The 412,477-nt window shown below is 62.2% G+C and carries 368 protein-coding genes, 5 tRNA genes, 1 other RNA gene, 1 pseudogene and 1 riboswitch (1 of these 376 running past the window's edge); of the genes and pseudogenes, 210 read left to right on the forward strand and 165 right to left on the reverse strand.

Annotated elements, in window-relative coordinates:
- Positions 1-4,627: the 3' portion of an NAD-glutamate dehydrogenase gene (locus tag LOX95_RS01700; RefSeq protein WP_242912560.1), read on the forward strand. The gene continues 203 nt to the left of window position 1, outside the view; the window shows 4,627 of its 4,830 coding nt (coding positions 204-4,830); the start codon falls outside the window, past its left edge; the stop codon is at positions 4,625-4,627.
- A 140-nt stretch (positions 4,628-4,767) separates the two neighbouring features.
- Positions 4,768-5,235 (forward strand): universal stress protein, encoded by a 468-nt coding sequence (locus LOX95_RS01705; RefSeq protein WP_242912561.1) that lies wholly within the window; start codon positions 4,768-4,770, stop codon positions 5,233-5,235.
- Between the two features lie 21 nt (positions 5,236-5,256).
- Here the strand turns inward: LOX95_RS01705 and LOX95_RS01710 are convergent, their stop codons facing one another.
- The gene (locus tag LOX95_RS01710; protein ID WP_242912562.1) at positions 5,257-5,823 is read right to left on the reverse strand and encodes a NifU family protein; all 567 of its coding nucleotides are present in this window, start codon (positions 5,821-5,823) and stop codon (positions 5,257-5,259) included.
- A gap of 105 nt (positions 5,824-5,928) precedes the next feature.
- On the opposite strand from LOX95_RS01710, the gene LOX95_RS01715 reads away from it, so the two are divergent.
- The 10 genes from LOX95_RS01715 to LOX95_RS01760 all read left to right on the forward strand — a co-directional run bounded on the left by LOX95_RS01715 (position 5,929) and on the right by LOX95_RS01760 (position 13,743).
- Positions 5,929-6,510: a helix-turn-helix domain-containing protein gene (locus LOX95_RS01715; protein WP_242912563.1), complete on the forward strand. Its 582-nt coding sequence runs from the start codon at positions 5,929-5,931 to the stop codon at positions 6,508-6,510.
- A 63-nt stretch (positions 6,511-6,573) separates the two neighbouring features.
- Positions 6,574-6,930, forward strand: coding sequence for a helix-turn-helix domain-containing protein (locus tag LOX95_RS01720; RefSeq protein WP_242912564.1), 357 nt, complete (start codon positions 6,574-6,576; stop codon positions 6,928-6,930).
- Positions 6,931-6,948: 18 nt separating this feature from the next.
- Positions 6,949-7,641 (forward strand): tRNA (adenosine(37)-N6)-threonylcarbamoyltransferase complex dimerization subunit type 1 TsaB, encoded by a 693-nt coding sequence (gene tsaB, locus LOX95_RS01725; RefSeq protein WP_242912565.1) that lies wholly within the window; start codon positions 6,949-6,951, stop codon positions 7,639-7,641.
- Positions 7,641-8,051 (forward strand): ribosomal protein S18-alanine N-acetyltransferase, encoded by a 411-nt coding sequence (gene rimI, locus LOX95_RS01730; protein WP_242912566.1) that lies wholly within the window; start codon positions 7,641-7,643, stop codon positions 8,049-8,051. Before tsaB ends, rimI begins: the two co-directional genes overlap by 1 nt.
- Before the next feature lie 36 nt (positions 8,052-8,087).
- Entirely contained in the window at positions 8,088-8,597 is a 510-nt protein-coding gene (locus LOX95_RS01735; RefSeq protein ID WP_242912567.1) for a Fur family transcriptional regulator, read from the forward strand.
- Positions 8,598-8,675: 78 nt separating this feature from the next.
- Positions 8,676-10,076 (forward strand): tRNA (N6-isopentenyl adenosine(37)-C2)-methylthiotransferase MiaB, encoded by a 1,401-nt coding sequence (miaB, locus tag LOX95_RS01740; protein ID WP_242912568.1) that lies wholly within the window; start codon positions 8,676-8,678, stop codon positions 10,074-10,076.
- A gap of 55 nt (positions 10,077-10,131) precedes the next feature.
- Positions 10,132-11,124 carry a PhoH family protein gene (locus LOX95_RS01745; protein WP_242912569.1) on the forward strand — a complete coding sequence of 331 codons (993 nt, stop codon included), beginning with the start codon at positions 10,132-10,134 and terminating at the stop codon, positions 11,122-11,124.
- Entirely contained in the window at positions 11,124-11,573 is a 450-nt protein-coding gene (ybeY, locus tag LOX95_RS01750; RefSeq protein WP_242912570.1) for an rRNA maturation RNase YbeY, read from the forward strand. Before LOX95_RS01745 ends, ybeY begins: the two co-directional genes overlap by 1 nt.
- Positions 11,574-11,582: 9 nt before the next feature.
- Positions 11,583-13,160, forward strand: coding sequence for an apolipoprotein N-acyltransferase (lnt, locus tag LOX95_RS01755; protein WP_242912571.1), 1,578 nt, complete (start codon positions 11,583-11,585; stop codon positions 13,158-13,160).
- A gap of 148 nt (positions 13,161-13,308) precedes the next feature.
- On the forward strand, positions 13,309-13,743 hold the full coding sequence (locus LOX95_RS01760) for a helix-turn-helix domain-containing protein (RefSeq protein ID WP_242912572.1): 435 nt from the start codon (positions 13,309-13,311) through the stop codon (positions 13,741-13,743).
- 72 nt (positions 13,744-13,815) lie between these two features.
- On the opposite strand, the gene ahpD is transcribed toward LOX95_RS01760, so the two are convergent.
- Together ahpD and LOX95_RS01770 are read right to left on the reverse strand one after the other, a co-directional pair.
- Positions 13,816-14,349: an alkylhydroperoxidase, AhpD family gene (ahpD, locus tag LOX95_RS01765; protein WP_242912573.1), complete on the reverse strand. Its 534-nt coding sequence runs from the start codon at positions 14,347-14,349 to the stop codon at positions 13,816-13,818.
- A gap of 168 nt (positions 14,350-14,517) precedes the next feature.
- On the reverse strand, positions 14,518-15,072 hold the full coding sequence (locus LOX95_RS01770; protein ID WP_242912574.1) for a peroxiredoxin: 555 nt from the start codon (positions 15,070-15,072) through the stop codon (positions 14,518-14,520).
- A gap of 312 nt (positions 15,073-15,384) precedes the next feature.
- Here LOX95_RS01770 and katG point away from each other — a divergent pair, with 312 nt between their 5' ends.
- From katG to LOX95_RS01795, 5 genes are all read left to right on the forward strand, one after another.
- On the forward strand, positions 15,385-17,577 hold the full coding sequence (gene katG, locus LOX95_RS01775) for a catalase/peroxidase HPI (RefSeq protein ID WP_242912575.1): 2,193 nt from the start codon (positions 15,385-15,387) through the stop codon (positions 17,575-17,577).
- A 91-nt stretch (positions 17,578-17,668) separates the two neighbouring features.
- The gene (locus tag LOX95_RS01780; protein ID WP_242913092.1) at positions 17,669-18,556 is read left to right on the forward strand and encodes a hydrogen peroxide-inducible genes activator; all 888 of its coding nucleotides are present in this window, start codon (positions 17,669-17,671) and stop codon (positions 18,554-18,556) included.
- A 163-nt stretch (positions 18,557-18,719) separates the two neighbouring features.
- Entirely contained in the window at positions 18,720-21,302 is a 2,583-nt protein-coding gene (acnB, locus tag LOX95_RS01785; RefSeq protein ID WP_242912576.1) for a bifunctional aconitate hydratase 2/2-methylisocitrate dehydratase, read from the forward strand.
- Positions 21,303-21,616: 314 nt separating this feature from the next.
- Positions 21,617-22,360 (forward strand): hypothetical protein, encoded by a 744-nt coding sequence (locus LOX95_RS01790; protein ID WP_242912577.1) that lies wholly within the window; start codon positions 21,617-21,619, stop codon positions 22,358-22,360.
- A gap of 83 nt (positions 22,361-22,443) precedes the next feature.
- Positions 22,444-22,650 (forward strand): hypothetical protein, encoded by a 207-nt coding sequence (locus LOX95_RS01795; RefSeq protein WP_242912578.1) that lies wholly within the window; start codon positions 22,444-22,446, stop codon positions 22,648-22,650.
- 131 nt (positions 22,651-22,781) lie between these two features.
- Here LOX95_RS01795 and acnA read toward each other — a convergent pair whose 3' ends face one another.
- Positions 22,782-25,481 carry an aconitate hydratase AcnA gene (gene acnA / locus LOX95_RS01800; RefSeq protein ID WP_242912579.1) on the reverse strand — a complete coding sequence of 900 codons (2,700 nt, stop codon included), beginning with the start codon at positions 25,479-25,481 and terminating at the stop codon, positions 22,782-22,784.
- 184 nt (positions 25,482-25,665) lie between these two features.
- Here acnA and ccmA point away from each other — a divergent pair, with 184 nt between their 5' ends.
- Positions 25,666-26,286, forward strand: a complete 621-nt coding sequence (ccmA, locus tag LOX95_RS01805; RefSeq protein ID WP_242912580.1) for a heme ABC exporter ATP-binding protein CcmA — start codon at positions 25,666-25,668, stop codon at positions 26,284-26,286.
- Positions 26,283-26,948 (forward strand): heme exporter protein CcmB, encoded by a 666-nt coding sequence (ccmB, locus tag LOX95_RS01810; RefSeq protein WP_242912581.1) that lies wholly within the window; start codon positions 26,283-26,285, stop codon positions 26,946-26,948. Before ccmA ends, ccmB begins: the two co-directional genes overlap by 4 nt.
- Position 26,949: 1 nt before the next feature.
- On the opposite strand, the gene LOX95_RS01815 is transcribed toward ccmB, so the two are convergent.
- Genes LOX95_RS01815 through LOX95_RS01825 form a run of 3 tightly spaced genes read right to left on the reverse strand, consistent with a single transcriptional unit; the run spans position 26,950 to position 28,396 of the window.
- Positions 26,950-27,582: a Smr/MutS family protein gene (locus LOX95_RS01815; RefSeq protein WP_242912582.1), complete on the reverse strand. Its 633-nt coding sequence runs from the start codon at positions 27,580-27,582 to the stop codon at positions 26,950-26,952.
- Between the two features lie 5 nt (positions 27,583-27,587).
- Positions 27,588-27,818 (reverse strand): helix-turn-helix domain-containing protein, encoded by a 231-nt coding sequence (locus LOX95_RS01820; RefSeq protein WP_242912583.1) that lies wholly within the window; start codon positions 27,816-27,818, stop codon positions 27,588-27,590.
- Between the two features lie 26 nt (positions 27,819-27,844).
- Positions 27,845-28,396, reverse strand: a complete 552-nt coding sequence (locus LOX95_RS01825; protein WP_242912584.1) for a DUF2975 domain-containing protein — start codon at positions 28,394-28,396, stop codon at positions 27,845-27,847.
- Positions 28,397-28,866: 470 nt separating this feature from the next.
- On the opposite strand from LOX95_RS01825, the gene rdgB reads away from it, so the two are divergent.
- Together rdgB and hemW are read left to right on the forward strand one after the other, a co-directional pair.
- Positions 28,867-29,469, forward strand: a complete 603-nt coding sequence (rdgB, locus tag LOX95_RS01830; protein WP_242912585.1) for an RdgB/HAM1 family non-canonical purine NTP pyrophosphatase — start codon at positions 28,867-28,869, stop codon at positions 29,467-29,469.
- A complete protein-coding gene (gene hemW, locus LOX95_RS01835) occupies positions 29,462-30,625 on the forward strand; it encodes a radical SAM family heme chaperone HemW (RefSeq protein ID WP_242912586.1) in 1,164 nt (387 codons plus the stop codon). Before rdgB ends, hemW begins: the two co-directional genes overlap by 8 nt.
- Here the strand turns inward: hemW and LOX95_RS01840 are convergent.
- A complete protein-coding gene (locus LOX95_RS01840; RefSeq protein ID WP_242912587.1) occupies positions 30,622-31,482 on the reverse strand; it encodes a metallophosphoesterase family protein in 861 nt (286 codons plus the stop codon). The genes hemW and LOX95_RS01840 overlap by 4 nt on opposite strands.
- The gene (locus tag LOX95_RS01845; protein WP_242912588.1) at positions 31,482-32,438 is read right to left on the reverse strand and encodes a diacylglycerol/lipid kinase family protein; all 957 of its coding nucleotides are present in this window, start codon (positions 32,436-32,438) and stop codon (positions 31,482-31,484) included. The genes LOX95_RS01840 and LOX95_RS01845 overlap by 1 nt, the downstream gene beginning before the upstream one ends.
- 137 nt (positions 32,439-32,575) lie before the next feature.
- Here LOX95_RS01845 and LOX95_RS01850 point away from each other — a divergent pair, with 137 nt between their 5' ends.
- The 3 genes from LOX95_RS01850 (at position 32,576) to LOX95_RS01860 (ending at position 35,723) form a co-directional block, all read left to right on the forward strand.
- Complete coding sequence (locus tag LOX95_RS01850; protein WP_242912589.1) at positions 32,576-32,926, forward strand: glycine zipper domain-containing protein; 351 nt, start codon at positions 32,576-32,578, stop codon at positions 32,924-32,926.
- Between the two features lie 116 nt (positions 32,927-33,042).
- A complete protein-coding gene (locus LOX95_RS01855; protein WP_242912590.1) occupies positions 33,043-33,516 on the forward strand; it encodes an OmpA family protein in 474 nt (157 codons plus the stop codon).
- A 95-nt stretch (positions 33,517-33,611) separates the two neighbouring features.
- Positions 33,612-35,723, forward strand: coding sequence for a protein-disulfide reductase DsbD family protein (locus LOX95_RS01860; protein WP_242912591.1), 2,112 nt, complete (start codon positions 33,612-33,614; stop codon positions 35,721-35,723).
- Here LOX95_RS01860 and LOX95_RS01865 read toward each other — a convergent pair.
- Positions 35,720-36,013, reverse strand: a complete 294-nt coding sequence (locus tag LOX95_RS01865) for a hypothetical protein (protein WP_242912592.1) — start codon at positions 36,011-36,013, stop codon at positions 35,720-35,722. The genes LOX95_RS01860 and LOX95_RS01865 overlap by 4 nt on opposite strands.
- 309 nt (positions 36,014-36,322) lie before the next feature.
- Between LOX95_RS01865 and pgi the strand changes: the two genes are divergently transcribed.
- Positions 36,323-37,927, forward strand: a complete 1,605-nt coding sequence (gene pgi, locus LOX95_RS01870) for a glucose-6-phosphate isomerase (RefSeq protein WP_242913093.1) — start codon at positions 36,323-36,325, stop codon at positions 37,925-37,927.
- Positions 37,928-37,987: 60 nt separating this feature from the next.
- Here the strand turns inward: pgi and LOX95_RS01875 are convergent, their stop codons facing one another.
- Complete coding sequence (locus LOX95_RS01875) at positions 37,988-38,404, reverse strand: hypothetical protein (protein WP_242912593.1); 417 nt, start codon at positions 38,402-38,404, stop codon at positions 37,988-37,990.
- 249 nt (positions 38,405-38,653) lie between these two features.
- On the opposite strand from LOX95_RS01875, the gene groES reads away from it, so the two are divergent.
- The 3 genes from groES (at position 38,654) to LOX95_RS01890 (ending at position 42,541) form a co-directional block, all read left to right on the forward strand.
- Positions 38,654-38,941 carry a co-chaperone GroES gene (groES, locus tag LOX95_RS01880; protein ID WP_242912594.1) on the forward strand — a complete coding sequence of 96 codons (288 nt, stop codon included), beginning with the start codon at positions 38,654-38,656 and terminating at the stop codon, positions 38,939-38,941.
- A 54-nt stretch (positions 38,942-38,995) separates the two neighbouring features.
- On the forward strand, positions 38,996-40,642 hold the full coding sequence (groL, locus tag LOX95_RS01885) for a chaperonin GroEL (RefSeq protein ID WP_242912595.1): 1,647 nt from the start codon (positions 38,996-38,998) through the stop codon (positions 40,640-40,642).
- Positions 40,643-40,903: 261 nt separating this feature from the next.
- On the forward strand, positions 40,904-42,541 hold the full coding sequence (locus LOX95_RS01890) for a leucyl aminopeptidase family protein (protein WP_242912596.1): 1,638 nt from the start codon (positions 40,904-40,906) through the stop codon (positions 42,539-42,541).
- 46 nt (positions 42,542-42,587) lie between these two features.
- Here LOX95_RS01890 and greA read toward each other — a convergent pair whose 3' ends face one another.
- Complete coding sequence (gene greA, locus LOX95_RS01895; protein WP_242912597.1) at positions 42,588-43,067, reverse strand: transcription elongation factor GreA; 480 nt, start codon at positions 43,065-43,067, stop codon at positions 42,588-42,590.
- Positions 43,068-43,113: 46 nt separating this feature from the next.
- Between greA and LOX95_RS01900 the strand changes: the two genes are divergently transcribed.
- From LOX95_RS01900 to LOX95_RS01910, 3 genes are all read left to right on the forward strand, one after another.
- On the forward strand, positions 43,114-44,340 hold the full coding sequence (locus tag LOX95_RS01900) for a TIGR03862 family flavoprotein (RefSeq protein WP_242912598.1): 1,227 nt from the start codon (positions 43,114-43,116) through the stop codon (positions 44,338-44,340).
- Positions 44,341-44,406: 66 nt separating this feature from the next.
- Complete coding sequence (locus LOX95_RS01905) at positions 44,407-46,044, forward strand: M20/M25/M40 family metallo-hydrolase (protein ID WP_242912599.1); 1,638 nt, start codon at positions 44,407-44,409, stop codon at positions 46,042-46,044.
- Positions 46,045-46,076: 32 nt separating this feature from the next.
- Positions 46,077-47,219: a serine hydrolase domain-containing protein gene (locus LOX95_RS01910; RefSeq protein WP_242912600.1), complete on the forward strand. Its 1,143-nt coding sequence runs from the start codon at positions 46,077-46,079 to the stop codon at positions 47,217-47,219.
- Between the two features lie 6 nt (positions 47,220-47,225).
- Here the strand turns inward: LOX95_RS01910 and LOX95_RS01915 are convergent, their stop codons facing one another.
- The 3 genes from LOX95_RS01915 to LOX95_RS01925 all read right to left on the reverse strand — a co-directional run bounded on the left by LOX95_RS01915 (position 47,226) and on the right by LOX95_RS01925 (position 49,911).
- Entirely contained in the window at positions 47,226-47,771 is a 546-nt protein-coding gene (locus LOX95_RS01915; protein ID WP_242912601.1) for a YybH family protein, read from the reverse strand.
- Positions 47,772-47,819: 48 nt separating this feature from the next.
- Entirely contained in the window at positions 47,820-48,785 is a 966-nt protein-coding gene (gene rarD, locus LOX95_RS01920) for an EamA family transporter RarD (protein WP_242912602.1), read from the reverse strand.
- Positions 48,786-48,864: 79 nt separating this feature from the next.
- On the reverse strand, positions 48,865-49,911 hold the full coding sequence (locus tag LOX95_RS01925) for an aspartate-semialdehyde dehydrogenase (RefSeq protein WP_242912603.1): 1,047 nt from the start codon (positions 49,909-49,911) through the stop codon (positions 48,865-48,867).
- Positions 49,912-50,061: 150 nt separating this feature from the next.
- On the opposite strand from LOX95_RS01925, the gene zapE reads away from it, so the two are divergent.
- Positions 50,062-51,177: a cell division protein ZapE gene (gene zapE, locus LOX95_RS01930; RefSeq protein ID WP_242912604.1), complete on the forward strand. Its 1,116-nt coding sequence runs from the start codon at positions 50,062-50,064 to the stop codon at positions 51,175-51,177.
- Between the two features lie 133 nt (positions 51,178-51,310).
- On the opposite strand, the gene mdh is transcribed toward zapE, so the two are convergent.
- The gene (gene mdh / locus LOX95_RS01935) at positions 51,311-52,273 is read right to left on the reverse strand and encodes a malate dehydrogenase (RefSeq protein WP_242912605.1); all 963 of its coding nucleotides are present in this window, start codon (positions 52,271-52,273) and stop codon (positions 51,311-51,313) included.
- Between the two features lie 142 nt (positions 52,274-52,415).
- Between mdh and LOX95_RS01940 the strand changes: the two genes are divergently transcribed.
- The 9 genes from LOX95_RS01940 (at position 52,416) to LOX95_RS01980 (ending at position 58,685) form a co-directional block, all read left to right on the forward strand.
- On the forward strand, positions 52,416-53,147 hold the full coding sequence (locus LOX95_RS01940; protein ID WP_242912606.1) for an EcsC family protein: 732 nt from the start codon (positions 52,416-52,418) through the stop codon (positions 53,145-53,147).
- Positions 53,148-53,150: 3 nt separating this feature from the next.
- Entirely contained in the window at positions 53,151-53,588 is a 438-nt protein-coding gene (locus tag LOX95_RS01945) for an HIT domain-containing protein (RefSeq protein WP_242912607.1), read from the forward strand.
- Positions 53,589-53,788: 200 nt separating this feature from the next.
- Complete coding sequence (sdhC, locus tag LOX95_RS01950; RefSeq protein WP_427846564.1) at positions 53,789-54,166, forward strand: succinate dehydrogenase, cytochrome b556 subunit; 378 nt, start codon at positions 53,789-53,791, stop codon at positions 54,164-54,166.
- A complete protein-coding gene (locus LOX95_RS01955; RefSeq protein WP_242912609.1) occupies positions 54,163-54,552 on the forward strand; it encodes a succinate dehydrogenase/fumarate reductase transmembrane subunit in 390 nt (129 codons plus the stop codon). The genes sdhC and LOX95_RS01955 overlap by 4 nt, the downstream gene beginning before the upstream one ends.
- Positions 54,553-54,558: 6 nt before the next feature.
- Positions 54,559-56,343 (forward strand): succinate dehydrogenase flavoprotein subunit, encoded by a 1,785-nt coding sequence (gene sdhA, locus LOX95_RS01960; protein ID WP_242912610.1) that lies wholly within the window; start codon positions 54,559-54,561, stop codon positions 56,341-56,343.
- 14 nt (positions 56,344-56,357) lie between these two features.
- Entirely contained in the window at positions 56,358-57,161 is an 804-nt protein-coding gene (locus tag LOX95_RS01965; RefSeq protein WP_242912611.1) for a succinate dehydrogenase iron-sulfur subunit, read from the forward strand.
- 20 nt (positions 57,162-57,181) lie between these two features.
- Positions 57,182-57,502, forward strand: coding sequence for a 2Fe-2S iron-sulfur cluster-binding protein (locus LOX95_RS01970; protein ID WP_242912612.1), 321 nt, complete (start codon positions 57,182-57,184; stop codon positions 57,500-57,502).
- Between the two features lie 16 nt (positions 57,503-57,518).
- Entirely contained in the window at positions 57,519-58,307 is a 789-nt protein-coding gene (locus LOX95_RS01975) for a kinase (protein ID WP_242912613.1), read from the forward strand.
- A 123-nt stretch (positions 58,308-58,430) separates the two neighbouring features.
- The gene (locus LOX95_RS01980) at positions 58,431-58,685 is read left to right on the forward strand and encodes a hypothetical protein (protein ID WP_242912614.1); all 255 of its coding nucleotides are present in this window, start codon (positions 58,431-58,433) and stop codon (positions 58,683-58,685) included.
- Positions 58,686-58,691: 6 nt separating this feature from the next.
- Here the strand turns inward: LOX95_RS01980 and LOX95_RS01985 are convergent, their stop codons facing one another.
- A complete protein-coding gene (locus LOX95_RS01985; RefSeq protein WP_242912615.1) occupies positions 58,692-59,540 on the reverse strand; it encodes a haloacid dehalogenase-like hydrolase in 849 nt (282 codons plus the stop codon).
- A 46-nt stretch (positions 59,541-59,586) separates the two neighbouring features.
- Positions 59,587-61,938, reverse strand: a complete 2,352-nt coding sequence (locus LOX95_RS01990; RefSeq protein ID WP_242912616.1) for a sensor histidine kinase — start codon at positions 61,936-61,938, stop codon at positions 59,587-59,589.
- Positions 61,939-62,052: 114 nt separating this feature from the next.
- Here LOX95_RS01990 and LOX95_RS01995 point away from each other — a divergent pair, with 114 nt between their 5' ends.
- Positions 62,053-62,463, forward strand: a complete 411-nt coding sequence (locus tag LOX95_RS01995; RefSeq protein WP_242912617.1) for a metallopeptidase family protein — start codon at positions 62,053-62,055, stop codon at positions 62,461-62,463.
- 51 nt (positions 62,464-62,514) lie between these two features.
- On the opposite strand, the gene LOX95_RS02000 is transcribed toward LOX95_RS01995, so the two are convergent.
- The 6 genes from LOX95_RS02000 to LOX95_RS02025 all read right to left on the reverse strand — a co-directional run bounded on the left by LOX95_RS02000 (position 62,515) and on the right by LOX95_RS02025 (position 72,168).
- Positions 62,515-63,933 (reverse strand): RsmB/NOP family class I SAM-dependent RNA methyltransferase, encoded by a 1,419-nt coding sequence (locus tag LOX95_RS02000; RefSeq protein ID WP_427846561.1) that lies wholly within the window; start codon positions 63,931-63,933, stop codon positions 62,515-62,517.
- On the reverse strand, positions 63,930-65,888 hold the full coding sequence (locus tag LOX95_RS02005; protein ID WP_242912618.1) for a potassium transporter Kup: 1,959 nt from the start codon (positions 65,886-65,888) through the stop codon (positions 63,930-63,932). Before LOX95_RS02005 ends, LOX95_RS02000 begins: the two co-directional genes overlap by 4 nt.
- 73 nt (positions 65,889-65,961) lie before the next feature.
- Positions 65,962-66,696: a DUF1223 domain-containing protein gene (locus LOX95_RS02010; protein WP_242912619.1), complete on the reverse strand. Its 735-nt coding sequence runs from the start codon at positions 66,694-66,696 to the stop codon at positions 65,962-65,964.
- Between the two features lie 131 nt (positions 66,697-66,827).
- Positions 66,828-69,047, reverse strand: coding sequence for a prolyl oligopeptidase family serine peptidase (locus tag LOX95_RS02015; protein ID WP_242912620.1), 2,220 nt, complete (start codon positions 69,045-69,047; stop codon positions 66,828-66,830).
- An 8-nt stretch (positions 69,048-69,055) separates the two neighbouring features.
- Positions 69,056-71,251 (reverse strand): prolyl oligopeptidase family serine peptidase, encoded by a 2,196-nt coding sequence (locus tag LOX95_RS02020; RefSeq protein WP_242912621.1) that lies wholly within the window; start codon positions 71,249-71,251, stop codon positions 69,056-69,058.
- Positions 71,252-71,355: 104 nt separating this feature from the next.
- Positions 71,356-72,168: a potassium channel family protein gene (locus LOX95_RS02025; RefSeq protein ID WP_242912622.1), complete on the reverse strand. Its 813-nt coding sequence runs from the start codon at positions 72,166-72,168 to the stop codon at positions 71,356-71,358.
- 41 nt (positions 72,169-72,209) lie between these two features.
- Here LOX95_RS02025 and dapF point away from each other — a divergent pair, with 41 nt between their 5' ends.
- A complete protein-coding gene (dapF, locus tag LOX95_RS02030; RefSeq protein WP_242913095.1) occupies positions 72,210-73,073 on the forward strand; it encodes a diaminopimelate epimerase in 864 nt (287 codons plus the stop codon).
- An 87-nt stretch (positions 73,074-73,160) separates the two neighbouring features.
- The gene (locus LOX95_RS02035) at positions 73,161-75,437 is read left to right on the forward strand and encodes an NADP-dependent malic enzyme (RefSeq protein WP_242912623.1); all 2,277 of its coding nucleotides are present in this window, start codon (positions 73,161-73,163) and stop codon (positions 75,435-75,437) included.
- A 60-nt stretch (positions 75,438-75,497) separates the two neighbouring features.
- Here LOX95_RS02035 and LOX95_RS02040 read toward each other — a convergent pair whose 3' ends face one another.
- The 10 genes from LOX95_RS02040 to LOX95_RS02085 all read right to left on the reverse strand — a co-directional run bounded on the left by LOX95_RS02040 (position 75,498) and on the right by LOX95_RS02085 (position 84,909).
- A complete protein-coding gene (locus LOX95_RS02040) occupies positions 75,498-77,240 on the reverse strand; it encodes an AmpG family muropeptide MFS transporter (protein WP_242912624.1) in 1,743 nt (580 codons plus the stop codon).
- A gap of 34 nt (positions 77,241-77,274) precedes the next feature.
- Positions 77,275-78,822 carry a response regulator gene (locus tag LOX95_RS02045; RefSeq protein WP_242912625.1) on the reverse strand — a complete coding sequence of 516 codons (1,548 nt, stop codon included), beginning with the start codon at positions 78,820-78,822 and terminating at the stop codon, positions 77,275-77,277.
- Positions 78,823-78,877: 55 nt separating this feature from the next.
- Complete coding sequence (locus LOX95_RS02050) at positions 78,878-80,428, reverse strand: YifB family Mg chelatase-like AAA ATPase (RefSeq protein ID WP_242912626.1); 1,551 nt, start codon at positions 80,426-80,428, stop codon at positions 78,878-78,880.
- 85 nt (positions 80,429-80,513) lie between these two features.
- On the reverse strand, positions 80,514-81,458 hold the full coding sequence (gene gshB / locus LOX95_RS02055; RefSeq protein ID WP_242912627.1) for a glutathione synthase: 945 nt from the start codon (positions 81,456-81,458) through the stop codon (positions 80,514-80,516).
- An 85-nt stretch (positions 81,459-81,543) separates the two neighbouring features.
- On the reverse strand, positions 81,544-82,359 hold the full coding sequence (locus LOX95_RS02060; protein WP_242912628.1) for a transglutaminase family protein: 816 nt from the start codon (positions 82,357-82,359) through the stop codon (positions 81,544-81,546).
- The gene (locus LOX95_RS02065; protein WP_242912629.1) at positions 82,356-82,751 is read right to left on the reverse strand and encodes a YraN family protein; all 396 of its coding nucleotides are present in this window, start codon (positions 82,749-82,751) and stop codon (positions 82,356-82,358) included. Before LOX95_RS02065 ends, LOX95_RS02060 begins: the two co-directional genes overlap by 4 nt.
- A gap of 9 nt (positions 82,752-82,760) precedes the next feature.
- On the reverse strand, positions 82,761-83,633 hold the full coding sequence (rsmI, locus tag LOX95_RS02070) for a 16S rRNA (cytidine(1402)-2'-O)-methyltransferase (RefSeq protein ID WP_242912630.1): 873 nt from the start codon (positions 83,631-83,633) through the stop codon (positions 82,761-82,763).
- Positions 83,634-83,748: 115 nt separating this feature from the next.
- Positions 83,749-83,925, reverse strand: a complete 177-nt coding sequence (locus tag LOX95_RS02075) for a DUF1328 domain-containing protein (protein WP_242912631.1) — start codon at positions 83,923-83,925, stop codon at positions 83,749-83,751.
- Positions 83,926-84,106: 181 nt separating this feature from the next.
- Positions 84,107-84,544, reverse strand: coding sequence for a hypothetical protein (locus LOX95_RS02080; protein ID WP_242912632.1), 438 nt, complete (start codon positions 84,542-84,544; stop codon positions 84,107-84,109).
- Complete coding sequence (locus LOX95_RS02085) at positions 84,544-84,909, reverse strand: ElaB/YgaM/YqjD family protein (RefSeq protein ID WP_242912633.1); 366 nt, start codon at positions 84,907-84,909, stop codon at positions 84,544-84,546. Before LOX95_RS02085 ends, LOX95_RS02080 begins: the two co-directional genes overlap by 1 nt.
- A 182-nt stretch (positions 84,910-85,091) precedes the next feature.
- Here LOX95_RS02085 and LOX95_RS02090 point away from each other — a divergent pair, with 182 nt between their 5' ends.
- From LOX95_RS02090 to murJ, 6 genes are all read left to right on the forward strand, one after another.
- Positions 85,092-85,745 (forward strand): fumarylacetoacetate hydrolase family protein, encoded by a 654-nt coding sequence (locus LOX95_RS02090; RefSeq protein WP_242912634.1) that lies wholly within the window; start codon positions 85,092-85,094, stop codon positions 85,743-85,745.
- Complete coding sequence (maiA, locus tag LOX95_RS02095; protein WP_242912635.1) at positions 85,742-86,374, forward strand: maleylacetoacetate isomerase; 633 nt, start codon at positions 85,742-85,744, stop codon at positions 86,372-86,374. The genes LOX95_RS02090 and maiA overlap by 4 nt, the downstream gene beginning before the upstream one ends.
- An 83-nt stretch (positions 86,375-86,457) precedes the next feature.
- Positions 86,458-87,351, forward strand: coding sequence for an aldo/keto reductase (locus LOX95_RS02100; protein ID WP_242912636.1), 894 nt, complete (start codon positions 86,458-86,460; stop codon positions 87,349-87,351).
- An 85-nt stretch (positions 87,352-87,436) separates the two neighbouring features.
- Entirely contained in the window at positions 87,437-90,136 is a 2,700-nt protein-coding gene (mutS, locus tag LOX95_RS02105) for a DNA mismatch repair protein MutS (RefSeq protein WP_242912637.1), read from the forward strand.
- Complete coding sequence (gene glnD / locus LOX95_RS02110) at positions 90,133-92,799, forward strand: [protein-PII] uridylyltransferase (RefSeq protein ID WP_242912638.1); 2,667 nt, start codon at positions 90,133-90,135, stop codon at positions 92,797-92,799. The genes mutS and glnD overlap by 4 nt, the downstream gene beginning before the upstream one ends.
- 48 nt (positions 92,800-92,847) lie before the next feature.
- Positions 92,848-94,509 carry a murein biosynthesis integral membrane protein MurJ gene (gene murJ / locus LOX95_RS02115; RefSeq protein WP_242913096.1) on the forward strand — a complete coding sequence of 554 codons (1,662 nt, stop codon included), beginning with the start codon at positions 92,848-92,850 and terminating at the stop codon, positions 94,507-94,509.
- Here the strand turns inward: murJ and LOX95_RS02120 are convergent.
- Complete coding sequence (locus LOX95_RS02120) at positions 94,492-95,013, reverse strand: hypothetical protein (RefSeq protein WP_242912639.1); 522 nt, start codon at positions 95,011-95,013, stop codon at positions 94,492-94,494. The two genes, murJ and LOX95_RS02120, sit on opposite strands and share 18 nt — an antisense overlap.
- 283 nt (positions 95,014-95,296) lie before the next feature.
- Here LOX95_RS02120 and trpS point away from each other — a divergent pair, with 283 nt between their 5' ends.
- Both trpS and LOX95_RS02130 read left to right on the forward strand, forming a co-directional pair.
- A complete protein-coding gene (gene trpS, locus LOX95_RS02125) occupies positions 95,297-96,334 on the forward strand; it encodes a tryptophan--tRNA ligase (RefSeq protein WP_242912640.1) in 1,038 nt (345 codons plus the stop codon).
- Positions 96,335-96,352: 18 nt separating this feature from the next.
- The gene (locus tag LOX95_RS02130; protein ID WP_242912641.1) at positions 96,353-97,033 is read left to right on the forward strand and encodes a GNAT family N-acetyltransferase; all 681 of its coding nucleotides are present in this window, start codon (positions 96,353-96,355) and stop codon (positions 97,031-97,033) included.
- Here the strand turns inward: LOX95_RS02130 and LOX95_RS02135 are convergent.
- The gene (locus tag LOX95_RS02135; protein ID WP_242912642.1) at positions 97,030-97,770 is read right to left on the reverse strand and encodes a dienelactone hydrolase family protein; all 741 of its coding nucleotides are present in this window, start codon (positions 97,768-97,770) and stop codon (positions 97,030-97,032) included. The genes LOX95_RS02130 and LOX95_RS02135 overlap by 4 nt on opposite strands.
- 177 nt (positions 97,771-97,947) lie before the next feature.
- On the opposite strand from LOX95_RS02135, the gene LOX95_RS02140 reads away from it, so the two are divergent.
- Positions 97,948-98,463 (forward strand): PadR family transcriptional regulator, encoded by a 516-nt coding sequence (locus LOX95_RS02140; RefSeq protein WP_242912643.1) that lies wholly within the window; start codon positions 97,948-97,950, stop codon positions 98,461-98,463.
- A gap of 145 nt (positions 98,464-98,608) precedes the next feature.
- On the opposite strand, the gene purH is transcribed toward LOX95_RS02140, so the two are convergent.
- The 3 genes from purH to rpe form a co-directional block, all read right to left on the reverse strand.
- Positions 98,609-100,213 carry a bifunctional phosphoribosylaminoimidazolecarboxamide formyltransferase/IMP cyclohydrolase gene (purH, locus tag LOX95_RS02145; RefSeq protein ID WP_242912644.1) on the reverse strand — a complete coding sequence of 535 codons (1,605 nt, stop codon included), beginning with the start codon at positions 100,211-100,213 and terminating at the stop codon, positions 98,609-98,611.
- Between the two features lie 244 nt (positions 100,214-100,457).
- Entirely contained in the window at positions 100,458-102,257 is a 1,800-nt protein-coding gene (locus LOX95_RS02150) for a heparinase II/III family protein (RefSeq protein ID WP_242912645.1), read from the reverse strand.
- On the reverse strand, positions 102,254-102,922 hold the full coding sequence (gene rpe, locus LOX95_RS02155; RefSeq protein ID WP_242912646.1) for a ribulose-phosphate 3-epimerase: 669 nt from the start codon (positions 102,920-102,922) through the stop codon (positions 102,254-102,256). The genes LOX95_RS02150 and rpe overlap by 4 nt, the downstream gene beginning before the upstream one ends.
- A 202-nt stretch (positions 102,923-103,124) precedes the next feature.
- On the opposite strand from rpe, the gene LOX95_RS02160 reads away from it, so the two are divergent.
- Complete coding sequence (locus LOX95_RS02160; RefSeq protein WP_242912647.1) at positions 103,125-103,544, forward strand: DUF2141 domain-containing protein; 420 nt, start codon at positions 103,125-103,127, stop codon at positions 103,542-103,544.
- Between the two features lie 11 nt (positions 103,545-103,555).
- Positions 103,556-105,019 (forward strand): carotenoid oxygenase family protein, encoded by a 1,464-nt coding sequence (locus LOX95_RS02165; protein ID WP_242912648.1) that lies wholly within the window; start codon positions 103,556-103,558, stop codon positions 105,017-105,019.
- Here LOX95_RS02165 and LOX95_RS02170 read toward each other — a convergent pair whose 3' ends face one another.
- Together LOX95_RS02170 and LOX95_RS02175 are read right to left on the reverse strand one after the other, a co-directional pair.
- Positions 105,020-105,772 carry a LytTR family DNA-binding domain-containing protein gene (locus LOX95_RS02170; protein WP_242912649.1) on the reverse strand — a complete coding sequence of 251 codons (753 nt, stop codon included), beginning with the start codon at positions 105,770-105,772 and terminating at the stop codon, positions 105,020-105,022.
- 7 nt (positions 105,773-105,779) lie between these two features.
- Positions 105,780-106,571 (reverse strand): TetR/AcrR family transcriptional regulator, encoded by a 792-nt coding sequence (locus tag LOX95_RS02175; RefSeq protein WP_242912650.1) that lies wholly within the window; start codon positions 106,569-106,571, stop codon positions 105,780-105,782.
- Between the two features lie 189 nt (positions 106,572-106,760).
- Here LOX95_RS02175 and LOX95_RS02180 point away from each other — a divergent pair, with 189 nt between their 5' ends.
- The 8 genes from LOX95_RS02180 to LOX95_RS02215 all read left to right on the forward strand — a co-directional run bounded on the left by LOX95_RS02180 (position 106,761) and on the right by LOX95_RS02215 (position 119,161).
- Positions 106,761-109,097 carry a TonB-dependent receptor gene (locus LOX95_RS02180; RefSeq protein ID WP_242912651.1) on the forward strand — a complete coding sequence of 779 codons (2,337 nt, stop codon included), beginning with the start codon at positions 106,761-106,763 and terminating at the stop codon, positions 109,095-109,097.
- 127 nt (positions 109,098-109,224) lie between these two features.
- Complete coding sequence (locus tag LOX95_RS02185; RefSeq protein ID WP_242912652.1) at positions 109,225-110,781, forward strand: spinster family MFS transporter; 1,557 nt, start codon at positions 109,225-109,227, stop codon at positions 110,779-110,781.
- Positions 110,782-110,956: 175 nt separating this feature from the next.
- Complete coding sequence (sucC, locus tag LOX95_RS02190) at positions 110,957-112,147, forward strand: ADP-forming succinate--CoA ligase subunit beta (protein WP_242912653.1); 1,191 nt, start codon at positions 110,957-110,959, stop codon at positions 112,145-112,147.
- A gap of 31 nt (positions 112,148-112,178) precedes the next feature.
- On the forward strand, positions 112,179-113,081 hold the full coding sequence (gene sucD / locus LOX95_RS02195) for a succinate--CoA ligase subunit alpha (protein ID WP_242912654.1): 903 nt from the start codon (positions 112,179-112,181) through the stop codon (positions 113,079-113,081).
- 332 nt (positions 113,082-113,413) lie between these two features.
- A complete protein-coding gene (locus LOX95_RS02200; protein WP_242912655.1) occupies positions 113,414-116,425 on the forward strand; it encodes a 2-oxoglutarate dehydrogenase E1 component in 3,012 nt (1,003 codons plus the stop codon).
- A gap of 55 nt (positions 116,426-116,480) precedes the next feature.
- On the forward strand, positions 116,481-117,989 hold the full coding sequence (odhB, locus tag LOX95_RS02205) for a 2-oxoglutarate dehydrogenase complex dihydrolipoyllysine-residue succinyltransferase (protein ID WP_242912656.1): 1,509 nt from the start codon (positions 116,481-116,483) through the stop codon (positions 117,987-117,989).
- A gap of 203 nt (positions 117,990-118,192) precedes the next feature.
- Positions 118,193-118,630, forward strand: coding sequence for a putative signal transducing protein (locus LOX95_RS02210; protein ID WP_242912657.1), 438 nt, complete (start codon positions 118,193-118,195; stop codon positions 118,628-118,630).
- Between the two features lie 12 nt (positions 118,631-118,642).
- Positions 118,643-119,161 carry a hypothetical protein gene (locus LOX95_RS02215; RefSeq protein WP_242912658.1) on the forward strand — a complete coding sequence of 173 codons (519 nt, stop codon included), beginning with the start codon at positions 118,643-118,645 and terminating at the stop codon, positions 119,159-119,161.
- A gap of 6 nt (positions 119,162-119,167) precedes the next feature.
- On the opposite strand, the gene LOX95_RS02220 is transcribed toward LOX95_RS02215, so the two are convergent.
- Positions 119,168-119,434, reverse strand: a complete 267-nt coding sequence (locus LOX95_RS02220) for a DUF6356 family protein (protein ID WP_242912659.1) — start codon at positions 119,432-119,434, stop codon at positions 119,168-119,170.
- Between the two features lie 150 nt (positions 119,435-119,584).
- On the opposite strand from LOX95_RS02220, the gene LOX95_RS02225 reads away from it, so the two are divergent.
- The 4 genes from LOX95_RS02225 to LOX95_RS02240 all read left to right on the forward strand — a co-directional run bounded on the left by LOX95_RS02225 (position 119,585) and on the right by LOX95_RS02240 (position 121,776).
- On the forward strand, positions 119,585-120,766 hold the full coding sequence (locus tag LOX95_RS02225) for an acyl-CoA dehydrogenase (RefSeq protein WP_242912660.1): 1,182 nt from the start codon (positions 119,585-119,587) through the stop codon (positions 120,764-120,766).
- Between the two features lie 205 nt (positions 120,767-120,971).
- Positions 120,972-121,109, forward strand: a complete 138-nt coding sequence (locus LOX95_RS02230) for a hypothetical protein (protein WP_242912661.1) — start codon at positions 120,972-120,974, stop codon at positions 121,107-121,109.
- The gene (locus LOX95_RS02235) at positions 121,106-121,561 is read left to right on the forward strand and encodes a serine hydrolase domain-containing protein (protein ID WP_242912662.1); all 456 of its coding nucleotides are present in this window, start codon (positions 121,106-121,108) and stop codon (positions 121,559-121,561) included. Before LOX95_RS02230 ends, LOX95_RS02235 begins: the two co-directional genes overlap by 4 nt.
- A gap of 8 nt (positions 121,562-121,569) precedes the next feature.
- Complete coding sequence (locus LOX95_RS02240) at positions 121,570-121,776, forward strand: hypothetical protein (protein ID WP_242912663.1); 207 nt, start codon at positions 121,570-121,572, stop codon at positions 121,774-121,776.
- 172 nt (positions 121,777-121,948) lie between these two features.
- Here the strand turns inward: LOX95_RS02240 and LOX95_RS02245 are convergent, their stop codons facing one another.
- A complete protein-coding gene (locus LOX95_RS02245; protein WP_242912664.1) occupies positions 121,949-122,818 on the reverse strand; it encodes a DUF3313 domain-containing protein in 870 nt (289 codons plus the stop codon).
- 84 nt (positions 122,819-122,902) lie between these two features.
- Here LOX95_RS02245 and LOX95_RS02250 point away from each other — a divergent pair, with 84 nt between their 5' ends.
- Positions 122,903-124,222: a trypsin-like peptidase domain-containing protein gene (locus tag LOX95_RS02250; RefSeq protein WP_242912665.1), complete on the forward strand. Its 1,320-nt coding sequence runs from the start codon at positions 122,903-122,905 to the stop codon at positions 124,220-124,222.
- A 256-nt stretch (positions 124,223-124,478) separates the two neighbouring features.
- Here the strand turns inward: LOX95_RS02250 and fabB are convergent, their stop codons facing one another.
- The 3 genes from fabB to LOX95_RS02265 form a co-directional block, all read right to left on the reverse strand.
- Positions 124,479-125,711: a beta-ketoacyl-ACP synthase I gene (gene fabB, locus LOX95_RS02255; protein ID WP_242912666.1), complete on the reverse strand. Its 1,233-nt coding sequence runs from the start codon at positions 125,709-125,711 to the stop codon at positions 124,479-124,481.
- A gap of 22 nt (positions 125,712-125,733) precedes the next feature.
- Positions 125,734-126,267 (reverse strand): 3-hydroxyacyl-[acyl-carrier-protein] dehydratase FabA, encoded by a 534-nt coding sequence (gene fabA / locus LOX95_RS02260; RefSeq protein ID WP_242912667.1) that lies wholly within the window; start codon positions 126,265-126,267, stop codon positions 125,734-125,736.
- Positions 126,268-126,417: 150 nt separating this feature from the next.
- The gene (locus LOX95_RS02265) at positions 126,418-126,993 is read right to left on the reverse strand and encodes an SH3 domain-containing protein (protein ID WP_242912668.1); all 576 of its coding nucleotides are present in this window, start codon (positions 126,991-126,993) and stop codon (positions 126,418-126,420) included.
- Between the two features lie 55 nt (positions 126,994-127,048).
- Between LOX95_RS02265 and LOX95_RS02270 the strand changes: the two genes are divergently transcribed.
- Both LOX95_RS02270 and LOX95_RS02275 read left to right on the forward strand, forming a co-directional pair.
- Complete coding sequence (locus LOX95_RS02270; protein WP_242912669.1) at positions 127,049-128,035, forward strand: 2-hydroxyacid dehydrogenase; 987 nt, start codon at positions 127,049-127,051, stop codon at positions 128,033-128,035.
- Between the two features lie 47 nt (positions 128,036-128,082).
- Positions 128,083-130,116 (forward strand): alpha/beta hydrolase family protein, encoded by a 2,034-nt coding sequence (locus LOX95_RS02275; RefSeq protein ID WP_242912670.1) that lies wholly within the window; start codon positions 128,083-128,085, stop codon positions 130,114-130,116.
- Here LOX95_RS02275 and LOX95_RS02280 read toward each other — a convergent pair.
- Positions 130,113-130,862 carry a HesA/MoeB/ThiF family protein gene (locus LOX95_RS02280; protein ID WP_242912672.1) on the reverse strand — a complete coding sequence of 250 codons (750 nt, stop codon included), beginning with the start codon at positions 130,860-130,862 and terminating at the stop codon, positions 130,113-130,115. The genes LOX95_RS02275 and LOX95_RS02280 overlap by 4 nt on opposite strands.
- 72 nt (positions 130,863-130,934) lie before the next feature.
- Here LOX95_RS02280 and hslV point away from each other — a divergent pair, with 72 nt between their 5' ends.
- The gene (gene hslV, locus LOX95_RS02285; protein WP_242912674.1) at positions 130,935-131,495 is read left to right on the forward strand and encodes an ATP-dependent protease subunit HslV; all 561 of its coding nucleotides are present in this window, start codon (positions 130,935-130,937) and stop codon (positions 131,493-131,495) included.
- Between the two features lie 83 nt (positions 131,496-131,578).
- Positions 131,579-132,877, forward strand: coding sequence for an ATP-dependent protease ATPase subunit HslU (gene hslU, locus LOX95_RS02290; protein ID WP_242912676.1), 1,299 nt, complete (start codon positions 131,579-131,581; stop codon positions 132,875-132,877).
- A 37-nt stretch (positions 132,878-132,914) separates the two neighbouring features.
- On the opposite strand, the gene LOX95_RS02295 is transcribed toward hslU, so the two are convergent.
- Positions 132,915-133,667 carry an alpha/beta fold hydrolase gene (locus tag LOX95_RS02295; protein WP_242912678.1) on the reverse strand — a complete coding sequence of 251 codons (753 nt, stop codon included), beginning with the start codon at positions 133,665-133,667 and terminating at the stop codon, positions 132,915-132,917.
- Between the two features lie 70 nt (positions 133,668-133,737).
- On the opposite strand from LOX95_RS02295, the gene LOX95_RS02300 reads away from it, so the two are divergent.
- The 11 genes from LOX95_RS02300 (at position 133,738) to LOX95_RS02350 (ending at position 142,976) form a co-directional block, all read left to right on the forward strand.
- Complete coding sequence (locus LOX95_RS02300; RefSeq protein WP_242912680.1) at positions 133,738-134,712, forward strand: glycosyltransferase family 9 protein; 975 nt, start codon at positions 133,738-133,740, stop codon at positions 134,710-134,712.
- Positions 134,709-135,665 (forward strand): glycosyltransferase family 9 protein, encoded by a 957-nt coding sequence (locus tag LOX95_RS02305; protein WP_242912682.1) that lies wholly within the window; start codon positions 134,709-134,711, stop codon positions 135,663-135,665. Before LOX95_RS02300 ends, LOX95_RS02305 begins: the two co-directional genes overlap by 4 nt.
- A 110-nt stretch (positions 135,666-135,775) precedes the next feature.
- Complete coding sequence (gene infC, locus LOX95_RS02310; RefSeq protein WP_242912684.1) at positions 135,776-136,297, forward strand: translation initiation factor IF-3; 522 nt, start codon at positions 135,776-135,778, stop codon at positions 136,295-136,297.
- A gap of 244 nt (positions 136,298-136,541) precedes the next feature.
- On the forward strand, positions 136,542-136,739 hold the full coding sequence (gene rpmI, locus LOX95_RS02315) for a 50S ribosomal protein L35 (protein ID WP_123286286.1): 198 nt from the start codon (positions 136,542-136,544) through the stop codon (positions 136,737-136,739).
- 106 nt (positions 136,740-136,845) lie between these two features.
- Positions 136,846-137,199, forward strand: coding sequence for a 50S ribosomal protein L20 (gene rplT, locus LOX95_RS02320; protein WP_242912692.1), 354 nt, complete (start codon positions 136,846-136,848; stop codon positions 137,197-137,199).
- 140 nt (positions 137,200-137,339) lie between these two features.
- Complete coding sequence (pheS, locus tag LOX95_RS02325; RefSeq protein WP_242912705.1) at positions 137,340-138,416, forward strand: phenylalanine--tRNA ligase subunit alpha; 1,077 nt, start codon at positions 137,340-137,342, stop codon at positions 138,414-138,416.
- A gap of 11 nt (positions 138,417-138,427) precedes the next feature.
- The gene (locus tag LOX95_RS02330; RefSeq protein WP_242912707.1) at positions 138,428-138,817 is read left to right on the forward strand and encodes a hypothetical protein; all 390 of its coding nucleotides are present in this window, start codon (positions 138,428-138,430) and stop codon (positions 138,815-138,817) included.
- 3 nt (positions 138,818-138,820) lie between these two features.
- Entirely contained in the window at positions 138,821-139,210 is a 390-nt protein-coding gene (locus tag LOX95_RS02335; protein WP_242912709.1) for a hypothetical protein, read from the forward strand.
- Complete coding sequence (pheT, locus tag LOX95_RS02340; RefSeq protein ID WP_242912710.1) at positions 139,210-141,600, forward strand: phenylalanine--tRNA ligase subunit beta; 2,391 nt, start codon at positions 139,210-139,212, stop codon at positions 141,598-141,600. Before LOX95_RS02335 ends, pheT begins: the two co-directional genes overlap by 1 nt.
- Positions 141,601-141,603: 3 nt before the next feature.
- Positions 141,604-142,155: a TIGR00645 family protein gene (locus tag LOX95_RS02345; RefSeq protein WP_242912711.1), complete on the forward strand. Its 552-nt coding sequence runs from the start codon at positions 141,604-141,606 to the stop codon at positions 142,153-142,155.
- Positions 142,156-142,349: 194 nt separating this feature from the next.
- Positions 142,350-142,976, forward strand: coding sequence for a DUF1134 domain-containing protein (locus tag LOX95_RS02350; protein ID WP_242912712.1), 627 nt, complete (start codon positions 142,350-142,352; stop codon positions 142,974-142,976).
- A gap of 52 nt (positions 142,977-143,028) precedes the next feature.
- On the opposite strand, the gene LOX95_RS02355 is transcribed toward LOX95_RS02350, so the two are convergent.
- The 4 genes from LOX95_RS02355 to glmS all read right to left on the reverse strand — a co-directional run bounded on the left by LOX95_RS02355 (position 143,029) and on the right by glmS (position 147,966).
- Positions 143,029-143,907, reverse strand: coding sequence for an SDR family oxidoreductase (locus LOX95_RS02355; protein ID WP_242912714.1), 879 nt, complete (start codon positions 143,905-143,907; stop codon positions 143,029-143,031).
- A 19-nt stretch (positions 143,908-143,926) separates the two neighbouring features.
- Positions 143,927-145,138, reverse strand: a complete 1,212-nt coding sequence (locus LOX95_RS02360; RefSeq protein ID WP_242912716.1) for an NAD-dependent epimerase/dehydratase family protein — start codon at positions 145,136-145,138, stop codon at positions 143,927-143,929.
- 32 nt (positions 145,139-145,170) lie between these two features.
- Complete coding sequence (galU, locus tag LOX95_RS02365; RefSeq protein ID WP_242912718.1) at positions 145,171-146,049, reverse strand: UTP--glucose-1-phosphate uridylyltransferase GalU; 879 nt, start codon at positions 146,047-146,049, stop codon at positions 145,171-145,173.
- Between the two features lie 102 nt (positions 146,050-146,151).
- Positions 146,152-147,966, reverse strand: a complete 1,815-nt coding sequence (gene glmS, locus LOX95_RS02370) for a glutamine--fructose-6-phosphate transaminase (isomerizing) (RefSeq protein ID WP_242912720.1) — start codon at positions 147,964-147,966, stop codon at positions 146,152-146,154.
- Between the two features lie 176 nt (positions 147,967-148,142).
- Between glmS and glmM the strand changes: the two genes are divergently transcribed.
- Positions 148,143-149,492, forward strand: coding sequence for a phosphoglucosamine mutase (gene glmM / locus LOX95_RS02375; RefSeq protein ID WP_242912722.1), 1,350 nt, complete (start codon positions 148,143-148,145; stop codon positions 149,490-149,492).
- 37 nt (positions 149,493-149,529) lie between these two features.
- Here glmM and LOX95_RS02380 read toward each other — a convergent pair whose 3' ends face one another.
- Positions 149,530-150,837, reverse strand: a complete 1,308-nt coding sequence (locus tag LOX95_RS02380; protein ID WP_242912724.1) for an FAD/NAD(P)-binding protein — start codon at positions 150,835-150,837, stop codon at positions 149,530-149,532.
- A gap of 12 nt (positions 150,838-150,849) precedes the next feature.
- Positions 150,850-152,349, reverse strand: a complete 1,500-nt coding sequence (locus LOX95_RS02385) for a phosphomannomutase/phosphoglucomutase (protein WP_242912726.1) — start codon at positions 152,347-152,349, stop codon at positions 150,850-150,852.
- A gap of 204 nt (positions 152,350-152,553) precedes the next feature.
- Here LOX95_RS02385 and gpmA point away from each other — a divergent pair, with 204 nt between their 5' ends.
- From gpmA to LOX95_RS02400, 3 genes are read left to right on the forward strand one after another with little or no spacing between them, the layout of a single operon-like run.
- Positions 152,554-153,267, forward strand: a complete 714-nt coding sequence (gene gpmA, locus LOX95_RS02390) for a 2,3-diphosphoglycerate-dependent phosphoglycerate mutase (protein WP_242912728.1) — start codon at positions 152,554-152,556, stop codon at positions 153,265-153,267.
- A 2-nt stretch (positions 153,268-153,269) separates the two neighbouring features.
- Positions 153,270-153,905, forward strand: a complete 636-nt coding sequence (locus LOX95_RS02395; protein WP_242912730.1) for a bifunctional diaminohydroxyphosphoribosylaminopyrimidine deaminase/5-amino-6-(5-phosphoribosylamino)uracil reductase RibD — start codon at positions 153,270-153,272, stop codon at positions 153,903-153,905.
- Positions 153,906-153,951: 46 nt separating this feature from the next.
- Positions 153,952-155,232, forward strand: a complete 1,281-nt coding sequence (locus LOX95_RS02400; RefSeq protein ID WP_242912732.1) for a pentapeptide repeat-containing protein — start codon at positions 153,952-153,954, stop codon at positions 155,230-155,232.
- A gap of 63 nt (positions 155,233-155,295) precedes the next feature.
- On the opposite strand, the gene LOX95_RS02405 is transcribed toward LOX95_RS02400, so the two are convergent.
- Entirely contained in the window at positions 155,296-155,766 is a 471-nt protein-coding gene (locus tag LOX95_RS02405) for an Hsp20 family protein (protein WP_242912734.1), read from the reverse strand.
- A gap of 254 nt (positions 155,767-156,020) precedes the next feature.
- Between LOX95_RS02405 and LOX95_RS02410 the strand changes: the two genes are divergently transcribed.
- The 4 genes from LOX95_RS02410 to LOX95_RS02425 all read left to right on the forward strand — a co-directional run bounded on the left by LOX95_RS02410 (position 156,021) and on the right by LOX95_RS02425 (position 159,217).
- A complete protein-coding gene (locus LOX95_RS02410; protein ID WP_242912736.1) occupies positions 156,021-156,827 on the forward strand; it encodes a class I SAM-dependent methyltransferase in 807 nt (268 codons plus the stop codon).
- Positions 156,828-156,914: 87 nt separating this feature from the next.
- Positions 156,915-157,817, forward strand: a complete 903-nt coding sequence (locus LOX95_RS02415) for a class I SAM-dependent methyltransferase (RefSeq protein ID WP_242912738.1) — start codon at positions 156,915-156,917, stop codon at positions 157,815-157,817.
- Positions 157,814-158,794, forward strand: a complete 981-nt coding sequence (locus LOX95_RS02420; protein WP_242912740.1) for an alpha/beta fold hydrolase — start codon at positions 157,814-157,816, stop codon at positions 158,792-158,794. Before LOX95_RS02415 ends, LOX95_RS02420 begins: the two co-directional genes overlap by 4 nt.
- Positions 158,795-159,007: 213 nt before the next feature.
- On the forward strand, positions 159,008-159,217 hold the full coding sequence (locus LOX95_RS02425) for a cold-shock protein (protein WP_242912743.1): 210 nt from the start codon (positions 159,008-159,010) through the stop codon (positions 159,215-159,217).
- Positions 159,218-159,350: 133 nt separating this feature from the next.
- On the opposite strand, the gene gyrB is transcribed toward LOX95_RS02425, so the two are convergent.
- The 3 genes from gyrB to LOX95_RS02440 all read right to left on the reverse strand — a co-directional run bounded on the left by gyrB (position 159,351) and on the right by LOX95_RS02440 (position 163,632).
- A complete protein-coding gene (gene gyrB / locus LOX95_RS02430; RefSeq protein ID WP_242912745.1) occupies positions 159,351-161,789 on the reverse strand; it encodes a DNA topoisomerase (ATP-hydrolyzing) subunit B in 2,439 nt (812 codons plus the stop codon).
- 139 nt (positions 161,790-161,928) lie between these two features.
- The gene (gene recF, locus LOX95_RS02435; protein ID WP_242912747.1) at positions 161,929-163,086 is read right to left on the reverse strand and encodes a DNA replication/repair protein RecF; all 1,158 of its coding nucleotides are present in this window, start codon (positions 163,084-163,086) and stop codon (positions 161,929-161,931) included.
- Positions 163,087-163,176: 90 nt separating this feature from the next.
- The gene (locus LOX95_RS02440; protein WP_242912748.1) at positions 163,177-163,632 is read right to left on the reverse strand and encodes a hypothetical protein; all 456 of its coding nucleotides are present in this window, start codon (positions 163,630-163,632) and stop codon (positions 163,177-163,179) included.
- Positions 163,633-163,909: 277 nt separating this feature from the next.
- Between LOX95_RS02440 and LOX95_RS02445 the strand changes: the two genes are divergently transcribed.
- Positions 163,910-164,209: a SemiSWEET family sugar transporter gene (locus tag LOX95_RS02445; RefSeq protein WP_242912763.1), complete on the forward strand. Its 300-nt coding sequence runs from the start codon at positions 163,910-163,912 to the stop codon at positions 164,207-164,209.
- A gap of 19 nt (positions 164,210-164,228) precedes the next feature.
- Here the strand turns inward: LOX95_RS02445 and dnaN are convergent, their stop codons facing one another.
- Positions 164,229-165,347 carry a DNA polymerase III subunit beta gene (gene dnaN / locus LOX95_RS02450; RefSeq protein ID WP_242912768.1) on the reverse strand — a complete coding sequence of 373 codons (1,119 nt, stop codon included), beginning with the start codon at positions 165,345-165,347 and terminating at the stop codon, positions 164,229-164,231.
- Positions 165,348-165,620: 273 nt separating this feature from the next.
- On the opposite strand from dnaN, the gene LOX95_RS02455 reads away from it, so the two are divergent.
- Positions 165,621-166,031 (forward strand): hypothetical protein, encoded by a 411-nt coding sequence (locus LOX95_RS02455; protein ID WP_242912769.1) that lies wholly within the window; start codon positions 165,621-165,623, stop codon positions 166,029-166,031.
- Between the two features lie 63 nt (positions 166,032-166,094).
- Here the strand turns inward: LOX95_RS02455 and dnaA are convergent, their stop codons facing one another.
- From dnaA to mutM, 4 genes are all read right to left on the reverse strand, one after another.
- On the reverse strand, positions 166,095-167,513 hold the full coding sequence (gene dnaA / locus LOX95_RS02460) for a chromosomal replication initiator protein DnaA (protein WP_242912770.1): 1,419 nt from the start codon (positions 167,511-167,513) through the stop codon (positions 166,095-166,097).
- A 523-nt stretch (positions 167,514-168,036) separates the two neighbouring features.
- Positions 168,037-168,306, reverse strand: a complete 270-nt coding sequence (rpsT, locus tag LOX95_RS02465; RefSeq protein ID WP_242912771.1) for a 30S ribosomal protein S20 — start codon at positions 168,304-168,306, stop codon at positions 168,037-168,039.
- Between the two features lie 167 nt (positions 168,307-168,473).
- Positions 168,474-169,259 carry an enoyl-CoA hydratase gene (locus LOX95_RS02470; protein ID WP_242912773.1) on the reverse strand — a complete coding sequence of 262 codons (786 nt, stop codon included), beginning with the start codon at positions 169,257-169,259 and terminating at the stop codon, positions 168,474-168,476.
- Positions 169,260-169,346: 87 nt separating this feature from the next.
- Positions 169,347-170,210 carry a bifunctional DNA-formamidopyrimidine glycosylase/DNA-(apurinic or apyrimidinic site) lyase gene (gene mutM, locus LOX95_RS02475; protein ID WP_242912775.1) on the reverse strand — a complete coding sequence of 288 codons (864 nt, stop codon included), beginning with the start codon at positions 170,208-170,210 and terminating at the stop codon, positions 169,347-169,349.
- A gap of 148 nt (positions 170,211-170,358) precedes the next feature.
- Here mutM and LOX95_RS02480 point away from each other — a divergent pair, with 148 nt between their 5' ends.
- Complete coding sequence (locus LOX95_RS02480) at positions 170,359-172,422, forward strand: OPT family oligopeptide transporter (protein ID WP_242912777.1); 2,064 nt, start codon at positions 170,359-170,361, stop codon at positions 172,420-172,422.
- 5 nt (positions 172,423-172,427) lie between these two features.
- Here LOX95_RS02480 and LOX95_RS02485 read toward each other — a convergent pair whose 3' ends face one another.
- Positions 172,428-173,300, reverse strand: coding sequence for a LysR family transcriptional regulator (locus LOX95_RS02485; RefSeq protein ID WP_242912779.1), 873 nt, complete (start codon positions 173,298-173,300; stop codon positions 172,428-172,430).
- Positions 173,301-173,380: 80 nt separating this feature from the next.
- Here LOX95_RS02485 and LOX95_RS02490 point away from each other — a divergent pair, with 80 nt between their 5' ends.
- Positions 173,381-174,448: a YeiH family protein gene (locus LOX95_RS02490; RefSeq protein WP_242912781.1), complete on the forward strand. Its 1,068-nt coding sequence runs from the start codon at positions 173,381-173,383 to the stop codon at positions 174,446-174,448.
- A gap of 161 nt (positions 174,449-174,609) precedes the next feature.
- Positions 174,610-176,439, forward strand: coding sequence for a translational GTPase TypA (typA, locus tag LOX95_RS02495; protein ID WP_242912783.1), 1,830 nt, complete (start codon positions 174,610-174,612; stop codon positions 176,437-176,439).
- Positions 176,440-176,701: 262 nt separating this feature from the next.
- On the opposite strand, the gene LOX95_RS02500 is transcribed toward typA, so the two are convergent.
- Positions 176,702-178,363, reverse strand: a complete 1,662-nt coding sequence (locus LOX95_RS02500) for a phosphatidylglycerol lysyltransferase domain-containing protein (protein ID WP_242912785.1) — start codon at positions 178,361-178,363, stop codon at positions 176,702-176,704.
- Between the two features lie 151 nt (positions 178,364-178,514).
- On the opposite strand from LOX95_RS02500, the gene LOX95_RS02505 reads away from it, so the two are divergent.
- Complete coding sequence (locus tag LOX95_RS02505) at positions 178,515-178,967, forward strand: superoxide dismutase (RefSeq protein ID WP_242912787.1); 453 nt, start codon at positions 178,515-178,517, stop codon at positions 178,965-178,967.
- Positions 178,968-179,038: 71 nt separating this feature from the next.
- Here the strand turns inward: LOX95_RS02505 and LOX95_RS02510 are convergent, their stop codons facing one another.
- Positions 179,039-179,296 carry a GlsB/YeaQ/YmgE family stress response membrane protein gene (locus LOX95_RS02510; RefSeq protein WP_242912789.1) on the reverse strand — a complete coding sequence of 86 codons (258 nt, stop codon included), beginning with the start codon at positions 179,294-179,296 and terminating at the stop codon, positions 179,039-179,041.
- A gap of 183 nt (positions 179,297-179,479) precedes the next feature.
- On the opposite strand from LOX95_RS02510, the pseudogene LOX95_RS02515 reads away from it, so the two are divergent.
- Positions 179,480-179,698 (forward strand): annotated as a pseudogene (locus tag LOX95_RS02515) (helix-turn-helix domain-containing protein); the annotation flags it as partial.
- Between the two features lie 120 nt (positions 179,699-179,818).
- Positions 179,819-180,601 (forward strand): histidinol-phosphatase, encoded by a 783-nt coding sequence (gene hisN / locus LOX95_RS02520; RefSeq protein WP_242912790.1) that lies wholly within the window; start codon positions 179,819-179,821, stop codon positions 180,599-180,601.
- A 36-nt stretch (positions 180,602-180,637) separates the two neighbouring features.
- Here hisN and LOX95_RS02525 read toward each other — a convergent pair whose 3' ends face one another.
- Positions 180,638-181,126 (reverse strand): hypothetical protein, encoded by a 489-nt coding sequence (locus tag LOX95_RS02525; protein ID WP_242912792.1) that lies wholly within the window; start codon positions 181,124-181,126, stop codon positions 180,638-180,640.
- 112 nt (positions 181,127-181,238) lie between these two features.
- On the opposite strand from LOX95_RS02525, the gene LOX95_RS02530 reads away from it, so the two are divergent.
- On the forward strand, positions 181,239-182,171 hold the full coding sequence (locus tag LOX95_RS02530; protein ID WP_242912794.1) for an alpha/beta fold hydrolase: 933 nt from the start codon (positions 181,239-181,241) through the stop codon (positions 182,169-182,171).
- Here LOX95_RS02530 and LOX95_RS02535 read toward each other — a convergent pair.
- Both LOX95_RS02535 and recQ read right to left on the reverse strand, forming a co-directional pair.
- Positions 182,168-183,664 (reverse strand): S41 family peptidase, encoded by a 1,497-nt coding sequence (locus LOX95_RS02535; protein WP_242912795.1) that lies wholly within the window; start codon positions 183,662-183,664, stop codon positions 182,168-182,170. The genes LOX95_RS02530 and LOX95_RS02535 overlap by 4 nt on opposite strands.
- 83 nt (positions 183,665-183,747) lie before the next feature.
- Positions 183,748-185,613, reverse strand: a complete 1,866-nt coding sequence (gene recQ, locus LOX95_RS02540; RefSeq protein ID WP_242912796.1) for a DNA helicase RecQ — start codon at positions 185,611-185,613, stop codon at positions 183,748-183,750.
- Between the two features lie 120 nt (positions 185,614-185,733).
- On the opposite strand from recQ, the gene LOX95_RS02545 reads away from it, so the two are divergent.
- The 9 genes from LOX95_RS02545 (at position 185,734) to LOX95_RS02585 (ending at position 193,804) form a co-directional block, all read left to right on the forward strand.
- Positions 185,734-186,633, forward strand: a complete 900-nt coding sequence (locus LOX95_RS02545) for a class I SAM-dependent methyltransferase (RefSeq protein ID WP_242912797.1) — start codon at positions 185,734-185,736, stop codon at positions 186,631-186,633.
- 2 nt (positions 186,634-186,635) lie between these two features.
- Positions 186,636-187,370 carry a pseudouridine synthase gene (locus LOX95_RS02550; protein WP_242912799.1) on the forward strand — a complete coding sequence of 245 codons (735 nt, stop codon included), beginning with the start codon at positions 186,636-186,638 and terminating at the stop codon, positions 187,368-187,370.
- Positions 187,371-187,882: 512 nt separating this feature from the next.
- A complete protein-coding gene (locus LOX95_RS02555) occupies positions 187,883-188,377 on the forward strand; it encodes a hypothetical protein (protein ID WP_242912801.1) in 495 nt (164 codons plus the stop codon).
- A gap of 61 nt (positions 188,378-188,438) precedes the next feature.
- Entirely contained in the window at positions 188,439-189,077 is a 639-nt protein-coding gene (locus tag LOX95_RS02560; RefSeq protein ID WP_242912802.1) for a phosphoribosylanthranilate isomerase, read from the forward strand.
- Between the two features lie 32 nt (positions 189,078-189,109).
- Positions 189,110-190,327, forward strand: a complete 1,218-nt coding sequence (gene trpB / locus LOX95_RS02565; RefSeq protein ID WP_242912807.1) for a tryptophan synthase subunit beta — start codon at positions 189,110-189,112, stop codon at positions 190,325-190,327.
- A gap of 2 nt (positions 190,328-190,329) precedes the next feature.
- On the forward strand, positions 190,330-190,746 hold the full coding sequence (locus tag LOX95_RS02570; protein ID WP_242912809.1) for a hypothetical protein: 417 nt from the start codon (positions 190,330-190,332) through the stop codon (positions 190,744-190,746).
- Positions 190,743-191,585: a tryptophan synthase subunit alpha gene (gene trpA / locus LOX95_RS02575; protein WP_242912811.1), complete on the forward strand. Its 843-nt coding sequence runs from the start codon at positions 190,743-190,745 to the stop codon at positions 191,583-191,585. Before LOX95_RS02570 ends, trpA begins: the two co-directional genes overlap by 4 nt.
- Before the next feature lie 10 nt (positions 191,586-191,595).
- On the forward strand, positions 191,596-192,489 hold the full coding sequence (gene accD / locus LOX95_RS02580; RefSeq protein WP_242912813.1) for an acetyl-CoA carboxylase, carboxyltransferase subunit beta: 894 nt from the start codon (positions 191,596-191,598) through the stop codon (positions 192,487-192,489).
- Between the two features lie 28 nt (positions 192,490-192,517).
- The gene (locus LOX95_RS02585; protein WP_242912814.1) at positions 192,518-193,804 is read left to right on the forward strand and encodes a bifunctional folylpolyglutamate synthase/dihydrofolate synthase; all 1,287 of its coding nucleotides are present in this window, start codon (positions 192,518-192,520) and stop codon (positions 193,802-193,804) included.
- 62 nt (positions 193,805-193,866) lie between these two features.
- Here the strand turns inward: LOX95_RS02585 and trxA are convergent, their stop codons facing one another.
- From trxA to LOX95_RS02620, 7 genes are all read right to left on the reverse strand, one after another.
- Positions 193,867-194,193 (reverse strand): thioredoxin, encoded by a 327-nt coding sequence (gene trxA / locus LOX95_RS02590; protein ID WP_242912818.1) that lies wholly within the window; start codon positions 194,191-194,193, stop codon positions 193,867-193,869.
- Positions 194,194-194,267: 74 nt separating this feature from the next.
- Positions 194,268-197,783 carry a double-strand break repair helicase AddA gene (gene addA, locus LOX95_RS02595; protein WP_242912819.1) on the reverse strand — a complete coding sequence of 1,172 codons (3,516 nt, stop codon included), beginning with the start codon at positions 197,781-197,783 and terminating at the stop codon, positions 194,268-194,270.
- Positions 197,780-200,878 carry a double-strand break repair protein AddB gene (addB, locus tag LOX95_RS02600; protein ID WP_242912820.1) on the reverse strand — a complete coding sequence of 1,033 codons (3,099 nt, stop codon included), beginning with the start codon at positions 200,876-200,878 and terminating at the stop codon, positions 197,780-197,782. The genes addA and addB overlap by 4 nt, the downstream gene beginning before the upstream one ends.
- 6 nt (positions 200,879-200,884) lie before the next feature.
- The gene (gene murU, locus LOX95_RS02605) at positions 200,885-201,592 is read right to left on the reverse strand and encodes an N-acetylmuramate alpha-1-phosphate uridylyltransferase MurU (protein WP_242912821.1); all 708 of its coding nucleotides are present in this window, start codon (positions 201,590-201,592) and stop codon (positions 200,885-200,887) included.
- Positions 201,589-202,689 (reverse strand): N-acetylmuramate/N-acetylglucosamine kinase AmgK, encoded by a 1,101-nt coding sequence (gene amgK, locus LOX95_RS02610; protein ID WP_242912823.1) that lies wholly within the window; start codon positions 202,687-202,689, stop codon positions 201,589-201,591. The genes murU and amgK overlap by 4 nt, the downstream gene beginning before the upstream one ends.
- Positions 202,673-203,131 carry a tRNA (adenosine(37)-N6)-threonylcarbamoyltransferase complex ATPase subunit type 1 TsaE gene (gene tsaE / locus LOX95_RS02615; RefSeq protein WP_242912825.1) on the reverse strand — a complete coding sequence of 153 codons (459 nt, stop codon included), beginning with the start codon at positions 203,129-203,131 and terminating at the stop codon, positions 202,673-202,675. The genes amgK and tsaE overlap by 17 nt, the downstream gene beginning before the upstream one ends.
- Positions 203,128-203,973, reverse strand: a complete 846-nt coding sequence (locus LOX95_RS02620) for a GNAT family N-acetyltransferase (RefSeq protein ID WP_242912826.1) — start codon at positions 203,971-203,973, stop codon at positions 203,128-203,130. Before LOX95_RS02620 ends, tsaE begins: the two co-directional genes overlap by 4 nt.
- Before the next feature lie 104 nt (positions 203,974-204,077).
- Here LOX95_RS02620 and LOX95_RS02625 point away from each other — a divergent pair, with 104 nt between their 5' ends.
- The 3 genes from LOX95_RS02625 (at position 204,078) to LOX95_RS02635 (ending at position 209,054) form a co-directional block, all read left to right on the forward strand.
- On the forward strand, positions 204,078-206,159 hold the full coding sequence (locus tag LOX95_RS02625; protein ID WP_242912827.1) for a dipeptidyl-peptidase 5: 2,082 nt from the start codon (positions 204,078-204,080) through the stop codon (positions 206,157-206,159).
- A gap of 84 nt (positions 206,160-206,243) precedes the next feature.
- A complete protein-coding gene (locus LOX95_RS02630) occupies positions 206,244-208,340 on the forward strand; it encodes an alpha/beta hydrolase family protein (protein WP_242912829.1) in 2,097 nt (698 codons plus the stop codon).
- A gap of 114 nt (positions 208,341-208,454) precedes the next feature.
- The gene (locus LOX95_RS02635; protein WP_242912830.1) at positions 208,455-209,054 is read left to right on the forward strand and encodes a hypothetical protein; all 600 of its coding nucleotides are present in this window, start codon (positions 208,455-208,457) and stop codon (positions 209,052-209,054) included.
- Here LOX95_RS02635 and dapE read toward each other — a convergent pair.
- Entirely contained in the window at positions 209,051-210,244 is a 1,194-nt protein-coding gene (gene dapE, locus LOX95_RS02640; protein ID WP_242912832.1) for a succinyl-diaminopimelate desuccinylase, read from the reverse strand. The genes LOX95_RS02635 and dapE overlap by 4 nt on opposite strands.
- An 83-nt stretch (positions 210,245-210,327) precedes the next feature.
- On the opposite strand from dapE, the gene LOX95_RS02645 reads away from it, so the two are divergent.
- Positions 210,328-211,599: an MFS transporter gene (locus tag LOX95_RS02645; RefSeq protein WP_242912833.1), complete on the forward strand. Its 1,272-nt coding sequence runs from the start codon at positions 210,328-210,330 to the stop codon at positions 211,597-211,599.
- Positions 211,600-211,725: 126 nt separating this feature from the next.
- Here the strand turns inward: LOX95_RS02645 and LOX95_RS02650 are convergent, their stop codons facing one another.
- On the reverse strand, positions 211,726-212,760 hold the full coding sequence (locus LOX95_RS02650) for a 2'-deoxycytidine 5'-triphosphate deaminase (protein WP_242912834.1): 1,035 nt from the start codon (positions 212,758-212,760) through the stop codon (positions 211,726-211,728).
- A 104-nt stretch (positions 212,761-212,864) separates the two neighbouring features.
- Here LOX95_RS02650 and apaG point away from each other — a divergent pair, with 104 nt between their 5' ends.
- Positions 212,865-213,272: a Co2+/Mg2+ efflux protein ApaG gene (gene apaG / locus LOX95_RS02655; RefSeq protein WP_242912836.1), complete on the forward strand. Its 408-nt coding sequence runs from the start codon at positions 212,865-212,867 to the stop codon at positions 213,270-213,272.
- 65 nt (positions 213,273-213,337) lie between these two features.
- Here the strand turns inward: apaG and LOX95_RS02660 are convergent, their stop codons facing one another.
- A complete protein-coding gene (locus LOX95_RS02660; protein ID WP_242912838.1) occupies positions 213,338-213,934 on the reverse strand; it encodes a GcrA family cell cycle regulator in 597 nt (198 codons plus the stop codon).
- A gap of 233 nt (positions 213,935-214,167) precedes the next feature.
- Between LOX95_RS02660 and LOX95_RS02665 the strand changes: the two genes are divergently transcribed.
- The 4 genes from LOX95_RS02665 to argF all read left to right on the forward strand — a co-directional run bounded on the left by LOX95_RS02665 (position 214,168) and on the right by argF (position 218,337).
- Positions 214,168-214,995: an ABC transporter permease gene (locus LOX95_RS02665; RefSeq protein WP_242912840.1), complete on the forward strand. Its 828-nt coding sequence runs from the start codon at positions 214,168-214,170 to the stop codon at positions 214,993-214,995.
- Positions 214,996-215,111: 116 nt separating this feature from the next.
- Positions 215,112-216,044: a M28 family peptidase gene (locus LOX95_RS02670; RefSeq protein WP_242912841.1), complete on the forward strand. Its 933-nt coding sequence runs from the start codon at positions 215,112-215,114 to the stop codon at positions 216,042-216,044.
- A 167-nt stretch (positions 216,045-216,211) separates the two neighbouring features.
- On the forward strand, positions 216,212-217,387 hold the full coding sequence (locus LOX95_RS02675; protein WP_242913097.1) for an aspartate aminotransferase family protein: 1,176 nt from the start codon (positions 216,212-216,214) through the stop codon (positions 217,385-217,387).
- Between the two features lie 35 nt (positions 217,388-217,422).
- Positions 217,423-218,337 carry an ornithine carbamoyltransferase gene (gene argF, locus LOX95_RS02680; protein WP_242912843.1) on the forward strand — a complete coding sequence of 305 codons (915 nt, stop codon included), beginning with the start codon at positions 217,423-217,425 and terminating at the stop codon, positions 218,335-218,337.
- A 61-nt stretch (positions 218,338-218,398) separates the two neighbouring features.
- On the opposite strand, the gene LOX95_RS02685 is transcribed toward argF, so the two are convergent.
- A complete protein-coding gene (locus LOX95_RS02685; RefSeq protein WP_242912844.1) occupies positions 218,399-218,614 on the reverse strand; it encodes a hypothetical protein in 216 nt (71 codons plus the stop codon).
- Positions 218,615-218,822: 208 nt separating this feature from the next.
- Here LOX95_RS02685 and LOX95_RS14260 point away from each other — a divergent pair, with 208 nt between their 5' ends.
- The 3 genes from LOX95_RS14260 (at position 218,823) to LOX95_RS02700 (ending at position 223,412) form a co-directional block, all read left to right on the forward strand.
- Positions 218,823-221,552 carry an SEL1-like repeat protein gene (locus LOX95_RS14260; RefSeq protein ID WP_242912846.1) on the forward strand — a complete coding sequence of 910 codons (2,730 nt, stop codon included), beginning with the start codon at positions 218,823-218,825 and terminating at the stop codon, positions 221,550-221,552.
- Between the two features lie 112 nt (positions 221,553-221,664).
- Positions 221,665-222,588 carry a sulfite exporter TauE/SafE family protein gene (locus LOX95_RS02695; RefSeq protein WP_242912849.1) on the forward strand — a complete coding sequence of 308 codons (924 nt, stop codon included), beginning with the start codon at positions 221,665-221,667 and terminating at the stop codon, positions 222,586-222,588.
- Positions 222,588-223,412 carry a TIGR02186 family protein gene (locus LOX95_RS02700; protein WP_242912851.1) on the forward strand — a complete coding sequence of 275 codons (825 nt, stop codon included), beginning with the start codon at positions 222,588-222,590 and terminating at the stop codon, positions 223,410-223,412. The genes LOX95_RS02695 and LOX95_RS02700 overlap by 1 nt, the downstream gene beginning before the upstream one ends.
- A gap of 189 nt (positions 223,413-223,601) precedes the next feature.
- On the opposite strand, the gene LOX95_RS02705 is transcribed toward LOX95_RS02700, so the two are convergent.
- The 3 genes from LOX95_RS02705 to LOX95_RS02715 all read right to left on the reverse strand — a co-directional run bounded on the left by LOX95_RS02705 (position 223,602) and on the right by LOX95_RS02715 (position 228,465).
- Entirely contained in the window at positions 223,602-225,794 is a 2,193-nt protein-coding gene (locus LOX95_RS02705; RefSeq protein ID WP_242912852.1) for a 3-hydroxyacyl-CoA dehydrogenase NAD-binding domain-containing protein, read from the reverse strand.
- Between the two features lie 17 nt (positions 225,795-225,811).
- Complete coding sequence (locus LOX95_RS02710) at positions 225,812-227,017, reverse strand: acetyl-CoA C-acetyltransferase (protein WP_242912853.1); 1,206 nt, start codon at positions 227,015-227,017, stop codon at positions 225,812-225,814.
- Between the two features lie 227 nt (positions 227,018-227,244).
- Positions 227,245-228,465: a PQQ-dependent sugar dehydrogenase gene (locus LOX95_RS02715; protein ID WP_242913098.1), complete on the reverse strand. Its 1,221-nt coding sequence runs from the start codon at positions 228,463-228,465 to the stop codon at positions 227,245-227,247.
- Between the two features lie 218 nt (positions 228,466-228,683).
- Between LOX95_RS02715 and LOX95_RS02720 the strand changes: the two genes are divergently transcribed.
- Positions 228,684-228,760 (forward strand) — tRNA-Met (locus LOX95_RS02720).
- A gap of 68 nt (positions 228,761-228,828) precedes the next feature.
- Here LOX95_RS02720 and LOX95_RS02725 read toward each other — a convergent pair.
- Positions 228,829-229,419, reverse strand: a complete 591-nt coding sequence (locus tag LOX95_RS02725) for a manganese efflux pump MntP (RefSeq protein ID WP_242912854.1) — start codon at positions 229,417-229,419, stop codon at positions 228,829-228,831.
- A 13-nt stretch (positions 229,420-229,432) separates the two neighbouring features.
- Positions 229,433-229,597: riboswitch (yybP-ykoY riboswitch) on the reverse strand.
- Between the two features lie 122 nt (positions 229,598-229,719).
- Here LOX95_RS02725 and rlmN point away from each other — a divergent pair.
- The 3 genes from rlmN to LOX95_RS02740 all read left to right on the forward strand — a co-directional run bounded on the left by rlmN (position 229,720) and on the right by LOX95_RS02740 (position 232,565).
- A complete protein-coding gene (gene rlmN / locus LOX95_RS02730) occupies positions 229,720-230,886 on the forward strand; it encodes a dual-specificity RNA methyltransferase RlmN (RefSeq protein ID WP_242912855.1) in 1,167 nt (388 codons plus the stop codon).
- Positions 230,887-231,280: 394 nt separating this feature from the next.
- Positions 231,281-231,724: a DUF350 domain-containing protein gene (locus LOX95_RS02735; RefSeq protein ID WP_242912857.1), complete on the forward strand. Its 444-nt coding sequence runs from the start codon at positions 231,281-231,283 to the stop codon at positions 231,722-231,724.
- Between the two features lie 10 nt (positions 231,725-231,734).
- Complete coding sequence (locus tag LOX95_RS02740; protein WP_242912858.1) at positions 231,735-232,565, forward strand: S1 family peptidase; 831 nt, start codon at positions 231,735-231,737, stop codon at positions 232,563-232,565.
- Between the two features lie 3 nt (positions 232,566-232,568).
- On the opposite strand, the gene LOX95_RS02745 is transcribed toward LOX95_RS02740, so the two are convergent.
- Both LOX95_RS02745 and LOX95_RS02750 read right to left on the reverse strand, forming a co-directional pair.
- Positions 232,569-235,418, reverse strand: a complete 2,850-nt coding sequence (locus LOX95_RS02745) for a M16 family metallopeptidase (protein WP_242912860.1) — start codon at positions 235,416-235,418, stop codon at positions 232,569-232,571.
- A gap of 96 nt (positions 235,419-235,514) precedes the next feature.
- Positions 235,515-236,390: an isoaspartyl peptidase/L-asparaginase family protein gene (locus tag LOX95_RS02750; RefSeq protein WP_242912862.1), complete on the reverse strand. Its 876-nt coding sequence runs from the start codon at positions 236,388-236,390 to the stop codon at positions 235,515-235,517.
- Between the two features lie 102 nt (positions 236,391-236,492).
- On the opposite strand from LOX95_RS02750, the gene LOX95_RS02755 reads away from it, so the two are divergent.
- Positions 236,493-237,494 carry an NADPH:quinone oxidoreductase family protein gene (locus tag LOX95_RS02755; RefSeq protein WP_242912864.1) on the forward strand — a complete coding sequence of 334 codons (1,002 nt, stop codon included), beginning with the start codon at positions 236,493-236,495 and terminating at the stop codon, positions 237,492-237,494.
- Here LOX95_RS02755 and LOX95_RS02760 read toward each other — a convergent pair.
- Positions 237,491-237,826 (reverse strand): YkvA family protein, encoded by a 336-nt coding sequence (locus tag LOX95_RS02760; protein ID WP_242912866.1) that lies wholly within the window; start codon positions 237,824-237,826, stop codon positions 237,491-237,493. The genes LOX95_RS02755 and LOX95_RS02760 overlap by 4 nt on opposite strands.
- A gap of 146 nt (positions 237,827-237,972) precedes the next feature.
- Here LOX95_RS02760 and LOX95_RS02765 point away from each other — a divergent pair, with 146 nt between their 5' ends.
- The 6 genes from LOX95_RS02765 (at position 237,973) to LOX95_RS02790 (ending at position 242,698) form a co-directional block, all read left to right on the forward strand.
- Positions 237,973-238,755 carry an SDR family oxidoreductase gene (locus LOX95_RS02765; RefSeq protein WP_242912867.1) on the forward strand — a complete coding sequence of 261 codons (783 nt, stop codon included), beginning with the start codon at positions 237,973-237,975 and terminating at the stop codon, positions 238,753-238,755.
- Positions 238,756-238,860: 105 nt separating this feature from the next.
- Positions 238,861-238,935: transfer RNA gene (locus LOX95_RS02770), tRNA-Gly, on the forward strand.
- Between the two features lie 191 nt (positions 238,936-239,126).
- A tRNA-Gly gene (locus LOX95_RS02775) sits at positions 239,127-239,201 on the forward strand.
- A gap of 289 nt (positions 239,202-239,490) precedes the next feature.
- Entirely contained in the window at positions 239,491-239,901 is a 411-nt protein-coding gene (locus LOX95_RS02780; protein ID WP_242912869.1) for a class I SAM-dependent methyltransferase, read from the forward strand.
- A 209-nt stretch (positions 239,902-240,110) separates the two neighbouring features.
- Positions 240,111-241,508 (forward strand): dihydrolipoyl dehydrogenase, encoded by a 1,398-nt coding sequence (lpdA, locus tag LOX95_RS02785; RefSeq protein WP_242912870.1) that lies wholly within the window; start codon positions 240,111-240,113, stop codon positions 241,506-241,508.
- A 281-nt stretch (positions 241,509-241,789) separates the two neighbouring features.
- Positions 241,790-242,698 carry a DUF4189 domain-containing protein gene (locus LOX95_RS02790; RefSeq protein ID WP_242912872.1) on the forward strand — a complete coding sequence of 303 codons (909 nt, stop codon included), beginning with the start codon at positions 241,790-241,792 and terminating at the stop codon, positions 242,696-242,698.
- On the opposite strand, the gene LOX95_RS02795 is transcribed toward LOX95_RS02790, so the two are convergent.
- From LOX95_RS02795 to LOX95_RS02805, 3 genes are all read right to left on the reverse strand, one after another.
- On the reverse strand, positions 242,687-244,039 hold the full coding sequence (locus tag LOX95_RS02795; RefSeq protein ID WP_242912876.1) for a GGDEF domain-containing protein: 1,353 nt from the start codon (positions 244,037-244,039) through the stop codon (positions 242,687-242,689). The two genes, LOX95_RS02790 and LOX95_RS02795, sit on opposite strands and share 12 nt — an antisense overlap.
- Positions 244,040-244,146: 107 nt before the next feature.
- The gene (locus tag LOX95_RS02800; RefSeq protein WP_242912877.1) at positions 244,147-245,031 is read right to left on the reverse strand and encodes a pirin family protein; all 885 of its coding nucleotides are present in this window, start codon (positions 245,029-245,031) and stop codon (positions 244,147-244,149) included.
- 87 nt (positions 245,032-245,118) lie between these two features.
- Positions 245,119-245,607 carry an Lrp/AsnC family transcriptional regulator gene (locus tag LOX95_RS02805; protein ID WP_242912878.1) on the reverse strand — a complete coding sequence of 163 codons (489 nt, stop codon included), beginning with the start codon at positions 245,605-245,607 and terminating at the stop codon, positions 245,119-245,121.
- A gap of 145 nt (positions 245,608-245,752) precedes the next feature.
- On the opposite strand from LOX95_RS02805, the gene LOX95_RS02810 reads away from it, so the two are divergent.
- From LOX95_RS02810 to lpdA (LOX95_RS02830), 5 genes are read left to right on the forward strand one after another with little or no spacing between them, the layout of a single operon-like run.
- Positions 245,753-246,982, forward strand: a complete 1,230-nt coding sequence (locus LOX95_RS02810; protein WP_242912879.1) for a 3-methyl-2-oxobutanoate dehydrogenase (2-methylpropanoyl-transferring) subunit alpha — start codon at positions 245,753-245,755, stop codon at positions 246,980-246,982.
- A gap of 4 nt (positions 246,983-246,986) precedes the next feature.
- Complete coding sequence (locus LOX95_RS02815; RefSeq protein WP_242912880.1) at positions 246,987-248,087, forward strand: alpha-ketoacid dehydrogenase subunit beta; 1,101 nt, start codon at positions 246,987-246,989, stop codon at positions 248,085-248,087.
- A gap of 1 nt (position 248,088) precedes the next feature.
- Positions 248,089-249,723, forward strand: coding sequence for a 2-oxo acid dehydrogenase subunit E2 (locus LOX95_RS02820; protein ID WP_242912881.1), 1,635 nt, complete (start codon positions 248,089-248,091; stop codon positions 249,721-249,723).
- An 8-nt stretch (positions 249,724-249,731) separates the two neighbouring features.
- Entirely contained in the window at positions 249,732-250,172 is a 441-nt protein-coding gene (locus LOX95_RS02825; RefSeq protein ID WP_242912885.1) for a hypothetical protein, read from the forward strand.
- On the forward strand, positions 250,169-251,569 hold the full coding sequence (gene lpdA, locus LOX95_RS02830; protein WP_242912886.1) for a dihydrolipoyl dehydrogenase: 1,401 nt from the start codon (positions 250,169-250,171) through the stop codon (positions 251,567-251,569). The genes LOX95_RS02825 and lpdA (LOX95_RS02830) overlap by 4 nt, the downstream gene beginning before the upstream one ends.
- A gap of 130 nt (positions 251,570-251,699) precedes the next feature.
- Here the strand turns inward: lpdA (LOX95_RS02830) and LOX95_RS02835 are convergent, their stop codons facing one another.
- The 5 genes from LOX95_RS02835 to LOX95_RS02855 all read right to left on the reverse strand — a co-directional run bounded on the left by LOX95_RS02835 (position 251,700) and on the right by LOX95_RS02855 (position 255,860).
- Positions 251,700-252,158 (reverse strand): hypothetical protein, encoded by a 459-nt coding sequence (locus LOX95_RS02835; RefSeq protein WP_242912888.1) that lies wholly within the window; start codon positions 252,156-252,158, stop codon positions 251,700-251,702.
- 122 nt (positions 252,159-252,280) lie between these two features.
- Positions 252,281-254,230 (reverse strand): threonine--tRNA ligase, encoded by a 1,950-nt coding sequence (gene thrS, locus LOX95_RS02840; RefSeq protein WP_242912889.1) that lies wholly within the window; start codon positions 254,228-254,230, stop codon positions 252,281-252,283.
- Positions 254,227-254,463, reverse strand: a complete 237-nt coding sequence (yidD, locus tag LOX95_RS02845) for a membrane protein insertion efficiency factor YidD (RefSeq protein WP_242912891.1) — start codon at positions 254,461-254,463, stop codon at positions 254,227-254,229. Before yidD ends, thrS begins: the two co-directional genes overlap by 4 nt.
- A gap of 80 nt (positions 254,464-254,543) precedes the next feature.
- The gene (locus LOX95_RS02850; RefSeq protein WP_242912893.1) at positions 254,544-255,011 is read right to left on the reverse strand and encodes an iron-sulfur cluster assembly scaffold protein; all 468 of its coding nucleotides are present in this window, start codon (positions 255,009-255,011) and stop codon (positions 254,544-254,546) included.
- Between the two features lie 63 nt (positions 255,012-255,074).
- Complete coding sequence (locus tag LOX95_RS02855; RefSeq protein WP_242912894.1) at positions 255,075-255,860, reverse strand: tetratricopeptide repeat protein; 786 nt, start codon at positions 255,858-255,860, stop codon at positions 255,075-255,077.
- A gap of 142 nt (positions 255,861-256,002) precedes the next feature.
- On the opposite strand from LOX95_RS02855, the gene LOX95_RS02860 reads away from it, so the two are divergent.
- Both LOX95_RS02860 and LOX95_RS02865 read left to right on the forward strand, forming a co-directional pair.
- On the forward strand, positions 256,003-257,388 hold the full coding sequence (locus LOX95_RS02860) for a leucyl aminopeptidase family protein (protein ID WP_242912896.1): 1,386 nt from the start codon (positions 256,003-256,005) through the stop codon (positions 257,386-257,388).
- Positions 257,389-257,541: 153 nt separating this feature from the next.
- Positions 257,542-258,279 carry an NlpC/P60 family protein gene (locus LOX95_RS02865; RefSeq protein ID WP_242912897.1) on the forward strand — a complete coding sequence of 246 codons (738 nt, stop codon included), beginning with the start codon at positions 257,542-257,544 and terminating at the stop codon, positions 258,277-258,279.
- 85 nt (positions 258,280-258,364) lie between these two features.
- On the opposite strand, the gene LOX95_RS02870 is transcribed toward LOX95_RS02865, so the two are convergent.
- Positions 258,365-259,054 carry a c-type cytochrome gene (locus LOX95_RS02870; RefSeq protein WP_242912900.1) on the reverse strand — a complete coding sequence of 230 codons (690 nt, stop codon included), beginning with the start codon at positions 259,052-259,054 and terminating at the stop codon, positions 258,365-258,367.
- Between the two features lie 150 nt (positions 259,055-259,204).
- Here LOX95_RS02870 and LOX95_RS02875 point away from each other — a divergent pair, with 150 nt between their 5' ends.
- Positions 259,205-259,942, forward strand: coding sequence for a 3-deoxy-manno-octulosonate cytidylyltransferase (locus LOX95_RS02875; RefSeq protein ID WP_242912901.1), 738 nt, complete (start codon positions 259,205-259,207; stop codon positions 259,940-259,942).
- A gap of 3 nt (positions 259,943-259,945) precedes the next feature.
- Here LOX95_RS02875 and nudC read toward each other — a convergent pair whose 3' ends face one another.
- A complete protein-coding gene (gene nudC, locus LOX95_RS02880) occupies positions 259,946-260,869 on the reverse strand; it encodes an NAD(+) diphosphatase (protein WP_242912902.1) in 924 nt (307 codons plus the stop codon).
- A gap of 84 nt (positions 260,870-260,953) precedes the next feature.
- Here nudC and ffs point away from each other — a divergent pair.
- The 3 genes from ffs (at position 260,954) to LOX95_RS02895 (ending at position 263,539) form a co-directional block, all read left to right on the forward strand.
- Positions 260,954-261,049: signal recognition particle sRNA small type (gene ffs, locus LOX95_RS02885), an RNA gene on the forward strand.
- Positions 261,050-261,199: 150 nt separating this feature from the next.
- Positions 261,200-261,598 carry a DUF3597 domain-containing protein gene (locus LOX95_RS02890; RefSeq protein ID WP_242912903.1) on the forward strand — a complete coding sequence of 133 codons (399 nt, stop codon included), beginning with the start codon at positions 261,200-261,202 and terminating at the stop codon, positions 261,596-261,598.
- 66 nt (positions 261,599-261,664) lie between these two features.
- The gene (locus LOX95_RS02895; protein WP_242912904.1) at positions 261,665-263,539 is read left to right on the forward strand and encodes a DNA polymerase III subunit gamma/tau; all 1,875 of its coding nucleotides are present in this window, start codon (positions 261,665-261,667) and stop codon (positions 263,537-263,539) included.
- A gap of 55 nt (positions 263,540-263,594) precedes the next feature.
- Here the strand turns inward: LOX95_RS02895 and LOX95_RS02900 are convergent, their stop codons facing one another.
- Entirely contained in the window at positions 263,595-264,221 is a 627-nt protein-coding gene (locus tag LOX95_RS02900) for a malonic semialdehyde reductase (protein WP_427846562.1), read from the reverse strand.
- A 135-nt stretch (positions 264,222-264,356) separates the two neighbouring features.
- Between LOX95_RS02900 and LOX95_RS02905 the strand changes: the two genes are divergently transcribed.
- From LOX95_RS02905 to LOX95_RS02960, 12 genes are all read left to right on the forward strand, one after another.
- On the forward strand, positions 264,357-264,686 hold the full coding sequence (locus LOX95_RS02905; RefSeq protein WP_242912910.1) for a YbaB/EbfC family nucleoid-associated protein: 330 nt from the start codon (positions 264,357-264,359) through the stop codon (positions 264,684-264,686).
- Positions 264,686-265,288: a recombination mediator RecR gene (gene recR / locus LOX95_RS02910; protein ID WP_242912911.1), complete on the forward strand. Its 603-nt coding sequence runs from the start codon at positions 264,686-264,688 to the stop codon at positions 265,286-265,288. The genes LOX95_RS02905 and recR overlap by 1 nt, the downstream gene beginning before the upstream one ends.
- A gap of 71 nt (positions 265,289-265,359) precedes the next feature.
- Positions 265,360-266,775 (forward strand): DNA recombination protein RmuC, encoded by a 1,416-nt coding sequence (locus tag LOX95_RS02915; protein ID WP_242912912.1) that lies wholly within the window; start codon positions 265,360-265,362, stop codon positions 266,773-266,775.
- A gap of 95 nt (positions 266,776-266,870) precedes the next feature.
- Positions 266,871-267,344 (forward strand): hypothetical protein, encoded by a 474-nt coding sequence (locus tag LOX95_RS02920; protein ID WP_242912913.1) that lies wholly within the window; start codon positions 266,871-266,873, stop codon positions 267,342-267,344.
- 9 nt (positions 267,345-267,353) lie between these two features.
- On the forward strand, positions 267,354-267,551 hold the full coding sequence (locus tag LOX95_RS02925) for a helix-turn-helix transcriptional regulator (RefSeq protein ID WP_242912914.1): 198 nt from the start codon (positions 267,354-267,356) through the stop codon (positions 267,549-267,551).
- 39 nt (positions 267,552-267,590) lie between these two features.
- A complete protein-coding gene (locus LOX95_RS02930; protein WP_242912915.1) occupies positions 267,591-268,520 on the forward strand; it encodes a TraB/GumN family protein in 930 nt (309 codons plus the stop codon).
- A gap of 111 nt (positions 268,521-268,631) precedes the next feature.
- A tRNA-Gly gene (locus LOX95_RS02935) sits at positions 268,632-268,706 on the forward strand.
- 102 nt (positions 268,707-268,808) lie between these two features.
- Positions 268,809-270,254 carry an AMP nucleosidase gene (locus tag LOX95_RS02940; RefSeq protein WP_242912916.1) on the forward strand — a complete coding sequence of 482 codons (1,446 nt, stop codon included), beginning with the start codon at positions 268,809-268,811 and terminating at the stop codon, positions 270,252-270,254.
- 149 nt (positions 270,255-270,403) lie between these two features.
- Positions 270,404-271,030, forward strand: coding sequence for a hypothetical protein (locus LOX95_RS02945; RefSeq protein ID WP_242912918.1), 627 nt, complete (start codon positions 270,404-270,406; stop codon positions 271,028-271,030).
- 1 nt (position 271,031) lies between these two features.
- Positions 271,032-271,346, forward strand: a complete 315-nt coding sequence (locus LOX95_RS02950; protein ID WP_242912920.1) for a winged helix-turn-helix domain-containing protein — start codon at positions 271,032-271,034, stop codon at positions 271,344-271,346.
- Positions 271,347-271,383: 37 nt separating this feature from the next.
- Positions 271,384-272,160, forward strand: a complete 777-nt coding sequence (locus tag LOX95_RS02955; RefSeq protein WP_242912922.1) for a tyrosine-protein phosphatase — start codon at positions 271,384-271,386, stop codon at positions 272,158-272,160.
- A gap of 1 nt (position 272,161) precedes the next feature.
- The gene (locus LOX95_RS02960) at positions 272,162-273,493 is read left to right on the forward strand and encodes an anthranilate synthase component I family protein (RefSeq protein ID WP_242912923.1); all 1,332 of its coding nucleotides are present in this window, start codon (positions 272,162-272,164) and stop codon (positions 273,491-273,493) included.
- Here LOX95_RS02960 and LOX95_RS02965 read toward each other — a convergent pair.
- Positions 273,461-274,048 (reverse strand): TadE/TadG family type IV pilus assembly protein, encoded by a 588-nt coding sequence (locus LOX95_RS02965; RefSeq protein WP_242912927.1) that lies wholly within the window; start codon positions 274,046-274,048, stop codon positions 273,461-273,463. The genes LOX95_RS02960 and LOX95_RS02965 overlap by 33 nt on opposite strands.
- On the reverse strand, positions 274,048-274,566 hold the full coding sequence (locus LOX95_RS02970) for a TadE/TadG family type IV pilus assembly protein (protein WP_242912929.1): 519 nt from the start codon (positions 274,564-274,566) through the stop codon (positions 274,048-274,050). The genes LOX95_RS02965 and LOX95_RS02970 overlap by 1 nt, the downstream gene beginning before the upstream one ends.
- Before the next feature lie 409 nt (positions 274,567-274,975).
- Between LOX95_RS02970 and LOX95_RS02975 the strand changes: the two genes are divergently transcribed.
- The 9 genes from LOX95_RS02975 (at position 274,976) to LOX95_RS03015 (ending at position 284,296) form a co-directional block, all read left to right on the forward strand.
- On the forward strand, positions 274,976-275,155 hold the full coding sequence (locus LOX95_RS02975) for a Flp family type IVb pilin (protein ID WP_242912931.1): 180 nt from the start codon (positions 274,976-274,978) through the stop codon (positions 275,153-275,155).
- A gap of 109 nt (positions 275,156-275,264) precedes the next feature.
- Positions 275,265-275,771: an A24 family peptidase gene (locus LOX95_RS02980; RefSeq protein ID WP_242912933.1), complete on the forward strand. Its 507-nt coding sequence runs from the start codon at positions 275,265-275,267 to the stop codon at positions 275,769-275,771.
- Positions 275,772-275,882: 111 nt separating this feature from the next.
- Positions 275,883-276,869 (forward strand): Flp pilus assembly protein CpaB, encoded by a 987-nt coding sequence (gene cpaB / locus LOX95_RS02985; RefSeq protein ID WP_242912934.1) that lies wholly within the window; start codon positions 275,883-275,885, stop codon positions 276,867-276,869.
- Positions 276,870-276,880: 11 nt separating this feature from the next.
- Positions 276,881-278,326, forward strand: a complete 1,446-nt coding sequence (locus LOX95_RS02990) for a type II and III secretion system protein family protein (protein WP_242912936.1) — start codon at positions 276,881-276,883, stop codon at positions 278,324-278,326.
- A 5-nt stretch (positions 278,327-278,331) separates the two neighbouring features.
- Positions 278,332-279,012: a CpaD family pilus assembly protein gene (locus LOX95_RS02995; RefSeq protein WP_242912938.1), complete on the forward strand. Its 681-nt coding sequence runs from the start codon at positions 278,332-278,334 to the stop codon at positions 279,010-279,012.
- Between the two features lie 3 nt (positions 279,013-279,015).
- A complete protein-coding gene (locus tag LOX95_RS03000; RefSeq protein ID WP_242912939.1) occupies positions 279,016-280,761 on the forward strand; it encodes a CpaE/TadZ family protein in 1,746 nt (581 codons plus the stop codon).
- Positions 280,762-280,764: 3 nt separating this feature from the next.
- On the forward strand, positions 280,765-282,309 hold the full coding sequence (locus LOX95_RS03005; RefSeq protein WP_242912941.1) for a TadA family conjugal transfer-associated ATPase: 1,545 nt from the start codon (positions 280,765-280,767) through the stop codon (positions 282,307-282,309).
- A gap of 6 nt (positions 282,310-282,315) precedes the next feature.
- On the forward strand, positions 282,316-283,299 hold the full coding sequence (locus LOX95_RS03010; protein ID WP_242912942.1) for a type II secretion system F family protein: 984 nt from the start codon (positions 282,316-282,318) through the stop codon (positions 283,297-283,299).
- A 13-nt stretch (positions 283,300-283,312) separates the two neighbouring features.
- Positions 283,313-284,296: a type II secretion system F family protein gene (locus LOX95_RS03015; RefSeq protein WP_242912943.1), complete on the forward strand. Its 984-nt coding sequence runs from the start codon at positions 283,313-283,315 to the stop codon at positions 284,294-284,296.
- A gap of 24 nt (positions 284,297-284,320) precedes the next feature.
- Here LOX95_RS03015 and LOX95_RS03020 read toward each other — a convergent pair whose 3' ends face one another.
- The gene (locus tag LOX95_RS03020; protein WP_242912944.1) at positions 284,321-284,752 is read right to left on the reverse strand and encodes an SRPBCC domain-containing protein; all 432 of its coding nucleotides are present in this window, start codon (positions 284,750-284,752) and stop codon (positions 284,321-284,323) included.
- Between the two features lie 141 nt (positions 284,753-284,893).
- Between LOX95_RS03020 and LOX95_RS03025 the strand changes: the two genes are divergently transcribed.
- From LOX95_RS03025 to LOX95_RS03035, 3 genes are read left to right on the forward strand one after another with little or no spacing between them, the layout of a single operon-like run.
- The gene (locus LOX95_RS03025; protein ID WP_242912945.1) at positions 284,894-285,040 is read left to right on the forward strand and encodes a hypothetical protein; all 147 of its coding nucleotides are present in this window, start codon (positions 284,894-284,896) and stop codon (positions 285,038-285,040) included.
- Positions 285,041-285,090: 50 nt separating this feature from the next.
- Complete coding sequence (locus tag LOX95_RS03030; RefSeq protein WP_242912946.1) at positions 285,091-285,432, forward strand: RidA family protein; 342 nt, start codon at positions 285,091-285,093, stop codon at positions 285,430-285,432.
- Entirely contained in the window at positions 285,432-285,647 is a 216-nt protein-coding gene (locus LOX95_RS03035) for a hypothetical protein (RefSeq protein WP_242912947.1), read from the forward strand. The genes LOX95_RS03030 and LOX95_RS03035 overlap by 1 nt, the downstream gene beginning before the upstream one ends.
- Positions 285,648-285,659: 12 nt before the next feature.
- On the opposite strand, the gene LOX95_RS03040 is transcribed toward LOX95_RS03035, so the two are convergent.
- Complete coding sequence (locus tag LOX95_RS03040; protein ID WP_242912949.1) at positions 285,660-285,968, reverse strand: hypothetical protein; 309 nt, start codon at positions 285,966-285,968, stop codon at positions 285,660-285,662.
- A gap of 140 nt (positions 285,969-286,108) precedes the next feature.
- Positions 286,109-286,642 carry a hypothetical protein gene (locus LOX95_RS03045; protein WP_242912954.1) on the reverse strand — a complete coding sequence of 178 codons (534 nt, stop codon included), beginning with the start codon at positions 286,640-286,642 and terminating at the stop codon, positions 286,109-286,111.
- Positions 286,643-286,803: 161 nt separating this feature from the next.
- Between LOX95_RS03045 and LOX95_RS03050 the strand changes: the two genes are divergently transcribed.
- Complete coding sequence (locus tag LOX95_RS03050) at positions 286,804-288,006, forward strand: threonine ammonia-lyase (RefSeq protein ID WP_242912955.1); 1,203 nt, start codon at positions 286,804-286,806, stop codon at positions 288,004-288,006.
- Entirely contained in the window at positions 287,987-288,529 is a 543-nt protein-coding gene (gene bamJ / locus LOX95_RS03055; protein ID WP_242912957.1) for a BamJ family beta-barrel-assembly machinery protein, read from the forward strand. The genes LOX95_RS03050 and bamJ overlap by 20 nt, the downstream gene beginning before the upstream one ends.
- Before the next feature lie 4 nt (positions 288,530-288,533).
- Here bamJ and queG read toward each other — a convergent pair whose 3' ends face one another.
- The 3 genes from queG to LOX95_RS03070 form a co-directional block, all read right to left on the reverse strand.
- Entirely contained in the window at positions 288,534-289,643 is a 1,110-nt protein-coding gene (gene queG / locus LOX95_RS03060; RefSeq protein WP_242912959.1) for a tRNA epoxyqueuosine(34) reductase QueG, read from the reverse strand.
- Between the two features lie 25 nt (positions 289,644-289,668).
- Positions 289,669-290,355 carry an FtsZ-binding protein FzlA gene (fzlA, locus tag LOX95_RS03065; protein ID WP_242912960.1) on the reverse strand — a complete coding sequence of 229 codons (687 nt, stop codon included), beginning with the start codon at positions 290,353-290,355 and terminating at the stop codon, positions 289,669-289,671.
- 67 nt (positions 290,356-290,422) lie between these two features.
- A complete protein-coding gene (locus tag LOX95_RS03070) occupies positions 290,423-291,370 on the reverse strand; it encodes a cation diffusion facilitator family transporter (protein ID WP_242912962.1) in 948 nt (315 codons plus the stop codon).
- Between the two features lie 120 nt (positions 291,371-291,490).
- Between LOX95_RS03070 and LOX95_RS03075 the strand changes: the two genes are divergently transcribed.
- Positions 291,491-292,297: an undecaprenyl-diphosphate phosphatase gene (locus LOX95_RS03075; protein ID WP_242912963.1), complete on the forward strand. Its 807-nt coding sequence runs from the start codon at positions 291,491-291,493 to the stop codon at positions 292,295-292,297.
- 62 nt (positions 292,298-292,359) lie between these two features.
- Here LOX95_RS03075 and LOX95_RS03080 read toward each other — a convergent pair whose 3' ends face one another.
- Complete coding sequence (locus LOX95_RS03080; protein WP_242912965.1) at positions 292,360-293,325, reverse strand: complex I NDUFA9 subunit family protein; 966 nt, start codon at positions 293,323-293,325, stop codon at positions 292,360-292,362.
- A 335-nt stretch (positions 293,326-293,660) separates the two neighbouring features.
- On the opposite strand from LOX95_RS03080, the gene LOX95_RS03085 reads away from it, so the two are divergent.
- A complete protein-coding gene (locus LOX95_RS03085; RefSeq protein WP_242912967.1) occupies positions 293,661-294,071 on the forward strand; it encodes a hypothetical protein in 411 nt (136 codons plus the stop codon).
- Positions 294,072-294,147: 76 nt separating this feature from the next.
- Here the strand turns inward: LOX95_RS03085 and LOX95_RS03090 are convergent, their stop codons facing one another.
- Positions 294,148-296,193, reverse strand: coding sequence for a M1 family metallopeptidase (locus LOX95_RS03090; RefSeq protein WP_242912969.1), 2,046 nt, complete (start codon positions 296,191-296,193; stop codon positions 294,148-294,150).
- A 53-nt stretch (positions 296,194-296,246) separates the two neighbouring features.
- Entirely contained in the window at positions 296,247-297,491 is a 1,245-nt protein-coding gene (locus LOX95_RS03095) for a multidrug effflux MFS transporter (RefSeq protein WP_242912970.1), read from the reverse strand.
- A 115-nt stretch (positions 297,492-297,606) separates the two neighbouring features.
- Between LOX95_RS03095 and LOX95_RS03100 the strand changes: the two genes are divergently transcribed.
- Positions 297,607-298,584, forward strand: a complete 978-nt coding sequence (locus LOX95_RS03100) for an MBL fold metallo-hydrolase (RefSeq protein WP_242912971.1) — start codon at positions 297,607-297,609, stop codon at positions 298,582-298,584.
- On the opposite strand, the gene LOX95_RS03105 is transcribed toward LOX95_RS03100, so the two are convergent.
- Entirely contained in the window at positions 298,581-299,126 is a 546-nt protein-coding gene (locus LOX95_RS03105) for a PadR family transcriptional regulator (protein ID WP_242913099.1), read from the reverse strand. The two genes, LOX95_RS03100 and LOX95_RS03105, sit on opposite strands and share 4 nt — an antisense overlap.
- Before the next feature lie 113 nt (positions 299,127-299,239).
- On the opposite strand from LOX95_RS03105, the gene LOX95_RS03110 reads away from it, so the two are divergent.
- The 7 genes from LOX95_RS03110 to LOX95_RS03140 all read left to right on the forward strand — a co-directional run bounded on the left by LOX95_RS03110 (position 299,240) and on the right by LOX95_RS03140 (position 313,080).
- Positions 299,240-301,255 (forward strand): NADPH-dependent 2,4-dienoyl-CoA reductase, encoded by a 2,016-nt coding sequence (locus LOX95_RS03110; protein WP_242912972.1) that lies wholly within the window; start codon positions 299,240-299,242, stop codon positions 301,253-301,255.
- 19 nt (positions 301,256-301,274) lie between these two features.
- Positions 301,275-301,712, forward strand: coding sequence for a nuclear transport factor 2 family protein (locus LOX95_RS03115; RefSeq protein WP_242912973.1), 438 nt, complete (start codon positions 301,275-301,277; stop codon positions 301,710-301,712).
- Between the two features lie 168 nt (positions 301,713-301,880).
- Complete coding sequence (locus LOX95_RS03120; protein ID WP_282452625.1) at positions 301,881-306,554, forward strand: Ig-like domain-containing protein; 4,674 nt, start codon at positions 301,881-301,883, stop codon at positions 306,552-306,554.
- Positions 306,555-306,676: 122 nt separating this feature from the next.
- Positions 306,677-307,957: a TolC family protein gene (locus LOX95_RS03125; RefSeq protein WP_242912974.1), complete on the forward strand. Its 1,281-nt coding sequence runs from the start codon at positions 306,677-306,679 to the stop codon at positions 307,955-307,957.
- A complete protein-coding gene (locus tag LOX95_RS03130) occupies positions 307,954-310,071 on the forward strand; it encodes a type I secretion system permease/ATPase (RefSeq protein WP_242912975.1) in 2,118 nt (705 codons plus the stop codon). Before LOX95_RS03125 ends, LOX95_RS03130 begins: the two co-directional genes overlap by 4 nt.
- On the forward strand, positions 310,064-311,254 hold the full coding sequence (locus tag LOX95_RS03135; RefSeq protein ID WP_242912977.1) for a beta-barrel domain-containing protein: 1,191 nt from the start codon (positions 310,064-310,066) through the stop codon (positions 311,252-311,254). Before LOX95_RS03130 ends, LOX95_RS03135 begins: the two co-directional genes overlap by 8 nt.
- The gene (locus tag LOX95_RS03140) at positions 311,251-313,080 is read left to right on the forward strand and encodes a LuxR C-terminal-related transcriptional regulator (protein WP_242912978.1); all 1,830 of its coding nucleotides are present in this window, start codon (positions 311,251-311,253) and stop codon (positions 313,078-313,080) included. The genes LOX95_RS03135 and LOX95_RS03140 overlap by 4 nt, the downstream gene beginning before the upstream one ends.
- A 46-nt stretch (positions 313,081-313,126) precedes the next feature.
- On the opposite strand, the gene LOX95_RS03145 is transcribed toward LOX95_RS03140, so the two are convergent.
- From LOX95_RS03145 to LOX95_RS03165, 5 genes are all read right to left on the reverse strand, one after another.
- Positions 313,127-313,211: transfer RNA gene (locus LOX95_RS03145), tRNA-Leu, on the reverse strand.
- A gap of 102 nt (positions 313,212-313,313) precedes the next feature.
- Positions 313,314-314,321 carry a fumarylacetoacetate hydrolase family protein gene (locus LOX95_RS03150; RefSeq protein ID WP_242912983.1) on the reverse strand — a complete coding sequence of 336 codons (1,008 nt, stop codon included), beginning with the start codon at positions 314,319-314,321 and terminating at the stop codon, positions 313,314-313,316.
- A gap of 83 nt (positions 314,322-314,404) precedes the next feature.
- Positions 314,405-314,674: a hypothetical protein gene (locus tag LOX95_RS03155; protein WP_242912989.1), complete on the reverse strand. Its 270-nt coding sequence runs from the start codon at positions 314,672-314,674 to the stop codon at positions 314,405-314,407.
- A gap of 70 nt (positions 314,675-314,744) precedes the next feature.
- The gene (locus tag LOX95_RS03160; protein ID WP_242912990.1) at positions 314,745-315,854 is read right to left on the reverse strand and encodes an isoaspartyl peptidase/L-asparaginase family protein; all 1,110 of its coding nucleotides are present in this window, start codon (positions 315,852-315,854) and stop codon (positions 314,745-314,747) included.
- Positions 315,855-315,907: 53 nt separating this feature from the next.
- The gene (locus tag LOX95_RS03165) at positions 315,908-316,117 is read right to left on the reverse strand and encodes a hypothetical protein (protein WP_242912992.1); all 210 of its coding nucleotides are present in this window, start codon (positions 316,115-316,117) and stop codon (positions 315,908-315,910) included.
- 234 nt (positions 316,118-316,351) lie between these two features.
- On the opposite strand from LOX95_RS03165, the gene LOX95_RS03170 reads away from it, so the two are divergent.
- From LOX95_RS03170 to LOX95_RS03180, 3 genes are read left to right on the forward strand one after another with little or no spacing between them, the layout of a single operon-like run.
- A complete protein-coding gene (locus tag LOX95_RS03170) occupies positions 316,352-316,930 on the forward strand; it encodes a YqaA family protein (protein ID WP_242912993.1) in 579 nt (192 codons plus the stop codon).
- 46 nt (positions 316,931-316,976) lie between these two features.
- The gene (locus LOX95_RS03175; RefSeq protein WP_242912994.1) at positions 316,977-317,516 is read left to right on the forward strand and encodes a disulfide bond formation protein B; all 540 of its coding nucleotides are present in this window, start codon (positions 316,977-316,979) and stop codon (positions 317,514-317,516) included.
- Positions 317,517-317,525: 9 nt separating this feature from the next.
- Entirely contained in the window at positions 317,526-318,116 is a 591-nt protein-coding gene (locus LOX95_RS03180; protein ID WP_242912995.1) for a demethoxyubiquinone hydroxylase family protein, read from the forward strand.
- On the opposite strand, the gene LOX95_RS03185 is transcribed toward LOX95_RS03180, so the two are convergent.
- From LOX95_RS03185 to LOX95_RS03200, 4 genes are all read right to left on the reverse strand, one after another.
- A complete protein-coding gene (locus LOX95_RS03185) occupies positions 318,113-319,090 on the reverse strand; it encodes an esterase-like activity of phytase family protein (protein WP_242912997.1) in 978 nt (325 codons plus the stop codon). The two genes, LOX95_RS03180 and LOX95_RS03185, sit on opposite strands and share 4 nt — an antisense overlap.
- Positions 319,087-320,955 carry a cobaltochelatase subunit CobT gene (gene cobT / locus LOX95_RS03190; RefSeq protein WP_242912998.1) on the reverse strand — a complete coding sequence of 623 codons (1,869 nt, stop codon included), beginning with the start codon at positions 320,953-320,955 and terminating at the stop codon, positions 319,087-319,089. Before cobT ends, LOX95_RS03185 begins: the two co-directional genes overlap by 4 nt.
- Before the next feature lie 75 nt (positions 320,956-321,030).
- Positions 321,031-321,771, reverse strand: coding sequence for an NYN domain-containing protein (locus LOX95_RS03195; protein WP_242913000.1), 741 nt, complete (start codon positions 321,769-321,771; stop codon positions 321,031-321,033).
- Positions 321,772-321,865: 94 nt separating this feature from the next.
- Positions 321,866-324,694, reverse strand: a complete 2,829-nt coding sequence (locus LOX95_RS03200) for a M16 family metallopeptidase (RefSeq protein ID WP_242913002.1) — start codon at positions 324,692-324,694, stop codon at positions 321,866-321,868.
- A gap of 151 nt (positions 324,695-324,845) precedes the next feature.
- Here LOX95_RS03200 and LOX95_RS03205 point away from each other — a divergent pair, with 151 nt between their 5' ends.
- Together LOX95_RS03205 and LOX95_RS03210 are read left to right on the forward strand one after the other, a co-directional pair.
- Complete coding sequence (locus LOX95_RS03205) at positions 324,846-325,316, forward strand: MarR family winged helix-turn-helix transcriptional regulator (RefSeq protein ID WP_242913004.1); 471 nt, start codon at positions 324,846-324,848, stop codon at positions 325,314-325,316.
- Complete coding sequence (locus LOX95_RS03210) at positions 325,313-326,416, forward strand: FUSC family protein (protein WP_242913005.1); 1,104 nt, start codon at positions 325,313-325,315, stop codon at positions 326,414-326,416. Before LOX95_RS03205 ends, LOX95_RS03210 begins: the two co-directional genes overlap by 4 nt.
- A gap of 56 nt (positions 326,417-326,472) precedes the next feature.
- On the opposite strand, the gene lepA is transcribed toward LOX95_RS03210, so the two are convergent.
- Positions 326,473-328,281 (reverse strand): translation elongation factor 4, encoded by a 1,809-nt coding sequence (lepA, locus tag LOX95_RS03215; RefSeq protein ID WP_242913008.1) that lies wholly within the window; start codon positions 328,279-328,281, stop codon positions 326,473-326,475.
- A gap of 250 nt (positions 328,282-328,531) precedes the next feature.
- On the opposite strand from lepA, the gene LOX95_RS03220 reads away from it, so the two are divergent.
- Positions 328,532-328,861, forward strand: coding sequence for a pilus assembly protein (locus LOX95_RS03220; RefSeq protein WP_242913010.1), 330 nt, complete (start codon positions 328,532-328,534; stop codon positions 328,859-328,861).
- A complete protein-coding gene (locus tag LOX95_RS03225; RefSeq protein ID WP_242913012.1) occupies positions 328,861-330,501 on the forward strand; it encodes a TadG family pilus assembly protein in 1,641 nt (546 codons plus the stop codon). The genes LOX95_RS03220 and LOX95_RS03225 overlap by 1 nt, the downstream gene beginning before the upstream one ends.
- A 52-nt stretch (positions 330,502-330,553) precedes the next feature.
- Here LOX95_RS03225 and LOX95_RS03230 read toward each other — a convergent pair whose 3' ends face one another.
- Positions 330,554-331,909 (reverse strand): M23 family metallopeptidase, encoded by a 1,356-nt coding sequence (locus tag LOX95_RS03230; RefSeq protein ID WP_242913014.1) that lies wholly within the window; start codon positions 331,907-331,909, stop codon positions 330,554-330,556.
- Between the two features lie 376 nt (positions 331,910-332,285).
- Here LOX95_RS03230 and LOX95_RS14265 point away from each other — a divergent pair, with 376 nt between their 5' ends.
- The 4 genes from LOX95_RS14265 (at position 332,286) to LOX95_RS03250 (ending at position 336,834) form a co-directional block, all read left to right on the forward strand.
- Positions 332,286-335,558, forward strand: coding sequence for an intermembrane phospholipid transport protein YdbH family protein (locus LOX95_RS14265; protein WP_242913015.1), 3,273 nt, complete (start codon positions 332,286-332,288; stop codon positions 335,556-335,558).
- 85 nt (positions 335,559-335,643) lie between these two features.
- On the forward strand, positions 335,644-335,835 hold the full coding sequence (locus LOX95_RS03240; protein ID WP_242913016.1) for a YnbE family lipoprotein: 192 nt from the start codon (positions 335,644-335,646) through the stop codon (positions 335,833-335,835).
- Between the two features lie 16 nt (positions 335,836-335,851).
- On the forward strand, positions 335,852-336,208 hold the full coding sequence (locus LOX95_RS03245; protein WP_242913017.1) for a YdbL family probable chaperone protein: 357 nt from the start codon (positions 335,852-335,854) through the stop codon (positions 336,206-336,208).
- A gap of 164 nt (positions 336,209-336,372) precedes the next feature.
- Entirely contained in the window at positions 336,373-336,834 is a 462-nt protein-coding gene (locus LOX95_RS03250; protein ID WP_242913018.1) for a COG3650 family protein, read from the forward strand.
- A 3-nt stretch (positions 336,835-336,837) separates the two neighbouring features.
- Here the strand turns inward: LOX95_RS03250 and LOX95_RS03255 are convergent, their stop codons facing one another.
- Complete coding sequence (locus tag LOX95_RS03255) at positions 336,838-336,975, reverse strand: entericidin A/B family lipoprotein (protein ID WP_242913019.1); 138 nt, start codon at positions 336,973-336,975, stop codon at positions 336,838-336,840.
- A 131-nt stretch (positions 336,976-337,106) separates the two neighbouring features.
- Here LOX95_RS03255 and LOX95_RS03260 point away from each other — a divergent pair, with 131 nt between their 5' ends.
- The 4 genes from LOX95_RS03260 (at position 337,107) to rplS (ending at position 341,946) form a co-directional block, all read left to right on the forward strand.
- The gene (locus tag LOX95_RS03260) at positions 337,107-338,771 is read left to right on the forward strand and encodes a thiamine pyrophosphate-binding protein (RefSeq protein ID WP_242913020.1); all 1,665 of its coding nucleotides are present in this window, start codon (positions 337,107-337,109) and stop codon (positions 338,769-338,771) included.
- Between the two features lie 113 nt (positions 338,772-338,884).
- A complete protein-coding gene (locus LOX95_RS03265; protein WP_242913021.1) occupies positions 338,885-340,723 on the forward strand; it encodes a DUF885 domain-containing protein in 1,839 nt (612 codons plus the stop codon).
- An 88-nt stretch (positions 340,724-340,811) separates the two neighbouring features.
- Positions 340,812-341,522, forward strand: coding sequence for a tRNA (guanosine(37)-N1)-methyltransferase TrmD (gene trmD, locus LOX95_RS03270; protein WP_242913022.1), 711 nt, complete (start codon positions 340,812-340,814; stop codon positions 341,520-341,522).
- A 16-nt stretch (positions 341,523-341,538) separates the two neighbouring features.
- Positions 341,539-341,946 (forward strand): 50S ribosomal protein L19, encoded by a 408-nt coding sequence (gene rplS, locus LOX95_RS03275; protein WP_167178502.1) that lies wholly within the window; start codon positions 341,539-341,541, stop codon positions 341,944-341,946.
- A 59-nt stretch (positions 341,947-342,005) separates the two neighbouring features.
- On the opposite strand, the gene LOX95_RS03280 is transcribed toward rplS, so the two are convergent.
- From LOX95_RS03280 to LOX95_RS03290, 3 genes are all read right to left on the reverse strand, one after another.
- The gene (locus LOX95_RS03280; RefSeq protein ID WP_242913023.1) at positions 342,006-342,458 is read right to left on the reverse strand and encodes a PA2169 family four-helix-bundle protein; all 453 of its coding nucleotides are present in this window, start codon (positions 342,456-342,458) and stop codon (positions 342,006-342,008) included.
- A 63-nt stretch (positions 342,459-342,521) separates the two neighbouring features.
- Positions 342,522-343,367 carry a tryptophan 2,3-dioxygenase gene (locus tag LOX95_RS03285; protein ID WP_242913024.1) on the reverse strand — a complete coding sequence of 282 codons (846 nt, stop codon included), beginning with the start codon at positions 343,365-343,367 and terminating at the stop codon, positions 342,522-342,524.
- A 99-nt stretch (positions 343,368-343,466) separates the two neighbouring features.
- Positions 343,467-343,991: a CHAP domain-containing protein gene (locus tag LOX95_RS03290; RefSeq protein ID WP_242913025.1), complete on the reverse strand. Its 525-nt coding sequence runs from the start codon at positions 343,989-343,991 to the stop codon at positions 343,467-343,469.
- A 231-nt stretch (positions 343,992-344,222) separates the two neighbouring features.
- Between LOX95_RS03290 and LOX95_RS03295 the strand changes: the two genes are divergently transcribed.
- Positions 344,223-344,738, forward strand: coding sequence for a YidB family protein (locus tag LOX95_RS03295; protein ID WP_427846563.1), 516 nt, complete (start codon positions 344,223-344,225; stop codon positions 344,736-344,738).
- Here the strand turns inward: LOX95_RS03295 and truA are convergent, their stop codons facing one another.
- From truA to LOX95_RS03320, 5 genes are all read right to left on the reverse strand, one after another.
- Positions 344,739-345,488, reverse strand: a complete 750-nt coding sequence (truA, locus tag LOX95_RS03300) for a tRNA pseudouridine(38-40) synthase TruA (protein ID WP_242913027.1) — start codon at positions 345,486-345,488, stop codon at positions 344,739-344,741. It abuts the gene before it with no gap.
- A gap of 2 nt (positions 345,489-345,490) precedes the next feature.
- A complete protein-coding gene (fmt, locus tag LOX95_RS03305; RefSeq protein ID WP_242913028.1) occupies positions 345,491-346,414 on the reverse strand; it encodes a methionyl-tRNA formyltransferase in 924 nt (307 codons plus the stop codon).
- A gap of 76 nt (positions 346,415-346,490) precedes the next feature.
- Positions 346,491-346,703: a hypothetical protein gene (locus tag LOX95_RS03310; protein ID WP_242913029.1), complete on the reverse strand. Its 213-nt coding sequence runs from the start codon at positions 346,701-346,703 to the stop codon at positions 346,491-346,493.
- Positions 346,703-347,263 (reverse strand): peptide deformylase, encoded by a 561-nt coding sequence (gene def / locus LOX95_RS03315; RefSeq protein WP_242913030.1) that lies wholly within the window; start codon positions 347,261-347,263, stop codon positions 346,703-346,705. Before def ends, LOX95_RS03310 begins: the two co-directional genes overlap by 1 nt.
- Before the next feature lie 89 nt (positions 347,264-347,352).
- Positions 347,353-347,772, reverse strand: a complete 420-nt coding sequence (locus LOX95_RS03320) for an acyl-CoA thioesterase (protein WP_242913031.1) — start codon at positions 347,770-347,772, stop codon at positions 347,353-347,355.
- 146 nt (positions 347,773-347,918) lie between these two features.
- Between LOX95_RS03320 and LOX95_RS03325 the strand changes: the two genes are divergently transcribed.
- Complete coding sequence (locus tag LOX95_RS03325) at positions 347,919-348,242, forward strand: YnfA family protein (RefSeq protein WP_242913032.1); 324 nt, start codon at positions 347,919-347,921, stop codon at positions 348,240-348,242.
- Here the strand turns inward: LOX95_RS03325 and LOX95_RS03330 are convergent.
- Positions 348,232-348,933: an NAD-dependent deacylase gene (locus tag LOX95_RS03330; RefSeq protein WP_242913033.1), complete on the reverse strand. Its 702-nt coding sequence runs from the start codon at positions 348,931-348,933 to the stop codon at positions 348,232-348,234. The genes LOX95_RS03325 and LOX95_RS03330 overlap by 11 nt on opposite strands.
- Positions 348,934-348,936: 3 nt before the next feature.
- Positions 348,937-349,818 (reverse strand): LysR family transcriptional regulator, encoded by an 882-nt coding sequence (locus tag LOX95_RS03335; RefSeq protein WP_242913034.1) that lies wholly within the window; start codon positions 349,816-349,818, stop codon positions 348,937-348,939.
- 181 nt (positions 349,819-349,999) lie between these two features.
- On the opposite strand from LOX95_RS03335, the gene LOX95_RS03340 reads away from it, so the two are divergent.
- The 7 genes from LOX95_RS03340 to LOX95_RS03370 all read left to right on the forward strand — a co-directional run bounded on the left by LOX95_RS03340 (position 350,000) and on the right by LOX95_RS03370 (position 357,143).
- Complete coding sequence (locus LOX95_RS03340) at positions 350,000-351,106, forward strand: S-(hydroxymethyl)glutathione dehydrogenase/class III alcohol dehydrogenase (RefSeq protein WP_242913035.1); 1,107 nt, start codon at positions 350,000-350,002, stop codon at positions 351,104-351,106.
- A gap of 69 nt (positions 351,107-351,175) precedes the next feature.
- The gene (locus LOX95_RS03345) at positions 351,176-351,559 is read left to right on the forward strand and encodes a VOC family protein (RefSeq protein WP_242913036.1); all 384 of its coding nucleotides are present in this window, start codon (positions 351,176-351,178) and stop codon (positions 351,557-351,559) included.
- Between the two features lie 74 nt (positions 351,560-351,633).
- Entirely contained in the window at positions 351,634-352,194 is a 561-nt protein-coding gene (locus LOX95_RS03350) for a hypothetical protein (RefSeq protein ID WP_242913037.1), read from the forward strand.
- 12 nt (positions 352,195-352,206) lie between these two features.
- Positions 352,207-353,040 carry an S-formylglutathione hydrolase gene (gene fghA / locus LOX95_RS03355; RefSeq protein WP_242913038.1) on the forward strand — a complete coding sequence of 278 codons (834 nt, stop codon included), beginning with the start codon at positions 352,207-352,209 and terminating at the stop codon, positions 353,038-353,040.
- A 44-nt stretch (positions 353,041-353,084) separates the two neighbouring features.
- Positions 353,085-353,309: a hypothetical protein gene (locus LOX95_RS03360; RefSeq protein WP_242913039.1), complete on the forward strand. Its 225-nt coding sequence runs from the start codon at positions 353,085-353,087 to the stop codon at positions 353,307-353,309.
- Between the two features lie 108 nt (positions 353,310-353,417).
- Positions 353,418-355,232 carry a DUF885 domain-containing protein gene (locus tag LOX95_RS03365; protein WP_242913040.1) on the forward strand — a complete coding sequence of 605 codons (1,815 nt, stop codon included), beginning with the start codon at positions 353,418-353,420 and terminating at the stop codon, positions 355,230-355,232.
- A gap of 114 nt (positions 355,233-355,346) precedes the next feature.
- Complete coding sequence (locus tag LOX95_RS03370; protein ID WP_242913041.1) at positions 355,347-357,143, forward strand: DUF885 domain-containing protein; 1,797 nt, start codon at positions 355,347-355,349, stop codon at positions 357,141-357,143.
- A 42-nt stretch (positions 357,144-357,185) separates the two neighbouring features.
- On the opposite strand, the gene LOX95_RS03375 is transcribed toward LOX95_RS03370, so the two are convergent.
- Positions 357,186-357,782: a DUF4189 domain-containing protein gene (locus LOX95_RS03375; RefSeq protein WP_242913042.1), complete on the reverse strand. Its 597-nt coding sequence runs from the start codon at positions 357,780-357,782 to the stop codon at positions 357,186-357,188.
- Positions 357,783-357,879: 97 nt separating this feature from the next.
- The gene (locus LOX95_RS03380) at positions 357,880-358,995 is read right to left on the reverse strand and encodes a DUF1176 domain-containing protein (protein WP_242913043.1); all 1,116 of its coding nucleotides are present in this window, start codon (positions 358,993-358,995) and stop codon (positions 357,880-357,882) included.
- Positions 358,996-359,152: 157 nt separating this feature from the next.
- Between LOX95_RS03380 and LOX95_RS03385 the strand changes: the two genes are divergently transcribed.
- Positions 359,153-360,376, forward strand: coding sequence for an NADP-dependent isocitrate dehydrogenase (locus LOX95_RS03385; RefSeq protein WP_242913044.1), 1,224 nt, complete (start codon positions 359,153-359,155; stop codon positions 360,374-360,376).
- 230 nt (positions 360,377-360,606) lie between these two features.
- Here the strand turns inward: LOX95_RS03385 and alaS are convergent, their stop codons facing one another.
- The 3 genes from alaS to recA form a co-directional block, all read right to left on the reverse strand.
- Positions 360,607-363,249, reverse strand: a complete 2,643-nt coding sequence (alaS, locus tag LOX95_RS03390; RefSeq protein WP_242913045.1) for an alanine--tRNA ligase — start codon at positions 363,247-363,249, stop codon at positions 360,607-360,609.
- A gap of 146 nt (positions 363,250-363,395) precedes the next feature.
- Complete coding sequence (gene rraA, locus LOX95_RS03395) at positions 363,396-363,878, reverse strand: ribonuclease E activity regulator RraA (protein ID WP_242913046.1); 483 nt, start codon at positions 363,876-363,878, stop codon at positions 363,396-363,398.
- Positions 363,879-364,053: 175 nt separating this feature from the next.
- Positions 364,054-365,133 carry a recombinase RecA gene (recA, locus tag LOX95_RS03400; protein WP_242913100.1) on the reverse strand — a complete coding sequence of 360 codons (1,080 nt, stop codon included), beginning with the start codon at positions 365,131-365,133 and terminating at the stop codon, positions 364,054-364,056.
- Positions 365,134-365,421: 288 nt separating this feature from the next.
- Between recA and LOX95_RS03405 the strand changes: the two genes are divergently transcribed.
- Positions 365,422-366,921: a bifunctional GNAT family N-acetyltransferase/carbon-nitrogen hydrolase family protein gene (locus LOX95_RS03405; RefSeq protein ID WP_242913047.1), complete on the forward strand. Its 1,500-nt coding sequence runs from the start codon at positions 365,422-365,424 to the stop codon at positions 366,919-366,921.
- A gap of 14 nt (positions 366,922-366,935) precedes the next feature.
- On the opposite strand, the gene LOX95_RS03410 is transcribed toward LOX95_RS03405, so the two are convergent.
- The 4 genes from LOX95_RS03410 to LOX95_RS03425 form a co-directional block, all read right to left on the reverse strand.
- Positions 366,936-367,955: an NAD-dependent epimerase gene (locus LOX95_RS03410; RefSeq protein WP_242913048.1), complete on the reverse strand. Its 1,020-nt coding sequence runs from the start codon at positions 367,953-367,955 to the stop codon at positions 366,936-366,938.
- A 42-nt stretch (positions 367,956-367,997) separates the two neighbouring features.
- Complete coding sequence (locus LOX95_RS03415; protein WP_242913049.1) at positions 367,998-368,678, reverse strand: class I SAM-dependent methyltransferase; 681 nt, start codon at positions 368,676-368,678, stop codon at positions 367,998-368,000.
- Between the two features lie 34 nt (positions 368,679-368,712).
- Complete coding sequence (locus tag LOX95_RS03420) at positions 368,713-370,611, reverse strand: M28 family peptidase (RefSeq protein WP_242913050.1); 1,899 nt, start codon at positions 370,609-370,611, stop codon at positions 368,713-368,715.
- 112 nt (positions 370,612-370,723) lie between these two features.
- Positions 370,724-372,964 (reverse strand): TonB-dependent receptor, encoded by a 2,241-nt coding sequence (locus LOX95_RS03425; RefSeq protein WP_242913051.1) that lies wholly within the window; start codon positions 372,962-372,964, stop codon positions 370,724-370,726.
- Between the two features lie 322 nt (positions 372,965-373,286).
- Between LOX95_RS03425 and LOX95_RS03430 the strand changes: the two genes are divergently transcribed.
- Positions 373,287-374,672: a metallophosphoesterase gene (locus LOX95_RS03430; RefSeq protein ID WP_242913052.1), complete on the forward strand. Its 1,386-nt coding sequence runs from the start codon at positions 373,287-373,289 to the stop codon at positions 374,670-374,672.
- A gap of 11 nt (positions 374,673-374,683) precedes the next feature.
- Here the strand turns inward: LOX95_RS03430 and LOX95_RS03435 are convergent, their stop codons facing one another.
- The 3 genes from LOX95_RS03435 to chpT form a co-directional block, all read right to left on the reverse strand.
- Positions 374,684-375,505, reverse strand: a complete 822-nt coding sequence (locus LOX95_RS03435; protein WP_242913053.1) for a CheR family methyltransferase — start codon at positions 375,503-375,505, stop codon at positions 374,684-374,686.
- On the reverse strand, positions 375,502-375,888 hold the full coding sequence (locus LOX95_RS03440) for a response regulator (protein WP_242913101.1): 387 nt from the start codon (positions 375,886-375,888) through the stop codon (positions 375,502-375,504). Before LOX95_RS03440 ends, LOX95_RS03435 begins: the two co-directional genes overlap by 4 nt.
- A gap of 66 nt (positions 375,889-375,954) precedes the next feature.
- A complete protein-coding gene (gene chpT / locus LOX95_RS03445) occupies positions 375,955-376,653 on the reverse strand; it encodes a histidine phosphotransferase ChpT (RefSeq protein WP_242913054.1) in 699 nt (232 codons plus the stop codon).
- 113 nt (positions 376,654-376,766) lie between these two features.
- Here chpT and cysQ point away from each other — a divergent pair, with 113 nt between their 5' ends.
- A complete protein-coding gene (gene cysQ / locus LOX95_RS03450; RefSeq protein ID WP_242913055.1) occupies positions 376,767-377,609 on the forward strand; it encodes a 3'(2'),5'-bisphosphate nucleotidase CysQ in 843 nt (280 codons plus the stop codon).
- Here the strand turns inward: cysQ and LOX95_RS03455 are convergent.
- From LOX95_RS03455 to map, 5 genes are all read right to left on the reverse strand, one after another.
- Positions 377,606-378,499: an aldo-keto reductase family protein gene (locus LOX95_RS03455; RefSeq protein WP_242913056.1), complete on the reverse strand. Its 894-nt coding sequence runs from the start codon at positions 378,497-378,499 to the stop codon at positions 377,606-377,608. The two genes, cysQ and LOX95_RS03455, sit on opposite strands and share 4 nt — an antisense overlap.
- 2 nt (positions 378,500-378,501) lie before the next feature.
- Positions 378,502-378,744, reverse strand: a complete 243-nt coding sequence (locus LOX95_RS03460) for a BolA/IbaG family iron-sulfur metabolism protein (RefSeq protein ID WP_242913057.1) — start codon at positions 378,742-378,744, stop codon at positions 378,502-378,504.
- A 72-nt stretch (positions 378,745-378,816) separates the two neighbouring features.
- Positions 378,817-379,335 carry a GNAT family N-acetyltransferase gene (locus LOX95_RS03465; RefSeq protein ID WP_242913058.1) on the reverse strand — a complete coding sequence of 173 codons (519 nt, stop codon included), beginning with the start codon at positions 379,333-379,335 and terminating at the stop codon, positions 378,817-378,819.
- Complete coding sequence (gene radC, locus LOX95_RS03470) at positions 379,332-380,066, reverse strand: RadC family protein (protein WP_242913059.1); 735 nt, start codon at positions 380,064-380,066, stop codon at positions 379,332-379,334. Before radC ends, LOX95_RS03465 begins: the two co-directional genes overlap by 4 nt.
- Before the next feature lie 117 nt (positions 380,067-380,183).
- On the reverse strand, positions 380,184-381,005 hold the full coding sequence (gene map, locus LOX95_RS03475; protein WP_242913060.1) for a type I methionyl aminopeptidase: 822 nt from the start codon (positions 381,003-381,005) through the stop codon (positions 380,184-380,186).
- A 419-nt stretch (positions 381,006-381,424) separates the two neighbouring features.
- Here map and LOX95_RS03480 point away from each other — a divergent pair, with 419 nt between their 5' ends.
- Positions 381,425-382,744 (forward strand): OmpP1/FadL family transporter, encoded by a 1,320-nt coding sequence (locus tag LOX95_RS03480; RefSeq protein ID WP_242913061.1) that lies wholly within the window; start codon positions 381,425-381,427, stop codon positions 382,742-382,744.
- A 122-nt stretch (positions 382,745-382,866) separates the two neighbouring features.
- Here the strand turns inward: LOX95_RS03480 and LOX95_RS03485 are convergent, their stop codons facing one another.
- The 3 genes from LOX95_RS03485 to LOX95_RS03495 form a co-directional block, all read right to left on the reverse strand.
- The gene (locus tag LOX95_RS03485; RefSeq protein ID WP_242913102.1) at positions 382,867-384,309 is read right to left on the reverse strand and encodes a DEAD/DEAH box helicase; all 1,443 of its coding nucleotides are present in this window, start codon (positions 384,307-384,309) and stop codon (positions 382,867-382,869) included.
- 350 nt (positions 384,310-384,659) lie between these two features.
- Complete coding sequence (gltB, locus tag LOX95_RS03490) at positions 384,660-389,201, reverse strand: glutamate synthase large subunit (RefSeq protein WP_242913062.1); 4,542 nt, start codon at positions 389,199-389,201, stop codon at positions 384,660-384,662.
- On the reverse strand, positions 389,198-390,625 hold the full coding sequence (locus LOX95_RS03495) for an NAD(P)-dependent oxidoreductase (protein ID WP_242913063.1): 1,428 nt from the start codon (positions 390,623-390,625) through the stop codon (positions 389,198-389,200). The genes gltB and LOX95_RS03495 overlap by 4 nt, the downstream gene beginning before the upstream one ends.
- A gap of 296 nt (positions 390,626-390,921) precedes the next feature.
- Here LOX95_RS03495 and LOX95_RS03500 point away from each other — a divergent pair, with 296 nt between their 5' ends.
- On the forward strand, positions 390,922-393,360 hold the full coding sequence (locus LOX95_RS03500) for a membrane-bound PQQ-dependent dehydrogenase, glucose/quinate/shikimate family (protein WP_242913064.1): 2,439 nt from the start codon (positions 390,922-390,924) through the stop codon (positions 393,358-393,360).
- A 156-nt stretch (positions 393,361-393,516) separates the two neighbouring features.
- Here the strand turns inward: LOX95_RS03500 and LOX95_RS03505 are convergent, their stop codons facing one another.
- From LOX95_RS03505 to LOX95_RS03525, 5 genes are all read right to left on the reverse strand, one after another.
- Positions 393,517-394,782 carry a glutamate-5-semialdehyde dehydrogenase gene (locus LOX95_RS03505; RefSeq protein WP_242913065.1) on the reverse strand — a complete coding sequence of 422 codons (1,266 nt, stop codon included), beginning with the start codon at positions 394,780-394,782 and terminating at the stop codon, positions 393,517-393,519.
- A gap of 1 nt (position 394,783) precedes the next feature.
- The gene (gene proB, locus LOX95_RS03510) at positions 394,784-395,917 is read right to left on the reverse strand and encodes a glutamate 5-kinase (protein ID WP_242913103.1); all 1,134 of its coding nucleotides are present in this window, start codon (positions 395,915-395,917) and stop codon (positions 394,784-394,786) included.
- A gap of 178 nt (positions 395,918-396,095) precedes the next feature.
- Positions 396,096-397,523 carry an efflux transporter outer membrane subunit gene (locus tag LOX95_RS03515; protein ID WP_242913066.1) on the reverse strand — a complete coding sequence of 476 codons (1,428 nt, stop codon included), beginning with the start codon at positions 397,521-397,523 and terminating at the stop codon, positions 396,096-396,098.
- The gene (locus LOX95_RS03520) at positions 397,523-400,777 is read right to left on the reverse strand and encodes an efflux RND transporter permease subunit (protein ID WP_242913067.1); all 3,255 of its coding nucleotides are present in this window, start codon (positions 400,775-400,777) and stop codon (positions 397,523-397,525) included. Before LOX95_RS03520 ends, LOX95_RS03515 begins: the two co-directional genes overlap by 1 nt.
- Positions 400,778-400,806: 29 nt before the next feature.
- Entirely contained in the window at positions 400,807-401,994 is a 1,188-nt protein-coding gene (locus LOX95_RS03525) for an efflux RND transporter periplasmic adaptor subunit (RefSeq protein ID WP_242913068.1), read from the reverse strand.
- A gap of 168 nt (positions 401,995-402,162) precedes the next feature.
- On the opposite strand from LOX95_RS03525, the gene LOX95_RS03530 reads away from it, so the two are divergent.
- A complete protein-coding gene (locus LOX95_RS03530) occupies positions 402,163-402,750 on the forward strand; it encodes a TetR/AcrR family transcriptional regulator (RefSeq protein ID WP_282452631.1) in 588 nt (195 codons plus the stop codon).
- A gap of 53 nt (positions 402,751-402,803) precedes the next feature.
- Here LOX95_RS03530 and leuB read toward each other — a convergent pair whose 3' ends face one another.
- Genes leuB through ilvD form a run of 8 tightly spaced genes read right to left on the reverse strand, consistent with a single transcriptional unit; the run spans position 402,804 to position 411,665 of the window.
- Positions 402,804-403,904: a 3-isopropylmalate dehydrogenase gene (leuB, locus tag LOX95_RS03535; RefSeq protein WP_242913070.1), complete on the reverse strand. Its 1,101-nt coding sequence runs from the start codon at positions 403,902-403,904 to the stop codon at positions 402,804-402,806.
- The gene (leuD, locus tag LOX95_RS03540; RefSeq protein ID WP_242913071.1) at positions 403,901-404,503 is read right to left on the reverse strand and encodes a 3-isopropylmalate dehydratase small subunit; all 603 of its coding nucleotides are present in this window, start codon (positions 404,501-404,503) and stop codon (positions 403,901-403,903) included. The genes leuB and leuD overlap by 4 nt, the downstream gene beginning before the upstream one ends.
- Positions 404,500-405,915, reverse strand: a complete 1,416-nt coding sequence (gene leuC / locus LOX95_RS03545) for a 3-isopropylmalate dehydratase large subunit (RefSeq protein ID WP_242913072.1) — start codon at positions 405,913-405,915, stop codon at positions 404,500-404,502. Before leuC ends, leuD begins: the two co-directional genes overlap by 4 nt.
- Positions 405,902-406,867, reverse strand: a complete 966-nt coding sequence (locus LOX95_RS03550; protein ID WP_242913073.1) for a branched-chain amino acid transaminase — start codon at positions 406,865-406,867, stop codon at positions 405,902-405,904. The genes leuC and LOX95_RS03550 overlap by 14 nt, the downstream gene beginning before the upstream one ends.
- 54 nt (positions 406,868-406,921) lie before the next feature.
- Positions 406,922-407,170, reverse strand: coding sequence for an ACT domain-containing protein (locus LOX95_RS03555; RefSeq protein WP_242913074.1), 249 nt, complete (start codon positions 407,168-407,170; stop codon positions 406,922-406,924).
- Positions 407,167-408,876: an acetolactate synthase 2 catalytic subunit gene (ilvG, locus tag LOX95_RS03560; protein ID WP_282452632.1), complete on the reverse strand. Its 1,710-nt coding sequence runs from the start codon at positions 408,874-408,876 to the stop codon at positions 407,167-407,169. Before ilvG ends, LOX95_RS03555 begins: the two co-directional genes overlap by 4 nt.
- Positions 408,877-408,903: 27 nt before the next feature.
- Complete coding sequence (gene ilvC / locus LOX95_RS03565) at positions 408,904-409,911, reverse strand: ketol-acid reductoisomerase (protein WP_427846565.1); 1,008 nt, start codon at positions 409,909-409,911, stop codon at positions 408,904-408,906.
- An 8-nt stretch (positions 409,912-409,919) separates the two neighbouring features.
- Positions 409,920-411,665 carry a dihydroxy-acid dehydratase gene (gene ilvD / locus LOX95_RS03570; RefSeq protein ID WP_242913076.1) on the reverse strand — a complete coding sequence of 582 codons (1,746 nt, stop codon included), beginning with the start codon at positions 411,663-411,665 and terminating at the stop codon, positions 409,920-409,922.
- Positions 411,666-412,477 lie beyond the last annotated feature (812 nt).

The raw sequence follows: 412,477 nt of genomic DNA on the forward strand, positions 1-412,477 counted from the left end.
GGCCAGCCAGCGCGCCGCCGGTTCGTCCGCGCTGGTTACCGTCAGTCCGCTGACCGGCAGCGATGGCCGTGCCACCGGTTATGACCAGGTCCTGATCCTCCAGGACGACGCGCCGTTCCTCGTGGACAGCGTTCTGGGCGAACTGGCCGATGCGGGCGTTACGGTTCGCGCCTTCTACCACCCCATCGTCGAAGTCGCCGCTGGCCGTCGCGATTCCATGATCATCCTGATCATTGACCCGCTGCCGCAGGAGCGCCGTGACGTTCTGGGCGAAGGTCTGGCAGCAGCCATGGCCGACGTGCGCGCGGCGGTGGTCGACCACGGCGCGATGATCGAGGCCATGCAGGGGGCCATTGAGCGCCTCGAAAGCGAAGCGGGTTCGGGCCGTGTCGGCGCTGCCGTTCTCGACGAGAACATCGCCTTCCTACGCTGGGTCAAGAGCGATCATTTCGTCTTCCTCGGCACCCGCGAATATGAGTTCCCGAGCGAAGCCGACGATCCGATGAGCAAGGCTGCGGGTCTGGGCGTGCTTCGCGACCAGGAGCGCCGCGTGCTGCGCCGCGCCTCGGAGCCGGCGGTCCTGACCCATGCCATGAAGCAGCAGGCCGACCAGAGCGAACCGGTAACGGTTGCCAAATCGAACCTCCGCTCGCGCGTACACCGCCGTGCCTACATGGATTACATCGGCGTGAAGCGTTACGACGCCTCGGGCAGTGTGATCGGTGAAACCCGTTTCGTGGGTCTGTTCACCGCTGAAGCCTACGACAAGATGGCCAAGGAAGTGCCGCTGATCCGTCGCAAGGTGGCCAATGCGCTCGAGCGCGCGGGCAAGGCTCAGGGCACCCACAACTACAAGCGCCTCAAGAATATTCTCGAGAACTACCCGCGCGACGAACTTTTCCAGATCTCGGAAGACGAACTGCTGGATACGGCGCTGGGCATTCTGCACCTGTACGACCGCCCGCGTATCCGTTTGTTCAGCCGTCAGGACCCGTTCGACCGCTTCGTCTCGGTTCTGTGCTTCATCCCGCGCGAACGCTTCGATGCCGCCCTGCGCGCCCGCATCGGCGAGATCCTGGCAAAGGCCTGGGGTGGTCGTGTCTCGGCTTGGTATCCGCAACTGTCGGACCAGCCGCTAACCCGCGTGCACTACATCATCGGCGTTACGCCGGGCGACCATCCGACGCCGGACCCCAAGGCACTCGAAGCCGAGATCGCCGAGGCAGGCCGTTCGTGGATCGACCGTTTCGAATCGGCTCTGCGCAGCGCCCACTTCGATGAAGTGGCTGTCGGACCGACCAGTGCGAAATGGGCCGAGGCGTACGGTGCTGGCTATCGGGACCGCTACGACGCCGTCGAAGCTGTCGAGGACCTCAAGCAGATCGACCGTCTGAACGACGGCGCTACTGCTGACGGCATCACCGCCGAGCCGGTGGCGGTGCGCGCCTTCCGAACCGAGGCCGAGACCCCGTTCCAGTTCCGCTTCAAGCTTTATCGCCGTGGCGGCGCGGTGCCTCTTTCGGACGTCCTGCCGATCCTCGCCGATATGGGCCTGAAGACGCTGGAAGAATCCGACCACGTCATGCGCCCGCAAGGCGACGAGCCGATCTACATCCACGACTTCCTGCTGGAAGACCCGCGCGGCGACAAGCTGAGCTTCGGTGAGGTCAAGGCACCGTTCGAAGCCGCCTTCGCCGCGGTCTGGAATGGCCGTACCGAAAGTGACGGCTTCAACCGTCTGGTACTCGAGTTGGGTGTGGACTGGCGCGAAGCGGCCCTGATCCGCACCCTCGCCCGCTATCGCCAGCAGACCGGTCTCGACCCGTCGCAGGCCGTTCAGGAAGCGGCTCTGATCCAGTATCCGGCAGTGGCCCGTGCGATCCTTTCGCTGTTCGCGGCCAAGTTCGATCCGGCCAAGGGCGGCGATGCGGCCTCGCGTGAAGCCGAAGTCGCCCGCATTCAGGCCGAGATCAAGGCGCTGCTACAGGAGGTCTCCAGCCTCGACCACGACCGCGCCCTGCGCCGTTTGGCCGATCTGGTTGGCGCTCTGAAGCGCACTAATTTCTACCAGAACAAGCCGCACATCTCGATCAAGATCGCCCCGCGCGAGATCGAGGACATGCCGCTTCCCAAGCCGTTCCGCGAAATTTTCGTCTGGGCACCGCACGTCGAGGGCGCACACCTGCGCTTTGGCCCCGTGGCCCGTGGCGGTCTGCGCTGGTCGGATCGTCGCGACGACTTCCGCACCGAGGTTCTGGGTCTGGTGAAGGCCCAGCAGGTGAAGAACTCGGTCATCGTGCCTGTTGGCTCCAAGGGCGGCTTCTATCCGAAGCAACTGCCCGTCGGTGGTGACCGCGACGCAACGCAAGCAGAAGCCATCCGCGCCTATAAGACCTTCCTGTCGGGCATGCTCGACATCACCGACAACATCGTCGGCGAAGGCGCTCCGGTACGCCCTGAAAACGTCGTCGCCTGGGAAGGTGACGACCCCTATCTGGTGGTTGCCGCCGACAAGGGCACGGCGACGTTCTCGGACATCGCCAATGGCGTGTCGCAGTCCTATGGCTTCTGGCTGGACGATGCGTTCGCATCGGGCGGCTCTGCTGGCTACGACCACAAGGAAATGGGCATCACCGCTCGCGGCGCATGGGAAGCCGTGAAGCGCCACTTCCGCGAGATGGGCAAGGACATCCAGTCCGAGCCGTTCACTGTGGCTGGCGTGGGTGACATGTCGGGCGACGTGTTCGGCAACGGCATGCTGCTGTCGAAAGCCATCAAACTGGTGGCTGCGTTCGACCACCGTGACATCTTCCTCGATCCGAACCCCGATCCGGCCAAGTCGTGGGAAGAGCGCAATCGTCTGTTCAACACCCCGCGCACCAGCTGGCAGGACTATGACAAGTCGCTGATCTCGGAAGGCGGCGGCGTGTTCCCGCGCAATGCCAAATCGGTCAACCTGACCCCGCAGATCAAGGAACTGCTGGATATCGACACCGACGTCGTGACCCCGCAGGAGCTTATGCAGGCGATCCTGAAGTCGCGCGTCGAGTTGCTCTACTTCGGCGGCATCGGGACCTACATCAAGGGCGCGGGCGAAACCAACGCCCAGGCCGGTGACAAGGCCAACGACAGCATCCGCATCAACGGCGGCGATGTGCGTGCTGCCGTTGTGGGTGAAGGTGCCAACCTCGGTGCCACTCAGGTCGGTCGTATCGAAGCGGCCCGTGCAGGCGTTCGTCTGAACACCGATGCCATCGACAACTCGGCCGGCGTAGACTCCTCGGACCACGAGGTGAATATCAAGATCCTGACCGGTGGTGCGATCGCCGCGGGTAATCTGAAGGCCGAAGACCGCAACGCGCTTTTGAAGTCGATGACTGAGGAAGTCGGCCTCAAGGTTCTGGCCCACAACTATGACCAGACCCTCGCCGTCAGTCTGCAACAGGCCGAAGGCGTTGCAGCACTGGATGCCCAGCAGCAGTTCATGCACGCGCTGGAAGCCGAGGGTAAGCTGAACCGGGTGGTCGAGTTCCTGCCGGATGATGCCAAGCTGGCCGAGTTGAAGAAGGAAGGCCAAGGCCTCAGCCGTCCGGAACTGGCCGTACTGACCGCCTATGCCAAGCTGGAACTGTCGGACGACATCGTCGCTTCGCAGGCACCGGAAGACCCCTTCTTCGAGGAAAGCCTGATCCGCTACTTCCCCGCTCCGCTGGCGAAGTTCGAGGCGGACATGAAGAACCACCGCCTGCGCCGCGAGATCATCGCAACCGTGCTGGCGAACGAGATCGTGAACATGTGCGGCCCGACCTTCCCGGACCGTCTGCGTGCTGCCGCCGAGTGCGACACCACCTCGATGACGGTAGCGTTCGAGGCCGCCCGTCGCATCTTCCGTCTGGATGAAGCGTGGGATGCCGTCTCGGGACTGGACCTCGAGATTCCCGCAGAGGCGCAGATCGCCCTCTATCAGGAAATCGCTGTGGTGCTGCGTCGCCAGACCTTCTGGCTGGCGCGCCGTGCGGCCCGTCAGGAAACCAGCGTCGGTGGTTTGATCGCCAAATATCGTCCGGCGGCGGATGCCCTGCGTCAGGCTGGCGGCGATGTGCTGTCGCGCTTTGAACAGGGTCGTCTGGAAGAGCGCGTGAAGCGTTTCATCGATCTGGGTGCGCCCGAAGAGCTGGCCCGCACGGTCGCCATGCTGCGTCCGCTGGTCGCCACTGCGGACATCGGCGATCTGGCCGACGAGGCTGGCTGGTCGGCTCCGGCCATGGCACGCCTGTATCACCAAGTGGGGGCCGCCTTCGACTTTGACCGTCTGCGCGCTGCTGCCGGTTCGGTGAAGTCGGGTGATCACTTCGACCGTCTGGCCGTGCGCCGTCTGGTTCAGGACCTCATGACCGAAGAAATGACCCTGACCCGTGCTGTGGCCAAGACCACCAACGAGGGCGTGGGCGAGACCGAGGCCATGGCCGAGGATGCAGTCGATGCATGGATCGGACAGCGCCTGCCGGCAGTTGAAGCGCTTCGCGCTTCAGTGGATGGCATCGAAGCTTCGGGAGCGGGCTGGACCTTCGCCAAGCTGACCATCGCCAATGCGGCGATCCGTGAGGTGATCTCCAGCGAGGCTTAATGCCTTGGCGCAAAAGCTGATCAGGGGCGGTCTGGAAACAGGCCGCCCTTTTTCATGCGCCTAACGAGCGCGTGATAGGACTTGGCTGCGGGGCGGGCTTTGGTTTAGCTGACGGCTCCAGCCACTGGTGGAGAGCCTGTTTGATCCGGAAATTCCTCGTCGTCGTGGACGACACACCTGAAATGAACGCGGCGCTGGGCTATGCCTCGCAACGGGCGCGTTCAACCGGTGGACGGGTGGTTCTGCTTCGGGTGACGCCTGAAGCCACAGACGAGCATTGGTCAGGCGTGCGCGACGAAATCCGTCGCCAGCAACGCGAGGAAGCCGAGCAGCTTTTGGCCCGCCTCAGCGACGTGGTCACCGAGCGTTCCGGCCACCCGCCGATTTTCCTGATCTATGAGGGCGATCCTCTGGCCGCTGTCCGCCGTGCCGCCGCCGAGGATCCGGACATCAAAATCCTGGTACTGGCTTCGGCCACGGGCGGGCGTGGGCCCGGACCACTGGTGTCGGCTGTTGTCAGCAAGGGCGTGGGGGTCGAAGGACGAAAGCTTCCGGTCACCATCGTTCCGGGCGAGATGACCGAAGCGGATATCGCCGACATGGCCTGATGGGCTGCGTCGGCCCTGCCGTCAGATAACCTGTTCGACCTCGGTCACTTCGGGAATGTAGTGGCGCATCATCTGTTCGACGCCCGCTTTCAGCGTAGCCGACGATGACGGGCAGCCCGAGCAGGCTCCGCGCATGCGCAGGCGCAGCACACCGGTCTCATGGTTGAAACTGTCGAACAGGATGTCGCCGCCGTCCTGGGCGACGGCAGGACGGATGCGGCTGTCCAACAGGCCTTTGATTTCGGCGACGATCTCATCGTCCTCGACGTCGGCGTGGCCATCGGCCTCGCTGGCCGCGACGTCCTTGAAGACCGGTGCACCAGAGACGAAGTGGTCCATGATGACCGACAGGATCGGGGCCTTCATGTCATTCCATGCGGGAGCGTGAGTGTGGCGGGTGACCGAAACGTAGTCTGCGCCAAAGAACACGCCATCCACGCCTTCCAGCTCGAACAGGGCTTCCGCCAACGGAGAGGCACTAGCCTCGTCGATGGTACGAAACTCGCGCGAGGCCAGCGGCGATACTTCGCGGCCTGGCAGGAACTTCAGGACGTTCGGATTGGGGGTGGGTTCGGTCTGGATGAACATGATTGCCAGATGCCCCCTCGCCTTGCGATCTGCAAGGGTTAGCAGACTTAATGTTTCACATGAAACCCTCTCGTAACAGCGTCATGGAGATGGCAAGCTGAACCCATGAGTGAACGCGAAGCGGCAATCCAGATTGGTGAGGCACTGGCCACGTTGCGCCGGGAGCGTGGGCTGAGCCAGGCCGAAGCAGGAGCGCGCATCGGCATGACCAGTCAGGGCTGGAGCTTATATGAAGCCGGCCGTCGCGCGGGCATTTTTCGCCCCGACGTACAAAAGCGCTTAACGCAGGCTCTTGATGCAACGCCTGAGGATTTGACCCTTGTGGGTGGCGGCACCCCCGCCCCAGACGGCCCTGTGATCGCGCCCGTCGGCGTATCGTCCAGAAGGCGGGATTTTGATCCGTACCCTTCGGCACCGAAATCCCCGACAATCCGATTCAGGATGGGATCGGACGGCATGGCTCCCTGGGCATTTGCCGACACCATTATCGAATACGACCCGTCTCGCCCACCACGCCAAGGCGGAGGCTGCGTGGTCGAGTTGATGGACGGGCGTAAACTTGTGGGGCTGTTCGCAGAACAGACCGCCTCGCGGGTGACGGTCAGCGATGCACGGGGAGAAAACGTCACTCTGACGCTTGCAAACGTGCGCCGGATTGCAGCGGTTGTGGCGCGTCACGACGTTTGAAACAAAAACGTTGTAATGCAACCTGAGGTATGCAACGAATATGTTGCAACCTGAGGGATGGCGATGGCGCGGCAAGCTTTGGAAGTGGACATCTGGGTCGGACGGGCTGTCGCGCACCAGCGCCAACAACTGGGTCTTTCCCAATCGGCGCTCGCATCGGCGCTGGGCATCAGCTTTCAGCAGGTCCAGAAATATGAGGCGGGAGCCAACAGGCTGTCGGCGGGACGTCTTTTCCACCTCGCCCAGATACTGAATTGCCCGATTGCATCATTTTTTCCGCCCTCTGAGGCCCAGTCCGAAGTGCCAACGGCCATATCCCCCGAGGCACGCCAGATGATGATGTCCTACAGCCGCATTGAGGACCGCGGGGTTCGCCGGTCGATTGGTCGTATTGTGGAGGCGCTAGCCCTGCAGCAGTGACGGCGCTAGGAGAGGACCATGAAACTTATGGTCATTGATACCGCTCTCGGGGCGTGCCTCGCCGGAAGCTATGATGTGGACGGCTCCACCGTGACGCCTCTGGGCGTACGGTCAGAGGAGATGACCAAGGGCCATCAGGAGCGTCTGGGCGGCATGGCGCGTGACGCCGGAGCCGATGCAGGAGGGTTGGCCGGCACATCGCGCATTGGTGTGACGGTAGGCCCTGGCAGCTTTACCGGACTTCGCGTGGGCCTCAGCTTTGCTTTGGGCTTGGGGGCCGCCCTGGATGCCGAGGTCGTCGGCATATCTACGCTGGATGCGCTGTCTGCGTCGGTCGAACCTGAGGGTCGTGTTGTGGCGGCCATCGATGCGCGTCGGGGCCAAGTCTATATGCGGATGTTCCACGACGGGGTGGCCACCACCGAGGCCGAAGCGGTCCCCCTCGAAATCGCGGCACAAAGAATTCTGGCCGAGGGGCCTGTAACCGAAACCGTCATCGTGGGGTCAGGCGGCGAGGTTCTTGCCGCGACCAACCCCGAACTGGCCCGTGCTTCCCTCGTGGCTTTGGCAGCACCCACGGCACAGGCTCTGGCGAGGCTCACCGCATCGTTGGACGCTCAAATCCACCCGCCAAAGCCCCTCTATTTGCGGGCACCGGACGCTACGCCCCCTACCCGTTTGCCGGGTCAGCCACGAGTGGCGCCATCCTGATGCATGCGCGCGAACTGGCGGCCATCCATCAAGAAGCTTTCGATGTGCCATGGAGCGAGCAGGCGTTCGCAGAGCTTCTGGCCAGCCCCGGTGTTCAACTGGCCGGAGACGAGCGGGGCTTTATCCTGACGCGCACCGTGGCGGGAGAGGCCGAAGTACTGACAGTTGCGGTGCGTCCCGACTTCCGGCGGCAAGGTCTAGGCCACCAATTGATGGCCGAGGCCATCGTTTGCAGTGCAGCGCTGGGGGCTGAACGGATGTTTCTTGAGGTGGCGCAATCTAACGTTGCGGCCATCGCTCTTTACAAGTCTAGAGGCTTTGAACAGGTCGGATTGCGCAAGAACTATTATCAGCGTGCGGACGGTAGTTCTGAACACGCCACGGTGATGGCGCTGAACTTTGCTCAATAGCTTCCATAAACGCCAACTAGGACCTATCCTGTAGCCATGGACCGGATAGAGAAACTTTGCGCCGATCGCGGCATGCGGATGACCGAACAACGTCGCGTGATTGCGCGTGTTTTATCTAACGCGATGGACCACCCCGATGTCGAGGAACTGTATCGCCGCGCCTCGGCGATCGATCCGCACATCTCGATTGCGACGGTCTATCGTACGGTCCGTCTGTTCGAAGAAGCCGGCGTCGTCGAAAAGCACGACTTCGGTGACGGCCGCAGCCGCTACGAAGAAGCGGGCGACGACCACCACGACCACCTGATCGACACCAAGACCCGTGAAGTTATCGAGTTCTTTGACGCTGAAATCGAGCGCCTGAAGAACGAGATCGCCCGCAAGCTCGGGTTCGAACTGGTCGGCCACAAGCTGGAACTGTACGGCCACGCTATACCGGGTGCCGAGCCGACCGAGCGGGAAGGTCTGATCTTCAAGCGCGAGCGCGATCCTTCTGCGCCCGAGCTACCGCACTCCCCGACGGCCGGTGGCCACCCCCACGATTAATTCCAACTCGACAGGATGCGGGCATGTTGGACATGCCCGTATCTTGCAGACGAGGGCTGGGCGCAGCATAAGCCGCCCATGACCGAAACTCTCGATCCAGCTGTGGCCCAGACTGTGGCCGCCGACGGCGCAGACGCTACCAAACGCCTGTTCATCAAAACCTACGGTTGTCAGATGAATGTCTATGACAGCGAGCGCATGGCCGACGTCCTGCGCCCGTTGGGTTATGCGACCACGGATTCAGCCGAGAGTGCCGACTTCGTCATCTTGAATACCTGTCACATTCGCGAGCGGGCGGCGGAAAAGGTCTATTCCGAACTGGGTAAGCTGCGCGAACTACGGGACAAGCGCGTGGCCAAGGGCGGAAACGGCATGACCATCGCTGTTGCGGGGTGCGTCGCGCAGGCCGAGGGCGAAGAGATCATGCGGCGCCAGCCTGCGGTCGATCTGGTGGTGGGTCCGCAAGCCTATCACCAACTGCCCGAGCTCCTGACCCGCACCGCCCGCAAGCGCGGCGAGCGTATCGGCGCAGACTTCGCCCCGAACGAAAAATTCGACGCCCTGCCGGTCGAACGCGGCATCGAAGGATATGCGGCCTTCCTGACGGTTCAGGAGGGTTGCGACAAATTCTGCACCTTCTGCGTGGTGCCCTATACGCGCGGTGCCGAATGGTCCCGTCCGGTGAAGGCCATTCTCGAAGAAGCCAGGGCGCTGGCCGATCATGGGGTGCGCGAACTGACCCTGCTGGGCCAGAATGTGAACGCCTTTGACGGCGAAGGTCCGGATGGAAAGCCCTATACGCTGGCCAAACTGGCCTATGCACTGGCTGAAATCCCGGGCATCGACCGCATCCGCTATACGACCAGCCATCCCAACGACATGTCGGATGACCTGATCGCCGCCCATGCCGACCTCAAGGCATTGATGCCCTATCTACATCTGCCGGTTCAGGCAGGTTCGGACCGCATCCTGCGCCTGATGAACCGCAAACATGGCCGCCAAAAGTATTTCGAACTGATCGACCGTATCCGCGAGGCGCGCCCCGACATCGCCATGGCCGGCGATTTCATCGTCGCCTTCCCCGGCGAGACCGAGCGCGACTTCGAGGACACGATGGATCTGGTCCGGCGCGTAAACTACGCCGGTGCCTTCTCTTTCATCTATTCGCCGCGCCCCGGAACGCCTGCTGCAACCATGGGCGCACAGGTGCCCGAAGAGGAAGCCAAGGCGCGTCTGAAGGCTCTGCAGACCTTGCTCTTCGAACAACAGACCGCATTTAACCAGTCTCTGACCGGACGCGTTCTTCCGATCCTGTTCGAGAAAAAGGGGCGCCACGGGCATCAGGCCATTGGTCGTTCGCCCTATCTGCAATCCGTCCACGTTGACGATGCCGACCACCTGATGGGTCAAATCGTGGACGTCGAAATCATCAGCGGCCAACAGAACAGTCTTGCGGGCCGACTGATCCAAAAGTCCTAACGCCCGTTTCTACTGGGTTGTAAGACCGGCCCAGAGAACAAGAAGGGAAAACTATATGGCGCGCGAGTCCGAGTTTCTGTCTTTGAGTGACAATGCCTTGCGCGCGGTGGTGGGGCCGGGCAGCCGGCACATGGCCTTGATCGAAGACGCCTTCAGGGTGCTGATCGAGACCCCGGGCGGCGGAGTGTCCATTAATGGCTCTCCACGTGATCGCGCGCAGGCTAAGCGCGTCATTGAAAACCTGTCGACGGCGGCGGATCGTGGGCGCGAGATCACCGAGGCTGACATCCGAGCCGCTGTTGGATCAGCTGTTAAGGCTCCCCGTCCCGGCGAGGGGCGCACGGTGCCCGAAGCGGCGGCACTTCCGGTGGGGCGCCGGGGAGCAATTGCTCCCAAGAACGCCTCCCAGTCGCGCTATGTCGAACTGCTGGGGCGATGTGACCTGATTTTCGGGGTTGGCCCTGCCGGTACGGGCAAGACCTTCCTTGCCGCGGCCTATGGTGCTTCGTTGCTGAAGCGCGGTCAGGTGGATCGTCTGGTCATCACCCGTCCTGCGGTCGAAGCGGGCGAAAAGCTGGGCTTCCTGCCGGGTGATCTGAACGAAAAGGTCGATCCCTATCTCGCTCCGATCTGGGAAGCCTTGAATGATATTCTGGGCGTCGATGATGTGGCCCGCCGACGCGAGAAGGGCGAGATTGAAGCCGCTCCCATCGCCTTCATGCGCGGGCGAACCCTGAGCCACGCCTTCGTCATTGTCGACGAGGCGCAGAACACCTCTCGCATGCAGATGAAGATGGTGCTGACCCGTCTGGGCGAAGGTGCCCGCATGGTTGTGACGGGCGACCCCAGCCAGATCGACCTGATGAATCCGCGTGATAGCGGTCTGGCCCACGCGCTTCGCATTTTGCGCGACGTTGAAGGTGTTGGCGTGCACCAGTTCAAATCGGAGGATGTGGTGCGTCACCCGATGGTCGAACGCATCGTTCGCGCCTATGACACGGATGCGGCGCGTAGCCGCCCGTTCAACGAGTTGGAATCCGAAGACTGATGATCGAAATCGAGCTGGAGGCGGAAGGCTGGAAATCGGCCATCGCCGACGTCGAAGCTGTCGTGGAGCGCGCGGCGATAGCCGCTCTGGGTTCCGTCGAGGGGGATGTCGTTATCCTTCTGGCCGACGATGCGACGGTTCAGGACCTGAACGCTCGCTTTCGCCAGAAGGACCGGCCGACGAATGTTTTGTCGTTTCCGGCTGCGGAATCCGCCTTCCCCCATCTGGGTGATGTGATCCTCGGATACGATTATTGCGCGGCGGAGGCTGTGGCCCAGTCCAAAACCCTGGCCGATCATCTGAGCCATCTCGTGGTGCACGGAGTGTTGCACCTGCTGGGCTACGATCATGTCGAAGATGACGAAGCCGAAGAAATGGAAGGCGAGGAACGTGTAATCCTTGCCGGACTTGGGATCGCCGATCCCTATGCCGCCGATCACCAGTCATAAGGGCAAATAATGTCGCGGATCACTAACGGCCTTTGGGATCGGGGTTGGGTCCGCATCCTGTGTGCTTTGGCGGCAGGCTTGGCTGCTGCGCTGGTTCATCCCCCTTTCGGGATTATTCCGGGTCTGTTGGCCTATCCGGCGCTCATGATCCTGACCGAACGCTCGGCGCGGTTGCGCGGCGGGTTTGCCATGGGATGGTGGTTTGGCTTTGGCTATTTCCTGTTGGGATGCTGGTGGGTGGCCGAGGCCTTTTTCGTCAATCCTGCGCAGGCGTGGATGGCACCTATCGCAGTTTGCCTGTTACCAGCCGGTATCGGCCTTTTTACCGGCGTGGCGACCCTGCTTTACCGCCTGATCAAGCCCAGCGGGGTCTGGCGTTTCCTGGCCTTCACCCTCGCCTTCTCGGGGCTTGAGTGGGTGCGAGGCCATGTTCTGACGGGCTTCCCATGGAATCCCGTTGGATCGAGCTGGCTGGCCGGATCGGCCATGTCCCAGATGGCGTCGGTGGTTGGCGTCTATGGTTTGGGCCTATTGACGCTCCTGGGCGTGAGTGCGCTCGGCCCCGTTATGACGGCATGGAGCCAGCGTAGGGCCCAGGGCGTCGCCCTTGGCGGTCTTGCCTTGCTGGCGGGCATGTGGGGCTTTGGCGCGGCGCGTCTTTCCAGCGAAGAGGTTACGCCCTCCCCTGTTCTGGCCCGCATCGTCCAGGCGGACGTGTCCCAGCAAAGCAAATGGTCTGCTGACGCGTACGAGCAGATCCTGCATCGCTATCTGTCATTGACGTCTCAACCGTCCGAGCGTGTCCCCGACGTCGTGATCTGGCCGGAGAGCGCCCTGCCCGATCTGGCCAATAATATTTTCGCTGGTCCCGATGCCGCGCGTATTGCGGGCTCTCTGCGCCAAGGCCAGACCCTGTTGGCCGGTCTTAGCCGCGCCGAGCGGCAGGCCAATGGTAAGGTCGTCTATTTCAACTCTCTTATCGAGTTGAACAGTCTGGGGGCTGGCGGCATGCAGATCGGCCAGACCTATGACAAATATCGTCTGGTGCCTTTCGGCGAATACCTGCCCTTGGGCGATTTGATGGGCCAGGTGGGGCTTCGCCGGATCGTGCAGATGCCGGAAGACCTTTCGGCGGGGCCGGTCCCTCAGCCGATGTCTTTGGCGCGGCTGCCCAGGGTGCAGGCGCTGATCTGCTATGAAGGTCTGTTCCCCGGCTTCACAGATGGCACGCCGCAGGGGCGCCCGCAGTGGATCGTGAACGTTTCCAATGATGCCTGGTTCGGCCAGACATCTGGTCCGGTCCAGCACCTGAATATGGCCTCCTATCGGGCCATCGAGACGGGCTTGCCGCTGGCCCGCGCCACCCCGACGGGCATTAGCGCCATGATCGATCCGCTGGGTCGCATTGTAGACGGGAGCCGCATTGGACACGGACAGGCGCGCGCGGTAGATGTCTTTATCCCAACACCTCTTGCGGTTACGCTCTTCGGACGTTTCGGTCACTTACCGTATGCTCTCGGAATGTTGCTGCTAGGTGTAGGGGTAGCTCTGACCGCGTATCGGCGTATTGTAAGTTATCGACGATAAACTACGCGAGTAGGCGTAGTTCGTTCGCGTATTGCTTGCGCCAAGGCTGAAAAACGTCGCGGTTAGGGCAAAAAAGTCAATTTTAGGGTGACTTTAGTCGCAAGGCACCTCATGGGTTCAGCCTTCACAGTATTGAGAGAGTTGCTGCATGGTCAGAGGCGCGGGGGAGAACGGGCCGCATCCGGTAGACCGCCATGTTGGGCGTAAGGTTTGCGAGAAGCGGATCGCTCTGGGATACAACCAAAGTGACTTGGGTCGTGCTTTGGGACTGACGTTCCAGCAGATTCAAAAGTATGAGAAGGGTGCCAACCGAGTATCGGCGTCCAAGCTCTGGGATATTGCACGCTTCTTTGGCGTGGATGTCAGCTATTTCTTCGAGGGTCTTAGCGCTCGTCCGGGCATGGCGGAAGAAGGTGGTGGCGCCTTTGTTCACGACTTCCCGATGACCCGTCAAAGCATCGAGATCGGCCAGTTGGCTCCGCGTCTGAACGCTCGCCAGCAAAAGCTGGTTCTCGAGATGATGCGCGAAATGGTGGCCAGCAGCGACGCGACCGAGCAAGCCCAGCAAGCCGCTCGCGGCTGATTGGTACGAAGTCATGAAAAAGGGGTCGGTGCCTTGGCACCGACCCCTTTTCCTATGCGGCAAAGGTCGAAGTTATTCTGCGACAGCCGAGGCCGAGGCGATAACGCGGCTGGCGGCGTGAACGACGGCGCCGATGCGCAGGGTGGCTTGGACCTGAACGTTCGACACGCCGTGCTTGCGCAGTTCGCCCTCGTGGGCGTCGAGGCAACCGCCGCAGCCGTTGATGGCCGACACAGCTGTAGCGAACATTTCGAAGTCGATCTTGTCGATGCCCGGATTGGCCAGACCGTTCATGCGCAGCTTGGCCGGCAGGGTGGTGTACTCATGGTTCTTCATGAGGTGCAGGGCGCGGTAATAGATGTTGTTCATGCCCATGATGGCAGCTGCGGTCTTTGCAGCGCTCAGAGCTTCGGGCGAAAGGATGGTGGCGGCCTGAGCCTCGATCAGCTTCACCACTTGCGGCACGCCGATGGCGTGTGCCGAAGCGACAAAGCAACCCCACTTCTGCTGGTCGTTGAGAACAGTCTCGTTCACCAGCGAAGACAGGTTCAGCGAGATGTCCTTGGCATAGGACGGGATCAGGTCGCGCAGGGCGTCGATAGACATAGGATAGTCTCCGCTTCAGGTGGGTCCGTCGCGCCATCGCGCGCCAGATCGAGATTTAATGCCCGGTGGGCAGTGAAAAGGCGGCAACGGTCACCCGCCGCCGCCTTTCCGGAAGTCACCGGATCGGATCCGGTCGTGCGATCTGTGTGATCGCGCTATTCCTCTGGCTTAGGCAGCCAGGGTTTCGCCGCCAACCGGACGGTTGCAAGCGCACAGTTCGTCGGTCTGCAGAGCGTCAACGACGCGCAGGGTGTCTTCCGGCGAACGGCCAACGTTCAGGTTGGTGACGTAGACGTGCTGGACGACGTTGTGCGGGTCGACAACGAAGGTTGCGCGCAGAGCCACGCCGTTTTCTTCGTCCAGGATACCCAGTTCGCGAGCGAACTTGCCACCGCAGTCAGCGAACTGCCAGATCGGGAGCTTGTCCAGATCGGCGTGGTCGCGGCGCCATGCCAGCTTGGTGAACTCGTTGTCGGTCGAACCGCCCAGAACCACAGTGTCGCGGTCTTCGAATTCCTTGCCGAGCTTGGCAAAGGCAGCGATTTCGGTCGGGCAAACGAAGGTGAAGTCCTTCGGGTAGAAGAAGATGACCTTCCACTTACCTTCGAACGAGTCTTGGTTCAGGGTTTCGAAAGCAGAGACGCCGTTTTCTTCGTGGCTGTTGAAGCCCGGCTTCACGCCAGTGATTTTGAACTCAGGCAGTTTTTGACCGACGCCCAGCATGGGAATCTCCGATGTAAAATGTGTGTGACCAGTGCGCAGCGCCCGAAGGCGTGCAAACACATACAGGGTGATCGCCTTTCGCAGACGCGAAGTCAAATCGATGATTTTACGAATTACTATAACATACTTTTATATCAGGCTTATTTCGCGCTTAAGCTGTATTTCATGCGGCGATACGCAGCCCATTTCGCATACCGGCGTTCGCGCCTGCGAATGAATGTATAAGTTTTCTGTTTAATCAAAACCAATTTAATCGATTTTCTTTTAAAAACCGCTTCGCCTACCGTCCAGCTCGAACCTGAGGAGGAACACATGGACGGTAATCAGGGCGGATGCCCCGTGCACGGTGCCAATAGCCCGCGTACGCTAACGGGCCGCACCAATCGTGACTGGTGGCCGAACCAGCTTTCGCTGGACATTTTGGGTCAACACAGCAGCAAGGTTGACCCGAACGACCCCGATTTTGACTATGCTGAAGCTTTCAAGGCGCTGGACCTAGAGGCCGTTAAGGCTGACCTGAAGGCCCTGATGACCGATAGTCAGGACTGGTGGCCGGCGGACTATGGCCACTATGGTCCCTTCTTTATCCGTATGGCTTGGCACTCGGCTGGATCGTACCGCACGGGCGATGGTCGCGGTGGGGCCAACACGGGTCAGCAGCGCTTCGCTCCGCTGAACTCGTGGCCTGATAACGCCAACCTCGACAAGGCCCGCCGCCTTCTGTGGCCGATCAAGCAGAAGTACGGCAAGAGCCTGTCGTGGGCCGACCTAATGATCCTCGCCGGCAATATGGCGATCGAGTCCATGGGCGGCCCGATCTTCGGGTTCGGCGGTGGCCGCGCGGATACGTGGGAGCCTGCTCGCGACGTCTATTGGGGGGGCGAGGGCGAATGGCTGGGCCAGACCCGTATCGACGCGGATAAAGGTCTGGAACTGGAGCGTCCGCTGGCCGCCATCCAGATGGGTCTTATCTATGTGAACCCTGAAGGCCCGGGTGGCGTGGCCGACCCTCTGCTTTCGGCCCGCGATATCCGCGAGACGTTTGGCCGCATGGGTATGACCGACGAGGAAACAGTCGCCCTGACAGCAGGCGGTCACACCTTCGGTAAGTCGCACGGCAATGGCGACGCATCGCTGGTAGGTGCTGATCCCGAAGGTGCCGACATTACGGCTCAGGGTCTTGGCTGGCTGTCCAAACACGGCACCGGCAAGGGCGACGACACCATTACCTCGGGTATCGAGGGCGCATGGACGCCGACGCCGCGCACGTGGGACGACACCTTCTTCCACATGCTGCTGGATTATGACTACGAGCTGGTCCGCAGCCCAGCCGGTGCCCAACAGTGGCAACCCGTCAACGTGGCCGAGCAGGATCTTGCCCCGCAGGCGCACGACCCATCGAAGCGCGTCCCGACCATGATGACGACGGCCGACATGGCGTTCAAAGTCGATCCGGGCTTCCGCGCGATTTCGGAGAAGTTCCGCAACGATCAGGCCGCGTTCGAGGATGCCTTCGCACGCGCCTGGTTCAAGCTGACCCACCGCGATATGGGGCCTAAAGCCCGCTACCTCGGACACGACGTTCCCGCAGAAGACCTGATCTGGCAGGATCCGATCCCGGCCCCGACTGGTGCGGTCATCGATGCAGGCGACATCGCTTCGCTGAAGCAACAGATCTCAGCCTCGGGTCTGAGCGTTTCGGAACTGGTCTCGGTGGCTTGGGCATCGGCCTCGACCTACCGCGGCTCCGACTACCGTGGCGGTGCCAATGGTGCGCGCATCCGTCTGGAGCCGCAGCGTAGCTGGGACGTCAACGAACCGGCCAAACTAGCCAGGGTTCTGGCTGTCTATGAAGGCATCAAGACTGCGTTTGACGGCGTAAAAACCGTTTCGATCGCAGACCTGATCGTTCTGGGTGGTACGGTCGGTATCGAACTGGCGGCTAAGGCTGCAGGCTTCAGCATCCAGGTGCCGTTCACACCTGGCCGCACCGACGCCACCCAGGAGCAGACCGACGTCGACGGCTTTGCGGTCATGGAGCCGAAAGCCGACGGCTTCCGGAACTATCAGCCGCAGTTGTTCAACATATCGCCGGAAGAACTGCTGGTGGACCGAGCGCAGCTGCTGGGCCTGACGGCACCGCAAATGACCGCTCTGGTGGGTGGTCTGCGCGTTCTGGGTGCAAACTATGCGGGCTCCAAGGCCGGCGTGTTCACCAGCCGCGAGGGACAACTGACGAACGACTTCTTCGTCAACATCCTGGACATGGGGATCGTCTGGAACTCTCCGGAGGGCCAGCCGAACACCTTCATCGGTACCTCGCGCCATACGGGCGAAACCGTCTGGACCGGCACTCGCGCCGATCTGGTGTTCGGTTCCAACTCGGTGCTGCGCGCACTGTGTGAAGTCTACGCCGAGGCTGGCGGCAGCGAGAAGTTCGTCCGTGACTTCGTCGCCGCCTGGACCCAGGTGATGAATGCCGACCGCTTCGATCTGAAGCGTTAAGGCCAGAGGGGGTGCTCCTGACCAGTGGGCACCCCTTCTTTTTCTAACTGCGAACTTTGAAGTGAAGCCGATGATCCCTAATGTCGGCTCCATGCTTCCCACCTTACGACAACTCCAGTACCTCAAGCTCCTTGCCGAGCATGGTTCCTTCAGCCGCGCGGCTGATGCAGCTCACGTGAGCCAGCCCGCTTTGTCGTCCGGTGTTCAGGAGCTGGAGCGTATTCTTGGAGCACCTGTCGTGGAGCGCACCCGCGGTGCTGTACTTCTGACCGCTGTGGGAGCCGAGGCCGTCCGGCGCGCCGAAGACGTCTTGGCCCGCACCGAGGATTTGGTCGAGGCCGCCCGCAACGCAGGCAAACCCCTGTCCGGCCGTTTCCGTCTGGGCATCATCCCCACGGTGGCCCCTTATCTTCTGCCGCAAAAGCTGGTGACCCTGCGGGACCGCTATCCGGCACTGAAACTGTTTATCCGAGAGGATTTGACCCCGCGTCTGATCGCGGGCCTGAAATCGGGTCAGCTCGACGCCGCGGTGATCGCCCTGCCCTATGATGCGCCGGGCATTGACCACGCGCACATTGCCGATGACGAGATCGTTGTCGCAGCTCCGGTCAACCACCCGCTGGCGGGAACCGGTCCCATCCCGCAAGGCGCGTTGAAGTCCGAAGATCTTATTCTTCTGGAGGATGGTCACTGCCTGCGTGATCAGGCCTTGGCGGCAGTGAAGATCGAGGCCCCCAAGGGCGAGGATGTTTTCGCCGCCACGACCTTGCCGACCCTTGTTCAGATGGTCTCTTCCGGACTGGGCGTCAGCTTCCTTCCGCAGATGGCGGTAAATGCGGGCCTGGCCGATAATCCGGGGGTCGTTGTGCGTCCGCTCTCGGAGGATGGACCGCACCGCGAAATCGTTGTCGCTTGGCGATCAGGTTCCAGCCGCGCTGCCGAGGCGCGTCTTCTTGCCGAGGCACTGAAGATCGACTGATCGGGCGCGTCATTGCGCTATCGGCACTGCCTGTACGACGTACATCGAATACCCATCCGGCGGGCTTCTATTGCGACCCTATTCTTTATGTGGGAAAGGCCTCGCATAAATATTTTGGCGGCCTTTTGCGAGGCTGTCGGGGATACCACACACAGGTCAACGCATGCTGCAACACTATCGCGAACACGTTGCCGAACGTGCGGCTCTGGGCATTCCGCCCCTGCCGCTGTCGGCCCAGCAAACTGCTGAACTGATCGAGCTGATCAAGGCTCCGACCGCAGAGGCTTCTTCGGAAGAACTGCTGGAGCTGCTGGCCCATCGTGTGCCGCCGGGCGTTGACGACGCCGCAAAGGTCAAGGCTTCCTTCCTGTCGGCTGTGGCCCACGGCGATTTCGAAGTGCCGGGCCTGTCGCGCGAATACGCAACCCAGCTGCTGGGCACCATGGTCGGTGGCTATAACGTCAAGCCGCTGATCGACCTGCTGCCGGACGCTGTTGTCGGCACCGTCGCTGCCGAGGGTCTGAAGAAGACCCTGTTGATGTTCGACTTCTTCCACGACGTTGCCGGTCTGGCCAAGGCTGGCAATGCCAACGCCCAAGCCGTTCTGAAGTCGTGGGCCGACGCCGAATGGTTCACCTCGCGCGACAAGGTTGCCGAAAAGATCACCGTCACCGTCTTCAAGGTGACCGGCGAAACCAACACCGACGACCTGTCGCCGGCACCGGACGCTTGGTCGCGTCCGGATATCCCGCTGCACTACCTCGCCATGCTGAAGAACGCGCGCCCGGGCATCACGCCTGAGCAAGACGGCGTTCGCGGTCCGATGCAGTTCATTGAAGACCTCAAGGCCAAGGGCCACCTCGTCGCCTACGTCGGTGACGTTGTCGGCACCGGCTCGTCGCGTAAGTCGGCCACCAACTCGGTGATCTGGGCCACCGGCCAAGACATCCCGTTCGTGCCGAACAAGCGCTTCGGCGGCGTGACCCTCGGCGGCAAGATCGCTCCGATCTTCTTCAACACTCAAGAAGACTCCGGTGCCCTGCCGATCGAAGTCGACGTTTCCAACCTGAACATGGGCGATGTCATCGACATCTACCCGTACGAAGGCAAGATCGTGAAGGACGGCGAGACCGTCTCGACCTTCGAACTGAAGTCGCAAGTCCTTCTGGACGAAGTGCAAGCCGGTGGCCGTATTAACCTGATCATCGGCCGCTCGCTGACCGCCCGCGCGCGTGAAGCACTGGGTCTGGCTCCGTCGACCGAGTTCCGCCTGCCGGTCGTTCCGAACGACACGGGCAAGGGCTTCACCGTCGCTCAAAAGATGGTCGGTCGCGCCTGCGGTCTGCCGGAAGGTCAAGGCATCCGTCCGGGTACCTATTGCGAACCGCGCATGACCACGGTCGGCTCGCAAGACACCACTGGCCCGATGACCCGCGACGAGCTGAAAGACCTCGCCTGCCTCGGCTTCTCGGCCGACATGGTGATGCAGTCCTTCTGCCACACCGCCGCCTATCCGAAGCCGGTTGACGTCAAGACCCACCGCGAACTGCCGGAGTTCATCTCGAACCGTGGCGGCGTGGCTCTGCGTCCGGGCGACGGCGTGATCCACTCGTGGCTGAACCGCCTGCTGCTGCCGGATACGGTCGGCACCGGCGGTGACTCGCACACCCGCTTCCCGATCGGCATCTCCTTCCCGGCTGGCTCGGGTCTGGTCGCCTTCGGTGCGGCCACCGGCGTGATGCCGCTGGACATGCCGGAGTCGGTTCTGGTGCGCTTCAAGGGCGAAATGCAGCCGGGTATCACCCTGCGCGACCTCGTCCACGCCATCCCGTACTACGCCATCAAGCAAGGTCTGCTGACCGTCGCCAAGGCTGGCAAGATCAACGCCTTCTCGGGCCGCATCCTCGAAATCGAGGGCCTGCCGAACCTGAAGGTCGAGCAAGCCTTCGAACTGACCGACGCCTCGGCTGAACGTTCGGCTGCTGGCTGCACGGTCAAGCTGAACAAAGAGCCGATCATCGAGTACATGACCTCGAACATCGTGCTGATGAAGAACATGATCGCCGACGGCTATCAGGATGCCCGCACCCTGCAGCGCCGTATCGACGCCATGGAAGCCTGGCTGGCCAACCCGAACCTGCTCGAAGCCGATGCCGACGCCGAATACGCGCACGTCATCGAAATCGATCTGGCCGAGATCAAGGAGCCGATCCTGTGCGCTCCGAACGATCCGGACGATGCCCGCCTGCTGTCGGAAGTGCAGAACACCCAGATCGATGAAGTCTTCATCGGTTCGTGCATGACCAACATCGGCCACTTCCGCGCCGCTTCGCTGCTGCTGAAGGGCAAGAAGGACATCCCGACCCGTCTGTGGGTCGCCCCGCCGACCAAGATGGACGCCTCGGAACTCACCAAGGAAGGTCACTACTCGACCCTCGGCGGTGCCGGTGCCCGTATGGAAATGCCGGGCTGCTCGCTGTGCATGGGTAACCAGGCACAGGTGAAGGAAGGCGCGACCGTGGTTTCGACCTCGACCCGCAACTTCCCGAACCGTCTGGGCAAGGGCTCGAACGTCTTCCTGTCGTCGGCCGAACTGGCTGCCGTGGCCTCGAAGCTGGGCCGCCTGCCGACCGTGGAAGAGTACATGGCCGAAATGGGCGTCATCAACGAGAACGCCGCCGACGTTTACCGCTACATGAACTTCGACCAGATCGAAGAATACGCAGACCGTGTCGCGGCTGAGTAAGCTGTAGCCTCAACGGTTAGCGTTGAAATGAAGAAGCCCCCTCGGAGTGATCCGAGGGGGCTTTTTTAATCCAGTAGCGCAAATAACTCTGTTATCATTTCTTGTGGGGGGAAATGATGGCATCAGATTCAGTTCAAGAAATCGCTGACCGTGTGGGTTCCTTGTACAGCGAGGAAGCTAAGGCACTCGTGTGGGATTCACGGATAGTCAAAATCATTCTCATTGTTGGCGGGGGGCTCGCCGTAGGGATCGCTCAGTTCACTGAAACCGTACACCATTGGCCTAAATAGGTAGGGGTTTGTGGGGCGCTGGCGATGGCGATCGGCGGGTTTATCGGGGCTCTCAGAGAGAAAACTTCGATTCAGGCTTTAGAAGAGGCTCGTTCGGCTCTAGAAGCTGCGAGATCTTACGAAGTAGAGGGTGTATATATTCAGAATTATATAAGCGATATTGAAGATAAGCTTAAGAGAATGTCGCATCTTCATACTGCTCAGTTCACCATGCGTGAAACCGTTGAGCAATGCCTTATGTTAAATCAAAAAAATGAGGCTTTAGCGACGCAAATGGTACTAAGTTCTGCTGCTCCACTGCTGCGAGCCGCACTGAATTTTCAGATGGATGAGGAATGGACACTTTCAGTGTACCAAGCTCGACCAGACAAGTCGGGAAAAGAGGTGCTTTGCTGTGTGGCTGCCGATAGGTTCGATAAACGCGATGCAAATTTAACGCGTTCATGGCCGATTGGGGTGGGGCATACAGGCTCTACATATGCAAAGGCTGAAGAGACAGTGGTTCCAGATTTGTCAGCATTGCAATTGGGCACGCTCGATAAATTACCGTCTTCAATCAGCCACGATAGCGATGCACAACGCTATAGGTCGATTGCTGCGGTCCCTATAAATGTTTTAAACGACCCGGCACCTTGGGGTGTGGTCGTGGCGACGAGCAGCAAGGCAAACAAGTTCACGCTTGATCACGATCAAAAGGGAAGCCTGAACGCTGAGGTGGTTCGCGCGTTTGCAGGTATCATGGCCTTATCCGTTGCCACGCAGAGGTAGAGTTAATGAAAAATTATTTGCTGCGGGAATCAAATCAATCGAATCTAGCTTGTGTCAAGCGACACGAGATCGGGAGAGGGACCATGACGGACGTGATATTCGTAGCTGAAGAAGCGTACATCGATCGTGAGATCGAAAGGGGCGTGGCCAAAATCATCGCTGGTGATGTCGATGAGAAAGCCCGTCGAGAATATAATGCTGCGCTGATGAAGCGGTCGCGTTTGGTGTTTCAAATGGGCCTGTCATCTTCTCGACCTCCCCAAGTTTCTCGAAAGCTAGCCGCAGTCTGACAGGAAGCGGATAAAGGCAAGGCCCGAGGATTGCTCCTCGGGCCTTTTCTGTTGTGCAGGTTTTGCATTCCTAGTGGGCGGCGATCAAAAGGCTTCGCCTTTTCGACCCGACGCCCCCTAGGCGGGAAGTCTTACTTCCCGCTAGCCAAGTTCCGGAGAACGTACGGCATAACCCCACCGGCCTTGAAGTAGTCCAGTTCGGTTTGGTTATCGATGCGGCAGCGGACCGGGAAGCGGGCCATCTTGCCGTCTGCCGGACGGAACAGCTCGACCCACAGGTCCTGGCGCGGCTTCAGCTTGCCGATGTTGGCGTCGGTCAGGCCACGGATGGTGACGATCTCTTCGCCGGTCAGGCCCAGCTTCTGCCAGCCGTCTTCCTTGAACTGCAGCGGAACGACGCCCATGCCGACGAGGTTCGAGCGGTGGATACGCTCGAAGCTTTCGGCGATGACCGCACGAACGCCCAGCAGACGGGTGCCCTTGGCCGCCCAGTCACGCGACGAGCCAGTGCCGTATTCCTTGCCCGCAAACACGACCAGAGGACGGCCTTCGCCTTGATAGCGCATGGCGGCGTCGTAGATCGACATCACGTCCTTGGACGGGAAGTGCTTGGTCACGCCGCCTTCGATTTCCGGCGTCATCTTGTTGCGGATACGGATGTTGGCAAAGGTGCCGCGCATCATGACTTCGTGGTTGCCGCGACGGGCACCGTAGGAGTTGAAGTCCAGCGTATCGACGTCGTGGGCGGTCAGATAGGCACCCGCAGGCGAGGCCTTCTTGATCGCACCAGCCGGCGAGATGTGGTCGGTCGTGATGGAGTCGCCGAAGATGCCGAGGATGCGGGCTTCGACAATGTCCTCGACCGGGGTCGGCTCCATCGACAGGCCTTCGAAGTACGGCGGGTTCTGGACGTAGGTGGAGTTGTTGTCCCACTCATACGTCTGGCCACCGGTGACCTCGATCGCCTGCCAGTGCGCGTCGCCCTTGAAGACGTCGGCATAGCGATTGGCGAACATCTTCGGCGTCACCGACTTGCGCTGGATCGTGGCGATCTCTTCTGCGGTCGGCCAGATGTCCTTCAGGAAGACGTCGTTGCCGTTCTTGTCCTGACCGATAGCGTCCTTGGTGATGTCGATGCGCATCGAACCGGCAATCGAATAGGCGACAACCAGCGGCGGCGAGGCCAGATAGTTGGCTTGAACGTCAGGGTTCACACGGCCTTCGAAATTACGGTTGCCCGAAAGGACCGAGGTCGCCACCAGAGCATTGTCGTTGATGGCCTTCGAGATCGCCGGATCCAGCGGGCCGGAGTTACCGATGCAGGTGGTGCAGCCGTAACCGACAAGGTTGAAGCCCATCGCGTCGAGGTCTTCCTGCAGGCCTGCGTCGGTCAGGTAGTCGGTGACAACCTGCGAGCCCGGAGCCAGCGAGGTCTTGACCCACGGCTTCGGCGCCAGACCCAGTGCGCGCGCCTTGCGGGCGACGAGGCCGGCGGCGATCAGCACGCTCGGGTTCGAGGTGTTGGTGCAGGAGGTGATGGCGGCAATGACCACATCACCGTCGCCGACGGTGAAGGTCTCGCCTTCGACAGCCGCGCGCGGCGCGTCCGCCGGACGGGCGAAGGTGCCGGTCAGGTGCTGTTCGAATTCCGGTGCCGCAGTCGTCAGTTCAACGCGGTCTTGTGGGCGCTTCGGACCGGCCAGCGACGGGACGACCGTCGAGATGTCCAGTTCCAGAACGTCGGTGAAGACCGGATCTTCCGAGGTCTCGTCGATCCACAGGCCTTGGGCCTTGGCATAGGCCTCGACCAGAGCGACGCGAGCCTTTTCGCGGCCCGTGGCGGTCAGATAGTCGATGGTCGCGCGCGACACAGGGAAGAAGCCGCAGGTGGCACCGTATTCCGGAGCCATGTTGGCGATGGTCGCTTGGTCTTCGATGGTCATCCCGACCAGCGCGTCACCGAAGAACTCGACGAACTTGCCGACGACGCCCTTCTTGCGCAGCATCTGGGTGACGGTCAGCACCAGGTCGGTCGCGGTCGCGCCTTCCGGCAGCTTGCCGGTCAGTTTGAAGCCGATGACTTCCGGGATCAGCATCGGGATCGGCTGGCCCAGCATGGCCGCTTCGGCTTCGATACCGCCAACGCCCCAGCCCAGAACGGCCAGACCGTTGATCATGGTGGTGTGGCTGTCGGTGCCGACGACGGTGTCCGGATAGGCCACGGTCTTCTTGCCCTCTTCGCCCGTCCAGACGGTCTGGGCGAGGTGTTCGAGGTTCACCTGGTGGCAGATGCCGGTGCCCGGAGGAACGACGCGGAAGTTGTTGAAGGCCGAAGAGCCCCAGCGCAAGAAGTTGTAGCGCTCGATGTTGCGCTCGTATTCGCGCTCGACGTTCTGGCCAAAGGCCTGGGCGTTACCGAAGTGATCGACCATGACCGAGTGGTCGATGACCAGATCGACCGGGTTCAGCGGATTGATCTTTGCCGGATCGGCACCCAGCTTGGCCATGGCATCGCGCATGGCGGCAAGGTCAACCACCGCCGGAACGCCGGTGAAGTCCTGCATCAGGACGCGGGCCGGGCGGAAGGCGATCTCGTGCTCTACGGCACCCTTGTTCTCGATCCAGGCGGCAACCGCCTTCAGATCGGCTTCGGTGACCGAAACGCCGTCTTCGTTGCGAAGCAGGTTTTCCAGCAGCACCTTCATCGAGCGCGGCAGGCGCGAGATACCGGCAAGGCCCGCTTCCTCTGCGGCGGGAAGGCTGTAATAGGCGTATTTCTTGCGCCCGACCGTAAGGTCTTGGCGGGTCTTGAGGCTGTCAATCGACGGCATGCGGAGGTCCTCTGACAAACGCCGCCCGACAATTCGGTTGCGCTTTCGCGCGCATGACACCAAGGCACACAGGTCCCGGGCGCGCGCGGCGAAAGCCTGCTGCGGCTCATTTGGATATAGGCTTGCCCGCGCGGCACGTCCATGTATCCACATGGTATGAAGGGACATTGAGAAAGGTTCGCAAGTGCTTGATGGCCTGAAGATTACCGATCTGACCCTGTCGCGGGGCGACCGGTGCCTGATTGACGGGCTTTCAGTGGACCTTTCGGCGGGTCAGGCACAGGCGCTTTCGGGTGCGAACGGGGCGGGTAAGTCCAGCCTGCTTCGCGCCATTGCGGGATTTATCAGGCCCAATGGCGGGCAGATCGCATTCCTGAGCGGCGCTGAGCTTCTCGATGCTGATGAGGTGCGCCGCACTCATCTTCACCTGACCGGACATCTCGAAGGCCTGAAAGCCACCCGAACAGCGCGTCAGGAACTGATGTTCCAGTGCCGGTTTCTCAAAGGCTCCGAAGAGGCCATGCAGGCTGCGGTGGAGCGGCTCCACCTTGAGCCCCTACTGGATTTGGAGACGCGGCGCTTGTCTGCGGGCCAGAAACGTCGCCTGTCTATGGCGCGCTTGGTGTCTGCTCCGCGTGCGCTCTGGTTGTTGGACGAGCCCTTGGCCCCGCTGGACAGCCAGTGGCGCGAACGTATCGGCCACTTGATGCAGGACCATCTTGCGCGGGGCGGTATGATGATCGCGGCCGTGCATGATCCCCTTCCCTTCGACGCGCGATCTCTCGATCTGGGAGGGCGTGCATGAACAGTCTGCTTGGCCTTTTCCGTCGCGAGTTAGCTCTGGCTTGGGGCGGCGGCGGCGGCCCGCTGTTGGCCTGTGGCTTTATGCTTTGCTTTGCCGCCATGTTGCCGTTGGCGATTGGTGGTGATCCGGTGGCGTTGGCCCCGATGGCATCGGGGGCGGCGTGGGTTGCGCTGGCCGTTGCCTCGCTCCTGTCGCTGGAACGACTTTTCGAGCGCGATCTGGAGGACGGATCGCTGGATATTCTCGCGCTTGGGCCGGTGCCGCTGGAAGCGGTGGTGGTCGTCAAGGCGCTGGCCCAGTGGCTGGCCAACGGCGTGCCACTGGCGGTCATGGCACCCTTGGTGGCCTTGGCTCTGGGGCAGGACGCGGGCCTTGTTGGTATGACCGGTCTGACGGCGCTTATCGGGGGGCTGGGCTTTGCCTTTACCGGAGCCCTCGCTGCCACGCTGGCGTTGGGGGCCAAGCGGGGCGGTGTTTTGATCGCCGTGATCGTCTTGCCGCTCTTTATTCCACCTGTCGTGTTCGGAGCAGGGGGCTTGGCGCGCGCGGCCAATGATCAGCCTGTCGGTCCGGCTGTAGCGCTACTGGGTGCCTATGTTCTTTTCGCGCTAGTGATCGCGCCCTTTGCGGGAGCAGCCGCCATTCGCAACGCCCAGTCCTGATCTAGCGCTGGCGCAGCGTCACGTAGAACGCTCCATTACCGCCATGCCGTTGGTGGGCAATCGAGTAGCCCGACACGATCAGCCGCAAATAGGGACTGGCCATCCATTCCTCGAACGAGGAGCGTATGACGCCACCGCCCTGACGGCCTTGTCCGGTAATGACGAGGACCGCCCGCATGCCGCGCGCCTGACAGCTCATGAGGAAGGCGCGAAGTTCGTCTTCGGCCTCGAAACGGCTGAAACCGTGAAGGTCGATACGCGCTTCGATAGGATCGCGCTCGCGCGACAGGCGGCGCTTGCGGTTGGGCTCCAGATCTTCCGGTACGGGCCTGTCGGAAGCGCGGCCGATCATGGGGCGCGGGGCAATCTCGGCCAGATAGGCGACGTTATTGCCGCTGGATGCCGTGGTGACGGCGGCCGTCTTTGCTGCCTTTTTGCGGACGGCACGGGTCTTGGGGGTAGCCGGTGGCGCTTCGACCTCGCCCAGCATGGCGGTCATCTCGGCCAGCGCGGCCTCCACCGCATCGGGGGCGACGTAGTCGGATTTCGTTGGAGCCTTGGGCGTGACGGTATGCGTCACCCGTTTCCACAGGCGGCGGTCATCTTCGCTGGGTTTGGGAGGGCGGCGCGCCAACCGCCTCAGTCTTCGAGCGTCTCGGACGACGGGCCGGGGACATAGCCCAGCAGATCGCCCGGCTGGCAGTCCAGCTCGCGGCACAAAGCCGTCAGGGTCGAGAAACGAATAGCCCGCGCCTTGCCCGTTTTGAGGATCGACAGGTTGGCTACAGTCACGCCGACGCGATCCGCCAGCTCTGTCAATGACATGCGGCGCTCTGCAAGGAGACGATCGAGTTGGATGCGGATGGCCATGATTCAGTGCTTCTAGCGGTTATTCGTCAGATCGTCAGTTCGGTTTCTTCACGCAAACGCGCGCCCTCGCGGAACAGTTCGGCGAGCGTGAAGGTGATAACGATAGCGAAAGCGGGGGTGACGAGCTCGCCGACGCTGGGGGCTTCGACCGCGCCGAGGGCCAGTTTGTTGGCGACCAGCAGACGCGAGGCCCAGCCCAGCATGGTTACGAAAAACAGGGCTGCGCCGACCAGACGAAGACGCATCACGTTTGCAGGGTGGAAGGGATCACCGGCCAGCAGGGTCCGGAACATCTGGCGCAAATAGCGCAGGATCACCACCAAACCCGCGAAATAGGTGGTCACAACAGCCATGACGAACAGCACCAGACCGCGCGTCAGAGGCATCTGGCGGGTTACGCCGCCACTGTCGACGGAGATGCTGAAGGTATCGAGGGGGATGAAGATCGCGACGACAAAAACAATCGCGAAGATCAGTGTCAGCACGACCGATACAGTAAACCCGATATCGATCAGTAGCTTGAGTGCGCGGGCGGGAAACGTCCAACCACCGCTGGCTTTGATTGCAGCAAGGGGCATAGACATTTGGGAGAAGAGCCTTCGGCCTGAAGTTTTCGATCCCATGGAGTTTTCGGTCCGCGTTTGGTCGCAAATAGGAGCTGCGCCCGGCGTGTGCGTTGCGCGCAGCTTATCTATTCACGATGTTCTGCACGTTCGTCAAAGCTCGGGACAATCAAAGAGCTTGGAACAGGCTTGCCAGTGCAGCGGCCGGCAGGGCGGCGATCAGAACGGTGTTGAGGAAGATGTAGCCGACCTTGTCCATCATCAGCGAGGCTTTCATCGTTTGCATTGTCATTTCTCCGGTTAGCACAAGATTGTGCATTCGTTGATTGTCGCGAAAGAAGCTTGCCCTGGAGGAGGCGCTTGGGAACGTTGCGACCCGTCGTCCTTGAAAATGAACATAGAGCGACCGCTGTTCTAAGGCACGTTACATATCGTTTAACGATATTAAACTTTCGCAAGGTTCCAAATCGGCCTAAGGTGGCCTCATGAAACTTCGTCTTATCAAGGGGATGCGGCTGGTCGCTGCTACCCACAATCCCGGCAAGGCCCGCGAGATCGCCGCCCTGCTCGACGGCAATTACGAAATTGTCACGGCGGGAGAGCTGAATTTGCCCGAACCGGATGAGACGGAGACGACATTTGTCGGCAATGCCATGCTGAAAGCGCGCCATGCCACGCTGCTTTCTGGCGAGGTTTGCCTTGCCGATGACTCCGGCCTATCGATTGCCGCACTGGACGGTGCGCCCGGTATCTTTTCGGCGCGCTGGGCAGGTCCGAGCAAAGACTTTGCCCTGGCCATGCAGAAGGTCGAGGAGCGTATCGAAGAGACCGGGTCGAAAGATCGGTCGGCCTGGTTCACCTCGGCACTGGCCGTAGCCTGGCCCGACGGCACCTGTGTTGTTGTGGAAGGTCGTGTCGATGGTCAGGTGGTATGGCCCCCGCGTGGCGAGCGCGGTTTTGGCTATGACCCGATCTTCCAGCCGGACGGTCACGATCTGACCTTCGGTGAGATGGATCCTGCAGCCAAGGACGCCATGAGCCACCGCGCACTGGCCTTTGATCGCCTGAAGGCCGTCCTGATTGACTGATCATGTGCCGGACACGGACGGGCGGGTCGCCCTCTATGTCCACTGGCCCTATTGCGCCCGTATCTGCCCCTACTGCGACTTCAATGTCGTGCGTGATCGTGGTCGACATTTAGAGCAAGATGCTCTGGTCGAGGCCATCGTCGCCGATCTGCGTGCTCAGTCCGCCCTTATGGGGCCTCGGCAACTGACATCGGTCTTCTTTGGAGGCGGAACGCCTTCGCTAATGAAGCCCGATGCGGTTGCCCGCATACTGGACGAGGCGCGCGGCCTGTTTCCGGTCGCCGGAGCTATCGAGGTTTCGCTGGAGGCTAACCCCACCGATGCCGAAGCGGACCGTTATCAGGCTTTAGCCGATGCGGGTGTGACCCGCCTGTCGATGGGTATCCAGTCCTTTGACGATGGGGCTCTGAAGTTCCTTGGCCGCGATCATAGCGCCGCCTCGGCGAGGCGCGCGGCGGCCACGGCGGCGCGGATTTTCCCGCGTCTGTCGATCGATCTCATCTATGCTCGTCCCGACCAGACAGTGCCGGAATGGACCCAAGAACTCCGGACGGCCTTCGATCTGGGCTTCGAACACATCTCGCCCTACCAATTGACCATCGAGCCGACGACGGCCTTTGGCCGCGCCTTCGCGCGCGGGCGGTTGGTGCCGCCGGACGAGGACATGGCAGCGGCACTCTATGAGAGCACGCAAGAGATTTTGGAGAGGCAGGGTTTCGAAGCCTATGAGGTTTCCAACCACGCCAACAGCGTTGCTGCGCGTTCGTCCCACAACCTGCACGTCTGGCGTGGCGGGGACTATATCGGCGTCGGTCCGGGGGCGCACGGTCGCCTGACCACCTCGCAAGGACGCCAAGCCACAGTCGCGCATCGCCGGATCGCCAATTACGTGGCGGGCGTGTCGGCGGGCACGCCGTGGCAAGAGCACGAACATTTGTCGCCACTGGACGCCGACGAAGAGCGTGTCCTTCTGGGGATGCGGACTGTCGAAGGGATACCGCGCGAAGTCCTGACCCGACTGGGGATGGACTTCACCGCAGGGCGTCTGGCCGATCTGGTCGGTGACGGCTTTGTCGAGGTGGTCGGTGAGCGGCTGCGGGCTACACCCAAGGGGCGTCCCGTCCTCGACAGCGTTCTGAAAGTAATGCTGGCCTAGACGCCCAAGGTGTCTGCTTCGAGCGCGCCCGGAATGTTCGGATCCGGTGCTGTGTCGTCATGACGGGTGTCCTGACGGCGCTTCAGGGTCCAGTGCTCGCCGTCTACAAAACCCAGACCGTCCCACGTCACGACTGTGATCTTGATGGTGTGCGCGTCCCATTCGATGCGGTTAAAGCTCGGCGGATAATTGTCCCGCTCCCTCAAGGAGAGCGTTCCGCAACCCACCGCGTAGCAACGCCGCTCCGACATATCGATGGGCAGGGCGAAAGGCACATGGACATGGCCGGTGGTGATCAGATCAACGCCCGCTTCGGCAAAGATGCGCGCGGCGCGATCACCGCGTTTGACTGCGCCCGACATCGGGGTGTCGATCATCTCGACCAGTGGATGGTGGCAGGACAGGATCCGCAGGGTATCGGGCGGAGTCTGGCGCAGGGCTTCGGCGGCGCGGCGGGTCTGATCAAGATCGATCACGCCCTTGGACCAGTTGAGCCGGGCCTGCCAGCCGCGGGCGGTGGTCACACCGCGAACCATAAAGTCGGGCGCTGTAAACTCGTGATCATGCGCGGGGTGGCCAGTAGCCGTTTCGAACGCCCTCCACGGCCAGAACAGGCGCGCGAACACATCCCAATAGGGCACGTCGTGATTGCCGACACTGACGAACACTGGTTCGGGCAGGGCCTTGATCCACTCAGCCGCCGCTTCGAACTCGGAGCGTTTGCCCGATTGGGTGATGTCGCCGGTGATCAGGTTCAGATCGGCCTGATAGGCATGCGCATAGGCCATGGCCTCGTCGACGGCTGCCTTGTGCTCGACACCGAAGTGGATGTCGGAAAACTGGAGAATGACGCCCATCAGTTGCTGTCTTCAACGGCTTCGGGTGACAGCGCCAGAGCGGTGAAGGCGTGGGGAACGAATTTGACCGTTGCCTCCTTGCCGACCGGCACCGTCTCGCCATCGATCACGGCAGGAATGCGCGCCCGCCCCCACAGCTTCACCGAACGGGTTCGCGTGGTGTCGACCGCGTCGTCGTCGCGCCAGTCATTCAATACGGCGTTTGCGGCGAGGCGCAGAGCCTGTCCTGCATCGGAGGTCTGCATAACGGCCGCTTCAAGACCGGGGTCATCCTCGTTGAAGGCCTTTGAGATCAGAGGCGTGATCAGGACGACGGCTTCTGCCTTGCCGGACTCGCGTCCATCCAAACTGAAGCGGATACGGCCGGAAAAAGCGCGTCGGAACGCTGTGCGAGCCTTGGACCACGCCTCGCCCAACTGGCCCGAACGGATGGCCTCGCGGGCCGGAGCCCACAGGGCGGGGGCTCCCAAAATCGCGGCACAATAGAAATGCTCGTCGCCAATCGCCCCGCCGCCGACCTTGCGCGGCTCGCCCTGCTCAAGGGTACGTCGCAGGGCCTTTTGCCAGTCACCCGTTCCATAAAGCGCCTTGGGCAACATGTTCATGGTGCCGCCAGGCAGGGTTGCGACCAACAGGTCGTGCTTGCCGGCCAGGGTGGCGACCGAGCGTGCCGTGCCGTCACCGGCAAGCACCAGCAGGGCATCAGGTCGGGCGGCTATGGCCTTGTCGATGGTCTGCGCAAAGCCGTCGCCTTCCAAAATCTCGACTTCGGCTTCGAGATCATATTCGGACAGAATGGCACGGGCCTGATCGGCAGCGTTATTATTCACCCCGCCGGACATCGGATTGATGAGCATGATAATGCGGCGCAGAGGGACAGCCTGCGTCACAGCCCGTTTTAGCTCGGTAGCCTGTGGCGAAGCGTCGTCGGGGGCAGCGGCGGAAATATTCGACATGGGCAGCGAACGTTCAGCTTGTGTCTAGGTTCCTACATATAGCTCTGCAGTTATGCACCCTTTCACCGGAACCGGTCGCGCTCCGGTTCGTTGGTGTCACATCGGGGCTGCAACATGTCTGCAAGAGGAGTTTATCCATGAATAAGGCAATCATCGCCTTGGCAGGTGCCGGCCTTCTGGTCACCGCGTGCGCTAGCGATCCGTATTATGGTGGAAGCACCAATAATCAGGCTGTTCGCCAAGGTGCAGTCGGTGCCGGTTTGGGCGCGGTCGCAGGTGCGATCATCGGTAATAACGTAGGCGACGGCAATGCCGGTCGCGGTGCCGCTATCGGCGCTGTTCTGGGTGGTGCTGCCGGTGCCGTCCGCGGTTCGGCCCAAGACCGTAACAACCAGCAGCGCTATCGCGACAGCCAAGGCCGTTACTACTACTGCTACGACGGTCGTCAGTCGGAGTGCTATTGGGAAAACGGCCAGCGCCGTTACTAAAAACCGCTGAGGCGGACGCCCTGAATTCAGGGCATCGCTGATGAAGGCGGTCTCGGACTGAGACCGCCTTTTTCATGCCTCTCGTCATTATCCGGGTTTGAAGGAGGTTGGGGCCTATGACCAATTCGGTTGAAGTAAAGCGTATCGCACTGGGTGTAGGGATTGCTGCTGCGGCCTTGGCGCTGGGCGCCTGTGCCACAAACGGCAGCGGCTACAAGACCCGCGACGCACTGGTGGCCCCGGTCAACTGTGCCAACCAAACCTTTGAAATCTATTTCGACGAGGGGCAGACCCGTCTCGCGCCGGCAGCGCTAACGTTGCTGCAAATGCGCGGCCAGCAACTGTCAGGCTGCGATATCCGCAAGGTATCCGTCACCGGTCTTGCTTCGGCCACCGGAGATAGTTCCGCCAACCAAGCCCTGTCCGAGCGCCGCGCTCAGGCCGTCAGCGAGGCTTTGGCAGCGCAAGGTTGGCCAGCACCCGTATTCGAGGTCAGCGCCGTCGGTTCAGAGGGCGCTCGCGACGGGCAGGTCAATGAACCGTTGCGCCGCCGTACCGAGGTGACGGTGGAGGCCGTTCCGCGCCGATAAACGCCTCACAAATGCAGGGGTAGGACAGCGTGTCGACTGTTCTCGTCGAATTTCGGTCGCTAAGGCAGACTAGCTCGGCGTAAACGGAAGACGGCATGACCTCACCCCTGCGACTTTTGCTCATTGTCTGGCTCGTGGCCCTGACCCTTTGTGGTCAGGCGATGGCGGCTGTGCAAAAGGACCCGCGGATCGAGGCCGAACTTGTGCCAATGAGCCAGTGGGTCGTGCCCGGCTCGACCGCTATTTTGGCTATCCGGCAGAAAATCTCGCCGCAATGGCATACCTATTGGCGCAACCCCGGCGACTCCGGCGGTGCAACCGAAGCCCAGTGGGACCTGCCCGCCGGTTTTAAGGCGGGAGACTTCCTGTGGCCCCTGCCCGAGCGCAAGCCGCTGATGGGGCTGATGAGCTATGTTTATAGCGACCAAGTTTACCTGCCTGTACCGATCGAAGTGCCAGCCGGTCTGACGACTGGCGAGAAATACTCTGTCTCGGCCAACGTCCTGTTTCTTGTCTGCAGCGACGAGATGTGCGTGCCGGTGAATATGACGCTGTCCACGGATTTGCTGGTGGGCGAAGGCGCGGCACCACTTACCGCGCGGCACGGCAGGGCCATTGAAAACGTGGTCACCGGTGCCCCCCGAGCGGCCGAAATCGATGCCGCGGCGCGGGTTGAAAACGGCCAGCTCATCATCAACGCGGCCGGTGGTCCCTTGGTGGGCCTAAAGCCGCGCTGGGCCTATTTCTATGCGCACGGCCAGACCGTTTTGGACCATGCGGCCAAACAAAAGGTGGAGCTGGGTCCGCAGGGTCTGACCTTTAGCGTGCCCGCCGGACGCGCAACGCGAGAAGGCGTGACCGAGCCGGTGACGGGCACCATTTCCACCGACGCGGGCGCTTGGGAGATCACCGCGTCGTCAGGTGCAGCCCTGGCGGGGACTACGGGCGACGGAAGCGTCAGTACAGATGCGCCCGATAAGGATCAGGCCACGGTCGGGTTCTGGCAGGCTGCCATGTTCGCGCTGCTGGGCGGGTTGATCCTCAATCTGATGCCATGCGTGTTTCCGGTGCTGGCCATGAAGGCGGCGGCCCTGACACGCTCCGCGCATGATCCGGTTCAACTGCGCCACGACGGATTCGCCTTTACAGTTGGTGTGCTGGTGTCATTTGGCGCGCTGGCGGGGGGGCTGCTGGCTTTGCGGGCACTGGGTCAAAGCATCGGCTGGGGCTTCCAGCTTCAGTCACCCGCGGTGGTCGGGGCATTGGCTTTGTTGATGCTGGCCGTGGCGATGAACCTGTCGGGTATCTTCAGCTTCGGTGGCCGTCTCCAGCAACTGGGCGGCATAGGTGCTCAACGATCGGGCCTGTTCGGCGCGTTTCTGACAGGGGTTCTAGCTGTTGTGGTGGCCGCGCCCTGTACGGCACCTTTTATGGCCGTGGCGACGGGGGCAGCCTTGGTACTGTCATGGCCGCTGGCACTGGCGGTATTTCTTTTGCTCGGCGTGGGGCTTGCCCTGCCCTATCTCGTGCTCAGCCTCAGCCCGCGACTGCTCCGGGGATTGCCCAAACCGGGGCCGTGGATGGAGCGACTGCGGAACATTCTGGCCCTACCGATGTATGCGACGGCCGTCTGGTTAGCTTGGGTGTTCGTGCGCCAGACCAACAGCATCGTTTGGTTGGCTGTTGCCGCCGTCTTGTTAGCCGTCAAGCTTTGGCTGGTGGGTCGCGCACAAATAAAACCGAATGCACGCATATGGGTCGGGACTGCTGCAGCCTTCGCCGTAGCCTTCGTTGGTGCGGGTGTCATGGCACTACGGACGCCGGTGACCGTGGCAGCACAAGGCTCGCATTCGGCCCTACCGTCGAACCCCTGGTCGAATGAAGTGGTTCAGGCAGGGTTGTCGCAAGGCAAGCCTGTCGTTGTGAACTTCACGGCCGACTGGTGCGTCACCTGCAAGATCAATGAGCGCACAGCCCTGGCGTCGGAGCGTACCGCCAAGGCCTTTGCCGATACGGGCACGATCTATCTGGTGGGCGACTGGACACGCTCCGATCCGGCCATCACGGCAGAGTTGCAACGTCATGGCCGCTCGGGCGTGCCGCTATATCTGGTCTATTCGCCGAATGCCGCTCAGCCCGTGGTCCTGCCCCAGATCCTGACAGAGGGCGTGGTCATCAAGGCCGTCAAAAACGCGGCCAGGCCCTAGTCCACACCCTCGACGTGCGGCGGGGCCAGAATAACCTCGACATTGTCGTTCAGCAGATAGGCCAGTTCCTCGAACGCCTGTCTGCGCTCGGGACCGGGTTTGGCCGCCTCGACGAGCGCTACCTTTTTAGGAATATCCTCCGCGATCCCGCGCAGGATGCACGTCAGGTCCCCGTCGGTGCCGCTGGCTTTCAAGGCCAGATGAGCCTGCATGTTGGCGTGCGAGAGTTCGGCGGCCTGTGAGCTGAAGGCCATAAAAGGCGCACTGCGCGCGAAGTGTTCTTCGGCCACGGCGGGGCCTTCCATCCAGTACTGGACGACAGCCTTTAGTCGCCCCGCCTCCTGGACAAGTGACCGCAGCTCAGCTTCGTCGGATAATGGCGCTGATGCAACGGCCTCTACAACAGGCACGTTTGACGCACTGTATTCCGCTGAAAATAGCAGGGACGCAGCGAATACGAGGTTGCAACTCATAATAATTTCCCCTCCAACCCGTTTCCGGACGGGTTAGAGTCCCCCTCGGCTTCTATCCCCTGGAGCTCGAGTGTTAGTATAACGACGGTAAACGAGGGCTGAAAACTGTTGGCTGAACCCGAGACGATCCTCACTTCGGATGCTGCATGGTCCAGGCTTGTCTCCGTGGCTGCACATGATCGTGACGCCTCTATCCTGGAACAGTTCGAGAAAGACCCCGAGCGGCTGGAGCGTTTGTCGGTAACGGCGGCTGGCCTCTATATCGACCTGTCCAAACAAAGCTGGACGCGGGCCGGACTGGCCGCTGCCCTCAACCTTGCGCAGGCGCGCGATGTTGAAGGCGCGCGCGATGCCCTGTTCGCCGGCGAGGCCGTCAACACTACCGAAGGGCGTGCAGTGCTGCACCCTGCCCTCAGGGCGTCGTCGCACAAGCAGTTCTTCGCTCTGGGCAGTTCCATCACCGACGAAGTGCATCGCCAGCGTCAGGCTCTGAAGGCCTTTGCCACCGGCGTGCGCGAAGGCACCATCCGTGGCGCGACGGGCAAACCTATTCAGGCGGTCGTCCATATCGGTATCGGCGGCTCCGATCTGGGGCCGCGTGTAGTCTGGGAGGGGCTTCGTACCCGCTTCCCGACTTTTCAGGTGCGGTTCGTCGCCAATATCGATCCCGCTGATCGACAAGAAGCTCTGGCGGGTCTCGATCCGGAAACCACTCTGGTTATCATCGTCTCGAAGACGTTCACGACGTTGGAAACTCTCGCCAATGCCAAGGCTGTGCGGGACTGGTTGCAGTCGCGACTGCCGGATGGTGCCGATATTGCCAAACAGATCGTCGGGGTGACCGCTACGCCTGAAAAGGCGGACGAATTTGGCTGCGGTCAGACCTTTGCTTTCTCGGACTGGGTTGGCGGTCGCTTCTCTCTTTGGTCATCGGTCAGCCTGTCGGTCGCTATCGCGCTGGGCTGGGATGTGTTCGAAGAGCTACTGCGCGGTGCCGAGGCTATGGACGATCACTTCGTCACCGCACCTTTGGACCGCAATGGTCCGGTCCTGATGGCGTTGGCGCAGATTTATAACGTGGACGGGTTGGGTCGGACGGCACGCTCGGTCGCGCCCTACGCCTATGTCCTTCGTCGCTTTCCGGCCTACCTCCAGCAGTTGGAGATGGAATCCAACGGCAAGCGCGTGACCCGCGATGGCCGCCCCATCGAACAGGCCACCTGTCCCGTGATCTTTGGCGAGGTCGGGTCAAACGGCCAGCACGCCTTCTTCCAGCAACTGCATCAAGGTCCGCAGGTCGTCCCGACCGAGTTCATCATCGTTCGCCAAACCCACGATGACGGACCGGAAAACAAGCTCTGGGCCAATGCGCTTGCCCAGTCGCGCGCCTTGATGGTCGGTCAGTCCATGTTGGCGGCTTATGATGAAATGCTGGCTGCCGGCGCGTCTGAAGAAGAGGCGGCGCGGCTGGCTCCCCACAAGACCTTCCCAGGTAATCGCCCGTCGTCGATGATCGCCATGGACAAGGTCACGCCCAGCACCTTGGGCGCGCTTATAGCACTGTATGAACACAAGACGTTCGTCGAGGGCGTGATCTGGGACCTGAACAGCTTTGACCAATGGGGCGTGGAACTGGGCAAGGCCATGGCCAGCTCTGTGATGAACGTCGCTGCGGGTGGAGCCGACGAGCTGGATCCGTCCACCTTGGCTTTGCTGAAAAGGCTGACTTAAGCCCCATGAATGCAAAAAGGGCCCGCCTTCATCAGGCGGGCCCTTCGCGTTTTCTAGCGCTTACCAGCGACGGTCGTAGCGATAGCCACGGTCGCGTTGGTCATAGCGGCCACCGCGGTAGTCACGGCGGTCATAGCTGTAGCGGTCGCGGCTGTTGATGCCGTTTTCACGTTCCCAGTGACCTTGGTTACGGTAGCAACGGCCACCGCGGTAATAGTTACAGTCGCTGCGGTTATCCGACGATGCGGCACCGACCGCAGCACCTGCCAGGGCACCACCGGCGACATAGCGACCATCGCCATTACCGATGATGGCACCGGCCAGACCGCCGACGACGGCACCGAGGACTGCATCCTTGGCAGCGTCATTACCGCGGTCGCGGTCATGATAGCGCTGGGCCGAAGCAGGCGAAGCCATGAGGGTCAGGGCGAGAGCCGGGGCGATTGCCGCGACGCCAATTTTGGACAGGGTCTTCATAGGCGGGCTCCTTTCAAAGCCGGTGTTCAAACTCTGAGGATGTTTATAGCGGAGCCTATCTGAACAGCCCCAGCGGGCCCTGTTCATTTTCGCTTCATCTTCGCGGCAGCGATTTCGGAAAAATTCGTCAGGCCCACCCTTGACCCCCTCTGTGGGGGTGCCTAACTCCCCGCCGTTAGCACTCGAGGGGGATGACTGCTAAAGCCTTCCCTCAAGCTGCTAAGGCAATTTTTAACTGGAGATCCTCTGATGGCGTTTCGTCCTCTCGGCGACCGCGTGCTGGTAAAGCGCGTTGAAGAAGCTACCACGACCAAGGGCGGGATCATCATCCCCGACACCGCTAAGGAAAAGCCTCAAGAAGGCGAAGTGATCGCTGTTGGCTCGGGCATTCGTGACGAAGACGGCAAGTTCGTCGCTCTGGACGTCAATGTCGGCGACCGCATCCTGTTCGGCAAATGGTCGGGTACCGAAGTGAAGATCGAAGGCGAAGACCTGATCATCATGAAGGAATCGGACATCCTGGGCGTGCTCTCGTAAGCACCGGCTGTCTTTCGAATTCCTGAATAATAACATTTAGATAGGAGCTGCCACATGGCCGCTAAGATCGTACAGTTCAACACCGATGCCCGCGACAAAATGCTCAAGGGCGTCAACGTCCTGGCTAACGCCGTCAAGGTGACTCTGGGTCCGAAGGGCCGCAATGTTGTGATCCAGAAGTCGTTCGGCGCTCCGCGCTCGACCAAGGACGGCGTGTCGGTTGCCAAAGAGATCGAGCTGGAAGACGCCTTCGAGAACATGGGCGCCCAGATGATCCGCGAAGTCGCTTCGAAGGCGAACGACAAGGCGGGTGACGGCACCACCACCGCAACCGTTCTGGCTCAAGCCCTCGTGCAAGAAGGCCTGAAGGCTGTTGCCGCCGGCATGAACCCGATGGACCTGAAGCGCGGCATCGACAAGGCTGTCGAAGCTGTTCTGGAAGAAGTGAAGTCGATCTCGAAGCCGGTTTCGAACAACTCGGAAATCGCTCAAGTCGGCACCATCTCGGCTAACGGCGACACCGAAATCGGTAGCCTGATCGCACAGGCCATGGACAAGGTCGGCAACGAAGGCGTCATCACCGTCGAAGAAGCCAAGACCGCCGAAACCACTGTCGACATCGTCGAAGGTATGCAGTTCGACCGCGGCTACCTGTCGCCGTACTTCATCACCAACGCCGACAAGATGGAAGCTGTCCTCGAAGAGCCGCTCATCCTGCTCCACGAGAAGAAGCTGACCTCGCTGCAGCCGATGCTGCCGATTCTGGAAGCTGTTGTTCAGTCGGGCCGTCCGCTGCTCATCATCGCTGAAGACATCGAAGGCGAAGCGCTGGCGACCCTGGTCGTCAACAAGCTGCGCGGTGGCCTGCGCGTTGCTGCCGTCAAGGCTCCGGGCTTCGGCGACCGCCGCAAGGCCATGCTGGAAGACATCGCGATCCTGACCGGCGGTGAAGTCATCTCGGAAGACCTCGGCATCAAGCTGGAAACCGTTACCCTCGACATGCTGGGTAAGGCCAAGAAGGTCGTCATCACCAAGGAAGACACCACCGTCGTTGAAGGCGTTGGTGCCAAGGATGCGATCGAAGCCCGCGTTGGCCAGATCAAGCGCCAGATCGAAGAGACCTCGTCGGACTACGATCGCGAGAAGCTGCAAGAGCGTCTGGCCAAGCTGGCCGGTGGCGTTGCAGTCCTGCGCGTCGGCGGCGAGACCGAAGTCGAAGTGAAGGAAAAGAAAGACCGCGTCGACGACGCCCTGAACGCAACCCGCGCTGCTGCGGACGAAGGTATCGTCCCGGGCGGTGGTGTGGCCCTGCTGAAGGCTTCGAAGGTTCTGGCTAACGTGGAAGGCATCAACGCCGACCAGAAGGCTGGCATCAACATCGTCCGTCGCGCCCTGCAAGCTCCGATCCGTCAGATCTCGGAAAACTCGGGCGTCGAAGGTTCGATCGTCGTCGGTAAGGTTCTGGAATCGACCGAAGCCAACTTCGGCTTCAACGCTCAAACCGAAGAGTACGGCGATCTGGTCCAAATGGGCGTGATCGATCCGGCCAAGGTTGTGCGTTCGGCTCTGAAGTCGGCTGCCTCGGTTGCCGGCATCCTGATCACCACCGAAGCGGCTATTGCCGATGCTCCGAAGAAGGCCTCGGCCGGCGGCGCACCGGACATGGGCGGCATGGGTGGCATGGGCGGCATGGACTTCTAAGAAAGTCCGTCGTGAGGCCCATCACTTAAAGTGGGCGGCATGGACTTCTAAGTCCAAGCTATTCCAAGCTGAACTATCGGAAGGGCGGGATCGAAAGGTCCCGCCCTTTCTCATTGGCGTTGCGCAAGGAGCTGCCAGCCCCAAACGTGCTCCTGACGTGACACGGCGTCGCGTTGAGGGCGCGATGTGCCTAACGCGGGTTGCTCCGCGTGGGCGGCGCGCTTCATAAAGCCCACCTGTCGTCAACGAGGGGGCTGACTGATGCAGCGTTTCTACAAATCTTCCATCGCCGTTCTGGCTGTCGTCGCAGCCGCAGGTTTGAGCGTCGCTCAACCGGCCGAGGCGCAGTCGCGCCGCGCACCTGCCGCGAACGAGCGCGTCGCCCAGCCCGTTGGCGCTTCGGCCCGCTACTCGGTTATCCGCGAAGTCGCTTTCGCCAGCGCCCTTCCGGCGGCATCGGATACTCTGGTCATTGTCGCCTCCTCCGAAGAAGATCTGGCCGTGCGCGGTCTGGACGCCGCCACCGTTGAAGCGGTGAAGTCGGGTCTGACCGCAGCGCGCTTCAACTACGGCCCACGCAAATCCATCAGCCTCTACGGCGTCGCGGGGTGGAACCGCGTGTATGTTCTGGGTCTGGCCAAGGACGCCGGCGCAGCGGACATCCAAACCGCCGGGACGATTGCTGGCCGCGCCCTGATGTCGGAAGCCGGAATCCTCACCGTCGCCGCCAAAGGCCTGTCCTCGGACGTCGTCTCCGAGATCGTCACGGGTCTGGGCATTGGCCAGTACCGCGTTGATTTCTACAATACCGACGCTCGCATCACGGCTCTGCCGGGGGCAATCACCGTCGTCGCCGATGGCGATGCCGAGGCCCACTACAAGTCACGCGGTGCCCACATCGTCGAGGCGATGAGCTGGACCCGCAACATCGCCAACGAGCCCGCCAACATCGTCTATCCCGAGGTGTTCGCCGCCCGCACACGCGAAGCTTTTGCCGGTATTCCGGGTGTGACGGTCGAAGTTCTGGACGTGGCAGCTATGCAGCGTCTGGGCATGGGTGCGATTCTGGGCGTGGGTCAGGGCTCCCAGCGTCCGCCGGCGCTGGTCGCAGTCCGCTATCGCGGTCAGGGTGCCGCCACCACGGGCCCGATTGCTCTGGTCGGTAAGGGTATTACCTTCGATTTCGGCGGCATCTCGATCAAGCCCGGCGCCAACATGGGCAATATGAAGATGGACATGTCCGGTGCTGCGGGCGTGGTGGGTGCGGTTCTCGCGCTGGCCAAGTCGGGCGCGCCGGTCGATGTACTGGCCGTTGCCGCTGTCGCCGAGAACATGCCTGATGGCGGTGCGATCCGTCCGGGTGACGTTCTGACCGCGATGAACGGCAAGACCATCGAGATCGTCTCGACCGATGCCGAAGGTCGCCTTGTTCTGGCCGATGCCATCACCTGGGCTGACACCAACTATAATCCGGCGGCTATCATCGACGTGGCGACCCTGACCGGAGCTGTGGGCGGGGCTTTGGGACCGGACTATGCCGGTCTGTTCACCCGTCACGACGCATTGGCTGATCAAATCGTGGAAGCGGGCAAGGCCGCGGGCGAGCCCGTGTGGCAACTGCCGATGCACCCGTCCTACGGCGGCCGTCTGGCATCCCCAATCGCAGACCTGCGTAACGGTGGCGAGCCGGGACCGGGTGCGGGTACCGCGGCTCACTTCATCGGCAATTTCGTTCGTCCGGAAACGCCGTGGGCGCACATCGACATGGCCAATGTCGCCTATGGCGGTGGCAATGACGTCAAGCCCGCGGGTTCGGCAGCCTGGTCGGTACGCCTGTTGGAAAACTTCGTCCGCAACTTCCAGCCGGTAGCACTGGAAAAGGGCAAGGGCGGCCACTAAGGCCCTTGCGTCTCAATAGGAAAGGCCCCCGTCTCGGGGGCCTTTTTTATGCGTCTAGGGCGATGATCGCCACGGTCTGTCCGGCGATTTCCGCTTCTTCATCGACCTGTTTGCCGATCAAGGCCCGTGCCAGAGGCGAGACATGGCTGACAGAACCCTTGGCGGGGTCGGCTTCGTCCTCGCCTACGATGCGGAAGGTCTGGGTGCGGCCATCTTCGCGCTCGATGGTGACAGTGCCGCCGAAGCGCACCTTGCCTTCGGGCGCGATCTCTAGAAGCTGGGCGGTGCTGCGCCGTGCCGACCAATAGCGAAGGTCACGCGTGGCTCGGGCCATGGCCGTGCGGTCAGTCTCGATAGAGCCGTTCACCTGCGCCGCAGCATAGGCTGCGCGCGCCTCTGCCAAGGCGGCGTCGATTTGGGCCAAGCCTTCGGCGGTCACCCAGTTGGGGTGCGTCGAAACGGGGCGGTCGACCAGATCGGCGGCGGTCGCTTCCAGATCTTCTTCGCGGGTAAAGGCAACGCTCATGCACAGGACTATGCCGTTTCCGTTCAATCCGGTCTAGGAAGAGCGCATGAACGCCACTCCTCCCCCATCATCTCGCGTGGTCATTATCGGTGCCGGACCGGCTGGTCTGATGGCGGCCGAGCAACTGGCCGATCAGGGCCATGACGTGACCGTGCACGACCAGATGCCGTCGGTGGCGCGCAAATTCCTGATGGCGGGGCGTGGGGGGCTGAACCTCACCCACAGCGAACCGCGCGAGCGGTTTGACCGGCGCTACGGCGAAGCGCAGCCCCAGGTCGCCGACTGGCTGGACGATTTCGATGCCCAGGCTCTGCGTACATGGGCGGACGGCTTGGGTGCCGAGACCTTTATCGGAACCTCGGGCCGGGTCTTTCCCAAGGCGATGAAGGCCTCGCCACTTCTGCGCGCTTGGCTGGCGCGTCTGGCCCGGAAGGGCGTCACCATCAAAACGCGTAGTCGCTGGACAGGTTGGCACGGCGATGCGCTGGCCTTCGACGAGCTGGACGGTTCCAGCGAGGTTGTGGCTGATGCGGTCATACTGGCGCTGGGCGGAGCCTCGTGGGTCAAGCTGGGCTCGGATGCGGCTTGGGTCCCGTGGCTGAACGCCAAAGGTGTGGATGTCCGCCCGTTCCAGCCCGCGAACGTGGGCTTCGAGGTCGATTGGTCGCCCTTGTTGGTTGAACGGTTTGCCGGACACCCCCTGAAGAATATCGGCATCACCTTCAGTGGCCATACGGCACGCGGCGAGGCCATACTATCGGGCTACGGTTTGGAGGGCGGCGCGGTCTATGCGTTATCCGCGGTGGTTCGCGAAGCCATCGCGAGGCAAGGCGAAGTCATGGTCCACATCGACCTGCGTCCCGATCAGACGCTCTCGCAATTGGCAAACAGACTGGACAAGCCGCGCGGCAAGAACAGCCTGTCCAATCACCTTCGCAAGTCGCTGCACCTCGATCCGGCCTTCATCGGGCTGATGCGCGAAGCAGGCCCCTTGCCCGAAGAGGCGATGGCGCTTGCACAGTTGATCAAGGCTGTGCCCGTGCGATTGAAAGCACCGCGAGGTCTTGAGCGGGCCATATCGTCGGCAGGCGGGATCGGGCGTGACCAGTACAACCGCGAACTGATGCTCAATGCCCTGCCCGGCGTATTTGTCTGCGGCGAGATGCTGGACTGGGAAGCGCCCACAGGGGGCTATCTGCTTCAGGCCTGTTTTGCGTCCGCTGTGCGCGCGTCACGAGGCGTGCAACGCTATCTTGTGAACGCGCAGTCCTGATCAAAGCTCGACATTTATGACCGGACTGGGGCAGCGTATGGCTCTCATACCCTCAGGAGATGGTTGATGTCGCTTCGTCCCGCTGCCTTGGCTCTGGCTACCGTCCTTATGACTTCGACCGCCGTGTCGGCGCAGGTGCAGGTTGATCCGGAGCGGCTCAATGCTTTGACGCGCGAACTGGCTTCGGATCGCTTCGAGGGACGGGCACCGGGCACCCCGGGCGAGACGCTGACGGTCGAATGGATTGCGGAGCAGTTCAAGGCACTGGGACTTGAGCCGGGCGGTCCGGATGGATCATGGTTCCAGACGGCCGAAGTCTCGCGCACGGGGCCCGATGGCCCTGCCGTTTTGACCGCCCGTGCCGGTGACCACACCGTCAGCTTCGCGCGCGCAGACGAGATCATTGTGGGTTCGGACCGTCCCGTCAGCCGCATCACCCTGACCGATACTCCGGTCGTGTTTGCCGGCTATGGCGTCAGTGCTCCCGAGCGGGGGTGGGACGATTTCAAAGACGTCGATGTGCGCGGCAAGCTCTTGCTGGTCATCGTCAATGATCCAGACTTCGGGGCACCCGAGGGCCATCCGGTCGCCAACACCTTTGACGGGCAGGCCATGACCTTCTATGGCCGCTGGCCCTACAAGTTCCAGGAAGCCGCCGCACAGGGTGCTGCCGGAGTTCTTGTGATCCACGACACGGGAGGGGCCGGCTATCCGTGGTCGACGCTGGCAGGGTCTTCCACAGCCCCGGACCTCGATATCGTCCGTGCCGATCCGGACAAGGAACGCGTCGCCGCCCAGGGCTGGATTTCCAGCGAAGCGACGCAGAAGCTGCTGCAGCTGGCAGGGCTCGATCTGGACACCTTGCGGGTGGCTGCCCGCAGTCGCGACTTCCGGCCCGTCGAACTGGACGGCGTGACGATGAATATCGACTTCGGCCAGAAGGCTGACCGGATCCAGACCCGCAACGTCATCGCCCGTATCACCGGAACCGAGCGTCCGGACGAAACCGTTATGTTTGGTGCCCACTGGGACGCCTATGGCCGAGGGACACCCAAGGACGGCGACGATATCTATAACGGTGCTGTGGACAATGCGACGGGCGTTGCGGGAGTGCTCGAGATCGCCCGCCTGTTTGCGCAGGGTGAAAGGCCGAAACGCTCGGTCGTGTTTATTTCGTGGGCCGCCGAAGAAACCGGCCTTCTGGGCGCAGAGTACTACGCGGCCAATCCCGTCTATCCGCTGGAAAAGACTGTTGCGAACATCAACATGGACAGCCTACTACCGGGTGACGATATCGATCCGAACATCGTGGTAATCGGTGCGGGCAAGTCCGATCTGGACGCGCGCCTGTTGCCCTATGCGACGCGCGAGGGGCGCCGTCTGATCCCCGATCCGGCACCGCAGGCCGGTGCCTTCTACCGCTCGGACCACTTCCCTCTGGCGCGTGCAGGGGTCCCTGCGCTCTTCGCGGCTGCGGGCTTTACCGGTCACAACGAGGCCAGCCGACAGTATGTCTCGGGGGCTTACCATACCCCCAAGGACGAATGGATGCCGGACTGGACGATGAAGGCCGCGGCAGCGGACGTGCAGCTGATCTACGAGGTTGGCCGCGAGTTGGCCGACAGTTCCGACTGGCCACAATGGAGCGCGGGCAGCGAGTTCGAAGGCGTGCGAAAGCAAAGCGAAGATCAGCGTCGCCCGTGACCTGGGTGACCAGCCGGAGTACACACACTTCCATGACGACACCTCAAATTCACGGCACCTGCCCAGACCGTTTTGTTGCGGTCAAAGACGCCTTTGCTGCCAACTTCACCGATGCCCCAGAAGGGCTGAACGAAGTGGGCGCTCGCTTCTCGGTTACGATTGAAGGCGAGACGGTCATCGACCTGTGGGGCGGTTCGGCCGACACCGCCGGCGAGAAACCGTTCACCCAGACGACGCTGGTCCCCATCTTCTCCAGCGGCAAGGCAGTGATGGCCTTGATGATCGCCCGCCTCGTCGAGCAGGGAAAACTGTCCTACGACGACAAGGTGATCGATCACTGGCCCGAGTTCGGCCAGAACGGCAAGGACCACCTGACCATCGGGCAGTTGATGAGCCACCAGTCGGGCCTGCCGGGCTTTGACGAGCCCGTCGATCCGGCCATCTGGTATGACCCGCCTGCGGTTGTGGCACGTCTGGCGGCGCAAAAGCCGATGTGGGAGCCGGGAACTGCCTCCGGCTATCACCCTATTTCGATTGGCCTGATGGCGGGTGAAATCTTCCGTCGTCTGGACGGTCGCACCATGGGTACGGCTTTGCGCGAAGACTTCTGCGAGCCGTTCGGGCTGGACCTCTGGATCGGCACGCCTGCCAGCGAGCATGATCGCGCCGCCGAGATGAAACGCCCCAGCAGCCTGCCCAATCTCGGCAAGCTGGACGAGCTGAAGATGGCTGCCTTCGTGAACAAGGGCGCGGCCCCCGGCGGTCGTGGCTCTGCCGAGTGGCGGGGGGCTGAAATCCCGTCGGCCAATATGCACGCCTCGGGTGCCGATCTGGCGCGCATCCTGTCCATCATTGCTAATGATGGCCGCCTGAAAGGCGAAACCTTCCTGTCGGCGGAAACCTTAGGTGCCCTGTCGCAGGAACGCATTCACGGACCGGATAAAATCCTGCCGTTCACACTGAGCTGGGCTGCGGGTCTGATGCGCAATGAAGGGATCGACATCTTCGGCCCCAACCCCGACGCGCTCGGCCACTGTGGCTGGGGCGGGTCACTGGTCTGGGCTGACGACAAGGCCAAGGTGTCGGGTGCCTATGTCATGAACCGCCAGTCGCCGCACCTTCTGGGTGATCCCCGCGCGGTGCGTCTGGTCAACGCCCTTTATCAGGCGTTCTGACGCGGCTCAGGCTTCGGGTGGCAGCGCGATTTGATCGTGCAGGATCTGCCACCCGTCGACCGAGCGTCGAAGCAGGCGGGTGAACAGTGCGCGGTGATGCTGGCCATTGATCGTCACGATCATCCGTCCCGAGGCGACGGCGGTGTAGTCGTCCAGTTGCAGCGTCTCGAACCACTCGTAGTTCATTGTGCCAAGGCCGCCAGCGCGGGCCTTGCGCGCCTCCAGCCATGCACGGACAGGCTCAGGGCCCTTCAGGGGCTCGTCGCCATAGAGGACCAGCAGCGGCTGATCGACCGTGTAGTGGCCCATGATCGCGTCGATATCGCCCGAAGACCACGACGCCGCTGCGGCATCCAGCGTATCGCTCACCTGATCGAACAACTGGGCCGAAGTGACCGAGGGCTTGAGGCTGTGCTGTTCGCGGGCCTCAAGCGACGGCTGCTCGGTCCGGGCCGTGCGGATAACCTCGTCCTGTGCGGTTGCGCAGGCAGGCGCGCCTACCAGCAGGATGGATGACAAGGCGAGGACGGGCAGGACGCGAGGGCTGATCATAGGTCTGTCTTAGTCCGGAATGCCGACGGAACTCAACGCAGGTTGCACTTAACGAGGAGCGACGTCGTCCGCCTCTTCGACCAGACCCGGTTCGAACTCGGTGGCCACCGGCGCATCGTTACGACGGCGGGCCGAAGTCACCGCCCCATAGATGAACACCAGCACTGCCGCCCAGATAAAGACGAAGGATGCAATCCGTAGTCCGCTCAGGGGTTCACCCTGGGACATACCGATGAAGAAGACGATGGTCGGTGCAAGGAACTGCAAAAAGCCCATGCTGGACAACGGGATACGGCGCGCGGCCCACGAGAACAGCATCAACGGTATGACCGTGACCGGTCCGGCCAAAAGCAGCCAGGTAGTCGACAGGGGCGAAGTGAAGAAATGGCCCTGCCCTGATGTCTCCAGCCAGAACATGTAAATAAGACCCGGCAGGGTAAGGATCAGACATTCGATGAACAATCCGGTCTGTGCGTCGGCCTGAACGCGTTTGCGGATGATCCCGTAGGCGGCGAACGTCACGGCCAGACCGATCGAAATCCACGGGGCGTGGCCCAGAGCGGCGGTCTGGATCGCAACGCCCACCGCAGCCAGTCCCATGGCGATCTTGCCTGCGCCGCTAATGCGCTCGCGGAAAATCAGGGCACCTGCGGCCATGTTCAGCAGCGGGTTGAGGTAATAGCCGAGCGAGGCGTCAAGAGTACGCCCGCTATTCACCGCCAGAATATAGGTGATCCAGTTCGCGGCGATGATCGTGGCGGACAACGTCAACCAACCCATGACCTTGGGCTGGCGCAGCACATTGAGGATCTGCGTGCCCTGCTTGGCCAGAAGCACAAGCAGCAAGGCCCAGACCACACCCCACACCGCACGGTGGGCCATGATTTCCCACGAGGTCGCACCGGCATGGGCCATCTGCTGGAAGGCCAGCGGAATGAAGCCCCAGAAGAGGTAGCAAAGCACACCGGCGGCAAAGGCGGTGCGGGTCTCATTAGAGGCTGGGGTGGGGGTCACAAATCACCTAGGGCGGGGAGGCCGAAGACTATCAGGAAGAAGGAAAACGCCCCGTGGCGAACCGCGGGGCGTTGTTGGATCAGACGATCATGGTCCGCACGCCGGACTTCGGCGTGATCGTTCCGGTTTCGTCCAGAAGCTGTGCAATCTGCACCGCATTGAGGGCCGCGCCCTTGCGCAGATTGTCCGAGACAACCCAGAAGGTCAGGCCATTCTCGACCGTGTGGTCCTTGCGGATACGCGAGACGAAGACGGCGTGTTCGCCAGCAGCGTCCACCGGCGTGATGTAGCCGTCGTGTTCCAGCTTATCGACCACCAGCACGCCCGGGGCCTCACGCAGGATGTCGCGGGCCTCGTCCGGCTCGATCGGGCGATCGAACTCGACTGTGACAGCTTCGGAGTGACCCACGAACACCGGAACGCGCACGCAGGTGACGGTCAGCTTGATGTTCGGATCGAGCATCTTGTGGGTCTCGTCCCACATCTTCGCTTCTTCGTCGGTGTAACCGTCGTCGCGGAACGAGCCGATGTAAGGCAGGACGTTAAAGGCGATCTGCTTGGGGAACTTCTTGGGGGTGGCGTCGCCGAGGCCGTAGATGGCCTTGGTCTGGTTCCACAGTTCGTCCATGCCTTCTTTGCCTGCGCCCGAAACCGACTGATAGGTCGAGACGACAGCGCGCTTGATCTTGGCGGCGTCGTGCAGCGGCTTCAAAGCCACCACCAGCTGTGCGGTGGAGCAGTTCGGGTTGGCGACGATGTTCTTCTTCTTGACCAGCTTGACCGCGTCCGGGTTCACTTCCGGCACGATCAGCGGCACGTCGGGGTCCTTGCGGAAGGCCGACGAGTTATCGATGACCACCGGACCCAGCTTGCCGATCTTTTCCGACCATGCGCGCGAAACGTCACCGCCTGCCGACATCAGCACGATGTCGACGGTCGAGAAGTCGAATTGTTCGATGTCTTGACACAGGATGGTCTTGTCGCCCCAAGCGACTTCCATGCCTTTCGATTTTCGTGAGGCAATCGCGTGCATTTTCTCGACGGGGAAGTTCAGCTCCTCGAGAATGGCCAGCATTTCCCGACCGACATTGCCGGTGGCGCCTACGATGGCGACGCGATAGCCCATGGTGAAATCAACCTTCTATATGGGTGTGTGAAAGAATGAGCTTTTGCATGTGGTGCTTTCGCACCTGCGAAGCAACCAAAAATATCTAAGACCTCTGTTTAGGCCCGCTGGTGCTTCCCTGAACGCGTCGGTCGGACTATCCCGTCTGGCATGACCTCCCGCATCCGTAATGCCTATGACATCCGCGTCGAAGAAGGCGTCATCAACCCCGATCCGGCGCAGCTCGGCCTGATCGCGGAACTGGAGCGACTGGAAGACGATCTGTCCCAGCGCGGCCTGTTCGGCAAGGTGCCCGCTGTGCGCGGCATCTACATCTGGGGCCCGCCCGGACGCGGTAAATCCATGCTGATGGACCTGTTCTATTCGGCCATTCCGGAGCAGCGCAAAGTCCGCGCCCACTTCCACGCCTTCATGGCCCGCGTCCACGATCTGGTGCGGCAATGGCGCGAGGGCGACAAGATCCAGCGCAAGGCCGTGTTCGGCGTACACAAGGGCGATGACCCCATTCCGCCCGTCGCTGCGCTGATCGCCTCGGAGGCGCGCCTGCTTTGCTTCGACGAGCTACAGGTCACCGATATTGCCGACGCCATGATCCTTGGTCGTTTGTTCGACGCCCTGTTTGAAAAGAAGGTCGTTCTGGCCATCACGTCGAACCGTGCGCCCGAAGACCTCTATAAGAACGGCATCAATCGCCAGCTCTTCCTGCCATTCATCGACATGCTGCGCGAAAAAACGGTCGTCGTCGAAACGGCAGGCGCGCGCGATTTTCGACTTGATCGTCTGGCGGGTGATAAGGTCTGGTTCTCCACGGGGGCCGAGGGAGCCGTTGCGGCCTTCGAGTTGCTGTGGTCCGATCTGAAAGGCGGCGAGCCGGAAGAGCCGACCTCGCTGACAGTATTGGGCCGTGAAGTGACGGTGGACCGCACGGTCGGCGGAATGGCCCGCGCCAAGTTTGATGATCTGTGCGGAAAGCCACTGGGGCCGCAGGATTATCTGGCCATCGCCAAGCGTTTCCACACGCTCTTCCTCGAGAACGTGCCCAAGCTTGGTCCGAACAACAGACAAGAGGCCCGCCGCCTCGTGACGCTGATCGACGCCCTTTACGAAGCCAAGACCCGTCTGGTGGTTCTGGCCGACGCCGAGCCCGAGGTCCTGTATCCCGAGGGCGACGGCGCCTTCGAGTTCGAACGTACCGTCTCGCGCCTCAACGAAATGCGCAGCCAAAGCTGGCTGGAGAACGAGCCCGAGGCTCTCAAAACGCACTAAACCGACAAAGAAAAAGGGCCGCCCCATCAATGGAGCGGCCCTTAATCTTATCCAGCGCGAGATCGCTCAAGCAGTGAGAGACCGCGTCGTGAGCGGTAGCGATCTCGCGCTCCGCCCGCGCAGCGGGCCAGTATTAGGCGAGGCTCGGATCGGCAGCCTTACAGGCTTCGATCAGGCCGTTCACCGAAGCGACCGAGGTAGCCAGCATGGCCTTCTCTTCTTCGTTGGTGGTGAACTCGACGATCTTCTCGACGCCGTTGGCACCGATCATGGCCGGAACGCCGACGTACAGGTCCTTCAGACCGTATTCGCCGTTGACGTAGACAGCCGACGGCAGAACGCGCTTTTGGTCCAGCAGGTACGAACGGGCCATGGCGATGGCCGATTCAGCCGGAGCGTAGAAGGCCGAGCCGGTCTTCAGCAGGGCAACGATCTCGCCGCCGCCCTTGCGGGTGCGCTCGACGATAGCGTCCAGATCAGCTTGCGACAGGAAGCCAGCAGCCACAGCGTCCGGCAGCGGCAGACCGCCAACGGTCGAGTGACGCACCATCGGGACCATGTCGTCGCCGTGACCGCCCAGGGTCCAGGCGTGGATGTCCTGGATCGAAACGCCGGTCTTCTCAGCCAGGAAGTAGGCGAAACGAGCCGAGTCCAGAACGCCAGCCATGCCGACGACTTTCTCTTTCGGCAGGCCCGAGAACTTCTGCAGAGCCCAGACCATGGCGTCCAGCGGGTTGGTGATGCAGATCACGAAGGCATTCGGAGCGTATTGCTTGATGCCTTCACCCACGGCCTTCATGACCTTGAGGTTGATGCCGATCAGGTCGTCGCGGCTCATGCCCGGCTTACGCGGAACACCGGCGGTGACGATGCAGACGTCTGCGCCAGCGATGTCGGCGTAGTCGTTTGCGCCCTTCAGGGCGACGTCTTGACCGAAGACGGCCGAAGCTTCGGCGATGTCCAGACCTTTACCTTGCGGGGTGCCTTCAGCGATGTCGAACAGAACGACGTCCCCCAGAGCTTCGCGAGCTGCGATGTGGGCAAGGGTGCCGCCGATCATACCGGCGCCGATAAGGGCAATCTTTGCGCGAGCCATTTAAGGTCTCTCCAGTCGATGTTGCGTGTGCGAAACACTATTCGATGGCGGGCGGTCTAGACCCGTGTGGGAGCGGGAGCAAGTCTCCCGCGTTTGGGCTTTGGTCTTCAACACTTAGTCCAGCCATCAGGTAGCTTTGCTTATGAACCCCCAGTCCGAACCGACCGCATATGAAAACAAGGCTTTAACTCAGGCCTTGGCATGGCGAACCCGCCAACATCGCCGTCCGGGGGTGTGGGATCGTTCTACGCGTGCCACGCAGGATAAGATCAACAACATCATTCCAGAGCCTGTCCATAAGGCGGTCACGGCGGTGATGAAGCAGATGACCAAGGCCATAATGACCGGATCGGGCTGGATTGCCGGTGGGCCACGTACCGCGGGCACTCTCGAAGAGCGCGAAAAGGCCATCTACCAGTTAATGAAGGTCTATCGCAGCACCGCCAGCGTAGAAGGTGCCGTGGCTGGTGCAGGTGGATTTGTGCTGGCGGCTGCCGATTTGCCCGCGCTGATGGCGATCAAGATCAAGATGCTGTTCGAGATCTGCGCGGCCTATGGATTCGACAGTCGTAATCCGGCCGAGCGTCTGTTTATCCTGCGCATCTTCCATCTGGCGTTTTCAAGCGCGCGGCAGCGCCCCGCAGCGCTGGCCGCGCTGGAGGCCAGCGCGCCCGAAATGGAAGGCGAAGCTATCGAGATCGACTGGCGGAAGTTCCAGCTTGAGTACCGTGACTACCTCGATCTGGCCAAGCTACTGCAACTGATGCCTGTCATCGGAGCCCCGGTCGGAGCGGTCGCGAACTGGCGTCTCACGACGCATGTGGCCAAAACGGCCGTTCAGGCCTATCGGCTAAGGTGGTTTAACGAGGTCTGATCCATGATCCCTGCCGAGGCTTTTCGCGCTGATCCAGCTTTCGAGGCGGCGTCGATCCACGTCACCGACTGGCCCTTGTGTCAGGTGCGTCTCCAGAATGACGGACGTTTCTGCTGGCTGATCCTTCTTCCGCGCGTGGAAGGGGCAGTGGAGCTGTCCGATCTGGATGCCGTGCAACGGGCCCGGCTGATGGAAGAAGCCGTGCAGGCTGGCGACCTGATCGCGGAGATGGCTGCCGCGGAGGGAGCGCGGGTCGACAAGATCAACACCGCCGCTCTCGGAAATGTGACCGCGCAACTACACGTCCACGTTGTGGGACGGTATCGTCACGATCCGCTTTGGCCCGATCCCGTCTGGGGCCGACCCGGCACCGTCGCCTGCGAACCGCCAGTCCTCGAAAAGCGTATCGAGACGGTCAAATCGCACCAACTTACCGCCTGACGGACTTAATAACCCGACTAAGGGCGTGGGTTCGTTGACATCGCCTGCTGCACGGCACAAAAGCCTTTGCAACAGTCTGACCCTGAATTTCCACAGGTTTTTTGAGAATCATTCGCATGTCGAACCATCAGGCAGCGGGTGGCACCCCCGGCGACCGTACCGGCCGCTACGTCCGCCACCCCAACGGGCACGTAACGCCCATGTCGCCCTTCACCTCGATCTGGCGCTGGCACATCACCATGGTGGCCTCGATCCTGTTCCGCGTCACGATCGGCGCGGCCACGGTCGGTGCTATCCTGCTGCTGGGCTGGGCCGCCGTCGCCTCGAACGGTGCGGAGGCTTACAATAAGCTTGCCGCGTGCCTCGCCTCGCCGCTGGGCCTGATCGTCGGCTTCGGTCTGACGCTGGTGTTGTTCTCGTTCCTGCTGAACGGCGCGCGCCACCTGATCAACGACTTCGGCCATGGCCTGACCGTCAAGTCGGCCAACCTGCTGTCGCGCATTGCCGTCTGGGGTCCGCTGGTTCTGGCCGTCCTGTTCTGGGTCGCCCTGTTCGCTACGGAGAAGGTTTCGCTGTGAGCGCTGCACCTAAGTTCAAAAACAATGTGAAGATCTCCGAGCGTCACGGCGCCGGTGAGTGGAAGCTCGAAAAAGCGCTTCTGCTACTTCTTATGCCGCTGTCGGTCTGGCTTGCCTCGACGGGCTTCACCCTTGCCGGTGCCGATGCTGCCGCTGTGGGTGCATGGTTCGCCAATAAGCTGAATGTCGGCCTTGCCATCGTCACCGCGCTGGCCTTCTTCGGCTTTGCCTATCTCGCCTGGAAGGTGATCATCGAGGACTACGTACCTGCGCCGTCGTCGCGCAAGTCGCTGAGCCTCGTTGCCCTGATCGTCTTCGTTGTGCTGGCTGCTGCCAGCGTGTTCTTCATCGTGCGTGCCGCCGCAGCGCTGGCCGCAGGAGCTTAATCGACCATGGCTGCTTACGAGCTTATCGATCACGAATACGACGTCGTTGTCGTCGGCGCGGGTGGCTCGGGCCTGCGCGCTGCACTCGGCGCCGCCCAGCAGGGCCTGAAGGTCGCCTGCGTCACCAAGGTCTTCCCGACCCGCTCGCACACCGTGGCTGCCCAAGGCGGCATCTCGGCTTCGCTTGGCAACATGGGCGAAGACTCCTGGCAATGGCACATGTACGACACCGTCAAGGGTTCGGACTGGCTGGGTGACCAGGACGCCATCGAATACCTCGTTCGTAACGCGCCCAAGGCCGTTTACGAGCTGGAACACTGGGGTGTGCCTTTCTCGCGTACCGACGAAGGCAAGATCTACCAGCGCGCCTTCGGCGGTATGACCCGTAACTTCGGTGAAGGTCCGGTTCAGCGCACCTGCGCCGCCGCCGACCGCACCGGCCACGCCATCCTGCACACCCTGTACGGCCAGTCGGTCCGTCGCGAGGTCGAGTTCTTCGTCGAGTACTTCGCTCTCGACCTGATCATGCAAGACGGCACCTGCACCGGCGTCACCGCCCTGCAGCTCGACAACGGCCAGATGCACCAGTTCCGCGCCAAGATGGTCGTTCTGGCCACCGGCGGTTACGGTCGTGCCTACTTCTCGGCAACCTCGGCCCACACCTGCACGGGCGACGGTAACGCAATGGTGCTGCGCGCCGGCCTGCCGCTGCAGGACATGGAATTCGTCCAGTTCCACCCGACCGGCATCTACGGTGCCGGCTGCCTGATCACCGAAGGTGCTCGTGGCGAAGGTGGTTACCTGACCAACTCGGAAGGCGAGCGCTTCATGGAGCGCTATGCGCCGACCGTGAAGGACCTTGCTCCGCGTGACATGGTCTCGCGCTCGATGACCATCGAGATCCGCGAAGGTCGTGGTGTTGGCCCGAACAAGGACCACATCTACCTGCACCTCGATCACCTCGATCCGGCCATCCTGCATCAGCGCCTGCCGGGTATCTCGGAAAGCGCCAAGATCTTTGCTGGCGTGGACGTGACCAAGGAGCCGATCCCGGTTCTGCCGACCGTTCACTACAACATGGGCGGTATCCCGACCAACTATCACGGCGAAGTGCTGACCCTGCGCGACGGCAATCCGGACAGCGTTGTCCCGGGCCTGATGGCAGTGGGCGAAGCGGCTTGCGTCTCGGTTCACGGTGCAAACCGTCTGGGTTCGAACTCGCTGACCGACCTCGTGGTATTCGGCCGCGCTGTTGGCCTGCGTTGCGGCGAAGTCGTCGACAAGGCAGCGCCGGTTCAAGCCGCTCCGAAGTCGCAGATCGACGCCCACATGGCTCGCTTCGACCGCTTCCGTTACGCTTCGGGTTCGACCCCGACGTCGGAACTGCGTCTGTCGATGCAGCGCGCCATGCAGTCGGACGCCGCCGTGTTCCGTACCGGCAAGACGCTGGAAGAGGGCGTTCAGAAGCTGCGCGCCATCGACGCAGCGGGTTCGGACATCAAGACCACGGACCGTGGCCTGATCTGGAACACCGACCTGATGGAAACCCTCGAGTACGACAACCTGATTTCTCAGGCTATGGTCACCATCGAGGGCGCTGCCAACCGTACCGAGTCCCGCGGCGCTCACGCCCGTGAAGACTTCCCGGATCGCGACGACACCAACTGGATGAAGCACACCCTGGCGTGGAAGCGTCCGGGCGAAGGCGTCCAGATCGATTACCGTCCGGTTCACAACTACACCATGTCGGACGAGGTCTCGTACATCGAGCCCAAGGCACGCGTGTACTAAGGAGGATTTGAAACATGGTTCAACTCAACCTCCCGCGCGGCTCCAAGCCGACCACCGGCAAGGTCCACAAGGCTCCGGCTGGCGCGAAGAACGTCAAGTCGTACAAGGTCTATCGTTACGATCCCGAAGTGGACGCCGATCCGCGTTGGGACACCTATGAAGTGTCTTCGGACGACCACGGCCCGATGCTGCTGGACGCCCTGATCCACATCAAGAACACGATCGACCCGACCCTGTCGTTCCGCCGTTCGTGCCGTGAAGGCATCTGCGGTTCGTGCTCGATGAACATCGACGGCTCGAACACCCTCGCCTGCACCAAGGGCTGGGACGAGTGCAAGTCGCACAACATCACCATTGCTCCGCTGCCGCACCAGCCGGTCGTGAAGGATCTGGTGACCGACCTGTCGCTGTTCTACGCCCAGTACGACTCTATCCAGCCGTACCTGCAGTCGGACGTTCCGGATCCGGAAAAAGAACGCCTGCAGACGCCGGAAGAGCGCGAAAAGCTCGACGGTCTGTACGAGTGCATCCTGTGCGCCTGCTGCTCGACCTCGTGCCCGAGCTACTGGTGGAACCAGGAAGAGTACATCGGTCCGGCAGCCCTTCTGGGTGCCTACCGCTGGATCTCGGACAGCCGCGACGACGCCACCCAGAAGCGCCTCGACGATCTGGAAGACCCGTTCAAGCTGTACCGCTGCCACACCATTATGAACTGCGCTCAGGTGTGCCCGAAGGGTCTGAACCCTGCCAAGGCTATTGCCGAGACCAAGAAGCTGATGGTCGCTCCGTCGCGTAAAAAGGAAAAAGCGTCCGCGTAAGCGGGCGCTAAGCCTTCCCCGTGGCAAAGATCAAATACATCGAGTTCGATGGCCGCGAGCATGAGATCGAGGTCAAGAACGGCCTTTCTGTCATGGAAGGCGCTGTCCGGAACAACATTCCGGGTATCGACGCCGACTGCGGTGGGGCCTGCGCTTGCGCAACTTGCCACTGCTATGTCGACGAAGAGTTTCTGGATGTGACGGGCCGCCCGTCGGCGATGGAAGAGTCGATGCTAGACTTCGCCGAGAACGTGCAGCCTAACAGCCGCCTTTCCTGCCAGATCCGCGTTAGTGATGATCTGGACGGCTTGATTGTCCGGCTTCCGGAAAATCAGCACTAAGATTATAGACCCCCGATTGCCTGAGGCCGTCGGGGGTTTTCTTTTATCCCGCCTAAGGCCCGACCATCCCGTTATATTCGGGATCGCCGGCAGTCAGGGATCGGGCAAATCCACCCTCGCGGCGCATCTGGCCAAAACGTATGGGGGTGTCAGTCTTTCGCTCGACGACGCCTATCTGATGCGTGAGGAGCGGGTCGAGTTGGCCCGCAAGGTCCACCCCCTGTTTCACACGCGAGGTGTGCCGGGTACGCACGATCTGGAACTTTTGGGTCGTGTATTGGACGCTTTGCTCGATGCCTCGGAGAACAGCGAGACCCCCCTGCCCGCGTTTGACAAGCTGGCCGACGAGCGCCTCCCCATTGACCAATGGCCGGTGTTCAAGGGGCGTCCGCGCTTTGTCATTCTGGAAGGATGGTGCCTTGGAGTCCTGCCCGAGCCAGAGGCACGGCTGGCTGATCCGGTGAACACACTCGAAGCGGAGGCAGACGTTCTGCTCCACTGGCGCGAGGCTGTGAATCAAGCGTTATCAACCGCTTATGCCGCGCTGCATCAAAGGTTGGAGGCTTTGGTGTATTTGAGAGCGCCCGACTTCGACACGGTGCTGGACTGGCGCTGTGAACAGGAGGCCGGGCTTTTGGGCGTGGAATATATTCCGGCCGGACGGCGCGGGGCGCTGGCTCGCTTTGTCGCCCACTTCCAGCGATTGACCCTATGGATGATGCAGGGGGGCATCAGGGCCGATATGACGGTTGATCTGGATACCCGACGCCGTGTTGTTGCCATCGCGATGAACCATACCACCTGATAGGATGAGCTTCAGTAATCGCCTGCCTCTGCGGGCTGTGTCAGGTTTGTTGTTGTGTTCGGTTTGTTCAAACGCGGCGAAAGCGCATCGTCTCTAAAGCCTATTTCCGGCCGCGGTACCGTGATGACGGGGCAAATGGACCTGCCTTGCAGGCTGAAGGCGGCGTCGGACAAGCGGCTTGAGGTGGCGCTGGAGCGCGGGACGGGCGTATCGGGCGCGATGATCGTGGTCGATCACGCGCGCGGACTGGCGATGGACGTAAAGGTAGCGCAGGCCAAGGGAGCCGAGGTCAGCTTCGAGATCGTGCGCAGCCACGATTTACGTGGACTTGTCCCGGCGCGACTGAGCCGCGCGCGGGACGTCTATAACCGCCGCTAGGGCGCGTCAGATACCGGCGGGCATGGTGCCCGAGTTGATAGCGATGCGGCCCACCAGGCCCTTGACGATCAGGTCCAGAGCCGAGCCCTCGCTATAGTCGGCGGCGGCCACAAAGTTCACGCGGTCTTCCGAAATGAGCGAATAGACCTTCTTCTGGTCCTTCTCGTTCGAGCGCGGGTCATAGACGGCGATCGAGAAACCACCCTTGGTGTGCATCATCTTCATGGTCGGCACATCGGTGTCACCATCACCGAGGAAGATCATACGGTCGAACGGGATCGGGCGATCCTCGTCAGGAATGAAGTGGTTTACCCGCTCGTGTTCCCAATGGTTGTTCACGCCCTTGTTGATGCGGAACAGGTACTGGGTCTTGGTGGTATAGTTCACACCTACCGCCGGCCACGCGGCCTCGCCTTTGTCGTCATAGACATAGTGGCTGGCGAAGACGTGCTTGAGAGCGGGACGGATCGGCGTGCCGTCGATCATTTCCTCGAGGCCTGCCGAGATGATGTAGTGCTCGATCTCGAGGTTGTACTTGGCACCGAAGGCGTTGATGCGGTCAAACCAGGACAGATCGCGAAGCCCCTCGAACAGGGCGACGTCCTTGCCGTGATCGCTCAGCATCTCGCGGGTGATGGAAATGCCCTTGGCGCGGGCGTGCTGCAGCATAAGCTGCATATACATCAGGATACCGTCGGCATCGGCCGACTTGGTCAGGGCCTCGGCCTCTCCCCAGAACGCGCCAATGTCCATGCCCACGGACGGGATGAAGCTGACCTCCTGCATGTTTCCACGGGCAAGGGTGCCATCGAAATCATAGATCAGGGCAGTTTTCAGCGGGGCGTTTTCGGCCATGGGGGCAGAGGTTCCTAATGTCTTGGACCGGCCCTGTAGCACGAAGTCAGTCTAAAATCAGTTCCGGTATGGCTGCCGAACATTGGGCCTTGGTCGGAAGGCGCAGGATGAAGGTCGCGCCCTTCCCGGGTGCCGACTCCACTTCGGCAGTTCCGCCGTGCAACTCCACCAGCGCCTTGACCAGCGCCAATGCCACGCCCGGCCCGCCGCGCTCGCGCCGTACGAACCGGTCGAATACGTGGGCCTGTAGGTGGAAGGGAATGCCGCGCCCGGTGTCGCTGACACGAATTTGCACCTCTTGCGGTGATGCCACTACAGCCAGTTCGACCACGCCGCCGTCCGACACAGCACGACAAGCATTTTCCAGCAGGTGATCAACCGCCTGCCCCACGCGATGCTCGTCCGCTCGCAGGATGGGCAGCTCGTCAGGCAGGGTCAGTTCCAGTCGGGCACCGCGACCTTCGATCTTGGGACGGATCGTCTGGCAGAGTTGCGAAAGCAGGTCTCCGAGGCGCACATCGCCGAGCACCAGTTCCATTTCACCGGCGTCGATCTGGGCCATGTCGAGAACATCGTCGATAGAGCGCGCCAGATGGCTGGCCGCAACGCGGATTGCTCCAGCGTGCTGGCGGCTGCGCTCCGGCATATCGCCCATGGCCTCGAGCAGTTCGGAATAACCGACGATAGTCGTCAGCGGTGTTCGTAGTTCATACGAAACGCTACCGACGAACTCACGCTTAAGAGCCTGACTTTCGGCCAGCGCGGCCTCCTTCTCGGCCAGAGCCTGCTCCAGTCCACGGCGTGCCGTCTCGTCGCCGAATGCCACCAGGGTAGCACCGTCAGGCAAAGGCCGGGTCTTCCACACCACGAACCTGCCGTCTTGCGTACGGCCCTCGCCCGAGACGGGGATACGGCTCTCTGGGTCGGGATCGGCCACGCGCGCCTTTAGCCCCATCCACAGCGCATTGTCCGGTAGGAGGGCGCGGCACAGTTGTGCCACGTCGTCAAAGTCCTGCGCATTGTCCAGCTTTTCCTTGGACAGGTTCCAGAACGCCTCGAAGGCATCGTTACGCAGACGAAGACGACTGTCGGAGCCGAACACCGCCACGGCGTCCGACAGCTTGTCCAGCGTCGCCATCTGGACCTGAATTTGCGCATTGTAGCGGCTGCGCAGGTTCAACTCGTCGGTGATGTCCGAGAAGATCAGCAGGATGCCGCCCAGCGGGTGCGGCTGGCGGACGACGCGCAGGGTCCGACCGTCGGGCAGGCGCCACGTATCGTCGGGCGAGGCCTGGGCTGCGCCATAGAATTCCAGCTCGTGAGCTTTCCACTGGGCGTAATCGACCACTTCGGGCAACAGGCGGCGCTGGCGCAGGCGATCCAGAAGCTCGCCATGCGTCGGGCGTTCGTCCAGCCATGCAGCATCGATATTGAACAACTGCTGGAAGGCGGTGTTGTGGAAGGCCAGACGCTTGGCCGGACCGAAGATGGCCACGGCATCGGCAAGGTGGTTCAGCGTCTCGTCATGGGCTTCAACGTGACGGCGCAGGGTGTCGCGCGTCTCTTCGGCCTCGGTCATGTCGATGGCGAAGGCGATAACCGCCCCTCGCCCGCCGATCAGCGGCTCTGCCGTGATCTTCCATGCGCGGCGTCGGCCATCGGACGAAATCCAGCGGAAGCCTTCCTGACGGCTGTTCAAGCGTACGGCCTCCGCGACGATGGCGTCGGCGCCGCGATCAAAGCTGATGCCGTTGTCGCGCGCGCCTTGCAGACTGTCGCAGCGGGTTTCGTGCAGCCACGCACCGTTCGCCCAGACCAGCTTGCCCGAGCCGTCCACCACCCATGTAGGCGATGGCGACTGCTCGGCCAGAACGCCCGGACCGGCCTCCATGCCGATGGCGTGGGTGACCTTGGACAGGCGCACCCATGCCCCGCCCCCCAGAGCGCGTCCTTCGACAGCCCAGGAGCCTTCACCGGACTCGATCACGGTTTCGAAACCCTCGCCCTCATGCAGAAGGGCGATCATGCGGTTGGGATGCAGGCGTTTTAGGCGGGCGGTAAGCTGGTCCGCAGCGGTCCGAACGGCCTCCTCGCTCGGTTGCCCCCCGTTCGGGAGGGGCTGCTCCACCAGATGGAACAGTGGCTCCCGGGGGCCATAGATCGCTCGCACAGACCCTTCTGGCGACAGGGCAAGGCGCAGATCATCAAAGGCGTTCAGTGCGCCCGCACAGGCGGCGGACTGGATCAAGGCGTGGGTGGCCTGTTCTTCAACAGCCTGTTCGCGGCGTTTGATACTGCGATGCAGGCGGGCGGCCCATGCACTGACCGCGAGCGCCAGACCCGCGGCACCAGCCGTGGCCACATAGGCGATGTCGGCGGCGATGTCGGCCTCGGCCATACCCACTCCAGCGCGCAAAAGGTTGATTCGCCTTTACCATAACCTGATTGGGGGCTTTTCGGCGACGCTTGATGCCGTATTGCGCCATCGGATTTGAAGGGCGATATCGCGAGTATGGAACAGCCATGGCACGACCAGACCGCCCCTTCGCTCGACGACTTCGACCGTATGGCCAGGCAAGCCTTTGACGCCCTGCCCGACCTGTTCCGGCAGGCTGCGGCGGATGTCATTATTCGGATTGATGATTTCCCCGATGACGAGATCCTTCGCGATCTGGAAATCGAAGACGGTTTCGAACTGACAGGCCTCTATGTCGGGGCACATGTGGGGGAACGGGACGGGCTTGGGCCTGCGCCGGAACCGTCGCGGGTATTTCTCTATCGACGGCCTATTCTGGACGAGTGGTGCGAGCGGGGCGACGTGGGCCTGTTTGAACTGGTGTCCCATGTCCTGATCCACGAACTGGGCCATCATATGGGTCTGGACGATGACCAGATCGATGCCATCGAAGACGCTGCAGACTGATCGCAGGCATTAAAAAAGGGCAGGTACCTCGCGGCCCCTGCCCTTGTTTGTTTAGTAGCGCTGGAGATGCGCGATGAAGAAGCCGTCGAGACTGCCCTTGTCCGCCCACTGACCTGGCAGAATGCGCAGCCAGCCCTCTTTGGTCAGAGCCTCCTGGGGCGCACCGACGTCCTCAGGATTGATCGGAGCCGTTTTGAAGGCGCTGTTGCGGCGAAGGAAGGCCAGAATCTGGGTTTCGCCCTCCTCGCGCTCCAGCGAGCAGACGCAATAGACCATTCGGCCGCCAGGCTTCACCTTGTTGGCGGCGACGTCCAGCAGACGGTGCTGGACATCGGCCAGCTTGGCGATATCGGTCGGGCGCACGGCGCGCAGCGCCTCTGGGTTACGGCGGAAGGTACCGGTCGCCGTGCAGGGGGCATCCAGCAACACAGCGTCGAACTGGCGACTGTCTTCCCAGTCCTCGGCCGGAATGGCGATGACTTCGGCTTCCAGCTTGGTGCGGGCGAAGTTCTGGCGCAGGCGCTTCAGACGGCTTTCCGAGCGGTCCAGCGCCACCACCGAGGCACCCGCAGAGGCGATCTGAAGGGTCTTGCCACCGGGGGCCGCGCAAAGGTCCAGAATCGTCTCGCCAGCCTTGGCATTCAGGATGCGGGCCGGAATGGCAGCGGCGGCGTCCTGTACCCACCAGTCACCATTGTCAAAGCCCGGCCACTGGGCCACATCGCCGCGACGTTCGGTACGCAGGGTGCCGCCCGGCAGGCGGGTGGCCTCCAGCGGCTCGCCGACGGTGGCGGGATCGATATCCGGCTTGATCGAGATATCGGTCGGTGGCTCGAAACGGGTAGCCTCGGCCAGCCCTTTCAGAGCCTCGTCACCGAAATTGGCCTGCCAGCGTGCTGCGAGCCAGTCGGGCAAGTTGGCGACCGGCGAGGTCACGCCATAGCCGTCGCGGTCGATACCGCGCAGGACGGCATTGATAAGGTTCTTGTACGGTCGGGTCTTGTTATCGCGCTCGGCCAGTTTGACGGCGGTCGATACTGCCGCGAACGCAGGCGTCTCCAGTACCAGCATCTGCGCCAGTGCAATGCGCAGGATGGTCAGGGTCGGCAGGCCGGGCATAGTCTTCAAACGACGGCCCAAGATCTGGTCGATTTCGCCCAGACGGCGCAGGGCACCCATTGCCGTGGCGCGCGCAAACGCGCGGTCGGCGGGCGACAGGTCCTTGGCCGGGCTCCTGGCCAGTTCCTCGTCCAGACCCGTGCGTTTTTCCAGCGCCGCGTTCAGCAGTACACCTGCCACCATACGCGCCTGAACACCCACTTCCGGGAACCGGTCCTCGCCCTTCGGACGGGGCCCCTTGGCACCGCCCGAATGGGGGCGGTTGTTCGGGCGGTTAGCGGGCTTGCCCCGCTTGGCCGGACGGGCATGGCCATCTTTGTTGATGACGGTCTTTTCGGGCGGGCGGCTCATACGGATACCTGCGTTCCAAGCTCGACCACGCGGCCTGGGGGAATACGGAAGAAGTCGGTCGGGTTGGCGGCGTTACGCATCAGGAAGATGAAAAGCTTGTCCTGCCACATGGGCATGCCCTGACGGGCGGTGGGAATAACGGAGCGACGGCCGAGGAAGAAGCTGGTCGACATGATGTCAAACTTCAGACCTTGGCGACGGCACTGGGCCAGTGCCTTGGGCACGTTAGGCGTCTCCATATAGCCGAACGTGAGAGTGATGCGCTTGAAATCGTCGGAAATGACTTCGATGGCTATCCGCTCGTCCGCCCGAACGCGTGGGCGATGCGAGGTGTGGACCGTCATGATGATGTTTTTCTCATGCAAGACTTTGTTATGCTTGAGGTTATGCATCATCGCCACGGGCGCGACCGTCGGGTCTGACGTCAGGAAGATAGCCGTGCCCTGAGCCCGATGGGGCGGACGGGCGCTGAGCATATCGATAAGATCGGTCAGCGGCAGGCTGTCACGGCGGGTCTTCTCGCCAAGGATTTGCGTGCCGCGCACCCACGTCCACATCAGCAGCACGATCAGCGAGCCAATCAGCAGCGGCATCCATGCGCCGTCAGGCAGCTTGAGCAGGTTGGAGCTGAGGAAGATCAGGTCGACAAAGCCCATGGGGATCAGCACGGCCAGCACACCCCACAGCGGCCAGTTCCACTTGTGACGTGCCACGGTGAAGGCCATCAGCGTATTGACGAACATCACGCCGGTAACGGCAACGCCATAGGCCGCCGTCAGATTGTGGGTGTTCTGGAAGGTCACCAGCAGGAACAGGACACCCACCATCAGCAGGCCGTTGATGGCCGGCACGTAAATCTGACCGGCCTGGGTCTCGGAGGTGTTGCGAATATCCAGTCGCGGTAGAAGTCCCAGCTGCACTGCCTGTTGGGTGACCGAGAAGGCACCGGTGATAACGGCCTGCGACGCAATCACGGTGGCGGCTGTCGCCAGCAGCAACAGCGGCCAGTAGATCAGCTGCGGCACCATGTTCCAGAACGGGTTGTCCAGCGCCGTGGGGTGCGACAGCAGGAAGGCCCCCTGACCCAGATAGTTCAAGGTCAGGCAGGGCAGAACCACATAGAGCCAGCCCTTGCGAATGGGCGACTTTCCGAAATGGCCCATGTCGGCATAGAGCGCCTCGGCACCGGTCACGGCGAGGAAGACGCTGCCCAGAATGACAAAGCCCAGTACCGGGTTCTTGGCCAGCAGGGTCAGGGCGTAGTGGGGCGAAAGCGCTTGTAGGACCGACAGGTCGTCGAACAGGTGGAACAGACCCAGTGCGCCAAGGCTGAGGAACCAGGCCAACGTGATGGGGCCAAAGAACTTCGCCAATCCGGCGGTCCCGTGCGACTGCACCGCAAACACGCCGATGAGAATGATGCCGGCGATCGGCACGATGAAGGGATTGATGGCGCTGCCCACGCCGGGCGCACCGCGAATACCCTCAATGGCCGACAAGACCGAGATGGCGGGGGTGATGACGCCATCGGCATAGAACAGGGCGGCACCACAGACGCCCAGAACAAACAGATAGGCACTGCGACGGCCAAGAGCGTTCTGTGCCAGCGCCATTAGCGACAGCGCACCGCCTTCGCCGCGGTTGTCCGCACGCATCAGGAAGGCGACGTATTTGAACGTCACCACGATCATCAACGCCCAAAAGGCCAGCGACACCACGCCCATGATGGCCAGACGCGGGTCACCTAGGGCTTGAGCATGGCCCACGGCTTCGCGCAGGGCGTAGATCGGACTGGTGCCGATATCGCCAAACACCACACCAATCGCGCCAATCAGCAAGGCGCGCTGGGCGGCCTTGGACTGGGGGGCAGGGACTTCCCCGCCTTGGTGAGGTTGAGACGGTTGATGAGAAGCGCCGACCGCATTTTGATCGTCGCGCGGGTGATCCCCGACCATGCAAATCCTCCGGGTCGCGCGGGAGACGCGCCCATCAAGAGCGGCGGGCCTTTAGACCCTTTCCATCAGCGGTTCAATCGTGACGAAGTTCCGGCAGGGCCGCAGCCGAGATTATACGCCGATCCACTTTGGATTGCAGCATGACCAACACAGCTTCGCCGCGACGGGCGGCCTGGGTGGCTTCCTCGGGGAGGGTGTACAGCGCAGGGCGGCCGCTCCAGTCGCCTAAGCTATAGATTTCACGAACAACATTGATGTGGTTGACGCTTTGCCCGCGGTTGTCGCCCGACCGGACGACCACGGTTTGCACCCCCGGAAGATAGCGTACCGCCACCACCTCGGCACCGCCCTCGGGGGTAGGACCGGAGCCAACGCCGACACGATCGCGCGTTTCTCGAAATTCGATTTCCGGCGGCCAGTCGTTCCGTTTCGATTGATCGGCGATTGCCGCCATCAGTTCGGCGGGGCGGGTCTGGGTCACCGATTTATGGCCGGCGATGACCACTTGCGGTGTGGCCAGACTGCGAAGTCCCAGTGCCTGACGATAGGCGCGCTGGCGTTGCGAAAACTCGGGGCGGGCAAAGGTGTCTGACCAGCCGAGATAGTCCCAGTAGTCGACGCCATAGGTGAGAACCACCACCTGGGGGTCCTGGGCTGCCATTCGGACCACAGACTGGTTGGCGGCGGGACAGCCTGAACAGCCCTGTGCGGTGAACAGTTCGACGACCACAGGCGTTTCAGCCGCCGCGACAGGTCCGGCCGCCAGCAGTGCTCCGCATAGGATGGGCAATGCAATCGATCTGCGCACGCAAACCCCCAAAGCCATTCAAGGTGGCGGCACTCTAGCGACACTATGGTTCAGCGGGGGTCATAAATGCGTGAGGGGCGGCAGACCTGCGCCTGCCGCCCCTTTGATCCTTCAAGCAGAAGGTTCGGTTCTTATTTAGCGTCCATCAGTTGTTGGCTGAGATAGACGTAGTGGCGTGCCCAGCGACGGGCGTTGGCCACGGGGTCGGCGTCGTTCGAGTGACCGCCGACTGTGTCCTCGTAATAGAGGTGGTCGTGGCCCTGATCGCCCAGACGCGCCGCGAATTTGCGGGCATGACCGGGGTGGACACGGTCATCCAGCGTGTTGGTAGTGATGTAGACACGCGGATATTCAACGTCCGGACGCAGCAGTTGATAGGCCGAGTATTTCGAGATGAACGCGGCGTCGCCCGGAATGCGCGGATCGCCATACTCACCAATCCACGAGGCACCGGCAGGCAGTTCCTGATAGCGCATCATGTCGATCAGCGGGCTTTCGATGACCGCCGCGTTGAACAGGTCGGGATTCTGGGTGATCGACACCGAAGTCAGAACGCCACCGTTCGAGCGACCATAGATGCCGAGGTGGTCGGACGAGGTAATACCGCGTGCGATCAGGTCGCGCCCCACCGAGGCGAAGTCGTCAAACGCACGCTGGCGGTTCTCGCGCAGGGCGGCTTGGTGCCAGGCGGGGCCGAACTCGCCACCACCACGGATGTTGGCCTGCACGAAGACGCCGCCGTTTTCCAGCCAAAGCTTGCCCATCTCCGGCTTGTAGGCGGGCGGGAAGCTGGCCTGGAAGCCGCCGTAACCGAACATGATGGTCGGAGCCTTGCCGTCCATCTTCATCTCGCGCGGACGCACGATAAAGTAGGGGATCTTGGTCCCGTCGGTCGAGGTGGCCTCGAACTGTTCGACCACGTGGGTCGAGGCATCGAACTTGGCCGCAGCCGCCTTCATCGGAGCCACAGCGCCGGTGTTGAAGTTGGCGAGGCTTAGGGTCGGCGGGGTCAGGAAGCCTTGGGTCGAGACAAAGACACGGCCCGTCGAGCGCGAAGCCGAGCCGAGGTTCACGGCCACGTTCTCCGGCACGGCGATGGCATTCTGTTCCCAGCCGTCAGTGCCGAGGGTGAAGCGGGTCAGCTTGCCCACCACATTGTCGGCGATGACAGCCATGATGCCGTCTTTCATCACCGAAACGTCCTGAAGCGACTGGCGCGCGTTCGGCGAGAAGACGAGCGCGGCTTGCTTGGGATAGGCAATGCGCGGACGCTGCACGTTCAGCAGGTTAAGCGGCACCGACAGCAGGTCGCCGCCCTTGTAGCCGTGACCGTCAAATGTCCAGTCCTGATCCAGCGAGAAGATCAGATTGCCGTCCAGCATGCCCTGAATGCTGACACGCTCGGGCAGTTGCAGTTGCCACGGCTTGCCGCTTTCGTCGTAGGCCCAGATTTGCGAGCGGAAGGTGTCGAGCGGGCGGCTGAAGAGCACGGCCTCGACCGAGCCATCAACCTTACGCATGACCATCGGCGAGACGCCATAGCCGCCGTCCGACTGTTCGCCGCGATAGACTTCGGTCGCCTTCTCCAGCGTCTCGCCGCGGTTCAGGACTTTGACCATGAAGGGATAGCCGCTCTCGGTGAGCGAGCTTTCGCCAAAGTCGGTGGCGACCAGCAGGGCGTTGTTGTGAAGCCAGCTGATGCGGTGCTTGCCTTCGGGGATAACGAACCCGCCATCGACGAATGATTTTGTCGCGACATCGAACTCGCGCACGACGACAGCGTCCTTACCGCCGTCCGAAAGCGAGATCAGGCAAAGGTTCTCGGCGGGCGGCAGGCAGCTGACACCCTTGAACACCCAGTCACGACCCTCGGCCTTGGCCAGAGCGTCGAGGTCCAGCAGGGTTTCCCACTGCGGGTTGGGCGTGGCGTAGCTTTCGACCGAGGTCCGGCGCCACACACCCTTGGGGTTGGTGCCGTCCTGCCAGAAGTTGGCCAGTTGGTCGCCAAGGAAGCGGGGCGAAGCGATCCGGTCGTTCGCGGTCAGGATGACCTCGGCCTGCTGGCGGAAGGTTTCGTAGCGCGGGTCGGTCGTCAGGGCCGCAAGCGCCTTTTCGTTCGACTTGGCGACGAAGGCCATGGCCTCGGCACCCTGCACCTGTTCCAGCGCCAGATGGTCGTCCGCCGCTGCCACGCCTGCGGGCGACAGGTCGCGCGGGAAGTGCGGTGGGAGGTTCGACGAGGTGCTGATACCCGGTTGGCCGTCAAGACCGGCTGCGCCTTGGGTATGCGCAGCACAGGCACCCAGCAGCAGAGCGGGTAGGGCGGCGGTCAGAAGAAGAGATTTCATCATCGTTGGCATCACTTGTCCTGCGCGTTGTCCATCAGGCGACGGGTCAGATAGGTGTATTCCAGCGCTTGGCGGCGAGCCGTTTCGCGCAGGTTGGCACCGGCCGCGTGGCCACCGTCGGTGTTCTCGTAGAACAGAACCTCGTGGCCCAGTTCTTCAAGGCGTGCGGCAGCCTTACGGGCGTGACCCGGGTGGACGCGGTCATCCTTGGTCGAGGTGTGGATGAAGACTTCCGGATACGGCGCATCGGCGCTCAGGCGCTGATAGGGCGAGTACTCGGCAATCCAGGCGCGTTGTTCGGCGATGTCCGGATCGCCGTATTCGCCACGCCACGAGGCACCCGCCAGCAGCTTGTGGAAGCGCAGCATGTCGAACAGCGGCACTTGTATGATGGCTGCATTGATCAGGTCCGGACGCTGGGTCAGCATGGCACCTATGAACAGGCCGCCTTGCGAGCCGCCCATGATGCCAAGGTGTGGCTGGCTGGTGATCTGACGGGTGATCAGGTCTTGGGCCACGGCCTGGAAGTCTTCGTGGGCGCGTTGGCGGTTCTGTTGCAGAGCGGCCTGGTGCCAGCGCGGGCCGAACTCGCCGCCACCACGGGTGTTGGCGATGACATAGATGCCGCCGCGCTCCAGCCAAAGCTTGCCGATGGTGCCGCTATAGGACGGCAGCAGCGACGACTGGAAACCACCATAGCCGTACAGCAGGGTCGGGTTGGAACCGTCCAGCGGAGCATCTTCTTTGCGCACCACGAAGTACGGGATCAGGGTGCCGTCCTTGCTGGTGGCCTGATGCTGTTCGACGATCATGCCGGTGGCATCGAACTTGGCGGGCAGCGACTTGGAAACGGCGGCTTGGCCGGTCGCGGCGTCGGCGAAATACAGGGTCGACGGCGTCAGATAGCCGCTGACCGAGGTGAAGAAGCGGTCGTCCTCGTCCGAGGTCGAGCCGATACCCACGGTCACGTTTTGCGGCAGGTCTAGGCGGGTGCGCGACCAGTCGGCCGGATCATAGACATAGACCGAGCCGCGCACGTTTTCATAAAGGGCGACAACCAGCTTGTTGCGGGTGGCGCGTATGCTTTCGACAGCTTCGCGCTCGTTCGGGCTGATGATCAGTTGAGCCTGAACCGACTTATCGGCCTTCCAGGCTTCGAAGTCATAAGCAAACACGTCGCCGGTCTTGAAGCTTTGGCCCGACGGCGCGGTCCAGTCCTCGTCGGTGGAAACGACCAGCTTGCCTGCGACCAATGCGGTGATGCCGCCCTTCGCCGGCAGCGGAACCGGTACAACCGAGCCGTCGGCCTTCAGCTCGAAGGTTTCGCGGCTGTAGAAGTCCGTGGCGCGGTTGATGAAGGTCGCCTTGGCGTTACCGTCAGCATCACGCAGGACATAGGCCGAGATCGACATGTCGTCGCGCTGGCCTTCATAGACGATAGGGGCCTGTTCGACGGTTTGACCGCGTTTCAGAACGCGCACAACGCGCGAATAGCCCGAGGTCGTCTGGTTGGCGTCGGTGAAGGCGTCCGAGACCAGCAGGGTGTCGCGGTCGATCCAGCTGATGCCGCTCTTGGACTCGGGAAAGCTGAAACCACCCTCAACGAATTTGCGCTCGACGGTGTCGAACTCGCGTTCCACGGTGGCGTCCTTGCCGCCGTCCGATAGCGAGATCAGGCAGTAACGGCCCTCGGGCGGGAGGCAGGTCGAGCCTTTATAAACCCAGTTTGCGCCTTCGGCAGCCGACAGGGCGTCGATGTCCAGAATGGTCTCCCAGACCGGATTTTCCGAGTTGTAGGATTCAATGGTGGTGCGGCGCCAGATGCCGCGGACATGCTCGGCGTCCTGCCAGAAGTTGTCGATCTTTCCGCCGCGCGTCAGGCCTGCCGACGGGATGCGGTCGCGCGACTGGAGGATGTTCAGGGCTTGGTTATAGAGGCCTTCATAGCGGGGATCCGACTGTAGCGTGCCCAGCGACTTGGCATTGTGCTCTGCGACCCATTCGTTGACGCGCGGGCTGTCGATGTCTTCCAGCCAGAGATAGGGGTCGGTGGCGTCGGTCATGGCAAATCCGGACGTTGGGGCAGCGGAAATATTGGTGCTGGCGGCTTGGGCGCTCGCGGCGGCAGGCAAGCCGGCTCCGAGCAGAAGAGCAGCAGTGGCAGCCGCCGTACGATAGGCCGCGGCGCGGCTAAGGATGCGGAACATGGGTCCTCCCCAGACTATGAACTGGGCGTCACATTGACGGTGGTTCCATCCAACGACAAGGCAACAGAACGGCGCACGCTCAATTCCGCAGAAAATCCGCCAGCCTAGTGCCCTTCATCCGGAATATTCAGCAGAAGGCCGCACGCCTTACAGTGCACCGCATCTTGATCGTGTTTCTGGAGGCCGCACTGGGGGCAGGGGAAGCGCACCTTGCCTGGCCGGATCAGGGTTTGAGCCAGACGGATAAACAGGGTGATCCCCACCAGCATAATGACGATGGAAATAACCCTGCCCCAGTTGCCGGGCAGGGTGATATCGCCGAAGCCGGTGGTCGAAAGGGTGGCGACGGTAAAGTACAGCGCATCCAGATAGCCATGAATGCCCTCGGCCTTGCCCCGGAAATAGGCATAGACGAAGCCGGTGGTGACAAAGATGAAGGTGACCAGCGCGGCACCGGCGCGAGTGACTTCCTCCACCCGGGTGTCATCGAATTTGCGCCCGATCGTGCGCCAGAACAGGTCGCTGTTCAAAAGGCTCCAGAACCGCAACAAGCGCAGGAAGCCGAAGTTCGCCAGCCATGCCGGAAACAGCAGCGTCGCCAGCACCATCAAGTCGACCCAGACTATGGGCTTTTTCAGCCAGTCCTTGATATCCGAATAGGCATAGGCCCGCGCGGCAAGATCCAGCCCGAGGATCAGGGCGATAAAGGCATCGGCGACATAGAAGGCCCAACCCGCCTCCTTCAGGATAGGAGCGGCGATGAAAAACCCGATGATGGCCAGATCGACCACGATCACCATCAGGCGGAATTTCACCGCATTGGGCTGGGTGCCATGGTACAGATAGCGCAAACGCGCCCTCAACCGCAGGCCGTCGGCCTTGGGAGTGTGGGTTTCGGGGTTACCGCTGGTGGTCATGACGCCAGCGATACATGAGTTACGGGGAATTCCCAGAGATGATGCTTGGTCAAAGCCAGACATCGGCCGATTGGCCCTATGTGAGGATGAATGGGGCGGGTAACGCCTTCATCGTCGTGGACGCCACCCAGCGCCCGTTCCAACCATCCGAATACGAAGTGCGCCGCTTGGCCTCTCCGGAAGCCGGCGTGGGCGGGTTCGATCAACTGATCTCCATTGAACGTGCTCATGACGCCGACGCCTTCATGCGGGTTTGGAATGCCGACGGCTCCATGGTCGAAACGTGCGGTAATGCCCTGCGTTGCGTGGGTTGGCTATTGCTGGATGGCAAGGCTCGCGATGCCGTGACAATCGACACCCTTGGCGGCATGGCGCGTGCCAGCCGTGCCGGAGATCTGGCTGTACGGGTGGACATGGGGAAGCCGCGTTTACGCTGGGACCAGATCCCGCTCTCCGAAGAAATGGACACACGCGGCATAGAGCTTCAGGTCGGCCCGATCGACAATCCTGTGGTGCATACGCCGGGGGCCGTCTCCATGGGTAACCCCCACGTGGTGTTCTTCACGGACAGGCAGGATGATGGCTTCGTTCGCGGCACCGGCTCGCTGATCGAACACCACCCTCTGTTTCCCGAGGGCGTCAACGTGGGTTTCGCCAATGTACTGGACCGCGGGACCATCCGCCTGCGCGTCTGGGAGAGGGGCGCAGGACTGACGCTGGCCTGCGGGACGGGCGCTTGCGCGGCCATGGTTGCGGCCAGCCGCAGGGGGCTGATTGACCGCTCGGCGAAGATGATCCTCGACGGTGGTGAACTCTTGGTCGAATGGGACGAAGGTTCGAACCACGTCTTTATGACCGGTCCTGTTGAAATTGAGAGGACTGGAAGCCTGAATTCCGTGCTGTAATGGAGTTTGACCGGCGCGCGTGTTGTTTCATTGCAAACGGCGCTCTAGGAACGACGAGCGGCAGCCCGCCTTTGGTTTGAGAAGTAGATGCCTGATTTGACTGACAAACAGACCTTCACCGACGAAGACGCCCTGGATTTCCACCGGGTGCCTACGCCCGGCAAGATTTCGATGGCACCGACCAAGCCAATGGCGACCCAGCGCGACCTGTCGCTGGCTTATTCGCCAGGCGTGGCTGTTCCGGTCCGCGCGATCGCCGAGGATCCTGACAAGGCCTACGATTACACCTCCAAGGGCAACCTTGTTGCGGTGATCTCGAACGGCACGGCCATTCTGGGTCTGGGCAACCTCGGTCACATGGCGTCCAAGCCGGTGATGGAAGGCAAGTCGGTCCTGTTCAAACGCTTCGCCGACGTCGACAGCTTCGACGTTGAAGTGAAGACGACCGATCCGGACGAGTTCGTCACGGTTGTCAAAAACATCGGCGACACCTGGGGCGGCATCAACCTGGAGGACATCAAGTCTCCGGAATGCTTCGAGATCGAAGCCCAGCTGCAAGACCTGCTCGATATTCCGGTCTTCCACGATGACCAGCACGGCACGGCCATTATCGCCACCGCCGGCCTGATCAACGCCGCTCATATCGCCGGCAAAAAACTGGAAGACCTCAAGGTCGTCCTGTCCGGCGCGGGCGCTGCGGGCCTGTCGACCATCGCCCTGATGAAGGCCGCTGGCGTCAAGGCCGAGAATACCGTCATCTGCGACCGCGACGGCGTCGTCTACAAGGGCCGCCCGTCGGGTATGGACCAGTGGAAGGCCGCACACGCGACCGAAACGCCTCACCGCACCCTGGCCGAGGCTATGGTCGGCGCTGACGTTGTCATCGGCCTGTCGGCCAAGGGCGCGATCAGCAAGGAAATGGTCGCCACGATGGGGCCGCGTCCGATCATTTTCGCCATGGCCAACCCTGATCCGGAAATCACGCCGGAAGAGGTCAAAGAGGTCCGCGACGACGCCATCATCGCCACCGGCCGTTCGGACTATCCGAACCAGGTCAACAACGTGCTGGCCTTCCCGTACCTGTTCCGTGGTGCGCTGGACGTGCGCGCCCGCCGCATCAACCACGAGATGAAGGTCGCCTGCGCCGAAGCGCTGGCCGCGCTGGCTCGCGAAGACGTGCCGGACGAGGTCGCCGCCGCATATCGTGGTCGCAAGCTGAAATTCGGTTCGGAATACATCATCCCGTCGCCGTTCGATCCGCGTCTGGTCTGGTACATCCCGCCGTTCATCGCGCAGGTTGCGATGGATACGGGTGTGGCCCGTACACCGATTGCCGACATGGATGCTTACCGCACCTCGCTGCGTTCGCGCGTCGATCCGTCGGCTGCCCTGATGCAGAAGATCTCGTCGGCCGTCCGCATGGGGCCGAAGCAGCGCGTCGTCTTCGCCGAGGGTGAAGAGCCTTCGGTCATTCGTGCCGCATGGGCCTTCAAGCAAGCTGAACTTGGTGATCCGATCCTGGTCGGTCGCGAGGAACTGATCCGTCAGAATGCGGCGGAAGCCGGTTTCAACTTCGACGAAATGGGCATCAGCATCATGAATGCCCGCGTGTCCGAGCGTAACGCCGAATACGTCGACTGGCTGTACAACCGCCTCCAGCGCCGCGGCTATCTACGCCGTGACGTCCAGCGCATGATCAACCAGGACCGCAACTACTTCGGTGCCGCCATGGTGGCGCGCGGCGAAGCGGACTGCATGGTCACGGGCGTAACCCGTAACTTCAACATGGCCCTGAAAGAAGTCCGTCGCGTTCTGGACGTGACCGACCGCATGATCGGCCTGTCGATCGTTCTGGCCAAGGGACGCACCCTGTTCGTGGCCGATACTTCGATCCACGAACTGCCGAGCGCTGAAGAACTGGCCGAGATCGCCGTGAAGGCAGCGGCCACCGTCCGCAAGCTGGGCCGCACCCCGCGTGTCGCCTTCCTGTCGTACTCGACCTTCGGTGATCCGCCGGGTGATCGTGGCGAGAAGGTCCGCGAGGCCATCCGCATTCTCGATGGTATGGATGTCGACTTCGAATACGAAGGCGAAATGCCGCCGGAACTGGCGCTCAATCCCGATGCCCGCGCCAACTACCCGTTCATGCGCCTGACGGGCGATGCGAACGTGCTGGTGATGCCGGCGATCCATTCGGCAGCTATCTCGACCCGTCTGGTTCAGTCGCTGGGCGGCGCAACCGTGATCGGTCCGCTGCTGGTGGGTCTGGAGAAGTCGGTGCAGATCGTGCCGCTGGGCGCGTCGGTCAGCGAGATCATCAACGCGGCGACCTTCGCGGCCTATGGTGCCGACGAGAAGGGCTGATCGCTTCAGGTCTGATGAAGACAAAAGAAAGGGCGGTGCCAGTGGCACCGCCCTTTTTCGTTAGGCCTCTTGGCCTTGCGCCTTCTTCAGCGCCAGATGTCGGGGCGCGACATAAAAGGCCAAGCCAATGGCAAACAGGCCGATCAACGTGGAGTAGAAGAAGAAGGTCATATAGCCCGCTCCCAAACCGGCGACGGACACACCGCTCTTGGCGGCGCCGTCGACCAGCGAACCCGCAGGCAGGTTACCGAACAGGCCTTTCAGCGGCGCAGTAAACCCACCTGCATCGGCGGATCGCGCCGAGGCCTCGACGATCTTGCCCGACTGCGATGCTACCAGCTTGCCGGGCAGGGCGTAGAGCGAACTAAACAGAGCGTACTGGGTGGCCGTGAAGCCAACCGAAGTCAGGCTCGACATATAGGCAATAAGGGCCGTGCCGGCGATACCGGTAGCCACGTTATCGGCACAGATAGCGATGAACAGGGCCGGCAAATCGTGGCCCTGCGTCGCCAGCCACGCGAAGATCAGGTTGGATACAGGGCTCATGAAGGCACCGATCACCATGGTGCGTATCAGGCCGAAACGCACCACCATCACACCGCCCAGGAACACGCCGATGGAGATGGCGACTACGCCGAAGATCTTACGAACCTCGCCGATCTCGAGCAGGCTGAACCCCAGATCCAGATAGAAGGGGTTCATGATGTTCAATACGAAATCGGAAAGGCGATACAGGCAGATAAGTGCAAGAATGGGCCCTGCCAGTTTGCCGAAGCGGATGAAAAAGTCCTTCACCGGAGCGCCGAACGACGACGCCAGATAGGCCCCCGGACGGGTGCGATAGCCGGGAATGGGCGAGCAACTGGCAAACAGCATACCGAAGCCCATGATGATCCAGACGAACTGGACCAGTACGCCTATGCCGCCACTCAGTTCCAGTCCGGCATTGAGAGCGGTCATGAGGCCTTGCGGCACGGCCCAGCCGATAGCCCACTGGAAGGCAGCAATCTTATCGGTCAGACCCGTGCCGATAAGGATGGCCGACAGGAAGATCATGGCGATACGCACCACCCACTCGATCTTTTCGGCAACGGGGCGCTCCGGAATGTCCGACACGGGAATGGGGCGGATGACGTGGGCCTGCTCACGCGGGGCAAGCAATACGCCCAAAAGGCCGAACACCATCAGGGCGGCCATGACCGCATAGGACAGGTTCCAGCTATAGAACTCGGCCAAGGCCAACGGCACAAAGCCTGCAATGATTTGGGCGACGCGATAACCTAGCTGATAGGCAGCAGCCATGACGCCTTGTCGGCTGTCGTCCACGGCCTCGATGCGCCACGCATCGATGGCGATGTCTTGAGTGGCCCCGAAGAATCCGACCATCACAGCAAAGGCCGCGACCAGCCCCAGATTTTCCTGCGGATTAGTGCCGGAAATCAGCCATAGCCCGAGTATGACAACGCACTGGGTCGCCAGCATCCATGAGCGTCTATGGCCCAACCATTTGGATAGAAACGGAATATTCGTCCGGTCTAGCAACGGTGCCCAGACGAACTTGAGCGCATAGACCAGCGTAGCCAATGCGAAGAAGCCGATCATCTCAAGCGAAACGCCGCTGTCGCGCAGCCACGCCGACAGGGTGTCGTAGATCAACAGGAACGGTAGACCTGCCGAGAAGCCGAGAAGCAACATCGCCAAGGGGCGACGCTCTAGATAGACCGCCAGCCCAGCCAACCGCCCCTTAGGCTTGGTACCGTTGTCGGTGGCCTTGTCGGCTTGCGTCTGATCAGGCTGCGCCATGCTTCACTCCGGCCACTGGCCGGACGGTCCGGCTCTAATTGTTTGCGGTCAACTTGGCGCGGTTGTTACCATTCGTCCAGCGGGCGAGCGACATCCGCAGGGCATCTATTTCCAGCGGCTTGGTCAGATGGTCGTTCATGCCCGCTTCAAGGCAGGCCGCGCGATCCTCGGCATAGGCATTGGCGGTCAGGGCAACGATTGGAGTGGAATGCCCAAGGGCGCGCAGCTGACGGGACGCGGTAACGCCATCCATGCGCGGCATGCGCATGTCCATGAAGATGATGTCGAACAGGTTGGTACGAGCGGCTTCAAGGGCCTCGTGGCCGTCGGCGGCGGTTTGGACCATACAGCCTTCGCGGCGAAGCAGGGTCTTGGCCAGCAACTGGCCGACGGGATTATCTTCGACCAGTAGAACGCGGACGCCTTTGAAACTGCCCACGGCCAGACGGTCGTCCTCAAGGTGACGGATCGACAGGGGCGCCACGACCGCGCGGGGTGCGGCCACCAGAATGCGCTCGGCCAGAGACTCCCGGCGCAGCGGTTTGATGAGGTAGCCATGGAAACCGCCACGCTTATAACTGGCGATCATATCCCGTTCTGACGGCTTCAGCATGATGATAGCGCGCTCCGACGGAAGCGGGACGCGTGCGCCGTCCCCGGCCAGCGCATGATCGACCAGCACCACTTCGGCCTTGTCCGCGACTAAGCCGCCGCTGGCTTCGACCTGCATGGTTATGCACCGGCGAAGCATCGGGTCGGCGCTCATGATCTGCACCGACTGGCCTGTCAGCGGTCGCGAGCGGGGCGCGGCCCCGGCGATGCCGAACTGGGCTTCGAAGCGGAAACGGGCACCGGCGCCATCGGGACGGTCGGTTACCGTCACCTTACCCTTCATCGCCTGAGCTAATTTGCTGACGACGGCCAACCCCAGACCGGCACCATCATGCCGAGCCGCGTCTGAATGATCTACGTGACCGAACTCTTCGAAGATACGGGCCCGCGCCTCGACGGGCACGCCGGGGCCGGTATCGTCGATGGTGAAGGCTATGCGCGGTTTCTGTTCCGTCCCGCCGCACCGCTCGACGGCGATGTGCACCCCGCCGCAGTCCGTAAATTTAACCGCATTCCCTGCGAGATTGAACAGAACCTGACGAAGACGGCCTTCATCGGCCATGATGTCGGGCGCGTCACTGGCGACCGACCACATAATTTCAAGGCCGCGGTCATGGGCACGCGGGCTGAGCAGTTCGGCGACGCTCCGGGTCAGGCTTTCCAGATCGACTGGAGCCGGATCGAACTCCAGCGCGCCGGCTTCAAGGCGGGCATAGTCCAGAAGATCATTCACGAGCCCCAGCAGATGTTCAGCCGATTTTTGTGCCGCTTCGGCGTAGGCGCGTTGTGCCCCGTCCATCCGCGTGCGTGACAAAAGGCTGAGCATACCGATCACGCCGTTCAGAGGCGTCCGCATCTCGTGGCTCATCAGGCGCAGGAATTGCTGCTCGGGTGCCGCCTGCGACAGCTTGCTGAGCGAGCTTTTCTTGCTAGGAGCCGGTGCTGGCGTCTCGTTGGATCGTTCTGACATGAAGAACAGTCTGTTTTACGAATGTAAAAATCTGACGAACGGCGATCTGTAATCTTCAGGCTGTCATGGCGGTGAATGCCTGCTCGGCGCGATGGGTTGTGCGCCGGTACATCAAGGCTTCGGCAATGTGGCGGCGCGCGATGTTCGGGCAGCCCTCCAGATCTGCGATGGTGCGCGCCAGACGAAGGGTGCGCGTCCATCCACGGGCGCTCATTCCGGTGGCCTCCGCGGCCTTGGTCAGCAGGGCCTTGCCGTCGGCGTCGGGGGTCGTGAACTGTTCCAGCGCCTCACCGGAAAGCCGCGCGTTCAACGCTTCCTTGGCGCTGATCCCCAGAGCGTCGCCGCGCGCGATCTGGATGTCCCGAGCCCGGGCTACGCGGGCAGCAACCTGTTCGGTACCCTCTTGCGGTGGCGGCAGGGCCATATCCGCCGGCGTCACCGGAGGGGTCTCTATCGTCAGGTCGATACGGTCGAACAGCGGGCCGGACACGCGGTTTTGGTAGTCTCGCTGACAGCGCGGGGCTTTTCCGCAAGCGCCTTTGCCGGCACCGCCCATCCCGCACCGGCACGGATTCATGGCGGCGATAAGCTGGAACTGTGCGGGATAGCGGATATGGGCATTGGCCCGCGCGACCATGATCTCGCCTGTTTCGAGAGGCTGGCGAAGAGAGTCGAGCGCTTGCGGTGAATATTCGGGCAGTTCGTCAAGGAACAGGACGCCATTGTGCGCCAACGAAGCTTCGCCCGGTTTGGCGCGGTGCCCCCCGCCGGTGAGTGCAGCCATAGAGGCAGAATGGTGGGGAGAGCGGAATGGGCGCTCTCGCGTCAGGGCCCCGCGCTCAATCAGGCCCGCGACCGACCATACCATTGAGGTTTCGAGCAATTCAGCGGGGGTAAGCGGCGGCAGCAAGCCCGGAAGTCGTTGCGCCAGCATCGACTTTCCCGAACCCGGCTGGCCGATGAAAAGCAGGTTATGTCCGCCCGCGGCGGCGATCTCCAGGGCACGCTTGGCGCCTTCCTGCCCCTTCACGTCGCGAAGGTCCGCTCCCTTTTTTGGCGTCGCCATGTCGCCGGGACGCGGCGCGCTCAGGATCTGTTGGCCTTTGAAATGGTTGATCAGCGAAATCAGAGAGCGGGGAGACAGAAGCCGGACATCGCCGGCCCAGGCGGCTTCGGGGCCGTTAACCTCGGGGCAGATTAACCCCAGCCCCATAGCCGATGCCGATACCGCAGCAGGGAGTGATCCACCGACACCGGCGATTTGACCGTCCAGACCCAGCTCGCCAATCGCCGCCCAGCCATCCAGAGCGTCAGGGCCGACAATCCCCATCGAGGCCAATAAGGCCAGCGCGATGGGCAGGTCAAAATGACTGCCTTCTTTGGGAAGGTCGGCCGGGGCCAGATTGGCGATGACCTTTTTGGGCGGAAGGGAAAGGCCGATACCGGCGAAAGCGCCCCGCACCCGTTCGCGGCTTTCCGCGACCGCCTTGTCGGGAAGGCCGACAATCGAGAAAGCGCCTTGAGGCGTTGCGACAAGCTGGACTTCGACATCGACGCGGCGTGCATCGACGCCGTCAAAGGCCAGAGTAACGACACGCGCGACCATAACTGTTCCCCATCCCACCGGATGAGGAACAAATCACGAACCATCTAGCTTTGCAATACCAATGATATTTGTGCTGCGAGTGCCGTCAGGCAGCGCGCTTCTTCTCGATTACGTCCCACATGGCCGCGGTCGCATCGACGCCTGAGAAGTTCAGCATTTGCTGAGCGCCCGTGGGAGAGGTGACATTGATCTCAGTCAGATAGTCGCCAATCACATCGATGCCGACGAAGACAAGGCCGCGCTCTTTCAGGAACGGGCCGATAGCGGCGCAAATTTCTTTGTCGCGGGCCGTCAGTTCGACCGGGGCCGCCGTGCCACCGACGCGCAGGTTGGAGCGCACCTGATCCTTGGCTGGAATGCGGTTGATGGCACCCACCGGCTCGCCGTCCACGAGGATGATGCGTTTGTCGCCCGCCGATACAGCCGGGATGAATTTCTGGATGACCAGCGGATCTCGCGACGCCGAAGCGTGGATTTCGATCAGGGCTTCGAGATTGGGGTCGTCGGCCTTCAGCCGTACCACGCCCGAGCCCGCCGCACCGTGCAATGGCTTGAGCACCACATCGCCGTGACGCTTGTGGAACTCCACCAGAGCGACCGGATCGGAGGTCACCAACGTCGGCGGTTGCAACTGCGGGAACAGGGTGGCGATCAGCTTTTCGGGTGCCGAGCGGACTTCTGCCGGATCATTGACCACCAGCGTCCTGGGATGGATGCGCTCCAGCAAATAGGTGGCGGTGACATAGGCCATGTCGAACGGCGGGTCCTGACGCATCAGGACGACGTCGATGTCGTTTTCCATGTCCAGCTTCACTTCGGGGCCGAACTCAACGTGATGGCCTTGAACCTTCTTCACCGTGACAGGACGGGCGCGGCAGTAGAGGCGGCCTTCGTCCAGAGCGAGGGTGCGGAAGTCATAGACCCACAGCTTGTGGCCGCGCTCCTGACCCGTCAGAGCCATCAGGAAGGTCGTATCGGACTCGACGTTGACGTTCTCGATCGGGTCCATCTGGATGGCGACCTTGAGCATGGCTGTTCCTTTAAGCTGACGCGTGCGCTTCTTGTTTGGCGATGCAGGGTGCCGTTCGCAAGGACCGGCCTTGCGAATAGTCCGATTAGTTCAGTTGCAGCCGGAGTTTATGCAGGCTGTAGGCCGACGCGTCTTCGCTGGGATCGCTGAGTGCGCGGGCCTTGTCGATGGCTTCCATCGCGCCATGAAGAATGCCCTGACGCTCGCGTGCCGCCGCAACATCCAGCCAAGGACGGTGGTCCGACGGGTCGAGCAGGGCGCGGCGGTAGGCTGAACGCTCGGCCAATTCATATTCGCTGGCCTGCATGGCACGCGCGAAGATGATGTTCTGGAGGCGGATCACTGCCTGACGCTCGCTGATCGGGGCCATCAGAAGGTCCAGTCGGTCGGCAACGTGCAGGGTCAATCCGGCATGAAGTGCGCGGCGGGTGAGTTCGCTGGGCAGGACCAGTCGCCCCTGACTGAAGGGGTCGAGCGCCACAGGGCCTTCGGGTGTTTCTACCCGCAGAAGGACGTGGCCCGGAAAATCGACAGCGGCCGCTTCCAGCCCCGCACGGCGGGCAGCCTCGAGATAGAAGATGACGAGAATTGCCGACAGTCCGCGTCGGGATTCCGTCACTTCGATGATGTCGGTGCCTTCGATCGAACCTTCATTGAGCAGGTCGCCATTCAGACGAAAATCCCCCGCCATGGTTTCGGTCAGTGCTTCGTCGGGGGACTCGTTTTCGACCCGTTCGCGCAGGCGTTTGGCGGCGTCCTGCGTAAGGCGGCGCACAGCCGTTGCGTCTCTGAACGGCGTATCGTGCAGGGCGCACGCGATCGCAGCCTCCAGCGTGGGAAAGCTATTGTCGTCGGCCTCTCCGGCAGATTGCAGAAGAGCGATAGCTTCTTCACGGGTCAAAACGATAGGCGTCCATCTGTCGTCAGTCCCCGAACGTGGCGCGGAAAACGGCGAGGTGAAAGGGCAATCAAATCCAGTCGGGGCGTCAGTCGGCTCAGCGACGGTCGGCTGCGGCAGAGTTGATAACCCGCTCTCATCAGGCGATCGCGCTGGTCCGCGGACAGTGAAAGCTCGGCTAGATCAATGTTCTGCCGACTTTTGACTTCGATGACAACAAGCGATGACCCTTGTCGTGCCAATAGATCGATCTCAGCCAGTGGGGTCTTCAGGCGAAACCCCAGGATCTGATAGCCCTTGGCCATGAGATAGAGGGCAGCCAGCCATTCGCGGCGATGGCCGTCGCGATGGGCGCGCTGTCCCGTCTTCTGGCGACGTGAAGGTCTGGCGGTCACAGGCGCTACCTATTTGCCCTGCAGGTCCAGAGCGCGCTTGTACAGAACCTTTCGCGGGACATTGAAGGCGCGTGACACTTCCGACGCGGCTTCACCCGGCGGCAGGCGGGTCATGGCCTCACGCAGGGCAGTGTCGAGGTCGGCTTCACTGGCGACTTCCTGTTCGCCAGGAGCAATCACGATGACGATCTCGCCCTTGGGGCTGTCACAGCGGGGATCGGACGCAAGCTTGGGCAGGGTGCCGCGCACGCATTCTTCATAAAGCTTGGTCAGTTCGCGCGCGACGGCGGCGTCGCGGGGGCCGAGCACCTCGGCCATGTCGGTCAGGCTGTCTTTCAGGCGCGGTCCGCTCTCAAAGAAGACCAGGGTCTGCCGTGCCGTGCGCAGCTCCTCGAGTACAGCACGGCGCGCTGCCGATTTGACCGGCAGGAAACCGGCGAAGGTAAACCGGTCGGACGGCAGGCCCGCGATGCACAGGGCCGCCAACGCGCTGGAGGCACCGGGAATAGGGTGGACCGGAAAGCCCTCGGCGATGGCCGCTCTGGCGACGACAAAGCCGGGGTCCGACACCATGGGCGTACCCGCGTCGGAGACGAGCGCGACAATGGCCCCGTCCTTCAAATGCGAGAGGGCGACTTCGGCGGCGCGGGCCGACGCGTGGTCGTCGCAACGTTCCAGCTTTGCCCTGATCCCGTAGGCCGTCAGCAATTTGGCCGTCACCCGCGTATCTTCGGCGAGCACGAGATCTGCGGCAGCCAGCACGTCCAAGGCCCGCAGCGTCATGTCACGCAGGTTCCCGATAGGCGTCGCCACAAGGTACAGCCCCGATGAAACGGAGCGGGCGGGTGGAGCTGTCGGGGGGAAGAGGACGGGATCGGTCATTTGCGCGGACCCTGCCAGTCCGCGCCGCGCGGCTCAATGGTTCAGTTGTATAATAAGACCAAAGCAAAACGGGCCGCCCCTTTCGGAGCGGCCCGCTTGCCTGACTGGAAGACGTTTAGACCCGTGGGCCACGACCCCTCAGTCCGCCGAATACCAGCGATACAACGAACAGGATCAGCGCGATGATGGCGATGAATTTCGCAATTTCCATCGACGTGCCGGCCACGCCGCCAAAGCCGAGTACTGCCGCGACGATTGCGATGATAAAGAAGATGATGGCCCAACGAAGCATTTGAACTCTCCAGTCTGAGTAGGCGGGAGGACATTGGCCCTAATCGCCATGAGGGAATGGAGGTTTAACGCCGCTTGATCGGACACCGTTCCTTGGCGGGCATGCTTTTGAACATTCTCAAACATAAAAAAGGCACAGCCGGACGACTGTGCCTTTTCATATTTGTCAGTAATGGAAGCGATTAACGCCGGCGACGGCGAGATTTGCTCCGCGAACGAGAGCGATGATCGCGCTTGTCGTGGCCGGAATCGTTGAACGCGGCCAGTGCCATGGCGGCCAGTCCCGGCTTCTTCAACAGGATCGCGCCGGCAGCCAGTGCGGCGACGACACCCACGACCGGTCGCTGTTGCACCATGTGCAGGAGGCGGCCCGGAAGGCTTTCCGGCTCGTCGTCCTCATCATCGGCATCGTCCTGGGGATCGGCCTTATTGGCGAATACCAGATAGGCGATAATGGCGATGGCGGCGAAGACGCCCGCCGTGATTGCGGCGGCCCCCAGAGGCGTCACGACAAGGCACAGCCCGTAGAAGAGGGTCGCACCCAGAGCCACGATGGCGACAAATGCGGCTCCGGCGGCAACTGCGCCGGACACCATGCGGTTGACGAGCTTACGGATCATTAGCTGCGACGGCCCGCCAGCAGGAGGCCGATCACGACGCCGACGCCAAGAGCGATGGCGGTCGACTGGATCGGGCGTTCCTGAACGCGTTCGACGACATAACGCTGAGCGTCGTCGAAGCGGTCTTGCGCCTCGTCGTAATATTCAGCGCCGCGCTCGCGGGCGGTGCCGTAATATTCGCTAGCCTTAGCCTTCAGCTTTTCGGCTTTCTCGCGGGCGATGGCCTTGGCTTCTGCAGCCTTGGCTTTCAGATTGGCGGCTTCCTCGCGGGCACCGATCTTCACATCTTCCTTCAAGGTCACTGCGTCTTCCTTCAGGTTTTTCAGGTCGTCTTTGATAGACTCACGGGCCGTGGACGTCGCCATAGAACTTCGCCTCCGTAAACAAGCTTGGCCATAAAATAGGGGGTCTTGTTATCCAACGCCATACGGATAGCCACAGTTCCCCTCGCAATCGATTAAACGGTTTAGTTAAAAGGCAAACGCGCGTCCCGCGGGGTGGCGTTATCCCACTGGAAGGATGGCGGATTGTCTCCTAGTTTGGGGCCATGACCGATTGGCTTATTGCACCCGCGCCCGCCCCGTCCCTGCCGATTGAAGGCGATAACCGCCGCTTTGCCGTGCGCCGCATCTATTGCGTAGGGCAGAACTATGCCGCGCACGCGCGTGAAATGGGGGCCGACGCGAGCAAGCCCGATCCCTTCTTCTTCTCCAAACCGGCGGACGCGGTGGTCGTGGATGGTCGTGATCCGTCTTACCCTCCGGCGACTGCAAATCTGCATTATGAAGTCGAATTGGTCGTGGCTCTCGGCGAGGGCGGCAAGCCTGTCGGCTGGGGTGTGGGTGTCGATCTGACCCGCCGCGACGTGCAAAGTGCGGCCAAGGCTGCCGGTCGCCCGTGGGATGCGGCCAAGGGCTTTGACCAGTCAGCCCCCTGCGGCGCGCTGAGCCTGACGCCGCCCGCCGCCGATGCCACCATCCGCCTCTCAGTGAACGGGGAGGTGCGCCAAAGCGGTCGCCTCGACGACATGATCTGGGATGTCGAAGGTGTGCTGGGTAAGGCCAGCGGACTTTGGAAGCTGGCAGCGGGCGATCTGGTGTTTACCGGCACCCCCGAGGGTGTGGGGCCTCTCCAGATCGGCGACGCCGTCGAAGCTGTCATCGAGGGCCTGCCGCCGCTTCGGTTTGTGGTTCAGCCATGATCCTGCACGGCTATTGGCGCTCCGGCACCAGCTATCGCACCCGTATTGCGCTGAACCTCAAAGGCCTCTCCTACGATCTGGTCGGCGTTGATTTGCGTACTGGAGCGCAACGGTCAGGCGATTATCTGGCGCTGAACCCTCAGGGTCTGGTGCCGGCGCTGGTGACCGATGGCGGAGACGTGTTGAGCCAGAGCCCTGCCATTCTGGAATGGCTGGAAGAGACCTTCCCTCAGCCTGCACTCCTGCCAAGTGACCCTGTCGCTCGGGCTCAGGTTCGGGCCATGGCGGCGGTGGTCGGGTGCGACATTCACCCTCTCAACAATCTGCGGGTTCTAAAGGCGGTCAAGGCCATCGGCGCGGACGATGCGGCGACACAGGGCTGGATCGCGCAGTGGATCGTGTCAGGCTTCGATGCGCTCGAAGCCATGGTGGCCAAACAGGGTCGCGGCTGGTGTTACGCAGATACGCCCACGCTGGCGGATTGCTATCTGATCCCGCAAATCTATTCGGCGCGCCGCTTCAATGTGGACCTATCGGCCTATCCAAACCTGCTGGCTATCGAGACGCGCGCACAAGCGCATCCGGCCTTTGCAGCGGCCCATCCCGATAGACAGCCCGACGCCGGCTGATTTTTTGTAGTGAACTGCGTCTTCACCCTCTTTGCAGATCACTGATCAATCTCGCGTAAACCTTCATCGGCGAAACTCGCATTGTGAGATTCGTTGAAGACCATAATCCTGTCGACCGGCTGGCCCTCGCTGTGGCCGTTGAGCCGGATCGTCTGCGTCCCATGCCTCTGCGGCACAGGGAGGATGCTGTGCGCCAGATCCTCCAGACGGCGGCCGACGCGGGGATTTCCATGGTCGCGACCAAGCCCGAGGGCGATGGTGAACGCCTGCTGGGCCAGTCGTGGCCTTTCCCGTCGCCATTCCGCGTTTCTGTCCGCACCGTCAGCCTGTCCGATGGTATCGATCGGGCCGAAGCCCGCGCCCGTCGCTCGCTGGAGCATATGGGTTTGCCGCGCGGCGAGGTCGTGCTGGTCGAGAACGCCTCCGATCTTGCCGGGGCCGAAGGTCGGGCACTGTGGGACCGCCTGCTGGCCATGAAGGATCGTGGCCTGTTCCGGAAGGTCGGCTTCATTGCCAACATCGAAGATAGTCCTGCGACGCTGGCCCGCCGCTTCCGCCCCGATGTGGTGCAGTTGCCGTGCAATGTGCTGGATCAACGCGCGCTGAAGAACGGCACCATCGAGGCGCTGGCCGAGCAGGAGGTAGGCGTCCACCTGTCGTCGGTGTTTGCCAAGGGGCTGTTGTTCTCTACATCCGATCGTCTGCCGGAAGGGTATTCGGTGTTTGCGCCATCGCTGTCGCGCGTCCGTCGTCGTCTGGCCGAAGCGCGTGTCGACCCGATGCAGGCCGCCCTGACCTACGCCCTCAACCTGAAAGGCGTCGAGCGCGTGATCGTCAAGGTCAACTCGGCCCCGCAGCTTCGGGCCATTCTTGCGGCCTCCTATGCGCCGTGCCCGGATGTGGACTGGGGCACGATGGCGCTGGAGGAAAGCTCTGCCGCGCTCAGTGCGCGTCTTCGCGTGGGTCACGCAGCCTGATTGTGGCCGATCCCCAAGGCTTTTGGGGATCATCTGCACGCCCGCCCTTGAGACGAAGCACGCGATCCGCCACCCTGTAGGCCGTATGAACGCGCCTCTGTCCCACCCGCCCAAAGTTGATCTGACGCCTGATGCCGGCACCACGCCCGTCATGGCGCAATTCCTGACGGCCAAGGCTGGCCACCCGGACTCCATCCTGTTCTTCCGGATGGGCGATTTCTACGAGTTGTTCTTTGATGACGCGGTAACGGCTGCTGCGGCTCTGGGCATCACCCTGACCAAGCGCGGCAAGCACAAGGGCGAGGATATTCCGATGGCAGGCGTGCCGGTGCACGCCATGGACGGCTATCTGGCGCGTCTGATCCGCCAGGGCTTCAAGGTTGCCGTCTGTGAACAGTTGGAAGACCCCTCCGAAGCCAAGAAGCGCGGCTCCAAGGCGGTGGTTCACCGCGACGTGGTGCGCGTGGTCACCCCCGGCACCCTGACCGAAGACAGCCTGCTGGATGCACGCGGAGCCAACCGGCTCGCGGCTGTGGCTATCCGCAAGGGCCGCGCTGCTGTGGCTGTAGTCGAACTGTCGGCAGGGGCTGTGGATTCCGTGGCGTGCGACATCGCCGATCTGGGCTCGGTCCTGGCGGCGTTCCGCCCGTCAGAAGTTCTGGTGCCGGACCGGCTGTTCAGCGACAGCGATCTGAAGGCTGCCTTGGATGGTTCTGGAGGTGTAGTGCAGGCCATTCCCCAAGCCTTGGGCGAGCCCGCCGGGGCGCGCGATCGCGTGCAACGCCTTTACGGCGTGTCGGCGCTGGATGGATTCGGCGCGTTCGAAGAGGCCGAAGTCTCGGCGCTGGGCCTGATTGCTGCCTATCTGGAAACCACGCAGGCGGGTAAAATCCCTGCGCTTGCCCCGCCGCGCCGCAGTGGCGACGTAGGCCATCTGGCCATCGATCCGTCCACGCGTCTCAGCCTCGAGATTGACCGCAACCAGCGCGGCGAGCGCGATGGCTCGCTGCTCCACGCCATCGACCGGACCGTGACCTCGGGCGGAGCCCGTTCGCTGGCTGAGCGGGTGGCGCGGCCTTTGTGTGATCCGGCCGCGATTAATCAGGGGCTGGATGCGGTGGAGTGGTTGCTGGAGCAACGTCCCCTGCGCCGTGATTTGCGCGACGCTCTGCGATCCAGTGCAGATGTTGCACGCGCGACCTCCCGTTTGGCTCTGGGCCGTGGAGGGCCGCGTGACCTGTCCGCCATTCGCTCGGGTCTGCTGACGGCCGAACTGCTTAGCGGAATGTTTGCCGCAGCTGTGGCCGATCCGATTGCCGCCCCTCCTGCCCGTATTATGGCAGCCTTGGCATCGCTGGCTCTGGACGCGGAACTATCCCAACTGCTGGGCGATCTGCGCGACGGGTTGGTGGATGAGCCGTCCCATCTGGCCCGCGATGGTGGCTATGTGAACCCTGGCCACAGACCGGAGTTGGATGCCGCACGCGCGCTTCGCGACGACAGCCGACGCGTCATCGCCGATCTGGAAGCCCGTGCGGTCGCCGAGAGCGGGGTGGCTTTCAAGGTGCGCCACAACGCGGTGCTGGGGTATTTCCTCGAGGCCTCGGCCAAGGCTGCCGAACCTCTGATGCGGGCTGGGCCCGACAGCCCCTTCATCCACCGTCAGACCCTCGCCAATCAGGTGCGTTTCACCACGGTCGAGCTGTCGGAACTGGACGCCAAGATCAGTCAGGCCGGTCACCGCGCCTTGGCGATCGAAACCGAAACCTTTGAAAATTGGCGTCGCGAAGTCGCTCGTCTGGCTCCGAAGCTTCAGGCCGTCGCCGAGGCTATCGCCGAACTGGATGCCCACGCCGGTCTGGCCGAATGGGCCGAAGAGGTCGGTGCGGTCCGGCCCGTCGTGGATGACAGCCTGTGCTTCTTCGTTGAAGGCGGCCGCCACCCCGTCGTCGAGGCGGCGGTAAAGGCGCAAGGCAACCCCTATACCCCCAATGACTGTTGCCTGTCGGGTGATGGTCAGGGCGGCAGCCGCCTGTCGATTGTCACGGGCCCGAACATGGCCGGTAAGTCGACCTTCCTGCGCCAGAACGCCCTGCTTGTTATTCTGGCTCAGGCCGGAGCTTTCGTACCCGCACGCACCATGCGTCTGGGTGTTGTGGACCGTCTGTTCAGCCGTGTCGGCGCAGGCGATGATCTGGCACGTGGTCGCTCGACCTTCATGATGGAAATGGTCGAGACCGCCGCCATCCTGACGCAGGCCACACCGCGCAGCTTTGTCGTGCTGGACGAAATCGGTCGCGGCACCGCCACCTATGATGGCCTGGCCATCGCATGGGCGACCGCCGAGGCGCTGCATGAAACGAACCGAAGCCGTACCCTTTTCGCGACCCACTATCACGAACTGGCACGGCTCGAAGAGCGACTGGATTTCGTCTCCAACCTGTCGATGGCTGCCAAGGAGTGGAACGGCGATCTGGTCTTCCTGCACGAGGCTGTGAAGGGCGCGGCGGACCGCTCTTATGGTGTGCAGGTCGCGCGTCTGGCCGGCGTTCCGGCCAAGGTCGTCAGCCGCGCCAAGTCTGTGCTGGACAAGCTGGAAAAGGAAAAGACCTCCGGTTCCAGTCTCGAGGAACTGCCGTTGTTTGCAGCGGCCGCACCGGATCCGGAACCCGTTGGCCCGTCGCCCGTCGATGCGGCCTTGGACGAGATCAATCCGGACGATCTGTCGCCGCGCGAAGCGCTGGAGGCTCTGTACCGCCTCAAAGGCCTGTCGAAAAAGCCATGACCCTGGATCCGCGCCTGATCGAGGCGGCAAGCGCCGCAGACGTAAGGGGCGCGGTTGCAGCCTATCTGCGCGAAGGGTTCGAGGCGGGTCGCGAACGGGCACGGCGCCGTCTTGAGAGCGGAGGTGACGGGGCCGAGGTCGCCCGTCTCTACGCTGAAGCAGCCGACAAGCTTTTGACCGAGCTATGGGCCGTTGCGACCGAGGTGCTGTATCCGCATCCCAAAGACCGGCTCTGCCTGTTGGCCGTTGGCGGATACGGGCGCGGGGTGCTGGCACCCTATTCGGATTTGGACCTGCTGTTCTTGCGGCCCTCTACGCCGACCAGCGAGCGCGCCGCTCAGGTGGTCGAGTTTGTGCACTATGTCCTTTGGGATCTGGGCCTGAAGGTCGGCTCGGCGTTTCGCTCCTTCCGTCAGGCGGTGGAGCAGTCGCAATCCGACATGACGATCCGCACCACCATGCTCGAGGCGCGGGTCATCGCGGGCGACGAGCGGTTGGGCAACGATCTACTGAAAAAGGTTCGCGCGTGGATACGCGAGACGGACCCCAAGGCCTTTATCGCCGCCAAGATGGAAGAGCGCGACGTCCGGCTGAAGAAGACCGGTAGCGTTCGTAACCGCGTCGAACCCAACGTCAAGGACGGCAAGGGCGGGCTGCGGGACTTGAACACCCTGTTTTGGATTGCCCTGTCGATCGACCCCGACAACGAGCGCGGCAAGGGCGCTCTGACGGAACTATTGAGCGCGCGCGAGATGCGAAGTTTCCGCGAGGCGATCGGTTTCCTGTGGCAGGTGCGTATCCATCTGCATCTTGTAGCGGGGCGGGCCGAGGAAAAGCTGACGTTCGACTTCCAGCCTGAAATCGCACGCCGCATGGGCTGGCGCGGTCGGGGAAATGAACTGGCGGTGGAGCGGTTTATGCGCCGCTATTTCCTTGTTGCCGGTCAGGTGGGCGGGCTGACGCGCGCTGTGTCGGCCCAGTTGGAAGCTCGACAGCAGAAGCGGTCGGAAGGTCTGTCACGCGGCCTGTCGCGGTTGTTCAGGCGCGGGCGCGGACAGCTGGCCTTCGAGGGCCTGTCCGTCGAGCAAGGGCGACTGACAGTGAATAACCCCAATGTCTTTGCCCGCGATCCGGTGCGCCTTCTGATGTTGTTCGTCGAGGCGGACAGGCTGGATATCGACCTGCACCCCGATGCCTTCACCGCCGTCATCCGTTCTCTGGGGCTGGTGACGCCAGCGGTGCGGCGCGACCCGCGGGCGTCGGATGCCGTGCTGCATTTGCTGGCACGAAGCCGGCGTCCCTATCGTGTTCTGTCGCTGATGAACGAGACGGGATTGCTCGGTCGGTTCCTGCCGGAATGGGGGCGGATCGTCGGCCAGACCCAGTTCAATATGTACCACGCCTATACGGTCGACGAGCACACGCTTCAGGCCATCGGCATCATCGACGACATCAAGAAGGGCAAGCTGGAAGCAGACCATCCGGCGGCCTCGACTATCATCCACCGCATCGTCGATCCCGAGGCCCTGATGCTGGCCATGCTGTTGCACGATGTGGGCAAGGGCGGGGATCGTGGTCAGTTGGAGGATGGCGCTATCTCCGCACGCCGCGCTTGCGAGCGGCTGGGTATTGATCCACGCCGCATCGAATTGGTGGTCTGGCTCGTCAGCCATCACCTGTTGATGAGCGACTATGCGCAAAAACGCGACGTATCCGATCCCGCCACTGTGCGGGCGTTTGCCGAAGCCGTAGGCGATCTGGAGCGGCTGCGCATGCTGATGGTGCTGACGGTCGCCGATATCCGCGCCGTCGGACCGGGAGTCTGGAACGGGTGGAAGGGCCAGCTCATGCGCGCCCTGTTTGACAAGACCGAGGCCCTCTTCAAGGGTGACACCGTGACAGGCGACGATATCGGCGACGACTATGCCGATCTGATTGAGCGGGCGCGCTTCGCCGGTGTGGCGGTCGAGACGGCTCTGCCGCAGGCCGCGCTGGAGTCCACATCTCGCATTGCTGTGGCGACCAATGATCGCAAAGGCCTGTTCGCAGACATGGCTGCGACTTTGTCACTGGCAGGGGCCGATATCGTGGGCGCGCGGCTCGCCACGCGCGAAGACGGGACGGCGCTGGAAATCTTCGAAATCCAGGACGGTGTCGGGGCAGCCTACGGCCTGAACGAGCCGCGGCGTCTGGCATTGTTGGGCCGCGCCCTGGAGCGTGCGGTCCTGAAAGGCGCGCGCACCTCGGCCCAGCAGGCGCATCGCGTTACCGCCCGCCGCGCCATCTTCGACGTCCATCCGGTAGTGCGGATCGACACCAAGATCGTGCCCCATGCTGTGGTGGTCGAGGTGTCGGGTGCAGACCGCCCCGGCCTGCTGTCCGAGTTGGCACGCGCCTTCTCGGCGCATGACCTCTCGGTCCGCTCGGCCCACATCGCCAGCTTTGGCGAGCGGGCAGTGGATGCCTTTTATCTAACGGATATGAAGGGCAACAAACCTTCGGACGCGGGGCAGCTGGATCGCCTGCGGCAGGATTTGATTGCCATTCTGGATGCCAAACCACTGGCCCCCGAGGGCCGTACCATCACGCCCGTGCGCGCCAGCCTGCGCGATGTTTCCGATATCGACGCGGTCCCCGTATCCAAGACGCCTCGGTCGCGCTAAGCGACTTTTGACGAGGAGCCGTCTGTGACCGATCAGTTTAATAATCCGATGCCCAAACCCGCGACCGAAGTGTCGCCCGCTGACGCTGGCGAGGCCGTGCTGGAGCAGGCTCCGGTCACGCCCAAGAGCACGGGTGTCGCCAAGTCGTCGGCCATCTTCAGCGGCATGACCCTGCTCAGCCGTCTGGCGGGTTTCGCACGGGACATCGTCATTACGGGTGCGCTTGGGGCCTCTGCCGGGCCGGCGGCCGATGCCTATTATACGGCGCTGAACTTCCCCAACCTGTTCCGTCGCATCTTTGCCGAAGGCGCTTTCGCAGCGGCTTTTGTTCCTGCCTATTCCCGCACGCTGAAAACTGACGGTCCGGAGGCCGCCGACAAGGTCGCTACCGATGCTCTGGCGGTTATCGCCACGGTGACGGTGGTGCTGACGATCATCGCCCAGATCGCCATGCCTTGGCTGATGACGGTGATCAATGTCGGCTTTCTCGATGATCCGGCCCGCTTCAAACTGGCGGTGGTGCTGACGCAGATCACCATGCCCTATCTGCCCTGTATGGCGATTGCGGCCTTGCTGAGCGGGGTGCTCAACGCGCGTGGCAAATTCCTTGTGTCGGGTGCCTATCCGATCCTGTTGAACGTCATCATGCTGGCTGCGGTCCTGCCGGTTACGGGCGGCCCTGTCGCATCGGCAACAGCCGCGAGCTGGTCCGTTCTGGTCGCCGGTATTGCGCAGGCTGGCCTGTGCTGGTGGGCCGTGCGCAAGGCCGGAGCCAACGTTCGCTTTTCTCTCCCGCGCATGACGCCTGCGGTGAAGGCGATCATCATTACGGCCATTCCCGCAGCCATCGGCAACAGCGCGACCCAGATCAACGTCTTCCTCTCGGGCAATCTGGCCAGCTTCGTCGATGGCGGCCGTACATGGCTGGCGACGGCTGATCGTCTTTATCAACTGCCCTTGGGGCTAGTCGGTGTGGCCATCGGTATCGCCCTGTTGCCGCGCCTGTCGGCAGCCGTTGCGGGTGGCGATCATGACGAGCAGCAGCGCTCGATGGACGAGGCCTTGATCTTGTCTATGGCTCTGACGCTTCCGGCGACGACGGCCTTGATGGGTATGCCCTACTTCCTCATCGACGGGCTTTACACCCGCGCCGAGTTCCTGACCTTCGACGCGGTCAATACGGCCAAGGCCCTTTTCCACTTTGCGTGGGGCGTGCCAGCCTTTGTGCTTATCCGGATTCTGGCACCGGCCTTCTATGCGAGGTCGGACAGCCGCTCGCCGATGCGATTTGCCCTGATTTCGGTGGTTGTGAATGCGGCTGTCGCGCTTAGCCTGTTCCCGTTCCTGAAGATTTCCGGTCTGGCCGTGGCGGTCAGCGCTTCGGCCTGGGTCAACGCCCTGCTGTTGGCAGCGACTTTGTGGAAGCGTGATCACTATCGCCCCAGCGCCCACGCCGTTCAGCGTCTCGTCCGCATTGCTCTGGCCAGCGCGGGCATGGGGGTGTTCGTCGCCCTGTGCAGTTGGGCGCGTCCTTATATCGAGGGTCCGATTGGCCAGCTTATGTCTATGTTGGGCACGACCCACGGCGTCAAAGAACTGGCCATGCTGGTGGTCGTCGGCTTCGGCGGGATGACCTATGTAGTGCTGGCTTTCGCCACCCGCGCCGTGACCGTCTCGGAGATCAAGCGCCTGCTACGCCGTGGGGCCTGATTTCAGCGAAATGAGTGCCACGAGGCCCTGCTGGAAATCCAGCGGTCCTCGTGGGCCATTGAGCACTGTCGTCAGGGCTGTCAGCGGCCCGTCCATGCTGGCGAAGACGCTCAACAAAGCCCGCCGATAGAGGGGCCAGCCGCGACGCACGTCCCGCCCGCGATAGGGATGCACGGCATTGGCCTCATAGAGGGCGACCTTGATGGCCATCATCTTGAACCGCAGCACCGGCCCCTCCAGGCGAAGGTCTTCCTTCTCGCTTAAAGCGAAATCGATGGCCTGAAGTCGGCGGATCATCTCGCGGGTATCGTCACGTGCAATCTTGAGCGCCGCCACAAACGACTCGTCGAGATGGTAGGCCAGCACATCCGGCCCTTCGGAGAGGATCAGGTCGCGGCGGTATTCCTGCACTTCCTCGAACAGCACCAGCATCAGTCGGAGCATGCGTTCCAGTGCCTGAGTGGGAGAAAACCCTTCAGCGGGGGCGACGTCGAACTCATCCATCTTGGGGGTTCCGGACACAGTTACGGTTGGTTGATGTAACATAGATATCCCAGGAATAGAGTTGGTTCCCGGTTACCGAGGGCTTAACCACGCTTCGGGCGGGCGCGGTTTGAGCGGGTTGCCCTCGTGCCACCGAGAGGATAAGCCACTGCCCATGCTCCGTGGATTGCCCCGACTGACAGGACGATGGCGCGGCTGACCTTATGTCAGCCTGCTTTTACCTGTTGCTGCCTGCTGGCCAGCAGCCACGCTCCCAAGACCGCCTTACTCCCAGAGCTTACCCATGACTGATCAAACTCCGGCCCAATACACTGGCCCTCGCCGCGTCCTGTCCGGCATCCAGGCTTCCGGTGCGCTGCACCTTGGCAACTACCTCGGCGCGCTGAAGCGCTTCGTCGAGATGCAGGATGCGGGTGCCCCCTGCTACCTGTTCGTGGCCGATATGCACGCCATTACCGTCTGGCAGGACCCCGACAAGCTGACCGCCCAGACGCGTGAAATCGCTGCGGCCTATCTGGCGGCGGGTCTGGATCCGGAAAAGTCGGTCATCTTCCCGCAGTCGGCCGTGCCTGCGCACGCTGAACTGGCGTGGATTTTCAACTGCACCGCCCGCCTCGGCTGGTTGGACCGCATGACCCAGTTCAAGGAAAAGTCGGGCAAGCATAAAGAGCGCTCTTCGGTGGGCCTCTACACCTATCCGGTGCTGCAGGCCGCTGACATCCTTCTGTACAAGGCGACCGAAGTGCCGGTCGGCGAGGACCAGAAGCAGCACCTCGAGCTGACCCGCGACATCGCCCAGAAGTTTAACAACGACTTCGGCGTGCCGGACTTCTTCCCGCTGCCTGAGCCGATGATTCAGGGTCCGGCCACGCGTGTGATGTCCCTGCGTGACGGTTCGGCGAAGATGTCCAAGTCCGATCCGTCGGACCTGTCGCGCATCAACCTGACTGACGATGCAGACACCATCGCCAACAAGATCAAGAAGGCCAAGTCGGACATGGACGTGCTGCCGTCCGAAGTCGACGGTCTGGAAGGTCGCCAGGAAGCCAAGAACCTTGTGGCCATCTACGCGGCACTCTCGGGCATGACCCGCGAGGCTGTGCTGGCCGAGTTCGGTGGTCAGGGCTTTGGTGCCTTCAAGCCCAAGCTGTCCGAACTGGCCGTCGAGTCGATGGCACCGGTCACCGAGCGTATGCGTCGCCTCCTGAACGATCCGGCTGAAATCGACCGCGTTCTGTCCAAGGGTGCTGCCCAAGCGCGCGAAGTGGCACAGCCGGTGGTCGAAGACGTCAAGAAGATCGTCGGCTTCTGGCAGGGCTAAGCTGACAGCACTTCACCGATGAACGCCCATCCGCTCGATCGTGTGGTGCAAAGCGCCCTTGCATCCTCGCGCCAGTCGCATCTGGCTGTGCGCGATGGCGGGTCCGTGCGCATGGCGTCCGGTTATGGGGTGTTCGTGGCGGTGGATGATCCGGCGGTGACGTCGGACGTCCAGCGCCTGCCGGTGCCCGAAGGCAAGCTGGTCTCGGTTGAGGCGCTGGAACAGTCGGTGCCGCAGGGCTTCCGTATCGAGCGCGAAGCCGTGCTGCTGCAAATGACGCTTGGCACGCTGAAGGCCGGAAAGACACGTCCGGTGCATGTCAAAAAGCTGACGGACGATGATGCCGCCCAGATGCTGGCTCTCGCCGCTCTGACCGAGCCCGGCCCCTTTTTCGAGCACGCCCACCGTCTCGGCGATTTTTATGGCGTCAAGGAAGAGGGTCGCCTTCTGGCCATGGCCGGAGAGCGGATGAAGCCGGACGGCTTTACCGAGGTCTCAGGTGTCTGCGTCCATCCCGATGCGCAGGGTCGCGGGCTGGCTGCGGCTGTCATGCGCTGTGTGATCGAACCTATACTGGCGCGGGGCGATATCGCCTTCCTGCATTCCTATGATCACAACACGCGTGCCATCGCCCTATATGAGGGGCTGGGCTTTAGTGTGCGTGCGCCAATGAAGATGCGCACGCTGGTGCCGATTTAGGCGAGGCGTTTCAAGAAGCCGCTGAACCGCTCCAGCATCTTTAGGGTGCTCTCGGGGTTGTGCTTCATCGGGCCATTGCTTGTTGGCTCGTCAAAGGCGTGAGTGCCTTCCCCGATCCAGCTTTCCACCGTGCATCCGCGGGCGCGGATGGCGTCATTGACCTTCTCGGCATTGCGCACCGTCGTCAGGTGATCGCGGCTACAGGTCACGGCATAAACATCAGTTGGGGTGTGCCACGGCTTCATGCGGTTGCGTGCAAGGAAGCCCACATAGGCATAGGCCAGCCAGATCCCTGCGGGTGCGGACAAACCATGCTTTGACGCGTCCTTGAGGCCCAGCGCGCCGTCTTCCCACGCATTGACCATCAACTCCATGATGGACCAACCGCCGTGAGACCAACCGCCCAGAACGATTTTTGAGCTATCGACATCGGGCCTTGCTGCCACGCCATGCCAGGCGGCCAGCAGATCGCCTGTGCGGTCCAGACCATTGAACGACATATTGGTGCAAACGGTCAGCAGGGTCCGCAGCCGCGTCCAGCCGCGCGGGCCGTAGCTGTCGACGATAAACGCCCGCCACCCTGCGGCCTTGGCCACCTCGGCATAACGCGGGAGGTGGCTGCGTAATCCGCCGCATCCGTGGAACAAAAGCACAGCGGGGCGCGGCAGATCGTCGTCGGGACCGACAACGATCACATGCGGTTCAAGAGCGGCCCAACGGCTGGCAAGCGTATCCATAAGATTCAAATAGAGGTTTCCGGCGCTTCAAAAAAGAGACTTGCACAAATCCAAATTAGATATATCTATTTGGTCATTGCGATATATCGAAAAGGTAAGCATCGATTGAAAGACCTACACAACGGTTGGAACAAAGAACGAGAAACCCGCTGCGGACGTGGCCACAGGCATCGTCATATGCGCGAGATGAAACATAGCCCCCATGAAGGCGGGCGTATGCGCGGCGGACGGGGCGGCGGTGGCCGACTGTTCGAACACGGGGCCATGCGCTGGCTGCTGCTGTCGCTGATCGGCCAGAAGCCGTCGCACGGCTATGAGCTGATCAAGGCTATCGAGACCCGCATGGCGGGCGTCTATGCGCCCAGCCCCGGCGTCATCTATCCCAGCCTGTCGCTGCTGGAAGACATGGGCGCGGTCAGCATCTCCACCGAAGGCGGCAAAAAGCTTTACGCGATCACCGAGGAAGGCCAGCGCCTTCTGGAAGACAACGCCGAGGTTCTGGCCCGCGTCGAGGCCAGGATGGAGGCGATGAAGGGCAAGGGCGGCAGGCCCGCCGAAATCAGCGAGGCGCTGGAGGCATTCCGCCATACCCTGCGCCAGAAACTGGGCCACGAGCCTGCGCTGGAGGCCGAAGAGGTTGCCCGTATCGCGGCCATCATCCGCGAGGCCACGAACAAGATCGCCGGAGCCTGAACAAGGCAAAAGGAAAGGCGCTGTGATTGCTCACAGCGCCTTTTTTACACCCTCAAGCACCAGATGACCGTGTCATCTGCGACAGGGAAAATAAAAGCCCCTCAAGAAGCGGGGTCCGCGTCCCCCGCGTTAGGGCCCGTCACTTTTAGTGGCGGAACACGCGGGTCCCCGTGAAGACCATGGCGATGCCCTTTTCGTCGGCGGCGGCGATCACTTCGTCGTCGCGGATCGAGCCACCAGGCTGGATGACGCAAGTCGCGCCAGCAGCGATCGCTTCCAGCAGGCCGTCGGCGAACGGGAAGAAGGCTTCCGACGCGCAGGCCGACCCTTCGGCCAGCGAGACATTGAGGCCCTTGGCTTCACCGGCTTCCTTGGCGCGGATGGCGGCGATACGGGCGCTGTCGCGACGGTTCATCTGGCCTGCACCGATGCCGGCGGTCTGGCCGTCCTTGGCATAGACGATGGCGTTGGACTTCACGTGCTTGGCGACGGTGAAGGCGAACAGCATGTCCTCGATTTCCTTCTCGGTCGGCTGACGCTTGGTCACGACCTTGAGGTCCGAAGGCTTGAGGTTCGACTGGTCGCGCGATTGCACGAGGAAGCCACCAGCGACCGAGCGGAAGACGTTACCTTCGGCATGCGGATCCGGCAGACCGTCGGTGATCAGCAGACGCAGGTTCTTCTTGGCGGCGAACACGGCCTTGGCCGCGTCGTCGGCACCCGGTGCAATGACCACTTCGGTGAAGATTTCGGTGATGGCCTTGGCGGCGTCTTCGGTCAGCGAACGGTTGACGGCGATCACGCCACCGAAGGCCGAAACGGCATCGCATTCCAGAGCGCGGGCATAGGCCTCGGCAAGGTCCTTGCCGACAGCCACGCCGCACGGGTTGGCGTGCTTGACGATGACGCAGGCCGGTTCCGAGAACTCGGCGACCAGTTCATAGGCGGCGTCGGCGTCAGCGATGTTGTTATAGCCCAGTTCCTTGCCTTGGATCTGTTCGGCGTAGGCGACACCCGGACGCTTCTCGCCAGTGCGATAGAAGCTGCCGGTCTGGTGCGGGTTTTCACCGTAACGCAGTGTCTGGGCCAGTTCGCCAGCAATCGACTTGCGAGCCGGAGCCACATCTTCCAGCTGGCCAGCGAACCACGACGACACAGCGGCGTCATAGGCGGCGGTACGGGCAAAGGCGCGGGCCGCCAGTTTCTTACGCAGGTCCAGCGAGGTCGAACCGTCGGCCTTGAGGGCTTCGACGATCAGTTTGATGCTCTCGGCATCAACGGCGACCGCGACGTGGCCATGGTTCTTGGAGCCCGAACGGATCATGGCCGGGCCGCCAATGTCGATGTTCTCGATGGCCGCTTCAAAGCCACCGCCGCTCTCGACGGTCTTTTCGAACGGGTAGAGATCGATCCAGACGATATCGATGGCACCGATGTTGTGCTCGGTCATGGCCGCCGCGTGGGTCGGGGCGTTGCGTACGCCCAGCAGGCCGCCGTGCACGATGGGGTGCAGGGTCTTGACGCGACCGTCCATCATTTCCGGGAAACCGGTCAGGTCCGCCACGTCCTTCACCGGCAGTCCAAAACCTGCGATGGCGGCCTTGGTGCCACCGGTCGAGACCAGTTCGACACCGAGATCGTGAAGCGTGCGGGCGACCTCTTCCAGTCCGGCCTTGTCGGACAGGGAAATCAGGGCGCGCGCAGGCGCAACCGCGTTAGGGGCGGGTGGAAAATCGGGAGCGGCGGGCATGGCGACGTCCGTAACAGCTAGGAGCAGGAGATGGCGCGCCTCTAGCACCGGTATCCGGCGTCGTCACCCCTTGGGCCCCCTCTAGATGGCGGGGGTGTTCGCCTGTTACAGAACGCTTGATGCCATTACTCGGTAAGATACTGATTATGATGGATTATCCCGCACACCGCATCGCGCAGTGTCATGAAATATTCATCAGGGCACTGAGGGCTGGAGGGCGACGCTCGCGCCGCCCTTGCTCAACCTACTCCTCGCTTGCGGGGGCCAGCTTCCAGCGAATTTTGGTCTCGGCATCGGTACGAGCCGAGCCACGAACCACGATCTGCATCGAGCGACGGGTCAGTCCGTCATCGACATGAACAGCCGTCTCGATCGCCACATCCGGACCGTCGCTGCGGAACCACCAGCCCTTGCCCGAGGGACCACGAAGCAGGATCGAGCGACGGTCGCGCGCCAGAGAAGCCTGAACGTCCGGATCGAGTTGGAACCGCAGGGCATAGGGCACGGCAATACGGCCCGGTTCCTGACGTCCATGCGGCGGATGCAGGCATTCTTCCGAGCGCATCTCGTCACTGCTCTGGTCGATATAGATGCGGCGCTGGTGCATCAGACCGTAGAGCGGCATCCAGCCATCGTGCTCGACCTCCAGCCAGATGGCCGTATCGGTCTGCTGATGATCGCGCGTGATATGGATCGGGTCGCTGATCAGGCGCGGGCCCAGAAGGTCGGCCTTCCAGCCGCCCAGCGGCTCGCCAATCGGACGCTCGCCCAATGTGAGGGTCGAAGCTCCCGCCGACAGGCGAAGCGCGTTGCGGTCCGGCGAACGCGGCGTCCATCCTGCCGAGGTGAACAGGCGATCCTTGCCGCACACAACCTCGATCGCCGCCGGTTGCCCGCAGGCGGACGTCGACCACGCCCCCGTCGCGGGGCCTTCGACGTCGAGGAGCACTGTCAACTGTGGCGAGGATACGCGGACAATGCCGCCGATAATGCTGGCCGGAGGCGCAGCAGGCTCGTCATCATGGGCGCGTGCGGCCTGAACCCGCTCGCGCGTCGAGGGGCCGCCCCCTTGGAACACCGCTAGACGCTTGTCCGGCAGAACCTGACTGCGCAAAGCAATGGTCAGGCGCGACATGGCATCGGCTACCGGAGGCGGCGTGGGCACCGAAAGCTGCGAAAGCGCGTCGTCCAGCGTCAGGAGGTCGAGCAGAAGCTCCATCCCCTGCTCCGGTGCGCGCGAGGCATGGGCACCGTCTTCGCGGACCGTTTGCTCCAGCGCATGGGGCAGCCGCTTCAGAGCTTTGTTGCGCAGGCGCTCGCCCGTAACGCCGCCAAGGGCGCAACCGGCAACGGCGACGGCAACCAGTCGCTCCGCGCGCCCGCGCACCGAGAAGGGCGGACGCAAAAGCTGGTTGGCCTGACGGGCAAGGCTGTCGGCCAGACGCTGTGCATCGGCCGGAGCGGCATTTTGCGTCAGACGCTTGCCAGCGCAGGCCAGATTATAAACGCGGCGCGAGAGCACATCCGGCGACCACGAAAACGGCGACCAATCCGCAAAGGTCGCCAGCCACCCCAGGCTCATGGCCATGGCGTCCTGAACACCGCGTTCGCCCTGAGCCATCATCACCGGAAGCCAGTTGAAGCTGTGCAGTTCGACGGCAAAGGCACGGTTCGGTGTGGGGCGTTCCCACATCAGGCGCGGGTCGTCGGTATCGAGGCTGAGCCCCATCAGGGTCAGCTTGCCGCCCAGCAAGGGGCGCGGTGCCTCTTTAGGGACGGGTCGCAGATCCTTTGGCGTCAAGGCGAAACCCTGTCCCTTGGCGCTGCCCAGTGTCATCGGATAGCCGGGCAGGCCATAGAGCTCGACCCACAACTGGCGTGTGACCAGAACCTTGGCGATGGCACCGACGAGTGCGGGCGTTGTGCGCTGCGTTCCCTGAACGGGCATTGGGGTGCGCACGGGCGAACCCTTCAGTCCGGGGATGTGACCTTCGGAAAGAGGGGTTTCGCTGTCACGCGGGGCGAAGGGGCCGATGGGCTTCATGCCGCTTTCAGTGCCTGGATATTGGTGGCGTAGGCGTCCGGCCCACCCTTGAACACAAACGATCCCGCGACAAGGGCATCAGCGCCTGCCGAAACACAGGCTCCGGCATTTGCAGCAACCACGCCGCCATCCACCTGAAGATGTGCGTGCGAGCCGGAAGCATCGAGAATGGCACGGGCGCGCTGGATCTTGCGCAGGGAACTGTCGATAAATTTCTGACCGCCGAAGCCCGGGTTCACCGACATGATGAGCACCAGATCCACCAGATCGACGCATTCTTCCAGAACGCTCAAGGGGGTGGCGGGATTGAAGACCAGACCGGCCTTGGCACCCAGTTGGCGGATTTGACCGAGGGTGCGGTGGACGTGCGGACCGCTTTCGGGGTGCACGCTCATGATGTCCGCACCCGCGGCGCGATAGGCTTCCAGCCAGTTGTCGACCGGTGCCACCATGAGGTGGACGTCGAACGGCAGCGAGGTGTGCGGGCGAAGCGCTTTCACCACATCCGGACCGATGGTCAGGTTGGGCACAAAATGCCCGTCCATGACGTCGACGTGGATCCAGTCCGCTCCTGCCGCTTCCAGCGAGCGGATTTCCTCGCCCAGTTTGGAGAAGTCGCTGGCAAGGATGGACGGGCAGATCAGGGGAGCGGTGCGCTGGGTCATGAATGCAGGACTTACGTCTCTCGCGGGCGAGGAGCAAGGTGCCGTTGCCGCGACAACTTCATGCGGGTGGCCATTCGCGCTTCGTGAATGACAAGGGGTGGTCATTCACGAACAGGCGGCGTTGCAAGGCGTAACCTCGGTAGCGAGGCCGGGAGAAGGGTGGCCAGAAGGAGGCATCACCACATCACCACGGAAAAACGACATGCGCTTCCTGATCATTACCGCCGCCGCACTCAGCCTGTTTGCGACGACTTCGAATGCCCAAGACGCCGCCCGACTGACGCTGAATATCGAGACGGGTGAAACCACGGGCACGGTCAATATTGCAGTCTTCAACAACGAGCCGTCCTATGAAGGCAATGCACCGGTTCGCGTCCTGAGGATGGACGTCGCCAAGGGCGAGCATCAGGCCGTGATCGATGGACTCTCCGCTGGTGAATACGGCATCAAGGTCTTCCACGATGTGAATGACAACGGCCGGATGGACACCAACCCCTTCGGTATGCCGGTCGAGCCCTACGGGTTCTCCAACAATGCCGTCGGCAACATGGGACCGGCCAAATGGGACCGCGCTCGCTTCGATGTCTCGGGCGATACCGCCCACACCATCAATCTGCGCTGAGCGAGGGTGGCATGAACGTATCACGACGTATGTTTCTAGGAAGTTCGGCGGCCGCTGCGGCTGCGGCCGTTTTGACGCCTGACGTGGTCAAGGCAGCTTCTGCTTTGCAGCAGGCTCAGAACTGGGAACTGGCTACGGCCGACGTGGCAGGCGATATCTCTCCGCGGATGCTCGAGCTTGTGCACGGACGGGTACCTGCCGGACTGAAGGGTACACTTTACCGGAACGGGCCAGCCCAGTTCCGACGTCCCGGCGGATCGGCCCAGCACTGGTTCGATGGCGACGGCATGATCCGGCGCTGGCACATTGAAGACGGTCAGGTGCAACTGACGGCCCGCTTTGCAGACACCCGCAAGCGGCGTCAGGAGGAAGCTGCCGGTGCGATGCTGATGCCGGGGTTTGGTACGCTGGCCGATCCGCGCGCCCGCATCGGTTCGCCTGACGACGTCAATCCGGCCAACACCTCGGTCCACAAGGTGGGTGACAAACTGTGGGCCCTGTGGGAGGCCGGATCGCCGCTGGAAATGGACCCTGTCACCTTGGAAACGCGCGACTATGTGACCTTGCGCCCCGACCTGAAGGCCATGCCGTTCCTCGCGCACCCCCGCATCGAGCCGGATGGCACGATGTGGAACCTCGGACTCAACGGGCGTGGTGCCATCGTCTGGCGACTGGCACCGGGCGGCAGCCTTGTCGCGGCGGATGTGATCGAGCTGCCGACGGCCAGCTATATCCACGACTTCTCGGCAACGGCGCGGCATCTGGTGATCCTGCTGCAACCTTGGGTGCACAGCCGCAATACTCTTCCGCTGTCGCAGGCCTTTGAATGGAAGCCCGAGCTGGGGTCAAAGGTGCTGGTCATAGACAAGGATGAGTTGAGCAAGCGCCGCGTATTCGAACTGCCCCCTATGGGCTTCTTCCATGTCGGGGACGCTTGGGAGGACGCCGACGGAACCATACGTTTTGACGTGGCCGCCCATTCGGACATGGATTTCGCTGCCCGTGGCGCTAGCGAGATATTGCACGGTGTCCCTTTGGATGAAGAGCCGGCCGAACTCACTCTGGTGGTCCTGACGCCAGATGGTCGCGGGCGACTGGAGCGCACCGGCATGATCGCCGAGTTCCCGCGCAGTGACCCGCGTCGCGCGGGGCTGGAAAGACGCTTTTGTATCCACACGACGGGCACCCGGAAGGGCACGCCACTGGCGTCAGCTATTGGCGTGACGGACTGGAAATCGGGCCGGACCCGCAGCTTTAACTTTGGCAGCGAGCATGTGACCGACGAGATGGTCTATGTGCCCAAACCGGGAGCCACTGCCGAAGAAGACGCTTGGTTGATCGGTCCCAGCGTCAACCTGAAGGCCGGTGTCAGCGAACTGCACCTACTGGATCTGGCGCGCATCGAGGACGGGCCTGTTTGTACGTGGCGGGCCGATGTCGCTCTGCCCGCCGCCTTCCACGGCAACTGGGTCTGATTACCACCAACCCGCTTCGCGCAGGGCGCGGGCGTAGCGACGGCTGACGGGGGCCAAGGTGCCATCGGGCAGTGTCAGGGTCGCACGTCCGTCGCCACGCGCGACATCGCGCACGGCGGCCCTGGCGACCCACCAACTGCGGTGGGTTCTTGATCCTTCGAGGCCGTCCAACTCATCGAGAGCATCGGACAACCGCATCAGAATGAGGTCGGAGCCGAGGTCTGTGTGCAGCCTCAGATAATGGTCCTCGGCCTGTACCGCCCAAAGGTTTGCTCCACGCAGTTTCAGCGGAAGCCGTTGCAGAAAGCGGGCCGGTGCCTGTCCCTCGGTGGCATGGGTGGCTACGGGTTGGGCGCGACTGATGAAGACATTGATCGCGCACAAAGGCACCGTCACGGCCATCACCGGCAAGAAGAAGTGGTGGAGGTGCGCCAGTGTTGGTGCTTCGCGCCAAAACAGCACTGCGGTGGTGATCCAGACCATGACGATCACCGGCACAGCCATGAGCAAGGACAACAACGCGATTTCGAGCCACGGCCGGTCGCTGGTGTCGATGGTCCGTTCCAGCACGCGGCTGCACAGGGCCGCCCAAAGGCCGCCGGCAATGATCAGGGGAATCCAATAAACCAGCCGCAGCCAAAGCGGAGCCTGCGATGATCCGAATGCGCCGCTGAACGCCAGAAATCCTCCGGCGACGATGCCGATAGCAATACCGCGCATGATGGGACGCTTATGGAAGGGCGCTTTGTCCATGGTTGCTTCAGTCGTGGTCGCAAACAGCGCGGAACCCGGCCGCACCGAACTTTACCATCCGGTCGCAAGCTGTGTTCAGGTCGCCCGATTTGCATAGGCCGCCGGAAAGGCGATCAATGCGGCCTGTCTCGCCGAGGGTCAGCGTCAGGGCACCGGAAAGATTGTGCCAGGACCAATAGAGTTGCTCGTCGGTAGCCTTGGGCATGATGACGCGCACCAGTTCCAGAAGGCGACGGATCGCGGGGTCGAAATATCGGGCCATGGTCTCGCCGCCAAATGCGGGGTTGGCGTTAGTCTGCGCCACCAGCGCCGCATAATGCTTCCAGCCGGGACCACCTGTCAGGGACCACTGGAAAGGCGGGCGCAGGAAGGCCTCCAACAGGCCCTCCAAGGTCATCTGACCCTCGTTGGCCGCCGCATAGCGGTCCACAGCGGCGACGCGCTCGTTGTTCCAGACGGCGGCGCGACGGTTAAAGACCGCGTCAAACAGGTCTTTCTTGGAGCCGAAATAATAGTGCACCAGCGCGGTATCGACCCCGGCTTCGCGGGCCACCTCGCGGATGGTCACACCATAGAAGCCGTGCTGGGAGAACAGACCCTCGCCGGCGTTCAAAATGGCGTCGCGGGTATCGTTCGAACCTTCTGAGGCAGACTTTTTCGGACGGCCCCTTTTTCCGGTCTCCGAGGTGGCACCGGCGTTGCGAGGGCGTCGTGGTGCTGCGTTACGGGGCGTGGCAGGCGCGCTTTTTTCTCCGGCAATCGGGGTATCCGCAGCGATGGCCTTGGGGGTGTCGGTCATATCAGTCGTCTTGTTACCGGTCGTCGGGCGCGCAAAATCGCGGCTGTGCAAGCGTGCCACAGTTCGCCGTTACGTCAGAGGGTGCACTATCTTGGCGTTTGACAGCCTACGCAATAACAGCCACATCTAAAGAAAATCATTAAACGCTGAATAAAAGCGTCGATCAGGTTGGAAACAAGAGGGACTCACATGAACCGAGTGATGAAGCGCGCCTTGCTGGCCGGCGCTGCGTTTGGCGCAATCGCGACCGGCGCTCAGGCGCAAGAAACCGCCTCGCAAGAGGCTGTAGCCGTTGAAGACATCATCGTTACCGCACGCCGTACCGAAGAGTCCGTGCAAAAGACGCCGCTGTCGATCTCGGCCTTCTCGGAAGAGACCCTCAACCGTATCGGCGCAACCGACGTCACCGGCATTCAGGGCGCTGTGCCGAACCTGAACCTGGTACAGGGCCGTGGTTCGTCGGACGCAACCAACATCTACATCCGCGGCGTGGGCCAGCCGGATGCGCTGCAAACCTTCGATCCGGCCGTCGGCGTCTATGTGGATGACGTTTACTTCAGCCGCATCCGCGGTACCCAATTGGACCTGATGGACCTGCAGCGCGTTGAAGTTCTGCGCGGTCCGCAAGGTACGCTGTATGGCAAGAACACCATCGGCGGTGCTTTGAAGCTGGTTACCCGCCGTCCGGATTCCGGCCCATACGCCAACGTCTCGGCCGCCTTCGGTGACTACAACCAGCGCGAAATCAAGTTCAGCGGCGCAACGCCGGTGAACGACACCTTCGCCATCGGTGGTGCAGTCCTGTACTCGGTGCGTGACGGCTATGTCACCGATCCAGTCACGGGCGCAGAGTATAACGACAAGGACACTCTGGCGGGCCGTGTCTCGGCAGCCTGGACCCCGCGCGATAATTTCCGCCTCGATGTGGCCGCCGACTATACCCGCGAGCGCGCCGGTATGACCGTGGGTCGCGCCGAAAGCCCCCTCTACACCACCGACTTGCTGCTCGGCACGGTGACCGTGCGCCAGCCGGCTCCGGCGGCTGGCAGCGAGTTCAACTACCAGTCCCGCACCACGCCGGGCCTGCCGAATGAAACGCCGCTGGATCACTGGGGCCTGTCCGCGACGGCGACCTGGGACCTCAGCGACAGCCTGACCCTGAAGTCGATCACGGCCTATCGTGACCTGTCCTACGACGACTACATCGACATCGACGCCACCCAGTTCGAAATGGGCGATGTCTTCGTCGGCGTCGATCAGAACCAGTTTAGCCAGGAATTCCAGCTGAGCTACAACAACGGCGGCCGCTTCAGCGGCGTTGCCGGCGTCTACTACCTGAAGGAAAAGATTGAATCCTATCAGGAAGCCTATGGCGACGACATCTTCACCACTGCGGGCCTGCCGACCGGCTTCCTTCGCACGATTGCCGACGATCTGGATACGACCAGCTGGGCGGTTTACGCCAACGGTACGTGGCAAGCTACGGACGCCCTGCGTCTGTCGGCCGGTCTGCGCTACTCGCACGAGGAAAAGGACTACTGGCGCACCACGACGACCGACTGGACCATCCCGTCGCTGATCGGCACCGTGTTCGCACCCTATGACGCCGTATTCGCGCCGTTCCGTCTGGACCCGACCTTCGCCTTTGACGTCAACAACAGCTGGTCTGACGTCTCGCCGATGATCTCGGTGGACTATCAGGTCTCGCCGGACGCCATGGTCTATGGCCGTATCTCCAAGGGCTTCAAGTCGGGCGGCTTCAACGGCCGTGCGAACAACCCAGGTGAGCAACAGCCTTACGATCCGGAAACCGTCACCAGCTTCGAACTGGGTGCCAAGACCAGCTGGGCCAATGGCCGCGTCCGCGCCAACGCCTCGGTCTTCTACAATGACTACGAAGACTTCCAGGCCCGTGTCTCGGACTGTGTGGCTGACGCCGCAACGCCGGGTGGCAACTGCACCATCGCACTGACCGTCCTGAATGCCGGTCAGCTCGACATCAAGGGTGCCGAGCTTGAAGTGTACGCCAACGTCACGCCGGCCCTGCAACTGGATGCCCAGATCGGCTACCTCGATGCGTCCTATGGCGAGTTTGACGAAGTGCGCGCCCTCGGCACGCCGCCCGTCGAGACGACCATCGACCGTAGCTGGCAGACCCCGGCCTTCTCGCCGAAGTGGACCCTGCGTCTGGGTGGCTCGTACGAGTTCAACCTCGGCGAAAACGGTGCCCTGCAAATCGGTGCCCAAGCCCGCTATCGCTCCAGCATGGCTCTGTCGGTGGACAACGCCAACATCCTGACCGGCGAAGAATATCCGAGCATGTTCCAGGACAGCTACTGGATGTACGACGCGCGTGCCGAATGGCGCACCGCCGACGACCGCTATTCGATCGGCATCTATGGCAAGAACCTCAGCGACGAAGTCTACAAGACCGACGCGCAAGAGTTCTCGTCGGTGGCGGGTATCCGTACCGCCTACTACGGCGCGCCGCGCACGTGGACGGTGAAGTTCACGGCCAAATACTGAGCCGTGGCTCTGGACCACTAAGTTCGAAGAAGGGCGGCGGTACTCACCGCCGCTCTTTTTCTTTTGCACACGGCAGCGGCAACGCTACCGTCGCAACAAACAAGAATATTTCGGAAGGGGACGCGCCATGAGCCAAGGGCAGGCTGCAGACGGCACCGCGACAGCGGTCGGTGAGGGGGATAAGGCTCCTTCGCCAGCCTATCGTTATTACGTGCTGGCCATTCTCGTTTTTGTTTACATGCTGAACTTCGTGGATCGCCAGATTATCGGCATCCTCGCGGCACCGCTGAAAGAACATCTCCAGATGAGCGACAGCCAGTTTGGCTTGCTCGGCGGGATTGCCTTTGCCTCGGTGTATTCGACGCTAGCCATTCCGCTGGCGTGGCTGGCAGACCGGACCAGCCGCGTGTGGATTATGACGGGTGCGCTGGCGGTCTGGTCGGGCTTTACCGCACTGTGCGGTATCGCGGGCTCGTTCGGCCAACTGTTCCTGTTCCGCATGGGTGTCGGCGTGGGTGAAGCGGGCGGCGTGGCACCGGCCTATTCCCTGATTGCCGATTATTTTCCGCCCAATCAGCGCGCGCGCGCCATGGCTGCTTTTGCTTTTGGCATCCCGTTGGGGACCGCAGGCGGGACCCTGATCGGGGGTTTGCTGGCGGCGAAATACGGCTGGCAGACGGCCTTTATCGTAGTGGGCGTCCTGGGCGTTCTTATTGCGCCGATCCTACGTATGACCGTGCGCGATCCAAAGCGTGGCGGCACAGATGCGCCTCTTGCGGGCGTTGCGGCCACGCCTGCGCGGGTTGCTCCCTACGCATCGAACCCCTTTGAAGTCCCGGAAGACACTGGCCTCGGTAAAAAGGTGGCTTTGGCCAGCTTTGGTATCGGCGGTGTATTTGCGGCATTGGGCGTGCTGAGCCTGATGGGCATTGGCGTGCAAAATCCGGTCATTCCGTTCTTTGGGACAGGCCTGATGACCGTCATCGGCATCTCGCTGTGGATCGCCAAGTCCACCGGCAATGTCATCATGAAAAAGAAGAGCTTCTGGCTGCTTTCGCTGGGCGCGGCGTCTTCATCGGTGTGTGGCTACGGTGTTGCGGGCTGGCTGCCCCTGTTCTTCATGCGCAGCTTCAATCTGACGCTTTCGCAGGTCAGCTGGTACTATGCCGGTATCGCCCTGATCGGTGGTTTGCTGGGTATCTGGATGGGCGGCGCGGTGGCCGACAAGATGGCCAAGCGTTCCAAGTCGGCCTATCCGCTGGTCCCGGCGGTCGCCTTCATCATCTCGGCACCGTGCTTCATTCTGGCAATGAACTCGCCGGCCATCATCGGCATGCTGCCGGGTGGCGGTAGTGCGGGTCTGGCTCTGGTAATCGCCTTCCTGATCTTCCTGATCCCGACAGGCCTGAACCTGGCATGGCTGGGTCCGATCACGGCCGCGGTACAGCATCTGGCTCCGGCCCCGATGCGCTCGACCGCCTCGGCGATCTTCCTGCTGATCAACAATCTGCTGGGTCTCGCTGTCGGCTTCTTCTACTTCGGCTGGATGAGCGATGTTTTGCGCCCGACCTTCGGTGACGAGAGCCTGCGCTGGGCTATCTATACGGGCATGGGCTTCTATCTGATGGCGTCTGTGCTGCACTTCTGCGCATCGCGCACCCTGCCCAAGGACTGGACCGACTAAGGGCTTGGGCCAACCTATCCGACTGGCGAGGGCCGGGCGCATAATCGCGTCCGGCCTTCTGCATTCAGGACGTTGTTACCTCACGCATGACGACAGACTGTTGCGTACCAGAACCCGCAATGCCTATAAGCGCGACCAAAGTTTCCCCAAACCTCTCCATTGGCGCGGATCCAATATGAACATTCACGAATATCAGGCCAAACAGGTCCTCAAGGCCTACGGCGCACCTGTCGCCGAAGGCGTCGCTATTACCTCGGCAGATCAGGCCGAAGCTGCTGCCAAGCAACTGCCTGGCCCGCTTTACGTCGTGAAGTCGCAGATCCACGCTGGTGGCCGCGGCAAGGGCAAGTTCAAGGAACTGGGCGCTGAAGCCAAGGGTGGCGTTCGTCTGGCCTTCTCGATCGAAGAAGCCGTCGCTCACGCCAAGGAAATGCTGGGCAACACGCTCGTCACCGCCCAAACCGGCGAAGCTGGCAAGCAAGTGAACCGTCTGTACATCGAAGACGGTGCTGACATCGCCCGCGAACTGTACTGCTCGCTGCTGGTTGACCGCTCGGTCGGTCAAACCGCATTCGTCGTTTCGACCGAAGGGGGCATGGACATCGAAGAAGTGGCCCACGCCACTCCGGAAAAGATCCACACCATCGCCATCAACCCGGAAGCCGGTGTCACCGACGAGAACGTCGCTGCGATCAACGCCGCTCTGGAACTGACCGGTCAGGCTGCCGAAGACGGCAAGTCGCTGTTCCCGATCCTGTACAAGGCCTTCGTCGAGAAGGACATGGACATGCTCGAGATCAACCCGCTGATCGTCATGGAAAACGGCCACCTGCGCGTCCTGGACGCCAAGGTCTCGTTCGACGGCAACGCTCTGTACCGTCACGAAGACATCCGCGCCCTGCGTGATGAGACCGAAGAAGACGCCAAGGAAATCGAAGCCTCGAAGTGGGACCTCGCTTACGTGGCCCTCGACGGCAACATCGGCTGCATGGTGAACGGCGCTGGTCTGGCCATGGCGACCATGGACATCATCAAGCTGTACGGCAAAGAACCGGCCAACTTCTGCGACGTCGGTGGCGGCGCCGGTAAGGAAAAGGTTGCTGCAGCCTTCAAGATCATCACCGCTGACCCGAAGGTCGAGGGCATCCTCGTCAACATCTTCGGCGGCATCATGAAGTGCGACGTCATCGCTGAAGGCGTTGTCGCTGCTGTGCAAGAAGTCGGCCTGAAGGTTCCGCTGGTGGTTCGCCTCGAAGGCACCAATGTCGAACTGGGCAAGAAGATCCTGAACGAGTCGGGTCTGGCCATCACCGCTGCTGACGATCTGGACGACGCCGCCCAGAAGATCGTCGCCGCTGTCGCCTAAGCCCTGCACCTAGAATTCAGAGAACAGACACATGTCCATCCTCGTCAATAAAGACACCAAGATCATCGTGCAGGGCCTGACCGGTAAGACCGGCGGCTTCCACACCGAACAGGCTCTGGCCTACCACGGCACCCAAATGGTTGCCGGTGTGCACCCGACCAAAGGCGGCACCAACTGGACCGGTTCGCACGGCGAAACCCTGCCGATCTACGCTTCGGTTGCCGAAGCCCGCGACGCCACCGGCGCTGACGCCTCCGTGATCTACGTGCCGCCGGCAGGTGCTGCCGACGCCATCATCGAAGCGATTGAAGCCGAAATCCCGTTCATCACCTGCATTACCGAAGGTATTCCGGTGCAGGACATGGTGCGCGTGAAGGCTCGCCTTGACCGCTCGAACTCGCGCCTGCTTGGCCCGAACTGCCCGGGCATCATGACCCCGGACGAGTGCAAGATCGGCATCATGCCGGGCTCGATCTTCAAGAAGGGCAACGTGGGCATCGTCTCGCGTTCGGGCACCCTGACCTATGAAGCCGTGTTCCAAACCACCAACGAAGGCCTGGGTCAGACCACGGCTGTCGGCATCGGTGGCGACCCGGTCAAGGGCACCGAGTTCATCGACGTCCTGGAAATGTTCCTGGCCGACGAAGAAACCCAATCGATCATTATGATCGGCGAAATCGGCGGCTCGGCCGAAGAAGACGCCGCTCAGTTCCTGATCGACGAAGCCAAGAAGGGCCGTAAGAAGCCGATGGCTGGCTTCATCGCCGGTCGTACTGCGCCGAAGGGCCGCACCATGGGCCACGCCGGTGCAGTCGTTTCGGGCGGCAAGGGCGATGCAGAGTCGAAGATCGCAGCCATGGAAGCCGCTGGCATCCGTGTCTCGCCGTCGCCGGCACGTCTGGGCAAGACCCTGGTCGAAGTCCTCAAGGGCTAAGACTTTTCGATCCAAGGATCGGATAAAAACGGAAAAAGAGGGCGGCAGGGTAAGAACCCTGTCGCCTTTTTCTTTGCGTTAAGGGTTAGTGAAGTCCGGCGGGACTAACACCCGTTCAGGGGCTCGGGGGTCGCGAAAGGGACGATTTTCGCAATTCACGAGGCTTTGCAGTGGCCCAAAACTCGTTGGAAGGCAGTTTTTCTAGCACTTTCGACGAATTTCCTCCCACTTGGCCTTTGTAGGGCCATGACCCCGGAGGAAAGTGGGCCTATATGAGCTTCGCTCGCGGGCGCTTTTCATGCCCCTGCGGTGGAATAGGATGTGTGAGAAAAATGGCGGACGATGCAGGTCGGCTGAATCAGGTCTTTGCCGAGACCTCTTTCCTTTACGGTGCCAACGCGGCCTTCATTGAGGACCTGCACGAGAAATGGGCCAATGACCCGACCTCGGTGTCGGGTGAATGGCGCGCTTTCTTTGACCAGCTCAAAGACAATGCCGATCTGGTCAAGCAGTCGGCAGGTGCCGGTTCCTGGGGCCGCAACCGTGGCGACGAGCCGACCGAGGACACCGCTGTCTTCGATGGCCGCTGGCCCGCGCCCAAGGCGGACCCGAAGGCTGGCAAGCCGGGTGCACGCCCTGCCGCTCCGGCCGCTGCTGCCGATGGTCAACTGACCAACGAGCACGTCCGTGCCGCCGCGCATGACTCCATCCGCGCCCTGATGCTGATCCGCGCCTTCCGCGTGAACGGCCACCTGCAAGCCAACCTCGACCCGCTGGGCATCGAGAAGCCGGTCTACAATCCGGAACTGACGCCAGAATTCTACGGCTTCACCGCTGCCGACATGGATCGCAAGATCTTCCTCGACGGAGTGCTGGGCCTGCAAACCGCCTCGGTCAACGAGGTGATGGAAATCCTCAAGCGCACCTACGCTGGCACCATCGGTGTCCAGTACATGCACATCTCGGAGCCGGAAGAAAAAGCCTGGCTGCAAGAGCGCATCGAAGGTGCCGACAAGTTCGAGAAGAACGCCTTCACCAAGGAAGGCAAGCTGGCCATCCTCGGCAAGCTGATCGAAGCCGAAGGTTTCGAGCGCTTCCTGCACAAGCGTTTCCCGGGCACCAAGCGCTTCGGCCTCGACGGCGGTGAAGCCATGGTTCCGGCCATGGAGCAGATCATTAAGCGCGGCGGCTCGCTCGGCGTTGATGAAATGGTCTTCGGCATGGCCCACCGTGGTCGCCTGAACATGCTGGCTGCCGTCATGGGCAAGCCTTACAAGGCGATCTTCCACGAGTTCCAGGGCGGCTCGACCGTTCCGTCGGACATCGAAGGTTCGGGCGACGTTAAGTACCACATGGGTGCCTCGTCGGACCGCGAGTTCGACAACAACAAGGTTCACCTGTCGCTTACGGCCAACCCGTCGCACCTTGAAATCGTCAACCCGGTCGTTCTGGGCAAGTCGCGCGCCAAGCAGGCCTTCGACATCCGTGAAGCCAACGCTGGCAAGCCGGAAGCCGAATGGGCTCTGGACCGCTCCAAGGTCATGCCGGTTCTGATCCACGGCGACGCCGCCTTCGCCGGTCAGGGCGTCGTGGCTGAATGCTTCGCCCTGATGGGTCTGAAGGGCTATCGTACCGGCGGTACGATGCACTTCGTCATCAACAACCAGATCGGCTTCACGACCGCACCGCGTAACTCGCGCTCGACCCCGTATCCGTCGGACGTGGCCCTGATGGTTCAGGCTCCGATCTTCCACGTGAACGGTGACGATCCGGAAGCCGTGGTGTTCGCTGCCAAGGTGGCAACCGAATACCGCCAGAAGTTCCACAAGGACGTCGTGGTGGACATGTTCTGCTACCGTCGCTTCGGTCACAACGAAGGCGACGATCCGACGTTCACCCAGCCGCTGATGTACGCCAAGATCAAGAACCAGCCGTCGACGCGCGAAATGTATTCGCAACGTCTGGTGGCCGAGGGCGTGATCACCCAGGCCGAAGTCGACGCGCAACTGACCCAGTTCGAGGCCTTCCTCGACGCCGAATTCGAAGCCGGCAAGGCCTTCAAGGCTGACAAGGCCGACTGGCTGGACGGCAACTGGCAGGGTCTGGGTGCCGAGAAGACCGAAGACGCGGCCTGGCGCGGTACCACGGCTGTTCCGGCCGAGAAGCTGCAAGAGATCGGCGCACGTCTGACCTCGATCCCGAACAGCGTCGACGTCCACAAGACCCTCAAGCGCGTCATCGACGCTCGCCGCGAAGCGGTTTCCACCGGCGAGAACATCGACTGGGCCACGGCTGAAAGCCTCGCCTTCGGTTCGCTGGTGGACGAAGGCTACAACATCCGCCTGTCCGGTCAGGACTCGGTGCGCGGTACCTTCTCGCAACGTCACTCGGGCATCACCGACCAGACCACCGAAGAGCGCTACTTCCCGCTGAACAACCTGCGTGAAGGCCAAGGCCACTTCGAAGTCATCGACTCGGCCCTGTCGGAAGAAGCCGTCCTCGGCTTCGAGTACGGCTACTCGCTGGCTGATCCGAACACCCTGACCCTGTGGGAAGGCCAGTTCGGCGACTTCGTGAACGGCGCGCAGGTCGTGATCGACCAGTTCATCTCCTCGGGTGAACGCAAGTGGCTGCGTATGTCGGGCCTGACCATGCTTCTGCCGCACGGCTATGAAGGCCAGGGCCCCGAGCACTCCTCGGCACGCCTTGAGCGCTTCCTGCAGCAGTGCGCCGAGAACAACATGCAGGTCGCCAACTGCACGACCCCGGCCAACTACTTCCACATCCTGCGTCGCCAGCTGAAGCGCGAGTTCCGCAAGCCGCTGATCCTGATGACGCCGAAGTCGCTGCTGCGTCACAAAAAGGCTGTCTCGACCATCGCCGACATGGCCGAAGGTTCGTCGTTCCACCGCGTGCTGCGTGACGATGCCGAGCTGCGTCCGAACGTGGCCGGCGTGGCCATCAAGTCGGACAAGGATATCCGCAAGGTCATCGTCTGCTCGGGCAAGGTTTACTACGACCTGCTCGACGCCCGCGAAAAGGCCGGTGCCGACGACATCTACATCCTGCGTCTGGAGCAGTTCTACCCGTGGCCGATCAAGTCGATTTCGGCGGAACTGGCCCGCTTCCCGAACGCTGAACTGGTATGGTGTCAGGAAGAGCCCAAGAACATGGGCGGCTGGACCTTCGTTGATCCGTGGATCGAACTGACTCTTGAGAAACTCGATGTGAAGGCCAAGCGCGCCCGTTACGTCGGTCGTCCGGCCTCGGCCTCGACCGCTGCGGGTCTGATGAGCCGCCACCTCAAGGAACTCGAAACCTTCCTCGCCGAGGCCATGGCCTAACCGCCGTAGTCACACTAGAACGTATTCAAGACTGTTACGAAAAAGAGCCCCTGCAATGGCTGATATTCTGACCCCCGCCCTCGGTGAATCCGTTACCGAAGCCACCATCGCAAAGTGGACCAAGAAGGTCGGCGAAGCGGTGAAGAAAGACGAGATCCTCGTCGAGCTGGAAACCGACAAGGTTTCGCTGGAAGTTGTGGCTCCGGCTGACGGCGTGCTTGCCGCGATCAACGCTGGCGAAGGCGACACGGTCGTTCCGGGCACTGTTCTGGGTCAAGTGACCGAAGGTGGCGCAGCAAGCGCATCGGCTCCGGCAGCTGCCGCTGCTCCGGCCGCTGCTCCGGCCGCTCCTGCTGCTGCTCCGGCTGCTGCTGCTGGCGGTGCCTCGGTTGACGTCGCTGTCCCGACCATGGGCGAGAGCGTCGCTGAAGGTTCGGTTGGCAACTGGCTGAAGAAGTCGGGCGACACCGTCGCCAAGGACGAACTGCTGGTCGAAATCGAAACCGACAAGGTCGCCGTCGAAGTCTCCGCTCCGGAAGCTGGCGTGCTGACCATCAGCGTCGAAGCTGGTGCTGCCGTTACCCCGGGTCAGGTCATCGCGACCATCTCGGCTTCTGGCGCTGCCGCTCCGGCTGCTCCGAAGGCTGCTGCAGCACCGGCTCCGGCCGCTGCTCCGGCTGCTGCTGGCGCACACCTGTCGCCGTCGGTCCAACGCGTGGTTTCGGAAAACAACCTGAACCCGACCTCGATCGCCGCTTCGGGTCCGAAGGGCAACATCACCAAGGCTGATGCTATCGCTGCCATCGGCGCTGCTGCTGCCACTCCGGATGCTGCCGCTGCTGCGTCGGCACCGCGTCCGCTGGGTGACCGCGAAGAGCGCGTGAAGATGACGCGCCTGCGTCAGACCATCGCCCGTCGCCTGAAAGAGTCGCAAAACACTGCCGCTCAGCTGACCACCTTCAACGAAGTCGACATGACCAATGTCATGGCCCTTCGCGCACAGTACAAAGAGCAGTTCGAGAAGTCGCACGGCGTGAAGCTTGGCTTCATGTCCTTCTTCACCAAGGCTGTGGTCGCTGCGCTGAAGGAAATCCCGGCTGTTAACGCCGAGATCGACGGCACCGACATCATCTACAAGAACCGTTACGACATCGCCGTTGCCGTTGGCACCGACAAGGGTCTGGTGGTTCCGGTTCTGCGCGACGCCGACACCCTGTCGCTCGCCGGTATCGAAAAGGGCATCGGCGCTCTGGGTAAGGCTGCCCGTGACGGCACCCTGACCATGGACCAGATGCAGGGGGGTACCTTCACCATCACGAACGGTGGCACCTACGGTTCGCTGATGTCGACCCCGATCCTGAACGCTCCGCAGTCGGGCATTCTGGGCATGCACAACATCGTGCAGCGTCCGATGGCCATCAACGGCGAAGTGAAAATCCGTCCGATGATGTATCTGGCTCTCAGCTACGATCACCGCATCGTCGACGGCAAGGAAGCCGTGACCTTCCTGGTCCGCATCAAGCAACTGCTGGAAGACCCGCAGCGCGCTCTGCTGGACCTGTAAGGACAGGTTTCTCACAAAAATCAGGGTGGCAGTCTTTAGGGCTGCCACCCTTTTTTGTGCTCTGAAACAGCCAGGCTTCTTTGTGCGGGTTTAAGCAGCAGACAGAGCGGAACGCACGAATTTGCGGACGGCTGGTCCCCAACCTCGAATGGATAACTCAAAAACAGTGTTCATTCGGTGGGGTGGTCTGTAAGCCTTTCGATATGAGCCTAGTCGAGATCGCCCGCTTTACCGACGTCTACGAAGCCGACCTGGCTGCGGCCTTTCTGGCGTCCCACGGCATTGAGGTGTCGGTTACCGAGCGGTTTCAGACGACGGTCGACCCTTTGATGCAAGGGGCGCTGGGCATACGCATCCTGGGCCACGCCGATCAAGTGGACGAAGCACGGGCCCTGCTGGACCAGGCCGCGAGCGGCGCGTTCGCAGACAATGAAGATGATGATCTGGAGCCGGCTACGCCCCGCGGCAAGACCTATGGGCGTTTGGTCGCCGTGGCGGGCTTTATCGGGGGCAATGGGTTTGGTGGGACCAGTCTGCCGCGCCGCACCCGGCCTGTTCAGGTCGCGGGGCTGATCTTGATCGGCTCCGTTGCGTTGATGAGCTGGGGCCTTTGGTTGATTGCCAAGCTGAGAGGTTATTAGGGAGGAAGACGCATGCGCAGAGCCGTAATGATCATTGCACCGATGGCGGCCTTGGCTGCCTGTTCCCAACCGGAGGTGCCTAACAAGGCTCCTGCACCTCCCGCCGAGGCAGCAATAGCTCAGACGGTATCCATAGAATCCACCGCATCGCCCACGATCCAGCGCCTCGTGCCGGAATTCAAACGGACTGAGCCTTCGAATGGCGTCATCGGCTATGGCCGTGATGGTGACACGGTTACCCTGACCTTCCTTGTGGGTGGAAATCCGGATGGCGCGGCGACGGCTGCCGACTGCATGTTGCAGGTCAGGGGGCCTCAGGGGCACGATGACGTTGTGCGCGGCATCGTCGTGCCGTCTGTCACGTCAACGGGAGCCATCACCAAGGACGATATCGGCCCCGACCCGCTCCAGGTCGATGTGATGATTGGTCCGGAGGGCGCGCAAGTCACAGACCACGGCGCGGCTTCCAAACTTTGCGGTATGGGGGTGCAGGTGGACGGTTTTTACAAGCGCGTCTCTACGCCCGAATAACAGCCTTTAGAGGCCCACGTCCCACACGCCCGCGTTGCGCATCCGCTCTTCACGGGCTTCGTTGGCGCGGCGGGTCATACCCGGCTCCATCTCGCGAACAGCGTCCGAGACCGTGGATTTGTGCAGGCCCGGGATGACCGCGTGAATGAAGGCGCATCCGGCCAGCTTAAGCAGCTTGCCACAGAACCCCAGCGACGCGCCCATATGCTCGAAATAGGTCTCGCCGACTTCCTCGGGGTGTTCTTTGAACAGACGGTGGAAACGCGAAGACATAGTAGAAAGCCGTAAGCTGCGTGGGTTCTTGCTCTACCCCATTGGGCTATTTTGGCCTAAACCGATCAAGATAACAGGGGTTCCTTTGTCACAGCCCGTTGAATTTGGCGTGACCGTGCATGACACCCCGGAATCTTAAGAGGAAATGCCATGACTGACGCCTCCGCCAAAACCTTCCGTTGGGATGATCCGTTTGACCTGACGGCGCGTCTGACTGACGAGGAGCGGATGGTTCAGGACGCGGCACGCGCCTATGCCCGCGAGGCCCTGCTACCGCGCGTTGTGGCTGCCTTCCGGGACGAGACGTTCGACCGCGCCATCATGACCGAGATGGGCGAGATGGGCTTCCTTGGTGCCATGCTGCCAGAGCAATACGGCGGCTCCGAAGCGAGCCATGTCGCCTATGGTCTGATCGCCCGTGAGATCGAAGCGGTCGACAGCGGCTATCGCTCGGCCATGTCGGTGCAGTCCTCGCTGGCCATGTATCCGATCTATGCCTTCGGCTCGGAAGAGCAGAAGATGAAATACCTGCCCAAGATGGCGGCTGGTGAACTGATCGGCTGTTTTGGCCTGACCGAAGCGGATGGCGGCTCTGACCCCGCGTCGATGAAGACGACCGCCGTGGCCGTCGATGGCGGCTATCGCCTGAACGGTGGCAAATACTGGATCACCAACTCGCCGATCTCGGACCTCGCTGTGGTCTGGGCCAAGCTGGATGGCAAGATCCGTGGCTTTATCGTCGAGCGCGACTTTGAAGGTTTCACCACGGGCAAGATCGGCGACAAGCTGTCGCTCCGTGCCTCGGTCACCGGCGACATCGGCCTGAACGACGTGTTTGTGCCCGAAGCCAACATCCTGCCTGGGGTGCAGGGCCTGCGTGGTCCGTTCTCGTGCTTGAACAAGGCCCGCTATGGTATTGCATGGGGTGCTATGGGCGCGGCGGAGTTCTGCCTGCACGCCACGCGCGACTATGTGGCCGAGCGTATCCTGTTCGGTCGTCCGCTGTCGGCGCGCCAACTTGTGCAAAAGAAGCTGGCCGACATGCAGACCGAAATCTTCCTAGGCTTCGAAGGTGCCTATGCTTTGGGCCGTCTGCTGGACACCGGCGCATGGGTGCCGGAAGCCATCAGCCTGATGAAGCGCAACAACTGCGGCAAGGCGCTGGCCATCGCCCGCGAGGCCCGCGATATGCACGGCGGTGCCGGTATCACCGGCGAACTGCACGTCATGCGCCACGCCATGAACCTCGAGACCGTGAACACTTATGAAGGGGCCCACGACGTCCACGCCCTTATTCTAGGTCGTGCCATAACGGGCGAGGCGGCGTTCTAAAGCCCCTTAATCCTACGGCGAATTAATCCGGAGAACATAGTTTTTCCGTAACGGCAGAGCTAATGGGACGTCGTGGAGAACTCTCATGCCTTTCCGTAAGCCTCTGCCGTTTTTCTTTGCCGCCGCCCTGCTGGCCGCGCCATTGATCGCTTAAGCCCAGACCGATCTTTCGCCGCGGCTGGCCCCTCTGATTGAGGGAACTGACGTGCCCGCAGTCGCCGCGCTGACCATCCGCGAGGGACGTGTTTCGGGCCTCGGCGCAGCGGGTGTGCGCGATCTCGAGAGCCGCGATCCGGTCATGGCGGGCGACGTTTGGCACATAGGCTCAGATGGCAAGGCATGACCACGACCATGATTGCCCGCCTTGTCGAACAGGGCGTGTTGTCATGGGACGCAACCCTGGAACAGATGCTGCCAGCGTTGGCAGCAGATATGCAGCCTGCCTATCGTGACGCCACTCTGGAGGACCTGCTGTCCCACCGTGCGGGTCTGCCCGACATCATCGGCCTTGAAGAGACGCTAGCCTATTTCAGCGACACCCGCCCGCTGCCGGATCAGAGGCTTGAATACGCGCGCCGCGCCTTGGGCATGGACCCTGTTGCCCAGGCGCGCACGACGTCAAACTACAGCAACAGCGGCTATGTGCTGGCGGCAGTGATTGCCGAGCAGACGACGGGTAAATCGACCGAGATACTGCTGCAGGAACTGGTCCTCACTCCGTTAGAGATGACGACCGCAAGGTTCGGCGCGACTTCGAGGGGCAGCCGTTGGGACATGAGACCGGCAAGCCCCTGACAGGGACCATGGCGGACAACCCCGCTGTTCTGGCCCCCGCAGGCGAACTGCACATGAGCCTTGAGGATTGGGGCCTTTTCGTCATTGACCAGATGGAAGGCGAGCAGGGCCACGGACGACTGCTGAGTGCCGACAACTATCGAAGGCTTCACCGCGCGCAGGGCGATACCAGTGCCGCGCTCGGATGGGGCGCGATCAAGGCTTTCAGGGCTTAGAGGGCCCGTTCCTGTCGCACGTCGGGTCGAACGGTTACTGGCGTGCGCTGGTTATCACCCGCCCGGCAAACCGCAGCGCCTTGCTGACGGTCGTAAACTGTGGCGACGGATGCCTGTCGGCAGAGGTCAACCGCGCCACGCTGGATGCTCTCGCGGTTGAAGCCCTGTCGGATTAACGCGGCTCGGGCTCCGGCTCTTTCTGTTCGGGCGTGCCGCCGCTCAGGCTTGGCGTGTAGAGGCCGGTGATAACACGGCTGACGAAGCCTTCGGGCCGGATGCGCGGGCCAAAGCGCGCGCAGGGGTCTTCGCCATTGTTGTCACGTTTTGGGCGGCCCTCGGGCGTTACAGCATCGGCGACGATATCGGCAAAGGCTCCGGTGAGTTGGTGCGCGTCTCCGATGCGGGATAGGGAAGGTGACTCAGTACCCACCACCTGTGCATCGCGGGCCCAGACCACGGCGGCGGCTTGTTGACCGTCCGGTGTGAGCAACTCGGCTTCGGCGGCCAGTCCGCCGGTCGATCCAGGCACCCTCACGCCGAGGGGGCCGGGAATAAAGAAGTTCGCGACCGCCGATGCCGAGGAGCCGACCGCATTGGTGGGCCTTACCCGACTGGCCGCCGCTCTCAGCCGACCAGCTGACGGATCGGGCTGTGGCGCAATATCGAATCTGCCGGACAGGGCAAAGCAAAGCCGGCGGTCTATCTCTTGCGTGATTACGGTCTTTTCCTCGTCGCTGAAGCCGTCGCCGATGTCGCCGACAAGAACGGTGGGCTCGATCCAGACCGCTTCAATGGGCGCAAGTAACTGCGGGTTACGATGCTGGGCGACCTTGGCCCGGACGGTGTCGGTGCGGGGCTGGAGTTGGCTGTAGTCGGAGAGGAACCCGCTGCGCGTCGTATCCGCCGATGCGCAGGCGCTGACCGTCAGGCCGCAGGCTGCAATCACTAGGGCGGGTTTGAAAATAGAGCGCGCTCGCAGAGAGGCCGAGGGCGACAGTTTTTTATGGAACATGGTCAGGCCCGCATCATTGATATCATTCAAGTACGGATGCCGGGCTAACTTGGTTCACCTTGGTGACCAGCGGGTTTTGGTTATAGTACCCTTCCCACCTCCGGAGTGACTGCCATGATACGTGTCCGTGCGGCCTTTACCGCCTCTGCCCTTGGTCTGGCATTTGTTTCGGGTTGGGGCGTTTTGCCGCACACTGCTATGTCGCAGACTGCACAAAGGCTGGGGGTCGATAGCGCACGCGGCGTCTATTCGTTCGCACCCAATCTTGAGCGCAGCCTTCCCGCAGTCGTGAAGGTCATGGCCCTTGGCGGCACCTCGCCTTCATCGGACGACGGCCCCAAACCCATACAGGGCGGATCGGGCGTCATCATCGATGCGGCCAACGGCATCATCGTCACCAACCATCACGTGATCGACGGCGGGCGAAATTTCACGATAGATCTTCTGGACGGGCGTTTCCTGGATGCGGAACTTGTAGGGGCGGACGAGGCGACCGACCTGGCCGTTTTGCGGGTGCGCGGCACGGGCCTGACGCAGGTCGCGCAGGTCGATTCTGACGAGCTTCGCACCGGCGATCTGGCCTTTGCCGTCGGCTATCCGTTCGGGCTGGACCAGACCCTGACCATGGGGGTAATCTCGGGTCTGAACCGCACCGGTCGCGGCGATACCATCGAAGATTATATCCAGACCGATGCGGCGGTGAACTCGGGCAACTCCGGCGGCCCCTTGCTGGACAGTCGCGGTCGGTTGATCGGCATCAACACTTCCATCCTTTCGGGCGGAATGGGCGGCGGCAATGACGGCATCGCCTTTGCCGTACCCACCCGTATCCTGCGTTTTGTCGTCGACCAGATCCTTGCCAATGGCGAGGTCAAGCGCGGCGAAGTCGGACTGGTTGTCGGATCACTGACAGCCCCCCGCGCGCGGGAACTGGGTCTGGGTATCGTCCGTGGCGCGGTCGTGCACGACGTCTATCCGGGCTCGGCTGCCGAAAAGGCGGGGTTGAAGCGCCATGACGTCATCACCTCGCTGCAGGATCGTCCGATGATGAACGGGGGCTCGGTGCAGGCCTCGGTGGGCATAACTACGCCCGGTACTGTCCTGTCGGTCACCTATCTGCGCGATGGCAAGGAAGGTCGCACCATCATGACGGTCGATGATGACAAGGCCGCCATCGCCCATCTGGGCCAAAGTGAAGCGATCGCGCGGGGCATTACTGTCCGCGAGGTCGCAGACGGGGTTCAGGTTCAGGTTGTGGAGGCCGGCACGCTTGCCGCGTCGGTGGGCATTAAGGCGGGCGATGTGGTCACATTCATCGACAAGGCCCCTCTCCGCACGCTTTCGGACTTCGCCCGCGCTGTCGACAGCCCGAACAAAATCCACCTCATCGTGCAGCGCGACGCCGCACAGGTCGAGTTCGATCTGGCACGCTAAACAGGGCGCGAGGAAACAAAAAGCCCGCTGACCGGGGGAGGTGTCAGCGGGCTTTTCTTTATTCGGTTGTCGACCCGCCGGTGCCTGTAAGCGGGGCACCCAGAGGGGGCTGGGGGGGCTGTTCAGGTTCCAAGTGCACCCGACAACAGCGAGCCGACAAAAGAGATCATTGATACGCATCCGGGTAAGTTCTGGACCGAACCGTGTCTCTTTGAAGGTATTTGGTTAATCGCCGACGGCCCCGCCGCGTGTTTTCTTAATCGACTTTCGACATGATCAGGGTGGCGTTTGTGCCACCGAAACCAAAGCTGTTGGACATGACGTGCTTCAGTTCACCGTCATGACGCTGGCGCAGGATCGGCATGCCTTCGAACTCGGGGTCGAGGTTCTCGATGTGGGCGCTCTCGGCCGCAAAGCCGTGCTTCATCATCAGAAGGCAGTAGATGGCTTCCTGAGCGCCCGCGGCACCCAACGAGTGGCCGGTCAGCGACTTGGTCGAGGAAATCATCGGCATGTCGTCGCCGAAGACGTTGCGGACTGCCGACATTTCCTTGGCATCGCCGACCGGGGTCGAGGTGCCGTGCGGATTCAGATAGTCGATCTTCGGATTGCCGGCCATTTCGAGGGCAATCTTCATGCAGCGCTCTGCGCCTTCACCCGACGGGGCGACCATGTCGTAACCGTCTGCGTTGGCACCGTAACCGGTGACTTCGGCATAGATGGTCGCGCCACGGGCGACAGCGCGCTCGTATTCTTCGAGAACCACGATGCCGGCACCGCCAGCGATGACGAAGCCGTCGCGGTCCTTGTCGTAGGCGCGCGAAGCGACCGACGGAGTGTCGTTATAGTTGGACGACATGGCACCCATGGCGTCGAACATGTTCGACATGGACCAGTCGATGTCTTCACAGCCACCGGCGAAGACCACGTCTTGTTTGCCCCATGCGATCTGCTCGGCACCGGCACCGATGCAGTGAGCCGAGGTCGCGCAGGCCGACGAGATCGAATAGTTGATGCCGCGGGTCTGGAACCACGTCGACAGCACAGCCGACGGACCCGAAGCCATGGCTTTCGGCACGGCGAACGGACCGACGCGCTTGGGCGAGCCCTTTTCAGCGGTGGTCTGGGCCGACTGCAGGATGACCTGCGTAGACGGGCCACCTTCACCGACGACCAGGCCGACGCGCTCGTTCTTGATGGACTCAGGGTCCATGCCGGAATCCTTGAGCGCCTCTTCAAAAGCAATGTGAGCCCACGCCGTGCCATTGGCGAGGAAACGCGCCGCACGACGGTCCACCAGAGGGGTCCAGTCCTCGGCGGTCGCACCCAGCGCCGGCGGGGCCCAGACTTGCGAGCGGAACCCGTATTTGGCGTGATCAGGTGCGGATTTGATGCCCGAGCGGGCTTCCTTCAGCGAGGCAGCAACCTCGTCCTGACCCGTGCCGATGGACGAGACAATACCGATACCGGTGACGACAACGCGACGCATGGGCGTTCCCTCGTGTTTTTGATTACGCTTCGGTCTTTTCGGCGCTACCGCCGAACAGGCCGACCCGCATGTCATTGCAGGTGTAGATGACTTCGCCGTCAGCCTCGAGCACGCCATCGGCGATACCCATGACCAGCTTGCGGTTGATGACGCGCTTGAGGTGGATCTTATAGACCACCTTCTTAATGTCCGGCGTGACCTGACCGGTGAACTTCACTTCGCCGACGCCGAGCGCACGGCCCTTGCCCGGACCACCGATCCAGCCAAGGAAGAAGCCGACCAACTGCCACATGGCGTCGAGGCCGAGGCAGCCCGGCATGACCGGATCGCCGATAAAGTGGCACTGGAAGAACCACAGGCCCGGATGGATATCGAGTTCAGCCTCGATATAGCCCTTGCCGTAGTTGCCGCCCTCGTCGGAGATCGTGAGGATGCGGTCGAACATCAGCATCGGCGGGGCAGGCAGCTGGGCATTGCCCGGACCGAACAATTCGCCACGACCGGAGGCCAACAGACCTTCAAGATCAAACGACGACGGGTATTTGGACTGGCTCAAAGTCAGAAGGCTCCGAAAGATGTATTCGGGGGTTACACGACGCAGAGTGTCTGCTCAACCATGGTCAAGCCAGACAGGGCTATATCTGCGCCGCGGCATTAGTCGAAGTGAAGGCAGAACGTATGCCTTCGTCGACGGTTCAAATGGGGTTTATTGGACTTCTCTGCCAGCGCCTGCCGGTCGGGCAGGATTGCACAGGGTGCGCGTCTGGGTTCCGAAGACGGCCCGTTCGGGCAGCCAACCCCGGATTTTGCGCGCCCGAACGCGGCACCAGCCCTCTTCGCATTCGTCCAGCGAAACGATGGAACGCGGCGAGAAGAGCGCCCTGACCGAGGCTGTATCGGAGCGGCCGGTGCGGATAGGTATCGGCTGATCGGTTCGGTTGAAGACACTGCGGCGACCGGACGCAACGGTGCGGTGGATCCAGGCGACCGAGCCGTCAGGATCGCAGATTTTGCGCCATTCGCGGGTTTCCGCGATGACCTGGACGGGCAGGCCGGCGGCGCGGTATTCCCACATAATATTGTAATCCAGCCCCGGGCCCTGACGGGCGCGGACGCGGCTGGACTTCAAAGTCACCCAACGGGGGACTTCCAATCCAGTCGGCGTCGGTCTACCGGAGGGCATGACGGTGCCTGCGCCGCTCATCAGGGCCAAACCCATCATGCCGGCAACCATTCCGATGCGACGGAAATTTTTGATCCTGACCGCAGCTTTGATAGACACATCCAGACTCTAAGATCAGCGGGCACCAGACCCGCAGGAAACCCCAGGGACCCTTATGTCCGTCCGCAAGCTTAAGGTCGTATTAACCAGACGACTGCCCGACGCCATCGAAACGCGTATGCGCGAACTTTTTGATGCCGAACTCAACCTGACGGACAAGGCGATGGACCGCGAGGCGCTGGCCGCAGCCTTGCAGCGCGCCGATGTTCTGGTGCCGACGATTACAGATCGCATTGATGCCGAGCTGATCAACGGCGCGGGCGAACAACTGAAAATGATTGCAAACTTCGGGGCCGGTGTGGACCACATCGACGTCGAGGCCGCCGTAGCCCGCAAGATCATCGTCTCCAATACGCCCGGGGTTCTCACCGAGGATACGGCTGATATCTGCATGTCGCTGATCCTCGCGGTCAGCCGCCGGATCGTCGAGGGGGCCAATGTGGTCACTAATGACGAGTTCAAGGGCTGGACCCCGACGTGGATGTGCGGGCGCAAACTGTACGGTAAACGTCTGGGTATTGTCGGCATGGGCCGTATCGGCCAGGCGCTGGCCCGCCGCGCCCGCGCCTTTGGCATGCAGGTGCACTATCACAACCGCAAACCCGTGCCCGATATGGTCGCCGAGGAACTGGGCGCGACGTGGTGGGACGATCTGGACCAGATGCTGTCGCGTATGGACGTAATCAGCCTGAACTGTCCGGCGACTAAGGACACGCACCATTTGCTTTCCGCACAGCGTCTGGCGCTGCTGCAACCGCACGCCATCCTGATCAATACGGCTCGCGGTGAACTGATCGACGAGGAAGCCCTCGCAGAGGCGGTGAAGTCCCGCGCGATCTTCGGTGTCGGCCTTGATGTGTTCGAGCGCGAGCCTGTGGTGCACCCAGGCTTGGTTGGACATTCGAATGTGGTGCTGCTGCCGCATCTGGGGTCGGCAACGATCGAGGCCCGTCAGGATATGGGTGATCGCGTTATCGCCAACATCATGACATTCCAGAACGGCCACCGTCCGCCGGATCGTGTGATACCAGCGATGTTTTAGATGACTTGAGGTGCTCCTGTGTGCACATTCCGCACAGGGGGAACTCAATGCCAGAAGAGACTCAAGTCGGCGTGTCGCGCCGCGGCGCTTTGTTCACGGCGGTTGGCGCAGGCGCGGCCCTGTGGCTGGGTGCCGGTCATAATGCGGCTGCCCGGACGCTTTCGAGCGAACCCGGTGCCTATGCTATCGAAGATTTCTTCAACCACCGAGGGACCAAGGGCGCTGCATTATCGCCCTCGGGTGAAAAGTTCGCGGTGCTTGAACAGTTTGGCGAGGGCGACCAAACGCGCTCCCAGCTTGTGGTGCGCAACGCCAACGATCCCGAAGGGGCTGCGGCCATCAGCATCGAGGTCGGTGCCTTGGCCGTGCGCTGGGTGCACTGGACCAGCGAAGATCGCCTGCTCGTCAAAACGGTCATGGAGCCAAAGGTCCAGCGCATCCGCATGACCGGCAGCAATCGTTCGACCCACGTCGAAGGCTATCCGACCGAACGCGTGGTGTCGGTGCACACGGTGACGGGCCAGATGGCCGTCATGTTCCAGAACGAAATCAACCGTCTGCGGGCATCGCCCTATCTCGGACAGGTCTCCGACTTCCTGCCGAATGATCCGGATCACGTACTCATGCCTGCGTATGAGAGCGACGGATCGCTGGGCCTGTACAAGATGAATGTGATCAGCGGCGTGGGCGAGCGGATCGAGCGCGGTCCGTCCTCGACCATGGGATGGGTGATGCACGACGGCATTCCCGTGCTGCGCCGTAACATCAATGCTCGCGGCAACGTCGAAACCTGGTTCGCCCGTCTGCCGGGCGAGGCGGACTGGCGCCTGATGCGTCGCAACCGCCTGCGTGATGCGCCCGAGTTTGCCTATGTGGGTCAGACCCAAAATCCGGAGACGGTCCGCGTATTGATCCGTGCGGATAGTGACAACCACTTGACCGTGCGAGACATCAATCTGCGTGACTTCTCGGTCAGCGCTCCGATCAATCATCGCGAAGGTGTGGATGCCATCGACGGCATCTATGACAGCCGCGGCAAATACATTGGCGTCGCCTATTATGGAGAGCGGCTGGAGTACGAGTTCGAAGACCCGGCCCTGAGCGCCCACCATCGCGCCCTGAACCAGTTTTTCGAGAACGATTGCGACGTCAAACTGGTGGACATCAGCGCCGACGGCAACCGTATGATCGGCCGCGTCTCCGGCCCGCGCGAGCCTGGGACGTGGATTTTCTACGACCGTGCAGCGCGCAACATCCTGCCGCTGGGTTCGGCCACCAGCCTCAGCTTTGAAAAGCTGGGCGAAGGCCAGCGCATCATCGTGGATACCCGTGACGGAGCCAAGATCGAGGCTTATTTGACCGCGCCTCTGTCGGGCAAGGCGGGGCCGCTTGTGGTCCTTCCCCATGGCGGGCCGGAGGTGCGCGACTACCGCAGCTATGACCGTCAGGTTCAGATTCTGGCGGCGCAGGGCTGGTGGGTACTGCAGCCCAACTTCCGCGGCTCCGGCGGTTACGGCAAAGCCTTTGCCGAAGCCGGCTGGGGGCGTTGGGGCGAGCGGATGCAGGAAGATGTCGAGGATGCCATCGCCCAAGTGATCCGCGACAAGGGTCTGGATGCCAACCGCGTCGCCATCATGGGAACCAGCTATGGCGGCTATGCCGCGCTGATGGGGGCGGTGCGCCGTCCCGAACTCTATAAGGCGGCGATCTCGATCTGTGGCGTGGCCGATCTGGTCGACATGCTGGATTGGGAAAAGCGGACAGACGACACGCCCGGAAACATGATTTTCGAGTTCTGGACCAAGCGTATCGGCGATCTGAGTACGCAGCGGCCCATGATCGAAGCCGCTTCGCCACGGCGTCGGGTATCGGAAATCGTCTGTCCCGTTCTGTTGGTCCACGGGGTCAAGGACGAGATCGTACCGCCGATCCAGTCACAGGCCATGCACCGCGCGCTGCGCGGCGCGGGCAAGTCTGTCCAGTATGTCGAGATCAACGGTGGACACGGCGACTGGGATGACAAGGAAGAGCTGGCGATGATGAAATCCTGCGTCCAGCTGCTCAATCGCGCTTTCGCCTAAGCGCAGACGGGACATTCAGGCTCGGCGGCCAGCTTCACCACGCGGGTGGCTGCCGACAGTCCGTCATAGATCAACAGGCGGCTCTCTAATGGCTGACCCGCACCGGTGATGACCTTGATCGTTTCCAGCGCGGTCATCGTGCCTATGACGCCTGCCAATGCGCCGATCACACCGACGCGGGCGCAGGTTTCGGCTTCGGGCGGGGCTTCCGGCACGAGACACTGATAGCAGGGCTGGCCGGTGAAGACGCTGACCTGTCCTGACCAACGACCGAGTGCGCCTGACACCAGCGGCTTGCCGGCTGCGACGCAGGCCGCATTCACCGCAAACCGCGTTTCGAAATCGTCTGTGCCGTCCAGAACCACATCGAAACGGCTGACCAGATCGGGGGCGTTTTCCGGCGTGATACGCTGGGTGAATAGCTCGATTTCGGTGTGCGGGTTCAGCGCTTTCAGACGATCACGCGCGACCTCGACCTTGGGCTTGCCGACATCGTCGGTGGTGAAGGTGATCTGGCGCTGGAGGTTGGACAGCGACACCACGTCATCGTCGATCAGACCCAGAGTGCCGACACCCGCCGCCGCCAGATAAAGCGCCGCCGGATTGCCGATACCGCCCATGCCGACCACCAGCACACGGGCGCGTTTCAGTGCCTGTTGGCCCGGCCCGCCCACTTCGGACAGGATCAGGTGGCGGGCGTAACGCTCGACCTCTTCATCGGAAAATCGGACGGGTGACTGGTTCATTTGGTCGCTATTAGCACCTTCTGCATCGCTTGGCGCTTGCGAGGAGGCGCGACGCTCGCCACATCGCAGAACATGACGCAAGCATCCTCATTCCCCGACTGGCACGGCACAACCATTCTGGCGGTGCGCAAGGACGGCAAGACCATCATCGCCGGTGACGGTCAGGTCTCTATGGGTAACACCATCGTCAAGGGTTCGGCCCGCAAGGTCCGCAAACTGGCCGGTGGCAAGGTCATCGCCGGTTTTGCTGGTGCTACAGCCGATGCGCTGACGCTGATTGAGCGTCTGGAAGCCAAGCTGGAACAGTATCCGGACCAACTGGCCCGCGCCTGTGTGGATCTCGCCAAGGACTGGCGCACTGACCGCTACCTGCGCAAGCTGGAAGCCATGCTTCTGGTGGCCGACAAGAACACTATCCTGACCGTGACCGGCGTGGGTGATGTGCTGGAGCCGGAACAGGGCTGCGCCGCAGTCGGCTCGGGCGGCAACTATGCGCTGGCCGCCGCGCTGGCCCTCATCGATGAGGACACCAGCCTTGATGCCGAAGCCATCGCCCGCAAGGCCATGAAGATCGCCGCCGGAATAGACGTTTACACGAACGGTAATCTGACAATCGAGAGCCTCGAGGCTTGATCCAAGCAGCGCCGTAAAGGGCGCTCAAGCAGTGAGCCGCCGCGCGGCGAACGATAGTGCCCTTGGAGGCAAAGCGAAAAAGAATGACTGACCTTTCTCCCCGCGAAATCGTATCGGAACTGGACCGTTTTATCGTCGGTCAGCAGGACGCCAAGCGGGCTGTGGCCGTGGCTTTGCGCAATCGATGGCGTCGCAAGCGTGTGCCGGAAGACCTCCGCGACGAGGTCACGCCAAAGAACATCCTGATGATCGGCCCGACGGGCGTGGGCAAGACCGAGATCGCGCGTCGCCTCGCCAAGCTGGCGGGCTCGCCCTTCCTCAAGGTTGAAGCCACCAAATTCACCGAGGTCGGCTATGTGGGCCGCGACGTGGATCAGATCATGCGCGATCTGGTGGAGGCGGCTATCGGCATGGTGCGCGAAAAGCGCCGCGTCGAGGTTCAGGCCAAGGCCGAGGCCGCAGCCGAAGAACGTCTGCTGGATGCTCTGGTCGGTCCGACCTCGCAGGCGACCACCCGCGACGCCTTCCGCAAGAAGCTGCGTGCCGGTGAGCTGGACGACAAGGAAGTCGAACTGGCGTTGGCCGATAACAGTTCGCCACTACAGGGCATGGACGTGCCGGGGGCCAATGTCGGCATCCTCAATCTGTCGGATATGCTCGGCAAGCTGGGCGGCGGTCGCACCAAGACCGTGCGTATGACGGTGAAGGACGCGACCCAGCCTCTGATCACCGAAGAGGCCGACAAGCTGCTGGATCAGGACAGCCTGACCCGCGAGGCTGTCCAGTTGGCCGAGAACGAAGGCATCGTCTTCCTCGACGAGATCGACAAAGTCGCGGCCCGTCAGGAAAAGGGCGGGGCCGATGTCTCGCGTGAAGGTGTTCAGCGCGACCTGCTGCCGCTTATCGAAGGTACGACGGTTTCGACCAAATATGGTCCGGTGAAGACCGACCACGTGCTGTTTATTGCCTCAGGTGCCTTCCACGTCGCCAAGCCGTCGGACCTGCTGCCGGAGCTTCAGGGCCGCCTGCCGATCCGTGTGGAGCTGAAGGCTCTGACGCGCGATGACTTCAAGCGCATCCTGACCGAGCCGGAAGCCAATCTTATCCGTCAAAATCAGGCGCTGCTGGCGACCGAGGACGTGACTGTCACCTTCACCGATGAAGCGATTGAAGCCATGGCCGATGCGGCAGTCACCGCCAACTCGACCATCGAGAATATCGGCGCACGTCGCCTGCAGACCGTGCTGGAGCATGTGCTGGAAGAGACCAGCTATCACGCCACCGACCTGTCGGGTCAGACCATCGAGTTCAACGGCACGGTGGTGCGCGAGAAACTGGGCGAACTGACCGGAAACGTGGACCTCAGCCGCTACATCTTGTGACGTAGCGGCCAAGGCCGGAAGTTTGAGACCGTCGGCGTTACGCGCCGGCGGTCTTTCTCATTTCAGCGACAGCCTGAACGAGGCGGTCCAGTTCTTGCGGCTTGGACAGACGGTGGTCACCGTCCTTGATGATGTCGAGACGCACATCGCCGCCTTCGTGCTTTTCAAGCAGGGCCAGCTGCATGCGCCACGGCACGCTCTCGTCCAACTTGCCCTGAAGGATATGGATCGGGGCTGGGATGCGGATGGGGCTGTCGAGCAGCAGCCAGTTGCGGGCTTCTTCGAACATGTTGAGCGTCAGTTCATAGCTGCCGAGGCCAGGATCGGTAATCAGCGCCTCGCCGTCACGCATGATGGCCTGACGAATATGGTCGGGTAGGTCCGGCCACATCAACCGCTCGGTGAAGTCCTGAGCCGGATTGACCAGCACCATACCGACCACCGCTTGCGGACGCGCCACAGCCGCCAGCAGCGATACCCAGCCGCCCATCGACGACCCCACCAGAATGACCGGACGGGCCAGCATGTCGATCAGGGCGATACAGTCCTCGCGCCAGCGACCGATGATGGCCTTCTTCCACTCGCCGGACGAGACGCCGTGGGCGAAATGGTCATAGCGGACATAGTTCCAGCCGCCCTTGCGGGCGGCCTCGTCCAGCGCCAGTGCCTTGGTGCCTTCCATGTCGGAACGGAAGCCGCCGACCCAGATCACGACCGGACCATCACCCTCGACCTGCTTATAGGCGATGGTCTCGCCATCGGGACGGGCAAAGGACTTGATCTGATCCATGGTCTTCCTCTCGCGCTTGGGACCGAAAACGGGTAGCCATCCCCCAATAGCAAAGTGAAGGCCGATCCGCGTGTCCCAATCGCCCTCCCGCGCAAATCCGCGCGTCCTGTTCATCAGTCCGAACCGTATCGGCGATAGCGTGATTGCCTTGGGGATCGTGCGAGAAATTGGTCGCCAGTGGCCGAATGCCGAGATCACCGTGGTGACGTCGGGTATGGCGTCGTCCTTCTATCGGGCCGCGCCGGGGGTGGCGAAGATCATCCCGATCAACAAGGAAAAGCGCGGCGGTCACTGGATCAAGCTTTGGAACGCTGTACGCGGCCAAAGCTGGGATGTTGTCATCGACACGCGCGGCTCGGCTACGGCCTATCTGCTGCGAGCCAAGAAGCGCATTGTCTATACGCGCAAGCTGGAAACCGGAGAACCGAAGGTTGAGGTCATCACCCGCCTGATGTCGGCCCCGCACAGCCTGGAGCCGGAACTGTTCATCGATGACCGCGCCCGTGCAGAGGCCGCTGCCGTCATCGACCCGCAATTGCATTCGGGTGCGGGCGAGGGACCGATCCTGGCCCTTGCCCCCATCGCCCACCAGAAGGGCAAGAGCTGGCCCGCCGACCGCTGGGCCGCTCTGGTCGCCAAGCTGAAGGCCGAGCCGCGCTTTTACGGCTGGCGCTTCATGCCGGTCGGTGGTCCGGGCGACCATCCGCCCGCCGCACCGGCACTGGCCGAGGCCGCAGAACGTGGCATCGACTGCGTGGGCAAGACCGACATCATCGCCTCTGCCGCCGCCATTGACCGGGCGGCGCTTTTCGTCGGTAACGACAGCGGCCTGATGCACGTCTCGGCGGCCACCGGCACGCCGACGCTGGGTCTGTTCGGCCCGACCGAATGGTGGCTGTACGGTCCGCGTGGACCCAAGACTGCGACGGTGGCGTCCAACAATACGCGCGGCCAGTTCGCGCCCATCGAAGACCTGAGCGTCGAGGCCGTATTCGACGCCACGATCAAACTCTACGACACCTATTACGCCGGAGCTGCCAAGTGACAGAGCGCCCGCAGGTCCTGTTCATCAGCGCCGACCGCATCGGTGATGCCATCATGTCCATCGGCGCGATCCGGGAGATCGGACGCCAGATACCGGGTGCCGAGATTACGGTGGCGGTCGGCCCGACGGCGGCGGCTCTGTTCCGTGCCGCGCCCGGCGTGGTCAAGGTGATCCCGTGGAAGAAGCAGAAGCTATCGGGCCACTGGCGCACGCTCTGGCGTCAGACGGTCGGCACGAAATGGGCCATGGTCGCCGATGTGCGCGGATCGGCCATGAGCCTGTTCCTGCGCGCCAAGGAGCGCCGCCTTTACAGCCGCGCGCTGGAGAAGGGCGAGATGAAGGTCGTCACCTTCTCCAACATGATGAAGGCCAAACAGGTCGCAGAGCCGGAAATCTTTCTCGATGAAGCTGCCTGTGCCAAGGCGGACGAGATCATCGGTAACGATACCTCGCCCATCATCGCCTTTGCGCCAATCTCAACCGCCGCGGATCGCAGTTGGCCAAAGGAACGCTGGGCGGCGCTGGTTGAAAAACTGATGACCGAGCCGCGTTTCGACGGTTGGCGGTTCATGATGGTCGGTGGTCCAGGCGACCATGATGCGGCGGCACCGTCACTGGCTGTATCCGGAGATCGCGGTATCGATGCCGTCGGCAAAGGCGACATTCTGGCTTCCGCCGCAGCGATCAGCCGCGCCACGCTTTTCATCGGCAATGACAGCGGCCTGATGCACGTTTCAGCGGCTGCGGGCGTGCCGACGCTGGGCCTGTTTGGGCCCAGTGAGTGGTGGCACAAGGCACCTTGGGGACCGAAAGGCCGGGTGCTGGCAGCCGCTTCGGTCCGCGGCGAGTTCGCCTCCATCCAGAACCTGAGCGTTGATCAGGTATATGACGAAGTCCTCAAACTGCATGAAAGCTTTGCAGGAGCGGCCAAGGTCGCAACGACGGCGCCTTGAATTTCCGGCCTTACATCGCCATATTCGCGCCGCTGGAGGCCTGTCGGGAAGCGCGACGGGTTCCAATACAGTTTTGACCACATAAGGAAACGACGCCCATTCGCCGTCCAATGCAAGCGCCGCCCGTAAAGGACGGCCCGCCGATGAACCAAGATATCCGTGCACCTCGCGTTCTGCTGATTGACCAGAACGGCGAAAAGCAGGGTATCATGCCGCTGTCCGCTGCACTTGAAGCAGCTGAAGAGGCAGGTCTGGATCTCGTCCAGATCGTGAACAATCCGGAAGCGCCGGTTTGTAAGATTCTGGACTACGGCAAGCATCGTTTCCAAGAGCAGAAGAAGAGGGCCGAGGCACGCAAGCGCCAGAAGGTCGTCGAGCTCAAAGAAATCAAGCTGCGTCCGAACATCGACACCCACGACTACGAAGTTAAGGCCAAGTCCATGCGCCGCTTCTTCGAAGAGGGCGACAAGGTCAAGGTGACCCTGCGCTTCCGCGGTCGTGAAATGGCTCACCCGGATCTCGGTATGAAGCTGATGCACAAGGTGCAGGCAGACTTCGACGAAGTCGCAAAGGTCGAGTTCGCGCCGAAGATGGAAGGCCGTCAGATGATCATGATCCTGGCTCCGCGCTAAGATCACCGATTATCCGGAACTTCCGGACCGATATTCATGGACACCCCGCGATGTAAGTCGCGGGGTGTTTGTGTATCGCCATAGGCCCCAAGCGCTTGCTTTTTGGGCCCTGGGGGCTTATGACCCGCCCCTTCGTATCTACGAACCGCCGGGCGAATAGGCATTGCCTGGGCGGTTCTGAAACGGACGTCGCCTGATTTTCCTCGGAAATGATGGGGGCGACCCTCAATCAGAGAGAGTCAAAATGCCGAAGCTTAAGACGAAGTCGGGCGCCAAGAAGCGCTTCAAATTCACTGCATCGGGCAAGGTCAAGGCTGGCGTCGCTGGTAAGCGTCACCGTCTGATCAGCCACAACTCGAAGTACATCCGCCAAAACCGCGGCACTTCGGTTATGGCCGACGCCGACGCTAAGAAGATCAAGAGCTACATGCCGTACGCCTAAGGCGCGGCTATCTGATCTCCTAAAAGCACTGAATTTGAATTTGTGTCCCTGACGCAGTTCGGCGCCGAGCGACGAACGATAGGGACCCCCCAAAAGGGAAAACAACATGGCTCGCGTTACCCGGGGCGTTACGTCCCACGCCAAGCACAAGAAGGTCCTGAAGCAAGCCAAGGGCTTCTACGGCCGCCGCAAGAATACCATCCGTACGGCTAAGGCTGCTGTTGACCGTGCCGGTCAGTACGCATACCGCGACCGTCGCACCAAGAAGCGCAACTTCCGCGCTCTGTGGATCCAGCGCATCAACGCTGCTGCCCGCGCTGAAGGCTTCACCTACTCGCAGTTCATCCACGGCCTCGACAAGGCTGGCATCGTTCTGGACCGTAAGGTTCTGGCTGCCATCGCCGCTGACGAAGCTGGCTTCAAGGCAATCGCCGAGAAGGTCCGCGCTGCTCTGGCCTAAGTCTTTGGCCTAAGAGAAAGCACGATCTGCTTAAAAAGCGCCCGCTCCGGTCATCGGAGCGGGCGTTTTTGCATTCTGGCCCCTATGCCCTCTGCTAAGAGGGTGACGAACGGGCCACGGCCCGATAAAGCACAGCGCAAATGACTGATCTCGTCCAACTCGAAACCGAAATCACCCAAGCCATCGGCGCGGCAGAGACTGTCGCGGCCCTTGAAGAGGTGCGCGTTGGCGCCCTCGGCAAGTCCGGCTCTATCTCCCTCCTGCTGAAAGGCATGGGCCAACTTAGCCCCGACGAGCGCCGCGAGCGCGGGCCGGTGCTGAACAGCCTGCGTGACCGTGTGACCACGGCGCTCAATACCAAGAAGGCCGAGCTTGAGGCCGCAGAGCTGAACGCCCGTCTGCTGGCCGAGCGTGTCGACCTGACCCTGCCGTCGCGCCCGCGTCGCAAGGGCGGCGTCCACCCGACCATGCAGGTCATGGACGAGATGATCGCCATCTTCGCCGAGATGGGCTTTGCCGTCGCCGAAGGTCCGGACATCGAGGACGACTTCCATAACTTCACCGCGCTGAACTTCCCGCCGAAGCACCCGGCGCGCGAAATGCACGACACCTTCTTTCTGAAGCCGGATGCCGAGACGGGCGAGCGCAAGGTTCTGCGCACACATACCTCGCCAGTTCAGGTGCGCACGATGATGTCGCAAAAGCCGCCGATCCGCATCATCGCGCCGGGCCGCACCTTCCGTAAGGATTCGGACGCGACCCATACCCCGATGTTCCACCAGATCGAAGGTCTGGTCATCGACCGCGACGTCAACATGGGTCACCTCAAGACGACGCTCGAGACCTTCATGGCCCGCTTCTTCGAGCTGGACGATGTGCAGGCCCGCTTCCGCCCGCACCACTTCCCGTTCACCGAGCCGTCGGCCGAAATGGACATCCGTTGCGACCGTTCAGGCGGCAAGCTGGTGCTGAACACCGGCGAAGACTGGCTCGAGATTCTGGGCTGCGGCATGGTTCACCCGAACGTGTTGATCGCCTGCGGTCTGGACCCGAACGAATACCAAGGCTTTGCCTTCGGCATGGGCGTGGATCGTCTGGCCATGCTGAAATACGGCGTGCCGGACCTGCGTCCGATGTTTGATGCCGATACGCGCTGGCTGTCGCACTACGGCTTCTCGGCCTTCCAGGCCCCTAACCCGGCCTCTGGCCTGAGCTGAGGAATATTTCCATGACTGATATCTTTTCCGAAGAAGCCGGCCGCGCCGTTGTAGAAAAGACGGAGTTCACGAAGGAAGCCATCTGGCTACCTTTGCTGGCCGTCCAACACCAGAACGCTGGCCAGCCGGTCATCAAGGGCAAGACCTTCACCGACTGCCTGTTCGAAGGTCCTGCCCTGATGGTGCCGGTCAACGAGTGCCATTTTGACGGCTGCAACATGGGAGCCGTTCGGGATCTGAACTCGCTGTTCTATGCGCCGAAGGGTCTGGTTCTGGTGGGTGCGGTTCCGTTCGAGGATTGCCGCTTCATCAACTGCCGCTTCTCGCAGGTCGGTTTCACCGGCCACCCCGACTTCATCAAGAGCATGGCCGAAGGCCTGACGCTGGCACGCGAGGGCTGATCTATGTCCAACAACCAAGACATCACCATCCCGGCTATCGGTGCCGGTCCGGTTTATGAAAACCTTAACATCTGGCTTCCGGCGCTGGCTATCGAAGCCAGCCGTACCGGCGACTCAGTGATCGAGGGCAAGACCTACCGCAACTGCATGATCGAAGGTCCGGCTGTACTGCTGCCGCTGGGCGCGTGTAATTTCGACGGCTGTAACATGGGCGACGCGCAGGGCGATATCCGTAATCTGCTGCTGCAACCGATGGGCCCGCAAAAGGTCACCGGCACCATCGCCTTCAAGGACTGCCAGTTCGTCAACTGCCAGTTTATCCGCGTTGGTTTCACGGGCACGCCCGATTTCCTCGAGCAGGTCCAGCAGGTCCTGACCGGAGGGGCTGCGTAATGAAGTTCACCCTCTCGTGGCTGAAGGATCATCTCGATACCTCGGCTGACGTGAACGCAGTTGCGGACGCCATGACCATGGCGGGTCTGGAAGTCGAGGACGTTGTCGATCCGGTTTCCAAACTGGCTCCGTTCAGCGTGGCCAAGATTGTTTCGGCCGAACGCCATCCGAACGCCGACCGCCTTCAGGTCTGCCAAGTGGACACCAAGGACGGCCGCAAGGAAATCGTCTGCGGCGCGCCGAACGCCCGTCCGGGCCTGACCACCATTTATGCGCCGATCGGTGCCTATGTGCCGGGCCTTGATGTCACGCTGGTTGAAAAGCCGGTGCGCGGTATCGTCTCGAACGGCATGCTGTGCTCGGGCGGTGAACTGCAACTGCCGGACGAGAACGACGGCATTCTGGAACTTTCGGACGATCTGGCTGTCGGCACCTCGGCAGCGGACGTCTTCGGTCTGGAACCGGTGATCGACTTCGAAGTTACCCCGAACCGTCCTGACTGGCTGGGTGTCGCAGGCATCGCCCGCGATCTGGCGGCGGCCGGTGTAGGCACGCTCAAGACGCCGGCTATTGAAGCGGTCGCCGGCAAGGGTGCATCGAGCATTTCGGTTCGCATTGCTGCGCCGGAACTGTGCCCGACCTTCGCTGGCCGAGTGATCCGTGGCGTCAAAAACGGCCCGTCGCCGAAGTGGCTGCAACAGCGCCTGACGGCTATCGGTCTGCGCTCGATCAACACTCTGGTCGATATCACCAACCTGATTTCCTACGACCGCGCCCGCCCACTGCATGTCTATGACGTGTCCAAGCTGGAAGGCTCGGAAATCGTCGTGCGTGCCGGTCAGGACGGCGATGCCCTGCTGGCTCTGGACGGCAAGGAATACGCGCCGACTGCCGCTGACTGCGTGATCGCGGACAACGGCGGTGCCCGCGCTATCGGCCTTGGTGGCGTGATGGGTGGCGAGAGCACCGGCTGCTCTGACGAGACGGTCGATGTCTTCGTCGAGAGCGCCTGGTTCGAGCCGATTGTGATCGCCCAGACGGGCCGCTCGCTGGGTATCAACTCCGATGCACAGTATCGTTTCGCGCGCGGCGTCGACACCCACTCGGTCGTGCCGGGTCTGGAACTGGCCACCCAGCTGATCCTCGATCTGTGCGGCGGTGAAGCTTCCGACATCGTGGTTGCAGGTGAAGCGCCAGCTGCGCCGCAGGGCTTTGCCTTCAATCCGGCCTTTGTGAAGCGCCTGTCGGGCATGGACCTGACCGAAGACCGGATCGCCGAAATCCTGACGGCACTCGATTTCAAGGTCGTGCGCGGCAGCCCGTGGACCGTTACCCCGCCGACGGCGCGTCGTGACGCCCACGGTCCAGCCGATCTGGTGGAAGAGGTGGCCCGCATTGAAGGCTTCGCCTCGCTGCCATCCACGCCGCTGCCGTTCGTGGCACCGCCCGCCGGTGGCATCCTCAGCGCGCGTCAGGCCCGTGTCCGCACTGCGCGTCGCGCTCTGGCGTCGATGGGCTATGCCGAGGCCGTGACCTGGTCGTTCACCAAACAGTCGAAGGCGCAACTCTTCGGCGGTGGCGACGACAAGCTGGTTCTCGAAAACCCGATTGCTTCGGACCTCGACTGCATGCGTCCTTCGGCCCTGCCGAACCTGATCGAAGCGGCGGCACGCAATGCCGCGCGAGGTCATGCCGATGCGGCTCTGTTCGAGATCGGCCCGATCTATCTGGGCGATGGTCCGAAGGATCAGCGCACTACCATCACCGGCCTTGTGGCCCCGCACGCCGACCGTCACTGGCAGGGTGCAGGCGATGATGCCCTGTTCACCCTCAAGGGTGATCTTGTGGAACTGCTGGAGTTGATCGGTGCGCCGGTTGGCTCGCTGCAGCTTGTTCAGGGTCAGAACCGCGAATGGTGGCACCCGGGTCGTTCGGCCCGTCTGCAACTGGGCCCCAAGAACATCATCGTAGAGTTCGGCGCGCTGCACCCTTCGGTGCTGAAGACGCTGGATGCCGATGGTCCGATGCTGGCCTTTGAAATCGTGCTCGACAATGTGCCGGAGCCCAAGGGCAAGGGCGGCAAGGCTCGCGGTGCGGCAGCTCTGTCGAACCTGATGCCGCTGACCCGCGACTTCGCCTTCGTGGTCGAGGAAGCCAAGGCCGTCGGCGATCTGCTCAAGGCTGTGGCCGGTGCCGACAAGGCGCTGATCACTGACGTTCGCGTGTTCGACGTCTATCGCGGCAAGGGCGTGCCGGAAGGCCAGAAGTCTATCGCTCTGGAGGTCGAACTCCAGCCGCGTGAAGCCACCCTGACCGATGCTGAAATCGAAGCCGTCGTGGCCAAGATCGTCGCCGCCGCCACCAAGGCCGGCGCGGTCCTGCGGAGCTGATGCATGTCCGAGAAGAAGCCTTGGGCCGAGACGACGTTCGAGCGCAACCTGTTCCGCGCCCGTTGGCTGATGGCCCCCTTCTATCTGGGGCTGGTGCTGGCGCTCGTCATGCTGCTCTCGGTATTCGTACAGGAAGTGATCCATTTCCTGCCGCAGGCCTTCGTGTTTGGCGAAGGTCACATGACGGCGGACACGGCCATCCTTGCGATTCTCAGCCTCGTTGACCTGTCGCTGGCAGGCAATCTGCTGCTGATCGTCATTTATTCCGGCTACGAGAACTTTGTCTCCAAACTGGATCTGGACGAGAACCACGTGGACCGTCCGCCTTGGATGGGCACGGTGGATTTCTCGGGCCTGAAGATGAAGCTGATTGCCTCCATCGTGGCGATCTCGGCCATCTCCCTGCTGAAGGCCTTCATGAACCTGGGCAAGCCTGGCTACGACATCAATCAGGCGTCGCTGATGTGGGGAGTGATCATTCACCTTACCTTCGTGACGTCGGGTGTGTTGCTGGCCCTGATGGACTGGGTCGCGTCCAAGACCGACAAACACTGAAGACCGATCACCGTCGGAAAACAGGGTCGAAAGCCTCGAGCTTTCGGCCCTTTTTCTTGCGTTCAGCGCTCCATCTTGGCGATTGCAATGATTGGTTAACCCTAAAGCCCCAAGTCTGCCGCAAAAGGTCGCGACGGTTCCTTCCTGCCGCCCAACGTATCGGGCCGCCGTCCAATCTTCGGGAGTTTGACGACATGCATCGCCGCCAATTGATCCGCACCACTTTCGGCATCGCTGCTGCGGGCGCCTTGCCGATGGGCCTGGGTGCTTGCGCTACGCGCGGCCAGAACACCGGCAATCCCAACTATCCGATCGCGTCGGACCAGACGGCACAGGCCTATACCTTCGATGAACTGGTCGCTGCAGGCTCGCGCGAACTGGGTATCGCCTCCGAAGCTATTGGCGGCGCAATCGAGCGCATCTTCTCGGACCAAGGCGGTGCGCCGACCGCCTATATCGCCGGTGAAGAAGCGGCCGGTGCTGTGGTGGCCGGTCTGCGTTACGGCCGCGGCGCTCTGCACATGAAGGACATGTCGGCCTCGCAGGAAGTCTTCTGGCAGGGTGCGTCCATCGGTTGGGACTGGGGTGGCAACGCCAGCCGCGTCTTCACCCTCGTGTACGGCCTGTATCACCCCGACATGCTTTACCGCCGCTATCCGGGCGTCGAAGGCTCGGCCTATGCCGTTGCCGGTCTGGGCGTAAACTATCAGCGCGCGGATGGCATCGTGCTGGCTCCGGTTCGCACCGGTGTGGGCCTGCGTCTGGGTGCCAACGTCGGCACCATGAGCTACAGCCGCCAGCGCAACATCCTGCCGTTCTAAGCGGATCACGGATTAAAAGATCAAAAGGCCGGAGCGATGCTCCGGCCTTTTTCTATTCAAGCGTGGGCACCAGCGCCTCCAACCCCTCGCGATAGGATGGATAGCGCGGACGCCAGCCCAGCTCGGCCTTGGCGCGCGCATTGGCGATGCGTTTGGAGTCCAGATAGAAGCGGCGCATCGCGTCGCTGACACTGGGGTCATCCAGATCCACCTCGGGCGGCAGGGGTACGCCCAGACGGGCCGCAGCCCATTCGGTTACCTTGTCTGCCGGGGAAGGCGTGTCGTCGGTCAGGTTATAGATGCCGCCGGGCCTCGGGCTTTCCATCGAGGCAAACAGTCCCGAAACCACGTCGTCGATATGGATGCGGTTGAAGACCTGATCGGGTTTGCGCACCAGTTTGGCGCGCTTCTGCATCAAACGTTCCAGGATGTTGCTGTGCGGGCCATAGAAGCCCGGAAGACGAAATATCTGGACCGTCAGACCCATACCGCGAGCGCTGTCCAGCCAGTCGCGCTCGGCCTTCACACGCCGCGCACCTTCGAGGGTTGCTGCATTCAAGGCATCGCCCTCGAACGCCCACCCGCCCTGACGGTCACCATAGACGCTGGTCGAGGAAATATAGCCGATCCAGTCCGGCCATGCGTCTGCGGCCCGCAGATGGGAAAGCGCACCTAGACCCGGGCATCCACTGGCATCCGGTGGCGTCGTCACCAAAATATGCGAGGCGTGAACGCCCGCCTGCGCCAGCGCGGTTTCATCTGACGGATCAACCGCGATGAAGCCTGCCGCCTCCAGCGCGTCACGGCGCTCGCTGCGGCGCGAGGTGCCATAAACGCGCCAGCCTCTGGCCAATGCCTCGCGACCCGCAGCCTCCCCGACATATCCCGTGCCAAAAACCAGCAGGGTGGGCTTAGAGGCGGGCGTCGACATAGAGGAAAGAACCTTCGGATCAGGATGGGCGCGATACAGTCGCGCTATCTGTGTCCAGTGCTTTGGCGCGGCCTTCGTTCCATGCTGAAACGCAAGGAATCTTTGCCTTATCGCAACGGTCCGCATATCGCCGCGCAATCTCGGTCACGTCGGCCATCAGACCCTGTTCGAGCGTGATGGGATCAAGGCCAAGGGCCTTGAAGCCGTCGTTGGCTACGACCAGTTCGTTTTCATCCGCTTCCTGACGAGGATTAGGCAGGTTGGCGACGGTAGCTCCGGTCATGTCGGCGACCATCTGGGCCAGATCGCGCACACGGCGGCTCTCGGTCATCTGGTTGAGGATTTTGACCCGTTCGCCGCGCGCGGGCGGGTTTTTGAGCGCCAGTTCAACGCAGCGCACGGTATCCTGAATATGGATGAACGCCCGGGTTTGACCTCCCGAGCCATGGACCGTGAGCGGATAGCCGACCGCCGCCTGTATCAAGAAGCGGTTCAGCACGGTGCCATAGTCACCGTCATAGTCGAAGCGGTTGATCAGACGCTCGTCCAGCTTGGTCTGTTCAGTCTGGGCACCCCAGACAATGCCCTGGTGAAGGTCGGTAATCCGCAGCTGATCGTTCTTGGCGTAGAACTGGAACAGCAGAGCGTCCTGCGTTTTGGTCATGTGATAGATGCTGCCCGGGTTCGGCGGGAACAGGATTTCCTGCTCGGTCGGGCCAAAGTCCGTATCGACCGTCACCTTCAGATAGCCCTCGGGGATTTTAAGCCCGGCGGTCGTATAGCCGTAGACGCCCATGGTCCCGAGGTGAGCCAGATGGATGTCCAGACCGCTATCGACCATCGCGGCCAGCAGGTGGTTGGTGGCGTTCAGGTTGTTGTCGACAGTGTACAGCTTGTGCCGCGCCGACTTCATCGAATAGGGCGCGGCGCGCTGCTCGGCGAAGTGAACGATGCTGTCGGGCTGCCACGATTTGATCAGGCCCAGCAGGTGCTCATAGTCCTTACCGACGGTCAGGTTTTCGAAGGCGATGCTGCGCCCCGACACCTCGTGCCAGGCCTTGATCCGGTCCTGGATGGAGGTGATGGGCGTCAGCGACTGAACGCCCAGCTCGTTGTCGATATTGCGGCGGCTGAGGTTGTCGACGATAAGAACGTCCCACCCCTGTGCGGACAGGTGAAGGGCCGTGGGCCAACCACAAAAACCATCACCACCGAGAACCATCACGCGCATCGACTAACCTCCGTTTCAGCCTGTGGGCCTGCCTACAGCAGGGCCTCGATCGCTTCGCGGGCCTGTTGGCCCAGATCGGGGCGTTTCAGAGCCAGCGCTACGTTTGCGCGGAGCAAGCCGATCTTGTCGCCGCAGTCATGGGTCACACCTTCGTACTCATAGGCTGTGAACTCCTGCTGCTGCATCAGACGGGCCATGGCATCGGTGAGCTGGATTTCGCCACCGGCACCAGCCTCCTGCGTGGCCAGAAGATCGAAGATTTCCGGCTGGAGGATATAGCGACCCGAAATGGACAGGTTGGACGGGGCAGTCCCCTTGGTCGGCTTTTCGACCATCCCCTTCATGGTCATGGAACGACCGTTGCGCTCGGCGGGGTCGACAATGCCGTATTTGTGGGTCTGGTCGTCGGGGACCTGTTCCACACCGATGACATTGCCGCCGACCTGCGCATAGAGGTCTGCCAGTTGCTTGAGTGCACCCGGCTGGCTGTCGACAATCACGTCCGGCAGGATAACAGCGAAGGGCTCGTCGCCGATGATGTCGCGGGCACACCAGATGGCGTGGCCCAGACCCTTGGGCTTCATCTGGCGGGTGAAACTCATCTCGCCGGCGCGGGCCAGCTCGCCGTTCATCACGTCCAGAATCTCGGTCTTGCCCTTGGCCTCTAGCTGGGCTTCCAGTTCAACCTGATGGTCGAAATAGTCTTCGATGGCCTGTTTGGCGCGCCCGGTGACAAAGACGATGTGCTCGATGCCCGCTTCGCGCGCCTCTTCGACGATGTAGGACAGGATGGGCCTGTCTACGACGTTCAGCAGCTCCTTCGGGGTGGTCTTGGTGCCGGGAAGAACGCGCGTTCCCAGACCGGCAACTGGCAAAACCGCCTTGCGAAGGCGGGCGTGTGAACTCGACATAGATAATCCAGAGCAGCCTATGATGGTGCCAGTCATAGGGGCATTCTGGCCCCGGTCAAACGGCTGTTCTGTAAACAGCCGTTCGCACCGGAGGTTCACGGATTATTCGACCGTGACGGATTTTGCCAGATTGCGCGGCTGGTCCACGTCGGTGCCCTTCTGAACCGCTGTGAAATAGGACAGCAGTTGCATGGGTACGGAATAGACCAGAGGGGCTGCGATCGGGTGAACCGCAGGGGCCGCGATACGCTGGATGCCTTCACCATGCAGTTCCGGCGCATTGGCTGGCGCGATCATGATGACGGGGCCGCCACGCGCTGCGACTTCCTGAAGGTTTGAGGCCGTTTTTTCGTACAACTCGTCCAAAGGCGCGAGTGCGATGGTCGGAGTGTATTCGTCGATCAGGGCGATGGGGCCGTGCTTCAACTCGCCTGCCGCATAGCCTTCGGCGTGGATGTAGCTGATTTCTTTCAGCTTCAGCGCACCTTCCATAGCCAGCGGGAACATTGCACCGCGACCGAGGAACAGCACGTCGCGGGCCTTTGCCAGTTCCTGCACCAGATTACGGATGGGCGCATCCATATAGAGGGCTTCGGAAATCAGGCGCGGAGCCTCGAACAGGGCGCGAACCAGTTCGGCTTCCTGCTCGGCATTGATGCGGCCACGGGCCACACCGGCCGCGATAGCAAGCGACAGCAGGGCGGCGACCTGTGCGGTGAAGGCCTTGGTCGAGGCGACACCGATTTCCGGGCCCGCATGGGTCGGCCACAGGACGTCGGCTTCACGCGCCATGGACGAGGTGTGCACGTTAACGACAGCGGCGGTCTTGAGCCCCTTTGCCTTGCACCACGTCAGACCCGCCAGAGTATCCGCCGTCTCGCCTGACTGGCTGACGGCGACGGCCAGCGTGCCCTTGGTCAGGGCGGGGTCGCGATAACGGAACTCCGAGGCGATTTCGACGTCGCACGGCAGACCGGCATATTTCTCGAACGCATAGCGACCGATCTGACCCGCATAGAAGGCGGTGCCGCAGGCGATGATCTGTATGCGGTCGATATTGGCGAAATCGACCGTGGCGGGCTTGGCCTTGGCGGTCACCAGATCGAGGTATTCGGACAGGGTGTGCTGGACGCTGTCCGGCTGTTCATGGATTTCCTTTTCCATGAAGTGGCGGAAGCTGCCCTTTTCAACGAGGGCGCTGGAGGCCGCGACCTTGACGATCGGGCGATCAGCGGGCTTGCCGGTCACGTCGAAGATACGCGCGTCGGTGCGCGTCATAGCCACGTAGTCACCTTCTTCCAGATAGGAAATCTTCTGGGTGAATGGACCGACGGCCAGAGCGTCCGAGCCAAGGTACATCTCGCCCTCGCCCCAGCCGACGACCAGCGGACTGCCACGGCGGGCACCGAGGATCAGTTCATCCTTGCCCTCGATCAGCACGGCCAGCGCATAGGCACCGGTCAGGCGGTCCAAAGTAGCCTTGAACGCTTCCAGCGGTGCAAGGCCCGAGGAGATATTGTGATCCAGAAGGTGGGCGACGACCTCTGTGTCGGTCTGGCTTTCGAACACATGGCCTTGTGCCTGTAGTTCGGCCTTAAGCTCGGCGAAGTTCTCGATGATGCCGTTATGCACGAGACAGACGCGGCCTGCCTTGTGCGGGTGGGCGTTGGCCTGCGTCGGTGCACCGTGGGTGGCCCAGCGGGTGTGGCCGATGCCAACCGAGCCCTTGATCGGGTCTTCGGCCAGTACGGCTTCAAGATTGCGGATCTTGCCCTTGGCTCGGCGACGGCGGATGCCGGTGTCGTCCTGCACAGCAATACCGGCGGAGTCGTAGCCACGGTATTCCAGCCGCTTCAGGCTATCGATCAGACGAGGAACAACAGGACCGGTTCCGCTGACGCCAATGATGCCGCACATGGGTTGTACTCCGACAAAAGTGGGTCCGGTTTTGCGTCGGTGCCCCAGTTTGAGGTAAGCGAGAAGGTTCAGCTTTTCGCCTTAGGGATCGCACATAAGCATTGTGCGCCGTAAGGGCATCAAAAAATGGGTTTCGGAAGGTTTCCGAACACCCCGCTTTGTGAAGGATCACGCCTTTGGGCGAGAGAAAATATTTCGGCACCGACGGTATTCGCGGTCGCGCCAATACGCACCCGATGACGGCCGAAGTCGCTTTGCGCGTGGGCCTGGCTGCGGGCCGATTTTTCAGCACCGGGGACGACCGCCGCCATCTGGTGGTGATCGGCAAGGATACGCGTCTGTCGGGCTATATGATCGAGCCGGCGCTGGTATCGGGTCTGGCCTCGGTGGGCATGGACGTGCGCACCTTTGGTCCGCTGCCGACGCCGGGTGTGGCCATGATGACCCGCTCCATGCGCGCCGATCTGGGCATCATGATCTCGGCCTCGCACAACGACTATGCGGACAACGGCATCAAGCTGTTCGGTCCGGACGGCTATAAGCTGTCCGACGAGATCGAACTGAAGATCGAAGCCATGATGGACGAGACTCTGAATGAGAACCTCGCACCGTCAAACAAGCTGGGCCGCGTCAAGCGTATCGACGATGCTCCGCCGCGCTATATCGAAATCGCCAAATCGGCCTTCCCCAAGCGTCTCAGCCTCAAGGGGCTGCGCATTGCCATCGACTGCGCCAATGGTGCGGGTTACCGCGTGGCTCCGACGACGCTTTACGAGCTGGGTGCCGAGGTCTTCCCCGTCGGTGTCGAGCCGAACGGCCTTAACATCAATGCCGAGTGCGGTTCGACCCATCCGGAAACCGTTTCCGAAGCCGTCAAACGCTATCGCTGCGATATCGGTATCGCGCTGGATGGCGACGCGGACCGCGTCATTATCTGCGACGAAAAGGGTCATGTGGTCGACGGCGACCAGATCATGGCCCTGATCGGTCTGGACTGGGCCAAGCGTGGCCGACTGAACGGCAATGGCGTAGTGGCGACGGTCATGTCCAACCTTGGCCTTGAGCGTCGCCTGAAGGCCGAGGGCCTGACGCTGGAGCGCACCAAGGTGGGCGACCGATATGTCATGGAGCGCATGCGTTCGGGCGGTTTCAACATCGGCGGCGAACAGTCTGGCCACATTATCCTGAAGGACCATGCCACGACAGGTGACGGCCTGATGGCGGCGCTTCAGGTGTTGGCGGTTCTGGTGGAAGCGGGTGTGCCGATGAGCGAACTGGCCCGCCAGTTCGAACCGGTGCCGCAGTTGCTGAAGAACGTGCGTTACACCTCGGAAGCTCCGCTAGAGACCGAGAACGTCAAAAAGGTCATGGCCGAAGCCGAGGCCCAGCTGAACGGCTCGGGGCGTCTACTGGTGCGCAAGTCCGGTACGGAAAAACTGATCCGTGTCATGGCCGAGGGCGACGACGAGGCCTTGGTCAAACGGGTTGTTGCCGAAGTGTCCGACGCGGTCGCAAAGGCAGGATAAAACCAAGAAGGGGCGGCTCGCACGGGTCGCCCTTTTTCTATGCCAGTTGCTGAGCCAGCTCCTCGATGCGCTGACGCAGGTCGGGCACGGCGATGGTTTCCCAGAATGCGGCGCGAGCCGGTGGGCCAAGGACGAAGAAGGTCGGGTCTTCGGTCCCGTTCTTGCCGATAGCCTGACCGGAAGGTGCAACCTGAAGTCCGAGGCCCAGCGGATCAATGCTGAGACGGCCTGCTGCGACCAAGGGCGCGGTTAGCGGGTCACGCGCGGGATCATGGCCCGGACCCGTACAGTCGATGACCCATTGGACCGAGGCAATACGCTCGCCATGGGTACCACGCGGGTTCCAGACGACATCGAGGCCTCGGTCGATTTCGGTGATGGATTTCACGCGCCCTGCCGCGATTTCCAGACGGCCAGCTTCGCCCAGTTGATCGATGACTGCGGCGACGTCCGGCGCGATGCGGTGGCGGTGAACATCCCACCACGGACGCAGATGGCGCAGGAAGCGGGCCCGCGTGTCTGTATCCGCCGCTTCCCATAGTGTCGCCGTGCGGGATCGGTAGCCGTCCATCACATCACGCCAGTCGCTGCTGGCTGCCACAGCGCGGGCGGCCTTTACGCGACGCGAAAGACATCCGGTTAGAGCGGCATCCGGCAGAGGCGCAGCTTGGTGACGGCCATAGATATGGGCACGCGGGGCCAGACCACGACGGGAGAGAGCAACAGCCTTACCCTCCCAACCAGCCGCGTTCAGGCTCAGGAAGACATCCACCATCGTCAGCCCTGTACCGAGGACGAGCACGTCGTCGCTCCTACCGATCTGTTCCAGCGCCCCCTTGGCCCATGGGTCGGGAATGGAGCGGGCGCTGTCACTATCTCGGCTGGTTCGCGGGGGTGGATTGCCGCTGGCTAACACGACGGCGCGGCCCTCGATCTTCGTGCCGTCGGCCAGCGTCACCGTGGTGCCGTTGATGGCGGTGGCCTGTCCTTGAACCCAGCGGATCAGGTCGGGATGGGACTTCTCCACGGCCCCCAGTCGAGACTGAATATAGGCACCGTACAGTCGACGCGGGGCAAAGCCTTCGGGGTCGGCATGGTCTGGATGATGGACTTCCAGCCATTGCTGAAAATCGCCAACCTTATCCGCCAGCGCGCCCATATTGGCGGTCCGCACATTCAAGCGATGCACGTCTTCTTGGGTGGAATAGGCGACGCCGAGGCCGAGCTGTTCTGACCTTTCAATCACGACGCTGGCCTGTCCTTTTTCGGCAAGGCGGGCCGCCAGCATGGAGCCGGAGAAACCCCCGCCGATAATCAGGACAGGAAGGGCACGCGTCGTCGTCATCAGAAAATCCGCTTAGATTTCCTGATTGAATGCCCCGATTTCAGGATGGTTGGCCAGACGTGGCTTCACCTCTTCACGGAAGAGTGCGCGCATGTCGTCTTCGGATTGCATGCTTTCGACCACCACAACCAGTTCCGGCTTGTTGGAGGAGGCGCGGACCAGAACCCACGACCCGTCTTCCAGATGCACACGGATGCCGTTGACGGTGATGACCTCGACGATGTTGCGGCCAAGGATAGAGCCACCGCTGGCGGCCAGTTCCTCGTATTCCTTCACGATGCGGGCCAGCACGTCGTACTTCAGCTCGTCATCGCAATGCGGCGACATGGTCAGGCTGGTGTAGGCCGGCGGCAGAGCCTGCATCAGTTCCGACAGCTTCTTGTCAGGATTGCGATCTAGCATCGACAGGATGGCTGCGGCGGCGACGATGCCATCGTCATAGCCATGGCCCAGTTCGCCCGCCATGAAGAAGTGCCCCGACTTTTCAAAGCCCGCCAGAGCACCGATCTCGGCGGTCTTGCGCTTGATGTAGGAGTGGCCCGTTTTCCAATAGACGGTGTTCGCGCCATTGGTCTTCAGGACCTCATCAGTTTTGTAGAGGCCCGTCGACTTCACATCGACCACGAAGGTCGAGTTGGGATAGACGGCCGACAGATCGCGGGCCAGCATCAGGCCGATCTTGTCGGCGAAGATTTCCTCGCCGGTATCATCCACGACCCCACAACGGTCTCCATCACCGTCGAAGCCCAGAGCGAGGTCGGCACCGGTTTCGCGAACCTTGGCCGCCATCTGCATCAGCATGGCGTGGTCTTCGGGGTTCGGATTGTATTTGGGGAAGGTGTAATCGAGCTCGGTATCCATCTCGATCACCTCGACGCCCATGCGGCGCAGAGCCTCGGGCGCGAAGGCACCGGCCGTGCCGTTGCCACAGGCTGCGACGACTTTCAGCGGGCGCTTGATCTGCGCCTTGGTGGCGACGTCGGCGATGTATTGCTCGGCGAAATTCTCGACGCGGGTCAGGGTGCCTCCGGCACGCTCCACACCCAGACCGCCCAGCACGATCTCTTTCAGGCGGGTCATCTCATCAGGACCGAAGGTCAGCGGCTTGTTCGCGCCCATCTTCACGCCGGTCCAGCCGTTCTCGTTGTGGCTGGCGGTGACCATGGCGACGCACGGGGCGTTAAGCGCGAACTGCGCATAATAAGCCGTCGGCGACAGGGCCAAGCCGATATCCAGCACCTGCATGCCGCCTTGCAACAGGCCGATGGTCAGGGCCTGTTTCACCGATAGCGAGTAGCTGCGGAAGTCGTGACCGATGACGATCTTCGGCTCGATATTCTGCTCGTGGATATAGGTCGCCAAACCCAGACCCAGCGCCTGAATACCCAGAAGGTTGATCTCTTTCTCAAGGATCCAGCGGGCGTCGTATTCGCGGAACCCCGTGGGTTTGACCAGTGCCTCGGTCTCAAACGCGGCCGTGTTGGGCTTCAGGTCCTGACGGGGTTTCAGCATTTGGGTATCCGTAGCCTATTGGATCGGGCTGGATCACCGGGGTGATCGCGCCGTTATGATGGGGCCTCTTAGACCATCGGCAGCGACGGTCTGGCAACCGTTAGAAGCGCGCACCAAGGGTGACGGTTCTGCTAAGTCGTCAATACAGCCTTGACCGATGGAGCCACGGCCCATAGCCATGCCCCTAAGATAACGGAGTGCTCAATGTCGCGTCTGATCCTGCTGCGCCACGGCCAAAGCCAGTGGAACCTCGAAAACCGCTTTACCGGCTGGGTCGATGTCGATCTGACCGCAGAAGGCGAGGCGCAGGCCCATCGTGGTGGCGAACTGATCGCCGAGGCCGGTTTCAAACCGTCGGTGATGTTCACCTCGGTCCTGAACCGCGCTAAGCGCACCGGTGCGATGGCCCTGGAGGCTGCGGGCCTGACGGGTGTTGAAGTCATTGAAGACTGGCGTCTGAACGAGCGCCATTACGGTGGTCTGACGGGTCTGGATAAGGCCGAGACGGCTGCCAAGCACGGCGACGATCAGGTCAAAATCTGGCGCCGTTCGTATGATGTGCCGCCGCCGCCGCTGGCCGCCGACAGCGAATACAGCTTTGCCAACGACGCCCGCTATGTCGGCAAGGACATTCCGGACACCGAGAGCCTGAAGACCACGCTGGACCGCGTGCAGCCCTATTGGGATGCCGAGATCGCGCCGCGTCTCAAGGCCGGTGAGGACGTCCTGATCGCTGCGCACGGCAACTCGCTGCGCGCCATCGTGAAACTGCTGTTCAACGTTGCCGACGACAAGATCGTCGAGGTCGAAATCCCGACCAGCAATCCGCTGGACATTGAACTGGATGCCAATCTGAAGCCGGTTTCGGCCCGCTTCCTTGATCAGAGCCGCGCTACGCCGCTGCCGGAAATCGCCTGAACATGAGCAACACCGGATTGGAACAGGACGAAGTCTTCATGCGCCGCGCCATTGAGCTGGCGATGGAAAACATGGGCAAGACCTGGCCCAATCCGGCGGTTGGCTGTGTGATCGTCAAAGATGGCCAGATCGTTTCCGAGGCTGCCACTGCTGCTGGCGGTCGTCCCCACGCTGAAGAGCAGGCCGTACCTGCGGCGGGAGAGGCGGCCAAGGGCGCGACTGCCTATGTAACGCTGGAGCCCTGCGGGGCGCGTTCCTCGGGCCGCAAATCCTGCGCCCAGTTTCTGGCCGAAGCGGGTATTGCCCGCGTGGTCATCGGTGCGTTCGATCCTTCCCCTTTTGCGTCGGGCCGTGGCGTAGAGCGTCTGCGGGGTGAAGGCCTTCAGGTGGATGCCGGCGTGGCGGAAAAAGAATCCCTCTATCTCTGTGAGGGTTTCTTGCACCGTCTGGAAACCGGTCGCCCCATGGTGCGCGTTGCAACCGAAGTCACGGGTTTTGACGCCCGTTTTGCAGCTTCGCCCAAGGCTGATCTCAAGAACGAACTGAACCGGCTGGGCGAGGCGGGCTATACCCGCGTCTGGACCACCGAAGGCCCGTTGGCCGATGCCCTACGCGAGCAAGGTCTGCTCACCGAATAGGGTTGCGGCAAAGCTTCCTTAATGCACCGGTAGCCATATTGGCCGCATGAGTGAAGCAGACGCCCCCATCCGCAAGCGACCGACGCAGGCCGAGGTAGATATCATCTGCCAAAAGCACGACCGTTTGTGGCAGGCGCGGCCCGGTGGTGCGCGCGCCGTTTTTGCGTGGATGGACCTCAGCGGGCTGGACCTGAGCGGACGCAATCTCACCGATGCCGACTTCACGGCGGCCAGCCTGATCGGCACAAAACTCGCAAACGCCAAACTGGATAACGCCAACTTCTTTGGCGCGGATATGCAGGATATCGACCTCACCGGTGCCAGCCTTCGACGCGCCGATTTGCGCGGGGCATGCCTGCGCGGTGCCGATCTGTCCGGGGCCGACATGTTCGAGGCAGACCTGCGCGAAGGGGCCATTGCCGCCTCCGATGCCAAGCTGGGTTATCGCGTCCTTGAGGCCCGCAAACGCGCCGACACCGAGGCGCAGGGGGCCAATCTTTCGGGGGCCAACCTCCAACGCTCGCGCCTGACCGGCATCGTCGCCATAGCGGCCGATTTCACCGACGCAGTGATGAAAGACTGCAAGCTGGTACGGGCAAACCTTAAACAAGCTAGCTTCCGCGGCGCTGACCTCGCGGGTGCCGATCTTTCGGGTGCCGATCTGTCTGGAGCGGATATGTCGGGCGCTATTTTGGTCGGGGTGAAGTCGACCATGTGGCGCGCCGACGGGGCCAATATGGACGGGGCGCTGACCGATAAAGGCTCGTCTGCCGAACCCATCGCGGCCCTGCCCGCCGCCGATATGCTGCGTGTCCATGCCCAGTGGTGCGAGACGGGCGGTGCCGAGGGTCAGCCGTCGGTGTTCGATGGTGTCGACCTGCGGGTGCTGGGATCGATTGCGGGACTGAACCTGACGGCCCTTTCGGCAAAGGGCGCGGTCTTCTACGGACTGGATATGGAAGGTGTGCAGCTTCAAGGCGCACAGCTTGAAGGGGCCGATCTGCGCTCGGTAAACCTGCGCCGCGCCGATCTTCGCGGAGCCAGGCTGGCCGGTGCACGATTGAACGGTTCGGACCTGCGAGATGCCCAACTGGGGCCATTGCTGCTGGCGGCGGACCGATTGCTTCCTGCGGACCTGACAGGGGCCAATCTGCGCGGAACCGATCTGACGGGGGCGGACATGCGCCGTGCCAATCTGACGGATGCTGACCTTTCACGGTCCCGCATTGTTGATGCCCAACTGCGCGGGGTGAACCTCCGCCAGACCCGTATGGAAAGTTTGCGGGGAATGGACGCGCAGGCCTTGCGCGCGGCTGCCGAAGCCTGACCCTAGAAAAAAGGCGGCCCCTCCGAAGAGGGACCGCCCGTAAAGCAGGGGAGGAAGGTGCGGTTACGCGGCCTTCTTGGACTCGACCTTGCTTTCGATCAGGGTCGAACCGTCAGCGATCTCGATACGGCGCGGCTTGAGGGATTCCGGCAGTTCGCGCTGAAGTTCGATGGTCAGCAGGCCGTGGTTCAGAGCAGCACCCTTCACCACAACATAGTCGGCCAGCTGGAAGCGGCGCTCGAAGTCGCGCTCGGCAAGGCCACGATGCAGGAAGGTGCGCTGGACCGTCTCGTCCTGCGGAGCCTTCTTACCGGTCACGGTCAGCAGGTTTTCCTTGGCTTCGATTTCCAGCTCTTCCGGCGCGAAACCGGCGACAGCCAGCTCGATGCGATAGGCATCTTCGCCGGTGGTCTCGATGTTATAGGGCGGCCAGCCGTTTTCCTGGCTGGTGCGGGCGGCTGTTTCGATTTGACGGGCCAGACGATCAAAACCGACGGCGGTACGGAACAGCGGGGAAATGTCATAGGTACGCATCTGCATCCTCCTGAAAGGTCAGCAAGGTTGGGTGGCGCGGCGATTTTGCCCCGAGCCACATGAGGGATCAGCCAGAGCGAGCCTTTCTAGGCCTCGTTCGGACCGGAAGGCCCGTAAGCGGCACCTTCAATATGCAAGTTAGGAAGCCGTTTTTGTCGTTCAAGGGGTAAAACGACGTGATGCGGCCTTGCCGTAAGCGCGAAGCACCTTAACAATCGCGCCACGCCTTTTTGAACGCCGACACGGAGATCTCGATGCGACCGCTCGTCTTTGGTGCCTTGGCAGCCACCGTCCTGATTTCAGGATCGGCTATCGCGCAAACCGCCCCTACCGAATTTCCGGCCCAACTGCCCCACCGGCAGGGCTTGTCGATGGAAATGCCGAACGTGGGTGAGGACACCCAGCTTCAGGCTGCGATCGCCGCACCCACGCGCCCCGAGGCGGACAAGGCGCGCGACGTGTATCGTCATCCGATGGAGACCCTGACGTTCTGGGGCTTGCAGCACGGTCAGACCATCGTCGAGATCGAGCCGGGCCGCGCAGGATGGTGGCGCAATATTCTCGAGCCCTACGCCGCTGCGACCGGTGGGACCTATGTGGGCGTGAGCCGTCCGCTGGACGGCATGGGTGTCGAAGATGGCACGGCTGATATCGTAGTCGTGGCGCGCGCATTCCATAACTGGTCGCGCGATGGCCGCGTCGGCCCCTATCTTCAAGCCTTCTATAAGGCCTTGAAACCGGGCGGTGTGCTGGCCGTGGAGCAGCACCGCAGCGGCGAAGGTGTTGCGGTCGAAACGGTCGCTCCTACCGGTTACGTGCCCGAGAGCTGGGTGATCCGTATGGCGCGCGAGGCGGGCTTTGAACTGGATGCCCGCAGCGACCTGAACGCCAACTCCGCCGATGATCACGATCATCCCTTTGGTGTCTGGACCTTGCCGCCCATCCGCCGCTCCGAGCAGGATGGCCGTACTCTCACTGCCGAAGAGCGCGCTGCGTTCGATGCGATCGGTGAAAGCGACCGGATGACGCTTCGCTTCCGCAAACCCCTTACGGCCCAATGATGGCCTAATCGCTGTGCGAGAAGCGCGGCGAACACGACCTGACGTAAGTCTGTGGCCGGACTATCCGGCCATGGGCGGAGGAACTTTATGACCGTATGGACATCACGACGCCTGTTTCTTGGCGGGGCTGCCTCCAGCAGCCTGCTTCTGGTCGCGGGTTGCGGCCGCAAGAAGGAAGAGCAGGCACCGGCACCCGAGCCGGTCGTGGATGGTCCGCCCGAAAGTTCGTTGGAATGGGCCGTCGAAGGCTCGTGGCGCTCGACCGAGGACAAGGCCCGCGACCAGTGGCGTCACCCGATGGAAACGCTGCGCTTCTTCGGCTTGCAGCCGGCCATGAAGGTGGTCGAGTTCTGGCCGGGTGGCGGCTGGTACACGGACATTCTGGCTCCCTATATCGCCAAGGGCCGCGGCAAGCTCTTCGTCGCTGGCTTTGTCGAGGGCGAGGGTGCCGATCCCGCTCAGGTAGCGGTGAACAATGCTCTGAAGGCCCGACTGGACTCGAACCGTAAACTGTACGGTGATGTCGGCTTCACCCATTTCGGCGTCGGATCGGGGCCTGTGGTGGACGAGCCCGGTACTGCCGACATGGTCTTGTTCATGCGCTACATCCATGTGTGGATGGCGGCAGGTATTGCCGAAAAGGCCTTCGCGGATGCATTTGCCGCACTGCGTCCGGGCGGTATCCTCGGCATCGAACAGCACCGTTTGGGGCCGGACGAGGATCAGGACCCTGCAGCGGCCAATGGCTATGTGCAGGAAGGTTTCGTGCGCCAACTGGCTCAGGAGGCGGGCTTCGCCTTCGTCGAGTCCTCGGAAATTAACGCCAATCCCGACGATACCAAGGATCACCCCTTCGGTGTCGAGACCCTGCCCCCAACCCGCCGCTCTTCGGCACCGGGCGAGCCGCCGAACTTCGAGTTCGACCACAGCAAATATGACGCGATCGGCGAGTCCGACCGCATGACTCTCAAATTCAGGAAACCCGAGTGAGCCGCCAATCTCCGCTCTCCGCTCAAGCACCATTGATGGGAGTACCGGGGGCCAGCGCGCCTCCGGGTGGCGAAGCTGACTGGTTCCGCGGTGCGGGCGGACTACGCCTGCGCGCAGCCTTGTGGCACCCCAGTGTGCTGCAATCGAAAACGCCGCGCGGCACGGTGGTTCTTAGCCCGGGTCGCACCGAACCGATCGAGAAATACTACGAGCTGATCGGCAACTTCCTCGCGCGCGGCTTCTGCGTTCTGGCGCACGACTGGCGCGGTCAGGGGTTGTCGGCCCGGCTGTTGCCAGACCGGCTCAAGGGCCACGCCCGCGCAGTTGAAGAGTTTCTGGACGATTACGCCCGCCTGATGGACGCCTATGAGCAGCAGGCTCCCAAGCCGTGGATCATGGTCGGGCACTCGATGGGCGCAGCGCTCAACCTGCTGACGCTTGAAGGTGGCGACGACCGGTTCGCCGGTGCCCTGCTATGTAGCCCCATGCTGCGCATTCGCACCGGCAAGCGTTCGATGTGGTCGGTCAAACTGGCTGTGCGCTGGGCGCTGCGTAACGGCAAGGGCGGCGACTATGTGCTCGACAATGTGGATGACCCCTTCATTCACACCTTCGATGACAATGCTCTGACGTCGGACGCGACCCGCTACGGCCTCTGGCAGCAGCAGATTTTTGCCTGTCCGCATTTGGCAATCGGCGGCCCGACCTGGGGTTGGCTGGGCTTTGCGCTGGACGCAGGCGAACGGGCTCTCAAGTCGCGGGCCCTGAAGTCGGTGAAGGTACCGGTTTGCGTCGTACAGGCCGGTGAAGACACGGTCGTCTGGAAGCAAACCGCGCGTTGGGCCGCCCGTCGCCTTGGTCGGGGGCGCTATGTTGAGGTCCCTTCGGCCAAGCACGAAGTCATCATGGAAGTCGACGAGCATCGTGCTGTTTTCCTGAGAGAATTTGACGAGCTAGCTGACTATTTGGCCCCTTAGGCCACTTTTCGGGGCCGTTGAACACCGCGCGAAAAATTCGCTCAGGTGATACGAATGGTCTTGATTAGGACGCTTAAAGGGGTCAAATCACTCGCGTCGATATCTCTGCGTAACGCCCTTTTCTTCTTTGCGACGCATTGAGATCTGCCGTTTCCCTAGACCCGACGGGCCCGAAGAATAGTTCTCCGCGCTCAACCCACTGGAGGTCATAAAATGGCTAACGGCACCGTAAAATGGTTTAACTCCACCAAAGGCTACGGCTTTATCGCTCCGGACGCTGGTGGCAGCGACGTGTTCGTGCACATCTCGGCAGTTGAAGCTGCTGGTCTGCGCGGCCTGAACGACGGTCAAGCAGTCTCGTACGAGCTGGAAACCGATCGCCGCAGCGGCAAGGTTTCGGCCGGTCAACTGCAAGTTCTCTAACTTGCACTGACGCTGAACGATAAAGGGCCGTCCCGGGAAACCGGGGCGGCCTTTTTTTATGCCCGCTGTCGGTCGCGCATAGAAAAAGGGCGCGCCTTAGCGAGCCCTTCTCCTTCGTAGCCTTGGCGCCCGATCAGGCGTCGACGGCGGCATCCAACGCGTTGGCCTGGATGAACTCGCGACGCGGCTCCACCACATCGCCCATCAGCTTGGCGAACAGGTCGTCTGTTTCGTCGGCGTGCTCGACCTTGACCTGCAGCAGGGTGCGGGCGTTCACGTCCAGCGTGGTTTCCCAGAGTTGCTCGGGGTTCATTTCGCCCAGACCTTTATAGCGCTGGATGGCGATGCCCTTCTTGCCAGCGTCCAGAACGGCGGCCAGCAGGTCGAGAGGACCGCGTACCGTTACCGTCTTGTCCTTGCGGCGGAAGATGGCCGGCTTTTCAAACAGCTTGTCGAAGGCCACAGCGCGTTCGCCCAGACGACGGGCGTCCATCGAACGGCCGAGGATTTCGTCCAGAACGATGGTCTCGCTGACCGCGCGGCGAACGCGGGTGAAAGCCACACCGCCCTGTTCGGCCAGAGCGCCGGACCACGGACCGTCGCCCTCTTCGTTGTAGAGGTTCAGACGCAGCGCGGCCTGTTCAGCACGGGTCAGCAGTTCGCCATTGGCTTCGTCGAACAGGCCCGCCAGAGCGCCCTGTTCAATGGCGAAGGCCGGAGCACGTGCGGCCAGACGGTCCACGCCCGCCTTGAACGCCTTGGCCTCGCGGACCAGTTCCTGCAGATCCATACCCGCGCGGACTTCGCCCGACCCGGTTTCCAGCGTGGCGTCGGCGCAGCCTTCCTCGATCAGATAGGCGTCCATTTCGGCCTGATCTTTCACGTAGCGGTGCTGCTTGCCCTTGGAGACCTTATAGAGCGGCGGCTGGGCGATGTAGATGTGCCCGCGCTCGATCAGTTCCGGCATCTGGCGATAGAAGAAGGTCAACAGCAGCGTACGAATGTGCGCACCGTCGACGTCAGCATCGGCCATCAGAATGATTTTGTGGTAGCGCAGCTTGTCGGCGTTGAAGTCATCGCGGCCAATGCCGGTGCCAAGCGCGAGGATCAGCGTGCCGATGGTGTCGGACGACAGCATGCGATCAAAGCGGGCGCGCTCGACGTTCAGGATCTTACCACGCAGCGGCAGAACGGCCTGGTTCTCACGGTTACGCGCCTGTTTGGCCGAGCCACCTGCGGAGTCACCCTCCACGATGAACAGTTCGGACTTGGCCGGATCGCGTTCCTGACAGTCTGCCAGCTTGCCGGGAAGCGAGCTGATTTCCAGCACCGATTTACGGCGGGTCAGGTCGCGGGCCTTGCGGGCGGCTTCACGGGCAGCTGCAGCTTCGATGATCTTGGAGACGATCATCTTGGCCTCGGTCGGATGCTCTTCGAACCACTCCGACAGACCTTCCGAGCAGAGGTTTTCTACGGCCGGACGCACTTCGGACGAGACCAGTTTGTCCTTGGTCTGCGAGCTGAATTTGGGGTCCGGCACCTTGACCGAAAGGACGCAGGTCAGGCCTTCGCGGGCGTCTTCGCCGCTCGGATTGACCTTTTCCTTTTTGGCCGCGCCAGCCTTGTCGATGTAGCTCGACATCACGCGCGTCAGAGACGCACGGAAGGCCGACAAGTGGGTGCCGCCGTCACGCTGCGGGATGTTGTTGGTGAAGCACAGCATTGTCTCGTGGTAGCTGTCGTTCCACCACAGGGCGAGATCCAGTTCGATGCCGTCCTTCTGACCGCGAATGACAATGACGTCTTTCAGGATCGGGGTCTTGGACTTGTCGAGGTGGCGCACGAAAGCTTCGACGCCGCCCTCATAGTGCAAGACGCTCTCGACCGGCTCGGCCAGTCGGTCGTCGCGCAGTTTGATCAAAACACCGGAGTTCAGGAACGCCAGCTCGCGCAGGCGGTGTTCCAGAGTTTTGAAATCGAAGTCGATGAAGCTGAAGGTCGTCACCGACGGATAGAAGGTGACTTCGGTGCCGGTCAGGAGCTGGCCGGCCTTGGCACCTTCGGTGCGCACCGGCGCGTCGCCGACAACTTCCAGCGACTTGACGGTGTCGCCGCGCTCGAAGCGCATGAAATGCTTTTTGCCATCGCGATAGATGACCAGTTCGAGATAGTCCGACAGGGCGTTCACAACCGAAACGCCCACGCCGTGCAGACCACCCGAAACTTTGTACGAGTTCTGGTCGAACTTACCGCCGGCGTGCAGCTGGGTCATGATGACCTCGGCGGCGGAGACGCCTTCTTCCTCGTGAATGCCCACCGGAATGCCGCGACCGTTATCGGTCACGGTGCACGAGCCATTGGCATTCAGGGTAACGGTGACCAGATCGGCGTGACCCGCAAGGGCTTCGTCGATGGCGTTGTCCACCACCTCATACACCATGTGGTGCAGACCCGAACCGTCATCCGTGTCACCGATATACATGCCGGGGCGCTTGCGCACGGCATCCAGGCCTTTGAGAACCTTGATGGAATCGGCGCCGTACTCTGGCGCGGGAGCAGTCTGTTCGGTCATGAAAACGTCGGCTCAGGGTCCGGGGGTCGGACGGGGAAAAGGCGGCGGCTCGGCCGCCATTCCGAAGGCGCAAATCAGCGCGCTCCGAAGTCTCCAACATATAGGATTTTTCCGGCAAAAAGCCAGCTTTTGACGCCGTTTAGGCCGCGAAATCCCCGTGGCTCGACGGGGGCTGGCCACCGAGGCCGTCGGGGCCGATCGCCACGAACTGAGCCCGCCCTTCCAGCGCCGAAAACAGGGGACGTTCGGTACCGGTCATAAAGGCTTGCAGGCCCAGTGCTTCGATCTCGTCGAACAGGGCCGCGCGACGGTTCTCGTCGAGGTGGGCCGGTGCCTCGTCCAGCAAAAGAACGGGTTTGGCGATCCCTTCGGCCAGACGCGCGGTCTGGGCCAGAATGAGGTTCAGCACCAGCGCCTTTTGCTCGCCGGACGATCCTTCGGCGGCGGGGCGGTTCTTTTCGCGGTGGATGGCCGTCAGGTCGGTACGGTGCGGGCCGAACAGGCTGCGGCCCGCGGCACCATCGCGCGTGCGGGCACGGGCAAAGCCTTCGCCCAGCATGGACAGGATGTCGGCCTCGTCGGCACCCTCGCGCGCCATCTGTTCGGCAGGCCCCTCCAGCCCCAGATCTGCCAAGGGGAAGGGGCGGTCGGCACGGGCGTCGATGCCTTCCTGCAAGGCGGTTAGGGCTGACACGCGCGCGATGGCGGCGCGGGCACCGGCCTCGGACAGGCGGGCCTCCAGCGCGTCCAACCACAGGGGATCGGGCACCTGATTTTCATGGGTCAGCAAGCGGATGCGCTCGCGCAGGGCCTTCTCATAGTTGGAGATGGTGGCCGCATGGTCGGGATAGGCCGCAAACACCAGTCGGTCGAAGAACTTCAGGCGGTCGGCGCGGGCATCGGAGAACAGGCGGTCCTGCTCCGGCGTGGCCCAGACGGGGCGTAAGTGTTCCAGCATCCGGCCGGGGGCTGCCGTTTCCCCATCGATGCGCACGATGCGGCGGGCCGAGGGACCCATGGTCTGGATTCCAGTGCCGATCTTTACCTCACCGTCGGCGGTGTCCAGCGTGGCGGCTACGCCCCATGCACGGCCCACAGCCTCGCCTGGCTCGCGTCGACCCATCTCGGCAGCGGTCGCCCCGCGCAGGCCTTTGCCGGGAGTCAGCAAGCTGATGGCCTCAAGCAGATTGGTCTTGCCCGACCCGTTCGGCCCGAACAGCACCACGGTCCCGCCGGACAGGTCCAGACGGGCGGCGCTGTAGGAGCGGAAGTCCGTAATGGCGAGGGAAGAAATCAAACGCGTCAACAAGGTCGTGGCACCGGAGGGCCTGATCCGGTCAGGACAGCCTATAGCCCAAGCGCGCGCCCCCTCACAAATGCGCAGGCTCTAGGGCGCAGTCGCCCGGATCCATTCCGCCAGACAAGCTGCCTTGCTGGAAGCGTTAATCCCCGCCTCCTGTCCTTTGCTGCGGATGCCTAGTCCTGCCGCTGCAAAGCGATGGCTGATAGTGATGGCTCCTTGGCGTTTGTTTGCTTTGCGATAGCGCGCAATCAAAGTGGCAAAGGGCGGAGAAACGATCTCTTTGCTGTCAATAATGTCGCGCCGGTCAATCGTCCGTGGGCGGCCCCACACCGGGCGAATGGTCAACGCATGTTCGGTGAGGCTCACACGATGCGGACGGCTCAGTCCTATTAGACCGAACAGAGCCGGCGGGGTGCAGACAAGCAGCAGGATGCCGGCAATAACCGGTGCCCCACTGGCGAAAACCATAGAGGGCGGAACAAGGCTACAGGCGATGATCAAGCCGTATTCGAACCTGCTCGTTTCGAACTGTTGGACCACGCTGTCCCCCTTATACAACCTCCAGAATGATCGGATGGTCGAGGCAAATAGTAAACCTGTGGGAAGCAGACGCGTGTCCGATTTCGGATTTAGAGGCGCGGGGGCGAACGGAATTTTGATCGGACGCTTTGTGGGGGGGAGGAGACAATCATGAACGACATTCACCATCGCCCCCGGCCGCCCTATGGCATCATCGCGGTTGTATCGGCTTTCTTGATAGGCGAACTGTTGCTGCTGATCCGGATGGGATCGGACATCTTGTTCTGATGGTCGCGCGATGAGCGAGACCGTCGCCAACATAGTCGGGACCGCCGCGGCTATCTGTTCCAACACCAGTTTTGCACCTCAAGCCATCAAGATCTGGAAGGCGCGCGATGCATCGGCCGTCAGCCTTAAGACCTATTCGTTGACAGTGACGTGTTTTGCGCTGTGGGTTATCTACGGGGTGATAACTGAGGCTTGGCCGGTGACATTTGCGAACAGCTGTGCCTTGGTGATGGCGGTCATCGTGTTGACGATGAAATGGAAGTTCCGCGACAGCAAAAAGGCCCGCCCGGACGTACCGGACGGGCCCTAATAGGTCTTGCGCTGGCGACTTAAACGCGCAGCGGCATCAGCACGTACTGTACGCCGACGTCGGCCGGATCGAGCACCAGTGTGGGGCTGGCGGCGTCGGCGAATTTGAAGCTGGCGATTTCGCCGGTGATCTGACCTGCGACGTCCAGCAGGTAGCGGGCGTTGAAGCCGATTTCGAACGGCTCGTCGGAGTAGCCGATTTCGACTTCTTCCTCGGCCTGACCGGCTTCCATGTTGCGGACGGTCAGTTTCACGCGGTCGTTGTCGAAGGCTAGTTTCACCGAGCGGCTCTTTTCAGCCGAGATGGTGGCCACACGGTCAACGGCCTTGGCGAACAGGCTGTTGTCGATGTCGGCGGTGCGCTCGTTACCCTTGGGGATGACGCGCAGATAGTCAGGGAAGGCACCGTCGATGACCTTGGAGGTCAGGCTGGCTTCACCGAACTCGAAACGGATTTTCTGGGCCGAGACCTGAACCTCGACCGGACCTGCGCCATCGTCCAGCAGACGACGGACCTGATCCACGGTCTTGCGCGGGACGATTACGCCCGGACCGCCTGCGGCACCTTCGGGCGCAGGGGTCTCGGCCAGTGCCAGCCGGTGACCATCGGTGGCCACAGCACGCAGCAGCGGAATGCCGCCGTCTGAGACGGTGTGCAGGTACAGGCCGTTCAGATAATAGCGCGTTTCTTCGGTCGAGACGGCAAAACGGGTCTTGTCGATAAGGCGAGCCAAGTCTTCCTTAGGCAGCGTGTAGCGTGCGCCCGAGGCTTCATTCGACATGACGGGGAAGTCGCCTGCGGGCAGGACCGGCAGGTTGAACTTGGAACGACCGGCGGCCACGACCAGACGAGGATCATCACCCGAATAGGTCAGGCTGACTTCGGCACCGTCCGGAAGTTTGCGGACGATTTCGTACAGGGTGTGAGCTGGAGCCGTGATTTGACCCTCGACGTTCACCTGTGCCTCGGCTTCGTCGACCATTTCCATGTCGAGATCGGTCGCGGCAAACGACAGACGGTCACGACCAGCGGTCAGCAGCACGTTCGACAGGATCGGAATAGTGTTGCGGCGCTCGACCACGCTCTGAACATGCCCAAGAGCTCTCAGAAGTGCGGAACGTTCGATGGTCAGTTGCATGTGGTCTCGCCCGGGTGCGGGCCTGACTGGCGCCGCCAATTGACTATGGGTGAAAAGTCTAGCGCATTGAGCGGGCTGAGCAATGGTCGAGTGCAAATCGCAGCCATATTCCCCGATCTCCACAGCCCTGACCGGCTAAAATGGCTGTGTTCACGCCTGTCGCGGATCTCGGACTGCAACATTGGATCACGGCCTTGCAACTCAGCAGTGCGCAGAGGCGTATTGTCGATGCCACGGTCAGCGTCGACCAGAGGTGGTCGCAGGGGAAGTGGTATGATTTTAGTCGCGTTGCTCTCGACGATGGTCCTGACACAGGATGTATCGGCCAAAGACCGAGTGATCGACGAAGCCAAGGCGCTGGGTAAGACCTTGGTCAAGGCGCAGATTTGTTATGCTGCCGGAGGTTTGCAAATGGGGCAGCCAGGGGCGCAAAACCGCATCGATACCTTTCTCATGCGCGCAGAGCAGGCTGGACTGACGCCGATCGAGGTCAAGCGCGAGATCGAAAATGCGACAATGTTCGAGATGGCCGCGCTCGTGTCTGTATCCGGCGTCGATCTGGATCGCCCCGATATTCGCCAGGCTTTCGCCGACGCGGGTTTGGCGGACTATGACCAACAAGCTTGCGAAGAGGCGGTGGCAGAGGAGCCGGACCTGTTCGGGCCGGTAGTGGGTGCGAGGTGAACCGATAGGTCTCGACCCAGCAAAGAAAAACGGCCCGGAAATCCATCCGGGCCGTTTTGTTTTTTAGCCGCGAAGCTTGCGGGTGAGAGCTTCGACGTCGCGGGCGATTTGTTCATCCTGCGACAGCATTTCCTCGATCTTGCGCACACCGTGCAGGACGGTCGTGTGGTCACGGCCACCGAAGCGACGACCGATGTCCGGATAGGAACGGGTCGTGTGCTGCTTGCACAGATACATGGCGATCTGGCGCGGGCGGGCGATGGCGCGGGTGCGGCGCTCGCTCAGCAGATCGGCTTGTTTCAGGTTGAAGTGCTCGGCGACGGTCTTCTGGATCTCGTCGACGGTGATGCGACGCTCCGGACCACCACGCATCTGGGTGCCCAGCAGGGTCTGCACTTCTTCAACGGTCAGGGTGGCCATACGTGCACCGGCCACAGCGGCCAGGGTGTTCACGGCACCTTCGAGTTCGCGCATGGAGCCCGGAGTGCGGTCAACCATGTGCTCGAGAACTTCGGGACGGGCTTCGCCAGAGACGACACCCAGCTTGGCCAATGCGCGCAGACGGCTTTGGGCCACCGACACCTTGAGAGTGCGGTCAGCGGCTTCGACCGGGCAGGTCAGGCCAGCAGCAAGGTGGCTGCGCAGACGCGGCTCGATATCGGTCAGGGCAACCGGAGCGCGGTCAGCCGACAGTACGATACGCTTACCGTCCTCGATCAGCGAGGTCAGGGTGTTCAGCAGTTCTTCCTGGGTGGAAGCCTTGCCGCCCACGAACTGGACGTCGTCGATCAGCAGCATGTCGGCCGAACGCAGGCTTTCTTTAAAGGCTGCGGTGGCGCGGTCCTGCATGGCGCGCACAAAGGTCGACAGGAAACGCTCGGCGGTCAGGTAGATGACCTTGGCGTCCGGACGCAGGCGCTGGGCTTCCCAGGCGATGGCGTTCAGCAGGTGGGTCTTGCCGTAGCCATACGGGCCGCAGAAGAACACCGGATTGAAGTGACCATCGGCCCACGAGGCAACCTGTTTGGCGATGGCCAGGGCAAAGGCGTTGCCGTGACCTTCAACGAAGGTCTCGAAGGTTAGGCGGTCTTGCAGGCCAGCCGCACGAACAGCGCGGGCGCTGTCAGCCGACGGTGCAAAAGCCGGAGCCACAGGCGCAGCCGGAGCGGCGGCGATGCTGATGGAGTTCAGGCGCGGCACTTCGCGTGCCGACGACGGAAGGATGGAGCCGCACTCGGCGCGGCAGCGAACGTCCAAACGGCGCGACAGGCCGTCCAGGCCCAGCCACAGCTCGTTCATACGACGCAGTGCGTTTTGACGAACCCAGTCCCGCGCATAGGCGGTGGGGGTTACCAGTATCAGATTGCCTTGAGCATCCACGCGTACCGCCGAAGGGGCGATATAGGAGCTGAACGGGCCATCACCGATTTCCGCCTTCAAGCGGTCTGCAGCCTCATTCCAGATACGATCTGGATCGGTCATCTGCCCCATAGCAACGCCCCCGATCATTATAGAGTCACCCGCCAAAAATGTTTTATCGTTCACCGTTGCAGCGCGACTTCAGGAGCTGACATCAGGGACGACTTCTCCTGTCACGCCAAACCGAGGTTAGGCGCGTGGGGTCGTTCTCACAGACAGACATCTCCGCCGAGGGAAACCTTTGATTTCCCTCGTCTTCATCCTTGGGGATGGAAGTGCGTTACCCCTTGAACTTACTCAGCGCGCCGCGGGAATCAACGCAGATTCGAGTCGCGAATTGCACTTAAATTTGTTGACTCGCGCAAACCCCCGTCGGGCCTAGAGAAAAGGGATTTTTTTGCTCTGACAGGGTCGAAAAATGTTCCGCGCAGAACACAGCGCGCAGCAAGAAGGCGAGGCACCTGCTGGCACCTCGCCTTTGAAATCGTTCGATTTTCTTGCAACACCCGTAATGCGGGTATTTAAATTTCGTCTAAAAATTGAGGCGGAGCAATCGCTTAAGAACTGCTCCGCTCAGAGACGAGATTTAGGCTGCCGACAGCTTCTTCAGCTGGGCGGCCAGACGGCTGACTTTACGCGAGCCGGTGTTCTTGTGAACCACGCCCTTCGAGACAGCGCGCATCAGTTCCGATTGAGCGGTGATGAAAGCAGCCTTGGCAGCTTCAGCGTCACCACCGGTGACTGCTTCTTGGAACTTACGCAGGTAGGTACGCACGCGGGTGCGGCGGGCCTTATTCACTTCGGTCCGCGCTTCGATCTTGCGGATCGCCTTGCGGGCGCCGGCGTTGTTAGCCATTTGAAAAACCTTCGAACGATATGCGCCACGAACCTGAAGGCCCACGGCGATGAAATCTTTAGAGCGCGCGGCTATAGCGGAAACCCGTTTATTGGTCAACGCAATGCGGCTCGAATTGAGTCGGGACGGGGATTCAAGTCCCCGGTTCCCGACAACTGTGGACGAGCTTAGCGGCTGGTGAAAGCCGGCTTACGCTTTTCGATGAAGGCCGCCATGCCTTCCTTCTGGTCCTCGAAAGCGAACATCGAGTGGAACAGACGGCGTTCGAACTGCAGACCCTGTGACAGGGTGGTTTCGAACGCGGCGTTGACCAGTTCCTTGTTGGCGATCACGGCCAGCGGCGACTGCGAGGCGATCTTGGCGGCAGCCTTGCGGGCTTCATCCAGCAGTTCCTCGCCGGGCACAATGCGCGACACCAGACCGGCACGCTCAGCCTCGGCAGCGTCCATCATGCGGGCGGTCAGGCACATGTCCATGGCCTTGGCCTTGCCGACAGCGCGGGTCAGGCGCTGGGAGCCACCGATGCCCGGAGCCACGCCGAGGTTGATCTCCGGTTGGCCGAATTTGGCCGTGTCGGAGGCGATGATGAAGTCGCACAGCATGGCCAGTTCACAGCCACCGCCCAGCGCATAGCCGGATACAGCCGCGATGATCGGCTTGCGGAAAGCGGCGACGCGGTCGTGCGCACGGGCGAAGAAGTTTTCCAGATACATCTGGGCATACGACTTGTCCGACATCTCCTTGATGTCGGCCCCTGCGGCAAAGGCCTTGGCCGAACCGGTCAGAACAACAGCGCGGATGCTGTCATCGGTGGCTGCGGCTTCGAGGAAGTCGCCCAGTTCGCCCAGCAGTTGCGAGTTTAGGGCGTTGAGTGCCTCGGGGCGGTTCAGGGTAACGATCGCGTAGCCGTCGGCGTGACGTTCGATCAGCAGGGTGGAATAGGCGTCGGCCACAGGTGGCTCTCCTTATTCATACAGGTATGGGCGATGGTTTAGCCCGTCCGTCGGATGGCTCAAACCGGTTTGTCGCGTGTGTGGCGTTCAGCCTTTTTGGCAGCGAGGGCAGAAGAAGGTCGAACGGCCGCCCTGAACGATGCGTTCGATCACGCCCTTGCAGTTCTCGGTGCGGCAAGGTTCGCCCTCGCGGCCATAGACGTCAAAGCTATGCTGGAAATAGCCCTGTCCGCCCTCGGCGTTGGCGAAGTCCTTGAGCGTGGAGCCGCCCGCGAGGATGGCATCGTTCAGAACATTGCGGACTTCTGTCGCCAAACGCTCCAGCTTTGGCTTTGAAACAGCTCCTGCCGCGGTCGTCGGAGAAAAACGCGAACGGTAAAGTGCCTCGCACACATATATATTGCCCAGACCGGCGACGATCTTCTGGTCCAGCAGACTGACCTTGATGTTCTGTTTGCGGCCCTTGAGGGCCTCGGCCAGATGGCTGGCGGAGAAGCTGTTGCCCAACGGCTCGGGGCCCAGACCTTTGAACCACGGATGGGTCTCCACCTCATCGGTCGGGATCAGACCCATAAAGCCAAAGCGACGGGCGTCGGCGTAACCCAGACGGGTGAGGACGCCTCCCTTGTCCGCACAGGCGACGAAATGCTCGTGGGGACCTTGGGTGGGCACCACATCTTCAAACGTACCCAATGGATCTCCGTCCAGCGTGAACCGGCCGGTCATGCCCAGATGGGTGACCCACGTCTCACCGGTGGACAATGGCATCAGCAGGTATTTGGCGCGGCGATCCACCTTCAGGACGGTGGCACCGTTCAGACGCTCTACGAACCTTTCGGGAAAGGGAAAGCGCAGGTCGGGCCGGCGGTGGAGGGTCTGCTTCAGGGTCGCGCCTTCCAGCACGGGCGTCAGGCCACGTCTAACGGTCTCGACCTCTGGCAACTCGGGCATGGCTTCTCCTTGGTTGGCTGAAACCTAGTGTGCCTGCGGGCCAGGGTGAAGCGACCACTGCATATTGGATTGTCACTGCGACATTTTCGCGGTTAGCGTGTTTTCACAACCCGACCCGGCAAGGGGCACGGGATCAAGGATTATATCCATGACGACACCCACTGGCGGGGATGCGTCCCGCCCCTCGGGCAAGCGGATCGAGCTGACTATCCGCGCCCTCATTCTTGGCTGTTTGCTGGCGGTCGTGTTTACCGCCGCCAATACCTATCTGGGTTTGAAAGTCGGCCTGACATTCGCCTCGGCCATTCCCGCAGCCGTTATTTCAATGTCCCTGTTGAGGGCGTTCAAAGGCTCGACCATCTGGGAAAACATGACGGTCCAGACCGTGGCGTCCGTCGGCGGAGCCATGAGCTCCATCATCTTCGTCCTGCCCGGTCTGGTGATGATCGGATGGTGGATGAATTTCCACTTCTGGGAGTCATTTGCCATCTGCGCCCTGGGCGGGATTCTCGGGGTTACCTTCTCCATCCCGCTTCGCCGCACTCTCGTGACCAAGGGCGACCTGCCCTATCCCGAGGGCGTGGCAGCGGCAGAGGTTCTGAAAGTCGGCTCTCCCGGTGAGGGCCAGACCGAGGAGGCTGTGCGCGAGAACAAGTCCGGTCTCTGGATTGTGATCGGCGGGGCTATCGCCTCGGCTTTCTTTGGCTATCTGGCCGCCGCCAAGGTGTTCGCCGAGCAGACGGCCGCCTTCTTCAAACTGCCTGCTGCTCTGGGTGGTGGCGCGACGGGCTTTGGTTTCTCGATGCAGTTCGCCCTTCTGGGTGCGGGTCACCTGATCGGTCTGGCTGTGGGGCTGACCCAGCTGCTGGGCCTAATCCTCGCATGGCTTGTCTTTGTGCCCGTGCTGACGTCGCAAGGCTTTATGGACTGGTCGGCAGCCCATGGCTTGGCCTCGGTTGCCAGCACGGTGCCTGCCGGAAGCAGCGCGCAGGATCTTGCCATGGCGGTATGGTCCAAAGAGGTGCGTTTCATCGGCGCAGGGGTGATCGGCGTTGCTGCGATCTGGACCCTCGCCAAGCTTGCGGGCCCTCTGGTCTCGGGTCTGGCTTCGGCCTTTGCCGCACAGGACAAGCGCAGCCATGGCGAGGCGTTGGACCTGACCGAGCAGGATATCCCGATCAAGACGGTCGGCCTGCTGTCGCTGGTGTCACTGGTCGGCATTGCCATCTTGCTGGCGCTGTTTGCCCAAGGCACCTCATTGGCAGGACAGTCGGTTCTGCTGGTGGTGGGCGGTCTGGCTTACGTCGTTGTCGTCGGCTTCGCGGTAGCGGCTATCTGCGGCTACATGGCGGGCCTTATCGGGTCGTCCAACAGTCCGGTTTCCGGTGTCGGCATTCTGGCTATTCTGGCGTCATCCTTGCTTATGCTGGGTGTCCTGGCGATTTCGGGCGTTCCGGCCGATCCGTCGGTAATCGCCTTTGCGCTGGTGGTAACCTCGGTCGTCTTCGCCGTCGCGGTTATCTCCAACGACAACCTGCAAGACCTCAAGACCGGCCAGTTGGTCGAAGCCACTCCGTGGCGCCAACAGACCGCACTTATCGTCGGTGTGGGCGCGGGTGCTCTGGTGATCCCGTTCGTGCTGGATATGATGAACCAGGCCTTCGGGTTCGAGGGCGGCCCGCCGGCCATCGTCTCGGGTGCCCAACCGTTGGCCGCCCCGCAGGCGACGCTGATCTCGGCGCTGGCCAAGGGTGTCATCAGCGGCGATCTGCGCTGGGATCTGATCGGCGTGGGCGGTCTGATCGGTGTAGTCATCATCCTGATCGACATCGCCGTGCGCAAAGCCAGCAACGGCCGTTACAGCGTACCGCCACTGGCAGCGGGCATCGGCGTCTATCTGCCGGCCTATGTCACGACCATGCTGGTTATCGGTGCGGTGTGCGGCTGGCTGTATGAGCGCGCCATTGCTTCTACGCGCTTTGCGGCCGTTGGTCGTCGCATGGGCGTATTGCTCGCATCGGGCCTGATCGTGGGTGAAAGCCTGTTCGGCGTTCTGACGGCCGCAGTGATCGTGGGCAGCCGCAACGAGGCTCCGTTTGCCCTTATCGGCGAAGGTGGCGCATGGCCGGCCATGTGGGCGGGCTTGATCGCCTTTGCGGCGCTGACGTTGGCGCTCTATCGCTGGACGTTGAAACGCTCGGCCAAGGTCTAAGGACCTTAAAGCGCGGCGACAAAAGCCTCCGCTGCCCGGCTCATGCCCCGTTCGTGGTGGCGCAGTCGGTAAAAGGGCCGCTCGGGTAACTCCAGTGGCAGTTGAACCAGCCGTCCGGCCTCGATCAGGGGTCGGGCGGCCAGTTCAGATATCGCGGTGACCATCTGTCCCGCCCCGACTGCCGTCAGAATGGCTTCGTTCGACGGCAGTGTCAGTTCCACCCTCAGATCGGTCGGAGTTATGCCCGAGGGGAGATGGGCTTCGAACTCGCTTCGGGTGCCTGATCCGGTTTCGCGCAATGCCCAATCCAGTGACTTGATGTCTGTTGCCGATAAGATTCCGGTACGACCCGAAAGGGGATGATCCGGACCGGCTACGACGATCAGTCGGTCAGACCCCACCGCAATCCGTTCGATGCGGGCGGCCTCTTCCTCGCCTTCGATCAGTCCGATCTCGGCTTCGCTGTTCAGAACGGCTTCAATGACATTGTGGGTGTTGCCGATGCGCAGTTCCAGCGCGATGCCCGGATACTGCTTTTTGAAAGCCGACATCCTCTGTGGCAGCCAGTAAGCGCCGATGGTCTGGCTGGCCCACAGCCGCAGCCTGCCGCGCATTAACCCGCCCAGATCCTCCAGCAGCATTTGAGCATCATTCGCCCGTGCCAGTACCGCGCGCGCCTCCGGCAGGAAGGCTTCGCCCGCACTATTAAGCGTCAGCCCGCGCCCCACGCGGTCAAACAGCCGCGTACCGTGCCTAGTTTCCAAAGCTGTCACCGCGGCGCTGACCGCTGACTGGGTCAGGTTCAGGTCGCGGGCGGCCCTGGTCATATGTAACCGCTCGGCGACGGCCACGAAGATGCGCAACTGTTCCAGTGTCATCTGATATTGATCGATCAAAGCGATTATTAAGTCAAAAACTATGCATTAGATCGATTGATGGTGCGGCGCGATAAGGGCCCATGGCTCATATCAACCCTGCCGTATCCAACCGCGTCAGCATCCCCCAGCTCGACCACTCGGCGAAGTTGGTCCCCGGCGTTCTGCTGTCGGGGGCGGTCGCGCTTGTCGCCTATGGCCTTCAGCGAGCCGAGCTGGCGGTGGTCGGCTTTGCGTGGATCGAGGCGTTGGTACTGGCGATCCTGCTGGGTGCAGCGATGCGCCTTGTGTGGACGCCCTCGCAGCGCTGGATGCCTGGCATCAGGTTCAGTGCCAAGACCCTGCTCGAGGTCGCCGTGGCCTTGCTGGGTGCGACCGTATCGGGGGCGGCGGTCCTGGCGTTAGGACCGTGGCTGCTGCTGGCCATTGTCGGTGTGGTGGCAGTGGCTATTGTCGGAGGCTATGTGATTGGCCGTGCCTTTGGACTGCCCCATGCCATGGCGCTGTTGGTGGCATGCGGCAATGCAATCTGCGGCAACTCGGCCATTGCCGCTATCGCGCCTATTATCGAGGCCGAGGGCGAGGACGTGGCCGCAGCCATCGGCTTCACCGCCGTCCTCGGCATCGCCGTGGTTCTTCTGGTGCCGGTTGTCGGCGCGGCTCTGGGGTATCAAGCGACGGGCGTCGGCGTCTTGGCAGGTTTGACCGTCTATGCTGTTCCGCAAGTACTGGCCGCCGCGGCCCCTGCAGGCACCGCCGCCATACAGACGGGTGCGGTGGTAAAGTTGGTGCGTGTGCTCATGCTTGGGCCGGTGTCGCTGGTGCTGGGCCTGATGCACGCCCGCAGACATACTGCCATCGAAGGCAAGTCCAGCCGTCCGCGCCTGTCGCAACTGGTGCCGTGGTTCATCGTGGTCTTTCTGATCCTGATGGCCCTTCGCTCGATGGGATGGGTTCCGGCGTCGGTACTGGTGCCTTTGGATCACGGTGTGACGGCAATGACTCTGATGGCTATGGCGGCTCTGGGGCTGATGGTGGACCCGCGTGCTGTCGCCAAGGCAGGCCCGCGTGTTGCGGCTGTAGCAGGCATTTCCGCCCTTATGATCGCCGCTCTGGCCATAGGAACGATTGAACTTTTGGGTATGGGTTGAACGAACGGTTCGCCGATGAAGCGCTTCGCTGGATGATCGCTGCTCTGGTCTTTTGGCCCGCAGAGTTGTAAGAGGCCCCCGAAATCCTTCCCACATCTGCAGCTAGTTTGCAGCGGCACGGGCTACCCGTGGCCGAACACAGTCCGCCCGAGCCCGAAATAATGAATCTACGTAACGTCGCAATTATCGCACACGTTGACCACGGCAAAACAACCCTGGTTGACGCTCTTCTCGCCCAGTCGGGTGTCTTCCGCGCCAACGAGGCGACCACGGAACGCGCCATGGACTCCAACGACCAAGAGCGCGAACGCGGCATCACCATTCTCGCCAAGTGCACCTCGGTGCTGTGGAACGGCAAGGCTGGCGAAACCCGCATCAACATCATCGACACCCCGGGTCACGCCGACTTCGGCGGTGAAGTTGAACGCATTCTCGGCATGGTGGATGGCTGCGTCATCCTCGTCGACGCCGAAGAAGGCGTCATGCCGCAAACCAAGTTCGTTCTGACCAAGGCCCTGCGTATGGGCCTGCGTCCGATCCTGTGCATCAACAAGGTTGACCGCGCACACGCCGATCCGGACCGCGTTCTGAACGAAACCTTCGACCTGTTCGCCGCTCTGGGTGCCACCGACGAACAACTCGACTTCCCGGTCATCTACGCATCGGGCCGTTCGGGCTGGGCGACGCTTGATCTGGCAAAGCCGAACGACGACCTGACCCCGCTGTACGACTTGATCGTCGACCACGTGCCGGCACCGGCCGCACAAGCGCGCGTCAACGAGCCGTTCCAGATCCTGAACGTTCTGATCGAGTCCGATCCGTTCCTGGGCCGCATCCTGACCGGTCGCGTTCACTCGGGTAAGGCTGTTCCGGGTATGGCCATCAAGGGTCTGGACCGTAACGGCAAGCAAATCGAACAAGGCCGTATCACCAAGGTACTGGCTTTCCGTGGTCTGAAGCGTCAGCCGGTGGACGAAGCCGAAGCGGGCGATATCGTTGCTATCGCCGGTATGTCGAAGGCCACCGTGGCTGACACCCTGTGCGCTCTGGAAGTGACCGAGGCCCTGCCGTCGCTGCCGATCGACCCGCCGACCATCTCGATGACCGTTGGTGTTAACGACAGCCCGCTGGCTGGCCGTGAAGGTGACAAGGTCCAGTCGCGCGTTATCCGCGACCGCCTGCTGAAGGAAGCAGAAGCCAACGTCGCTATCCGCATCACCGAAACCCAAGGTTCGGACGCCTATGAAGTCGCCGGTCGTGGCGAACTGCAACTGGGCGTTCTGATCGAGAACATGCGTCGTGAAGGCTTCGAACTGTCGATCTCGCGTCCGCGCGTGGTCTATCAGAAGGACGAGAACGGCCAGCTGATGGAACCGATCGAAGACGTCATGATTGACGTCGACGAAGAATACTCGGGCATCGTCATTGAAAAGCTGTCGGCCCGTAAGGCTGAAATGACCGACATGGGTCCGTCGGGTGCCGGTAAGACCCGCATCCAGCTGAAGTGCCCGTCGCGTTCGCTGATCGGCTATCAGGGCGAGTTCCTGACCGACACCCGTGGTTCGGGCGTGCTGAACCGCGTGTTCTCGCACTACGAAGAGCACAAGGGTGCCATCGAAGGCCGTCTGAAGGGCGTGCTGGTTTCGAACTCGGACGGCGACACCGCAGCCTACGCTCTGTGGAACCTCGAAGAGCGCGGCGTGATGTTCGTCGGCGCTGGCGAGAAGACCTATCAGGGCATGATCATCGGCGAGAACTCGCGTTGGGACGACCTCGACGTCAACCCGATCAAGGGCAAGCAGCTGACCAACGTTCGCGCCTCGGGCAAGGACGAAGCCGTTCGCCTGACCCCGCCGCGCAAGATGTCGCTGGAACAGGCCATCGCTTACATCGAAGAAGACGAACTGGTTGAAGTGACCCCGAAGAACATCCGTCTTCGCAAGGAAATCCTGAACCCGTCGTTCCGCAAGAAGCGTCAAAAGCCGGAATAAGCATTCCGCTTTGAAGAAAAGGGCAGCTCTCAGGAGCTGCCCTTTTTTCATGCGCGTCAGCCTATTCCGGCTTTTGCTTTGTTCCTTAGGCGTGCCGCTGCGCGGCCCGCTACCAGGGACGTTTGGCAGCCCTTATCGCTCGCCCCGCGGGGGCGAGCTGCTTGAGGGGCAACAAGGGGCGCATGAGGTGGTGTGTCAGGTGCGTGAAAAAGGCCAGCGGGCTGAAGCCGCTGGCCTTTTTGTGTGGTGGATGTGGTTGGCCTTACTTCCGCAGGCCTAGCAGGCCGCGCCAGCCTTTGCTGGTGAGCAGGGCGACGTCGAGGAGGGCGAGGGGGAGCGGGGTCGTGGTTGGGGCGGCGATGAATTTCGGGCGCCAGGCGGGACCGAACTTGCCTTTGTAGGCGCGCAGACCCTGAAAGCCGTAAATGGCATTGGCTTCTTCAAAGATGAGCGCCCCCACGCGGGCGAACACAGGCGAGGTGCGGCGGTCCTCAAGGCCCGATAGCGGAGCCATGCCAAGGTCCAGATGGTCGATGCCGGTTTCGCGGCACCACTGGGCGATGCGGGTGAACAGATAGTCCATCACCCCGTGCGGACCATCCGGCACATAGCGCATCAGGTCGATCATCGCCTCTTTGTTGCCCGCGCCCATTAGCAGGTTGGCAAAAGCGACCATGCGCCCCTCTTCGCGCACAACGGCAATCGGGGACTGGTTCAGATAGCTGATGTCGAAACGGCCGAGTGAAAACTCTTTTTCCGTGCCCTCGTGGTGGTCCAGCCATGCGTCGGAGACAGCACGTAACTCGGCCTCGTGCTCGACAGCCTCTCCGGGCATCAAGACCGAGAAGATCGACCCTTCCCGCTCGGCGCGGTTCACTGCCGTTCGCAGGTTTTGCTTGCCCTTGCCCTCGGTGGAGAAGCTGTGGGTGGGTACGACCGCAGCCTCGCCAACCTTGCGCATCGCCAAGCCCATGGTCGCCAGATCAGCCAGCAAGCGTTCGCTGACGGAGTAAAACACAGGCGCGCCGCCATAGGAGTCCGCCATCTGCGCGAACGACCACAGCAGTTCCAGTCGCTCCGATACAAGACCGGCCGGTTCGCTCATGGCAATCCAGCGACGGCCCCGTACACGATAGGCCAAGAAGCTGTAGCCGGTGGGTGAGAACAGAAGCGCCTTGTCGCCCAGCAGCGCCAAGCGCGCCTCGGGCGGGGCCACCTCGGCCTGCCCCAGAGCCAGCCGCGCGCGCTCTATATCGGCAGACGTTGCCGGACCATGGCTGCGCGCACCGGGGGCCGTTAGCAGCGAGCGGAACGCCACGACGAGCGTCAGAATGGCCAGAACCGCGCTTGCCCGCAAAAAGCCGGACGCCTGCGTATCGGTCAGGAAGGTCCACCACAGTTCGTCGCGGTAGGGGACTTCGCGATAGGCAAAGAAGCCCAGCCAGACCATGGCGATAACCGCAGCGGCCAGCATCAACAACCAGCCCGGACGAAGTGGCTCACCCAGCCGTGAGCGGCGGTTGAAGGCCGACCGGCACGGCCAGAGCAAAAGGGCCGCCAGAAGCATCTCGGCGGCCTGCATGAAGTTCAGGCCCTTGAGGATCGAGAAGACCGCGCCGATGATCAGTCCCACCAATGCGGTGTAATAGGCCCCGCGGCGGCGACGCCACAGGCCCGCCGATACGAACAGAAGCAGGAAGCCCGTCACGCTCGCTGCAAAGTGGCTGAGGTCGATCACCAGCGGCTCGGCCCAGTGATCCAGCGCGTTCAGGCGATCATGAAACTCCGGCGTGACCGCCGACAGCAGCATTAGCCCGCCGAGCAGGAAGCTGGCGATGGCAAACAATTGAGGCGTCAGCTCGAAAGCCAGACCGCCCAATCGGCGCAATATGCGGTGAAGAGTCTGGCTGCGTCGTTGAGTCATAAGGAGTCTTGGGGGGATGTCTCGAGATGCCGCGCTTTTTGCCGATGCGTGGCAGTTAGAAGGTCATTTTTGGGCGCTCGCAACAATCCTTTACACGGCGTGTTCACCTTTTAGCGAGCGGCTTCCCAGCTCGCCAATCGAGGAGTTCGACATGATCCGCAAGACCGCCCTGCTCTCCGGTATCGCTGGTGCCCTGATGTTTGCCGCCCCTGCTCTGGCACAAGAAGCACCACAGGACGCCGATGCGCCGGCTACGGCAACTCAGGAGGCTGCCCAACCGCAGAGCCTGACCCTTACTCCGGGTACGGCTGTGAAGAGCGCCGACGGCACCGAACTTGGTAAGCTGGTGGGTGTCCAAAATGGCGCTTCCGGTCAAGAGCTGACTGTTCGCGGTGCTGATGGATCGGTACGTCCAGTGTCCGTAGCAGGCATTAAGCAACAAGGTACCGATATCGTCGTCGATGCGACCGCATCCGACTTCCAGACCGCAGCGCCGATGGCGGGCGCAGAGCCGGCACCGGCAGCCGAGCCTGCTCCGGCAGAGCCGACTGACGAGCCGACCGAAGAGCCGGCAGAAACTCCGGTTGACGAACCGCGCGCCTAAGGCGGGCAGGTTCCAACCAAAAGAAAGGGCGCCCGGAAGGGGCGCCCTTTTTTCGTGCCTGAAACGCGGTTTTAGCGGCGCTTTTTAATCAGGCCCAGAAGGAACAGCAGGATCACGGCACCAACGGTGGCGACAATGATACCGACAATCCAGCTACCTGCGGCGTCAAAGCCGAGCACATTGTTGGCGAGGAAGCCGCCGATGAGGGCACCTGCGATACCCACGATCAGGTTGGTGAGCAGGCCATGTTCCCGCTTCATAATCTTTTCGGCCAACCAGCCGGCTACAATACCGATGAGGATCCACGCGATCCAACCGAAACCACTCATGGTCAAGTCTCCCAATAACGTTCCAAGGCCTTTGCCTTGGTATGATAATGCCAATAGCGCCGGTCGGTTGCGCCACGGCGGGGCAGGGTGCCCATAGCCAAACGGCGCCAAGCTTGCTGACCTCCACTCAAGCGTTCGGAAAGTGGGCACTTATGGTGTCGTTTTGGAACAGACGAGGTTGGTGTGGCTAAAGAGATCGATTTGCATATCGGGCGCCGGCTGCGTCGCCGCCGCCGCGTTCTGGGGCTGACCCAGCAACAGTTGGGCGATCGTCTGGGTATCCGCTTCCAGCAGGTCCAGAAATACGAGTGCGGAGCCAACCGGATTTCGGCAGCACGCCTTTGGTATCTGGCCAAGGCGCTGGAGATCGACCTCGGCTATTTCTATGACGGTTTCGAGGACGCTGACGGCTTCGTTGATACGGCCCCTAGCCGTGCTGCCCTGCAGGCCGATCAACTGTAATTTCTTGCAAGGACACTGTTCTACTCGCCGGATCAGACCAGCGCGTGTAAGGCAGGGGCCATGACCGAACTCGAAGCCTTCGCCGTTGAACTGGCCAAGATCGCCGCCAAGGCATCCTTGCCGTTTTTCCGCACCGACATTGCGGAAGTGAACAAGGCCGGACCCGGCGCTTTCGATCCTGTAACCGAGGGTGACCGCGCGGCAGAACGCGCTCTGCGCGAGGCGATCAAGGCGCGTTACCCAGAGCACGGCATCATTGGCGAAGAGTATGGCGAGGACAGGCCGGATGCAGAAACCGTCTGGATTCTCGATCCCATCGACGGCACTCGCGCCTTCATCTCGGGCCTGCCGCTGTGGACTACGCTGATTGGTCTGCGTCAGGGCGGTGTGCCCACTATCGGTGTGGTCGGCCAGCCCTATATCGGCGAGATTTTCATTGGCGGCCCCAGTGGTGCGCGCCTGATCGACCGCGAAGGAAATCAGACAGCGTTGCGCACACGGGCGTGCGCCGATCTGGCCGATGCTGTGGCAGCGACGACCGATGCCGACATTTTTCAGGGCGCTGACCGTGATGGGTGGGAGCGCCTCAAGACGAGCGTGCGTCTGGCCCGTTATGGCTGTGATGCCTATGCCTATGCCATGCTGGCTGCGGGCCGGATCGACGTCGTTGCAGAAAGCGAGCTCAAGGTTTGGGACTGGTCGGCGCTGATGCCGCTGGTGAAGGCGGCAGGCGGCAGTTTTACCGGGTGGGACGGGCAGGCCCCGACGGCCAAGGACGGGCGCGTGCTGGCAGTGGGCGATGCCGCACTGACGGCACCGGCGCTGGCGCGCCTGAACGGATAAGGGCGGCCGCCAAAGCCGCCGCCCCCTTCAATGATCTTAGTCGCGGGTAGGACGCCCCGCAGCGATGAAGGCCGCAACGCTCGGGAAGCTCTTGGGCGAGCGGTCCCCACCGCAAACGACGGCCTTCACATAAGCGTCGAGGCTGTTGGCCGGAATCGGCTCGAAATCGAGATCGTTCGGAATGCGTTCCTCGACCGATCCGTCGGCGGCGTAATAGACTTCCTCGCCGGCCTTTGACTGGTTGGCCGAGCAGCGGAAGCTGAGTTCGGTCACCGAGTGCGACAGGTTGCCGGTGTCGCCCGAGGCGGGGACCCGGGCCACCTGAGCGATGGTGACACCGTTGGTCTGTTTGACGCCGTTCACGTCGGTCATGAAGACCGTATGACTGCTGCGCGACACGATGTTCCAGTCGGCACCGGAGGGTGCCGCTTGCGCTTGTGCGGGCGCGGCGAATTCTTCTTGAGCCTGGACGCTGCCGAAGCCACTGGCTGCGAGGGTCAACGCGAAAATAGACAGAGTAAGCATCTGCACATCCTCCCCATGTGTAAGTGCATTTTCGCCCAAGGTTACAGTTTTGCAATGGGGAACCGCGGGACGATGTCGAGGTTTTGCCCTGTTCACACTGCAAGGTAGCGGCATGGCCAAGACCAGACTGAGCATTATCGTCGTTTTGAGCGCCGTTGTTATGGCTTTCGGGGCCTCCGCCCAGCCTTCCGGATCGGGGGCAACTGTCCGCGGTGCTCCTGTGACTCAAGCACCCTTCGAGTCTGAGCGGATCATCGTCGAAGTTCGCGGCAGGCCCGATGGTCCTGATGTGGTGCTGATACCGGGGTTGGCTTCGACATCGGCGGTTTGGGCCAAGCTGGTGCCTGAACTCGAGGGGCAGTACCGGCTTCACCTGGTGACGGTGCGCGGCTTTGGCGAATATCCAGCACAAGGCAACGCCAGCGGCTATCTGGGTACCGCAGTCGCGGCCGAGATCAGCCGTTACATCGAAACCGAAGGCCTGCAGCGACCAGCGGTGATCGGCCATTCGATGGGCGGGCAGTTGGCGCTGCGCATAGCGGCGGACGGCGGAGACAGGATCGGCAGGGTGATGCTGGTGGACTCCTCGCCCTTCTTCCCGTCGCTCATCAATCGCGGGGCGACCCGAGCCGACGTCGAGCCTTTGGCCCGTCTGGCCTACCAAGGCGTGATGCTGTTGGGCGATGACATGTTGCGAAGCCATCCTGCCCGTCTGGGTCTGGACCTCGGCGACGGTGCCGACCGCGTGTTTAATGGGCTGGGATGGCAGGGCGGTGATCGCCGCGTGCTGGCTCAAGGCGTATTCGAGGTGCTGACGACGGACCTGCGTTACCGTCTGCCCCACATCACCGCGCCGGTGACCATCGTCTATGGCTGGAGCGCGGATGCCAGTAGCCCGCGCGCTGTAGTTGACGACCTGTTCCGCTACAGCTTCATGAACCTGCGCCAGCCCGCCCGTTTCGAGCGTGTGCAAGGCGCGGAGCACATGGTGATGATCGATCAGCCGCGCACGTTCGGGCGTCTGGTGCAAGAGTTCCTGCGCTAGTTCCCCTGAAGCTCGCGCACAGCGCCTTGTAGTGCAGCGTCATCCATGATCTCGACCGGAAGGACGTGCTGCGGTTGGTGGGGTACGTTGTTGCCTCGCCCCCGACCGCGATAGACCTTCATGGGCACAGCCATTTGAACAAGGCCGCTGGGCAAATCTTCCAGCCGCGTGTCCATATAAACGGTGTCGGCCGCCGTTTCGCGACCGATCTGAGTAGCACCCGCGGCTTTCCACACATCCACTGCATCAAGGCAGGCGGACGCGCACATCGAATCCGTCAGGACATAGACCTTACCGGCAACCTGTTGGACAGGATCGGTGACGACGGCGTCAGCCGTCTCGCGCTCGATACCCAGATCCTCGCGCCAGTAGATCTCGCCCGCCTCCTGCGCCGTGCGCATGCCTCGGACCATCGTGTCCAAATAGCCCAGTACTTCCGGATTTGCCTGCGCGCCGCGCAAGTCGGCGGCAAACGCGTCCAGTGCCGACCAGTTGGCTTTTGAGGCCCTCCAGTCCACCCCGTCCGACGATTTCATCTTGTGCACTTCGAGCCACGGCTCGCCCCACAGGATGTTGGCCATCTGACGGCTCCAGTGGGATGAACCTCCGCCATTGTTCCGCAGGTCGAGGACGACATAGGGCGCGGTGCGTAGGGTAGCCTGTTCAGCCTGCATTCCCTCCAGAACTGCGGTCAGCTTGGGATAGCTTGTTCCTTGCGGACTTCCATCGAAACTGGGCGTGGAAATCCAGAAGCCGCCGTCCTGAAGGTTCTTTACGCCAAAGTCGCCCGCGGCGGGCTGGAGGCGAGAAAGCTGGTCGTTCAATTCATCGTCGCCGACCTGCCATTCAAGCGCATAGTCGCGGGGACTGCCGTCGACCTGGAACCGGCACGTTGTTGGAGACGCGATCCAGGGGTTCTGCGCATCCTGAAACAGCCAACTGCCTAAACGGACATGCATGGCTTTCAGGAACCAGCGCCCTCGAAACTGGCCTATGCGGCGTGCGGCCAGTTCGTCGGCCGGGACGCCATCACAGTCTATGAGGCGCGCACCCAGAGGCGGCACGCTGGTATCGCCTTCGCGGGTCGCCGCGACCCGTTGGTCGTCACCAATGAAACGGGTCAGGAATCCGGGCCAGCGGGTTTGAAACTGGAACCCTTGATCCTTCATCATGATGCTGACGTGGCCATCGTTAAAGCTGGCGATGTATTCACGCAGGGCCCACCACCAGCCGCCCGCATCGGTGGTCTGGTCGGCGCGCTGAAGAGCGCGTGCCAGACCCGCATCGACCTGTTTGCGAAAATCGGGGTTGAGGGTGTCATGGGCACCGGGATGGCTGTCGATCAGTGCGGCGTGGACGGCTTGGGCGTCGTCCCGCAGGGTCTGCGCCCAGTCGCGCGGCTGATTGATAGACGGCCGGGGCGCAGAAGCCTCCTGGGCATACGCGCTGGAGGCCAAGAGCCAGACCGCAGCAGCAAGACCTGAATATTTCATCGCACCCTCCCGCGAAACACGGGCACCGAGCCCACCTTTGCAATATCGGCAGTTTGCTATTGCGCAGGGGCCTTCGCAACGAACTAGTTTGTAATGTTCAGGGTCTCCAGCACCGCCTTGCCGTAGCGATCCAGCTTGCCCGCGCCGACACCGCTGATGCGGCTCAGATCATGCTCGTCACGCGGACACTGGACGGCGATCTCCACGAGTGTCTTGTCGGTAAAGATGACATAGGGCGGCACACCCTGTTCCTTGGCGCGGTCACGGCGCCAGCCGCGCAGCGCCTCGAAGCGGGCACGCACATCGGTGTCGAGACTTTCCATCGGCAGGTTGCGACCGGCGTTGCGGCGCGGTTTCTCGACGACCTCGCGGGCCGGAGCCTGACGCACGCGCACAGGGCGCTCACCGCGATAGACGGCCCGAACCGCCTCGGGATCGCCTAGACGCAAGGTGGGCTTGCCGTCATTGGGATCTTCGACTAGCAGGCCCTCGAACATCAGATGGTCGATCACATCGCGCCATCCGAGGATGCTGAGGTCCGATCCGATGCCAAAGGTCGACAGGCCGCTTTCCCACGGCTGAACATCCTTGGTGCGTCCGGTCAGGTGATCGACCACGCGGGTGCGTCCAAAACGCTCGCCCAGACGCTGCACGGCGGCCAGTGCCTTTTGCGCCGGAACCAGAGCATCGAAGGTGATCGGCGGATCACCGCAAATGTCGCAGCAGCCGCAAGGCTCGGCAGCGCTCTCACCGAAGTATCGACGCACGGCCTGCGGGCGGCAGGTGGCCCCGTCCAGCATGGCGAACAACTGGCGCACCTTGCGGGTTTGAACCTGTTTGACCTCTTCGGCCATCGGGCGGCCTTCGAGGCGGCGCAGCGACCAAGCAATATCGGATGGCCCGAACAGGGTGATGCCCTCGGCCGGTTCGCCATCGCGGCCCGCACGGCCCACTTCCTGCCAATAGGCCTCAAGGCTACCCGGCGGATCGCAGTGGATGACATAGCGCACGTCGGGTTTATCGACGCCCATGCCAAAGGCGATGGTGGCGACCATGACCGCGTCTTCCTCGTTCAGGAAGCGGTCCAGCCGGATGTCGCGCTCGCGGTTGTCGAAGCCGGCATGATAGGAAATGGCATTGATACCGCGATCACGCAGCAGTTGAGCGAGGCGGTCGCAACCGTCGCGGCTGCCGCAATAGACCACGCCCGAACGGCGCGGGCGCTCGGCCACCAGTTCGACCACACGCTCGTCATTGCGGGCCCGTGAGCCATTGTATTTGCGCTCTGCCGTCAGTTGCAGATTGGGGCGGGCGAAGCTGTCGACAAAGACCTGAGCGTCTTCGAGGCGCAGCGAGGCGACGATATCATCGCGGGTACGGGCATCGGCGGTGGCCGTCACGGCGATGCGCGGCACACGTGGGAAGACCTCGGCCAGACGACCCAGCGTGCGGTAGTCGGGGCGGAAGTCATGACCCCACTGCGACACACAGTGGGCCTCGTCGATGGCGATCAGGCTGATGGGCAGTTCGGTCAGGCGATCCAACATGGACCCTGCGGCCAGTCCTTCCGGCGAGACATAGAGCAGGTCCAGTTCGCCCGAGCGGGCCTCTCGCCAGACGGCGTTGCGCTCGTCCAGTGTCAGACCGCTATCGAGACGGGCAGCCTTCACGCCCTGCTGTTTCAACGCTTCAACCTGATCGGTCATCAGCGCGATGAGCGGCGATACCACCAGACCCACACCGGGGCGCAGAATGGCAGGGATCTGATAGCAGACGCTCTTGCCGCCGCCGGTCGGCAGGACGGCCAGAGTGTTGCGGCCGCCGAGAACTTCCTCGATCACCGAGGCTTGCAGACCACGAAAATCCTTGTGACCCCACACCCGCTCCAGAAGCACGCGCGCATCATGCAGGGTGGGCGACGGGTCTTCGTAAGCGGCGGGATCGAACATGGGCGCTGTGTGCCACTATTCGGCGTTCGATGTCATCCTGCGCTAACGGCGAAGGGGCAGAAGTGATCGCGACAAACGCCGAGTGTCGCCTAGGACGCACGAAACCAGTATAGGGCAGCCATGAACAGCCTGATCTATGGCCGCCCGCCCGCCGTATTCGACCCGCCCATGTCGGCCCAGCAGACCTCTCCGCTCATTCCCGGATCGATGGCGCTGGAAGATGTCGCGCCCGCTTCGGTCGATGAAATCACCCTTTACGCGCCTCCGGGTGCAATCGAGCGCCGCTATGCGCTGGCGTTGGCTCTGCGTGCGCTGAAGGTCGGCGGCAAGCTGGACGTGATGGCCCCCAAGGATAAGGGCGGCTCGCGCTTGGCCAAGGAACTCAAAGGCTTCGGCGTCACCTTCGCCGAGGAAGCCAAGGCACACCATCGCCGCGCCATCCTGACCCGTCCGGAAACGGTTGAGGGTCTGGACGAAGCCATTGCTGCCGGAGCGCCGCGCGTGGTGGCCGGTCTGGATGCATGGTCGCAACCGGGCGTGTTCGCGTGGGATCGCATCGATAACGGCACGGCCTTGCTGGCCGATGCCCTTCCGGCGCTCAAGGGTAATGGCATTGATCTGGGCTGTGGCTATGGCGCGCTGGCGACCGTGGTTCTGCGCTCCGCAGCAGTGAAGTCGCTGAAGCTGGTCGATCTGGATCGCCGCGCCGTGGATGCTGCCAAGAAGAACGTGACCGACGAACGCGTCAGCTTTGACTGGGCCGACGTCCGCCTGTTGGAAGGCGAGGGCACGCTGGACTTCGTGGTCTCCAACCCGCCCTTCCACGACGGCGGGATCGAGGACAAACGTCTAGGCCAGAAATTCATCCGCAAGTCCGCAGAACTGCTGAAAAAGGGCGGCGTCGCGTGGATTGTCGCTAACCGTCACCTGCCGTACGAGAACGACCTCAACGAGGTGTTCAAGCGCGTGAACATGGTCGCCGACCAGAACGGCTTCAAAATCTTTGAAGCGGTGAAATAGTCATGGCCAAGACACCGACTTCGCGCGTCGACAAGCTGCTGTCCTCCATGGGCTATGGCTCGCGCAATGAAATGGCGCGCATGGCCAAGGCGGGCGGCATCATGCTGGACGGCGAGGACTTTACGGATGTGACCAAACGCATCCCTGTCACGCCCGATCTCCCGACGCGGATGGAGATTGACGGCGAGCCGCTGGACCCTGTCGCGGGGATGGTCATCCTGCTGAACAAGCCGCTGGGCATGACCTGTTCGCACAAGGAAGACGGGGCGCTGGTCTATGATGTGCTGCCGGAGCGCTGGCTGCGTCGTGATCCGGCGATCTCGACCATCGGGCGTCTGGATAAGCAGACCTCGGGCCTGCTGCTCATGACCGACGACGGTGACCTGCTACACCGCGTCATCAGCCCCAAGCGCCACGTCAAAAAGACCTACCGCGCCAAGCTGGCCCGCCCGCTGAACGGCACTGAAGGAGCGTTGTTCGCCTCGGGCCAGTTGATGCTGGAGGGCGAGGACAAGCCGTTATCGCCCGCCGAACTGGAAGTCGTGTCGGAAACCGAAGCGCTGCTGAGCGTGACGGAAGGCCGCTATCATCAGGTCCGACGCATGTTCGCCGCCACCGGCAACCATGTCGAAGAACTTCACCGCGAGCGTCTGGGCGGTTTGACACTTCCTGACGATCTGGCACCCGGCCAATGGAAGTTGTTGTCAGCCGAAGAAATCGCGACGATCTTCCAATAGCTGGGCCGTTGGTTGTCCAGTCTGGATACATCGAGCCTAATCGAGGGGTGTGATGACAGCACTGGGCAAGGCGCTTTGCGTGGTCGGACTGGTCGCCGTGGCGTCTTGCACAAAGCCTGTTATGCCATCGCGGATCGAGACCTGCCCACCACAGGCGGTCGTGTGGGTGATCTGTCCACACAGCCCTGATTTGGCAACGACATGTCGTGTGCGCGATGGCGTAATAGGCTGCGGCCTTGATCGGTTGGCTGTAGACTATGCCAATGAAAGAATGGCGCGCCCTACGGATCGTTCAGGCCGGTTTACGCTGATAGCCGTGAAAGTAACCGCCCAAGGTGCGGGCCCTGCAGACCAGAGCATGATGCCTGAATCGTCCTATCGGCCAGATGATCTATGAGCGCGATTTAGTCGGGAAATCACGCCGATTTTGTACCTCTGCTGAAAAAAGCCTACTGGAACGCGCCGTCTTGTCGTGCACTGTTCTCTGAATGGAAACGACAGGAAAGATGGTTATGAGTGCATCTTCTAAGCGCGCGCTGGATCAGATCGAGCAGATGCTGGTCGATCAGACCAAGGATTTGGACGGCTTTTCGCATCGTGAACTGACCGATCTTGCGCACCAGCTTCGCAGTCGACGCGAGCGCATCCAGCGCATGATCCGTCAGCGCAATCGTGACGCCCGCCATTCCGGCAAGGCTAATCCCGACACAGGTGCCCACGAGAAGAAGGCGGTGTTGGTCGAGGCAATCGAGCGTGTGAATGCGGTTCTGGAAGAACGCGCGGTCACTCGCACCGGCCCTGCGGAGACAGCATCCAAACCCAAGCCAAAGGCGACACCTAAGGCTGCCGCTGCGAAGGCCGAGCCGAAGGCAAAGGCTGAAGCTAAGGCTGACCCCAAGACTGAACCCAAGACCCCCGCCAAGGCACCGAAGGCTGCTGAAAAGCCGGCGGAGAAGGCTCCGGCCAAAAAACCGGCAGCCAAGAAACCTGCGGCTAAAAAGGACTGAGTTCGGCGGGTTCCTGCAAGCGGCCTTGACCTGACGGTCAGGGTCGCGCACCCCTCGTTGCATGACCGAGGTAAAGATCTGCGGGCTGACGACGCCTGAAACGCTCGAAGCGGCCCTCAAGGGGGGTGCCGCCTATGTCGGCGCAGTGGTCTTTCCCAAAAGCCCCCGACACATAGAACCCGAGGACGCGGCGCAGCTGTTTGCCGCCGCGCGTGGACGAGCGCAGATCGTCGCTGTCGTGGTTGATCCCGATGACGCGCTACTGGACCGCATCGCCATCCATCTCAAGCCGGACTTCGTCCAACTTCATGGCGCGGAAAACTCTTCGCGTGCCGCAGAGGTACGCCGCAGGACGGGAGCGAAAATCATCAAGGCGCTACCGATCCGCGAAGAGGCGGATTTCGTAAATGTGTCTGAATGGACCCGCGCCGCCGATATCCTCTTGTTCGATGCCAAGCCTCCCAAGGGGGCAGACCTGCCCGGTGGTGTGGGCCACAGTTTCGACTGGTCGCTGATGGGCAATCGCCCGCTTCCGGCAAAATGGTTTCTTGCGGGAGGCATAAATCCACAAAATCTGGGTGAAGCCTTGCTCGTCACCCGTGCTCCCATGGTTGATGTCTCCTCTGGCGTCGAGCGCGCGCCGGGTGTTAAGGACATCTCCCTGATCCATGATTTTCTAGCGGCCGCGCGCCGGTCCTGATTTCGACGTTTTCCTTCCCGTAGATTGCTGACGTGAACGCACCCCTGACCAATACCTACGCATGGCCCGACGAGCAGGGTCGCTTCGGCCCCTATGGCGGTCGTTTTGTGCCTGAAACCCTCATGCCGCTGATCCACGAGCTGGGCGCGGCCTATCAGGCAGCCAAGGCGGACCCGACCTTCCAGGAAGAGCTGGACGGCTATCTGAAATACTATGTCGGTCGCGAAAGCCCGCTCTATCACGCAGAGCGCCTGACCGAACATTTCGGCGGGGCACGGGTGTGGCTCAAGCGCGAGGACCTGAACCACACGGGCGCGCACAAGATCAACAACTGCATGGGCCAGATCCTGCTGGCCCGTCGCATGGGCAAGACGCGTATCATCGCCGAGACGGGTGCCGGTCAGCACGGCGTGGCTTCGGCCACAGTCTGTGCGCGTTTTGACCTGCCGTGCACCGTTTACATGGGGGCTGTCGACGTTGAACGTCAGCAGCCAAACGTCTTCCGTATGAAGCTTCTGGGTGCCGAAGTGAACGCCGTCACGGCGGGCGCTGCGACCCTGAAGGATGCGATGAACGAGGCCATGCGTGACTGGGTCACGAACGTGGCCAACACCTATTACATCATCGGCACGGCGGCCGGTCCGGCTCCTTATCCGGAGATGGTCCGCGACTTCCAGTCGGTGATCGGCAAGGAAATCAAGAAGCAGTCGATGGAACAGATCGGCCACCTGCCTCAGGCCGTGGTCGCCTGCATCGGCGGTGGCTCGAACGCTATCGGTGCCATGCACCCCTTCGTCAACGATGAGGGTGTGCGCCTGATCGGTGTCGAAGCCGCAGGTCACGGTCTGGACGTCGACAACGGCCACGCAGCCTCGCTGAAGGGCGGGCGTCCGGGCGTTCTGCACGGTAACCGTACCTATCTGTTGCAGGATGCCGATGGCCAGATCTTGGAAGGCCACTCGATCTCGGCCGGCCTCGACTATCCGGGGATCGGGCCGGAACACGCTTGGCTGAATGATCTTGGTCGCGGTGAATACCGCTCGGCCACGGATGCCGAGGCGCTGGAAGCCTTCCAGATGATTTCCAAGCTGGAAGGTATCATTCCGGCGCTTGAGCCTTCGCACGCCTTGGCGCGTGCAGGCGAAATTGCCCGTGAAGTGGGCAAGGGGGGCGATATCGTCGTGGTGCTGTCCGGTCGTGGTGACAAGGACATCTTCACGGTCGCCAAACACCTTGGTGTGGAGTTGTAATCATGATCGCTATCCTTTCGGCAGTGGCCCTTCTGGCTGCTCAGGCCGCCCCGTCCGCTGCCGGTCCGGTCAGCGTCGCCCCCACAGATATCGCGGTTAAAGCCCCCGCCGTAGCCAGCCCGGACTGCGGTGGTCTGCTCAAGGCTCCAGCCTTCTGCGTGACCGCACGCATGGACCAACTGGGCGGCGTGGCCGAGGCCTATATCGAGGACCTCAAAGGCCAGGGCTGGATTCCGGCCGATGGCGACGACAACCGCGTCATCTTCGTCAAGCGCCGTGACGGCGGTGGTTGCGACGGCATGCAGATGGTCGCTTTCTTCGACCCCGCCAAATCCGAGGCTGCGGAAGAACCCGCTTATCTCGGCTTCGCACTCATTCCGGGTGATATTTGTGCAGCCCCTGCAGGGAGCAATCCGTGACCACTGCGCGTATCGACGCCCGCTTTGCTGAACTGAAGGCCCAAGGCCGCGCAGGCTTCATTCCCTATGTCATGACGGGCGATCCGTCGCGTGACGAGGCGCTGGAAATCTTGAAAGGACTTCCGGCTGCCGGTGCAGACATCATCGAACTGGGTCTGGCGTTTTCGGACCCTATGGCGGAAGGGCCGCCGATCCAGCGTGCGGCGCTTCGCGGTCTGAAGGCTGGCATGACACTTCGCGGCACACTCGACCTCGTGGCCGAGTTCCGCAAGAGCGACGACACCACGCCGCTGATCCTGATGGGCTATCTGAACCCCGTCGAATCCTATGGCTATGCGCGTTTCGCCAAGGAAGCCGCCGAGGCGGGCGTGGACGGTCTGATCGCCGTCGACTGTCCACCGGAAGAGGCTGGCGATCTGGCTGCCGCCATGGATGCCGAGCAGATTTCCCTCATCCGTCTGGCTACGCCGACGTCGGACGATGCACGACTGGCCACCATCGTTCAGGGCACGTCGGGCTTTGTCTATTATGTTTCGGTTGCGGGTGTGACCGGTGTACTGGAAGCGCAAGCTTCCTCGGTCGCTCCGGCGGTCGAGCGCGTGCGCAAGGCGTCGGGCTTGCCCGTCGCGGTCGGTTTTGGCGTCAAGACGCCGGAACGCGCTGCCGAGATCGCTCGCGTCGCCGATGCGGTCGTTGTGGGCTCGGTGCTGGTCGATGAAGTGGCTGCTGCTCTCCAAGGTGGACAGTCGGCTGTGACCCGAGTTCTCGACAAGGTTCGCGAACTTTCCACGGCAGTTCGTGGTGCGCGCACTAGTGCTTCCGTTGCGGAAACCGTCTAAAGAGCCTCCCATGGTCGATAAGAATTCCGAGAACAAGGCCCGCGGTGGCTGGCTGTCGCGCCTTTCCCCCGGTGTCCGCAAGGTCGTCAAAACCACGGACACGCCTGACAATCTTTGGGTGAAAGATCCCGACACGGGCGAGATGATTTATCGCTCGGACCTCGAAGCTGCGCTTTGGGTCACGCCGTCGGGCCGTCACATGCGTATCAATGCGCCGACCCGTTTGAAGGCGACCTTCGACGACGGCAAGTTTGAAGCCATCGACACCCCCGCCGTACCGGAAGATCCGCTGAACTTCTCCGACGGCAAGCCGTACAAGGAACGTCTGGCCGCTGCCCGTAAGGCCGCTGGTCGCCCCGACACCATGGCCATCGGCTATGGCACGATCGACGGCACCCCCGCTGTAGTCATCGTTCAGGACTTCACCTTCATGGGTGGTTCGCTGGGCATGGCCGCGGGTGAAGCCTTCATCACCGCTGCACAAGAAGCTGTGAAACGCGGCGTTCCCTTTGTCTGCTTCACCGCCGCCGGTGGTGCTCGTATGCAGGAAGGCGCGCTGTCGCTGATGCAGATGGCCCGTACCACGCTGGCCATTCAGGACCTGAAGGCGGCTCAACTGCCTTACGTTGTGGTTCTGACCGACCCGACCACGGGCGGCGTGACCGCCTCCTACGCCATGCTGGGTGATGTCCATCTGGCCGAGCCGGGGGCCCTGATCGGCTTTGCCGGTCCGCGCGTGATCGAAACCACTATCCGCGAGAAACTGCCGCCGGGCTTCCAGCGCGCCGAATACCTCAAGGAAAAGGGCATGGTCGATAAGGTCGTGACCCGTCATGATCTGCCGCAGACCCTTGGCCGTATCCTGTCCATCCTGATGAACGGCAAACGCAAAAAGGCCGCCTGAGGCCATCAATTAAGGGAAGCGTCGCGTCTTGGACCCGATCTCTGACCGTCTGAAGGCGCGACACCCCCAGCGCATCGACCTGTCCCTTGGCCGTATGCAGGCGCTGTGCGCAGCGCTGGGCAATCCGCAGGACCGCCTGCCTCCCGTCATCCATGTGGCAGGCACCAACGGCAAGGGATCGACCGTTTCGCTAATCCGCTCGATCGCGGAGGCTGCGGGCCTCAAGGTTCACACCTATACCTCGCCCCATCTGGTGCGCTTTAACGAGCGCATCCGGTTGGCGGGCGAACTCATCACCGATGATCACCTGAACGCCATCCTCGACCGCGTCGAAGATGCCATGGCCGCAACCGGCGGCGAGGCCACGGTGTTTGAAAGCACCACGGCGGCAGGTTTTCTCGCCATGGCCGAAACACCTGCGGACCTTGCGATTATTGAGGTGGGCTTGGGCGGTGTTCTGGACGCCACCAACGTCATCGAGCGGCCGCTTCTCAGCGTCATCACGCCGGTCGATCTGGATCACGCCGAGTTCCTTGGTACCGACCTTGCCGGTATTGCTCGCGAGAAGGCGGGTATCATCAAGGCCGGTGCCCGTTGCGTTGTGGGCCGACAGTCCGAACCGGCGATGGACGAGATTGAACGCCGCGCCCAACAGGTCGGCTCTCCGCTGACGGTACTGGGCGTCGATTTCGATGCATGGTCCGAGCGGGGCGGTCTGGCCTATCAGGACCAGACGCGTTTTCTTGATCTGCCCGCACCGGCTTTGTCGGGCGCGCACCAGTTCGACAACGCAGGCGTCGCCATTGCGGCCGCGCTCGAACTGGATCTGCCGGAAGAGGCGATCGCCAACGGCCTCAAAAACGTTTTCTGGCCTGCCCGTATGCAGCGCCTGACGGCGGGCAAATATGCCGACATGGCCAAGGCCGCCGATGCCGAACTGTGGTTAGACGGGGGCCATAATCCCCACGCCGCCCGCGCTCTCGCCCGCGTTCTGGGTGACCGCCACGCCAAGGCCCCGCGCCCACTAACGCTGGTCGTCGGCATGCTGAGCAACAAGGACGCCGGCGGGTTCTTCGAAGCGTTAAAAGGTCTGGACGCCCACGTCATCGCTGTCCCGTTCGAAGGCAATGCGACCGAGCCGGAGACCCTTGCCGCCGTCGCCCAAGGGCGCGGTTTCGGGGTGACCACTGCTGCTAATGTCGACGAGGCGCTGAAGCGGGCGCTGGCTATGGACGCAGGCCGCATCCTGATTTGCGGCAGTCTCTATTTGGCGGGCGAAGTGCTGGGCGCGTCGCCCGAGACATGGCCCCGCTAAACGACCAATAAAAAGGGCGGCCCCGCAAGGAGCCGCCCTTTTCATATTCAGTGATCGTGAGATCAGCCGACGCCGGCTTCAGCCAGCCATTCGACGATCTTGCCCTTGGGCATCGGGCCGACCTTCATGGCGGTCATTTGGCCGTCCTGGAACAGCATCAGGGTCGGAATGCCCTTCACGCCCAGCTTCGACGGGGTCATCGGGCTGTCGTCGATGTTCAGCTTGGCGATGGTGACCTTGTCACCGATTTCGTCCGACAGGGCTTCCAGCGACGGGCCGATCTGCTTGCACGGGCCGCACCATTCGGCCCAGAAGTCCAGCAGCACAGGCTTGGAGGCTTGCAGCACTTCGGTTTCGAACGACTCGTCGGTGACCTTGAGAGTGGCCATGGTGTCTCTTTCTATCAGTGTCGGCGCAAGGCTCGCTCGCGCCTGTCGGTCATGATTTGGGGCAGATGGGCGCGTTAATCAATGGGCGGGCGGTTCAGGGCGAGCATCAAGATGGCGCTATCGACAGGCATCAGCTTGGGCCCGTCGGTCCAGACCAGCGCGGCCTCGACCGGACGGTCGGAGTAGAGCTGGCGAAGAACAGCCGTATAGACCGCCAGCTGCGTCAGGTAGGCGGGGTCTACATTTTCCAGATGATCCGGTGCCGGACGGTTGGTCTTGTAATCCACCACCAGCACACGCTCGGGCGTGATGACCAGACGGTCGATCTGGCCATTGATCTTGACCCCGGCGGGCAGTTCCGGTGCCGTGCCGGTCAGCGCCACCTCGGCGCGTGAGCCCGGCCCGAACACCGGCGCAAAGCGGGTATCGTCCAGCACGCTAAAGGCCGCCTCGATCATCTCGGCGCGTTGCACATCGTCTAGATCGACTTCCTTGGACAGCAGACGCTGGGCAGCGCTGCGGCGCATGTCGGGTGCAATATCGGGCAGGCGTTCCAGCAGGCGGTGGATCAAGTCCCCGCGCCGGAAGCGACCTAGCGCCCTGCCGCCCGTGGTCGCCACAGCCAAGGGCGAGGGCGCGGGGATGCGCTTGATCTTGCGGTTGTCCTCCATCTGGGACGGGGCGGCAAAGCGGGCGCTACGGTCGGCTGGCGGCGCGCTCAGTGCCCAGTGGGGCAACTCCACGGCATTTACGGCCACACGTTTTTCAGGATCCAACGCAGGCGGAAGCTCTCCCAGCCGCATCCGGCCATCGGGGCCGGCCATGACCGATCCGGCTTCAAGCTGGGCGGTAAAGGTCTGGAGCAGGATGTCCCACCAGCTGCCTTCGACATAGCCGAGCTTACAGTTGCCGACCTCACGGCCCATGATGATCAGACGATCCTTGGCGCGGGTCAGGGCGACGTAGAGCAGGCGCAGCGACTCTTCGTCCGTGCGCTGCTCACGCAGGCAGCGCGCCTCGGCAGAGGCCTCGCAGTCATCGTTCTTGGACGACGGACACATCAGCCACGCCTCGCCCGCATCGCCAGCGGGAACGGGCATCAGCTTGGGCCCTTGCGGCTTGGCCTTGGACGTGGTGTCGGGAAGAATGACGACGGGCGCTTCCAGACCCTTGGAGCCGTGGACGGTCATGACCCGCACCTCGTTGCGGGCCCCCTCCATCTCGCGCTTCACCTCGACGTGGCTCTGCTCCAGTTCCCGCAGGCAGGTCTCCAGATCGCGCCCGCCGCGCTCCTCGGCGGCCAGCACCTGCGCCAGCGTCTCGTCTATGGCCTCCTCGGCCTCGTGACCCATCCGGTCCAGAATACGTGCGCGGCTCGAGCGGCCATCGGCGTACACATGGTTCAGCGCCGTGCTGAAGAAGGTGAAGGGATCGGCATCGCGCACATCCAGCAGCTTTTGCAGCAGGTCATGTGCCTCGCGCCATTCGGGCTGCTCGTCCTTGCGGTCCTGCAGCGCGTCCCAGAGGGGCTGGCGACCCCGCGTCTCGACATTGGCGAGGTGGTAGAGGTCGTGCGGCGCGCCGAAATCGGGCACGGCGCAGAAGGGACTGCGCAGGATTTCCGCCAACGACAGATCATCCTGCGGGAACAGGGCAAACCGTGCCAGCGACAGCATGTCATCAAACACGATGTGCTCGTCCAGCTTCAGACGGTCGGCACCGGCGACCGGCACACCCTCCATCTTCAGGGCGCGGATGATTTCTTCAAAGGTTGCGTCGCGGCGGCGGACCAGCACAAGGAAGTCACCGTAACGGGCAGGGCGATAAGACGAGGTCTTGGTCGCCGGATCGAACTGCCAGATACCGCGCCCCTCATTGACCTGTTGCTTGATCTCGCGGGCGAGGGCGCGGGCCAGCTGTTTGCGGGCGCTGGCCTCGCTTTCCTGATCGACAGGGGCCTGCCATGCCTTGCGCTCGGGGCGCTCCGGCTCGGTGAACAGGGGCCACATCTCGACCGATCCGGCATCCTTGGCGCGGGCGGGCAGGTGGGGCTCGATATCGCCGGTGCCGTTCAGGGCGCGGGCACGATCCGGATCGGCAAAGACCGCATCGACAAAGGCCAACACCTCGGGCGTGGAGCGGAACGAGGTTTCCAGTCGCACATGCTCGAACGTCGCGTGGACCGCCTCGGCTATCAGCTGATAGCGGCGGGATTCCTTCAGCAACTGCTCGGGCTTTGCGCCCTGGAAGGAATAGATCGACTGCTTTTCATCGCCCACGGCAAAGACGGTGCGGGCGATGGCGCGGTCGCGTTCCACGCCGTCACCGGCATAGAAGCTCTCGGTCAGGGCCCGCATGATCTCCCACTGCTCGGGGGCGGTGTCCTGCGCCTCGTCCACCAGAACGTGCTCGATGCCGCCGTCCAGCTTGAATAACACCCAAGCGGCATTGGACCGCTTAGTCAGCAGTTCAGCGGTGCGCCCGACCAGATCGGTAAAGTCGAGCGCGGCCTCTTCCTGTTTGCGGGTGTCGTAGAAGTGGCGGTGCAGCCGTGCCAGCGTCAGGACAGCCTCGGTTTCCTCCGCCACCCTGATCTTGCGCAGCACCTCGCGGGTCGCGACGTATTTGCTCTGCAGCGCGGTCAGATAGTCACCAACAATCGGCGGGATGGATTTGGTGACCATCTTGGCGCGCGGGCTGCCGGACTGGGTCAGAAACACGGGTCCCAGCCCCTCGAAGGTCCAGTTGTCACGCGCCGCCCGCATGCACGCAGCGACAGCGGCATCGGTTTTCGCCCCCGTGTCCATGACGGCGATGGTGTCGTTCCACTCGATCTTGCTGATGTAGCGGACGAAGTCCTCGCCGGATTGGTCGGTGCTTTCGTCGCCCGCGCCGGTCAGCTGTCGCGGATTGGGGGCATCGCCGGTCGCGACGGCATCCAGATAGGCGGACAGCGCCTCGCGCTTGGCCTCGATCATGGCCAGCAGGTCGTTGAAACTGCCGAAGTCCATTGTGGTGGCGAAATGCTCATAAGCGCGGCTGATGGCATCATCGGCGCCCAGAGCGTGACGGGCGAGGTCCTCTCGCGCATCCTGCGACAGTCGGATCGCGGCCTGATCTTCCAGAACCTTGAAGCCCGGCGTGACACCCGCCTCCAGCGGAAAACGGCGCAGCAGCTTTTCGCAGAAGGCGTGGATGGTCTGGATCTTCAGACCGCCCGGTGTCTCCAGTGCGCGAGCAAACAGGCGACGGGCATCGGACAGGTCCTGCTGGTCCAGCGTGTTGGCATCGCGCCCGTCCAGATCGGCCAGCGAGCGCGACAGGGTCTCGTCGTCCGCCACGGCCCATTGGCCCAGCTTTTCAAACAGGCGGGCCTGCATTTCGGCAGCGGCGGCCTTGGTATAGGTCACGCACAGGATTTCGCCCGGCTGGACGCGTTTCAGCAGCAGACGCGCCACGCGGTTCACCAGTGTGGTCGTCTTGCCCGAGCCCGCATTGGCGGTGACAAAGATCGACTTTTCAGGGCTGGCCGCGACCGACTGGAAATGTTTGGCCCGTTCGACGGGGGACAGGGTGGCCACGTCAATCATGCCGCGTCTCCTTCGCCTTCGCTGTCGGCACCGCCGACGACCATCCACTCCCACACGCGGGCGAGGTGGTCGTAGTTGCCACCGAAATTGCCCATGTATTGCGGCGCTTCCCATGAGACATAGGCCCGCGCCGGATCGTCATAGGCGGCGACGGCATCTTTTAGGCGGTCGAACTCGGCAGCGCTGATCTGGGCGGCGCTCAGGCTGTTGGCCTTGGACGGGGCGGACACGTCCGTTTCCTTGCCGCCTTCGCCGCGCCCGATGACGCGCACATAGACCAGTGCCGTCGGATCGGATGGATTGCCGAACCCGCCAGCGGCCAGAATGGCCCCCGTCAACGACAGCTGCGGAGCAAAGCCTTCGACCACCTGTTTGGCGGATGGCGCAGAGCCGGTCTTGAAGTCGATAATGGCCGCGCCGTGGGCATCCAGTTCGATACGGTCGGCCTTGGCGGTGACAGTGAACGGTCCAGCCGGTCCGTCAAACATCAGACGCCCCGATTGTTCGACAAGGATTTCAATCCCCCGCTCGCGGCGGCGGCGCTCGAATGCGGCCAGCCAGCGGGCGCTGATACGGCTCAGCGGCACCTCGCGGGCCATGGCGGCGTCTTCAAAGCCTTCTTCGCGCAGGGCTTCCTGAATGAAGATAGCGAGTTGCTGCTCGAAGTCCTCGGGCAGGTCATAGGGCCATGTGGTGACAGCCCGCTCGATGGCTGAGTGGATGGCGTTACCGCGCTTTAGCGCCTCGGCAGGTTCACCCGGTCGGTCCATTTTGCGCAGACCCAGAATGCGCTGGGCATAGACGGCATAGGGATCACGCACCCAGCGCTCGACACCGGTGACGGGCAGTTCGCGTGGACGTACTGAAACGGGCGGCGTTGGTGCAGGGCGTCGGGCATAGGCGGGTGTGCTGGATTGCGGGGCGTCCAGATGGCGGGTCCAGTCGATGACCTGTCGGGGGGCAGCGATCTCGACGGGCGTAGCGGCTTCATTGGCCCCACGCGTGAGCATGTCGAGGCGCCACAGCCAGCGCGATCGCACAGCCGGCTGGCCCCCGCGACGCTCGCAGTTCACCAGCACCACATCGGGGGCGCAGGCGGCCTGAATGAAATCCTGTGCGCTCTGGCCAATGCGGCGCTCGGGCGGCGGCAGGCCAAGGACGCTGCGCATCGGACGCGACAGGAACGGGTCGACGGGCGCGCCCTGCGGCCAGATGCCTTCTTCCAGACCCGCAAGGATCATCTTGTCGGCGCGGACCAGACGCGCCTCGATGGCCCCGAGGATGCGCAAGGACGGATGGGTTGCCCCGCCCGTGCGCACCACAGTGTCGGCCAGCAATCCTTGCAGCATCTCCACCAAATCGGACGGAGTCACGGCACCCAGCGCAGCACCGCCCGCGATCAGGTTGGACAGCAAAGATGCAGCCTGTTCACCGTCGGGTCCGGCCCAGGCGGTCTGTCCGGCCAAGCCCTCGACCAGACGGGTCAGGACGCGGGCGGCTTCGTCCAGAGGCACATGGGTCTTGCCCGCAAAGGGCTCGCTCCCGAGGGCTTGCAGGCTGGCCAGATGATCGACGAAGTCGCACAGCCGCTGGGTGCGGGCCTCGCGCTTGGCCTTGGCCTCTTCGGTTTCGTTGTCGCGCGGCTTCTGGCGGCGCAGATAGGTTTTCAGACGCGCCAGCGTACCGTGCGGCGAGGTGCGCAGGCCGTAGCGTTCCAGCGAGGCGGCAAGATATTCCGACCACTCGACGTCCAGCGCGACCAGCGGATGTTTCAGCAGGGCCAGCAGGGTTTGCGGATTGGCCTCGTCCTCTACCCAGCGGGCGCAAAGCTCCAGCAAGGTGCCTGCGGACATGCGGTTCAGCGGCGCACCCGCCGAGGTGTCGGCGGTAATGCCCCAACGTTGCAGGCGGGCCTGAACACGGCGGCCCAAGCCCTGGTCCGGCGTCACGAGGGCGCAGGTCTGGCCTTGGGTTTCCAATGCCTCGCGCATCATCAGGGCGATGGCGGCGGCGGCCTCTTCCTCATGACGCAGGGTCATGACGCTAAGGCCCTTCAGCCCTTCGGCGATGGGGTCGCGACCCGTATCTGCGGCGCGCTCGCGGATGTCCTTGATGGCGTGACGCCAGTCGCCCGTGGCATCGGCAGGACGCAGGGCCTCGTTAAGCAGACGCTGGCGGGCCATGCCGCGTTGCAGGACTTCGGGCGCGATCTCGGGACGGAACCACGGACGCACTTGGGCGCGCGCGATGTCGTGACGCTCCAACAGGCGTTTCAGCGCGCGCTGGGGGTGTTGTTCGTTCTCGCCGGTGATCTGGGCCCAGACGTTTTCTTCCAGATCCAGATCGAGGCCGGGCAGGACGACACAGCCCTGAGGGGCACGGGCGACGGCCCCCATAACGTCGGCAGCGGCGGGCACAGTACCCGTCGAGCCCGCGACAATCAGTGGCTCTTGCGGGGGCTCGCGGTCCCACAGTTCGGCAAGGCGGCGCAGCAAGGTTGCCTTACGCCATGAGGGGTCGACCAGACCCATCTGCTCCAATCGCTTGGGCCATTTCTCGACGCCCAGCGCGAGGAACTCGGCAGAGCGCTGCCAGTGCTCGGCCATGTCGCCTTCGACCAGCCCTGCGACCATGCCGGGGTCTTTAACCTCTTCGAGCTGGCAGGAATCGAGGAAGCGACCCAGCGCATCGGCAAGGTCCAGCGCCTGAACAGGACGAAGCTCGCTGTCGAAATCCTCGACAATCATCTTGGCCAGTTCAAACCGGCGCGTGAGCGCCGGAATGGCGGGCGGTAGATCAAGTCCCAGCGCACCCGGCGTGAAGGGCGGTTCGTCTTCCTCAAGGTCACCCAGTGGGCGCACCTGTGGCAGAAGCACGGGGCGGTCTTCCGACAGTTTGGACAGGGCCGCGGTAAAGGCCCGCGCCGCACGACGGTTCGGCAGCAGGATGGTCGCGTCGGACAGTTCTTCCGGCGGGCGGGTGCCCAGCCAGCTCAGAACCCCTGCGGCCAAATCTTCCAGAAACGGGCGCTGGGCCGCGATGGTGTACCAACGCGGTGTGTCACCGGAAAACGGATCGAAAGCGCCCCCGCCCATATCGTCTTATCCTTTGAGTTTGGCTTCGGCCTCGTCGCGGGCCTGCGGATCGCCGACGTGCATCCAGTCGCCGTCCATGACCGTGCCATAGAGGCGGCCCTGTTCGGCCGAGGCGCGCCACAGCGGGCTGAGCGAGAAGGCCCCGTCCGGTCCCTGATCGGCATAGGACGGGCGGGTGATGTGCACGCCCATATAGGCAAACGGCACAGACGGGCGCTCGCCACGGAAGGTCAGGCGGCCATCATCGGCAACCGAGAAATCGCCGTCACCCTCAAAGCCGATAGAACCTTCGCGACGGGCCAGCAGAAGAGCGGCATCCATCGTCTCGGAGTTCCATAGGCGCACCAGATCACCCAGCGCATCGCCACGGTCTATCCAGACGCTGTCGATATTGGCGACAAACACCGGATCATCGCCCAGCAGCGGCTTGGCCTTCTTCAGGCCGCCGCCCGTTTCCAGCAGTTCGGCGCGTTCATCCGAGATGACAATGCGGATGTTATCGCGCTTGGACAGATGCTGTTCCAGACGATCAGCGAACCAATGGACATTGACCACGGCGGTCTCGACGCTAGCGGCAACCAGACGGTCCAGCACGTGATCGATCAGGGCGCGGCCACCGACCTCCACCAGCGCCTTGGGGCGGTCATTGGTCAGCGGGCGCATGCGGGTGCCGAGGCCAGCAGCCAGCACCATCGCTGTTTTCGGGGCGGTCATTTGCGCACCTCTGCAGGGACGTATTTGTCGAACCAAGCGGCGACCGTGGCCAGCGCGGGCTGTTCGAGGTTGCGGTTCAGTTGCGCCCACATGCGCGGCAGGAACTGCGCATAGCGAGGCTTGCCGTCACGCGCGATCAGGCGGGCAAAGATACCGATGATGCGCGCCTCGTTAAGGGCGGCCAGACCGGCATAATCGGCCATGAAGGCGGCGCGATCGACGCTGGGGCGAAGGGAGAAGTAGTGGTCCAGCGCCGCCGCTTCGAGCTCCGGCGACACATCGCGTCGTGCATCCTGCAACAGCGAGTGCAGGTCCCAGCTTGGGTGGGCGATGACGGCATCCTGAAAATCGATCATGCCGACGCGGGCCGCACCTTCGCGGTCGCTCAGCCAGATCAGGTTCTCGGCGTGATAGTCGCGGTGAGCCATGACCGAGGCACCCGCAGCGCCGGAAGCCACAACCGGAGCCCAAGCCTCGCGCCATTCGGCCACAGCGGTCTCATCGAAGCTGGCGCGGCTGTTGTACTTCGGCAGCCATTCGACGAACAGATCGGCACCGCCCTGCAGCGCCACCTCGTCATAGACCAGCATCGGCCATTCGCCTGCCGGACCGTTCAGGACTGAGGGCGGTGTGCCTGCATCGTGCAGTTTCGCCAGTGCCTCGATAGCGGCGAGATAGAGCGGGCGCTCGTCCATGCCCAGTTCGATGACGCGGGCGAACAGATCATCGCCAAAGTCTTCCAGCAGGGCCAGACCATTGGCGACATCCAGCGCCGGAATGGCGGGGGCCGACAGGCCAAGGCTGTTCAGATGGGCCGCCACGGCACCAAAGGCTTCGATACGTCCTGCAGACAGGCGGGCAACCGCATTCCAGCCCTGCGCGTGGCGTTCCTCGGCACTCCAAGCCGGATTGCACGGCTGGCTCTCGGCAGCGGGTGGTTGGTCCATCAGCATGAAGCGGCGACCATCGGCGGCGATGATGCGTTCATAGCGGCGCGTCGAGGCATCGCCCGGCAGCGGGTGCCGTTCGGCATCGCCAAGGCCAGCCTTTTCCAGCAGGGCCAGCTTCAGGGTTTCGCGCTCAGAGTTGGAGGTCATTGATCTTACCTTCCCAGCGGCCTGCGCCAGAAACGGTCGCAAGGCGGGACTGGCCCTCTTCTTCGAGAGTAATCGTCAAAATGTCGTGGCCCAGAAAACGGGCAGGGTCGTCGCCCAGACGCTCAGGCCATTCGATGATGGCACAGCCTTCGTCCAGCGCTTCGTCCAGCCCGATCTCCCACGCCTCTTCGGGGTCGCTCAGCCGATAGAGGTCAAAATGCGCGACGGCCGGATGACTTTCGTAAAACTGGACGAGGGTGAAGGTCGGGCTGGGCACATCTTCGTCGGGACGGGTCAGGGCGCGGATCAGCCCGCGCGCCAGCGTCGACTTGCCCATGCCCAGCGGGCCATAGAGCAGGATGCTGTCACCGGCCTCCAACAGCGGGGCGAGGGTTTGGCCAAGGCGGGTCGTGGCCTCGGCATCGGCGAGATGCAGTTTCATGCGGGGAAAGGCGCGTCCGGACGGGCGGCCAGATGCCGCTCGATATAGGTCTTTAGCTGATCGGTTGCGCCATCGGCGTCAACCTTCAGTTGCTCGGGTGTGACAGGTTTTGCGAATGACAGGCGGAAGGTCTGACCTTCCTTGTTCAGCAGTTCGTGGAAAAGCGTCACGTCGCGCAGTTCCTGCGAAAATCTATCGAAGGTGTGGAACAGCTTGCTTGTCGGTCCTGTCATATGCACGGGCACAACGGGTGCCGCATATTTTCTGGCCAGCGACGCAGCCGAACTTTCCCACGGCGGGTCGATCAACACGCCGCCTTCCACGCGCGCCAGACGACCTGCAGGAAACAGGACGATGCAGCGCTCTTCGGTAAAGGCCTGTTTGGCGGCGTTCAGGGTCTGGCGCGTTTTCTCGCGGGTGCGTTTTTCGTGGACCCACTCGACCGGAATAATGCTTTCGGTCAGACGCGGCGCGACGCGGATGGCGTCGGCATTGGCGAAGAAGATGGCGTCGCTGCGTACGCGCCGTATCGCGTCATACATGGCCACGCCATCGGCAATACCCGTCGGATGGTTGCAGACGATAACGCAGCGTCCGGTGGCGGGAAGGTTCTCCAACCCCGTCGTCTCGACATTAAGCCTGAGTAGATCGGACATATATTGAAGCGCGTCCGGTCCGCTGCGGTCCTTCATCTCGTCGGCCATGGCGACGGCCTTCGGATAGCCGAGCAGGGCGTAGAGCACAGGTCGCACCAAGGGCCACACCCATGCCTTCGTCAGACGCGGCGCGCGTTCCGCGATCAGCACATCGACAATATGGGGGGCAGCCGAAGATGGGGTCATGATCCGTTTGTCGCCCGCGTCGCTGCGACGGGCAAGCACCTTGGCGATTGCGACTATCCCCCTTAAGCAAGGTCCCAGTGTTTTTCGGGAATGGGGGCAAGCGAATGCGTGCACACTGGATGATGGCGACTGCGGCTGTGGCCTTAATGGCGACGGCGGTTCCGGCTCTGGCTCAGGAGGCGGCGAGCGTTGCGCCTGCTACGCAGACCGCGAGTGCCGGACATACGGTCGAAGGTGGTCTGCCGCTCAAGACTCTGGCCTCGATGGACCGTGTGTCCTCGCCGGTCCTGTCGCCTGATGGCAAGCGTGTCGTCTATGCGGTGTCGAGAGTCGACTATGACGCCAACAAGTCCTCGACCTCGCTGTGGGTGGCCAATGTCGATGGCTCGGGCGATGCCCGCAAACTGCCCATCTCAGAGGGCGGCGCCTCGAACCCCGAGTGGGCTCCGGATGGCCGATCAATCTATTTCACTTCCTCGCGCGGTGGCTCCAATCAGGTGTGGCGCACCGACGCGGAAGGAAACGCTGCGGCGCAAGTGACCATGCTGCCCGTCAGCGTCTCCGGCTTCCGCATCGCGCCGGATGGCCGCTCGCTGGTGCTGGGCATTTCAGTCTTTGTCGACTGCGACACTCTGGAGTGCACCAAGACGCGCGGTGACACGGCGGCCAAGGACACCCAGACGGTCTACGACCAACTGCCGCTGCGCGTGTTCGACCGCTGGTACGACAACAAGAAGTCCCACCTGTGGGTTCAGCCGCTGAACGCGTCGGGTCTGGCCGAAGGATCGGCGCGCAGCCCGACGCAAGGTATCGGCGCCGACTTCGGTGTCGGCGGGATCGAGTTCACCCGTGACGGTGCCATCCTGGTCTCGACCAAGCTGCTGGGCGACCGCAACGCCTTCACCAACAACAATGACCTGTACCGCATCCCTCTGGCAGGCGGCGCGCCGCAGAACCTGACCGCTGGCCATACCGGACCGGACAGCAATCCGGTGCTGTCGCCGGATGGTCGCCGCCTCGCATGGCTGGCCAGCCCGCGAGAGAATGTCGGTGGGGATCAGGCTGTTGTCATGCTGGGTAATGCCGATGGTTCTGATGCCCGCGCCCTGACCCGTTGGGATCGCGGTCCCGGTGATTTGACATGGCGTTCGGACGGCCGCGCTCTTTACGCGACGGCTGCTGATCATGGCCAACAGCGCCTGTTCGAGATCGATGCCCGCAGCGGCGACGTGCGCGCCCTGACCGACATCGGCACGGTCAGTGCCTATGACGAGCAAGGCGGCACAGTGGTCTATGCGCTGGAAAGCTTCACCTCGCCGACCCAGCTTTATGTGCTGAAGGGTGGCGAGGCCCGCCAGCTGACGAACCTCAATGCCGAGGCACTGGCCTCCATCCGCCCGTCGCGTCCGGACGAAATCCGTTTCGCGGGCTGGAATGGTGAAGAGGTCCACGGCTGGGTGTTCAAACCCGCCAACTATGTCGAGGGCCAGAAATATCCCGCGGTCTATCTGATCCACGGCGGGCCGAAGTCGCCATGGACCGAAAGCTGGTCTTATCGCTGGAACCCGCAGGTCTATACCGGCGCAGGCTATGCGGTGGTGATGATCAACTTCCACGGTTCGCCCGGCTACGGTCAGGCCTTCACCGATGCGATCAACTCCAACTGGGGCACCCGTCCGCTGGAAGATCTGCGCAAGGGCTGGGAAGCGGCTGTTGCCAATAACAGCTTCATCGATGCCAACCGTTCGTGCGCTCTGGGCGCTTCTTACGGCGGCTATATGATCAATATGATCGCAGGCCAGTGGAACGAGCCGTGGCAGTGCCTTGTGAACCACGCGGGCGTGTTCGACGTGCCGCAACTGATGAACGCCATGGACAGTGGCACCTTCATCCACGAGTTCGAGGGCACGACCTGGGATCGTAAGGCCGTCTATGACGCCCAAAATCCTGAAACCTATGCAGGCCAATGGAAAAAGCCGATGCTGGTCCTGCATGGCTCGAAGGACTTCCGCGTGCCGATGGAGCAGGGACTGGCGACCTTCTCGGCGCTGCAACGTCAGGGCATCCCCAGCCGCTTTGTTCACGTGCCCAACGCCAACCACTGGGTGCTGGAGCCCAAGGCGTGGGTGAACTGGCAGCAGGAAATCCTCGACTGGACGGCCCGCTACACAGCTCCTGCCCAGTGACGGTCACGTTAAACTGAGGGTTTGCGGGCGGCGTATCGGGTGTTAGGCCTTTCAGCCTGACTGTCCCAATAAGAGGGAGCGCCCATGCGCCGCCTGTCCCATCTTCTCTGCGGCCTCAGCGCCGCAGCCCTGCTGACCGCCGCTGCTCCGGCTCTGGCCGATAGTGCCGCGGCTCCGGTGGCGACCGCCACCGCCGAAGCCAGCAATGCCTTCAACTACAACGACATGATCTCGGCGAACCGTCTGGGAGACCCGCAAGTGTCGCCGGACGGGGAATGGGTGGTCTATTCGGTGACCACCACCGATGTGGCCGCCAACCGCCGCAGCTCCAAACTCTATATCCAGTCGCTGAAGGGCGAGGGCCAAGCCACGGTCCTGCCGATCAGCGAAGGCGGTGCCAACACCGCGCGCTGGGGCAAGGACGGACAGCTTTATTTTCTGTCGTCGCGCTCGGGCTCGTCGCAGGTGTGGATCTCGACTGATAAGGGCCAGACCGCAACACAAGCCACCAACCTGCCGACCGACGTAAACGCCTATCGCGTCAACGCCGCGGGCGATGCCGTGGCTGTGTCGCTGGCTGTCTATCCGGACGCCGAAAACCTCGCCGCTTCGATCGCGCGTGGTGCCGAGGAAGCCGAGCGCAAATCGACGGGCAAGGTCTATGACCGTATGTTCGTGCGCCACTGGGATACGTGGAACGACCACACTCAAAACCACCTGTTCGTCGTGGGTCTTGGCGACAATGCCCACGATGCTGTTTGGGTGACCAAAGGCTTTGACGGCGACACCCCGTCCAAGCCGTTCGGCGACGAGAGCGAGTTCACCTTCACCCCCGATGGCCGCAGCATCGTGTTCTCGGCGCGTCATGCCGGTAAGTCGGAACCGTGGAGCACCAACTTTGACCTCTATCAGGTCGCGGCCGATGCACCGGGCCAACTGACCAATCTGACCGAGGCCAATCCGGCTTGGGACACGGGTCCGGTCTTCTCGCCGGATGGCCAGACGCTGGCCTATCGCGCGATGGAGCGTGCAGGCTTTGAAGCTGACAAATATTCGATCTTCCTGCGCGATGTGGCCACCGGCCAGACCCGCCAGATCGCTGCCAACTGGGACCGTTCGGCAGACAGCCTGCAGTGGTCGAAAGACGGCAATAGCCTGTTCGTTACCGCTGGTGACGTAGGCAACACCAAGCTGTTCCAGATCGATGCCCGCAATGGTTCGGCCGTAGCGCTGACGGGCGCAGGCCACGTTGGTGCTGTCCAGCAGACCGATGACGGTTTCGTCCTGTCGATCGACACCCTGACCCGTCCGGCAGAGCTGTTCACCAAGACCTTCCGTGGTCGCGAAATGCCGCGCCAGATCACCAATGTGAACCCGCAACTGGACGCCAAAAAGTTCGGCGAGTTCGAGCAGTTCAGCTTCCCGGGCTGGAATAACGAGACCGTCCACGGCTACGTCATCAAGCCTGCCAACTATGTCGAAGGCCAGAAATATCCGGTCGCCTTCCTGATCCACGGTGGACCGCAAGGCTCGTTCGGCAACGGCTGGTCCTACCGCTGGAACCCCGAGACCTATGCGGGTGCGGGCTATGCGGTGGTGATGATCGATTTCCACGGCTCGACCGGCTACGGCCAAGAGTTCACGGACGCCATCAGCCAGCACTGGGGCGACCGTCCGCTGGAAGATCTGCAGAAGGGTTGGGCGGCAGCCCAGCAAAAATACAGCTTCCTCGACGGTGATAACGCCTGTGCGCTGGGCGCGTCCTACGGCGGTTATATGATCAACTGGATCGCCGGTAACTGGTCCGACGAGTTCAAATGCCTCGTGAACCATGACGGCGTGTTCGACATCATGGGCATGGGCTATGGCACCGAGGAGCTGTGGTTCACCGAGTGGGAATACGGCGGCACGCCGTGGGAAAATCCGGAAGGATACCAGCGCTTCAATCCGGTCAACCACGTCCAGAACTGGAAGACCCCGATGCTGGTCATTCAGGGCGACAAGGATTTCCGCATCCCGACCTCGCAAGCCCTGTCGACCTTCACCGCCCTGCAGCGTCGCGGCATCGAGAGCCGCTTCGTCATGTTCCCGGACGAGAACCACTGGGTTCTGAAACCGGCGAACTCGATGCAGTGGCACAACGAAGTGTTTGGCTGGCTGGACCAGCATCTGAACAAGTAAGGCCTCGGGCCTTTGATAATCAGGGCGCGGTTCTTTCGGGAGCCGCGCCCTATTTCATTGAGGCTTGCATCCCCGCGCGACGTCGTTCCTAAAGAGCGGATGGCGAGGGATGGAATGACGCGGCGCGGACTGTGCGCTTCGATAGGCGTGGCGGCTGCGGGACTGGCGTTACCTGCGTGGGCGCAGGCGCGCATGGCCTATGGTCCCGATCCGTGCCAGACCTTGAAGCTGTATCCTGCCCGCGGCGAGGGCCCGCACCCGGTGGTCATCATGGTGGGAGATGCCGCCCGACCGCCCTCGGCGGCTATGGAACGCAACGCCAGCCAGTTGGCACGGCGGGGCATGTCGGTAGCGTTCATAGACCGTCGCCCGTCGCCATACGGACTTCAGGCCCACACATCCGATATCGTCCGCGCCCTGTTCCACCTGCTGACGCAGGCGGAGGCGCTGTCTCTGGACGGACGGTTTGCCCTGTGGGGCGAACAGGGTGGGGCCTCCGCCGTGCTGCTGGTGGCGCGGGACGGGCGCTATCTGACGGCAGGTCGGATTGACCCTTATCAGCACTGGGGCACGGTGGTGCTGGGCCTGCCTGAAGAGACTGACCCGACCTTCACCCGTGCTTCGGCTTACGGCATTGGCCGCACCCGTGCGCTGTACGAAGGCCGCGCCGATCATACGGCGCAGGGCACGGCTTTCCTCAGCGGCCTGTTCTAGGCTTTCAGTCTCTCGAACAGGGCGCGGATGACCTCGACATAGATGTTGGTCAGGTCGCGCAGTTCCTGTTCCGGCACGCGCTCGTCGATCTGGTGCATGGTCTGGCCGACAAGGCCCAGTTCCAGCACCGGACACATATAGCGGATGAAACGGGCATCGGAGGTGCCGCCGCTGGTCGAGGCCTCGGGGCGACGACCGATGGCCTTCTCGACTGCGTCCTGCACCCCGCCAATGAAGGCTTCGTTCTGGGTCAGAAAGGCTTCGCCCGAGATCATGTGCTCGACGTCGATCCTAAAACCGGTCTCAGCCTGAAGGGCTCCGGCCTCTTTGGTCATCCACTCGGCCAGTGCTGTCCCGGCGTGGGTGGGATTGAAGCGGATATTGGTGCGGGCGCGGGCGACGGCGGGGATGATGTTGGTCGCCGTATTGCCGATGTCGATGGTGGTGATTTCGAGGTTTGACGGCGGGAATTCGGGATAACCCTCGTCCAGCACGCGGGCGTTCAGGCGTGTCATCAGCTCGGCAATGACCGGGGCCGGATTTGCGGCGCGTTCCGGATAGGCAACATGGCCCTGTTTGCCGTGGACGGTGAACCAGCTGTTGATCGAGCCGCGACGGCCGACCTTGATCATATCGCCCAGTAGCGCCGAAGAGGACGGCTCGCCAACGATACAGGCGTCGATGACCTCGCCCTCGCCCATCAGGGTCTCGACCACGCGCTTGGTACCGTGAAGGGCAGGGCCTTCTTCATCGCCGGTGATCAACAGCGACAACGAACCTTCGACCTCGCCTTCGGACAGGATGCGTGACAGGGCCGCAACCCACGCCCCGATGCCGCCCTTCATATCGACCGCACCGCGACCGTAGAGGATGCCGTCCTTGGTTTCGCCCTCGAACGGGCCGGTAGTCCACTGCTCGGCGACCCCTGTGGGCACCACATCGGTGTGGCCAGCGAAGCAGATATTGGGCGAGGCCGTGCCGCGGCGGGCATAGAGGTTGATGATGGGCGCATCCACGCCCTCACCCGTCGGGCCGGAAAACTCCATCCGGCGACAGGTGAAGCCCAGATCGATCAGGGCTTTTTCCAGCACTTCCATCGCGCCTTCATTGGCTGGCGTCACCGACGGGCGGCGGATCAGGGCGCGCGTCAGTTCGACAGGATCGAGAACGGAATTTGATGTGCTGTTCATGGGTCAATGCTTTAGGCAGGTAAGCCCGAGACGAGAAGGGCGATCTTGCGCCCGATCTGCACAACTGCCGAGATTTTTGATCCGTGACGACCGAAAACCCCCGCACTGCGGATGATACGCCTTCCGACAGTCCGTCCAGCCCTTGGAAGATAGCGGATTTCCGCCTGTTGTGGGTCGGTCGTGTGCTGGCCGTCCTGGCCATCCAGATCCAGTCCTCGGCCTTACTGTGGCAGGTATACGAAATCGCCCGTCGCGATCACCCGATTGAGCAGGCCAGCCTTTATCTGGGTCTGGTGGGCCTGTGTCAGTTCCTGCCGCTTCTGGCCTTCACCTTGCCGGCAGGGGCTATGGCCGACAAACGCGACCGCAAACATACGGTGACCCTGTCGATTGTGGTCGAAATGGCCTGCGCGGGGATTTTCCTCGCCATGGCGCTGCATGGTTCTCCGCCCCTGTGGGGGCTGCTTGCCGTGGCGGCTGTGTTCGGGGCCGCGCGGGCGTTTCTGGCACCGGCCTCGCAGGCCTTCCTGCCCATGGTTGTGGGGCGGAAAGCCCTGCCTGCCGCTATCGCCGCTCAGGCTATCGCCTTCCAGACGGGGGCCATTGCCGGTCCTGCGCTGGGCGGGTTGATCGTCGCGGTGACGGTACCGCTGGCCTATGCGTCGTCGGCGGCGCTGTTCCTTCTGGCAATCGGTTGCTTCGTGATGATCAAGACCTCGGGCAAGCCGCAAGTGGTGTCCACGGACTCGCCGGTCGCTCTGGTCAAGGAAGGTCTGTCCTATGTCTGGAAGACCAAGATCGTGCTGGGCGCGATTTCACTGGACCTGATCGTGGTGCTGTTTGCGGGCGTGGCTTTGCTGACGCCGATCTTTGCCCGTGACATCCTGCATGTCGGGCCGATGGGTTTCGGTTTCTTGCGGGCGGCTTTTGGTGTCGGCGCGCTGGTGATGGCGCTGTGGCTCAGCCGCTTTCCGATCCAGCGCAATGGCGGACTGTGGATGTTCGCGGCCGTGGCCGTGTTCGGAGTTTGCACCATTATCTTTGGCCTGTCGAAGATCGTGTGGATTTCGGCGCTGGTGTTGTTCGTCGGCGGTGCCGCAGACATGATCAGCGTCAACGTTCGACAGACCTTGATCCAGCTGGCCACGCCCGATCACATGCGCGGGCGGGTGTCGTCGGTGTCCATGCTGTTCATTGGCGCATCCAACGAACTGGGCGAGGCCTATTCGGGTGTGATGGTCCGTTTGCTGGGGCCGATTGGCGCGGCGGTGTTCGGTGGCTTTGGCGCTCTGGCTGCCACGGGCATCTGGGCCAAGGTTTTCCCGTCCCTCAGAAAAGCCGATAGGCTTTCCTGACAATCAAAAGGCCCGCTGATTCAGCGGGCCTTTTTTCTATCCTATCGCGAGCGCCAAGGGCGCTCGCGACTTGAGGGGATTTCCGCCCTACCGCTCGCCTTGCGAAGGCTCGCGACTTGAGGGCGTTTACTTCCATTCCTTGAAGTGTTTCGACAGCTTCAGGCCCTGCTTCTGATAGTGGCTGCCACCTTCGCCATAGAGGCGGGTCGGGCGCTCGGTCAGGGGTTCATAAACAAGGCGCGCAACGGTCTGTTCGTGTTCCAGAAGGAAGGGGGTGTCGTGGGTGCGAACCTCCAGCACGCCCTTGGAGCCTGCGCCGTGCGCCTCGTCGGTGCCAAAGCCCGGATCGAAGAAGCCTGCATAGTGGACGCGGAACTCGCCGACAGACGGGTCAATCGGGGTCATCTCGGCGGCTTGGTCGACAGGGATTTCAACGTCGTCGCTGGAGGCCAGGATATAAAACTCGCCCGGATCGAGCAGCAGGTCGCCGTCGCGCAGGGTCAGCGGTTCCCAGAAGTCGCGCGGGTCGTGACCGTCGACGTTCTCCAGATCGACCACACCGGCATGGCGGCGGCCACGGAAACCGACAATGCCGTTGTCGTTCGGCAGCAGGTCCACGCCAACGCTGCGAGTCTCCAGACGCGGCGGTTCGCCCGCCTTGAGGCGCAGCTGGTTCAGGCGCGTGCCCGGACGCACGAGGATGGAGAAGGTCTGGGGCGCGATCTCGAGATACAGCGGGCCTTCATAGCCTTCATCGACATCGTCGAAGCTCTGACCCTGATCGGTCAGCAGGCGCACGAACACATCGACGCGGCCAGTCGAGGATTTCGGGTTGGCGCGGGCGTTTAGGCCCTTGGGCAGGGACAGATGTTCTTGCAGGCGGGCGATATAGACGCAGCCCTTTTCAAGAACATAGCCGCCCGACAGATCCACCGTGTGCATGGCCACATCGCGGATGCGGTCCTCGACCTTGCGCTTTCCGGGCAGGAAGCTGGCGCGGACACGCCACGCCACGTCCGACAGGCGTAGGTCGAGGCTGGCCGGTTGGACCTGATCAGAATCAAATGGGGTCTGGCTGGTGATGGCACCCGTCGCAATCAGGGTCTCGATGCCCTGAAACGGGATGATGCCGGCTTGGTCGGGAAGAGTGAACTTGGTCATGCCGTCCTGTTCTCACACGGATTTTTCCGCCTGTCTCGCCCAGAAAACATCAGTTTGGGCGAGAGTCTGCTTGAACCCCGGTCACGGCGGGACGCATATAGCGCATGGTTCATGGTTCTGCCTATAGCGCCGAGACAGAAGGTATGGTCGTTCGCGTCCAGCCCTCGTTTCTGGCTGCCCAATCCGACCCCGAGGCAGGCCACTGGGTTTGGGCCTATCAAATAGAGATCGTCAATCTGACCGGATCGCCCGTACAGGTCGTGGCGCGTCGCTGGACCATCACCGATGCCGTCGGTCGCGTCGAGGAAGTGCGAGGCTCCGGGGTTGTGGGCGAACAGCCGGTTATCGAGCCGGGCGATAGTTTCGCCTATGCCTCGGGTTGTCCGCTAGCGACGCCGTCGGGATCCATGGTCGGGGCCTATTTCTGCAAGGACCTCGAGGGGCGGATGTTTGAAATCGCTATACCGCACTTCAGTCTGGACATTCCCGATACCCGCCGCACCCTGAACTGAACGGCATAAAAAAAGAGCGCAACGATTGCTCGTTGCGCCCCTCAAGATTTCCGGTGAACGGAAAATTAGATGTAGCGACGAAGGCTGCGAGCCAGCTCCGAAGCGCCGTCCTTGGTGCTCTTCTTGACCTGCGGCTGGTAGGCGACGCGAGCGTGCTCGCCGCAATAGACGCCTTCCGAAGCGCGACGGCCGCAGAACGAGAACTCGCGCGACGACGGATCGCCAATCGGCCATTTGCACATGTGTGCGCCGAGGGTCAGGACGGTCGCCGTGCCCGGCAGTTCCGGCATGGGAGCCGGAGCGGACGGTTGGGCTACCTGCGTCGGCACAGCCGCCGGGCGCGGAGCAACAGCCTCGATGCGGCGCGGCGCCGACGGGGCCTGGGTCGGTTGAGCCGGAGCAGCGGCGGGAGCCGATGCAGCCGGAGTGGCGGCTGCAGCAGCGGCTGCCTTGGCCGTGCTCGGGCGAGCCGTGCGGAAAGTCGTGCGTGCCGGTTGCGACGGGGCCGCGCGGCCCGACAGGCCGAGGCGGTGCACCTTGCCGATGACGGCGTTGCGGGTCACACCGCCACCCAGTGCCTTGGCAATCTGGGAGGCCGATTGACCTTCAAGCCACAGCTTCTTCAGAGCGCCTACGCGATCTTCTGTCCAGCCTGCGTTCATGCCACCCTCCAAGGGAAGTCGGATTCAATATCTTGTGTCAGGGCGCCGGAAATGACGTCCTTCAGTGGCGCCGATCGTAAATTATTACTTGGGACACGCAATATGTGGAGAATCACCTGTCCACAGAAACCAGATGTAGTATGGTTAATGTCCCGTTTTGACTCACTTTATTTCGCTGTCATCTAACGCTGGATGCCTTGCGAAACGGCGTGGGTATGCGCATTTGGGCGATTATGAGCTCGCAAAACCTGTCTGAACCGACCCCATCGACCCTGCATTCACCGCGCCGCCATGACGGCGTGAACTGGGTTGGCCTGCGCACACTCTATCTGCGCGAGGTGCGACGGTTCTGGAAGGTGGGGGCCCAGACGGTTGCAGCACCCGTTGTAACGACCTTGCTGTACATGATGGTGTTTGTGGTCGCGCTTCAGGGGGCACGTCCGCCGCTACACGGCACGCCCTTTGCCGAGTTCGTCGCACCCGGCCTGATCATGATGGCCATTTTGCAGAACGCGTTTGCCAATGCCTCGTCCAGCCTCATCCAGGCCAAGATCATGGGCACGGCGACCGACTTCCTGACCCCGCCGCTCAGCCCGCTGGAACTGACCATCGGTTTCAGCCTCGGTGCCGCCACGCGCGGGATCGTTGTGGGTCTGGTGACGGCCATTTGTGTGCTGCCGTTCGCCAAGCTAGCTGTCAGCAACATCCTGCTGATCGTCTGGTTTGGCCTGATGTCTTCGCTGCTGATGGGTATGGTCGGCGTTCTGGCTGGTCTGTGGTCGGAGAAGTTCGACCACCTCTCTGCGGTTCAGAACTTTGTGGTCATGCCGATGACCTTCCTGTCGGGCACGTTTTATCTGGTCGACAACCTTCCGGCTCCGTTCGACACCATCAGCCACTTCAACCCTTTCTTCTACCTGATCGACGGATTCCGCGCGGGCTTCATCGGTAACGCTGAAAGCAACCTGCTGGTCGGCACTGCCATCAGCGGCATCCTGACGGTCGTGCTGGGCGTCATCTGCTGGATGGTGTTCAAGTCGGGCTGGCGCCTCAAGAGTTAAGCTTCGCCGTGCGGGCGGTGACCTGACCATATTTTCACTGGTCAGGTCACGCCCCTCGGGCTAGCCCTCTGTCACAAGCGCCCTGTTCGTGCGGGGCTGACAGGGGAGATATTTTTATGGCTATTCGCCAACTTCTGGCATCGAGCGCGGCCTTGGCCCTCGGTGCCGTCATGGCCTCGGCTGCCATGGCGCAGTCCACGGAACAAGCACCGCTGAGCCCTCGCGGCCAATCGATCCACGATGCAGCGGCTGCTCTGGTCAAATCGAACAATACCGAGCGTCTCGATGTCCTGAAGGCCCAACTGGAAGCCGCAGGTGTGCCTTACACCCTGCATGCTTTCGAGGGCGGCAACCGCCAAACCGGTCCGATGTCGGGCAATAATATCGTCATCACCCTGGGCGAGGGCGAGAAAGACATCGTCCTTCTGGCCCACTACGATGCTGCGGTACTGCGCGACGGTGCCTTCTCGCACGGCGTAGTGGACAATGCAGGTGGCACGCTCGCGGTGATCGCTGCGGCAAAGGCTCTTCCTGTCTCCACCATGAAGCACCGCGTGGTCGTGGTTCTGACGGATCAGGAAGAACTGGGCCTGATCGGTGCGCGTAAATGGCTGGAGCAGGCTGACAAATCGCGCATCGCCGCTGCGGTGAACGTCGATGTGGCTGCTTACGGCACGACCGTGATGTTCGGCCTGAACAATGGTCCGGCATCGGCCGGTCTGGTGCGTACCCTGCGCACCCATTGCGCGGACACCAACACCGATTGCGTGGCCTTCCCGGTTTACCCGCCGAGCGAAGACCGCGTGTTTACGGCGGCAGGCTTGCCTGTCCTGTCGCTGGGCATCCAGAATCCGATCGGTGCTCGCCAGATGTGGCTGGCCTTCAACGGCGGACAAGACAACGGCCTGCGCGAAGGCTTTGTGCCGGACGTGTTCCAGAACATTCACACGCACGAAGACAAGATGGACAAGCTTAAGGCGGACGACGTCGCAGCGTTCGCAGACTTCGTGACCCAACTGGTGGTCAAGATCGATAACGGCCAACACTAGAGGGCTACGTAGCCTCGTCGCCGCTTTAAAAGCCCGGAAACGTCCGGGAAGCGGTGTTGACTAAGGTCATCCTTCGTCAGACAAGGATTGAACCCTTTTAAAGCGGTCCCGTCGTAGCCCGGCGGGGCCGTCTCTCATTTCAGGAGCTTGCCGTGTCCGGTCATCTGATGGGCGTTTATAATCGTGCACCGCTGGAAGTGGAGCGCGGCCAGGGCGTCCGACTGTGGTCCACCGACGGGACCGAGTATCTGGACTGCGTCTCGGGCATTTCGACCAATGCTCTGGGCCATGCGGCTCCGGTGCTGGTTGAAGCCCTGAAGGCGCAGGCTGACAAGCTGTGGCACGTCTCGAACATCTATCGCATCCCGGGTCAGGACGAGCTGGCCGACATGCTGTGCGACAAGTCGTTCGCCGAGGTGGTCTTCTTCGCCAACTCGGGCACCGAGGCGGTGGAATGCGCGATCAAGACCGCGCGCAAATACCACCACGCAAAGGGCAATGTTGAGCGCATCGACATCTATGGCTTCGACGGCTCGTTCCATGGCCGGACCTATGGCGGCATCAATGCTGCGGCAAACCCGAACTACACCGAGGGCTTTGGCCCGCCGATGCAGGGCTTCTACCAGCTGAAGTGGGGCGACAAGGACGCTCTGACTCAGGCGTTTGAATCCCCGACCACGGCCGCCATCATCCTCGAGCCGGTTCAGGGCGAGGGCGGCTGCCGCGCGACGCCGGAAGAGGACCTGCGCTGGATGCGCGAGACGGCCGACAAGCACGGCGTCCTGATCATCTTCGATGAAGTCCAGTGCGGCATGGGCCGTACCGGCAAGCTGTGGGCGCACGAATGGGCTGGCATGACGCCGGACATCATGGCTGTGGCCAAGGCTCTGGGTGGCGGCTTCCCGATTGGTGCCTGCCTTGCGACGGCTGAAGCGGCTTCGGGTATGACCGCTGGCGCTCACGGCTCGACCTTCGGTGGCAACCCGCTGGCCATGGCGGTCGGCAAGGCTGCGTTCTCGACCATTGCCTCGGACGAAATCCTGAACAACGTCAACGAGATAGCCGGCTATCTGAAGCAGCAGTTCGCCGGTCTTCAGGAACGCTTTCCGGACGTGATCGCCGAGGTTCGCGGCAAAGGCCTGCTGATGGGTCTGAAGCTGATCCCGAACAACCGCGACTTCATGGGTTGGGCCCGCGACGAAGCCCACATGCTCGTCGCCGGTGGCGGTGACAATCTGGTACGCATCCTGCCCCCGCTGAACATCACGCTGGAAGAAGCCCGCGAAGCTGTCGAGCGTCTGGAAAAAACCTGCGAGTTCGCTCGCGCTCAAGCATCCGCCTAAGGGCGGCGACCGTAGTCTGATTTACGGAGACCGAAATGGTCCGTCACTTCCTCGATATCTACCGTCTCGACGCCGCCGATCTGCGCGGCATTCTGGATGACGCCCACGCCCGCAAGCAGGCCCGCAAGGGCTGGCCCAAGGGCAAGGTTGACGCCGATGCTCCGGCCAAAGACCGCGTTCTGGCGATGATCTTCGAGAAGAACTCGACGCGTACGCGTTTCAGCTTTGATGCCGCCATCCGCCAACTGGGCGGTCAGGGCATCATCGCCAACGCGTCGGACATGCAACTGGGCCGCGGCGAGCCGATCGAGGACACCGCCAAGGTTCTGTCGCGCATGGTCGATGCCGTGATGATCCGCGCCAACGACCACGAAGACGTCGAGCGTTTCGCCCGCGTCTCCGAGGTTCCGGTCATCAACGCCCTGACGGACCGTTCGCACCCGTGCCAGATTCTGGCCGATCTGCTGACCATCGAAGAGCACCTCGGCAATGTCGAGGGCAAGACGATTGCGTGGGTGGGTGACGGCAACAACGTCTGCCACAGCTTCATGCACGCTGCGCCCAAGTTCGGCTTCAAGCTGCGCGTGGCCTGCCCTGCGGAATACCACCCCGACCTGCGCGATCTGGAGAAAGGCGGCGAGTACGTCTACCTGACCTCCGATCCCAAGGATGCGGTTCAGGGTGCCGACGTCGTTGTGACCGACACTTGGGTGTCGATGGGCGACAAGGACTATGAAGCGCGTCTGGCCGCCTTCGAGCCCTACACGGTCGATCAGTCGCTGATGGATCAGGCCAATGACGGTGCTGTCTTCCTTCACTGCCTGCCGGCCCACCGCGGCGAGGAAGTGACCGACGAGGTCATCGACGGTCCGCAATCGCTGATCTTTGACGAAGCCGAAAACCGCATCCATGCCCAGAAGTCCGTTCTGGCCTGGTGCTTCGCCGGCTAGGCAGCCACAAAGACTTAAGCGAAAAGGCCGGAGGGGAAACCTTTCGGCCTTTTTCTTTGCCTCAGTAGGACTGGGGGTTAGGGCCCATGCCGTAGAGCCCGGCCAGATGGATCAGCAGCAGCATTGTCAGGGCCGCGCACACCAGCATCAGGAAGCGCCAAGGCATCATGCGCGGCTTGCTGCGCGTAAGATCCAGCGGCTTTGCGCCACGCCACGCGCAGATTGCGCCGAATACAACGGCAATAAACAACAGGATCAAAGTTAGCTGCAGGCTCATGTGCCTGAGTTGGCTGATCGAAAATCTTTAAGCAAGCCCCCAGTTGTGGGGCTGGCAAATCAGCAACCTTCTGTTAACCAAGTCCATACTGTCCCGCTCGGATTGTCCGCGCTGGATTTGGTAAGCGTCCAGATATTGTGGTTATGGAAGTGTTTGCATACAACATGTGGACAACGACCGTCGCCGTCACGACGCAGGAGACGAATCAGTGAGCGCAACGGCGCCTTGGAGCGTGAAGGGGATCGACCCCAAAGCCCGCGAGATCGCAAAGGATCTCGCGCGTCGCTCCGGCATGACCCTCGGCGAATGGCTTAACTCCATGATTATGGACGAGCCGGAAGACGACGGTGTCACGCCCCTTCCGCGCCGATCCGCCATTCCTGATCCGTACGACCGCCGTGCCCGCCGCCGCCGTCTCGACGATGCCTACGAAGGTCAGAACGGCAATGAGGGCATCAATGCCCTGATCCTCGTATTGGGCGAGCGCCTCGAAGAGGCCGAGCGACGTTCAGCTTCGGCGATTCAAGGCATCGACCAGGCCGTTGCCGGTCTGATGCGCCGCATGGACACCAGCCGCGAACAGGACAGCCAGCGCGAGCGTCGGCTGGACGATGTCACGCGCGAACTGCGTGACGGCCACCAAAGGCTCAAGCAGTTGGAAGCGCGCGAGGCCGGTGCCGGTGCGGATGACCTGAAGGCGCGTCTGGATCGTGCACAGGACGCAACGCATATGGCCCTTCAGGGGCTGGAGCGTTCCTTTGCCGCTCTCGACAAGCGACTGGGCTCGCTGGAAGCTCGCCCCTCGCACGATGACGGGCAATTGGCTCAACTGGCAGAGACACTGGGTCGCCAGATCGAGGCCAACCGTCAGGACATGCTCTCGCGTCTGGAAAAGGTGGGGGACACCAGCCGCCTTGCCCGCGCCGAGCAGACCCTTGGCAAGCTGGTTCGCCAGACCGCTGCAGCAGAACTCAAGTCCGCCCGCGCCGTGGAGGCGATGGGCCACGAGATCATGCGCATCGCCCAGAATATGAACGGGCGCATGCAGACGCTGGAGCAAGCCAGCGCCAGCGAAAACTCGACCACGCTCGACATGCGTCTGGCCGAGCTGGGCCGCGTTCTGGACGAGAAGCTGGACCGCGAAATCGCCCGCCACAGCCAGTCGGTCGAAAACCGCCTTTCGCGTCAGGAAGACCAGAACGCATTGGCGCTGGAGCGTCTGGGCGGCGAGATCACGCGCATTTCGGACCGCCTGTCGGAGCGTATTTCCCAGACCGAGCGCCGCTCGACGCAGGCCATCGACGATATCGGCCGCCGTCTGGCTGAAAGCAGCGAGAAGCTGGAGCGCCGCTCGGAAGATGTCTCCGACGAAATGGCCGAGCGTCTGCGCCAAAGTGAAGAGCGCACGCGCCGCCTGCTGGAAGAAGCCCGGGAGGTTCGCGCCCGCCGCGAAGCCGCCGCCCACCATGCTGCGCCGCGCCTGACCTCGGCTGCACCTCCGGCGGCGATGGCCTTTGACGACGTGCCTGACTTCATTGCCGACGACCAGCCGGCTGTGTCGCTGTTCGGGGCTGCGCCGACCGACGAGTGGTTGCCGCAACAGGCAGAGCCTGATGACTGGCGTGCCTCGGCACTGGCCACAAACCCCATTGATGCACCATTGCCGGAAGCACAGGCGACCGACGGCTGGGCCGACACAGTCGCCGCCGAGATGGCGGTAGAGCCATTCCCGACGCACGATGACCTGCGTCCGTTCGGAAGTCTCGAAGACGAACTGGATACGGATGCATCCCCCGTTGCGGAGGCCGACGATCTCCAGGCCGACGCCGAGGCCGACGATTTCCCGTCGATCTTCGCTTCGTCCGAACATGAGTTGGCTGCCGACCAGAGCGATGCCGATACTTCGCAGGCCGTAACCGACGCTATCGACGAGCAGGTGTTTGCTGAGCCCGCACAAATACCGGCCCATGAGCGCGAAGCCGCTGAAAGCTTCCTCGGTGCGCTGGCTGCCGAAATGGAAGCCAGTCAGGAAGCCGCCGAGCCGAGCACGCGCGACGTCATAGATCAGGCCCGTGCGGCGATCGTTGATGACGTGCCCGACGTGGCACCGCGCAAAACCTTTGGCCTCGGCAAGCTGCGAAAAAAGGGCGGGACTTCCGCGCTCCAGCAAAAGCTGGACCGCAAGGCCGCACGTGACGGATCGACCGTGGGGCAGGCGCTGAAGGTATCGGCGCTGGCCATGCTGGTCGTGGGTGGCGGCGGCTATGGCACGCTTAAACTGCTCAAGGATCAGGATATCGATTTCGGTCAGGCGGCCAGCGCTCCGACAGCAGCACCGATGGCTGCATTGGCACTGGATGCCACGCCCACCGATGCCGTGCCGTCCAAGGAAGTGGCCGAGACGGAAGGGGCAGCGATCTTCAAGCGCGCCGAACTTTTGTTGGACAATGGTGACATGTCCGGACTGGAGCCAATGAAGCGCGCCGCTGAACTGGGCTATGTACCCGCGCAGATGCGATTGGCGGCGATCTACACCGACGGCGCAGCAGGCATTGAAGCCGATGTTGTGGAAGCCCGCGCATGGGTACGCCGCGCGGCCGAGGCGGGCGAGCCCAAGGCGATGCAGCACTATGCGACCTTGCTGTACGACGGCACGGGCGGGGAGCGCGACGAAATGTCGGCCGTTTACTGGATGCGCAAATCTGCCGAGGCAGGCCGCGTGGACAGCCAGTACAACGTCGCCCACCTCTACGAAAAAGGCGTCAAAGGCGGGCCGGCTAATAAGATCGAGGCCATGACCTGGTATATGATCGCGGCTCGGCGCGGCGACCAACAGGCCTTGGCGGCTATCCAACGCCTGACCCCCGAACTCAAGCCGGAACAGCGCGCCGCCGCGCGCAACGCCGCCGATAACTTTACCGTCCCGCCGGTTTCCTGACCTTTGTCGGGAACGGTAGGGGTGGTCTGACGGGTCAGCGTTGGCTAAAGCCTTAGAGTAGACGCCGAACGGGGTGTCGCTTGCCGTTCCTTGTCAACCGAAGGCGCGTACAGTGGATATTTATCTGCCGATCGCCGAAGTCTCGGTGAACTGGCCGCTCCTGATGTTGTTGGGAGCGACGGTTGGCTTTGTCTCGGGCCTGTTCGGCATTGGCGGCGGGTTCCTGATGGCCCCGATTCTCGTCTTCATGGGTATCCCGCCTACGGTGGCTGTCGCCAGTCAGGCCAGCCATGTCGTGGCCTCCTCCACCTCCGGCGTTATCCGCTATTCAATGATGAAGGGCGTGGATTACCGCATCGGTACCCTGATGGCTGTCGGCGGGGCCTTGGGTGCTGTGCTGGGCGTGGAGCTGTTCCGGTATCTTCGACTGTTGGGACAGGCCGATCTGGTTGTCGCTGTCTCCTATCTTATCTTCCTCGGTTCCATCGGCTCGATGATGGTTTTCGAGAGCCTGACCAAGATTCTTCAGCGCGTGCGGGGCGAAACACCACCCCGCAAGGACCGCCGCCGTCCGATGTGGCTGTATGGACTGCCCCTGCGCATGCGTTTCCCGCGCTCGGGCCTATACATTAGTGCCATCCCGCCATTCGGACTGGGTGTGTTTGCCGGTATCCTGTCGGCTATTATGGGTGTGGGGGGCGGGTTCATCCTCGTTCCGGCCATGCTCTATGTGCTGCGCATGCGGGCCAGCGTCGTGGTCGGCACCAGCCTGTTCCAGATCATCATCACCACGGCGATCACCACCATCCTGCAGGCAGGCCGCAACCAGACGGTCGATATCGTGCTGTCGATGATCCTGCTGCTTGGCGGGGTTGTCGGGGCGCAATACGGAGCGCGTCTGTCCGGGCGCTTCCGCGCCGAGGAGATGCGCGCGGCGCTGGGCTTTATCGTCCTTCTGGTGGGTATCCAGATGGGTCTGGAGCTGTTTGTCCGCCCCAGTGAGTTGTTCCTGATGGCACCGGGGATCGGGGACTAATGTTTCAAGATATCCCGCCCGAACCCGCTGCTGTGGTGCAAACCGTTCCCGCGCCCCCGCCGCCCGAGCAGAGCATCAATACCGCCCGCGAAGTCCGTGTCGCAGCCGCGCTGACAGATGCGCAGATCAAGGTCGATACACGCTTCAGCGGCGCGTCCATCGTCCTTTACGGGGCCGTGTTCAATCCGACCGAGACGCCTACGGACGTGGTTCTTGTCGTTCGTGGGCCGAACGAGACTGTGCGTCTGGTCAAAAAGACCCGGCACAACGGTGTCTGGCTCAACAGCCGTCCGGTCGTGTTTGAAGGCGCGCCGGGCTTTTACATGACGGCTTCGACGAGGCCTTTGGCCGACATTGCCGAGTTTGGCCAGTTGCGCCGTCTTGGCGTCGGTCTGGACCACCTGCGCATCAATGCCCCCGAAGAGGCGACGACTGTCACCCGCTATGGCGTGCGCGATGTTGTTATCAGCCGTCTGGGCGAGGATTATCTGGATTGGCGCCGTGCGGTGATCCGCCTGAAGGAATCTGCAGGCCTGTATAAGAGCAATCCTAAGGGCGTACGCTTTGTCGATCGCGGCCTGTTCCGTGCCGAGGTCGAACTGCCCGCGACGGCCCCGACGGGCATCTATTATGCCGAGGTCTGGCTGTTCCAGCAGGGTGCTCCGATTTCGGTGTCTAATATGACGCTGACGGTCGAGAAGGTGGGGCTGGAGCGCCGCATCTATCAGTTCGCCCATCGCCAGCCTTGGCTATACGGCATACTCTGCGTGCTGATTGCAGCGGGTATCGGCTATCTCGCCTCCCGTATTTTCCGGAACCGCTGAGCCCCTTCTCAAGTAAAGAGCGCCCGCGGCGCGAGCGGTAGAAGGCATCTCTCATATTAGAGAGCGCCCGCGGCGCGAGCGGTAGAAGGCCCCTCTCATAAAGAGAGCGCCCGCGACGCGAACGGTAGAAAAATAAAAAAAGGGCGACCCGACGGGCCGCCCTTTTCCTTGTTCACCTTTCGGCGTCTCTTAGGCGGCTTCAGCCGACTTCGAGAACTTGCCGTAGAAGGTCTCGCCAGCGGCAGCCATGTCGCGCAGCAGTTGCGGCACTTCGAAGCGCGGGCCGTAGGCAGCAGCCAGACGGTCAGCAGTTTCGACGAACTTGGCCAGACCGATCTGGTCGATGAAGGTGATCGGACCACCTGACCAAGGCGCGAAGCCCCAGCCGAGGATGGCACCGAGGTCGCCTTCACGCGGATCGTCGATCACGCCCTCAGCCCAGCAGCGTGCCACTTCGACAGCTTGACGGTACAGCAGGCGGGTCTTGATCTCTTCGATAGTGTCGAAAGCTTCGGCGCTTTCGTTGAAGCCTTCGGTCTTGGTGGTCGGAGCCAGTTCGGCCAGACCCGGCCAGATGACCTTCGGCTTCTGGTCGTAGTCGTAGAAGCCCTTGCCGTTCTTGCGGCCGTAGCGACCACCTTCAACCATGGTCGAGACGATCTTCTCGCCTGCGGTCGGGACATAGGCGTCGCCCAGGTCTTCCTTGGTTTGCTTGGTGATTTTGTACGACAGGTCCAGAGCGACATCGTCGTGCATTTCCAGCGGACCACGCGGCATGCCGGTGGCACGGCCGATGTTGTCGATGGCGACCGGCGAGTAGCCTTCTTCCAGCAGCGCCATGCCTTCCATCAGGTAGGTGGAGAAGCAACGCGAGGTGTAGAAGCCGCGGCTGTCGTTGACGACGATCGGGGTCTTCTTGATCTTCAGGACGTAGTCCAGAGCCTTGGCCAGAGCCTCGTCGCTGGTCTTTTCAGCCATGATGATCTCGACCAGCATCATCTTGTCGACCGGCGAGAAGAAGTGGATGCCGATGAAGTCTTCCGGACGAACCGAAGCTTCGGCCAAGCCCGTGATCGGGAGGGTCGAGGTGTTCGAACCGAAGATCGCGCCCTTCTCAAGTTGGGCTTCGGCGTTCTTGGTGACGGTGGCCTTGATCTCGCGGTTTTCGAACACGGCCTCGATCACCAGGTCCGAACCCTTGATCAGGTCGTAGTCGGTGGTCGGGGTGATCAGGGCGAGGATGCCGTCAGCCTTCTCCTGGGTCATGTGACCGCGCGAGACGCGCTTCTGGATCAGGTCAACAGCGTATTGTTTACCCTTCTCGGCGGCTTCCTGATTGGTGTCGATCAGGATGGTTTCGATACCGGCCATGGCTTGGACGTAGGCGATGCCTGCACCCATCATGCCGGCGCCGATGACCGTGACCTTCTTCGGGTCCGACTTCGGAATTCCAGCCGGGCGAACCGCGCCCTTGTCCAGCTCCTGCTTCGAAAGGAACAGCGAGCGGATCATGGCCTGAGCCTGCGGGGTCATCAGGGTCTTGATGAAATAGCGGGTCTCGATACGCAGACCGGCATCCATCGGAACCTGAACGCCCTCATAGACGGCCTTCATCATGTTCAGAACGGCCGGATAGTTGCCGTACGAGTTCTTGCGCAGGATGGCGTTGCCCATGATGAACACCTGGGCACCGGCCGGATGGTAAGGACCGCCGCCCGGCAGTTTGAACTTGGGTTCATCCCACGGTTGGACAGCCTTGCCGCCGTTCTTGATCCAGGTCTTGGCCGCTTCGACCGACTGGCCGATTTCAACGACTTCGTGGACGACGCCAGCCGACTTGGCGTCGTTCGGACGCCACGACTTGCCTTCGGCCATCTGCATCAGAGCGGTCTGGACGCCGATCAGGCGGGTCAGACGCTGGGTGCCGCCGCCGCCCGGGAACAGGCCGACCTTGATTTCCGGCAGACCCAGTTGGATCTTCGGATTGTTCTCGACCACGCGGTAGTGGCAGGCGAGGGTGAACTCGAGGCCACCGCCCAGAGCCAGGCCATTGATGGCGGCTGCCACCGGCTTGCCGCAGGTTTCCAGTGCACGGAAGGCACCGTTCAGAGCCCAACCCGCGTCAAACGCCGATTGCAGGTCGCCAGCGCCCGACAACATGCCCGAAGCCATGTCGCCAAGGTCGGCACCGGCGCAGAAGCCCGATTGTTTGCCCGAGGTGATAACCACGCCCTTGATGGCGTCATCCGACTGAATCTTCTCGACCAGTTGCGGGATCTCTTTGATCACAGCACCGGTCAGGGTGTTCATCGAACGGTTCGGAACGTCGAAGGCAACAACGGCAATACCGTCGGCATCGATTTCGATCTTGAAGTTTTCCATCGTCATTCGCTCCTAGATCAGACGCGTTCGATCACGGTGGCGGTACCCATGCCGCCGCCGATGCACAGAGTGGCCAGAGCCGTCGACTTGTCCGAGCGTTCCAGCTCGTCCAGCACGGTGCCGAGGATCATGGCACCGGTGGCACCCAGCGGGTGACCCATGGCGATAGCGCCGCCGCAGACGTTGATCTTGTCGTGCGGGATGTCGAGGGCTTGCATGTAGCGCAGGACCACAGCGGCAAAGGCTTCGTTCAGTTCATAGAGGTCGATGTCGGCAACGGACATGCCCAGCTTGCCCAGCAGCTTGTGGGTCACCGGTTCCGGACCGGTCAGCATGATCGACGGTTCCGAACCGATCGATGCACCGCCGAGAATCTTGGCGCGCGGCTTGAGGCCGAGGGCTTCGCCCATTTCCTTCGAACCGATCAGGATGCCGGCAGCACCGTCAACGATGCCCGAGGAGTTGCCCGGGGTGTGAACGTGGTTCACGCCGGCGACTTCAGGGTAGCGTTGGTTGATCACCGCGTCGAAGCCCATGGTGCCCATCATGGTGAAAGACGGGTTCAGACCACCGAGGGTCTGCATGGTGGTGTTCGGACGGATAGTTTCGTCGCGGTCCAGACGGGTCAGACCCAGCTGGTCCTTCACGGCGACGACCGACTTGGCAAAGCGTTTCTCTTCCCAAGAACGGGCGGCGCGCTTGTGCGATTCAACTGAATAGGCGTCCACGTCGTCGCGGCTGATGCCGTATTTCGAGGCGATCATGTCTGCGGACACGCCCTGCGGCACGAAGTAGGACGGGAAGGCTGCCGACGGATCGGTCGGCCATGCGCCGCCGTCCGAGCCCATGGGCACGCGGCTCATGGCTTCGACGCCACCGCCGATGGCCATGCCGGCTTCACCCGACTTCACCTTGGCAGCCGCAACGTTCACAGCTTCCAGGCCCGAGGCGCAGAAGCGGTTCAGTTGGAAGCCGGCGGTTTCTTGCGAGTAGCCAGCAGCCAGAACGGCCGTGCGGGCAATACAGGAGCCTTGCTCGCCAACCGGCGACACCACGCCCATGACAACATCGTCGACCTTGGAGGTGTCGAGGTTGTTGCGGTCACGCAGGGCTTCCAGCACCTGCGAAGCCAGGCTCAGCGCGGTGATTTCGTGAAGGCTGCCGTCTTTCTTGCCCTTGCCGCGCGGGGTCCGCACGGCGTCGTAGATATAGGCCTCGGCCATCTGGTGCGTCTCTCTTTTATGTTCGTGTTCCCAACCACCCGAAGACAGATGGGGATACGGTTATCGTTCTGCGACCCGCGAGCGCTGCTTTGGGGCAGACGAAGGTCGAGAAGCTCGGCCCTAGAAAACCGACGTTTACGTCAACGTCAAGTAACAAGGCGCGTGAGAGACATAAGATGGCGGCGTCATAGTGACAATAGTGTCGATATGACGTCTTGCATTAGGGTTTAGCGCGACAGGCGGACCAGCTTGCCGTTGTCCTCGTCGGTAATGACCCAGACCGCACCATCGGCACCCACCGCGACATCACGGATACGCTCGCCAAGGCCGGTCAGCAGGCGCTCTTCACCGACCACGCGATTGTTCTCGAGGACGAGCCGAACAAGATGCTTGCCGCCCAGACCGCCGATCAGGGCATTGCCCTTCCACTCTGGGAACATATTGCCTTCATAGAATGTCATCCCGCCCGGCGCGATGACCGGATCCCAGTAATAGACCGGCTGGACCGTACCTTCGGCGGTCGCGTTCATGCCTGGAATGGGCTGGCCGTTATATTCGATGCCATATCCTGCAATCGGCCAGCCATAGTTGCTGCCCGCTTCGATCAGGTTCAGCTCATCGCCGCCGCGCGTACCGTGCTCAATCGTCCAGACCGCGCCGGTGCCGGGCTGGATCGCGATGCCCTGCGGGTTGCGGTGGCCATAGGTGAAGTTCTGCGCAAGGGCACCGTCGCGACCGACGAAAGGGTTGTCCTGCGGCACGCTTCCGTCCGCGTTGATGCGGACGACCTTGCCGTGGTGGGTGCCGAGGTTCTGGGCGTCGGGGCGTTTCGGCTTGTCCGAACGCTCGCCGATGGTGATGTACAGTTTGCCGTCCGGCGCAAAGGCCAGCGACGAGCCATAGTGTTTGTCGCCGTCATAGGTCTGGGCGACCTCGAAGATGACCTGAAGGTTTTCCAGCTTGGTATTGTCGTCCGACAGGCGGGCGCGGGCGACGGCGGTGCCGTTACCGCCCTGGCGCGGCTGGGCGAAGGAGAAGTAAACCAGACGGTCCTGCGCGAAGCTCGGGCTGAGGATGACATCCAGCAGACCGCCTTGTCCTTTGGCATCAACGGCAGGAACTCCCGAGATAGGCGCACCGATCTGGCCTTCATTGCTGACGATCCGCAGGCGGCCGGGCTTTTCTGTCACCAGCCAGTTGCCGTCCGGCAGGAGTACCAGCCCCCAAGGCTTTTCAAGACCGGAGGCCACAACATTGTGGGTCATGGTCCCTTGCGTCGCGACGCCGGGCGCGCGCGTCTGGCCCTCAAAGGCGGGCACCTGATCGGGATTATTGGGTGCGCGTGTTTCGACGGGCGCGCCTGCCTGGGACGAGGTTTGTCCAGTCGCGCCGCATGCAGCGGTCATGGCGATGGCCGAGGTGGCTGCAAAAAGCAAAAGGGGGCGCATGGTCATTCTCTTTCGAAGGCGCGGTCCGACAAGCTGCGGCGCGATAAGGTGACGATTGTTATGCGAATAAGGTCGATGAGTTTAAGCAATTTCTGCGTTTAACCGCTTGAACCAAATCGTGCTGGGGGATATAGGCACCGCTCTCGCGACGGAAGACAACTGTCCCTCTCGTCGCAGAGCCAGCACGGCTCTGGGTGGCAACACCCAAGGTGTGGAATGGTTGGGTAGCTCAGATGGTTAGAGCGGTGGATTCATAACCCACAGGTCGGCGGTTCGATCCCGCCTCCAACCACCACCTCCTTTTACGGAAATGTCGGCTCATCAAAAAAGGCTCCCGACCCAGTCGGGAGCCTTTTTGCTGTTCTAGAAGCCGATCGAGCCGATGGCGCCGAGATGCTCGAGCAGGATTTTGGCTCCAAGCAGAACCAGTGCGGCACCGCCGATGATCTCTGCGGCGCGACCAAGCTTGGTGCCTGCGAACTTGCCGATAAGAAGGCCGAGCGTGGCCAGCCCGAAAGTCGTCACCCCGATAGCTGCCGCGATGATCCAGATGTTGGCACCGAGGAAGGCCAGACCGATGCCCACGGCACCAGCGTCAATGGAGGTGCCAACGGCTGTGGCGATCAGGGTGAAAAGACCGCGACGGCTTGGCGCTTCCTCTTCGGCGTCTTCACTGGGGTCGCGGGTGAGGCCCTCATAGAGCATTTTACCGCCGACAATGCTCAGCAAGCCAAAGGCGATCCAGTGATCGATGGCTTCAACGAGGCCTGCGGCCACGATGCCGATCGCAAACCCGATGAGCGGGGTCAGAGCTTCGATAATGCCGAAAACCAGACCTTGGCGAAGCGCCTGTGGCACTGAAGGCCGGTGTTGGGCCCCCCGGCCGATGGCAGCGGCAAACGCATCGGCAGACATACTCACTGCCAGCACAACAATGGCGATAGGCGACATCATACTTGAAATCTCAGAGCCGGACGCGTGACAGCACACCACGGGCGCAGGCCGGCTCGGCCCCCGAGGATGTGCTGGTCTCGCTAGGCGGTCAAAAAAACCGCTGATCGCGCCATGTCCGAAGACAAGTGTGTTGACGCGAACCCGACTGAGGGATGTCGGCAGCTACTCCCCAACGGGGCGCTGTCTAGACGTTTGCAACTTGTCGATCAAGGGCATCAGACCACTGGCGTAGGCGACAACCGATCCCATCTGTGATAGATGCCCGCCCTTATCCCCCTTACGCCGTAGGATTTTTTGGCCGTGAGCATCACGCTGGACCTCTCGCGCACTGTCGCTTCAAAAGCCCCCGTCAACCTTTCCGGTTTGACGCGTGAGGGTCTGCGTCAGGCGCTGATCGACGGCGAAATCTGCCCGCCGGAAAAGGCCAAGATGCGCGCGACGCAGGTTTGGCGCTGGATCCACCACTATGGTGTGACCGACTTCGCCCAGATGAGCGATATCGCCAAGGAAACCCGCGCCGCCATGGCCGAGGCCTTTGTGCTGGATCGCCCTGAAGTAGTAGAGCGTCTGGTTTCCAAGGACGGCACCCGCAAATGGCTCATCCGCATGGGGCCGGGCATCGAGGTGGAAACCGTCTATATCCCTGACGTGGGCCGTGCGGGCGCTCTGTGCGTCTCGTCGCAGGTCGGCTGTACCCTGAACTGCACCTTCTGCCACACCGGCACGCAAAAGCTGGTGCGCAACCTGACGGCTGCCGAGATCGTGGCTCAGGTTCAGGTGGCGCGTGACGACCTTGAAGAGTGGCCGTCGCCGAAGGAAGACCGTCGCCTGTCCAACATCGTCTTCATGGGCATGGGCGAGCCGCTCTATAACCTCGACAATGTCTCGGACGCGATCGACATCATCTCGGACGGCGAAGGCATCGCCATCTCGCGTCGCCGCATCACCGTTTCGACCTCGGGCGTGGTTCCGAAGATTCCGGAACTGGGCGAGCGTACCGGCACCATGCTGGCCATCAGCCTGCACGCCACCAACGATCCGCTGCGCGACAAGCTGGTGCCTCTGAACAAGAAGTATCCGCTGGAACAGCTGATGGAAGCCATCCGCGCCTATCCGGGTCTGGGTAACTCCAAGCGCGTGACCTTCGAGTATGTGATGCTGAAAGGCGTCAACGACAGCCCCGACGAAGCCCGCGCCCTGTGCAAGCTGATCTCGGGCATTCCGGCCAAGATCAACCTGATCCCGTTCAACCCGTGGCCGGGAACCGACTATGAATGCTCGGACTGGAAGGCGATTGAAACCTTCGCGGCTATACTGAACCGCGCAGGCTATGCCTCGCCGATCCGCACCCCGCGCGGTCGCGACATCCTCGCCGCCTGTGGTCAGCTGAAGTCGGAATCCGAGAAGAAGCGCGCCAGTGCCGTTCGTGCCGAACAGCAGACCGCCGAGGCATCCGACGCAGCCTAAGGCTGTTTGTAGCCGACCTTCCAGATAATCCACCCCGCAACGCCGCCTGGTATCAGCAGCGGCGTTACGGGGAAGCTCTGCGGCATGGCAGCTATGCCTCCGAGAACGCTGAGCATGCCTCCCGCTGCGGGCAGGCTTTGCGGCCCGCTGAGCTCCAGGCGGTGCAGCCCGTGCCACGCCGGTATGCCTATAAGAGTGATGCCGACCGTAAAGGCTAGCCAGTGCCGAAGTCGCGGCCCAGCGCCGTTCCGATGAAAAGGGCTAATCCGCAACAAGTCGTTGCAAGAATTGGGGTTCAAGCTTGCATGACGGTGCTTGTCGAAACGACTTAAGGCAGGCAAGGCATTCTAACAGGTTTATAACCGCACTTGTTTAGAGGACCGTCGTAGAACAGATGGAAACGTCAAACGTCGCAGGCGTGCTTTCGAGCCCGGAGGTTCAGGCCTTCGCCAACGGCTTCCCTGTGATGATGCTGCATCTGGTCATTACGCTGGGCCTGCTGGTTGCGGCGGCGACGGTCTATGCCCTGCTGACCCCGTGGCGCGAAGTGCACCTGATCCGTCAGGGGAATGCCGCAGCGGCTACGGGATTTGGTGCCGTTCTGCTCAGTCTCGCGATACCGCTTGCTGTCTCGCTGTCGGTATCCGACTCCATCCGCGACATCGTGATCTGGGGCGTGGCGACCATGGTGTTGCAGCTTCTGGTCTTCCGCGTAGTTGACCTGATGCTGACGGGCCTGCCCCAGCGTATCGAACGCGGAGAGGTTTCCGCCGCCATCGTGCTGGCGGGTGCCAAGCTGGCAACGTCGCTGGTCATTGCGGCGTCACTGACGGGCTAAGACGACAAACATGCGTCTCCCCCTTCCGGACTGGCTCATCTACTGCTCGGTCATCGGGGTCATCCTGATCGCCTCCCTGAGCCGTGGGGAAAAGGCCAATGTTCCCGCAACGGACAGCGTGCCGCCCGAAGAAGCAGGCGCAGAACTTTTGGGCCCGATCACGCCCTTCGATCCATCGGTTGTTGTCGAAGCCGGTGACAGCGATAATCGCCCGCAGATGGGCACCGCATTTTCCATCGCCGACGACGGACGCTGGATCACAGCGCGCCACGTGGTCGAAGGCTGCCGCCAGCCTGCGTTGATCATCGACAAGCAAAGGGCGCTGGCCGCTGATGTGCGTCTGGCGGCCAAGACGGATGTGGCGCTGTTGCTCACGGACGGCGGGCCGCCGGCCCTGCCGCTTGCAGGGGACGAGCCGCTTTATAAGGGGCAGCGCGCCTTCCACCCCGGCTTCCCCCAGGGCAAGGCTGGCGAGGTGGCATCGCGCCTTATCGGTCGCGAAACGCTGAAGGTGCGCGGTCGCCATAACTATGACGAGCCGGTGCTGGCGTGGGCCGAGTCCGGCCGGACGAACGGACTGGACGGCACACTGTCAGGGCTGTCCGGCGCGCCGGTTATGGACCGCCGCGGGCGCGTGCTGGGTGTGACGATTGCAGAGTCGCCGCGTCGGGGCCGTATCTATACGACCGCCCCCAGTAGCTTTGTCGCCGCCGTTGGCTCGCACCGAAGCCGCGATGCCGAGGGACTGGGACAGGTGGTGACGACCCGCAATTACGGAGCCGTCTCCGACCAGTTGAGGCGCGACCTGCGCGTGGCACAGGTCGTCTGCCTCGCAGTCTGATCCCTAGTTCAGCGTGGCGCTGTCCAGGTTCAGGTCCTTGGCGTCGATGACCTCGACGTTGGGGTATTTGGCGCGAAGATCATCGAGGAACATCGATGCATCGCCCACCACCACCACATTGGCGCGGTCCGTCGGCAGCTTCTCGGCAAAGGCGGCCTGAATTTCTTCGGGCGTTACCGCCTTCACGCGGTCGGCGTAGACGGCCAGTTCGCTAAGCGGCAGGTCATAGGCCGCCAGTTCGGCGACCAGAGAACCCAGACCCGAAACGCTTTCGATCGAACGGCCAAAGCCGCCGATCATGATGGCGCGGCGCGGGGACAGTTCGGTCTCTGCGGCAGGCGACTGGCTCATCTTGCCGATCTCTTCCAGCAGCAGTTCGACGACCTCGTCGGCAGACTCGTTCTTGGTCTGGGTCGAGGCGGTGAACAGGCCCGCCTGCGCCATGGCACCGACGCCCGAGCGGGCACCATACGACAGGCCGCGTTTGACGCGGATTTCGTTGTTCAGGCGCGACGAATAGCTGCCGCCCAGCAGGGTATTGCCCAGCGAGAGCGGGAAGTAAGCGTCGTCGGTACGGGCAATGCTGCGCGAGGAGATCGATACAGCGGCCTGACCGGCACCCGGAAGGTTCACGACGACAACGCGCGGCGCGGCGGTTGTGGCCGGAATGCTTGGTGCATAGGCAGGCGGCACGGTGGTCCCGCGCCAGTCACCAAAGGCCTTTTCAGCCAGTTCGCGGGCCTGCTGCGGGGTGATATCGCCCGAGAAGGTCAATATGGCCTGGTCCGGACGGATGAAGCTGGCGTGATAGGCCTTCAGGTCGTCGGTGGTTAGAGCCGTGACTGTGCGTTCGGTGCTGAGATTGCCATACGGGCTGTCACCGAAGTTAAGACGGGTCGTCGCCATAGCGGCCAGCGAGCCCGGTTGGCTCAAGGCCACCTTCAGGCTGTCCAGCGTCTGGCTGCGTTGGCGCTCCAGTTCTTCGGTCGAGAAGGCGGGTTTACGCACGATCTCGCTCAGCAGGTCCATGGTCTGGCCGAACACATTGCTCGGGCTGCTGGCATAGACGTTGAACTGGTCGCGGCCTGCGCCTGCGCCGATGTTGGCACCCAGTTGTTCGATCTGGGTAGCGATTTCCGGCGCGCCAAGGCGCTCGGTGCCTTGGGTGAGCATGTTGGCGGTCATGGAGGCGACGCCCGACTTGCCTTGCGGATCGTAGGCCGAGCCAGCCTTGAACGTCAGGCGGGCCGAGACCAGCGGAAGCTGGTTATTCTGGGCCACCAGAACGCGCACGCCATTCTCCAGACGGAAGTCGGCAATGGCCGGAGTGGCAGGGCTGACTTCGGAACCCGGTTGCGGGATCGGAGTGCGCTGACCTTCCGGCTTGGTCACCGATGGCGTGCCCATAGGCGCTAGGTCCGCAACCTTGACCGGCGATTCCATATTCACCGTCTGGGCGGTGGTCGGATTGGCGTCGGTCGAGGCCAGATAGCGCAGGGTAATCTGGCTCTGCGGTGTCAGGTATTGGCGGGCCACGCGCTGAATGTCGGCAGCTGTGACCTTCTGGATTTCAGCGACTTCGTTGTCGGCGCTTGCGGCATCGCCCGTCTTGATTAGCGCCCAGCCCAGCACGTCGGCGCGGCCTTGTGCGCCCTCGCGTTCCGAAAGGGCCGAGGCGATCAGTTCGTTCTTGGCTTCGGTCAGTTCGGCAGCGGTTACCGGCTCGTCGCGAACGCGGGCGATTTCGCGCTCAAGCAGGGTCTTGCCTTCGTCCAGCGAGCGGCCCGGCGACATCATCGCATAGGCCATCAGCGTACCGGCTTCCTTCATGAAGTCGGGGCTGGAGGAAGCGCTGTTGGCGGCCTGGGCTTCGTACACAAGGGCGCGGTGCAGGCGGCTGCTCTCGCCCGTAGACAGGATGCCATCGAGCACCGACAGAGCTGCCTTGTCCGGATGGTTTGCAGGCACTGTGTGCCAGCCGATCAGGACGGTCTCCAGCGGCACGTTCGGCGCATAGAAGGTGTGGTCTTCCGGGGCCGTGACCTTGGGCTCGTTGACGGGGCGAACCGGAATGGCGGTGGACGGATTCTTCAGTGGAGCGAAGTACTGGTCCACCCAGCCGTTCAGTTGCGCTTCGTTGAAATTGCCATCGACGATCAGGAACGCATTGTCCGGACGATAATAGGTACGGTGGAAACGCAGCACGTCTTCCAGCGAGGCCGATTCCAGTTCCTCGATCGAGCCGATCACGCCGCGGCGGTACGGGTGCTCTTTGAAGAAGGTGGCAGGCGCGAACAGGGCGAACAGACGGCCATAGGGGTTGGACAGCACGCTCTGGCGGTATTCTTCCTTCACCACGTCGCGCTCGGAGGCGAAGTTGGCTTCGTCCACTACCAGCGTACCCATGCGGTCCGCTTCGGCGAACAGGATGCGCTCCAGATGGTTGGCGGGAACCATCTCGTGATAGGCAGTCACGTCTTCGGCGGTGAAGGCGTTATTATAGCCGCCGACGTCTTCGGTCAGGCGGTCGAAGGTTTCGTTCGGGACGTTCTCGGTCGCCTTGAACATCAGGTGTTCAAACAGGTGGGCAAAGCCCGAGCGGCCCGACGGATCATCCTTGCCGCCCACGCGGTACCAGACCTGAACGGCGACATTGGCCGAGGTCGGGTCATTGCGGGTGTAGACGTCCATGCCGTTGGCCAGCTTGCGGTGCTGATAGCCCAGCGGCGGGACGGTGACGGTTGAAGGGGCCTGCGCCGCGGCGGTTGCCGCCACAGGGGCGGCGAGAGCGGGGGCCGCTGCGCAAAGGGCAAGCGCAGAAACGGCGGCGCAGAAAATCTGGCGGGTCTTCATGGACCACTCCGGTTACGAACAGTGTTGCCCGCACTTAACGTCCGTAGACCGGATACGGCACCTTACAGTCTTGTAATCTTTTCAACCGAGAGGTGTTTAGTTGTTGAACACACGCACGACGATGTTGCCGTCCGTGTCCAGCCATGCCCGTTTCATGCCCTGACTGTTGAAGGGATCGGCGATATGGCCTTTGCGATCCAAGGCAATCAGACCGCCGTCCCCGCCCATCTGGCCAATGCGGTCGATGGTTGCCTGTGCGGCTTGCTGCAAAGGTTGTCCTGCCCCCACGGCGAGGGCGGTTCGCGCCGCTGCTGCGACGCGGATGAAATACTCGCCCTGACCCGTGCACGAGACGGCCGCCTCGCCATCGGCCCACGTGCCCGCGGCAGGAATGGGCGTGTCCCCGACGCGCCCCGGCATCTTTCCGAAGACGCCGGCGGTCGAAGTGGCAGCGGCAAGGCGGCCTTGATTATCAAGCACGCAGACCCCGACTGTACCGTGGCTGAGCGTGCCGGGGGGATGGTTGTCCTCGCCATGGCCTGCACGGGTGAACCAGCTCTCCGGATCGGTCACCGGCTCGAGGTTCTGTGCTTTTGCAAAGCGGGCGGCTCCGTCACCGGCCAGCATCACATGCGGCGTCTTGTCCATCACCGCTCGTGCCGCGACGACAGGATTGCGGAAGCCTTGAAGCACCGCAACGGCACCGGCCTTCTGCGTCTCGCCATCCATGATACTGGCGTCCAGTTCGTACTCGCCATCCAGATTGGGCGAAGCCCCTCGTCCGGCGACATATAGGCCGCTGTCTTCCAGCATGACGACCGTTTCAACCGCGATGTCCAGCGCCGGGGCTCCGGCCTCTAGCCTTGCCTTCATCGCTTCGACCACTTCGCGCATATGCACGACCTCGCGGTCATAGTTGCGATCACGGCGCGCACCTGCGCCCCCGTGCAGGATCAAGGCAGGACGGACCATGGAAGCTCCTAAAACAGTGTTAGCCCTCTAGGCAGGGGCCTATCGCGTGCATTAGCGTCGGCATTATGTCGGCACCACGCCGGAGGGGAGCAAAGTACATCCATGCGCGCTGTTTTGTCCAAGTCGCCAGGCGGGCCCGAAACGCTAGTTGTAGAAGATGTGATGGACCCGACGCCGGCCAAGGGGCAGGTGATCATCGAGGTCAAGGCGGTCGGCATCAACTATCCCGACGCCCTGATTATCGAAGACAAATACCAGTTCAAACCCGAGCGGCCGTTCTCGCCGGGAGCCGAGGTCGCAGGGGTCGTCGACGCTGTCGGCGAGGGCGTGAAAAACGTGCGACGCGGTGATCGCGTGATTGCTGTACCGGGCTGGGGCGGTCTGGCCGAGCGCGTGGCGATCAAGGCGGATCAGTTGATCCCCATCCCAGACGGGATGGATTTCGAGACGGCCGCTGCCTTCATCATGACCTATGGCACCTCCTATTATGCCCTCAAGGATCGCGCCAATCTGAAGGCTGGCGAGACCTTGTTGGTGCTGGGCGCTGCGGGCGGCGTCGGTGCCGCGGCTGTCGAACTGGGCAAGGCCATGGGCGCGCGCGTCGTGGCCGCCGCATCGACAAACGACAAGGTCGAGTTTGCGCTGGAACGAGGTGCCGATAACGGACTGATCTATCCCTCGGGCCCGATGGACAAGGCGGCCCAAAAGGAACTGGCGGGCGAGTTCAAACTGGCTACGGGTCGTGACGGTGCCGACGTTGTCTATGATCCGGTCGGCGGCGACTATGCGGAGCCAGCGCTGCGGGCGATGGACTGGAACGGTCGCTATCTGGTGGTCGGCTTCCCGTCGGGCATTCCTGCACTGCCGCTGAACCTCACCCTTCTGAAATCGGTTTCGGTCGTCGGCGTGTTCTGGGGTGCAGCCGTCATGCGTGATCCGGCAGGCCACGCGGCAAACATGCGTGACCTCATGGCCTTCTATGCCGAGGGAAAGATCAAACCGCGCATCTCCAAGACCTTCCCGCTGGAGAAGGCGGCCGACGCGATCAAAGCTCTCAGCGATCGTACCGCCATGGGCAAGATCGTGGTGGTGACCGAGGACTAGGCTTCGGCCTCGTCGTCGTCGGGGGTGTTTCTCAAGCCCTCGAGGGTGCGCTTGGCCTTGTCGTAATGCCTGTCCTGGATGCTGGCCCCGAAAGTGGCCAGCACCGCCGCCAGTACCGCAGCGTCGTCGCTGAAGCCTACGACGGCGAAGATGTCCGGAATGGCATCGACCGGCATGACGAAATAGGCCAGCGCTCCCAGCAACACAGCCTTGGCCCGGAACGGGGTCTCGGGATCCTGTGTGGCGTAAAAGGCAGCGATGGCCTGTTTGGCAAACGGCACCTTGGAGGCGACACGGCGCATCGTCGGCCAGAAATCGCGTTTGACGCGCATGGTATTCGTTTTATGGACCACGGGCACAAGAGCCTTTTCGGGGTGAATGGCATCGATTGGAGATGCTGCTTTGGTTTTTGCGGTCATCACCGCTAAATCCCTCCCACACGCACTGGGTTCAGATTTTTTATATAGGAACGGTTTCCATGAAACTCGATGGTTCTATTGCAGCAGTTGTCACCGGCGGCGCGTCGGGTCTAGGTGAAGGCACTGCACGCGCGCTGGCAGCCAAGGGCGTAAAGGTCGCTATCTTCGATCTGAACGAAGAAAAGGGCGAGGCGATTGCTGCTGAAATCGGCGGCGTGTTCTGCAAGGTCGACGTGACCTCGGACGAGAGCGTCGATGCCGGTTTCGCCAAGGCTCGCGCGGCTCACGGCCAGGAGCGCCTGACCGTTAACTGCGCCGGTATTGCCACCGGCCAGAAGACCGTCTCGCGCAAGAAGGACACCGGCGAGATCCGCGCCCACGACATGGCTCAGTTCGAGCGTACCGTGACCATCAACCTGTTCGGCACCTTCCGCGTCCTGTCCAAGTCGGCTGCCGGCATGGTCACCAATGAACCGGGCGTTGACGGCGAGCGCGGCCTGATCATCAACACCGCTTCGGTTGCGGCACAAGACGGCCAGATCGGCCAAGCCGCTTATTCGGCCTCCAAGGGCGGCGTTTATGCCATGACCCTGCCAGTCGCCCGTGACCTGATGAGCGAAGGCGTTCGCGTCAACACCATCCTGCCGGGTATCATGTGGACCCCGATGATGGCGGGCATGGACCAAAAGGTTCAAGACGCGCTGGCAGCCATGATCCCGTTCCCGAAACGCCTCGGCACCCCGCAGGACTATGCAAACCTCGCCCTGCACCTGGCCGAGAACACCTACATCAATGGTGAATGCATTCGTCTGGACGGCGCTATCCGTCTGGCGCCGCGTTAATTTCACGAAGAAAATTCCGCGATCTCAAAAAAACGGTTGCGGAGCGAAGGGGAGGGGGCTAAACGCCTCCTCCTCGACGTCGGGCAGCACTGTTGCCCATCGGATGCGGGCGTAGCTCAGGGGTAGAGCATAACCTTGCCAAGGTTAGGGTCGGGCGTTCGAATCGCCTCGCCCGCTCCAGTCGGGATACCCACGAAAAGGGGTCTGACCTAACGGTCGGGCCCCTTTCGCGTATCTGGCCTTGGCCGGACCGACGGCATTCAAAAAATTTCGAAAACTCTATGATTTCAGCTTTTTGACCGTTGCATTCGGTCAGAGGTTTGGCTATTTACCGCCTCCTCGACGTCGGGCAGCACTGTTGCCCATCGGATGCGGGCGTAGCTCAGGGGTAGAGCATAACCTTGCCAAGGTTAGGGTCGGGCGTTCGAATCGCCTCGCCCGCTCCAGTCGGGATACCCACGAAAAGGGGTCTGACCTATCGGTCAGGCCCCTTTCGCGTATCTGGCCAGCTTTCACTTGACCGGGGCGTCGATTGAGCACCAAAGCTTGGCAGTCTTTATCTGTCCGGATGGTGCTCGTGTCCTTCTATTCCTTGTCCGAAGAAGAACGTATCCAACTCACCGAGGCGGCTATTCGCGACGGTGGTACGCTCCGGTCTCGATGGGAGGCTCTGGCCGACGGCGAAGCCAAGCCGTGGACGGCGCGCTCCGCCCGTGCCGCGAACTTCTGGGTCCCGTGGAGAGTGTTCTTGATGTCGGCTGCGGCACCATGGGTCTTGAACCCCTGCTGCAGACGCAGCGCTATGTGCCTTCGGATGTTGTGGCCCGCGACGAGCGCACCATCGTTCGCGACTACAACCGCGAAGGCCCGCCGCCTGTGCAGGTCGAGGCCGTGGCTGTTCTGGGCGTGCTGGAATATCTGCTCGATCCCGAAGGTTTCATGCGCCAGCTTCAGGCCGACAAGGCGGTGGTGACTTATTGCACGACCGATTCACCCTCGCCGCTGGAGCCGCGCCGAAGCCATGCGTGGGTCAACGACATGGACACGGCCACCGTCGAGCAGATGTTCGCCCGTGCTGGGTGGACGATCCGTTCTGACGAGCAGTTGGACGGGGCGCAGCGCATCTGGCTGCTGACCCGCACCTGAGCCCATTAAGCGTCCGCTGGACGGAGATTCTCCTCTCGCAGGCCGCTGGCATGTGAATTTTGCCGCTGATGGGTCACACCTGCGCTTTGCATTGGTCTAAACGTGCGCCCATATGATCAGCAGCGGTTGACCCAAAGTCAGGGTCTGCCTAAGCCCCAACTGAATGCGCCCGTTTGTCTGGGCGCGCCCTTAGAAGTTCAGAGGAACCCATGGCCGAAGCTTACGACGTCGTCATTATCGGGGCAGGCCCCGGTGGCTATAATGCCGCGATCCGTGCTGGCCAGTTGGGCCTCAAGGCGGCCATCGTCGAAAAGAACCCGACTCTGGGCGGCACCTGCCTGAACGTCGGCTGCATGCCGACAAAGGCTCTGCTGCACTCATCGGAGCTGTTCGAGCAGGCCAACAATGAGTTCGCCCACATCGGCATCGAAGTGAAGCCGAAGCTGAACCTTGGCCAAATGCACAAGTCCAAGGACGACAGCGTCGAAGCCCTGACCAAGGGCATCGAGTTCCTGATGAAGAAGAACAAGGTCACGGTCGTTCGTGGCTACGGCAAGATCGCAGGCCAAGGTAAGGTCGAGGTCGAGGCTGCCGACGGTTCGAAACAGGTTCTCGAAACCAAGAACATCCTGATTGCTACCGGCTCGGAGCCGACCCCGCTGCCGGGCGTCGCTTTCGAACAAGGCAAGATCATCGACTCGACGGGCGCTCTGTTCCTGCCGAAGGTTCCGAAGCACATGATCGTCATCGGTGCTGGCGTGATCGGTCTGGAACTGGGCTCGGTCTGGCGTCGTCTGGGTGCTGAAGTCACCGTCGTGGAATACCTCGACAAGGTTGGCGCAGGCATGGACGCTGAAGTCGCAACCGCCTTCCAGCGCGGTCTGGCCAAGCAAGGCCTGAACTTCAAGATGTCGACCAAGGTCACCGGCGCCAAGACCTCGAAAGACGGTGTTGAACTGACCGTTGAGCCGGCTGCTGGTGGTGCTGCTGAAACCATCAAGGGTGACGTGGTTCTGGTGGCTATCGGCCGCCGTCCGTTCACCGAAGGCCTCGGCCTCGAAACCGTTGGCGTCACGCCTGACCAACGCGGCTTCATCGCCAACGACCACTTCAAGGTGGCTGAGGGCGTCTGGGTTATCGGTGACGTGACCCACGGCCCGATGCTGGCCCACAAGGCTGAAGAAGACGCCGTCGCTGCCATCGAACTGATGGTCGGTAAGGCTGGCCACGTGGACTATGCACTGGTCCCGTCGGTCATCTACACCACGCCTGAAGTGGCATGGGTCGGTAAGACCGAAGAAGCTCTGAAGGCCGAAGGCGTGAACTATAAGAAGGGCAAGTTCCCGTTCGCCGCCAACAGCCGCGCCAAGATCAACCACGAGACCGAAGGCTTCGTGAAGGTTCTGGCCGATGCTGCAACCGACAAGGTTCTGGGCGTGCACATCTTTGGCCCGCAAGCTGGCGAGCTGATCGGTGAAGCCTGCATGACCATGGCGTTCGGTGGTGCTTCGGAAGACATCGCTCGCACCTGCCACCCGCACCCGACCCGTTCGGAAGCCGTTCGCCAAGCCGCCATGGGCGTCGAAGGCTGGACGATGCAGGCATAACTTTCTTAGTCGGCCTATCGCCCTTCGGGCTACTTGAGGCTGGATAGGTGGGCCTATCCCGCTTAGCGCGACTTGAGGCCCTCTAGAATTGGCGTGAAATGAAGACGGCGCGTTCCTTAAGGAGCGCGCCGTCTTTAATTCCGGCACCGTCGTCAGTCCGAGGCGGTTCGGGGCTTGTGATTGTGAAGGACTGTTATTGTCAACCGTTGGTTGTTGACGGTTGGGCTGACTGCTCGGCTAGGTGCGCTTAGTTCCGCGGATTTCAGGTCCGGGTGCGCGCCATGAGTTTTCCCAACCTAACCCGCTGCGGTTTGGCGCTTCTGCTCGTAGCCATGGTCTACTGCATGTTGCCAGTGTCCAATGCCGACGCACAGGTCTTCGCGTGTTCAGCCGCAGTGGGTGAGCGGCAAGTGGGTATGTCCCAAGGCGGAATGGGTGTGGCTTCCATCCCTCTGTGTGTGCAGGACCGGGCCGCCCCGCCGCCTGTAGTCGATAACAATTACGCGGCAATCGCCTGGCACCGTGATGCCTCGGATGTCTGGATGGACGGCAATTATCTGGGATCGGGAGGAGCCGTGCGAGGGGCGCTGGATGCCTGCAATCGCGCTATGGGCGGTGGTTGTGAGTCAGCGGGAGAGTGGTCCAACTCTACCATGGCGGTAATTCGCAACCGCAACGGTATTTTCTTCGTTGGCTGGATGGGAGAGGGCGGTCATGACCGTCAGCGCGTGCTGGCGGAGTGCTCGGCAAATCAGGTTCTTCCGTGCGAAGTTTTCAAGACGTTCAACTCGCGCCGCGACCACTATTTTCCCGGACCGGAAGCTCGCATCACCCATGCTGTCGCCGCCTGGGTTGAGGGGCAAGAGGGCTATAACCGCAAGCTCTACATAGTCAGCGGTTATAGGTCTCTTGAGGAAGCCCGCGATCTGGCTTTGAGCGCATGTCAGACAGCCAATCCACAGCTCACCTGCAAGATCACCGCCGAGAGCAGCGGCGGCTTTATCCAGACAGGGACGTCCGACGGCGAGCGAGATTTCTCGACGGTAGAAATGACCCCGGCCCGAGCAAGGCAGGCAGCACTACGCCTTTGTACCAATAGTAACGGTGCGAACTGCCACGCCCAATCGGTTTACGACAGCCGCAGGCCAGGAACGTTCGTCCACAGTTTTGCGACAGGCCTAGCCGACTGAGAGCACCCTTGATGTTGCGATGACAGTGCGGTTTCGGCCCGAGTTCTTGGCTTGATAGAGGGCGGTGTCTGCCGTTTCGATCAATTGGTTGTAGTCGGGGTGATCGTTGTAGGTGGCTAGACCGATGGAGGCCGTGACACGCAGATCACCGCCAGCAGGCAGACGCATGTCGCGAGTAGCCAGTTGCTGGCGCATACGCTCGGCCACCACCTCGGCCTCGTCGACGGAGGTTTCGACCAGAACGATCAGGAACTCCTCTCCGCCGTAGCGGAAGACAAAGTCGCTGAGGCGGACATTGTCGGCAATGACTTCGGCGACCTGTTTCAGAACCACATCGCCCGCGGCGTGGCCGTGGGTGTCGTTGATCGATTTGAAGTGGTCCACGTCGAGCATGAGCACGCTGAGCGCGGCTCCGGTGCCGTTGGCCAGATTGATCTCGCGGCTGAGAATGGTCGGCAGGAAGCGACGGTTCAGCGCGCGGGTGAGCGGGTCGCGGCCGTTCTCCAGGCCCGCAACGCTCTGGAACAGGTCGTTGATGAGGAATTTGATTTCCTGCGCGGTGGTCTGGAGCTCGGCCATGGGCAAAGCCATCTCGGCTTGCGCATCATGGGCGGCCGCGACGCGGGGCAGGATTTCCCTGTCCACCCGCTGCATCAGCACCTCGATGGCTTTCAGGCTCAGGGAACCTTCAAAAATAAGACCGGCGCGGTGGGTGAGCCAAAGCCCGAACGGTGAGGCACTGAGCGCGCCGGGGCTGACGCTGCCGTCCTCGAACATCTGGAAAAGAACGCCCTGCAGCCATTCGAACAGGGCTGCGATCTGGCCGTCACGCTCATGGGCAATGTCCTGACCCAGTGCGAACAGGCGATAGGATTCGTCCACCTGGGCACGGCGCATGGAGCCTTGCATATAGGCCTCGCTCATGATGGCGATGGCCTCGTCGATCAGATAGTCGACCTTGCTGATGGCCTGCGCGAGCGCGTCGCGGCCCAAGTCCGTGGCCGTCAGCAGTTCGGCCATCCGCACCTTCAGAACCGACGCCCCATGCATAACAAGGCGCAGGGGCACCTTGATGCGCGCATGCACCTCGCCGATCTTGCGCTGCTGCGCGAGGAAGGCGTTGTCCTCCCCGCCGTCCTGACGGAACAGGTCGATAACCCAGCGAACCAGCGAAGCCTTCAGCCGCTCTTCCACGAGGCTCGAGCTGAGGAAGGCCAACGCATCCTCGTGCGTCAGCAGAACCGAGTAAAACTGCTCTGCCAGATCGATGGCGTGCCGTTCGGACAACTCTTGGAGGGTTGGCTCGACAAGAGAGACAGCAGGATGTGCAACGGTAAGCATGGGGGACTCGGTACTGACCCGACGGGCGGGAATATGGGGCGGGTGCGGTTGTAGGCGAGGCAGAAACCGCCCCCTAAAAGGCAAAGGTTGTTTTTTTACGGCGAACTTTATTGATCGGGCAGGGGGATGAACTCCAGCTCGTCATCGACCGGAAGCTTCATACGTCCGGCCTTCCAGTCGGATTTCGCCTGCTCCATTCTTTCTTTGGAAGACGAGACGAAATTCCACCAGATCAAGCGCTCACCGACCGGCTCGCCGCCCAGCGCCATAACTGTAGACGGGCTCAAAGCGGTGACGGTCGGTTCGGCATTGGCTGACAGAACCACCATCTGGCCGGTGTGGAAGCGCTGGTGATCAACCTCGATCTCCCCCGCCGCAACATAGAGCGCACGCTCGACGTAGCCTCCTGCCTTGCCTGGGCCGGGTGGAGGCGCAAACGTACCGCCCACTGGCAGTTCATAGTGCAGGTAGAAGAGCGGGCTTTCGACAGGCGTGCCTGCGCGTTCTCCGAACGCTTCACCTGCGACCAGACGGGTGAAGATGCCGTTGGAGGTCTCGGTCGGCTGGGCGTCTTCGCCCAGATGGGTGAAGGACGGTGCGATCTCTTCTTTTTCGACCGGCAGCGCCACCCAGGCCTGCATGCCGTGCATCGGGCCACCTTGCGACTTCTTCAGCGGATCCGTGCGCTCAGAGTGAACAATGCCCGATCCCGCAGTCATCCAGTTCACCTCACCGGGGCGAATCGGCTGGGTGTAGCCCAGACTGTCGCGGTGCATGATCTCGCCCTCGAACAGATAAGTCAGGGTCGACAGGCCGATATGCGGGTGCGGGCGGACGTTGATGGCGTCGCTACCGGCCGCAAACTCGGCCGGGCCCATCTGGTCCAGAAAGACGAAAGGCCCGACCATGCGCTTTTGCGCGTGCGGAAGGATGCGCGAAACTTCGAACCCGCCAAGATCGCGGCGACGTCCTTCGATGATGTGGTCGATCATGGGGGGGCTCCTAACGGGTGTCAGATATGACAACGCCGCCCGGTTTGAAGGGGCGGCGTCTCGAATATGCAGGCTTTCGCTTCGATTTTACGAAACGTGAGGCGTGACAATACCCAGCGGCAGGGTGGTCACATTCTTCACGCCGCGCGTCACGATGTGGCTGGCGCAGTCGGACACGATGCCGAGCGTCAGCAGTTTGTCGCGCAGGAATTTATCGAAGGTATGCATGTCCGAAGTGATGATACGCAGGACATAGTCTTCACGGCCGGTAATGGTCGCGCACTGAACAACTTCAGGCCAGTCCGCGACAGCCTTCTCGAAAATGTCCAGGTTCTCACGCGAAGGGAGCGACAGCTTCACAATGGCGTAAACCTCGAAGTCCAGACCCAGAAGGTTGGCGTCGAGCAGCGTTACGCGCTTGCGAATTAGGCCGCTATCCTCCAGTCTCTTGATCCGGCGCCAGCACGGTGAAGCCGAAAGTCCCACGCGATCAGCGACTTCGGCAACCGACAGTCCAGCATCCTGTTGAAGGATGTCGAGGATGCGGGCGTCGATAGGATCAAGTTCGTCGGCCAAAGGCGTTCTCCAGATTGGGTTTCGACGCAATAAAATACCCTATTAGGCAGTATTGCAAGGGTATATTTGGAACAGCGTCCAGCCTCACGCCATGCTATGCCTTTACGAACGAGGAAACGCGTGCGGAAAACCGGACGGGATGAACATGAAAAATACGCCCCCTTTGTCGCTTCGAGTACCGGAGCCGTCAGGACGCCCAGGCGATAAGCCTGATTTTTCGCACCTAAAGCTGGATGCAGCCGGTGCCGTTGATCGTCCGGCGGTGGATACTACGCCTGCCGACATGCGCGACATGGCCTTTAGTCTGATCCGTGTGCTGGACGACGAAGGCAACGCTGTTGGCCCGTGGAACCCGCGACTGGACGCCGACACGATGCGTCGTGGCCTTAAGGCCATGATCCTGACCCGCGCGTTCGACGACCGCATGCACCGTGCACACCGTCAGGGCAAAACCAGCTTCTACATGAAGTGCACCGGCGAAGAGGCGATTGCCGTCGCTCAGGGCATGGTCCTGAACCGCGAGGACATGGGCTTCCCCACCTATCGCCAGCAGGGCCTTCTCATCGCGCGCGGCTATCCGCTGGCCTCGATGATGAACCAGATTTATTCGAACGCTGCCGACCCGATCAAAGGCCGCCAGCTGCCGATCATGTATTCGGCCAAGGACTATGGCTTCTTCACCATCTCGGGCAACCTCGGCACCCAGTTCGTGCAGGCTGTCGGCTGGGCCATGGGCAGCGCCTATAAGGGCGACAACAAGATCGCCGCAGCATGGATCGGTGACGGTTCGACCGCCGAGAGCGACTTCCACTCGGCCCTGACGTTTGCCTCCGTCTATAAGGCTCCCGTCATCCTCAACATCGTCAACAACCAGTGGGCGATCTCGTCGTTCCAGGGCTTTGCCGGTGGTCAGGAAACGACCTTTGCCTCCAAGGGCATCGGCTATGGTCTGCCGACCCTGCGCGTGGACGGTAACGACTTCCTCGCCGTCTGGGCCGCGACCGAGTGGGCCGAAGAGCGCGCCCGCACCAATCAGGGCGCGACCCTGATCGAGATCTTCACCTATCGCGGTGCCCCGCACTCCACCTCCGATGACCCGAGCCGCTATCGTCCGGGCGACGAGCACGAGCACTGGCCGCTGGGCGACCCGCTGGAGCGCCTGAAGCAGCACCTGATCAAGATCGGCGAATGGTCCCAGGAGCAGCACACCGCCGCCGAGGCCGAGGCTGTCGAGCAGGTGCGTGCCGCCGCCAAGGAATCCGAAGCTATCGGAACGCTGGGCCAGTCGCGCCCGAGCGTGAAGGAAATGTTCGAAGAAGTGTTTGCCGAGCCGGACTGGCGTCTGGTCGAGCAGCGCCGCGAAGTGGGAGTCTGATCACATGGCCGAAATCAACGACAAGATTGAAGCGGACATGGTCGACCAGAAGGACGCGCCTGCGTCCGTGGCTCCGGCCAGCGGCATTGCCCCGATGAACATGATCCAGGCGCTGAACTCTGCGCTGGATAACAAGATGGCCGAGGACGCCAGCGTGCTGTCCTATGGCGAGGACACCGGCTATTTCGGCGGCGTGTTCCGTGTCACGGACCACCTGCAGAAGAAGCACGGCCTTACCCGCAGCTTTGACGCTCCGATCTCGGAAACCGGCATCGTCGGCACCGCCATCGGCATGGCCACCTATGGTCTGCGCCCCGTCGTCGAAATCCAGTTTGCGGACTACATCTATCCTGCCTACGACCAGATCGTCTCTGAGGCGGCCAAGATGCGCTACCGCTCGGGTGGCCAGTTCACCTGTCCGATGGTGATCCGTTCGCCTTACGGTGGCGGTATCTTCGGCGGCCAAACCCACTCGCAGTCGCCCGAAAGCCTGTTCACCCACATTGCGGGTCTGAAGGTCGTCATTCCGTCGAACCCGTATGACGCCAAGGGTCTGCTGATCTCGTCTATCGAGGACGAGGATCCGGTAATCTTCTTCGAGCCGAAGCGCCTGTACAACGGCCCGTTCGACGGCTGGCACGAAAAGCCGGTCAGCCCGTGGAAGGCCCAGGAACTGGCTCAGGTTCCGGCTGAAAAATACAATGTTCCGATCGGCAAGGCTCGCGTGATGCGCGAAGGCAATGACGTCACCATCCTCGCCTATGGCACGATGGTGTGGGTCGCTCTGGCCGGTGCCGAGCATGCTGGCGTTGATGCCGAAGTCATCGACCTGCGCACTCTGGTGCCGCTGGACATCGAAACCATCGAGGCCAGCGTCAAGAAGACCGGCCGCTGCGTCGTCGTTCACGAAGCGCCGAAAACCTCGGGCTTTGGTGGTGAGCTGAGCGCCTTGGTTCAAGAGCGCTGCTTCTACCACCTTGAGGCACCCGTCACCCGCGTTACGGGTTGGGATACGCCTTATCCGCACGCCTTCGAGTGGGAATATTTCCCTGGCCCGCAACGCGTGGCCGATGCGTTGAAGTCTGTCATGACGGGAGGCCGCTAAGATGGGTCGTTTCGTATTCAAGCTGCCGGACGTTGGTGAAGGCACCGCCGAAGCCGAACTGGTGCAATGGCACGTCGCCGTTGGTGACGTTGTCACCGAGGACCAGATCGTCGCCGAGGTCATGACCGACAAGGCGACGGTTGAGATCACTTCTCCCGTCGATGGCAAGGTCACCAAGCTGCATGGCGAAGCGGGCGAGATGCTGCCCGTGCGGGGCGCTCTGGTCGAGTTCGAGGTCGAAGGCGAGGGCAATGCCGCCGCCGAGGAAGAAGCCCCTGCCGCTGCTCCGGTAGCCGAGCCCGCTCCGGCCCCCGTCGAAGCACCGAAAGCCGAAGTCGCCTCTGAAGTTGTCGCTCCGGCCGTCGCCGGGGGGAACTATGTGTTTAAGTTGCCGGACGTTGGTGAAGGCACCGCCGAGGCCGAGCTGGTCGGTTGGCACGTCAAGGTTGGCGATATGGTCGAGGAAGACCAGATCGTTGCCGAGGTGATGACCGATAAGGCGACCGTTGAACTGACGTCGCCTGTCGCGGGCAAGGTGGTTCAACTGCACGGTGAAGCCGGTCAGGCTCTGCCGGTCGGTGGTCCGCTGGTCAGCTTTGACGTCGAGGGTAAAGGCAATGTGGCTGCGGCCCCTGCGCCTGTCGCGGCGGCGGCTGCGGCCCCTGTGAAGCCCGACGCTCAGAACGCGGCTCCGAAACCTGCGCCTAAGGCCGACGCCAAGCCTGTTCCGTCTGTGACGGGCCGCAAGGCAGGCGAACGCCCGCTGGCCTCTCCGGCGGTGCGCCAGCGTGCGCGCGATCTGGGTATCGATCTGGTCTTCGTGCCGGGCTCGGGCCCTGCTGGTCGTATCGAGCATGGCGACCTTGATGCCTTCGTGGCTCGCGGTGGTGCTATCGCTCCGGTGGCCGGCGCTGTGGCTTCGCCCTATGCCAAGGCCGAGGGTGCGACCGAGGTCAAGATCATCGGCCTGCGCCGCAAGATCGCGGAAAAGATGGCCGAGAGCGTCCGTCGCATCCCCCACATCACCTATGTGGAAGAGATCGACATGACGGCTCTGGAAGAGCTGCGCGCCCATCTGAACGCCCAGAACAAGGGCTCGGGCAAGCCGAAGCTGAACGTCCTGCCGTTTATCGCCCGCGCCATCATCGTGGCGCTGAAGGACCAGCCGAACATCAACGCCACCTATGACGACGAGGCGGGTATCCTGACCCAGCACGCCGCCGTGCATCTGGGCATTGCCGCCCAGACACCGAACGGCCTGATGGTGCCGGTGGTCCGCCACGCCGAGGCGCGTGATGCCTATGACACCGCCCTAGAGATCGCCCGCGTGTCGGGTGCAGCCAAGGATGGTTCGGCCAAGCGCGAGGAACTGTCGGGTTCGACCATCACCATCACCTCGCTGGGTACGCTGGGCGGTGTGGTGCACACCCCGATCATCAACCATCCCGAGGTTGCCATCATCGGTCCGAACAAGATCGCCGAGCGTGTGGTGGTCAAGGACGGCCAGATGGTCGTGCGCAAGATGATGAACCTGTCCTCCAGCTTCGATCACCGTATCGTCGACGGCCACGACGCGGCTGTCTTCGTCCAGAAGATCAAAAACCTGCTGGAAAACCCCGCAACCCTCTGGATGTGACATAAGTCATGCTGGAACCCGTCTGCTTAGAGCAAATGGCCCCATTCTGCGTAAGCGAGGCGTATCGCGCAGCGATAAACCTCGACTACGGATATGCGGCCGCTCTTCCGGGTGAGTTCACGGCAAATCCAGAGACTGTCGCACTTTTGGGCGTGACCGTTACACGGGCGTTCCCGCATACTGAGCTGCCGCCTCGACCCAAGCCTCAACAACGCACGGTGTGCCATGATGGGGTATGTGTCGAGGTTACAGCTATCTGTCGTGTGGACGGACTTACGTGCGGTTGGAAACAAGATTTCGATAACAGTCGTGGCACAGGCTTTCTGCTCCTTGAAGCAAGCACAGCTGAAGCGCTGGATGCGGCTGCAAACAACCTTTGGTTCATGGTGAATGGCGTGGCCATTTCACTGAATGATCCCAGATTAGCTCCGATTATTGAGGCTAAATGACCCAGAACCTTAAAACCAAAGTCCTGATCATTGGCGCGGGCACGGGCGGCTATGTGGCCGGTATCCGGTGCGGCCAGCTGGGTCTGGAGACCGTGCTGGTGGATGCGTCTGCCGGTCTGGGCGGCACCTGCCTGAACGTGGGCTGTATCCCGTCAAAGGCCATCATCCATGCGGCGGGCAAATATGAGACCGTGGCCAAGGCGGCATCGGATGCGGGCACGCTGGGCATCACGGCGTCGGCACCTGCCATCGACCTGAAGAAGACGGTCGAGTGGAAGGACGGCATCGTCAAGAAGCTGAACGGCGGCGTTTCGGCCCTGCTGAAGAAGGCCAAGGTCAAGGTCATCAAGGGTTGGGCCACCTTCTCGGATGCCAAGACCTGCATCGTGGCGACCGAGGATGGCGACATCCGCATCACTGCCGAGCATGTCATTCTGGCCACGGGTTCGGAACCTGTCGAACTACCGTTCCTGCCGTTTGGCGGCGACGTGATTTCCTCGACCGAGGCGCTGAACCTGCCGGAAGTGCCGAAAAAGCTGGTTGTCGTCGGCGGCGGCTATATCGGTCTGGAACTGGGTATCGCCTACCGCAAACTGGGGGCCGAGGTCGCCATCGTGGAAATGGCCGACCGCATCCTGCCGCTCTATGACAAGGCCCTGACCGATCCGGTTGCCAAATGGCTGGAGCGTCACGGCGTAGAGCTTTACCTCGGTGCCCGTGCCGGTGGCTTTGGTGACGGCAAGCTGAACGTTACGGACAAGGACGGCAATCCGCTGCAACTGGCCGCCGACAAGGTGCTGGTCACCGTGGGCCGTCGCCCGCGCACCAAGGGCTGGGGTCTGGAAAACATGGGCGTGGCCATGGACGGCCCGTTCGTGAAGATCGACGACCGCTGCGCCACCTCGATGAAGAACGTCTGGGCCATTGGTGACCTGACGGGCGAGCCGATGCTGGCCCACAAGGGCTCTGCCCAGGGCGAGGTCGTGGCCGAGATCATCGCGGGCCATAACAAGCGGTTCGATCCGACCACCATCGCTGCCGTCTGCTTTACCGAGCCGGAAATCGTCTCGGCGGGTTTGGGTGTCTCGGACGTCGAAGGTCGTGACGATGTCATTCAGGCCGTCTTCCCGTTCGCCGCCATCGGCCGCGCTCTGGCCATCGAGGCGGGCGAGGATGGCGGCTTCGTGCGCGTGATCGCCGACAAGAACGATCACCGCCTGCTGGGCATTCAGGCCGTCGGCCAGCACGTCAGCGAACTGTCCAACAGCTTCGCCCAGATGCTGGAAATGGGTGCCGTGCTGGAAGACGTCGCCGGCACCATCCACGTCCACCCGACGCTGGGCGAAGCCTTCCATGAGGCATCACTGCGTGCCCTGGGCCACGCTATCCATATTTGAGTGTGAGAGAGGGGCTTTGCCCCTCTCTCCCCTATGCGCGCCTCGCGGAGGCTCGCGACTTGAGGGGCGATATTTCTCCTCCCCCGTATGCAGGGAGTATCTCGCGAGGAGCGGAATAACGCTTCTCAATTTAGGCGAAACCGTTGCATTGGGCGCTGAGAATTGTCTGGGTGCGGTGATCTATCTTGAGTGTGATGATGGAACAGCCCCCGTCGAACCATTCATAAGCTGGAGCACCTAGGTAAATACCTTGGGCTGTCTTGGATTTCTCGAGGGAAACAAGACCCATGCTTTCCAAGATATTTTGGGGCCGTGCCTTCTGATAGGACGCAATGATCGTTGGTTTAGCGTCGTCATCGCTCAGCCAATAGTATCGTGCATACTCGCTGGCAGCCTCAACATCGCTTTCGTTCGGGAGTGCTGTTTTTAGGTCCAGACTGGCTTCAAACTGCTTAGCCCATTCCATGCTTGGCAAGGATGTTGGCGCGTTGACGTGAGCGCGTTTGGGTACAGCCGCATAGGCAGCGATCAGCACGATTAGTGCAGCGCTGGCCAGTATCACTCTCAGGTGTACTTTGGATTTGGACATGCAGGCTCTCCTTGACGAAAGGATCAGGGGGATGTGTCGGAAGAGCAAGAGCTAAGGCGCGTATAGAAAAAGCCGCCGGGGTTTCCCTCGGCGGCTTTTCTGTAGTTGGGCTTTAGCGGGCCTTAGACGTTGTGTTCGACACCGTCGCGGGCGCGCTTCAGGTCCGGTGCCAGAGCTTCGTCGGTCAGCATGGCGATGGCTTCTTCGATCGTGACGATCGTTTGGGCCTGAGAGCCGAGGCGACGGATGGCGACCTTGCCTTCTTCGGCTTCCTTGCGGCCGACGACGGCGATGACCGGCACCTTGTTCACCGAGTGCTCGCGGATCTTGTAGTTGATCTTCTCGTTGCGAAGATCGATCTCGGTACGCAGGCCAGCGGCCTTGAACTTGGCGAGAACTTCCTCGGCATAGCCGTCGGCATCCGAGGTGATGGTGGTCACCACGGCCTGCGTCGGGGCCAGCCACAGCGGGAAGGCACCGGCGTAGTTTTCGATCATGATGCCAATAAAGCGCTCGAACGAGCCGAGAATCGCACGGTGCAGCATGACCGGACGGTGCTTTTGGCCGTCTTCGGCGATGTAGGTCGCATCCAGACGTTCCGGCAGGACATAGTCCAGCTGGATGGTGCCGCAGGTCCATTCACGGCCGATGGCGTCCTTGACGATGAAGTCCAGCTTCGGCGCGTAGAAGGCACCGTCTCCCTCGGTCACGACCGGCTCGGTGCCAGCGGCGCGCGACGCCTCCAGCATTTGGGCCTCGGCCTTGTCCCAGAACTCTTCGGTACCGGCGCGCAGCTCCGGACGGGTGCCGAGTGAGATGTATTTGGTTTCCATGCCGAGGTCAGCGTGGACCGAGCGGGCCAGCTTGATGAAGTTGGCGGTCTCTTCGACGATCTGGTCTTCGCGGCAGAAGATGTGGGCGTCGTCTTGCGTAAAGCCGCGCACGCGCATCAGGCCGTGCAGTGAACCCGAAGGCTCATAGCGGTGGCAGGCACCGAACTCGGCCATACGCAGCGGCAGTTCGCGGTACGAACGCTGGCCTTGGTCGAAGATCTGCACGTGGCCCGGGCAGTTCATCGGCTTCAGCGACAGGGTTTCGCCCTCGACCGTCTCACAGACGAACATGTTGGCGCGGTACTTGTCCCAGTGGCCCGAGGCTTCCCAGAATTTGCGGTCCAGAACCTGCGGGGTCTTCACTTCGACATAGCCCGCGGCGTCCAGACGGCGGCGCATATAGGCTTCCAGAACGCGCCACAGGACCCAGCCTTTCGGGTGCCAGAAGACCATGCCGCGGCCTTCTTCCTGCATGTGGAAGAGTTCCATCGAGCGGCCCAGTTTACGGTGGTCGCGCTTCTCGGCTTCCTCGATGCGCTGCATATAGGCGTCGAGGTCTTCCTTGGTGGCCCATGCGGTGCCGTAGACGCGCTGCAGCTGGGCCTTGGAGGAGTCACCGCGCCAGTAGGCACCGGCCAACTTGGTCAGCTTGAAGGCCTTGCCGACGAACTTGGTCGACGGGAAGTGCGGACCACGGCACAGGTCGGCCCATTCGCCCTGCTTATAGACGGTGATGGTTTCCGTCTCGGGCAGGTCGCGGATCAGCTCGGCCTTATAGGTCTCACCGGCAGCCTCGAAGTGGGCGATGGCTTCGTTGCGGTCCCAAACCACGCGCTCCAGCTTGGCACCGCGATCGATGATCTCGGCCATCTTCTTCTCGATCTTCGGGAAGTCGTCGGTCGAGAACGGCTCGTCGCGGGCGAAGTCGTAATAGAAGCCGTCGTCGATCGACGGGCCGATGGTGACCTGGGTGCCCGGGAACAGTTCCTGCACGGCCTGCGCCAGCACGTGGGCGGCGTCGTGGCGGATGGTTTCCAGCGCCTCGGGGTCATCGCGCATCAAAAGGCGGAACTCACCGTCGCCCTCGATCTCGCGGTGCAGGTCGCGCTGCTCGCCGTTCCACACGACAAGGGCGGCCTTTTTCGCCAGCGACGGAGAAATGGCGGAGGCGACGTCAAAGCCCGTCGAACCGGCTGGGTATTGGCGGACGGCGCCGTCGGGGAAGGTAAGGTTGATCATCGTTTGGTCTTAACTGGAGGGACGGGGTCGTAACCCGACCCGCCGAATGGATGGCATTTACAGAGACGGCGTACAGTCAGCCACCCCCCGCGAACCGGACCGTGCTGGATCAGCGCATCGCGTCCATAGTCCGAACAGGTCGGAAGGAAGCGGCACTGCTGGCCGATCAGGGGTGACAGCGTGACCTTGTAGCCCCGATGGGCCGCACGGACGCCGCGTTCGTAGAGAGACATATGTCCCTTCGCCGGGGGCTGCTGAGAATGGTTGCTGGGCTTATCCCCCTTAACCGAAGGGGTTTCAACCCGCGCAGGTCTCACGCCGCACCGGCGATGTTAGTTCGTGTGTCTGTGTGGTGTTTCAGCGCCGCGCGTACAGCCTCCAGCAGCGCCTCGATGGCGACCATCGAAGAGGCGTGGCGGGCGGGATAGTCAGCGACCTGTTTCAAGATGCGCAGGCCTTCGAAACGGCCCTCGGGACCTTCGCCGCCGGATTTGAGCATGGTCAGCATGGCGTCGCGGGCGGCCTCGATCTCGGCCTCGGTCGCGCCGATCGCAGCCTCTCCGACCACACCGGCACCGGCCTGGCCCAAGGCGCAGGCTTTTACTTCCTGTGCGAACTCGGCGACGAGGCCATGATCATCAAGGATGACATCGACAATGGCTTTCGAGCCGCAAAGCTTTGCGACCTTTTCCCCGGTGCCTTGCGGCGCAGACAGCCGTCCTGCGTGCGGCAGGTTGGCCGCAAGCGATAGGATACGGGCGCTGTAGAGATCGTCGATCACGAGAAACTAGATAGGCCCTCAAGCCGCAAAAATGAAGCCGAACGGCATTAGCGTTTCGGCCAATCAGCGGTTCAGCGATTCCCAGCTACGGGTGGTGGTCGATGCGGGGGCGGCTTCCGGCGCAGGCGAGGCTGTCACACCGCGCATTTCCTGCGTCCGCTGTGCCAGCCATGCGAGGTTCTGGTCCACGACCTCGGGCGGCGCGTCGCGGCGCAGGATAGCCTCGGCCTCTGCAGTTTTGCCCTGGAGGCCCAGTGCCAGTGCCAGATTTTGCCTCACCTGCAACGAGGCCGTCGGCTGGGCGGCTGCACGGCGCAGATAGTGTTCGGCTTCGGCGAGGTTCCCCGCACCCATGCAGGCAATAGCGATGTTGGACAGGATTTCGGGTTGGTTTGGCGAAATCGCAAGGGCCGCATTCCATGCCGCATTGGCGTCCTCAGGGCGGCGCACCTGCTGATAGGCAACACCCAGCAGCGATAGCGGTCGCCAGTCTCGCGGTGCCTCGTCACGGGCACGCTCCAGCGCCTGAATACCGTAGAAGGCCTGACCTCGCGCGATGTGGGCGCGGCCGATTTCCAGCATCGCCTCGATATTGCGTGGCTGGGTCGTCAGGACGCCTTCAGCCGTCTCGGCAGCACGGTCATATTGGCCCAGCTCGCGCAGGGCCTGTGCCATTTTTACGCCCGCAACAGGGTCCATCGGATTGAGGGTATGCTCGTTGCTCCAGAACACCGAACGGCTGAGGGCGTCAGCGCGGTCATAGGCTGCGCGGGTGGCCGCATCAGCAGGCAGCCGGACGGCCGGTGCCTCGGCGGAGGGGGCGCTTTGGGCAATAGCGACGGATGCCATCGGCAGTCCGATCGTCAAGCTTAAGGTTGCAGCAAGGCAGCGTGTGCGCGACATGAATGTGTTCCGAGCGATCGTAACCCGATGTTGCGGCCCTCGACGCTAAGGTCAGGTTAATGCCCGTTAAGGGCGAAAGAGAACAACGATGACTGCCAAACCCCGTGACTTCTTGCAGCTTCCGACGGATCAGGCGCGCGTGGTGCGACTGGTCGATACCCAAACCGCGCTTACCGGTGCGGCGGCGACCTGGGCCAAGGTCAACGGCTTCAAGGGCAAGCCGGGGCAGTTGCTGCTGGTTCCGGGCAGCGATGGCGAGGTCGCCGAAGCTCTGTTTGGCGTGGCAAAGGACTTTGATCCTGCCGCCATTCGCAGTCTTGCAGGTCGCCTGCCGGACGGGGACTGGAAGATCGACAACCTACCGTCCGATAAGGCCGAGGTGGCAGCGATTGCCTTTGGCGTCGGCAGCTATGTGTTCGACCGCTACAAGTCCGCCGAGGGTAAGCCGCGCCCGCGGCTGGTCGCCCCCGAGGGTGTCGACGTTGCGGCTATCGAGCGGATCGTATCCGCCTGCCACCTGACCCGCGAGATGGTCGATACTCCTGCGCAGGACATGGGGCCGCTGCAACTGGAAACCATCGCGCGCGAAATCGCCGAGGAAAACGGCGCGACACTGAAGGTCACGATTGGCGACCAACTGCTTGAGGACAACTATCCTGCCGTTCACGCGGTGGGCCGTGCGGCGACCCCGCACCGTGCCCCGAGGGTCTTGGAAATCGGCTGGAACCTCGACAAGACCGACTGGCCTCTGGTGGCGTTGGTGGGCAAGGGTGTGGTGTTCGACACCGGCGGTCTGGACCTCAAGGCTGCAGCGGGCATGCGCAATATGAAAAAGGATATGGGCGGTGCGGCCCATGCCTTGTCGCTGGGCCGACTGGTTATGCAGTCGAGCTTGAAGGTGCGTCTGGTGGTACTGGTGGCCGCGGTGGAAAACGCCGTGTCCGGCGATGCCTTCCGTCCGGGCGATATCCTCAGCAGCCGCAAGGGACTGACGATCGAGATCGGCAATACCGATGCCGAAGGGCGGTTGATCCTTGCCGATGTGCTGGCCCGCGCCGGCGAGCACGAACCGGACCTGACGGTTGATTTCGCCACCCTGACCGGCGCGGCGCGTGTGGCGCTGGGGCCGGAGGTGCCTCCGCTCTACACCGCCGATGACGCTCTGGCCGAAGCTGTCGCGGCAGCCAGCCGCGCTGTGAGTGATCCGCTGTGGCGTATGCCGCTCTGGTCGGGCTATCGCGCATCACTGGATAGCGAGATCGCGGACCTGCGTAACGATAGCGCGGCATGGGCGCAGGCTGGTTCGGTGACGGCTGCTCTATTCTTGCAAAACTTCGCTCCCGCGACGGGTTCGTGGGCGCATATGGATGTGTTTGCGTGGAACCCGCGCAATCGCCCCGGTTTCCCTGAGGGGGGCGAGGCCCAGACGCTGCGGGCGTGGTTCCACTATCTGAGCGGTCGCTACGGGGCCTAAGGCATGATGGCGCGGCGGGCACAGTTGTTCGCCGCGTTAACATCCCTTTCGGAAAAGCAGGTGTAGGGTAGCCGTTCGTTATTCCCTTTAGCGTCCGTCGCGAGTGCGCGTTTGACCCTGATTCCAGAACTTATCCCCCCCGGCGAACGGCTGATGGGCGCGGACCTCGCCGAACAGGCGCTGGAAGGTCTGGCGCGGGCACCGCGCTATGCGGTGCCTGAGATGACTTCCTGCACCGTTCCGGTTGCGGACGTCCAAGCTGAAGACGGCCACCTGGCGTCGCAGCTGATTTACGGCGAAAATTTCGAGATTCTTTTCCGTCGCGGTGGTCGTGCTTTTGGCCGCAGCCGTCGTGACGGCGCTGTGGGCTGGGTCGTCGAGACGGCGCTGAAATCGGGTAATGCCACACCTGCCTATCGCGTGCGCTCACACGGCGGTCGCTATCCTTTCAATGCACTGGTGAGCGGTGCAGAGACGGATCTGGGCGATGCGGAGCTTACCGCCATCGCTGATTTCGACACTGATCTCGTGGCTGTGGCCCGTGGCTTCCTGGGTATGCCGGTAGCGGCAGGGGCTCGCGCCGAAACGGTTGATGGTGTCGGGCTGGTCCAACAGGTGCTGTTCGCATGCGGTCGCGCCGCGCCGCGTCGCCCCGTTGATTTGGCTGCGGTCGGGCGTGCTACCGATGCCGTTCAGTCTGGCGACATCATCGTCTGGGTATCGTCCGAAGACCCTGCCAAGGGCCACGCCGCAATCGCATCGGGCAAAGGCAATGCCATCCATGCCTGCGCCAACAGCGGCAAGGTGGTGGAGGCCGAGATAGCGGAAGTGATCCGTCAGGCCACAGAAGCCGGGCTAGGCACCCCGATTTATCGGCGCTCAGCCTTTTGAAAAGTTTCGCCTGATTTTACGGGCAAGAAAAAGGGGCGGCTCTGATCCAGAGCCGCCCCTTCTATTATGGTCGTGACCTTAAGCCTTAGGCGGCCGGTGCAACCGGTGCCGCTTGGGTGGTCGCAGCTGCGGCATCGGCCGGAGCGGCTTCACCGGTAGCCTCGGTGGCGGCAGCGCCTTCAGCGGGGGCTTCGCCCTCGGCCGGAGCTTCTGCACCCGGCTGACGTGCCGGATCCGGAGCCGGGATGCCCAGGCTCGAACCCTGCGCGCGCAGGTAGGCAATCAGGTTGATGCGGGTGGCTTCGTCGCGGATACCGGCGAACGACATCTTCGTGCCCGGGACATAACGGCCCGGTGCAGTCAGGAATTTGTCGATTTCGTCATAGCCCCAGGTCGGTGCCTCGGCCTTGTGCTTGGCCATGGCGTCCGAATAGGCGAAGCCAGCGGCGTGCATCACCGGACCGCCCAGAACACCGTACAGGTTCGGGCCGATACCGGCAGCACCACCGGAGTTGATGGTGTGGCAAGCCTGGCAGCGGGCAAAGGCAGCTTCACCGGCAGCCACATCGGCCGTCGGCAGCACCGTGCCCCAGTCGATCGGCAGGGCCGGCGCGTCGCCGCCTGCGGACTCTTCCGGAGCGTCCACGAAATAGCCCATCTTTTCCGGAGCCTTGGTGTGATACACCGCGCCCGAAACCTGTTGGACCACCAGGATCGCAAAGGCGGTGCCCAGGCACGCGCCCATAATCTTGTTGAACTTCAGATCGCCGCTCATGCGCGTCGTCGCATCCCGTATCTAGATGAGCCCCCCGCCCGCATTGCGGCGTTCAGGCGTATTCCTTACGTTGGCGTCTCTTACACGCTAGCGCGACCTTATCAACCTGTCCGACGACATTGTCGGGCGAAACTGGACTTCTTTCTAGCCATGACACCTCTGATTTTGATCCCCGCACGTTTGGCAGCGACCCGTTTGCCGAACAAACCGCTGGCGGACATCGGGGGCAAGCCGATGATCGTGAGGGCTTGGGAAGCTGCGGCAAAATCAGGGTTTAGGGTCGCTGTCGCGGCGGGCGATCCTGAAATCGTCGAGGCGGTAACGACCGCTGGCGGTGAAGCTGTGCTGACCGATCCGGCGCTTCCGAGCGGATCGGACCGTATCCGCGTGGCGGCTGATTTGCTGGACCCTGAACGCCTGCACGATGTTGTTATCAATGTGCAGGGCGATATGCCGTTCGCCTCGCCCGATCTGTCGAAAATCTGCGCAGATCTTCTGGCGCGTCAGCCCGAAGCGGACATTGTGACGTTGGTGGCAGCCGAAACCGACGCCAGCGAGCGGGCCAACCCCGACGTGGTCAAGGGCGTGGTCGCTCTGGATGCAGACGGTCGCTCGGGTCGTGCGCTCTATTTCACCCGCTCGGTGCTGTATGGCGATGCGCCCGTCTGGCACCACATCGGCATCTATGGTTACCGCCGTGAGGCCCTGACCCGCTTCTGCGCCGCACCGCCTTCTCCGCTGGAGAAGCGCGAAAAGCTGGAGCAGTTGCGCGCGTTGGAAATGGGCATGAACATCTGGACCGGGATCATCGACGAGGCCCCTGTCTCGGTCGATAACGCCGAAGATCTTGAAGCAGCACGTGCTGTGGCCCGAGCCATCGAGGGCTAGGCCCTAGTCCTCGCTGTAAGCCCAACTGCTGATCAGTTGGTGGGCAATGGCAAAGGGTGGCGGCGAAATCAGTTCGGGATGGCTGCCGTCCACCAGCGCTCGGGCTTCGGCCCGCGTCAGCCAGACGACAGATTCCAGTTCCGAATGGTCGGGCACCGCATCACAGCTATCGACCTCGGCAATAAGGCCCAGCATCAGTTGCGCAGGGAAGGGCCACGGCTGGCTGGAATGATAGGCGACTCCGACGACCTTCAGTCCGGCCTCTTCCTTCACTTCGCGGGCGCAAGCTTCCTCGACTGATTCGGCAGGCTCCACGAAACCGGCGAGGGCCGACATCCGTCCCTTCGGCCACTGGGGCTGACGGCCCAATAGGCAGATTGGCTCGTCTTTGCCCTTATAGACGGGCAGCATGATCACAACGGGATCGACGCGGGGAAAATGCTCGGTTCCGCAGGCGGGGCAGACGCGGCGCCATCCTCCAGATGCCTGTTCGGAGGGTTTGCCGCAGGCCGAGCAGAATCCGTGACGTCGACGCCAGTCGAACAAACCCTTCGCCTCACCGGCCATGGCCGCTTCGGTTGCGGGCAGAATGGCAGCGGCTTCGCGCAGTTCGATAAATCGGCCCATGTGCTCGCACGGACCCGTCGTCGGGTCGATCGAGCCTTCGAACTCGATGGCGAAGGCCGGAATGTCTTTCCAGAGGCCTAGAAACAGGTCGCGGTCCTTGACCAGATCGCAGGCGTGCTCGAACGACAACCAGACCAGTCGCTCGCCGTCTCCGTGCGGCTCCACGAGCGGTCGACCTTCCCACATGACGAGCGCGGTCGCCTGAGGGTGGCGACGCTGCGCGGCCATCCAGTCGTTGTCGTTGCGAAGATCCCCTGCGCGGTCGAGGGGATTACCGGAAAAGGTGTTTTGCAGAACCATGTCTGATTACATAGGCTGAGATTGCCGCGACAGGAATGGTGCATCGGCCCTTGATTTGCGCGGCATCTCACGTCATATCCCGTCTCGGAGATCGTGCGGGCGAAGGCTTCGCCAACCTGGTCAGGGCCGGAAGGCAGCAGCCACAACGAATTCACCTTCGGGTCGTGCGGTCTCCACCTTTCTCTAAAAATGTCCGCGCCCATACGGGTTTGTAGCGTCCAGCCTCGGCAGGGCGCTTTTTTGTTACCCGTCTTTGCGGTTGTGTCGGGAACTGACCTGCCACTGCGTTCGCTTCCCTTGTCTTGATCACCGTAAGGGATGGGAATCGAAATGAGCATTCTCGGTAATATTCTGGGCCGCGTTTTCAAAAAGAAGGACGCTCCCGCTGCCGCTCCGGCCAGCGGCACCGCTGCTGCACCTGCACCTGCACCGGAACCGACCGCCGCCGCGGTGGCACCGCAACCGGCTTCTATTCAGGACGTGGACGTTGCGGGCATTCTGGACTTCATGAACGACCAGCGCGATCAAAAGCTCAACTGGCGCACCTCCATCGTCGACCTGATGAAACTGGTCGGCATGGAAAGCTCGCTTTCGGAGCGTAAAGAGCTGGCTGACGAGTTGGGCTACACCGGCGACAAGTCGGACACGGCCTCGATGAACATCTGGCTGCACAAGCAGGTGATCCAGAAGATCCGCGACAACGGCGGCCAGCTGCCGAGCGATCTGTAAGATTCCTCACCTTGTCATGCGCGAAGGGGGTGCGAAAATCACCGCCTTCGCGCTATGACTTGAGGCATGAGCGATACCGATCACAACCTTGATGGTCCCCCATGGGACGTGGACGCCCCCGAAGAGGAGGCGCAAGAGCGTGATCCCAATACCTCCGACATGTTTGGCGCACCCGCCGAGCCGGCTCCCGAGCCGGCCGCCGCACCCGCGCCACCAGCGCCCCCTGCTGCCGAACCTGTAAAGCCTGCCGCCCCCGTTGCCCAAGAGGCTGAGGGCGAGGCCTATACGGTGCTGGCGCGCAAATACCGCCCGCGCACTTTCGAGGACCTGATCGGCCAGGAGGCCATGGTCCGCACCCTGACCAACGCCTTTGCCACGGGCCGTATCGCCCACGCCTTCATGCTGACGGGCGTTCGCGGGGTGGGTAAGACGACGACCGCCCGCCTGCTGGCACGTGCGCTCAACAACGAGACAGACGTCATCGACCGTCCCTCGCTGGAACTGACCGCCCATGGCCGCCACGATGCGGCGATCATGTCCGGTCAGCATATGGACGTGATCGAGATGGACGCCGCCTCCAACACGGGCGTTGGCGACATCCGCGAGCTGATCGAGAGCGTGCGCTACGCTCCGGTCGAGGCCCGCTATAAAGTTTACGTGCTCGACGAAGTTCACATGCTGTCGACAGCGGCGTTTAACGCCCTGCTGAAGACGCTGGAAGAGCCGCCGCCGCACGCCAAATTCATCTTCGCCACGACCGAAATCCGCAAGGTTCCGGTCACCATCCTGTCTCGGTGCCAGCGTTTCGACCTGCGCCGTGTGGAACCGGATGTGCTGTCGGGCCACCTTGGCCGCGTCGCCGAGCGCGAAGGCATGCGGATCGAGCAGGAGGCGCTGGCCTTGATTGCCCGCGCTGCCGAAGGTTCGGTGCGTGACGGCCTGTCGCTGCTTGATCAGGCGCTGGTTCAGGGCGAGCGCGGCGAGACCGTCGTCGCCGAGACCGTGCGCGACATGCTGGGTCTGGCTGACCGCACCCAGACGATTGCCCTGTTTGAATCCGTCATGGCGGGCCGCACCGCCGAGGCGCTGCAAAACTTCCGCACGCTTTATGGCTATGGGGCCGATCCGGTTCAGGTCACCAACGACCTGCTGGAGCATTGCCACGCGGCCTCTGTGTCCAAGATGCTCGGCCCGAACGCCACGCGCCTGCCTAATGATCAGGCGCAAAAGCTGGCGGCGCTGGGCGCAGCCATTTCGGCAGGCACCCTATCGCGGGCATGGTCCATGCTGTTGAAGGCGCTGGAAGAGGTGCGCCGCGCGCCTAATCCGGCCGATGCGGTTGAGATGGCCATTGTGCGTCTGGCTTATGCGGCCGACCTTCCGGGGCCGGAAGATGCGTTGAAAGCCATCCAGAGCGGCCAGATGCCGGGCGGGGCAGGTCCCCGTGGCGGCGGCTCTGGCGGTGGTGGCGGCGGCGGGGCTTCGGCCATGCTGCAACCCCAGCCGGTTCAAGCGCCGCAGCTGCCCAATCCGCAGACCTTCGAACAGGTCGTCGCCCTGATCGGCGAAAAGCGGGAGATCACGCTTCAGCTTGATGTCGAACGTTTCGTGCGTCCCGTCAGCTTCAAGCCCGGTGCCATCACCTATGAACCGGTCGATGGTGCCCCGTTCGATCTGGCCCGTCGCCTGTCGTCGCGCCTCAAGGAATGGACGGGCCGCACATGGCTCATCGCTGCCAATGGTCAGGGCGGCGGCGAGACCATGATCGAGAAGCACAACAAGGCCAAGGCCGCCCAGCGCGTGGCCGTCGAGACGGACCCGTTCATCGTCTCCCTGCTGAGCGCCTTCCCCGGTGCCGAAATCAAGGACATCCGTACTCTCGCGCCGTCGATCCAGACGCCGACAATTCCCGACGACGGCGAACCGGTCGAAGAAGACTGAACAGAAAAGGCCGCTCCCTGAGGAGCGGCCTTTTCTTTATGTGTGTGCGATCCGCTTACAGGATCTGGGCAGCCTGATCGAAGTCCAGACGCGGCGAGCGCGGGAACAGGTTTTCGTCGGTGCCATAGCCGATGTTCATGATGTAGTTCGGCTCAATATTCCCTTCCGGGAAGAACTCCTTCTTCACGCCCTCGGCGTCAAAGCCCGACATCGGACCCACGTCCAGACCCAGAGCGCGGGCGGCGATGGTGAGATAGCCACCTTGCAGCGACGAGTTACGGAAGGCGGCTTCCTTGCGGCCCTCTTCGGACGGGAACCAGTTCTTGGCGTCCGGTGCGTGCGGGAACAGCTGCGGCAGGGTTTCGTGGAAGTCCACGTCATAGCCGATGATGATGGTGACCGGAGCCTGACGGGTCTTGGCCTGGTTGCCTTCGCCCATGAGCGGGATCAGGCGGTCCTTGGCTTCATCCGACTGGACGAAGATCAGGCGGGCCGGCGTCATGTTGACGGCGGTCGGGCCGAACTTCATCAGGTCATAAAGCTGCTTCAGGGTCTCTTCGCTGACCTTGCGGTCGCTCCACGCGTTGCGGGTGCGGGCCTCGGTGAACAGTTGGGCGATGACCTGATCGGCGACCGGCAGGCTACGATCGTTTGCGTTATCATAGGCCAAGGCGGCCTCCATCAGCTAATTAAAACAACTGCTGTTGCAAATAGCGCGTTCATCGCGGGATGCAAGAGGTAGGAATAAAGTTTTTCGGACCCCCCTCCGCCCATCTGGGGACTGGAGGCGAGGGCCGGAACACCCTATCTAGAGGGTATGAAAGACCTTAACGCACTGATGCAACAGGCGCAGGCCATGCAGCAAAAACTGCAAGAGGCCCAAGCCAAGATGGCCGAATCCACTGCCGAGGGCACCTCGGGCGGTGGTCTGGTGACCGTGACCCTTAAAGGTCCGGGCGAAGTGACCGGCGTGAAAATCGACGACAGCCTGATGGCTCCGGGCGAGGGTGAAATCCTGTCTGACCTGATCGTCGCGGCTCATGCCGATGCCAAGCGCAAGCTGGACGAGATCAACAACGCCCTGATGCGCGAGGCCGCTGGCCCGATGGCCGGAATGAATATTCCGGGCATGCCGAAGCTGTTCTGATGGCCGCGACTGCAGGGCCTGAAATCGAGCGCCTCATCTCCCTTCTGGCCAAGTTGCCGGGGATGGGGCCGCGCTCGGCGCGCCGTGCTGCGCTGGCCCTGCTCAAGCGGCGCGAGCAACTGCTAGTGCCGCTGGCCGCCTCTCTGGCCGAAACGGCCGAGAAGGTCGTGAACTGCTCGGTCTGTTCTGCGCCCGATACGCGCAACCCTTGCGCCATCTGTTCGGACCAGAGCCGCGACAACGCCCTGATCTGTGTGGTCGAGGAAGCCGGTGCCCTGTGGGCGATGGAACGCTCGGGTGCCTTCCGTGGCAAATACCATGTGCTGGGCGGCTTGCTGTCGGCGCTCGATGGGGTTGGCCCTGACCAGATCCGTGTTGGCGAACTGATTGGCCGCGCCAAGGCAGGCGATGTTCGCGAAGTGGTGCTGGCCCTGCCTGCCACCGTCGATGGTCAGACGACCGCGCACTATCTGTCTGAAAAGCTGGCTGCGGCGGGCGTCGAGGTCACCAGTCTTGCACGCGGGGTGCCCGTTGGTGGCGAGTTGGACTGGCTCGACGACGGCACGATTGTGCAGGCTTTGCGGGCGCGTCGTCCCGCATAATCAAAATCTTGCGTCCGTATCTGACGCATAGCTGAGCCAATACTGGCCGGACGGGATTAAGAGGTCGGTCGATGATGGTAGAGATTCTTCTGAGCGTAGCGGTGGTGCTGGCGGCGGCTTCGGCTGTGCTGGCCTTCCTAGGCTTTTCGGCAGCGAAGCGGGCGGAGGCAGCAGCCTCTTCTGATGATCTGGCCGATCTGCTGGAGGCCGCGTTGCGCCGCGAACTGGGGCAGATGCGTCTGGAGTTCGACTCCAAATCCGCCACCCAGCGTCAGGAACTGGCGCAAGCCCTGGCTGCGAATGCGGGCCAGTTGGGCCAGCAACTTTCGGCCCTGACCACCAGCTTTGACACCCGCCTGACCGCCTTTGCCGAAATCCAGCAAAAGACCGGCTCTGATCTGGCCGAAACGCAAAGCAAGCGCCTATCCGAAACCAATCAGGCTGTGGCCAAGCTGTCGGAAGCTCTTCAGATCCAACAGAAGGAAGGCCGCGAGGTCATGGCGGCGGAACTGGAAAAAGTCCGCACCACGGTTGGTCAGAACCTCGAGACCCTGCGCAAGGACAACGAGGAAAAGCTCGAGAAGATGCGCGCCACCGTCGAGGAAAAGCTGCAAGGCACCCTCGAACAACGTCTGGGCGAAAGCTTCAAACAGGTCTCCGACCGGCTGGAAGCTGTGCACAAGGGTCTTGGCGAAATGCAGAGCCTCGCCAATGGCGTGGGCGATCTGAAACGCGTGCTGACCAATGTTAAAACGCGCGGCGGCTGGGGCGAAATGCAGCTGGGCGCTATCCTCGAAGAGATGCTGGCCCCCGAGCAATATGTCTCCAACACCCAGATTGATCCGGCATCCGGCCAGCGTGTCGAGTTTGCCGTACGCATGCCGGGGCAGGGTGAGGGCGAGGCGATCCTGCTGCCGATCGATGCCAAATTCCCGCACGAAGACTATGACCGCCTGCTCACGGCGCATGAACTGGGCGACCTGAACCAGATCGATTTGGCGGCCAAACAACTGGAACGCGCTGTCCGTATTCAGGCCAAGACCATCTCGGACAGCTATATCAAGCCGCCGTACTCCACTGATTTCGCCATCATGTATCTGCCGACCGAGGGCCTTTATGCCGAAGTCGCGCGTCGCCCCGGTCTGATCCGCGAAATCCAGAGCCAGCACCGCGTGATGGTGGCAGGCCCGTCGAACCTCGCGGCCTTCCTCAACTCGCTGCAGATGGGCTTCCGCACCCTGGCGATCCAGAAACGCTCCAGCGAAGTCTGGCAGGTTCTGGGCGCGGCCAAGGCCGAGTTCCAGAAGTATGGCGATGTCTGGGACAAGCTGGGCAAACAGCTGGATACGGCCCGCAAGACCGTGGACGAGGCAGGCAAACGCACCCGCGCTGTCGAGCGTCGTCTTCGCGGGGTTGAAGTTTTGGATGCGCCTGTCGCGGCTGCACTTCTCGATGCACCGGACGTCGAGGATATGCCCGACGTCTAGCTCTCCAAAATCATCCCCTCAACTTGATGACAAGGGTGCTTGACAGGCCCTGAAGTTGGCTTGTAAAGTCTCCTTGTCATCAGTTGAGGGGCATTATGATTAGTCGCCTGTTTTCCACTCCCAAAGGTCGCGTCATCAGCGTTATCGTCTTTCTGATCATCACTATGGTCAGCGGCGGCGTTGTAGGTTTCCTGCAAGGTTATGCAGAGGCGTCCGGTCAGACCTCTGTCGTTGAAGGCCGAAGCTTCGTCTGGATCATCGGTGCGATTGCCGTAGTGCTTGCCGCTGCCAGCTTCGCCTATGGTGCCTATTGGATGAAATCCATCGATGAGGCGGCGCAAGAAGCCCACAAATGGTCGTGGTACTGGGGCGGCTCTGCCGGTCTAGGCGTCGGCGTGGTTGCTCTGCTTCTCTCGATGGCACCTGCGTCCGAGAACTGGAGCGTTCCCACGCTTGATGGCCGCACCGACCCTGTAGCCTATGCTGCCAGCGGTGCGTTTGGCCTCATGGTCGTGCTGCTCATCGGCTATGGCATAGCGTGGGCTTGGTGGTGGTTTAGCCGCCGATAGGAGCCCTCAGTGAACAATCGTCTCAAAGTGCTCCGCGCAGAGCGTGACTGGTCTCAAGCCCATCTAGCGCAGGAGCTTGGCGTCTCTCGCCAGACTGTGAATGCGCTCGAGACGGGCAAATATGACCCGTCCCTGCCACTCGCGTTCAAAATTGCGCGTCTGTTCGAGATGCGCATCGAAGACATCTTTATCGATGAAGCGGCCTGACGCCGGCTCGTCCCAACTAGAACCCCAGAGGAAATGCCCATGTTGAAGTCCACCCGCCGTCTCTTCGCATCCGCTGCCGCCATCGGTGCCCTGTTCCTGGCACCCGCCGCGTTTGCACAACAGGCACCGGCCGTTCTTGATCCTATCCCGCAGGCCGCAGGTCAGGGGCCTGCGATCTGGGTGATCCGTGACGAAGATTCGACCCTTTATCTGTTTGGCAGTTTCCACCTGCTTCGCCCGACCACGGGCTGGAGCACGCCTCAGGTCGAACAGGCATTCGCCTCGGCCGACGAGATCTGGCTGGAGCTAACGGACATTGACGACGCTACCCAAGCCCAACAGTTGATGATGCAGCACGGTCTGTCGCCCGACCGTCCGCTGTCCAGCCTGCTCACCGCAGAGGATATCGCCGCGCTGGACCAAGCCGCTTCCAAGATGGGTGCGACCGCCGCAGCGTTCGACCCGATGCGCCCGTGGCTGGTGTCAATGCAACTGGCGTTGGTCCAGATGGTCGCTAACGGCTTTGACCCCAATGCGGGTGTCGAGAAAATTCTGATGGCGCGCGCCGCAGCACTTGGCAAACCGCTCAAGGGCTTCGAGAGCATGAAGGAGCAGATCGAACTGATGGCGGGCATGTCCGAAGAAGGACAGGTTGAAATGCTCCGGGCAGGCCTCAAGGACCTGAACGAGACGCCGGAAGAGGTTGAAAAGCTGGTGCAGGCTTGGTCGACCGGCAATGTCGCCTACATCGATCAGGACATGGTCCAAAAGATGAAGACCCAGTCCCCCGAGGCCTACGACATCATGTTGACGCGCCGTAACGCCAACTGGACCCGCCAGATCAAGCAACTGCTCGAGGGCTCCGGTACGGCCTTTATCGCCGTGGGCGCGGCTCACCTTGCCGGTGCCGACAGCGTCCAGTCGATGCTGGCCGCCGAAGGCATCCAATCCGAGCGTCTGCCCAACTAAGTCCCTGTCGCAGCGCGCAGATTTCAAGGCCCGGCCATTGCGCCGGGCCTTTTCATTTGAAACGCCGCTGCTATGTTCGCCAAATCAAGCGGCAGCATCGCCAGCCGCCGGGCGGGTATAGTTCAGAGGTAGAACGTCAGCTTCCCAAGCTGAATGTCAGGGGTTCGATTCCCCTTACCCGCTCCAATATCCTCGACCGTCTAGCTCCGCGCTTCTCTGAAACACGATGTTGCGGGCTTTGACATTGCGATGTCTCGCCTTTGTCATGGTTTTCCGTTAGAGGAAGCCATGACAGATAAGATGACCCCCAAGGCGGTAATCGACCGCCTCGAAACCCTCTACAATCAATCGGTGGCCAACCTTCGCGATGCGGTGAAGGTCTTTTTGGAAACCGGCGAACGTGCAGACCCCGAAGCCCGCGCTAACGGCCTGTTCTCCTATCCGCGAGTGACGGTGAGCTGGTACGGCGAGAAGCCCGAGAACCTTGAGACGCGCGCCTTTGGCCGCCTTTCGCGTCCGGGCACATACACCACCACGATCACGCGCCCTGACCTGTTCCGCAACTATCTGTTGGAACAGCTGACCCTGCTGGCCGACGAATATGACGCGACCTTCGAGGTCGGCCCGTCGGATCAGGAAATCCCGTTCCCCTACGTACTGGATGGTTCGGGTGTGGTGCTGGACAGCTCGATGACCGCGGCGATTGCCCGCTGGTTCCCGACCACGGATCTGGCCCACATCGGCGACGAGATTTCGGACGGTCTGTTCGATCTCGACAAGGATTTCCCGCTGTCGCAGTTCGATGGCCTGCGCACGGACTTCTCGCTGGCCCGCCTGCGTCACTACACCGGCACGCCGGTGGAGTCGGTACAAAGCTATATCCTGTTCACCAACTACAACCGCTATGTGGACGAGTTCGTGCGCTGGGCAGCTTCGGAGTTGCAAAAGCCGGACAGCCCCTACGATAGCCTGACCTGCTCCGGCGGTGTGGTTGTGACCAAGGACACCCCGAACCCCGAAGCGGCGGTGATGGACTCGGCCTGGCGCAAGCATCAGATGCCGGCCTATCACCTGACGCGTCCGGACGGTCAGGGCATCACCCTGGTCAACATCGGTGTCGGCCCGTCGAACGCCAAGACGATCTGCGATCACCTGGCCGTCATGCGCCCGCACGTCTGGATGATGATCGGTCACTGCGGCGGCCTGCGTGGCAGCCAGACCATCGGCGACTATGTGCTGGCCCACGCCTATCTGCGTGACGACCACGTGCTGGATGCCGTGCTTCCGGCCGACATTCCCGTGCCGTCGATCGCAGAGGTGCAACGCGCCCTGTACGATGCGACCAAGCTGGTCTCGGGCGCGCCGGGTGAAGAGGTGAAGAAGCGCCTGCGCACCGGCACGGTCGTGACGACCGACGACCGGAACTGGGAGCTTCGCTATTCCAAGTCGGCCCTGCGCTTTAACCAGAGCCGCGCGGTCGCCATCGACATGGAAAGCGCCACCATCGCGGCTCAGGGCTATCGCTTCCGCGTTCCCTACGGCACGCTGCTATGCGTTTCGGACAAGCCGCTGCACGGGGAGATCAAGCTGCCGGGTCAGGCCAACCGCTTCTATGAAGGTGCGATTTCCGAACACCTGCAGATCGGTATTCAAGCCGTTGATCTGCTGCGGGCCGAGGGCGCTGCCCTTCACTCGCGCAAGCTGCGAGCGTTCGACGAGCCGCCGTTCCGTTGATTGCGGGACCTTGGCTGGACAGTATCTGGGCCGCTCCGAAAGGGGCGGCCTTTTTGCTGGACTAAACCTGATCGGAACGGCGTTATAAAAAGTACTTTACAACACAAAGTAGATTAGAGATAAGAGGGCAACACGAAGGAAACCCGCCCATGTCCCAGGAACCGCTCGCCGATATCCATGGTGATATCGCCTATATGAAATCCCTTGCCGCCGAGGGGCGCGATGCCCCCGTGCTGGTCGGACCTATTCTGGTTGCCGCCGCGCTTTGGTTCGGAGCCGCTACGGTCGGACAATGGCTGATCGCGCTGGGCAAAATCCCGCTGTCGGGCTGGGGCGTGATGTGGATGTGGGTCGGCGCGGGCATAGGCTTTGCCGCTCTGCTCTATGTCCTAATCCGCCGCATCGACGCCAAGTCGGGTAGCAAGACCAAGGACAATACCGCCATCGGAGCCGCTTGGTCGGCGTGCGGCTATACGATTTTCGGCCTGTGGCTGGTGTTGATGGCCTTTGCGCTATCGACGGGCAACTGGTCGGTCATGGCCCTGATGCCTGCCATCGTGATGATTGCGTATGGAGCCGCATGGCTAATCGCAGGGCAGGTCGCCCGGCGCGGTTGGATGATGCTGACGGGTCTGGTCAGTTTTGCGGGCGCGGCAGCCTTGGGCTGGTTCGCCTTCACCCACTGGACCTACGCCATCTATCTGGTGCTGCTGGTTCTGGTCGCTTTGGCCCCGGGCCTGCATCTGATGAAGCTGGCCGCGCGTTCGAGGGGCTGAGATGTCGGAGCCAAAGCACGATGCGTTCGACATCAACCGCATCGACGAAGTCATCCACGGACGCATCCGGCTGGGCATCATGGCCTATCTGTCCGGTGCCGAAGTGGCCGACTTCGCAGAGTTGAAGACCCGCCTTGGCACGACAGACGGAAACCTTTCCGTCCATCTGCGCAAGCTTGAGGAAGCCGGCTTTGTCGAGGTCGAGAAGACCTTTCAGGGTCGCAAACCTCTGACCCGCGCCAAGCTGAGCGCGCAGGGGCGCGAGGCCTTCATCACCTATCTTGACCAGATTTCCGCTCTGGTGGCCCAACGCTAGGTGGAATGGTGACGTAATCAGGTTATGGAAGGCGGTCATGAGCGACCGCCTTCTGCCATTTGAAGCCATCGAAAACTTCCGCGACTTCGGGGGCTATGCCACGCCGTCAGGGACGGTGCGGCGGGGCGTGCTCTACCGCTCCGGCCAGTTGGCCCGCGCGACCGATGCGGACATTGCGCGCTTGGGTGATCTGGGGTTGGGCCATGTGGTGGACCTGCGCCGCTCCAGCGAGCGCGCCAAACAGCCCGACCGTCTGCCGCAAGGATGGGCGGGCCGTATGGTCACGACCGATCTGGGCGGCGAGGGCGAGGCCCCGCATATCCAGTTTCTCAAGACCCAGCCACTGACCGAGGATTCCGGCCGTCGCTATATGGGGCAGACCTATGAGCGCATGCCGTTCGAGCCGTCGCATGTGGCGCTGTTTCGCGACTACTTCGATGCGCTGGCTTCGTCGAACGAGGCTGTGCTGGTCCACTGCGCGGCGGGCAAGGATCGCACGGGACTTCTGGTCGCTCTGACGCACAGTCTGATGGGCGTTCACGATGTTGACCTGATGGCCGACTATCTGGCCACCAATGCCGCCGTGGACCTTGAAGGCCGCGCCGAAGAATTCGGACGCGCGCTGCAGAAATGGACAGGCAAACCGGTATCGCATGGTGCAGTGGTCGCCTTCCTCGGTGTAGAGCCAGATTTCCTGCACCGCGCTATCAAGGCCATGGAGCACCAACACGGCTCGCTGGAGGGTTACCTCGCGGCTGTTCTGGGCGTGGACACGGCCAAGCGCGACGCGATTATCTCGAGGTTGAACCGTTAGCATGCCTGTTTCGCGCCGCCCGCTGGAGTGGGTGTCGCCGCTGGTGATCGCCACGGCGCTGAAGGACGAGACCGATCCGCTGGCTCTGGTCGCAGGGGCCGATGATCCGGACCGCCACGGGGGACGATGGTCCTATGTGGCCATAGAGCCCTATCAGGTCGATGTGGTCGAACGGGCCGACGATGGCGCATTATTCGACGCGCTCCGTTCGGACAGGTGGTCGAATGGCCCCTGTGTGGGGCTGTTGTCCTATGACGCAGGTGCGCGCGTGGCGACGGGCGCGCGTGCGCCTATCTGGCCGGATCTGATACTGGCCCGCTATCGGGCATGGCTGGCGTTCGACCACGCAAAGCAGATCGTTTGGGCCTGTGGGTGGGGCGAGGACGAGGCCTCAGCCCAACAGACGTCCGATCACGCCGCGATGTGGCACAAGAGGCGGGCGCACGGGTATCTACCCGCGCCTCCGTCCGACCAGTTTACCCCCGAAGCCCCCGATCAGGATTATTGCGATGCCGTGGCCGATGTGGTCCGGCGCATCGGCGAGGGCGAGCTGTTTCAGGCCAACATCGCCCGCGCTTGGTCCGGCACGCTGCGGCCACAGACAGAGCCGTTCGATGTGTTCGCTCGTCTGGCCGGTCGGGGGGCGGCCTATGGGGCGTGCTGGCGCATCGGGGATCATGCAGTGGTGTCTAACTCGCCCGAGTTGTTCCTGTCCTTTGACCAGCAGCAGCGCCGCATCGAAGCCCGCCCGATCAAAGGCACGCGCCCGCGCTATGCCGATCCCGTCAGCGACCGCTCCGCCGCCGAGGACCTGTTAACCAGCGAAAAGGACCGCGCCGAAAACCTGATGATCGTCGATCTGATGCGCAACGATCTGGGCCGTGTTGCCGAGGTGGGTTCGGTGCGCGTCGATGATCTGTGGGGGCTGGAGAGCCATCCCACGGTCCACCACCTGACCTCGGTCGTGGTCGCCACCACCAGTCCGCAGGTCACGTGGCCCGATGTGTTGGAAGCGACCTTCCCCGCAGGCTCCATCACCGGCGCGCCAAAGCATCAGGCCATGAAGGTCATAGCCGCGCTGGAGCCACCGCGCGGCGCGTGGTGCGGCACGCTGTTTGCCAGCGGGCTTGGCGAGGCGGGAGTAACGTCGGCCTCTGTGCTGATCCGCTCCGCCTTCTTCCAGCGCTACGGCCAGGGCTGGCAGTGGCGCACTCTGGCGGGGGCGGGGATTACCGCCGACAGCGACCCTCAGGCCGAACTGGAAGAAACCGATGCCAAGATCAGGGCCTTGGCGGATGCCCTATGTCTTCGGACAGTCGGTGCAGCTGACTGAGGCCACCTCGCGCGGGCGCAGATAGAACTGGCGCTGGAAGGTGGTCACGCCCGACAGGAAGTCCGGGAATCCCGGAACGGCAATGTCGAAAGGCGAGTTATAGCGATAGATGGTCTCGGCATAGATGACGCTATCGGTCGCCTTTTCCAGCAAGCCGCTAGGGACGGTCATGACCGTGCCCGGCTTCAGGGGCGTCATGGTGCTGCCATAGCTCCACACGACCACATCCTGATTTTTGGCATTGCGCTGGATGCTGGTCACGCGCCCTTCCAGAGGGCCGGCCGAATAGGGGGCCATGATTAGCCCGCCCACCGCGAAATAGTCGGCCAGTTGCGATTGCGTCACCGTGCCGGACTGCGAGACGATATCGGCCATCATCGAGGCGGAGTGGTGCGCGCGCCGCTGCACCATAAAGGCCTGTGTGAACTCGATGACGCACAGGTAAATGATCAGGAACAGCGGCAGCAGCAGCGCGAATTCCACGGCAGCAGCGCCTTCGCGCGCTTCGACGAAACGGCTGACTGACTGGCGGATATGTTTAACGACCTTGCTCATCAGAACGGCTCGTTTCGGAAGGCTGTCGCGGCGTGCAGCAGATAATCTCCATTGGCCAGCTTGGTCATGGAATGGCCGAGGAGGGGCGAGATCACCGGCTGTTTGTACCAGACGCGCATCAGCATGAAGCTACGCGGGTCGCCGATGTTGAACTTCAGCGTTTCGGGCTTGAACTCGCCATTGTCGATCGGGGTGGAAATACCGGGGTTGGAGAAGGAGGCCACCGGCTGCAGGTCGATCTCGATGCGGTTCATACAGGCACCCTTGAAGACCGACATGCGGTCACAGACCTCCTGTTTGAACTCTTGTGCCGTAGCATTTTTGGAAATCTGGCCGGTACGCACCAAACGGCCGCTGTTGGCGACGGCCGATTCCAGAATAGTGTTCAGGGTCAGTACGACGGCGACTTCGAAGATCCCCAGCAGTAGCCCAAAGAATGGCAGAGCAACGAGCGCAAACTCTACGGCTGTTGCGCCCTCGCGGCGTGATCGGTTCTTTCGAACAAGAAACTTTCTCAACGCGTTTTCCCCGTTCAGTATTCGCGCGGTTGTCCGGCGGATTTGGCAGCAACCTCTGTCCGCGAGGCTTAGTCGATAAGTGTAAAGCAAACCCTGTAGGTGTGGGGGAATGGTCGGGCAGGGCAGTCCTTGGACGTCACCGGTGCCCATGAATAGGCGCATAAGGTGCCATATTTATATAAGGGCCTTCAAGCGGCGCGGATCGCAACAGAATATGCCGCACCCAAATCTGCCTTTTGTTTACAATCAGCTAACCATCATTTTCGCGCTCTAGGTGCCAGAACTTTACTCGCGTTTAAGGGATGGCGCGCATTTTGTCCGGCAATGGCTACACGCTTTTGCTGTGTGGCCAGTCGAGGCGGGGGAGCAAATCTGTTTCCTCCCGATAATAACCGAGAGAGGACTACACATGCGTAACCTGCTGAACCGTTTTGCTAAAGACGAGTCGGGTGCAACGGCAATCGAATACGGCCTTATCGCCGCTCTGATCGCTGTTGTTCTGATCGGTGCCCTGACTGCCGTCGGTGGCTCGCTGAAAGACAAGTTCCAGAACGTTTCTGACGAACTTGAAGCCGCACCTACGAAGTAAGACACGTCTCCACTTAGGTGTATTAGAGGGTCGGAGCCAAAAGCTCCGGCCCTTTTATTTTGGAGTTGCCGCAACCTTGGCTTAACCAAATTATGGCACTTACGGGGCCATGTTCTATGTCTTGAGCGCGCTACTGTTCGTTTTCCCGGCCTTGGTCATCCTGGGCGGCGTTTACGATCTGACTACGATGAAGATCCCCAACTGGATCTCCATTGCACTGGCGATCGCGTTTGTTCCGGTAGCTTTGTTGGTCCAGTTGCCGTGGCAGGACATTGCGCTCTCGCTGGGCATCGGTCTGGCGGCTCTGGTCATCGGTATCGCGCTTTTTGCATTCCGTATCCTCGGCGGCGGTGATGCCAAGCTTCTTTCAGCCTCGCTGATGTGGGTGGGAATGTCAGGGGCGCTGGGCTTTGTGCTGGTGACTGCAATCGCCGGAGGGGCGCTGTCCCTTTACCTGCTGGCCGCGCGCAAATGGTGGCCGATGATGCCGTGGACGGCTCCGAAATGGTTCACCCGGCTGATGGAGCCTAAAGGCGACATCCCGTACGGAATAGCAATTGCGGTCGGCGCTGTACTCGCTTTTCCGAATTCAGAGTTGTTGTTGAAGTTATCGTAACGAGTTTCTGTAGTAACATCGTTCTGGTGCGCTGCATGGTAAACAATATCTAAAGCCTTTGGGTAAGGTCGGCGTGGAGATTTACTGCATGTTGCCTGCCGGAGAACGTCGATGAAGCCTGCAAAAATTGCTGTAATCTGCGTTGCTGCACTGGCCGCTGTCGGTCTTGCGCTCGTAGTGCGGTCTATGGGGTCGCCCGGGGGCGACAAACCTACTGCGGCTGCGACCGCGCCGGTGGCCGCAACAACCAAGGTACTGGTTGCTGCCGTCGACCTGGCACCGGGTCATCAGCTGACAGCCGCCGATATGGTCTGGAAGGATTGGCCCGTGGCCGACCTGAATCCGGCCTTCGTCACCGACGGTTCGGTGCCGATCCCCGCCGCCGACACGCCGACCGCCGCCGCGGTCGAGTCCGAAAAAGGCAAGGAAGAGGGCACGGTCAGCAAGGTTGTTGATGCCGTCGTATCCCTGAACAGCCCGACCGCGATGGACGCCTTTGTCGGTGCCATCGTCCGTGACCAGATTTTGTCGGGTGAACCCATTCAGGCCCGCAAAGTCGTGCGGGCCGGCGAAAGCGGCTTCCTCGCGGCCTTCCTCGATCCGGGCATGCGCGCCATGAGCGTGCCGGTATCGGCCGACACTGCCGCCGGTGGCTTCATCCTGCCGGGCGACCGTGTGGACGTACTGTTGACCCGTGAAGTCGACCAGCAGGTCGGCGAAGACACTCGCAAGCGCACCGTCAGCGCAACCGTCCTGCAAAACCTCAAGGTTCTGGCCATAGACCAGGCCACCCAGGCTCCGACCGAAGACAAGTCGGTCGTTGGCACCACGGCCACGCTTGAAGTGAACAACAGAGATGCCGAGACGCTGGCACTGGCCCGCGCTCAGGGTGATCTGACGATCGTCCTACGCTCCTACGCCGATGCCGGTGGCCCGCGCGGCCTGATCCCGGGCGCTGTGCGCCGCGGCGAAAGCTTTGGCGGTGGTGCACGCACCTCGGCTCCGGTGACTGCAGCGGCCGGTAGTGCCGCTGGTAACGAACGCAGCGTCCGCATTTTCCGCGGTGACGCCGCTCCTGAAGTGGTGGTCCTGCAATGAGAGGTCTTGTGATGAAATCCACCCACAGCCGCCTCGGCGTCAGCCTCGCGGCCATGGCTGCTACCGGGCTCCTCGCCATGGCGATCCCTGTGCAGGCCCAGACGATCAGCCAGACCTCGGCAGGCTCGGCCACCGTTGTGTCCGGCTCGACGCCCCGCCGCATCAATCTGCCCAAGGGTTCGTCCTTTGCGGTCGATCTTCCGGCAGATGTCCGCGATATCGTGGTGACCAATCCGGCGGTCGCCAATGCCATGCTGCACACCCAGCGCCGCATCACCCTCGTGGGTCTGGCTCCGGGTGAAACCGACGCAGTGTTCGTCGGCAGCAACGGCCGCGTGATCCTGACGCTCAAGGTTCGCGTGGATGCGGGCGTTAACGCCCTGCAGGACGCCCTGACCCGCACCTTCCCCGGCTCGGATCTGCGTGTCGAGGCGGTAAACGAGAACTTCGTGCTCAGCGGTACCGCCACCAATATGGGCGATGCCGAGCGCGCCGCCCAACTGGCCCGTGCCCACGCCGGTGATCCGGCCAAGGTCGTCAACATGATCTCGATCAGCGGATCGGATCAGGTGACCCTGCGCGTGCGTGTGGTCGAGGTGCAGCGTAGCGCGATCAAACAACTGGGCTTCAACTCCCAGGCCCTGATCAACGGCAATGGCCGCCATCCGTTCGAGTTTGCAACGGGTGTGAACTTCTCGGTGAACTCGGGCCTGCAAGGCGGCCTTGCCGGTCGCTGGCAGCGCTTGCCCGATCCGGGCAGCGACCTGACGTCGGCGCAACTGGGTATCTCTGCCTTCGAGCGCGTCGGTCTGGCCCGTACTCTGGCCGAGCCGAACCTGACCTCGGTCAATGGTGAAGCCGCAAGCTTCCTCGCCGGTGGTGAATTCCCCATCCCGAAGAGCCGCGACCGCGATGGTCAGGTCACCGTGGAATACAAACCCTATGGTGTGGGCCTGTCCTTCCGTCCGGTGGTGCTGTCCGAGGGCCGCATCAATCTTCAGGTCAAGGTCGAGGTTTCCGAGCTGAACCCGTCGTCGGGTATCACCATCGGTGCCGGTACGCCGTCCGCCATCACCCTGCCGGGCCTGACGGTCCGCCGCAGCGATACGACGGTTGAAATCCCGTCGGGTGGCTCGATGATGATCGCAGGCCTGCTGCAGGAATCCACGCGTCAGGCTATCGACGCCCTGCCGGGTCTGACCAATGTGCCCGTTCTGGGTGCCCTGTTCCGCTCGCGCGACTATCTGATGGGCGAGACCGAACTGGTGGTGATCGTAGAGCCGTACATCGTCGGCCCGACCTCGCCGTCGCGCATGCAGACGCCGGCTGATGGCCTGCGAATGGCAACCGACGCCCAGACTATCTTCTTTGGCCAGCTGAACCAGGTCTATGGCTCTCCTGCACCGGGGGTCTCGACCTCTGGCTGGCAGGGCCCGGTCGGCTATGTGATCGAGTGACCCAGATGATGAACCGCTCCTTCTATGCCTGCCTGCTTGGCGGCGCTGCCCTCGCCCTCTCGGCTTGCGTCGGTCCGGACGCCAATCTGGATCGCGGCATGGGGCCGATGCCTCTGTCCCGCTATGTCCTTCAGGTCGAGCCGGATCAGGACCGCATTGCTCTTGCCGTGCACCAGAACGGCCTGTCGCTGAACCAGCGGCAAGCGATTATGGCTCTGGCCCAGCGCTATCGCGGCTCGAACCAGACCGGTCTTGTGATCCAGGTGCCCACCGACGGCGAGCAAATGGCCAACCAGACCGCCTCGCAAATCGCCAGCATGCTGGAAAACGTGGGCGTGCCCCGTGCGCAGATCTCGGTCGAAGGCTATCGCGCCCCGTCGGCCAATGCGCCGGTTCTTGCCGGTTTCACAACTATCCGCGCCGCAGTACCGCGTTGCGGTGCTGAGTGGGGCAATCTGGGTCGTACCGGAAACAACGATGGTGCTTCCAACTTTGGTTGCGCTGTGAACGCCAATCTGGCGGCGCAGATTTCTGACCCGAACGATATTGTGGCACCGCGTACCATGACCCCGCCGAGCGCCCAGCGTCGCACTGTTGTCTTTGAAGCCTACCGTCAAGGTCAGGTTACCTCGGCCCAGCGCGAACAATTGCTGAGTGAATCGCGCGTATCTGACGTCGTTGAGTAAAACATGAACAAGCGTCCCCCGGCAGTCGATCCCCTCGAGGATTTCGAGATCGACGATGACTTTCTGGAAACGATCTCCAGCCTTGCGGCTGAAGACAGCACGGGTGATGCCGCGTCTGATGACGTGACGGATGCCGGAGCACCTCCTGTGGCTCCGGCGACTCCGAACTTTATGGAAAGTGCCCTTAGCCGCACCGAAGCCGCGCTCTCCGCGGACGGCCCAGCGTCCTTGGTACCTCCTGACAAGACTGATCCTGTAGAGGCATCCGACATGTCTGCTTTGAAGTTCGCCGATCAAACGTTTGAGGCCGGAGCTGTCGCTGACGCGCCGGTGACGATCGAACTGGATGACATCGAGATCGTCGATGCGCCGGCGGCAGACGTTATCGAGTTGAAGCCGGACGTCCTCGACGAACCGATCGCTTCGGGTGGGGACTTTGCCTCGGCCGCACCGACCGAAGATATCCAAGCAGCCTCCAGCGGCTCGACCATGCCGGTTCTCGCGGGCGCAGCCGGTCTGGACTTTGATCCGGACACGGTCGACGTCTCGATCCCGCGCATCGCAGTCCATATCTTCGCCGAGCGTCAGGACACGCTGGCTGCCGCCGAGCGCGCAGCTCAGGACCGCCGCATGTCGCGTGCGACCACGCAGGTGCGCGTGGGTGGCATCGCCGCGGCTATTGAGACTTATCAGAACGAGCCTACCCCGCCGCTGATCCTGGTCGAGTGCATGAAGGATGCCCGCACCCTTCTGACCGAGATCGACCAACTGGCCGAGGTTTGCGACGCGGGCACCAAGGTTCTGGTCGTGGGCGCTGCCAACGACATCCTGCTTTATCGCGAGCTGATGCGCCGCGGCGTTAGTGAGTATCTGGTTGCTCCAATTCAGCCGCTCCAGCTCATTGCGGCCATTGGCGGTCTGTTCACTGATCCGGATCAGCCGTTTATCGGCCGCACCATTGCTTTCGTGGGCGCTCGCGGCGGCTCGGGCTCCTCCTCGGTCGCACACAACACCGCCTTCGCCATGAGCGAGCGCATCGGTGTGAACACGGTCATCGTGGACTACGACCTGCCGTTTGGCACCTCTGGTCTGAACTTCAATCAGGACCCGATTGGCGGGGTGGCGGATGCCCTCAGCCAGCCCCAGCGTCTGGACGCCACCTTGCTGGACCGGATGATGGTGCGTTGCACGGATCGTCTGAGCCTGTTTGCTGCACCGGCAACGCTGGACGCGGACTGGGACATCGACACCGAAGCTTTCGACGAGGTGACCAACCGCATCCGTAGCACGGCACCGTTTGTGGTGCTGGACCTGCCGCATCTGTGGTCGGGCTGGATGCGTTCGCAGCTGGTCTCGGCAGATGAAGTGGTGCTGGTAGCCACCCCTGATCTGGCATCGCTGCGCAACGCCAAGAACCTGATCGACCTGATCAAACAGGCGCGTCCGAACGATGCGCCACCGCGCGTCATACTCAATCAGGTAGGCATCCCCGGTCGTCCCGAGATTCCGGCCAAGGAATTCGGTCAGGCCCTCGGCATCCACCCGGCCCTGTCGATCCCGTTCGATGCCAAGGTCTTCGGATCAGCTGCGAATAACGGCCAGATGATTCTGGATAGTGCGGCCAAGACCAAGGCTGCAGAAGCCTTTGAAACTCTGGCCCAAATCGTGTCTCAGCGTCAGCTTCCGGCGGCTCCGGCACACCCGCGTAAGACTTCGTCAGGCCTCGCAGGTCTGTTCAAGAGGCGTTGATAGATGTTCGGCAAACGGCAATCCACGGGCAAGCCCGGTCTGGGTCCTATTGAACCCGCAGAAGTCCTGCCTGTGCTGGATGAGCCGGTTGTGGACGAACCCGCGCCTGCACGACCGACCAAAAGCGTCTTTGCGAACCTTGACGGCTTTGGCCTAGAGGATCTGGAAGAAGTCTCGTCTGCCCCTGCTGCTGAGAAACGTGCAGGCCCGCGCAAGACGGCCGGTCTTGAGCAGATCAAAAAGGCGCAGGCCGTCACCGAGATCGTCCGCGAGCAGAGCGACTATTATCACGCCACGAAGACCACCATCTTCAATGCGCTGATGAACACCATTGACCTGTCCCAACTGGCCCAGTTGGACCAGAAGGCCGCACAGGAAGAGATCCGCGACATTGTCGCCGAACTAGTGGCGATCAAGAACGTCTCCATGTCGGTGGCCGAGCAGGAGCATCTGGTTCAGGACATCGTCAACGATGTGCTGGGCTATGGTCCGCTTGAGCCTCTGCTGGCTCGTGACGACATCGCCGACATCATGGTCAACGGTGCCAACCGCGTCTTTATCGAAGTCGGCGGTAAGGTCCAGCTGACCAACGTCCGCTTCCGCGACAACACCCAACTGATGAACATCTGTCAGCGGATCGTGTCGCAGGTCGGCCGCCGCGTCGATGAAAGCTCTCCAATCTGCGACGCCCGTCTTCCGGACGGATCGCGTGTGAACGTGATCGCCCCGCCGCTGGCGATCGATGGTCCGACCCTGACCATTCGTAAGTTCAAAAAAGACAAGCTGACCATGCGCGATCTGGTGGAGTTCGGCTCCATCAGTTCAGACGGGGCGCGCGTTCTCGGCGTCATCGGTGCCTCGCGCTGTAACGTGCTGATCTCAGGCGGTACAGGTTCGGGCAAGACCACCTTGCTCAATACGATGACCGCCTTCATCGACCCGACAGAGCGCGTTATCACCTGTGAAGACGCCGCCGAACTGCAGCTTCAACAGCCGCACGTGGTGCGTCTGGAAACCCGTCCGCCGAACCTTGAGGGTCAGGGCCAGATCAGCATGCGCGATCTGGTGAAGAACTGTCTGCGTATGCGTCCTGAACGCATCATCGTCGGCGAAGTCCGTGGCCCCGAGGCCTTTGACCTGCTGCAAGCCATGAACACCGGCCACGACGGCTCGATGGGTACGCTGCACGCCAACAGCCCGCGTGAAGCCATCAGCCGTATGGAATCGATGATCACCATGGGGGGCTATGGCCTGCCGTCCAAGACCATCCGCGAAATGATCGTCGGCTCGATCGACATCATCATTCAGGCCGCGCGTCTACGCGACGGTTCGCGCCGCATCACCCACGTGACCGAAGTCGTGGGTCTCGAAGGCGATGTGATCGTGACGCAGGATCTGTTTGTCTACGATATCACCGGCGAAGACGCCGCAGGCCGCGTGAGTGGTCGTCACCGTTCCACCGGTATCGCCCGTCCCCGCTTCTGGGACCGCGCACGCTATTATGGCCTCGAGCGCGAACTGGCTGATGCTCTGGACGCAGCGGAGTAACAGACCATGATGATGGCTCTGGCAGCCCTATTGGCCTTCATCACCATCGCGGGGCTCGGTTGGGTCTTCGTTGGCGGTGACAGCAGCGCGACCGACGGTGTGCGCCGCGCCAAGGCACTCGCGGCGTCGCGACCGGCACAATCCAACCAGGGCCGCCGCAATGCACAGGCTCCGGTCACGCCTGAAGCCCGTCGCAAGCAGATCCTCACACAGTTGCAGGACGCAGAGCGCCGCGACCGCAAGGCCCGTGTGAGCCTGGGTGCGCGCATTCGTCAGGCCGGCCTCAATATCTCGCTGCGGACCTATCTGCTGGTCAGCCTGGGCCTTGCGGTCGTGGGCTTCATCATCCCGCTGGTACTGGGCCTGAATATCTTCATGTGCCTTGGCGTGATGATCGTGTTCGGCCTTGGCTTGCCGCGCTTCTATCTGGGCTTCCTGGCCAAGCGCCGGATCAAGAAATTCTCGGCGGCATTCGCCGATGCGGTCGACATTCTGGTGCGCGGTATCAAGACCGGTCTGCCGGTCAACGACTGCTTCAAGATCATTGCACGCGAAAGCCCCCAGCCGCTGGGCGGCGAATTCCAGCGCATGCTGGAAGGCTTGGGCGTCGGTATGTCCCTGCCCGAGGCGCTGGACCGTATGTATGACCGGATGCCTACGCCTGAGCTGAAATTCTTCTGCATCGTGATTGCGATCCAGCAAAAGACGGGTGGTAACTTGGCCGAAGCCCTGACGAACCTGACCTCGGTTCTGCGCGCACGTCGTCTCATGCGCGAGAAGATCAAGGCCATGTCGTCCGAAGCGGTCGCTTCGGCCCTTATCATCGGCGCGCTACCGCCGCTGGTTATGACCATGGTTATGGTCACCAGCCCCAGCTACATGATGACGATGTTCACCGATATCCGTGGCCAGTTTATGCTGTTGGTAGCAGCATGCTGGATGGGCATCGGCATCTTCGCCATGAAGCGTATGATCAACTTCAAGTTCTGATCGGGGACGCGACGTGGAAGCCTTTATCCGTTTCATCACCACGCCGGAAAACCTGCTCTCGGTAGGTGTGGCTATCGCCGTGTTCGCATCGCTGTTCACCCTGTTGACCAGCTTTGGCGGCGGTCAGGACCTTGAAAAGCGTATCAAGCACGTCGCCGACCGCCGTGAGGATCTGCGCCGTCGTTCTCGCTCGGCCATGCAGGGCGGCACCACGCCCACTCTGCGCCAGAGCGACGAGGGCTTTAAGAAGCGCGTCGTTGACCGGCTGAACCTGATGACCCTGCTCGAAGACCCAAAGGTCAACGAGAAGATCATGCAGGCCGGTTTCCGTGGTCAAAGCCCGATCACGACCTTCTACTTCTTCCGCCTGATCATGCCGTTCGTGCTGATGGTCGTTGCGGCTTTCTACATATTCGCGCTGACGCACTTCGACATTCCGCTGATGACCAAGATCGCGATTGTGGCTGTGGCGTTTGCCATCGGCTTCTATGCGCCGAACATCTACCTGTCGAACCGCATCCAGAAGCGCCGCCAGAAGATCATCGAGGCCTTCCCCGATGCGCTGGACCTGCTGCTGATCTGCGTGGAATCCGGCATGTCGATCGAGGCTGCCATCCAGAAGGTCAGTCAGGAAATCGGCACCCAGTCGCTGGAACTGGCCGAGGAACTCAGCCTGATGTCGGCCGAGCTGTCGTATCTGCCGGATCGCCGCATGGCCTATGATAATCTGGCGCGCCGTACCCAACATCCGGGGATCAAGTCGGTGGCCACGGCTATGACGCAGGCGGAAACCTACGGCACGCCGCTCAGTACCGCGCTTCGCACCATGGCCAAGGAAAACCGCGAGCTTCGTCTGGCCGCAGCGGAAAAGAAAGCCGCCGCTCTGCCAGCTCAGCTTACCGTGCCGATGATCATCTTCTTCTTGCCGGTGCTGTTCGTGGTCATCTTGGGACCGGCGATCATCAGTATCATCGACATGATGGCAAGCGGCGGCTGATAGCCGACAGGGTCGAGGCGGGCTTTAAGCCTCGACCGCTTCTTTCAGGCGCTCGCCGATCTGCTCCATAGCCTGACGCAGTTTGGCGCGATGCTTGTCGTGGAACATCTCGCCGCGAAGTCCGGCGAACATGATCCCCATGGTCACGATGGTCGCGCCCTTCTCGACCTCGTCCAGAATGATGAAGCGCGACGAGTTCGACAGGAAGCCACGCTTGTCATTGATGACCAGCTTGCCCACCGGCACCCAGTCAACCACGACGGCCTGCGCCTGACGCGCAGGGATATCGGGATAGGCTTCCTGATAACGGATGACTGCGCCCTGACGGATCGCGCCCTCTACATTCTGTTCGTAGGGGTTCCAGTGCTGCCAGCGTTCAAGGTCGCCGATAAGCTCCCAGATGCGCTCTGCCGATGCGCGAATGCCGATACGGGTTTCGATACGCGTGCTGTCCATATCCTGCCTCTGACATGAGCGCGATCAGGTGAAAAGGGGCAAAGCCCGCCGGACGATGAAATCGCAGCCCGCAATCGGGATCAAGCGCGGCAGTTGGGCGTTTAATTCGCATATCCCCTAACGCCGTGAGGCAGACCGTATATGAGCAAGATTCCTGTCGATCTCCCGCCGGAAACCTATCCGGTCACCCAGAGAAGGGCGGCACGCAAGGGCGGCAATGTGGTGCTGTTTGTTGGCGTGTTCGCAGCGGCGTTCGCCTTAATCTGGATGCTGCTGGAAATTTTCTAGGCCGCGCGCGTCTGTGCCGCTATTGGGCAGGCAAACGAAAGGTCTCTCCAATGATCCAACGCATCCAGTCCGACGCCCGCATGAGCCAGGCTGTCGTCCACAACGGCGTCGTCTATCTGGCAGGTCAGGTTGGCGAGCCGGGCGACGACGTCGTTACCCAGACCCGCACCGCGCTGGCCGAAATCGACGCCTTGCTCGCAGAAGCAGGGACCGACAAGTCGAAGATTCTAACGGCAACCATCTGGCTGGCCGACATCGCTGATTTCGACAAGATGAACAGTGTCTGGGACGCGTGGGTGGATCAAGCCAATCCGCCGGCGCGCGCGACGGGTGAATCCAGACTGGCCGCGCCCGAGTATCTGGTCGAAGTCATCGTCACGGCAGCGGTGTAATGGACGATAAATCCGAACTCGAGCGTTTCCGCGCTGCGCGGGTCACGGCGCTATACCGGCTCGATCTGATCGAGAAAGGCGCGCAGATCCATTATGATGACGGCACGCCCGTAGATATGGCATCCGAAGCCAGCCGCCTGAAGGATCAGGTCGCGGACATGGATCGCCGCATCCGTAATCTGGAAGACAAGATCAAGCGCCAGTCCATGAACTGACGCGAGAGCGTATTATGGCGTGGCGGTCACAGCGGGGCCGCCCGTCGCACTGGCCGTCGTCGTTGCGGCCACAGGCTTGGACGGTGCCACCTGGACGTGGCCCCGCGCCGTAGGCACAGCCGCATTGCCACGGTCCATCAGGATGGGCGTGAGAGCGAAAACAGCCACTAGCGCCCCGACGATCAGAGCGATGATCGCGACTGCCACTGTCATCATGGTATTGCGACGGCGACGTCGGTTAATCCCGACCGGTACCTTGCGCACGATGATGTAGGGGCGACCGTCAAAGGCTTCAGAGCCAATGATATTATGTTGGGACAAACTGAACGCTCCCGAGCCAGACAGTAATCGGCTTAAGACTCCTGATCGGTAAGGCCAAACAATGTCCGTGAAATGATCGTCCTATGTCACCCGCGCGTTTGGCCCGAAATCTTCGGGCCAATCGCGCATCAGTGACAAGGTTACAGGCTCAGGTTAACCGTGCGGCCATTACGGATCTGAACCTGCTGCATGATCACCGTAACAGGGCCCGAACCGGCGCGGACCGGCGCAATCACGTACCAGCGACCGTCCGGCAGGCCGTCGAAGCTGAAGCTGTTGTTCTCGCACGTTGTCGAGCGGACGTACTCGCGATAGTCCTCGTTCGGGTCCGACACAGTGCGCGCGCGAACCACATCGGCGGGCAGCTGCGCGCGGGCGGTCGATCCGTACAAGGTGCGGAAACGCGCATCGGTGAACGGGGTCGACGGGGTCAAGCCGACCGAGCCAACGCATGCGAAGGCGACATTGTCCTGCGACGAGGCGATCTTGCCGTCGATGCCGCCCTGGCCAGCGCCAGCGGACCAAGCGAAATCAGCCTTGTTGAAAGCACCCGAGGCCGTGGCGACCGGCACCGACGATGTCGGCATCGACGAACACGCCGCCAAAGATCCGGCCCCTGCCAGAGCGGCCAGTGCAAGAGCGGGGCGGATGGCGGAGATGAGCTTAATCGACATTCGAACCTCGTTAGATGGGGGCCTTCAGGCATGGCCCCTAAGGTGACGCAGTGTCAAGCTTGTCCACGGACGGGGTGTGGTCCACAAGTGTCAAAACGTCCGCAAACCATAATGGCTGCCGCAAAGCTCGGCGGACAAATGAGGAAACCCCCGTTCCAGTCATGACTGTAACTTTCGAAGATATCCGCGCCGCCCAACAGCGCATCGCCGGTCAGGTTGATCGCACGCCTGTGCGCCACTCGCGCCGCCTGTCGCAACTGACAGGGGCCGACATCTGGATCAAATACGACAACCTGCATTTCACCGGATCGTTCAAGGAGCGCGGCGCGCTGAACCGCCTGCTGCAACTGACGCCCGAAGAGAAAAAGCGGGGTGTCGTTGCTGCCTCGGCAGGCAACCACGCACAGGCTCTGGCCTATCATGGCGGGCGTCTTGGCGTGCCTGTCACCATCGTCATGCCCGAGGGCACACCCTTTGTGAAGGTCGACGGCACGCGCGCGCACGGTGCCAATGTGGTGATCCACGGCCTGGACTTTTCAGGCTCGACCGAAGAGGCCAAGCGGCTTCAACTCGAGCATGGCTATGTCTTTGTTTCGGCCTTCGACGACGAGGGCATCGTTGCCGGGCAGGGGGTCTGCGGTCTCGAGTTTGTCGAGGATGCGCCCGATCTGGACGCCCTGATCATCCCCATCGGCGGCGGCGGTCTGATTGCAGGCAGTGCGATTGCGGCAAAAGGCCTCAAGCCGGACATCAAGATTTTCGGCGTCGAGGCTGCGCGATACCCGTCTTTCACGGCCCGTCGTCGCGGCGAGCCCCCCGTCTGCACGGGCCAGACCATCGCCGAGGGCATCGCCATCAAAGCCGTGGGCGAGATTCCGTTCGCCTTGTGCAACGATCTGGTCGACGAAATCTTTGTCTGTGAAGAAGCCGACTTTGAAAAAGGCGTGGCCTTGCTGGCGACGCTGGAAAAGACGGTCGCAGAGGGCGCGGGCGCAGGTGGTCTGGCCGCCATTCTGGCTAATCCCGAACGCTTCAAAGGCATGAAGATCGGCATCGAGCTGACGGGCGGCAATATCGATGCCCGCATGTTGGCCGTAGTGCTGAACCGCGAGATGGTGCGCGAAAAGCGCCTGATCGTTTACCGCATTCTGGGCGATGACCGTCCGGGAATGCTGTCGGCGATGGCTGCCGTCATCGGGGGGCTTGGCGGCAACATCATTGATGTGGTTCACAACCGCCTTGCACTGGACGTGCCGGCCAAGGGGGCGGAGTTCGACATCATGGTCGAGACCCGCGATGCCCGACACGCCGAAGACATTGGACAAGCCTTGAAGGACAAGGGTTATGAACTTCGCATGGGCTAAGCCCGCTACTGTCGTTGCGGCCATTGCAGCGCTGGCTCTGGGGGCTTCGGCCTGTGGTCGGAGCGAACGTGCCCCGTCGATTGATGACGAGGCCGCCATCAAGGCCGCGCAGGAATTCCTGATCGAAAATGGTACGAAGGACGGTGTCAAAACCCTCCCGTCAGGTCTTCAGTACAAGGTCATCGCTTCGGGACCCGCCACTGGCGTCCAGCCCGACAGCAATGATCTGGTGCGGGTGCACTATGAAGGGACGCTGACCGACGGGACGGTGTTCGACTCCTCGTTCGATCGCGGCACGCCCGCCATTTTCGCGCCGGAACAGGTCGTGCCGGGCTGGACCGAGGCCCTGCAATTGATGCGGCCGGGCGACGAGTGGTTCCTCTATGTTCCGCCCGCGCTTGGATATGGCGAAAGCCAGGCGGGTCCGATCCCGCCGCACTCTGTGCTGGTGTTCCGCTTGAAGGTGCTGGACGTGGCACCTGTTCCGGGCGGTCACAAAGGTGGACCCGCCGTTAACGGCTAAGGCTTTACGCCTCCCATTCGCTCCTGACCGAAGCCTCGCTCTCGGTCGGGAGCTTTTCTTTTTTCGCCGTCTCGAAGTTCTGGGGCGAGAGCTGTTTCAATGCCCACACCGCCGTTGCGCGCACGACCGCGTCCGGGTCATCCAGCAGTCCCTCGACCGGAGCAATCAAGTCTGCGTCGTTCGAGTTGCCAGCAGCGTGCAAGACGTTGCGGATAAAACGATTGCGTCCGATCCGTTTCACCGGCGACTTTGTGAACAGGGCGCGGAACGCCGCATCATCCAATAAAAGTAGATCGGCAAGCTTGGGCGACACCAACGCCTCGCGTGCCTGCAGGCGGGTTTCCTGCGCGGTCTGTGCGAACTTGTTCCACGGACAGGCGGCCAGACAGTCGTCGCAACCATAGATGCGGTTGCCCGTCATCGAGCGAAACTCGCGGGGCCATACCCCGCCATACTCGATGGTCAAATAGGACAGACAGCGCCGCGCATCCAGCTGGAACGGGGCGGGAAAGGCCTTGGTCGGACAGGCGTCCAGACAGGCGCGGCATGATCCGCAGTACTGAACCTCGGCCTTGTCCGCTTCGATCTTGGCGGTGGTCAGGATGGTGCCGATGAAGAACCAGCTTCCCAATTCACGGCTGAGAAGGTTGGTGTGCTTGCCTTGCCAGCCCATGCCAGAACGCTCGGCCAGAGGCTTTTCCATCAGGGGGGCGGTGTCGACAAACACCTTGACCTCTTCGCCCAGCCGTGCGGCGATTTGGCCCGCCAGTATCTTGAGGCGGCCCTTGATGACCTCGTGATAGTCATCACCGCGGGCATAGACGGAAATATAGCCGTTTGCAGCCTCGTCCAGTTCAGGGCGCGGGTCATGATCGGGTCCATAGTTCATGCCCAGCACAATGGCTGTCTCCGCACCCTCCCACATGCCATTGGGATGGCTGCGGCGCTCCAGCGTGGTTTCCATCCACGCCATCTCGCCATGATAGTCGGACTCTACGAAGGACTTTAGCCGCTCGCCCGCCAGCCACGGGTCGCGTACGTCCGCAAAGCGGCAAACGCTGAAGCCCAGTTCAGCGGCGCGCTTACGAATAAAGTCTCTGGGGTCGGCAGCCATCTGCGCCCTCTACGCCGTTGGAGGCCTAGAAGTCGAGGTCCGTGTACCAGCCTGCCGGAGATACGCCGGGCAGTCGGTCTGACAAGAGCGTACGGAAACAGGGCCGCGACTTGATCTTGGAATACCAGACCTTGAGCGACGGCACGACGCCCCACGGCATCTCGCCGAAGTAGTCGAGAACCGACAAATGTCCCGCCGCGACGATATCGGCCTGACTGATCCGGCGACCCGCAAGCCAGTCGCGCGCGGCGGCCAGTTCTTCCAGCATCACCAGATGGTGCTTCAGAGCCTCGCGGCCCTCGCGCAGTTGGCGGGCATCGGGAGAGCCCAGACGGAGCAGGGGCTTCTCGACACGTTCGTGCAGAAGAATGGAGTCTACGTCGTCCGAGAAACGCCGGCTGAACCACGTCACCAGACGGCGCGCCTCGGCGCGTTCGGCAACATCGCTGGACAGCAGGACTTCACCTTTTCCGCGATCCTCGATCCAGCCGAGGATGGCATCCAGTTCGCACAGATTTATCGAACGGCCCCGCTCGATAATGTTCAGAACGGGCGGCATCCCCGAGGGATTGAGCTCGAACAGGGGGCAGTTTTCATCCCACGGACGCACCAGTTCCTCGCTCCATTCAATCTTGGCTTCACCCAGCGCCAAGCGCGCCGCGCGGGAGGCGGGGTGAAAAGCGAAATGGTACAGGACGGCAGGGGATGACATTGCGCCCACTCAAAGCACGCTGCCCGTTAAGAGTACGTTTACCGCAAATGGATCGCGACGTTTTTCCTTAACCCCAAGGGCCGGAAGATGCATCGCCGGGTGACGGCGCGTGCAGGTCCGTGGCGTGACCCGCGGGAACCGGATGGGGATCGGCGTGAATGATGATGTCGGCGTTGGGAAAACGCTCCAGCACCCGCTTCTCTGCCGCCACCACGATGTCGTGGGCATCCACAAGACTAAGGGATGCATCCAGATCGACGTGCATCTGCACCATCAGGGTCGCGCCTGCGATACGTGTGCGAAGTTGGTGAACGTTGGACACGCGGGGATCAGCCAGTACCGCGCTGACGACCGCATTGCGATCCTCGTCGGGGGCGGCGGCATCCAGCAGGTGGCTGGACGCAGTCTTGGCCAAGCCGATGGCACCCCAGCCGAGCCACACCGCAACAACCAGACCTGCGGCCGCATCCAGTCCTGGTGCCTTGAGCACAGCACCGGAGATCACGCCGATCAGCACCACGGCGTTCGCGGCCAGATCTGCAGCATAGTGGGCGCGGTCACCTTCGACGGCGACCGAGCCGGACGCCTTCAATGCGCGGCCCTGTTGCCAGATCAGCCATGCGGTCAGTGCCATGGAGATCACCATGACGCTGATGGCCCAACTGCCCCCGTTCACGGCGACAGGATTGAAGATACGGCGCACGGCCTCCAGTCCGATAAAGACCGCCGAGGCTGCGACGAGGCCGGATTGCACCAGCGCCGCCAGACTTTCCGCCTTGCCGTGACCATAGCGGTGCTCGGCATCAGGCTCGGCGGCGGCCCAGCGTACCGCGAAGAAGGTGGCCAGCGATGCGACGAGGTCCAGCGCGGAATCCGTCAGGCTGGCCATGATGGACACCGATCCCGACGCGCCATAGGCGAACGCCTTGATAAGAACCAGAATGATGGCGACGCCAACACTCAAAGTCGTGATGCGCTTGTTGATGGCGGCGGTGTCTGTAGCAGCGGTGGTCATATTCACCTTGTCGCGCAAAAGGTGTGTTTCGCCAATGGCGGCAAAGGCCGCAGAGGGCTAAGACTATCGCCTGAACCGGCTTGGCCGCCATGGGGCCGAGCCTGATTACTGTGAGGAACTATGGCCGATTGGCTGATTGCGATCCTGATGGGGATTGTCGAGGGCTTGACGGAATTCATCCCGGTGTCGTCGACCGGACACCTGCTGCTGCTGGGCCATTTCCTGGGCTTTGAAAGCACGGGCAAGACGTTCGAAATCGTGATCCAGCTGGGTGCCCTCCTCGCGATCATCAGCATCTATTTCAAACGCCTGATCTATCTCGCTACCCGCTGGCCGGTTGATGCCGAGGCGCGTCGCTTCCTCATCGGTCTGCTGGTGGCGTTTATTCCTGCGGTGATCATCGGTTTCGCAGCCTATGACTTCATCAAACAGGTCTTGTTCGAGACGCCGCTGGTCATCTGTGTGGCGCTGATTGTCGGGGGCTTCCTGCTGCTCTGGCTGGACCGCATCAAGAAGGTGCCGGTCTATCTGGATGCCGACAAATACCCGCTGCGGGTCTATTTGCTGATCGGCTTGTTCCAGTGTCTGGCCATGATCCCCGGGGTCTCGCGCTCGGGGGCGACTATTGCCGGTGGGCTTTTGCTGGGAACCGACAAGCGTTCGGCCGCCGAATTCAGCTTCTTCCTTGCCCTGCCGACCATGGGCTCGGCGGTGTTTTGGGACCTGCTTCAGAACCGTGCCAATCTGAACTTTGACGACATCGGACTGATCGTCATCGGCTTTGTGTCAGCTTTCCTTGCGGGTCTGGCAGTCGTGAAATTCCTGCTCGACTTCGTCTCCAAGCGCGGCTTCGGTCCGTTCGCATGGTGGCGCATTATCGCTGGCGTCGCCGGCCTGATCGGACTTGCGGTCACCGGCGGCTTCTAAAGCAGCAAAAGAAAAGGGGCTCCGTCGGGAGCCCCTTTTTTGTGGTTGGTCTTGGTCGCGGATCAGGCCGTAACGGCGGCGTACTGACCGCCATCGCGGTAGCGCCACAGATAGCCTTCGGCGATAGCCTTCATGCCGGTGGGCTCGATGCCCAGATCGGCGAAGCCCTTGGCACCTTCGGCAACCACGTTGTCGGTGCCCAGCATCTTGACCTGATCGACGGTCAGGGCCGGGGTCAGACCGATGGCCGCAGGGATCTGTGCCAACGAGGCAATCGCCTTGGCGGCAATAGTCGGCAGGGCAACGGCCATACGGCTGCGGCCGGTCTCGGCCAGCACGTAATCGATGATTTCCTTCATCGTCCAGACGGTCGGGCCGCCCAGTTCGAAGGTTTCGCCGGAAAAGCGGGTGTCTACGGTGGCGCGGGCGATGGCCTCGGCCACGTCCATGACGTGCACCGGCTGCAGGCGGCTGTTGCCTTCGACCACGGGCATGACGGGCATGCGCGAGGCCATATTGCCGAAGCGGTTCAGGAACTGGTCTTCCGAGCCGAAGATCACCGACGGGCGAACCACGATGGCACCGGGGAAGGCTGCGCGAACAGCTTGTTCGGCTTCGCCCTTGGTGCGGGCATAGGCGGCGTCGCTGTTAGCGTCTGCGCCAAGAGCCGACATCTGAACCAGTTGCTTCACGCCGGCTGCGGCGGCAGCCTCGGCAATGTTGCGCGAACCGTCGACGTGCAGGGCGTCGAATTTGCGGCCACCCGTCTCGTACAGAATGCCCACCAGATTAATGGCGGCATCGGCACCTTGAAGAGCCGCGACGACGTCTTCCTTCTTGGTGATGTCGCAGAGGGTCAGTTGCACCTGACCGACATCGCCAGCCATACGCAGTTCATGAGCCAGCGCAGGCTTGCGCACAGCAATGCGGATACGCCAGCCGCGACGGGCCATGGCACGCGCGACCTGAGCGCCAACAAAGCCCGAGCCTCCGAAGATGGTCACCAGACCGGGGGCAAGTTCAGCCATTATTTGCGTGCTCCAAACACCAGACCGCATGCGCCCCTTGGCGCACGCGATGAAATCTACGTCGGGGGCTTAACCGATGCGAGCCGCGCCCGCAACAAACTGGGGCTTCAAGGCCCGTTTGAAGACTTTAATCGAATGCATGCCGCACCTTGCTCCTGCACAGCCGTGGCTTGTGCGACACGCCATTCAGGATTGTGCACTCTGGCGGAACGAAAGTTGCTCGCAGCCACTAATGGTTCACACGAATTATGGCAGGAAATGGTTCACTCAGGTCCTGTTCATTTTGTCTGTTCTTTCCTGTCTCCATCCCCCTACGGGTTTGAAAGGGTTTCAAGATGATCGCGGCGCTGGCCTTGCTGGTTATGGCAGGGGCAAATCCTATTCCGCAGCCCGCCGTAAAGCCGGTGGCCGCATTGGTGCGCGTGCGTCGTCAGGCTGTGCCGACTGAAATGGTGCAGTCCATACCCGTGACCCTGCATCAGCCAACGGTCTGCGCCGCCCATATGGAACTCCTGCTGGAGAAGCTGTCGGCGCGCGATGAAGAGCCGGATGCCTCGTTCCTCATGGTTCAGGAATACTGGCAAGAGCGCCTTCCCGACCCGGACGGTCCGGGGGCCATTTCTGACGATCTGTTTGCCCGCATCAAAGAGCGGTTGGACGCAACCGCCACCAATGACGCCCAGACCTATCTCGCAAGCCTTCAGGAATGCGTGGTCGCCGCAGCCCGCAGCGGCGCGCTGCAATAGGGCTTGATTATCTTCCCATAACGAAAAGGGCCGCCCTCCTGATGGAAGGCGGCCCTCTTTCGTTTAGCGCCAGTCCTTATGGACGGCCCACCACCGCGTCGACGGAGTTGGTCGTCACCGGATGGTACAGCGGACGCGACTTGGCATAGATGCGGCGTGCGATCGGTTGACCCCAGTCGCCCTGTGCCCACAAGGTGTTGAACAGGGGCAGGACGAATTTGCGGCGACCCACGCTGGTGAGGAATTTATCCGCAGTCGCCACCGACGGCTCATAGCGGTGCGCCAATGCGACTTGCAGCCACGCGAACAGCACCTCGGAGTTGCCCACCGCGTTCAGATCCAGCGTGCGGTCCAGATCGGCGAGTTGCGCTTGGGTGAGCCAGGACTTGGCACCGTCGGTCGGACGCCACGACAGGAAGTGCTGGCGCTGCTGGGTATTCCAGTTGGCCCACGGAATGGCCGAGGCCGGTCCCTTGGCCACATAGAAAGCCTGCGCCGCCTGATCGACGACGGTAAAGGCGTTCGATACCGGAGCGACGGCGTTGGACGGCAGACCCGGTTGATGGATCCACTGTTCCATCATCAGGGCGCGTTCCAGTTGCGCGTCACCCTTCACCAGATGGGTGCGGATGTCCTCGAGGAAGCGGTCCGTGGTCATCGGCCGCCAAGCATTGCGCTCGAAATAGCCGCGCATCCAGACGTCGAACTTCTCGCGCCCGACGATGCGCTCGATCGTGCGCAGGAAGGCCGCCCCCTTGTCGTAGGCGATAGTGTTCATGCCCTCGTCAGGGTCACGCCCTTCGAGCTCCAGCTTCAGGCGGGTGTTTGCCGGATCAAGCGTCACCAGTTCTTCCTGAAGGCCGGTCCATGCCAGAACCTGTTCCTGAACCGCAGCGTCATGGCCGTAGATCGACTCCATGATGCGGTTTTCGAAATAGGAGGTGAAGCCTTCGTTCAGCCAGAAATCGTCCCACGTGGCATTGGTCACGAGGTTGCCCGACCAGCTGTGCGCCAGTTCGTGCGCGACCAGCGACACCAGCGAACGGTCCCCCGCGATGATGGTCGGCGTGGCGAACGTCATCATCGGGTTTTCCATACCGCCAAACGGGAAGCTGGGCGGCAGGACCAGCAGGTCATAGCGGCCCCACTGATACGGGCCATAGAGCGCCTCGGCGGCGTCGACCATTTCGGCCGTGGGTTCCAACTCATGGTGCGAGGCGGCCAAGCGGCTCGGCTCGGTCCAGACGCCGGTGCGTTCGTCAAACGCCTTGAACTCGATGTCGCCGATGGCGAGCGCGATCAGGTAGGGCGGGATCGGCTTGTCGAGGGCGAAGCTGAACGCTTGCGTACCTTGGTCGATGGCTTCGTCGGTCCGTGTGCGGTCTTCGGCAGACATGACCGCACGCAGGCCCTCCGGCACCACAATGCGGGCGCTGTAGGTCTGACGGATGCCAGGGCTGTCCTGCGTCGGAATCCAGGTGCGGGTCAGGATCGCCTGACCCTGGCTGAACAGATAGGGCTTCTTGCCGCCTGCGGTCTGCTGCGGAGACAGCCATTGCAGGGCCGAGGCATCGGGACGGGTGGCATATTCGATCGAGATATCGATCTGGTTCGCAGCCATAGCCTGAGGAATGGTGATGATCAGAGGCTGACCCTTGATCGGATCGGACGCGCCAAGCGTAAAGGGCATGGCCGCACCGCTGGAACCGTTGCGAACCGACTTGATGTCGAGGTTCTTGGCATCCAGCACGACTTCGCGTGCGCCCTGCTGGAGGGCGACCACCAGATTGGCGTAGCCGCTGAGGGTCTTTGCCTCGAAATCAGCCGTCAGGTTCAGATCGACGTGCTTGACGGCGGCTTCGTTGGGGCGCGCATAGGAGTGGGTGTCGGTGACATAAGCCTGCGCCGCTCTATCAGACACAGCCATACCCGCCATGGCCGCCGCCACGGTGGCTTCAGCCGAAGAGAAAGCGGCGGGAACGCCGATACGGTTGGATTGCATTGGCGACGATACCTCGCCTGCAGATGCGGAAGAGGTGGACGTGGCGCAGGCACCAAGGCTGAAGGATAGTGCGGTTACGAGGGCAAGGGCGGACGCCTTGCCTGCCAGACGGAAGTTCATCGGCAGCTCCTGAATTCAGATGCTGCCGAAGTGCCCCCGTTCTGGCGAAAAGATCAAGTTACAGCGTGGTGAGATGAATGGCGGGCTTTGAACAGTTTGCCCTTCTCCGCCCACAGCACCAGCACAAGGCCAACAAGCGACAGGGCTGCAAAACCCACCGTCAGCGGCACGGTGGTGCCGTCAAAGCTCTGGCCGATGGCAAAGCCCAGCAAGGCACCGATAATTGTCGAGATAAAGCCCTGAACTGACGAGGCGGTCCCTGCGATATGGCCCATCGGCTCCATCGCCATCGAGCCGAAATTACCGGCGACCAGACCGAAGCAGAACATCTTGCAGCCTTGCAGGATGGAGAAGGTCCAAATGTTGTCGAGACCGGCCAGAGAGATACCGGCGTGCACAAGGCTGAAGAAGATGAAGCCCATCAGCGCCGAGTGGGAAATCAGGCGCGAGCCCAACTTTTCCACCAGCTGCGAGTTCAGCAGCGACGAGACGGCAATCCCGCAGGCCACCAGCGCAAAGACGGTAGTGAACAGTTCGGGTGCCTTGAACACGTCAAAGAAGATTTGCTGCGACGAGTTGATGAAGCCGAACAGACCGCCAATGATGAAGGTCATAGCCAGCGTATATCCCATGGCCTGACGGTTGGTCAGGGCCTGACGGAATGCCTGGGCAATCGGGGCCAGACGGATTTCGCGACGGTCTTCTGGGTGCAGGGTCTCGGGCAGGCGAAGGCCGGCCCAGATCATGAACGTCCCGCCAAACAGAGCGAAGATCCAGAAAATCCACTGCCACGGTCCCACCAGCAGGACCAACTGCCCCACGGTCGGCGCAAGGATTGGCACGCCCAGAAACACCAGGAAGCTCAGTGACATGACGCGGGCCATGGTGCGGCCCTCATAACGGTCGCGAACGATTGAAACGGCCAGAACGCGGGTTGCAGCCACACCCATGCCCATGCCGATGCGGGCCAGCAGCAGCAGCGTAAAGCTGTGCGAGAAGGCTGCGACAACGGAGAAGGCCACATAAATGCCGATACCGATCAGCAGCACAGGCTTGCGGCCAAAGCGATCCGACAGTGGGCCATACGCCAGTTGGGTCACCCCGAAGCCCAACAGATAGGCGGTGATGATCCACTGGCGGCTGTTTTCGTTTGTGACACCCAAATCAGCGCCGATGGCAGGCAGCGCCGGCAGCATGGCATCAATAGCCAGCGCATTCAGCGCCATCATGATGGCGATCAAACAGACGAACTCGGCAAAGCCGGGGCCTTTGGCGGGCGTAGGGGAAGTGGATGTCATGCCTTGCTGATGCCGTCTGCGTCCGTGTGACGCAACCCCGTTCATTGACGCTAGGGGAAACTGTGGGCGGACGTGGCAACCTTGCCAATATTACTAATATAATTGTTAGTAGAGTATGGCATTGATCTCCTATCTCCGCAGTTGGGCACTTATCGGTGCCCTGTTGCTGGCTATAATCTGCGTATCGGGTGGCCTGTTGGCGCTGCGCCGCCCATCCATGGCCGATTGGCCGCGCCTAGAGACCCAATCAGGCGACGGCTTCGGGGTATGGTTCTACGGCACATCTTCGCTGGCCTTTGTCGATCGGGACGGGGCCTTTGTGCTTGACGGCTTCGTCAGCCGGCCTTCGATCGGGCGTATCATTTTCAGCCGTATCCGCGCCGACGACACCCTCGTCCGCCGGACGTTTTCGTCCAGCGGTGTCGGGTCGGTTTATGCTGTGCTGACCGCTCACAGCCACTACGATCACGCAATGGATGCGGCCGCCGTGGTTCGGCAGTTCGGCGGAGAGGTGTGGGGGACGGCGTCGACCGCCAAGATAGCCAGCGCAGAGGGCGTCGCTCATCGATTGGTCTCAGCAGGAGACGTGCTTCAGGCAGGCGGGTTCACCGTGCGGGTCTTTGGCAACGGCCATTCGCCGGGTGGGATTGCCATGGATGATATCGGCGACGACTTTCAGGTTCCGGCCAAGGTGAAGGACTACCGTTATGGCGGGGGCTTGGGTCTTCATCTGACCCGGGATCGTTGCCGGATTATGGTCATCCCGAGTTCAGGCATGCCTGACCGCGATCTGGCAGCTTATCCGGCGGATGTGATCTTCCTGTCCATCGCGCAGCTTGGGCGTCAGGATGCGGACTATGTCCGCCGCTATTACGACGCCACGGTAAAGGCCAGCGGGGCCAGACTGGTCGTCCCGATACATTGGGACGACTTTACCCGTCCGTTGGCCAAGCCGCTTGTGCCCTTGCCGTATATGGTCGAGCGCACGGACAAGGCTATGCGCTATATTATGGCGATCAAAGATGACGATGTTCAGGTGAGACTGTCCGTGGTCGGGAGCGCCCTTCAACTGCCGGCCCCTTGTAACGGCTAGCTTGTCTTTAACAGGGTTAGCGCTTCGTCCAGAGTTTCCATCCAGCCGCGTTCGTGCCGGATGCCTGCCTTTAGGATTAGGTGTCGTAACTGGCTGGCTCGGTCGGTCAGGCCCTTCGCCACATCGCGACGTTCAAACGCTTCGTACTCGGCCAGTTTGGTGCGGTGGTGTTCAAGGCGCGTCTCAAGCGTTTTGATCAGAGCCAAATCTCCGCCCTGTCCGGTTTCCAGCACGGCTTCGGCCCTCAGCCTGACCATCAGGGTGTCGCGCAGAACGGGCACAGGGTCGTCTTGCCCCAGCCATTGCCGTAACGCCTCAAAGCCTTTGGGTAGGACGTGATAGTTGCGTTTGCGCCCGCGTGCATCGGCCTCGGCTTGCGAAGCGATCAGGCCTTCGGCTTCCAGTCGGCCCAGTTCCCGATAGATCTGCTGGTGGGTCGCCTGCCAGAAATGGCCGATCGATTTGTCGAACCGGCGCGCCAGATCGAGGCCGGAACCGGGCGATTCAATCAGGGCCGTCAACAAGGCGTGGGGCAGGGACATGCGGGCCAATAAAGCCTGTTCGACGGTAAATGCCAACGCCTTTTGCAACCAGTTGCAAAACTGGGCGAGTGATGGTCTAGATAGCCGCCAAAGACCCCACCTGAGGCATGGACATGACCCATTATCCGCACCTGAACGCCCCGCTTGATCTGGGCTTCACCACGCTGAAGAACCGCGTGCTGATGGGCTCCATGCACGTCGGGCTGGAAGAAGCGCCCAATGGCTTCAACCGCATGGCCGCCTTCTATGCCGAACGCGCTGCGGGTGGTGTGGGACTGATCGTGACGGGCGGGATTGCCCCCAACGCCCGTGCCGCGCCGTGGCCGGGTGGCTCCAAGATGACCACCACCGAAGAGGCCGATCACCACAAGGTCGTGACCAAGGCTGTGCACGACGCAGGTGGCAAGATCGCCATGCAGATTCTGCACTTCGGTCGCTATGCCTATTCGTCGGAGTTGGTCGGCCCGTCGCCGATCAAGGCCCCGATCAACCCCTTCGTGCCGCATCCGCTGACGGGCGAAGAGGTCGAGCAGACGATCGAGGACTTCGTCAACGCCGCCTACCTTGCCCAATACGCAGGCTATGACGGCGTCGAAATCATGGGCTCGGAAGGTTACCTCATCAACGAGTTCATCGCCGAGCGCACCAACCAGCGTGACGACGAATGGGGCGGCTCATACGAGAACCGCATCCGCTTCCCCATCGAGATCGTGCGCCGCGTGCGCGAGAAGGTCGGTCCGAACTTCATCATCATCTATCGCCTGTCGATGCTGGACCTCGTGGAAGGCGGATCGACGCTGGACGAGGTGATCCAGCTAGCCCAGGCCATCGAGAAGGCCGGTGCCACCATCATCAACACCGGCATCGGCTGGCACGAAGCCCGCATCCCGACCATCGCCACCAAGGTGCCGCGCGCAGCCTTCGCGTGGGTGACGAAGAACCTGATGGGCAAGGTGGGCATTCCGCTGGTGGCCACCAACCGCATCAATACGCCTGAAGTTGCCGAGCAGGTGCTGGCAGACGGCAATGCTGACATGATCTCCATGGCCCGCCCGTTCCTTGCCGACGCCGAGTTTGTGAAGAAGGCTGCCGAGGGGCGCGCAGACGACATCAACACCTGCATCGGCTGTAATCAGGCGTGCCTAGATCACACTTTCAGTTTGCAGATCACGTCTTGCCTCGTGAACCCGCGCGCCTGCCACGAGACGGAAATTGTCATCAAACCGACTGAGGCCAAGAAGACCATTGCCGTGGTCGGCGCGGGTCCTGCGGGTCTGGCCTTTGCCACCACGGCGGCTGAGCGTGGCCACGACGTCACCCTGTTCGATGCCGACGACAAGATCGGCGGCCAGTTCAACATCGCCAAACAGGTGCCGGGCAAGGAAGAGTTCTACGAGACCCTGCGCTACTTCGGTCGCCGTATCGAACAGACGGGCGTGACGCTAAAGCTGAACACCCGCGTCTCGGCGGATGACCTCAAGGGCTTTGACGATGTGGTTCTGGCCACCGGCATCGCGCCGCGTCGTCCAGAGATCGAAGGCGTCGATGGTCCGAATGTACTGGGATATCTGGACGTGCTGCGTGACAAAAAGCCGGTCGGCGAGAAGGTCGCTATCATTGGCGCCGGCGGCATCGGTTTCGATGTGGCCGAATACCTCGTTCACGAAGGCACCAGCCCGAGCCAAGACCTTGAACTGTTCAACACCGAATGGGGCGTGGACCGCTCCTACGCGACTGCTGGCGGTTTGAAACAGCCTGCCCCCCATGCCCCCGCCCGTCAGGTCACCCTGCTGCAGCGCAAGACTTCCAAGGTCGGTGCTGGCCTTGGCAAGACGACCGGCTGGATCCACCGCGCAGGTCTGGTCGCCAAGGGGGTGAACATGATCCCCGGCTGTACCTATGAGCGCATTGACGCCTCGGGCGTGCACATCTCGGTCGATGGCCAGCCGCAACTGATCGAAGCCGATACGGTGGTTATCTGCGCCGGTCAGGATCCGGAGCGTTCGCTGCACGCGGCGCTCACGGAGGCAGGCGCGTCGGTGCACCTGATCGGCGGTGCCGACGTCGCTGCGGAACTCGACGCCAAACGCGCCATCAACCAAGGCACGGTTCTGGCCGCCGCCATCTAAAGAAAAAGGGGAGGACACCATGCTGAGCCAAGAGACAACTCTGAACCCAAAAATCATCGAGACGCTGGAGCGCTGGCACGGCGTCGTCGAGAACAAGGACATGGAGACGCTGGCGGCCATCCTGCATCCGGACGCCGTCTTCCGCTCGCCCATGGCCTTTAAGGGCTATGAGAGCGCCGCAGCCGTCCTGCTGGTGCTCAGCAATGTGATCGAGGTGTTCGAGGACTTTACCTATCACCGCAGCTTTGCCGGAGCCGACGGTCAAAGCGTGGTCCTCGAGTTTTCGGCCAAGGTCGGTGACAAATCTCTGAAGGGGATCGACATGATCCAATTCGACGAGAACGGCCTGATCACCGACTTTGAAGTGATGGTACGTCCGTTCAACGGCCTACAGGCCTTGGGGGCCGCTATGGGGGCTCGCCTAGGGCATATGCTGCCCGCCTATAAGGCCAGCTGATTTTACAACTTTGGCGCGCGTCGTTAACGGAAACTAAACCATAAAAACTAAGTTAAACAGGAATTTGCGGGCAAATACTCAGTAATACTACCTAGCAACGTAACACGGGTATGTAACGTTTTAGGGGGCAACGTGCGCAGGTAATGCGTTTGATCCGGAGCACCCCCCATGCCCACTGCCGTCGTAAATCCCTTCTCTGTCCTTGCGAAACTCGTCCCTTTTGGCGCGCCCTCGAGCGCGGGCCAGACGGTGCAGGCCAATGGCGTCCTTGATGCCTTTGGCGCTGACCGTATCTTCCTGCGTGAAGCGGCCGGAAATATCACCGGCATGGTCCGGCAAGGGGCCGATCTGCTGGTTTATGGCCCTAATGGCGAAATCCTGACGGTCCAGAACTTCTATACCGGTGTCGAGGCCAAGCACCTGCTGTTGCTGGATGGCAATGGCGGCGTCGTTGCTATGGAGACCGCGGTCGTCTCCGACGGCCCGATGGGGCTGTATTCCACCCAAGTCGCGGAACCGGCCCCGTTTGAAAGCCTGACCAACAGCCCTGATGGACGCGAGGGCTCCAGCGGCGGCGGCGCGGCTGCAGTCGTCGGAGGGTTGATGGCCGCCGGTTTCGCGGCCGCACTTTCGCAGGAAAGTGACGCTCCGACGTTCGACAGTCCGTTACCCGACACAACGCCGCCTGCAGCGCCCACAGGGCTGACATTTGCGGCGAACGGCACAAGCCTTAGCGGTACCGCAGAGCCCGGCTCGACTGTCACGGTGCGAAATGCTGCCGGTGCTGTGATCGGCAGTGCCCAGGTCGGCAATGACGGTCGGTTCACCGTCACTCTCTCCCCCGCGCTCGTTAACTCCGAAACGGTATCGGTCACGGCCACTGATCCCGCCAACAACACTTCCACCCCGTCCAGCGCCACGGCCCCCGACCTGACCGCCCCTAACGCGGCGACGGATGTGGTCGTGGCAGCCGACGGCGAGACGGTTACCGGCAAGGGCGAAGCTTGGGCCACGGTCGAGATCAGGAACAGCCAGGACGCGGTTGTCGGCACCGGACAGGTTGGCGCGGACGGGACCTTCACCGTCACCCTCGAACCCTCCCAAGTTGACGGCAGCAGCGTCAGCGTTGTGCTGACCGACGCTGCAGGCAACGACTCCGCGCCGACGACGGCGGTGTCTCCGGACCTCACGGCACCGGATGCGCCGACCGATCTGCTGGTAGGAGCGGATGGTGACACCCTGTCGGGTCGCGGTGAAGCCGGAGCGGACGTCGAGGTGCGCGACGCTCAAAACGCGGTTATCGGTACGGGGCGCGTTAATCCGGATGGCACATTCAGCGTAACGCTTGATCCGGCCCAGACCGAGGGCGGGACCGTCAGCGTCGTTCTCAAGGATGCGGCTGGCAATACCTCTGCGCCGGCAACCGCTACCGCGCCCGATTTGGGTGTCGAGCCCGAGCCGCTGGGCACGCCCACTCTCGATATTCCCGAAGCGGCGGACGACATTGACGCGGTCGATCTCGATGACGGGATCGACGCCCGTGTCGGTCTGCCGAGCGGCACCAATGTGGGTGACACTATCGTCATCACACTGACCTCGAACGGGGTCTCGACCGACGTTACCCACGTCGTCATCGGTGATGATATTGCACTGGGCTATGCCAACATTAACCTCGGTGCCACCTATGCGGACGGCTTCTATTCCGTCGTGGCGATCCTGCGCACCGCTGACGGTCGCGACAGTCCCCCATCCACGCCGGTAACCTTCAACCTGTCGGGCGACGAGGGATCGTATGGCGGTACCCCGCTGGGTCGCCCCGACCTGACGATTGACGAGGCCGCAGACGGCGTGGACGCCGGTGAACTGGCCGATGGTATCGAGGCACGCGTCAGCCTGCCGCAAGGGGCCGACGTTGGTCAGACCATCACGGTCACCATGACGTCCGGCACCGACACCTATCAGGTCACCCACGTCATCATCGGTGACGACATTGCCCTCGGCTATGCGAGCATCAATCTGGGATCGACCTATCCTGACGGTGCCTATTCGGTGGTGGCGGTCATCACCGCACCGGACGGGCGTGTCAGCCCAGCCTCGACTGCGGTGACGTTCGACATTTCGACGACCGGCGGGATTACCATTGGCACCAATGAAGCCGAACTGAGCGAGATGATCCCCGATGTTGCCGTTACCGGGCAACTGGCCTTCTCGAACGCCGTCAATGGTCAGGTCACTCTCGGCCTCCCGGATGCTCAGGGCCTGACGTCGCAAGGCGAGGCCATCACCTGGCAGTTCGCAGCCGATGGCACGCTGCAAGGCATGGCAGGAACGCGCCTTGTTCTGTCTGTGAGCATGAGCGCGACCGGAGCCTATTCGCTCCAGATTCACAGCGGGATCGATCACCTTGATGCTGATGTGAAGGCTATCAATATTCCGGTCACCGTCACCGACGCATCGGGTTCCTCCACCGGTACCCTCGTGATCAATGTCGAGGACGGTGCGCCACTGAACGGCGGACCGATCACGCTCGCGCCTGCTGGTCCAACCACTCTAGCCGGCAGTCTGTTGGTGGATGTGGGTCTGGACGGCGGCACGCTGCAGAGCGTGACGGTCGATGGCGTGACCTTTACCCTTGAGGCTGAAGGTACTTTGGATGTTATCGGCACCTCCGATACCATCACCTCCTACGCGCTGGATCAAGGCAATCTGCTGCTGACAACCACGCGGGGCGAGACGGTTACCGTAAACCTCACGACGGGCGAATATAACGTTCTGGTCACGGGTATTACTCCCCCGCCATCCGTGCCGGGTACAGCACCGCTGGTCGATGTCGGTGGCAGTTCGGGACTGGGAAATGTTCTCCAGCTGAATCTGCTGGGCATTGTCGGTCTGTCCAAAGATCAGGCGATTACGGTCGCCGATGCCGACAATGACATCACCAGCCTGGAGTTGGAGTTCTCGGGACTGACCTTGCTCAGCGGTAGTCCGTTCCGTTGGGACGGCGCGCTGGCCGATGAACTGGGGTTGAGAGTCATCCCGGGCACGGGCCTGAACAGTGGTCGCATCACTATTTCCAGCACCACTACGGGCGGCACCATTGATGCATTCAAGCTGAATGAACTTCTGGGCACCCTGACGCTCAATCCGAGCATTCTGGGTGGACTGCTGCCCATCGATCTGTCGCTGTTCCAGAGCTTGACGGCGCGGGTCGTCGACGCACAGGGCCAAGAGGGTGACGCGATCGACTTCACCCTGATCGATGCGGGCGTGGCCAATAACCTGTTGAATGGTGTGCTGCCCAACGAGGTCCGCCAAGGCGACGACAATGCGAACACCTTGAACGGTCTGGACGTCAATCTGGGGCAGGGGCTCGATAACCGTATTTATGGTTATGGGGGCGACGATATCCTCAATGGCGCGCGCGGCAACGACCTGCTGCGCGGCGGCTCGGGCAATGACACCCTTAATGGCGGAGCCGGCAATGACATTCTGATCGGTGGTGCCGGCAACGACATTCTGACCGGCGGCGAAGGCAGCGATGTCTTCCGGTTCGAGCGGGGTGATATCGCGCTGGGCGTGGTGGAGACGGATGTGATCACCGACTTCAACGCCGCTGCACTGGCAAGTGGCGGAGATATCCTCGACCTGTCCGATATCCTGCTGGGTGAAGGCCGTATCGGCCAGAGCGCGGGCAATCTGACCAACTTCCTGCATTTTGTGCAGACGGCAGAGGGCACGGAAATCCACATCGCCTATCGCGGTGGTTTCAGCGGCGGTTACAACCCCCTGCTGGTGGACCACAAAATCCTGTTGGCCGGTGTGGATCTGGTCGGGGCAGGAGCCAGCGATCTGGGCATTATCTCCCGGCTGCTGCTGGACGGTAAACTGGTGGTCGACAGTGCAACCCAGCCGGCAGGTGCTCCGCCCGCCGCTGACCTGACGATCGAAGGAAGCTTCGTTGACGGGGATGGCGACGCCGGTCAGTCGACGGTGATCGTAAGCGACGATAACATCGGCAATCCGTCGGCCAATGGTGCACCCGCCCTCGGCGCGGAAGCGGCCCTTCTGCAGCCATTGCTTGGCGGGACGTTCGCCGACTATGACCTGGGCCAACAGGATCTGAGCGTCGCCGACCCCGACAACAATCTGGCGAAGGTGTCGCTGGAGTTCCGCTCCTTGGTGGGCGTGAGCCTCAGCCAGATTGCCTTCGGTTATGATGCAACCCTGGCCCATGCACTCGGTTACACGGTCAAACTGGTCCCGCTGGATGGTGTTCTGGGTGTCGTGCTGCCGGGTATCCGGTTGGAAGTCACCGCTGCCAACGGCCTTACGCTCGACAACGAGCAGATCAACCTCTTCCTGCGGACCGTGCACCTGACCAATGGTGACGGCGGCCTGTTCGATGAGTCCCTGCTCAGTCTGGGCGTATTGAACGCCACGACCCTGACGGCCACCGATGTCTGGGGCGCTTCTGCCAGCGACTCGCTTGGCAACCTGCTCACCGTCAATGCGCTGACCACACTGCTGGGTGGCGGCGGAGCAAGCTCGTTCTCCTATCTCGCCGAGTCCTTCGAGGTCGGCGATGAGGGTATCGATGTGCAGGCTCTACTCGGCGATCTGGAGGGCGCAGCCAATGATGCGTTCGACCTTGATGGCTCCGGTGACAGCTTCCGTTCGTTGGCCCACTCGGTGCTCGAAGATACCGAACAGGTGATCGGTGACGTAGGCGACAGTCTGGCACCGGCCCACACGGCCTTTGATCCGGCATTCGAACCCTTGCCCGACCTGGCTGTCCCGCAAGACTGGGGCACGCCGGTCGACGATCACCTTCAGACCCTGTGACGCAGGCGGCGGCACCCGTGCACGGGTGCCGCCGACCAGCACAAAGCTTTGCTACTCAATTCCATATTTCAGCGTTATCTAATTTCAATCTGAGTCGTTCGTATCTGCTGTGGGGGCATAAAGTGCAGGTTTCCAAGGTTTCCCTTTCGTGCAGCCTCGCCGTCGCTCTGTGTCTGGGTGCATTGGGGACCACTCAGGCTGTGGCACGCGATCCGGCGGGAGAGGCCGAAATGGCCGCCGCTGTCCGCGAGGCCCTGCGCCGCGATCCGGCAGCCCGCGCCTCTTTGGCCGAGGTCGAAGTCGCCGAGGTGGAGGGCGATATTGCGCGTAACGGCTATCTGCCCGCCATTAATGCCTCCGCAGGTCCGGAGTCTTCCGGCGTCGGTTATGACGTCAGCATTTCGCAAACCCTGTATGACTGGGGTCAAGTCCGCAGCAGCGTCGATCGCGCCGATGCGCTTACCGCGGAGCAACGCGCCAACTATCGCATCAAGCGGGATGATATCGCCCTTCAGACCGTCGAGCTTTGGCTGGATATCGCGCAGGGCCGCGCCCAACTTGATCTGGCGCGCGGGCACGTCGAACGCCTCACCCGACTTCAGTCCATGGCTCAGGAGCGGGTCGCGGGCCGGTTCTCCGATCAGGCAGAACTGGGCCGTGCCAGTCTGGCTCTGTCGACGGCACAGGCCACACGCGCACGCCTGAACGGGGACCTCGCCGAGGCCGAGAGCGCGTTTGAAGTCGTCGTCGGCTATCCCGCCACGCGGGTGCTGATCCCGGATCAACCGGCTTTCATGGCGCAGGTTGCTACAGAGCCTCAGTTGGAGGCCGCCATCACCGCTTCGCCGCTCTATAAACGTGCGGTCTATAATGCCGAAGCTGCCGATGCGGCCTATCGTAACTCGCGCTCCTCGGCGTTGCCGCGACTGGTGGTCGAGGGATCGGTTCAAAAGCGCGAGATCGGCGGGCGTCTGATTGACGATTCCTCCATTGGTTTGCGGCTTCGGATGTCGACCCAGCAGGGCCTGTCCGCCTTCCAGCGTCCGCGTCTGGAAGAGGCGCGCCGTGACGCCGCCCAACTGGGCACCGAAACGATCGCGCGCGAGTTGAAGCGCAAGGTCGCCTCCCTGCAGGTGAGCGACCGCGCACTGGACAGCCGTATCGATGCCTTGGCCGACCAAGTCAGCCAGTCGGACAGTGTGCGCACCACCTATGCCGAGCAATTCATCGTCGGCCGTCGCGACATTCAGGATCTGGTCCTGATGGAGAACGAGTATTTCGAGGCAGAGCGCCAGATCGTCGAACTGACGATTGAACGCCTCCGGACCCAGTATCGAGTGGCCGCCCAACTCGGCCTTCTGGCCGACAGCTTCGCTCCGGCAATGGAGCGTGCCAGCCGATGACACGTCCTCTTCCCCCGGAGGTTGATCCCCTAAGAGAAGGCCTTAGCCTGCTGGCCGCAGAGCTGGGATGCAAGGCGACCGCCGCCATGCTGGGGGACGGCTTGCCGTTGGAAGACGGACGGCTGCCGCTGGATCAGGTCCGGCGGGCCATGCGCCGCGCGGGTTTGTCGGCACGCGTCGTGCCTCTGGCGCTCGATGATGTGCCCGAAGATTTGTTCCCGACGCTGGTGCTCCTGAAGAACGGACGCAGTCTCGTCTTTGCCGGTCGCGATGGCGACAACGCCATCGTCCTCAGCGCCTTTACCGATGGGGGTGCCAGCCTCATCAGTATGGAGCGACTGCGCAGCGCCTATTCCGGCCAGATGGTCTTTGCCCGCCCCATATATCGCAGCGACGAGCGGGCCGGTGCCTATGCCCGCCCTGGCAAGCGCCACTGGCTGCGCGGTGCGGTGGCGGAGGCCTGGCCCAACTTTATCGAGGTCGGCGCGGCGGCCATCTTTGCCAACCTTCTGGCCGTCGCCACATCCTTGTTTGCGATGCAGGTCTATGACCGCGTTGTCCCCACCTCAAACTTCCCCACCCTGTGGGTGCTGGCGTCCGGTGCCATTATCGCCATTCTGCTGGAGTTGTTGCTGCGCCAGTTGCGGGCCCATCTGCTAGAAGCGACGGGCAAGTCACTGGATCTGAAACTCTCGTCCCGCCTGTTTGAACAGGTGATGGCGGTGCGTCTTTCGGCCAAGCCGGGATCGACGGGAGCCTTCGCCAGTCAGGTCAAAGAGTTTGAGTCCGTGCGCGAATTCTTCACGGCCTCGACGGTCGCGGCGATTTCGGATGCGCCCTTCATCCTGCTGTTCATCGGCGTGATCGCTGTTCTGGGTGGGCCGGTGGCGTTCGCCCCTGCCGCAGCCGTCATTCTGATGATCGTGCCGGCCTGGCTGATGCAGGCAAAGCTTGCTGAACTATCGCGCGAGAACCTGCGCGAGGGCGCGGTGAAACACGGTCTCCTGCTGGAGACGGTCGATAACCTCGAAGGCCTGAAGGCCGCGCGCGGCGAGGGGCGTAATCTGCGCCAGTGGGACTTGATGTCGGCCACGTTGGCCTCGTCCGGCCTCAAGAGCCGCAGTCTGTCGACAGCCCTTTCCTCTATCGGCTCCAGCGTTCAGCAACTGGCCTATATCGGCGCGGTGGTGATCGGCGTCTATCAGATCGCGGGTGGCCAGATGACCATGGGCGCGCTGGTGGCATGCTCGCTGTTGGTGTCGCGTGCTGTGGCCCCTACCAACCAGTTCGTCGGCATTATGTCGCGCTGGCAGTATATCAAGGTTGCGCTCGAGGGGCTGGACCAGTTGATGGCCGCCCCCGTAGAGCGCCCCGAGGACCGAAGCTTTACGCGCAAGACCGACATTCGAGGGCATTTCCGCATGGAAAACGTCGAAGTCCGGTTTGATCCGGAAGCCGCGCCTGTCCTGGATATAAACCAGCTCGAGATCATGCCCGGCGAGCGGGTGGCGTTGATCGGTAATAATGGTGCAGGCAAGTCCACCTTGCTGAGAGTGCTGTCGGGGTTAGGCGACGTTACGGCAGGCCGTGTCCTGCTGGACGATATCAGCCTGACCCAGATCGATCCTGCCGACCGCAGGCAAGCCATTGGATACCTTCCCCAAGATGCGGTGCTGTTCCACGGCACCTTGCGGGATAATCTGACGCTTGATGGTGCGCGTCACTCCGATCAGGACTTGCTGGATGCGCTGGATGCGGTGGGACTAGGCGTCTATGTGCGCGCTCACCCGCAAGGGCTGGACCTGCCGCTTGTCGGACGCAACAGCGTCTCGGGCGGCCAGCGTCAGGCCATTGGTCTGGCGCGAGTGATCCTGCAGGACCCGCGCATCGTCCTGATGGATGAGCCGACCGCGGCCTTTGACCAGAATAACGAAAACCGCCTGCTCGGCTTCCTTGCCCATTGGCTCGAAGGGCGGACGGTTTTCATCGCCACTCATCGCCGCTCTGTCCTGACGCTGACGAACCGCATGGTGGCCCTGTCCAACGGCCGCGTCGTGGGCTCGGGGCCAACCACGGGTGCCAGCATAGGGGAGGCCCGTGCCGCCAATGGCTAGGAACGCCGCCGTCACCCGTCAGCTTCGCCGCGCGCTTGCCGACACGCGTGAGGGCGAGGCCCACCCGCTGGCTCGCCCCATATTGTGGGCCTGTGTCGGTGTGGTCTTTGCCTTTGTCGTCTGGTCGTCGTGGGCCACGGTGGACGAGGTGGTCCGCGGCGAAGGCAAGATCGTTCCCAACAGCCGCGTTCAGGTGATTCAAAGCCTTGAGGGCGGAATCCTGCGCGACCTGCTGGTACGCGAGGGACAGGTCGTCGACGCGGGCCAGGTTCTGGCCAAGCTGGACGATACCCGCTTCAACACGGCGGCCGGAGAAACGGCGGCACAGGTCAACGCTCTGACGGCCGCTATTGCACGTCTGGAAGCCGAGGTACTGGGCCAGACCGAGATCAACTTCCCCTCGTCGATACCGGCCAACGATCCGGTGATTACGTCCGAGCGGGCGTTGTTCCGCGCCCGTCGGCAGAACCTGAATGCCACGCTGGCCGCCCTGTCGTCGGAAACCGGCTATGCCCAACAGCAGTTGTCGCTGGTCAAACCGCTGGCCCAGCGCGGCGTGGTGTCCGAGGTGGAGTCTCTCAGACTGGGTAAGGACATTGCCGCCCTGACCGGACGCCAGACCGAGGTACGCAACACCTATATGCAGGAAGCGTATTCGGAGCTGGCGGCCAAGAAGGCGGAACTGGCGGCCCAGACCCAGATCTTGAATCAGAGACGCGACCAGCTTGACAGGACCGAACTGGTCGCACCGGTCAAGGCGCGGGTGAACGAGATCATGATCACCACGCGCGGGGGGGTGGTTCAGCCGGGTCAGGCGATCATGCAACTGACCCCCGTAGAGGACCAACTCTTGGTCGAGGTGAAGATCCAGCCGCGCGACGTGGCGTTCCTACGAGAGGGCATGCCTGCGCGGGTGAAGATCACCGCCTACGACTATACCGTCTATGGCGACCTGCCCGGCAGCGTCGAACAGATCAGCGAAGACACGATCGAAGAGGACACGCCACGCGGCAAAATGGCGTTCTACAGCGTGCTGATCCGGACGGACCGGGCATGGCTGGAGAAGAATGGCCGTCGCCTCCCCATCCGTCCCGGCATGGTGGCCCAGGTGGATGTGCAATCGGGTGAGCGCACCGTCCTGTCCTATCTGCTGAAGCCGCTTCTGAAGGCGAGGCTGACATGAGCGCGCCGCCCTATGCCTTGGCTCTGGAGGCCTACCCCGAGGGGCAGCGCATTCTGATCCGTGACTGGTCGCAACATGCGATGGGATCGCTGGAGACGTGGGACGAGGGCTTGTTGGCGGCACTGTCGAATCTACTCCCTCTTCCGCTGCCGGCGGCTATTCTTTGGGGCAGCGCAGGGCGGCTGTTTTTCAACGGGGCGTTTGAAAAAGCATTTCCCGATCGACGACTAGTGCAGGGGCAGGCGGTCGGAGAAATCTCCGATCCTCTGTGGAAGGCCTTGATCCGCCATCAGGCAGGCGCCGGTGAGACCATGATCCCCATCAACGGCACGCCCGAATGGTGGCAGGTGATGCAATCGCCCCTCAGCGACCGCGATGGCCAGATCAAGGGGCGGCTCAATCTGCTGGTAAACATCTCGGCCCGTAAACTGGCCGAGCAGGCTGTGAAGGCCAGCGAGGAAACCCTGCTCACGCTGATGGACCAGCGGCCGCGCTTCCTCTGGCGAAGTGATCCCAGTGGCCGACCCGTCTGGATCAACCGTCTCGGACGACAGTTCCTTGGCATCGAACGCTTGGAGACGGTTGAACCTGCCAAGCTGATGCTGGCACCCGATCTGGCTGTGATGGTGGCGGAAATGCACGAACACACCAGCCGCCGCCAAGCCTTCGAAATGCAGGTGCGAGTGCGCACCAAAGACCAGACGACCCGTTGGTGCCTGTTGCACTTTACGCCCCTGACCGATGCCAAGGGGCGCATCCATGCATGGTCGGGCACGGGCACCGATATCCACCATTGGCACGAAGCGGCGACTGCGGCTTCCACTTTCCTGACCGAGCGCGGTGCCGAACGCAGCCCGGTCGACCGATACGGACGCGAACAGTTTGGATGGATCGTCGACGTCGAGACCGGACGGGTGCGCGCTCTGAACCCCCAAGCGGGCGACGACTGGGGCCTACCCCGAGACGGTCCGCCCGAACTGTGGGCGGACTGGTTGATGCATCTGGCACCGGAACAGCGAGAGCGGGCGGACGATGCTTTGGGGCGTGCGGTCGAAGGGCTTCCGCTAGAGGATGTCTGGACCTTCACCACTGCCGCAGGGGTGGAGCGTCACGTCCATATGATGAGTTTCGCCATTCCCGATGCCGATGGCGTGGTCCGGCAGATCGGCGGCGTCTTCTCGCTCCTTCAACGCCGCATGGAACAGCGGGTCTATCTGATCAATCTGGCGGGAAAGGTAGATCAGGGCTATTTCGCCAAGGAACGCGCCCTAGCCACGCTAGAAGTCCGGGTGCGCCGCTTCGACAGCTTTGAAGCCTTCGCCGTGGTACAGCAGGACCTGCGGCGCGGACTTATTGTCATTCGGGCCGAGCGGGCTTGCGCAGCGTTGAAGACGGCCCTGCCCATGCTGTCCCAGAACCGCGAGCGTTTCCCGTGGCTGGTGCTTGCCCAGCAGCAGGTCAGCATGGCCGATATCGTGGATATGATGCGCCATGGCGCGACCACCGTCCTTTCGGCCAAGACGGATCGAGCAGAGATTCGCGCGGCGATCCGTGCGGCCCTGCCGCCGCGTGATCCGATCGCACAGGTGCCGGTTGAACAGATCGACCGTCTCGAAAGCCTGTCATTGCGCGAGAGGCAGGTGCTGGACGGCCTGTTGGCAGGCGGCACCAACAAGGTCATCGCCGCCAATCTGAATCTCAGCCCCAGAACCGTCGAAACCCATCGCGCCCACCTGATGGACCGGTTGGGTGCAAGGTCACTTGCAGACCTTATGAGGATCGTCGGCCCGCAGTATCTGGCCATCCACGCCAAGCGGGCAGGCTGACCCCGCGACCAAGTCGCTTGCAGTGACTGATTGTCGGGGAAACCCATGGTGCCGGTGGTCGGACTCGAACCGACACTCCTTGCGGAACCGGATTTTGAGTCCGGCGCGTCTACCAATTCCACCACACCGGCACGGTCTGGGAAGGAGGCGCAATCTAGCGATGCGCGGGCATTGGTCAATCCGCTTTGAGAAAGAAAAACGCCGCCCCGAAGGAGCGGCGCTTGACGGTGTGATTATACCGGCGAAACCGTCTGTTCGATGGTGCCGAAAATGCTGTGATGTTTGTCATCCAGCATCTCGATGCGGACCACGTCGCCGTGCTTGAGGAAGCCGGTCTGGGCCGCCCCTTGCTGGATGGTCTCGACCATGCGGACTTCGGCGATGCAGCTATAACCCAGACCACCCTCGGCGACCGGACGACCCGGACCACCGTCGGCGTCCTTATTGGATACCGTACCCGAACCGATGATCGTACCGGCGCACAGGGCGCGGGTCTTGGCCAGATGCGCGATCAGGGTGCCGAAGTCGAAGGTCATGTCGACGCCCGCATCGGCCTTGCCGAACGGCTGGTCGTTGATGCTGACAAGCAGCGGGCCGTGCAATTTGCCGTCCTTGAAGCGGTCGCCCAAAGCGTCCGGTGTCACGAATACAGGCGACAGGGCGCTGGCAGGCTTGGACTGAACAAAGCCGAACCCCTTGGCCAGTTCGCCGGGGATCAGGTTGCGCAGCGACACGTCGTTGACGAGGCCGACGAGGCGGATGGCTGACAGGGCCTCCTCGCGGCTGGCACCCAGCGGAACGTCGCCGGTCACCACGACGATTTCGGCTTCCAGATCACAGCCCCACGCTTCGTCCTTGAGAGGGATCGCATCACGCGGGCCGAGGAAACCGTCAGAGCCGCCCTGATACATCAGCGGGTCGGTCCAGAAGGTCGCGGGCATTTCCGCGTTTCGCGCTTTGCGGACCAGTTCGACGTGGTTCACATAAGCCGAACCGTCCGCCCACTGATAGGCGCGGGGCAGAGGGGCGGCCGCTTCGCGCTCGTGGAAGCGACCACGCGGTACGGCTTCGTGCTCAAGGCTCTCGGCCAAGGTGCGCAGCAGAGGCTCGCAACGATCCCAGTCATCCAGAGCAGCCTGAAGAGTGGGGGCGATCAGGAAGGCGTCCGTGTACCAGTTCAGGTCATCGGAAACGACAACGAGGCGGCCATCGCGGCCATGCTTGAGCGATGCGAGTTTCATGGAACAAAGCTAGTCGTAAATGCTGATTTCGCAAACGGATTCTGTCGCCCGTTTGCGAAATCCGGCAATACTGTCCAGCTTGTTCAGTTGATAGGGGCTGAAATCACAGCGCGGGCTTCGGCACCGGTCTGCAATGCAGGATCGCGGACCTCGACCTCGACGACGATGGCGCTGCCTTCGATGCCGTTATCCCAGAGGTATCGGCGTTCGACCTCGACCTCGCGACCGGACGGAGCCATGGCCTCATAGGTGTCGCCCCAGGGGGTGATCTTCTTCATCTCGACGAAGTGGAGACCGCAGGCGGCGTCCAGTTCTTCGAGAGCCATTTCGGACAGTTCGTTTTCGTGGGCCATCGGGGTCATTTCGGTTTCAAAGAGGGCTGCAGATAGGCCCTCCCGCGAAGGAGGGCCAGTGGGCAGCCGACTATTGGCGAACGCTCGGGGCTTCTTCGTCTGCGTAGATTGCCACGCGGGCGGCCGAAGTGCTGGAGACGGTACCGCGGTACATGCCCGATGTGTTCATCGAGAAGGCGACCGTGCCGTCGGGGGCCACCGCGATGACGCCGCCGTCCCCACCCAGACGGCCAACTTCGGTGATTTCCGCATCGCTGGCCTGCTGCAGGGTCTGGCCGCTGGCCGTGCCGTGACAGATGTCGCGGGCGACCGTGGCGCGGATGAAATACTCGCCTGCACCCGTCGCCGACACGGCGCACCCCTCAGCGTTGGACGCATAGGTACCGGCACCGATAACCGGCACATCGCCCACGCGGCCCCAGCGTTTGGCGGTCATGCCGCCGGTAGAGGTGGCGGCGGCAATACGCCCCTGCTGGTCCAGAGCGACGGCACCAACCGTACCGAATTTGCGCTCGTCCAGCGGCGCATCGTTCAGGTTGAACGCCAGAGGTGCCGAAGGTCCGGTGGTGACAGGCTCCGGAGGTGCACCGCGCGGACGGGCCGGCAAGGGCGAGCCCGCATCACGCAAAGCCTTGAGCAGGGCCTGCCAACGGCTCTCGGTGAAGAAATAGGAGGGATCGACTTTTTCCAGACCGACGGAATCGCCGAACACCTCGGCACCTTCCCCGATCAGCATGACGTGGGGCGAACGTTCCAACACCGCGCGCGCAGCACGAACCGGATTGCGCGTGCGTGTCAGGCCAGCAACCGCGGCAGCATTCAGATTGGTGCCGTCCATGATGGCGGCATCCATCTCGTTGCGACCGTCGGAGGTGAAGACCGCACCCTTGCCGGCGTTGAACAACGGATTGTCTTCCAGCACTTTCACGCTGGCTTCGACAGCATCGAGGGCCGATCCACCCGCGGCCAGAACGGCCTGCCCGGCGTCCAGGGCCTGTTGCAGCCCCTGGCGATACAGCGCGTCACGCTCGGGGCTCAGTTGCGCACGCTCGATCACGCCTGCGCCGCCGTGGATGGCCAGTGCCCAACGACTTTCGCTCGCAGCATCATTGGCCATAACAGGCGTGGCCATCAGACCAAGGCCGAGGCCGAGCACAGCGCTTACGACAGACAGTTTCATCCAAAATCCCTCCGTTACCCAGCTAAGCCAGATACGGTGGGAGGGCTGGTTTGTCACCCGCCCTGAGCGATCTCGGACTGGAACTTGGTGCGCACGCGGTACCAGATGCGAAAGCCGATGAAGGGCAGGATGGCGCAGACGAGAGCCACGCACAGCACGGCCCAGAAGCCGCCCTGAATAGCGCGGACGCCAACAAACCAGGCACCCATCATAGCTGTCAGCGGGCTGAGCCAGGGAAGCCAGCGCGGCGTCTGAATGGGCATGGCGAGACTCGACAGCAAAGGTTGGAGATTTCGAGGACGCTTGAACACGGACGCAACCAGACTGGCGGATACTAACAACGTGACGCGCGGGCGGCGCGAAAACGTCGAGCAAAAGCTATGCTGTATAAGGTTAAAGGACAAGATGGTCATACAGCCGCAGTTGGAGGCTCATGCCTCGCGTTTGGGATCACAGGTTGCTAGGGTCGACCTCTTCGCTGCCAAGCCGAGATGAAGATGCTGCGTAAGCTTTATGATTGGGTCTTTTCACTGGCCCGCCATCGCCGTGCCACACCGGCGCTCGCAGCGGTGTCTTTCGCTGAAAGCTCTTTCTTTCCCATCCCTCCGGATGTGATGTTGGCCCCAATGGTTCTGGCCAAACCGGAGCGGGCCTATTTCTATGCGACGGTCTGTACCGTGGCCTCGGTGCTTGGCGGACTGCTCGGCTATCTGATCGGCCATTTCCTCGAGCCCGTGGGCATGTGGATGTTGGCCACCATGGGAAAGGCCGAGGCGTTCGAGACGTCTAAAGCCATGTTCCAGCAGCATGGCGCGTGGGTGATCCTGATCAAGGGACTGACGCCGATTCCGTTCAAGCTGATCACCATTTCGGCGGGCATCTTCAAGTTCAATCTGGCGCTGTTCATTGCCCTGTGCGTCTTGACGCGGGGGATGCGCTTCTTCCTGGTGGCATTTGTGCTCAAACGCTGGGGCGAGCCCATGCTGGCCATCGTGGAAAAGCGTTTGGCCCTGTTTACCGTGCTGCTGATCGTACTGCTTGTGGGCGGTCTTCTGGCTGTGAAGTTCGTCCATTAAAGAGCGCTGATGACGGGCACCCAATAGGCGGCTAAGACTGCCCGCTATGAAGGCTCTCTATTCCAATCTGAAACGCTGGTGGACGCTCGTCGCGTTTTTGGTTTCCGGTGCCATGCTGGGTACTGCGCATGCGTTCGAGCGTTTTGGCGGGCTGGACCCCTGTAATCTTTGCCTGAAGCAGCGCGAGGTTTACTGGGCGGCTCTGGTTGTGTCGGGTGCGGCGACCCTGTGGCACCTCATCAGCCGTTCGCGCCGCGGCACTCCGCGCCTTGCGGCTTTCGTGCTGGCGCTGGTGTTCATCACCGGTGCCATCACCGCAGGCTATCATGCGGGCGGAGAGCTGAAATGGTGGGCGCTTCCGGCCACCTGTTCTGCCGGTAATCCGCTGGACGTGGATTTCGGCAATCTGGCCGGTATTCTCGACGGATCGGTCGAGGTGGCTCCGATCACGGGATGCGGCGATATCGCGTGGAGCTTCCTTGGTCTGTCGATGGCGGCGTGGAACTTTGTGGTTTCGATGGCGCTGGTTGTTATGAGCCTGTTGGCGGCGAAGCGTCCTAAAGACGCCCGCGCCCCGCGTAAGTAGGATCCGGATATGACCGACACTCCGCAAAATGTTGCCGAAGCCCGCCGCGTGCCCTTGCCACGTCCAGGTGCCGGTGCCGACAAGCGTCGCATGGCCGAGATCCTGCGGGTCGATCACGCCGGTGAGTTTGCCGCCGTCAACATCTACCGCGCCCAGCGCGCCATCCTTGGTGACCGCGCCGGCAAGGAGAAAATTTCAGGCGATCTGGTCGAGATGGAAGGGCACGAACAGGTCCACCTCGACCGCTTCAACGCCCTTTTGAACGAGCATCAGGTCCGTCCGACCGCCATGATCCCGGTGTGGAAGGTAGCTGCGACGGTTCTGGGTGCGGGTACGGCTCTGCTCGGCGAGAAGGCCGCCCACGCCTGCACCGAAGCGGTGGAGAGCGTGATCGAAAAACACTACGCTGACCAGATTGCCGAGATTAAAGAACGCGATCCGGAACTGGCTGCCGAACTAACGCAGTTTCGCGACGAAGAGTTGATGCACCACGACCATGCGATTGCCCACGGCAGCCGCGAGGCACCGGCCTATCGCCTGCTGAGCAGCGTCATCAAGATCGGCTGCAAGGCTGCGATCAAGATCAGCGAGCGCGTTTAACGGCTGATATCAAACGCCAGCATCAGCGTGCGCTGTAGCGGGTTCTCATTATCGTCCGACAGGATGTAGAGGCGGGTTTTCCCGCCTCTTTTTGTTGCAGCGATGCCTTCGAAATTATCGGTCGTGCCCGGCAGTTTTAGTTCGACCATGACCGGACCAAGCGTGCCATCCTCTGCCATGTGGCGCACACGCGCGCGGGCATCCAGCGGTGGCGCATACGAGCGCTGAACCACCCAATAGCCATCCCCCGATGGATCACGGTCCATACCGGTAATGCGATATTGGCTGTCCTTGAGCGGTTCGGCCGGCGGCAGTTGTACGAGGGTGCAGGTGACGCGCGTGCAGTCCCATATTCCGCCATCCTCGCCCGCGACGCGCCACTGGATATTGTCGCCTGCGGCGAGGGCTTCCATGCCGCCATTCTCGTTGAACGGCCATACCGGACGCGGCGCGCTGACAGGAAGGCGCGGGGCATCCAGCGGACCATAGTTCCAGATGCGGTGATCCCGTTCAAAGCTGACCAGAACCTCGCCATTGGGCAGCACGGCCAGACCTTCCGCATCGCCATCGACCTTTTCGGTAATGGGTGAACCGTCCGTCAGCGACAGTCGGCGGCTGCGGAACTGGTCCAAGCCAATCAACTTGCCCCCATCGTCCAGCTTGATCTGGCCGAGGATCAGATCGCCTGCATCCGAGACCGTCACGAAGCCGTCCTCGCCCACCAGCTTCAGGTCTGACAGGCTACGCAAAGGCGACAGGGTTGGCGTCAGCAGTTGCACCCCGCCCACGAACGTTACGCCGTCGGCCAGAACCGAGCCGCCAATGCCAAGCCCCACCGTGCGGGTGCTGGCGGGCTGGGCCGTCCACGAAGCCGTCGAAGAACTATCAGTCCACGGCTGCGAGGTGATCGCGGCGCTGGCGCAGGCGGCCAGCGTCAGGCAGGCGAGGGCGGACAGATAGAGTTTGCGGTTCATGCTGCTTTGCGTCGGCGGGTCTGGGCGCTGGCGGGATTGGCGTCGAACAGTTCGGCCAGTTTTTCGGTCATCGCACCGGCCAGTTGTTCCACGTCACTGATGGTCAGGGCGCGGCTGTACCAGCGGGTGACGTCGTGGCCGATCCCGATAGCAAGCAACTCCACCGAAGAGGTGTTCTCGATCTCGGCAATGACCTGACGCAGATGTTTGTCGAGGTACAGGGCGGCATTGGCGCTCTGGGTCGAGTCATCGACGGGCGAGCCGTCCGAGATCACCATCAGGATGCGGCGTTGCTCGCTGCGGGCCAGCAGGCGGTTATGCGCCCATTGCAGGGCCTCGCCGTCGATGTTCTCCTTCAGCAGCCCCTCGCGCATCATCAGGCCAAGGTTCTTCTTGGCACGGCGCCATGGGGCATCACCGGCCTTGTAGATGATGTGGCGCAGGTCGTTCAGGCGGCCCGGATTGGCGGGTTTGCCGGCATTGATCCATGCCTCGCGGCTCTGTCCGCCCTTCCATGCCCGGGTGGTAAAGCCGAGGATTTCCACCTTCACGCCGCAACGCTCAAGCGTGCGGGCGAGAATATCGGCGCAGACGGCGGCGACCATGATCGGGCGACCACGCATCGAGCCGGAGTTGTCCAGCAACAGGGTCACGACCGTATCGCGGAAGGCGCTTTCGCTTTCCATCTTGAACGACAGCGGGCTGCTGGGGTCGGTGATGACGCGGGTCAGGCGCGCCGTATCCAGCATGCCTTCCTCGAGATCGAACATCCACGAGCGGTTTTGCTGTGCCATCAGGCGGCGTTGCAGCTTGTTGGCGAGCCGCGAGACGACGCTGCCGAGCGAGGTGAGTTGCTGGTCCAGCATGGCCCGCAGACGATCCAGCTCCATCGGGTCGCACAGGTCCGCAGCGTCGACCACCTCGTCGAACGCTGTGGTGAAGGCGTGGTAGAAATCGACCTTGCGGCCGTCATCCTGCGACTCGTTGCGGTTGGGCTGCGCGCCCTCGCTCAGTTCGGGATCTTCGTCGCCCGGCTCGCCCTCGGCATCGGCAGGACGGCCATCAGGGCGGGTTTGTCGCTCTTCTTCGGCCGTTTGCTCGTCGGCACTGCCTTCCAGCGACTGTCCGCCTTCGGCCTCGCCGTCTTCCTCTTCTTCGTCTTCCTCGGGCGTGTCCTGCTGGGCCTCGTCCGGCTCGTCCTCGCCTTCGTCCTCGGAGTTGTCAGGCGTGTCGGCCGAACCTGCCTCCAAGTCGAGGGCGCGGAGCAAATCGTTCAGGCGACTGGAAAACAGTTTCTGGTCATCAGCAGCAGCGGCAAGGGCGTCGAACTGATCGCCCGCGCGGGCTTCCAGATCGTCGCGCACCTTGTCGAGCATAGCCCCGAGCGCATCGGGGGCGCGGGCCTGCATAATCCGCTCGCGCACCAAAAGGGCGGCGGCCTCGCTCAAGGGAATGCGGTCAGCCTCGGCCCGCAGTGCGCCTGTGCGTTCCAGCCGCGAAGTCAGGGCAGCCCGAAGGTTCGCCCGAACGCCCGCCAGTTTGCGCGCACCGATGGTTTCGACACGCGCCTGTTCGATGGCGTCGAACACCTCGGCGGCGGTGCGGTCCAGCGGTCGCGCCTTGGCGTCGATGGTGGGGTCGTGGTTGGCCAGTTTCAGCGCCAGACGGTCGGCCTGACCGCGCGCCGAGGCACCCTCGTTAGAGGATGGATCGCGCGGCGGATGGGGCAGGGTCAGGACATTGCCGACCAGCTTTGGCCCGTCAGAGGCAAAGTGAACTTCCAGCTCGGGATGTTCGGCAAGCGCCCGCGCGGCATGCGCCAAGGCGCGCTTAAATGTTTCCTGCGGTGTCTCTGGTCCGGCCATGCGCCATACATAGACGATGCCGCGCGCGGGAGAAGAGGCAAACGCTGTTTGTCCGACCTTCGCCCGAAGCCGGTCCTATTTCAGGCGGACGTTCAGGCCGTTGCCCGCAGACTGCACCACCTCAAAACGTTTGGAGGCCTTGATGAGCGAGGACAGCTTGGCGAAGCCATAGCTGCGGTGGTCGAAGTCGGGATAGGCGTTTCGCATGCGGTTGCCGATCAGGCCTAAGGCCACCCATCCGTCGCCGTCGTCATCGGCATCATGCATGACCTTGATGATCAGGTCTTCGGCAGCCTTGAGCGGGCGACGGGCGGGTTTGTCTGCAGATGGCGCAGGCTCTGTCTCTGCCCCCTCAAGTGGCTCCATCAGGTTTTCGAGATAGATGAAACGGGTGCAGGCCTGACGGAAACTCTCGGGGGTCTTCTGCTCGCCAAAGCCGTAAACCGGATAGCCCTGCTCGCGGATGCGGGCGGCGAGACGGGTGAAGTCGCTGTCGGACGACACGAGACAAAAACCGTCAAACCGTCCTGAATGCATCAGGTCCATCGCATCAATGACCAGAGCAATATCACCGGAGTTCTTGCCTTTGGTGTTCTGGAAATTCTGCTGCCACTGGAGCGCCCATTGCGGCAGGATCGACACCCAGTTGCGCAGGGCGGGGCTGGCCGCATCGCCATAGATGCGCCGTGCGGACGCTTCGCCTAGAGAAGCGATCTCGGCAAACAGGCCATCGGCGACCTTGGACGAGGCGTTCTCGGCATCAATCAGGACGGCAAGTCGCATCGGGCGGGTGTAGGGGATACGGGCGTCGTTCATACGCCGACAGTAATCACGCCACACATAACGATGAAATAGAAAAGGGGCCGACCTTTCGGTCGACCCCCTTGAATGCTTAGCGAAGGTGCAGGGTTTACTGGACTTCGCGAACCTCTACCGGAATGCCGAGGCTTTCCAGTTGCGGCTTCACCTTTTCAGCATCGCCAACCACGACCCAGACGAATTTGGACGGGTCGAGCAGGCGACGAACCGCAGCGTCCATCTGTGCTGCGGTGGTGCTGTTGGTGCGCTGTGCGATCGTTTCCTGATAGTTGTCAGGACGGCCGTACAGGTCGTTGCTACGGAGGGCACCGAGGATCGAACCGGCGGTTTCGATCGAGCCCGGCAGGGAGCGCGTTTCGCCCAGAATGGTGCGCTGGTGCTCCTCGGCCTTCACGCCTTCCGCAGTCAGGAAGTTGTTATACTGGTGCATCAGCGCCTGAATGGACTCGCCCGTGCGGTCGGCCTGAACCGGCGCAACGATGGTGTAGGGCGAAGCCCCTTCGTACGGGTTGAACATACCCCGCACGCCATAGGACCAGCCCTTGGTCTCGCGCAGGTCGGCGTTGATGCGGCTCAGGAAGTCGGTGCCGACAACCGTATTACCGAGGTTGAACGCCAGATTGTCGTCCTTGCCGGTAACCGCCAGGACCTTGCCGCCATAGATGATCGATTGCGGCGATTGCGGGCGGTTGATCAGTACGATCTTGCCTTCGCCTTGCGGAATGCTGGCCGGGAAGGCCTTGTTGCCCTTCGGAGCCGATGGCGCAGTCCAGTCACCGAATGCGGCGTTCAGTTGTGCGGTGATTTCCGACAACGGCAGATCCGACACGACGAACAGCTTGGCATTGTCAGGACGGATCCATTGCTGGTGCTGCTGGACCAGATCGTCACGGGTGACGGCAGTTACACCGGCCTCGGTGCCCGAGCCCGGACGGGCGTAGGGGTGGCCTTCGCCGTAGATCAGCGGGGTGAAAGCACGCGATGCGATGGCTTGCGGCTGGGTCTTTTCGCTGGCCAGACGGGCCAGACGCTGGGCGCGCAGACGCTCGACCTCGCTCGGGGCGAAGGCCGGATTGCGAACAACATCCGACAGCAGCGTTAGCGACGGGGCCAGATTGGTGCTGATGGTCGACAGGCTGGCGACCGAGCGGTCCATGCTGTTGCTGACGCTGACCGATGCGCCCAGACGCTCCTGTGCCTCGGCCAGTGCCTTGGAGTCGCGGGTGGTCGTGCCTTCCTGCATGACGTCGGTCATCAGGGTCAGGGCACCGGGCTTCTCTGCGCTGTCGGCCGAGATACCGGCGTTGAACTCCAGCGACAGACGCGTAACCGGCACGCTCGAAACCTGCGCATAGACGACTTCAATGCCGTTCGACAGCGTGGCGCGCTGAACATCGGGGAAGTCCAGATTCTTCACTTCGCCGATCTGCGGGGCCGGATCACGCGCAACGCGCTGGATTTCGGCGGCCGGCGTCGGGGTGGCACCCGACGGAGCGGCTGCCGCCTCGGTATAGGCTTCGCGTTCACCCGGCAGAATGATCTGGTTGTAAACCGGACGGGTCAGCCAACGTTGCATCGCATCTCGCACCTGCTGCGGCGTGACCGCGGCCAGGCGCTGAAGCTCGGTTTTGTAATAGTCCGGATCGTTGGCGTACAACTGGCCCTCGGCCAGAGTGGAGGCCTTGCCGTTGGTCTGTTCCAGACCCTGAATGCGGCGCGAAACAGTTTGGGTGACAACACGGTCGATCTCGTCCTGCGTCGGACCTTCGGTCATCAGGCGCTGGAACTCTTCGTCGATGCGCTTGGCAACGGCTTCGTGATCCTGACCCGGTTTGACCGTGGCCGAATAGGAGAACATGCCCACGCGCTGGAAGGCTTGATTGCTGGCCGAGACGCCCGATGCGGTCTGGTCGCCACGCACCAGAGCATTGTCCAGACGCGAGCTGCTGAGGCCGCCCAGGACCGAGGCGGCCACCGTCAGCGGCGCGGCGTCGGCATCAAGCATGCCTGGAACAGCCCAGTAGCGCGAGACACGGGCTTGGGCCACGCGGTCATGCAGGGTCTGGGTCACCGGTGCAGCCAGCGTTGGTACGTCGGCTTCCTTCGACGTGTTCACCGGACCGGCAGCGATGTGGCCGAAGTATTTGTTCGTGAGGGTACGGGCCTGCGCTTCGTCGACGTCACCGGCCAGAACGATGATGGCGTTGTTCGGGCCGTAGTTGTTGATGAACCACTGGCGCACCGTTTCCATGCTGGCGGCATCAAGGTCGGCCATCGAGCCGATGGTCGAGTGACGGTACGGGTGCCCTTCAGGGAAGAGGTTTTCGAGAACCGAATAATAGGACAGGCCGTAAGGCTGGTTGTCGCCCTGACGTTTTTCGTTCTGGACGACGCCGCGCTGCAGGTCGAGCACCTCCTGGCTCACCTGACCCAGCAGGTGACCCATGCGGTCCGATTCAAGATACAGCGTGTATTCCAGAGCAGGGGTCGGCACCGTCTGGAAGTAGTTGGTGCGGTCAAACCAGGTCGTACCGTTCAGCGCGGTAGCACCTGCGGCCTGTACGGCCTGAATGTGCGATTTCGGGCTGTTTTCCGAACCGCCGAACATCAGGTGCTCGAACAGGTGGGCAAAGCCGGTGGAGCCCTTCGGCTCGTCCTTGGAGCCGACGTTGTACCAGACGCTGACCGCCACCACGGGCGCCTTGCGGTCTTCATGCACGATTACCGTCAGACCGTTATCCAGTTGGAAGCGCTTCCACGGAATATCGACACGGGCCAGCAGTTCGGAGACAGGCGCGCCACGCAGTTCCTGTGCCTGTGTGGCCGTGGCGGCAGAGGCGGTGGTGTTGGCCAGAGCCGCAACGGGAGCAGCTCCCACCATCAGGGCAGCAATCGCAGCCGAGGTAACGAGACGACGCATGGTTGATCCTTTGCGTTGAAAATGTGTCGCGACCTTACCTGCCTCTCGGTTCGCTGCAATGCGACTCCGTGAACCTTTCTAAAAGTTCATGAAGCGCACCCGCGACCTATGGATAGTTTGAGGATCAAACTAAATTGGCTAAAAATCTCCAATGAGTTCAAACCCTGACAGTGTACGCGCCCGTTTCGGGATCCGGTTTTCTATTGTCGCCCGTCGCTGGAGGCAGGAGTTGGAGGCAGCCCTTGCCCGCGAGGGCCTGACCGACGCGACGTGGGCACCCATGATCCATCTGGACGAAAGCGGCGGCGGCCTCCTGCAAAAGGAATTGGCCGAGCGCGTGGGCATCGACGCCTCTACGCTGGTGCGGTTGCTCGACATTCTGGAGCAGAAGGGCTGGACCGAGCGCCGGACGGACCCTTCCGATGCGCGGGCACGTCGCGTCTATCTCACGCACGCAGGGCAACGTCAGGTGCAGCACATTCGCTCCATCCTGCTGCGGACCGAGACGAGCCTTCTGGACAGTCTGGGGGACGCCGAAATCATAAGCGCGCTTGAGGCGATTGACCGCCTTGATGCGCGCCTGATCGCGGCTCGTCTGGCCCGCAAGGAGGCCGAACAATGAGCGACCGTGTAGGACGGCGCGAAGCCGCCCGCCTTTTGATGTCGCGCCGCCAGTTTGCCGAAAGCGCGATGGTCGTGCGCCCCCAAGGTCTGCGTAACAGTATCCTTGCCGGTTTCCAGGCGGCTTTGACGGTCGCCATTGCCCTGCCGTTAGTGCAACTATCGCCGTGGTCGGCGCTGCTGGGTTATGCCTCGCTGGGCGCGTTGGTGGCCCTGTTCGGGCGCTTCGCACCCAAGGCGCGGCGCAATGTGGTCGTAGTTTATGCGGCGCTGTGTCAGGTCTCTTCACTGGCCATCATGTCGATAGCCAGTCTGGCAGGTGTGCCGACAGCGGGTCTGCTGTTGGTACTGGCGCTTCTGGGGGGCTTGTATTTCATTGCCTCGACCGTGGGGCGCTTTGGCCCCCCCGGCCCGCTGATTTTCATGTTCTCGGGCATGGCAGGCATGAATGCTCCAGCCAGCCTGCAGGATCTGGGGTTGCGGGTGTTGATGGCTTCGGCTGTGGCCACGTTGGCCATCGTGGTTTGCGCCGTGACCGAAGCGTTGCGCGCCAAGGAAGATGTCGCCGGACCCAGCCAGCGCTACAGCGTGCGTCAACAGCTACAGCCTCTATGGCCCACTGCTGGCCGTATTGCCGGCGGCGCATTGATTGCCGGCTGGATCGCCCATGCCGTGGGCGTAGCCCATCCGGGTTGGGCAGCCATGGGGGCGGTAGCCGTGCTCCAAGGCGTGCATCTTCACGTTACCCTCAACCGCGCACTCCAGCGTGTAGCAGGCACTGTCATCGGTGCCGTGCTGATCTGGATCATCCTGTCCCAGTCGCCATCGGTGTGGGCAGGCATCGCCCTGTTGTTCCTGTTGCAATGGATGACGGAGGCGGCGATCGGCTACAATTATGCGTTGGGCCAGATGTTCGTGACCCCGATGGCGTTGTTGATGACCTATCTGGCGTCGCCTGCCACGGCCGGGGCGGAAATGGCACCGGAGCGGGTGTTGGACACCTTGTTAGGCGCGGTCATCGCCGTCGTTCTTGCTGTGATCTTCTCGACCGGCCACGACCGTCGCGAACTGGCCAAGCGCCACGTACGCATATCAGCCTAGCTAAAGAAAAAGCCCCGGCCTTTCGGTCGGGGCTTTTGTCTGGGTGCCGGGGACGATCAATCCTCGTCCATCTTGAGCGCGGCGATGAAGGCCTCTTGCGGGATCTCCACCTTGCCGAACTGGCGCATGCGCTTCTTACCGGCCTTCTGCTTCTCGAGCAGTTTCTTCTTACGGGTGGCGTCGCCGCCGTAGCATTTCGAGGTCACGTCCTTACGCAGCGCGCGAACAGTTTCGCGGGCGATGATCTTGCCGCCGATCGCTGCCTGAATCGGAATGACGAACATGTGCGGCGGGATCAGTTCCTTCATCTTCTCGACCATGCCACGACCACGCGTTTCGGCGCGTGCACGGTGAACCAGCATCGACAGGGCGTCAACCGGCTCGGCGTTGACGAGGATGCTCATCTTAACGAGGTCGCCTACCTTATAGTCGGTGATCTCGTAGTCGAACGAGGCATAGCCCTTCGAGATCGACTTCAGGCGGTCGTAGAAGTCGAACACCACTTCGTTCAGCGGCAGCTCATAGACGACCATGGCGCGCGAGCCGACGTAGGACAGCTCCAGCTGGTTGCCGCGACGGTCTTGGCACAGCTTGATCACGCCACCGAGGTATTCGTCCGGCGTCAGGATGGTGGCCTTGATCCACGGCTCGGCAATGGTCTCGATTTGCATGACGTCCGGCAGGTCAGCCGGGTTGTGCAGGTCGATCTCGGTGCCGTCGCGTAGGCCGATCTTGTAAACAACAGACGGGGCGGTCGCGATCAGGTCGAGGTTGAACTCGCGGCTCAGGCGCTCTTGGATGATTTCGAGGTGAAGCAGGCCAAGGAAGCCGCAGCGGAAGCCGAAGCCCAGAGCCGCCGAGGACTCCATCTCGTAGGTGAAGGACGCGTCGTTCAGACGCAGCTTGCCGATGGCGGCGCGCAGGTCTTCAAAGTCTGCGGCGTCGACAGGGAACAGGCCGCAGAATACCACCGACTGGACTTCCTTAAAGCCCTTGAGCGGTTCAGCGGTCGGCTTCTTCTCGTCGGTGATGGTGTCGCCGACAGCGGCGTGCGCCACTTCTTTGATCTGTGCGGTGATGAAGCCGACTTCACCCGGACCAAGCGCCTCAACAGGGGTATTCTTGGGCAGGAAGACGCCAACGCGGTCGACCAGGTGGGTCGTGCCGTGTTGCATCATCTTGACGCGCATACCGGCCTTCAACACGCCGTCGAAGACGCGGACCAGCAGCACAACGCCGAGATAGGGGTCGTACCACGCATCGACCAGCATGGCCTTCAGCGGAGCATTCGCATCGCCCTTGGGTGCCGGCAGGCGGGCGACGATACCTTCGAGCACGTCTTCGATGCCGATACCCGACTTGGCCGAGCATTCAATAGCGTCAGAAGCGTCCAGACCGATCACGTCCTCGATCTGGGCCTTAACGCGCTCGGGTTCGGCAGCGGGCAGGTCGATCTTGTTGAGGACCGGAACGATCTCGTGGTTGTTGTCGATAGCCTGATAAACGTTGGCCAGGGTCTGGGCTTCGACGCCTTGCGAGGCATCGACTACCAGCAGCGAGCCTTCACAGGCAGCCAGCGAGCGCGAGACTTCGTAGGCAAAATCGACGTGACCGGGCGTATCCATCAGGTTCAGGACGTAGGTTTCCCCGTCCTTGGCCTTATAATTCAGGCGCACGGTCTGCGCCTTGATGGTGATGCCGCGCTCCTTTTCGATGTCCATGTTGTCGAGCACTTGCTCGGACATCTCGCGCGCGGTCAGGCCGCCGGTAAACTGGATCAGGCGGTCAGACAGCGTCGATTTGCCGTGGTCGATGTGGGCGACTACGGAAAAATTCCGGATGCGTTCAATAGGAGGCGTCGTCATAGAGCGGCGCTTAGCATCGCCAGCGCCTAAAGGCTACTTCCACGATCATTGGCCGGGGGATCACGGTATCCAAACCTAGCGAATCCGGCGTTCACCAAACCTGATAACTCCAAATTAAGCTCGCTGCGCCCTACTGTAACGCTGTTATTTGGAGTTTCCCCCCATGCTTCGAATAGTTCCCGGCAAACGTCGGTCGCGCCGCGGCTCCGTTGCTGTTGAATTTGCTCTTGTTTCCCCGATCCTCATTTTGATGTTGATCGGCATGATCGTCTATGGCGGCTGGTTCTGGCTGGCTCACTCGGTCCAGTCTCTGGCCTATGAATCCGCACGGGCTTCGCTCGGCGGCCTTGATGCAGCGGAGCGGCGCCAGCTGGCGCTCGATTTCGTTGCCGCGCGTGGTCCACAAATAGGTGTGCCTGTCTCCGCCTCCAGCGTAGCTGTCACCAGCGACAATCAGGTGGTGCAGGTCAGCATCAACTATGACGTCAGCAACCATCCCATTATGGCCCTGCGTGCGCTGACGGTCGCGCCGCCCCAGAATATCAACCGCGAAGCTGTGGTGCGTCTGGGAGGCTACTAATGTGGCTTTCCCGCCTTAAGCCGGAGATATTCGCCAAGGATCAGGAAGGCGGCGTGGCGATTATAGTCGCCGCGGCGTCCGTGCTGATCGTCATTCTGGCTGCGTTGGCGGTTGATCTGGGCTCGATCGTGCTTAAGGCGCGGACGGTTCAGGGCGCGGCAGATCTGGCCTCATTGGCCGCAGCGCGCTATCTGCCCAAGGCGCAGGCCGCCGCGACTGCGACCGCCAAGGCCAACCTAGGCAACGACATTACGGTCCAGACGACGGTCGGTGTTTATGTCGGTGATCCGAACATCAAACCCGATCTGCGTTTCACCGCAGGCGGTACATCGCCCAATGCGGCTCGCGTCGTCATCAACGACCGTGCGAAACTGTACTTCGCCCGCATCATGGGCTTCCATTCCGCCCCAATCACCCGCCAGTCGACAGCAGCCCTGCCTGGCTCCAAGCCTTCGGCGGTCTTCTCTATCGGCTCGAGATTGCTGAGCCTGAACCGCGGGATTTTGAACTCGGTCCTGACGGGACTTTTGGGCTCGAACATCAATCTGAACGTCATGGATTACAACCGTCTCGTCGGGGCGGATGTGAACCTGCTCCAGTTCGTCGACGCTCTGGCGGTAAAGCTGGGCGTTGAAGCTGGCGACTATGATGCGCTGCTGGCGCACAATGTGACGACGGGGCAGTTGCTGGATGTGCTCCGCGTCGTTGCCGATGATGATGACAAGGCCGTTCTGGGATCGATTACCGGTGCGCGGCTGAGTGTTCCAATCAAGGTCTCGGACATTCTGGGCGTCGATGTGGATGCACGCGATGGTCTGCGGCGCGCCTTGAATGTCGATGTGTCGGCGCTGGATATTCTGATGGCGGGGCTGGAGACGGCCAATGGCAACCGACAACTGGCGCTCAACTCCGACGTCAACGCCATCTTGGCGGATGTGAAGGTCAAGGTCGCGATAGGCGAGCGCCCCAACCAGTCCGCATGGATCACGGTATCATCGGGCCAGACCCCGATCATTCGCACCGCCCAAACGCGCGTTTTCGTTCAGGCCAAGACCAAGAACCTTGTGCCCGAACTGTTGGCGGCCGACCTGCAGCTGTTTGCCGAAGTCGCTTCTGCCGAGGCGAAGATCGCAGACATCCGGTGCAGCGCGACCAATCGCGTTGACGTGGACGCCCGTCCAGGTCTGCTGCGGGTGACCGTCGGCAATGTGACCAATCCGGGTGACTTCAGCGACTTCAAACGCCCCATCTACACCGATGATCTGACCATCGCCGAAGTCCTTCTCCTGCCGCTGAAGATTTATGCCAACGTCGAGAGCAAGGACCGGACGTGGCAGAGGCTACAGTTCAATGCGACCGAAATCGCGAAGCACACGCCCAAAACAGTTCGGGCCAAAGAGATAGTCGGTAGCCTACTGAACAATCTGACCAGCCAGTTGAAGATCAGCTTCCTCGGCCTGCAACTGGACTGGATTGTGAAGCTGCTGACGCCGCTGCTGACGCCGATCGGCTATCTGCTGGATGCGATCCTGAACCCGCTGTTGAGGGTTTTGGGGATCGGTCTGGGTGAAGCGGACGTGCGCGTGCTGGGCGTAAACTGCCCCGGTGGCGTGGGCGGCATTCCCTATCTGGTAGGGTAATAAAAAAGGCGCGGGATCATCCCGCGCCTTTTTCAATTCTATCTCGCTAAAATCAGGCGGTGATCTTGCGAAGGCCGTCTTCGTTCGCTTGCTGCACAACCGGACGGGTGTGGCCGCCGGCAGCGATGATGCGATCAATGCGGGCTTTTTCAGCGCGGAAGGCTGCCAGTTCGGCACCCGACAGGATCGTACCTTCTTGGGTACGGACGCTGTTCGGATTGATGCGCTGGCCGTTGCGCCACATTTCATAGTGCAGGTGCGGGCCGGTCGAGTTGCCGGTGTTACCGACGTAACCGATCACTTGACCTTGGCTGACGCGCTGACCGGCGCGAATGCCCGAGGCGTAACGCGAAAGGTGGGCGTAGCCGGTTTCCAGACCGTTCGAGTGACGAACGCGGATCCAGTTGCCGTAGCCGCCCCAGCGACGGGCTTCGACGACGACGCCGTCAGCCGGTGCGATGATCGGCGTGCCGGTCGCGGCCGAGAAGTCGGTGCCCTGGTGCATCTTGCGATAGCCCGAGATCGGGTGGACGCGGACGCCATAGTTGGAGCTGACACGACGGAAGCTTTGCAGCGGCGTACGCATCATGACCGAGCGCACGTTCTTACCGGTGCTGTCGAAATACTCGACCTTGTTCGAACCCGGGCGCTGGAAGCGGTAGAAGACGTGGCCCTTGAGCTCTGCATAAAGCAGGTCGCCGGTCTCGATGGTGCGGCCCGACTCCGTGACCGAGCGGTCAAAGACGAGGGTGAACTCGTCGGCGGCGCGAACGTCGCGCTGCATGTCGAACTTGTGGGCGAACAGTTGGCTGGCGCGGCGTACCACAGCGGTGGTGGCGCCCAGTTCGCGAGCCGAAGCCGACAGCGAACCTTGAACCTTGTCGCGGGCGACGACAGTTTCCTGCGTCACCTTTTCGTCCAGCGAGCGCAGTTTCAGCGCGCCGTCAAAGCTGCGCGAAACGGTAAGCTGGCTGGCAGGGCCGGTCCGCATGGTCAGGCCGATGAGGCGGGCCTCGCCCACGCCACCGCGCGGACGGGACACTGCGGTCTCGAACTTGGCACCGGCGCGAATGTCTTTGAGGTCGAAAGCGCTGGCGATCGTAGCGGCAACAGCGCTGGCATCGTCGGCGGCTACACCCGAGCGGCGAATGGCCTGCTCGAAAGTTTCACCACGACGGATTTGAACCGGAACCGCCTCGGGGGCGTTAAGACCGGCAGGAGCCGCAGCGGCCGCATAGGCCTGCGTTTCCAGATAGGCAGTTTGCTGAGGGGTCAGAACCGGCAGTTCCTGGACCTCTGACGCGGCGAAGGGTTTGCCCGCAACCAAGGCGATGCCAATGGCTGCCACTGTGGTGAGCATGTGAGGGGCAAGCCGCAACGGTTGGCGGCGAGGATCGAACTGGGCCATTTTTCCCCGGTATTCGACGACGCAAATTGCGCCCAACGAAATCTGGTTCCCGTCTCCTTCCCGAGAGACGTGAAGCGGACTTTATAGACCGACTGTCTCAGGATGGGAAGCGACGATTGTTACATTCAGTTAACAAGCGTTCTGCTCGTTTCGATTTGGTTCCTTTCTACGAGTCTTTTGGCCGAAATTAGACGATACGATCAAAGTCGGAACAGGTAACATATCGCCAACCGCCATCTGGAACGGCCTGTCATGACTTATTGGTGCCTACATTAAATGAGTAAGCCGAACCGGTCGTTAACGTCGGAGGAATGAACTTCGGGCGTACTTGAGATTTGTTTGTCCCGGTGGTTCTGGGTCGTTAGAAGTCAGCGCTGTGAGTGATCAAATTCCTGAACAAACCTCAGAGCCGGCTTCTAAAGACGGGTCCGTAAAGGCCGTCGGTAAATCTCGTCTGCCCGGTCGTATCGGTACGGGACTGACGATCGGCGGTCTGGTCGTGGCCTTGGGCCTGGGCGGACTTTACATTGGCCGCCGTGCCGTGGCCGAAGAAGTGCTTGTCGGATGGCTGCACCGCCGCGGTATCGCCGCCGACGTCGAAGTCCAGCGTATCGAATGGGACGGTTTCACCGGGCGCATCACTGTCGGCGATCCGGAAAACCCCGACGTGCGCGTCGAGCGTGTCGAGGTTGATTACCTGATCGGCATGCCGTGGATGGCTGGCGGCCTTGGCGTGACGCCGCGTCGCGTGCTTCTGGATCGGCCGGTCATAAAGGCGGAGTGGACAGGAAAGAAGGTCTCATTCGGCTCGCTTGATCCACTGATCGAAGAGTTCACCTCTCGCCCGCCGGGACCCAAAAAGCCGGGGCCACTGATTATCGTCAATCAGGGCACAGCTTTGCTGACGACGCCGTATGGCGCGATCACCGCGACCGCAGACGCGCGCGTCAACGACGAACGACTGGAGTGGCTGAAGGCGTCCCTGAACCCTGCCGATCTGAAGCTCAATGACCTCGAAGCCAAGGGACTGGACGCGCGCATCGAAGCGCGCGGTGGTCGCGACAGCCTCGACTTCACCCTGGTGTCGTCGGCGCGCTCGCTACAGGCGTCAGGCACAACCGGCGAGAAGGTCAGTCTCGATCTCAAGGGACAGCTTCCCTATCCGCGCAAAGGCGAAGCCAAGGCGGTCGGCACCGTGACCCTCGACGCCAAAGCCAATGTGGAGCGGATTGCGGGCGACCAGATCGCCGGTCGCGGCGTCAATGCCACTCTGGGATGGAAGGGCCAGCTTGATGGGTGGATCGACGCCTTCACCCTCAATGGTCAAGGCTCTCTCAAGGCGACCGCCGATTCCCTTGCGAGCGGGGACCAACAGCTGACGGCTGCGACGCTCATCGCCGACAGTGTGGCCGGTGCCTTTTCGCGCGGACAGCCGGGTCAGAGCGATAGCCGCCTGAACTGGCGTCTCGAAGGTCCGACACGCCTGCGAGCAGCCAGCCTGCGTAGCGGGCAGACGGTGGTGCGTCAGGCCGACCTTTCGTCCGGACGTCTTCTGGCTGGCGGCGATGGCAAGCTGTTCGAAGCGCAAGGACCGCTGACACTGGCCGCGCAGACGCTGGATTCCGGTGACCTGAAACTTCGGGACGTGCGGGGCCAGTTCCGTCTGGACGCAGTGCGCGGATTGGCAACCCGAGTCGCGCTTCAAGGTGGGTTGGCGGCCAACGGCCAGTTCATGGGGCTGGGTGATGTCACGCGAGAGGATGCGCCGCAGATGGCGCGCCTGAAACAGGCTGCTCGCAACTTCCGCTTCTCCGCCCCGAACCTGACATTTGCCCAGACTAATCGCGGGAACGCGCTGCAACTGACCGCCCCCGCACAGGTTGTTTCGGCCAATGGTGCGCGACTGACGTTCCAGCCCAAGGACGGGCCTCTGCTGCAACTGGCGGGCGGGGCACCGCACGGTTCGGCGCGCCTGACGCTGGAGGGCGAGGGTTTCCCGAAGCTCAATGTCGATGTCAGCCAATGGCAGATGGCTGATGGCGGCTTTAGCGCCCGTCTCAGGGGGGACGGCGCGCTGGACTTTGATCCTGTCAGCGGCATCGCTCTGAAAACCGCCGGACGTCTTCGGGTGCGCAATGGCACCACCGACTATACCGCCGATGGCTGCGCCGATCTCCGCGCCGCGTCGGTCGATATTGGCGAGAACGATCTGAAGCGTATTCAGGGCCAACTCTGCGCAGCAGGCCAGCCGCTGTTCACGATGCGTCAGGGGCAATGGCAACTGGCGGGTCGCCTGCAGCAAACGCAGCTGGCCGCACCCTTTGCCGGTATTGATCTGGACAACGGACGAGGCCGCCTTGTTGTAGCCGGCCGTCAGGGACAGACCACGCTACGCCTTACCGGCATCGAAGCAACGCTGGCCGACATTGTGGCCGATAGCGACGCACAGGCCCGATTCAATCCCGCGCTGGCCAAGGGTGAGGTCGTACTGGCCAATGGCATCTGGAGTGGGAATCTGGCGCTGAGCCGCGAGGGGTATCACGTCGCAGACCTTGTGCTGGACCACCGCGTGGCCTCCGGCGAAGGCGGCTTGAGAGTCCATACCGGGCCATTGGACTTCACCGCGGGTGGTCTGCAACCCACCAGCCTCAGCCCGATGCTCTCGGATTTTGTCGGCAGTCCCGCGACGGGCCGTATCAATCTATCGGGACAGTTCCGGTGGAACCCGCAAGGGGCCACAAGCGACGGCAAGTTGTATGTCGAAGGCATGACCTTTGACACCCCTATGGGGCAGGTATCGGATCTGTCCGGACAGGTGGCTTTCACCGATCTTTTGAACATGACCATGGCCGAGGATGCGGTGTTCACCGCACGCAGGCTGGATGCCTTCCTGCCTGTCGAGAACCTGAACTTGCGGGCGCGTACGCGCGACCGTGCCTTGGTGCTGAGCGAGGCGGCGGTTTCGATTGGCGGTGGCCGTGTGCGCGCTAGTTCGGTGGTTATCCCGTTTGCCCGCGGACAGGACGTGACCGGCGTCATGCATCTGGAAAACCTGCAGGTGAACGATCTGTTGGCCGCAGCGAACCTGCGCGACAAGGCTTCCTTCCAGGCAGCGCTGACGGGCGATATCGGCTTCCGCTATAATGAGAAGCTGGGTTGGCAGATTGAATCGGGAGAACTGACCTCTAACGAGGGACGCCTGGAGATCGACCCTGATGTGCTGACCGGCATGTCGGCGGGGGGGGGAGAACTGACGACGGACGTGCCTGCTACGGTCGAACTGCCGCCGAATGCGATGCAGGATCTCGCTTATCAGGCACTGGAAAACTTGGCCATCGACTCCCTGAAGGCCGAGGTGCAGTCCCAGCCCGGTGGGCGTCTGGGCATCAAATTCGTCATCGACGGCCGCCACGATCCCGCCGTTCGCAAAGAGCTGCGCGTGTCGTTGTTTGACCTGCTGCGCGGCGACTTCATGAAGAAGCGTCTGGATCTGCCGTCCGGTACGCCGGTTATCCTGACACTGAACACAAGTTGGAATGCCAATGAGCTGGCGACCGAAATCTTCAACGTCATGAGACGTCGCTTCGAGGACCAGCAGGCATCCGCCCCGCCCGCCATCACGGTGACCTCGCCCGATGGAACCCCTTAAGCACGCTGGCGATTTCATTCACCAGCCATTCAGGCGTAAGGTGGCTCTATCACCTCACGCGCACGGATAAACCGGAGACTACGCAATGTTGGATAAACGCCAGTTCACCGCCCTCGCCCTATCCGGGGCTGTGGTTGGTGTTGCCGCCTGTGCGCCGACGGTGAAGGTTGCTTTCGACAAGCCGCTTGAGATCAACGCCAATCTCAACGCGAACATCCACATCAAGCTGGACGCCGAGCTTCAGAAGCTGCTCCAGCAAAACCCGAACCTGTTCTAATAGGAGGCATAGAATAATGGCCTACCGCAAACTTTTCATCGCTGTCGCTGCAGCTGCCGCATTGGGCGTTGCCGGTGGCGTAATGGCGCAGACCGCTGGCCAGAAAGCTCTGGTCGATGCTGCCAAGGCCGAGGGCAAGGTCGGTGAGCAAGCTGACGGCTATCTGGGCATTCGCACTTCGGTCGAGCCGGATACCCGCGCAGCCGTAGAGGCCGTCAACAGCGGTCGCCGCCAAGTGTACTCACGCGGTGCTGCCGAGGCTGGCACCACGGTCGAGGTGGCTGCTACCCGCATGTTCGAGACGCAGCTTCTGCCGCGTATTTCCTCGGGCCAGTGGTACCGCAACGCCCAAGGGCAGTGGGTCCAGAAGTAAGTCTTCTGTCTTTGCGCTAAAATATCGGATGGCCGGTCTCTGGAACAGGGACCGGCCATTTTGCATTCAGAAACAGGACGGTGCGATACATTCGGGTGAAGATGTATGGTGCCGATGAGCGGGGCATCGTCACTGTTGCACCACCTGTGAACGGGAGAGGCGCTATGCGCACAGTTTTGGCAATCGCGACCCTGGGTCTGGCGCTGGCGGCGTGCAAGCCGACTGCCGAAGGGCCGAATAATGCCCCGGAAGCCAATGCGGCCGCTGTCCCACTGAAAATCGGCGAACTCTCGCTTAACGGCCCCATCCGTGCGCTTGGCAACGAACCGTTCTGGCATGTCGATATCGATCAGACTTCGATCACCTTCGCCCGTATGGACGGTACGCCTGTGTCGGGGGCCGGAGCTACGCCCAAGGTAACCGGCAATCTGGCTGTTTGGGAAACCACCCTGCCGGATCAGAAGCCACTGGTTGTGACCCTGACCGGCACGGATTGTTCAGACGGGATGAGCGATCGCATCTATCCGCTGGCCGCCATGGTGAAGGTTGGCGACGAGACCTTGCAGGGCTGTGCCGCAACTGTAGAGGCGCTGGAGCGTGCCTCCGAATCCGGCCGCGTCGAATAGCCCTTAGCGGCGGGCCGAATCCGACGAGTTGGTAACCGCACGACCAGCAGCCTGAACGTCGCGACCAACGCCCGCAATGGTGTTGCACGCAGCAGTGGTCAGGGCGATGGCGATTGCGCCCAACGCAATGAATTTACGCATGTTTTGCCTCGTTTGAAACGAATGATGGGAAAGTTCGGGTGACAACCGGCGTTCGCCCAATATAGAAAGATCGGAACTATCCAGCCGGTCATCACGACCCGAGCTATAAGCTGTTTTCAAACGGATATCCGATGACTGCAACCCCTGTGTCATGCGCCCGTCGACTGGTCGAAACTCTCGTTGCCAACGGCGTGGACAAGGTGTTCTGCGTACCGGGTGAAAGCTATCTGGCCGTGCTGGATGCACTGTCCGATGTACTCGACAAGATTGCGGTCATCGTCTGCCGCCACGAAGCCGGTGCCGCTAACATGGCCGAGGCCTATGGCAAGCTGACGGGCAAGCCTGGTGTCTGCATGGTGACGCGCGGTCCGGGAGCGACCCATGCGTCTATCGGCATCCATACGGCCCATCAGGACTCGACGCCCCTCATTATGTTTGTGGGCCAGATTGCTCTGTCGGACCGCGGGCGCGGCGCGTTTCAGGAGGTCGACTACCGCGAGGTGTTTGGTGGTCTTGCCAAATGGGCGACCGAACTGGAAAGCCCCGAGCGCACGGTTGAAGTGGTCGAGCGGGCATTTTCCACCGCACTTCAGGGGCGCATGGGGCCGGTGGTCGTCGCGCTTCCCGAAAACCTTTTGCACGAGGACGGTGGTCCGGCTCCGGTGCGCCCTGTTGTTCCGGCGCGTGCGGCGCTTGATCCCGCGTTCGTCGCTCAGGTCGCGGACAAGCTGAAAGCGGCAGAGCGCCCGCTGCTGGTGCTGGGTGGTTCGGGCTGGAGCGAAGAGGCGACCACGTCCATCGCGGGCTGGGCCGAGCGTTTGGGTCTTCCGCTGGCGCTGTCGTTCCGCCGCAAGGATCTGATCAGCAATCTCCACCCCTGCTATGCGGGTGATCTGGGCCTTGGGCCGAACCCCAAGCTGATTGCCCGGGTCAAGGATGCGGACCTGATCATCGCCATCGGCGCGCGTCTGGGTGAAAACCCCACGCAGGGCTACACCTTGTTGGACCGCACCCGCACGGCACAGACCCTGATCCATCTGCATCCGGGTGCAGAGGAGTTGGGCCGCGTCTGGGCACCTCTGCTTTCGGCGACGGCGGACAACAGCCTGGCCGCGCTAGCGCTGTCGCAGATCGAGCCGGATCGTCTGTGGCACGATCAGGCCAAGGCCGCTCACGAAGAATTCCTCGCCTTCTCCACGTCGATTGAAACGGTCGGCGCTGTTAACATGAGTGAAGTGATCGCCCACCTTGGCGAGGTATTGCCCAAGGATGCGATCCTGACCAACGGCGCGGGCAATTTCGCCGCGTGGCTGCATCGCTTCCACCGCCATCAGGCGCGCGGGACCCAGTTGGCTCCAACCTCGGGGGCTATGGGCTATGGCTATCCGGCGGCCCTGTCAGCCAAGGCGACGGCTCCACATCGCGAAGTGGTCTGCATCGCGGGCGATGGTGACTTCATGATGAGCGCCAATGAAATGGCCACGGCCGCTCAATACGACATCGGGGCTATCGTTGTGGTCGTGGACAACGGCACCTTCGGCACCATCCGTATGCATCAGGAAGGCCATTATCCGGGCCGCGTGATCGCGACCGATCTCAAGAACCCCGACTTCGTTAAATATGCCGAGGCCTTTGGGGCGTTCGGTATTCGGGTGACGGGTACGGGCGACTTCCCCGCAGCCTTCGCCAAGGCGCGCGAGGCTGCGGCGAAGGGACAGCCAGCGCTGGTGCATCTGGTGACGGATGCCGAACAAATCTCGCCCGCCAAAACCATCACCCAGCTGCGCGGTGGGTAAGGGAAGGGCGCGGTGGCGTCATCCTGACGTTCATTTCAACTCGGCGTAATCTTGTAACGCCAACGCTTTGCTGAAACTGTGCTCTCCGGAGTTTTGTAACGAGGGGAGCGCTGATGCGCCGTATTCTGATTTCTTCGGTGGCCGCACTGGCCCTGTGTGGTGTTGCGGGTGCCGCGGTCGCGCAAAACGCGCCAGCCGCTGCGACGGCACCGGCCCAGAGCGAGGACGCGCGGCTGGCGGCGTGGTTCGAGGCGGCCTATCAGGCGCGTCTGGCGCTCAGCCCGCAGGGCATGACCTCGATGGGTATGAAGACCGACTATGACAAGTTGGACGACAACTCCCCCGAGGCCCAGGCTCGCAGCATGGCCATGGCCGAGGCCCAACTGGCCGAGCTGAAGTCGTCGTTCGACGTCTCCAAACTTTCGCCCCAGAACCAACTGTCGGTGCGTCTGTTTGAATATCAGGTTCAACAGGGCCGTCTGTCTGACCAATGGCGCGACTGGGGCTATCAGTTCGCGGCCAACGGAAACCCGACCACGGGCCTGCCGGTCTTTATGATCAACAACCACCGCGTGGATAATGTGTCCGATGCCGAGGCCTATGTGGCCCGTCTGGCGGATACCGAACGCTATATGGGGCAGGTGGCATCGACCCTGCGCGAGCGCACCGCCAAGGGCATTGTCTCGCCGATCTTCGTGTTCGAGCCGTCGTTCGCCAACACCCGCGCCGTGATCGCCGGCGCACCGTTTGACGGGGGGGCAGAGAACCCGGTTTGGGCCGACTTCCAGAAGAAGGTGAACGCCCTCTCGACCGATCAGGCCACCAAGGACCGGCTGCTGGCTTCGGCACGCGAGGCTCTGACGGGCCCTTACAAGCGCGGTTTCGAGACCGTTCTGGTCGCGCTGGGCGAAGCTCAGGTCAAGGCCGACAGTAATGACGGTGTGTGGCGTCTGCCCGACGGCGAGGCTTATTACAACGCGCGCCTGCAACTCTCGACCACCACCACCCTTACGGCCGATGAAATCCACAACATCGGTCTGGCCGAGGTCGCCCGCATCCAGAAGGATATGGAGAAGATCAAAGAGCAGGTCGGCTTTACCGGCTCCCTGCAAGAGTTCTTCACCTTCATCAAAACCGACCCGCAGTTCCAGTACCCGAACACGCCCGAGGGCAAGGAAGCCTTCCTGACCGACGCGCGTGGCTATGTGAACCGCGTGATGGAAATCGCGCCGCAGTGGTTCTCCATCCTGCCGAAAGCCAAGCTGGAAGTGCGCGCGGTTGAACCGTTCCGCGAAGCGACCGCCTCCATCGCCTTCTACAACCGTCCGGCACCGGACGGCTCGCGTCCGGGCATCTACTATATGAACCTGTCGGACATGACGCAGGTTCTGAAGCCGCAGGTTGAAGGCATCAGCCTGCACGAAGGTGCCCCGGGTCACCACTTCCAGATCGCCTATGCTCAGGAAATGGAGGGCGTGCCGTCCTTCCGTCGCTTCGGCGGATACGGCGTCTATTCCGAAGGCTGGGGCCTGTACTCCGAGCAACTGGGCAAGGAGATGGGCTTCTACCAAGACCCGTACTCGGACTTTGGCCGCCTCTCGACCGAGCTGTGGCGCGCTGTGCGTCTGGTGCTGGACACCGGCCTGCACGCCAAACGCTGGAGCCGTGAGCAGGCGATGGACTATTTCCGCCAGAACTCGCTGCTGTCGGAACGTGACATCCAGAAGGAAGTCGAGCGCTACATCACCAACCCGGGTCAGGCGACCAGCTACAAGATCGGCGAACTGAAGATCTTCGAGCTTCGTCGCAAGGCGCAGGCGGCACTGGGCGACAAGTTCGACATCCGTGACTTCCACACCGTGGTGCTGGGCTCCGGTGCCGTGCCGCTTCAGGTACTGGAAGAACAGGTCGATGCGTGGATTGCACACGGTGGCGGCCAGCCCGCCCTGTAATATCGACGACTTATTAGACGGGCAGGGGCGGAAGGTTCAGACCTTCCGCCCCTCGCTTTTTGGGGGTGTGGAGGGTAAAGGGCGCGCCATGGCTTTTACCGCAACCGTCCTGACCATGTTCCCCGAGGCTTTTCCCGGTCCGCTCGGCGTTTCGCTGATCGGTACGGCGTGGCGCGAGAAGGGGCTGTGGAATCTGGAAACGCTGGACATTCGAGCGTTTTCCGAGGATAAGCGCGGCTTCCTGGACGACACCCCTGCGGGTGGCGGTCCGGGTCAGGTACTCAAAGCGGACGTGGTGGCGCGGGCTCTCGATAGCTTGCAAGGTCCCCCTCGGCCGCTTTTGTACATGAGCGCACGCGGTCGGCCCCTGACGCAGGCGCGAGTGAAGGAATGGGCGAAAGCCGACGGTATCGTCGTGCTGTGCGGCCGTTTCGAGGGGGTGGACCAGCGGGTACTTGATGCGCGCGGGTTCGAGGAGGTCTCCGTCGGAAACGCGGTCCTCGCCGGTGGCGAGGCGGCGGCAATGGTGGCGATCGAGGCGTGCGTCCGGTTGGTTCCGGGGGTCTTGGGTGCGGCGGAAAGCCTGTCGTCCGAGAGCTTCGAGGACAACCTGTTAGAGCATCCGCAGTACACGCGACCGCGGACGTTCGAAGGCCACGACATTCCCGAGATCTTGCTGTCGGGCGATCATAAAAAGATCGCAAAGTGGCGGCAGGAACAGCGGGAACTGACTACGCGGGAACGGCGCCCAGACCTCTGGGAGCAGCATCTCGCCAACTTACAGGTAAAGAGCAAATAAGCTCCGGAGATAGACTATGAACATCGTTCAACAGCTCGCAGCTGAAGAAAAAGCCCGCCTGCTCGAAGGCAAGACCATTCCTGACTTCCAGCCGGGTGACACCCTGCGCGTGAACGTCCGCATTAAGGAAGGTGAGCGCGAGCGCATCCAGGCCTTCGAAGGCGTCTGCATCGCCCGTGACGGCGGCGGCATCAACGAGACCTTCACGGTCCGCAAGATTTCGTTCGGTGAAGGTGTGGAACGTCGCTTCCCGATCCTGTCCCCGAACGTTGACTCGATCGAAGTCAAGCGTCGCGGCGTCGTCCGTCGCGCCAAGCTGTACTACCTGCGCGACCGTCGCGGTAAGTCGGCACGTATCGCCGAGCGTCAAACCGCTCGTAAGGTCGTCGTTCCGACCACCGGCGAAGGCTCGACCGAAGCTTAAGTTTAGCCCTGGGCTAGATATGAAAAACCCCGGCGAAACCGCCGGGGTTTTTTATTGCCTCAAGAGTGGCCGACATCCGCCGTCAGGGCCGCCAGATCCGCCTCGCTGAGCGGCAACTGCTCCAGTCCGCGTCGCACGATGTCGCGCGTGGTGGCCGACAACTGGGTGTCGCTAGCGGCGCGTTCAAAGCGCGCGCGGACCTGTTCTTCAGACGACTGGATCAGTTGGTAGATTGTGCCCTTCTGGCCCAACACTGCCTGTTTGAAGCCACTGAAAGCGCGCGAAGCCTTGGCCAGAATAGAGCCATTGTCCTCGGGCGAGCCACCACGGGCGCGAACCTCGCCCTTGAGGGTCTCTGCAAGGGCAAGATACTGCGAAGCGCGCCTGTCGAACCATTGGCCATAGCGTGGCTCGTCAGAGTTGGTGGCGGCGTCTGCATAGCCGTCGGCGCAGTCTATCAGGGCCTCGATCAGTCCATTCAGGACTTTGACGTCGTGGTCATTCGCACTCATGGGCACACTCCGCTAGCGTTACTCGGCTGATGAGAACTCTTGGGCGGGCCTAATGGTTGCCCGTCAGAGCTGGGTACGCAAAGACCAAAGTTCCGGGAAACAGCGGCGTTTTAATGTCTCGACCAGATAGCCGACCCCGTCGGTCCCGCCGGTCCCCTGACGGCGGCCGATGATGCGTTCCACCGTGACGACATGCTTGTGCCGCCAGGTCAGAAGGGCATCGTCCAGATCGACCAGCTTTTCGGCCAGTTGGTACAGGGGCCACCACTTCTCGGTATTGCGATAGACCTCCAGCCACGCGGCTTCGACGCCCTCGTGCGGCTCGTAGCTTTGCGAGACGTCGCGGTTCAGAACCTCTTCCGGCACAGGCACGCCTGCGAGCGATAGCTGGCGCAGGGCATCGTCATACAGACTCGGTGCCTCGATTGCGGTCACCAGAGCGGCATGGGCTTCGGACCGTTCCACATGGAAGCGCAGGAAGCGTGGGTCCTTAAGGCCCAGCATCGTCTCCAGACGGCGGAACTGGTCGCTCTGGAAACCCGACGAGCTACCGAGATCACCACGGAAGCGCAGGTAGTCAGCCGGCGTCATGGTAGCGAGAATGTCCCAGCTCTGGGTCATGACCGACTGGATGCGGCTGACGCGCGCCAGTGACTTATAGGCTGGCACCAGATTGCCGGCGCGGATCAGGCTCTGCGCCAGTGCCACCTCGTGCAGGATCTGCTTGAGCCACAGTTCCTTTGTCTGGTGGATGATGACGAACAGCATCTCGTCATGCTGGTCCGAGCGGGGGTTTTGCGCGTTCAGCAGCGCGTCGAGCGAGAGATAGCCTGCATAGGTGATGCCCTGCGGCTCATGGCGCGCATTCTCGATGGAATGGCTGCGGATATTTTCAGATGACTCTGTCATGGCAGATATATCGCCTGATCCGCAGCGACTGGCCAGACGATAGCGCCAATTGAAAAAGCCCCGACCGAAGCCGGGGCTGATTTCACCAAGTCTGGAGACTTAGTTGGTGTTGTTGCTCTGCGAAGCGTTCTGGGCCAGCTGGCGGCCCTCGTTCAGAGCGTTGCGTGCGCCGTTATAAACGAAGCCGTAGGTCGGGTAGATGGTGGTGCCCAGAGCGTTGCTAGGGTTGTACCAGACCTTCACGCGGCTCCAGTTTCCTTCAGAAGAGACGTCGACGACCGTGACATTCTCTTCGACCTTACCGCGGCTACCGCCCCAGTTGGCGTGGGTGACGCGGATAACGCGATCGGTCAGAACGTCGGAAACAACAGCAACGTGACCGGACTGCATGCGACCATGTGGTTGGAACACGAGAACCGAACCGGTCTCTGGTGCGTTACCTGTACGGAAGCGGTCGACAGCTTGGCGCCACCAGGTCCAGGCGTCACCGAAAATCTGAATCCCGGAGAACATCCGGGCGAAGGTGACGCATTGCCAGTAAGGATCACCTGCTTGGGCAGGGGCCGGATTAATGGCAAAAATTCCGAGTGCAGCCGCTAGCGTGGCAGCAGTGAGCCGTTTCATCAACTGGCGTGCTCCTGTCTGTTGTTCTGTTGGTAGCGAAGTCGTAGCCGAACTTTTCGTGACTTTGAAGCAATGTTTCAAAGTGCAACGGAAAATCCAATGCCGGACAGTGGGTTTAAAAGGTTAATCAGCAGTTAACCTTGGCTGTATTGCATCATGCTGCAACCGCGTAAGGGCGGGGGTTTGCGCCGGTGCGGAAATGCGCGAAACCCGTCACAGAGGTTTGCATTTATGCGGATAGAAAAATCCACAGCTAATGCCAGCTTAGCCGGTCAAACGGCACAGAATGTGGAGGTTGCCATGAGCTTTCTGGATGAACTGATGGGTAAGGGCGGCCTTCCGGGCGGTGCAGATGCCATCGGCGGTGTGCAGGAATTGATCCAGTCTCAGGGCGGCGTTCAGGGCCTGACCCAAAAGTTTAGCGCGGGCGGCTTGGGTGATATTGCCAAGTCTTGGCTAGGCGGCGGGAACAACCTTCCGATCTCGGCCAGCCAGCTTGAAGGCATTCTGGGTTCGGGACCGATCGGGCAGTTTGCGCAGAAACTTGGCGTCTCGCCCGCTCAGGCTGCCAGTGTGCTGGTCATGGCTCTGCCGATCATCATCGACAAGCTGACGCCGGACGGTGATGCCGCCAACCCAAAACAGGGTGTGGACATGGGCGACATCCTCGGGGGTCTGCTGGGCGGTGCCGGTGGTGGCGCAGGCGGTGGCCTCGGCAGCATCCTTGGCGGACTGCTGAAGAAGTAATTATGCCTCGGTGTCGTATGTGACGCCGGTCAGATAGAGGCCGTCCGACGGTGCCACTGCTCCACATCGCGTGCGGTCAGCGGCATCGAGGGCGGCCTTGAACTGTTCTGGCGTCCAGCGGCCTAGGCCCACCTCGGCCAGCGAGCCCGTCATGGATCGCACCTGACGGTGCAGGAAGCTGCGGGCCTCGAACACCAGATGAACCTCGTTGCCGACGCGGGTCACGCGGGCGATGTCCATGGTCTTGATCGGGCTTTGCGCCTGACATTGGGCATCGCGGAAGGTGGTGAAGTCGTGCTGGCCCAACAGGTATTGGGCGGCCTCGTTCATCGCCTCGGCATCCAGCGGCTTTTTGACGTGCCAGACGTGGCCCTGCTCGATGGCAGGGCGGCCGGGACGGTTGAGGATGCGATAGAGGTATTTGCGACCATTGGCGGTGAACCGCGCATGCCATTCGTCGCTGACGGGCACGCAGTCCAGCACCGACACCCGTTCGTCCAGCATGTGGGCGTTCATGGCGTTCATGACGGTGCGGGCCGGCCAGTCCTTGTACAGATCGACATGGCAGGTCTGGCCCGTGGCATGCACGCCCGTGTCGGTACGGCCAGCCGCAGCGATACGCACATCCTGACCGCTGAAGGCCTTAATAGCAGCCTCCAGCGCGCCCTGAACCGTTGGTTGGTCCTTCTGCGCCTGAAAGCCGTTATAGGCCGCGCCGTCGTATTCGACCGTAAAGCGGTAGCGGGGCATTTTTAAGCGAAGACCGTGCCGGTGGCGATCTTGAAGCCGTTGAGCAGTTCGACCCCTGATTGCTGGGCCTTGCCCGCACGCTGGGCACGGATCAGGCGAACGGCACCCTCACCGCAAGCGATAGTCAGGTCTTGATCCTGCAGTTCGCCAGCCTTGCCTGCACCGTCGACCACTTCCGACAGAAGCGCCTTGATACGAACAGGCTCGCCCTCATGCTCGACCTCGAACCATGCACCGGGGAACGGCGACAGGCCGCGGATGTGGCAATCGACTTCCGACGCAGGGCGGCTCCAGTCAATGCGGGCCTCTGCGGGGGTGATCTTCTTGGCGTAGGTGACTTCGCCGACTTGTTCGACTTCCTGTGCGCCACCGCGCTCGATAGCCGCCAGCGCACGCGACCACAGGGCCGCACCCGTGTGGCTCATACGCTCGGACAGCGAAGCTGCGGTGTCGGTCGGATAGATGTCGAGGACTTCCGACAGGATGATCGCACCCTCGTCCAGACCTTCGCTCATACGCATGACCTGCACGGCGGTCTGTTTGTCGCCTGCCATGATCGCGCGTTGGATCGGTGCGGCACCGCGCCAACGCGGCAGCATCGAGCCGTGTAGGTTGAAGCAGCCCAGTTCAGGCGCTTCCAGCACTTCGGTTTTCAGGATCTGGCCATAGGCCACGACGATGGCGGCATCCAGATCCAGCGACTGGAACTGGGCAATAGCCTCGTCTGATTTCATGGATTCCGGCGTGAAGACCGGCAAGCCCATCGACTCTGCAAAAGCATGGACGGGCGAAGGGGTCAGCTTTTGGCCGCGGCCCTTGGGGCGTGGCGGCTGGGAATAGACCGCGACGATCTCGTGACCGGCGGCAATCAGCTCGGCCAGCGACGGCACGGCAAATTCGGGGGTTCCCATAAAGGCGAGGCGCATAGTGACTCCTTGGCCCGCGAAAGCTCAGGTCAGGGTGTCAACGCGGGCGGACCCCGCCTTTATAGGATGCGTGAACTTACTGCCAGCGGGTGTGGGTGGAACCGTCCAGATCCCATGCACCGCCAGCGTCCAGAGCGTCGTCGAAATCGAGCAGACGATCCAGCAGCAGGCCGGCAATGACGCCGATGGCGGCGACGCCCACGATGGTCGCAGCCGAAGCCACGCCAACCTTGGCGGCGCGGGTCATCGGGCGACGGGACTGGACTTCACGGCGTTGGCGACGGGACATTAGGCAGCCATCCTCTGGTGTTTCTTGACCTTGGTCACAGCACGGTCGCGGCGCAGGCGCGACAGGTGATCGATGAACAGAACGCCATTCAGGTGGTCCAGTTCATGTTGGAAGCAAACCGCATAAAGGCCGTCGATCTCTTCCTCGATCTTTTCGCCCTGATAATTCAGGTACGACACGCGAACGCGGGCCGGACGCTCGACCGCGTCATAATAGGACGGGATCGACAGGCAGCCTTCTTCGTAAGGCAGGGTTTCCTCGGACGCCCACAGGATTTCCGGATTCACGAAATAGCGCGGATTGCGCGAAGCCTTTTCGGCCTCTTCGCCTTCCAGACCTTCAGGGACTTCCTTGTCGCCGAGGTCCATGACCACCACGCGTTCCAGCACGCCGATTTGCGGCGCGGCCAGGCCGATGCCGGGGGCGTCGTACATGGTTTCCAGCATGTCATCCATCAGCGCACGGGTTTCGTCCGTAACGCTGGCGACCGGTTCGGCAACGGTCTTGAGGATGGCCAGATCGGCCGGAATGTCGATGGTCAGAATGCGTCGGATAGCCATGATCGGGAGGTAGGGTCTGCTGGTGACAAGGTCAAGGAAAGCGCGACCTTGGCACCATAGTATCACATTTGGGACAAAGGTGCTGCCGATCAGCCCAGCGGCGAGACGTCCGGGATGGGGCGTGGCTTGCGGTCTTCGTCGATGGCGACGTAGGTGAAGATGCCCTCGGTCACGCGGACGCTCTCGTTTTCGGCCTGACCGCGAGCACGCTTCCAGGCCTCGACGTGGACGCGGATCGAGGTCCGGCCCGTATGGATGATGCGGGCGTAGATGGTCACCTCGTCACCGATGGTCACCGGCTGGTGGAAGACCATGCCATCCAGCGCCACGGTGGCGCAGCGGCCACCGGCCCGCTCGAACGCAGGCGTGGCACCGTGCAAGTCCATCTGCGCCAGAAGCCAGCCGCCGAAGATATCACCGTCAGGGTTGGTGTCGGCCGGCATGGCAATAATGCGGCCGTACGGCTTGGTGGTCGGCAGCGAAGGGGGGTTGTTGGCGTCGGTCGTCATGAGAAATCCGTCAGGGCCCGGAGACGAAACTGGGGGCGGGCCTTTGTTGCATCGCAAAATGAACTCGCTTCATGCAAACGGCAAATCACCTTGGGTATCGGGATGAAACGCTTGTGCAGTCCTGATGCGGGTGCTTCACAAGTCCAATGAAGATGGCTCTCGTCTATCCGTTGGCGGCTGTGGCCGAGATCGCAGGCTGCTTTGCCTTCTGGGCTTGGCTCAAACTGGATCGCTCACCTCTGTGGTTGGTGCCCGGGGTAGCCAGTCTGATCGCTTTCGCGTGGCTTTTGACGCTCGTGCCGTCGGAGGCGGCAGGGCGGGCGTTTGCGGCCTATGGCGGGGTCTATATCTGCGCGTCTCTGGTGTGGATGCGGGTGGTGGAAAAGACCACGCCTGATCGCTGGGACCTGCTGGGCGGTGCAGTGTGCCTGATCGGGGCCGCCATTATCCTGTTTGGCCCTAGAGGGTAGCGAGGAAGGGCGGCAGGACCTCCGTCGCGTGACCATACAGGTGCTCCGAAAAAAGGTTCTGTCCGACCGTCGGCTCCAGATTGATCTCGACCGTCCGTGCGCCCGCCATGCTGGCCAGCTGCACAAAACCGGCGGCGGGATAGACGTTGCCCGACGTGCCGATGGACAGGAACAGGTCGCACTCCGACAGCGCTTTTTCGATCTGCGCCATTTCGAGCGGTATCTCTCCAAACCAGACAATGTGCGGGCGCAGATAGCCGGACGGATCAAACGGCGACGGGTGGTAGGGTTGCAGGTCGCTGTGCCAGTCCATGACCTTGCCGGTGCGGGTACAGCGAACCTTGAGCAGTTCACCGTGCATGTGGATCAGGGAAAAGCCGGCTGCGGGCATGATCTGCTGATGGGCGCGGTCATGCAGGTCATCGACATTCTGGGTCACGAGGGTGAAGTCGCCCTGCCAGCGCGCCGCCAGTTCGGCCAATGCCAGATGGGCGGCGTTCGGCTCGACTTCTGACAGGAAGGCGCGGCGCAGATTGTAGAACTCTTGCACCAGCGCGGGGTTGGCGGCGAAGCCTTCGGGCGTGGCCACTTCCTCGACGCGGTGTCCCTCCCACAGGCCGTCACTGGCGCGGAAGGTCGGCACGCCGCTCTCGGCAGATATTCCGGCTCCGGTCAGGACGACGATGTTCATGTCTTAGGTCCCCTGTTGGCTCAGATGGTCGTGCAGCCAGTCGATCATAGCCCGCACCTTGGGTGGAACGTGACGCGGGTGTGGATGCACGGCCCAGACACCTTCGTCCGGAGGACGCTGTTCGTCCAGAAGGGAAACGAGCTGGCCGCTGGCCAACGCCTCGCGCACATAGAAGTCGGGCAGTTGGCAAAGGCCCAGACCCTGTACTGCGGCGTCCAGCACCGCCGTGCCAGAGTTGCAGCGCCAGCGGCTGAGCGGGGTCAGGGTCACTTCGCGCCCGCCCTCGGTAAAACGCCATTGCTGGGACGAGCCGCTGAGGGTGTCGTGGCTGGCAATCTCGGACAGGTCACGCGGTGCCCCGCGACGGCTGAGGTAATCGGGGCTGGCGCACATGATCAGCGAGCGCGAGGTCAGTCGCCGTGCCATCAGGCGCGAGTCTGTCAGGTGGCCGAAACGGATGGCGAGATCATAGCCTTCGCCGACCATATCCCGCAGGCGGTTGTCCAGATCGAGGTCGATGCGAAGCTCGGGATATTGCCGCGCAAAGGCATTGACGGCGGGGGCAATGAACCGCTCGCCATAGGAAACTGAACACGTCATCCGTAGCAGGCCGCGCGGGGCATGGTCATCCGGCTGGATGGCGGCCAAAGCCTCGTCGCGCTCGTCGATCAAGCGGCGGCAACGGGCCAAAAACTCGCGCCCGGCATCGGTCAGCTCTACACGGCGGGTGGTGCGGTGCAGCAATCGGGTCTGCAACCGGTCCTCCAGCCGTGCAATCTCGCGACTGACCGCAGAGGTCGACAGCCCGAGCCGTCTGGCCGCGTCCGAAAAGCTGGCCTGCTCGGCCACAGCCGTAAACTCGTCGATGCCGTCCCACCTGCTCATGGGGATGTTGCAGCAGGATTGTTGCTAATACGCAATAATGTTTTGCGGTTGTTACCGGTAGGCGCGAACCCAAACGCAGCGTAAAAAGGTCCACAACGATAGACCATCTTGGGACTTTTGCCCTCAAGTCGCGAGGCCCCGCGGGCCGAGCATAGGGCGTCCTGAAAGGACACAAACAATTATGAAATCTCTTGCCGCCGTAGCGTTCGAAGCCAAAAAGCCGCTGGAGATCGTCGAAGTCGATCTGGAAGGTCCGCGCTTTGGTGAAGTCCTGATCGAGATCAAGGCCACGGGTGTCTGCCACACCGACGCCTACACCCTCGATGGCCTGGATTCGGAAGGTCTGTTCCCGTCGATCCTCGGCCACGAAGGCGCGGGCGTTGTGGTCGAAGTCGGCCCGGGCGTGACCAGCCTCGAAGTCGGCGATCACGTGATCCCGCTCTACACGCCGGAATGCCGCCAGTGTAAGTCGTGCCTGTCGCGCAAGACCAACCTGTGCACCTCGATCCGTGGCACGCAAGGCAAGGGCCTGATGCCGGATGGCACCTCGCGCTTCTCCTATAAGGGCCAGACCATCCACCACTACATGGGTTGCTCGACCTTCTCGAACTTCACCGTCATGCCCGAAATCGCCGTGGCGAAAATCCGCAAGGACGCGCCCTTCGACAAGGCCTGCTACATCGGCTGCGGCGTGACCACGGGCGTGGGCGCGGTGACCAACACCGCCAAGGTCGAGCCGGGCTCGAACTGCGTGGTCTTCGGTCTGGGCGGTATCGGCCTGAACGTCATTCAGGGCCTGAAGATGGTTGGCGCTGACAAGATCATCGGCGTTGATCTGAACGGCGATAAAGAAGAGTGGGGCCGTCGCTTCGGCATGACGGATTTCATCAATCCGAAGAACGTTTCCGACGTCGTGGCCGAGGTCATCCGTCTGACCGACGGCGGTGCGGACTATACCTTCGATTGCACCGGCAACACCGAAGTCATGCGTCAGGCGCTGGAATCCTCCCACCGTGGTTGGGGTGAAAGCATCATCATCGGCGTCGCAGAAGCCGGCAAGGAAATCTCGACCCGTCCGTTCCAACTGGTCACCGGCCGCGTCTGGCGCGGTTCGGCCTTCGGTGGTGCGCGCGGCCGTACCGACACGCCGAAGATTGTCGACTGGTACATGGACGGCAAGATCGAGATCGATCCGATGATCACCCACACCTTCGGTCTGGAAGACATCAACAAGGCTTTCGATCTGATGCACGAAGGCAAGTCGATCCGTTCGGTCATCGTCTTTTAAGACATAGTTGCCAAAAGCAACTCACTAAGTCTAAGCTCCCCTCGATAATGATATCGAGGGGAGTTTTTTATGATTTCGCACGTCATTCTGGGGGCGATTGATCTGGATGCGTCCAAGACTTTCTATGACGCGGTGCTGGGGGCGCTGGGCCATCACAAGGGTCGCAAAATTCCGGGCATTCCGCGCGTGATGTATATGACCCGCAACGGCACCTTCGGCATCACCCTGCCGATCAATGGCGAACCGGCGACCTTTGCCAACGGCAGCACCATCGGTTTTGCCGCCGAGAACGAAGAGGCTGTGCGGGCCTTCCACCAAGCGGGCATCGAGAACGGCGGCGTGCATATCGAAGAAGACCCCGGCGTTCGCGAAACGCCCTTTGGCAAACTCTGCCTCGCTTACTTGCGCGACCCCGCAGGCAACAAGATCTGCGCCATGTATCGTCCGGAATAGGACGACACGTCCGCTAGGGTGGGTGGGGCGGACATGGTAAGTGCCCTGATCCCCCTGAAGACTTGTGAGCCGACATGAGATCGAAGTCCGCCCTTTTCGCCGGTATTGCGGCCCTGAATTTGTCGTTGGCCGCCTGCGATCGCACCCCGCCGCAGATGAAGGGCCCGACGCCGGAAGAACAGGCCGCGGCCCGCGCGTGGGAAAAGGAAGATGTGTGGCTCTATATGCCGGACCACATCGTCAAACAGCGCGTCGATGAAAAGTCCCTGACCCCCTATATGGATCAGGTGACCGCCGCTGCAGAGGCCGTGTTGAACGCCGCCCCGCGTCAGGCGGGGTCGTCCAACATGCTGCTGGTGATGATCAAGCCGGGCAACCGCGCCAAGACATGGATTGTCAGCAGCAAGCCCGAACTGTCGCCCGATCTGGTCACTGCCGTGACCGTGGCGGCCAATGGCGTGGCCGCGCCGTCTGTGACCGGTGGTCCGGTGCTTGTGGGTGTGCGCTTCAAGGCTTTTGGCGGGGGCGAGCCCTTGATCAGCGAACGCCCGCCGATCCCCAAAGACTGGTATCAATATTTTGGCGACAAGGGCCTGCTGGACGATGCGTTCATGGCCCGCGTCTGGCCTGACTGACCGGAGTGATTTATGGAAACCGTCAAAACCCACACTGTCCACGGCGGCAAGCTTAGCTATCTGAAGCATGACAGCGAAACCACCGGTACGCCGATGGCCCTGTCGGTTTTTGTGCCTGCGGGCGAAGGGCCGTTTCCGGTGCTCTACTGGCTGTCGGGCTTGACCTGCACCGAGGACAACTTCACCACTAAGGCCGGCGCGTACCAAGCCGCCGCCGAGCATGGTGTGATTATCGTTGCCCCCGATACCTCGCCGCGCGGTGAGGGTGTCGCCGATGATGAAGCCTATGATCTGGGCCAAGGCGCGGGCTTTTATGTCGATGCGACCCAGGCTCCCTGGGCACCCCATTTCAAGATGGAATCCTACGTCACCAAAGAGCTGATCGAACAGGTCGAGACGGAGTTTCCGGCCAATGGCGTGCGCGGCATTTCGGGCCACTCCATGGGCGGGCACGGCGCTTTGACGCTGGCGCTTAAGTATCCCGAACTGTTCAAGTCGGTGTCGGCATTTGCGCCGATCTCTTCGCCGACCCGCTGCCCGTGGGGCGAGAAGGCTTTCACCGCCTATCTGGGTGAAGACCGCGCCGAATGGGCCAAGCATGATGCGGTTCTGCTCATAGAAGCGGGGGCGGCCAAGGGGCACTATGACGACATCCTCGTCGATCAGGGCGACGCCGACAGCTTCCTTGAAAACCAGTTGAAGCCGGAACTGCTGCAAGCCGCTGCTGACAAGGCGGGTCAGACGATCACCCTGCGTATGCAGCCGGGCTATGACCACTCCTACTTCTTTATGGCCAGCTTTATCGCTGACCACGTGGCCTTCCACGCCGCGCGCCTGAAGGGCTGAAGGTCGGGCTGTCGAAACCTGGGTGGGAGTGCTAGAGGACGATCATGACCGATCTGACCGCTTATGAGCCGATGTTTGCCGCCCTCTGCACCGAGCTGGGCTATTGCCTGCATGAAAAGGGGCAGGTGAAGGTCGTCGCTGCTATTCCGAATGGCCTTGATGCGGCTGTGCGCGCTGTTCTGGCTGCTGAAGGCCACTATGAGCCCGCCGCCTCGGGCGATCTGAAGCGCGGTATCCGCGAGTGTATCAAGCAGCATCTGCCCGCTTAACTCGCGGACACGTGACGCAAACTTAATCCCCGAAACGGCCCCGTACGTCTTGCGTGCGGGGCCGTTGTTCTTAGTGTCGCATAACCGTGGCCACTGGGAGGGTTGAGTATGGATCGTCGTCGTTTGCTTCAAAGCTTTGTTGCCGGGGCGGCTATGTCCGTCGTGCCGATGGGAGCGTCCTACGCGCGCGCCTTGGACGGTGCCGCATCGACACAGTTTCACGCGCTAATCCAGCAGATCACGGATGACTTTCTTCTGAGCGATCCAACGGTGTTGACTTCCTATGGTCTCGACCGTGGCGAAAGGGCGGGCGCGCGTTTTAAACTGAGTGACAACTCGCCCGCCTATGCGACGGTCCAGCGCGCCAAGATGAAGGCCGCGATGCAGACGCTGGCCCAGATCGATCGCGAAGCTTTGAGCCGCGTCGAGCGTACCCAATATGACTGGGTCAGCTTCTTTGGAGCTTCGACGGTAGCCATCGACGATATGGGCTATGGCGTCGGCGGCTATCCCAGCCCGTACCGTATCAGCCAACTGACGGGCGCATATCAGTTCGTGCCGGACTTCATGCGGTCGCAGCACCGCATTGAACAGACAGACGATGCCGAGGCCTATCTGTCGCGCCTCGAAGACTTTGCGGTTCAGCTGGAACACGACCGCGAGATCACCGCGCAGGATCAGGCAAAAGGCGTCATCCCGCCTGACTTTATCGTCCAGAAGACCCTGACCCAGCTGCGAAACCTGATCGAGGTTGATCCGCAGAACCATTCCCTCGTGAGCAGCTTGTCAGACCGGGCAGCGGCTAAGGGGCTAGCCGGAGAATGGGCGGCGCGGGCGACGGAAATCCTGAAGAAAAAGGTTTATCCTGCGCTGCAAAAGCAGGTCGAGCTATACGAGGCCGTGCTGCCCCGCACGACCCACGATGCGGGCATCTGGAAACAGCCGCGCGGCGATGAGTTCTATGCCCATGCTCTGCGTTACTACACCAGCACGGGTATGTCGGCGGACGAAATCCATCAGGTAGGACTGGATCAGGTCGCCGAACTGACGGCCCGTGCCGATGCGCTCTTGCGCAAGATCGGCAAGACTGAAGGCAGCGTGGGCCAGAGGGTCGCGAGCCTGTCCGATATGGAAGGCCAGGTCTATCCGAATACAGATGAAGGCAAGAAGCGCCTCATCGATGACCTGAACCTCGACATCGCGCACATGAACACGCTGCTGCCGCAGTATTTCGGACGTCTGCCCAAGTCGCCGGTGGAAGTGCGCCGCATCCCCGCCGAAATCGAAGTTGGCGCGCCCGGCGGGTATTATATGGGGCCGGCACTGGATGGTTCGCGTCCGGGGGCCTTCTATATCAACCTGCGCGATACGGCAGAGGTGCCCAAATTCACCCTTCGCACGCTCACTTGGCATGAGGCCTCTCCGGGGCACCACTTCCAGGTTGCTCTGGGGACGGAGCAAGATGATCTGCCCCTGCTGTTCAAGGGTATCGGCTTCTCGGCCAACCTCGAGGGATGGGGCCTCTATGCCGAGCAACTGGCGGATGAAATGGGGGTCTATAAAGACGACCCGCTCGGCGAGATTGGCTACCTGCAGTCGCTGATGTTCCGGGCCTCCAGGCTGGTGGTGGACACCGGCATGCACCACAAGCGCTGGAGCCGTGAGCAGGCCATCCGCTACATGGTGGATGTGCTGGGAGATCAGGAATCCAATGTCACCACCGAGGTCGAGCGCTACTGCGTCTGGACCGGTCAGGCGTGCGCCTACAAGGTGGGCCATAACGTCTGGGCCAAGATGCGCAAAGAGACCGAGGCCCGATTAGGTTCGCGCTTCGACATCAAGGCCTATCACGACTTCGGCCTTGCTCTGGGGCCGGTGCCGATGGCTGTTCTGGAGCGTGAACTGCGCGATTGGCAGGGCTGAGACTGATCCGGTCGTCTCTTGCGCGACGGGTTCAAGCTTCACTAACGTTAAAAATACGGGCGTGCGACGGCGAGGGGCTGTCGACGCCGGTTCTGTACCCGAGGGGAGTTATCGATGATCGACCGTCGCCGCCTTTTGATGGGAGCCGCCGCTGTGGCTGCCGCCGCGCCAACACTGGCGCAGGCTCGCGCTGCTCTGAGCGATGCCGATGCCCGGCTGAACAGTTTGCTGGACGGCTGGTTCAACAGCGAGCTTCTGGAAAGCCCCGAGCGGGCGACGGGCCTTGGACTGGACAAGGGCGAGTGGGCCCATCTGTCCGGCAAGCTCAGCGACGAAGGATTGTCGGCGCGCGACGAGGACCGCGCCCGCGCCACCGCCAAATGGGCCGAGCTTAAAACCTTCGATCAAAGCGGACTTTCCGAACAGGGGCAGTTGAACTACGCCATCGCCGCCTTCGGTCGCGAAACGGCGGCCGAAACGGCACGCTTTGAATACGGATCGGGTCCGGGGCGTCCGTCGCCCTACGTGGTGGCTCAACTGTCGGGTGCCTATTATTCGACGCCGGACTTCCTTGAGAACCAGCATCGCTTTGACGACAAGTACGGGGCCGATGGCTTCCTTTCGCGTCTGTCCGATTTCGCCAAATCGATCCACGGCGAGAATGAACTGATCGAGTTCGATGCCGCCAAGGGTGTGATCGCGCCGGACTACATCATCGACCGCACCCTCCCGCAAATCCGCAACCTGCGCGATATGGCGGCGGGTGACTGGTCGATGATCAAGACGGTCGCCCGCAAGGAAGCGGCGCTGGGCCTATCCGGCTATGCCGACCGGGCCAAGGCCATTCTGGACACCGAGGTTAAGCCCGCACTGGCGGCCCAGATCGCCAAGCTGGAAGCCCTGCGTCCGCAGGCGGTTCACGATGCAGGTGTTTGGCGTCTGCCGGATGGCGAAGCCTTCTATGCCAACGGCCTGCGCTCCAACACCACCACCACCCTGACGGCGGACGAGATTCACCAGATGGGACGCGAACAGGTCGCCCAGATCAGCGCCGAACTGGACGTAGTGCTCAAATCTCAGGGGTATACCCAGGGCACGGTCGGCGAGCGCGTCGATGCTCTGAACAAGGATCCGGCCCAACTCTTCCCGAACACCGACGAGGGCAAGGTCGAACTGCTGCAATGGCTGAATGACCAGATCAAACAGCTCGATCCGATGCTGCCGCAGTATTTCGGACGCCTGCCCAAGACCCACGTGGAGGTGCGCCGTGTGCCGGTATCGATCCAGTCCGGCGCACCGGGTGGCTATTATCAAGGCCCGCCGCTGGATGGTTCGCGTCCGGGTGTCTACTACATCAACCTGCGTGACAGCGGGAACTGGCCGCGCTTTGCCCTGCCGACCCTGACCTATCACGAGGCGTCGCCAGGCCACCACCTTCAGGTCGCGCTGCAGCGCGAGGCAGGCGAGCTTCCGCAATGGCGCCGTGCCGGTGGTTTCTCGGCCTTCAACGAAGGCTGGGCGCTGTACGCCGAACAGGTGGCCGCCAATGACATGAACGCCTATGCCAGCTATCCCCTGGGCCGTGCGGGCTTCCTGATGTCCTATCTGTTCCGTGCTGTGCGTCTTGTGGTCGACACCGGCATGCACGCCAAGCAGTGGAGCCGCGAGGACGCCGTGGAATACATGGTCGCCTCAGGCGCCAAGCCGCGCGACGCCGCCAACAGCGAGATCAACCGCTACACCGTCTGGCCGGGCCAAGCCTGCGCCTACAAGGTCGGCCACACGGTCATCGCTCGCCTGCGTGCCGAAGCCGAAGCCAAGCCGGACTTCGACCTGCGCCAGTTCCACGACAAGGTGCTGCTCAGCGGCTCCATGCCGCTGGCCGTGCTGGAACAGCGCCTGCGCAGCTAAGAGCCTATAAGACGAGGGGCCGAAGGAGAAATCTTTCGGCCCTTAATCTTGTCGGCCCAGCATGATCACTTCGCGTGTACGGTTTGCCGCCGAAGCACAGCGCGCGTCGTGAACGATCGTGCAGCCCGTGGCCTTGCCCTCACAGGCGCTGAGGGTCGCTGCGCGGGCCGCCCTCATATCGCGGCCGTACTCGAAGTAATAGTTATCGATCCCCTCAACAGAACCCCGCGCCACCGAAGCGCAACCGTTCAGCCAGGAATAAAGGATCTCGCACTTGGCATCTGGATTGGGCGGCGGTGCCATGCTCAATTCGCGATTATAGTCAGGCTGCTGGCACTTCGCGAGCGACTGCCAGCCCGCATCCTCGGCGCGATAGCTGTGGCCGGTCCATGCGTAAATATCAAAGGTCTCGGTATTGATGGCAAAGCCGCCTACTCCGCTCACGCGCTCGCGAATACGGGGCGGCCCGCTAGGCGCTGCCGGTGCGTAACCACCTGAGGAAGGGTCAGGCCCGCACGTGGCGGAGCCTGCGGCGGTGCCAACAGGGCATCGCGTTTGGGCATGTGCATCGAGCGGATAGCTAATGATGAACAGAGCGGCAGCGGCAATGATCGTGGCCACATGGAGCAACATCTTCATATGAAACCTATGGGCTGAGGTTAGTTTTCACGTCAAAAGCAACGGGATGCTTCTGTCCACAACGCCAGCGGGCTCGCTTTGTGCCACTGCGGGTGCCCTATTGAGCGGTACGCCAAGTCGAGGGCCAAATATCCCAGTGGATGCCGAGGCAGTCGCTCATATTGTCTTCCGACAGCAAAGCAAACTCGCGGCCCGTCCACGCCCATGATGCCATGCTGCCGCAATCGCCAACACCGCGGCCCTTGCCGAAGGCACCGATCGTATTGGTCTGGCTATCAAAGCTGCTGTTGACCAGACTGTCTAGCGGGCCGCGTGGCGTGGGAAACTCTAACGCACGCGCGCCGGACCCGTCATTGGCCGACAGGACATAGGCCTGCGAGAAATTATAGGCTCCGGCTCCGCACGGCAGTTCCCACAGTAGGGTATCGGTGCCGAGGCGGTGAACCGCCCAATCGTCCCGTCCAAATGACTTGTTCTCATACAGAGATGCACATTCGCGCGCGCGGGGCAGGGCCGTGACGTGTGGCGACAGGGTCTTGGGCAAATCCGTTTGGGACACAGGTGCAGCGACGCGGATACGCGGCGGCGTCGGTGCATCTGGCACGCTGCTGGCGGGGCGATCGCCTTTGCGGACCAAGGCTGTGGTGGTGCCAAGGCGCCCTTGACGCTCGTCGATCCACAAGAACGCAGCGGCCGCGCCGGTCAACGATACTGAAATCCGCTCGGCATTGGCCGACAGGGTCAGAGCCTGACCATTGGCCAGCGCCCTTAGCAATTGGTCTGACGGATTCTCAAATGTTAGAACATTCAAATCGGTATCCGGATCGCCCCAGACGCCGGCATAGTTCCGGCCATCGATGTCGAGTCGGGTTGGCACAGTCGGCGATTGCAGGGCCCAACTGTCGGCATAGACCTTAGGTCTGGCCTCCGGACCGGCTGCCAGTTTTACCAGGACAAAGCCGCCATTATCCTCGCCGGGACCGTAGGCGGCGCAGTTGTTGACGTTGTCGCAAATCGCCGTCCAATCGCGGAAGGCTTTGGTTTCACTCGATAAACCGGAAGACGTATCGCCCGCCGTATCGCGGGCGTTCTCTGCGGCGACCGCCACCGTTGTAATCGGCAGGGACGAAGTCGGCGCAGCCTCGTCCTCGTTACATCCTGTAAGGAGGGAAGCAGACGCCACCCCGATAGCAAGAATACGCGCGGTGAGCATGGGGGAAATCCTCGGCATGGCCTGTCGATAAACCGGAACGCCACCCTAGGGGCAGGTTGGCGGAACGCCAAATTCTTATGCCCTATTGCTTTGCGTCGGCGCTCTGGGGGGCTATATCGCCCCCAACGTAAACCTTTCTCAGAACAAGAGGCGAAGTATGGCCAAGATCAAGGTCGCCAATCCCATCGTGGACATCGACGGCGACGAAATGACCCGCATCATCTGGCAGATGATCAAGGACAAGCTCGTCTTCCCGTATCTGGATCTGGAACTGGACTACTACGATCTGGGTATGGAAAGCCGTGACGCTACGGACGACCAGATCACCATCGACGCTGCCAAGGCTATCCAGAAGCACGGCGTTGGCGTGAAGTGCGCAACCATCACGCCGGACGAAGCCCGCGTGAAGGAATTCGGCCTGAAGAAGATGTGGAAGTCGCCGAACGGCACCATCCGCAACATCCTCGGCGGCGTTGTCTTCCGCGAGCCGATCATCTGCTCGAACGTTCCGCGTCTGGTTCCGGGCTGGACCCAGCCGATCGTCGTGGGCCGTCACGCCTTCGGTGACCAGTACAAGGCTACCGACTTCCTGATGCCGGGTGCCGGCACCCTGTCGATCAAGTTCGTTGGCGACAACGGCGAAGTCATCGAGCACGAAGTCTACAAGGCTCCGGCTGCTGGCGTGGCCATGGCCATGTACAACCAAGACGAGTCGATCCGTGAGTTCGCTCACGCTTCGTTCGCTTATGGCCTGCAGCGTAACTATCCGGTCTACCTATCGACCAAGAACACCATCCTGAAAGCCTACGACGGCCGCTTCAAGGACATCTTCCAAGAAGTGTTCGACGCTCACTACGCCGAAGAGTTCAAGGCTCGCGGCCTGACCTACGAACACCGTCTGATCGACGACATGGTGGCTGCCGCCATGAAGTGGTCGGGTGGCTTCGTCTGGGCTTGTAAGAACTACGACGGTGACGTGCAGTCGGACGTCGTCGCCCAAGGCTTCGGCTCGCTGGGCCTGATGACCTCGGTCCTGATGACCCCGGATGGCAAGGTCATGGAAACCGAAGCCGCCCACGGCACGGTGACCCGTCACTACCGTCAGCACCAGAAGGGTGAAGCGACCTCGACCAACTCGATCGCTTCGATTTTCGCCTGGACCCGTGGTTTCAAGCACCGCGCTAAGCTGGACAACAACGCCGAGCTGGCCCAGTTCGCTGAAACCCTCGAGAAGGTCGTCGTCGACACCGTCGAGTCGGGCTTCATGACCAAGGACCTTGCCCTGCTGGTCGGCGACCAACAAGGCTGGCTGACCACCGAAGGTTTCTTGGACAAGGTCTCGGAAAACCTGCGCGCGGCTCTGCCGGGCATTGGTGAGTAATAGTCTTTTTGACTAAGAGTGAGCCCCGCCAGACGGTGTCTGGCGGGGCTTCTTTTTGCCCTAACGCTCGCCACGCGGTGGCTCGCTCCTTGAGGGCAAAAAGAAGTAGGTGAACTCTGCGCTCATGCAGCGAGGCCCCGAGGGCCGAGCGATAGCGCGCGACGAAGTCGCCCAAACAAAAAAGCCCGCCTCGGGTGAGGCGGGCTTTTCTGTAGGCTTGGAGCCGATGCTTAGATCTTGGCCTTGATGGTTGCGAGGCCTTCTTCGGCTTTGGAGGCGTCGGGTGCGCCGCCTTGGGCGAAGTCCGGCTTGCCGCCTGCGCCCTTGCCGCCCATGGCGATCACGGCGTCACGGGCGAAGTCGGCGGCGTTGTACTTGCCGACGAGGTCCGGTGTCAGGGTGACGGTGATGGCAGCCTTGCCATCGGTCACGCCGACCAGAGCCACGATGCCCGAGCCAAGTTGCTTCTTGAAGTCCTCGGCAACGCCGCGCAGGCCCTTGCCGTCCACGCCGTCAAGGACGCGGGCGATCACCTTCACACCGTTGATCTCTTCCGGAGCGGCCGAGGCACCGCCGCCGCCGAGGGCGAGTTGCTTTTTCAGTTCGGCAACCTGCTTCTCGAGCGACTTGACCGAGGCCTGTAGGTTTTCAACACGCGGTGCCACGTCGGTCGGCTGAACCTTGAAGTTCTGCGCCAGCGAGCGGGTGATGTTGGCCTGTTCCAGCAGGTACTGACGGGCGGCTTCGCCGGTCAGGGCCTCGATACGACGCACGCCAGCGGCCACGCCGCCTTCGGAGATGATCTTGAACAGGGCAATGTCGCCGGTGCGGGCGACGTGGGTCCCGCCGCACAGTTCGACCGAATAGGCCTTGCCGGCTTCGGTCAGCGAGTTGCCGAGCGCCAGCACGCGCACTTCGTCACCGTACTTCTCGCCGAACAGGGCGATAGCACCGGCGTCGATAGCCTCTTCAGGCGACATCAACTGGGTCGTGGCGGGCACGTTCTGGCGGATGACCGCATTCACCTCGTCTTCGATGCGGGCGATTTCCTCGTCGGTCACCGGCGCATTGTGGCTGAAGTCGAAGCGCAGACGCTCGTGGTCGACCATCTGGCCCTTCTGGGCGATGTGGGCACCCAGAACGTTCTTCAGCGCGGTGTGCAGCAGGTGTGCGCCCGAGTGGTTCGAACGGGTGGTCAGGCGCTCATCGGCATTGACGTACAACTCGACCTTGGTGCCGATCTTCAACTCGCCCGAGGTGACTTCGATCTGGTGGGCGTACAGGTCGCCGCCTGCGTGCTTTTGCACGTCCAGAACGCGGCCTTCGCCACCAGCCCATTTTACCGAGCCCTTGTCGCCGTTCTGGCCGCCGCCTTCGCCGTAGAAGGGGGTCTGGTCGAACAGGACTTCGACGATGTCGCCAGCCGAAGCGGCTTCAACGCGAGCGCCTTCGGCCACGATGGCAACCACGGCACCTTCGCCGTCGGTGTTGTCATAGCCGGTGAAGGTGGTGGCACCCAGTTGGTCACGGATGGCCAGCCATTCGCCAGCATTGGCGGTTTGGCCCGAGCCCTTCCAGTTGGCCTTGCCGCGTTGGCGCTGCTCGGCCATTTCGGCCTCGAAGCCGTCATTGTCGACCGACAGGCCACGGCGGCGTGCTTCGTCCTGCGTCAGGTCGAGCGGGAAGCCGTAGGTGTCATACAGGGTGAAGGCCGTGTGACCCGAGATGATGCCGCCCTCGGACAGGTCCTTGGTGGCTTCGTCCAGCAGGCCCATGCCGCGACCAAGGGTGGTGCGGAAACGGATTTCTTCCTGCTTCATCGTGTCTTCGATGAAGGCCTGTGCGCGGCCCAGTTCCGGATAGGCTTCGCCCATCTCGGTGACCAGTGCCGGAACCAGACGGTGCATCAGCGGATCTTGCGCACCCAGCAGGTGGGCGTGGCGCATGGCGCGGCGCATGATGCGGCGCAGGACGTAGCCACGGCCTTCGTTCGACGGCGTCACACCGTCGGCGATCAGGAACGACGACGAGCGCAGGTGGTCGGCGATTACGCGGTGGCTGGCTTGCAGCGCACCTTCGGCCTTGGTGTTGGTCGCGTCTTCCGAAGCGGCGATCAGGTGGCGGAACAGATCGACTTCATAGTTGGAGTGCACGCCCTGCAGCACAGCCGCGATACGCTCCAGACCCATGCCGGTGTCGACCGACTTCTTGGGCAGTTCGCGAACGATCTCGTCGTTCTCCTTCTCGAACTGCATGAAGACGTTGTTCCAGATCTCGACGAAGCGGTCGCCGTCCTCTTCCGGCGAACCCGGAGGGCCGCCCCAGATGTGCTCGCCGTGGTCGTAGAAGATTTCGGTGCACGGACCGCACGGACCGTTGTCGCCCATGGCCCAGAAGTTGTCGGCGGTCGGGATACGAATGATCTTGTCGTCCGAGAAGCCCGTCACCTTCTTCCAGATGTTAAAGGCTTCGTCGTCGGTGTGATAAACCGTGACCAGCAGCTTTTGCGGGTCCAGACCGAACTCCTTGGTCAGCAGACCCCACGCGCTCTCGATGGCGTGGTCTTTGAAGTAGTCGCCGAACGAGAAGTTGCCCAGCATTTCAAAGAAGGTGTGGTGACGCGCGGTGTAGCCAACGTTGTCCAGATCGTTGTGCTTGCCGCCGGCGCGGACGCACTTTTGCGACGAAGTGGCGCGCGGATACGGCGGCACGGCAGCACCGGTGAAGTAGTCCTTGAACGGGACCATGCCGGCGTTGACGAAAAGCAGGGTCGGGTCGTTCTGCGGCACCAGCGGTGCGGAGTGCACCTTCTCGTGGCCGTCGTTGCCGAAGTAATCGAGGAAGGTAGAACGTATCTGCTTCAGGCTGGTCATGATCTGTCGGACTGTTCGGTGTGTCGGGTGGGCAGCGCAGCCGGAGGGCCGCACCGCAAAAATAATGTCAGGGCGTCATATAGGGTTTTTGAGGCGAGTGCATCACCCCCGAACCCTCAAGACTCATGGCGAATTCGGAACGGCGCTCAGACCAGTCGGTCTGCGGAGACAATGACGCCGTCCGCGTCCGCATAAATCCAGTCATCAGGACGGAATATGACGCCGCCGAAACTGGTCGGGATGTCCTGCTCGCCGATGCCGTCACGGTCCGAGCGGAGGGGGCAGGTGCCGATGGCTTTTACGCCCACGTCCATGGTGTCGATGACGGTGCTGTCGCGGATGGCAGCGTTGACGATGATGCCCGCCCAGCCATTGTCGATGGCCAGTTTGGCCAGATTATCACCCACGAGTGCGCGCTTGAGCGAGCTGCCACCGTTGACCACGAGCACCGCGCCGCGTCCGGGACCTTCGAGGGTAGAGCGCACCAGCGCATTATCATCAAGAACGCTGAGGGTCCGGATCGGGCCACAGAAGGCGGTAATCTTGCCAAAGCTACGGAAGGCCGTGGTGCAGACCTTCACCTTGTCGGGGTGGGCATCACACAGGTCGGCAGTGGCGAAGGCAGTCATCGCAGGCTCTCATCATCGGGAAGGAGTTTTGACCCTGCCGCTTTCAATCGGTCAGGGAAAGGGCCGAGCCCTTTAGACGGGCAAAAAAAGAGGCCCACCCGATGAACGGGTGGGCCTTCTCCACCCCGCCCCCGACGGGGTCGGTAGGCGGGTCGCCGGGGAGGGCGGAGATGTTTTAGCCTTCGAGGTCCTGACCTTCGTCCGGTTCCGGAGTGCCCAGAAGCTCGTCGGCAATCTTGTTGGTGGAGGCGCGAACAGCCTTTTCGATGGCCAGTGCCATATCCGGATTGTTCTTCAGGAACTCCTTGGCGTTCTCGCGGCCCTGACCGATGCGGGTCGAGTCATAGGAGAACCAGGAGCCTGACTTCTCGACGATGCCTGCCTTCACGCCCAGATCGATGATCTCGCCGATCTTGGAGATGCCTTCGCCGTACATGATGTCGAAGATAACCTCACGGAACGGCGGGGCCACCTTGTTCTTCACGACCTTCACGCGAGTGGTGTTGCCGACCACTTCGTCGCGGTTCTTGATCGCGCCGGTGCGGCGGATGTCGAGGCGCACCGAAGCGTAGAACTTCAGAGCGTTACCGCCCGTGGTGGTTTCGGGCGAGCCGTACATCACGCCGATCTTGTGACGGATCTGGTTGATGAACAGCACGATGCATTTCGACTTGTTGATCGACGCCGTCAGCTTGCGCAGGGCTTGCGACATCAGACGGGCTTGCAGGCCCGGCAGGCTGTCGCCCATCTCGCCCTCGATTTCGGCGCGCGGGGTCAGGGCGGCGACAGAGTCGATCACCACGATGTCCACGGCACCCGAGCGGACGAGGGTGTCGACGATTTCCAGAGCCTGTTCACCGGTGTCCGGCTGCGAGACGAGCAGGTCGTCCAGGTTCACACCCAGCTTCTGGGCATAGACCGGATCAAGCGCGTGTTCGGCGTCCACGAAGGCAGCCACACCGCCCTTTTTCTGGATTTCTGCGACCGTGTGCAGAGCCAGAGTGGTTTTACCCGAGGATTCGGGACCGAAAACTTCGATCACGCGGCCCACCGGCAGACCGCCGATGCCCAGAGCCATATCGAGGCCCAGAGAGCCGGTCGACACGCTGTCGATCTCGGTCACCTGACCCGCCTTGCCCAGTTTCATGACCGAGCCCTTGCCGAATGCGCGGTCGATCTGTGCGATCGCTGCCTCAAGGGCGCGTTGTTTATCGGAGTCTGCCTTAGCCACTAATTTCAATGCCGCCTGTGTCATTGGTTTGATCTCTCCCATGCCATGATTCATGGCATTTTTCCCGTAGGACGTTGGGAGAGACCCGCCAGGACCCGCTCCCTCGATGACGTGATTAGTACACGGTTTGTTCTGGTTCACAAGATGTTCTCATTTGAAATGTGGAACAGCGCTCGTTTCATGCGTCCGATAATGACGCAGGGTGTCTCGCCACCTTTGCCACGGACAGGCGTTTAGTGCCGTATGAGCACTGAAAATCTGCCGCCCGTCGATCCTTCCAAACCCGCCCTCCTGACGATCCGAAACGCGAGAATGGCCGATGTTGCGGCCATCAGCGCGCTGGTCGGGCGCGTCTACAAAGACGACATTCCCTACACCGCCGGCATGCTACGCGGTCAGATCGCCATCTATCCGGATGGCCAGCTGGTGGTGGAATACGAGGGCGAGATCGTCGGCTATGCGGCCAGCTTCCGCATCGACGAAGCTTCGGCCATGCGCGCCCATACCTGGGAAGATATCACTGGCGGGGGCTATGCCTCGCGGCACGATCCGAACGGAGACTGGCTGTATGGTATGGAGGTCTGTGTCGATCCCACCCGTCGCCGACTGCGGATCGGCCAGCGCCTGTACGATGCCCGACGCGAGTTGTGCGAGGTCCAGAACCTGAAGGGGATTGTCTTCGGTGGACGCCTGCCCGGGCTGTCGCGGCGCAAGTCGGCCTATCCGGATCCGAAGGACTATCTGGACGCTGTTACGGCGCGTAAGATGAATGATCCTGTCGTGGCCTTCCATATTCGGTCCGGCTTTGAGCCGATCGGTGTGCTGCGCGGCTATCTGTCCACCGATAAGCAGTCGATGGGCCACGCCTCACACATGGTGTGGCGCAACCCCTACTTCATCGAAGATACGGGTAAGGGCGCGGCCTTCACCACCAAGGAAGCTGTTCGCGTCGCCACCGTCCAGTTGCAGATGCGCAAGGTCGAAAGCTTTGACGAGTTCATGGCCAATATCGAATATTTCGTCGATGTGGTGGCCGACTATCGGGCCGACTTCGTAGTCTTCCCCGAGCTCATCACGCTTCAGCTCTTGTCGCTAGAGCCCAAGAAGCTGACGCCGGTGGAATCCATCGAGCATCTGACCCGGTATACGCCGCGCTTTGTGGAGTCCATGCGCAAGCTGGCTGTCAGCTATAATGTGAACATTATCGGCGGCTCGCACCCGACCCGTACCGATGACGGCGACATCCAGAACGTGGCCTATGTGTTCCTGCGCGATGGTTCGGTGCACGAACAGGAAAAGCTGCATCCCACGCCGAACGAACGTCACTGGTGGAATATCAAAGGCGGCGACCGGGTCCATGCCATCCCGACGGACTGCGGCCCTATCGGAGTGATGATTTGCTACGATTCCGAGTTCCCCGAGATCGCACGCCGCATGGTGGACGAGGGAGCGCGCATCCTGTTTGTGCCCTTCTGCACGGACAACCGTCAGGGCTATCTGCGGGTGCGCTACTGTGGTCAGGCACGGGCCATCGAGAACCAGTGCTACGTCGTGCTGGCGGGCAATGTCGGCAACCTGCCCAATGTCGAGAATATGGACATCCAGTACGCCCAGTCCTGCATCCTGACGCCCTGCGATTTCCCGTTTGCGCGGGACGGTATTGCCGCCGAGGCGACCGAGAACGTCGAGACGGTGACGGTGGCCGACCTCGATCTGTCCGATCTGGCGTGGGCGCGGGCGCAAGGCACGGTCAAGAACCTGCGCGACCGCCGCTTTGACCTGTACAAGACGGTGTGGACCGACGGGGGCTGAGCCTCTTGGGCCGGTCAGTTTTCGCGGTAGAAGTTGCAATACCAGTCAACGAACCGGCCCACGCCCTCTTCGACTGGCGTTGAGGGCGCATAGCCGATAGCCGCCAGAGTGGCCGAAACGTCTGCTTCGGTGTTGACCACGTCCCCCTCCTGCATCGGCATCAGGTTCAGCTTGGCTTTGCGACCCAGCTTTTCTTCCAGCACCTCGATGTATCGCATAAGCGGGACCGGCTGACCTGCGCCGAGGTTCAGGATGCGCCACGGGGCAACGCCGCTGGTCGACGGATCGGGAGCGGTGGCATCCCATGCCGGATTGACCGTCGCGGGCTGGTCCAGTGCCGCGACAATGCCCGTCACGATGTCATCCACATAGGTGAAGTCGCGGCTCATACGGCCCTCGCCGTACACGTCGATCGGCTCGTCCTTGAGGATGGCGCGGGTAAATTTGAATAGCGCCATGTCCGGTCGGCCCCACGGACCGTACACGGTGAAAAACCGCAGGCCCGTCAGGGGGATACCGAACAGATGGGCGTAGGAATGCGCCATAGCCTCGTTGGCGATCTTGGTCGCGGCATAGAGGGTCAGGGGGTGGTTGGCTCCGTCCGACGGCGCGAACGGCAGTTTGCCATTGGCCCCATAGGCCGAACTGGTCGAGGCATAGACGAGGTGCTCGCATCCTGCGGCTCGCGCGCCCTCGATAATCGACAGAAAGCCGGTGACATTGGAGGACACATAGGTCCCGGGTGCCTCGAGGCTGTAGCGGACGCCTGCTTGAGCACCGAGGTGGACGATCCGTTTTGGATGATGCTCGGCGAATACGGCCGCCACCCCGCTGGCGTCGGCCAGATCAAGCGTATGGTGGCGATAGCTGGGATGGACCAGTAACTGGTCCAGCCGAGCCTGTTTCAGAGCCGGATCGTAATAGCTGTTCAGATTGTCGATACCAACGACCGTCTCGCCCCGCTCCAACAGGCGAAGCGTGGTGTGAAAGCCGATAAATCCGGCCGAGCCGGTGACGAGAACAGGATGCGACATGCGTCTAGCGATAATCGCGTCTGCGTCTTTGCGCCAGCGCTTCTAGGTGCGGATAGCGATGAGCGATTTGGTCAGGGGACCGACCTTCTCGTCGTGGTGTACGGCGTCAGGGTATAGAAAACGGAACTGGTTTTTATCCAGCAGCCGCGCATGCTGGACGTCCCGCATCGCGGCCCCCACATCGGGTGCCTTTTGCGAGAAGCCGTGGGCGCGGCGCATCAGGGCGCGGGCGCGTGACTGCTCGCTCCGCCAGTGGAAAAAAAGGCTGGAGAAATGCGGCTCGACCGGAAACCAGAAATAGGGCGTCTGGACGTAATAGCGCGGGGCAAGACGACGGCATTCGGTGGCAAACGCCTCCATGCGCACCCAATCGCCGACATGTTCGACCACAGAGTTGGAGTGGACGAGATCAAAGCTGTTGTCGGGGTATTGCGGCAATCGGGTTGCGTCGTCGTCGACGACCGAGAACAACCGCTCGTCCCAGACATCGTCCACCCCGCCGGGGTTCACCAGCGTGATATGGACCTTGCATCGACGCAGAAGCTCGACATCGAACAGTTGCCAGTACCCGGCCTCTCCTCCCAGATCGACGATCCTGACCTCGCCCTGTTCGGCTGCAATCTTTTCGATGAGAGTGACAACCCGACGGCTACGGGCGCGGCGAAAACGCGACACCAGAGAGTTGGGGTCGCTGTTGTCCTGAAGGGCGTGGATCAGTTTCATCCTGTCCGTTTGGCAGAACCTTACTACGACAAGCTTAAGCGTTGGCGCGTGACGCCCCCTTATCGCTCGGCGGTGGCGTGTGTGGCTCCGCCAGACGCGATGCACCACTGAACACCAGGGCAGCGATCAGGAAGACGGCAGCCATCCCTGTCAGCCAGTGGTCGCCCCGCGCGGGCACCAGCGGGCGAAGGAATAGCAGGATAAGCAGACCGATAAAGCCAAGTGCTCCCGGCACGGAAATACCCAGCGCCAGAAACACGAAATGCCCGTAACAGACCAGCCATGCACCGCCGATAATGGCGGCGATAGCGGGCGCAACCAGCCCTCGCAGTTCACTGAGCGATGGCGACAGGGTGGCCGAGATCGCCATAGCGATGACCGCTAGCAAAAGAGGCCATGTGACGATCAATGCCACTTGGGGCGCAAAGCCTTGCAGGGCGCAGCCCAGTACAAATGCCAGCGCCACTGTGCCTGTCCAGCCGCCCCAAATGTTTCTTGCCGCTGCACCGGGCCACAGCGACAGGACGGCAGCAACTGCGCCTGCGCCTACGTAGACAGGGCCTCCCTTGCCCAGTACCGCGACCGTCAGTGTGACCAGCGCCAGGCCGTAACCCAGTACGCGACGGTGCGAAGCGCGTCCGCCCGACATCAGCAAGAAGGCCAGACCCAGAACCACCAGCGCGGTGGCCGCCTCCATCCACGGCAGACGACGCAACAAGGTGTAGTAGAAGGACACGCCGTCTACGCGCATTTGCAGCGGACCCGCCAGCATCCTTACGCCCTGTGAAAGCACCAGGGACGCGCTGAGGAACCAGACCCCGTCCAGCATGCCCTGCCAAAGCTGTTTGGCTCCGAGACCTGTCACAGTCCGCGCGCGCCAGACGGAATAGGCCAGTCCCATGAGGGACAGCCCTAGCAGGATCCAGCCCGCGAACGGGGGATGGCTGATCAACAAGCGCCCGAAGATGTCGGAATAGACAAGGTTCGGACCCGCCTTGGGCAGTTCCGCAGCCGGGATCAGGCGCGTTGCCAGTTCCAGCGTCTGTGATCCCATGTGCTGGACCGAGCCAACATCCAGCTGCTCGGGCGTGGAATCTGCGGTGTGATAGTGGTGGGCCCGGCCAAGGAACGCCAAATTGACGCCTTGCATGCCCTTGTCGCGGGGGATGGTGAAGTCCGTACCGTTGGGCATCCGCTCATAAAGGTAGGAGCCGATCGAGGCCGTCGTGACACCGCCGTCGGCCTTCATGGCGACAGGGGCGAAGGCCTTGATGGTGGGGCCGTCGCCCTTGCCGGTCTCGAACATATTGACCCGACCGCCACCGCCACGCGCCTCCAGATTGATGATGAAGCCCGGTGCCTTGGCCAGGGGGTGTTCGTTGAAGAAGATGCGCGCGCCCTCAAGGCCGATCTCTTCACCGTCCGTCAGCAGGATGATCAGGGTGCGCTCGTCGATGTTGCGGGCCGCGAGGGCTCTCGCCGTTTCCAGAGTGACAGCAACCCCCGTGGAGTCGTCGCCTGCACCCGGTGACAATACGCCCGTGTCGTAGTGGGCCATCAGCATGAGGGGCGGCAGGTCGGGCTGGCTACCGGTGCGGACGGCGACCAGATTGGTCGCTTGTCCCGTAGTTTCGGGCGATCCGCCTTCGCGTTTGAGGCGCTGGCCCCCTTTGAGGGAGATGTCGCCTTTCTGCTCCGCCACGCTAAAGCCGAGGTCGGTCAGCCGTTGGGCAAGATAGTTCTTCACCCGAACATTTTCGGGCGAACCCAGCGGGTGGGGGGCCTTTGATATCTGGCGGATATCCACCATAGCCCGTTCGGCAGAGAACAGATGAGGCGGAGCATCGATCGGGCGCGGTGACGGCGTCTGCAGTGTCAGCACAGCCAGCGCAAACATCAGGGCCAGCGAGCCCAGCAATATCGAAAGACGCATCCGACCCCTCCCACAAGGACGGGGTATTGGCCATCAAGGATCGCCATATAGCAAGAGGGCGGCCGGAGCTTTCGCCCCGACCGCCCTTGTCAGATCACTCATGTCTTGTCGCTTAGAAGCGCTTCGAAACCTCGATGCCGTACATGCGCGGCTCGTTGACGAAGACCGTCAGGTTGTTGAAGTCGATCGCGCCGATGATGTTGTCTTCATCGGTGATGTTGCGGACGTAGCCAGCCACTTCGAGGTCGCGGGACAGGTCACGCCAGCCGGCGCGAAGGCCGCCTTCGAACTGGGTGCCGAACATGAACTCCTTGGATTCATACAGGAACAGGTTGGTGTTCTTTTGCATGACCCAGTCGGTCGCGGCGAACAGCTCCTGATCGTTGCCCAGCGGGCGGACGTACGACAGGGTGAAGTTGGCCGAGTATTCCGGAGCGTTCGGGAACGGGTTGCCGTTGATGTTGGCGCGGTCTGTGCCGTTCACGTTCTGGATAGGATCGGTGATGGTGCACAGGTGGTTGCCGCAGATGGCCACCAGCAGATCATTGTCTTTGATCTCGGTCGCGTTCCAGGCAAAGCCACCGGCGAAGGTGAAACCAGCGCCCAGATAGACGTCGCCGTCGATCTCGATACCCTTGCCTTCACCCTTCTGGGCGTTCAGCAGGCGGTTCGAGTTGTCGATGCCGCCGATGGCGGTGAACTGCATGTCGTCCACTTCATAGAAGTAGGCGGTGGCGTTCAGACGGGCGCGGCCATCCCACAGGCGAGCCTTGAAGCCAGCCTCGTAGGACATGGCGGTCTCGGAGTCGGCGGTGGTCAGAACCGGCAGGTTACGGCCTTGGATCGACGGACCACGGTAGCCGTGGGCGACGCGGGCGAACAGGTTCCAGTTCGGGTTCACTTCGTACAGGGCGCTGATGTCCCACGAGACTTGCTCGTCCGAAACAGCGACCTGACCGGTGCCCGGAGCACCGATGGTGATCGAACCGTTATAGGTGCGCTCGTCCTCGGTGTAGCGCAGGCCGCCGGTGATCTTCAGGGCTTCGGTCAGCTGGTAGTTGGCCTGACCAAAGACCGACCACGATTCCGACTTCTGGACGATGTCGGTTTGCTTGGTCGGGGCCAGAGCACCGGTGCCGCCATAGGTGTTCGACACCAGATTGAAGCGGTCGCTGAATGCGAAGGCACCGACCTGCCAGTTCAGGCGGTTGTTGCCGTTCGAGGCCAGACGCAGTTCGAAGGTGTTCTGGACCAGATCCGAGTGATCGGTGCCGCTTTCGACGCGGAACGGGGTGGCATAGCCAGCACCGGCCGGAGCGGTGAAGGACACGCCGCCGTCGATGTCGCCGTTACCCATCGACTCGCCCTGGAACGAACCGATGACGCCGGTCAGGGTCATGTCACCGAAGTCATAAGCGACCTGCAGCGACTGCGACTGGGTGTTCTGCTTCTGGAAGTTGTTACGGCCGCCATCGTAATAGACGGTGTCGCGGTCGTAGTTGTCGTTCAGCTTGTTCGAGCCCTTGGTCAGGGCATTGGCGCGGTTCAGCGTGCCGGTGCCGGCGTAGTCGCGGAACTGCAGGGTACCCAGAACCGACAAGCGGTCGTTCGGGGTCCAGGCCAGGTGACCACGGATAGCGCGGTCCTCGAAATTGCCCAGTTCTTCGCCGTTCGGCTTGGCGAAGGCGGCGTCATAGGCGTTGTTCACCCAGTCGTCGCGGTGGTTCCACAGACCGGCGATGCGCACCGACACGGTGTCGTTGACCGGAACGGTGACGCCGGTTTCAGCGCGAACCGAACCATAGTTACCGGCAGCGATCTTGCCGAAGCCTTCGAACTCTGCGCCCGGCTTGACGGTGTCGACCTTGACGACGCCAGCGGGGGTGTTGCGGCCGAACAGGGTGCCTTGCGGACCGCGCAGGACTTCCATTTGCTGGACGTCGAACAGCGGGAAGCCCTTCAGGTAGACACTTTCCAGAACCACATCGTCCATGACGACCGAAACCGGCTGCGAGGCGGTGAAGTCGAAGTCGACGTTGCCGTAGCCGCGGATATAGAAGCGCGGTGCGTAGCGGCCGTTCGAGCTTTCGACCTGCAGGCTGGGTACGCGGCCAGCCAGCGCCAGAATGTCGGCACCGCCCGCGTTCACAGCGGCCAGCGTCTCGATGTTCATCGCGGTGACGGCGAACGGCACGTCACGAATGCTTTCGCTACGACGCTGGGCGGTGACAACGATGTCACCCACCGAGGCGGGCTCATCGGCGGCCGGGGTCGTCGATTGGGCAAATGCAGGTGCTGCGACAGCGATAGCCAGTGTGCTGGCGGTCACGGCGAGGAGAGACAGGCGCTTCATTCAATATCCCCTTGGAATGATCTGGCGCCGTCTAGGCCTCGCATCTGTCGGGCGCTAGACACAAAAAGCGCCGATTGGTGAAGCTTTGGTGACAGCGACACAGGCTCGCAAAAACTGGATATCAGCCGTGCTGGATCGGGTCCGAAAGACGGTTTTGCCGCATATCGGTCATAATGTTTTGGCTGAACGAGAGTTGGTGGCGGCGTTCGTCCGTGGGCCTACCGGTTCACGTTTCGCCATCGTAATGTGAGGCACCAAAAGGCCCGGCTGCTCGGCAGCTCCGTCTGTCTGCCCCACGCCAATCTTCTCAGGTCGAGATCTTATGCCCAGTTTCCAGCCTTCACGTCGCCGTTTGTTGCAGTGGGGGGCGAGCGGCCCGTTGCTGGCCGTACTGGGGGCGTGTGCGCACGAGGGGGCTGTTGCCGGTAGTGAAAACGCCGTGCGTTTGCGCGTGCTGGCGATCTCCGATCTTCACTCGTCCTATGGGCGTATCGCGCATCTGCTGGCTGCCTTCCGCAATGAGGTAGCCAACCATGCGGCACCGCATCTGATCGTCGTCAACGGCGACAGTTTCGAACACGGCAATGTTGTCTCGGTGAGATCCGAAGGGGCCATCGACTGGGCCTTTATGGAGGAACTGCCGAAAATCGCGCCGACGGTTTTCAACATCGGCAACCACGACAATGACCTGATACTGGACCTGCATCCGGTGGTGGCGCGCATCCGCGCTCTCGGCATTACCGTCGTCAGCAACATCATCGACAAGCGCACCGGTCAGGCGTTCGCCCCCGCGACCGCAGACCTGACCATCGGTGGACAGCGCCTGCGCATTGTCGGCATGGGTACGCCGTCGCTGAACTCGTATCCGCAGGCCAGCCGCGAGTGGCTGCAAATCCCCGAGCCCAAGGCTTGGGCCCGCGAAAACTTCCCCGCCATGCTGTCAGCCGAGGGTATGAAACTGGTGTTGAGCCATGTGGGCGTGGTGGACGAGCGTGAGTATCTGCCGCTGGTGCCGCAAGGCACGCTGATGATCGGCGGGCACAACCACCTGCTCTTCACCCATCAGGATGGCGCGACCGGCTATATGCATCCGGGCCGATGGGGTGAGACCTACACTGTCGGCGAGTATGGCGCGGATGGCCGCGTCCGCACCGCTATCGTCGATGTCCCGACCGAAGGTTCGGGCGATCCGCGACTGGCGTCATTGGTAGCCAGCACCTTGGCGGCGCATCTGACGGATGTCGAACGCAAGATCCTGGGCGAGACGCAGCACGCGCTGACGCTGGGTGATACGGCGCGCGGGGTTTGTCGCGGCTTTGCCGATGCGGCAGATGCGGACTGGGGCTTTATCGGCCACACCACCCTGGGCACGGGCCTGAAGGCCGGACCCATCGACCAGTTCCATTTTGACGAGGTTGTCCGCTTCGATGGCCGCCTTCAGGTGGCAGAGGTCGATGCCTCACGCATGGCTGCCATCCTGAAGGTCTGCAATCAGGATCGCCCGATCCCGATCGAGGAGATGACGGGCGACTTCATCTATGCCGCCGAACGCAGCAGCGGTGCCCGTTCGCAAGGCAATCTGCGCCTGGTGACGACGGACTGGTGCGCGCGCAACCAGTCGAAATATTTCGGGACGACGGATCTGGTGTTCGTCGATGTGCCAAGTGACGGCGTGAAGGCCGTCGCACGCAGGGCGTTGCTGGGCTAGGCGTTGTTGGGCTAAGCGGCGCGCTGGTCGCGCGAGGGGCCTTTGACATAAAGGCCCGCACGCCCTGCAACCGGACGGAACAGCTTGCCGTCGGCCTTCTCGTCTAGTCCGAGGAACAGGCAACCGTCGTCAAGCAGCGGCTCATAGAGCCGGTCGAGAACCTTGGCCCGTGCATCGGGGATCATGTCCGAGACGACGTTCCGGCAGAAAATCAGGTCAAACGGCCCCTTGCCAGCCAGATCGACCGGTAGGGGGTCCAGAAGGTTGGTCCGGTCAAAATGGACGGCGTGAAGCAGTTCCGGTCGCGCCTGCCACTGGTCCTCTACAGGTTCGAACCAGCGCAGCATGCTCCGGGCAGTCAGTCCCCGCTGAATCTCGAAACTCGAGTAGATGCCGCGACCACCCTTTTCGAGGGCGCGCTGGGAGATATCGGTGCTGAGGATTTCGACCGGAATATTCTTTTCGAGCGCCGCCATGGCGAGGCTGAAAGCCTCCTGACCGGAAGCACCGCCCGCAACCCAGATACGGATCGCGCGTCCCTGTCTGGCCTTGTGAAGGGCTGGCAGCAGTTCGCGGGCAAAGAGGTCGAAGACGTTGCGGTCGCGGCGGAACCACGTCTCGGTGTTCAGCAGCGTCTCGATGATCGACCAGCCCAGCGAGCCAACGGGTCGCGACCACAGGGTGTGCAGCAGCGCTTCGACATTGTGATAGCCCTCGCGGCGGGCCACAGGGCCAAGACGATGCTCGGCCAACTGCATGCGATCAGGCGTGAGAGCATAGCCCACACGGCTGGCCATCAAGCTCTGAAGTTTGTCGAAGTCTTCGGGCGTCACGCGGCCTTGATCCCGATCTGGCCGAGTTCGTCGATCTTGGACTGTAGAATGTCGCCGTCGAATGGCTTCATCACATAGTCATCGGCACCGGCAGCCAATGCCTCTGCGATGCGCGCGGGGTCGCTTTCCATGCTGCAGAACAGGACCTTGGGCATTTGTCCCGCGGTCTGTTCTTTCAGGCGATAGATGAAGTCCATGCCGTCCATGGTCGGCATGCGCCAATCCAGCAGAACCAGATCGGGCATGGCCCGGATGCACTGGTCGAGACCTTCTATGCCGTCCGCAGCTTCAGACACCTCAAAGCCGAGGCCCTCGACAATGCGACGGGCCACTTTGCGGATGATCTTGCTGTCATCGACAATAAGGCAGAGGGGCTGGGACAGAGGGGCGAACTCCCGAAAGATTCCGCGTTCGGAACCTTTGCAGTGAATGTATTGGCCCCGTTTATGTCAAATTTCTTGACCCATGGGTAGTCGCGCTAACAACGATACACGTTGATCCTCGACAACAGTGTCCAGGCGGCCACCGGATTCCGATATGGTCAGCCATAGCCAGTAGGGTTGAATCCACTGGCCGTGCAGGCCTTCGCTCAACGGTTGCCCGCGAAGGCCGGACAGCGCTTCGGGCTTCAGACGGGCGCGAGCACCGTCGGCCTGACCGGCGATGGACAGCCAGCCGTCCTCCTCGCGCAAGGTAATGGTCGCGGTGCCGCCCATGGGTAGAGCCCCCACGGTCAGATAGGCCAGATTCAGCAAAGTGCGCGCGTGCGACTTGGGCAGATGGGTTGGCTGGATGCGCCATTCGACCTGAGCGCGTCCGCCCTCGGTCAGGCCTTGCAGCAGGTTCTGCAGTTCGTCGGTGGCAAAGGTCTCGGCGCTGGTCGATGCGCCGAATGCGACGCGCGAGAAGTTTACCAGCGCGATCATCTTGCGCGCGCTTTGGCGGATCAGCCCCATCGCATCGTCGCGCATGTCCTGCGCTGTCGGATCATCCAGCAGGTCCAGTCCGGACATCACCGCGCCCGAGGGGCTGATGAAGTCGTGGCACAGCTTGGCAGCGACCAGTGCCGTCAGGTCCGCCCCCTGTGGCAAGGCGGGCTGGGTGCCGGGGTTGGCAGCAGCATTTGCTGCGTCAGTCAAAAAGGACATGGCGGTACCGATCCAAACGTCGAGGATCAAAAATGTAGTTAATGAAGGTTAACTATACCTGACCTGATTTGCCGGTTCGTTAAACCGCCGGTTTGGAGTATTTCGAGAAAACCATGTCCGAACCGATTACCCCGTCCGCCGAGCCTGTCCCGACCACTCTGTCAGCGGAGGTGGAGACGCGTCTGGCCGGGGATTTGAAGAGCGGACGACTGGCGGAAATTATCGCCGAAATAGCCGAACAGGCTTCGGACGTGATCCGCGGCTTTTGGCATGCGGGCGTAGTGGCAGAGGTCAAGGCCGATGACAGCCCCGTGACCGAAGCCGACCGCGCGGCTGAACGGCTGATCCTGCAAAAGCTGGAGGCCGAGTGGCCGGGTGTGCAGACCATCGCCGAGGAGCAGGCCTGCGATCAGGGATTGCCGAGTGTAGGCGAAGGCTGGTTCTGGCTGATCGACCCTCTGGACGGCACCCGCGGCTTTGTGGCTGGACGCGAGGCGTTCACCGTCAACATTGCGCTGGTGCGTAATCGTCACGTGGTGGCGGGCGCGGTAGTTGCGCCGGCGACGCGAACCACATGGCGTAGCGGTCCCGAGACCGGCGGTGCCTATCGTCGCCATGGACAGGGCCCGTGGCAGGCAATCCATGTACGCCAGCGACCTGCCGATCCGGTCGCGCTGGTGAGCCACAGCCTGACGGACGAAGAGGCCGAGCGCCTGATCCGTCGTCACGGATGCACGCGCTGGCAGGCGCTGGATTCCTCGCTCAAACTCTGCCTGATCGCCGAAGGCCGCTTCGACGCCTACCCGCGCACCGGTCCGACGTCGGAGTGGGACATCGCGGCCGGACACGGCGTTTTGCAGGCCGCAGGTGGGCGCGTCATCACCGAAGACGGAAACACCTTGCTTTATGCCAAGCCCGGCTTTGGAAACGGAGCCTTTGTCGCGCTGGGCGGTTAAGCCGCGCGCGACGCCGCAACGCGCGCCATTTCCAGCTGGGCAGGCATGCTGACGGGCATATCCTGCTCGCAGGCCATCGCCAGTCGGCGGATGTGCGGTACATTGGTTGCACGTACGATGACCGAGGTCAGGGACGGGTCCAGCAAGGCGTGGGCCAGACACAGGTCCTCGGCTTCCCAGCCCGGGGTAGTGTGCAGGAAGGCAAACGGGTTCAGCGGCTCTTCGATGAAGACCTTTTTCTTCGGCAGTCCGAAGATGCCCTTGGCGGGCTCGGGCGGCGGTGCCGGCTTGGCTGGATTGAGCAGAGCCTCGGGATAGTATTCCGTACCCAGAATGACCAGCTGCTGCTCGCGGGCGGAGCGCATCCAGCCCCGCTGGCGGGAGTCCAGCTGTATGTGGCACGGGGTGAACAGCATGTCGAAACGACCGCTGTTGATGTAGATGTCCATGACGTCGGACGTGCCGCGGATGCCCAGACGCAAGATGCGCTCGTCCTCGCGCAGCATCTTCAAGGTCTGAGCAGGCAACTCGTTTTCGGCTGGATCGTCCATGATGACGGCATCCATATAACGCAGGCCCGACGCGTTCAGGACTGCGCCCAAAACCGCGTTCACGCCTTCGACCGAGAAATCGCGGCGACCATTCGGCAACGGGCCGATGATCAGGCTGATCTGCAGCAGATCGCGGTCGACCTCCGCCAGAGCTTGGCCTGCGGTGCGGATCAGCGTGGGATCGAGACTGTCGATGTGGAAGCTGTTCACACCCTCTTCCAGAGCGCCGTAAACCAGTTCGCGGATGTTGCTCGCACCCGTCGCCGCAACACTGGCGTCGAGCGTCAGCGTGATGGCGGAAACCGCAGTCCCGGATTCTCCAAGTGGACGGAAACGCATGGTCAGATGATCTCGGAAGGCGTTTTGGCGTCGAAGCTGACGGAGTGAACAACAGTGCCCAGCTTGCCTTTGAGAGCAGCATTGCAGGCGCGGTATCGGTTGACGCGGCTCATACCTTCGAATGCAGCAGAGACAACGCGGGCCTGCCAGTGGTCTTCATCACCCGCAGTGTCGTTGAGTTCGACAACCGCATCGGGGAAGGCCTCGATCAGGTGTGCGCGCAGGTCATCGGCGGACATAGGCATGAGGGTACTCGTTTCGTAAGCTGTACAGTGGAATGCAAATAATGCGCCAGAGCCAGCTTGTCAGCCTGCAACTCAGCCGCCCGGTCGTAGGCGTTCATATAGGCCGACGACGCCGACTTTATAGTGCCCATCGCCGTAGAAGGTGAATCCCGCCTTTTGAGCCAGCCGGATGGAGGCAAGGTTCTCGGCCGAGATCATGCAGACAGTTCTGGAAAGCGCCAGCTTTTCATCGGCATGATCGAGAACGGCGGACAAGGCTTCATGCGCCAGTCCCTGCCCCTGATAGACTGGATCCATGCCCCAGCCGACTTCTATGTCGGTGAACGGCGGGGTCATCTCGCGCTTGTAATCGAACAGGCCCACGCTTCCGATCAATGTGCCATTTTGAAGTTTGATGCACCAGTTGCCGTGACCCAAACTGGCCCAGTGTCCGATGTCGCGAAGCAAGCGAAGCCACACCTCTTCGCCCGACAAGGGACGTCCGGTGATGAAACGGGTGATGTCCTCGCCCGCCCATAACTTTTTGAGATCAGCGAAGTCCTGCGGCTGTGGAGGCGTCAGGTGCAGGCGCGCGGTTTTCAGTTCGGTCACATCAGGCCCAGTTGTTTGAAGCTGGTTACACCATGGCGTCCGGCGATCAGGTGGTCATGCACCTGCATCTCCAGCGATTTTGCGGCTTCGATGATCTGGCGCGTCATATCGATGTCGGCACGACTGGGCGTCGGATCCCCCGAGGGGTGGTTGTGGATGATGATCATCGACTTCGCACTCAGTTCCAGTGCGCGCCGCACGACTTCACGCGGATAGACGGGCGCGTGGTCCACCGTGCCACGGTTCAGGATTTCATCGCGGATCAACTGGTTTTTGTGGTCCAGATAAAGGACGCGGAACTGTTCGCGCGGTTCGTGCTGAAGAGCGATGCGGACATAGGACAGCAGCGCAGTCCACGAGCTGATGACCGGCCGTTTGGTGACTTCTTCCAGCGAAACACGCCGCGCCACTTCCTGAAGCGCGCAGAGATCAAGGGCGGTCTCCTGACCGATAGCCTTGGTGCGGCCCTTGATGTCCTGCGCCTTGACGGTGCGAAGGTCTTCGACAGACGCGGCCAACACGCCGGACAACGAACCAAACCGGTCCAGCAGGGCCTTGGCGATCGGCTTTACGTCACCCTGTGGCTGGCTGCGAAACAGAAACAGTTCCAGCAGTTCATAGTCGGGCAAGGAGGGCAGACCACCCTCGCGGGCGCGGTTACGCAGCCGGTCACGGTGGCCCAGATGATGGGCCTTCGGCTTTGTCAGTTCGACGTCAGGTTTATCCAGCATTCCATCCCCCGCGGCAGAGACTAGCGGATATCACCGGTCTGTATAGGGGCGCGTTTCATACGAAAAAGGCCGGCCTCCGCTAAAGAGACCGGCCTTTTAAATAGCGATGCGACAGCCTTAGAAGGTCGGGCGGAAGATGCCCTTCGGCGACAGGGTGAAGATTTCCAGACCGTCCTCGGTCACGCCGATGGAATGCTCGCACTGCGACGACAGGGACTTGTCGCGGGTCACGGCCGTCCAGCCATCCGACAGCACCTTCACGCCCGGCTTGCCGAGGTTCACCATCGGCTCGACGGTGAAGAACATGCCCGGCTTCAGGACTGCGCCTTCACCGCGACGGCCGTAATGCAGAACGTTCGGGGCGTCGTGGAAGACGCGACCAATGCCGTGACCGCAGAAGTCACGCACGACACTCATGCGTTGGGCTTCAACGAATTTCTGGATGGCGTAACCAATGTCACCAAAGGTGTTGCCCGGCTTGATCTGGGCCAGACCCAGTTCCAGCGATTCATAGGTCACGTCGATCAACTTCTTGGAGCGGGCATTGATCTCGCCGACCGGATACATGCGGCTGCTATCGCCGTGCCAACCATCGACGATGACGGTGTGGTCGATGTTGACGATGTCGCCTTCCTTCAGAACCTTGTCGCCCGGAATGCCGTGGCAGACGACGTGGTTGATCGAGGTGCAGATCGTCTTCTCGTAGCCCTTGTAGCCAAGGCAGGCCGGAATGCCACCATTGTCGAGCGTGAACTCGCGGACCAGATCGTCAAGCTGACCCGTGGTAACGCCGGGTTTGACGTGCTCGGTGATCATGTCGAGCGCCTCTGCGACCAGACGTCCCGCCTTGCGCATACCTTCGAAATCTTCCGCAGTGTGGATGCGGATTTCGTGGCTACGGACAAAGACGTCGGTTTCCAGTTCGGGCGTTTCGTACATGACTTAAAAGGCTTTCGTAACGGCAGGACTGCCGCAGGTGGATAGCCGCCTTGGCAGAGCGGGGAGGGTCGTATGGACCGTGAGACTTCAATTGGGAAGTCTAGCACAAAACTGCAAATTTGTGAGGTTAGGCTTCCGTAACGTCAGGATTTACGCACGGATATGCTGCATTTTTGAACGATACCGTCCAAATAACATCTATATATCAACGTTATACGCAAAAGAATGCTTACGCAGCGTCACTTATAGCGACAAAAGTGCGACATCTCCGCAACGGCAGGGTCGGATTCAGTTCTCGCCGGCACACTTCTTTGGTCGAGTCCCATGACACAGCCAATGGGGCTGTTAAGCGTTGGGTCTCCCCGAACAAAGGTTCATCGCATCGGTAATGATGGACCCAGTAACTATAGGTGAATTACATGACTTCCAGGAACGTGGCACGCATTGGCGGCCTTGCTATCCTCATGGCTTCGGTCGCTGCACCGGCCTTCGCTGGCTCCTTCTACCTGCAAGAGCAGTCGGCCCGCGGCGCTGGTCGCGCCTATTCGGGTGAAGCTGCCGACACCGGCGTTCAGTCGCTGTGGTGGAACCCGGCCGCTATCGCCCGTTCGGGCCGCGAAGCGACCCTTTCGCTGCACGCCATCCGTCTTGATTCCGAAGCTCGCAACACCGGCTCGTCGTTGACCCTCATCAACCCGGCCAACGGTCAAGTCGCCGGTCGTCTGCCGGTCATCGACCCGCGCAACACCGAAGTGAACCCGGTTGAAAGCGGTCTGGTCCCGAACTTCGCCGTCGCAATGCCGATCAACGACCGTCTGTCGGTCGGCGTGGCTGTGGCTGCTCCGTACAACTTCACCACCAAGTACGAGCCGGGTTCGTTCGCTCGCTATGACGCGCAAACCTCGGAACTGCGCTCGGCTGATCTGGGCGTCACCGTTGCCTATCAGGTCAACGACTGGCTGGACATCGGCGCTGGCGTAAGCGCCCAGTACGTCAAGGCCAAGCTGACCTCGGCGATCCCGTCGCTGACCGGCAACCAACTGGCCCCGATCATGGCTCTGGACGGCCAGTCGTCGCTGGAAGGCGATGGCATCGATTTCGGCTGGAACGTCGGCGCACAAGTCCACAAGGGCAAGTGGGACCTGGGCCTGTCGTACCGCTCGGCTATCGAACACGAACTGGACGGCGACATTGTTCAGGCCATGGAAGGCGCTCTGAAGCCGCGCAGCTTCGCCACCACCGGCACCGCTTCGTTCAACACCCCGTGGTTCGTCTCGGCATCGGTTCGCTATGCCGCGACCGACAAGCTGACCCTGAATGCCCAGATCAACCAGATCGGTTGGTCGGAGTTTGACGCCATCAACGTCAACTTTACCGGCGGCGGCGATGTGATCCACCAGAACTACGAAGACGTCACCACCGGCGCTATCGGTCTGGACTACGCCTACAGCGACAAGACCACCTTCCGCGCGGGTATCGGCTATGACCCGACCCCGACCACGGATGCACTGCGTACCGCCCGTATCCCGGATTCGGACCGCATGCTGTACTCTGTTGGTGTCTCGACCGAGATCACCGACGGTATCGGCTTCGATGCAGGCATCACCTACATCGACATGGACAAGGCCGTCATGAACGACGACCGCGCCCTGCTGCAAGGTGCTGTGATCTCGAACCTGCGTGGCGAGCTGGAAGGCTCGGCGCTGGCCTTCTCGATGGGCACCACCATCAAGTTCTAATCCTTCACCAGATATGAATGCACGAACGGCGGCTCCATCAGGAGCCGCCGTTTTTGTATGGGCGGACATGAAAAAGGCCGCCGTCCCGAAGGATGGCGGCCCTGATCATCTAATGCGCGATCTTAGGCTTGTTTGGCCTTGCCGAAACCCTTGCCGCCGTTCGACGGGCGACGCGGGCGACGCTTGATCTCGCCGACCGGAGCAGGCTCGCGGACCTTGGGCTCACGCGGGGTCTTGGGACGCTCGCTGGCCATCGGATCGTATTCACGCTTTGGTGCATCAACGACCTCGCCGGGACGACCGCCCTTGCGAACGCGGTGCGGTTGACCGCCGCCCGACGGACGCAGTTCATTGCGACGACGGTTGCGACCACGATTGCCTTCGCCCTCGCCCTTGCGCGGTTCACGCTCCGGCAGGGTGGCCTTGGCAGCAACGCCGGCAGCCATGATCGAAGCGTCGAGTTGGGCCAGAGCCTTATCGTTGCGACGGTCGGTCATCGGGATCTTCTGGCGGGTCACCTTTTCGATGTCCTTCAGAAGCTTCATTTCGTCACCCGCCACGAAGCTGATGGCGGTGCCCTTTTCACCGGCACGAGCGGTACGGCCGATGCGGTGAACGTAGGATTCCGGCACATATGGCAGTTCGAAGTTCACCACGTGCGTAACCTTGTCGACGTCGATACCGCGCGCGGCGATGTCGGTGGCGACCAGAACGCGCAGCTTGCCGTTCTTGAAGGCTTCAAGGGCGCGCTCGCGTTGCGGCTGGCTCTTGTTGCCATGGATGGCACCGGCTTCAACGCCGCCAGCTTCCAGATAGGCCGCGACCTTGTCGGCACCATGCTTGGTCTTGGTGAAGACCAGGCAGCGCGTATAGGACGGGTCCGAGAACAGCTCGGTCAGCAGGGCGCGCTTACGGCCTTGCTCGACCCAGATCACCGATTGCTTGATGCGCTCGACGGTCGTGGCCTGCGGGGTGACCTGAACCTTGATCGGGTCTTGCAGCAGTTCACCGGCCAGCTTGCCGATTTCCGACGGCATGGTTGCCGAGAAGAACAGGTTCTGGCGACGGGCAGGCAGGCGGCTGACGACCTGACGGATCGGCTTGATGAAGCCGAGGTCCAGCATCTGGTCGGCTTCGTCGAGGACGAAGATTTCGGTCGAGGACAGGTCCAGCGTCTTTTGCTGGATGTGGTCCAGCAGGCGGCCCGGTGCAGCCACGAGGATGTCGAGGCCTTGCTGCATAGCGCGCTCTTGGCCGCCGTACTTCACGCCGCCGAAGACAACCGCGACGCGGAAGCCGAGGTGTTGGCCGTATTGCTTGAAGCTGTCAGCGATCTGGGTGGCCAGTTCGCGCGTCGGCGACAATACGAGGCAACGCGTGGTGCGCGGCTTGGGCGCAACGCGGTTCTCGGCCAGACGATGCAGGATCGGCAGGGCGAAGGCTGCAGTCTTGCCCGTGCCGGTCTGGGCGATACCCAGCAGGTCGGCACCCTTCATTACGTGGGGGATGGCCTTGGCTTGAATCGGGGTCGGCTTGTCATAGCCAGCCACCTTCAGAGCGGACATCAGGCCGGAGTTCAGGCCCAAGGCCTCAAAAGTATTATCGGTCACGTCGGTCTTTCACGAATAACGACGCGCACGAATGGTCGTCAGACCGGGAGCGCACGTCGTCCGCCCGTAGCGTACGGGCTTCTTACGGGCGCCATCCCGCGTGTCCGGATGACGTATGAATTTGAGGGACCGACGGCTCGACAGACAGGCGCTTTCAAACTTTGGAAAGGCCCACACGCGCTGGAACACGCCGGAAACCGCACAGTGCGGTGACGGCCAAATGGGCCTTATGCGACGATATGTCAAGTAAAGGGCCGGTCACCATGGGTAACCGGCCCTTACAGTTCCAGGCTGTACCGACCCGATCAGGCGCTTATGGCTTCCTGAGTCAGGGCAACTTCCTCAGCGGCTTTCACCGTTTGCGGTACGATGCGGATGAAGGTCTTGAGACTGTTCGTCCAGTCACCCAGCAGGCGTTCGGCCAAGGGCGAGCGGGTCGCGGCGTAGTGTGCCTCGACCAGTTCCTTCAGGCGCGAAGCTGCCTCCGCCGACATAGCGGCGATGGCCGATAGATCGCCATTGAGCGCCTGCTGCGCACGATTTTCGGGATCAAGCACGAACAGTTCACCACCGCTCATGCCCGCAGCAAGGTTCCAGCCCGTGGGGCCGAGAACAACGACGCGACCGCCGGTCATATATTCGCAGCCGTGCGCGCCCAGACCTTCGACGACGGCCTCGGCGCCCGAGTTACGGACTGCAAAGCGTTCACCAGCCGCCCCCGCCACAAACAGTCGGCCCGAGGTGGCACCGTACATGGTGGTGTTGCCGCAGACCTGCTGGTTTTCCCGCCATTGGTACGGACGCACGCGGATTTCGCCGCCTGACAGTCCCTTGCCGACGTAATCGTTCACTTCGCCGGTGACATCGAGGATCAGGCCCTTTGTGGCAAAGGCCCCGAAGCTCTGGCCAGCGATGCCTTCCAGCTTGAGGGTCAGGCGACCTTGCGGACCTTGCGGGCCGTATTTGCGCACGATGGCCGACGACAGACCGGCACCGACCGTCCGCTGGGTGTTCTTCAGCGGATAGGACAGTTCCAGCGTCTGGCCCGATTGCAGGAAGGACTGGGCGTCCTTGAGCACCTGCGCGTCGAGGCTCTCGTCGATTTCCTTGCGGTGCTTGTCGGCGAGGCGGCCCGGACGGTCCACATCTACCTTCATCAGCAGCGGGTTCAGGTCGAGGTCATCGAGGTGCGAACCGCCACGGCGAACCTGACGCAGCAGGTCGGTGTGGCCCACGATCTCGTCGATGGTGCGGGCACCGATGCTGGCAAGGATTTCGCGCACCTCCTCGGCGATGAAGCTGAACAGGTTCACCACCTTGTCCGGCGTGCCGGTGAACTTTGCACGCAGTCTCTCATCCTGCGAGCAGACACCAACAGGGCATGTGTTGGAGTGGCACTGACGTACCATCAGACAGCCCATGGCAATCAGACCCGCCGTGCCGATACCGTATTCCTCGGCCCCCAGCAGGGCGGCGATGACCACATCACGACCGGTGCGGATACCGCCGTCGGTACGAAGCGAAACCGACGATCGCAGGTGGTTCAGGCTGAGGACTTGGTGCGCCTCGGCCAGACCGATTTCCCACGGCATGCCAGCATGTTTGATCGAGGTCTGCGGCGAGGCACCCGTGCCACCGTTGTGACCGGCGATCAGGATGGCGTCGGCCTTGGCCTTGGCCACACCCGACGCAATCGCGCCGATACCGGTGGACGACACCAGTTTCACCGTGACCTTGGCATCGGGGTTGATGGCCTTGAGGTCATAGATGAGCTGGGCCAAGTCCTCGATCGAATAGATGTCGTGGTGCGGCGGCGGCGAGATCAGCGTCGTGCCGGGGACTGCGTGGCGCATCTTGCCGATAAACTCGGTGACCTTGAAACCGGGCAGCTGGCCGCCCTCGCCGGGCTTGGCACCCTGCGCGACCTTGATCTCGATTTCGCGGCACTGGTTCAGATATTCGGCGGTGACACCGAAACGACCCGAGGCGACCTGTTTGACCGCCGAGTTGGCGTTGTCGCCATTGGGGCGCGGCACATAGCGAGCCGGATCTTCGCCACCTTCCCCCGACACGGCGCGTGCGCCCATGCGGTTCATGGCGATGTTCAGCGTCTCGTGTGCCTCAGGGCTCAGAGCGCCCAGCGACATGGCTTGCGACAGAAAGCGCTTGCGGATGTCCGAGACGCTTTCGACCTCGTGCAGCTGGACGGGCTTTAGCCCTTCCTTGAAGTCGAGCAGGTCGCGAAGCGAGAGGTCAGCTTGTTCGGCAACAGCAGCCGAGTATTGCTTGAAGCGCTTGTAGTCGCCGCGGTTGGTGGCGTCCTGCAGCAGGTGGATGGTCTTGGCGTCGTGGCCGTGGACTTCGCCGCCCGCGCGGATGCGGAAGAAGCCACCCATTGACGGGGACGGCGCCTTTTCAGGCGCAAAGGCCGTCTTGTGACGTTGCAGGGCGGCGCGCTCCAGACCGGCCAGACCGATACCGGAAATGCGCGAGGAGGCATTGGGGAAGAACTCTGCAGCCAAGGCGCGCGACAGGCCGAGGATTTCGAACTCGCAGCCGCCGCGATAGGCGGAGATGATCGAGATGCCCTTACGCGCCAAGACCTTCAGCAGGCCCGCCTCGATGCCCTTCTTATAGTTCAGGCAGGCGTCCTTGAGTGACATGTCGCCATAGAAGCCGCGCTCCAGTCGTTCCTGGAACAGTTCCTGCGCCAGCCACGGGTTCACGGCGGTAGCACCGACGCCCACCAGAACCGCGAATGCGTGCGGGTCCAGCGTTTCGGCAGAGCGCACGACGATGGAGCAATAGGTGCGCAGGCCTGCATCCGTCAGGCGCAGGTGCACGCCCGAGGTCGCAAGGATCATCGGCGCGGCCAGACGGTCCTCGCCGATCTTCTCGTCGGTGAGGACGATCAGGGTCGATCCGGCGCGCGCAGCGGCCTCAGCTTCTTCGCGGATGCGGTTCAGCGCAGCGCGCAGACCGGCTCCGGCTTCTTCACCCTCGGCAGGGACCGGATAGGTGCAGTCGATGACCGTGGTCGAACCATCGGCCACCACGCTCAGCAGGCGCTCGTACATGCCGGTGGTCAGAACCGGACTGTCGAGGATGAACACATCGGTCTGGGCCTCGTCATGGGCGAGGATATTGCCGAGGTTCTTGAAGCGGGTCTTCAGGCTCATCGCGCCCGACTCGCGTAGCGGGTCGATGGGCGGATTGGTGACCTGAGAGAAGTTCTGGCGGAAATAGTGGGCCAGCGGACGCGGCAGGGACGACAGCACCGCAGGCGGCGCATCGTCACCCATGGAGCCAACGGCTTCCTTGCCATCGCGCACCAGCGCATCAAGCAGCAGGTCGCAGTCTTCGCGGCTGAAACCGGCGGCGATCTGGCGACGGGTCAGGGCTTCGCCAGACGCAGCGCGCGGCTCCGGTCCCGGACCGATCAGCGGCTCCAGATCGACCATGTTGCCGATCCAGTCCTCATACGGATGGGCTTTGGCCAGAGCATCGACGGCTTCGTGCTCGTCATAGACGCGGGCGGTCTTGAGATCGACGGCGATCAGCTTGCCCGGGCCGATGTGCAGGCGGCGCTTCACGCGACCTTCCGGCAGCGGCACGAGGCCCGCTTCGGAGCCAGCCAGCAGCAGACCGTCGACGGTTTCAACCGCACGCAGCGGACGCAGGCCGTTGCGATCCTTGCCCGCCACAACCCAACGGCCATCGACGGCGCAGAGGGCGGCGGGGCCGTCCCACGGCTCCATCACGGCGTTGCAATAGGCATAAAGGGCGCGGTGCTCGGCCTTCATCACCATGTCGTCGGACGACCAGGCTTCGGGCACCAGTAGCGCCTTGGCCATGGGCGCAGGGCGACCGGCGCGGACCAGAACCTCGAACACGTTATCGAGCGCAGCAGAGTCCGAGCCACCCGGCTGGATGACCGGCTTCACCTCATGGTCGCGGTCGCCGAAGGCCGAGGCCGTCATGCGGATCTCGTGCGACTTCATCCAGTTGAGGTTGCCGTGCAGGGTGTTGATCTCGCCGTTATGGGCGAGCATCCGGAACGGCTGGGCCAGCTTCCATTCGGGGAAGGTGTTGGTCGAATAGCGCTGGTGGAACAGGGCATAGCCCGAGGCGACCAGCGGATCGGTCAGGTCCTCGTACAGCTGTCCCAGCAGTTCGGCGCGGACCATGCCCTTATAGACGATGGAGCGGGCCGACAGCGAACAGATGTAGCAGCCGTTCAGACCGGCTTGCTGAACGGCGGCCTCGATACGGCGGCGGCACAGATACAGTTCGCGTTCGACGGCCTCGCCATTGGTGTCGGCCTTGTAGAGAGCCTCCGGTACCGCCAGCATGATCTGTTCGATCTCGGGGCGGGTCTGTTCGGCGCGGGTACCGACGACCGAGAGATCGAGCGGCGTCTGACGCCAGCCATAGATGTAGAAGCCCGAGCGGATAGCCTCGGCCTCGACGATGGCGCGGGCGCGGTCTTGGGCGCCAAGGTCGGTGCGGGGCAAGAAGACCTGACCCACAGCAATCGGGCCGGGGCGCAGGGACTGGCCAACGGCTTTGACCTGAGCGGCAAAGAAGTCCTGAGGGACTTCGATCATGATACCCGCACCGTCGCCGGACAGGCCGTCGGCATCGACCGCGCCACGGTGGGCCACGGCTTTCAGCGACTGGATGGCCATGTCCACGACTTCGCGGCGCGGCTTGCCGTCGATGGCGCAGACGAGGCCGACGCCGCAGGCGTCACGCTCGGAGTTTGGATCATAGGAACCGGCAGCGACCAGATCGGCACGCGCGGCTTCATACTGTTCCAGCCAGTTTTCGTTAGATTGTTGGCTCATGCTGCGGCTTCCTCGGTACGCGCGCGCAGATAACGGTCGATTTCGGCAGCGGCGTCCTGACCGTCGCGCACGGCCCAGACGACGAGGGAGGCACCACGCACGGCGTCCCCTGCGGCGAACACACCATCAAGGCTGGTGGCGAAACCGCCACGGGCGACTTGAATGGTGTTCCAGCGGGACATCTCCAGCGAGGCGTCCATCTGCTCTGCAAAGTTTTCAGGCTCGAAGCCCAGCGCCTCGATCACCAAATCGGCGGGGATGTCGAAATCGCTGTCGGCAACCGGCACGATCTCGCGACGGCCACCGGCACCGGCTTCGGACAGGGCCATGCGCTGGGCGCGGACGGCGTTGATCGCCTCGCCCTTGGACATGAGCGCCTTGGGCGCAGCCAGCCATTCGAAGGTGACGCCTTCTTCCTCGGCGTTCTGCATCTCGCGGGCGCTGCCCGGCATGTTGGCGCGGTCACGGCGATACAGGCAGGTGACGCTGCTGGCCCCCTGACGGATGGCGGTGCGGACGCAGTCCATGGCCGTATCGCCCCCGCCGACCACAACGACCTTTTTGCCCGTGGCGGTATCGGCTTCGATCGCATCGCCGAGGTCGCGCTTGTTCTGCGCAATCAGGAAGTCGAGCGCGGGCAGGGCGTCATCCGGGCCACAACCCGGAATAGAAAGACGGCGGGCCTGATAGACGCCCATGGCTAGCAGCACGGCATCATGCTGGCCGCGCAGTTCGTCCATCGAAATGTCGGTGCCGACCGAGGTGTTGAGCACGAACTTCACGCCACCTTCGACCAAGCGGTCGATGCGGCGCTGGACAACATATTTCTCCAGCTTGAAGCCGGGGATGCCGTACATCAGAAGGCCGCCGGCGCGGTCGTGACGGTCATAGACGGTGACCTGATAACCTGCGCTGCGCAGACGATCGGCGGCGGCAAGGCCCGCAGGACCAGCGCCCACAATGGCGACGGACTGGCCGCGCTCGGCCACGGGGCGGATCGGTTCGACCCAGCCGTTCTCGAATGCCTGATCGGCGATCCATGCCTCGACCGAGCCGATGGTCACGCCATCCCAGCCCGATTGTTGAAGGGTGCATGCGCCTTCGCACAGGCGGTCCTGCGGGCAGATGCGGCCGCAGATCTCGGGCATGGTCGATGTCAGCGACGCTGTTTTCCAAGCCTCGCGCAGATCACCATCTGCCGACAGGGCCAGCCAGTCCGGAATATTATTCTGGAGCGGGCAGGCATTCTGACAGAAGGGCACGCCACAGTCGGTGCAGCGCGACGCCTGTTTCTGACCGGTTTCCGCGTTCGGTTTGAGCGTGATCTCGTTGAAATCACGCACGCGATCAGTCGCGGCCTGCTTTGGCAGGGAGCGAGCTTGAACTAGGAAACCACCGGGATTGGAACGACCACCTTTTTGCATCTGCACATTTTGGCCGCTAACCCGCGTTATCGCAAATATTTTTCCCGATTATCCGTTTTTTTTCGACCAAAGTGCATAACGGATGCAGAATGCGAACGATTGTCAGAAATTATTTTCTATGTCGTTTTGCGATGCGGCATGAATAAAGCAAGGCTTTCGCTGTTATGCGATGAAGCTTGCCAAACAGCGTTTCGCGGCTTTGTGAACCTATGGCTGTAGTGGCCTCTATGGAACGCCTCTCCTGTGGTTGTGTTGTCCCTTAACGACGTTCAGGGCCGACATAGAGCGAGGGCGACATGGCGAGTATTGAAAAGGGCCGCGGGATCGGGGCCAGCTTGACGCGTATCCTGGGGGTGGTGATCGGCCTGATAGGTCTGACGCTGGTCATTGGCGGCGCGCAACTCATGATGATTGGCGGGTCCGCCTATTATCTGGTCACCGGCATACTGATGGTCCTCAGCGGACTGTTGATGGTCATGCTGCGGCTCAGCGGAGCCTTGCTTTACACACTCGTGGTTCTGGGAACGATCCTCTGGGCCGTTTGGGAAGTCGGCCTGAACGGTTGGGCGCTTGTCCCGCGGGTTATTGCCCCGATGGTCTTGTTGTTCTTCGTCATTCTGTCGATGGGGGCCCTCAAGCGTGATGGCGGTGGACGCCTCGTTCGTATGGGTCTGGCGGGTTGGGTTCTGGTGCTGCTGGTTGGGGGCGGCGTCGTGGTTGCCAACAATCGCGCAGGGGTCATGAACCCTGTTCCGTCCGCTGGACAGTCGCTGGTAGGCGATCCGGCCATGGCCAAGGTGGGTTCGGACTGGCCCGCATGGGGCGGCAGCGACAGCGCACAACGCTATTCACCGCTCAGCCAGATCACGCGGGAAAATGTCAAAGATCTCAAGAGGGCTTGGACCTTCCGAACGGGCGATTTGCCGCAAGAACGCTGGGGCGCGGAAACCACGCCTCTGAAGATCGGCGACACGCTTTATCTCTGCTCGGCCCGCAACAAGCTGTTCGCGGTGGATGCAGCGACCGGAAGGCAAAAGTGGACCTATGATCCGCGCGTTTCGGACGAGCAAATCCCGTATACCGCCGCCTGCCGTGGTGTGACCTATTACGCTGTTCCCAATGCCGACGCTGCACAGCCCTGTGCAACGCGCATCATTGAAGGGACGCTGGACGGACGACTGGTCGCCGTCGACGCCCGCACCGGCACCCCCTGTCAGGACTTTGGTACCAATGGTGCGGTCAGCATCAAGCACGGCATGGGCGATCCCTATCCGGGCATGGTGTCGATCACTTCGGCACCTGTGATCGTGCGCGGCATCGTCGTGACCGGCCATCAGGTTTTAGATGGCCAAAAGCGCTGGAACGCGTCCGGTGTCATTCAGGGCTTTGATGCTGTCACCGGCCAGCTGCGTTTCGCCTGGGACATGATGCGTCCCGACATTACGACCCTGCCGCCTACTGGCGAGACCTATACGCCTGGCACCCCCAACATGTGGACTACGGCCACGGCGGACGAGGCACTCGGCTTGGTGTTCCTGCCCATGGGTAACTCGGCAGCGGACTATTATTCAGGCGAGCGCCGCCCAGCCGAGAATGAATATTCGACCTCGCTGGTGGCGCTGGATGTGACGACGGGCAAGCCGCGCTGGCATTTCCAGACCGTGCACAAGGACGTCTGGGATTATGACCTTGGCTCGCAGGCGACGCTGGTCGATATGCCGGTTGGTGGTCAGACTGTTCCGGCAGTGATCCTGCCGTCCAAACAGGGCGACATCTATGTGCTGGATCGCCGGACGGGTCAGCCCCTTCACGAGGTTGAAAACATCAAGGTGCCGCAAGGCGGGGTCGAGCCCGCTCAACGCACCCCGACCCAACCCACGTCGAAATTCCATACCCTGCGTAAGCCCGATCTGACCGAGCGGGACATGTGGGGCATGTCGCCCATCGACCAGATGTACTGCCGTATCCAATACCGTCAGTCGGCCTATGAGGGCTTCTTCACGCCGCCGACGGCCGACAAATACTGGATCCAGTATCCGGGCTATAATGGTGGTTCGGACTGGGGCGGTATCGCCATCGATCCGGTGCGCGGTGTGATCGTTGCCAACTATAACGATATGCCGAACCACAACCGTCTGGTGCCCCGCGCCAAGGCAGACGAACTGGGCTGGTTCCCACGTGACGATCCCCGCTACATCGAGCGCGAGAAGGAAGCCGCCAACCGCGGTGGTAGCCTGACCAAGTCCAAGGCTGAAGGCGCTGGCGATCCGCAGATCGGCGTGCCTTATGCGATTGACGTGAATGCCGGCTGGCGCGTGAAGTTTACGGGTTTGCTGTGCAAGCAGCCGCCCTATGGTGGCATCCGCACCATCGACCTGCGCACGGGCAAGACCCTGTGGGACCGCGCCTTTGGCACCGCCCGCAAGAATGGGCCGTTCGGCATTCCGTCCATGCTTCCGGTTGAGATCGGCACGCCCAACAACGGCGGCTCGGTAGTCACGGCAGGCGGTTTGATCTTCATCGCTGCGGCGACCGATGATCTGATCCGCGCCATCGACATCGAGACGGGCAAGACTGTCTGGCAGGACGTGCTGCCCGCCGGTGGCCAGGCCAATCCGATGATCTACGAGGAGAATGGCCGTCAGTATCTGGTCATCATGGCCGGTGGTCACCACTTCATGGAGACCCCGCGCGGTGACTATGTGATCGCTTATGCTCTGCCCCAGAGGGGCTGAGCATAAGCTTGGGTTTTTAGTGGCCTACCGCCCTAACGGGCTACTTGAGGCCATTGTTAGTCCCCCTATCGCCCTTCGGGCTGCTTGAGGGGCGTTAAGGTGTGAACATAGGAAAGGCCGGAGTTTCGCTCCGGCCTTTTTCTGTGGTGTCTGGGATTACGGGCGGGTCTGGCCTTGGCCTCGGACCACATATTTGAAGGTTGTCAGTTGCTCGGCACCGACGGGGCCGCGGGCGTGCATGCGGCCGGTGGCGATGCCAATCTCGCCACCAAAGCCGAACTCGCCTCCGTCGGCATATTGGGTCGAGGCGTTGTGGACGACGATGGCGCTGTCCACACGGTTCAGGAATGTTGCAGCGGCGTCGGCATCATTGGTGATGATCGCCTCGGTATGGCCCGAACCGTAGGTTTCGATGTGTCTGATAGCGTGGTCGATATCATCGACGATGCCCACGGTAATCACCGGCGCGAGGTATTCGGTGGACCAGTCCTCGTTGGATGCCGGGACCATTTCGGGGACGATGGCGCGGGCCTTCTCGCCGCCGCGCAACTCGCAGCCCTTGGCCGACAGGTCTGCTGCAATCAGCGGAAGCAGTTCAGGGGCGACGGCCTCGTCGATCAGCAGGGTTTCGGTCGCGCCGCACACCGACACGCGGCGCATCTTGGCGTTCACGACTATAGCGCGGGCCATGTCGGCATTGGCACCGGAGTGGACATAGGTGTGGTTCATGCCCTCGAGATGGGACAGGACCGCCACGCGCGCCTCGGCCTGAACGCGACCCACGAGGCTCTTGCCGCCACGCGGGACGATCAGGTCGATAGTGCCTTCAAGTCCGGAAAGCATCAGGCCGACAGCGGCACGGTCGGGCGTATCGACCAGTTGAACGGCATCGGCGGGCAGGCCCGCCTCCTCCAGTGCTTCTCCGATCAGCACAGCGATGGCCAGCGACGACTGGAGGCAGTCCGAGCCACAACGCAGGATGGCCGCATTGCCCGAGCGGATGCACAGGGCGGCGGCATCGGCGGTCACATTGGGGCGGCTCTCATAGATGATGCCCAGCACACCAATGGGGGTACGCACGCGGGCGATATCCAGCCCGTTGACGGGGGCGGTCCAGCGCTCCGTCTCGATGCCCAGCGGGTCCTGAACGCCCGCGATGATCTCGACCGCAGAGGCGATGCCTTCAACACGGGCGGGGTTTAGCGCCAGACGATCCAGCAGGGCCTCGCTCATGCCGTTGGCGCGACCGGCATCGAGGTCGCGTTGGTTGGCGGCAAGGATCGGCTCGACGTTGGCGCGCAGCTTTTGCGCCAGCAGTTCCAGCGCGCGGGTGCGGGTTTGTGGTGTGGCTTCGCGCAAGGCACGGGCGGCGGCGCGGGCGCGCTGGCCACGGGCCAGCATGGCTTGGGTCAGGTCGCTCATTTCAGGGTTCCAGAACCAGGTCGTTGCGGTGGACCACAACCGACGGGCCGCGATAGCCGATCAGTTGTTCGATATCGTCCGAGTGGTGGCCCTTGATGCGGGCCACATCGTCATGCGGGTAGTTGATCAGGCCGACGCCGAGGCGTGTGCCTGCGGTGTCGACCAGACGCACGCTGTCGCCCTTTTCAAAGCGGCCCTTCACGGCCACCACGCCCGACGGCAGCAGGCTCTTGCCTGCTTGCAGGGCGCGCACGGCTCCCTCATCCAGCGTCAGGCTTCCGGCGGGGGCGACACTGCCCGCGATCCATTGTTTCCATGCGGCCATGGGCGACGATGAGGGGCGGAACAGGGTCGCCTTAGCCCCGTCACGTAATGCCTTAAGCGGGTGACGGTTGAGCCCCGAGGCAATGATAGTGGCACAGCCTGCCGATCCGGCGATCTGAACAGCGGCCAGCTTGGTGGCCATGCCGCCCGTTCCGACGCCCGCGTCGGCATTGGCTCCTGTGCCCATGGACAGGATGTCCGGCGTCAGGCGCTCGATGAACTCCAGATGGCGGGCATCGGGATTACGGCGCGGGTCAGCAGTATAAAGGCCATCCACGTCCGACAGCAGGATCAGCAGATCACCCTGTGCCAGTTGGGCGGTGCGGGCGGCCAGTCGGTCGTTGTCGCCGTAGCGGATTTCCTCGGTGGTGACGGTGTCGTTCTCGTTCACCACGGGGATGATGCCGTGATGCAGCAGGGCCTGAGCCGTGGCGCGGGCGTTTAGCCAGCGGCGACGGCGCTCGGTATCATCTCGGGTCAGAAGGATTTGGCCGGCCAGCACGTCGTGCGGTGCCAGCGCCTCTTCCCATGCCTTCATCAGCAGGCTTTGGCCCACGGCGGCAGCGGCCTGTTTGTCGGCCAGCTTTTTCGGGTCGGTCTGGATGCGGGCGCGGCCCAGTGCGACAGCCCCCGAGGAGACGATGATCACCTCGCGACCCTCGGCGCGAAGGTCGGCGATGTCCTCGGCCAGAGCGGCCATCCATGCGCGGTTGGCCTCCTTGCGACGGGGGTCGAACACCAGCGACGAGCCGATCTTGAGGACGATGCGGCGGGCCTGATCCAGCGCAGCCTGAGGCGACGTCGCGCTCAGGGCAACGGCGGCAGGCTCGGCGGGGCGGTGTTCTTCTGTCAGGGTCACGCTTCTTGACTAATGCCGAAGTATCTTCGCGTCATTAGTCCTGAGGCGGAAAAGTTTCGAAACAGGGCCATAAAAACGCCCGACGGAGAATATTCCGTCGGGCGTTGGTCTTTTAACCGCAGGGCGGAGCTTACTGGTCTTGGGTCCAGCTACCGGCCAGAGCCTTGAACAGGCTGATCTGGGCATTGGCCACGGCCTGTTCCGAACCGGCTAGAGCGGCGTCGGCACCGGAGAGGGTGCGTTCGGCGTCCAGCACGCTCAGGAAGCTGTCCGCACCAGCGTCGAAACGCAGGCGTGACAGACGGGCAGCGGTGGCTGCCTGTTCGCGAGCGACGCGCAGGGCGCGCTGGCGATCCAGCTCGTTGGCATAGGCCGACAGAGCGGTCTCGGTTTCCTGAAGTGCCACCAGCACCGTCTGGTCGTAGTTGGCCAGAGCGGCTTCGGCGCGGGCGTCGGCCTGTTTGATACGGGCGCGAGCGGCGATGACGTTCGGGAACGACCACGAGATCAGGGGGCCGAACGAGAAGCGGAAGTTCTCGTCATTGCCCAGATCACCGGCATCGAACGCCGTCGAGCCCAACGATCCACCAAGGCGGATCGAGGGGAACATGCCTGCGGTCGCTACATTCACCCGTGCACCGGCAGCGGCCAGTTCGGCTTCTGCGCGGCGGATGTCGGGGCGGCGGGCCAGAAGGGCGGCACCGTCACCGACCGGGATAGGCTGCGACAGTTGCGGAGTGGTGCTGCAAGCCTTGGCCGCTTCGCTGGCCTCGGCGGGCGTGCGGCCCGTCAGGGTAGCGAGGCGGAATAGGGCCGCATCACGTCCGGCCCGCAGCGGCGGCAGGCTGGCACGGGTTTGCTCCAGTGCGGCACGGGCGCGGGCGACGTCCAGACCGTTACCAACACCGCCGGTCAGCAGGCGTTGAACCAGATCTGCGGTCTGGGTCTGCAGGTCGATATTGCGCTCGGCCACTGCCACCTGTGCGTTGAGCGCGCAGGTGTCGGCATAGGCACGGGCCGTCTCGGCAGCCACCGTCACGCGCACGGTTTCCAGTGCGGCTTCGGCAGCGCGGGCATCGGCACGGGCGGCGCGGATCGAGGACTCGACGCGACCGAACAGGTCGATCTCATAGGCCACGTCAAGACCCACATCATAGGTGTCGACGTCCGGCAGTTCGGCACCGCCGGCTTGCGGCGCGGTGATGGTCGAGGACTGGCTGCGGTTGGCGGCACCCGTCACCGTGGTTGACGGCAGTCGGTTGCTGCGGGTCTCCGACAGCGAGGCACGGACCGCACGCAAGTTTGCGGCGGCGGCTTCGAGGTCGTTGTTCTCGGCCAGAGCCTGCTGGATCAAAGCATCCAGATTGGCGTCATTATACAGACGCCACCAGTTGCCCTGAACCGGCGCGGTCGAAACCGCGCCAGTCTGGGAGCCGATGAATTCGCCTTGCGACGAAACCGGCGTGGTCGGAACGACCGGCTTGGGCCCGACGGCGCAGGCGGCCAGCAGGGCCGCCGAGGCCGAGGCCGTCAGCAGGGTGCGGATGGAGGCTTTCATCAAGCGTCTCCCTTCTGGATGGCTTCGTCGGTGTCGAACGGATCATGCGGCGTCGAACCGAAGGAGGTCGGCAGTTGGCGTTCCTTTTCGGGGCCCTTCGGCAGCTTTCCGGCGATCCAGCGGCAGACCACATAGAAGACTGGCGTGAACAGCAGACCGAAGATGGTCACGCCGATCATACCGGACACGACGGAGATACCCAGCGACTGGCGCATCTCTGCACCGGGGCCGCTTGCCAGCGCCAGAGGCAGCACACCGAAGATGAACGCAAACGACGTCATCAGGATCGGGCGCAGACGCTGGCGGGCAGCCTGAACGGCGGCGTCGAAGCGGTTGAGACCGTCTTCGTCCTCGGCCTGTTTGGCGAACTCGACGATCAGGATGGCGTTCTTTGCCGCCAGACCCACGAGCACGACCAGACCGACCTGGACGAGGATGTTGTTGTCCAGACCCATAAGGTTGACCCCGATCATTGCCGCCAGAATACACATCGGCACGATCAGAATAACGGCCAGCGGAAGCGTGAAGGCTTCATATTGTGCGGCCAGCACGAGGAAGACGAAGACCACGGCCAGGACGAAGATCACACCGGCAGAGCCGCTGGATGCTTTTTCCTGATAGGCCATTTCGGTCCATTCATAGCTGAAGCCCTCCGGCAGAGCCTTGCCGGCCAAACCTTCCATGAAGGCCAAAGCTTCACCCGAAGAGACGCCCGGAGCAGGCGAACCCATCAGTTCCGAAGCCGGGAACAGGTTGAAGCGGACAACACGCGACGGGCCCGAGGACTCGTAGAGGTTGGCCACAGCACCCACCGGCACCATCGCACCCGAGTTCGAACGAACCTTGAGGTTGGCGATGTCGGAGATGTCGTCGCGGTACATCGGCTCTGCCTGTGCTGTCACGCGGAAGGTGCGGCCCAGATAGTTGAAGTCGTTGACGTAGGCCGAGCCCAGATAGATGCCCAGCGTACCGAACACCGACGAAGGCTGGACGCCCATCATCAGAGCCTTGTCGCGGTCGATATCGGCCTGAATACGCGGCGAGCCGGTATTGTACATCGAGAAGACCTGGCTGACGTCGTTCGGGCTTTGGGCAGCAGCGCCCATCATCGCGAATGTCGCCCCTTCCAGCGCCTTGTAGCCAGCGTTGGAACGGTCCTGGATCATCATCTTGAAGCCACCGTTACCCATGCCCTCAACCGCAGGCGGCGACAGCATGAAGATCTGGGCTTCTTGAATCTGGGCCGCTGCACCGGTCAGGGCACCGCCAAGGGCGGCCGCGGCCTGATCCTTGTTCGGGCGCTCGTCCCAATGCTTCAGCTTGATGAACATGGTGGCCGAGTTGGAAGCCATCGAGAACGACGAACCGTCGAGACCGGCAAGGGCGGCCACTTCGGCAACGTTTTCGTTCTGGTTGATGATTTCCAGCGTGCGGTTCAGCACTTCGGTCGTGCGTTCCAGCGAGGCACCCGAGGGCAGCTGGACGACACCGATCAGCACACCTTGGTCCTGATCGGGGATGAAGCCGGTCGGGGTGTCGGTCAGGCGCCAGCCGGTCACGGCCAGCAGACCGACGTAGACAGCCAGAACCACGACCGTCATGCGCACAAGGCGTGCGGTCAGGGCACCGAACTTCTCGGAAAGCCAGTCGAAGCCAACGTTGAACTTGTTACCGGCCCAGCCGATGCCATAGCCGATGGAGCCCAGGACACCCTTCTTGCGGGTCGCATGTTCGTCATGGGCCACGTGCGGCTTGAGCAGCAGCGCCGCCAGAGCCGGCGACAGGGTTAGGGAGAGCAGCAGCGAGATCAGGGTCGAGGACGCGATCGTCACGGCGAACTGGCGATAGAAGATACCCGGAATGCCCGGCACGAAGGCGGTCGGCACGAACACTGCGGTCAGCACCAGCGAGATGGCGACCAGAGCGCCCGACACCTCGGCCATGGAGCGGTAGGCCGCTTCATGTGGGGTAAGCCCCTCGCGGATGTAGCGCTCGACGTTCTCGACCACGATGATGGCGTCGTCGACGACGATACCCACGGCCAGAACCAGAGCGAACAGCGACAGCGAGTTGATGGAATAGCCGAGGCCCAGCAGCACCGCGAAGGTGCCCACCAGAGCGACCGGAATGGCCAGCACCGGAATGATCGCCGCGCGCCAGGTCTGCAGGAAGACCAGAACAACGATAGCCACGAGGATGACGGCCTCGAACACCGTGTGGATGACCGACTCCACCGAGGCTTCAACGAACTCGGTCGGGTTATACGGGATGGAATAGGCAACGCCGGCCGGGAAATCCTTGGCCATGGCTTCCATCTCGTTCAGGACCAGTTCTGCCGACTTCAGAGAGTTGGCACCCGGTTGCTGGATGATACCCAGACCAACGCCGGCCTTGCCGTCGAAGGTGGCGTTTACGCCATAGTCCTGCGGACCGATCTCGATGCGGGCGACGTCCGACAGACGTGTTACGCGGCCTTGGGCGTCGGAGCGGATCACGACCTGACCGAACTCTTCAGGCGTCTGTAGACGGCCCTGAACGTCGATTGGGGTTTGGAACGCCGCCGAGTTGGTCGGGTACGGAGCCTGACCCAGCGAGCCACCAGCAGCCTGGATGTTCTGGGCTTGGAGGGCACCGACGATGTCCTGAGCCGACAGGTTGCGCGCAGCGGCCTTGGTCGGGTCGATCCAGATGCGCATGGCATAGTTGCCACCGCCGAACACCATGACCGAGCCTACGCCGTCGAGACGCAGCAGGCGGTCGCGCACGACCGAGTTGCCGAGGTTACCGAGATAGGTCCGGTCGATGCTGGGGTCATCCGACGTCAGGGCGACCAGCATGAGGAAGCCGCTGGAGGCCTTGTTGACGCTGACGCCAGTGCGGCGGACCTCTTCGGGCAGGCGCATCTCGGCCAGCGAGACGCGGTTCTGCACCAGAACCTGAGCGGTATCGAGGTCGGTGCCCGGCTCGAAGGTCACGGTCACGGCGACGGCACCGTCTGCCGTCGAGGACGACGACAGATAAAGCATGCCCTCAACGCCGTTGACTTCCTGCTCGATGGGAGCGGCGACAGTCTCGGCCAGCGTTTCGGCGGATGCACCCGGATAGGCGGTGTTGATGGTGATGGTGGGTGGCGCAATGTCTGGATACTGCGCCAGCGGCAGGCTCGGATAGGCAAACGCCCCCACCAGTGTGATGAAGGTGGCGATAACGATCGCGAAGATCGGCCTATCGATAAAGAAGCGGGAGAAATTCATAACTGGGTTTCCGGCCTATGCCTCTTTACTCAACCTGCGTTGACGAAGGTGGCGGAGGAGGCCGTCGACGCAGCCGTCATCGGCGCAGGGTTTGCCGGCGCTTCCGAAGGTTTGATCGTACCGTTCTGGGCGGTAACCTTCTGGCCCGGACGGGCGCGTTGCTGACCATTTATGATGACGCGATCATCGGCAGCAAGGCCGGTGCGGATTACGCGCAGGCCGTTGACGACCGGACCGGTCTGGACCGGCTTGGCACCGACCGTGCCGTCCTTGGCGACAACGTAAACCAGACGGCGGGCACCATCGGCGATGATGGCCGAATCCGGAACGAGCATGGCTTGGTACTCGGCGGCACCGGCCAATTGGGCATGACCGAACATACCCGGCTTCAGGAAGCCGTTGGCGTTGGCGATGACGGCACGAAGGCGGATGGTGCCCGAGGCCGGATCAATGGCGTTGTCAGTGAAGTCGAGCGTGCCCGAATGGGTGAACTCGGCTTCGTCCTGCAGACGGACCTTGATCGGGACAGCGCCCTTGGCCGCTTCACGCTGATAGCGCAGAGCGGTGGCTTCGGAACCATCGAAGACGAAATAGATCGGCGAGGCCGAAACGATGGTGGTCAGAATGTCACCGGCAGACGAACCGCCACCGATCAGGTTGCCCGGATCAACGCGACGGTCGGACACGCGGCCCGAGATCGGAGCGGTCACGCGGGTGAACTCCAGCTCCAGATTGCGGGCGCGAATAGCGGCATTGGCCGCCGAAACAGCAGCCTCGGCGGTTTGGACCGCAGCCTTTTTGGCATCATACTCGGCTTGCGAGACGGCCTGGGAGGCCAGCAGGCCTTCGGCGCGCGCCAGATCAGCCTTGGCCAGACCCAATTGGGCCTGAGCCTGCGCCAGTTGGGCGCGGGCCGATGCTAGGGCTGCTTGTGCGGGACGCTGGTCCAGCGTGAACAGCAGTTGGCCCTGACGGACATAGTCACCGTCCTTGAAGTGGACCGACTGGATATAGCCGCCTACGCGGGCGCGTACGTCAACGCTGCGGGTGGCTTCAAAGCGACCCGTGAATTGGTCCCAGTCCACAACTGTCTGCGAAAGCGGGGCGGACACCGTTACGGGCGGAGCGCCTTGTTCGGGGGCCTGCTCACCTTTTGAGCAGCCGTAGAGGGCAGCCGCCACTAAGACGGACGCGGCCGCAATCTTCACCGTGCGCATAGGCGCAATCTCCTGGTCACTGAATTTTGTCTGCAGAGGCTGAACGCGGGAAAGAGGGAGGGCGCGCCCAGTCAACGTGTGTAGACTTAATGGCGACGAAGACAGCCCTTGTCAACGGCTGATGACATGGCCATACTCATAGGAAGGTTTTTTGGAGACTTTAGTTTTTTGTCAGCCCGCGAGAGTCATAGGCCGCGCAACGCCGTAGCCACGCGTCAGGCCATACTCGATGTCGCCCGGCAACGCTTTACAGCCCATAGCTACGATGACGTCGGCATGCGCGATATCGCCCGCGAGGTCGGTGTCGATGCGGCTCTGATCTCGCGCTATTTCGGCTCCAAAGAGGACCTCTTTGTCGAGGTTCTCGACAGCTGCAAAAATGGCCGTGATCTCACGGAAGGTCCTCGTGAGGCCTTTGGACGGCGCGTCGCACGCGAGGTGATCCTTGGCGAGTTCGATGGCTGTACCAGTGGCGAGAACCGTCTCGGCGGGTTGCTGATACTGCTGCGCTCGATTGGGTCTTCCAAAGCTATGGAAGTGGTTCAGCGATCCTCCAACGAGAGGTTTTTCGAACCTCTGGCGGAGTGGATCGGCGGCGAGGATGCGCAGGTCAGGGCCCGTCTGGTTGCCGGTGTCATTATGGGTATGACCATTAGCCGCGAACTGGCTGGCGGTTTCTCCAGTCTAACGAATGACGAGCAAGAGAAGCTGGCCATCCGCATGGGTGGCGCGCTCCAAAATCTTCTGGACGGATAACGAAAAAGGCGGGCCGCAAAGCCCGCCTTTCTTGTTGTCTTATGGAGAGGGCTTTAAGCCCAGTGCATCGGCACGTGGCGCGAAGCGGCCCAGTGGATGGCGCGGATGGCATCGACCACAGCGCGAGTGGCGGCTTCGGTGCCCAGTTCGCCACCCAGATCACGCGTGACCTGATTGGAAGCCTGAACCGCAGCAACGGCGGCTTCGATCGAGCAGGCTTCGTCTTCCAGTCCAAAGCTGTGGCGCAGCATCATGGAGGCCGACAAGATGGTGCCAATGGGATTGGCCTTGTCCTGTCCGGCGATGTCGGGGGCCGAGCCGTGGATCGGTTCGAACAGACCCGGACCGCTTTCGCCCAGCGAGGCCGAAGGCAGCAGGCCGATAGAGCCGCCTAATACTGAAATCTCGTCCGACAAAATGTCGCCGAACATGTTCTCGGTCAGGATGACATCGTATTCACGCGGCTTGAGGATCAGGTGCATGGCCATGGAATCGACCAGTGCATGTTCCAGCGTGATGTCGGGGAATTCCTCGGCATGGATGCGGTTTACGGTCTCGCGCCACAGCCGCGAGGTTTCCAGCACATTGGCCTTGTCGACCGAAGTGACCTTGCCGCGGCGTTGTTGGGCTGCCTTAAAGGCGGCGCGGGTGACGCGCTCGATCTCGGCGACCGAATAGGTGCACAGGTCCGAGGCTTCGGTTTCGGTGCGGGTGCGTTCGCCGAAATAGACGCCGCCGGTCAACTCACGGAAAACCAGCAGGTCCACGCCCTCGACGATCTCGCGCTTCAGCGGCGAGCGGTGCGCCAGTGCAGGCGAAACCTGCAGGGGGCGCAGGTTGGCAAACAGGCCCATTTCCTTGCGGATGGTCAGCAGGCCCTGTTCGGGACGAACCGGCTTGCCGTCGAACTTGGGATCACCCACGGCACCCAGCAGGACGGCATCGGCCTTCACACAGGCATCGCGCGTGGCGTCCGGCAGCGGAGTGCCGGTGGCATCGATGGCCGCACCGCCGATCAGGTGTTCTTCAAAATTGAACTGATGGCCATAGATGTCACCCAGTGCGGTCAGGACGCGCTGGGCAGCCTTGGTGACTTCGGGGCCGACGCCATCGCCCGGCAGGACGACGATGTTAAAGGTGCGTTTCTCGCTCATCGTGCGATCTCCGGTTGGGGGTCATTGCGGGTGGCTTCAAAAGCCGAGATGGTTTCGTCGCGGGCCAGCAGCCAGCCCAGAGTGTCGACACCGTCGATCAGGCACTGGCGGGCAAAGGCTTCGACCTTGAACGGGACAGGGGCGGCATTGCCGCGCTGGATCTGGTTGTTCTCCAGATCGATGGTGACCGGCTGGTCCTGATTTTGAGCCAGATCGTCCCAGACCCCCTGGCTGACCACGATGGGCAGCAGGCCGTTCTTCAGCGCGTTGGAGGTGAAGATGTCGGCGATCTCGGTCGAGATCACGGCCTTGAAGCCATAATCCAGCAGCGCCCACGGGGCATGCTCGCGCGAGGAGCCGCAGGCGAAGTTCGGCCCGCCCAGAATGATGCGGTACTCGCTCGGGTCGATGCGGTTCAGGATGGCCTCGGGCTTGGGCGAACCATCGGCCTCATAGCGCCAGTCATTAAAGGCGTGCTTGCCCAGACCTTCACGCGTGGTGGTGGTCAGGAAGCGGGCCGGAATGATCTGGTCGGTGTCTATATTGGCCTGAGACAGGACCACGACCTTGGACGTCAGCGTCTTGAACGGTTCCATCAAGCGGCCTCCTCGACCAGAGCCGGATAGTCACGAGGGTCCGCCAGATGACCGGCAACGGCGCTGGCGGCGGCGGTGGCAGGGCTGGCCAGAATGGTGCGGGCACCCTTGCCTTGGCGGCCTTCAAAATTGCGGTTGGAGGTCGAGACGCACAGTTGGCCCTCGCCCACCACATCGCCGTTCATGGCGATGCACATGGAGCAACCGGGGATGCGCCATTCGGCACCGGCCTCGGTGATGATCGTGTGCAGACCTTCGGCCTCGGCCTGACGGCGGACCGCTTCGGAGCCGGGGACCACCAGCATGCGAACGCCATCGGCGACCTTGCGACCCTTCAGGATGGAGGCGGTGACGCGCATGTCGGGCAGGCGGCCATTGGTGCACGAGCCGATGAAGACGACATCGACCTTTTCAGTCGTGGTCACTTTGCCCGCGGTGAAACCCATATAGGCCAAAGCCTTGGCATCGGATTCCGACTGCGGCTGCGGGGCGGGGGTGCCGATGGGGGCGGCGGCGTCAGGGGTGGTGCCCCACGTCGCCATCGGACGGATGGCCGAGCCTTCCAGACGCACTTCCTTGTCGAAGACCGCGCCTTCGTCGGTGGCCAGCGAAAGCCAGTCCTTGGCCGCGGCCTCATAGTCAGCGGGTACGTGCTTGCGACCGCGCAGCCAGTCGATGGTGGTGGCGTCGGGTGCAATCATGCCCGCACGCGCCCCCGCTTCGATCGACATGTTGCACAGGGTCATACGCCCTTCCATGTCGAGCGAGCGGATGGCCGAGCCAGCGTATTCGATCACGTAGCCGGTGCCACCCCCGAAGCCGATTTCGGCGATGATGGCCAGCGCCACATCCTTGCCCGAGACGCCCGGTTGCAGTTCACCGTCAACGGTGACACGCAGAGTCTTGGCGCGGCGTTGCAGCAGGCATTGGGTTGCCAGCACATGGCCGACTTCCGAGGTGCCAATGCCAAACGCCAGAGCGCCGAAGGCACCGTGGGTTGCGGTATGGCTGTCGCCGCAGACAACTGTCATGCCCGGCTGGGTCAGGCCGAGTTCCGGCCCCATGACGTGAACCACGCCGCGCTGGTCGCTATCCCATCCGGCCAGTTCGATGCCGAAGCGTTGGGTATTGGCTTCCAGCGTTTCGACCTGTTTTTGGGCCTGATCGGTGATGTAGGGACGCTTGCCATCCGGTCCTGCGGGCAGGGTCGGGGTGGAGTGGTCCAAAGTGGCAAAGGTGCGGTCCGGACGGCGCACCTTCAGGCCGCGCGCATCCAGTTCGGAGAAGGCTTGGGGCGAAGTGACCTCGTGGACCAGATGCAGGTCCACATACATCACACCCGGCGTCGCGTCGGTTTCCTCAACGACGACGTGGCGCTCCCACACCTTTTCATACAACGTCTTAGGCTGGCTCATGTTGGCGCTCCGAGACGGTTTTGGCGGTGTGGATCGGCTCCAGCCAGCCGTAGCGGTCCGGCGTCGTACCATCGAACAGGCCGCGGAAGGCCTTGTTGATGGCCTTGGTCACAGGGCCGGGCCCAGCGGCCCGGGTGGTGATGCCGTCAACAGAGCGAACAGGGGTGATCTCGGCAGCGGTGCCGGTCATGAAGACCTCGTCGGCCACATACAGGCTCTCGCGGGTCATGGTCTGTTCGCGGGTCTCGTAGCCCAGACCGCGGGCCAGCTTGATGACGCTGTCGCGGGTGATGCCTTGCAGGATCGAAGACGACGACGGCGGGGTCATCAGCACGCCATCGCGCACGACGAACAGGTTCTCGCCAGCGCCCTCGGACAGCAGGCCGTCCGTGCCCAGGGCAATGCCTTCGCCATAGCCGCCCTGACGGGCTTCGCGACCGATCAGATAGCCGGACAAATAGTTGCCACCCGCCTTGGCTCCGGTCGGGATGGTGTTCGGGGCTACGCGGTTCCAGCTGGAGATGCAGGCATCGACGCCCTTCTCCAGAGCTTCCTCGCCCAGATAGGCGCCCCACGGGAAGGCGGCGATCATAACGTCGGTGGTGATGGCTTCGGGCGACGGGGTCACACCCATGCCGCAACCACCCAGAAACGCCAGCGGGCGGATATAGGCCGACTTCAGACCTTCTGAGGCGACGGTGTCACGGCAGGCCTGCACCAGTTCCTCGACCGAATAGGGCATGGGGAAGTGATAGATGCGGGCGCTGTCGTGCAGACGCGCGACGTGGTCGGTCAGGCGAAAGCCGCACGGACCGTTCGGCGTGTCATAGACGCGGATGCCCTCGAACACCGAGGTGCCATAGTGAAGCGCATGGCTCATCACATGGACGGTGCAGTTCTCCCACGCCGTCAGTTTTCCATTGAACCAGATTTGCTTGGCCAGCGGCTTCATTGTTTGGTCGTCCAGTCTTGCGGCCAAGGCCGCGGATTACTCTTAGAAAAGGGATCAGGCGGCGTTGGCCGAGGCCGGAGCCTCGATGCGACGCACGCCGAACAGGCGGTCAATCTGGCGGCCCAGATTGTCGATGCAGCGGGTGCCGTCGCGGCTGGCCACAGTCAGGGCCAAGGTGCGCCAGTCCCCCACATCGTTCATGTTCATGCCGTGGATCTCGAAACCACGGCGCTCCACGAGGCCGATCAGACGCTGCAGCGAGCCGTCAGCGCGGTCGATCTGGATATGGATCGTGTTGCTCATCGTGAGCCCTCCATCATTTCAGCGTTGTTCTTGCCCGGCGGAACCAGCGGCCAGACGTTGTCTTCGGGATCGATGATGACGTGCATCAGGATCGGACCATCGGCGGCCAGCAGGCGGTCGATGCCTTCCGAGACCTGATCCTTGGCGTCGATGCGGAAGGCGGGGATGCCGAAGGCCTCGGCGACCTTCACGAAGTCGGGGTTGTCGGACAGGTCGACCTCGGAGAAGTTTCGCTCGAAGAAGAACTCCTGCCACTGGCGCACCATGCCCAGACGCGAGTTGTCCAGCAGCACGATCTTCAGGGGAATGTTGAAGCGGTTGACCGTGGCCAGTTCCTGAATGTTCATCATCACGCCACCGTCGCCGGTGATGGTGACGACGCAGGCACTAGGGTCGGCCAGCTTGGCCCCGATGCCCGCAGGCAGGCCAAACCCCATGGCCCCCAGACCACCCGAAGTGATGTGGGCTTGCGGACGCGAGAACTCGCAGTGCTGGGCGACCCACATCTGGTGCTGGCCGACATCGCAGGCGGCGATGAAGGAGGGGCCAGCCTTCTTCGACAGTTCGTTCAGCAGGGCGGGCGCATAGATGCTGTCACCCGGTGCATTATAATTAACCGCACAGGCGGCCATTTCGGCACGGCATTTATCGGCCCATTCGCCGACGCTGATGGCGGTGCCGGATTGCAGCTCGCGGTTCAGCGCTTCCAGATTGGGGCGCAGATCGCCGACAACCGGAACGGCGACGGGGCGCAGCTTGCCAATCTCGGACGCATCGACATCGAAGTGGACGACGCCAGCATTGGGGGCGAACTCGGCCAGCTTGCCGGTAGCGCGGTCGTCGAAACGGGCACCGACAACGATCAGCAGATCGGAAGCCTGAACAGCATCATTGGCGGCGCGGGTGCCGTGCATGCCCAGCATGCCAAGATAGTTGTCCTGACCGGTCGGGATGGTGCCCAGCGCGTTCAGGGTCGAAACCTGCGGGATGCCGGTCAGACGTGCGAACTCGCGCACGGCTTCGACCGCGCCGGAAATCTTCGCACCGCCGCCAATATATAGAATGGGACGCTTTGCGATGCGGATAGCCTCGGCAGCGGCCATGATCGCGGCGCTGTCGGCAATGCCGTTGTCGTTCGACAGGTGGAAGGCGCGAACGCTGTCGGTCTGCTGGAACTGGATGTCCTTTGGCAGGTCGATCAGAACCGGACCGGGACGGCCCGTGCGCGCAATATGGAAGGCCTCTTCGATGATGGCCGGAACATCGGCGGCATCACGGACCAGATAGGAGTGTTTTACCAGGGGCATGGTCACGCCCATGATGTCGACTTCCTGAAAGGCGTCAGTGCCCATGACGGCCTGCGGAACATTGCCCGTGATGCAGACCATGGGAACGGAATCCAGCATGGCATTGGCGATGCCGGTGACCAGATTGGTGGCACCGGGGCCGGACGTGGCCATGCAGACGCCGACCTTGCCCGACGCGCGGGCATAGGCATCGGCGGCAAAGGCTGCGCCTTGCTCGTGGCGGCACAGATAGTGACGAACGCCCGATCCGGCGATGGCGTCATAGATCGGCATGATGGCCCCGCCCGGATAACCGAACACCACATCCACGCCCATCCGCTCCAGAGTGGAGACGACGAGGCTGGCACCGGTTTGGGCGGTGGTCTCGTTGGCGGGCATTTGAATGGTGGCGACAGTCATCTGGGCGGGGTCCGTGGGGGATGCCGATTAAGCGGCTTGAGGTTTGGCAGCCTGCAACCAGGCCATACGTTCACGCAGACGGGCACCGACCTCTTCGATCTGGGTGTCGCGGTCGACCTGCATCAGGCGCTCGTATTCCGGCTTGCCTTGCTCGTTCTCCTCGATCCAGCGACGGGCGAACTCGCCGGACTGGATGTCGTTCAGAACGTCCTTCATGCGGTCAGCGGTCTCGTCGTTGACCACGCGCGGACCCGAAACCAGAGCGCCCCATTTGGCGGTCTCGGAGATGAAGTGGTGCATCTTGGAGATGCCGCCTTCGTAGAACAGGTCCACGATCAGCTTCAGCTCGTGCAGGCATTCGAAATAGGCGATCTCCGGCTGGTAACCAGCGTCGACCAGAGTGTTGAAGCCACGGATGACCAGTTCCTTGGCACCGCCGCACAGGACGGCCTGTTCACCGAACAGATCGGTTTCGGTTTCTTCGCGGAAGGTGGTTTCCAAGAGGCCGCCGGTCGCGCCGCCATTGCCCTTGGCATAGCCCATGGCACGGTCACGCGCCTTGCCGGTGACGTCCTTCTCGATAGCGAACAGCGACGGCACGCCGCGACCGCGTTGGAACTCGCGGCGGACCAGATCACCCGGACCCTTCGGCGCCACCAGAATGACGTCCATGTCTTCACGCGGGGTGATGCGACCGTAGATGATCGAGAAGCCGTGTGCGAACAGCAGGGCCGATCCCTTCTTGGCGTTCGGCTCGATGATCTCTTTATAGACTTCGGCCTGAACCATGTCGGGCGTCAGGATGGCGATGATGTCGGCGTCCTTGACCGCTTCGGCAGGCTCGGCGGTGGTCAGGCCGTCTTCGGTGGCGTGCTTCCAGCCGATGCCGCCATGACGAACGCCGACGATCACGTCATGGCCCGAGTCCCTCAGGTTCTGGGCGTGGGCGCGGCCTTGCGAGCCATAGCCGATGATAGCGATCTTCTCGCCGGCGATAGCGCCCGGCTTGATGTCTTCGTTGGTATAGATGGTGATGGCCATGATCAGGCGTCCTCGGAAACGGTGTCGGTTTGGGCGATGGCTTGGTAGCGATCCGGCGTTTGCGCCGGAGGCGGGTTCGGGATGGTCACGGCACCTTGCGAAGCCGAGGCAACACTGGCGCGGTATTTGGCGAAGACGCCGCGAGCCTCGCGCAGTTCACGCATGGTGAAGGCGGCGCGGCGGGCGGTCAGGTCGGCATCGGTGTCGATGCGGCGGTTGGTGACGTCGATGGTGATGGTGTCGCCGGTTTCGATCAGGGCGATCGGGCCACCGACAGCAGCCTCCGGCGAAACGTGGCCTGCAACGAAGCCGTAAGACGCACCCGAGAAGCGGCCATCCGTCAGCAGGGCGACGTTCTCGACCTTGCGACCTTTCAGAGCGGCGGTGATCTGCAGCATCTCGCGCATGCCGGGGCCGCCCTTGGGGCCTTCGTAGCGGATGATGATGACGTCACCTTCGCCAGCGGTGCCAGACTGGACGGCGGCGAATGCCTCTTCTTCAGAGTCATAGACCTTGCCCGGACCGGTGAAGCGATCAACCTTGTGGCCGGTCAGCTTGATGATCGCGCCTTCGGGGGCAACGTCGCCATAGATGACGGCATAGGAGCCGCGCGCCATGACCGGCTGGTCGATGGTGGTAACGACTTGCTGGCCCGGCGCTTCCTCGGCCTTGGCGGCCTCAGTGAACAGGCTCTCGCCCGAGACGGTCGGGGTGTTCACGATCTTGCCGGCTTCGGCCAGACGCTTGGCAACCAGACGGGTGCCGCCTGCGACATACAGGTGCGAGGCCAGGAAACGACCACCCGGCTTCAGGTCACAGATGACCGGAGCCTCGATGCAGGCTTGGTGGCAGTCCTCGATACCGAAATCGACACCGGCTTCGGCGGCGATGGCGGTTAAGTGCATCACCGCATTGGTCGAACCGCCCGAGGCAGAGCAGGCTATGGCTGCATTCTTCAGGCTGGCGCGGGTGATGTATTTGCGCGCGTTGTCACCTGCAAAGACGCGCTCCACAGCCAGTTGGCCGCAGCGATAGCCCTCGGCAGCCTTGTCGGGATCGACGGCTGGAACGTCATTGGCACCCATAGGCGAGATGCCCATCATCGACAGAGCCATCGCCATGGTGTTGGCCGTGAACTGGCCACCGCAGGCACCGGCACCGGGGCACACCGCACTCTCGACCTTCTTCAGCCCTTCGTCGTCCAGCGTGCCGGCACCGTGGGCACCGATCGCCTCAAAGACTTCCTGAACCGAGACTTCCTGACCATTGATGCGGCCAGGCATGATGGTGCCGCCGTAATAGACCAGACCCGGAATGTTCAGGCGGGCCAGAGCCATCGCTGCTGCCGGAATGGTTTTGTCGCAGCCGACGATGCAGACAACGCCGTCCAGCTGGTGCCCCTCGATGGCCAGCTCGATGGAGTCGGCGACAACCTCGCGGCTGATCAGCGACGCCTTCATCCCCGGCGTGCCCATCGAAATGCCGTCGGTGACCACGATGGTGTTGAAGTCCACCGGCCAGCCGCCTGCATCGATGACGCCCTGACGCACATCCTTGGCCAGACGGTCCAGATGCATGTTGCACGGCGTCACCGTCGACCAGGTGTTCACGATGCCAATCATCGGCTTCTTGAAGTCGCCATCCTGCATACCGGCTGCACGCAGATAGGAGCGTGCTGCCGCGCGGCTCGGACCTTCAGTTACCGAGGCGCTGCGAGAGTTGGGAGAAGGCTTGGTCTGGTCGGTCATTGTGTGCGGTACGCTGAGGGAGAGGGGCAGGAGGCTGAAAACGCGCATTAAAAAACCCGCTTCCAGTCGGAGAGCGGGTGGTGCAGGGCTGACTAGGTTTTGTTTGTCAGGTCACAGGCATCCACGCCGCTCGTCGGAGCGGGGTAATAAGTACCGATACGAGGAGTACCGCGCGGGCCAGCGCGCCGCCGGCCACAGGGGCGGCGGTCGAAGTGACCATTGCAATGTGTGAAGTGCTGTTCACAGCGGCGACCTCATTAAGTTGGCGGTTTTATGCCGAACGTCGTGCTGCATTGCAACCTGCAAGACTGCCATTTGCGCAAAAAAGCATCGCACATGCTCGAATTTAAGGAATAATTGCACGCCAACCCTCGGAGTTATCGGCTCTCGGGGGGTAAAGTTGCCGCCATTACCGGTATTAACGAGGCATATTGTACCTCCGCCTCTTTCCTTGCGATGCTGTTCTCGTCCTAAATGTGGCGCTTGAAATCGCCGATCTGTCAGAAATCTATGCTTTTTTCGAAAAACGGGTTGTGGACTCGGGAGGTGGTGCGTATAGAGCCACCTCGCTCGGCGGCAGCGGTTCTTTGGGACTGAGGCGCGGGGCGGAGTTAGCTTTCCGGGAGCTTCTGTGTTCCTGGATTTTCGGGTCTAGGCCTTCGGGTTGTGATCGGAAAAAGATCGGAAGGTCGGGTTGACATGGGGACGGTGGATCGGTAGATACCCGCCTCCTTCGGAAGCGCCTCGGCGGTTTCGGTGTTGTCGAAAACTTCTTTAAAAAGAAGTGCTTGACACGGAAAACTAGGTAGCTT

The sequence above is a fragment of the Brevundimonas pishanensis genome, from assembly GCF_022750635.1.
GTDB lineage: Bacteria > Pseudomonadota > Alphaproteobacteria > Caulobacterales > Caulobacteraceae > Brevundimonas > Brevundimonas pishanensis.

Bases quoted from the DNA above. Each gene is read 5' to 3' on its own strand.
- LOX95_RS02705 (WP_242912852.1), bottom strand. From the start codon at position 225,794: ATGGAAAACTTCAAGATCGAAATCGATGCCGACGGTATTGCCGTTGTT.
- LOX95_RS02735 (WP_242912857.1), top strand. From the start codon at position 231,281: ATGGAAACGTCAAACGTCGCAGGCGTGCTTTCGAGCCCGGAGGTTCAG.
- LOX95_RS02330 (WP_242912707.1), top strand. From the start codon at position 138,428: ATGACTGATATCTTTTCCGAAGAAGCCGGCCGCGCCGTTGTAGAAAAG.
- katG (WP_242912575.1), top strand. From the start codon at position 15,385: ATGGACGGTAATCAGGGCGGATGCCCCGTGCACGGTGCCAATAGCCCG.
- sucD (WP_242912654.1), top strand. From the start codon at position 112,179: ATGTCCATCCTCGTCAATAAAGACACCAAGATCATCGTGCAGGGCCTG.
- alaS (WP_242913045.1), bottom strand. From the start codon at position 363,249: ATGACCAGCCTGAAGCAGATACGTTCTACCTTCCTCGATTACTTCGGC.
- LOX95_RS01915 (WP_242912601.1), bottom strand. From the start codon at position 47,771: ATGATCAGCCCTCGCGTCCTGCCCGTCCTCGCCTTGTCATCCATCCTG.
- gyrB (WP_242912745.1), bottom strand. From the start codon at position 161,789: ATGACCGAACAGACTGCTCCCGCGCCAGAGTACGGCGCCGATTCCATC.
- LOX95_RS02750 (WP_242912862.1), bottom strand. From the start codon at position 236,390: ATGGTCCGTCCTGCCTTGATCCTGCACGGGGGCGCAGGTGCGCGCCGT.
- LOX95_RS02360 (WP_242912716.1), bottom strand. From the start codon at position 145,138: ATGCGCGTGATGGTTCTCGGTGGTGATGGTTTTTGTGGTTGGCCCACG.
- LOX95_RS03070 (WP_242912962.1), bottom strand. From the start codon at position 291,370: ATGACCACCGCTGCTACAGACACCGCCGCCATCAACAAGCGCATCACG.
- thrS (WP_242912889.1), bottom strand. From the start codon at position 254,230: ATGATCAACCTTACCTTCCCCGACGGCGCCGTCCGCCAATACCCAGCC.
- recR (WP_242912911.1), top strand. From the start codon at position 264,686: ATGGCCGCGACTGCAGGGCCTGAAATCGAGCGCCTCATCTCCCTTCTG.
- LOX95_RS01735 (WP_242912567.1), top strand. From the start codon at position 8,088: ATGGACCGGATAGAGAAACTTTGCGCCGATCGCGGCATGCGGATGACC.
- LOX95_RS03250 (WP_242913018.1), top strand. From the start codon at position 336,373: ATGCGCACAGTTTTGGCAATCGCGACCCTGGGTCTGGCGCTGGCGGCG.
- LOX95_RS03050 (WP_242912955.1), top strand. From the start codon at position 286,804: ATGACTGTAACTTTCGAAGATATCCGCGCCGCCCAACAGCGCATCGCC.
- LOX95_RS01760 (WP_242912572.1), top strand. From the start codon at position 13,309: ATGGTCAGAGGCGCGGGGGAGAACGGGCCGCATCCGGTAGACCGCCAT.
- LOX95_RS02335 (WP_242912709.1), top strand. From the start codon at position 138,821: ATGTCCAACAACCAAGACATCACCATCCCGGCTATCGGTGCCGGTCCG.
- LOX95_RS02385 (WP_242912726.1), bottom strand. From the start codon at position 152,349: ATGCTGAAACCCCGTCAGGACCTGAAGCCCAACACGGCCGCGTTTGAG.
- LOX95_RS02020 (WP_242912621.1), bottom strand. From the start codon at position 71,251: ATGTTCCGCATCCTTAGCCGCGCCGCGGCCTATCGTACGGCGGCTGCC.
- LOX95_RS02510 (WP_242912789.1), bottom strand. From the start codon at position 179,296: ATGAGTGGTTTCGGTTGGATCGCGTGGATCCTCATCGGTATTGTAGCC.
- LOX95_RS02085 (WP_242912633.1), bottom strand. From the start codon at position 84,909: ATGGCGACGTCCACGGCCCGTGAGTCTATCAAAGACGACCTGAAAAAC.
- LOX95_RS03290 (WP_242913025.1), bottom strand. From the start codon at position 343,991: ATGAAACGGCTCACTGCTGCCACGCTAGCGGCTGCACTCGGAATTTTT.
- LOX95_RS01945 (WP_242912607.1), top strand. From the start codon at position 53,151: ATGATCCCTGCCGAGGCTTTTCGCGCTGATCCAGCTTTCGAGGCGGCG.
- rraA (WP_242913046.1), bottom strand. From the start codon at position 363,878: ATGACTGCCTTCGCCACTGCCGACCTGTGTGATGCCCACCCCGACAAG.
- LOX95_RS03135 (WP_242912977.1), top strand. From the start codon at position 310,064: ATGGCTAGGAACGCCGCCGTCACCCGTCAGCTTCGCCGCGCGCTTGCC.
- LOX95_RS02295 (WP_242912678.1), bottom strand. From the start codon at position 133,667: ATGGATCAGATCAAGTCCTTTGCCCGTCCCGATGGCGAGACCATCGCC.
- LOX95_RS02130 (WP_242912641.1), top strand. From the start codon at position 96,353: ATGAACGCCCATCCGCTCGATCGTGTGGTGCAAAGCGCCCTTGCATCC.
- LOX95_RS03205 (WP_242913004.1), top strand. From the start codon at position 324,846: ATGAGTTCAAACCCTGACAGTGTACGCGCCCGTTTCGGGATCCGGTTT.
- LOX95_RS02185 (WP_242912652.1), top strand. From the start codon at position 109,225: ATGAGCCAAGGGCAGGCTGCAGACGGCACCGCGACAGCGGTCGGTGAG.
- LOX95_RS03080 (WP_242912965.1), bottom strand. From the start codon at position 293,325: ATGGCTGAACTTGCCCCCGGTCTGGTGACCATCTTCGGAGGCTCGGGC.
- mutM (WP_242912775.1), bottom strand. From the start codon at position 170,210: ATGCCCGAGTTGCCAGAGGTCGAGACCGTTAGACGTGGCCTGACGCCC.
- LOX95_RS02995 (WP_242912938.1), top strand. From the start codon at position 278,332: ATGATGAACCGCTCCTTCTATGCCTGCCTGCTTGGCGGCGCTGCCCTC.
- LOX95_RS02915 (WP_242912912.1), top strand. From the start codon at position 265,360: ATGATGGTAGAGATTCTTCTGAGCGTAGCGGTGGTGCTGGCGGCGGCT.
- radC (WP_242913059.1), bottom strand. From the start codon at position 380,066: ATGCTGGATAAACCTGACGTCGAACTGACAAAGCCGAAGGCCCATCAT.
- LOX95_RS02025 (WP_242912622.1), bottom strand. From the start codon at position 72,168: ATGACCACCAGCGGTAACCCCGAAACCCACACTCCCAAGGCCGACGGC.
- dnaA (WP_242912770.1), bottom strand. From the start codon at position 167,513: ATGACCGATCCAGATCGTATCTGGAATGAGGCTGCAGACCGCTTGAAG.
- LOX95_RS03005 (WP_242912941.1), top strand. From the start codon at position 280,765: ATGTTCGGCAAACGGCAATCCACGGGCAAGCCCGGTCTGGGTCCTATT.
- hslV (WP_242912674.1), top strand. From the start codon at position 130,935: ATGACGCAAGCATCCTCATTCCCCGACTGGCACGGCACAACCATTCTG.
- glmS (WP_242912720.1), bottom strand. From the start codon at position 147,966: ATGTGCGGCATCATTGGCGTCAGCGGAACCGGTCCTGTTGTTCCTCGT.
- LOX95_RS01850 (WP_242912589.1), top strand. From the start codon at position 32,576: ATGAATAAGGCAATCATCGCCTTGGCAGGTGCCGGCCTTCTGGTCACC.
- LOX95_RS01910 (WP_242912600.1), top strand. From the start codon at position 46,077: ATGACGACACCTCAAATTCACGGCACCTGCCCAGACCGTTTTGTTGCG.
- LOX95_RS03230 (WP_242913014.1), bottom strand. From the start codon at position 331,909: ATGGCCCAGTTCGATCCTCGCCGCCAACCGTTGCGGCTTGCCCCTCAC.
- LOX95_RS02930 (WP_242912915.1), top strand. From the start codon at position 267,591: ATGTTGAAGTCCACCCGCCGTCTCTTCGCATCCGCTGCCGCCATCGGT.
- LOX95_RS02345 (WP_242912711.1), top strand. From the start codon at position 141,604: ATGTCCGAGAAGAAGCCTTGGGCCGAGACGACGTTCGAGCGCAACCTG.
- LOX95_RS02175 (WP_242912650.1), bottom strand. From the start codon at position 106,571: ATGACCGACACCCCCAAGGCCATCGCTGCGGATACCCCGATTGCCGGA.
- cpaB (WP_242912934.1), top strand. From the start codon at position 275,883: ATGAAGCCTGCAAAAATTGCTGTAATCTGCGTTGCTGCACTGGCCGCT.
- LOX95_RS02665 (WP_242912840.1), top strand. From the start codon at position 214,168: ATGAGCTCGCAAAACCTGTCTGAACCGACCCCATCGACCCTGCATTCA.
- LOX95_RS02725 (WP_242912854.1), bottom strand. From the start codon at position 229,419: ATGATGTCGCCTATCGCCATTGTTGTGCTGGCAGTGAGTATGTCTGCC.
- LOX95_RS02275 (WP_242912670.1), top strand. From the start codon at position 128,083: ATGCCAGAAGAGACTCAAGTCGGCGTGTCGCGCCGCGGCGCTTTGTTC.
- LOX95_RS02445 (WP_242912763.1), top strand. From the start codon at position 163,910: ATGAGCGAGACCGTCGCCAACATAGTCGGGACCGCCGCGGCTATCTGT.
- LOX95_RS03455 (WP_242913056.1), bottom strand. From the start codon at position 378,499: ATGCGTTTCCGTCCACTTGGAGAATCCGGGACTGCGGTTTCCGCCATC.
- hisN (WP_242912790.1), top strand. From the start codon at position 179,819: ATGACCGAACTCGAAGCCTTCGCCGTTGAACTGGCCAAGATCGCCGCC.
- LOX95_RS03420 (WP_242913050.1), bottom strand. From the start codon at position 370,611: ATGCGTCTTTCGATATTGCTGGGCTCGCTGGCCCTGATGTTTGCGCTG.
- LOX95_RS03025 (WP_242912945.1), top strand. From the start codon at position 284,894: ATGAGCAAGATTCCTGTCGATCTCCCGCCGGAAACCTATCCGGTCACC.
- LOX95_RS03500 (WP_242913064.1), top strand. From the start codon at position 390,922: ATGGCGAGTATTGAAAAGGGCCGCGGGATCGGGGCCAGCTTGACGCGT.
- LOX95_RS01795 (WP_242912578.1), top strand. From the start codon at position 22,444: ATGACGGACGTGATATTCGTAGCTGAAGAAGCGTACATCGATCGTGAG.
- LOX95_RS03330 (WP_242913033.1), bottom strand. From the start codon at position 348,933: ATGAACATCGTCGTCCTGACCGGAGCCGGAATATCTGCCGAGAGCGGC.
- LOX95_RS01715 (WP_242912563.1), top strand. From the start codon at position 5,929: ATGAGTGAACGCGAAGCGGCAATCCAGATTGGTGAGGCACTGGCCACG.
- LOX95_RS02905 (WP_242912910.1), top strand. From the start codon at position 264,357: ATGAAAGACCTTAACGCACTGATGCAACAGGCGCAGGCCATGCAGCAA.
- LOX95_RS02900 (WP_427846562.1), bottom strand. From the start codon at position 264,221: ATGGAGGCCGCCTTGGCCTATGATAACGCAAACGATCGTAGCCTGCCG.
- LOX95_RS02090 (WP_242912634.1), top strand. From the start codon at position 85,092: ATGACCGATTGGCTTATTGCACCCGCGCCCGCCCCGTCCCTGCCGATT.
- LOX95_RS01925 (WP_242912603.1), bottom strand. From the start codon at position 49,911: ATGGGCTATCGCGTCGCCATCGTAGGCGCCACCGGCAATGTCGGTCGG.
- LOX95_RS01720 (WP_242912564.1), top strand. From the start codon at position 6,574: ATGGCGCGGCAAGCTTTGGAAGTGGACATCTGGGTCGGACGGGCTGTC.
- LOX95_RS01985 (WP_242912615.1), bottom strand. From the start codon at position 59,540: ATGGCCGAAAACGCCCCGCTGAAAACTGCCCTGATCTATGATTTCGAT.
- gshB (WP_242912627.1), bottom strand. From the start codon at position 81,458: ATGCTCAAGGTCGCCATCCAGATGGACCCGATCGAGAACGTCAACGTC.
- LOX95_RS03160 (WP_242912990.1), bottom strand. From the start codon at position 315,854: ATGAAACTGTCTGTCGTAAGCGCTGTGCTCGGCCTCGGCCTTGGTCTG.
- LOX95_RS02865 (WP_242912897.1), top strand. From the start codon at position 257,542: ATGGGCGCGGACCTCGCCGAACAGGCGCTGGAAGGTCTGGCGCGGGCA.
- ilvG (WP_282452632.1), bottom strand. From the start codon at position 408,876: ATGACTGTCGCCACCATTCAAATGCCCGCCAACGAGACCACCGCCCAA.
- LOX95_RS03550 (WP_242913073.1), bottom strand. From the start codon at position 406,867: ATGAAGCCGCTGGCCAAGCAAATCTGGTTCAATGGAAAACTGACGGCG.
- infC (WP_242912684.1), top strand. From the start codon at position 135,776: ATGCAAGCGCCGCCCGTAAAGGACGGCCCGCCGATGAACCAAGATATC.
- LOX95_RS02700 (WP_242912851.1), top strand. From the start codon at position 222,588: ATGTTTCAAGATATCCCGCCCGAACCCGCTGCTGTGGTGCAAACCGTT.
- LOX95_RS03155 (WP_242912989.1), bottom strand. From the start codon at position 314,674: ATGGCCCACGAAAACGAACTGTCCGAAATGGCTCTCGAAGAACTGGAC.
- LOX95_RS03340 (WP_242913035.1), top strand. From the start codon at position 350,000: ATGAAATCTCTTGCCGCCGTAGCGTTCGAAGCCAAAAAGCCGCTGGAG.
- LOX95_RS02715 (WP_242913098.1), bottom strand. From the start codon at position 228,465: ATGCGCCCCCTTTTGCTTTTTGCAGCCACCTCGGCCATCGCCATGACC.
- lepA (WP_242913008.1), bottom strand. From the start codon at position 328,281: ATGACGACGCCTCCTATTGAACGCATCCGGAATTTTTCCGTAGTCGCC.
- acnB (WP_242912576.1), top strand. From the start codon at position 18,720: ATGCTGCAACACTATCGCGAACACGTTGCCGAACGTGCGGCTCTGGGC.
- LOX95_RS03140 (WP_242912978.1), top strand. From the start codon at position 311,251: ATGAGCGCGCCGCCCTATGCCTTGGCTCTGGAGGCCTACCCCGAGGGG.
- murU (WP_242912821.1), bottom strand. From the start codon at position 201,592: ATGACCGCCCCGAAAACAGCGATGGTGCTGGCTGCTGGCCTCGGCACC.
- LOX95_RS02875 (WP_242912901.1), top strand. From the start codon at position 259,205: ATGACACCTCTGATTTTGATCCCCGCACGTTTGGCAGCGACCCGTTTG.
- LOX95_RS02525 (WP_242912792.1), bottom strand. From the start codon at position 181,126: ATGCTTACTCTGTCTATTTTCGCGTTGACCCTCGCAGCCAGTGGCTTC.
- LOX95_RS03110 (WP_242912972.1), top strand. From the start codon at position 299,240: ATGACCCATTATCCGCACCTGAACGCCCCGCTTGATCTGGGCTTCACC.
- LOX95_RS01965 (WP_242912611.1), top strand. From the start codon at position 56,358: ATGGTTCAACTCAACCTCCCGCGCGGCTCCAAGCCGACCACCGGCAAG.
- acnA (WP_242912579.1), bottom strand. From the start codon at position 25,481: ATGCCGTCGATTGACAGCCTCAAGACCCGCCAAGACCTTACGGTCGGG.
- LOX95_RS03345 (WP_242913036.1), top strand. From the start codon at position 351,176: ATGATTTCGCACGTCATTCTGGGGGCGATTGATCTGGATGCGTCCAAG.
- LOX95_RS02170 (WP_242912649.1), bottom strand. From the start codon at position 105,772: ATGGACAAAGCGCCCTTCCATAAGCGTCCCATCATGCGCGGTATTGCT.
- LOX95_RS02280 (WP_242912672.1), bottom strand. From the start codon at position 130,862: ATGAACCAGTCACCCGTCCGATTTTCCGATGAAGAGGTCGAGCGTTAC.
- LOX95_RS02015 (WP_242912620.1), bottom strand. From the start codon at position 69,047: ATGATGAAATCTCTTCTTCTGACCGCCGCCCTACCCGCTCTGCTGCTG.
- LOX95_RS03320 (WP_242913031.1), bottom strand. From the start codon at position 347,772: ATGACGACCGACGCCAACAACCCCCCTTCGCTGCCGACCACCAAGCCG.
- LOX95_RS03380 (WP_242913043.1), bottom strand. From the start codon at position 358,995: ATGCTCACCGCGCGTATTCTTGCTATCGGGGTGGCGTCTGCTTCCCTC.
- LOX95_RS02200 (WP_242912655.1), top strand. From the start codon at position 113,414: ATGGCGGACGATGCAGGTCGGCTGAATCAGGTCTTTGCCGAGACCTCT.
- LOX95_RS01990 (WP_242912616.1), bottom strand. From the start codon at position 61,938: ATGGCCGAGGCCGACATCGCCGCCGACATCGCCTATGTGGCCACGGCT.
- LOX95_RS03385 (WP_242913044.1), top strand. From the start codon at position 359,153: ATGGCCAAGATCAAGGTCGCCAATCCCATCGTGGACATCGACGGCGAC.
- LOX95_RS02240 (WP_242912663.1), top strand. From the start codon at position 121,570: ATGGCGGACAACCCCGCTGTTCTGGCCCCCGCAGGCGAACTGCACATG.
- LOX95_RS02135 (WP_242912642.1), bottom strand. From the start codon at position 97,770: ATGGATACGCTTGCCAGCCGTTGGGCCGCTCTTGAACCGCATGTGATC.
- lpdA (WP_242912870.1), top strand. From the start codon at position 240,111: ATGGCCGAAGCTTACGACGTCGTCATTATCGGGGCAGGCCCCGGTGGC.
- LOX95_RS02960 (WP_242912923.1), top strand. From the start codon at position 272,162: ATGCCTGTTTCGCGCCGCCCGCTGGAGTGGGTGTCGCCGCTGGTGATC.
- LOX95_RS02045 (WP_242912625.1), bottom strand. From the start codon at position 78,822: ATGTCAGAACGATCCAACGAGACGCCAGCACCGGCTCCTAGCAAGAAA.
- chpT (WP_242913054.1), bottom strand. From the start codon at position 376,653: ATGTCCTTTTTGACTGACGCAGCAAATGCTGCTGCCAACCCCGGCACC.
- LOX95_RS03000 (WP_242912939.1), top strand. From the start codon at position 279,016: ATGAACAAGCGTCCCCCGGCAGTCGATCCCCTCGAGGATTTCGAGATC.
- LOX95_RS02965 (WP_242912927.1), bottom strand. From the start codon at position 274,048: ATGAGCAAGGTCGTTAAACATATCCGCCAGTCAGTCAGCCGTTTCGTC.
- LOX95_RS02980 (WP_242912933.1), top strand. From the start codon at position 275,265: ATGTTCTATGTCTTGAGCGCGCTACTGTTCGTTTTCCCGGCCTTGGTC.
- LOX95_RS03170 (WP_242912993.1), top strand. From the start codon at position 316,352: ATGCTGCGTAAGCTTTATGATTGGGTCTTTTCACTGGCCCGCCATCGC.
- LOX95_RS01745 (WP_242912569.1), top strand. From the start codon at position 10,132: ATGGCGCGCGAGTCCGAGTTTCTGTCTTTGAGTGACAATGCCTTGCGC.
- bamJ (WP_242912957.1), top strand. From the start codon at position 287,987: ATGAACTTCGCATGGGCTAAGCCCGCTACTGTCGTTGCGGCCATTGCA.
- groL (WP_242912595.1), top strand. From the start codon at position 38,996: ATGGCCGCTAAGATCGTACAGTTCAACACCGATGCCCGCGACAAAATG.
- LOX95_RS01780 (WP_242913092.1), top strand. From the start codon at position 17,669: ATGCTTCCCACCTTACGACAACTCCAGTACCTCAAGCTCCTTGCCGAG.
- LOX95_RS02225 (WP_242912660.1), top strand. From the start codon at position 119,585: ATGACTGACGCCTCCGCCAAAACCTTCCGTTGGGATGATCCGTTTGAC.
- LOX95_RS03505 (WP_242913065.1), bottom strand. From the start codon at position 394,782: ATGAGCGACCTGACCCAAGCCATGCTGGCCCGTGGCCAGCGCGCCCGC.
- LOX95_RS03285 (WP_242913024.1), bottom strand. From the start codon at position 343,367: ATGACAGAGTCATCTGAAAATATCCGCAGCCATTCCATCGAGAATGCG.
- truA (WP_242913027.1), bottom strand. From the start codon at position 345,488: ATGCCCCGCTACCGCTTTACGGTCGAATACGACGGCGCGGCCTATAAC.
- LOX95_RS02860 (WP_242912896.1), top strand. From the start codon at position 256,003: ATGACTGCCAAACCCCGTGACTTCTTGCAGCTTCCGACGGATCAGGCG.
- LOX95_RS03410 (WP_242913048.1), bottom strand. From the start codon at position 367,955: ATGTCGCATCCTGTTCTCGTCACCGGCTCGGCCGGATTTATCGGCTTT.
- LOX95_RS02400 (WP_242912732.1), top strand. From the start codon at position 153,952: ATGAGTGAAGCAGACGCCCCCATCCGCAAGCGACCGACGCAGGCCGAG.
- groES (WP_242912594.1), top strand. From the start codon at position 38,654: ATGGCGTTTCGTCCTCTCGGCGACCGCGTGCTGGTAAAGCGCGTTGAA.
- LOX95_RS02395 (WP_242912730.1), top strand. From the start codon at position 153,270: ATGAGCAACACCGGATTGGAACAGGACGAAGTCTTCATGCGCCGCGCC.
- LOX95_RS01790 (WP_242912577.1), top strand. From the start codon at position 21,617: ATGGCGATCGGCGGGTTTATCGGGGCTCTCAGAGAGAAAACTTCGATT.
- def (WP_242913030.1), bottom strand. From the start codon at position 347,263: ATGGCTATCCGACGCATTCTGACCATCGACATTCCGGCCGATCTGGCC.
- LOX95_RS03180 (WP_242912995.1), top strand. From the start codon at position 317,526: ATGACCGACACTCCGCAAAATGTTGCCGAAGCCCGCCGCGTGCCCTTG.
- amgK (WP_242912823.1), bottom strand. From the start codon at position 202,689: ATGACCTCCAACTCTGAGCGCGAAACCCTGAAGCTGGCCCTGCTGGAA.
- LOX95_RS02570 (WP_242912809.1), top strand. From the start codon at position 190,330: ATGATCGCTATCCTTTCGGCAGTGGCCCTTCTGGCTGCTCAGGCCGCC.
- ybeY (WP_242912570.1), top strand. From the start codon at position 11,124: ATGATCGAAATCGAGCTGGAGGCGGAAGGCTGGAAATCGGCCATCGCC.
- addA (WP_242912819.1), bottom strand. From the start codon at position 197,783: ATGATTGACGTGGCCACCCTGTCCCCCGTCGAACGGGCCAAACATTTC.
- LOX95_RS02075 (WP_242912631.1), bottom strand. From the start codon at position 83,925: ATGCTTCGTTGGGCCATCATCTTCTTTATCATCGCAATCGTCGCGGCA.
- LOX95_RS01860 (WP_242912591.1), top strand. From the start codon at position 33,612: ATGACCTCACCCCTGCGACTTTTGCTCATTGTCTGGCTCGTGGCCCTG.
- LOX95_RS02485 (WP_242912779.1), bottom strand. From the start codon at position 173,300: ATGACACTGGAACAGTTGCGCATCTTCGTGGCCGTCGCCGAGCGGTTA.
- ccmB (WP_242912581.1), top strand. From the start codon at position 26,283: ATGAACAGTCTGCTTGGCCTTTTCCGTCGCGAGTTAGCTCTGGCTTGG.
- LOX95_RS03045 (WP_242912954.1), bottom strand. From the start codon at position 286,642: ATGTCGATTAAGCTCATCTCCGCCATCCGCCCCGCTCTTGCACTGGCC.
- LOX95_RS02050 (WP_242912626.1), bottom strand. From the start codon at position 80,428: ATGGTCGCGCGTGTCGTTACTCTGGCCTTTGACGGCGTCGATGCACGC.
- LOX95_RS02005 (WP_242912618.1), bottom strand. From the start codon at position 65,888: ATGGTCGGGGATCACCCGCGCGACGATCAAAATGCGGTCGGCGCTTCT.
- LOX95_RS01710 (WP_242912562.1), bottom strand. From the start codon at position 5,823: ATGTTCATCCAGACCGAACCCACCCCCAATCCGAACGTCCTGAAGTTC.
- LOX95_RS02675 (WP_242913097.1), top strand. From the start codon at position 216,212: ATGGGCGTTTATAATCGTGCACCGCTGGAAGTGGAGCGCGGCCAGGGC.
- LOX95_RS02945 (WP_242912918.1), top strand. From the start codon at position 270,404: ATGTCCCAGGAACCGCTCGCCGATATCCATGGTGATATCGCCTATATG.
- LOX95_RS02895 (WP_242912904.1), top strand. From the start codon at position 261,665: ATGAGCGATACCGATCACAACCTTGATGGTCCCCCATGGGACGTGGAC.
- pheT (WP_242912710.1), top strand. From the start codon at position 139,210: ATGAAGTTCACCCTCTCGTGGCTGAAGGATCATCTCGATACCTCGGCT.
- LOX95_RS03085 (WP_242912967.1), top strand. From the start codon at position 293,661: ATGATCGCGGCGCTGGCCTTGCTGGTTATGGCAGGGGCAAATCCTATT.
- fzlA (WP_242912960.1), bottom strand. From the start codon at position 290,355: ATGTCATCCCCTGCCGTCCTGTACCATTTCGCTTTTCACCCCGCCTCC.
- LOX95_RS02625 (WP_242912827.1), top strand. From the start codon at position 204,078: ATGCGTGCACACTGGATGATGGCGACTGCGGCTGTGGCCTTAATGGCG.
- glnD (WP_242912638.1), top strand. From the start codon at position 90,133: ATGACCCTGGATCCGCGCCTGATCGAGGCGGCAAGCGCCGCAGACGTA.
- rpmI (WP_123286286.1), top strand. From the start codon at position 136,542: ATGCCGAAGCTTAAGACGAAGTCGGGCGCCAAGAAGCGCTTCAAATTC.
- LOX95_RS02235 (WP_242912662.1), top strand. From the start codon at position 121,106: ATGACCACGACCATGATTGCCCGCCTTGTCGAACAGGGCGTGTTGTCA.
- LOX95_RS03245 (WP_242913017.1), top strand. From the start codon at position 335,852: ATGGCCTACCGCAAACTTTTCATCGCTGTCGCTGCAGCTGCCGCATTG.
- LOX95_RS02150 (WP_242912645.1), bottom strand. From the start codon at position 102,257: ATGAAGCCCATCGGCCCCTTCGCCCCGCGTGACAGCGAAACCCCTCTT.
- ahpD (WP_242912573.1), bottom strand. From the start codon at position 14,349: ATGTCTATCGACGCCCTGCGCGACCTGATCCCGTCCTATGCCAAGGAC.
- LOX95_RS02745 (WP_242912860.1), bottom strand. From the start codon at position 235,418: ATGAAGACCCGCCAGATTTTCTGCGCCGCCGTTTCTGCGCTTGCCCTT.
- LOX95_RS02425 (WP_242912743.1), top strand. From the start codon at position 159,008: ATGGCTAACGGCACCGTAAAATGGTTTAACTCCACCAAAGGCTACGGC.
- galU (WP_242912718.1), bottom strand. From the start codon at position 146,049: ATGTCGAGTTCACACGCCCGCCTTCGCAAGGCGGTTTTGCCAGTTGCC.
- leuC (WP_242913072.1), bottom strand. From the start codon at position 405,915: ATGAGCCAGCCTAAGACGTTGTATGAAAAGGTGTGGGAGCGCCACGTC.
- trxA (WP_242912818.1), bottom strand. From the start codon at position 194,193: ATGGCCACTCTCAAGGTCACCGACGAGTCGTTCGAAACCGAAGTGCTG.
- LOX95_RS02555 (WP_242912801.1), top strand. From the start codon at position 187,883: ATGAGTGCATCTTCTAAGCGCGCGCTGGATCAGATCGAGCAGATGCTG.
- LOX95_RS02505 (WP_242912787.1), top strand. From the start codon at position 178,515: ATGATCCGCAAGACCGCCCTGCTCTCCGGTATCGCTGGTGCCCTGATG.
- LOX95_RS02180 (WP_242912651.1), top strand. From the start codon at position 106,761: ATGAACCGAGTGATGAAGCGCGCCTTGCTGGCCGGCGCTGCGTTTGGC.
- LOX95_RS02835 (WP_242912888.1), bottom strand. From the start codon at position 252,158: ATGTCCAAATCCAAAGTACACCTGAGAGTGATACTGGCCAGCGCTGCA.
- LOX95_RS03095 (WP_242912970.1), bottom strand. From the start codon at position 297,491: ATGACATCCACTTCCCCTACGCCCGCCAAAGGCCCCGGCTTTGCCGAG.
- LOX95_RS03185 (WP_242912997.1), bottom strand. From the start codon at position 319,090: ATGAACCGCAAACTCTATCTGTCCGCCCTCGCCTGCCTGACGCTGGCC.
- rplS (WP_167178502.1), top strand. From the start codon at position 341,539: ATGAACATCGTTCAACAGCTCGCAGCTGAAGAAAAAGCCCGCCTGCTC.
- LOX95_RS03425 (WP_242913051.1), bottom strand. From the start codon at position 372,964: ATGAAGCGCCTGTCTCTCCTCGCCGTGACCGCCAGCACACTGGCTATC.
- LOX95_RS03120 (WP_282452625.1), top strand. From the start codon at position 301,881: ATGCCCACTGCCGTCGTAAATCCCTTCTCTGTCCTTGCGAAACTCGTC.
- LOX95_RS03240 (WP_242913016.1), top strand. From the start codon at position 335,644: ATGTTGGATAAACGCCAGTTCACCGCCCTCGCCCTATCCGGGGCTGTG.
- LOX95_RS02890 (WP_242912903.1), top strand. From the start codon at position 261,200: ATGAGCATTCTCGGTAATATTCTGGGCCGCGTTTTCAAAAAGAAGGAC.
- LOX95_RS01890 (WP_242912596.1), top strand. From the start codon at position 40,904: ATGCAGCGTTTCTACAAATCTTCCATCGCCGTTCTGGCTGTCGTCGCA.
- murJ (WP_242913096.1), top strand. From the start codon at position 92,848: ATGCCCAAACCCGCGACCGAAGTGTCGCCCGCTGACGCTGGCGAGGCC.
- LOX95_RS02500 (WP_242912785.1), bottom strand. From the start codon at position 178,363: ATGACTCAACGACGCAGCCAGACTCTTCACCGCATATTGCGCCGATTG.
- LOX95_RS02210 (WP_242912657.1), top strand. From the start codon at position 118,193: ATGAGCCTAGTCGAGATCGCCCGCTTTACCGACGTCTACGAAGCCGAC.
- LOX95_RS02635 (WP_242912830.1), top strand. From the start codon at position 208,455: ATGACGCGGCGCGGACTGTGCGCTTCGATAGGCGTGGCGGCTGCGGGA.
- miaB (WP_242912568.1), top strand. From the start codon at position 8,676: ATGACCGAAACTCTCGATCCAGCTGTGGCCCAGACTGTGGCCGCCGAC.
- LOX95_RS03225 (WP_242913012.1), top strand. From the start codon at position 328,861: ATGTGGCTTTCCCGCCTTAAGCCGGAGATATTCGCCAAGGATCAGGAA.
- LOX95_RS02810 (WP_242912879.1), top strand. From the start codon at position 245,753: ATGAAAAATACGCCCCCTTTGTCGCTTCGAGTACCGGAGCCGTCAGGA.
- LOX95_RS02955 (WP_242912922.1), top strand. From the start codon at position 271,384: ATGAGCGACCGCCTTCTGCCATTTGAAGCCATCGAAAACTTCCGCGAC.
- accD (WP_242912813.1), top strand. From the start codon at position 191,596: ATGGTCGATAAGAATTCCGAGAACAAGGCCCGCGGTGGCTGGCTGTCG.
- LOX95_RS01770 (WP_242912574.1), bottom strand. From the start codon at position 15,072: ATGCTGGGCGTCGGTCAAAAACTGCCTGAGTTCAAAATCACTGGCGTG.
- fghA (WP_242913038.1), top strand. From the start codon at position 352,207: ATGGAAACCGTCAAAACCCACACTGTCCACGGCGGCAAGCTTAGCTAT.
- LOX95_RS03405 (WP_242913047.1), top strand. From the start codon at position 365,422: ATGGCCGATGTTGCGGCCATCAGCGCGCTGGTCGGGCGCGTCTACAAA.
- LOX95_RS03335 (WP_242913034.1), bottom strand. From the start codon at position 349,818: ATGAGCAGGTGGGACGGCATCGACGAGTTTACGGCTGTGGCCGAGCAG.
- LOX95_RS03515 (WP_242913066.1), bottom strand. From the start codon at position 397,523: ATGAAAGCCTCCATCCGCACCCTGCTGACGGCCTCGGCCTCGGCGGCC.
- LOX95_RS03375 (WP_242913042.1), bottom strand. From the start codon at position 357,782: ATGAAGATGTTGCTCCATGTGGCCACGATCATTGCCGCTGCCGCTCTG.
- LOX95_RS03310 (WP_242913029.1), bottom strand. From the start codon at position 346,703: ATGTCCCGTCGCCAACGCCGTGAAGTCCAGTCCCGTCGCCCGATGACC.
- sucC (WP_242912653.1), top strand. From the start codon at position 110,957: ATGAACATTCACGAATATCAGGCCAAACAGGTCCTCAAGGCCTACGGC.
- ilvD (WP_242913076.1), bottom strand. From the start codon at position 411,665: ATGACCGACCAGACCAAGCCTTCTCCCAACTCTCGCAGCGCCTCGGTA.
- LOX95_RS03555 (WP_242913074.1), bottom strand. From the start codon at position 407,170: ATGAGCAACACGATCCATATCCAGATCGACCGCGCTGACGGCTCGCTG.
- LOX95_RS02685 (WP_242912844.1), bottom strand. From the start codon at position 218,614: ATGAGCCTGCAGCTAACTTTGATCCTGTTGTTTATTGCCGTTGTATTC.
- LOX95_RS02990 (WP_242912936.1), top strand. From the start codon at position 276,881: ATGAAATCCACCCACAGCCGCCTCGGCGTCAGCCTCGCGGCCATGGCT.
- LOX95_RS01840 (WP_242912587.1), bottom strand. From the start codon at position 31,482: ATGGGCGTCATTCTCCAGTTTTCCGACATCCACTTCGGTGTCGAGCAC.
- LOX95_RS03325 (WP_242913032.1), top strand. From the start codon at position 347,919: ATGAAGATGGCTCTCGTCTATCCGTTGGCGGCTGTGGCCGAGATCGCA.
- fabB (WP_242912666.1), bottom strand. From the start codon at position 125,711: ATGCGTCGCGTTGTCGTCACCGGTATCGGTATTGTCTCGTCCATCGGC.
- rplT (WP_242912692.1), top strand. From the start codon at position 136,846: ATGGCTCGCGTTACCCGGGGCGTTACGTCCCACGCCAAGCACAAGAAG.
- rimI (WP_242912566.1), top strand. From the start codon at position 7,641: ATGCATGCGCGCGAACTGGCGGCCATCCATCAAGAAGCTTTCGATGTG.
- cysQ (WP_242913055.1), top strand. From the start codon at position 376,767: ATGTCCGAACCGATTACCCCGTCCGCCGAGCCTGTCCCGACCACTCTG.
- sdhC (WP_427846564.1), top strand. From the start codon at position 53,789: ATGTCGCCCTTCACCTCGATCTGGCGCTGGCACATCACCATGGTGGCC.
- LOX95_RS03090 (WP_242912969.1), bottom strand. From the start codon at position 296,193: ATGAACTTCCGTCTGGCAGGCAAGGCGTCCGCCCTTGCCCTCGTAACC.
- LOX95_RS01900 (WP_242912598.1), top strand. From the start codon at position 43,114: ATGAACGCCACTCCTCCCCCATCATCTCGCGTGGTCATTATCGGTGCC.
- LOX95_RS02825 (WP_242912885.1), top strand. From the start codon at position 249,732: ATGCTGGAACCCGTCTGCTTAGAGCAAATGGCCCCATTCTGCGTAAGC.
- cobT (WP_242912998.1), bottom strand. From the start codon at position 320,955: ATGGCCGGACCAGAGACACCGCAGGAAACATTTAAGCGCGCCTTGGCG.
- LOX95_RS02140 (WP_242912643.1), top strand. From the start codon at position 97,948: ATGCGCGAGATGAAACATAGCCCCCATGAAGGCGGGCGTATGCGCGGC.
- LOX95_RS02870 (WP_242912900.1), bottom strand. From the start codon at position 259,054: ATGAGCGGCGATCTGAAGTTCAACAAGATTATGGGCGCGTGCCTGGGC.
- argF (WP_242912843.1), top strand. From the start codon at position 217,423: ATGGTCCGTCACTTCCTCGATATCTACCGTCTCGACGCCGCCGATCTG.
- LOX95_RS03480 (WP_242913061.1), top strand. From the start codon at position 381,425: ATGACTTCCAGGAACGTGGCACGCATTGGCGGCCTTGCTATCCTCATG.
- fmt (WP_242913028.1), bottom strand. From the start codon at position 346,414: ATGCGCCTCGCCTTTATGGGAACCCCCGAATTTGCCGTGCCGTCGCTG.
- LOX95_RS03350 (WP_242913037.1), top strand. From the start codon at position 351,634: ATGAGATCGAAGTCCGCCCTTTTCGCCGGTATTGCGGCCCTGAATTTG.
- LOX95_RS02670 (WP_242912841.1), top strand. From the start codon at position 215,112: ATGGCTATTCGCCAACTTCTGGCATCGAGCGCGGCCTTGGCCCTCGGT.
- greA (WP_242912597.1), bottom strand. From the start codon at position 43,067: ATGAGCGTTGCCTTTACCCGCGAAGAAGATCTGGAAGCGACCGCCGCC.
- LOX95_RS02790 (WP_242912872.1), top strand. From the start codon at position 241,790: ATGAGTTTTCCCAACCTAACCCGCTGCGGTTTGGCGCTTCTGCTCGTA.
- LOX95_RS02755 (WP_242912864.1), top strand. From the start codon at position 236,493: ATGCGCGCTGTTTTGTCCAAGTCGCCAGGCGGGCCCGAAACGCTAGTT.
- LOX95_RS03495 (WP_242913063.1), bottom strand. From the start codon at position 390,625: ATGCAAAAAGGTGGTCGTTCCAATCCCGGTGGTTTCCTAGTTCAAGCT.
- rpsT (WP_242912771.1), bottom strand. From the start codon at position 168,306: ATGGCTAACAACGCCGGCGCCCGCAAGGCGATCCGCAAGATCGAAGCG.
- LOX95_RS02120 (WP_242912639.1), bottom strand. From the start codon at position 95,013: ATGGATGAGTTCGACGTCGCCCCCGCTGAAGGGTTTTCTCCCACTCAG.
- dapF (WP_242913095.1), top strand. From the start codon at position 72,210: ATGCTTGGTCAAAGCCAGACATCGGCCGATTGGCCCTATGTGAGGATG.
- LOX95_RS03165 (WP_242912992.1), bottom strand. From the start codon at position 316,117: ATGCCCATTCAGACGCCGCGCTGGCTTCCCTGGCTCAGCCCGCTGACA.
- LOX95_RS03020 (WP_242912944.1), bottom strand. From the start codon at position 284,752: ATGGACAGCACGCGTATCGAAACCCGTATCGGCATTCGCGCATCGGCA.
- LOX95_RS03150 (WP_242912983.1), bottom strand. From the start codon at position 314,321: ATGAAACTCGCATCGCTCAAGCATGGCCGCGATGGCCGCCTCGTTGTC.
- rsmI (WP_242912630.1), bottom strand. From the start codon at position 83,633: ATGACCGATCCCGTCCTCTTCCCCCCGACAGCTCCACCCGCCCGCTCC.
- LOX95_RS03130 (WP_242912975.1), top strand. From the start codon at position 307,954: ATGACACGTCCTCTTCCCCCGGAGGTTGATCCCCTAAGAGAAGGCCTT.
- dnaN (WP_242912768.1), bottom strand. From the start codon at position 165,347: ATGCAACTGACCATCGAACGTTCCGCACTTCTGAGAGCTCTTGGGCAT.
- LOX95_RS03260 (WP_242913020.1), top strand. From the start codon at position 337,107: ATGACTGCAACCCCTGTGTCATGCGCCCGTCGACTGGTCGAAACTCTC.
- LOX95_RS03520 (WP_242913067.1), bottom strand. From the start codon at position 400,777: ATGAATTTCTCCCGCTTCTTTATCGATAGGCCGATCTTCGCGATCGTT.
- hslU (WP_242912676.1), top strand. From the start codon at position 131,579: ATGACTGACCTTTCTCCCCGCGAAATCGTATCGGAACTGGACCGTTTT.
- LOX95_RS03365 (WP_242913040.1), top strand. From the start codon at position 353,418: ATGGATCGTCGTCGTTTGCTTCAAAGCTTTGTTGCCGGGGCGGCTATG.
- LOX95_RS02455 (WP_242912769.1), top strand. From the start codon at position 165,621: ATGATTTTAGTCGCGTTGCTCTCGACGATGGTCCTGACACAGGATGTA.
- LOX95_RS03280 (WP_242913023.1), bottom strand. From the start codon at position 342,458: ATGAGTGCGAATGACCACGACGTCAAAGTCCTGAATGGACTGATCGAG.
- LOX95_RS02220 (WP_242912659.1), bottom strand. From the start codon at position 119,434: ATGTCTTCGCGTTTCCACCGTCTGTTCAAAGAACACCCCGAGGAAGTC.
- LOX95_RS02545 (WP_242912797.1), top strand. From the start codon at position 185,734: ATGAACAGCCTGATCTATGGCCGCCCGCCCGCCGTATTCGACCCGCCC.
- tsaE (WP_242912825.1), bottom strand. From the start codon at position 203,131: ATGAAACTGCATCTCGCCGATGCCGAGGCCACGACCCGCCTTGGCCAA.
- LOX95_RS02000 (WP_427846561.1), bottom strand. From the start codon at position 63,933: ATGAGCCGCCCGCCCGAAAAGACCGTCATCAACAAAGATGGCCATGCC.
- LOX95_RS02350 (WP_242912712.1), top strand. From the start codon at position 142,350: ATGCATCGCCGCCAATTGATCCGCACCACTTTCGGCATCGCTGCTGCG.
- rpe (WP_242912646.1), bottom strand. From the start codon at position 102,922: ATGACCCAGCGCACCGCTCCCCTGATCTGCCCGTCCATCCTTGCCAGC.
- purH (WP_242912644.1), bottom strand. From the start codon at position 100,213: ATGCCCGCCGCTCCCGATTTTCCACCCGCCCCTAACGCGGTTGCGCCT.
- LOX95_RS03220 (WP_242913010.1), top strand. From the start codon at position 328,532: ATGTTGATCGGCATGATCGTCTATGGCGGCTGGTTCTGGCTGGCTCAC.
- LOX95_RS03030 (WP_242912946.1), top strand. From the start codon at position 285,091: ATGATCCAACGCATCCAGTCCGACGCCCGCATGAGCCAGGCTGTCGTC.
- LOX95_RS01995 (WP_242912617.1), top strand. From the start codon at position 62,053: ATGGAACAGCCATGGCACGACCAGACCGCCCCTTCGCTCGACGACTTC.
- LOX95_RS03370 (WP_242913041.1), top strand. From the start codon at position 355,347: ATGATCGACCGTCGCCGCCTTTTGATGGGAGCCGCCGCTGTGGCTGCC.
- LOX95_RS02795 (WP_242912876.1), bottom strand. From the start codon at position 244,039: ATGCTTACCGTTGCACATCCTGCTGTCTCTCTTGTCGAGCCAACCCTC.
- LOX95_RS01905 (WP_242912599.1), top strand. From the start codon at position 44,407: ATGTCGCTTCGTCCCGCTGCCTTGGCTCTGGCTACCGTCCTTATGACT.
- LOX95_RS02530 (WP_242912794.1), top strand. From the start codon at position 181,239: ATGGCCAAGACCAGACTGAGCATTATCGTCGTTTTGAGCGCCGTTGTT.
- zapE (WP_242912604.1), top strand. From the start codon at position 50,062: ATGACCTCCCGCATCCGTAATGCCTATGACATCCGCGTCGAAGAAGGC.
- LOX95_RS02415 (WP_242912738.1), top strand. From the start codon at position 156,915: ATGACCGTATGGACATCACGACGCCTGTTTCTTGGCGGGGCTGCCTCC.
- LOX95_RS03360 (WP_242913039.1), top strand. From the start codon at position 353,085: ATGACCGATCTGACCGCTTATGAGCCGATGTTTGCCGCCCTCTGCACC.
- lpdA (WP_242912886.1), top strand. From the start codon at position 250,169: ATGACCCAGAACCTTAAAACCAAAGTCCTGATCATTGGCGCGGGCACG.
- addB (WP_242912820.1), bottom strand. From the start codon at position 200,878: ATGGGCGGGGGCGCTTTCGATCCGTTTTCCGGTGACACACCGCGTTGG.
- LOX95_RS02620 (WP_242912826.1), bottom strand. From the start codon at position 203,973: ATGACCCCATCTTCGGCTGCCCCCCATATTGTCGATGTGCTGATCGCG.
- LOX95_RS02660 (WP_242912838.1), bottom strand. From the start codon at position 213,934: ATGAACGCAGGCTGGACAGAAGATCGCGTAGGCGCTCTGAAGAAGCTG.
- typA (WP_242912783.1), top strand. From the start codon at position 174,610: ATGAATCTACGTAACGTCGCAATTATCGCACACGTTGACCACGGCAAA.
- mdh (WP_242912605.1), bottom strand. From the start codon at position 52,273: ATGGCTCGCGCAAAGATTGCCCTTATCGGCGCCGGTATGATCGGCGGC.
- LOX95_RS03460 (WP_242913057.1), bottom strand. From the start codon at position 378,744: ATGCCTATGTCCGCCGATGACCTGCGCGCACACCTGATCGAGGCCTTC.
- LOX95_RS02380 (WP_242912724.1), bottom strand. From the start codon at position 150,837: ATGACGACGACGCGTGCCCTTCCTGTCCTGATTATCGGCGGGGGTTTC.
- LOX95_RS03415 (WP_242913049.1), bottom strand. From the start codon at position 368,678: ATGAAACTGATCCACGCCCTTCAGGACAACAGCGACCCCAACTCTCTG.
- LOX95_RS03195 (WP_242913000.1), bottom strand. From the start codon at position 321,771: ATGAACGACGCCCGTATCCCCTACACCCGCCCGATGCGACTTGCCGTC.
- LOX95_RS02710 (WP_242912853.1), bottom strand. From the start codon at position 227,017: ATGGCCGAGGCCTATATCTACGACGCCGTGCGGACCCCGCGCGGCAAG.
- mutS (WP_242912637.1), top strand. From the start codon at position 87,437: ATGAACGCGCCTCTGTCCCACCCGCCCAAAGTTGATCTGACGCCTGAT.
- LOX95_RS01845 (WP_242912588.1), bottom strand. From the start codon at position 32,438: ATGTCGAATATTTCCGCCGCTGCCCCCGACGACGCTTCGCCACAGGCT.
- LOX95_RS02820 (WP_242912881.1), top strand. From the start codon at position 248,089: ATGGGTCGTTTCGTATTCAAGCTGCCGGACGTTGGTGAAGGCACCGCC.
- LOX95_RS02040 (WP_242912624.1), bottom strand. From the start codon at position 77,240: ATGGCGCAGCCTGATCAGACGCAAGCCGACAAGGCCACCGACAACGGT.
- LOX95_RS02405 (WP_242912734.1), bottom strand. From the start codon at position 155,766: ATGCGTACCTATGACATTTCCCCGCTGTTCCGTACCGCCGTCGGTTTT.
- trmD (WP_242913022.1), top strand. From the start codon at position 340,812: ATGGCTTTTACCGCAACCGTCCTGACCATGTTCCCCGAGGCTTTTCCC.
- LOX95_RS02410 (WP_242912736.1), top strand. From the start codon at position 156,021: ATGCGACCGCTCGTCTTTGGTGCCTTGGCAGCCACCGTCCTGATTTCA.
- sdhA (WP_242912610.1), top strand. From the start codon at position 54,559: ATGGCTGCTTACGAGCTTATCGATCACGAATACGACGTCGTTGTCGTC.
- LOX95_RS02355 (WP_242912714.1), bottom strand. From the start codon at position 143,907: ATGTCGACGCCCGCCTCTAAGCCCACCCTGCTGGTTTTTGGCACGGGA.
- LOX95_RS02760 (WP_242912866.1), bottom strand. From the start codon at position 237,826: ATGCGCGTCAAACGCGATTTCTGGCCGACGATGCGCCGTGTCGCCTCC.
- LOX95_RS02650 (WP_242912834.1), bottom strand. From the start codon at position 212,760: ATGACCAAGTTCACTCTTCCCGACCAAGCCGGCATCATCCCGTTTCAG.
- lnt (WP_242912571.1), top strand. From the start codon at position 11,583: ATGTCGCGGATCACTAACGGCCTTTGGGATCGGGGTTGGGTCCGCATC.
- LOX95_RS01875 (WP_242912593.1), bottom strand. From the start codon at position 38,404: ATGAAGACCCTGTCCAAAATTGGCGTCGCGGCAATCGCCCCGGCTCTC.
- recA (WP_242913100.1), bottom strand. From the start codon at position 365,133: ATGACACAGGCGGCATTGAAATTAGTGGCTAAGGCAGACTCCGATAAA.
- LOX95_RS02215 (WP_242912658.1), top strand. From the start codon at position 118,643: ATGCGCAGAGCCGTAATGATCATTGCACCGATGGCGGCCTTGGCTGCC.
- LOX95_RS03035 (WP_242912947.1), top strand. From the start codon at position 285,432: ATGGACGATAAATCCGAACTCGAGCGTTTCCGCGCTGCGCGGGTCACG.
- LOX95_RS02080 (WP_242912632.1), bottom strand. From the start codon at position 84,544: ATGATCCGTAAGCTCGTCAACCGCATGGTGTCCGGCGCAGTTGCCGCC.
- LOX95_RS02270 (WP_242912669.1), top strand. From the start codon at position 127,049: ATGTCCGTCCGCAAGCTTAAGGTCGTATTAACCAGACGACTGCCCGAC.
- LOX95_RS02740 (WP_242912858.1), top strand. From the start codon at position 231,735: ATGCGTCTCCCCCTTCCGGACTGGCTCATCTACTGCTCGGTCATCGGG.
- LOX95_RS01820 (WP_242912583.1), bottom strand. From the start codon at position 27,818: ATGGCCATCCGCATCCAACTCGATCGTCTCCTTGCAGAGCGCCGCATG.
- LOX95_RS02560 (WP_242912802.1), top strand. From the start codon at position 188,439: ATGACCGAGGTAAAGATCTGCGGGCTGACGACGCCTGAAACGCTCGAA.
- gltB (WP_242913062.1), bottom strand. From the start codon at position 389,201: ATGAGCCAACAATCTAACGAAAACTGGCTGGAACAGTATGAAGCCGCG.
- gpmA (WP_242912728.1), top strand. From the start codon at position 152,554: ATGTCGCGTCTGATCCTGCTGCGCCACGGCCAAAGCCAGTGGAACCTC.
- LOX95_RS03255 (WP_242913019.1), bottom strand. From the start codon at position 336,975: ATGCGTAAATTCATTGCGTTGGGCGCAATCGCCATCGCCCTGACCACT.
- LOX95_RS02975 (WP_242912931.1), top strand. From the start codon at position 274,976: ATGCGTAACCTGCTGAACCGTTTTGCTAAAGACGAGTCGGGTGCAACG.
- queG (WP_242912959.1), bottom strand. From the start codon at position 289,643: ATGGCTGCCGACCCCAGAGACTTTATTCGTAAGCGCGCCGCTGAACTG.
- LOX95_RS02815 (WP_242912880.1), top strand. From the start codon at position 246,987: ATGGCCGAAATCAACGACAAGATTGAAGCGGACATGGTCGACCAGAAG.
- LOX95_RS01825 (WP_242912584.1), bottom strand. From the start codon at position 28,396: ATGCCCCTTGCTGCAATCAAAGCCAGCGGTGGTTGGACGTTTCCCGCC.
- LOX95_RS03010 (WP_242912942.1), top strand. From the start codon at position 282,316: ATGATGATGGCTCTGGCAGCCCTATTGGCCTTCATCACCATCGCGGGG.
- LOX95_RS03115 (WP_242912973.1), top strand. From the start codon at position 301,275: ATGCTGAGCCAAGAGACAACTCTGAACCCAAAAATCATCGAGACGCTG.
- pheS (WP_242912705.1), top strand. From the start codon at position 137,340: ATGACTGATCTCGTCCAACTCGAAACCGAAATCACCCAAGCCATCGGC.
- LOX95_RS02035 (WP_242912623.1), top strand. From the start codon at position 73,161: ATGCCTGATTTGACTGACAAACAGACCTTCACCGACGAAGACGCCCTG.
- LOX95_RS03210 (WP_242913005.1), top strand. From the start codon at position 325,313: ATGAGCGACCGTGTAGGACGGCGCGAAGCCGCCCGCCTTTTGATGTCG.
- yidD (WP_242912891.1), bottom strand. From the start codon at position 254,463: ATGTCTCTCTACGAACGCGGCGTCCGTGCGGCCCATCGGGGCTACAAG.
- LOX95_RS02160 (WP_242912647.1), top strand. From the start codon at position 103,125: ATGCGCTTCCTGATCATTACCGCCGCCGCACTCAGCCTGTTTGCGACG.
- LOX95_RS03100 (WP_242912971.1), top strand. From the start codon at position 297,607: ATGGCATTGATCTCCTATCTCCGCAGTTGGGCACTTATCGGTGCCCTG.
- LOX95_RS03265 (WP_242913021.1), top strand. From the start codon at position 338,885: ATGCGCCGTATTCTGATTTCTTCGGTGGCCGCACTGGCCCTGTGTGGT.
- LOX95_RS03175 (WP_242912994.1), top strand. From the start codon at position 316,977: ATGAAGGCTCTCTATTCCAATCTGAAACGCTGGTGGACGCTCGTCGCG.
- LOX95_RS03105 (WP_242913099.1), bottom strand. From the start codon at position 299,126: ATGTCCCTGCCCCACGCCTTGTTGACGGCCCTGATTGAATCGCCCGGT.
- LOX95_RS02165 (WP_242912648.1), top strand. From the start codon at position 103,556: ATGAACGTATCACGACGTATGTTTCTAGGAAGTTCGGCGGCCGCTGCG.
- LOX95_RS02250 (WP_242912665.1), top strand. From the start codon at position 122,903: ATGATACGTGTCCGTGCGGCCTTTACCGCCTCTGCCCTTGGTCTGGCA.
- LOX95_RS03525 (WP_242913068.1), bottom strand. From the start codon at position 401,994: ATGCGCACGGTGAAGATTGCGGCCGCGTCCGTCTTAGTGGCGGCTGCC.
- LOX95_RS02480 (WP_242912777.1), top strand. From the start codon at position 170,359: ATGACGACACCCACTGGCGGGGATGCGTCCCGCCCCTCGGGCAAGCGG.
- LOX95_RS01980 (WP_242912614.1), top strand. From the start codon at position 58,431: ATGACGGGGCAAATGGACCTGCCTTGCAGGCTGAAGGCGGCGTCGGAC.
- dapE (WP_242912832.1), bottom strand. From the start codon at position 210,244: ATGAACAGCACATCAAATTCCGTTCTCGATCCTGTCGAACTGACGCGC.
- map (WP_242913060.1), bottom strand. From the start codon at position 381,005: ATGTACGAAACGCCCGAACTGGAAACCGACGTCTTTGTCCGTAGCCAC.
- LOX95_RS01855 (WP_242912590.1), top strand. From the start codon at position 33,043: ATGACCAATTCGGTTGAAGTAAAGCGTATCGCACTGGGTGTAGGGATT.
- LOX95_RS03485 (WP_242913102.1), bottom strand. From the start codon at position 384,309: ATGTCCGCTCTGAAGGTGGCTGGCTATGACAAGCCGACCCCGATTCAA.
- LOX95_RS03295 (WP_427846563.1), top strand. From the start codon at position 344,223: ATGCGGATAGAAAAATCCACAGCTAATGCCAGCTTAGCCGGTCAAACG.
- apaG (WP_242912836.1), top strand. From the start codon at position 212,865: ATGGTTCATGGTTCTGCCTATAGCGCCGAGACAGAAGGTATGGTCGTT.
- tsaB (WP_242912565.1), top strand. From the start codon at position 6,949: ATGAAACTTATGGTCATTGATACCGCTCTCGGGGCGTGCCTCGCCGGA.
- LOX95_RS03075 (WP_242912963.1), top strand. From the start codon at position 291,491: ATGGCCGATTGGCTGATTGCGATCCTGATGGGGATTGTCGAGGGCTTG.
- LOX95_RS02950 (WP_242912920.1), top strand. From the start codon at position 271,032: ATGTCGGAGCCAAAGCACGATGCGTTCGACATCAACCGCATCGACGAA.
- nudC (WP_242912902.1), bottom strand. From the start codon at position 260,869: ATGGTTCTGCAAAACACCTTTTCCGGTAATCCCCTCGACCGCGCAGGG.
- odhB (WP_242912656.1), top strand. From the start codon at position 116,481: ATGGCTGATATTCTGACCCCCGCCCTCGGTGAATCCGTTACCGAAGCC.
- rdgB (WP_242912585.1), top strand. From the start codon at position 28,867: ATGAAACTTCGTCTTATCAAGGGGATGCGGCTGGTCGCTGCTACCCAC.
- trpS (WP_242912640.1), top strand. From the start codon at position 95,297: ATGACTGATCAAACTCCGGCCCAATACACTGGCCCTCGCCGCGTCCTG.
- LOX95_RS02550 (WP_242912799.1), top strand. From the start codon at position 186,636: ATGGCCAAGACACCGACTTCGCGCGTCGACAAGCTGCTGTCCTCCATG.
- LOX95_RS02855 (WP_242912894.1), bottom strand. From the start codon at position 255,860: ATGGCATCCGTCGCTATTGCCCAAAGCGCCCCCTCCGCCGAGGCACCG.
- LOX95_RS02630 (WP_242912829.1), top strand. From the start codon at position 206,244: ATGCGCCGCCTGTCCCATCTTCTCTGCGGCCTCAGCGCCGCAGCCCTG.
- LOX95_RS02535 (WP_242912795.1), bottom strand. From the start codon at position 183,664: ATGAAATATTCAGGTCTTGCTGCTGCGGTCTGGCTCTTGGCCTCCAGC.
- LOX95_RS02490 (WP_242912781.1), top strand. From the start codon at position 173,381: ATGGCTCATATCAACCCTGCCGTATCCAACCGCGTCAGCATCCCCCAG.
- LOX95_RS01940 (WP_242912606.1), top strand. From the start codon at position 52,416: ATGAACCCCCAGTCCGAACCGACCGCATATGAAAACAAGGCTTTAACT.
- LOX95_RS02800 (WP_242912877.1), bottom strand. From the start codon at position 245,031: ATGATCGACCACATCATCGAAGGACGTCGCCGCGATCTTGGCGGGTTC.
- LOX95_RS02940 (WP_242912916.1), top strand. From the start codon at position 268,809: ATGACAGATAAGATGACCCCCAAGGCGGTAATCGACCGCCTCGAAACC.
- LOX95_RS03430 (WP_242913052.1), top strand. From the start codon at position 373,287: ATGCCCAGTTTCCAGCCTTCACGTCGCCGTTTGTTGCAGTGGGGGGCG.
- recQ (WP_242912796.1), bottom strand. From the start codon at position 185,613: ATGTTCGATCCCGCCGCTTACGAAGACCCGTCGCCCACCCTGCATGAT.
- LOX95_RS02765 (WP_242912867.1), top strand. From the start codon at position 237,973: ATGAAACTCGATGGTTCTATTGCAGCAGTTGTCACCGGCGGCGCGTCG.
- leuB (WP_242913070.1), bottom strand. From the start codon at position 403,904: ATGAGCGAGAAACGCACCTTTAACATCGTCGTCCTGCCGGGCGATGGC.
- maiA (WP_242912635.1), top strand. From the start codon at position 85,742: ATGATCCTGCACGGCTATTGGCGCTCCGGCACCAGCTATCGCACCCGT.
- LOX95_RS03200 (WP_242913002.1), bottom strand. From the start codon at position 324,694: ATGCGTCGTCTCGTTACCTCGGCTGCGATTGCTGCCCTGATGGTGGGA.
- LOX95_RS02920 (WP_242912913.1), top strand. From the start codon at position 266,871: ATGATTAGTCGCCTGTTTTCCACTCCCAAAGGTCGCGTCATCAGCGTT.